The following is a 457699-nucleotide window of genomic DNA, read 5'->3' on the forward strand; positions in this document are numbered from 1 at the left end:
CCTTTTTGTCCCAACCTGCCGACCTCTCGTCGAGCCCTTCTCAACGTCCGCTTCTAGGGCCTGTCGTCGCCTGAACAGATTGGCTGGGCTTGCGTTTTCGTCTCTCTGATGGAGGAGGGACGATGCTGAGCGACGCGCAATGGGCTGATCTGGAGCCCCTGGTTGAAGCCTGCCGGCCCAAGGCCAAAACGCCTCCGCAGGATCTGCAGCGCACGCTCTCGGCCATCCTTTGGCGGCATCAGAACGGAGCCAAATGGCGAGCTATTCCCGAGGAATTGGGACCCTGGTGGCGGGCTGCCCAGATCTTCATCCGCTGGTCGCGTGCCGGCGTCTGGGAGCGGCTTCTTCACCTTGTGCAGGAGCGCGGTGTCCAACTCGGTATGGTGTTCCTCGACGGCACGAACGTTCGGGCGCACCAAAAGGCGGCGGGAGCCGCCAAAAGGGGGGATCTNCCTTGTGCAGGAGCGCGGTGTCCAACTCGGTATGGTGTTCCTCGACGGCACGAACGTTCGGGCGCACCAAAAGGCGGCGGGAGCCGCCAAAAGGGGGGATCTGCAGCCGAGCGAGACGCTCGTGAAGCTGTTGGCCGCTCGCGTGGCGGGTATGGCACCAAGGCTTGCGTGATCGCCGACGGGCAGGGCCGCGCCATCGCCTTCCGGCTGGCGCCCGGTCAGGCCCATGAACTTCCTCACGCTGTTCCCCTGCTCGACCAACTGCCGGGGGTGCCCAAATGGGTCGTGGGGGACCGCGGCTATACCAGCCACGTCTTTCGCGAACACATCTGGGATATGGGCGCTCGGCCTGCGATCCCGCCTCAGCGCCACGAAGCGCCCGTGGCCTGCCCGGATTGGATCTACAACAACCGTAACCAGGTCGAGCGTCTCTGGGCCAGGCTCAAAGAGTGGCGCGCCATCGCCACCCGCTACGAGAAGACTGCCGTCAGCTTCATGGGCGTCCTCTCCCTCGCAGCCGCCCTCGATTGGCTCAAGCGATAACACGCCCTANGCGCCATCGCCACCCGCTACGAGAAGACTGCCGTCAGCTTCATGGGCGTCCTCTCCCTCGCAGCCGCCCTCGATTGGCTCAAGCGATAACACGCCCTAGCACTACCTGGGCACTTCGAAGGGGTGTGATGCGTTGTCTCTCTGATGGTTCGGGAGGCAGCGATGGATTGGGATCGCGAGGGGACGGACAATCTCGATACCTGGCTTGGGCCGTTCCTTGCGGTGATGGGGCGCAAGACTCGACGGACCTGGGCGCCGCTCTATCTCCGGGGCCTGCTCGGTCCGGGGGATCGCAAGAGCCTGCAGCCGATGGCGGCACGGCTCGGGCTGTCGGGTCACGACCAGTTGCAGCACTTCATCGCCAGCCCGGCCTGGGACGATCGCCCGCTCTGGAGGGAACTGTCCCGTCAGGCGGATCGGCTGGTCGGTGGCCCCGATGCCTGCCTGGTGATTGACGACACCGCCCTGCCGAAGAAGGGCACGCTCTCGGTTGGCGTCGCGCGCCAGTACTGCGGTGCGCTGGGCAAACAAGCCAACTGCCAATCTCTGGTCTCGCTTACTCTGGCGCAGGGCGAGGTGCCCGTGCCGGTGGGCTTGCGCCTGTTCCTGCCCGAGGCGTGGACGAGCGATCCGCAGCGTTGCGCGCAGGCCGGCGTGCCCGAGCCCGAGCCCGCGCCGCGAAGCAAGGGTGAGATCGCGCTCTCCGAACTCGATCGCCTGAGGGCGGAGGGGCTACGCTTCGGCACGGTGCTGGCGGATGCAGGCTACGGCGTCAGCGCCGCCTTCCGTCACGGCCTGGATGCCCGGGGCCTGCGCTGGGCGGTCGGTATCGTCAGGAACCAGAAGGTCTACGCGTCCGACGTGCGGCTTGTGCCGCCGACCGGTCGCGCCCGCAAACCCGCACCGGACCGGGAGCCGCGGGAGGCCGAGGCAGTACTGGCCGATCTGACCTGGCGGCGCGTGACGTGGCGTCAAGGCACGAAGGGCAAGCTCTCGGCTCGGTTCGCCGCCATCCGGGTGCGGGTCGGCGACGGTCCGCTCTGGGGCAACGGCCGGCACCTGCCGGGCGCGGAGGTCTGGCTCGTGGGCGAGTGGCGCTCGTCGGGCGAGCGCAAGTACTACCTGTCCAACCTGCCGCCCGACACGTCACGGCGCGCCCTGGCGGGCACGATCAAGGCGCGCTGGGTCTGTGAGCAGGCCCACCAGCAACTCAAGGAGGAACTCGGCCTCGATCACTTCGAGGGACGGTCCTGGACCGGGCTGCATCGACACGCGCTGATGACGTGCATCGCCTGCGCCTACCTGCAGCACCTGCGCCTCGCCGAGCACCGTCGGACGGGGCGGGGGAAAAATGACGACCCGCCTTCCAGGGCCGCCCCCATCGCCAAGTCTGCCCGCCGTGCGGCAGGCCATCATCGGTCGGCTGTTCGCCAACCTCGTCCCACCCGTCCTGTGCCCCCACTGCCGAAGGCACTTCAGGCTGCCTTCTGACATCAAAGTGCCCAGGTAGTGCTAGGCGTCAGGTTTAGAAGCCGGAACGACCAGGTCGGGTCGGCAGCTGTCCGTCCGCTCTACGACCGGGTTGGGTGGTTTCCTGCCCGTCCGGTTCTGGACGGGAGATGCATCGAAGCGGACATAGCCGCGGGGCCACTCACGATCCTTTGCAGACCTCCAGCAATGATGGCTAGATACCGTGCATGNGGTTCTGGACGGGAGATGCATCGAAGCGGACWTAGCCGCGGGGCCACTCACGATCCTTTGCAGACCTCCAGCAATGATGGCTAGATACCGTGCATGACGCGCGATCAACCCGTTCCATCCATGCCGGATCAAACCCCAACTGGCGTTGCATTCTCTCCGTGGCCTACGGATGTCGAGAACGACGACTTATGGCTTGGAAGATTGAGTTTTGATGTCGGGGCCCCGCTAGTTACCTTTGCAAAAGACGGTACCAGCTACTCGTTACCGTCCACGAACCCAAGCCACGACCACAGCTTAGAAGCAGATTTCGTTTCAACTGATAAGAAAGCAATAATACGGTTTGCGTTTCGGAGCGTAATTGCATTCCGCATGCTGGATGAGAACGGCCTNCGTTACCGTCCACGACCCCAAGCCACGACCACAGCTTAGAAGCAGATTTCGTTTCAACTGATAAGAAAGCAATAATACGGTTTGCGTTTCGGAGCGTAATTGCATTCCGCATGCTGGATGAGAACGGCCTTTTGGAATTATGGGACGCTTCAAGTGCTGATCCGCGTCCCGCCAAAACAACTTTCCGAGTGCGGGGGCACAAATGGTCAGATGAGAGTTTCCTCGTTTTCATGGCAGGAGGTTCTGAACAGCGGTCAAGTTATTTCATCGCAACAGACGCGCACTGCCTTGAAGTCGTTTGTGATGAGGAGCCTAGCGTGACAACTATTGGTCCGGCACTTGTCACGCACGCTGAACCAAAGGGCTGATACCCACCCCGAGCCGAGGTTGCCGGACGGCCGACGAACGACCGCTTAGGAGAAGCGCCCGTAGTGAACCAGGCGACCGGGTTGGGTCGGGACCCGCAATGGCTGGGTTGGGTGGCATTGCGCCGGTCCGCTTTCGGGCGGGAGTTTGCAGAGGCAGACACTGTCATCGCGCCCGCCCAAGCCCCACGGTTCTGGGATCATGGGGTCCTGGGGTCTTCAGCTCTGCTCCAGTGAATGAGGCCGATCTTCACCAGAGGCGCGCAGTTTTGGCGAACGCTTTGCCGGCTACCGTGATCCCGTCGATCACCGCAGTTCCGTCTGACGCCAGGCGCGCCTCGACGAGAACGTCCTTGCGCGCTGTGCGATCGAGCTTGGCCGGAACGCCCTGCGTTCCGTACCATCGTTCGATGCCGTAGCTCACCACGCCCGTCAGGCAGGCGGAAAGCTGGCAGGTGGCGGGCTCGGACGGCTGCCCGCCGGTCCTTGTGCGGATGCCAAGGGAGACCCCGTGCCGCACAAGGGTGGCCGAGCCCAGATGACCCTTGATGAACGGGACATCCTCCGTCGGAGGCTCGAAGAACACCTCCTCCGCATGGTGCACACCATCGGCATCGGGGGATAGCCGAAGATAAACGACGCGTCCGGAATCGGGTCGGCAACTCTCGCGGGCATCGAGGTCGCAGCCCGGTGGCGCCGCTCCTACGCCTATCCCCTGCAGGCGCCCGATCTCGTAGCTGAGGACGCTATATTCGCCCCGCATCAGGTCGCGTGGATCTCGCGTTTCGACAGCGAGGCGGACTGATAGCCCCTCGTTCAGCCGCTGCGTTTGCTGCCATGCCAAGTTCACCGACGGCATCACCTGGATCGCCAGCAAGCCGGCGAAGGCCACCCCGAAACCAAAACCTTTCATGCGGCTCTCCCATTGATGCGCCGAGCGGCCCAGCGACAGGCCACCAGACCGAAACTCAGGAGAACTGCGCAGAGTAGGAGGTTGCCTGAGAAGGCGATCAGGTTACGGGAGGCGGCGAGCATACCGATCGTGATGCCAGCGGTCAGCGCCAAGCCCCAGCCATACAGTTCACGCCTACCATCCAGGTCCCCCGCTACGACGAGCATGAGTGCCGGGACGATGCCGCCCCACACGGTCCAGAAGGTCGATGCCTCGCGACTCCACCCGGCGATCAGCCAAACCAGAAGCGTCGATGCAGCCGATGCGAGCACCAGAAGATCGCTCAATGGGAGAGTTCTAAAGCCGGCTGATTGGAAGCGGGCCAAGATGAGCGCCGCGAGCGCGATCGCGGCGAGGGCGAAAACTGCGGCGAAGGTTGGCCGCGCACCGCCGAAGCCGAGCGTGCGGACGGACACCATGACGATGCCGAGCAGGCACAGGCCGACGGCCGCCCGTGCGAGTGCATGCGCCCCGTCCCGGAGGCGAGAGGCCCACTCTCCCTGAGGCCCGATGCGGGAGAGCACATGGCCGAGGGCGAGGGCGAGCGCGGCCACAGTGAGAATGCGATCAGGCGGCAGGAGAAACATCAGACCCGCAGATGTGCCTCCGAGATGGTTGGTGAGCACGATCAGGATCAGGAGAAGTGTGAACCGGCGGGCGGGCAACCATCCGGATAGGCTCGCCAGGAACAGGGCCGGACCCACTGCCCAGAACAAGATCCCTGCTCCGGAGCTGGTGTCCCCACGCAGCGTTGCGAGGTCGAGCACACCGAACCCCACGTCGGCTGCGATGAGGGCAAGGCAGGCGACGATGGCCGCGCCGCCCGAGCGAGCGACGACCGCTGTCGCCATGCCGAGAACAGCGACGGTGCCCGCGAAGCCGCGGGGATCCGCAGCGACATGAAAGGTCTGTCCGACCAGGGCCAGGGTGGCCGCCGCAATGACCAGGGTTAGCGTTGCCAGCCCATCTGCGAGCCTGCTGGCCGAACCCGCTCGGTCCCGGGCATGGCGGCGCGCAGCGATGTAGGTGCCCGTGACGGCTGCCGCATCCGCGAGGAACAGCACGACGAATCGGGACGCAGGTGACATCCCGGACCAATTCGCCGCCACGAACGCGATGATGGAGGGAGCCACGAGCAGGAGGATGCAAAGAACCAAGGCGGCTTGCAGGTTCATAAAACCGCGCGGTGCGAAGGCGTGGGCGGCGATGCGTTCAGCCTGCTCTGGCTGGATCAGGCCGCGTTCCTGCCAATCCTGAAGATCACGCCGCAGGCGTGCGGAATAGGACAGCGGCATAAGCAACCTTCATTCGACGCCGCATACTGTAAGCGACGACACCTTAAACCTGGATTTCCGACATTGAATGCGATTTTTGAACGTTGGGTCATGCTTATCATCGGCTAAATAAATCGGACTTTATTGATGGATTTGGTCGATCCCCTACCGACGACGATGACCATTCCGGCGTCATCCGCAGGCCGGGACGGGCCTGTCAACACCAGTTCGGAGCTGGTACGCCGCGGCGGCCGTCAACGGCGTCAGCGCCGCGGGGACCTTCGCCTACCAGCGGGACAGCCTCACCGGGACGACATGGCTCGGGTTCACGCCGATCCAGAACACCGAGGTCGACTTCGCCGCGGTCCTCGGGTCCGGCGGCCGCACCACCGTTCCCCTGACCGATCTTCCGTTCCGCTGGGGAAACGGGACGTCCATCGGCGTGCGGGCCTATACGGCGACGATAGCCGGCGCGTCGCCGGCGCGGCATTCCTCCGGGGCGGTCCGCCTCGCCACCACCGTGACGACCTACGAGTTCTACGATGACGGCCCAACTGGAACCTTCGCCGGGGATGGTCGCCCGATCCGGTCCATCCGGAAGAGCGAGCGGAAAACTCTCGGGTGGCTGGTCCTGTCGGGTGGCCGGGTTCGGTTCGTCGCCCGTCTCGTCATTGCGGAATCGTGGATCTCCGCGACCGCGGCGCAGTACGGCGGCAAGTCCAACCAGTGGCAGTTGGTCAAGGCCGGCGGCGGCGGCGGTTGGGCCCAGAACCAGGAGACGAACCTGGAGGACACCGGCTGGCGGACGCGCCTGCTCACGCCGGACGGTCTCGTGGCCAGCGACGCCAACGCGCAGATCATCCACGCCGACAGCACCGGCGCCACGGTGCTCACCCCTCCGCCGGTCGTGGCCAACAATTTCGCGCGGGCGTTCCCCATCCCCGGCCTCGGCGCCATCATCGTTCCGACTTCCGATGGCAGCGCCGCCCGCGCCGGGCAGGCGTACGTGTCACTCGATGGAGGCGTCACGTGGAAGGGCCCGGCCAAGACCTACACGGCCTCGGCGTCTTTCCCGACCGCCCAGCTCAACGACGTGTCCGACTACGCGCTGCTGCCCTTGTACCCATCCTAGCGTGACCCGGCCGGGGTGGCCGCGTCACTTCAGGTACTTGGCCACGGCGGCCGGGGCCTTCTCCATGACCGCCTTCTCGACGATGGCGATGAACGGGAACCGCGCCTTGTAGGTGGTCTTCTCGGTGATGACGGCGAGGACCTGCAGGCGGTCGCGTCCGGGCAGCACTAGGATGGGCGGCCGTCCGGGCTTGGATTCGATCCACTTGACGCCGCGTGAAATCGCGTCGGAGACGTAGCCGTTGGGCAGGTTCCCGTGCTCGTCGAGGACGGCGTCACGCCCGGGGACGAGGGGCCCCTGATCCGTCGTCGCGAAGTCGCCGGCGACGCGCTGTCCACCGGAGACCTCCAGGCCCAGATATTCGGCGCGCCCCGGCAGGACGTAGACCAGGGCCTCCGCCGCCTTGGACCCCTCGACGCGCTCGAAGGCGAAGGCGTCGACCGTCCAGTCGATGGGACGGTCGAAATAGACCTCGGTCGCCTCTGAGAGCTGCTTCCGGGCGGACGCCGCCATGTACAGGACCGCCTCGCCCAGCGCGGGCGTCACCGTCTTCTGGACGTATGCCTTGGCCTGCCTGGTGAACGCGGCGCTGTCGAAATCGATGGAGAAACGCATGCCCGGGAGCGTGCGCCCGCCCCATGCATCCGCCCACACATGGGGGCGGAGCCGGTGACGCCGTACCGCGAACAATTCGATTCTGTCTGAAGAAGTAACGGGGCGCTAACCACCCTCAGAATGGATCGCCTGTTCCTGCGTACGGCCCAGGGACAGGTGTTGACTCCCCATCGACGCGGGAATCGTGAGCTGCGATCGTCTCCTCACACCGAGCCTGAGGAGGCCCCCGATGAGCATCTCCGCCCACTCCATCGCCGCCCCTTTTGATGCCGGTGCCCAGGGTCTGGCAGGCGTGCTTTTCAGGGCTCGTCAGGACCGCCTCGCCGCTCAGGCCCACGCCGACGCCGTGCAGCAGGACCGCAACATCACCGCCGCCACCCGCGCCGCCCGGGCTGTCGATGCCCTGCGTCGGGTCCTCTTCGCGACCCAGGCTGAGAACGTGGCGCTGACCCAGGAGAACGCCCGCCTTCAGCGCGAGCTCGCGGCCTCGCGGGCCGAAACCCTCCGCGCCAAGGGGCTCCTCGTCCGCGTGATGAGGGCCGCCTGACGCAGCATTCGGTGTGCGCACGTCAGCACGCCGTGTGTGCAAGGGGGGTGGCACAACCCTTTTCTTTGGGGTGTGCGCCGATGTCGCAGCCCGGTATCCAGACATGAAAAAGGCCCGCTCCGATCATCTCGGGCGGGCCTTTTGCTGAGCGTGCCGGCTCACATCGCCGGGGCGTACCGCTCGGGCTCCTGCTCCAGCATCTCGTCGATGACCCGGCGCAGGGTCTCCTCATGCTCCTTCACGTTCGCCCGCTGCTCGGGGGTGACCTGGGCAGCAGCGCAAAGGGCGCTCCGATACTCCGCCGGGGTGGGCGTTAGGGGCAGGCCGTCGATCAGGCGGAGGCCGGCCATGTGGCTGCCCACCCGGTGGGCGCCGTGCCTGTCGATCTGCATCAACTCCGAAGCGTTGAGGGACCCCAGCCACGCCGCACTGGCCTCGTCCAGGCCCTCGGCGGTCGGCTCGGCGTCGATGTTCAGCATGTCGTGGGCATACTGCGTGGCGATGCGGCCCTTCGCCAGGATCGGGTCGAGGGGAATCGGCGCGGGGGCCGGCTTGGCGGTGACGGCTGATTCGGCTGCGGGGACCGACACGGCGGCGGTGGCGGATTCGGCCTTGGCGGCGATGCCATCGAAGGCGTCCTCGATGTCCGCGCCGGCGCCGACGGGCGGGCGGAGGCTGTCCCGAACGCTGCGGAGGACCCAGCGGCCCCCCTCCCAGACGGCTTTGACGGTGACGGCGGCCAGCATGGCCATGGCGAGGGCGAAATAACGGATGGATGCTCTGATCATGAGGGGTGGTGATCCTGCTCTAGGGGGGTGAAGTTCGATTTTCGGGACGGGGACGAAAACGACCAGCGCGATCAGGGGCTGACGCCGAGGGCGACGATTTCCTCGTACGTCGTCGCCCTGATCCAGACCTGCCTGCCTGACCGCTTCGTGCAGGTGACGTACGCGCCCGCCCAGACGGTGTCGGGATACGTGTCGCCCTCGACCCACTCGTCGTCGCTGTCCGCGGGCAGGATCATGCGCTTCGGCTTGCGCGGGAGGGTGCCTAAGCGCGCCTCGTATCTGCGCCGCGGGACGCCATCCGGATCGAGCTCGTCCAGGGCCTCGGCGTACGTCACCGGGACGAGCTCGCCACCAACGAGGCGGTGATGGGAGCCTCCGTGGCAGACCGGATCGCGCATGAAAACGAAGCTGCCACCGGGCGCGTCGACGTTCGTGATCCGGCGGTACGTGATCGAGCGCTCGTCCTCCGTCCGCGTGATCTCAAGGGTCGGGAACGCCTGCTCCACGGCGAGCCTGCCGTTCCTCACGCGCACGGGGTGGAGGGTGACGAAATTGGGGGTCGTGAAGGTGGCCATCGTTGGGGGCGCTCCGTCAAATCCGCTGATTGAAGGATTCTCCCACTCGGCCCAGCAAGAAGGAAGGGGGCGACTGAAGTATTTTTAAAGATGTCATCTCGACACCATGTCGAATTGCCATGATGTCAAATTGACATGTCAAATTGACAGGCCTCGCCTTCATCAGAAAAAGTTGCAACTCAACATCGGTATGGGCCTTGCGGATCAGCGGATCAGGTCTAACATCTGATTCGTCCCCCACCGCATCTTCCGGTCACGCCATGAAGCACGACGTCCTACGCACTGGCGAAGTGATCCTCAAGCTGAGGACGGCATGTGCGGATGCGGGTGGGCAGACTAACTGGGCAAAGTCACAGGGTATCAGCGCGCAGTACGTAAGTGACGTCCTCCACGGTCGTCGTCCGCCTGCGAATGCCATTCTCCGGGGTCTCGGGCTGCAGCGGGCCGAGCCGACCTTCGTCCCGAGGCAGCCCGAGGACGTCACTCTGTATGACGCCGACGGCCTGACGCTCGTGACCGCCCAGCGAGTCTTCGACTGAACTCCCCACACCGACCAGATCAGCAGAGGTGCACCCCGTGAACATTCAGATCCAGAACCTTCGTTTCGGCCACGAGGACGGCGCCCCTGAAGGCGTGGTCAACGTCCGCATCTCCGGCCGCGAGGCCGGGCTCGACGCTCTCGCGGCGTCGATCCTCGCGCTGGGCCTGATCCAGCCGCTCGTCGTCGTCCCAGGTGAGGGCGAGCTCGCCTACGTGGTCGACGGGAATCGGCGATTGGCCGCGCTGCGTGCCCTCGTCGCCGAGGAGAAGCTCTTCTCCGACCGCGAGGTCCCCGTCACCGTCCGCGAGGCGGCGTTTGCCCGGGAGATCGGGCTCGGCGCCAACATCAATCAGGCGCCGATGCACGATGCCGACCGGGTGCAGGCGTTCGCCGAACTGCGGCGCTCGGGCGCCAAGGAGAAGGACATCGCCGCCAGGTTCGGACAGCCGCTCACGCAGGTTCGCCGGCTCCTCGCGCTTGGTGGCGTGTCGCCCGCGGTGCTCGATGCATGGCGCGCCGGGAAGGTCAGCGAGGATGTGGCACGGGTCTTCACGATGGCGCCCCACGCCGATCAAGAAAGGGTCCTGTCGAAGGTCCTCCAGGAACACTGCGTCTATCCCCATTTCGTCCGCCGCGAGCTCGGGCTCGATCAGGATATCTCGGGGCTGCTCGCCTACGTCGGGCCCAAGGCGTTAAAGGCCGCCGGCGGCCATGTCGTCGAGGACCTTTTCGGCGGAAGCAACGCGGTGTCCGACCCGGTCCTGCTCGCCCGCCTCGCGGATGAGCGCCTGGAGGCCGAGTGCGAGCGCCGGCGCCGCGAGGGTTGGGCCTGGGTCGCCAAGGCGACGGACCTGCCGATGGGCTGGCGCTGGTCGTGGCCCCAAGTGAAGCCGGCGGAGCGTCCGCTGTCGGCCGAGGATCAGGCCCGTCTCGCCGAGATCGAAACGTGGCTGGATTCCGACGACGAGGGTGAAGAGGCGACCGACGAGGAGATCCGCGCGGCGCACGAGGAGGCAGACGCGCTTCGGGCCAAGGGCTTCATCCAGCCGGGTGCCGCTGATCGCGCCCGATCCGGGAGCGTGATCGTTCTCGGTCGCGACGGCAAGATTGAGGTTGTCGAGTACGTCATCCGCCCCGAGGACGTCCCCGCGGTCGCGCCGAAGGACGACAAGCCGGCCGAGCCCGAGGAGAAGGGCCTGCCGATTTCCCTGGTCGAGACCCTTTGCGGGACTGCGACCGAAGCCGTGCAGGCGGCGCTCGGATCGTCTCCGACCGCCGGACTGGTGGCGCTGTTGGCCGGGGCGATGTGCGCGGGCCATTGGTCGGCCCCGATGAAAGTGCGGCTCGACGGCGTCGGGGGGCAGGCCTCGTCGCTCCACGACAAGGAATCGTTCCAGGACCTCGTCGCCCGGCTGTCCACGATGACGGTCGACGAGCTTCTCGTGGTCGCGGCCGGTGTCGCCGCCCGGGGCGTACAGACGCTGCACCGCGAGCACGGGACCCGGCCCCTCGCCCCGTCGGAGCGTGCGAGCGTTCAGGCGCTGATGGGGCTGCCGGACCCGGTGGCGATGCAGGACGCGCTGATTTTCAAGTTCGATGGTGAGGCCTTCTTCAAGTCGGCCCCCAAGGCCATCACCCTGCAGATCGTCGCGGAGATCCTCGGCGACGCTGCGGCCAGGCGCGTCAAGGACAAGAAGAAGAAGGAGCTCGTTGAGTTCGCCGTCGCCTCGGTCCTGCCGCTCGGTTGGCTCCCGGCCGAGCTCCGGCATCCCGGCTACACGGGTCCCGGCGCCGTCGGTGTCGAGCCGTCCCCCCAGGCCCTGGCCGCCTGAGGAGGCACCCATGCTCGATGGCGCCATCCCCGACTTGACCGCGCTGGCCGGCACCGACGTCGCCATCGAGCAGGCCCCCTCGCAAAGGGGGAGGCCTGGTTCGAGTGCCAGATCGCTGGCCTGCAATTCCATTCGTACGACGTCATCGACGATCTGACCGGCGCCCGCCTCCGCCCCGAGGCTGGCGACCGGCTCCACCTCGTCCGGGAGCCTACCAACGCCTACGACAAGAACGCCGTCGAGGTCTGGTGGAAGAACAGCCACCGGCTCGGCCACCTGCCGCGCCTGGTCGCCGCCGAGATCGCGCCCCTGATCGACGCCGGGGCACCGGCCCGGGCGTACGCCGTCTCCGGTGGGACCGGTCGGGCGTGGAGCGTCCGCGCCCTCGTCATCGGGGCCGCCGCGGCCCCCTTCCACCAGAAGCATCTCGAACGCCTTCGGTCCCAGCAGCAGGAATCCCCGATGCCCGTCAATGCACCCTCGTTCGTCGACGGGCTCGTGGCCCTGGACGCTTCCCAGACGCGCAAGCGCCTCGCCGCGGCGCTGGCCGAGGCGCGCCTCCACGCTCAGTGGACCGCGGGCCCGAGCGGCGACGGCATCGCCGAGGCCATCCGGCACGTCGATTCGGTCCTGCTCGAAAGCGCACGATGGGCGATCAGGCGCCTCGACGATGCCCTGCTCGCGTCCCGCTCCGCACCTGCTCGGCAGGAGACGCTGGCGGAGGCCCACGCCGCCGTCGTGGCCGCCCTCGACCGCGACGACGACCCGATCACGCCCGTCAGGCCGAGCAGGTCCGGATTCGTCTCGGGCGCGTTCGGCCGGCGCAGCGAGGCCCCGTCGCCGGGCTGCTGAAGTTCCGACGTCGCGCGCCCGGCGACAGGGGCGTTCAAGACCTCACCCATCATCGCCATGACACGGAGGAAGGCATGACCGACCCGTTGATCCTCACCGTCGAAGCTTTGCTCGCGGCCCACGCCGGAGGGGGCCGCCGCTTGATGCTGACGCACGCCATCGTCGACCGGGGGACGGGCCTGATCGTTTCACGGCACCGGTCCTTGATCCTCGCCAAGAAGGCGTGGCGCGGACGCGGGACCGTCCGTCAGGGCGGCCGCATCGTCCTGACGGCGTGGGCGGCCAAGCACATGGTCGTGCCCCTCTCCAGCGCCAACGCAGCCCTTGCCCGGAGAAAAGCGGCGCCGGCTACGCGGGTGACCGTCCTTTCGCATCCCCACGTGCACAGGGCATTCGCGGTCGTGGCCGAGGACGCCGGGGAATCCCCGTCCTTCGAGTACGTGGTCCCCCGTGAGTTCGAGCACCGCCTCGGGCAGGCCGAGGTTGCCCTAGGCGAGCTCGACGAGGACGGATTCGAGACGCTCTGCCTCGGATCGCCGAGCGCCGTCCGGGCCCTGATCGGGGCCGATCCGGGACGTCGGGCCGCGGCGGATCTCCTCGCCGGCTTCTTCTCGGACTGGCACCCACGGACCCATGCCGGCGTTGCCCCATCGCCGAGGCCGTCCGCCTGACCATCCCGAGATCCCATGTCTCCGTTCTCCCAGCGTCGCCTGCCTCCCGCCGTCGTCGGTGTCTGCCGCGCCCTCGATGGCGTCCTGACGCTGCCCGAGGCCGGCCCGGCTCCGGACGGCGATCTCTCCCTCGCGGAGGTCTTGGCCGGGCACGCGCGAATGCTGGCCGCGTCGGTGGAGGAGGCCGCGCCGGGAACGATGGCTGCTATCTTAGGCCGGATGGAGTCATAACAAGTTAACGTTTGATTAACCGTGTTCTCTAGATCCGCTTCACCTGATGAATTTCCTCGCGTAGATTGGCCGGGCCGAGGGTTGTTAACCGTAGACCAATGTACGACTCCACCTCGAAGCATGTATGTGCTCTTATCCTGCCAGCGAGGGCGTTCCTCAGCAGGAGTTCGCACGACATGATGTACGTCACCCCGTTAGATCTCGCGAACATCATGATCACCAAGTCCCAGGAGAATTTCTCTTACCTGCAGAGCTTTGCAGCCGAGAGGCAGGGCTCCGAGATGGCCAAGATCATCGACGAGAACGATGTGGTCTTTGTTGGATACTACGACGAGGAGATGCCCGGCAGGGTTGGACTTGTCTACCTCAAGGGGAGTAGCGAGGACCTGAATATTCGGGAGCATGTCGACGAGGCTCTCACCCGGAAGTATCGGCTCGCTAACTGGACCGAGGTCGAGCGCGATGCCTTCGAGGATTATCTCAGCCGGACGACTTGTTTAGACTCACAGCACAAAGCAGCGGCCAGGGCTTTCATTGAAATCTATAACTGGCGCCAGGCCGAGATCGGGTCCATGGGAAAGGTGAGCCCCCATATAGAGGCTTTTTGGGATCGCCTGACCCCGCATGGGTCCCGCCACAACCTTCCGGGAGTCCCGGGTACTTTTGCTCGGGATTGGGAGACATTCAAGGAAACCACGGTGGTGGTACGGGATTAGTTCAACGGGATCGTCCGGCCCCCCTAGGCATCGACCCCATACCTCGGATGACGGCCCCGGTAGATTCGGGGCCGTCCTCGTTTCAGCCCTCCCACACGACGGGATTCGTCGTGGCGCCGTCCGGGCAGTCCTCTGCCCGGGCCGGCCGGAATTCCCGCCTACCGCAGCCCATGCAGACGTACTTCTCGACGCTGGGGCCCTCTGGGGACCAGCCCCGGCGATCCTCGGCCGACAGGGTCGCTAGGTACGCCCGCATGCGGGCGACCTCGTTTTCCGCCTCGGCCCGCGTCACCGCGTATGACACCCACCCGCATGCCAGGCGAGGTGACCTCGCCGGGGCCGATCTCCCGCTCACGCCTCGCCATCCTCATCCTCCTGCGGCTCGCCCAGCAGGCGCTCTTCGGGAATCGCGGGCGTGGCTGCGAGGCGCTCCATGATCTGCCCCAGGCTGATCGGCGCGTACGACCAGCGGTCGACACCGACGTCGCAGGACTGGGAGGTGTCCGGGAGGCGTCCGTGAGTATGCCCAAATAGCTGAAGGCTCCCGCGGAACGCACCGGCCCAGGCGCGCATCGGGTAGTGAAAAAGCACAACCCGGGTCCCCTCGACCTTGGGTGTCGCCAGGTCCTGCCGGGAGTACCATGGCAGGTCGAGGACCCGCTTCTTGTCGTGGTTGCCCCGGATGAGGTGCTTGCGACCGCGCAGGCGCCGAAAGATCGCCTGGCATCGCTCCGGGGTGGCGCCCATCGCGAAATCGCCGAGGTGGTAGACCTCGTCGCGGGGGCCGACGACGGCGTTCCAGGCCGCGATCAGGGCCTCGTCGTGCTCCTCGATGGAGGCGAAGGGGCGCGCGGACATCGCGAGGACGCCCTTGTGGCCGAAATGGGTGTCGGCGGTGAAAAAGGTATGCATCGGGGCAGCCTCCGTGAGGGGGCTGCCGCACGCGGTCACGCCCCGAGAATGGGTCTCGTCGTCGGGCGGGGCGTGCGTATTCGTTTCACGGGATGCCTCGTGGGCCGTGGGGAATCGACGGGATCGCAGCTCACGAATCCCGGGGCAAGCGGGGCTTCGCGACACGGTTACGGATTCCCTGGGCGGATAGGGAAGCCGCTATACCCAGGTAGGTATCGGAACCGCGATTATGCCGAAGTAGGTATACGCCGCCCGTTAATCATGCCGGTCCAGTCGAACCAAGGCCTTAGCGCCCGCGGGACCTCGGGCCGTTAACGGACTGAGGCGTCTGAGGGCCGTCGAAAGGCCTTGAATGCCGCCTCTTGTCCCTATACGATAGGGACATTGGACGAGGGCGATGCCCAGTTCCGTTAGGGAGACCCCGATGAACAGCACCAAGATCAGCAACGCCGACCGTGCCGGCGTCATCCGCGAGTCCTGGAACCGGGCCTACCTGGCGGCTGTCCTCGCCGTAGAGCCCGTCCGCCAGCACATCAGCGCCGCGATGCGCAGCGCCTGGATTGACTTCCGACAGGCTCGTGCCGAGGGGATGGTCCTGGAGAGGATGACGCAGACGTTCGAGGATCAGCACGCCCGCGCCGGCCGTGCCGAGGCCCGCGCCTACCTGAAGGGCCTGCTCGCCGCGAAGGCCGAGGCGGCGCCGGTTCAGGTCGAGGTGGCCGAGGTCGACGCCGTTCCCGAGCTTGTCGATGAGGCCCCCGAGGAGGCCCAGCTTTCCCTTCTCAAATGGATCGTCGCCGACGCCATCAGGGCCGGCGAGCCCGGGCTCTACACCGTCGATCAGGTCGAGCCCGTGGCTCCCGCGATGGTGGTGGCGCCGGCGAGGCCTGCGCCGGTCGAGTCGAAGCCGGTCCAGCTTTCGATCCTCGACCTGATCGACGCCGACGTACTCCAGGCCACCGGAATCCCCGAGGCCGTAGTTCCCGATCAGGACGACGAGGATGCCCTGGATGCGGTAGTGATCGAAGAGGTCGTCGACCCGCGCCAGGAACTGCTCGACCGGATTGCCCGCAACGACGCGGCGATGGATCGCCTGAGCGAGAGCATCAAGCAGGACATCGCGCTCTACGGCAGCGACGCGAGTCATATTGAGTGGATGTACGACAGCCTCGACGGCCTGCACGCCCACGGCATTAACCTGCGCGACGACCTGAATGAGCTCGGGCACCAGCCCGTGCCGATGGTGCCTCAGGCCGCCCCGCCGGCTTCCTTCCTCCACCATATCAGGTAGCCCGTCATGGATCTCGCAACTCTCGTCGACCTCGCGCGGACGATCTATGGCGAAGACTGGCAGAGGCCTCTCGCCCGGGCTCTGGGGCCGCTGCATCCCGACGGTGCGCGCGAGGCAATCGACGACCGCCTCGTCAGACGGTGGGCCGCGGGCGAACGGCCGATTCCCGAATGGGTCGGGCCTGCGCTGGTTCATATCCTTGAGAGGCAGGCCTTCCTCTACGTCAAGCGGGCGTCCCTGCTCCGGGAACGGGCCGGCGAGCTTCGCATCGAGCTACGCCCGGTCCCGGATGAGGCGCCCGAGCCGGACATGCGGCCCTAGCGATCCGGCCGTCACCGTCCGTGGATGCCGTTGAACATAAGGAGCCCTGGATTTTCGGGTTCATGTTATGTCCCGCACATACGGGGGCCGCCGTCGTTATATCTTGCACATAAGCCTCATCGAGCCGTCGTCAGACCCGTTGATGCCGCCCACCGCGTTCCCTATCTGTTCTCAAGGACGGAGGGGCAAATGCTCGGATACGACGACATCACAGCCGCAGCCGCCGGCGAGGAACGGGACGCCCTGATGCGCGCCTTTGCCGAGGACGTGGCGGAGGCCTCCGGGCGGGGGCGCAGAGGTCGTGGATTCGTCCCGGCCGAGCGCCCGGCCGACGTGGCGCGAGCCCTCGGCCGGGACCGTCGAGTCAGGCAACCGCGGGCTTCCGCTTGGTCGAAGGCTTCCTGATCGTGCGCGGCCGGGGAGGGGGCATGGGCACGCGGGCGACGGCCTCGCGCTCGCGCTCGTACGCCTCCAGGATCGCATCGCACCACAAGGCTAGTCCCTCGGCCTTGAGCTCGATTCGCTGGGCCCGGTCATAGTGAAGGCGTGTCACCGGGGCCGTCCGCTCCCTCTCCTCCGCCTTGCCGTCCACATGGTCCAGGATGGCGGCCGCGGCCCCGCCAAGCCGGCGCTCGCCGAGGAACGTCGCGAGCCCCCTGCGGACGTCATGCGGGGTCCAGCGTCGGATCTCGTAGCGGGCGAGCAGGTCCACGTGGCCCGGGTTCGGCTTGCCCTCACGGAGTCCCTGCAGGCGGCTCAGGAGTTGGTTGATCGCCAGGTAGGAGACGTGGCCCTTGCCGCGGCGAGACGGGAACATCCATGGCCTCGGGGCCTCGCGGGCCCAGGCGTCCTCCTGGCGGTAGCGCTCGATGACGGCCCACGCCGCCGGCGGGATCGGCAGGCCATGCGGCATGTCGCTCTTCATGACCGCGCCCGGCCAGCCGATGACTGTCCACCCGGGAAGCTCATTGGAGAACTGCGGGACGCACGAGCTCACCCGGGTCGTGACGAGCGCGCCGGTCCTCTGCCCGCTCAACACGAGGGCCCACAACGCCCCGAGCAACCCGGCGCCGGTGGAGTGCTCGGTCTGCCCAAGGGACCGGTGACGCTCGGCGACCGCTAGCGTCCGGGCGAGTTCCTCGACGGTCGGGACGTGGTCCCGGGTCCCGGAGGCGTAGTCGACGGTGAGGCGGTCCCACCAGGGCACCTCCATCCGAACGAGTCTGCATCGAAGGGCCTGTTCCTTCCAGCCCCAGGTCATCGCGTCGCGGAACTGGCCGATTACCCGCTTGGCGGCGGACCGCTTCGTGTCGCCATCCTCAAGGAGACGTTGGCGAACGCCCAGCATCATTTCGAGGTCCAAGCCGGCGACGGTGACCATCGACAAGCTGGCGAGTTCCGGGTGGCGCAAGTATCCCGCGTAGCTCGCGCGCCAGCGCCCCTCCTTCAACTTTGGGAGCTTCCAGGTGAGGTAGGCGTCGATCAGGTCGCCGACTACCCAGGGCCCGTCCCGCCGGCGCGCATCTGCGGTCTGCGTCTCGGGCTCCTCCTCGGGCCACGCGGCGTCCAGGGCCGCCTTCTCGCTGCCGGTTTGGCGCAGGGCTTCCTCGAAGATGCGGGTTTCCAGCTTGGGCTGGTGCAGGCCCGGCACGGCGAGGCGGATTCGTTCGGCCTGGTCCCGGGCCTGCGCCAGTGTGATCACCGCGCTGTCGCCGATGCGCACCGTCCCGGCCTTGGACTTCCTCATCCAGGTCGCGGAGTTCCGGGTCACCCGCAGGACGAGGCCGGCGCAATCGTCGTCGACGAGGTCGAGGCCGCGGCCGGGGACCTCGCCCTTCCGGATCATCGCTCTGGCCTTGTTCACGTGACCCTGCGTCAGCGAGATCCTCTGGCGCGCGTACGATCCGCGTCCCCCTTCGACGGCCATTCAGTCCCTCCCGATGGATACCACCGGGATACCACCCGACCCTGGGCGCACCCGCAACCCCGGCGTTAACCCTTGGAGGTGGATTTCCCCTGTATTTTCGGGCGGTTGGTTACCGAAACCCTGGGCGGATGGGATGCCGCGAGGTTGGATATTTGGCCTTCCAAGCTGAATACCCGGGTTCGATTCCCGGTACCCGCTCCACATCCCCTTGTTCCCGACGAAACCGTGATGAACCAAACCGGGCGACCAGGTTTGCGCATGATTGCCTGCGCCCCACGCCGGACAGCATCCTGCACGCGTGGTCGCGGGTTGCCCCGACCATAGCCGGGATCGGGAGAACCCGGCTTAACGCGTCCCTCGCGGTTAAACCGCCTTGAGATGCCATCGCAGCGGCAGCGCAACCGCCGTGAGGCAGGCGATGCCGCCCGCCGGAAGCGCCACGAACCAGCCGACGCAGCGCGCGGCATCGTGACGGGTGATGATTACGCTCCTCAAAGGTAGCCCAGCGCGTCGGCGGTGACCTTGCCGCGGAACAGCCAGCAGACGTGAGCGGCGTTCTCCAGGATCACCGGCAGGAGCACGATCGTCCCGCCGAGGAGGACGCGCTGGCTGCTCGGGTGGGTGGCCGCCATAGAACAGCAGGAATGAGCCGAGCCGGCTCAGGAACGGCATGACGTCGTCGCGCCGTAGGTGTTGGCGCAGTGACCTTAGCCGATGATGAATTGCGTCGGCGCCACGAGCGCGGCCATCTCCGACGAGCTTTGCACCTCGTCGCCGGCATTCTCACCCAAATCCCGGCACCATCCGGATGCGATCTCAGCCGCGACGATCCCGAGACATGGCAGGTCCGGCCCCGATCTCTCGACATCTGGAAGCCGGTGCGGGCTCGACCGACGCACGGAAGCTGCCATCGCGACACCCTTTTCGACGCGCTCAAACGACAATGCGACCGCAGATTTTGAGTCCTGGAAAGAAAGCGCTAATTAATCATAGCCGACATTGCGTAGTTTTATGTTGGAACAAACGCCAATGGCGGCCTTGTCATAGTTGTGGCGCTTCGTGCATTCTCCGATGACTAAATCAGATGGAGGATCACATGCCCGAATCGGCATTGTTTCAGGGCGAATACAGTGAAGCGAACGGGCAGATCAATCGTACATTTTTGCTTGCCGAGACCTTCGACTTGATTGATTCACGTGCGAAGATCGAGCAGCTCAAGCGGGCGGTCGAATGGATGCGTGAGGCGGCAGCCAAGGTCTGCGAAGAAGAAGTCGCTGTCCTTGCGCCTCAGGCGGCTTGTGAGTGGGGCGTGATCACCTCCACGGAAGAAAGTCGGCGCGTCCAGAAGCTTTGCGACGCGATCCGAGCCCTGCCGCTTCCCCTGTCGGACAATAGCAGTTCCCACGAAGGCGCCCAGAGGGTCGTCCTGGTCGAGGGAACATCGAACACCTTGAGCGTCGATCGTCTCTAAGCTGTTGGCTCAGAACTCTACCGGCGGGACACGCATCCTCAGCAAGAGCTTGCACTCGTCCCGCCAGAGCTGAGCGGCATGCGATATCGCCAGCGCGAAGCGTCTGGCTCTTCCCTCCGATCTCTCCGGCCGACAACGGATCGAGGCCAGCAATCCCTTCGCGTCTCCGTTGGGCGCATGGTTCGCGATGACAGAAGTCCCGCGGAGGTCGCGACCCCTGCGCCACGGCCAATGATCCGACAGAAAGACGGGCCTAGCGGTTCATCATTGTCCAAACAGAACCCGCACGAACTTTGCTCTGACGAGTAGGCTAGGATCGAGACCTTGGCACGGGACCGCGAATCGACTTTTTTCGGGACGATCTGGCTCGTCGGATCCAACCTTTTTCGGCTCGGGATGGCCTTTGCTCTCATTCCTGTCCTGACGCGGCTCCTGTCACCTGAAGATTATGGGCTCTTCAATCTCGTCTTTCCGCTGATCATCACTCTCACCTGCGCGGCGGATCTTGGATTCTCTCCTGTCCTCGTACGATCCGTGTCGAAGAATCCAACGCAGGAAACGACGGTTCTTCTCATCAGTATTCTCGGTGGCGCCGTTATCTCGCTCATCTTGTTCGCCAGCAGCGAAGCGATCGAACGGCGGATGGGCCAGCCGGGCCTGAGCGTTCTTCTGCGAGAATGTACGATCGTTCTGGTGCTCGGCGCAGTCTGTAGCGCACCCTTCGCTCGCTTGCAGCGGGAAGGGAAGATGCTTGGTTTTGCGATCGGCGACGTTGCGGGCGTCGTTCTCGGCGGCGTGGTGGCGATCGTCGCGGCCTGGAATGGTGCCGGCGTTCAGAGCCTGGTGCTTCAGCAAGCCGTTTCGATTATCGCGCGCTTATCGATCGCCGTGTTTATCGGAAAATTCGAAGTCGTTTTTGCCCTCGATAAAGAGTTTATTTCCAGGAACGCCAAGTTTGCTTTCTATTCCTTCAATTCGATTGCGATGAATGTCATCACGAAGAGCGTCGACAGCCTGCTGATCGGATTCCTGCATGGGGCATATGCCCTGGGCCTCTATAGCATTGCGATGCAAGTCGTCCGGCTCCCCGAGTCATTGGTAGTCGGTCCAATTTACACGACATTGCTGCCGGCGTTTTCCCACGCGGTCAGGGAACGTCGGGATTTCGTGAATCTCTACACGGCCTCAATGTTCCTCGTTTTCTCCTTTTGCCTCTCGGCGCTGTGTGGGATCGGCCTCGTCTCAGCGGATATCGTGGCGCTCTTTCTGGGTTCGAAGTGGGAAGGTGCAGCGCCGATCCTGATGGTGCTCATCATCTATGCGTTCGGAAATTGCATCAACGTCGTTCAGCAGGCGGCTCTCCTGGGCTTGGAAAACGCGAAAATCCCGTTCCAGATCTCATGTTTTTCGACGATGGGGGTCGTTGTCGGGATCTTGGTCGGATCACAGTGGGGCGTTCTCGGAGCGGTGATCGGTGTAAGTCTGTCGAATCTCGCCACCGGCTTGGCAATGATGGTTGCCGTGTGTCGCCTCCTGGAAATACCGACCTCGACAGTTTTGCGGCAGGCCGTCTTGCCCCTCGCTGCGGCAGTCACGATGGCCATGTCGATCGTGATCTCGCGAGACCTGCTGCTCGCAGTCGATCCCTTCGTCAGGCTTGGAAGCTTGATATCGATCGGGGGGTCGGTCTTTATCTCGGTCTATCTTCTCGGGGGCGGGTATACAAAGCTGCAGATCGCACTCGGATCTTTGAGGATCAGAGGTGAGATACCCGGCCATATCGACGTCGACGGATCTTCTCCCTCTCTGAGGCCTGCGCGCTCGTAACACGGCTCGTGCAGGGCAATCGGAGGGCCGGGATTCAGCGCCCCGATTTGGGGCCTTATCCCTGAGATCGGCGCGTTCCCGAGTCACGGGGCGGTCGAGCCGAGTGTCTATCCGGGCGCTTTGCCAGAGCCTGCCCGATGCCGGGACGGTGCTCGCTCCGTACGGGGTGCTGCAGGTCATCAGCCGCTCGCCACCAGAGCAGGGAGGGGCTGACGGTGGTGCCGACGATCGCCACCGCAATGGTCAGGGTTGCTCCGCAGCCGTCGATACGCGGCAATGTCCCATCCGAGCCCGGAGACGCGAAAGGGGCAAACATCAACTTGCCACGAGAGGCAGACAACTTCCGCATCGGTGAATTCGGCAAGGCGGTCTCGGGCGCGTAGGACCGCCCATTGCCGCCGCCGCCAACGCACTGGTTCCGTCAGATCGAATCCCGTGACGACGCTCCCGGTCCGAACGCGCCTACGTGCGTTGGTCCGGCACTTGCGCCACGTTGCAGGCATCCGCCTGAAGCCGCCAATCCGCCAAACGGTGGGCTTGGCAGAACAGGGTCCTCCCGGTCACGACGGCAGAGTCCCGCGACGGGGCCGAGACGTGGATCGAGGACCGAGGGGCGACGCGTCGCTGGCGCGATATCGTCCGGGCTGCTTCGATCCGACGCCTCAGACTGCCTTGATCAGTTTGCATTTGCCCTCCTGGGACCAGGGTCCTTGGACGCGGACCTCTGTGCAGAAGGCGTCGACCGCACGGGTGACACCGGGGAACCGCCCACCGAGCCGGTCGTAATCGTCGGCGATCAGGAGGCCTCCCGGGCGCAGAACCGGCCACCACGCGCGGAGATCCGCCATCACGGACGCCTCCTCGTGACCGGCGTCGAGATGGATCACATCGGCCGCCACGCCACGCAGATGCAGCAACTCGGCCGCGTTCACCGAATCCAGCGGAAGCGGCAGGATTCGGTCGGCCAGCCCTTCGCGCAGCACGTTGGCGAGGAAGGTCCGGTACAGGCTCGGATAGCCATGTTCGGTGGCGAGTTCGGCGAACAGGGCTGGGTCGGCCCAGTGGTCGACGGCGCCGAGCCAGGTGTCGACCGCGATGACCGTTCCGTCGACGCCGTGCGCCGCCATGGTCCGGGCCATATTCAGGCTGCTCGCCCCCTTCCAGACGCCGATCTCCACGACCACGGCGGGGCGGAACTCGGTGATCGCCGCGTCGAGATAGGGATGGACGCTGCGCCAGCCCTGCAAGTCGAGGGGGCGCAGGTTGTCCGGTGGATTCGCGAACGGGTCGCGCCCGTGCCAGAGGGCATCGAGGAGGCGGTCGCGAGTGGTCGGGGGTTGGCTCATGAGGTCGGCTCGCGATGGAGGTTGCGCCGATCGGGGGGATCGGGCCTGAGGGATGGGGGTCAGCCGCGCGGCGCCCGCTTGGCCTGCGCGTAGAGGGCTTCGCAGCGCGACAGCCAGAGGTCGCGGGTGAACAGGCGCAGGACGCGTGCGTGCGGGACCATGCGCGGGATGGCGAGGGCCGCTACGACCGCCCGGGCGAGCGCCGGTCCGTCGCCATGGGGCGCGAGGCATCCCGCCTCGCCGACGACCTCCTCGGCGGCGCCGCAAGCGATCCCCGCCACGGGAACGCCGCAGGCCATGGCCTCGATCGCCACGAGGCCGAAGGGCTCGTCCCAGCAGGGCGTGAACAGGAAGACCGAGGCGCGGCCGATCTCGCGGGCCAGGGCGTCGCCGGCGAGGTGGCCGCCGTAGCGGACAGGGCCGCCGAGCCGTGGGGCGATCTGTGCGTCCCAATACGCCCGATCCTCGATCGGGCCGAACAGGGTCAGCGGGAGGCCGGCCTCTCGGGCCGCCGCCACCGCCCAATGCGGCCCTTTGACCGGCGCGATGCGCCCGGACCAGACCGCGCTGCCGTCGCCGCGCTCGCGATAGGGCCAGGCCGCCGGATCGACGCCGTTGTGGAGAACGGACACGCCTTCGGGCGGCGCATCGGGCCACCAGGCCCTGCCATGAGCCTCCGACGTCATGGTGATCCGGTGGCCGGGGACGAGGCTGTCCTGAACGAACCAGCGCAGGGCGTCGTACGGGGGCACGTGGAGCGACGTCACGGTCGGCACCGCGGCGAGGCGCCGGCGCTCCAGGGGCAGTCGGCTCAGGGAATTGTTGTGCAGCACGTCGAAACCGCCGGCCGCGATCCGGTCGCACGCTGCCGCGTAGCCGTCATCCACATGGGCGACGAGGCCGGAATCGGCCCGGTGCTCGCGCCCGGGGAAACTGCGCTCGTGATGCACCGGGATCACCGGGTCGATGGTGAATCGCGGGTCGCTGTCCCCGGCGGCGAACAGGACGACTTCGTGTCCACGCGCCATCAATCCCTCGGCCAGGACCCAGGCATGGGCTTCCATGCCGCCCGCGAACGGCGGGGCCACCGGATGGCGCAAATGGGCGAGGAGGGCGATCCTCACGCGGTGCGCGCCTGCGACGCCCCTTGTGACGATTCTTGCGACGACCCCTGCAACGATTCTTGCGACGTTCTTTGTGCTTCGAGGAAGCGGATGACGGAGGCCGCGTTGCTGTAGGGCTGATGGCTCTGCTGGCCGGTCAGCGCAAGATCTCCGACTTCGGGGCGGCGCAGGATTCGGATTGGCCGATCGGGGGTGTCGTCGATCAGGCCCATCACCTTGAACGCATAGAGCCAATGGCCCATCGTGCGGTATCCCCACTTGGCCTCGAACAGCTCCGCATTGCGCACCACGCTGTCGAGGTGATGGACCGGGGGCATGTGGTGCGGATGGTACTGGTGATAGGCTAGTCCGCCCTTCATCCAGGCGATCGGGGTGCCCCGCTGGTCGAGGAGCTTTCCAAAATCCGTGTCCTCGCCGCCGTAGCCCGTATAGCGCTCGTCGAAGCCGCCGGTGGCCAGGAAGGTGGCGCGCCGGATGGCGAAGTTGAGGGACCAGAAGCAGCGGTAATCCGGGCAGATCTCGAGGCCCGAGGCCGGGGGGCCGCGTCGATCGGAGTGGCGCTCGGCGACGCCCGCGAGGGTTTCATAGGTCCAGTCCCCCGTGGTGGCGCGCTCGGGCAGGTGGAGGACCTCGCCCATCAGCAGCCCGTCGAGCTCGCCAAGTCCCCGCGCATAGTCGGCGACGAGGTCGGGGGCCGGAATGCAGTCGACATCGAGGAAGACCACGGCGTCGCCCCCCGCCGCCGCGACGCCCTGGTTGCGGGCCGCCGCCAGGGGCAATTCGGGACCGGGTACCAGGATCTGGCGGACCGGAAAGCCGAATTCGGGCAGGTCGTACGGCGCGTCCTGCATCACCGCCACGATGACCTCGGCGGGCTTCCGGGTCTGGCGCTCCAGGCCCAGGAGCTGGTTGCGCAGGTGGGCGGGCCGTCCCTTGGCCAGGGTCACGACGGAAACGGTGGACATGGTGCGGTCTGACTCCGGGAGATTTCGAGGGCCGAGAAAAGCAGGCGCGTGACGGGACGTGGTCAGCCGGTGACGACATCGAGCGCCGGGCGCTCCGTCGCCCCGCGCCAGAGGTCGTCGGTCAGGCCCTCGAGCCAGCCGGCGGCGCGGGCGGCCGCGTCCGGCGCGTAGAGGCTGCGCAGGGGACCCGTGTCGAGGCTGCGCGCCAGGGCGAGAAGGTCGCGCCAGCCCTGCAGGTCACCGGGCCAGACCGGGGCCTGAACGGCGGCGCCAAGCCGGACCAGGGCCTCGGCCTTGCGGGTCTGCTCACCGAAATAGCGCCATTCCGGCATCACGATCAGGCGCCCGCCTACGCGCGCCACCTCGTGGATGGTGTTGTCGCCGGCCGACGCCACCACGATGTCGGCGGCGGCGAGGTAGTCGGTCACCGAAGGCACCCAGCCGAGTTCGCGCAGGTTGGAGAAGTCGGTCTCGTGGCCCTCGCGGTGGGTCGGCCCGAGGGTGAGCCAGAGGGCGTCCGGGACCGCGCGGGCCGCCACCGTCAGGGGGGCGTAGGGCGTGCCGCTTCCGCCGCCGCCGGTCATCGCCACGACGATCTCACGCTCCGGATCGAGGCCGAGCTTCGCCCTCGCTTCCGCCCGACCCGGTACGCCGTCGACGCTGGTGCAGAGGCCGCCGCTGTAGAAGGTCTTGGCGCGCAGATGGGCCGGGTAGTCGTCCTGCTCCATACGCTCGTCGAAGGGTGCCAACATCCCGACGCAGGCCTCGTAGGCGCCGACATGGCCGATATCGGAGCGGTCGCCATGCATGCGGATCTGCACCGCCGGCACGCTGGCGATGCGCGACAGCAGGGCGATCTCCGCCGAGACGTCGACCACGAACAGGCCGACGTCGCGCTCGTCGAGATGATCGAGGATGCGCCGCATGGTCCGGCGCATCTCGGTCAGCCCGAGCGGCACGCAATGCATCACCTGCGGCGTCGGCTCGGCATAGAGGCGCACGGTCGGCACCCCGGCGCCGATCATGTTCGGGAGAGCCACGATCTCGATGTCGCGGGAAAACCCATCGAACAGCTGCGGGCCGGCGGTGAGCACCGAGACCGGCCGGTCACGGGAGAACTCGGCCGCCACCGCCATCGTACGGTTGGCATGGCCCCGTCCCTGGTGATGGACGAAGAACGCGATGGGCTTCTTCATGGCTTGAGATTCGCAAATCGTCAGGAGAACAGGGCGTCGGGCCGCAGGGCGGCGGCGATCTCGGCGGCGTCCGGGACCCGGATGACCCGGATCGCGGGAGCCCCCATATCCCAGGCGATCAGTCCGGCGGCCCGGAACTGACAGAGCCAGTAGGTCATGCACCAGCGCCCGTGAGTCCGGTGGAAGCGCGCGGCATTGGCGAGGATCGGTTCGAAGTGCTGGAGCGGCGGCACGTGGACCGGATGGTGCTGGTGATAGGCGCGCGCTCCCGCAACCCAGAAGATCGGCAGGCCTCCGGCATTCAGGCGGACGGCGAGGTCCGTCTCCTCCCCGCCATAACCCGCATAGGCCTCGTCCATGCCCCCGACCGCCTGCCAGGCACGTGCCGGCAGCGCGAAGGACAGGCCCCAGAGCTGGCCGGGATCGGGCTCCCGTCGCAGACCCGTCGGCGGCACCGCCGGCCGGGCCGGATGCACCTGACCGAGGCGGGCCAAGGCCGTTTCGTCGGACGCCGTCGCGAGGTCCAGCCCCGGCGGCAGATACAGGACTTCGCCGAGAAAGAGGCCTTCGCCCTGCATTGCCGCGTGCCGGTAGGCGTCCACCAGGGTGGGAGATGGAATGCAGTCCACGTCGAGGAAAAGCAGCAGGTCGCCGCCTGCCGCCTCGGCGGCACGGTTGCGGGCGGCGGCCAGCGGCATCGGTTCTCCCGCGACGAAGAGGTGGCGGACCGGACAACCCGGGTTGGGCAGGTCCGGGGCCGGCTCGGGCTGCATCCAGGCGATCACCAGTTCGCGCGGAGGCACCGTCTGTCGGGCCAGGCCCCGCATGAGGTTGCGCAGGCGGTCGGCCCGGCCCCGAACCAGCGTGAGTACGCTCGGCGAGAGCGGCGCCGATGCCTCAGCCGGCATCGGCCAGCATCCGGCGGAAATGGCCGACGCCCTCAATGATGCCGCGAGCGTGCGAGGTGCGGGCCACGTAGGAATGCTTCAGGGCCGCGTGGCTCGCCAGATCGTCGGAATAATTCGCCACGATGATCGCCTGGGACTGGGCGCGCAGCATCTCGACATCGTTTCCGGAATCGCCGGCGACGAAGACGGCTCGCCCGGGCAGGCCGTAGAGGTCGCGGACATGGCCGACCGCCGTGCCCTTCGAGGCCGCCTGCGGCAGGACGTCGAGGTAGAGGCCATGGCTGTGGATCACGTTGGCGCGCAACCCCGCCTGCGCCAGGGCTGCGCGCACGGTCTGGACGGTTGCCGCATCCGCGAAATAGCTGAGCTTGTGCCCGCGCTGCTCCAGGGAGCCCTGCGGCATCAGCCCGTCGAGACCGGCGAGCGCAGCCGCCACCGCGGAACGCTCCCAGCCGGCGGATACGACGGCGCGCCAGGCCAGATCGGCCGTGTAGGTCACGCCGTTGGGGTCGAGATGGTAGATCTCCGAGCCCACCGAGGTGATCATCACCTGCGGTCGCGGACTGTCCTGCTGTTCGAGGATCGCCATCGCGCTGTGGAAGGAGCGACCTGTGGCGACACCGAAGGCCAGCCCTGCCTGCCGGCTGCGCCAACGCCGGAAGATGCCGAGCGCCGCCGCGCAACCCACCAGCGTGTTGTCGATGTCGCACACCAGCAATTGGCGGGGCGCCGCCAGCGGCGGCTCGGGTGCCAGCAGCGCCCGCAACAGGGCGTGGTAGCGCGCGGCGTGCTGATCCCAGTCGTAGGCGGCCGCGGCGCGGGCGCCGCCCGCCACGCAGCGTGCGTACAGGGCGGGCTCGTCGAGGAGCCGCAGGCAGGCGGCCGCGATCGCGTCGGGCGCGCGCGGATCGACCAGAAGTCCGTTGCCGCAGGTCTCGACGATGTCGTTGGGGCCGCCGCTGTCGGTGGCGACCAAAGGTAGCCCGGACGCCGAGGCCTCCAGTAGCGTCAGGCCGAAGGGTTCGTTGAGGGCAGGGTTGACGAAGAGGCCTCCCCGCGCGCGCGCAGAGGCATAGATCGCCGGCACGTCCTCCGGACCGTGGGTCTTCGGATAGGCCACGCGGCCGTAGAGATCGTAGCGGTCGATCAGCATCAGGATCTCCCGCATGGTGTCGGCCATGTCGCCGTCGAGCGCGTCGATGTCCTCGCGCGTCCCGGCCATCAGCACCAGGTTGGCCCGGGCCTGAAGGGTCGGACTCTCCCCGTAGGCCCGCACAAGGGCGCCGAGGTTCTTGCGTGCCACCGGCCGGGCCAGAGCCAGGAGCGTGGGCTTCCCCGGGTCGCGCAGGAAGCGATCGATGGTGGCGTCCACGCGTGGCAGAGGCTCGGCCGCCGCGAAGCGGGCCAGGTCGCTGCCCGGCGGCAGGACGCGGATGCGGCCGGGATCGTAAGCCGCATATCCGGCATACTGCACCTCGGCCTCGTCGCGGGAGGAGGCGATGACGAGGCGCGCGCGCGCCAGCGCGTCCTCCTCGGCGCCGATCCGGCGGGCGAGGTCCGGGTCATCCTCGGCGCCCGAACCCAGCATGGAGGCCTTGACCCGACCCAGGGAGTGGGCCGTGAACACGAAGGGAATGCCGCACTCGGCCTCGACGATCGCGGCGACGGACGCGGCGTCGGCGTAGTGGGCGTGGATCATGTCGGGCGCGCGCGGCTGTAGGGCGATCCAGGCCATGAGGCTGCGCGCGAAGCTGGCGACCTCCGCGTGCATGTCCTCTTTCGCGCGGTAATCCGGTGACGCGCTCGCGAGCCGCACGAGCGTGACCTTGTCGGAGATCGGCTCTTCGGGCACGGCGTAATCAGGGCCGTGCGCGCCCTCGAACAGGCGCGTCGCCATCACGATCCGATCGAGGCCTACGTCCTGGGACGAGGCCGCCACCAGATCCAGCAGATAGCGAATGTGGCCTCCCGTGTCGGCGGTCAGGCCAAACACGACACCGCCGCCGCGCAGGCAGCCTTGCAGGGCGACATGTAAGATAAACATCAGGCCGCCAGCGACTCACGAACAATCGAATAAATGTATGTTAAAGTCGAGGAAGACGTTTTGATCCGTGTCGCCCAAGTCGCCCCGAACATTTTCCCCGTTCCCCCTGAGCATCATGGCGGTACGGAGCGGGTCATTCATGACCTAAGCACGGCACTACGAAGCCTGGGCGTGGAAATAACGCTTTTTGCATCATCCGACAGTGCGACAGACTTGCCGCGGGTCGGCGACAATCCGAGCCTCGCCGCCCTGGAGCGCCGTCACGGACGCGTCGCCCCCGGCGTCCCGGCGGCCCTGGACGCCCTGCAATTGGAAGCTTTGCGCGTGAGGCTCGACACCTTCGACATCGTGCATGGCCACGGCGAATTCGCGCATGCCGCGCTTCTCGGCGCACGCCGGCGCCACAGCCTGACCACCGTCCACTGGCGGGTGGACGAACTCGACCGGGCGCTGTTCTTCGCGGGGTTTCCCGACCTGCCGGTGGCGGCGATCTCGGCCGCGCAGGAAACCGGCATACCGGTCGCAAATCGTGCCGGGATCGTCCACCACGGCATCGCGCGGGATCGCTATGCCCTGCGGACGCAGCCCAGCGACCACGTCGCCTTCGTAGGCCGGATGACTGACCAGAAGCGGCCGGACACCGCGATCCGCGTGGCGCGCGCCGCCGGCATCCCGATCCGTCTCGGGGGCACCATCGACGTCGGCAATCCCGATTATTTCGAGGACCGGGTGCGGCCGCTCCTCGGCGACGACGCGACCTATCTCGGACCGGTGGACGATTCCCGGAAGGCGGACCTCCTGGGCGGCGCGCGGGCGCTGCTCTTCCCGATCGACTGGCCCGAACCCTTCGGACTCGTGATGATCGAGGCGATGGCCTGCGGCACCCCCGTGGTGGCCTGGAACCGGGGCTCGGTGCCGGAGATCGTCGAGGACGGCGTCACCGGGTTCATCGTCGGCTCCGAGGCGGAAGCCGTGGCGGCCCTCGGGAGGATCGACCGCCTCGACCGAGCCGATATCCGGCGCCGCTTCGAGGCGCGCTTTACCGCCGAACGGATGGCAGCCGATTATCTCGCGATCTATCATCGCCTGCTCGCGGCCTGATGCGCGTCGCCCTTCTCGCGTGGGATTACCCGCCGGCCCCGAGCGGATTGTCGACGGCGGCCCGGGAGATCGCCGAAAGCCTCGCGGAAGCGGGAGCCGAGGTCACGGTCTTCACGCTCGACCGGATCGGCCGTGACCGGATCGGCGGCGTGACGGTGGTGGGCGCCGCCCTGCCGCCCGGCGGCGGATTGGCCCGTCTGCGGCTCTGGGGCTCGGCCGGGCACCTCGCCGCGCCGCTGGCCTTTCGCCGCGTGGTCCTGGCCGACCATGCGCGCGTCCCCTTCGACATCGTCGAGGCGACGAACTGGTACGCTCCCGCCGTGATGCTGGCCGGGCGGCGGGACCTGCCGCTGGTGACCCGAAGCTCGACGCCGGCCGCCTTCACGCGGGATTCACGCGGCTCGCTGCGCGACCGCCTGGATGGCCAGAGCGCGGATGCCCTGGAGCGCCGCCAGGCCCGCGGCAGCGCCGGGCTCATCGCCAACACCGCCGAGCACGGGACGGTGATCGCCCGAGCCTATGGCCTGTCCGGCCGGCAGCCCGAGGCGGTGATCGGCCTCAGCCTTCCCCCGGAGATCCTGGCATCGGCGCGCTGCGCGTCCTACCCGGATGCGGACGGGCCGGTGCGCCTGCTCTTCGTCGGCCGGGCGGAGGCGCGCAAGGGCTTCGACGCGCTTCTCGACGCGGTCGCGATCCTCGGCGACGAGGCGGAGCGGGGTGCCGCTCCCGCCTTCCGGCTGGATCTGATCGGCGTGCCCCCGGAGGATCTGCCGACCGACTTGCCGGAGGCGGCGCGCGCGCGAATCTACGCCCGGGGGCGAGTGCCCGCCGCGGCTTTGGCGCAAGCCTATGCGGCGGCGCACGCGGTGCTCGCCCCCTCGCGCTACGAGAGTTTCGGCCTCGTCTACCAGGAGGCGCTGGCCTATGGCCGGCCCGTATTGGCTTGCGCCGAGGATGCGAGCGCCCGCGCCTTCGTGGGTGTGCCGGGAGCAGGTCCCCTGGCGCAGGAGGCCACCGGCCCGGCTCTCGCCGACGCCCTGCGCCCGCTCCTCGCCGATCCGGCTTTGCGCCGGGCCTATCGCAGCCGGGCGCTGGCGGCATCCGGCCGGTTCACCCGGGAGGTCCTGGCTCGCGAGACGCTCGCTCTCTACGCCCGGGCCATCGCGGCGGTCCGATCTCGCGTCGAGGGCCACACGCCTGGAGACCCGGAGCCTCAATCCCGGTAGGGGCGCAACAGCGCGGCTTCCTCCTCGGGGCGTCCGCGCCCGGGCTCAAGGCGCTCATAGTGCCGCGAGCGCGCCAGGACATGGGCTCGGTCGAGATGGTGCTCGATCGCCCCGTGCAGGCTGATCAGGCTCCGCGGCCAGCCGCCGTCGAGCGCCGGCCGCTCGTGCACCCGCCCCGCATATCGCACGGACCGGTGGTTCAGTCGGTATTGCACATCCGGATAGACGTCCGCGAGGAGGCCGTCGACCCGGTTCCGGCGCGCCAGCCCGACCGAGACGACGTCCCCCGCCTCGGCCAGAGCCGCCAGAGCCGCCAGGCGCCGGCCGGCCTCGACGGCCAGGGTCTCGTCGGCATCGAGTTGCAGCATCCAGGGATGGCGGGCGAGGTCCTGCAGGGCATTGCGCTGGGCGGCGAAATCACCCGCGAGCGGCCGGGCTCCCACCCGGACGCCCCCCGGCGGAATTCCGGCGGCTGGCACCACATCGGCTGGACGCACAGGCGCATCGAGCAGAATCACGACGTCGTCGGTCCAGGCGGCATGGATCGCGAGCGTCGCCAGGACCGCGTCCAACGCGTCGGGGCGGCAGAGCAGGCCGAGGGAGACCGGCATCCCGACGGCCCGGTCGAGCCCGTAGAGTGCCGCCCGTGCGGCGTGTTGGCCATGGGGGTGGCGCAGGGCGGTCTGCCCCGCCGCGTCGCAGGGCCGGACACCACGGGCGTGGCCGGTCGCGGCGCTGCGCAGGGTGTAGAGGTCGAGGCCGTAGGGCGCGCGCGGGTCGGACTCGAAGATCGGGCCGGCCAGGCGCTCGGCCAGATGCGCGCGACACGCAGCGGGATCGGCCTCCACCTCCAGCAGGAGGCCGCAGGAGCCGCAGGCAATCGGAAACAACCGGTCTTGCCCGTCGGGATAGACGAGGTGCCGGGTGCTCGGTCCGAGCATGTCGGCCCCGCAGACGAAGCATCGCCGCATCATCGGTCCCGGGCTCCTTCACCGAAGGGATTTTACCGTTGCTGGATGGATGTTTCCATCACTGAAAGGATCTTGCCGCCACGGAAGGGATCTTGCCGGGCCGGGCCAGCGCCATACTTCGGTTGCTCCGCAAATCCCTGCCGCAAGTGATGGCTCAGGTCGACCCTCCGCACATGCTCGACCTGTCCTCTTCCGCACCGGGCACGCTCGCCATCGTGGGCAATGCGCCGGGTCTCGATGCCGCCGCGGCGATCGATGCCGCCACCAGCGTGGTGCGTTTCAACAATGCGCCGGGCTTCGGCGGCCGGACCGGCGACCGGGTCACCCACCTCGCCCTGGTCAACCGGGGTGGACAGATGCGCGAATGGCTCGCCGACCCGCGCTTTCTCGATCGCCCGGTGGTCCGGCGCGCGGCGGCGTTCATCCTTCCATTTCCGATGCTGCCGGCCGAGCACAATCGGCCCGAACAGGTATGCTGGACCCGCGAGGCGATGGCGCTGCTCGCCCCCCTGGGCAAACCCGTTCACATCCTGCCCGAGGATCTGCACGAGGCGGCGCGGCGCGACCTGGCACCGGGTACCACGGGACGTCCGAACCCGAGCACCGGCTTTCTCGTGACGCGGGCGTTCCTGCAGGGTCGGCCCCTCCGGCACAGCCCGGCCGAAGTTTATGGCTTCGGCTTCGACGGCTGGCCCGGGCACCCGTGGGCCGCCGAGCGGGCCTGGTTCCAGCAGGCTGAGACGGCCGGGCAACTCCGGCTCTTCCCCTGTTCTTCTTGACCGCATCGATCAGGATCACGCTCATCCGATGACGACTCTCATCACCGTCCTGAAGAGCGGCGGACGTTACGATGCGGCCTGGGTCGAGCGCTTGGCACGCGGCGTCCGCCGCCACGCCCCGGCCTTCGACCGCATCCTCTGCCTCACGGACCTTCCTCTCGCGGTAGCCGGTGTCGAGCGGGTGCCGCTCCGGCACGACTGGCCGGCGTGGTGGGCCAAGATGGAGGCGTTCCGCCCGGGTCTGACAGACGGGTTGACGGTGCTCTGCGACCTCGACACCGTCCTCACCGGGCCGGCCGATGCCCTGGCCGAGCCGGGCCTGGCCGCCATGGAAGACTACTTCCACAAGGGCCGCCTCTCCAGCGCCCTGCTGCGGTGGCACGGCGCCGAACTCGACTTCCTCTACGCCACCTTCGCGGCCGAGCCCGAGCGCTGGATGGCGGCCGGCTCCTGCGGCCCGGTGCCGAACGCCGTGCACGGCGATCAGGTCGTCATCGATCACCTGCTGCGCCGGGAAGGCCTCTGTCCGGACTTCATCCAGGAGCGCTCTCCCGACCTGCTCGACTTCTACGACCCGCGACGGGCCGAGCACGGTCCGGTGGTGATCTTCATCGGCCCTTCGAAGCCGGATACGGTGACCGGCCCCGTCCGGACGGCCTGGGAGAACGCATAGCCATCGCGCAGCGACGAACCCGTCGGATTGCCGCGGCAGAAGGCCTCCGTCATGGGTGGCCAATCGAAGAGTCGCGGATGTCGCTCGGCCGGACAAGATCACAAGTTCAGAGGCCCATCACGGCCGACACCTTCAAAATTCACCTTCACATGTCGTCGAAGGCAACGCTCGAAGATTGAGCTACGAAGCCGTTGATGACAAAAATTCGTCCTTTACTGGAACGATCCGGTGAAGCTGAGGCGGAATGCTACGAAAACGCCCCCGGAATCCACGGGATGCTCCCGCTTTTCGCGGATCGGCTTGAACCGTCGGCAGCTTGTCACTGCGATACATCACCCGACAGCGGCGACATGACGTCGAACGGGGGGAAATGAAAGCCATGTCGGTCTCCGACGACGCAGTGTTCCACGGCGATGGATCGAATGTGCCGGGCGGCAATGACGATCGCTTCAAACGGCACATCCGCACGGCGTTGCTTCGCGAGACCCTGCACCTCGCCAACTTTTCGGCCGTCACGCAGGCCGCCGTGGTCGTGGCGCTCGCCTGGATGTTCTGGGATATCGCCCCGAACACCTATCTGATGGGACTCGCGATCAGTGTGACGTCCCTGTGCGCGGCGACCTTCGTCGCCACACGGCACCACCGGAGGCGGTTCCGCGATTGCGCGACCCCAACGGCGGTCCGCCGCGGATTCCTCCTCGCGAAGGTGCTTTCCTTCGGCCTCGGGCTCGTCTGGTCGACGATGCCGGCGATGCTGCTTCCGTCGGTGGACAACGCCTATCGGATCGTGGTGGTCGCCGTCTGTGCCGGGCTGATCTCCGACGCCTACGTGGTCGGCCCGATTTTCTCCGTCGCGATCCTGCTCGTCGCTCCCGTCGTCGCTGGGGCGATCGTCGGATTGGCCGGAACGGACGCGCCGGTCGGCGGATACATCGCGGTTCTGCTGGTCATCTATGCGACGTTCGTGTTCATCAGCGCGCGCCGCATGTGTCGCCTCTCTCACCAGCGCATCCTCGACCGTCTCAAGGTGCAGGAGCAGAACGAGACCATCGGCCTGCTCCTCAATGATTTCGAGGAGGGGGCGAGAGACTGGCTCTGGGAGACCGACAACACCGGTCGCTTGCGGCATGCCTCCGGACGACTTGGCGAGTTGCTCGGTGTCGATGCCACCGGCCTGCACCATTGCACCCTTACCGATATCCTCTATCGCTACGCGGACGGCCCCCAGGGCCGTGCGAAAATCGACGCGGTCGTCGCGGCGATCGAGGCGCGCGCGCCGTTCCGTGACCGGACGGTACGGCTGCGGACATCGGACGGCATCCGCTGTGTCCGTCGTCAGATGATTTTGGACAGTCTGCGGTGTTCAGGAGCGGAGGCTCTGGTCCATCTGGGGTAAGAGGTTAGGCAGCCTGCGCGTGATGGCGCAAGCGGCGATCCATGAGGGTCTGGCGCTTGATGCGTTCCCGCTCGGCCAGGATCCCTTCGCCGCGTCCGAAGTAGACGTCGGCGGGTGTGAGGTTGCCGAGGCTCTCGTGCGCCCGGCGGTGATTGTAATGCTCGACGAAGGCCGCCACCCGCGCTTCGAATTCGCCGGGCAATTAGGCGTGTTCGAGCAGGATGCGGTTCTTGAGCGTCTGGTGCCAACGCTCGATCTTGCCCTGCGTTTGAGGATGGCATGGCGCGCCGCGGATGTGGGTCATGCCCCGAATGCCGAGCCAGTCAGCCAGGTCGCTGGCGACGTAGCTCGGTCCGTTGTCGGAGAGCAGGCGGGGCCGCTGCATCACCCGCGCCTGATTGAGTTCAGCCGCACCCAACGCCAAGTCAAGCGTGGCGGTGACGTCGCTGGCCTGCATCGTCGTGCACAGCTTCCACGCCACGATGTAGCGTGAGAAGTCGCTACGCGGTCCTTTGGTTCGTCCAGCACCGTCGACAGGTCGTACCAGCCCCAGCCAACGACCTTCAGGTAGGTGAAGTCCGTCTGCCAAAGCTGGTTGGGCGCGGTGGTCTTATCGCGGAACTCGTCGGCGGTCTTGATGACGATATAGGCCGGGCTTGTGATCAGGTTCTGAGATTTGAGCAACCGGTAGACGGTCGCTTCCGAGACGAAGTAACGGCGCTCGTCGGTGAAGCGCACCGCCAGCTCACGCGGACTGAGTTCAGGCTGCTCCAGAGCCAGGGCAACGATCTGCTCGCGGATCTCTGCAGGTAGACGGTTCCAGACCCGGCTCGGCTGCGAAGGATGGTCCTTCAACGCCTCGGGGCCGCCGCGCTGGTAGGCATCGTACCACCGGTAAAACGTCGAGCGGGTGATGCCGAGCTTGTCCAGGGTGGCACGCACCGGCAGGTGGGATTGCTCGACCAGCCGGATGATCTCCAGCTTCTCGGGGGCCGGGTACCTCATGCCTCGTCGCCCCCAGCCCCGCTCATGCTTTTTTTAAGCAGACGGTTCTCCAGCACGAGATCAGCCACGACCTCCTTCAGCGCCCCCGTCTCGCGGCGCAGATCTCGCACCTCGTCCGTCGTTGCCGCGCGCGCCGTGTTGCCAGACAGGCGCTTCTTGCCCGCCTCCAGGAACTCCTTGGACCAGCCGTAGTACATCGGGGCGGCGATCCCCTCGCGCCGGCACAGCTCGGCAATGCTGTCCTCGCCGCGAAAGCCTTCCAGTACGACGCGGATCTTCTCCTCGGACGAGAACTGTCGACGTGTGGCCCGACGGATGTCCTTGATCACCGCTTCTGCCGGCTTCTTGGCCGGTCCGGATGTCTGCTTCATCTTCGCTCCTCAGGGGCTACGATGAACCAGCCATCCTCCGTTCGTGAAGACCCTCAATCGGTCCCACAGGTGCTGACGTCGGACAATCATGGGCTACACCCTCGACGAGGTTCGCGGGCGCCATCATGGCCTCTTCGTCGAGGCCGGGTATCGGGACAGCCGCGCCTACGCCGCGTTCTGGGAGGGTCTGCGTTCGGGCAGATCGGAAGTCGCGGCGTTCAAGCGTCTCGCCAAGGACGGCAAGGCGGTCTGGATCCAGGGTTCCTACAACCCGATCCGCAATGCGGCCGGCGACGTCACCGGCGTGCTCAAGTACGCCACCGATGTGACGGCGCAAACATTCGAGGCCAACGCCCTTCGCGGACAGGTCGATGCCATCCGCAAGTCGCAGGCGGTGATCAGCTTCGACCTCGATGGACGCATCCTCGAGGCGAACGCCAACTTCCTGGCCGCCGTCGGCTATGCGGCCGCGGAGGTCGTCGGCCACCATCACGGCATGTTCCTCGACCCGGAGCATCGCGCGAGCCCCGAATACGCCCGTTTCTGGGAGGCGCTTCGCCGCGGCGAGCGCCAGGCCGGGCAGTTCCGCCGCCTCGGCAAGGGCGGCCGCGAGGTCTGGATCGAGGCCAGCTACAACCCCGTGCTCGATGCCGACGGACGACCCGTCCAGATCACCAAGTTCGCCATCGATGTCACCGCCCAAGTCGAGCAGCGTGACAAGGTCAGGCGAATGGAGGAGGAAACGGCGAGGGACCGCGTCGCCGCCGAAGCGCGCCACAAGGCGGACCTTCTGCGCCTCGCCGACGGGTTCGAGCAGACGGTCGGGGCCGTCCTGGCCTCCGTCGCGTCCGCCGCCACGGAACTTCAGGCGACGGCTTCGAGCATGTCGGGGATCGCGACCGAGACCGCCCAGCAATCGACCGCGGTGGCCGCGGCGGCCAGTCAGGCCGCCGCCAATGTCGGCACGGTTGCGGCGGCTGCGGAAGAGCTCGGGGCTTCGGTCAACGAGATCGGGAGGCAGGTCGCCGGTTCCGAGCACCTTGCCGGCCAGGCGGTGGCGGAGGCACAGCAAACCGCGGACCTCGTCCAGGAACTCAGCGATGCCGTGCGCAAGATCGGGGACGTCGTCGCCATGATCTCGGCCATTGCGAGCCAGACCAACCTGCTGGCGCTCAACGCCACCATCGAGGCGGCGCGGGCCGGGGAAGCAGGGCGCGGGTTTGCGGTGGTCGCGTCCGAAGTGAAGGAACTCGCCAACCAGACCGCCCGGGCCACGGACGAGATCACGGGCCAGATCGGCCGCATCCAGGGGGCGACGGGCAGCGCCGTCAGCGCCATCGACGGCATCCGGCGCCGCATTCAGGAAATCAACGGCGTCGCGGGGTCGATCGCCGCAGCCGTTCAGCAACAGGGGGCGGCGACCCAGGAGATCGTGCGCAACGTGACGGAGGCCGCCACCGGGACGGGCGAGGTGACGAGCAACGTGTCGGGTGTCGCCCGCGCGGCCGAAGAGACGGGGGCCGCGGCCACCCAGGTCCTGACCGCCGCCTCGGACCTCTCGCGCCAGTCCGAGCACCTGGATGGCGAGGTCAGTCGGTTCCTTGCCAAGATCCGCGCGGCGTGAGGGGGCCATGACCGAGATGCTCATCCTCCCCGTCGATCTGTCCCCGAGCGGCATGAGTCGCTTGGGAGCCCAGCTCGAACGGGAGATCCAGGCCGGCAGGGATCTCGGCTCGCGCCACGGCCAGATTGCCTGCCTGTCCGAGGCGATCATGCGCTCGGTGGAAGGCTTGCGGGAGGCCGTGATCCTGCTTGCTGCCGACTTGCCGCCCGACGACCCGATGGTCTGTCAGCTCAGAGATGCGGCGGCAAACATGACGCGGCTTGCGAAGGCCGTCATGGATTACGCGGCCCTTCACGGCCCCATCACCAGACCCGGCACCTGACGCCGGACCAGACACGGGCGTTGGGCCAAAAATCGGTCGTCGGACATCGCCCCCGATGTGGGGTCCTTTCGCCCTGCATCCGGGTCGCCGCGGATCGCGCCGCATATCACGCCTCTGGATATCGAGAGCCGCGTGAGACGCTGTCGACACCAGGGGGGGAGGGCCGCCCCGTCTCCACCGCGCGTCGATGGGGGCGTGCCGGTCGATCCCGGACAGCCAGTGTCCCGCCGGACTGCGACCAAGTTTGGGACAACCGAGCCTCAGGCCTCCCGCACCCCAGGCTTCACCCCATCCTCGAACGTGAACTCGACCCCGGCCTTCTCGAGGGCACGGCGGACCGCGATGGCCGTATCGTTCCGGGTCCGGATGGACGAGTTCGGATCTTCCAAGCGATTGATGGTCGAGACCGAGACGTTCGACAATTGGGCAAGATCCTCCTTCGACAGTCCGGCAAAGGCGCGCGCTGCGCGAATCTGGCCCGGGGTCGGCAGCTCGTCACCCGGCGGAGGGGAGGCGGACGTGCCCCGGGGCGCGGAACTGCGGGCGGTACCTTCGGACGAGCCGTAGCGGTTGCGCCCGGGTACGTTGAGGCAGACGCCGACCCATTCCCGGACCGAGCCGTCCTTGTTGAGCACCGGTGCGCCGCGGGCATTGAACCATCGATAGATGCCATCGGCGCAGAGCACGCGGTAATCGGTGTTGTAAGGAGCGGTATGCTCGACGGCCGTCACCCAGGCCGCCTGGGTGCGGGGGCGGTCGTCGGGATGCACCGCGTCGAGCCAACCGAAGCCCTGCATCTGGCTATGGCTCTGCCCCGTCAGCGCCATCCACTGAGGCATCTCGCTCGGCTCGCCGTTGGCCTTGTTGATCCAGAACACCGTGGCGGTGGCGGCGATCAGCGCGTTGAGCCGGTCATGCCGCTGCATCAGCGCGTTCATGGTGTCGTGCTGCGCGGTCACATCGAACACCACGCCCATGCCGTGGCTCGGTGCGCCGTCCGGACCCAGAATGGCCTCGGCATGGTGGAGGATCCAGCGCTGGGTCCGGTCGGGCCGGATGATCCGGAACTCGCGACTGACCGGCTGGCCCGAGCGCAGCACCGCGATCTGGTCCCCATGCGTCGCCTGGTCTTCGGGATGGATCATGTCGAGACCGAAGCCGAAGGTCATCTCTGCGGCCGGATCGAGCCCCAGGATGCGGTAGAGTCCGAGAGAGAGATCCATCCGGTCGGCCCGAAGATCGGCGGACCAGAAACCCACCTTGCCCGTGTCCTCGATGAGCTTGAGGAAATGCCGCGACGAGAACGCCCGGGGCGCAGAGGCTATCCCGCCGGAATTGCCGGGCCGCATGAGTGAACGTGTCGGCATCGCTGGTCCTCGGATCGCCCACTCGCACCCGATCGGGGCATGAAATAGTTCAAGTCATGAATTTGGTGCTCGGACTCTTAAGAGAAACGAATTGGCCCACGCTGAAGTTGTAAATTCGCTGACGATGTCAGGGAAGTGCCTTTGCCGGATCCAGAAAGGCCGACATGGCGTAGAAAGTCCGTTGGCACGCGCACCGATCGCAAATCCGGTCGGGGCTTTGGGTGCGGAACCAGGAGCGTTTTAAGAATTCACTGGGCGGCTCCCACCGGTCCATCCCATTATGAAATAGAACCTTCCTGATTCTGGCGATCGATCGAAGCCGCCATGACGATGAAACGATAGATGCCATGACACTTGCACGATGCAGGCGGAATTCGCAGATCGGATCGAGGCTTCGTCAGCAGGGGTCGTCACCCTTCGTCGCATGATGGCGGCTCGTCCATCGAATGAAAGAAATGCTCGATGGTCTTCGGTAGCCATGCGCGGATTTCCAAGCTCAACGCGCTCGACGATTCTCAGGCGCTCATCGCGTTCGACCTCGACGGCAAGGTCGTCACCGCCAACAAGACCTTCCTGGACGCGCTGGGCTATCGTCTGGCCGAAATCCGGGGTCGCCATCATTCCATGTCCGTCGGTCCGGCCGAGCGGGAGGGCGACGATGATCGTCTTTTCTGGGAAGCCTTGGCCGCGGCGAGTTCCAGGCGGCCGCGTACAAGCGTATCGGCCATGGGGGCGGGAGGTCTGGATTGAGGCCAGCTACAATCCCCTGATCGGACCTAGGGGCAAGCTCAGCGGTGCGAGTCGGTGAGGCCGGTCGGGGGTTCGCCGTCATACCCGCCGAGGTGAAGAGCCTCGCGGCCCAGACCGCAAAGGCCACCGAAAGTATCGCTCGTCAGATCGCCGAGACGCAGTCGGCCGCGCACGTGGCCGCGACCGCCATTGCGGGCATCGGCGGAACCATCGGTGAGATCAATGCACTCTCGGCCGCGATCTCGACGGCCATTGAGCAGCAGGCGGCGGTCGCCGGGAAGATGTCCGCGAACATGCTGGCGATGATCAGCGCAGTCACCGAGATGAGCCTGAGTGTCGGGTTGACCGCCGCGTCGACTTGGGAGGTCGATGCGTCGATCCGCCTGGTTCGCGAGGCCTCGCGGAACATAACGGCGTGAGCGCCGCGCCGGACGGTTCCTGACGAGGAGCACGCCTGCCGTAACCACCGCGGACGCCGTGGTCCGCCTCCAACGTGACCCTGGCGAAGTGGCGATATCGGGAACACGGCTGACGGACGCTGAAGCGGGGTTAGACGGCCTCAGGGTCGCGATCATCCGTGCGCGCTGCAACAAATACACAAACGTTTTTGTGTCCCGCGGAAAGCATGAAATTCGTTCTTTCTGCGGAATATTGCTTCTAAAACCATTCAAATCTGGCAAATCATTGAACCGAGCGATGTAATCCCAGGAGACACGATGGGTGGAACCCTGCAGGCCCCGGCCTCGGTCGAGGATCCGAACGAGCTTGCACATGAGCGGTACAGCGCGCTTGTCCGCGCGGTCGCCACCGTCATCTGGACCGCGACCGCCGACGGGGGGACAAGGGTCGGATCGGACTGGACTGGACTGACCGGCCAGACATCGCGCGAGATGGCCGGCTACGGCTGGCTCGACGCCATCCATCCGGACGACCGGCAGCGAACTCGGGAGGCCTGGCGAACGGCGGTCCTGCATCAGGGCATCTACGACACCGATTACCGCATCCGGTGCGCGGACGGCGTCCACCGCTGGTTCAACGCACGCGGCGCCCCCGTCCTCGCCCGAGACGGCACGATCCGCGAGTGGGTGGGGGTGTGCTTGCCGATTACGGGCAGCAAGCGGTTCGAGGTTGACCGGGTCTCGGCGGAGGCCGGGCCTGGACGCCTGACGACGGAACAGGTGCGGGGCGCGCGGGCGATGCTCGGCTGGACCATCGAGCGCCTGGCGGAAGAGGCGGACCTGTCGCCGTCCACGGTTGCGCGCATCGAGGACGCGGCCCGCATCGACAGCGTGCGTCCATCAAAGGTCGATGCGGTCCGTCGGGCCTTCGAACGGAACGGCGTCATCTTCACCTGGACCACGGGGACACGCGGCGGCCTGTCCCTTCGCGCCGGATAGGCTCGACGACCCGATTTCCACAACGGCCAGCAAGGACCATCGTCCATTGATCGACATGGAAACGACGGAGGCGGTCAACGCGCCAACCGTGAGCGAGTCCACCTTCGTCAGCCGGAGCGGAACGGCGCTGGCTCTGCTGCTTCCCGCCGCCGGACCGCATCGTCACCCGAGGCTCTCGATCCCGGTCGGGATTGCCGCCTTCCTCGCCGCTCTCCTCGTGCGAAGCGTCATACACCCCCATCTCCCGCCGGGCTTTCCCTTCATCACGTTCTTCCCGGCCGTCATCCTCTCGGCCTACCTGTGTGGGGCCTATGCGGGCATCGTCTGCGCAACGCTGTCCGGGCTTGCAGCTTGGTACTGCTTCATGCCGGGCCAGTACGCGTTCGCACTGAACGGCTCCGTCATCACCGCCATGGCGCTCTATACCTTCGTTGTCGGCATCGACATCCTGTTGATCCACTTCATGCAGAGCGCGGTGGCAGACCTGATCAAGGCCGAAGTCGCCGGCCGGTCCCTCCTCGACCAGCGGCGGCGCCTCGTTTCCGAACTGCGGCGGGAGACCGAGCGCCGTCTGCTGCACGAGCGGATGGCCGACCAGTCCCTTCTGCTCGACCTCGCGCTGAAGGCCGCCGATGCCGGGACTTGGCACTACAGCGTGACCAGCGGGCGAGCCCTGTTGTCCGCCGAGATGGCACGCCAGCACGGCTTCGGCGACGACGAGATCGAGATCGACGTGAGACGGGACTGGCGGCCTCTCATCCACGCGGACGATGCGGACCGTACCCTGACCGACCTCGACCTCGCCATTGAAGCGCGCGGGACATTCGTGTCCGACTTCCGCATCCTCCGGCCCACGGGCGACACGCGCTGGCTGAGTTGTATCGGACGGGTCGTGGTCGGCGAGGGGGGCGATCCGGAATGGGTCGTCGGTCTGACCCTCGACGTCACAGCCCGGAAACTGGCTGAGCGTCGCAGCGAACATCTCGCGCGGCATGATCCGCTCACCGGCCTCGCCAACCGCATGCAGTTCCAGGAACGATTCCTCCAGGAGCTGGCGTTGGTCCGGCGCGGCGGGCCGCCATTCGCCCTGCTGTGCCTCGACCTCGACCGGTTCAAAGCGGTCAACGACACCCTCGGACACGCCGCGGGCGACACCCTGCTGACGATGGTGGCGGATCGGCTGCGCTCCGTCGTCCGGATCGAGGATACCGTGGCGCGGCTGGGCGGCGACGAGTTCGTCATCATTCAGACCGGGGCGGCCTGCACGGACGACATCGATACCCTCGCCGGCCGGATCGCCCAGGCCATCGAGGTGCCCATGGTCATCGAGGGGCACCCCGTCGATGTCGGGGTCAGCATCGGCATCGCGCTGGTCCCCCTGGACGGCGAGGACCCCGACACGGTCTATCGGATGGCGGACCGTGCTCTCTACCGCGCCAAGACGGACGGCGGAGGCACCCATCGTCGAGCAACGTAGGCGTTCCCCTCAGACGACCGGGTGAACCAGCGCGGCGATCCTGCCGATCACGTCCTCGATACCTGACGAACACGCGGGCCTGTCGCGCCACGACGACGCGGCGGGTTTGCGGAGGCCGGTCCCAGGCCTTAAGTCGGGGTTACGCGCCGGCGTCTTGCGGGCGAATCCCGTGGATTGTCATGGCCGTCGTCCTCGATCTTCTGCGCAATGATCAGCGCCCGCGCCACCCCGAGAAGGCGCATCGCCCGGACAAGCCGATCCAGCGCAAGCCCGATTGGATTCGCGTCAAGGCGCCTGGCTCGAAGGGCTGGGAGGACACGCGCAAGATCGTGCACGAGCACGGTCTGGTCACGGTCTGCGAAGAGGCGGGCTGCCCCAATATCGGCGAGTGCTGGGAGAAGAAGCACGCCACCTTCATGATCATGGGCGACACCTGCACGCGAGCCTGCGCCTTCTGTAACGTCCGCACCGGCCTGCCCGAAGGCCTCGACGCGAGCGAGCCCGACAAGGTCGCGGATTCGGTGGCCAAGCTCGGCCTGCACCACGTGGTGATCACCTCGGTGGATCGCGACGACCTGGCGGATGGCGGGGCCGAGCATTTCGCCCGTACCATCCGGGCGATCCGGGCGCGCAGCCCGGCCACCACCATCGAGGTGCTGACCCCGGACTTCCTGCGCAAACCCGGCGCCCTCGAAATCGTGGTCGCCGCCCGCCCCGACGTCTTCAACCACAATATGGAGACGGTGCCGGGCAATTACCTCACGGTCCGCCCCGGCGCGCGCTACTTCCACTCGGTGCGCCTGCTTCAACGCGTGAAGGAACTCGACCCGACCATCTTCACCAAGTCCGGCATCATGGTCGGTCTCGGCGAGGAGCGGAACGAGGTGGTCCAGCTCATGGACGACCTGCGCTCGGCGGATGTCGACTTCCTGACCATCGGCCAGTACCTCCAGCCGACCAAGAAACACCACGCGGTGGTGCGCTTCATGCCCCCGGACGAGTTCAAGGGCCTGGAGACCACCGCCTACACCAAGGGCTTCCTGCTCGTTTCCGCAACGCCCCTGACCCGCTCCTCCCACCACGCCGGTGAGGATTTCGCAAAGCTGAAAGCGGCCCGTCTCGCCCGCATCGCCAACGCCTGAGTCTCGATGCCCTCATTTCGGATCAACCGCGCGGTGCGGCACTCGCCGCGCCAGATGTATGACCTCGTGGCCGACGTGGAACGCTACCCGGAATTTCTGCCGCTCTGCGAATCCCTGCGTGTGCTGCGGCGCCAGCCGGGGCCGGACGGCACCGAAGTGCTCGTGGCTGAGATGGGCGTCGGCTACAAGGCCATCCGCGAGCGCTTCACCACGCGCGTCACCCTTGACCCCGACAACCTGCGCATCGTCGCTGAATACATCGACGGTCCGTTCCGCCACCTGGAGAACCGCTGGGCCTTCAAGCCCGGCGAGGGCGATACTTGCACCGTCGATTTCTTCATCACCTACGAGTTCAAGAGCCGGACTCTTGGGCTGCTCATGGGCACGATGTTCGACCGCGCCTTCCGCAAGTTCACCGACGCCTTCGAGGCACGGGCCAACCGGGTCTACGGCGCCGCCTGAGCCGCACCGTCGATTCATCCGTCCGTCACGCCTCGATGACCCCGCCGGCCTGGCGCTCGAACAGGGCGCGATACCGGCCCTCCGGTCGGCCGAGCAGGTCCGCGTGGGTTCCGTCCTCGACGATGCAACCGCGATCGAACACCAGGATTCGATCGAGCGACCGCACGGTGGAGAGCCGGTGCGCGATGACGATGGCGGTGCGGCCGCGCATCAGGCGTTCCATCGCCTCTTGAATCAGTGCTTCCGATTCCGAGTCGAGGCTGGAGGTCGCCTCGTCGAGGATCAGGATCGGTGCATCGGCCAGGAAAGCACGGGCCAGGGCCACGCGCTGGCGCTCGCCGCCCGAGAGCTTGACGCCGCGCTCGCCCACCAGCGTGCCGTAACCCTTGGGCAGTCGGGCGATGAAGTCGTGCGCGTTAGCGAGCCGCGCCGCGCGGGCGATGTCCTCCGCCGAGGCGCCGGGACGCCCGTAAGCGATATTCTCGGCCAGTGACCGGTGGAACAGGACCGGCTCCTGCGGCACGATGGCGATGTGCGCCCGCAGGGATGCCTGCGTGACCCCGGCGACGTCCTGCCCGTCGATGCGAACATGGCCGGACGTGACGTCGTAGAGGCGCTGCACCAGCTTGACGAAGGTGGTCTTGCCGGAGCCCGACCGGCCGACGAGCCCGACCCTCTGCCCCGCCGGGATCTGCACGGACAGGTCGCGGTAGAGCGGCGTCGCGTGCCCGTTGTAGTGGAAGGTGACGCGGTCGAAGCCGATCGTGCCGCCCCGCACGGCGAGGGGCGTGGCGTCCGGCCGATCGGCGACCCCGTAGGGCTCGGTGTCGAGGGCGACCAGTTCCTCAATCTCGTTCACGCCCCGTTGCACCCGGTTGATGTGACCGCCGATGTCGCGCAGGTAGCCATGCACCACGAAGTAGGTGGTCAGCACGTAGGCCACGTCGCCGGGCGTCGCATCTCCCGTCCACCACAGCCAGAGCGCAGTGCCCACGATGGCGGTGCGGAGCAGGAGGAGCAGCGCGAATTGCGCCGTGATGCTCCAGGTGATGCGCATCCAGGTCCGGTGGGTGCGGCGGTTCCACTTGGCCAGGAGGCGGCCGAGGCGCGCATCCTCGCGGGCCTCGGCCCCGAAGGCCTTCACCACCGCGTTGGCCCCGACCGCATCGCTGAGCGCACCGCCGAGGCGCGAATCCCAGACGTTGGAGAGCTGCGCCGCCGGAGCGATGACTTGGATGGCGAGCAGGACCACCACGGCGAGATAGACCAGGGACCCGAGCCCGATCACCAGCCCCATGACCGGCCATTGCACGCCGAGCAGGATCATGGTGCCGAAGAGCACCACGATGGCCGGCAGCAGTTCCAGCAGCAGCGTGTCGTTGAGACCGTCGAGCGCCCACATCCCGCGGGAAACCTTCCGCACGGTCGAGCCCGCGAAGCTGTTGGCGTGCCAGTCGGTGGACAGGCGCTGGACCCGATGAAAGCCGGCCTGCGCCACCGCCTGCATGGTGGACAGGCTCAACGGCACCACGAAGGTCCAGGCCACGTGGCGCAGGCCCAGGGTGAGGAGGCCGAGCCCGCCCATCGCGGCGAATGCGGTCAGCGCATCCCAGCGTGCCGCTTCGCGATCGGCGGTCGAGAGGGCATCCACCAGCCGGCCGGCGAAGAGCGGCAGGAAGACGTCGGCGAGGGTCGACCCGACCATGGCCGCGACGAGCCCGAGCAGAAGACCGGGCCGAGTGCGCCACTGGCGAACGAGAAAGGCGAGGACGGCGCGATAGGTTTGCGCGCCCTGAAGGCGGTCGAGGATCATGGAACGCGATCGCGGCGCGGGATGCGCGCCGGCTCCGTGAACGGCAATCGGCCCCGGACGGGCCGGCCGAAAGGATGGACGAACGGGAAGAGGGAGACGGCCGCGACGCGCTCGGGCGCGTGGGCTCCGTCAGGCCGGCAGGCGCGAGAAGCGCGGGCGGACCGGGGCGGCGATCAAACCTGATGTCATGCAGCCTCCCCAAGGGTTCGTGAGCGAACCCGGCGCGGATCGATGCGCCGTGATTCGCAGGCTGACGCCCAAGCGTGTCAGTTTCAAGACGCCGGGGCGAGACCGGGAGCGAGAATCGATTCGAGGAGACCGAGCGCATCGCCCACGGCCAGCCGGCGGATCTCGGTGCGGCCGAGATCGCCGTAGCGGCGCTCGAGGTGGCGCACGGTCGCGCCCGTCACGGCCAGGCCGAAATGCACGAGGCCCACCGGCTTGTCGGCGCTGCCGCCGCCCGGGCCGGCGATGCCGGTGATCGCCACCGCGACGGTGGCCCGGGACCGTGCGAGGGCGCCTTCCGCCATGGCGCGGGCGACCGGCGCGCTGACCGCGCCGTGGGCGGCGATGAGATCGACGGGCACGCCGAGGCTCTCGGCCTTGGAGGCGTTCGAATAGGTGACGAAGCCGCGCTCCACCACGGCGGACGAACCTGGGATTGCGGTGAGCAGGCCGGCGACGAGGCCGCCGGTACAGGATTCAGCCGTGGCGATCGTCAATTCCGCCGCCGCATAGGCGGCGACCAGCGCCTCCGCCCGAGCAAGCAAGGCGGGATCATCAATCACGAGCGGCGCTCGGCCGTCTCGTCGGCCGCGTTCAGTTCGGCGGTCACTTCGGGCAGCCGCACGGTGGCGGCAGCCTGCGCGGCCAAGCCCTCGGCGCGACCGACGAAGCCCAGCTTCTCGGTGGTGGTGGCCTTGATCGAGACCGAACTCAGCGGCACCCCGGCAATTTCGGCGATGCGGGCGCGGATCGCCTCCCGATGGGCGCCGATGCGCGGGGCCTCGGCCAGCACGGTGATGTCGAGATGGTCGATCTTGCCGCCGCGCGCCCGAACCAGCTCGACCGCATGCGCTAAGAAGCGATCGGAGGAGGCGCCGCGCCACTGCTCGTCGCTCGGCGGGAAATGGGTGCCGATATCGCCATCGGCGATCGCGCCCAGCAGGGCGTCGGTGAGGGCGTGCAGGGCGACGTCGCCGTCCGAATGCGCAAGCACGCCGCGATCGGCCGGGATCTTCACCCCGCCAAGCCAGACGTGGTCGCCGTCGGTGAAGGCGTGGACGTCGAAGCCGGTGCCGAGGCGGGTGACGTAGGTGGTCATGGGCTGGGCCTCGCTCAGGGCGGTGGGGTGTTGGCCGGAGAAGCCGCGATCGGCCTCGATCAGGTCGGCCGGCTGGGTGATCTTGCGATTGCGCGGATCGCCTTCGAAGACGACGACGGGCAGGCCGGCCCATTCGGCGAGGGCCCCGTCATCGGTGAAGGCATGAAGGTCAGCCGCGGCCGCCCGGCGATGGGCGTCGCGCAAGAGGCCGTAGACGAAGGATTGCGGCGTCTGAACAGCGCGCAAGCCCTCGCGCCGGGGCGTCTCGCGCACCCGTCCGCTGCCATCGCCGAGATCGTCCACGATCTTGATGGTGTCGGTGACGGCGATGCCCGGCACAGCGGCACGGTGATCGCGGCCGGCCACCAGGGCCCGCTCGATGAGTGCCACGTCCACATGCGGGCGAGCCGCGTCGTGGACCAGGACGAGGTCGGGCGCCTGCGATCCGTCCAGCGCTTCCAAGCCGGCTCGAACCGATTGCTGGCGGGTGGCGCCGCCGGGAACCGGCGCGGCAAGTTTATCGCGGGTCGCGGCGTCGAGGTCGGCGAGGCAGGCGCGGTAGAATTCGGCCGCATCCGGCGCGATCACCGGCTGGATGCGGACGATGCCCGGATGGGCCGCCAAAGCCGTCAGGGTCCGGGTCAAGACGGCCTGACCGCCGACGCTGCGGTACTGCTTCGGGGTGTCGCCGCCGATGCGGATGCCGCGACCGGCCGCGACGACCACCGCGGCCGCATTCCATGCGGTGCCGGACATGCGTATGCTCCCGCGCTTCGGGGGGTGAGGAACCGCGCACCTGCCGATCGCCACGCCCACGGGGCACCGCGCGTCTGCGATGCGTAGGCCTAGAAACCCGCCGATGGGGAGACCTGTCGTTTAAGCGCGGGAGAAGCTGAAATCAAATCCACCGAATCGCTTGCGCGCCGGGTGGATTTGTCTATTTGTTGAGCACAATGGCCACTGATGATTATTTAAGCTTCCTTCGCCCGGCGGAGGGTGAGCGCAGCATCGCAATCGATAAGGGTGAACGCCCGATACCGGTGCTGCTGGCGCCGCTTTCGGGTGTCACCGACCTGCACGTCCGGCGCATCGCCCGCCGGCTCGGCGCCAGCGCGGTGGTCTCCGAAATGGTGGCGGCCGCCGAACTGGCGCGCGGCGATCAGGAGGCCCAGCTGAGGGCCGAGGGCAGCGGCGTCGATCCGCACATCGTCCAGCTCGCCGGCTGCGCGCCGGAGCCGATGGCCGAAGCCGCCCGGATCGCCGTGGCGAACGGCGCCGACGTGATCGACATCAACATGGGCTGCCCGGCCAAGGTGGTCACCGGCGTCGCCTCGGGGTCGGCTCTGATGCGCGACATCGAGGGGGCGACCCGCATCCTCGCGGCGGTGCGAGGCGCGGTACGCATTCCCGTGACGGTGAAAATGCGTCTCGGATGGGACCACGCCAATCTCAATGCGCCCGATCTGGCGCGCCGGGCCGAAGGGCTCGGGCTGAACGCCGTCACGGTGCATGGGCGGACCCGGCAGCAATTCTACAAGGACCGGGCCGATTGGCGCGCGATCCGCGCCGTAGTCGAGGCCGTGGCGATTCCGGTGATCGCCAATGGCGACATCTCCACCCTGACCGAGGCGCGCACCTGTCTGGAGCGCTCCGGCGCCGCCGGGCTCATGGTCGGACGGGCGGCGGTGGGCCGGCCGTGGCTCGTCGGCGCCCTGGCGGCAGGCCTCGCCGGGCGCCCGGTGCCGACGCTGTCGAGCGCCGAGAAGGCCGCGCTGGCGATCGAGCATTACCAGGGTCTTCTCGCTCTCTACGGGCTGCGCATGGGCGTGCGCCACGCCCGCAAGCACCTGGCGGCCTACGCGGAGGCGGGTGGAGGGCTCGATGCGCCAGCGCGAATGCGGCTCCTGACCACCACCGACCCCGCGGTGGCGACGCACCTGCTGGCGCGCGCCTTCGAGACGCGGGACGCATGGGCGATGCCGGACACCAGCGAGGAGGCCGCATGAGCGCGGGCAAGCCGATATCCGGCCGGGGCGGCGGCCAGAAGCCCGAGGTCGTGCCGACCAACGAGGCGGTGATCAACGCCCTGCCGCTGCCGGTGCTGACGGTCGGGGCCAACGACCACATCCTGCACGTCAATCATGCGGGCGAGACCTTCTTCGATCATTCGGCCCGGCTGATGCAGCGGCGCCGCCTGTCCGACATCATCCCGTTCGCGTCGCCGATCATCGCCCTGGTGGCTGAGGTGCGTCGCCGTCGGGCCAGCGTCAGCGAGTACGGGGTCGAACTGGTGCAGCCGCGTTCGGGCCTGGAGCGCAGCGTCGACGTCTTCGCCACGCCCCTCGGCGACGACGAGGAGATCGTCGTGCTGATGCTCCAGGAACGCACCATTGCCGACAAGATGAACCGCCAGCTCACCCATCGGGGCGCCGCGCGCTCGATGGTGGCGCTCGGCGCCATGCTGGCGCACGAGATCAAGAATCCGCTCGCCGGCATCCGCGGGGCCGCGCAGCTCCTCGAGCAGTCCGGCAACGAGGACGACCGCCTGCTGACCCGGCTGATCTGCGACGAATCCGACCGGATCGTACGCATCGTCGAGCGGATGGAGCTGTTCGGCGACGAGCGCCCGGTGGAGCGCGGCTCGGTCAACGTGCATGGCGTGCTCGACCAGGTGAAGCGCTCGGCTCAATCTGGCTTCGCCCGCCATATTCGCTTCGTCGAGACCTACGACCCGTCGCTGCCGCCGGTGCTCGGCAATCGCGATCAACTCATTCAGGTCATCCTCAACCTGGTGAAGAATGCCGCCGAGGCGATCGGGGCCGATGCGGTCGATGGCGAGATCACCCTGTCGACCGCCTTCCGCACCGGCCTGCGCCTGCAGGTTCCAGGCTCGCGCGAGCGCGTGAGCCTGCCGATCGAGGTGGCTGTGCGCGACAACGGCCCCGGCGTCTCGGCGGATTTGCTGCCCGACCTGTTCGATCCCTTCGTCACGACGAAGGCGCAGGGTTCCGGCCTCGGACTTGCATTGGTCGCCAAGATCATCGGCGACCACGGCGGGATCGTTGAATGCGATCCGGTCCCGCGCCGAACCACCTTCCGCCTTCTTCTCCCCATGTCGAGCGCCCGCGACGGGCGCGAATCGTCCGCGGAGCTGTAGAGTCGCGTCATGCCCAACGGACACATCATCGTCGCGGATGACGACGCCGCCATCCGCACCGTCCTCAATCAGGCCCTGTCGCGGGCGGGCTACGAGGTCCGCTCCACCGGCAATTGCGCCACTCTCTGGCGCTGGGTCGCGGAGGGAGCGGGCGACCTCGTCATCACCGACGTGATGATGCCCGACGAGAACGTCTTCGATCTGCTCCCGCGCATCAAGCGCGTGCGCCCCGAGCTGCCGATCATCGTCATGAGCGCGCAGAATACCTTCATGACGGCGATCCGGGCCTCGGAGCGCGGCGCCTACGAGTACCTGCCCAAGCCCTTCGACCTGAAGGAGCTGATCGCGATCGTCGGACGCGCTCTGTCCCGCCCGCGCGGAACCGCGCCGGTCGGGGCCGATCCGGGCAACGAGGACATTCCGCTGGTCGGGCGCTCCCCGGCCATGCAGGAGATCTATCGGGCGCTGGCCCGGCTGATGCCGACGGACCTGACGGTGATGATCACCGGCGAGTCGGGCACCGGCAAGGAGCTGGTCGCCCGGGCTTTGCACGATTACGGCCGGCGCCGGACCGGCCCCTTCGTGCCCGTGAACATGGCCGCGATCCCGCGTGACCTCATCGAATCCGAGCTGTTCGGCCACGAAAAGGGGGCCTTCACCGGCGCGCTGGCGCGATCGGCCGGACGCTTCGAACAGGCGGAAGGTGGCACGCTGTTCCTGGACGAGATCGGCGACATGCCGATGGAGGCACAGACCCGCCTCCTGCGCGTGCTGCAGCAGGGCGAGTACACCACCGTCGGCGGACGCGTCCCGATCAAGACCAACGTCCGCATCATCGCGGCCACCAACAAGGACCTGCGGGTCTCGATTCAGCAGGGCATCTTTCGCGAGGACCTGTTCTTCCGCCTGAACGTGGTGCCGCTGCGCCTGCCGGCCCTGCGTGAGCGCTCCGAGGACGTGCCCGACCTGATCCGCCACTTCTTCATCCTGGTGGAGCGCGAGGGCCTGAGCCGCAAGCAGCTCGATGGTGAGGCCATGGAGCGCCTGAAGCGCTATCGCTGGCCGGGCAACGTGCGCGAACTCGAGAACCTCGTCCGGCGTCTCGCTGCCCTCTACCCGCAGGAGACGATCACCGGCCCGGTGATCGAGGCCGAACTCGATACCCTCCCGCTGGCCCAGAGTCAGACGAATGGCACGGGCACCCCACGCAAGAGCAACGGTGAGGCCGAAACTTTGTCGGGCGCCGTGGAGCGGCATTTGGCCGACTATTTCAGCAACTATCGCGACACGCTGCCCCCGCCCGGACTCTACCATCGCATCCTGCGCGAAATCGAAGGGCCGCTGATCGGAGCGGCGCTCGCCGCCACACGCGGCAACCAGATTCGCGCGGCGGAGCTGCTCGGCGTGAACCGAAATACCCTGCGCAAGAAGGTGCGGGACCTCGACCTCCAGGTGTTTCGCAACGCCCGGTGAGCACCAGAGACGCGGCGACGGCGAGTAATGCCTGCCCGTCGCTTTTCCACTTCAGCGAGGATCCGGACATCCGGGTCTTCGTACCGCGCCCGGTGCGGGTCGGCATCGACCGGGGAGCGGAGCGCGCCTGGCTGAACGGGGCTCTGGTCTGGGCAATCGATGGCGCCCACAGCCTGCTCTACCTGTTTCCGCGTGACTGCCCCAGGATCGTGATCTGGCCCACGGCCGAGACGTCGCCGGAGGACCGGGAGACGTGGTTCGGCGACGTCTCGGGCCGCGCGGTCGCCTATGTCGAGGAGGCCTGGGCGGACCGGATCGAGGCCGGCGTCCTCGAACGCTACCAGATGCCATCCACTACGTTCGAACCTTCCGGCGAGGCCGGCACCTGGGTTTCACGCCAACCGGTCGTCCCGGACGGCCACGACACCCTGCGGGATCTGCCCGGTGCCATGACGACGGCGGGCGTGGAACTCCGCATCCTGCCTCGCCTCACCCCCCTGGCACCGATCTGGCGCTCGAGCCTCCATGCGAGCGGGCTGCGTCTGCGCAATGCGCGGGACTGGGTAATGCCTGAAGGCGGACCGCCGAAACCGATCGGTCCCGACCGTTAGACCGGGCGCTTCGAATGTACGATTGCATCTCCGTCTCTCGGCAAGCCTGATCGGTAAGCTTCATGCGGCACTAGGCGATCACCCTCGGATTGCTGCAAGGGGAGCACGCTCCTCCAGCCTGCGAAACGGGAACACTCCATGGCCATCGTCGAGACAGTGGCGGACCTCGAGACCATCTACGGTGCCTGGGACGCTGTCTCCGAGGCCTCCACCGCTAAGGTGGCCGACCACATCACGCCGCATTACCGCCGCTTCATCGAGGTCTCGCCCTTCGCGAGTCTCGCCACCGTGGGTCCGGAAGGCCTGGATTGCTCGCCCCGGGGTGACCGGCCTGGATTCGTACGCGTCGCCGATGCCCGTACGCTCCTCCTGCCGGATCGCCGCGGCAACAATCGGATCGACAGCCTGCGCAACGTCGTGCGGGACTCGCGGGTTGGCCTGATGTTCCTGATCCCCGGCATCGGCAATGCCCTACGGGTGAACGGACGTGCGGTGATCGAGGACGATCCGGCCCTCCTCGCCACCTTCGCCGTCGAGGACAAGGCACCCCGGACCGTGATGGTGATCACCGTCCACGAGATCTACTTCCAGTGCGCCCGCGCCCTGGTACGATCCGGCCTGTGGCGGCAGGAGAGCCACGTGGACCCGACGTCGCTTCCCTCACCGGGGCAGATCCTGGCCGAACGCAGCGAGGGCCGGGTGGGCGGCGAAACCTATGACAGAACCTGGGGCGAACGCGCCCGCCAGACGATGTGGTGAACGCGAGCTCTTGCTCATTTACCCAGCCAAAATCCTGCACCCAGCCAAAATCCTGGCTGATTCCCCGAGGAAGGCGCGGACGGGCTCCCCCATCCGCGCCTGTCCCAGCCTTAATCAAGCCAGCGCGGGCTTGCCGACTAGGATCGGAGCCTCGACTTCGCCGAGCCAGCGCCGACGCATCGGCTTGAGCACGAAGTAGGCGAGGATCGCGGTCAGCACATCGAGCGTGATGATGATCGCGAAGACCGGCAGCCACGAGCCCTGCACGGCATAGATCCAGGCCGCGATCGGGCCGCCGAAGAGCGAACCGATCCCTTGAGCCATGTAGAGGAAGCCGTAATTCGTCGTGGCGTGCTTGGTGCCGAAGGTGTCGGTGAGGATCGACGGGAACAGCGAGAAAATCTCGCCCCAGGCGAAGAACACGACACCGGAGAGCAGCGCGAACGCGTAGGCGTTCTCGCGGAAGACCAGCAGCAATGCGATCGCCACCGCTTCCGCCGCGAAGGCGATCCCCATGGTGTTTTCGCGACCGATCTTGTCCGAGACCCATCCGAAGAACGGGCGGGTCAGGCCGTTGGTGATGCGGTCGAAGGTCAGCGCGAAGGGGAGGGCGACGAATCCGAAGATGATCGCATCGGCCACGCCGAAGTCGCGGGCGAAGGAGGCGAAGTTCGCCACCACCATCAGGCCACCGGTCGACATCATCGTCATCATGACGAACATCAGCCAGAAGAGCGGCGTCCGCAGCATCACCCACGGGGGCGTATCATGGACGCAGGTCGAGAGATTGACCGCCGGGGACGGCAGCACCTCACCGGCGCGCGGCGCGCGCAGGCCCAGGGCCGCCAGGGCCCCGATCGCCCCGAGCACGATGCCGAACACCGTGAGCGTGTGGCGGTAGCCCGAGGCGGTGAGCATGTCGCTGATCGGGAAGGTGCTCAGCATGGCGCCCATGCCGTAGCCGGCTGCCACGACGCCGACGGCGAAGCCGCGCCGGTCCGGAAACCACTTCACCATCAGGCCGACGATGCCGACATAGACGATGCCGGTGCCGAGGCCGCAGAACAGGCCGTAGGTCGCGTAGACGCCCAGCAGGGTGTCGACCCGGGCCGCCAGCACCCAGCCGAGGCCGGACAGGGCTGCGCCGAGCGCGATCATCAGCTTGGGGCTGAACCGGTCGATCAGGTAGCCCTGCACCGGCGAGAAGAAGGTCTGCAGCACGATCAGGATCGTGAAGGTCCACTGGATCTGCGGCAGCGTTGCGCCGGTGGTCGCGATCAGCGGTTTGGTGAACAGGGTCCAGACATATTGCGGACTGGAGATCGCCATCATGGCGACGAGGCCGAGGCCGAGCTGGATCCAGCGTTGGCGGGAGAGGTTCGTATCCATTATTCGCTCCTTGCGACGCGAACCACCTCGCAAGGACGATGCCAGGATGATGCGTGGTAAGTCTTTGCCACACAACGTGTTCGCGAAGATGGCCTTTGGTTACAGCCCCTCCGAGCCTCCGTCCGATCGGGGATCGTGAACAGCCGCGATCGACCCGTTGCCCGGATGGCGGATCAGCATCCCGGCATGCCCGAGGGAGTCGATATAGGCGCCGCCGAGTTCCTCGATGTCGTGTCCGAGGCTGCGTAGGGCCGCGATGCAGGCCGGATCGAAGCGGTCCTCGACCTTTACGGACAGCGATTCCGCGCCCCAGGTCCGGCCGTAGAGAAGGCGGGGTGCATCGACCGCTGCGGCTGGGCTCATGCCGTAATCGGCGTAGCGGGCGAAGATCTGCGACTGGAATTGCGGCTGTCCGTCGCCACCCATGCTGCCATAGGCCATGACGCGGCCGTCATCGAAGCAGGCCAACGCCGGGATCAGGGTGTGGAACGGCCGACGGCCGGGCTCCAGCGGGTTCACCGCCTTCGGGTCGAGGGAGAACGAGGTTCCGCGATTCTGCCAGTGGATTCCGGTCTTGGGCAGGACGATTCCGGAGCCGTACTCCCAGTAGATCGACTGGATGTACGACACCGCGAGGCCGTCACGGTCGATCGCCCCCATCCAGACCGTATCGCCCTCTCCGGGGTTGCGCAGGGGCACCGACGCGGCGCGGCGCATATCGATCTGAGCCGCTTCGCGGTCGAGGGATTCGGGCGTCAGGAAACTGGCCGGGTCGACGCTCAGGCGATCGTAATCGGTGACGATCCCGTCGCGGATGGCGAAGGCCCGCTTCGTTGCCTCGATCAGCCCGTGATAATGCGCGGTGGTCTCCGGCCGGTCGATCCGCAGGCGATCGAAGATGCCGAGAATCAGCAGGGCGGCGATGCCCTGGGTCGGCGGCGGGAAGTTATAGAGCATTGCGTCCCGGCGGCGGATCGAGAGCGGCGTGCGCTCGCGGGGCGCGTAAGCCTCGAGATCGGCCCGGGTGACCGGGGTTCCGAGCGTCTCCAGGTCCGCGGCGATCTCGCGGCCGAGATCGCCGCGGTAGAAATCGTCGAGCCCCGCATGGGCGAGGTGATCCAGCGTCGCGGCCAGGGCAGGCAGCTTGCGGATCGCCCCGGCCGCGTAGGGCTTGCCGCCGTCGAGGAACGTCTCGGCGAAGTGAGGCTGGTCGTGCAGCGTATCGAGTTCCTTCGGCACGTAACGCGCTTCCGAGGGCGAGACCGCGACGCCGTCCCGGGCATGGCAGATGGCGTCCGCCAGCAGCGTGTTCAGGGGCAGGCGTCCGCCCAGAGCCTTCGACAGGTCGAGGGCGAGGCGCCAACCACCAATGGCACCCGCCACCGTCAGGGCCGCGTCGGGCCCACGCGACGGCAGCACCTCGTAGCCCTGCTCGCGGTAGCGCTGGATCGTGGCTTTGCGGCCGGCGGGACCGCAGGCCTCGATCCCGCGCACCCGGCCGCCGCGCTCGCGCACCAGCCAGAAGCCATCGCCGCCGATGCCGTTCATATGCGGGTAGACCACGGCGATCGCCGCGGCCATGGCGGTCATCGCCTCGATGGCGTTCCCCCCCTGCGCCAGGACGTGCTGCCCGGCCTGGGCCGCGAGACGGTGAGGCGCCGCAACGGCGGCCGTGGCGAAGACGGGCGTGTCTGACATTCTGATCTCTGCGCGATGACGAACGGAAGGATAATGTATTTTTACGCTACGACGGAAGGGTGCGGACCACGCTTCGGGCTGAGCGTTCGGCCGGCCCGCCGGCGGTTTGCGCAGCGATCCGTGCCCCATCCGTATTAATTTCGCCACACTGTTGTGGCGACGCATCAGCCATGCCGTGGCTTCGATCTTCCAGCACTTCGGCCCCCTCCGCGGAGGGGGCGAACTCTCCCGAGCCGGGGCAGGCCAACGGGTCCGACCGGCTCGAGAGCGCCGTGCGGGTGCCCCCGCGTGGCCCCGGGCTGATCGGCGCCCTGGTGGTGATCACCGCCCTGATTTCGGCCATCGCAACCTTCCTGATCCTGGCGGGGATCATTCAGGTCATCCGGACGCCGACCCTCGGGCTGACGCTGCTCGGCATCAACGTGTTCCTCGTCCTCGGGCTGGTGGTGATCATCGCCTGGGAGGCGCGGGTCTTCCTCTATGCCCGACGTACCAATGCAGCGGTGGCCCGCCTGCACACCCGCATCGTCGGCCTGTTCAGCATCATCGCGATCCTGCCTACGCTTCTGCTGGCGGTGGTGGCGGCGATGACCATCAATCTCGCCCTCTCCCTCGGCTTCACCGACCGCGTCCGGGACGTGGTGCTGAAATCGGTCGAGGTCGCTGACGCTTACCAGGAGAACCAGTGCCAGAGCCTGGCGCGCGAGATCCGCATCCTGACGGACGACCTGACCCGGGCACGCCCGAACTTCGACGTGAACCGGACGTGGTTCGAGAGCTTCCTGACCACGCGGGCCACCGCGCTCGGCCTGCCCGTGGCCGAGATCATGCGCGGCCCGACCGAGGTGGTCGCCCGGGCCAAGATCGACATCCTGAAGGACCGCCGCCTGCCCTCGGCAGCGGCCTTCGAAGACGCGGCGAAGTCCCCCGATCCGATCTGCCTGGTGCCGAACGAGGGCCGGGTCTTCGCCGCACTCCTGCGAATGCCGGCCTATGACGGCGCCGTGCTGCTGGTGCAGCGGGAGGTGAGCCAGCTCGCGGTCGAGTTTCCCGGCGTGTCGCGGGCGGCGGCGGCGGAATACCTGACCTACGACTCGTTGAAGCGCTCGATCCAGCTCACCTTCGCGCTGGTCTTCGTGCTTATCGCGCTGATCGCGCTGCTCTCGGCGGTGTGGTTCGGCCTCAACTTCGCCAATCGCTTCGTCGCGCCGATCCGGCGCCTCATCAACGCGGCCGATCAGGTCGCGTCCGGAAACTTCTACGCTCAGGTGCCGGCCCGGAAGAGCGACGGAGACCTCGCGCACCTGTCCGAGAGCTTCAACAAGATGACCCAGGAGCTGCGCCGCCAGCATGACGGGCTCACGGCGGCGAGCGACCTCATCGACCGTCGGCGCCGGTTCACGGAGGCCGTGTTGTCCGGGGTATCGCCGGGCGTGCTCGGCGTCGATGCGGCGGGCAATGTCACCATCGCCAACCCGTCGGTGGAGCGCACGCTGGGGCTGACCGCCGACGAGATCGTCGGGAAGCCCCTGACCCAGGCCGTGCCCGAACTGCAGGCGCTGTTCCCGGAAGGCGGCGAGGCGCGCCTGCGCACCCTCCAGCAGCAGATCCAGCTCACCCGCGACGGGCGCGAGCGCACCGTGACGGTCCGGGTGACCAGCGAGCAGGCCCAGGGCGGTGCGCGCGGCTTCGTGGTGACCCTGGACGACATCACTGACCTCGTCGCGGCCCAGCGGACCTCGGCCTGGGCCGACGTCGCCCGGCGCATCGCCCACGAGATCAAAAATCCGCTGACCCCGATCCAGCTCTCGGCCGAGCGCATCCGGCGCAAGTACGGCAAGGTCATCACCACCGACAAGGATATCTTCGACCAGTGCACGGCGACGATCGTGCGTCAGGTCGACGAGATCAAGCGCATGGTCGACGAGTTCTCGTCCTTCGCGCGGATGCCCAAACCCGCCATCGCCCGGAACGATCTCAGCGAGATCACCCGGCAGAACCTCTTCATGATGCGGGTGGCCCATCCCGATCTCGATTTCTCCTTCGCGGAGGAGGGCGGTCAGCCGATCCTGGCGGCCTTCGACATCCGGCTCCTGTCGCAGGCCATCACCAACATCCTGAAGAACGCCGTCGAGGCGGTTCAGGCGGTTCCCGAAGCCGATCTCGGCAAGGGCCGGGTCGATGTCCGCCTCGTGCCCGAGGACGGATTCGTGGTCATCGAAGTGACGGACAACGGCAAGGGATTTCCGACCGAGGGGCGCCAGCGGCTGCTGGAGCCCTATATGACCACCCGCGAGGGTGGCACCGGCCTGGGGCTGGCCATCGTCAGCAAGGTCCTCGAAGAGCATGGCGGCGGGATCGAATTGAACGACAATCCGGAAGGCCGGGGCGGACGGGTGCGGCTGCGCGTGCCGCTCGAAACCTCTGGTGACGCCACCGACCCAACGACGCCGGGGGGCAAACCCTCCGTGCAGGATGAGAAGGGTGCCGCGCGGACGGCCCCCCCAATCGCGGAGATCCATTCATGAGCGCCGATATCCTGATCGTCGACGACGAAGCCGACATCCGCGACCTCGTCGCCGGCATCCTCGACGACGAAGGGCACCGCACCCGGACGGCCGGCGGTTCCGACGAGGCCCTGGCGGCCATCGAATCGCGCCGGCCGCATCTGGTCTTCCTCGACATCTGGCTACAGGGCTCGCGCCTCGACGGCCTTCAAGTGCTGGACCAGATCAAGGCCGGCCACCCGGACCTGCCCGTGGTGATGATCTCGGGCCACGGCAACATCGAGACCGCGGTCGCGGCGATCAAGGCGGGCGCCTACGACTTCATCGAGAAGCCGTTCAAGGCGGACCGGCTGATCCTGGTGGCCGAACGCGCCCTGGAGGCTTCTCGCCTCAAGCGCGAAGTCCGCGACCTGAAGGCTCGCTCGGGGCAGGCGAGCCGCCTCGTCGGCGCCTCCGTGGTGGTCAACCAGTTGCGCCAGACCGTGGAGCGCGTCGCGCCGACCAACGCCCGGGTAATGATCCTCGGCGCGCCGGGCTCCGGCAAGGAACTGTCGGCGCGCACGCTCCACGCCCTGTCGACCCGCGCCAGCGGGCCCTTCGTGGTCATCAACGCGGCCACAATCACGCCGGACACCATGGAGGCCGAGCTGTTCGGCGTCGAGGCCGGCGAAGGACGGGTGCGCCGCGTCGGCGCCCTGGAAGAGGCGCATGGCGGCTCCCTCTACATCGACGAAGTCGCCGACATGCCGCGCGAGACGCAGAACCGCATCCTGCGCGTCCTCGTCGATCAGAACTTCCAGCGGGTGGGCGGCACCGCCCGGGTCCACGTCGACGTGCGTATCATCTCGTCGTCCTCGCGCGACCTCGCCGAGGAGATCGCGGGCGGCCGATTCCGGGAGGACCTGTTCCACCGGCTCTCGGTGGTGCCCATCCGGGTGCCGTCGCTGTCCGAGCGGCGCGAGGATGTGCCGGAGCTGATCTCGTTCTTCATGGAGCAGATTTCGGGGGCCACCGGCCTGCCGCGCCGGCGCATCGCCGAGGATGCGATGGCGGTGCTGCAATCGCACGATTGGCCGGGCAACATCCGGCAACTGCGCAACAACGTCGAGCGCCTGATGATCCTGACCCATACCGATCCGGAGCAGGAGGTCACTTCGGAGATGCTGCCGACCGAGATCGGCGCCCTGGTGCCCACGACACCGAACGGCTCGGGCGGCGAGAAGCTGATGAGCCTCGCCTTACGCGAAGCACGCGAGATCTTCGAGCGGGAGTACCTGGTGGCCCAGATCGCCCGGTTCTCGGGCAACATCTCTCGCACGGCGGAGTTCATCGGGATGGAACGCTCGGCGCTCCACCGGAAACTCAAGTCGCTCGGCATCGGCCCCTGAGAACACGCGCGCGATGCACTTGCATCGGGGGCGGGATACACGTGTAATGTTGCGGGATCGGCATGTGACGTCGGGTGCGCCCGATTCGTGTCGAGACCAACTGATGAGAACCCGCTACGACGGCGGGCGGCGATGCGAACCAAGGATAAGAAAAAATGGCGGGCGAACGCGCTCAGAACCTCCAGGACACGTTCCTGAACCATGTTCGCAAGAACAAGATTCCGCTCACGATCTTCCTCGTCAATGGCGTGAAGCTTCAGGGCGTCGTGACGTGGTTCGACAACTTCTGCGTTCTGCTGCGGCGAGACGGTCATTCGCAACTCGTCTACAAGCACGCGATCTCCACCATTATGCCGGGACATCCTGTTCAGCTCTTCGAGCCCGACGAAACGGCCCCCGACAAGGTGTGAGCCCAGCACATTCCATTGGCGCAACAGTGAAACGTTTGTCGCGCCCTTGTCTGTGGCCGGCAAACGCCCATTGTCCTGAGGACAGGCCGAGCCTGACGAAACGGCAAGACAGGGCGGATCAAAGGAATTGATGACTGAACCGATGACGGCCGGCGAAGCCCGGCTCCAGGCGATGGCCGCTCCCGAGGGTGACATCGCGGCGGCCACCCACACTCTCGTCGTCGGCCCCTATCTCGGCCGGGCCGCGGCGGCACGCAACACCACGGGCCACACGCCCGAGATCCTGCGATCCACCGATGCCCGCCTGGACGAGGCTGCTGGCCTCGCCGCCGCGATCGAGCTCGACGTGGTCGAGGCGATTGTCGCCCCGGTGCAGCGGATCCGCCCCTCGACCTATCTTGGCAAGGGCCGCGTCGAGGAACTTGCAGGCGTGATTCGCGCCCGCGAGATAGGCTTGGTGGTGATGGATTGCGCCCTCTCCCCCGTGCAGCAACGTAACCTGGAAAAGGCTTTCGGCTGCAAGGTCATCGACCGTACCGGGCTGATCCTCGAGATCTTCGGGCGACGGGCTTCGACCCGCGAGGGCACGCTGCAGGTCGAGCACGCGCATCTCGCCTACCAGAAGAGTCGTCTCGTACGGTCCTGGACCCACCTCGAACGCCAGCGCGGCGGATTCGGCTTTCTCGGCGGCCCCGGTGAGACCCAGATCGAAGCCGATCGGCGCATGATTCAAGAGCGGATGACCAAGATCGAGCGCGAGCTCGACAGCGTGACCCGCACGCGCGGCCTGCACCGTCAGAGCCGGGCCCGGGTTCCGTATCCGATCGTCGCCCTCGTCGGCTACACCAATGCGGGCAAGTCGACGCTGTTCAATACCCTCACCAAGGCCCAGGTGATGGCGCAGGACATGCTGTTCGCGACCCTGGACCCGACAGCGCGGGCCACCAAGCTTCCGCATGGCGAGACCGTGATCCTGTCGGACACGGTTGGTTTCATCTCGGAACTCCCGACCTCGCTGATCGCCGCCTTCCGCGCCACGCTGGAGGATGTGATTCACGCCGACATCCTGCTCCACGTCCGGGACGTCTCGCACGGGGACAGCGAGGCCCAGGCGGAGGATGTGGGCTCCGTGCTGCGGGAGCTCGGGATCGAGACCTCCGCCGCGCGGATCATCGAGGTCTGGAACAAGGCCGACCTGCTCGATGGGGACGAGCGCACCCGCCTGCTCAACCTCAGCGGCCAGGGCCGCAGCGATCGCGACAGCGACGCGCCGGTTCTCGTCTCGGCGGTGACCGGCGAGGGCCTGGGAGTCCTGACGGCCCGGATCGAGGCGCGGATCGCGCGCCAGCGCTCGACCTTTGCCGTGGTCCTGCCACCGGAGGACGGCGCAGCCCTGCACTGGCTCTACGAGAACGCCGAAGTGCTCGATCGGCGCGAAGAGGAGGGCGGTACCATGCACCTCGCGATCCGCATTGCACCGGAGAAGGAGCCACGCTTCCTCAACCGATTCGAAGGCGCTCGCCGTCTCAACCGGGTCGGCTGAGCGACCCGCACGGGACAGTCATGAAAAACGCCCGCGATCCTGATGGGTCGCGGGCGTTTTCCTATGCTTCGGACGGGATCGAAATGCCCGATCAGGGCTGCAGGACACCGTTGATGACGTGGATGACGCCGTTCGACTGCATGACGTTGGCAGTGGTCACGGTGGCAGTGCTGCCCTTGGCGTCGGTCACGTAGACCTTCTTGCCCTTGCTCTGAACGACGAGCGGCTCACCCTGGACCGTCTTCAGCTGCGCTTCGCCGCCGCCATCCTTGGCGAGCTTCATCAGATCCTTGGCGGTGTAGACACCCGGGACCACGTGATAGGTCAGGATCTGGGTGAGAGTAGCCTTATTCTCGGGCTTCACCAGGGTCTCGACCGTGCCGGCCGGCAGCTTGGCGAAGGCGGCGTTGGTGGGCGCGAAGACGGTGAACGGACCGGGGCCGGACAGGGTATCGACGAGACCGGCAGCCTTCACGGCGGCGACCAGCGTGGTGTGATCCTTCGAGTTCACCGCGTTCTCGACGATGGTCTTCGAGGCGTACATCGGCGCACCGCCGACCATCGGATTCTTCGCGAGAGCCGGGGACGCGACGCCGACGGAGCAGGCGAGGACGACGGCGGCGAACGTTGACGCGATCGGGCGACGGGCGTGACGGTTGATCATGAAGCGCTTCCTCTGAAAACGGGTGCCCCTTCGAGGGGGTCTTGCTCCGTTACGGAATGCAACCGGCGAAAGTTTCAGGGACGCGCCGGCTTCCGATAGAAATCATCGACTCCAATGCCGTATCGGCGCCGGTTTCTCCGGGCGTTGCGGTGTCCGCCGAACATGCGAAAGCCCGCCCGACACTGAAGTCGGACGGGCTTTGCCTATGTCATGCAGCGGCGAAGCCAGGCCTCGCCGCCGATGTCCAGATCAGTACTTGCGGATGATCGGCGCAGCGACGGCGGCGACCGGGGTCGGCGAGTACAGCGGCACGATCAGGCGGCCGGAAACTTCCGTGCTGTCGAAGCTGCCGATGCTTCTGACGACGGTACGAGCAACGTAGACCTGCGCCGTAGCGAAGCCCAGGTCATATCCAACAAGGCCGCCCATCAGGAACCGGCCACGATCGGGGGTACCGGTCGGGTTGGCAGCGTTGATGATGTTGCCGCCCTTGAAGCTGGTGTCGAAGTTATAGGTGCCATACGCGATGGCGCCGATCTCGAACTTGCCGAACTTCTTCGTCGCGGTCAGATCGAGGTTCAGAGCGTCGGAGATCGAGTAGGACTGAGCGAAGCCACCGGGTCCGAGGTTTCTACCGCCGCCACCGAAGGTTGCCGGCGAGTCATAAACGTTGGCGGTCAGGTTCGCGGTCAGATTCCAGCCATCTCCGGTGTAGCTGGCAGCAACGCCGAAGCGGTAGGTGTTCGAAGCGAGCTGCGGCAGAATCGTCGGGAGGACGGTGGTACCGTTGTTGGCAACAAGAACGCCGCGATCGCCATTTAGCTCGTTGAGGTAGACACCGCCGAGCAAGCTGACGCCGAAGTTGTTGCCGAGATCGAAGGCCCAGATGCCGCCGACGAAGGTGCCGACGTTGACCGACAGGTCACGCAGGCCCGAGTTGCCCTTACCGAAGGCGAAGACGGTCGGAGGAGCGACGAGGAGCTCGATGCGGCCGCCGAGCGGAACCAGCGGGGTCGACCAGACCAGCACCGGGACGTTCACTCCAACGTCGAGGGGCGACGGGTTATCGCGCATCTGGTAGACGAAGGTGTTCAGGGCGTAGATGCCCTCGGGCAGCGGCGCACCGGTGGCGAGGCCGACCTGCTCACCCGGAACCGTGGTGCTCTGCGCGTAGGCAGCGGTGGCAGTCATGCTGGCGGTGAGCGCGAGCGCTCCGGCAACGAGCCAGTTCTTCGACATCTTATTCATTCCTTCCCAAGGATTTCAGGCGTCCGCCACGCAGCCGTCCGAACCATTCTGCCGATGCGCCGCTTGCGTGCGGCTTGTTTGCAGTGGATTCGGCGGCCCCCCTTGCGGCCCGTTTTCAAGTCTCAACGTCGAGAACTATTCTACAGGACGCCGCGGAAGGACAGCGGAATGCTTGGAAACGGGGCAGATCGACCCTGACCGTTGCTCAAAAGTCGCATTTTCGGTGCAGTGCAGCGGAAGGAATTGTTAACCATTTGAGCAGGTTGGCGCGGCTATTTGAGCACCCGTGCGAACCAACATCGGCAAAATACCGCTGGGCTCTCAAGCTGTTATGGTCTGGCTTGGGCGTCAGGAGCTTCCGGCAAAGGACCCATGGCCGATGCGCAGTTGGCGTAGCCCCCGTACCCCGATTGGTGCGGGTGGGCTCGGTCGTGACGCTGTGCCGAGCTACTTTTGCCTCTCCGACGCGGACGAATCAGGGCCGCCTTCTCCGTGTCCTGCGCGAATCCGGGCTCGCGGATGATCTACTCGGCAGCGGCACGTCCCTTGACGAGGGCCGTAGCGGGACGGCGGGCCAGGACGTCACGCAGGAATCGACCTGTATGGCTGGCGCGGGACTTGGCGATCTGCTCGGGCGTTCCTTCAGCCACCACGACGCCACCGCCGTCGCCGCCTTCTGGCCCCATATCGATAACCCAGTCGGCCGTCTTGATGACTTCGAGGTTGTGCTCGATGACCACGACGGTGTTGCCCTGGTCGACGAGCTCATGGAGCACCTCCATCAGCTTTGCAACGTCGTGGAAGTGCAGTCCCGTCGTCGGCTCGTCGAGGATGTAGAGCGTGCGCCCGGTGGCGCGCTTCGACAGTTCCTTCGACAGCTTGACCCGCTGCGCCTCGCCGCCCGACAGGGTGGTCGCCTGCTGCCCGACCTTGACGTAGCCGAGACCGACCCGCGCCAGGGTCTCCATCTTCTCGCGGATCGTCGGCACCGCCTTGAAGAGGTCGGCCGCCTCCTCGACGGTCATGTCGAGCACGTCCGCGATCGAATGGTCGCGATACTTCACCTCCAGGGTCTCACGGTCGTAGCGGCGGCCCTTGCAGACGTCGCAGGTCACGTAGACATCCGGTAGGAAATGCATCTCGATCTTGATGACGCCGTCGCCGGAGCAGGCTTCGCAGCGTCCGCCCTTCACGTTGAAGGAGAAGCGCCCGGCCTGGTAGCCGCGCGCCTTGGCTTCCGGCAGGCCGGCGAACCAGTCACGGATCGGCGTGAAGGCTCCCGTGTAGGTCGCGGGGTTGGAGCGCGGGGTGCGCCCGATCGGCGACTGGTCGATGTCGATGACCTTGTCGAGATGCTCCAGCCCGTCGAGGCGTTCGTAGGGCGCCGGATGCTCGAGGGCTCCGTTCAGTGACTTCGCCACAGCCTTGTACAGCGTGTCGATGATCAGGGTGGATTTGCCGCCGCCGGAGACGCCCGAGATGCAGGTGAAGGTTCCGAGGGGGATGTCCACGGAGACGTTCTTCAGGTTGTTACCGCGGGCGCCAATCAGGCTCAGCGTGCCCTTGCGCCCTTTGCGACGCGCCGTCGGCACCCGCACGCTCATCTCGCCGGTGAGATACTTGGCGGTGAGTGAGTCCGGGTTCTTCAGAACCTCCGCGGGTGTGCCCTGGGCGATGATCCGCCCGCCATGGATGCCGGCGCCGGGGCCGACATCGACGACGTAGTCCGCTTGCAGGATCGCGTCCTCGTCGTGCTCGACGACGATCACGGAATTGCCGAGGTCGCGCAGGCGCTTCAGGGTGCCGAGCAGGCGTTCGTTGTCGCGTTGATGCAGGCCGATCGAGGGTTCGTCCAGCACGTAGAGCACGCCGGTAAGCCCGGAGCCGATCTGCGAGGCGAGGCGGATTCGCTGGCTCTCGCCGCCGGAGAGCGAGCCGGAGCCGCGCGCCAGCGTCAGGTATTCGAGGCCGACATCGATCAGGAAGGTCAGACGGTCGCGAATTTCCTTGAGGATGCGGAAAGCGATCTCGTTCTGCTTGTCGGTGAGCTTACCCGGCAGATCCGAGAACCAGGCATGGGCGTCGCGCACGGACAGCGCGGTGATTTCGCCCACATCCTGCATCGCGACCTTGACCGAGAGCGCTTCGAGCTTCAGGCGCTTGCCGCCGCAGGTGGCGCAGGGCGTCTCGCTCATGAAGCGCGCGATCTCCTCGCGGGAGGTGTCGCTCTCTGTCTCCTTGTAGCGCCGCTCGAGATTCGGGATCACGCCCTCGAACGGCTTGTTGACCTCGTAGGCCCGCATCCCGTCATCGTAGGCGAAGCGCACCGACTCATTCTGCGTCCCATACAGGACGACCTCTCGGGCTTTAGCGGTCAAATCGCTCCACGCGGTCGTGGTCTTGAACCCGTAATGGCGCGCCAGCGCGTCGAGGGTCTGTCCGTAATAGGGCGACGTCGATTTCGCCCAGGGACCGACAGCGCCGCGTTTGAGGCTTAGCTTGGCGTCGGAGATGACGAGTTCCGGGTCGATCCGCATTTCATGGCCGATGCCGCCGCAGGTCGGGCAGGCACCGAACGGATTGTTGAACGAGAACAGACGCGGCTCGATCTCCGCGATGGTGAAGCCGGAGACCGGACAGGCGAAGCGCGACGAGAAGGTGATGGGCTCGCGCGGGGCTTCGCCCTCCGGCGCGTCGGCAAACTCGATCAGGGCGATGCCATCGGCCAGTTCCAGGGCGGTCTCGAACGAATCGGCCAGACGCGCGGCGATGTCAGGCCGGACCACGATGCGATCCACCACAACGTCGATGTCGTGCTTGAGCTTCTTGTCGAGCTTCGGCGCGTCGTCGATGGGATAATACTCCCCGTCGATGCGCAGGCGCTGGAACCCCTTCTTCTGGAACTCGGCGATCTCCTTGCGGTACTCACCCTTGCGGCCTCGGATCACCGGCGCGAGCAGGTAAAGCCGGCTCTTTTCCGGTAGGGCCAGCACGCGGTCGACCATCTGGCTGACAGTCTGACTCTCGATCGGCAGGCCAGTCGCAGGCGAGTAGGGAATGCCGACCCGCGCCCACAGGAGCCGCATGTAATCGTAGATCTCGGTGACGGTGCCGACTGTCGAACGCGGGTTCTTCGATGTGGTCTTCTGCTCGATGGAAATGGCCGGTGAGAGGCCGTCGATCTGATCGACATCGGGCTTCGACATCATCTCGAGGAACTGCCGCGCATAGGCCGAGAGCGACTCGACGTAGCGGCGCTGCCCCTCCGCATAGATCGTGTCGAAGGCGAGCGACGACTTCCCGGACCCCGACAACCCGGTGAAGACCACCAGCCGATCCCGCGGGATCGTCAGGTCGATATTTTTCAGGTTGTGCTCGCGCGCGCCGCGCACCGAAATGACCCGCGCATCGCGCGCCGCCGCCCCGTCGAACAATGCCTCGATCTTGGCTTCGACCTTCTCGGCCTCGGCTTGCGATTTCTTGGCGGCGGCTTTGGCTTTGGCCATGGAGTCTCTTCGGAAGGTCTGCGGTGCGGGACCCGGCACGTCTCGGAACGACCCGTTCGCCGCATGTCGGGCGCAAGGCAACCGCGGGCAAGGCGCACACCGCGCATATCGGCTCTTCAGCTAGAACAAAAAGCGTACAACCACAATATCGGCGGCCGCCGCCAGAGACCGCGCCGGATCGGGGGAACAGCGGTCGATCGACATGCCGGCTTCGTTGTCTCCGTTGCGCCGTCTCAAATCCGACAAAGGTCGAATGCGATCCAGTCTCCGCCTGACTCATCAGGATCACGACCGGGCGTAAGGACGGCGTCCATTCCACGGCTTGAGTCATGAGCGACTACACGGAAGACGCCAGATTCCTGGAGGGAGCAACCCAGAGTTCGTGGAACGCAAACGGCTCATCGTTACCAAATTTGTATCAGATATGACCAAATTTTCATCATAAGATACCAATGCAACGCAACCTTTACCCGATGAATGAAACCATCGCTGCATCATCTTGCAAGCAGGTTCGTCTGATGTCCGCCGGTTTCATTTCATCGCTGCGCTTCCGAATCCTGCTCGTTGCACTCGCTCCCTGTCTCGCCTTCGCGGTGGTGGTGGGTCTTGCCATCACCGAGCGGATGAGCCTGCGATCTCAGATGGTGCAGGTCGAGGATCTTGTCGGGATGGCGGGTCGGATCAGTGCTTTGGTGCACGAGACCCAGCGGGAACGTGGAGCCTCCAGTCTCTTCCTCGGCGCGAAGGGCACCAAGTTCCGGGCGGAACTGGATGCGCAGCGCTTGCGCACCGACGCAGCCCGGACGGCCCTCGATGCAGGGCGAGCCGGCATGGATGTCGGAGCCTTCGGCGCGGGCGTCGCTCGCCGGAGCGAAGCCTTGACCGCCCAGATCGCCGCCATTGGCCCGCATCGCGCGGCGGTCGATGGCCTAACGCGCACGCCGGCCCAGAACATGGCCGCCTATTCCGGCGTGATCGCCAGCGCCCTCGACCTCGTCCGCGAAGTTTCCCAGGTGGCCGCGAGTGCCGATCTCGCCGGTCGCATCGCCGCCTATTCGTCATTTCTCGCCCTCAAGGAACTCGCAGGCCAGGAGCGCGCCACCGCCTCAGCGATCTTCGGCGCCGGACAGACCGATCTCGCGGGGCATGAGCGCTTGGCGGGCCTGAGTGCAGGCCAGACCACCTACGAATCCCTGTTCCGCCTCGGAGCAGGTTCGGCCCAGGCAGCATTGCTCGACGGCGTCAAAACGGCTGCTCCGGCCCGCGAAGTCGAGCGCCTGCGTCGCATCATTCTCGACACGATCCCGGGAACGGCCCTGTCCTTCACCGATGCACCCGCCTGGTTCGGCGTCGCCACGCAGCGGATTGACAGCCTGAAGACCATCGAAGACCGGCTCACCGCCGATCTCGGGATGGCAGCCGCGGATGCCCGCGCCGAAGCCGAGCGCAGCGTCCTGCTGTGGGTCGCGGCCGGTATCGCGACGCTGGCTCTGTCTTGCGGGCTGGCCTACGCTTTCGGAACGGCCATCGCCCGTCCCCTGACCCGGATCGCCGGCGCGCTCACGGCGATTGGCCGCGGCGAGCAGGCCGGGGCAATTCCGCGGAAGGGAGCGCGCGAGGTCCGGGCGATCGCTGCGGCGGCCATCGATTTCGAGGCCAGCGTGACCGAGCGCCGCCGCATCGCCGGGGAGGCCGACCAGTTCGCCGCGAAGGCCGCTTCGGTCCGCCGGGCCGAGATGGTCGCGCTCGCCGATCGCTTCGAAGCCCAGGCCAGCGGCATCGTGGAGGCGGTTTCGGCCGCATCGAGCCAGCTCGAGACCGCCGCCTACGCCCTCAATCAGGCCGCGAGCGACACCTCGTCCCTAAGCCAGTCGGTGGCCACGGCGTCCTCCGAGACCGCCGCGACGGCCGATACGGTCGCGGCCGCGACAGAAGAGTTGAGCGCTTCGGTGCGGGAGATCGGCAACCGCGTCGAGACCTCGACCGCCGTCGCCGGCGAGGCGGAACGCGATGCCGGCCGGATGGCCGAGGATGTGAACCGTTTGGCGCTTGCCGCCAGCAGCATCGGGGAGATCGTCGGACTGATCACCAGCATCGCCGGGCAGACCAATTTGCTGGCGCTGAACGCCACCATCGAGGCCGCCCGCGCCGGCGATGCCGGGCGCGGTTTCGCGGTGGTCGCCAGCGAGGTCAAGAATTTGGCAGCTCAGACCGCCAAGGCCACGGAGGAAATCGCCGCCAAGGTCGCCGAAATCTCGCAGTCGACGGAGGCCTCCGTCACGGCCATCGGGGGAATCACCGAGGTGATTCAGCGCCTCAACCGGATCTCCGGGGACATCTCGGCCGCAGTCGATCAGCAGGATGCCGCGACGCAGGAAATCGCCCGGAACACCGTGCGAACCTCGGAGGGCACGCGCGCCGTGTCCGGCCACATTACAGGTGTTCGCGAAGCGGCAGAAGCGGCGCGAAGCGGCTCTTCCCAGGTTCTGTCGGCGGCAAGCGACTTGGCGCGTCAGGCCTCAGACCTACGTCGCGAGGTAACGGGCTTCCTGGCCAGCGTCAGGACAGCGTGACCCTGCCGAAACTTTCAGTCCGGTCTAGCGAGCGGTCGTCCATGGATTGATCACCCGCATTGCCGTCAGTTCGGTCTTGGCTTGCAGTTCGGTATTGGCCGGCATGACCTTGCGCGCTTGCTGCATCATCTTCCGGGCTTGATCCGCCGGCATCGCTCCGATGGGCAGCATCATCGCGGTCAACTGGGTGCGCGTACGCCGATCGATGAAGTCGGACCGGCCGATGCTGGCAAAATCGGCTGCCGTATGCCGGTCGTCAGTGCGGCCGACGAAGACCTTGGGTCCGTCCTTCATCACCACGATATCACCGGGCCGAAGTGTCTCGTCCCGCATGAAGGCAGCGGCCGGTCCGGCTGTCATGTCGATCGGAGTCTGGCGGTCCGTCACCTTGATCTTGAGGGGCTCCGATTTCGGCAGGGCCGCATAGCGGATCTTCGGACGCGGGCGCCCGGCATGGGCTGCCCGCCGAATGGAGCGGCGCGCCTGTCCGTAATCGAAATCCGGCGCGGGCGCCGGTGCGACTTGCTGGACGGGGCGGGCAGGCGCAAACAGCAGATCGAACAATCCACCTTCAGCGCTCTGGGCCTGGGCCGGCAGAGTCAGCATCAGCATGCCGAAAGCAGGGGCGATCACAGCGCGCGACGCAGCTGGCAGCGAGATCGTCGGCATCGATGTCTCCGATGAGGGCGCCCGGCCGCGTGCCGAGATGATCCCTTAACAAAAGCACAACCTGAACAGTTCCAGGGTTTTCAAAACGTGGTGAGGATGGCGGCAAGATCTCCCGAGTATGGTTGCAAAGCCCCGACGAGAATAAAATCCGACGCTTCGTGCCGGGTCAGGAAACACTCCTGATGGTGGCTAGCGAACGTCTGATCCCGCGCCCTCATCAACAGGCGGCCAGCGCAGCAATCCTGGCCGCGCGGAACGCGGGGCGTTCGGGTTTTCTGCTCGGAGACATGACGGGGCTCGGCAAGACTCTGTCGGTCTGGTGCGCTGTCGCCGCCATGCCGGAGCGCGAGGTGCTGATCGTCTGTCCCAAAGGCGCGATGCCTCAGTGGCGGCGGACGATCGCCCTGTCGGGCCTCGCCGAGAAGGACGTGACCCTCACGAACTACGAGCGGACGAAGGGCCTGATGGCGCCTCCGCCGCCGAGCAATCGGCGCTCGACCCGGGCCAGGAACAATGCGCTGGCCAAGCACGGGACGCCGAAACGCGCATGGTCCCTGGTGGTCTTCGACGAGAGCCACCGCATCCGCAATCCCTACGCCCAGCAGAGCCTCGTCTGCCGACAGATCGCGGAGGGTGCGGCCTTCACGATCTATCTCAGCGCCACGGCGGGCCAGGCCCCGCACGAACTCTCGTATCTCGGCCGTCTGCTCGGCGAGGCCGCAGGCCAGCCGACCGGGACACTGGCCGAGTTCCGCACGCTGATGCAGCATCTCGGCATCGGCCGTGCCAAGGGGCGCTGGACCAACTGGTCCTGGGAGGCAAACCCGCGCGACTGTACGATCATGGCCGACCTCCTGTTCAAGGGTGATCGAGCGATCGGGCTTCGGCGGCGACCGGGTGACATCGCCGGTTGGCCGGAGGTGCAGCGTGCCCTCAGCGCAGTCGCCCTCAGCCCCGCCGAGCGCCGGCTCTACGACGCCACCTGGCGGGAATTCCGCCGCGAATGGGGGCTGCTGGGTGGCAGTACCCGCAAGCCAGCGGGCTGGGCCGCCGACCTGCGCTTTCGCCAGAAGGCCAGCTTGCTCCGGGTCTCGGGAACCACGGGCTTCGCCGACCTCCTGATGCAAGAGGGCCATGCAGTGGCGATCTCGGTCGCTTTCCTGGAGACGGCCGCCGCGCTGGTCGAGGCGCTGCGGACAGCCGGCTGGCGGGCGGAGACGATCACCGGCACCCAGTCGGGCGAGGCCAACGAGGCGGCACGTCTCGCCTTCCAGACCGGCGGGCTCGATGCCATCGTCTTTACCGTCACCGAGTCGATCTCGCTCCACGCCGGCGAGTTGCCGGGTGGCGAGCGGCCCCGTGCTCTGATCGTCCACGACCTGCGCCACAGCGCGATTCAGCTCGCCCAGATTGAGGGCCGCTGCCATCGAGATGGGCAGAAGGCGACGATCTACTATGCCCTGGCCGAAGGCACCGTGGAGGAGAGCATCGCCACCACCGTCGTCGGTCGGATGGCCTCGATGGAGGCGATGGCCGGTGAGGACACCGCACTCCTCGATGCGATCGCCCTTGCCCTGTCCGAAACGCGGGATGCGGAAGCCGCCTGACCGAATCGCGGCTGGCTGGAACGGGATCGAACCGTCACGGTTGTGGCCTTCGAGGTCCGGCGCATGCAGGATGCTTCGGCCAACGAAAAGGACCCGCCCCGATGGCCCCACCGACGCCGAGCCTCGGCCGCCTGATCAGTGAGGGCCTGCGCCACGGCGGAGATCTCGTGGGGCAGGAACTCGAACTGATGCGCCGGGAGACGGATGGCAACATCCGCGCCATCCTGGGCGTGTTCGCCTGCTTCGGTACAGCCGTCATCCTGCTGGTGGCTGCGTTGACGATGGTGCTCGTGGCTCTGGTGAAGGGTCTGGCGGCTCTGATCGGGTCGGAAATCCTCGCGGCGCTGATCGTCGGCGCCCCGTTTGCGGCCGTTGCCCTGATCCTGATGATGCTCGGACTGCGTCGGATGGACCGCTCGAACCTGCTTCCGCGCCGATTCGAGCGTCAGATCGAGAAGGATGCCGCCTTGATGACCGGCCGGAATGACGACTGAGCACTACATACGAGGTCTGCCGGCCGGCGTCGCAGCACCGAGCAGAGCGTCCTTGTCGACGCCGAGCGCAGTTGCAATCTCAGCCAGCGCCACGTGCTCGAGCTCGCTGATCCCGGCCTGATCGGCGACATCCGCCGCGATCAGGAACACGCTCGTCCGCTGGGCAACGTCCCGCTCGGCGATGGCCGAGACGAAGCTCAGGTTCTCCGCGCGCCCAGCACGCGTCCGCGCGCGGGCAATGCCCTCGAACAGCTCCGATTCCAGCTTCAACGTGTCGTAGCCCCGCTCCAGGATCGGATTGGAACGCATGCCGGCGAGCGCTGCCTCGATCTCCTCCTCGTCGATTTCGTAATCCGCCAGGATCACATTGGCCGAGGCCGAGACCGCTGCCTCCATCAGGGGGCGGTCGCCGAGAAAGGCCCCCATGGTCTGGGAGAAACGCCCGACGAACTCTTGAAACACACCCATTCGTTTCCCCGAACACCTGGCGTTCCGCCTGCGTCGCCCTGGCTGGACCGTCGCATGGCAGATCGACCGCATCAAAAGCTTGGCGCCGAAGCGCTGTCAACGCACCCGCGGCCGGGACCTACGGACGCGCCGGCTTCGGCGGATACGCGTGAGTGGTGCCCTGAGGGTCGGTGACCCGCCAAGTCGTCCCGGCCGGCTCCAGGTAGTCCGGTCCCACCGGGACCTTGCCGTGCCCGCCGGGGATGTCGAGGACGTAGGTCGGCTGCGCGAGGCCGGACAGACCGCCCCTCAGGGTGCGGACGAGATCGCGGCCGGCCGCCAAGTCCGTCCGCAGGTGTCCGGTCCCCGGTGCGAGGTCGCCGTGATGCAGGTAGTACGGCTTGATCCGGTTCTCGACGAAGCGACGCATCAGGAGCGCCAAGGTCGCGGGATCGTCGTTGACGCCTGCCAGGAGGACCGTCTGGCTCACCATCGGGATCCCGGCATCCACCAGCCTCGCCACCGCCGCCATCGCCGCCGGAGTGAATTCCGCGGGATGGTTGGCATGCAGAGCCACGAAGACCGCGCCGCCGAAACGTTTCAGGGCGCCGATCAGGTCGTCGTCGACCGTGCCCGGATCGACGACGGGGACCCGCGTGTGAAAGCGCAGGACGCGCACGTGCGGGATGGCCCCGAGAGCGCCGGCGAGGTGTGCGAGGCGGCGCACCGAGAGTGCGAACGGATCGCCCCCGGTAACGACGACTTCCCAGATTTCCGGCCGGTCCGCGATGTAGGCGAAGGCTTCGGTGAGTTCGGCTTCGCTCAGGGTCCCCTGGCCCTCGGGGCCAACCATCTCGCGCCGAAAGCAGAAGCGGCAATAGACCGGGCAGACGTGCAGGGGCTTGAGCAGGACCCGGTCGGGATAGCGATGCACGAGGCCCGGCAGGGGGCTGTGGGCCGCGTCGCCGATGGGATCAGCGTCCTCCTCGGGCCGGGTCACGAGTTCTTCGGCCCGGGGCAGGAACTGCCGCGCGATCGGGTCGGCGGCATCGCACGGATCGATCAACTCGGCCATGTCAGGTGTCAGCGAGACGGCATAGCGCGCCGCGACGGCCTCCAGGGCCGAGAGATCGCCGGGCGCCACGAGGCCCGCACGGACGAGGGCGGCTGGACTGCGCAGGGCCGTCTTCATCGAGCTCCGCCCGCCACCGGCGTCCAGATCACATCCTCGATGTGGCGGGCATCGGTTGCCAGCATGACGAGGCGATCGAAGCCGAGGGCGATGCCACTTGCCTCCGGCATGATCGCCAGGGCTTCGAGGAAGTCCTCGTCGATCGGATAGGTCTCGCCATAGACGCGAGCCTTCTCGGCCATTTCCAGCGTGAAGCGCCGGCGCTGCTCGTCGGCATCGGTGAGCTCCCCGAAGCCATTGGCGAGTTCAACGCCGCAGGCATAGAGCTCGAAACGCTCGGCCACGCGGGGATCGTGTCGACTCGGCCGCGCCAGCGCCGCTTCGCTGACCGGGTATTCATACAGGATGGTCGGCCGCCCGATGCCCAGATTCGGCTCGATTCGCGCTACCAGCACCCGACTGAACAAATCGGCCCAGGTGTCGTCCTCCGCCACCCGGAGGTCGGCCCGACGTACCGCCTCGGCGAGCGCATCGCGGTCGGTCGAACCGTCACGATCGACGGTGGCGAGGAGATCGATGCCGGCGCGCTCGGCAAAAGCCTCGGCCAGGGTCAAGCGCTCGAACGTCGCGAACGGGTCGGCCTCCCGATCGCGATGGCGCAGCGTGCCGACGCCGGCGGTGTCGGTCGCGAGCGCCAGGAGGTCGGCACAGTCCTGCATCAATTCCATGTACTCGGCCCCGGCCCGGTACCATTCGAGCATCGTGAATTCCGGATGGTGCAAGGGCCCGCGCTCCCGGTTGCGATAGACACGGGCGATGCTGAAGAGGCGCGGCTCACCGGCCGCCAGCAGCTTCTTGCAGGCGAATTCCGGCGAGGTGTGCAGGTAAAGCGGCTGACGCGCCCCGTCCGGTCCGAGTGCCTCCGTACAGAAGGCCGAGAGATGGGCCTCGTTGCCTGGAGATATCTGGAGGGCGGCCGCATCGATCTCAACGAACTCGGCCGCCGCGAAATGCGCGCGGACAGCGGCGACGATGCGGTTGCGCGCCATCAGGGCCGGACGGCGGTCGGCGTGGCGATGGGGTGCCCACCAGGGGGAGGGGGTGTTCATACGCGAAAACTTTGCGGCCCGCACGGGAGGACATCAGGGTCTCGGGAGTGCCGCCTTGCGGTGCGACTGGCAACGGTGGCGCGGATAGGTTAGTGGCGGAGCCAAGATGTCGCTCCCGCGGAGGATCCCGCGTCGGGGCGCCGCGTCCGTTTTTTCAACGAACACAGCAGGACCAGACCCCGTGAAGGTGATCGCCTCTACGCTCCGCAAGGGCAACGTCGTCGACAAGGATGGCAAGCTCTACGTCATCCTGACGGTCGAGAACATCCATCCCGGCAAGGGCACCCCGGTGACCCAGCTCGACATGCGCCGCATCACCGACGGCGTGAAGGTCTCCGAGCGCTACCGCACCACCGAATCGGTCGAGCGCGCCTTCGTCGAGGACCGGGAGCACACCTTCCTGTACGAGGACGGCGAGGGCTTCCACTTCATGAACCCCGAGAACTACGATCAGGTCGCGATCCCGAAGGACGTCGTCGGCTCCGCCGCGCCGTACCTGCAGGAAGGCATGGCCGTGATGGTCTCGACCCATAACGGCGTCGCGCTGACCCTGGACCTGCCGCAGCGCGTCGTTCTCGAAGTGACCGAGACCGAGCCGGCGATGAAGGGCCAGACCGCCTCGTCGTCCTACAAGCCCGCCATTCTCTCCAACGGCGTACGCACGGCCGTCCCACCCCACATCGCCGTCGGCACCCGCGTGGTGATCATGACCGAGGACGGCTCCTACGTGGAGCGCGCCAAGGACTGAGCGATTCCGGGAACGGCCCTCCGCCTCACGGGGCTGGGGCCGTTCCCTCAGCGGCCTCGTAGCAGGTCTGCGACAGGCTCTGGGCTCGCTGGCGCTCCGCCTGGGTGAAGCTTCGGGGCCGGTCGGCCCAGAGGTTCTCTCGCCGAAAGGCGTCCGAGACGCAGGCGGCGGCCCGGCTGCAGGCTGTGACCTCGCCGCCAGTGGCAAGGCAGTTTCGCACGTAAAGCGCCCGAAACTCGGCGACACCAGCCTGCGGATGCGGTCCGGTCAGGGTGACGAGGCCCGTCAGCAGAGCCATCAGAATAGGCTGATGGATGAGGTAGATCGCCAGACTGTGGCGACCGGCCCAGCTCAGACCACGCCCGAACCAGCCAGTCCCGGACCAGTCGGCCAATTGCGATCGGCCGACGGCGTCCCGCCCGTATCGGGCCAGCGCCACCCCCACCAGTACCATGCCGAACCAGGGAAACAGCGGCACGTAGTCGTTGGTCTGCGGCGTGCCGCGTCCCAATCCGATGAAGGACAGGATCGGCGCATCGAACGGACCGCCGGAGGCCCAAAGCGGAGCGGCGATCACGACGGCTGCTCCAGCGGCGGCAACCCAGCCGGGCGCTCGCACAAAGGGCAGGGCCAGCACGCTCGAGGCCGCGATGCAGTGCAGGATGCCGAAGAAGATATAGCTTGATGGATCGGTGAGGTAGGTTGCGACTGTCACAAGGGCGGCCGCAGCCGCGATGCGGGCGAATCGCAGGCCGAAGCGCTTGGGCGCGAAGCAGCCGCCATTCATCAGAACGAGCCCGATGCCGACGAGCACGAGGAAGGTTCCGGCGATTCCGTGAGCGATCATGCGCCCCGGCGGCGTCAGGGCATAGTTCTCCGGCGTGAGCCGTAGAGCCCCGAGATCCCACGTGGCGTGGTAGAGCGCCATCGCCAGCAGTGCGAGGCCACGCGCGGCATCCAGAGCAGCGTACCGGAAGCGCGGCGCAACGGAGGTCAACAACCAGGATTTCATCGCAGAGGCCGTACCATCGAATGATGGCCTCCGCGACGACGCGACGATCTCCGGTCTCGACGGACGCTTTCGCGCAATAGCGCTAACGAAATTTCAGCTTTGCGCGCTCGATCGAAAAAATCCTGAGCCCCCGCCGGTCTTTGCGCCGGAAAATGGCAAGGTGCGCTGTTGCGCGCGCACAGCCCTGCCGAACAATGCGGCATCGGGAAGCCGGCGGACGCATGAAACGGGCTTCCGCCGAGTCATGACTTTGTTAATCTCTGGCGCGGGTCGCGTGACGTGATTCGGTGTGGGTTGCTGACATGTCTGACGATTTCGGTTCAGGCCCGTTTGGGCAGCGTTCGTCGGGGGAGCAGGACGAGAACCGCTCCGTCGAAGGACAGAGCATCGATGCCCAGCGGCCCCTCGACCTCATGGAGGTCGCCGGTCGGATCAAATGGTTCGATGTCTCGAAGGGCTTCGGATTCATCGTCCCCGACGACGGCTCGGCCGACGTGCTTCTCCACATCACCTGCCTGCGTCGCGACGGGCACCAAAGCGCCAGCGAGGGCGCACGCGTCGTCGTGGAGGCCACCGAGCGGCCGCGCGGCTGGCAGGCTTTCCGGGTGATCTCGCTCGACCAGTCGACGGCGCTGCACCCCTCAGAGCTGCCGCTTCCGCGCACGCATGTCACGGTTACACCCACCAGCGGGCTCGAAACCGCGGTGGTGAAGTGGTTCAACCGTCTCCGCGGCTTCGGCTTTCTCAGCCGCGGCGATGGGACACCCGATATCTTCGTTCACATGGAGACGCTTCGCCGCTACGGGATCGCCGAACTCAAGCCGGGCGAGATGGTTCTCGTCCGCTATGGCGATGGTTCCAAGGGCAAGATGGCCGCCGAAGTCCGGCTCCTCGACGGCGCGCTGCCCGCCTCACACTGACGGATGGTTCGGTGCTCTCCAGACACGTGATCGACTGGCGCGATGGATGTCGCGCGCTTCTCGCCCTTGTGCTCCTCGCCCTGATCCTCGATCCAGCGGTGGCGCAGGATGCGCGTTCGGGACCGACCGAACCGCTGAGCATCGTGGGCCGCGAGGGACGGCACGTCTTCGCCGTCGAGGTGATGCGCACCGACGCGGAGCGTTCGCGCGGCCTGATGTACCGTCGCTCGATGGCGCCCGACCACGGCATGCTGTTCGATTTTCAGGCTTCCGCCCCGGTGGCGATGTGGATGAAGAACACCTACCTGCCGCTCGATATGGTGTTCATCCGGGCCGACGGCACCATCGCAAAGATCGCGGCAGATACCGAGCCGCTCTCGACAAAGGTCATTCCGTCGAACGAACCGGTGCTGTCCGTGCTCGAACTCAATGCCGGGACCGCGGCGCGTCTCCGTCTGCATGCCGGAGACCGGGTGGAGCACTCACTCTTCGAGAAGCCGGCGCACTAGCGTCGGTTCTTCCGGGTCCCACCCTCGAACACACCGAGAACAAAGGCTTGACGTCGCCGAGGTTTCCGATCAGTGTTCCCTTAATGTTCTGATCCATTTCGGGACTGCCAACAGGCAGGCGCGGGACTGGCGGCGAGGGGACATCATGTTCGATCTCACTTTAGACGACGCGTGCCGGCCGAGCCCGATCCTCTTCGAGAATGCGGACTGGCGTGTGGCTGCCGATGGTCTCGAGCATCGCGAGACCGGGTACTTCATCGCACGAGAGGCGATTGGGATTCGGCGCGACAATCTTTGGGAATGGCCCCTGCACTTGGCCGAGAAGAACTGGTGCACGGTCCGCCTCTTCCGCGAGGCGTTCCTGGCTGCGATCGATGCCTTCGGCGTCGCGCGCGATGCCGATCTGGCGCAATCCTTCGCGGTCGCCTTCGGTTTCGTGGCATCGGGCGCTTCGCAAAAGAGCGAGGAGGACTTCGTATCGCTCGGTGATCTCGTGCGACCGAAATCAACGGTGACGGGCACCTCTCGAAAGCGCAATCCGGCCTCCGAGGGGCGGGTCATAGCGCGGCGGATGGGATCGCCGGCGTCTCAGCGGATCGGCGAAACGAGCCGTCACCGTATCGCCCTCTGACGTCTGGTCGCTGCTGCTACATGCCCTAAGTGCTCCACGACGTCGAAATGCGCCGCGGGGATCTCATGTCGCAGACACCGGATCATGTTGAGGACAGCTCAAACCTCGAAGGTCTCGACGGCCTGCTGACACCCCCCTTCTCGCGACGCGGCTTTGTCATGACCAGCTTGATGACCGGTCTGACCCTGGCAACCAGTTCGGTCGATGCTCAGGTCATCCACACGGATGCCGACTCGATCGTGGCCGGCGAAGTCAAGATCCCAGCCGTCGACGGTCCCATGCCAGGCTACCGAGCCATGCCGAAGGGCGAGGGGCCATTTCCGATCGTGTTGGTCATCGAGGAGATCTTCGGCGTCCACGACTACATCAAAGATATTTGTCGTCGCCTGGCTCAAGCCGGCTACTGTGCGGTCGCGCCTGAACTTTATGCGCGTCAGGGCGATCTTTCGACAATGACCGATGCGAAGGCGATCATTCGCGACATCATTTCGAAGACGCCCGACGCGCAGTGGATGGCCGACCTCGACTCAGCAGCCGCCTGGGCCATTTCGACGTCGCGCGGAGACCAGGGGCGGATCGCCGCCATGGGGTGGTGTCGTGGTGGGCGAGGCGTTTGGCTCTACGCCGCACACCGAAAGGACCTGAAAGCGGGAATCGCCTGGTACGGGCCGGTCGGGGGCGAACGCTCAGAGATTCAGCCGAAAACCGCATTGGACGTCGCCGCCGATATACAGGCGCCACTGCTCTGCCTTTACGGCGGTGCCGATTCCGGCATTCCGGTCGCGGCCGTGGAGGCTGCACGAGACAAGGCAAAAGCCGCAGGCAAATCGGTCGAGCTCGTCGTCTATCCCGAGGCACCCCACGGCTTTCACGCCGATTATCGGCCAAGCTATCGTGAAGCGGATGCCAAAGACGGATGGACACGCGCCTTAGCCTTTCTGAAATCTCATGGTGTTGGCTAAAATCCTTAGAAAAGCGTGACGCCGAAAGCACAGGACGAGTCCGCAAGCCTCGATCCGGATATTCGGTTGGTTCCGCCACATTGACAGCGATGCGCCCCCATGGCGCAAGATTGCGCTTGGCCCGCCGTTCTGGCCCGAAGAGCGTACCGGACCCATGAGCGCTGTGAATTCGTCTGATGCACGTCCCGTAATCCTCGTCGTCGAGGACGAACCAGACGAGCGATTCCTCGCGGCTGAGCTGCTCGAGGAAACCGGTTTTCGAGTTATCGAGGCCGAGACAGCCGAGCGCGCCCTCGCGATCCTGAACGACCGGGGCGACGAAGTCAGTGTCGTCTTCTCTGACGTGCGCACACCCGGTCCGATCGGGGGCTTCGAGCTGGCCCGCATCATCGGCGTAACTTGGCCGCGTGTCCGGGTCCTTCTGACATCCGGTGATGCCGGCGATCAGCCGAGTGACCTGCGTGTCTCAGCGACTTTCATTCCGAAGCCGTGGCGAGCCGCCGACATTCTAGCCTGGGTGCAGGAAGCCGCCGGCCGAACCGATAGCAGCGTTTCCCGGCCTGACATCATCGGTTCGTCGGCCCCCGGCAACTGAAAATTATCGTAAATCAAGGGAAACATTGACGCAGAAGACCGTTGTCCGGTCTCTGAAATCGAGAGGCCGAGCGATGGCCCGAAAGCCAGCGATGACCTTTGCGCAGTCGGTGAACGCTCAACGTCCGGATGAATTCTGGTCCTCGTTGACAGGCCTATCGGATGATCGGCTACTTGCCACCATCGGACACAGTCTGCGGAACATCTATGAGCCGATGACGGATTCTGATCAGCCGAGGGATCTTCTGCAACTCGCCGTCCTGATTGAGGAGCGGGTCAGAGACATCGGTCGCTGAAGCCTTGCATTCTACCGGCCGGGTGCGGCGGGAATACCGCACTTGTCCGCTGCGACTTGACGTATGGTTCGGATCACATTTCCTCCGTGCTTCGCCAGGACCGGCTTTTCGAGCTTGGGACATGAGACGTACGGGCCTGCGTCACCGGATCAATCATGCGTCTGAACCTGAGTTTCGGTGTCGCCGCGATCAGCGCTGCCTGCCTCATCTCTCTGGTCACGCCGGTGATCGCTGCCACTCCGCCGAACCAACCGGCTGAGGGTCCCGGCGGGGTCGGCGATCGAGCTGCCGCGATTGTGAAGCGCGGTCTCGGCAAGGCGGGGTCTGGTAGCTTCGTGTTCTACAAGTCTGGTGACGCGCCGGCCCAGGGACGACCGGTCGTCATCCTCCTGCATGCTTGGGGCGCCCCGAACCCGCAGGCCTATGGGAGCTGGATCGACCACCTTGCGCGGACCGGGTCCCTGGTCATCTTCCCACGGTTCCAGGATCTCAATCGCACACGCCCATCCGAATCGACCGCCATTGCCGAGCGCATCGTCAAGGCGACCCTTTCGGACTTGGCGGCCGACGCAGAGGCAAAGCCCGATGTGAAGCGTGTCGCCGTGATCGGCCATCTTGCCGGCGCACCCATTGCGGCAAATTTCGCTGCTGATGCCTCAGAGCAGGGCCTGCCCATACCGCGGCTAGTCTTTGCCGTGATGCCGGGCGGGATCGCCAGCGATGCGCGGGCGCGGGGCGTGGTTCTGCACGATCTCAGTCGGATTGCGCCGGAGACGCTGGTGGTTACCGTGATCGGCGATCGTGATGCCCGGGCCGCCGATCTTGCCGCTCGACGGCTGCTGCGGGATGCCAGCGCAGTTCCAGCTGAGCGTAAGCTGTTCGTGCGGGCGCTGTCGGATGACCATGGCTTTCCCGCCTTGGCTGCCACGCTGACCTCCCCAGCGGCGGTCGATACCGCGTATGACGGGGCGGCGATCAAGCTCCCGCCTGAGCCGCCACGCGATCCGAAGCAGCCGGCCCCGCCCTTCAAGTGGTCTCCGGACATGGCGTTGACCGGCGAACAGACCACACTGGTTTCACAGATCAACAACGCACGCGCCGATAGCTTGGACTATCTAGCCTACTGGAAGACCTTCGACCTTGCCGCCGCATCGGCGTTCTCCGGCACCGATGCGACAGCCCTGAAGGGCAATCCTCGTTTCAGCGACATGGAACGCTGGGCCGATGGCTGGCCGGTGAAGCGCTTGGTCGTCGAAACCCCACGAGCGCCGGCTGTCCAGCCGACGGCATCGCAACGAACGCCTGCGGCGGCCGCCGATCGACCTAAATCACAGCCGGCACGACGTCCCTGAACATTCCATATCGGATTTCTTCGGTGGCACTCCACGCGCGCCGATAAAGCGTCGGTATTCAGTGGATGCCAAAATCCACCGACGCCGGCGTGGGTTGCTGAAGTGCCGCCAAGATCGCGAGACGTGGCGCAAGCTTTGCGTGACCTACGTCCGGATCGACCGGACAGGCCATCATGCCCGATTTCATCGCTATCCTTGGCGCGTCGACACTGTTCTGCGCCACAGTCATCGTGCTGAACGGCCTCACGCGACTGGCGATTCAGTTCAATTGTGCGACTGGAGATCTCGCCGAGAACGGATTAGCGCAATTTGGCGTGGCGATCGCCATCGCGGGTCTCGCCTTGCAGAGATCCTTTCGTCGAAAAGGTCTTGAGGGTCCGTTGTCCGGACCCGGCGAAAACCGTCGGACCTGAAGAACGTTTTCGGCTTTTCACGGCATGTTGAAAACGTGGCGATCCTGTGACGGGATCAGGAACCGTCCAGCTAAGTTGGCGTTATGCTGTCATGAGGTCGCAGCCCATGCTGCACCGTACTTGTTCAAGGGGTGAGTCACATGCTCGGATGGGCCGTTACGTTCCTGGTCGTCGCCCTCGTCGCGGCGCTTCTTGGCTTCGGTGGTATTGCCGGCACCGCAATGGAAGCCGCCAAGCTGGTCTTCTTCGTTGCGATCGTTCTGTTCGCCATTTCGGCCGTCATCGGCCTGATGCGCGGCCGTTCGCCGACACTCTAACGAGCCAAGCGGCGCGTTACGCTTCGCGACTCTGACGTGAAGGCCGCCCCAAGACGGGCGGCCTTTCTTATTTCGGCAACGGTCCAATCGAGAGATGTCCTCATCCCGACACTGAAACAGGTAATTGTGGGTCCACCATCACCTGGAGCCTAGGGTTCGGAAGGGGGAGAAGACGTGTCGAGCTGCGCGATCAGATCGCGGAAACGGTCCGGCACGGGTTGCTGAACGATGGTATCGTACATCGCGCGCAAATGTAGACCGATGCGTTTCTGGGTGTGATCGCTGAGGCCTTGTCCTGCCGACGAGGCGTCCGCCTTCGAGGTAGAACCTTCCGCCGAAGGCCCATGCCTCGATTCGTCATCATCCATACTAAGGTCCCCTTGGATGTCGACAAGCGACATCGCCGCGATTGTTTTGCGGCTTCACATAGGCCATGGCTGCACCTGCAACGCTGGTGTGAACAATCGGTTCCCGACCAGCGGAACGGAGCCCTGCATTCCGCGTTGTGGCGGAGGCGCCCGAGAGAACGGCAAAGCCAAGGGGATATAATGTCGACAGCTCAACTCGTCGTTCAGCATCTGCCGTACCTGCGCCGTTATGCGCGGGCGCTGACCGGCAGCCAGGTTGCTGGCGACGCTTACGTAGCGGCCACCCTGGAGACTCTCGTGAACGAGCCGGAGACGCTCGGTCGCAGCTCCAACGTGAAGGCCGACCTGTTTCGTGTCTTCACCCGAATCTGGAATTCGCTGTCCGTGAATGGCCAGAGCGAACAGGTGCAGCATGACCTTCCGGCGGAAGTCCGGCTCGGACAGATCACGCCTCTGCCACGCCAAGCCTTCTTGCTCTCCTGCCTCGAAGGGTTTTCCGAAGAAGACGCGGCGATCATTCTCGACGTCGACGTCAGCCAAGTCCGCGACCTCGTCGACGAGGCAGGCCGCGAACTTGCCGCTGATATGGCAACCGAGATTCTGATCATCGAGGACGAGCCTCTGATCGCCATGGATCTCGAGGCTTTGGTCGAAGGACTCGGCCACAACGTGATCGGGGTCGCGCGGACCCGGACGGAGGCTATCAAGATCGCGTCCGGTGGAACTCGTCCAGGTCTGATCCTCGCTGACATCCAGCTCGCCGACGGGAGTTCGGGTCTTGATGCCGTTAACGATCTCCTCAAGACCTTCGAGGTCCCGGTTATCTTCATCACCGCCTATCCCGAGCGCTTCCTGACGGGCGAACGGCCGGAGCCGGCGTTCCTCATTGCGAAGCCGTTCCAGCCTGCCAACGTCTCGGCCGTGATCAGCCAAGCCCTGTTCTTCCAGCAAAGCGCTCGGCGACGTGAGGCGAAGTCCGCCTGATACACCCCAGCCCCTGAACGTCGCGTTCGCGCTGGATCTCCCATCCGATCGCTCATCAACCCCGGTGTCCGCACCGGGGTTTTTTCGTTGCGGCGCAATCGGCTGTCGCGTGGTGGGCCGGCATAAAAAAACGGGTCGGAAAGTCCGACCCGTTTGGAAGGTTCCGGCCTGTGCACAAGGGGAATGCGGGGGAGGACCAGGCGGCCGGGTGCTCGAACAACGGCGTCGAGAACCGCAGGTTCCGAATGGTCCAGACCCTGCTGCATTTTTCTCCGCTGTGATGCGTCGAGGCCACAGCGGAAGCGCTCCTGAAGCCGATCTTTCGTTACTCCAGACAAAGCCATTTATTCGGCTAACGCCATCATACCCACGATCGAACGGTTAAGGAACCGTTGTGACAGCCCTGCGTTACCCCGTTAGCCTGTCAAGCTCCATATGGAGATTACGACGATGTTTCGCTCCGGCTTGTTTCTCAGTGTGAGTGGGCCGGCTGCGCTGTTGACACTGTTGACACATCCGGCCCTGCGCCAGAGCGCTGATCAGAACATCGTCCAACAGCGCTCAGACATATCAGCGTCAGCCAATGCCAGTGTGGAGGCAATGTTTCCTCCGCGGACCGGACGTCCCGTTCACATCGCGTCGATACCGAATATTCGAGACCGATCGATGCTAGTTGGTCCCTCAATCGGTCAAACAGCAAGCGAACGGGAGATCCCTCGTGTTCGGAAGCCGCTTCAGGAAGGTTGTGAACGCTCGATCAGCTCTCTCGCGGGCCCCGAGGCCCGCCGCATGGTGCCCGGCCGGTGCATGACATAAAACGTTCGGTTGTCTTCCAAGGCTTCAACGAGAAACACCCCGTTTCATAGGAACGGGGTGTTTCTCGTTGCGTAGAATGGCTCGCGTGAAACGGCGTGCACCCTATTGAGGCTGCACGCCGTCCCGAAATTACTCGTCGCCGGGACGACCGGACCCACTGGACTGGCCGCCCTTACGGCCGGCATTCGATGCCAATTCGCGGTCCTGCGAAAACGAGCGCTTTTCCGCCGGTACGCTGCGGCCGCCCTTGCTCGCGATCTCGCGCTGCCGTTCGAGGTCCATCGATGCGAAACCTCGCTTCGAGGTGGAATTTCCTGATGCCATCAGTGCCTCCTCAGCTATGCGTTCACTGTCATCACAACCTTTGCCAATATCGATGGTTCCTCGTCTGATGGCTGAGCCGACAGTTAGTGCCGCCACCACTGGCATTTAATCCGAGCGTAACCATTGAACCTGCGTTGGGTGGTCTCAGCCCGTCGGCCGTAGACCGGCGTCAGGGTTTCGCTAGCCGTGACCCCACTCGCCGGGGCTGGACAAAGCCTGTTTGGCTCGCATTGGATACATGACGATCGTGGCGTGCCCGCAAGGACGTCGCGCCGCTGGAGCCCGCCCTATGACCCTCGAAACCGAGGTTACGTCCCTTCGCCAAGTGCCGTTGTTCAGGGGTGTCGAGCCCTCGCGCCTCAAGTTGCTTGCCTTCACAAGTGAGCGAGTACATTTCGAGGCGGGGCAGCAACTCTTCGCGCGCGGCGACGCCGCCGATGCAGCCTACCTGTTGCTGGAAGGGTCGGCCGAGGTCGCGATAGAAGGGCCGCATGGTCCGTTTCGCCTTGCGCTCCTTGGCGCCAATGCCCTGGTTGGCGAAATGGGCATCCTGGCCGATCAGCCGCGCTCCGCCACGGTCGCCGCGGTAGAACCGGCCACCGCACTGCGGATCGACCGCGCCGTGTTTTTGGAGTTGCTGGCTCAGTTCCCTCCGATCGCCATCGCGGTGATGCGGGAATTGGCCCTCCGTCTCGAACAGACTAATCAACAGCTTGCCGAGACCCGGGGTTAGGCGAGGTCGGGGTAGCGTAGACCTGTTGGTTCAGGCAGCCGGATAGGTGATGAATTCCATCAAGGACCCATCCGGGTCTCGGAAATAGAGACTGACGCCGGATCCGGCGGCTCCATTGCGCTCGACCGGTCCGAGTTCCACGGTTACGCCTTGCGACGCCAGATGGGCGGCGGCCTGCTCGATCGTCCCCGACCAGCGGAAGCAGAGATCGCTGTTGCCCGGCATGACAGGCCGCTCGGCGAGCGGGGTCGCATTCACACCTGGCCCATGAACGTTCAGTTGCACCCCTCCAAAGCGGTAGGCGAACGCCGCTCCGCGCGGGATGAGTTCTGCGCCCATGACGTCACGATAGAAGGCATTGGACCGCACCCAGTCGGTTACATGAATGACGCAATGGTCCAGGTGCACGGCCGGGGCGAGATCGGTCAGGAATGTGCCGGTTGCAAAATCTGCCAGCGTCTGCGTCTCGACCATGCGCGATCGTGCCTCGTTCCCAGGATGGGGAGTCCGATCATGCGAGGCCGCTTCCTTCGACGCAATGGCTCCAAACGCCGGCCGATCGTAGGCACCTCGAAAACGTCGCTTCCCGGCCCGACAGAGCGAGGACTACTTCCGGGAAGGTCAGCAACATCATGACTGCGGCGGGAATGACACAACGTCGGGCGGCCGGGAGGGGTAGTCAGGGGACAGTGCCGTCGCCCAACGCGTCGAAACGTGGAGTTGTCCATGCCGTCCCGCCGCCTCGTCCTCGGGCTGATCCTGATCGCACCCCTCGCCGCATGCCAGTCGCGCGGTCCCATGAATCTCGCACAGGACGATGAGGCGGCCTGGTACACCGGAACGATGCCGGACAAGCCGTATGACGTGCCACTCGTCGACAAGAACCGGCTCGACCCAAAGTACCGACGTCAGGTTGTGCGGTACACCGGGCCGGAGAAGCCGGGCACGATCGTCATCGACATCGACAACCGACAACTCGCCCTGGTGCAGGAGGACGGTTCCGCCGTGCAGTACGGCGTCGGCGTCGGCAAGCTGGGTTTCTCGTGGAAGGGTCAGGCCCGGGTCGGACGGAAGGGCGTCTGGCCTGACTGGAGCCCCACCACCACCATGGTGTCGCTCAATCCGGACCTGCCGCGCACCCGCAAGGGCGGTGTCGACAATCCCCTCGGCGCCCGTGCCCTGTACCTCTACCAGGGCAATCGTGACATCCTGTTCCGTATCCATGGCACCAACGAGCCCTGGAGCATCGGCGAGCAGATGTCTTCGGGGTGCGTCCGCATGCTCAACGAAGACATCGTCGACCTCTATGAGCGGGTGCCCGTCGGCACTCAGGTCCTCGTCAAGCGCAACGGCAAGTACCGAGTTTGAGGTCGACTGCGAGTCGTAGCTGACGGTCACCCTGGAGCCCTCATCGGATCTGCGGTGACCGGGCGAACCCGGGAAAGCGTTTCATGACCTTCACGATTTCAAGCGTTCAACCAGTGATAGCGCTCGTAGCCGGCGTGTTGATCCTGATCATGCCGCGCCTGCTCAACTTTATCGTTGCGATCTATCTGATCCTGGTGGGGCTCACTGGCCTCGGCGTCTTCCGCTCGTTTGGATGATCGCCTGACGGCCACGTTACAGCCGGACCGAAGCGTCACGGTGTCGGCCCCTGAATGATCCATTCATCTTGCGTTGCAGCATGAGATGGTCCAACCCGCCGTGTTAGGCATGGGGCAGTGTTCACTCCTGCAAGCGGACGGATACAGATGGGCAAATGGGTCTACTCCTTCGGTGATGGCAAGGCCGAGGGCCAGTCGTCCATGCGCAACCTGCTGGGCGGGAAGGGCGCTAACCTCGCAGAGATGTCGAATCTCGGTCTGCCGGTTCCTCCCGGGTTCACCATCACGACCGAAGTCTGCACCTACTACTATGACCACGGGCAGCAGTATCCCGACGAACTGAAAAGTCAGGTCAAGGCCGCCCTGGACGCCGTTGGTGCGCTCACGAGCCGCGGCTTCGGCTATCCGGAGAACCCGCTCCTCGTCTCGGTCCGCTCCGGCGCCCGCGCGTCGATGCCGGGGATGATGGACACGGTGCTCAACCTGGGCCTGAACGACGTCACCGTCGAAGCCCTGGCGCACGGTGCCGGTGACCCACGCTTCGCCTACGATTCCTATCGGCGCTTCATCACCATGTATTCGAACGTCGTCCTCGGCGTGGAACACCACGCCTTCGAAGAGGCCCTGGAGCACTACAAAGAAGGCAAGGGCGTCAGCCTCGACACGGAGCTCGGGGCCGAGGACTGGAAGCACCTCGTCGGCAAGTACAAAGCCATCGTGAAGGCTGAGCACGGTTCCGACTTCCCGCAGGCACCGGAGGATCAGCTCTGGGGTGCCATCGGCGCGGTATTCGATTCCTGGATGATCCCGCGTGCCAAGAAGTATCGTGAGCTGAACAGCATCCCGGAGAGCTGGGGTACGGCCGTCAACGTCCAGGCCATGGTTTTCGGCAACATGGGCGACACGTCGGCCACCGGTGTTGCCTTCACCCGCAATCCCTCGACCGGCGAGCGCGCCCTCTACGGCGAGTTTCTGATCAACGCTCAGGGCGAGGACGTGGTGGCGGGTATCCGCACCCCGCAGGACATCACCGAGAAGGCCCGCATCGAGGCGAAGTCCGATCGTCCGTCGATGGAATTGGCGATGCCGGATTCCTACGCCGAGCTGGTGCGGATCTACGGTCTTCTCGAGAACCACTATCGCGACATGCAGGACATGGAGTTCACCATCGAGAGCGGAAAGCTCTGGATGCTCCAGACCCGCAACGGCAAGCGCACCGCCAAGGCGGCCCTGCGCATCGCCGTCGATCTCGCGGCGGAAGGCCTGATCACCGAGGAAGAGGCTATCGGCCGCGTCGAGCCCGCGGCTCTCGACCAGCTCCTTCACCCGACCATCGATCCGAAAGCCGAGCGCAAGGTCATCGCCGCCGGTCTTCCAGCTTCGCCGGGTGCGGCCACCGGTGAGATCGTCTTCAATTCCGAGGACGCCGAAGCCGCCCGCAAGGCCGAGCGCAAGTGCATCCTCGTGCGTGTGGAGACCTCTCCGGAGGACATCCACGGCATGCATGCCTCCGAGGGCATCCTGACAACGCGCGGCGGCATGACCAGCCACGCGGCCGTGGTGGCGCGCGGCATGGGCAAGCCCTGCGTCTCCGGCGTCGGCTCGATCCGCGTCGACTACAAGGCGGGCACCCTCTCGGTCGCCGGGACCACCCTGAAAGCCGGCGACAAGATCACCATCGACGGCTCGACCGGCCAGGTCCTTCTCGGAGAGGTGGCGATGCTGGAACCCTCCCTGTCGGGCGAATTCGCCACTCTGATGGGGTGGGCCGACAAGGTCCGCACCATGAAGGTCCGCACCAACGCCGACACGCCGACCGATGCGCGCGCCGCTCGCAACTTCGGCGCGGAGGGTATCGGTCTGTGCCGCACCGAGCACATGTTCTTCGAGGGTGACCGCATCGTCGCCGTTCGCGAGATGATCCTCGCCGATGACGCGGAGGGCCGCCGGGCCGCCTTGGCCAAGATCCTGCCCTACCAGCGTCAGGACTTCGTCGAGCTGTTCACCATCATGTCGGGCCTGCCCGTCACGATCCGTCTCCTCGACCCTCCGCTGCATGAGTTCCTGCCTCATACCGACGAGGAGGTGCGCGACGTTGCCACCAGCACGGGCGTGTCGGAGGACAAGCTGCGCCGCCGCATGACGGAGCTGCACGAGTTCAACCCGATGCTCGGGTTCCGCGGCTGCCGCCTCGCCATCGCCTTCCCGGAAATCGCGGAAATGCAGGCGCGGGCGATCTTCGAGGCCGCCGTGCAGGCAGCCAAGGAGACCGGCGCACCCGTGACCCCCGAGGTGATGGTGCCACTCGTCTTCACCAAGATGGAGTTCGACATCGTCAAGGCACGCATCGACGCCATGGCGAAGGCCGTCGCTGCCGAAACGGGCGGCATCGTCGACTATCAGGTGGGCACGATGATCGAGCTGCCGCGAGCGGCCCTGCGCGCGGGCGACATCGCTGAAACGGCGGAGTTCTTCTCCTTCGGCACCAACGACCTGACGCAGACCGCGCTCGGCATCTCGCGCGATGACGCCGCGACCTTCCTGGGAGCCTACACCCAGAAGGGCATTCTCTCCGCCGATCCATTCATTTCAATCGATCAGGAGGGCGTCGGTGAGCTCGTGCGCATCGGCGTGGAGCGTGGGCGGGCGGTCCGGCCCGACATCAAGCTCGGAATCTGTGGCGAGCACGGCGGCGATCCATCCTCGATCGCCTTCTGCCAGGAGGTCGGCCTCGACTACGTGTCGTGCTCGCCCTACCGCGTGCCGATCGCGCGCCTCGCTGCGGCTCAGGCGGCCCTTGCCGCAAAGGCCTCGAAGTAAGCGGACGCTTCGGTCCAGGCTTTCCCGAAGCTTACGACATCCATCCGGGGCGGTCTGTGACCGTCCTGAGCACCCAGCGCAGCGTTCCGTTCAACAAATTGTCGAAAACGCGGCGAACTGATTTCACGCGGGCACGTTCAGTGCTAGTGCCGATCCGTTGCGCGCAGGCCATCCTGCCCAGAGGGGCGGCAGCCAACGCGTGGGATCGCCGTTATGAACGATACCAGCCCACCCCCTTTGTTTCTCACTGAGAACTCCGTCGCCGCTCCACTTCCGCGAGCGGTGCAGCAGGTCTTTCTCTGGGTCGTCGCCAGCATCGGCGGGCTGGCGACCCTTTCCCTGTTTGTGTTCGCCGTCGCCACACAAAGCGGCGCCGATGCCGAACGCATCGCGAGTGCCCAGAATGGCGATCGCTCCGGGCTTTCGGCACTGGTCGATAGTCTGGCGGCCACGCATGGACGACCCGGCTCAATCTGAGCGGCGGCCTTAACCGGTCCGCAACCATACCGCACGATAGTTCGATCGACCGGTAGGCATCCCGAGTGTGGGATGAACGACCGGGCGGTAGGGCATCCTGGTGCGAGTCGGTTGCGTGGGTACGAAACGATCACGACGGACGTCGCATCTTCGCTGGCTGAGTGCCGCGATGACCCCGTGGGCGGCCGGCGTCGGCTTGCTGGTGTCCTTCACGGCAACGGCCGGCACCGACATGGCGCCTGGCATCGCGGGCTCTCTCGCGCCAAGCGCCCGGCTTCTTGCCACTGCATCACCGGGCGCACGCCTCTCCGGGACGGAGACCCGCACGCATCCGGCACGGCGGACGGTGAGCAGAGCAACCTTCGATCGCCCTGGCGAAACCGACAGCGAAGCGATTCTGGTTCGGGCCAGTCTGACCGAGATGAGTGGGGGATTGCTGCCGCCAGGCAACGCGGGACCGAGCCTAGACGTCGATGCGGGCTTCGTGCCGACCCCGGATCTCGGACGCGTCCGGAGCACGGAGGTAGAGGGTTCGGTCGTCGTCGTCGACGATGGAGCGACTCCGGCCATTCCACGCGCCGAAGCCTTGTCGTCCACCACGCCAGCGCCTGCCGACGCAACACCGATTGAAATCGCGGCCGCGAGCCTCGTGTTCCCAGGCCTGTCACCGCGGGCTGGACAGACCGATGGTGGGACATCGATTCCGGAGACCCCACCGGACGTCGCGCGGCATCGCTACGCCGACCTGATCGGTGCCGATGCCAAAGATCGCGAGCAGCGTTGCCTCGCCGAGGCGGTGTATTTCGAAGCGCGCAGCGAATCCGAGGAAGGCCAAGCTGCGGTTGCGCAGGTAGTTCTGAACAGGGTCAAGAGCGGGCTCTATCCGGGAAACGTCTGCGGTGTGGTGTATCAGAACCGGCATCGTTACATGGGCTGCCAGTTCTCCTTCGCATGCGAGGGCAAGTCCCTACGCATCACCGACGATGGATCCTGGCAGACGGCCTCCCGCATCGCGAGCGCGGTGATCGACGGCCGCACTTACTTGGATGAGGTCGGCGGAGCGACCCATTACCATGCCGATTACGTAAGACCCGGCTGGTCGCGTCGCTTGAAGAAAATGGACGTCATCGGGCGGCATATTTTTTACCAGCTGAAGCGCGGACAAACCTGAAACTCGGTATTGTTCCGGGGCGTTTAACAGAAGCGGGGAAACACCTAAGTAGTCCTAAGCTTGGGTTAATTTTACCTTGAGTCTCGATAGAGCTTGATCGGACGGCAACTTGGCGGCCTCTGGGACGTCGAGAGGCGCGCGGACTCCGCGCACCAGCCCGTCCCGTAGAGCGTTTCGCGCCGAGGTACCCCCATGACCACGCCGGTCGCCCCCCGCCTTCTTCTCGCTGCCCTCGCGGGCGCCGTCGTGACCATCTCGTCGGCCCAGGCCGGCGGCTGCGGCGGGGCCGAATGTTACCGCCACGTCAACACGCCTCCGGTCTATGGTGCCGTGTCCGAGCGGGTCCTGGTGCGGCCTGCCGAAACGATCTATCGCACGATCCCGCCGGTCTATGAGACCGTCTCTGAACGGGTCGTCGTCGCGCCGGGCGGCCGCGTCTGGCAGACTCGCCGCGATGCCTATGGCGAGTTGATCGGCTGCTGGGTCGACGTCCCGCCCCAGTACGCCGTGCGCCGCCGACGCATTCTGGTACAGCCCGCCCAAACCGTTCCGGAGACGATCCCGCCGGAATACGCCAGTGTCCGGCGCCGCGTCCTGGTCCAACCGGCACGGTCGGGCTGGGTGCCGGCGAATTACGGCCAGGGCGGCTATCCGGGCACCTACGGCCCCAGCCTCGCCGTCGGTTCCATTCCGGACGCTTTCGGCATCACTGGAGCCAGTTCGGCGGATGTCGGCGTCGGTCTCGGCTTCTCCTCCGGCAGCATCTACGACGGCTATTGAGCGGGCGGCCATCACACGCGCCTCTGACGGCGGACACGCTCGGCGGCGCTTGATTCGGACAGGTGCCGCCACACCTCTGATAGAGGAAGCGGAGATACGCGATGGGTCACTTCAAGGCTTGGGTCGTCGAGAAGACGGAAACGGGCCAGTCCCTAACCTTCAAGGACTTCGACGAGGCCGACCTCATGGACGGCGACGTCACGGTGCGGGTCACCCATTCAACGGTGAACTACAAGGACGGCTTGGCAATGACCGGCCGCTCACCCGTCGTCCGGCGCTTTCCGATGATTCCCGGCATCGATTTCGCCGGCATCGTCGAGCACTCCGACCATGGCGACTATAAGCCGGGCGATGCCGTGGTGCTCACCGGCTGGGGCGTCGGTGAGAGTCATCTGGGGGCCTATGCGCAGCGGGCCAGGGTGAAGGGCGACTGGTTGGTGCCGCTGCCGGCGGGACTCAGTCCGGCTCAGGCGATGGCGATCGGCACGGCGGGCTACACCGCGATGCTCTGCCTGATGGCTCTCGACCACCAGGGGGTGACGCCGGACCAGGGGCCGGCGCTGGTGACCGGCGCATCCGGCGGTGTCGGATCGGTGGCGGTGGCACTGATGGCCCGGGCCGGATGGCATGTGATCGCCTCGACAGGGCGCGATGCGGAAGGCGAATACTTGCGCGGGTTGGGCGCATCCGAAGTGCTCGATCGCGCCGAGCTGTCCAAACCGGGCAAACCGTTGGCCAAGGAGCGTTGGGCGGCCGCCATCGATGCAGTTGGATCGACGACGCTGGCCAATGTTCTGGCCAGCACGAAGGCGGATGGCGCGGTAGCCGCCTGCGGACTGGCGCAGGGCATGGATCTCCCGACTTCCGTGGCACCGTTTATTTTGCGCGGCGTCTCGTTGCTCGGGATCAACAGCGTGACCACGCCCCAGCCGAAACGTCGCGAAGCCTGGGCGCGGCTGGCGCGCGAACTCGATCACGATAAGCTCGCGGCGATGACCCAGACGGTGCCGCTGCCCGGCGTCGACACCCTGGCGGAGGCCATACTGGAGGGGCGGGTGCGGGGGCGGACGGTGGTGGAGATCGCCTGAGTATACCAGGAACGTCGTGTCGAGGTCGCGCGTTTTTGCACGCACAAGTCACGGAATACCATGAGCCAAGCATTTGTACGTGAGCGCGAGGGCGGCGAAGCCTTCGAGGATCTCCCCGACCGCCCGATCTCGCCGCATCCGAATTTCGTAACCCCGGACGGCTTGGCCCAGATCGAGGCCGAAGTGGCGCGATTGCAGGCCGAATTCTCGGCGCTGGAGCCGGGGGCCAAGGCCGACGAGGCGCGGGTGACCCGCGACCTGCATTACTGGACGGCACGGCTCGGGACGGCCCAGCTTGTCGAAGGGGAGACAGGGGAGGGCGCCCGCTTCGGGTCGACCGTGACGATCCTCCGCGAGGACGATAGCCGCCAGACCTTCCGGATCGTCGGCGAGGATGAGGCCGACCCGGCCAAGGGTTCGATCTCCTACGTTTCCCCGATGGCGCGGGCCCTGACCGGCAAGACGGTCGGCGACGTCGTCGAGGTCAACGGGCACGAGGCCGAGATCACCGAAATCGCCTGACGCTGTCTTCGCGCAAACCGCGCAAGAAAAAAGGCTCGGATTGCTCCGAGCCCTAGAAGGAAAAAGGCCATTGGGGGCTGAACTGGCCTTCGTGTTGGATCAACACCCGGCCGCCCTCGCGGTTCCCGATGATTTTGAAAAAACTTCAGCGCGGGGCGGCAGCCCGGCGGAGCCGGTCGTTGATCGCCTCACCGAGACCCGTTTCGGCGATCGCCGCGACCGCGATGGTGTCCGCTCCGACGCCATCGAGCTGGCGCAAGGCCGAGAACAGGTGCGCCGCGGCTTCGGCCAGATCGCCGGTCGGACTGAGATTGATGCGGGCCCGCGCCCGGTCGGCGCCCGGTACGGGGTCCGGCCCGAACAGCAGCACCGCCTCGTCCGGCGCCACCTCGGTCGCGTCGAGGCGCACGCGGGCGCGCGGGGCGTAATGTGAGGCGAGAAGGCCGGGGCCGACCGGGTGGGCCGCATCCCCGGCCGCCAGTCCGGCGAAGTCGAATCCGAGATGCGCCACCAGGGCGGCCCGGGTGATGCCGCCGGGGCGCAGCAGGCGCGGTGTTCCGCCAAGGCACGCCACCACGGTGGACTCGACCCCGACCAAGCTCCGCCCGCCATCGACCAGGGCGGCGATCCGGCCGTCGAGATCTCCCAGCACGTGGCCGGCATCGGTCGGGCTCACGCGCCCGGAGCGATTTGCCGAAGGCGCGGCGACGGGGCGACCGACGGCCCGGAGGAGATTGCGGGCGACGGGGTGCGCCGGCACCCGCAGGGCGACGCTCGGCAGCCCGGCGCGGGCGAGATCGCAGACCCGGCAGGTGGGCGAGGCCGGAACGACCAAGGTCAGGGGGCCGGGCCAGAACGCCTCGGCGAGGCGTCGGGCATCGGCGTCGAAGATCCCCTCGGGAAGGGCTGCGTCGAGATCGGACAGGTGCGCGATCAGGGGATTGAAGCGCGGGCGCTCCTTGGCGGCGTAGATCCGCGCCACCGCCGCCGGATCGCCGGCATCGGCACCGAGCCCGTAGACGGTCTCGGTGGGGAAGGCGACGAGCCGGCCCGCGCGCAGGATCGCGGCGGCCTCGGCAACGCCCGCGGCATCGTCGCGAAGGCGACGGGTCGGCTCGGACGTGGCATCGGCGCCGATCGAGCCTTCGGGGATCGAGCCTTCGGGGATTGACCGCAGATCGTTCATATCTAAACTATCTTCGCTGTCGGGCGCGCGGTCCGGCCGGATTCGGGATTCGACCGGGCCTAGCGCCGGGTCGGGCCATGCGTCAAACACGGGGCGACACGCGTCGCTCTCAACCAAGGCGCGGGAGGAAACATCATGACGTATCGCGCCCCCGTCGCCGATATGCTGTTCAGCCTGCGCCACGTGGCCGGGCTCGAGGCGGCTCTGGCGTCCGGCCTTCATGGCGATCTCGCCGTCGCGGATGCCGAGGCGATCCTGAGCGAGGCCGGCAAGGTCGCGGAATCGCTGATCGCCCCCCTGAACCGGATCGGAGACCGCCACGGCACGCCGCTGAACGACGGCGCCATCACCACGCCGCCCGGCTGGCGCGAGGCCTACCAGACCTGGATCGCCGGCGGCTGGAACGGCCTGAGCGCCGACCCGGACCACGGCGGGCAGGGCCTGCCACTGGTGCTCAATGCCGCCTGCAACGAGATGTGGAACGCGGCCAGCATCGCCTTCGGCCTATGTCCGCTGCTCACGGCCGGTGGCATCGAGGCCCTGGCGCAGCACGGCTCGGACGATCTGAAGACCCGCTACCTCGACAAGCTGGTCTCGGGCGAGTGGACCGCCACCATGAACCTCACCGAGCCGCAGGCCGGCTCGGACCTCGCGCTCTTGCGCAGCCGCGCCGAGCCCACCGGTGACGGACGCTATCGGATCGTCGGCGCCAAGATCTACATCACTTATGGCGAGCACGACCTGACCGACAACATCGTCCACCTCGTCCTGGCGCGCCTGAAGGATGCGCCGGCGGGTACGCGCGGCATCTCGTTGTTCCTGGTGCCGAAGGTCCTGCCGGACGGCAGCCGCAACGACCTGCGCTGCTCCGGCATCGAGCACAAGCTCGGCATCCACGGCTCGCCGACCTGCTCGATGGCCTTCGGCGACAACGGTGGCGCCATCGGCTGGCTGATCGGCGAGGAGAATCGCGGCCTCGCCTGCATGTTCACGATGATGAACTCGGCTCGCCTCAATGTCGGCCTCCAGGGCGTCGGCATCGCCGAGCGGGCCTACCAGCAGGCGCTGGGCTATGCCCGCGACCGGCGTCAGGGCAGGGCGCCCGGCGCTCCCGAGACCAGCCCCATCGTCGACCATTCCGACGTGCAGCGCATGCTGCTGACCATGAAGGCTTTCACCCAGGCCGCGCGCGGCATCTGCTACCTCACGGCCGCGGCCCTCGATGCCGCGCAGGGCCCGGAAGGGCAGGGGGCACATGACCGCGCCTCGCTGCTCACGCCGGTCGCCAAGGCCTTCTCCACCGACATCGCCAACGAGGTCACGTCGCTCGGGGTCCAGGTCCATGGCGGGATGGGCTTCGTCGAGGAGACCGGCGCCGCCCAGCACATGCGCGATGCCCGCATCCTCGGCATCTACGAGGGCACCAACGGTATCCAGGCCATCGACCTCGTCGCGCGCAAGCTGCCGCTCAATGGCGGCGCCACGGTGCGGGCGCAGATCGCCCGTTTGCGCCAAACCGCCGAGGGCTTCCTCAAGGCTCCGGATCCGGCCTTCGGCAGCCTCGGCGCCCGGCTGCGGGCCGGGATCGAGAGCCTGGACCGGGCGACGAGCTTCCAGCTCAAGGCCCTTGCGTCGAACCGGCCCGAGACGGCGCTGGCGGGCGCGACGCCGTACCTGCGCCTGTTCGGCCTGGTGCAGGGGGGGGCCTGCCTCGGTCGTCAGGCGCTCGCCGCCAACGCCGCCCGGAAGGCGGGGGACACCGATCCCGCCCATGCGGGCCGGATCGCGCTGGCCCGCTTCTTCGCCGACAACCTGCTGACCGCTGCCGGCGGCCTGGAAGAGAGCGTCATCGCCGGCGGTCGCTTCACCGAGGATGCCGGTCTCGCCCTGGCGAGCTGATCGGCGCGGCGACCGGGGCACCGATTCTCAAGACGGCGCAGAGACCCATCCACGCACCTCCGTTCCGTGACGAAACGGGGGTGCACACGCAGCGACGGCATCCGGGGGCAGCATGAGCGAGCACATCGCGATCGAGGATACGGCCGATGGCGTCCGCCTGATCCGGATCGACCGTCCGGAGAAGAAGAACGCGCTGACCGGCGCGATGTACGACACCATGCGGGAGGCTTTGGCCGGGGCCGACGCGACCGATGCGATCGGGGCCGTGGTCTTCGCCGGTGCGTCCGGGGCGTTCAGCGCGGGCAACGATCTCGCGGATTTCGTCGCCGGGGCGGGCAAGCCGTTCGGCGAGGCGCCGGCACTGCAGTTCATCCGCCAGCTCGCCCGCACCCGCACGCCGATGATCGCGGCGGTGGACGGGATCGCGGTGGGGATCGGCACGACCCTCACCCTGCATTGCGACCTCGTCTATGCCAGCCCGGCATCCCGCTTCCGCATGCCGTTCGTGGAACTCGGCCTCGTGCCGGAGGCGGCGTCGAGCTACCTGCTGCCGCGCCGGGTCGGCCTGCTCAAGGCCACCGAGATGCTGCTGCTGAGCCAGCCCTTCGACGCGGACGAGGCGCTCGGCCTCGGGCTGGTCAACGGGGTGATGCCGGCCGGGCTGCTGCTGGAGCACGCCCGGGCGCAGGGTGCGCGCCTCGCCGGGCTGCCGCGCGGGGCGGTGGCGGCGACGCGAGCCCTGATCCGGGGCGATCAGGCCGCCCTGGAAGCGGCCCTGGAGGCCGAGGCCGTCGCCTTCGAGGAGCGCCTGCGCTCGCCGGAGGCCCAGGCGGCCTTCATGCGTTTCCTCGGCCGGGTCAAGCCGGCGTGAGCCGGATTCCGGATCTTCGTGGAAAGGTCTGTCTCGTCGCCGGAGCCTCGCGCGGGGTCGGGCGCGGGCTGGCGCGCGGTCTCGGTGAGGCCGGCGCCACCGTCATCGTCACCGCCCGGTCGAGCGAGACGGGTCCGCGCACCGAGGGGCGGCCCGAGACCATCGAGGACACCGCCCGGGTGGTCGATGCCGCCGGGGGCGAGGGCCACCACTACCTCTGCGACCATACCAGCGAGCGCGCCGTCGATACCCTGGTCCATTGGACTCTGCGCCGGTTCGGCCGCATCGACGTGGCGGTATCCAGCGTCTGGGGCGGCAACGAGGGCTATGACGGCGAGCGCTACGGCGACGGCGCCGCCTGGGGCACGCCGTTCTGGCGCCGCTCGGCCGAGCCGCTGTCGGATTTCTTCGGCAGCGGCCCCTATCCGGCCCTGCTGCTGGCCCGCGCGGTCGCCCCCGCCATGGTCTCGGCCGGGGACGGCCTGCTGGCCTTCGTCTCCTTCGACACCGAGCCCGCCTATCTCGGCGACATCTTCTACGATCTCACCAAGGCGACCACGAATCGCCTGGCTTTCGCCTGCGCCCAGGAACTGGCGCCGCACGGAGTCACGGCTCTCGGCCTGTCCCCCGGCTTCGTGCGGACCGAGCGGGCCGTCGACATCGGACATGCCGACCGGGCGACGGAGAGCCCACTCTATGCCGGCCGGGCGCTCGCGGCCCTGGCGGCCGACCCGGCGATCGCCGCCCGGGCCGGGCGCATCCTCCATGCGGGCGATCTCGCCGCCGAATATGGCTTCACCGACGCGGACGGCACGCAGCCGGCCCGGTTCCAGATCCACGCCGAGGAGACCTGAAACATGCGTGATTCGCTGCAGGGCAAAACCCTGTTCATCACCGGAGCCTCACGCGGCATCGGCCTCGCCATCGCCCTGCGGGCGGCCCGCGACGGCGCCAACATCGCCATCGCGGCCAAGACCGATGCGCCGCATCCGAAGCTGGAGGGCACCATCCACACGGCGGCCGCCGCCATCGAGGCCGCCGGCGGCCACGCCCTGCCGCTGCTGGTCGATGTCCGCGACGAGGACAGCGTCGCCTCCGCGATCGCGATGACCGCCGAGACCTTCGGCGGCATCGACATCGTGGTGAACAACGCCAGCGCGATCGCCCTGACCCGCACGCCGCAGACGGAGATGAAGCGCTTCGACCTGATGCACGGCGTCAACACGCGCGGCACCTACATGGTCAGCAAATACGCGATTCCCCACCTCGCCAAGGCGGAGAACCCGCACATCGTCATGCTGTCGCCGCCCCTCGACATGGCCGAGAAGTGGTTCGCGCCGCACCTCGCCTACTCGATCGCCAAGTACGGCATGTCGCTCTGCGTCCTCGGCCTCGCGGGCGAACTCCGGCGCCAGGGCATCGCCGTCAACGCCCTGTGGCCGCGCACCACCATCGCCACCGCCGCAGTGCAGAACCTGCTCGGCGGCGACGCGCTGATGCAGGCGAGCCGGACGCCCGAGATCCTGGCCGATGCGGCGCACGCGCTGTTCCGCCTGCCCGCCCGCGCGGTGACCGGCCGTTTCCTCATCGACGACAGCTTCCTGGCGGAGCAGGGTGTCACGGACTTTTCAAAATACCGGGTCACACCCGGCATTCCTCTTGCGCCGGACTTCTTCGTGCCGGATGCGAGCACACCGCCTCCCGGGGCCTTCGCCTGAGACATCCCGCGTGATCTTCATCCACCAGCCGGTCGCCGGCGCCGGGCAGACCCTGCTCGAGCGCCGTTCCCTCGAATTGCAGGAGCCGATTCCCGACGACACCGTCTGGCTCGACATGGTGCGGCCGAGCCGCGAGGAAGACCTGAAGGTCGAGGTCTTCATGGGCATCTCGGTGCCGACCCGCGAGGAGATGAAGGACATCGAGCCCTCCGAACTCCTCTACGTCGAGGACGGGGCGCGCTACATGACCGGCCGGGTGCTGAGCAAGGTCAGTGAATCCGAGGAGCCGGGCCTGGCCGGCATCACCTTCATCCTGCGCGGCAACCGCCTCGTCACGGTGCGCTACGAGGAGCCGCAGGCCTTCCGGATGTACACCCAGCGGGCCGGCCGCTCCACCGGCAACGGCCCCTCCGCCGTGCCCTCGGGCGAGACCATCCTGGCCGGACTGATCGAGACGGTGATCGACCGGGCGGCGGACGTGCTCCAGCTCCAGGGCGAGCGCATCGACCGGCTTTCCGGCAAGATCTTCGAGGAGAAGGAGGACCCGAGCGCCCGCAACACCGCACTCCAGGACACGCTGCGCGCGCTCGGCCGCCACGGCGACCTGATCTCCAAGCAGCGCGAGAGCCTCGTCTCGATGGAGCGCATCCTGCTCTCCTTGTCGGCGACCTACCGCACCGCCAAGGCGCCGCGCGAATTGCGCGAGGATGTGCGCTCGACCCTGCGCGACCTGCAGTCGCTGGAGGAGCACGCCACCTTCCTGTCCTCGAAGATCCAGTTCCTCCTCGACGCCACCCTGGGCCTCGTGAACCTGGAACAGAACAACATCATCAAGCTGTTCTCGGTGATGGCGGTGGTGTTCATGCCGCCGACCCTCATCGCGTCGATCTACGGCATGAACTTCAAGATGATGCCCGAACTCGACTGGGGGTTCGGCTACCCGATGGCGGTGGTCATGATGGTTGTGGCGGCGGTGCTGCCGTACGTGTTCTTCCGCTGGAAGAAATGGCTCTAGCGAGTATTCGATGCATCCCGTTAAGAATGCTGAGGCAGTCTCGCATCATTCGGCGTGACCCACGGACGGAGTTGCGCCACTGGGGCGACGTCCATGACCTTGAAGACCACAACCATCCGAACCCGGTTGGTTGCCAGCTTTACGATCGTCACGCTGTTCATCTTAACAATTGGCTGGATCGGCCTGTCCGGGGTCGACCGGATGAACAAACTGCTGACGGCGGTCCACACCAACTGGCTGCCGAGCGTGCAGATGAGCGGCCGGATCGACACCGCGCTGGCCCGCTACACCACCAGCCTGTTGCGGGCGACGCAGACCTCGGATGGCGGCGACCTCGCCAAGATCGAGGGCGACATGGCCAAGCGGCGTGAGCAGGTCGCCACCCTGTCCAGGTCGCTTGAGCCGCTGATCAGCTCGGAAGCGGAGCGCACCCACGTCGAGGCCTTCCGGCGCGAGGTCGCGAGCTTCTTCACCGCCGCCGACCGGATTCTCGCCGTCGCCCGCTCCGGCGGCCAGGGCGACGCCTATCGGCTCTACCTGTCGGACGGGGTCGAGCCGCGCCGGCGCGCCTCGACGGCCCTGGAGAAGGTCATCGAACTCAACGATGTCGGCGCGGCGCGGGCCGAGGCGGATGGCCGGGCCGTCACGGCGCAGACCGAGGCGGTCGCACTCGGCGCCCTGGCGCTGGCGGTGGCGCTGGCGATCCTGCTCGCCGTGCTGATCATCCGCAGCATCGCGCGCGGCATCGACTCTGTGGTTCGGCCCATGACCGGTCTGACCGCGGGCGACCTCACCGTATCCATCCCGCACCAGGGCACCGGGACCGAGATCGGCCGCATCGCCGACGCGGTCCAGGTCTTCAAGGACAGCCTGATCCGGATGAAGCGCCTGGAAGAGGAGACGGCCCTGGCCCGCGCCGGTGCCGAGGCCCAGCGCCGGCAGGCGATGCACGAGATGGCCGACGGGTTCGAACGCGCGGTCGGCGGCATCGTCGGCTCGGTCGGCCACGCGGCCGGGGAATTACAGGCGACCGCCCAGGCCATGAGCGGCACCGCCACCCAGACCGCGAGCCAGTCCGTCTCGGTGGCGGCGGCGGCCGAAGAAGCCGCCTCCCATGTCGAGACGGTGGCGGCCGCCGCCGAGGAACTCGGCTCGTCGGTCCAGGAGATCGGGCGCCAGGTCCAGGGCTCGGCCGAACTCGCCGGCGCGGCCGTGCGCGAGGCGAGCACCACCGCCGGACTGGTGCAGGAACTCAGCGGCGCCACCGCCCGCATCGGCGACGTGGTCAAGCTGATCTCCGACATCGCCGGGCAGACCAACCTGCTGGCCCTGAACGCCACCATCGAGGCGGCCCGCGCCGGAGAGGCCGGCCGAGGATTCGCCGTGGTGGCGACCGAGGTCAAGGAACTGGCCGGGCAGACGGCACGGGCCACCGACGAGATCGGCACCCAGATCGCCCGCATCCAGGGCGCGACGGCGGAGAGCGTGCGCGCCATCGCGGCGATCCGGGACCGGATCGACGAGATCAGCACTGTCGCCACTACCATCGCGGCCGCGGTCGAGGAGCAGGGCGCGGCCACCCAGGAGATCGTGCGCAACGTCGCCGAGGCGGCAACCGGCACGGGCGAGGTCACGGCCAACATCGCGGGCGTGGCGGGTGCGGCCGAGGAGACCGGCGCGGCGGCGAGTCAGGTCCTGGCTTCGGCCTCGGCGCTGTCGCGCCAGTCGGAGCATCTCGGCCAGGAGGTCAGCCGCTTTCTCGCGAGCGTACGCGCCGCCTGAATCCGGCCGGGACCCGGGGACAGCCGGTCCCGGCCCTTGCCCATCGGCGCCGGATTGGGGATCGTCCGCCGATGTGTGGACGCTTCTTCATCGCCCAGGCCCCCGAGATCTTCCGGGCCTTCTACGGTTACCCGGAGGTGCCGAACTTCCCGCCCCGCTACAACGTGGCGCCGACCCAGCCCGTGCCGGTGGTTCTGTCGGAAGCCGGGCGCCGACAGTTCCGGCTGGTGCGCTGGGGCCTGTGGCCGAGTTGGGTCAAGGACCCGAAGGCCTTCCCCCTCGTCATCAACGCGCGGGTCGAGACCTTGGGCGAGAAGCCGACCTTCCGGGGCGCTCTGCGCCACCGCCGCTGCGTGTTTCTGGCCGACGGATTCTACGAGTGGCGCCGCGAGGGCACCGGCAAGTCCGCGACCAAGACGCCTTTCATGATCCGCCGGGCCGACAATGCGCCGATGGCGCTCGCGGGCGTGTGGGAGAACTGGCTCTGCGCCGACGGGTCCGAGGTCGATACCGCCGCCATCGTCACCACGGGTGCCAACGGCACGATGGCGGCGGTGCACGATCGGATGCCCGCGATCCTGGCGCCGGAGCAGGTCGAACACTGGCTCGACAGCCGCGGCGTCGAACCGGATGCGGCCGTGCGCCTGTGCCGGCCCTGCCCGGACGACTGGCTGACCCTCGACCCGGTCAGCCCCCGCGTCAACAACGCCCGGATCGACGAACCGGACCTGATCGTGCCGCTCGCCTCACCCCATCCCGGCAATCCCGAGCGCGGGCGGCCGCCGGCCGAGCAGCCGCGCTCCAGCGACGAGGATGCGCAGGGCGCGCTGTTCTGAATCGGATGCGCGGCCCATCGCCCGCCGGGGCGGCCGGGTGGGGCCAGCCATTGCGTCCGGGCCGCAAAGGCCGCATCGCTCATCGGATTCGCGGAATCAGCGGAACAGGTGGGGACAGCATGACGCCGGACGAGATCGAAACCCTGAACCGGGCCCGGGACAGCCTGGCCCGCCAGCGCGGTGCCCTCGCCAAGCGCATCGGCGCCAGCGACGTCGCGGCCCCCTCGGCCGCGGAGGACCTGACTCGCATCCTGCTGGCGATCGAAGCGGTGGACCGTGCGCTGGTCGATGCCGGCCGGCCCTACACGCCGCCCGAGCACTGACGGCGCCGGACATGGACGACACCAAGGACGCCAACGGCACCAAGCTGGCGGACGGCGATTCCGTCACGCTGATCAAGGACCTGAAGGTGAAGGGCACGTCCACCACCCTCAAGCGCGGCACCCTGATCAAGAACATCCGCCTGACGGACGATCCGGACGAGATCGAGTGCAACGCCGACAAGGTGAAGGGTCTGGTGCTGAAGACCCAGTTCCTGAAGAAGGCCTGACGGGCTTTCGCTCAGGTTGCGGTGGGCGGTCAGCTCGACGGGTCTCGGGCGAGCCCGGGACCCGCTGAGGCGAGCGACAGGTCGAACGCCGAAAACTACTCGTCCGACGCGCTCGGCGCGCGGGCCGGGGAGCGGGTGAGGCTGCGGATGGACCGCAAGGGGCGGCCGGACTTTTCCGCGATGGCGCGGTCCTGCTCCTCGATGAGCTGGCGGGCCGGCTCATCGCCGTCGAGCCCGCCGAGGATTTCCATGGGAACGCGCCGGTTCGAGGCGCGGGACTCGTCGTCGTAGAGGACGTCGAACAGGACGGAGCCTCGCTCCTGCGGTTTCGACTTGGTACGCTTGGCCATGACGGGACGATGCTCGGACTGGAAGGCGGGTGGGGGAAAATGCCAACGGCCACGGATGGGGGCGTGGCGGGTGCGCGTACATCCGGCGTCACCCTGGCCCTGCATCGTGGCCGTCTCCGATCGAGCGACGTGGGTCGCGACCGGCCTGGGCGGTAAATGGAGTCCGAATGCGCCTTTGGCAAGGCGAGCATGGGTGGAGCGATCGGCGTCGGTGCCGGGAACTGGGGCAATCGGCGACAGGGCTCCCGCTTCGTCAGGTCCGCCCCGGCCCTGCGCTGTCCTCTGCGGAACGGGTCTGGCACGATGCGTGCGCCGCTGGCGGCCAGGACCAGAATCCGGGGGACCGCATGACCGACCCACGCCCGCTGACGCGATTCTCCGTGGCTCCCTTGAGCGCGATGACCCGACATCTCGCCGCCGTGGCCTCCGGCCGGGCCGAGCCGGATCTCGTGATCACCGGGGCGCGCCTGCTCTCGACCTATTCCGAGCGCATCCTGCCCGACCGCGAGGTCTGGATCGCCGGCGGCCGGATCGCGGCGGTGCGGCCGGCCGGAACCTACCGGGGCGCGGCAGCGCGCAGGGACGTGCGCGGCGGCCTTCTGGCGCCGGGGCTGGTCGACCCGCACCTGCACATCGAGAGCAGCATGGTCACGGCCTGTGCCTATGCCGAGGCCGCGCTTCTCAACGGCACCACCACCATCGTGTGCGACAGCCACGAGATCGGCAACGTCCTGGACAAGGACGGCATCGCCTGGATGCTGGAGGATGCCCGCCAAGCCCCCCTCAACATCTACCTGACGGTGCCCAGTACCGTCCCGGCGACCTCGCCCGAGCTGGAGACCGCCGGCGGCGACCTCGACGCCGGCAAGATCGCGGCCCTGTTCGATGCCTGGCCGGAGGCGATCGGGCTCGGCGAGAAGATGGATTTCGTCGCCGTGTGCGAGGGCGACCCACGCGCTCACGCCATCCTTCAGGCCGCGCTGGAGCGGGGCCGCCCGGTCTCGGGCCACATCTACGGGCGCGCCTTCGTGGCGGCCTATGCGGCGAGCGGCGTCACCGACACGCATGAGGCCATCGACCGGGATATTGCCGACGATCTGCTCGAGGCCGGCCTATGGATCTACCTGCGTGGCGGCCCGCCGACCACGCCCTGGCACAGCCTGCCCAAAGCCATCGGCACCATCCTGGATTACGGCGCCGCCGCCAAGCGCGTCTGCGTCTGCACCGACGACCGCGACGCGCAGGACCTCCTGGCCTACGGCCTCGACTGGGTCGTGCGCGAAGCGGTGCGGATGGGCATCCCGAAAGTGCAGGCCTGGGCGATGGGCTCGCTGCACCCCGCCACCCGCTACGGCCTCGACAGCGAGATCGGCGGCTTCGGCGGCGGCCGGCGGGCCGATCTCGTGCTCCTCGACGACGACCTCGTGCCGCAAGCGACCTGGTACGGCGGTGAATGCGTGGTCGAGAACCGCACGATCACGCCGCGGCTCGATGCGGCCCTGTCGCGGCCCTACCGCTACCCCGCTCCGGCCTACGCGACCATGCACCTGCCGGACCCGTTGCCGGCGCTGATCCCCGCGCTGCCCGGGGCGCCGTGTCGGATCAACGCGATCCGCACCACCCTGCCGGGCATCGAGCTGACCCACGAGGTCGTGGACCTCGTGCCGGGCGCCGACTGGGGCGCGACCCTGGCGCAGAACGACCTCTGCTTCGTGAGCGTGATCGAGCGCCACGGCCGCGCCGGCACGGTGGCACACGGCCTTCTGCGCGCCTTCGGCCTGAAGCGCGGCGCGGTCGCGAGCAGCGTCGGCCACGATTCGCACAATGCGATCGTCGCCGGCCTGAACGAGGCCGACATGCGCGTCGCCCTCGACGCCCTCGGCGCCATCCAGGGCGGCGTCTGCGTGGTGGAGGACGGCCGCGTCGTGGCGCTGGTGCCGCTGCCGGTCGCAGGGCTGTTGTCGGACAAGCGCGTCACCGTCGTGGCCGAGGAGGTGCGGGTGCTCAAGGCGGCCTGGGAGCGGGCAGGCTGCACCATCCCCTATATGGGCTTCAACCTGATCCCGCTCTCGGTCATCCCGGAGATCCGCATCACCGACAAGGGTCTCGTTCTGGTTCCGGCCATGCGGATCGTGCCGCTGTTCGAGGCCGCCTGAGGCGAATTTCACCGGCGAGTCCCTTGCCGGCCGGCCGTTCCGTCGGCGCGGGATCGCCGCGCGGGTGGGGGTCGCTGGCGCGAGATTGCATCGGGCAAGATTGCACCGGGCGAGATTGCATCGGGCGAGATTGCATCGGGACGGAACTCCCGCGCGCGTTGTCCGTTGTCAGGCAGGTCTCAACAGCCTCTCGTTCCTCCCAAGCTTTCACAGCCTGCCTGCCGGAACCGGCGCGCGGGCTGTTTTCTTGTCATGGGACCGTCCCGAACTTCGATGATAAGGTCGGAGACCGGAGCGGCTGAACACGGTCCCGGATTGTCGACGGAGTTGCCCCGATGCGTAGCCTGCTCACCCTCATCATCGTCGGCGCGATCGCGTTCGTGCTCGTCGGCATGTACGTGGCGCCCGGCCAGCCTGAATTGCGGACCTGGTACCTGCGCAACGCCTGCGAATACCTCGACAAGGTCTCGCCTCAGATCTGCGCACCGATGCGCAAGGCCGAGGTCGGGGTGCCGACCTGAACGCCGTCGACTGGGTCTTTCGCGATCGGCGCACCGGCGCGATCACCATTGCGCAGCGGCCGAACGCGCCGCTGCTGATCTTCGCGGCCTGCGCGCTCATCGACGGGATCGTTGCGCCGGAGGGCTCGTGGGGCATCGCCCTGCGCGCCGCCGGCGCCCTCGCCCTGGCCTATTGGGCACTCGACGAACTCCTGCGCGGCGTGAATCCCTGGCGCCGCGGCCTCGGTGCCGCGACCCTCGGGTTTCTGGCTTGGCGGATCGGGCAGCAGGTCTGGTGAGCACCGGCTGTCGGCATCCTGCTTTCCGTCGCGGCAAGTGGGGAGCCTTCAAGACAGCGGTGAGCCTTCAAGACAGCGGGGCTTGCATCATCCGATGCCAGCCCCCTTCGCCCGGACGACACCGGGACGACGGCTTGCGGAACTGCCGCGCTCCCCTATCATCCTGGTGGCGCGACGCGCGTAGGGGAGGCGGGGCATGACGTTCTTCATCGGGATCGCGGGACCTTGGTTCGTGATCGCCCTCCTTGAGATGATCGCGCTGCGACGGGACAGCGACCTGGCGGCGGAGGGTTTGGCCCCGGCCGGTGCGTCGTCGTTCAGCGTTGCCCGCAGCGCCTACCTCGCCTAACTCGCTCGTTGACGGCGGCTCGCTCGGGCGGGCCGTCCAGCGAAGGCGAGGATCGACGTGCGGATAGCAGGCGAACAGGCGACCGGCGCGGCCCCGCGCCTCCGGGGCGTTCGGATCTGGCTCTACCTGCTCGCGGCGCTCGTCGTGGCGATGGTGGCGGTCGGGGGTGCGACGCGCCTGACGGGGTCCGGCCTGTCGATCACCGAGTGGCGCCCGGTCACCGGTGCGATTCCGCCGCTCTCGGCCGAAGCCTGGGCCGCCGAGTTCGACAAGTACAAGGACACGCCGCAATACCGCATCCTGAATGCCGGGATGGGCCTGTCGGACTTCAAGGTCCTGTACGCCTGGGAATGGGGCCACCGCCTGCTCGGGCGCATCGTCGGCCTCGCGTTCTTCCTGCCGCTGCTGTGGTTCTGGTGGCGCGGCGCCCTGACCCGCCGCCTCGGGCTCGGCCTTCTCGGGCTCGGCCTGCTCGGCGGCCTCCAGGGCGCGATCGGCTGGATCATGGTCGCGTCCGGGCTCCAACCCGGCATGACCGCCGTGGCGCCGATCAAGCTCGCCCTCCACCTGACCACCGCCAGCCTGATCCTGGCCGGCCTCGTCTGGCTCGCGGCCGGCCTGCGCACGTCCGATGCGCCGGTCGAGGCCGTCGCGCCGCGCCTGCGCCGGACCGCCTCCGTCCTGATGGGCTTCGTGCTGTTGCAGATCTTCCTCGGCGGTCTGGTGGCCGGCTCGAAGGCCGGGCTGGTCTACAACACCTGGCCGACCATGGACGGTCACCTCGTGCCGCCGGTCTCGGAGCTGTTCGCCGGAACGCCCTGGATCGAGAACTTCGTCGACAACCTCGCCCTGGTGCAGTTCAACCACCGCCTGACCGCCTACCTGCTGCTGGCGGCCGCGCTCTTCCACGCCCTCGACGCCCGGCGCTCGCTGCGCGGCTCGGCCGTGGGGCGGCGGGCAACCGGAGTCGCCGGCCTCGTCCTGGCGCAGGCGACCCTCGGCATCGCGACCCTGCTGCTGGCGGTGCCGCTCTGGGCGGCCCTGTCGCATCAGGTATTCGCCATGGCGGTGCTGACCATGGCGACGGTTCATGCGCGGCGGATGCAGGCGGTGCCCGCCCCCGTGCGGCTTGAGGCGCCGACGACGCCCTTCGGCTTCGAGGCCCTGGCGCCCCGGACCTGACCGGACGCGCGACACCTGCCATGTGCGGATCGAGACATCGCGACCGCAATGCAGCGAACCAGGGTTCCGCTCGTACGTTCGACCCCCGTCCTGGCGTCGCGCTGGCTTCCGGCCAGAAGCGACGCCCGACGATTCTGAAACGCGAGAGGACAAACCCTGCATGCGGGACGCCGAACCGTCACGTCCATCGTCGAACCCCTCATCGACCAGCGCGCCCGGCACCGGCGCGCAGCGCGATAGCCTCGCGCCGCCCGCGAAACGCTCGCACAAGCCGCAGATCTGGCTCGCTGTGGGTCTGACCGGCCTGCTCGGCGTCGTCTGGGCGGTGGCGATCGCCAGCCGCTATCCGGGTGTTCTCCCCGGCTGAACATTTTCCTGTTGATGGCCCGAACTCGGTAGTTGTCGCGTGGAACGCGGCAACAGGTTGAAGCGTAGCATCTGGTGAAAGACCGGAGGTCGGCGATGCTTTTAGCGGACGACGGACGCCCGACGGGAGTAACCTGGAACTACAGCCGGAACGAACTTCTGGCGGATGGCGCGGTCCACGTCGTCGGCGTGGCCCTCGGGGTCGCAGGCGCCATCGCCATCGTGGTGATCGCGGCGCTCTCGCCGCTCACCCTGGTCGAACGCGCCGGCGTGACGATCTACGCCGCCGGACTCGTCTCGATGCTGGGGGTCTCGGCCACCTACAACATGTGGCCGGTGTCCCGGCGCAAGTGGCTGCTGCGGCGCGCCGACCACGCGCTGATCTACCTGATGATCGCCGGAACCTACACGCCCCTGGTGGCGATGGTGGGCGCCGGAGAGGCGGCCTGGAGCCTCCTCGCCGTGGTCTGGCTGGTGGCGGCGATCGGCATCGCCCTCAAGCTGTTGCTGCCCGGCCGCTACGACCGCGCTTCCATTTGCCTTTACCTCATCCTCGGCTGGAGCGGCGTCATCGCCTACGATGCGGTGATCGGTCAGCTATCGCCGAATGCGCTGGGGCTTCTGGCGCTCGGCGGCGTGCTCTACTCGGCCGGCGTGGTGTTCCATGTCTGGCGCAGCCTGCCGTACCAGAACGCGATCTGGCACGCCTTCGTGCTGGCCGCGACCGCCTGCCACTATGGGACGGTGCTGGCGACCGTGATGCAGGCCGGCGCCTGAGGGCGCCGGTGCTTCGGGGTGATGGGCCCGACGGTCACTTGCCGGAGCAGAGGCCCCGGTCGGCGAGGGTGCGGTGCTCGCGCGGATCGCAATCGGTCGACAGGAACGAGGCCCATTCGGCGGGACTGCCGTAGAAGGCGTTGCGGTCGACGTCGCCGCGCACGCCCGGCACCCGGCCGGTCGAGGTGAACTGCCACAGCATCCACTTGCGCTTGACGTAGCGCTGCTCGGGCTCGGCCGCGGTCGAACGGACCCAGTGCGGATAATCCGGCAGTTCGTCTTCGAGCACGTCCTTGTGGAAGGTGATGTCGGTGTAGATGATCGGGCGCTTGCCGGTGTAACGCTCCATCTCGTCGAGCATGTAGCGGATCATCGACAGGGCCTGGGCCTTGGGCAGCTTCTTCGGGCAGAGCTGGGAATGGCCGTTCCACTCGACGTCGAGGACCGGGGGCAGGGCGGTGGGATCGTTCGGGACGTTCTTCTTGAACCAGGCCATCTGATCCTGGGCGGAGCGGCACCAGAACACGAAGTGATAGGCCCCGCGCGGCACGCCGGCCTGGGCCGCTCCGTCCCAATTGGTTCGGAAGCGCTCGTCCACGTGGTCGCCGCCCTCGGTCGCCTTGATGAAGGCGAACTGGGTTCCGGCGGCCCGCACCGACATCCAGTCGATCGGGCCCTGCCATTTCGAGATGTCGATGCCCTGGACCGGGTGCTGCTTGGCCCGCGCCACGCCGGGATGCGGCTTGGCATCGCCCTTGGTGGGATAGAAGTCTGTGGTGCCGGAGCAGGCCGCGAGCGCAGACAACACCGCCACGGCGGCACCCCGCCGCAAGGTTTCGCGAAGAACCTGGAAACGGACCGGCTGGTTCTGGCGTGTCGGGACAGTCCCGTTCCTCAGCCGCATCGGTCCCCGATCCATCATTGACGCACGCACTCTATGGCTAAGGGATGGCCCGGCGCGGTTAACAGACCTTTGACGGCATTGCGGCGGATTTCCGGAAGTCGTGGTGAGACGGTCACATCCGTCGCGGACATCCCCGCTGGCCCCCAGGCGATGCGCCGCCTAAGTGCAGGTCGGGCCTGCGGGTTTCGCCAGGGGGGAATCGGGTGAAGACATTGTTCACCATCGGGTATGAAGGGCTGGATTCCGAGCGCCTGATCGCGGCTCTGCGCGATGCCGGTGTGGCGACCCTGGCGGATGTCCGGGCGGTGGCCAACTCGCGCAAGCGCGGCTTCTCCAAGAACGCCCTGCGGACCAGCCTGGAAGAGGTCGGGCTCGGCTACGCCCATGCCCGCGCCCTCGGCACCCCCAAGGCCGGGCGTCAGGCGGCCCGCGCGAACGATGCGAGCCTGATGCGCAGGATCTATTGCGAGGAAGTGCTGGACACCGCCGATGGCGGACTCGCCCTGGACGACCTCTGCGCCCTGGCGGCCCGGGCTCCGACCTGCCTCCTCTGCTTCGAGCGCGACCCGGCCCACTGCCACCGGCGCGTCCTGGCCGAGCGCATGGCCGAGCGCGGCTTCATCAGCGTCGACCTGTTCGGCTGATTCAGCCCGATCGCCCGGGATGAGTGCCGCCCCCGCGTCGCCACGACCCGGCTGCCCACGGTCGGGCCGTACCGCCGTTGACAATCTAGAGTTATGCGGCTCTGCTTCGTCGAAGAAGCACAGGATGTCGGAACGAGGATGACGCGCAAGGCGCTGGACCAGACACTCGGGTTCCTGCGATCGCTTGACCGGACTGCGAGCGTCGACGACGTTGCGCGCCTGCTGGTCACCGAACTCGCCGCCTTCGGCGTCGCCCACGCCATGGCCGGCACCGTGCCGGGGAAGGGCACGCCGGCGCGCCAGCAGCAATCCCACATCCTGGTCAACACCTTCCCGTCCGAATGGGGACGGCGCTACCTCACGCGGGGCTACGCCTTCCACGACCCGACCGTCCGCCACCTGTCGGAGACGAAGGTTCCGTTTGCCTGGAGCGATCTGCGGAGCCGCATCGGCGACGACAGCGAGGCGCGCAGGGTCATGGATGAGGCGGGCGAGTTCCGCCTGCGCGACGGCGTCACCATTCCGTTGATGACGCTGGAGGGTGGAACGGCGGGCTTCAGCCTCTCGGGCGAGCATCTGGCGATCGATCCCGACGACCGGCCGATGCTCCATCTCATCGCCACCTACGCCTTCGGCCACCTGCTGCGGTTGCGCGGGGAAGGCAGCCTTCCGCGCACCATCCGGCTGGCCCCGCGCGAGCGCGAGGCCCTGCAATGGGCTGCCGAGGGCAAGACCGACTGGGAGATCGGCGAGGTGATGGGGATCTCGACACATGGCGTCGATTTCCACCTGCGCTCGGCGCGGACCAAGCTCGGCACGACCAACCGCACCCAGGCCGTGGCGGTGGCGCTGCGGCGCGGGCTGATCCTCTGAGCGTCTGAGCCTCTCAGGCCGAGCCTCCGAGCCTCGAAGGCTGCCGCCCGCCGCCGCATCTCCCTACGGATTCCCGTAGGTCTGCAACCGTCATCTCCCTGTCAGAAACACCTCCAGGCCCGGAGGTTTCGAGATGATTCAGATCGTGACACCCGCGAACGCGCAGCGGTTTCGCGACGAGATGGAACAGGTCTGGCGCCTGAGACACGCGGTGTTCGTCGAGGAAAAACGCTGGACCGATCTGGCCAGGCCGGACGGCCGCGAGATCGACCAGTTCGACACGCCGCACGCGATCCATTTCCTCGCCCTCGAGGCCGGCCGGGTCATCGGCTACAGCCGCCTCCTGCCGACCACGCGGCCGCATCTCCTGTCGGACGTCCTGCCGCAGCTCTGCGAGGGCGAACTTCCGCGCGGTCACGACACCTGGGAATGGACGCGGCAGGCCGTGGCCCGCTCGCACCGGGGCCGCGGCAAGGCGATCAACCCGGTCTCGCTGGCGCTGCTGTCGGGGATCGTCGAGTGGGGCCTGGCCAGCGGGGTCCGCCGCCTCGTGCTGCAGATGCCGACGCTCTACCTGCTGCACGTGGTGCAGCTGCACTTCCGCGCCCACCCGCTCGGATTGCCGCAAGCGATCAGCGGCGAAGACATCATCGCCACCACGGCGGAGTTCGACGAGCGCACGCTGGCGCGCCTGCGTCGCCTGACCGGCCGCTCCGGCTCCGTCCTGGCTCCCGATTATCCCTATCTCGCCGCCTGACGCGCGCTCTCGAAGGACCGACCACCATGGGGCAACGATTGACGGATTCGACGAGTCTGGATCAGACGATCCTGGACTCGTTCATGCCGAGCGAGACCGGCGCCGGCCCGACCGCCCACTCGGAGGCCGAACAGGCGCTCGATGCCCTGGCGGTCCAGTTCATCGCGGCGCGGGCGGTCATCGACAAGTCCGGGACGCCGATGATGCGGCGGCTGATCGATCTTCTGCTGTTCGAGATCGCCGTGGCGCTGGCCGATCCGGAGGAAGATCCGGCTCGGGCCCTCGATCCGGTCGCCTGACGCTGTGTCGGCGGCCAGTGGCCGACTAGCGCGCGCTGCCGCCGCGCATGCTGCGCTGGCGGCAGGTCCGTCCCATATCCTCGTAGCCGGCCGGGCAGCGGCGCACGCAGGCGCCGGCCGCGTATTTCAGCGGCGGGCGGCAGGCGCGACTGAAGCGCTGTTCCTGGAACAGGTAGTCCTTGGCCGGACTCTGGGCCATGGCCGGAATGGCGAGGCCGATCGGGCCTGCGACCGCGACCATCAACAGGGCTAGGCGAGAGAAGCGGGTCATCGAACGTTCCCGGTTGTAAGGTCGGCCGTGCCTCGACGCGACATGCGAACAGACAACGCCGAATCCGACGGGCAGATCAAGGACAACCGACATGTCGCCGCCGGGCGTTGTGGCAGCCGCCATGAGGCGCAGGATAGGCGAGCCCACCCGTCGCTCGAACGCTGGACCCGCGCCTGCGCAACCGGCCGGAGCACTCAAGTCACTTCTGTGTGGATTAGATTGGGTTCGGGGTGCGGTTCTACGAGAACCCGGCAACCCTGATCGAACCGCGATGCACCAACTCTTCGTCGTCGTCGATCGAAAGAGTTGGTGCGGCCAAGAGGACTCGAACCTCCACCCCTTGCAGGACTAGCACCTCAAGCTAGCGCGTCTACCAATTCCGCCATGGCCGCATCGTCAACGCACCGTTCCGTCACCGGGCCCGGAGGACCATCGCGCCGTAGCGGTGGGCTCTGGTGGGCTGCGGCGACCGATCTCTCGGGGCGCGGCGCAGCCAATAACAGACGGATTTCCGTCCGACAAGCGTCACGGTGGCGGGATCAGAGGAAATCGACGCCGCCGTCCAGGACCGGCACGGCGCCCTGGCCGATGGTGACGCCGGGCAGGCGCACCACGTCGGCCTTGCGGATCAGTTCGGTGATCTCGACGGAGATGCGGTTGCCGGTCACCACGATCTGTCCGCGCGCGATCGGGTGGTCGTTGGCGAGAATCTCGACCATATCGGACTCGGTGGCTTCGAGTTCGATCACCGCACCGCGGCCCATGCGCAGGAGCATGTGCAACGGCATGTGACTGCGCCCGAGCACCACCGTCAGGTCGACCTTCAGGTCTTCGAACACCGCCACGCGATCCGTCCTTCGTTCCGGGCCGGCCCAACCCGTGGTTCGGCCCTTCCCTCCACCTTCCCTGCGCGATGGTGAAATCTTGGTAAACGAAACCCTAATCGCGCCCCGTCTGGCGCTTCCCGCGGGGGATTTCCACGCCCTTTCGGACGGCGCGCCCGTGGCGTGGCGGATCAGCGACACCCCGGTGCCCTACGGTGACGCGGTGGCGGCCATGGAGGAGCGAGCCGAGGCGATCGCGGCGGGCCGCGCTTCGGAGCTGGTCTGGCTGCTCGAACATCCCCCCCTCTACACGGCGGGCACCTCGGCGCGGGCTTCCGACCTCGTCGAGCCGGACCGCTTTCCGGTACACCGCACCGGGCGGGGCGGGCAGTACACCTATCACGGGCCGGGTCAGCGGGTGGCCTACGTGATGCTCGACCTCAACCGGCGCCGCCGGGACCTGCGGGCCTACGTGGCCGCCCTGGAGGCCTGGATCATCGCCACCCTGGAGGCCTTCAACGTGCGCGGCGAGCGGCGGGAGGATCGGGTCGGCGTCTGGGTCCGGCGTCCCGAAAAGGGGGCGGGCGTGGAGGACAAGGTCGCCGCCATCGGCATCCGGGTCCGACGCTGGGTGAGCTTCCACGGCATCAGCCTTAACGTGGAGCCGGACCTGTCGCACTTCACCGGCATCGTGCCCTGCGGCATCGCCGGGCACGGCGTCACCAGCCTGGTCGATCTCGGCCATCTCGTCTCGATGCCCGAGGTGGACATGCAGCTCCGCGCCGCCTTCGAGGCGATCTTCGGCCCAACGGTCGCGGCGGATTAGATCACCGGCACGCCCCGGCCCTTGGCGTGCTCCCCCGGCTCCACGTGGATGACGACGACGGAGCCCTCGATGGCGCTCTCGATCGCGGCCTCCAGGCGGTCGCAGATGGCGTGCGAATCCTGCACCGTCATCGCGCCCGGCACCACGAGGTGGAAATCGATGAAGGTCGCCTGCCCGGCATGGCGGGTGCGGACGTCGTGCGCCTCCAGGGCACCGGTGCTGTGGAGCGAGATCAGTTCGCGGATCTGCGCCACCATCTCGGTGGGCGCGGCCTTGTCCATCAGGCCGCTGACCGAATCGCGGATCATGCCCCAGCCCGACCACAGGATGTTGAGGGCGACGAGGCCGGCGATCAGCGGGTCGAGGATGGCGTATCCGGTCACCGTCACCAGGGCGACACCGACGAGCACGCCCGCCGAGGTGACCACGTCGGCCATCACGTGGCGGGCATCCGCCACCAGGGCCGGCGAGCGCCAGGCGCGGCCCCGGCGCAGCAGCGTCATCGCCCAAACGCCGTTGATCGCGGTCGCCACGAGGTTGACCGCGAGGCCGATGGCCGGCGCGTCCAGCATCTTGGGGTCGAGCAGGCCGAAGAAGGCCTCCCGCAGGATCAGGAGCGCCGCCACGATGATCAGCGCGCCCTCGATCACCGCCGAGAAATACTCGGCCTTGTGGTGGCCGTAGGGGTGATCGTCGTCGGCCGGGCGGGCCGCAACCCGAAGCGCGACCAGGGCGAACACCGCCGCCACCACGTTGATGATGCTCTCCAGGGCATCGGAATAGAGTGCGAGGCTGCCGGTCACCCAGTAGGCAGCGAATTTGAGGCCCATCACCAGGGCGCCGACGCCGGCGCTCAAGAGGGCGGCTTTCTGGGTGCGGTCCATGACGGTGTCCGGTCTTGAGCCGGATGCGGCGCGGCCGCCCGGTGCGGAGGCCTTAGCGCCCGTGGCCACGCCAAGGCCACGGCAAAGGTTGAACCCGCACCTGTACGATTGAGCCGGGGCTATGCCGTGCCGGAATCGGCGGGACCCGGTTCGTCCAGATCCGGTGCCTTGGCGCGAGCCGCTTCGCGGGCCGCGAAGACCGCCCCCTGCGCCCGGGCGCGCTCGGCCTTGCGCTGATAGCTCCGGACCATCCAGTTCCAGCGCGCGCCGGCGGCCAGGGTGTCCAGGCGCAGGGCTTCCCGCGTCCAGTAATCCACAAGCTCCCCGTCGAGCGTCGTGCGCCGGGCCGTGATCTTGGCCCGGATGGCATCGGACCGGATATCGTCGCTTCTGTGCGCGTCGGTCATGGGGGCTCCGAATGGCGAGCGTGGACGTCAGGGTCGAAAAGGGCGTTTCCGGTGCGAACAGCCGCCGGACTGATCCAGCGGCCGGACAGCGAATTTCACGGAGAGGGCGGCACGCTTGTCGGCGCGACGGTGAGCGCGTCCGGATCTTGGGCGAAGCCGGCATCGCCCGCATCCGGGACCGGTGAGGAGGGGGTGCCGAACGGGCGGCTCGGATAGGCCTCCAGAAATTTCGCCCGCGCCTCCTCGGCATCCTCCGCCTTGAGGGTGATGCTCGCCCGATCCGGCAAGGGCCAGCGCGGGTCGGCGGGATCGCGGGGGCTCACGGCAAACCAGGCCATCCTGTCGGGTCTCCTCAGGTCTCGGTGTGGAAAGGGGCGGTGTGGAAAGTGTCGGTACGGACGCCCGGCGCGGGCGGCTCTCGTCTGAACAGGTCGGGCCCGCGCCGGTTCCGCCGGTGGCGCCCGACCACGCGTGACCCCATTGATCCGCGCCGCCAAACCGTGCTGTTGGCGGGCCATGCGCGTCGACCTCTTCGATTTCGAGCTGCCCGAGGCGAGCATCGCCCTGCGCCCGCCGGTCCCCCGCGATGCCGGCCGCCTCCTGGTGGTGCGCCCCGGCGACGCCCTCGAAGACCGCAAGGTGCGGGACCTGGCGCAGCTCCTGCGGCCGGGCGACGCCCTGGTCTTCAACGACACCCGGGTGATCCCGGCCCGCCTCGCGGGCCTGCGTCACCGGCCGGGTGCGCCGGGCCTGCGCATGGAGGCGATGCTGCACCTGCGCGAGGCGGGGGACACCTGGCGTGCCTTCGCCCGGCCGGGCAAGCGCCTCGCCGCCGGCGACCGGGTCAGCTTCGGCCGGCACGGGGCGAGCGAGCCCTGCGATCTCGGCGGCCTCGACGCGACCATCGCGGCCAAGGGGGAGGGGGGCGAGATCACCCTGCGCTTCGATCTGGCCGGCCCCGCCCTCGACGAGGCCATCGCGCGGATCGGCGACCTGCCGCTCCCGCCCTACATCGCCGGCAAGCGGCCCACCGACGCGCGGGACGCCACCGACTACCAGACCGTCTATGCCCGCGAGCCCGGCGCGGTGGCGGCCCCGACCGCCGGCCTGCACTTCTCCGACGCGCTCCTGGCCGACCTCGATGCCGCCGGCATCGCCCGCCACACCGTGACCCTGCATGTGGGCGCCGGCACCTTCCTGCCGGTAAAGGCCGACGACACCGACGACCACCGCATGCATACGGAGATCGGCCGCCTCGACGCCGCCACCGCCGAGGCCCTGAACGCCGTGCGGGCGGGCGGCGGCCGCGTCGTGGCCGTCGGCACAACCGCCCTGCGCCTCCTGGAGAGTGCGGCCGATTCCGAGGGACGGCTTCACGCCTTCGCGGGACCGACCGAGATCTTCATCACGCCGGGCACCCGCATCCGCGCCGTCGATGCGCTGATGACCAACTTCCACCTGCCGCGCTCGACCCTGTTCATGCTGGTCTCGGCCTTCTCGGGGCTCGAAACCATGCGGGCCACCTATGCCCACGCCATCGCGTCCGGCTATCGCTTCTATTCCTACGGCGATTCGAGCCTGCTGTTTCCGGCGCGGGACTGACACGAGGGAAGGCGCGGGGGAGGACGTGCCGAGCCGGAAAACCGGTGCTAAGACGGCGCCCATGTCCGAGCCTGCCACACGCCCCGTGCCCGAAACCCTTCCGAGCGACTTCACGTTCCGGGTCGACGCCACCGACGGCGCGGCGCGCACGGGCGCGATCGCGATGCCGCGCGGGATCATCCGGACGCCCGCCTTCATGCCGGTCGGCACGGCCGCCACCGTCAAGGCGATGTATCCCGGACAGGTCCGCGACCTCGGCGCCGACGTGGTGCTGGGCAACACCTACCACCTGATGCTGCGCCCCGGCCCCGAGCGCATGGCGCGGCTCGGCGGCCTACACCATTTCATGAACTGGCCGCACCCGATCCTCACCGATTCCGGCGGCTTCCAGGTCATGTCGCTCTCGGCCCTGCGCAAGCTCGACGAGCAGGGCGTGACCTTCCGCTCGCATGTCGACGGCTCGACCCACCACATGAGCCCCGAACGCTCGATCGAGATCCAGGGCCTGCTCGGCTCGGACATCCAGATGCAGCTCGACGAATGCGTCCGCCTGCCGGCCGAGCGCGACACCATCGAGAAGGCGATGCACCTGTCGCTGCGCTGGGCCGAGCGCTGCCGCGTCGCCTTCGGCGAGCAGCCCGGCAAGGCGATGTTCGGCATCGTCCAGGGGGGCGACCTGCCCGACCTGCGTGTCGAGAGCGCCCGTGCCCTCGTCGACCTCGACCTGAAGGGCTACGCCATCGGGGGCCTCGCGGTGGGTGAACCGCAGGCGGTGATGCTGGCCATGATCGAGACGGTGGAGCCGCACCTCCCGGCGGACAAGCCGCGCTACCTCATGGGCGTCGGCACCCCCGACGACCTGATGCGCTCGGTGATGCGCGGCATCGACATGTTCGACTGCGTGATGCCGACCCGCGCCGGCCGCCACGGCCTGGCCTATACCCGCCACGGCCGCATCAACCTGCGCAACGCCCGCCACGGCGAGGACACCCGGCCGCTGGACGAGGCCTCGACCTGCCCGGCCGCCCGCGACTATTCCCGCGCCTATCTCCATCACCTCGTGCGCAGCGACGAGATCCTGGGCATGATGCTGCTGACCTGGAACAACCTGTCCTACTATCAGGACCTGATGGCGGGGATGCGTGCCGCCATCGTGCAGGGGCGGCTCGCCGACTTCTGTGACGAGACCCGCGCCGCCTGGGCCCGGGCGGAGGCCGAGCGCGCCGCGGCCTGACGGTCCGTTCCGGGCCTGCCGCCTCACCCGTCCCCTGGCCCAACCGCAAAGCCGGTTGACCCCATACCGCCGACCCCCTATTGCGAGCCACGCCGTCCGAAACGGCCCGGCCCCCGAGAGGGCCGCATCGCCCCTTCGGACGCGAGCGCGTAGCTCAGTTGGTAGAGCAACGGACTTTTAATCTGTAGGTCCTGGGTTCGAGTCCCAGCGCGCTCACCACATTCCCTTCCGTCACGACGACTTGAGCGATTTCTTCGCGGCAACCCGAACTGGTGTGCGGCTCACGCCCGCCGGTCCTGTCGCGACGCCTGATATGCGAGCAGCCGGGACCTGCGCCACACGGATCGGCAAGGACCCTGTGCCCGGCCGGCCGCGCGACAGTCCAGGTTGTCGATGGTGCGCCGGCGCGGACGTCGGGGCGTGCCCGGGGTCGGGCGGCCTGAGCAAGCGGTGATCCGGTCGACGGCCGCTTTGTCCGTACCAGCTCGGCCTTCGCCCCCTCGCTTCAGCGTTCAGAACCGCGCTCACGGCCAGGTCTGCGCCGCCCCGCCGGATTGCATCCCACGCCAGCCGCCGCACGCGCCGGTTTGGCGCGGCACAACGCTCCAGCGAAGTTCGACACGGGGCCGGTGAACAAGTCGAACGACTCCCGGTTAGCCGTAAGCTGCAGTTGTCGTGTGAAAGATTTATTCTCTTCTGATGCAGTGCGGCAAACTGTGCTGCATTCGCACAGGGGTCTATCATACAGCAACCTATCGCGTGCCGATCTGATCTGAGCACGGGCGCAGGCCTGTGCGTGGAACCGTTCACCGCCCCAAAAAATCAATCATGGAGGATACTATGGCATCGATCTCGGGAACGAATGGCAATGATGTTCTGACCGGTACGACTGACGACGACATCATCCTCGGTCTCCTTGGAAACGATACCCTCTCGGACCCCGGCGGGTTCAACAGGATCGACGGTCAGGACGGCAACGATACGATCACGGGCGGTGCCGATCTGGACTTCATCGCGGGCGGTACCGGGGACGATCTGATCCGTGGTGGAGCCGGCGCCGATCAGATCATCGGTGAAGCCGGCAACGATACGATCTACACCGAAGACGGCGACGATTATGCTGCCGGCAATCCGGGCGACGACATCCTCTACGGTGCTGCCGGCAACGACTTCCTCGTCGGCGAAGCGGGCCGGGATCAAGTCTTCGGTGAAGCCGGCAATGACTTTGTCGCCGGTGGCGATGACGACGATTCTCTCGATGGCGGCGACGGCGACGACCTCGTCGATGGCGATCTGGGCAACGACACCCTCGTGGGTGCGGCGGGCGACGATACCCTGTTCGGCGACTTCGGCGATGACCGGCTCGCCGGGGGAACGGGGACCAACATCCTCGACGGCGCTCAAGGGGCCGACACCGCCGTGTTCGACTATGCGCTTCCGAGCGGCGACGCCGTGTCGTCGGCCGGCGTTCTGAGCACGATCACCACGGCATCGGGGCTCGATACCATCAAGAACGTCGAAGTGTTCGAGTTCACGAACGGGAAGGTCGTGCAGGGCGACGGCAATGCTCTCGTCGACGATCTGTTCTACTTCAGCCAGAACCCGGACGTCTTCCAGGCCGGCACCGATCCCGAGGTGCATTTCGCCGCCTTCGGCTGGCAGGAAGGGCGGAACCCGAATGCGTTCTTCGACACCACGGGGTACCTGACGGCGTACCAGGATGTGGCCGCCGCAGGGATCAACCCGCTCGAACACTACCTCGCTTTCGGCTGGAAGGAGGGCCGCGATCCCTCCGCCGGCTTCGACACGCAGGGGTACCTGGCCGCCAATCCCGATGTCGCCGCGGCCGGCTTCAATCCGCTTCAGCATTTCCTGGAGTTCGGAGCCGCCGAGGGGCGTCAGCCGGTCGTCGGCGATGGCGTCTTCCACGCCTGAGATCTGCGGCTTGGGTCCACGCGCCGCCCTGCGCGTGGACACGAATCGATGGAGATCGTGTCGCGGGCAACCACGCGCGCCGGGTGATCGCGACACGGTCTCATCGTCAGAATCGACGGAGCGCGTCCGGGCTGCGCCGCCCCCAGGCGGTTCCGTATCCATATGCGCGACGCGGCGCAGGGCCGCGATATGAGGTGCGGCGAACCGCGGCGCCGGGAGTCAGTTCGCGCGCTGCTCGATCGGGATCGGGGAGCGCAGGAAGATCAGAACGCCGCCGACGACGGACAGCGCGAGGGCGCAGGCGAACAGGAGGAAGAACCAGCGAGGCATGGCTCTGGATAGCACGCCGGCCGCCGAAATCTCAGACCGACCCCGTGGGTACGACAGCTTTCCGGCTATCGCAGCACCCGCGCACCCGGATTGGTCACCGCGACCGGCTCCGGCGCCTCGCTCGGTTCGGCATCCCGAAGCCCTGCCCACAGTTTCCACTCGCCCCAGGCCGCGTCGAGGGCCGCGATGGCAGCGTCGCGGGAAGCCACGGTGGCGCCGCGCCGGAACGGGGCCGCGCCGATGTCGAGGTGCAGACCCCAGGTCCATTGCGCGGCCGGCGCCGGATCGTCGCTGATGCAATCGACCCGCCCGACGATCAGGGCTCCGCTGGTGATGACGTAGGTTTCGCGCGGATGGTCTTCGAGGCGGGTGTAGATCAGCTTGGCCACGAATGCCGGTCCCTGATTTGCGACGAAGGCCGGGCTAGTGCTTCGGCCGTCGAATGTCGACCGGCGGATTCCGCCGGTTGTTCCATCGAAAACCGGTTCAGATCTTCCGGTAGCGGATGAGACCGTCGATGCACCCACGCTCGGGAAGGGTTTGGCCGCGAGCGAATGCCGCCCAGAGTGCGCGCAGATCGCGACCGGCGCGGTCGATCTCGGGCCAGGATGCGCCGGCGAGGTAGGCGGCGTCGCGCCAGACCGTTTCCGATCCGAACAGGAGGGGCAATTCGATGGCGTGGGCGGCGCCGAAGGGATTGCCGGGCGCGCGCCAGTCGAGAGTGTAGCGATGGACCCGGCCGCCGGCCCGGGCGTGGCGCCGGGCGAAGCGGCGCACGGCCTCCGCATAGACCGTGTGGGTGATGAAGCCCACCAGACCGCGTGCCAGCAGCCTGCCGATCCCGGGCAGGCGCAGCCACGGCTGCAACACCGGAATCGTGGGCAGGAAGAAGCGGCCTTCTTCGGCCGTGTAGCCGATCAGCAGGTCGACCTGCGGCGCTGCCCGGTCCCAGGCCGCCGCCATCCCGGATTCCGGGGGCAGGGGGGCATGGCCGTACTGGGTTCCGAACGGCATGAAGCCCGCGAGGCCGAACCACCTCGCCCGTGCCGCGACGCGGCCCTGGCGCGCGAGCACCTGCGCAGTCGTCATGGCGCGCGTGACCGGCACCTGTGCCATGGCGGCGTTCATGCGCCGGCGGCGATGGCGGATGCCCAGCGGCGCGCTCTGGATGATGGCGCGGCGAAACAGCGTCCCGGCCTCCTCGGTCGCCATCAGGTGCGCCACCGCGTCTCCGCCGGCGGATTGCCCGAAGGCCGTGACCGCCTCGGGGTCGCCGCCGAAGGCCGCGATGTTGCGTCGAACCCAGCGGAAGGCGGCGATCTGATCGAGCAGGCCGAGATTGGCCGGGCGGCCCGCGTCATCCCCGAGATAGCCGAACAGGCCGAGCCGATAGGTCACCGTGACGACGATGACCCGCTGCTCGGCCGCCAGTCGCGCCGGGTCGCCGCAGGGCGCATCGCCGGCGCCACAGATGTAGGAGCCGCCATGAATCCAGACCATGACGGGCAGGCGCTCCTGGGCGCCGCGATCGACCGGGCAGGTGATCGAGAGGCGCTGGCACGCCTCGTCCTGGGTGAGCGTGCCGAGAGCGCCGCCGAGGGCCTCCTCAAGGAACGGGATCGCGACCTGCGGGCAGGCCGGGGCCCATTCGGTAGCCTGAAACGGCTCGGTCCAGTCCGGCACCGGCTCGGGAAGGGCGAAGCGCGCGGCCTGCGCGTAGGGAATCCCGGTGGCGCGCGTGACCGCACCGTCGACCCGGGCCACCACCGGGCCACAGGGCGGGAAGAAGCGGCACGGCTCGCTCATGCGGGACCACGCGGGCTATGCCTCGGCAATCGCATAGGAAAAAACCCCGCCGGCGCGGGGGCCGGGCGGGGCTTCGTCGGGGTCACGGGCCGGCTCGCCTCAGAGGCGGGCGGTCTCACGCCGGTTGAAGGCGAGGGCGCACAGGGTCGCGACGGCGCCGGACAGCAGGTAGACGCCGACCCAGGACAGACCGAAGCGGCTCGACACGCCGAGGGCCACCAGGGGCGCGAATCCGGCGCCGATCAGCCAGGCGAGATCCGAGGTCAGGGCGGCGCCGGTGTAGCGGAAGCGCGAACCGAGATTGGCCGTCACCGAGCCGGAGGTCTGGCCATAGGAGAAGCCGAGCAGGCCGAACCCGATCAGGACGTAGACGGTCTGGCCGAGTTCGCTGTCGCCGAACACGATGGGGGCGATGATGCTGGCCACCGCGAACACGGCGATCAGGGCGGCCGCGATGCCGACCGTGGTCCGCCGGCCGATGCGATCGGCCATGATGCCCGAGACCACGATGGTGCCGGCCGCCAGGAACGCCCCGGAGCACTGCACCAGCAGGAACTCGCTGGCCGAGCGCGCGGTGAACAGGTGAATCCAGCTGATCGGGAACACCGTCACGAGATGGAACAGGGCGAAGCTCGCCAGCGGGACCACGGCGCCGATCAGCACGAAGCGTCCATGGGTGCGCAGCAGCTCCAGCACCGGCGTCGGCTCCAGCTCGCGCATCTGAAGCATGCGCGAGAATTCCTCGGTGGCGACGAGGCGGAGGCGGGCGAACAGCGCCACCACGTTGATGGCGAAGGCCACGAAGAAGGGGTAGCGCCAGCCCCAGTCCAGGAAGTCCTCGGTGCTGAGATTTCCGACGAAGAACGCGAACAGCGCGCTCGCCAGCATGAAGCCCACGGGGGCGCCGAGCTGCGGGATCATCGCGTACCAGCCGCGCTGCTTCTCGGGTGCGTTGAGGGCCAGGAGCGAGGCCAGACCGTCCCAGGCGCCGCCGAGGGCCAGCCCCTGCCCGAAGCGGAGGGCTGCGAGAATCCAGATCGAGAGGGCGCCGACCTGATGGTAGTTCGGCAGGAAGCCGATCGCCATGGTCGACCCACCGAGGAGGAACAACGCGATCGTCAGCTTGGCGGCACGCCCGTGGCGCCGGTCGATCTCCATGAAGATCACCGATCCGATCGGGCGGGCGATGAAGGCCAGGGCGAACAGCGCGAAGGCGTAGAGGGTGCCGGTCAGCGGGTCGGCGAAGGGGAAGAACACGCCGGGAAAGATCAGCACCGAGGCGATGCCGAAGACGAAGAAGTCGAAATACTCGGCGGCGCGGCCGATCACGACTCCGATGGCGATTTCGCCCGGCGCGACCGTGTGGTCGCTGGAAGCCTCGTGGGCGTCGCGTTCCAGCGACGACGAGGACGGCACTGCGTATTCTGCGCTCATCGAGAGGACCGGGCTCGCTTCATGCGTTCGGGGCCGGATCGGGCGCCGGAAAGCGCGCGGGGGCCGAAGGGGTTTGGACTACGTTTACGCCGCGTGATTCGTCTGCGTCAAAGCACGGCGTGACGCGCTCCACCGGGAACGCCGCGACCAAAAGGCACGACTCGGTTTCCCACGGAAAAAATCCCTTAGCACAGCTTAACTTACAACCGCCATGAGCGCAGCGCTGATCAGACGCGCCACGCGCGACTTGTCAGAGCCCTGTGTTGCGGCGCAGTGAGACGCAGCGCTTCCGTCCTCCCGTCCCAGGGGGGAACGGGAAGGTGCTCCTCCGAGATCGCGCCAGACGAGTCCATGCCCGTCAAATCCATGCCCGTCAAAATCCTTCGCACGCTCGTCCTCCTTCCGCTGTTCGGCCTGCTCTCCGGCTGCAACATGGTTCTGATGCAGCCGTCCGGTGACATCGCCGCGCGCCAGCGCGACCTGATCCTGGCCTCCACCGGCCTGATGCTGCTGATCATCATTCCGGTGATCGCCTTCACGCTGCTGTTCGCTTGGCGCTACCGCATCTCGAACAAGGACGCCGAGTACGATCCCGACTGGCATCACTCGACCCAGCTCGAAGTGCTGATCTGGTCCGCCCCGCTGGTGATCGTGATCGCGCTCGGAGCGCTGACCTGGATCAGCACCCACACCCTCGATCCCTACCGGCCCCTGAGCCGGCTCGACGCGGACCGCCCGCTGCCGGCGGGGGTCAAGCCGCTGACGGTCGAGGTCGTCGCACTCGATTGGAAATGGCTGTTCTTCTACCCAGATCAGGGTATCGCCACCGTCAACGAACTGGCCGCACCGGTCGACGTGCCGATCTCCTTCAAGATCACCTCAGCCACCGTGATGAATTCGTTCTTCGTTCCCGCTCTCGCCGGTCAGATCTACGCCATGGCCGGCATGGAGACCAAGTTGCACGCGGTGATCAACAAGGCCGGTGTGTATGAAGGTCTTTCGGCCAACTACAGCGGCTCGGGCTTCTCGCGGATGAACTTCAAGTTCCATGGCCTCGACCAGGCCGGGTTCGACGCCTGGGTCGCCAAGGTGAAGGCGGAGGGCCAATCGCTCACCCGCCAGTCCTACATTGAACTGGAGAAGCCGAGCGAGCGCGAGCCCGTCCGCTACTTCTCCTCTGTCGAGAACGGCCTCTACAGCGCGGTGCTCAACATGTGTGCCATTCCCGGCAAGATGTGCATGAACGAGATGATGCACATCGACGCCATGGGCGGCGCCGGCAAGGAGAGCCACGCCAATCGCGAGCGGCTCGAATACGACAATCGCTACGCCGAGCAGGGCGTGGAGGCTCCCGCCGCCACCGTCGGCGGCTCGGGTCGTGAGTCGCACAGCCCGGAGCAGCCCGAAGGCATGAAGCCGAAGAGCATCGCGCCCGAGGTGAAGCCGGGTTCGGCACCGGAACATTCCGGACACGATCATTCTGGACCTGACCACGGCGCTCACCAGGGCCAAGCCGGCCCAGCGGGCGACGGCAAGGATTCGAAGGGCTCGGATTCGAAGGGCTCGGACTCGATCGCGCCCGGCCAACTGAATCGCTAATCGCGGACGCTTCTGTCGCCCGCCCCTCCATTCGGCACACTCCTCTGACGAGTAGGTCCCATGTTCTCCAATCCGGATCTCCAGAAGCTCCTGTTCGGGCGCCTGACGCTCGATGCCGTGCCGCTTCATGAGCCGATCCTCCTGATCACCTTCGTGATGGTCGGCATCGGCGGCGTCGCCGTGCTCGGCGCCCTGACGTATTTCCGCCTCTGGGGTATCCTTTGGCGCGACTGGTTCACCTCCGTCGATCACAAGAAGATCGGCATCATGTACATCGTGCTGGCGCTGGTGATGCTCCTGCGTGGCTTTGCCGACGCGCTTATGATGCGCGCCCAGCAGGCGATGGCGTTCGGTCCGAACGAGGGCTACCTGCCGCCGCACCACTACGATCAGATCTTCACCGCCCACGGCGTGATCATGATCTTCTTCGTGGCGATGCCGCTGGTGACGGGCCTGATGAACTTCGTAGTGCCGCTGCAGATCGGCGCCCGCGACGTGGCCTTTCCGTTCCTCAACAACTTCAGCTTCTGGATGACGGTGGCGGGCGCCGTGACGGTGATGGCCTCGCTGTTCGTCGGCGAGTTCGCCCGCACCGGCTGGCTGGCCTATCCGCCGCTCTCCGGCCCCGCCATGAGTCCGGGCGTCGGCGTCGACTATTACATCTGGGCGCTGCAGATCGCCGGCATCGGGACGTTGCTGTCCGGCATCAACCTGATCGCCACCATCGTGAAGATGCGGGCCCCCGGCATGACCATGATGAAGATGCCGGTCTTCACCTGGACCTCGCTCTGCACCAACATTCTCATCGTCGCCGCCTTCCCCATCCTGACGGCCGTTCTCGCGCTGCTGTCGCTTGATCGCTACGTCGGCACGCACTTCTTCTCGAACGACCTCGGGGGCAACCCGATGATGTACGTGAACCTGGTGTGGATCTGGGGCCACCCGGAGGTGTACATCCTCATCCTGCCGGCCTTCGGCGTATTCTCGGAGATCGTCTCGACCTTCTCGAGCAAGCGCCTCTTCGGTTACGCCTCGATGGTCTACGCGACCGTCGTGATCACGATCCTGTCCTACCTCGTGTGGCTGCACCACTTCTTCACGATGGGCTCGGGCGCCAGCGTGAACTCGTTCTTCGGCATCACCACGATGATCATCTCGATCCCCACGGGGGCGAAGATCTTCAACTGGCTGTTCACCATGTACAAGGGCCGCATCCGCTTCGAGGTGCCGATGCTCTGGACGATCGGCTTCATGGTGACCTTCGTCATCGGCGGCATGACCGGCGTGCTGCTCGCCGTGCCCCCGGCCGACTTCGTGCTGCACAACTCGCTGTTCCTGATCGCCCACTTCCACAACGTCATCATCGGCGGCGTGCTGTTCGGCATGCTGGCCGGCATCACCTACTGGTTCCCCAAGGCCTTCGGCTTCAAGCTCGATCCGTTCTGGGGGAAGATGTCGTTCTGGTTCTGGCTGACCGGCTTCTGGGTCGCCTTCATGCCGCTCTACGTGCTCGGCCTGATGGGCGTCACCCGTCGCGTCCAGCACTTCGACGATCCCTCGCTTCAGATCTGGTTCGTGATTGCAGCGTTTGGCGCCCTTCTGATCCTGTGCGGCATCGCCTCGTTCATCATCACCCTGGTGGTCAGCGTCATCCGGCGTGACCAGCTGCGGGATACGACCGGCGATCCGTGGGGCGGCCGGACCCTGGAATGGGCGACCTCGTCGCCGCCGCCGGACTACAACTTCGCCTTCACGCCGGTGATCCACGATCACGACGCGTGGTGGGACATGAAGAAGCGCGGCTATGCGCGTCCGCTCCAGGGCTTCAAGCCGATCCACATGCCCAAGAACACCGCGGCTGGCCTGATCCTCGGCGTGCTGAGCATCATCTTCGCCTTCGCGATGATCTGGTACATCTGGTGGCTCGCCGCCTTCAGCTTCGCGGCGATCGCGGTGGTCGCGATCGGCCACACCTTCAACTACAACCGCGACTTCTATATCCCGGCCGACGAGGTCGTCCGGACCGAAGCCCAGCGGACAGCCCTGTTGGCGGAGCACGTCTGAGACCATGGCAACCCAAGCTTCCGCTGCCATGAACTTCGAGTCGGGACGAAGCCCGTCGGTCGCGATCAAGGCGGTCGACCCGACGGACTTCTACGACGCCAAGGGCGAGCATCACCCGGAAGGGAGCACGATGCTCGGCTTCTGGCTCTACCTGATGAGCGACTGCCTCATCTTCGCGGCCCTGTTCGCCACCTACGCGGTGGTGGGGCGCAACTACGCGGCCGGCCCGTCGCCGAAGGATCTGTTCGACCTGCCGCTGGTGGCGCTGAACACGTCGATGCTGCTGTTCTCGTCCATCACCTACGGCTTCGCCATGCTGGAGATGGAGAAGGGCGACCTCAGCCGGGTGCAGATCTGGCTGGCCGTCACCGGCCTGTTCGGCCTCGCCTTCGTGGGCCTCGAACTCTACGAGTTCCACCACCTGATCCACGAGGGCGCCACGCCCCAGCGCAGCGCCTTCCTGTCGGCCTTCTTCACCCTGGTCGGCACCCACGGCCTGCACGTCAGCCTCGGTATCGTCTGGCTGGTGACGCTGATGGCGCAGGTCCACAAGCGCGGGCTGGTACCCGAGAACAAGCGTCGGCTGCTCTGCCTCAGCATGTTCTGGCACTTCCTCGACGTGATCTGGATCGGCGTGTTCACCTTCGTGTACCTGATGGGAGTCCTGCAATGAGCGCCGCGACGAAGGCAGGACACGACGACCACGGGCATGCACATGGCCATGCCGATGCCGGCAGCCACGGTTCGTTCAAGGATTACATGACCGGCTTCGTGCTGTCGGTCATCCTGACGGCAATCCCGTTCATCCTCGTGATGAGCAACGTGATCGGCAACAACCAGATCACCGGCATCGTCATCATGGGCTTCGCGGTGGCGCAGATCGTGGTCCACATGATCTACTTCCTCCACATGAACACGAAGTCCGAAGGCGGCTGGACCATCCTGGCGCTGATCTTCACCCTGACGCTGGTGATCATCACCCTCGCGGGCTCCCTGTGGGTCATGTACCACCTCAACACCAACATGATGCCGATGCACATGCACACGCGCTGATGCGCGTCGGCAAACCGGCGACGCGGCGCTCCGGCGTCGCGCTCGCCACCCTCTGCGTCGTCGGACTGGTCTTGATCGGCCTCCTGGCGGCGCTCGGGACCTGGCAGATTCAGCGTCGCGCCTGGAAGCACGCGCTGATCGCCCGGGTCGAAGCCCGGGTGCACGCAGAGCCCGTCGCGGCGCCGGGTCCGGCGATCTGGAACAGTCTGACGTCCGAGACGGACGCGTACCGGCGGGTTCAGGCCACGGGACGGTTTCAGAACGACCGGGAAACCCTGGTTCAGGCCGTGACCGAACTCGGTGGCGGCTTCTGGGTGATGACGCCTCTGCTGCGCCCGGACGGCACGACGCTTCTGATCAATCGCGGCTTCATCCCGCCGGACAAGCGCGATCCGGCCACGCGGGCCGAGGGGCAGACCGATGCGCCGGTCTCGGTCATCGGTCTCCTGCGCTTCAGCGAACCCGGAGGGGGCTTCCTCCGCAGCAATGATGCCGGCGCCGGGCGCTGGTATTCGCGCGATGTCGCGGCGATCGCGCGGGCGCGGGGCCTCAATGAGGCGGCCCCCTATTTCGTCGATGCCGATGCGACGCCGAACCCAGGTGGTTGGCCTGTCGGCGGGCTGACCATCGTGGCCTTCCCGGACAATCACCTCGTCTACGCGCTGACGTGGTACGTTCTTGCTCTGATGGTCGCGGGCGCGCTCGCCTACACGCTGGTCGATGCCCGCCGCTCGGCGCGGCGGAGATCGACCTGAACCGCGGCCCTCCATCCGATTCTTGCCGGTGGGCGGCCGCTCGGATGGCTCAGGCGCCGAGCCCCGCGATCCAGGCCCCCGCGCGCTCCACGTCCGCCTGGGTCAGGCCATGCCCGCTCGGCAGGATCTCGTGCGTGACCGCGGCTCGGCCGGCGCGAAGCCGCTCGGCGAGCGCGCCGGCATTGGCCGCCGGAACGATCGGGTCGGCGGCTCCGGAGAGCAGGAGCACCGGTTTGCCCGCGAGATCGACTGGATCGGTCCGGGTCAGCGGCACCATCGGGCGCAGCAGGACGGCTCCCGCCAGCACGTCGGGATACAACAGCAGTAGGGCGGCGGCGATGTTGGCGCCGTTCGAGAAACCGACCGCCACCGGGGCGGCGAGCCCGTAGGCCGCGCGCGCCGCCGCGATGAACGCAGCGAGATCCGCCGCCCGATGCCGGAGATCGGCTTCGTCGAACACGCCCTCCGCCAAGCGCCGGAAGAAGCGCGGCATGCCGTTCTCCAGGACGGCGCCGCGCGGGGAGAGCAGGGCGGCTCCGGGCGCCAGCGTCCGGCCAAGGGGTAGGAGGTCGTTCTCGTCGCCACCCGTCCCGTGGAGCAGGAGCAGGGGCGGTGCGTCGGCAACGGTCGCTGGCGCGAAGCGATGGACGAGGCCGAGGGCGGGCTGCGTGAGGGATGGGTTGGTCATGACAACCTCGCTGAAGCGATTGAGAATCGGCGCCCGCCCCGACTCTGGGAGCGGGCGCCGGGTTTTCGTCGCCCGGTGACGGAACCGGCGGGTGGATAGAATCAGGCCCTCTCGGCCAAGCGGCCCTCGATCTGCGCCCGGTGCGGCTCAAGGAAACGCGGGAGCATGAGGGCTTGGCCCAGCGACGCCACCGGCTCGTCGATGGCAAAGCCGGGACCATCGGTGGCGATTTCGAACAGCACTCCGCCCGGCTCGCGGAAGTAGACCGAGCGGAAATACTGACGGTCCTTCTGCTCGGTGACGCCGAGACCGTACGAGCGGGTCAGCGTCTCCACCATCCGTGCCTGCTCCGCGTCATCCGCGGCCCGGAAAGCGATGTGGTGGACCGAGCCGGCGCCCTGGCGACCGCGCAGGAATTCGCCCACCACCCGCAGGGTGACGAAGCCGCCGTTCTCGGCTTCGGTGCCATAGCGGATCGACAGACCGTCGCGGCCGGCTTCGCGGAAACCGAGCACGCCGGTCAGGATCGCCGCCGTCGCCTCGGCCTCCCGGAGCAGAAGCGTGACCCCGTGGAAGCCCCGGATGGCGTGCTCGGCCGGAACCTCGCCGCCGGTCCAGACCCCGCCGGCCTCCTGGGCGTCGGTTCCCACCAGGGCCAGGATCATGCCGTCCGGGTCGCGAAAGCGCAGAATCGGATCGCCGAAGGCCTGTGCCACGGTGTCGTGCGTGACGCCCTTCTCGATGAAGCGATGGGCCCACCAGCCGATGGCGGCGCGCGGGACTCGGAACGCGGTCTCCTGCGTCTCGCCGACGCCGACCCGCCCGGGTGCCGCGTGGGCGATGGGGAAGAAGGTCAGGATGGTGCCCGGGCGGCCGGTCTCGTCGCCGTAATAGAGATGGTAGGTGCCCGGATCGTCGAAGTTGACGGTCTTCTTCACCAGGCGAAGGCCGAGCACGCGGGTGTAGAAGTCGACGTTGCGATCGGGGGCGCCAGAGAACGCGGTGACATGATGGATGCCGGTGTGGGACATGGGACGAACTCCTCGCGGGCAGCGCCGCACCGGAAGCCCGGCCGTGCTGCGATGACCGGAAGATGCGCCTTGCCCTTCGGTTCGGAAATGGAAACGATGGAAACGCATCGTTTCGGAATACACCGCCATGAAGCTTCCTGACTTCGAAGGCTGGGCCGTCTTCGCCAAAGTGGTGGAGACCGGATCGTTCGGGCGCGCCGCCGCGGATCTCGGGATCGCCAAAGGCACGGTTTCGAAGGCCGTCACCCGCCTGGAAGCCCGGATCGGGGCACGCCTGTTTCATCGCACCTCGCGCAAGCTCGCCCTGACGGAGGCCGGGGCCTCGGCGCGGGATGCGGCGGCCCGCATCCTGGCGGAGGGCGAGGCGGCCGAAGCGCTGGCGCAGGACGCCGCCGCGCAGATGCGCGGCCGGGTGCGCCTCGCCGCGCCGATGTCGTTTGGCGTGCTCCACGTGGCTCCGCGCCTGCCGGACTTCCTGAGTCGCTACCCCGGCCTCAGCATCGATCTGCACTTGAGCGATGACATCGTCGACCTCGTCGGCGGCGGCTTCGATCTCGGCCTGCGCATCGCGGCCCTGACCGATTCGTCGCTGCGGGCGCGGCGCCTATGCACCGTCCACCGCTCGCTGGTGGCAACCCCCGCCTATCTCGCGCGCTCCGGGCGGCCGGCGCATCCGCACGACCTGTCGGATCATGCGTGCCTGGGCTACGCCTACCTGCCGACGCCGGATCGCTGGCGCTTCGTCGCTTCGGACGGTCGGGAGGCGGCGGTGGTGCCGAACGGTCCCTTGCGGGCCAACAACGCCGATGCCCTGGCGCCCGCCCTTCGGGCCGGGCTCGGCCTCGCGGTCCAGCCGGATTTCATGATCTGGGAGGACCTGCGCGACGGTCGCCTGGAGCGGGTCCTGCCCGACTGGTCGCCGCCGCGGATCGATCTGCACCTCGTGACTCCGCCGGGCGATCCGCGCCCTGCGCGGGTGACCGCGCTGATCGGCTTTCTGGCCAAGGCACTGTCGAACGCCCCCTGGTCGGACCCCGGCGGCTACGCACGCGGCGCTGCCGCGCCTCCGGCCTCCGGCCTCCGCGGTGTGATCCGCTCGGGTCAGGTCTCGGTAATCTCCAGGATCAGTCCGCGCCCGCGCAGGACCTTGTCGATGCGCTGGTGCATGTCCGGACACGGACGGGTCACCCGAAGATGCACCGTGTCGCCCTTCGGCGTGCCCGTGACCCAGAGCCGGTAGCGCAATCCCTCGTCCCGAAGCTGCTCCAGCAGCCGCTCGGAGGCGATCCGGTTGGCCTCGTTGTTCATCGCGATGAGGCGTGCATCCATCTCGGTCTCTCCTGCTTGCCTGAGTGCAACGCGCGGCGACACGCTTTTCGTCCCGACAACCTGCATTCGTGGTGAAGTCGAAGCCGTCGGCCATCGACACCTGCCCCGACCCTTCGGAACAGGGCCGCAGCGCCGCGGTTCACGCGGAGAGGATGCGTTTTCTCGGATTCGTGACGGCGGGAACGCGTCAGATCCAGCATCGGAAGGAGATCGTGATGAAACAGATCGTCGGCGCCGCCGCCGTGGCTGTGCTCCTGGCCGGACCGGCCCTGGCCCAATCGGTGGGCGAGAAGACGGGCATCAACGCGCTGATCGGCGTGAGCCCTTCCACGGCGGATTTCGTGACCCAGGCCGGGATCAGCGATCTGTTCGAGATCGAGAGCAGCCGGCTGGCCGCCGAGCGCAGCGATGAGCCGACCAAAGCCTATGCCCGTCAGATGATCACCGACCACGAGAAGACGACATCCGAGATGAAGGCGATGATCCAGGGGGGCAAGGTCCAGGCGACGGCACCGACCGCCCTGGACAGCACCCATCAGGCCCGGCTCGACAGCCTCAAGGCGCTTCAGGGCGACGCCTTCACCAAGCAGTACCACGCCGATCAGGTGACGGCGCACAAGAACGCCGTCGACCTGTTCCAGCGTTACGCCCAAGGGGGCGACAACGCCGAATTGAAGGCCTGGGCGAGCAAGACCCAGCCCGCGCTCGAGCACCACCTGAAGATGGCGCAGGATCTCGACAAGTAGCGGACGGCTCGCCGCGCCGGTCAACCGGCGCGGCCGAACGCTCAGAACACCTCGTCGGTGTGAACGTCGAAGCGGGCGAGGTGCGCGTAGCCGAAGTTGGTGGTGATCGCCACGTCGGTGGCATCGCGGCCGCGCGCCATCACGATCCGGCCGATGCGCGGCGTGTTGTGGCGGGCGTCAAAGGTATACCAATTGCCGTCGAGATAAGCCTCGAACCAGGCCGAGAAATCCATCGGATCGGGCACGGGCGGAATGCCGATGTCGCCGAGATAGCCGGTGCAGTAGCGCGCCGGGATGTTCATGCACCGGCAGAACGCGACGGCCAGATGCGCAAAATCGCGGCAGACGCCCTGGCGTTGCATGAAACCGTCCCAGGCGGTTCGGGTGGCGTCGGCGCACATGTAGTCGAATCGGATGCGGTCATGGACGTAATCGCAGATCGCCTGGACGCGACCCCAGCCCATGGGCGTTCCGCCGAACAGCGACCACGCGGTTTCGGACAGCTTGTCGGTGTCGCAGTAGCGGCTCCCCAGGAGGTAGACGAGCACCTCGTGGGGGAGATTCTGGACCTCGATCTGCTGCGCATGCGGGGCGTAGACGTCGGGCAGGCCGGAATCCTGGACCACGAAATCGGCCGAGATCGTGAGGCGTCCGGGGGGCGTGACGATGCGGGTGCAGATATTGTCGAAGTCGTCTCGGTATTCCTGCCAGGGGATCGGAGGATCGAAGTTGATCACATGCGGGGTGAGCACATCCGGCATCCGTGAGGGATGCACGCTCAACGCGAGGATCATGGGCGTCGGCTGAACCGATTCGAAGGCAATGTCGAACCCAGTCCTGATCTTCATGACAACCACCCGATCCTGTCGTGAACTATACGCTCTATGGTTCCAAACCGGGCAGCCTGGGGCGCACCCGGTCCTTCAACGCGCCACCTGCGGATCGGTCGCCCAAGGCTCCACGGCACTCGGCACGACTTCATCGACGTGGACGCTCACCGTCATGCCCAGATCATCCGCCGGAAACCCGAAGAACGACCCGTGCAGCGGCACGGCCTGACGCGGATCGCGTGCGACGGCGACGCGGATCAGGTCGCGATTTCCGACGATGCCGTTCGTCGGATCGAACTCGATCCACCCCGCACCAGGCAGGTAGACCTGCACCCAAGCATGAGTCGAGCCACCACCCACATGCCGGTCGCGATCCCCGCGTGGGTTGTAGAGGTAGCCCGAGACGAAGCGGGCCGCCATGCCGAGGGCGCGCACGGCCTCGATCATCAACACCGCGAAATCGCGGCAGCTGCCGCGCTTGAGCCGCAGGGTGGTGACCGGGTCCTGCACGCCCTTCTCGGAGCGCGCCAGATACGCGAAGTTGCGTCGGACGCTGCGCGTCATCTCGGCTAGGAGGTCCTGGGTTCCGATCCGTCCCGCCGGGGGGACGAAGCTGCGCGCCCAGCTATCGACCTCGTTGCGCGGGTCCGCGTATTGCCGCTCCATCGAGCGGCTGAGATCGGGGATGTCGTCGGCGCCGTAGCCGAACGGATAGAACGCCGCGTGCGGCGCGATCGGGAAGATCGGAGTCAGCTCGGGCGTGTGATCGAGGGTGATGGTGCACTCGAAGGTGAGCTGCGCCGCCCGCCCGGTGAACGACGCGACGGCCACGCAATTCCCGAAGACGTCATGGAGCCAGCGCAGCCCGCTCGGTTCCGGCGTGATCTTCAGGTTCGCCGAGATCAGGCGCTGATCGTAACTGTCGCGCGGCCGGAACAGGATGCGATGCTCACCGAAGGCCACCGGCTGTCGATAGCGATAGATGGTCAGGTGGCGGACGGACAGGATCGGCAAGGCGAGGGGCTCCACCACGCCGCGCGGCGTGGTCTGGTCGGCACGGACGCTGCGGGAAGCAATGCAAATCGTGCGCCGGGGAGCCTTATCAGGAAATGATGGGTTGCGGGGTGCTGGTCGCGAGATCGGCCTCGGTCAGCAGATCGAAGGGCCGCCACGGCTTCGGAATGAAGACCGCCTGGTCCGGCAGGCTGCTCGGACGCTCGGCCTTTCCGCCCGACGTCACCACCACACGGGCGGACGGCCACAGCAGCGCGATGGCGGAGGCCAGTTGCACCCCATCCATCGCCCCGGCAAGGCTGACATCGGCGAAGACCAGGGCGACATCGCCGCCGCGCTCGCGCATGACGTTGAGGGCGGCCTCGGCGCTATCGCACCCGAGCACGCCGAGTTCGGTATCGCTCAGGAGGGCCTCGGCCAGCGCGCGCGTGGCGGCATCGTCCTCGACCACCAGGGCGAGCTTGAGCGGCTGCGGCTTGGCCCGGGGCGCCGCTTCGGAGGCGGCCGCAGGTTCGGACTGAACCTGGCGAATCAGTGAGGCGAGGTGGTCGGGAATGCCCTCGGCGATCAGGTCGTCGTAGAACGAGGCCAGAGCCTGACCGATCCGGTCGAGGGACAGGCTCGGCGTCAGCGTGTCGCCGAGAGGAATCCGGCTCACGGACGACGAGCGATCCGCGTTGGTGCCTTTCGGGTCCGACAAGCAGGGCCTCCGCCGTTGGTGTCTCGGTGCGCCGCCACGAGCGGAGGCGCCGACATTAAAGCCCGGAGGTGACAGTCAGTTGCCGGAAATCATCCCTGGCCTGCGTTTGAGCCGGTACGGTGCCTCAATCCACCGCCGCATCGGCATAGGCCAGCACGCCGGCCATGGAGCGGACGTCGCGATAGCGGGCGCCGCGGGTGCTCATCATGGTCTCGAACTTCTCGTGCACCTGGGCCACCGACAGGCTCGCCGCCTTGCGACGCCCGCGCTGGGCGGCGAAGAAGATTGTCTTGTTGGCGCGCGCCGGGCCCGGCAGCATCTGGGCGGCCGCCGCCTTCGGCTTGTCGACCACCGTGGCAAGGAAGTCCTCGGCATCGTCCGGCCCGAGGAAGTGGGCGAGGTAGACCTCGCCGAGGGTGAGTTCGCGGCCGATCCGCAGGGCGATGCGGGCGGCGTCGCGCTTCAGCATCTCGCCGGCGAGCAGGGCGGACAGGTAGGGGTCGCGCCGCATCTCGAGGATGCGCGTGCGCTCGGCCGGGTCCGACACGGTGGGCCGGCCGTTGTCGCCGGTGACCACGAGGGCCGCATCGGTGGCGAGACCGTATTTCGGTCCGAAGTCGCGCACCACGCCCAACCAGGTCCGCTCGATGAACTGGAACAGGCCGGTGGCCGAGGAGGTCTGTGCCTGCACTTCGGTCTTGAAGCTGGATTCCTTGTCGGCCACCGCCATCAGCAGCACCGGATCGGTCTGCACCGCCTGCGCCGCCCGGACGATCTTCTGCACGAGGTGTCGCCGGATCTTCATCGGGCCGAACTCGATGACCTCGTTCGGGTCGCCGATCGAACTCTCGGTGAGGAGGTAGTCATAGGACACCCGGTCGACCGCGTTGGAGCCGAGTTCGGTGTCGAGGTCGTGGACCGGCGCGAAGGCCGAGGACGCGGTGATCGCCGCCGGGGTGGGCGACACGGAGGCGGGCAGGGTGGCCGAGGCGGAGGCCTGAAAGATGACCGGCATCGGCTGGACGCGGGGGCGCGGCATCGCGATCTCGGTCATGGCCTGGGCCGACTGGACGACACCGGCCTCCGGACCGACGCCGTAGGACAGGACCGCGCCGAGGCCGCCGGCCAGGAGCAGCATCGAGAGCACCGAGCGGGTCAGGGCCGGGCGGCTGCCGTGATCGTGGCCGACGCGTCCCGACAGGGTCAGCGCTTCGGAGCCGTCCGGCGCTGCGACGGAGCCGAAGCGCGGTGCGAGCGATCCTTTATGAGCCTGCGAGTTCTTGGCGAAGACGGTCCGCGACGATCCGACGTTTCGACCCTGCATCTGCTCGACCCAACCTCGTTCCCTGACCTGGATTGAGATTAGCTTGCGAGATGTGGCGACAACACGGCCCAGTTTGGGGCAATCCCGTGGCAAGTTTGTCTCAGTGTCGAGAGCGCTGGCGCACACCCCGGCACGTTTCGGGCGCGCCGCGCAAAAGTGGGACTTAAACGCGAAAAGCGGCCCTGCTCACGCACGACCGCCCGACACTTCGATTCACAGAATGGTACCACTGCCCCGGCTCGAACGGGGGACCTCTTGATCCACAATCAAGCGCTCTAACCAACTGAGCTACAGCGGCACTGCGGGCGATCTATCCCGAGCCGCGCCGCATTTCAAGCCGCCTTCGGCCGATCGTCGGCAAAAGTGTGGATCTGTCCCGGCCTGTCAGGGCCATGCGTGCCCGGTTCAGCCATCGACGCCTCTATCAGCCGCAGGGTAAGGGGAGGCCTCGATGCCTCTCCGTCGCCGTCCGCGACCGCTTCCAGCCCGGCCCATGCCCCTGCGCAACCGCTCTTCCTCTTCGCCGGCTGCCCGACAGGTGCTCGTGCAGGCGCCGGGGCGACTGCGCGCCCTCGTGCGCGGCAGCGAAATCGGCCTTATCGTCCTGGCCGGCCTGATCGGATGCGCCTCCGGCCTGTCGGTGGCGGCGATGAACCGGGCGACGCAGGCGATGCGCGAGGTGCTGTACGGCCTGCCGCCGGGCATGCGCCTCAGCGCCGCTACGGATCTCTCGCCCCTGGCGATCCTGCTGGCGCCCGCCTTCGGCGGCGTCCTGCTCGCGCTGTTCACCCTCGCGCTGCGCTGGCGCCGGCGCCCCCGGCGCGCGCCGGTCGACCCCATCGAGGCCAACGCCCTGCACGGCGGGCGCATGTCGCTTAGTGATTCCACCGTGGTGGTGATCCAGAACACGATCTCCAACGGCAGCGGCGTCTCGGTGGGCATGGAGGCGGCCTACACGCAGTTCTGTGCCGGCGTCGCCTCCCGCCTCGGCCTGTCCTTCGAATTGCGGCGCGCCGACCAGCGCACCCTGGTGGGCTGCGGGGCGGCCGCCGCCATCGCGGCAGCCTTCGGCGCCCCCCTGACCGGCGCGTTCTATGCCTTCGAACTCATCATCGGGACCTATTCCATCGCCACCTTGACGCCCGTCGTGGTGGCCGCCCTGTGCGGCAGCGTCGTCGCCCGGGCGCTGGTGGCGCAAACCTCCCTCGTCACGGTCGACCGGGCCGACGCGATCACCACCACGGTGCTGACGACCCTCGACACGGTGCCGAGCCTCACCCTCGGGCTGCTCTGCGCCGGGCTCGGCATCCTGATCATGCGCGGCGTCACCCTGGTCGAGGCCGGCTTCCGCATCACCCGTCTGCCCGCGCTCTGCGCCCCGGTGGTGGGAGGCCTCTGCGTCGGCGGATTGGCGCTCCTGGCCTCGCCCCAGGTCCTGTCCGGCGGGCACGGGGCGCTGCACCTGCACCTGGAGGCGCATGGCAACGCCCTCGGCCTCTCCGCCCTCATCGTGCTGTTCGTCGCCAAGGCGATCGCCTCGGCGATCTCCATCGGCTCCGGCTTCCGCGGCGGCCTGTTCTTCGCCTCGCTCTTCCTCGGCGCCGTGGCGGGCGAGATCTTCGCGGTCGGGATGCCGCTGATCCTGCCCGGAATGGTGAATTTCGGCCTGACCCCGCTCGCCTACGCGGTGATCGGCATGAGCTCCCTGTCGGTGGCGGTGATCGGCGGGCCGCTGACCATGACGTTCCTCGCCCTCGAACTCACCGGCAGCTTCCCGATCACCGGCCTGGTGCTGGTGGCGGTGATCGCCTCCTCCCTGACCGTGCGCAAGACCTTCGGCTACTCCTTCGCGACCTGGCGCTTCCATCTCCGGGGCGAGAGCATCCGCAGCGCGCATGACGTCGGCTGGATCCGGACGCTGACGGTGGGCCGGCTGATGCGCCGCGAGGTCTCGACGGCCTCCATCGACCAGAGCCTCGCCAGCTTCCTGCGCAAGCACCCGCTCGGATCGCCCTCACGGGTGGTGATGGTGGACGGGGACGGCCGCTACGCCGGGATCGTGCTCGTGCCCGAAGCCCATGCGGCCCTCTTGGAGACGGAGGGGGCTTCGCCCGATCTCGCCAGCCTCCTGCGCCATCGCGACGATGTTCTGACCGCCGAGATGAATGCCAAGGCGGCGACGGCGGCGTTCGACAGGACCGAGAGCGAAGCTCTGGCGGTGGTGGAGGACCTGAAGACCCGCAAAGTCATCGGCCTGCTGACCGAGAGCCACACGCTGAAGCGCTACAGCGAGGAACTGGACCGCCAGCGCCGGGCGGTGCTGGGCGAGGCGACCTGACGCGTAGGCCGGGCGCGGAATAGGCAGGACCAGAACATGTCGGCGGGTGGCGGGCCGGATCGCCTAACGTGCCGGCCCGCGCGACAGGCCGGGTGTGGTCACGAATCGGGATGATTGCGGCGCCATCCGAAGATTCCGAAGGCGAGCAGGCTCGCCGATCCCATCATGACGAGGCTCCAGCCCCAGTCGCTCGGCAATTGGCCGTCGACGGGGTGGCCGAACAGGCCGGAGGCCAGGACGAGGCCGAACCCCGTGACGGCGGCCGAGCACAGAAGGCCGAGGCTGATCCCGATACTGATCACGGTGGGTACCTTCATCGACGGATCTCGGACGAACCGGGCCGGAAGCAGGGCGCGAGACGCCGAACGGGAAGATCCGCCCGGCGCAGGGGCCACCTCCGGCACGGATGCGAGCCGCACCCCCTCGTGAGGGGAAGCGGCTCGCATCCGTCCGGGATCGGACCCTTACTTCTTGACCGTCGTGCCGGTGGCGGCGGGAGCCGTCGCGGCGGCGGCGGCCGGAGCCGGCGCAGCGGCAGCCGCGCCCTTCTGTGGCATGCTCACCATATCGACGATGTCGAAGCGCAGCCCGTCCTCCGCCTTCTTCAGGACGGCGTTGGCTTCATAGTACTTGCCCTGGTTTATCAGGGTCGCCGCCTGGTCGACATCGGTGGTGGTCTGATCGAGCGGCACCACCGCCAGGACGAAGTTCACATCGACGCCCGCGAGCTTGAGCTGGTCGATGGCGGCCTTGCGATCACCCTTCTCCAGGCTCTTGTTGGCGGTCGCCACCGCGGCGGCCTTGGCCGGCGACGCGACGAAGTCCTCGCCCAGGGTCAGCTGCCCGTCGACCGGAACCCAAGCGGTTTGCTTGGTCGATGGCTTGGCAGCATCGGAAGATTTGCTCGCCTCGGTGGCGGGTGCGGACTTCTTGGGCGTCGCGTGCAGATCGGTTTCCGCCTTCGTGAAGACCGACTCGTCCGTCTTCACCTTGGTGAGCGCCGCCTGAGCCTTGCCGATCAGGTCCTTGGCCTGGGTCGGATCGGCGTTGAAGATGGCGATCCGGGCGAGGTGCAGGTCGCGGAAGGCCTGCGCGCCGTCCTTGGACAGCTTTCCGACGTCGCGATCCGCCGCCTGCTGGGCCGCCGAGATCGGGGGAGCGGCCTGCGCGGCCGGCTTGTCGTTGGCGAAAGCCACGCCGCCGAGGAGCGATGTCGCAACAAGTGCGGCGGCAACGGTTCTGATGCGTTTCATGACAATACCTCCAGAAGGGAGCGGCGACCGAGTGTGTGTTGGAGGAATAGGGTCGCGCCAAACCTCTCTTTTGTCGTGATATTGATTTTGCCCTCGCCCCGTGTCACGTTAATTAATCGTCAGCATTCCGTCATCAAATCACCGTTGACAAACATGCTGATAAAGGAGCCGATCAAAACCAGTTTGATCTGAAACCCGCAGGCATAAAAAAAGCACGCGGTGCAGGAGCACCGCGTGCGATTTCGATTGCAGGGCCGTGGCGCCGTCAGGCGGCCGAGAGCCGGGTCTTGCGCGTCAGCGCCTCCTCGACCGTCCCGTCGCCGTCGAGATATCCGTGGCGCTTCGGGTTCGGCATGATCAGCGAGGCGATGAAGGCGATGCCGAGCATCACGGTCACGTACCAGAAGAAGCTGCTCTCGGAGCCGATCTGCTTCAGGTACAGGGCTACCGCCTCCGCGGTCCCGCCGAACAGCGAGTTGGCGATGGCGTAGGACAGGCCGACGCCCAGCGCCCGCACCTGGGTGGGGAACAGCTCGGCTTTCACGATGCCGCTGATGCCCGTGTAGAAGCTGATCACAATCAGGCCGACCATGATCAGCGCGAACGACAGCACCGCGTTCTGCGTCGAACCGATGGCGGTCATCAGCGGCACCACCATCAGGGTGCCGAGGCCGCTATAGAGCAGCATGTTGGCCTTGCGGCCGATCCGGTCCGAGAGCCAGCCGAAGAAGGGCTGGATGATCATGTAGACGAACAGGGCTGCGGTGGAGATCTGCGAAGCGGTGACCTTGTCGATATGGGCGGTGTTGAAGAGATACTTCGGCATGTAGGTGGTGAACGTGTAGAAGCTCAGCGAGCCGCCGGCCGTATAGGCCAGCACCACGCAGAAGGCGCGCCAGTGCTTGAACAGGGCGGCGAAGGTGCCGGAATCCTTCTTGGCCATGTCCTCCTTGGTGGCGGTCTCCTGCAGCGACGAACGCAGGTAGAGAGCGACCACGGCCGCGACGGCACCGATGACGAACGGGATGCGCCAGCCCCAGGCGGTGAGTTCCTGCGCGGTGAGGAAGCTCTGGAGGATGATCAGCACCAGCGAGGCCAGCAGCTGGCCGCCGATCAGGGTGACGTACTGGAACGAGGCGAAGAATCCGCGCCGGCCCTTCACGGCGATTTCGCTCATGTAAGTGGCGCTGGTGCCGTACTCGCCGCCCACCGACAGGCCCTGGATCATCCGCGCGAGCAGCAGCAGTGCGGGGGCGAGATGGCCGGCCGTCGCGTAGGTCGGCAGGACTGCGATCATCAGCGAGCCGGCGCACATCATCAGCACCGAGATCAGCATCGATTTCTTGCGGCCGAGGCGATCGGCGATGCGGCCGAAGAGCCAGCCGCCGATTGGCCGCATGAAGAAGCCGACGGCGAAGACGGCGGCCGATTTCAGAAGCTGGCTGGTGTCATCCCCCTCGGGGAAGAAGACGGGCGCGAAGTAGAGGGCGAAGAAGGCGTAACAATAGAAATCGAACCACTCGACGAGGTTGCCCGACGAGGAGGCGACGATCGCCTTGATTCTGCGGCGGCTATCCGCCGCTTCGTCCGCCCTGTGCGTGAGTGTCCCCGGCCCACCTGTCATCCGTCTCGTCCCTGTGCTCTCGGCGTCGCCGGTCGGCGGCGTCTTTGGCGCGGACGTTACTCTGTGAGGCTGGTTTCACAAGCCCGCTCAGCGGGTTGGCGTACACCGACAAGATCAACGGCAAACTTGGCTGTGGAAGACCGATCGCTAAGCTTACGCAGCCCGTACAAAATGCCCGCGCGGCAAACGTCGTAAGATCAGACCAAGAAAAGACGGAACGGTCTTTCGTAGAACTTCGTTGCGGAGGGCGACGGCACGGGACGGTGCTTCCCACAACGAGACTGGAAACGACCCCATGAGCAAGCTCTTCCGGAGCACGGTAGCGGCAACGGCCCTTCTTCTCGGCGCAACGACGGCGTTCGCGCAGGCCGGCCCGGGTGGTGGCGCGGGCGGTGGTGCCGCCGGCGGTGCAGGTGGTGGCGCCGGTATGGGCGCGGGTGGTGGTGCCGGAGGCGCGGGCATGGGAGCCGGCGGCGCGGGCGGCGGCGGGATGCGCGGCGGGACCGGTGGCGCTGAAACCGGGGCTGGCGCCGGATCGCGCGGCGAGGCCGGTGGAGCCGGCGCGCGCGGGGCCGAAGGCGGTGCGGGTCCGCGCGGCGGTGAGCGCCCGGGACAGGCAACCGGCGAACGGGGCGGTCGCGAGACCGGTGGCGCTGCAACGCGGGACGGCGCGGCCGACCGAGACGGCCGGGCAGACCGGGACGTGAAGGGTGATCGCGACGGCAAGGCGGATCGTGACGGCAAGGCGGATCGTGACGGTAAGGCCACCCGCGATGGAAAAGCCGATCGTGATGGCCGGGCCGACCGGGACGACCGCGGCGGACGGGACGGTCGGTCGGATCGCGATAGCAGAGGTGATCGGGGAGCCGTGCGCGGAGCCTATGGCCGTCTCGCGGCCCCGCAGCGCACGGAGTTCCGTCAGAGCGTGATCCGCCGTGGAGTTCCGCGTCTGGCCGCCGGCGTGTTCGCTCTCAGCGTCGGCACGGCCATCGCCCGCAGCTACACCCTCTACGACCTGCCGCCGGACATCGTCCGGATCGCGCCCGAATACGAGGATTACCGCTACGTGCTGGTCGGCGACGACATCGTCATCGTCGATCCCGACACCTACGAGATCGTCGACGTGATCCGCGGCTGATCGTCGGTCGCACGCAATGCGGAGGCGGAGCTTCGGCTCCGCCTCCCACGGGTGTCGCTCAGCGCTTGCGATCCAGCAGCCCGGAGACCACCCGGGCGGTGTAATCGACCATCGGCACGATGCGGGCGTAGTTCAGCCGCGTCGGACCGATGACCCCGACGACGCCGACGATCTTCTGCGAGCCGTCGCGGAACGGCGCCGCGATCATCGACGATCCGGACAGGGAGAACAGCTTGTTCTCCGAGCCGATGAAGATGCGCACGCCCTCGCCGCCCTCGGCGCGCGACAGCAGTTCGATCACATCCTTCTGGGTCTCGAGGTCGTCGAAAAGCAGGCGGATGCGCTCAAGATCCTCTGCGGCGCGCAGGTCGTCGAGGAGGTTCGACTGTCCGCGCACGATCAGCTGGCGCGCATCCGAAGGGCCGACGCTGACGGCGAGACCGGCATCGACCAGCCGCTCGGTGATGGCGTCGAGTTCCCGCTTCATCACCTGGCGGCCGGATTCGATCTCGGCCCGCAACGACCCGAGCGTCCGTCCCTGCAGGCGGGCGTTCAGGTAATTCGAGGCCTCCTGCAGGGCGCTGGCGGGCAGGCCGGGCGGCAGGTCGAGCAGGCGGTTCTCCACCGAGCCGTCGTCGGAGACCAGGACCACGAGGGCACGGGTCGGGTCGAGACGCACGAATTCGATGTGCTTCAGATGCACGTTGGTCTTGGTGGTCAGCACCACTCCGGCCCCGCGGGAGACGCCGGAGAGCAGCATCGAGGCTTCGGCCAGCGCCGAATCGAAGGTGTGGCCGGACGCGGCCGCGCGCATCTGGGTCTCGATCCGCTCCTGTTCCTCGCGCCCGACATCGCCGACCTCCAGCATGGCGTCGACGAAGAAGCGCAGGCCCTGCTCGGTCGGCAGCCGCCCGGCCGAAGCGTGGGGCGCGAAGATCAGGCCGGAATGCTCGAGATCCGCCATGACGTTGCGGATCGAGGCGGGCGAGAGGGACATCGGCAGGATGCGCGCGAGGTTGCGCGAGCCGACGGGTTCACCGGTGGTGAGATAACTTTCGACGATCTGACGGAAGATCTCGCGCGAGCGCTCGTTCAGCGCGCTGAGAACCTGCATCTGCTGCACGGTCGAAAAGGGGCGGGCGGGCTCGGTCACGATCCATTCCTGAGACGGGGAGTGTGACGTCCTCCACGGGTTAATACAATCCACCGTGCCGTCGCCAGGCCGGACTCGGGCCGGAAAGGCGGCGCCGCGCCTTCACGAACGCGCGGCGCTGACAACGCACCGCTTCCAAACGCACCGCGGCACCGAAACGATACGCCCGGCCTTTCCCACGCCGTTTGCCTCATGAGAAGCAAGACCGCGCCGCTGCCCAAAGAAACAGCTTGGCCATTTGCGACGATCCGGCCGGGTCGTGCGTTCCCGTATCCCGCGATTTGCCGGGCCTATCGTTCTCCGGCTCGCTCGCCCATCGCGATCTGCATGGGTGCGTCGTCGGTGAACACCCGCCGGCGAATCGCTCAAGCCGAAGCCACCAGGAGGCAGAGACCCATGAGACACTCAGCTCGATCCGGCCTGATCAAGTCGTTCGCCATCGTTCTCGCGATGGTCGGCGCCATGCTGTTCGGCGCACCCCAGGGTGCCCAGGCCGCCCCCGCCATGGTGTCCACCGAAGTCGCCGCTCCGGCCGTCGGCCTCACCCAGGTGCAGTATGGCGGCCATTGGCGTCATCATCGCCGCGGCTTCCGGCACCACCACCATCGCGGCCGCCACTTCGGCCATCACCATCGCCGCCATTTCGGCCATCATTACGGTCACCGCCGCGGCCATCACTTCGGTCACCGCCGCTACCGCTACTGAGCGCATTCGTGCCACGGGCCGCCCTTCGGGGTGGCCCTCTTCGGCCACGGGCCGCCCTTCGGGGCGGCCCTCCTCGTATAGGCCATCCCCCGTCCGCCGGCAGGCCTCGCGTGACAGCCTCGCTTGCAGGCCCGGACCCGGACCCGTAAAGCCCGCTCCCAACCCTGATTCTGGAAGGAGAGCGGCATGCGCCCCTCGAAGCGCGCGACCGACGAAATGCGCACGGTGACCCTGGAGCGTGCCGTCTCCCGCCATGCCGAGGGCTCCTGCCTCGTCAGCTTCGGCGACACCAAGGTCCTGTGCACGGCCTCGCTCGAAGAGCGTGGCCCGGGCTGGCTGCGCGGCTCCGGCAAGGGCTGGGTGACGGCCGAATATTCGATGCTGCCGCGCGCCACCCACGAGCGGACCCGGCGCGAGGTGAATTCCGGCAAGCCCTCGGGCCGCACCCAGGAGATCCAGCGTCTGATCGGCCGCTCGCTGCGCGCCGTCACCAACCTGCCGGCGATGGGCGAACGCCAGATCACGGTCGATTGCGACGTGATCCAGGCCGATGGCGGCACCCGCACCGCTGCGATCACCGGCGCCTGGGTCGCCCTGCACGAGTGCTTCACCTGGATGCGCAGCCGCTCGATCATCTCGGTCGACCCCCTCCGCGACCACGTGGCGGCGATTTCCTGCGGCATCTACAAGGGCAAGCCGGTGCTCGACCTCGACTACGACGAGGATTCCGCGGCCGAGACCGACGCCAACTTCGTCATCACGGGCACCGGCGGCCTCGTGGAGGTGCAGGGCACCGCCGAGGGCAAGCCGTTCTCGGAAGACGAGCTGCTCGAATTGCTGCGCCTCGCCAAGGGTGGGGTCCAGTCCCTCGTCGTCCTCCAGAAGCAGGCTATTGGCGTATGAGCGACCCTCGCATCCTCACGGGCCGCGTCGTCATCGCGACCCACAATGCCGGCAAGCTCGTCGAGATGCGCGAGTTGCTGGCACCCTTCGGCGTCGATGCGGTCTCGGCCGGCGAACTCGGCCTGCCCGAGCCGGACGAGACCGGAACGATGTTTGCCGAGAACGCCGCCCTCAAGGCGCTCGCCGCCGCGACGGCCTCGAATCTGCCGGCCTTTGCCGATGATTCCGGTCTGTGCGTGAACGCGCTGGACGGGGCGCCCGGGCTGTTCTCGGCCCGCTGGGCCGGGCCGTCGAAGGATTTCGCGGGCGCCATGGCGCGCATCGCCGCGGAACTCGACAAGCGCGGCGCTACCACCCGGCGGGCGCATTTCGTCTCCGCCCTGGTGATCGCCTGGCCGGACGGCCACACCGAGACCTTCGAGGGACGGGTCTTCGGTGAACTCGTGGCTCCTCGGGGCGCGAGCGGCTTCGGCTACGATCCGATGTTCCTGCCCGACGGTTACGACCGCACCTTCGGTGAGATCTCTTCGGAGGAAAAGCACGGCGTCGACTGGCAGACCGGCAACGCCCTGTCGCACCGCGCCCGCGCCTTCGTGCTCCTGGCGCAGAGCTGCCTGCGGCGTCCCTGAAACCGGCGGCGGGATTGCCAAACCGCAATCCCGCGCGCACATCCGCCCCATGACGTGCGCCCCATGACCAAACCGACAGGCCCGGACCATCCGACCCGCGATGCCGGGTTCGGGGTCTATGTCCACTGGCCCTTCTGCGCCTCGAAGTGCCCCTATTGCGACTTCAACAGCCATGTGCGCCATGCGCCGGTGGACGAGGTCCGCTTCCTCAAGGCCTTCAGGGCCGAGATCGCCCATGTGGCGGCGCGCACGCCCGGGCGCACCGTGTCGAGCGTCTTCCTCGGCGGCGGCACGCCCTCCCTGATGCAGCCCGCCACCGTGGCGGGGCTCCTCGACGCCATCGGCGGGGCCTGGACCGTGGCACCCGAGGTCGAGATCACCCTGGAGGCCAATCCCACCAGCGTCGAGGCGGAGCGCTTTCGCGGCTACCGCGCCGCCGGGGTCAACCGCGTTTCCCTCGGCGTCCAGGCCATGGACGACGTCTCCCTGAAGCAGCTCGGACGCCTGCACAGCGCCGCGGAAGCCATGGCGGCGGTCCGGGTCGCCGCCGCCCATTTCGAGCGCTACTCCTTCGACCTCATCTATGCGCGCCCGGATCAGAGCCCGGCCGCTTGGCGGGCCGAACTGGAGGGCGCCATCGCGCGGGCGGCCGAACACCTGTCGCTCTATCAGCTCACCATCGAGCCCGGCACGCCGTTCTACGGTCTCGCCGCCGCCGGCAAGCTGGTGCCGCCGGACGACGATTCCGCCCGCCTCCTCTACGACGTGACCCAGGAGGTCTGCGACCGCGCCGGGCTCTCCGCCTACGAGATCTCGAACCACGCCCGTCCGGGCGCGGAATCACGCCACAACCTGCTGTACTGGCGCTACGGCGAATATGCGGGTATCGGCCCCGGCGCCCACGGTCGCCTCGTCGGGGCGGAGGGCCGGATCGGCACCGTCACCGAGCGGGCGCCGGAAGCCTGGCTCGCCCGCGTCGAGCGCGACGGTCACGGCATCGTCGAGACCGAGACCCTGGCGGCCTCCGACCAGGGCGACGAATTCCTGATGATGGGCCTGCGCCTGCGCGAGGGTATCGACCCGCGCCGCTACGCGCTCCTGAAAGGCAGAGTCCTCGACCCGGCGCGGATCGACGGCCTCGTCGCCGACGGGCTGATCGCCCGACATGCGGGCGGCCGCATCGCCGCGACCCCGGCCGGGGCGCCGGTGCTCAACGCCGTGGTGGCCGCGCTCGCCGCCTGATCAGGTGCCCGAGGGCGTGAGGGTGCGCGGGGCGGGACTGACGACGACCGGAGCGCCGGAGCGGATCTCGTAGACCGCCAGCGCCCGGTCGCTCGGGCCGTCCGGCCGGAACCGGAACGTCCCGTCGATCCCGGAGAAGCCCGACGGATTGGTGAGGGTGGTGTCGGCGAAGCGCTGCGAGCCGAACTGGCGCGACAGGGCCGCCATCAGCGAAACGGCGTCGTACGCGAGGGTGGCGACGCGCGGCGGCACCGATCCGAACCGGGCCTGATAGCGCTGCGAGAAGCCGTTGAAACCGGCCGCGTCCGGTGCCGCGAACCAGCCGCCCTGGAGCGCCGGCAGGGCGAACACCCGGGGATCGTTCCAGACGGCGGTGCCGATCGGCCGGACCCGCGTGGGTGAGAAGTTCGCCTTGGTGAGGGCGGCCGCCACGGCCCCGAGACCGTCCGGGGTATCGGGCAGGAACAACGCGTCGGCCTGCGCCGCCGGGCCGGTGATGAGGCCGGACAGGCGGCCGATGGCCGGGCCGGGATTGCCCGCGGGATAGCGCTCGATGGCGACCAGCCGGGCGCCCTTGCGCGCCACCGCCTCTCGGAACTGCGCCTCGACCGCCTGGCCGTAGCTCGTTTCCGGGATCACCGCCGCGAAGGATTTCCGACCCGCCGCCACCGATTCGTCGACCACCCGGTCCACCTCGGCCTGGGGCAGGAAGCTCAGCAGATAGGTGCCGCGCGCGGCGACGCCGGAATCGGTCGAGAAGGCGATCAGCGGTTTGCCGGCCGGCCGGATCACGCCGGCCGCCGCCTGGACATTGGCGGCAAACAGCGGGCCGAGGACGAGTTCGGCCCCGTCCGCCAAGGCCGCCTGGGCCGCCTCGCGCGCGCCGTCCGGCGAGCCGCGATCGTCCTTCACCAGGATCTGCAGGTCGGGCTTCTGGAAATCCTCGATCGCGAGTTCGGCCGCGTTGCGCATCGCGGTGCCCACGGCGGAGCCCGGTCCGGAGAGCGGCACCACCAGCGCCACCTTGACGGTTCCGGTGCCGATCCGGCCCGCTGCCACGGCGCCGGGCACATCGGGGGCAACCACCTCGACCGGCGTGGTCGCCGGAGCCCGCCGGCTCACGCGCGCGCCGCCATCCGGCCCTCCGACGCAGGCCGAGAGCCCCAGAAGGGTCACGAGGCCCACCAGTCCGGATTGCAGCCTGTTCCCGCGCCCCATCGGAGGACCTCCTGTCGCCAGCCGACGCCCCACGCATAAAGTCTGAGGATCAAAAGTAAATGTGAGCCCCCCGTCACAGCGCATTCCGCTTGTGGGTCCGATCGTGGCAAGGTCGGTTCATGACGCAGAAGATCGACACCCGTACCCGTCGGCGCCGGGACGCGGCGGATGGCAAGCCGCCCGCCACCTTCACGGCCTTCGGCCTCGCGGCGGAGGCGGAATCCATCGAGCCGGGCCTGCACGTGGTGGCGACGCCGATCGGCAACCTCAAGGACGTCTCGTTCCGGGCGCTGGCGACGCTGGCCGCCGCCGATGCGGTGCTGGCCGAGGACACCCGCGTCACCCGCACGCTGCTGATGCATTACGGGATCACCACGCCCCTCGTGGCCTATCACGAGCACTCGAACGCGGCGGTGCGCGAGCGGATGGTCGCCCGGATGCAGGCCGGCGAAGCCCTGGCGCTCGTCTCGGACGCGGGCACCCCGCTGGTTTCCGACCCGGGCTTCAAGCTGGTGCAGGCCGCGATCGAGGCCGGCCTCAGCGTCACCCCCATTCCCGGCCCCTCGGCGGTGATGACCGCCATCGTGGCCGCCGGCCTGCCGACCGACCGGTTCTTCTTCGAAGGCTTCCTGCCGGCGAAATCCGGCGCGCGCTGCAACCGTCTCGAAGCCCTCGGGCAGATCCACGGCACCCTCGTGCTGTTCGAATCCCCGCATCGGTTGCCCGAGATGCTGGTCGATGCCGTGGCGGTACTCGGCGCGAGCCGCCCGGCGGCGGTCGCCCGCGAATTGACCAAGCTCTACGAGACGATCCGGCGCGGCAGCCTCGGCGACCTCGCCGCGCTCTACGCGGAGGAGGGGGCACCGAAGGGCGAGGTGGTGGTGATCATCGGCACGCAGGCCGAGGTGCCCGACGCGGCCGCAACCGACGCCGGCATCGACGCGGCCCTGACGGCCGCCCTGGCGCGTCACTCGATCAAGGACGCCGCCACCCTGGTGGCGGAGGAGACCGGTCAGCCGCGCCGCGTCGTCTATGCCCGCGCCCTGGCGCTGGCCCGTCGCGACGATGCCTGACGGGCGATCCGAAGCGCATCGACGCGCCACCGAACGGCGCGGACGCATCGCCGAGACTCTGGCGCTGCTCGCCTTGATGCTGAAGGGCTATCGCCCCCTCGGTTCGCGCTTCCGCGCCGCCGGAGGCGAGATCGACCTGATCGTCCGGCGCGGCGACACCATCGCGTTCGTCGAGGTCAAGGCGCGGGGGACGCTGGATGAGGCGCGGGCCGCCATCGACGCCCGCAAGGTCGCGCGCTTCTCACGGGCCGCACGGGCCTGGATCAGCCGGCATCCGGCCGCCGGGGGCGCCACGTTCCGGGCCGATGCGATGTTCGTCGCGCCGGGTCGCTGGCCCCGTCACGTGACGGATGCCTTCCCGATCACGTAAGGTCAGGCCGATCGCGTGAGGTCAGGCGCGGGCGGCGGCGACGGCGGCGATCAGCGTCCGCTTGAGATCGGCCTGGCTGAAGGGCTTCTGCACCACCGGATGATCCCGGAACGGCTCGCGGATGCCGGCCCCGCCATAGCCGGTGGAGAACACGATGGGGAGGTTGCGCCCCACGATCGCCTCGGCCACCGGATAGATCGGCTCACCCGCGACGTTGACGTCGAGAATGGCGACCTCGAAACTCTCGTTCTGCGCCATTTCCAGGGCTGTCGACAGGCGCGCGGCCGGTCCGACGACGGTGCAGCCGAAATCCAGCAGCATGTCTTCGAGAAGCATCGATATCGCCGCTTCGTCCTCGACGACAAGCACGCGAGCCCCGTTGAGAAGGTCTTCGTCCACTTGAGCACTCACGCCGGGGCTTCTTCCCTTCGATTCGTTCGAAATTCCAGAACACCTTCAGGAAGGATGTTCAGGTCCTCGCTCCCACCGTGTGCCATTGCCGCCGAGCATCCCGAAGGATGAACGAACCCGAGAGACTGCGAGGCGCATGTTACGCCCCGGCACAGAGCGAGCCGTCGCCCGTTCCGCGAAGCGTGTCAAGCGTCCCGGGACGGCCGGATGCCCTCAACACGGCAGCAATGTTACGCTGTGATACATTTCGGACTCGCGTCGAACGCTCCCTAGGCAGGACACCCGCTTGTACCAACAACATAAGTTAAGTGGATCATCCTTCGTCCGGAAGCTGACGCGACGCACCGTCATGACCGGCCTCGCCGCCTCGGGCTTGCTGGCGAGCGACGCGGGCCTGGGTCTCACCCCCTTGGTGGTCGCTTCGAAAAGCGACACCGAAGGGGCCCTGACAGGCGCGATGATCGCGCTGGTGCTCGAACGGCTCGGGCTTCCGGTGCAGCGCAGGCTCGGCCTCGGACCGACCTTGATCGTCCGGGCGAGCCTGCTGGCGGGGGACATCACGATTTACCCCGAATATACCGGGAACGGCGCCTTCTTCACCGGGACGGAGAGCGATCCGGCATGGAAATCGGCTGAGAGCGCCTACGACACCATCCGCCGGAGCGATGCGGAGCGGGGATTGGTCTGGCTCACGCGCGCCCCGGCCAACAACACCTGGCTGATCGCGGTCAACGGCGCTCTTGCGCGGCGTGAGCGCCTCGCCACCATGGTGGATTTCGCGCGCGCCGTCCGGGGCGGTCTCATCCGCCTCGCAGCCTCCACCGAGTTCGTCGAGAGCCCCGCAGCCTTGCCGGCCTTCGAAGCGGCCTACGGCTTCTCCCTGCCGCTCGACCGCATCGTCAGCCTGCCGGGCGGCGATACGTCGGTGACCGCCCGCGCCGCCGCGCAAGGCATCTCCGGCGTGAATGCCGGCATGGTCTATGGCACCGATGGCGCCCTCTCGGCCCTCGATCTGACCGTGATGAGCGATCCCCAGGGCGCCCAGATCGTCTACGAGGTGGCGCCGGTGATCCGGCAGGCCGACCTGGCGCGCCATCCCGGGATCGCACCCGCCCTCGCGCGGGTCTTTCAAAGCCTCGACGCCGCCACGCTGCGGCGCCTTAACGCCCGTATCACGGTCGACGGGGAGGTCGCCGAGGCCGTGGCGGCCCGCTACCTGTCCGAGACCGGATTGCTGCCGTGATGCCGGCCCGCTCGGCGACACCCCCCAGCATCGGTTTCCGCTTGCTGCTGCCGATCCTCGCGACCGCCTTGGGTTTCGGCGCCCTCGTCCTGGCACTGACGGAGATGCCCCTCCTGAACCTCGCCGGGAATCGCTTGGCGCAGGGTCGGCCGCTCTTCGCCGGTCTCGTTCTCGGAGGGCTGCTCCCCGTGATCCTGGCCCTGAGTGGCCTCGCCCTCGGGCTCCTGATGGGGTCGAGGCGACGCGCTTCGGCCGGAGCCGCGATCGTGCTTCTCGCTGGCGCCGTTTTGGCCCTGGCCTACGGGCTCGGCGACGGCGCAGCCCGGAGCCTCGGGGGCCTCCCCCCGGCAGCGCGCGCCAGCCTTGGCCCGGGAAGCTGGTTCGCCGCCGCGCTGCTGATGACGGGCGTCGGCCTCGCGGTTCGGCGCGCCGACCGTCCGGGTCTCGGCTGGCTGATCACCCTCGGGGGCATCCTCGGCTTCGGTCTGCTGGCGAACAGCGGCGCCGTCGGCGCCCTGTCGCTCGCCGTCGAGTATGCGGCCCGTCGGGAGGCGGTGAATGCGGCGATCGGCGAACACCTCATCCTGTCCGGCGCAGCGCTCGGCCTCGCTGGAATCGGGGCCGTCCTGCTCTCGTTGCCGCGCCGGGGGCAGGGCGTCGTCGCGATGGTGCTCACCGGCGTGCAGGTGATACCCGCCGTCGCCCTGCTGGGCGCCCTGGTCGCTGTCACGGCCGGACTCCTGCGCGCGCTTCCGATCCTGCGCGATCTCGGCCTCTCGGCGCTCGGGCCGGCGCCGGCGATCGTCGCCATCGCGGCCTACCTGGCCCTGCCGCTCTGGCGCGGCCTCGCCCTGGCGCTGCGCTCCCCCGACCACGCGAGCCTGGAGGCCGCCGAGGCCATGGGACTCAGCCCCGGGCAGATCCTGATCCGCCTGCGCCTTCAACTCGGCGCGCCGATCCTGGTGGGCGCCCTGCGGGTCGCCGCCGTGCAGAGCCTCGGCCTCGCCACCCTCGGCGCATTGGTGGGAGCCGGGGGCCTCGGACGGATCGTCTTCGACGGGATGGCCCAGTTCGCGCCCGACCTGATCCTTCTCGGCGCCATTCCGGTGGTGGCCCTCTCGCTCGGGACCGAGCGCGGCCTCAGCGCCGTCGAAGCGGCAGCGCGCCGGCGGTGGCACGCGTGAGGATCAGCCTGCATCCCGCCCTCGGATTCAGCCTCTCGGGCCTCATCCTGGCCATCGCCAGCCACCCGGCCGTGGCGAGCCGCGTCGCCGACGCGCTCGGCGAGCCCGCCCGTCGGCCGCTGGAGACCGTGCGCCTCCTCGATCTGGCGGGTCGGCACCTCATCCTCGCCGGAACCGGCCTGGCGCTGGTGGCGCTCCTCGGCATCGGCCTCGGCCTCCTGGTCACCCGCCGCTTCGCAGCTCCATGGCGTCCGGCCGTCGATGGCCTCGCCGCGGCGGCCCAGGCCGTGCCGCCGGTCGTGGTGGTGGCTCTCGCCCTGCCAATCCTCGGCTTCGGCGGGCCGCCGACGCTGCTGGCCCTCGTGGCCTACGGCATCATGCCGGTGCTGCGCGGCACGGTGGGTGCCATCGAGGGGGTGGCCCCGGAGGTTCGCGAAGCCGGCCGGGCGATCGGCCTGAACCGGTGGCAGGTCCTGCTGCGCATCGAACTGCCCCTGGCCGCGCCCGACCTCGTCGAGACCCTGCGCACCGCACTGGTGCTTGCCATCGCCACGGCCGCGGTCGGCGCCCTCGCGGGTGCCGCGACCCTCGGCACGCCCATCGTGGCCGGCCTTCAGAACCAGAACACCGTGGCGATGCTTCAGGGCACCGCCGCGACGGCAGCCCTGGCCTTCCTGGCGGATGCCGCGCTCCTGACGGCGGTCGCCCTGTGGCGCGCTACTCGTCCTTGAAGACCACTTCGGCGCCGCGCGTGACCCGGGTGGCGAGATCGCGGGCGTCCCAGTTGGTCAGGCGAATACAGCCGTGCGATTCGGTCTTGCCGACCTTCTCGGGCTCCGGCGTGCCGTGGATGCCGTAGGACGGGATCGACAGGTCGATCCAGACCACGCCGACAGGGTTGTTGGGGCCGGGCGGGATCGTAAACTTGGTCTTCGCCTTCACGCCGGCGAATTGGTATTTCGGGTCGTAGGTGTAGGTCGGCGCGTAGGCGACGCCCTCGACCTTGGCCGTGCCGGATGGCGCGGGCTTCTCCTCGCTGCCGATCGAGGCGGGATAGAAGGCCACGAGCTTGCCCTCCTTGTCGAAGGCCCGCACGGATCGGCTTTCCTTGTCCACCTCGATGCGCGTCACGTCCTTGGGATCGCGCGCCTTCGCGTCGTCCGGGTTCGACGGATCGGTTTTGCTCTGGTCGGACTTGGTTTGCCGGGCCTTGGTCTCGTCGGACTTGGCTTGGTCGGACTTGGCTTGGTCGGACTTGGCCTGGTCGACCTTGTCTTGCCCGGCCTTGGCCTCCTTGCCCTTGCTCCCGGAATCCTTCGCGTCGTCCTCCTTGGCCGGGCGCTTCGATCCTATCTCCTCGCGTTTCCGCTTCTCTTCGGGCTTCGGCTTGCCGGTCTCCAGCGCGGGCACCGCCGCCACCACGATGACGGTCCCGGCCTTGTCGAAGGCGACGTCGGGATTGAGGGCGGCGAGCAGGTCGGGCGACATGTGGAAGCGCTCGGCCAGCATCTCGCGCGGGCTGGTGTAGCCGAGCGCATCGAGATCGGCCTGGGCCTCCATCTTCGGCGGAATGGACTCGACATAGGGACCGGCCGCGTCGGCGTCGCTGATGGTGTATTCGGTCAGCACCGGATCGGGGCTGGTCGCCTGCAGCTTCTCGGCAAGCTCGGGCTTCACCCCGTTGCCGGGCTTCGACTCCTTGGCAGCCTTGAGGCCGTTGGCACTGGCGAAGGCGGCGAGCGCACCGCGCAGGTTGTCGCCATCGCGGCCATCGATCGCTCCGGGCGAGAAATGCGCCCGGTCCAGCAGGATCTGAGCCTTGATCAGGGCCGGCTCCGGCCGCTTCGTTCCGCTCCGCTTCGCTTTGTCGGTCTCGGCGGACCCATCGCCCCGGACCAGGGTCGCGGATTCCACCGCCTCGCGCGTCAGGCTGGGCGCTTCGCCCGTCTTCCTGTCGTCATCCTTCGGCGCGGCCGAAGCCGTGCTTCCCAGCAGAAGCAGAGTGAGAACGGCGAAGCCGCCACCGATCGATCGTCCGCCCTGAATCACCCGAAACTCCTGCACCGTCTTATGATTTGCGCAGGAGTAAGAGCGCTCGCCCCTTCGGCGTTCCGTCCGTCACTGACAGAGCCGATGGCCGGCGTTGCGCTGGCGCTCGTCGAGGTGGAGATGGTTGGCATGGGCCGCGTCCGAGCCGGGGCCGAGTACGGTGCGGAAGAAGTCGCAGGCGCGCCCACGCACCGCGGTCAGGAAGGTCGCCTCCGGCGTTCCCTCCGTCGCCGGCATCACCGAGATCGTGGCACGCCCGGCAAACCCGAATGCCATCACGTCGACGCCGTTAGCGAAGCTGTGCTCGCTCAGCTTGGCATCGGGGTCGTGGTTCTGGCCCCGGCACTCGTAGGAGGTGCCGATCGACAGGCTTTTGAGGGGCTGGCCGAGGTCGCGCGTGGCGGCGACCTGAGCCTCCGTCGTCCAGCGAGCAAGAGCTTCGGCCGTCTCGCAGACCAGCGTCGCCGGGGGTGTCAGGGCGATCTCGTCGGCCAGGGCGGTCAGCTTCAGGGGCCGCGCCGCGCCGCATTGGCCGTTGGAGATGGCCGGCAACGCCTCGAAACGAGCTCCGAGGCGCTCCAGTCGGGCCCGGCAGGCGCTGTCGTCGAGGGGCGCCACCGTGACGGCGAGCGGCGACCCTGAAAGGTCGGCCGGACGCGGCGGCGGTACCGGGATCTCGCCGCTCTCCGTCGGCTTCACGGTCTCACCGGCTTTGGCGGCTTCGTCGGATGGACCGGCCTTGCCATCCTCCTTGACCGTTTGGGCCGGTCGGGCCGCGTCCGGTCCCGCCGGAGCGCTGCGCGAGAGTTCGGCCGGACGCTCGGGCGGACGCGGCGTCTCGCCCGTCGAAGCCGCAGGAGCCACGCCCGGAAGATCGACGGGCCGCGGAGGCGGGGCCGGCGGCGGCATCGGAATCGCGGTCGCGTCCGAGGGCACGCCCTTTTCGAATGCCAGTGAAGGATGGAGCATCAGGACAAGGAGGGCCGGGCTGACCCGGAGGCCCTTCCAGAAGGCCGCCCTCGGGGAGCCGGTTCGGCAGCGCAGGCGCATCGCGTTTCCATCCTGGTCCGGCCGCTCCTTGATCGGAGCGATCCATCGGGCCGGCACGATCGTGGGCTTCAGGCCCTTCGACAAGCGCACAAAACCCACGCTTCGTCGCAAACGTCACCGAGCGGCGCCTTTGCGCCCGGCGCCCGCGTGCTTACCTTGCGTCGCGCGGCGCGACGCACTCCAGGCGACGCACCGTGCGCAACGCCGCGCGACGCACGAAGGAACGCGAATGACCTCTGGCACGCCCGACGCCACCCTCGACATCGCCGGCACCCCGGCGTCGATCGGGCCCTTCGCGGATCGGACCTGGGCCACGCCCCACGGCCTTCCGCCCTTCGAGCACATCGAGCCCGCCCATTACCTGCCGGCCTTCGAAACGGCCCTCGCCAGCCACGCGGCCGAGATCGTGGCGATCGCGGGCGAGACCGGCCCGGCCACCTTCGACAACACCGTCGGCGCCCTGGAGCGGGCCGGGCACGACCTCGACCGCGTCGCTTCGGTGTTCTTCAACCTCAGCGGCAGCCACACCAACCCGGACCTTCAGGCCGTCGAGCGCGCCATCACCCCGCGCCTGGCCCGCCACGGCAGTGCGATCTACCTCAACGCCGCCCTGTGGGCCCGCATCTCGGCGGTGGATGCCGAGGCCGAGCAGCTCGGTCCCGAGGAACGCCGCGTGCTCGATCGCTACCGGACCCGGTTCCGGCGCTCGGGCGCGGATCTCGCCCCCGACGCCAAGACCCGCATGGCCGAGATCGCCGGGCGCATGGCGGAACTCGGCACCACCTTCAGCCAGAACCTTCTCGCCGACGAGAGCGCCTTCGCGCTGCCGCTCGAGACCGAAGACGACCTGGCCGGACTTCCCCCCTTCCTGCGCTCGGCCGCCGCGTCCGCCGCGCGGGAGCGCAACAGTCCGCACGAGCATGTCATCACCTTATCGCGGTCGCTGATCGAGCCGTTCCTGGTGTTCTCGACCCGGCGCGACCTGCGCGAGAAGGCCTACGAGGCTTGGACCCGGCGCGGCGAGAACGGCGGGGCCACCGACAACCGCAGCCTCATCGCCGAGATCGTGGCCTTGCGGGCCGAGCGGGCCCGCCTCCTCGGCCACGACAGCTTCGCCCATTTCAAGCTCGCGGACACGATGGCGGGCTCGCCGGACCGCGCCATGGACCTCCTGCGCAACGTCTGGACGCCGGCCCACCATCGCGCGGCCGCCGAGCGCAACCGACTCCAGGCCCTGGTCCAGGCCGAGGGCCACAACTTCAACCTCGCCAAGCACGATTGGCGGCACTACGCCGAGAAGCTGCGGCGGGCCGAGCACGACCTCGATGAAAGCGAGATCAAGGCCTACCTGCCCCTCGACGGGGTGATCGCGGCGTCCTTCGATACGGCCGAGCGGCTGTTCGGCCTGCGCTTCGAGGAACTGCCGGACGTGCCGCGCTATCACCCGGACGTGCGGGCCTGGGCCGTGCGCAATGCGGACGGCTCGGAAGTGGGCCTGTTCCTGGGCGATTATTTCGCCCGCGCCACGAAGCGCAGCGGCGCCTGGATGAGCGCCTTCCGCTCGCAGGAGCGATTCAACGGCGACATCAAGCCGATCATCGTCAATGTGATGAACTTCGCCAAGGCGCCGGAAGGCGAGGCGACGCTGCTGTCCTTCGACGATGCCCGCACGCTGTTCCACGAATTCGGCCACGCCCTGCACGGCCTCCTGTCCGACGTGACCTATCCGCTGTTGTCCGGCACCGCGGTGGCGGGCGATTTCGTCGAGCTGCCGTCCCAACTCTACGAACATTGGCTGGAGCAGCCGGAGGTCCTGCGCCGGCACGCCCGCCACCACCGCACCGGCGAGCCGATGCCCGAGGACCTGCTGAAGCGCCTGCTCGCCGCCCGCACCTTCAACCAGGGCTTTGCCACCGTCGAGTACACCGCATCGGCTATCGTGGACATGACCCTGCACCTGTCGAGCGCCGGCGAGGACGGCCTCGACGTGGCGGCGTTCGAGGCCGATGCCCTCAAGCGCATCGCCATGCCGGCCGAGATCGCGATGCGGCACCGGACACCGCATTTCGCGCATATCTTCTCGGGGGACGGCTACGCGGCCGGCTATTACAGCTACATCTGGTCGGAGGTGCTCGACGCCGACGCCTTCGATGCCTTCCGCGAAGCCGGGGACATCTTCCATCCGGAGACGGCGGCGCGCCTGCGCAAGTATGTTTACGGCGCGGGCAACCTGCGCGATCCAGGGGAGGCCTACACCGCCTTCCGGGGGCGGTTGCCGAGCATCGAACCGCTGCTGCGCCAGCGTGGCTTGGCCGCCTGAAAACAAGGTAACGGTTTCGTAAAGAAACAGCCTTAACCAATGCTTCCTGCCCCATCAGGAAGCTTTGGTCATGACGGATAAGGTCCTCGCGGCGTCGGCGGAACCCTCGCCCGACACCCTCCTCAAGCAGGCGATCCTCGGCGCCCGCGCCACGGCCGAGCGCGCCGCCCGGCCCGTGGATACGGCGCCCGCGGTCGCGGCCCGTCCGGCCTTCCGGTTCGAACCGCGCCTCGCCGTCCTGGCCGCCGTCGCCCTCGGTGCCGGGTCTCTCCTGGGCGCCGGTGCAATGAGCCTGACCGCCCCGCGCGGCAGCGATGGCGCCGAGGTCCTCGTCCAGATCCGCCATCAGATGGACGCCGCTCGGACCGAATCGGACCGGCAGATCGAACGGCTGTCAAAAAGCCTGGCTCAGCTTCAGGAGGGCGCCGAGGCGGCGCGCTCGGAGGCGAAGACCCGGCACGCCAACCTCGCGGAGCGGCTCGGCCGCGCCGAGCAGAACATCACCGGGAAACTCGCCGCCACCGGTGATCGTCTCGAGCAGGCCGAGAAGGATCAGAGCGCCCGCCTCGCCGCCCTGACGATCCAGATCGAGAAACGCGCGGCGATGCCGATTCCGGGTCCGGCCCCCGCACCCCAGGCCGCCAAGGCCGCCGCAGCGGAGCCGACCGAGACCGGCACGATTCCGGACAAGCCGAAGCCGTCACCGACCGAGAACTGGGCCGTGCGCGAAGTCTATGACGGGGTGGCCGTGCTGGAAGACCGTAAGCGCCGTCTGGTCGAGGTCGGACCGGGCGACACCGTGCCGGGTGTCGGCCGGATCGAGGCCATCGAACGGCGCGGCAAGACCTGGGTGGTGGTGACGAAGCAAGGCACCATCACGCCTCAGACGTGGTGAGGCCCGATCGGCATCCTGTCCGTCGGCACCAATGACGGACCCGCGCTCAGGACGCGTGGGTCTCGATCTCGGCTTCGGCGCTGCGCACCGGGAATCGCGGCTCGACGGTGAGCGGATCGGCGATCATCGAACCGCGCGCGGCGCGATTGCGGCCATGCGTCAGGGCTCGGGTCTGGGCCTCGGCAGAGGGATGCAGAATGGCCGAGAGGAAGGCGAAGCCTTCGAAATCGGAGTCGAGATTCTTGGCTTCGAACACTGGCATGGCGGTCACCGGACCTAAGGCCCTGCATGGCTCCCGAAAGGAAGCTGCAGACCCCGTCATTGGCAGATAATGGGGACATCGGCAATAAGTTCCGAAACCCATCGATTATTTACCGTTAATTCACCTCTGCACCTTGCCGAAGATGAAGGCGGTGCGGCAGCGCACCCATTACAGTGTTCGCTAGTTTTCGAAGATTTCGCCCGGACGACCGGCCACGTCGGTTTCGACGGCGAAGAGATGCCCCGCCATCGGGTCGATCGTGGCGTCGCGCCCACGCAGAGCGGTGGTGATGAACAGCGTCGTCAGGTCGGACCCGCCGAACGCGCATTTGGTCACGAGGGCGGTGGGAACCGGCAGGACTCGCTCGATGCGGCCATTGGGATCGTACCGGGTGATGCGCGATCCGCCGTAATGGCAGACCCAGAGATGGCCGGATGCGTCCACGGTCAATCCGTCAGGCTTGCCCCATCCCGATTCGAACGCCGCGAACGGGCGGGGCGGGCCGATCCGGCCCTCGTCCCAGGTGTGGACACGGATCAGCCCTCCCGCGGTATCGGCCGTGTAGATGCGCGCGCCGTCCGGCGTCACCACCGGCCCGTTCGACACCGTCACGGAACCCCCGAAGGCTTCGAGCCGGCCCGCATGCCATCGGTGAAACGTGCCGGTCGGCTTCTCCTCCGTCGTCCATGGTGCTGAAGTAGAGGGCACCGTCGGGACCGACATGGCCGCTGTTGAGGCGATTGCCCGCGTGATGGTCGTCGGGGCGCACCAGCACCTCGCGCCGGCCGCTTTCCAGGTGAAGCCGCGCCACACCGGACTTGAAGCCCGCGAGCAACGTATCGGGATCCGCCGTGAGCAGGGCGAAACCGAGTTTCTCCGGCTGCGGATGATGGTGCGTCGCGCCGGTCTCGGGATGGTAGCGCCAGATCGCGGGGTCCTCGACATCGACCCAGATCAGCATGCCGGACCGGGCATCCCAGGTCGCTTCCTCGCCAAGTTCACAGCGGCAGGCCACCGCCACACCGGGAGTGTGCGGGTGGAGGCGGGGTGTCGTCATCGTGTCGGGCTCCAGGCAGGGCGGGCGGTGTGTCGGGCGGTATGAGGCGGTGACGGGATCATCGCCGGAAGACGGTCAGGCCGTATCCTCCCGCAGCAGCTCCGTATTGACCGCGAAGGCCGCCATGGCACCCTCGGCGGCGGCGACCACGGCAAACTGCACCCGCCGGGAGGCATCGCCGGCCACGAACAGGCCGGGCACGTTGGTGGTCTCGTACTCGCCCGTGGGAACGACGCCCTTATGCGTCAGGTCGCACCCGAGCTGCGTGATCAGGTCGGAGGGTTCGCACGGCATCGGCATCAGGAAAACCGCGTGGCAGGGCAGGGTCGCACCGTCCGCGAAGACGAGGCGTTGCGGCTGCCGGCCGTCCCCGTCCAGGCGCCGGATCGCAGTCTCGACGATGCGAATATCATGCCGCCCCAGGCGCTCACGGTCCGGGTCCGAGAGAGGCGTCGCGTGGGCATCGGTGCAGAGGGTCACGTCCCGGCTCCACGCGGTGAGTTCCAGCGCCATGCCCCTGGCGGCCTCACCGTGGGCGTAGGCCGCGAGGGGGCGATCGCGGTTCTCATATCCATCGCAATAGGGGCAGGAATGGACGCCGTGACCCCAATAGGTGTCGAAGCCCTCGACGGAGGGCAGGGCCTGGTGCAGGCCCGTGGCGAGGATCAGCTTGCGCGTCGTCTCCCGGCGTCCGTCGGCGAGTTCGACCGAAAAACCCTCGTCCCCACGGCGTGCCCCGGTGACGGCGACCGCACGGTGCTCGACATTCGGATACCGGGCGAGGTCTTCCCGTGCCTGCGCCCGCAGATCCAGGGGCGGCGTTCCATCCCGGGTGAACACGCCCCAGGTGCGGGGCGAGACCGCGTTGCGGGGCTCACCGGCGTCGCAGAGCAGCACATCGCGGCGGCAGCGGCCGAGGATGAGGGCTGCATTCAGCCCGGCAGGGCCGCCGCCGACGATGATGACGTCGTGCATGTGGTGTCGCTCCCCGATGTGAACTCACATCCGGTCAACGATTTGTGCTGCATCCCTGTTCGTTCGGCGGCCGCAAGTGCCGGGAAACCGTTCCGCGCCACCGACGCCGGATAGAAAAAAGGGCGCTCGCGCGCCCTCGTTCCGGTCGGTCAACCGAGAGGAGTCCGGCTCAGGCGGCCGTCGGGGCCTTCACGGGAATGCCCTTCTCGGCCAGGAACTGCTGCAGCTCGCCCGACTGGAACATCTCGCGGGTGATATCGCAGCCGCCGACGAACTCGCCCTTCACGTAGATCTGCGGAATGGTCGGCCAGTTCGAGAAGGCCTTGATGCCATCGCGGACCGCCATGTCGTCGAGGACGTTCACGCCCTTGAACGGCACTTCCAGGTAATTAAGGATCTGCACGACCTGGCCGGAGAAGCCGCACATCGGAAACTGGGGGGTGCCCTTCATGAACACGACCACGTCCTGGGACTTGATCTCGTTCTCGATCGTGGTGTTCGCGTCGCTCATGGGAAACCTCGTTGTCTTGGATTGCGTGTCGTATCGGCTGAGTTCAGGATTTTGAGGCGGATTTCAAGATCGTCGACTCCGCGATTGTGCGCAAAGCGGCATCCACATCGAACGGCGTGACGAGGAGTTCATCCGGCCCCAGCGGATATCGGGGCGGCAGATGGGGGAGAAGACTGTCGCCGTAGGTCGTCAGTCCGAGTCTCGCCTGCGCCTGAGCCAGGGTCCAGATCTTGTCCCAGTCCAGGCGCTGGCGCATCGACCGCTCGTAGCGGGTGGTCGCGGCGATCTGAAACGTCCCAGCCTCGTTGCGCCAATGCTCGACCACGAGGGTATCGGGGGCGGACAGGCGCTTGAGCAGATGCCCGAGTGTCTGGGCAAGCAGGCTTTCCACGGCCTGGATCTGAGACCGCCCCACGCTCTCGATCTCCGCGGCGACGTTCTCCCAATCCAGGATGTTCGACAGGTCCGGCCGGCGCGCGAGTTCACGCAGGGTCGAGGCCTGCAGCTCGGCCCAGGTCACGATGTCGTCGTCGTAGAGGCTCGGCTGGTCCATTCGGCTGGTCCATGCAGTCCGCCGCCGGCGGAGACCTCAATCCTGCGGGACGCCGGTGGTCAGCGCAAGGGCGTGAAGCACGCCGCCCATGCGCCCCTGGAGCGCGCCGTAGACCATCTGGTGCTGGACGACGCGGGTCTTCCCCTTGAAGGCCGCGGACAGGACCGTGGCGGCATAGTGGTCGCCGTCCCCGGCCAGATCCTTGATCTCGATCCGGGCGTCGGGCAGCGCCTCGCGGATCATCGCCTCGATCTCGCGCGCATCCATCGGCATCGGGTTGGCTCCTGACGATCGGAATAAGGGGCTTCAGGCGGGAACGCCGGCCGGCTGGCTCGCCATATAGGCCGGCAGCCAGCCCTCGTGGGTTTCCCGAAGGTCGGCCACCGATATGGTCTCGCCGTGCGGCAGGGTCAAATGGTCGGTCCCGGTGACGCCGACGACGGCGGCGGGAACGCCTTGCGCCGAGGCGCTGTAGAGAAGGTCCGGGGCGGTCTCGGGATCGACCGCCAGGAGATAGCGGGCCTGATCCTCGCCGAAGAGGTAGGCGTGGGACGGCATGCCCGGCGGGACCTGAGGCAGAGCAGCGCCGATGCCGCCGGCCATCGCCATCTCGGCCAGCGCCACGGCGAGGCCGCCATCGGAGAGATCGTGGACGGTGTCGACCAGACCTGCGGTGATCAGTCCGCGCACGAAGTCGCCATTGCGGCGCTCGACCGCGAGATCGACGGGCGGCGGAGCCCCTTCCTCGCGGCCGGCGATGACCGAGAGATAGACCGACTGACCGAGCCAGCCGGCGGTCTCGCCGATCAGCACCAGGACGTCGCCGGCGCGCTTGAGGTCGATCGTAGCGTGGCGGGTCACGTCGTCCAGCACACCGACGCCGCCGATGGTGGGGGTGGGCAGGATGCCGACGCCGTTGGTCTCGTTGTAGAGCGAGACGTTGCCCGAGACGACGGGGAAGTCGAGCGCCTTGCAGGCCTCGCCGATGCCCTTGAGACAACCGACGAGTTGGCCCATCACCTCGGGCTTCTCCGGGTTGCCGAAGTTCAGGTTGTCGGTGATGGCGAGCGGGCGTCCGCCGACCGCCGTGATATTGCGCCACGCTTCCGCCACGGCCTGCTTGCCGCCCTCGACCGGATCGGCCTCGCAATAGCGCGGGGTCACGTCGGCGGTCATGGCGAGCCCGCGCGGGCCGTCCTCGACCCGCACGATGGCGGCATCGCCGCCCGGCTTCTGCACCGTGTTGCCGCCGATGAAATGGTCGTACTGCTCGTAGACCCAGCGCTTAGAGGACAGGTCGGGCGAGCCGACGAGGCGCTTCAGGGCCTCGGCGCTGCCAACCGTCTCGGGCACGTCGGCGGCGGCGATCACCGGCTGGTGCGTGTTGGCGATGTGCGGCCGGTCGTAGAGCGGCGCCTCGTCGCCGAGTTCCTTGATCGGCAGGTCAGCCATCACGACGCCGTCATGCTTGACGACGAAGCGGAGCGTATCGGTGGTGTGGCCGATGATCGCGAAATCGAGGCCCCACTTCACGAAGATCGCTTCGGCCTCCGCTTCCATACCGGGCTTCAGAACCATGAGCATGCGCTCCTGGCTCTCGGACAGCATCATCTCGTAGGCGCTCATTCCGGTCTCGCGAGCCGGCACCTTCTCGATGTGGAGTTCGACGCCGAGATCGCCCTTGGCGCCCATCTCGACGGCCGAGCAGGTCAGGCCGGCCGCGCCCATGTCCTGGATCGCGATGACGGCGCCCGAGGCCATCAGCTCGAGGCAGGCTTCCAGCAGCAACTTCTCGGCGAAGGGGTCGCCGACCTGCACGGTCGGGCGCTTCGCCTCGGAGGCGTCGTCGAATTCGGCGGACGCCATGGTGGCGCCGTGGATGCCGTCGCGACCGGTCTTCGAGCCGAGATAGACGATCGGATTCCCGACGCCGGTGGCGGCCGCGTAGAAGATCGCATCGGTGCGGGCGAGGCCCACCGCCATGGCGTTGACGAGGATGTTGCCGTCGTAGCGCGGATGGAAGCCCATGGCGCCGCCGACCGTGGGCACGCCGAAGGAATTGCCGTAGCCGCCGATGCCCGCGACCACCCCTGAGACGAGGTGGCGGGTGCGCGGATGGTCGGGCGAGCCGAAGCGCAGGGCGTTGAGGGCCGCGATCGGGCGCGCGCCCATGGTGAACACGTCGCGAAGAATGCCGCCGACGCCGGTCGTCGCGCCCTGGTAGGGCTCGATGAAGCTCGGGTGGTTGTGGCTCTCCATCTTGAAGACGCAGGCGAGGCCGTCGCCGATATCGATGACGCCGGCATTCTCGCCGGGCCCCTGGATCACCCAGGGGGCCGAGGTCGGCAGGCCGCGCAGATGCTTGCGGGAGGATTTGTAGGAGCAGTGCTCGTTCCACATGGCCGAGACGATGCCGAGCTCGGTCAGGGTCGGGTCGCGCCCGATCAGGCCGCGGAAACGCGCGTACTCGTCCGGCGTCAGGCCGTGCTGGCGGACCAGTTCGGGGGTGATCGGAACATCGTTGCGGAACATGCGACCCTCTCGGCACGGCCCCCGTCCGGGTCCGGCCGTGCGTCACGGCTCTAAAGCGGAACGCCGCGCCCTGGCAACATGTGATCGCGGATCGAGCCGGTCCGAACCCCTAATCGGGGTCGGTTTCAGGGACCGCGCACCCCTTGGGTTGCTCCGTCACGTTGCGCCAGCGCCGGATCAGGCCGTGGACCGGCTCTGGCCCGGCCACGAAGACGATGTAGTCGAACGCCTCCGGGTCGCGGCTCGACATCAGCAGCTGGAAGTGCATGCGGAACAGGTTCCACTTGCGCCGCGCGATGATGCGCGGCTCGATCAGGTCCTCGATGCGGACATGGATCTCGACCGGGCGATGGGCAAGGGGCGCCGGCAGCTTCGAGGCGCTGAGAGGATTGCGCTTGTGCACCGAGAGCCAGTCCCACTTCGCCCGCACGTCGAGCCAGACGATGGCCTCCGAAGCCGCCACGCGGGCGAGGGCGGCACGGGTCTCGATGGCGCGCGGATCGAGGGTGATCCACGGGATGACGCTGCCGATGCTCACGAACGACACCGGTGTCCCGCGCCGGCCGAACTCCGGATCCCGGGTCAGGACCCGGTCCAGGGCTTCGAGACCGAGGAAGCTGGAGGAGGAATGGCCGATCACCACGATCTCGGAGGCGCGGCCCTCGGCCCCCCGGATGATGTCGGCGAAGGCGTCCAAGCGGTGTCGCATCCGGGTGTCGGCGCCGCTGGCATGGTCGTGCGTGAAGGCGGTGTCGTCGACGAGATGGGCCACGTAGAACGGCTTGCCGCGCGTCACCCGCATCAGCACGGCCAGAATGCCGTAGGCCAGGGGGGGCACGGCCAGGAGGACCCAAGGCCGGGCATCGACCGGTGCCAGCGCCGCCAGTCCGGCCGCCACCGCGAGGCTGAGGACGACGAGGAAGAGATAGATGAAGTGGACGCCGATGATCACGCGGGCGAAGCGCCGGGCTTCGCGCCGGAACGGCCGCAGGTAGCCGACCCGCAGCAGGCGGAGCCACAGCGCCGGGACCTCCCAGAGCCGCCGCCCGTTCGACCGGGGAAAGCGGGCGCGCACGATGTCGTCCCAGCGCAGCAGGGTGTATTGGGTCGGTGCGCCGTCGAGGGTCACGGTCCAGTCCAGGGCGAGGCCGTCCGACGTGCGCTCGGGGTCGCTCACCGTGATCGCCATGCTGCGGCGGACGGCGGCCAGCCGGCTTTCCCGCCGGAAGAGGCCCCAATAGGTCTCGGGCTCACGCGGGTCGAAGCCCGGCATGTAGAAGACCTGACGGGGTTGCGTCGCGGTCGGCTCGGACGGCTGGACGATGAGAGATCCCTCTGTCGGTTGATCCGGACGCATCAGGCCGTCGCACCCGGCATGTCGCCGCGGCTGGCTCCGGGATCGGTGCGATTCGCCGATCTCGGCCTCGGACCACCCCAGTCCCTACACGAGTCGCGACGAAACCAACGAGTCCGAAAGCGCATCAGGCGCCCGTTGCCGGCGCGTGCGCGAGAAATTCCGCGATGGCGCCGACGAAGCGTTCGCCATAAGCCTCGCGCTTGCGCTCGCCGACGCCGTGGACGGTGCGCAGCGCGTAGAGATCGACAGGCTTGGTGCGCGCCATCTCGATCAGCGTCCGGTCCGGGAAGACCATGAAGGCGGCGATGCCCTCGGCCCGGGCGATGGTGGCGCGCAGGCCGCGCAGGTGCTGGAACAGGGCCTCGGTGGCCGGATCGAGATCCAGGCTCGCATCGTCGCGGGTCGCCCCGCGCTTGCGGTCGCGCGGTTCGGCCACCTTCGGCTCGGGATCGGGGCGCATCTGGATCGGTTCTCGGCCGAACAGGATCGCCTCGCCCTTGTCGGTGAGGCAGAGCCCGCCGAAACCGTCGCCGTTCTCGGTCACGGCGCCGGCCGCGAAGAGCTGGCGCAGCATCGCGCGCCAGGCGGCGATGGGCTTGTCGGCGCCGACCCCGAAGGTCTTGAGCGCCACGTGGCCGTTGCGCCGGATCGTGTCAGATTCCTTGCCATGGACCACGTCGCAGACATAGGCGGCGCCGAAGCGCTGGCCGGTGCGCACGATGGCCGAGAGCAGCTTCTGAGCCGGCACCGTGGCGTCGATGAGCGAAACGCCGCTGCGGCACAGGTCGCAGCGGCCGCAGGGCTCGCTCGCCTCGCCGAAATAGCCGAGGAGCGACTGGCGCCGGCAGGTGGCGCCCTCGCATAGCGCGATCATTGCCTCGAGCTTGCGCCGCTCGACCCGGCGGCGCTCGTCCGGCACCTCCTTCTCGTCGATCTGGCGCCGGCGCAGGGCCATGTCGTCGAGGCCGTAGATGGTCAGGGTGTCGGCCGGCAGACCATCGCGGCCGGCGCGACCGATCTCCTGGTAATAGCCCTCGACGTTGGAGGGCATGTCGGCATGGCAGACGAAGCGCACGTCGGGCTTGTTGATGCCCATGCCGAAGGCGACGGTGGCGGTCATCACGACTCCGTCCTCCTGCAGGAAGGTGTCCTGGTTCTTCATGCGCGTGCCCTGGTCGAGGCCGGCATGGTAGGGCAGGGCGTTGAAGCCGTCCTTGGCCAGGGTCTCGGCCAGCTGCTCGGTACGCTTGCGCGACGAGCAGTAGATGATCCCGCTCTCGGCGCGCCGGTGGCGCAGGAAGCGCTCGATCTGCCGTGTCGGATTGTCCTTCGGCGCGAAGGTCAGGCGGATGTTCGGCCGGTCGAAGGAGTGGACGAAGGCCTTCAGCTCGCGCCCGGCAGGGAACAGCCGCTCGGTGATGTCGGCCCGCGTCGCCTTGTCGGCGGTGGCGGTGAGCGCCACGGTCTGGACGTTGCCGAGGGCTTCGCGCGCCCGGGCGAGGTCCCGGTACTCGGGCCGGAAATCGTGGCCCCATTGCGAGACACAGTGGGCCTCGTCGACGGCGAGCCGCCGCACGCCGGCGCCCTTCAGGGCGTCCATCAGCCCTTCCATCATCAGCCGCTCGGGCGAGACGAAGAGCAGGCGCAGGTCGCCACTGCGGATCTTGCGCCAGGTCTCGCGCGACGTCGCCTCGGCGACCGAGGAGTTCAGGGTCGCGGCCGCAACGCCGAATCCCAGCATCTGCTGCACCTGATCGTGCATCAGGGCGATCAGCGGCGAGACCACGACGGTCAGGGACGATTCGACCAGGGCCGGCAACTGATAGGTCATCGACTTGCCGGAGCCCGTGGGCATCACGGCGAACACGTCGGTCCCGTCGAGGACGGCTCCGATCACCTCGTCCTGGCCGGGCCGGAAATCATCATAGCCGAAGGTGGTCTTCAACGCGGCGCGGGCCTCGTCGAGGCGACTGGTCATCGGAATCCTGATCGTCTGTCGGAGTGAGACACGGCGGAGGCGGCCGCCGAAACGGCAAGGGCGGCAATCGCGGCAATCGCGCCGACCGGAGCCTTCCATGCCTCTGAACCATCCGGAGCGCCGAGGTCAATCACCGCGCGGGGGACTGGTCCGCGCAGGGCTCCAGGTGCGGATTTTCGCCGGGCCGGGTGGGGCATGCATGGCCCACCCCGCACCGGGCGGCACGGCGCGACCCGGGGCCTTTAAGCGGACCGAAAGATCCCTCCTCCATCCTGGCGGATGCGTTCGCCACCGGCGCGCGCATGTCCGGCATCCCCGTCGCGAGCCTCGTCGAGCCATGATGGTCATCCCGTTTCTCGGCGTGTTGGGCGCTCTCGCGGCCGCCCTGGCGGGTCGGCGCTCCCTCGCGCTCGGCCTCTGGGGCGTCTCGCTCGTCGCGCTCCTCCTGCTGTTTCGCCAACACGCCTCCGACGCGCTGAACCTGACCTTCTGAAAGGCGGATCCCGTGACAGACGCCCTTCTCACGCCGGTCGGGGCACGCGCCCCGAACGCCCTTGGGCTTGGCGGTTGCAGCGCCATCCTCCTTGTCGCCTTCGGCTATCAGGTGGTCGACGGCGAGTTGCCCTGTCCGCTCTGCATCCTCCAGCGCGCCGCCTTCGCGGCCGCCGGAATGGGCTTTGCCCTGAACGTCTGCCTCGGCGCACGCCCCGGGCACTACGCGATCGTCGTCCTGGGCTCCGTCGCCGGCTTCGGCATCGCCGCCCGGCAGACCCTGCTGCACATCGTGCCCGGCACGGGGGTCTACGGTTCGGCCCTGTTCGGGCTGCACTTCTACGTCTGGTCACTGATCGCCTTCGCGGGCCTGATCGTGGCCGCCGCGATCCTGTGCCTCTTCGAAGGTCAGTTCGCAGCGCGCGATCGACCGTCGAGCCGAGCCCGGATCGGGGGCTTCGGCCTCGCCAGCGTGCTCCTGTTCCTCGCGATCACCCTGGCCAATGCGGGCTCGACCCTGGCGGAATGCGGCGGCGGCCTCTGCCCCGACAATCCCACCCGCTATGAGTTCTGGGATTCGCTGCTCGGCCGCTAGGGAGGCGTCGGGGCTGCCCGAACCCGCTGGCGGTGTGAACCGCGCCTCCACTCAGCGCAGGGCGATGGCGGCCGCGGCCCCCGCCATGACGATCGCCGAGCCCTGGTTGATCCGGCGGCGGGCGCGACGGGCGGTGAAGATGCGTCGCGCTCGCACCGCCGCGAGGACGTAGAGGCCGAGCACGGTGCTCAGCACCATCACCAGGGTCACCGCCATCATCAGCAGGCCGCGCGCCGACAGATGGGACAGATCGACGACGCTCGGGAGCAGGGCCAGGAAGAACAGGATCACCTTCGGGTTGCCGAGGGTCATGGCGAGGCCGCCCAGGAACGCCCGGATGGTGTCCTGGCGCGAGGTCGTGGCGATCGCGGGGGCATCCACCGGGGCGGTCCAGGTCTTCCAGGCGAGATAAACGAGATAGAGGATGCCGCCGACCTTCAGGGCCAGGAAGATCGGGGCCGCGGCCTGCGCCAGGAGGGCGAAGCCGCCGGCCGCGATGGCGAACCAGGTCAGATCCCCCAGGATCATGCCGAGGACGAAGCCGGCGATGCCGCGGGACCCGCTGGTGATAACCCGCGCCACCAGGGCGGCGATGCCCGGGCCGGGGGAGGCTACGACCCCGGCATAGATCATCGCGAATAGGGCAAGGCTGGAAATCGGCATGGTCGCGAAGCGCGTCAATCGCGGGCGATTCGCCCGTCCAGCACCCTTACCATGTCGGCCCGCCCTTCAAGCTCCCCGAACAGCGCCGGGTCGGCCCCCGTCATCCAGACCTGGCCGTGCAGGGCCTCCAGCGCATCGAACAGGCCGGCCCGCCGGCGGGGATCGAGATGCGCCGCGACCTCGTCGAGGAGGATCACCGGCGCGAGCCCGCTCATCGCCTGAACGAGCCGGGCATGGGCCAGCACGAGCCCGATCAGCAGCGCCTTCTGCTCGCCGGTCGAGGCGGTGGCGGCCGGTACGTCCTTCGGGCCATGGCGGACCACGAGGTCGCTGGTCTGCGGCCCGCTCAGCGTTCGGCCCGCCGCCCGATCGCGGGCGCGGCCCTGGCGCAGGGCCGAGCGGAAGCGGTCCTCGGCCTCGATCGCCGGCCACACCGCCACGAGGTCGTCGAGGTCGCCCTCCAGGCGCAGGCCGGCCCAGGGGAAGGGCTGGGCGTCGTCACGGCTCTCGGCGATGAGCCGGTCGAGGCGCTCGGCGGTCTCGCGCCGGGCCAGCGCGACCGCGACGCCGAGTTCCGCGACCTCGCGCTCGACCGCATCGAGCCATTGGCCATCCGTCGGTCGCTCATCCAGCAGGCGGTTGCGCGAGCGCAACGCCCGCTCGAGCGCGTTGACGCGGGCGCCGTGGGTGGCGTCGACCGCCAGCACCAGCCGATCGAGGAAGCGGCGGCGATCGCCCGCCGGCCCTCGGAACAGGCCGTCGAGGTCGGGGGTCAGCCAGACCACCCGGAGGAATTCGGAGAAGGCGACCGGGGAGGGGGCGGTGGCCCCGTCGATCCGGCACAGGCGCGCGGCCCGGCCGTCGAAGCCGGGCGGTTCGTAGCCCGTCCCGATCCGGTGTTCGGTCTCGTCGCCCGCCTGTGTCGCCCCAGCCAGCGACATGGACACGGCGAACCCGCCCGGTCCGCCGGTCCGCGGCATCGCCGACAGGTCGGCGCGGCGCAGGCCGCGTCCCGGCGAGAACAGCGAGATGGCTTCGAGGAGGTTGGTCTTGCCGGCACCGTTCTCGCCCACCAGGGCGACGAAGCGACGGTCGACCGCAAGGTCGAGGTCGGCGTGGTTCCGGAAGTCGCGGCAGATCAGACGGGTGAGACGCACCCGCCAGCCCTTAGCCGATCACCCGCATCCTGTCTCGCGCCGCGACGCAGGACGCGCCGATCACACCCGCATCGGCATCAGGACGTAGAGGGCGGCCGCGCCCTCGCGATCCTGGATCAGGGTCGGGGAACCCGGATCGGCCAGCTTGAACAGGGCGGTGTCACCCTCGAGCTGGCTCGTGATGTCGAGGAGGTAGCGGGCGTTGAAGCCGATATCGAGGGCGGGGGCGTCGTAGTCGACGTCGAGTTCCTCGGTGGCGCTGCCGGAATCCGGGTTGTTCACCGAGAGGGCCAGGCGGCCCTCTTGAACGGCCAGCTTCACTGCGCGGCCGCGCTCGGACGAAATCGTCGAGACACGGTCGACGGCCTTGGCGAAGACGTCGCGCTCGACCGTCAGGAACTTGTCGTTGCCCGAGGGAATCACGCGCTGGTAGTCCGGGAAGGTGCCGTCGATCAGCTTCGAGATCAGAACCACGCCGCTGGCGAACTTGAAGCGGATCTTGGCCGGCGACAGGTCGATCTCGACGCTTTCGCCGCCATCCTCCACGAGCTTGATGATCTCCGCCACCGCCTTGCGGGGCACGATGATGCCCGGCATGTCGCGGCTGCCCTCGGGCGCCTCGATCTCCACGCGGGCGAGGCGGTGCCCGTCGGTGGCGACGCCGCGCATGCGCAGCGTCCCGTCGACCTCGATGGTGTGGAGATAGATGCCGTTGAGGTAGTAGCGCGTCTCCTCGGTCGAGATCGCGAACTGCGTCTTCTCGATCAGGCGCTTCAGGTCGGACGCCGCGATCACGAAGCGGGTCGGCAGCTCACCGGCCGCCAGATCGGGAAAATCCCCCTCCGGGAGGGCGCCGAGCGAGAAGCGCGAGCGTCCCGACCGGATGGTCATCTGGCCGGTCTCGCCGCTGGTCTCGAGGGAGACCTGGGCGCCGTCCGGCAGCTTGCGAACGATGTCGTAGATGACGTGGGCGGGCACCGTGGTGGCACCGGCATCGACCACGTCGGCCGGAATGGTTTCCGTCACCTCGATGTCGAGGTCGGTCGCCCGCAGCTCCAGGCCGCCGGCGTCGCAGCGGAGCAGGACGTTGGACAGGATCGGAATGGTATTCCGGCGCTCCACCACGCGGTGCACGTGGCCGAGCGACCGAAGGAGGGCCGCACGCTCGACAGTGACTCTCATGGTCTGAACTCGTGGTCTCTCGTCGGACGTCGCCAGAACGGGCGCGATCGACGCGCTCCGGTTCCACGTGCGTCCTGGCACCGTGGCCGCTGAACTTGGCGAAGCCTCCCGGCGAACGCAAGTGCGAGAGGCCGGCTATCCCGCGGCGGATTCGGGGCGTCGCATAACGGCGCGACACCCCGGCACGCTCAATCCTGCAGCATGCGCTTCAGGAGCTCGACCTCGTCGTTCAGGACGTTGTCCTCGCCGATCAGCTTGTCGATCTTGCGCACGGCGTGCAGCACGGTGGTGTGATCGCGACCGCCAAAGCGGCGGCCGATCTCCGGCAGCGAGCGCAGGGTGAGCACCTTCGACAGGTACATCGCGATCTGGCGCGGCTTGACCACGGCGGCGGTGCGCCGTTCGGACAGGATGTCGGAGCGCGAGACGTTGTAGCGCGAGGCCACCAGCTTCTGGATGTCCTCGATCTTGATGCGCTTGGGCTCGCGGTTCTTCACGAGGTCGCGAATCGCCGCCTCGGCGGTCTCCATCGTCACGGCCGCGCCCGTCAGGGTGGCGTGCGCCAGCAGCCGGTTCACGGCGCCCTCGAGGTCCCGGCCATTGGCGGTGATCGCCCGGGCGACGTAAGTCGCCACGGTGGGCGAGACTTCGAAGCTCGGATGCGAGACCTGCACGGCGGCGAGTCGCGCCGAGAGGATCGAGGTGCGCAGCTGCTCGTCGAGGGTGCCGATCTCGACCACGAGGCCGCCGGCGAGGCGCGAGCGGACCCGCTCCTCCAGGGCCTCCAACTCGGTTGGCGGACGATCGGAGGCCACCACGACCTGGCGCCCGGCATCGATCAGCGCGTTGATGGTGTGACCGAACTCCGCCTGGATCGACTTACCCTGGATGAACTGGACGTCGTCGAGGATGAGGAGGTCGATGGCCCGCAGACGCTCCTTGAAGGCCAGGGCATTCTGGGTCTTCAGGGCGTTGACGAAGCCGTACATGAAGCGGTCGGCGGTGAGATAGATCACCCGGCGGCCGGATTCGCGGGCGGCATGGCCAATACCGTGCAGCAGGTGGGTTTTGCCCAGGCCGACACCGGCATGGAAGTAGAGCGGGTTGTAGAGCGCCCCCTGTCCGTCGTGCCGGGCGACGCGCTCGGCGGCGGCGTGCGCCAGGGCGTTCGAGCGGCCGACGACGAAGCTCGCGAAGGTCAACCGGTTGTCGAGGGGAGCGCCGTTGAGATCGCCGCCCGCGTCGCCGCGGGGCGCCGGATGGGTTTCACTGTCGGAGCCGACGCTCGATTCGCCGTGCGACGGCATCGTGTTGCCGGCGGCTTGCAGGCGGGCCAGCGGGCTCGCGGCGCTGCTGGTCTTCGGCGTGCTGGTGGCGGGACGCACGGCGGCGGAGGGGCCGCGCACCGACACGTCCAGGCGCGAGACCGATTCGACTTCGCTGCGGAAGGTGTTCAGCACCCGGTCGAGATAATGGGATTCGATCCAGCTCTTGAGGAATCGCGTCGGGACCGTGAGCCGGGCCGTGCCGTCGACGACCTCCACGAGTTCGAGCCGGGCGAACCAGCTGGCGAAGACATCTTCGCCGAGTTCGGCCCGCAGGCGCCGCTTCACCCGAGCCCAGGCGGCCACCGTATCGGGTCCGCTCACGCCGCTCATGCCCATCTCGGCATTGCCGGATACGCTACCGTCGACATGCATCATCGCTCTCCTCGTGCCGAGGACGGAGGGCCGCCACCGGTACGTACGCACACTTGACTGAAGTCGCGTCCCGCGAGGCATTCGCGAGACCCAGATCGCCACCCAAGAGTCAATCGACTCCGGGAGGCCTTTTGTCGATGAAGCAAGCCTATCAACAATAAGCTACGGTTCTCCTAACAGCGGGACTAACGGGGATAGCAAAAATTGCGGCAATTCCGACGCGGGTTACGTCCCCTGAGTCCAGTCGCGAATCCCACCTTGTGGATGATTCGATCTCGACTCGATAGTGCTGAGAATTTGTTGGTTCATCATGACACATCGTTAAGCTACACTCGCGGGACAGGCGTCGCAACAGAACAGATTCAAATGAGGGTTAACGCCTTCTTTCAGAGATTGTCCTGATTCGGGAGTCGCCGGCCGAGCATTCGTGACGAATTCAATCCAAGCGCCGCCGATGCGCGCAGCAGTGAAGCGCGACTGCTGCCAAGAGGCTCCGATCAACGCCGAACGCGCTTCCGGTTGACCGACGCCGAAAACGAAAAAAGCCCGGCATCGCTGCCGGGCTTTTTCAGTCGCGTCTGGAAGAAAGGTTTAGGCGGCGAGCGCCTTCACCCGCGCGGCGAGGCGCGAGACCTTCCGAGAGGCGTTGTTCTTGTGCACGATGCCGTGCTGAGCAGCCCGCATGATCTCGGGCTCGGCGGCGCGGAGGGCGGTCAGCGCATTCGACTGATCACCGGTGGCGATGGCCTCCTCGACCTTGCGGACGAAGGTGCGCATGCGGCTGCGACGCGAGCGGTTGACCGCGGTGCGCTTCGCAATCTTGCGGGTCATTTTCTTGGCCGACACGGTGTTGGCCATGGGGCATCCTCGTCACGTTTGAGGCGATCGCGACGAGCCCTCGGGCTGTGATGTCGGTGGATCGCGTGCAGGTTGTTCGGGCAATGGCGAAGCCGACGATCGCGGTAAGCGCGCCCGTCGGCGATGTGGGCTCTATAGACATGCGTTGCCGATCCGTCAACGGAACGTCATCGTGGCGTCGTCAGGCTTCCGGCCGCCGAGGCCTGCCGAACCTGTCAAACAGCGGGGCGACGGATGGCGAACGAGGCGGACCAGGCAAGGATCGACCAGTATCGGCCTCTCTCGGGCATGGCGACGCCGCGCTTCGTCGGGCTCGCCAGCTTCATGCGCCTCCCGATTCTCGCACCGGCCCAGGCTCCGGGCCGAATCGATATCGGTCTCGTCGGCATTCCGTTCGACGGCGCCACCACCAACCGGCCGGGCGCACGCCTGGGTCCGCGCGGCGTGCGCGAAGCCTCCACCGGCACCCGCGCCCGCAATGCCGCCACGGGCATCGCGCCCTACGACCTTGCGGCCTGCGCCGATCTCGGCGACGTGCCCGTCAATCCCATCGACGTCGGCGCGACCGCGCGCGCCATCGAGGCGTTCTACCGGCCTCTGGCGGAAGCCGGCATCGTGCCGCTCTCGGTCGGCGGCGACCACTTCGTCACCTATCCGGTGCTGCGCGCGCTCGGTCGCACCCGCCCGGTCGGGCTCATCCATATCGATGCCCACAGCGATACCGACGACGCACAATATGACGGAACCCGCCTGACGCACGGCACGCCGTTCCGCCGCGCCATCGAGGACGGCGTCCTCGACCCGAGACGGATGGTGCAGATCGGGCTGCGCGGCAGCATCGATTCGGTGGACGAGCTCGACTGGGCCCGGGACCAGGGCGTCCGTATCGTACCCATGGAAGCGGTGATCGCCCGCGGGCTGCCGGAGGTGCTGGCGGAGGCTCGCAGCGTCGTCGGGACGGCGCCGGCCTATCTGAGCTTCGACATCGACGCCCTCGACCCCGCCTATGCGCCCGGTACCGGCACGCCGGAGATGGGAGGCTTCACCGCCCGGGAAGCCCTGCAGATCGTGCGGGCTCTGCGCGGGCTCGATCTCATCGGCGCCGACGTGGTCGAGGTCGCGCCACCTCTCGACCCGTCGGGGATAACGGCACTGGCCGGAGCGACCCTCACCTTCGAGATCCTGTGCCTCCTGGCCGAGGCCGTCGCGGCGCGGCGCGATTGACCTCGTGCGATTGACGCGGCGCGTCCCGTCCGGGAAGGCTGCGCCGGCGATGATGCAGGAGACACGCTTGAGCGACGCCATCACCCTCTACCACGCGCCGCAGACGCGCTCGTCCGGCGTGCGTATCCTCCTGGAGGAACTCGGGGCCCCGCATCGTCTCGAGGTCATCGACCTGCGATCGGGGCAGGGACGGGATGCCGCCTACCTCCGGATCAATCCCCTCGGGAAAGTCCCGGCTTTGCGCCACGGCGAGGCGCTGATTACCGAGCAGGCGGCGATCTACCTCTACCTCGCCGACCTGTTTCCGGAGCGCGGCTTGGCTCCCCCGATCGGCGACCCGCTGCGCGGGCCGTACCTGCGCTGGATGGTGTTTCACGGATCGAGCTTTGAGCCGGCGGTGGTCGACCGGGCGCTCCAGCGTGAGGCCGGCCCCCGGGCGATGTCGCCCTACGGGGATTTCGATGCCGTCCTGAAGTCGGTTGTGGACGCCCTGTCGTCGGGACCGTGGCTTCTCGGCGAGCGGCACTCGGCGGCCGACGTTCTCTGGGGAGCCACCCTGGGATGGACGACGCGCTTCAAGCTCGTACCGGAGGAGCCCGCGATCATGGCCTACCTCGCCCGTGTCGCAGCCCGTCCGGCCGTTCTCAAGATGATGGCGGAGGACGCCGCTCTCTCGGCGAAGATGGAGGCGGCGCGGGCCTGACCGCGCGACCGACCGCAGAGGAACAACCGATCAGCGGAACGCTCAGCCGCGCGGCAGGGGCGTTCCGGTGCTGGTGATCGCCAGGTCGGACGCCGGTGCGGCGTGGCCGAAGGCGGCGATGAGGTGGACCCCGATCACCGGGCCGAACACCAAGGTCATCATCACGGCCATGATCAGCGCGACATTGGCATCGCCCGGCGCGGCGCGCCGTGGCTTGGAACGGCGCGCCTTGACGCGCACCAGTTTCGATCCGTCGATGCGGCGGAAGCTCAGGGTTCGCACCGGGGCGACGGCACCACGCAGACGCGGAAGGGCATTCGAGAAGGTCATCGGCTCACCTCATTCGACCGGGCCATCGCAGGCCGGTCGCGGGCGAGCCCGATCAAGCGATCAGGCGCGGGTCACGCGGAGGGCCGTCGGCAGCGCGGTCCATCGACTACTGTCGCTGGGCATTAGGGTCGGGAGTTCCTGTGGAGCCGCATGGGCGAGCGGGATGTGCTGCACGTGCGAACGACGCCGAAATGATGCGGCGGGAGGCGTTAGTCAAGGCTTAACGCGCCGGCGCGCGATCGGCTCCGCAGGCTTTTGCGGGTCGCCGGAGCTCAGGCGTCGAGCAGGCCGGCGAAGTGCCGGATCAGGCGCCGGCCGACCTCGTCCTTGTCGAGGGTCGGCCAGGTTTCGACCGTGCCGTCGCGTCCGACGAGATGCACGGTGTTGGCGGTGCCACCCATGACCCCACCGGCCGGCGAGACGTCGTTGGCGACGATGAGATCGCAGCCCTTGCGGGCGATCTTGGCGCGGGCGTTGTCGAGGACCGTGTCGGTCTCGGCCGCGAAGCCGACCACGAGGCGCGGGCGCCCGGCCGTCCGCCCGGCGATGGTGGCGAGGATGTCCGGGTTCTCCACCAGGGCGAGGGGAGCCGGCGCGGTCCCGTCCTTCTTGATCTTCGACGCGCGGGTCTCGGCCGGGCGCCAGTCGCCGACGGCAGCGGCGAAGATGGCGAGATCGGCCGGCAGGGCGGCCTCGACCGCCGCCAGCATCTCGCGCGCGGTCTCGACCGGGACCACCCGTACACCGGCCGGGGCCGGGATCAGAACCGGCCCGGAGACCAGGGTCACGTCGGCCCCGGCGGCGGCGGCGGCGGCCGCGATGGCGTGGCCCTGCCGTCCGGAGGATCGATTGGCGAGATAGCGCACCGGGTCGATCGGCTCATGGGTCGGCCCGGAGGTTACGAGAACGCGCTTTCCGGCGAGCGGTCCGGCGGGTGGTGCGCCCGGCGCGGATCGTCCGGCGAGGAAGCCGAAGCCTGCGGATGGCCGGGTCTCGGACGGCTGCGTTTCCGCCTGGGAGCCATCGGCCAGGAGCGCTTCCACCGCGTCGGCGATTTCGGACGGTTCGGCGAGGCGCCCCGGGCCGAACTCCGCCTCCGCCATGGCGCCGTCGTTGGGGCCGATGACGCGGACGCCGTCGCCCTTGAGGGTCGCGAGGTTTCGCCGGGTCGCGGGGTGCTGCCACATCCGCACGTTCATGGCCGGTGCGATCAGGATCGGCAGCGTGGTGGCGAGAAGCACGGTGGCGGCCAGATCCGAAGATTCGCCGGTGGCCATCCGGGCCATCAGGCTGGCGGTGGCGGGCGCCACCACGATGGCGTCCGCATCCCGCGCCAGCTTGATATGGCCGATATCCGCTTCCTCGGCCCGGTCGAACAGATCGGTATGGGCACGCTCGCCGGCCAGGGCCGCCGCCGCCAGGGGCGTCACGAATTCCTGTGCCCCCTTGGTCAGCAGGGGTCGGACCTGCGCTCCGCGCTCACGCAGGCGCCGGATCAGGTCCAGCGCCTTGTAGGCGGCGATGCCGCCCCCGATCACGAGGAGGATGCGGCGGTTCTGGAGCGGGCGGGTCATGATCCGGAACCCCTTAAGGCAAAGCAATCAGGCCGGCGCAAAAGCTACCGGAAGGCCATCACCAGCGCACCGATGGCGATGCCCCAGAGGGCCAGTGTCGACCAGATCGTGCGCCGGCGCTCGGCCCGCGCGAAGGCGTCGAGGCTTTTGCCGTCGCCCGAACCGGCCTCGTCGAGGCGCACCAGGATGCGGCGCAGGCGCTGGGCGAGGTCGGGGAGGTCCGAGACCACGTCGGTGATGGTGAGGGCGGCGCGGCCCAGACTCTCGACCCGTCCCACCGGCCCGAGGTTGCGGGCGATCCAGGAGCGCACCACCGGCTCGGCGCCGGTCCACATGTCAAGTTGCGGATCGAGGGAGCGGGCGACGCCCTCGACCACCACCATGGTCTTCTGCAGCATCACCAGCTCGGTGCGGGTGCTCATGTCGAACAGGGCGGTGATGTCGAACAGCAGGGTCAGCACCTTGGCCATCGAGATCTCGTCGGCCTTGCGCTGGTGGATCGGCTCGCCGATCGCCCGGATGGCCTGGGCGAAATCCTCCACCGAGTGGTGCGCCGGCACGTAGCCGGCCTCGAAATGCACCTGGGCCACGCGCTTGTAGTCGCGCAGGATGAAGCCGAGCAAGATCTCGGCCAGGAACCGGCGCTCCATGTGCCCGAGGCGGCCCATGATGCCGAAATCCACCGCCACCAGGGTACCGGTCGGATCGACGAACAGGTTCCCGGGATGCATGTCGGCGTGGAAGAAGCCGTCCCGGATGGCATGGCGCAGGAACGACTGGATCACCGCCCGGCCGAGGGCCTTCGGATCATGTCCGGCGGCCACGATGGCGGCGCGATCATTGAGGCGGATCCCCTCGATCCACTCGCTCGCCAGGACGTCGCGGCCGGTCAGCTCCCAGTCGGGTTTGGGCACGCGGAAATCGGCATCGTCGCGGGTGTTCTGCGCGAGTTCGGACATCGCGGCCGCTTCGAGCCGGAAATCCATCTCCATCATCACGGAGCGCGCCAGGATCTCGACCACCTCGCGCGGTCGCAGGCGCTCGGCCTTGGGCGACAGCACGTGCACCACGCGTGCCATGAAGCGCATGACCTGGAGGTCGCGCTGGAAGCGCTCGCGCACGCCGGGGCGCATGATCTTGATCGCCAGGACGCGCACGGCCCCCTCGTCGTCGAGGATATGGGCCTTGTGGACCTGGGCGATCGAGGCCGCCGCGATGGGCGGGCTGAACGAGACGAAGAGCTGTCCCACCGGCCGCCCGAGGGTGGCCTCGACCACCCGGATGGCGACGTCCTGCGGGAAGGGCGGAACCCGGTCCTGAAGCGTTTCCAGGTCGCGCGCCGCCTCCATGCCGACGATGTCGGGGCGGGTGGCGAGGAACTGGCCGAACTTGACGTAGCTCGGACCCAGGCGGGTCAGGGCGCGCTGCAGGGGGCCGGCGCCGCTTCCGAGGCCCGGACGCTCCAACATCCGCCCGAGGCGCAGAGCGAAGCGGAGATGCGGCGGCAGCTCGGCGGAATCGACCAGCGCCAGGGCGCCCTCGCGGGCGAGCACGAAGCCGACCTGCGCGCCCCGGGCCAGATGAACGACGGCGCCGAGCATCAGGACGCCCGGCCCGTCGTGAGAGCGACCCTCACGAGACCTTCCAGCCCGAATGGATCGCCACGATGCCGCCGGTCAGCGGCCGGTGGCTGACATGGCGGAAACCCGCCGCCTCGATCATCCCGGCGAAGCGGCCGGGGGAGGGGAACTTGCGGATCGATTCCACGAGGTAGCGGTAGGAATCGGCGTCCCCCGCCACCTGCGCCCCGAGGCGCGGAATCACGTGGAACGAGTAGGCGTCGTAGATCCGATCGAGCACCGGCAGGTCGACCTTGGAAAATTCCAGGCAGAGGAAACGGCCGCCCGGCTTCAGAACCCGGTGCGCCTCCGCCAGGGCCTTGTCGATGCGCGGCACGTTCCGGATGCCGAACGCGATGGTGTAGGCGTCGAACTGCTCGGGCGGCAGCGGCAGCGCCTCGGCATTGGCGGTCACGAAATCGATCCGCCCCGTGAAGCGGTCGCCCGCCCGCTCGGCGCCGACCCGAAGCATCGCCTCGTTGATGTCGAGGACGGTGGTGTGGGTGGCGGGACCACCCGCCTCCAGGGCCCGGAACGCGATATCGGCGGTACCGCCGGCGACATCGAGGTGGCGGAAGGGCCGGTTGCGCGGGGGCCGCAGCATCGAGATCAGGTGCGACTTCCAGGCGCGGTGGAGTCCGCCCGACATCAGGTCGTTCATGAGGTCGTAGCGCTTGGCGACCGAGCGGAACACGTCGTCGACGCGCCCCTGCTTCTCGTCGAGCGCCACGTTCTCGAAGCCGAAATGCGTGCTCGCCGCCTCTTCGGACTGCGCGACCGACCGTTTGACCGAACTCATGGACCACCCTCTCGCGGACGCTCATAGCGAAACGTGGCCGAAATCGCCATCTGCCTTGCGGACGGTTTCACCAACGGCGAAGCCGCACAGGACCCGGCGGTCCCGCCGCATATGACCCGGCGGTCCCGCCGCATATGACCCGGTGGTCCCGCCGCACCTGACCCACGCCAACGCCGCACCGAGATCCCGATCCCGCCCATGCCCGAACTTCCGGAAGTCGAAACCGTCCGCCTCGGCCTCGCGCCGGCCCTGGTGGGGACCCGCTTCGCCCGGGTGGTCCTGCGGCGGCCGAATCTGCGCTTCCCGTTCCCCGCGCGCTTCGCGGAGCGCCTGGAGGGGCACAGGGTCACGGATCTGGCGCGACGGGCGAAGTACCTGGTGGCCACCCTCGATTCCGGCGAATCGCTCATCATGCACCTGGGCATGACCGGCCGCTTCGACGTGGCGTTACCCGACGGGCGCAACCTGTCGCCGGGGGACTTCTACCTCGAGGGCGCGCAGGGCAACGCCAAGCACGACCACGTGGTGATGGCGATGTCGAACGGCGCGACCGTGACCTATAACGACGCCCGGCGCTTCGGCTTCATGGACCTCGTCCCGACCGAGACGCTTTCGGCCAGCCGTCACTTCGCCGGGATGGGCCTCGAGCCCCTCAGTGCGGCGCTGACGCCGGAAGCCGTGGCGCGCCTGTTCCGAGGCAAGATCACGCCGCTGAAGGCCGCACTCCTCGACCAGCGCCTGATCGCGGGCCTGGGCAACATCTATGTCTGCGAGGCTTTGCATCGGGCGGGACTCCATCCCGAGACGCGGGCAGGAGCCCTGGCCAAACCGGATGGCACGCCCACGCCGAAGGCGCGCCGGCTCGCCCGGGTGATCGGCGAGGTGCTGACGGAGGCGGTGGCGGCCGGCGGCTCGACCTTGCGGGACTACGCCCATCCCGATGGCGGCAGCGGCGCTTTCCAGCATGCTTTCCGCGTCTACGATCGTGTCGGCCATTCTTGTAGCGGCAAAGGCTGTACTGGTACGATCGAGAGGATCATTCAATCCGGACGGTCGACATTCTTCTGCGCGAGCTGTCAGCCCCGATCCGCGAAATAACAGCGCAGGATTCCGCCGCTTCTCGTCGCTGATGACAACGAGGGATGTCGGACGTTAAACCTCATTTGATATTTCGCTGCGACCATCATCTCCGGCGAACGGAATTCCGGTTCTTCGGAAGACTGGGTGCCCAACCATAAGCTTACAGGTTTTGGCCCCATACAATCAGGTTGGGAACAGCGCGGGGAGGGCGCTGTGTCTGCCTGATCCGTGTCGCCGACCCCTCGGAATCCAGGGCGCGCATGTACCCCATCGCCAGCAACGAAGCGGACCGCCTGAAGGCGCTGCGGGACCTCGAGATCCTGGATGCCGAAGCGGAACCGCATTTCGACGCCATCTGTCGCACGGCGACGGCCCTGTTCGGCATGCCGATCTCCTACGTCTCGCTGATCGCGGAGGATCGTCAGCACTTCATGGCCCGGTGCGGTCTCGACCTCGACGGCACGGCCCGCGAGGGAGCATTCTGCAACTACGCCATCCTGTCCGATGCGGTGTTCGTGGTCGAGGACGCCGAGGAGGATTCCCGCTTCTCCCGCAGTCCCCTGGTCGTCGGGCCACCCCATGTCCGCTTCTATGCCGGCGCTCCGCTAATTGCATCGGCGGGGCACCGGGTCGGCATCCTCTGCGTCCTCGATACCAAACCGCGCCGGTTTTCCGCCGACGATCGCGCCCGGTTGCAGGATCTCGCCTCGGTGGTCAGCGCTCAGTTGAGCCTGCATCGGGCGAAGGCCAAGCTGCGCGAGCGCGAGGCGCATTACCGGCTGCTGGCCGAGAACAGCTCCGACATGGTGATCTGGGCGACCCTCGACACCGTTCGCCGCTACGTGTCGCCGGCGTCCCGAACCCTGCTGGGCTACGAGGCCGACGACCTCATCGGCACCCGTCCGATGGATCATGTCCATCCCGCCGATGCCGAAGCCTATGGCCGGCTTCTGAACGACCTCTGCGAGGCCCGCGTGACGCAGGCGGTCTCGACCCAGCGCTACCGACGCAAGGATGGCAGCTGGATCTGGGTCGAGGTGAATTTCAACGTCACCTACGAGGCGGACGGTGAACGCCCCAGCGGCTACGTGGCAGCGGCACGAGACATCACGGCCCGCAAGGAAGCGGAGTTCCAGATCGCTCATATGGCGCGCCACGACGCACTCACCGACCTCGCCAACCGGACGCTGTTCCGCGAACGGCTGGTCCAGGAGCTGAGCATGAGCCAGCGCCGCTCCGCCAGCTTCGCCGTGCTATGCCTCGATCTCGATCGCTTCAAGTCGGTGAACGACACCCTCGGGCACCAGGCGGGCGACGCTCTCCTGCGCGCGGTCGCGACCCGGTTGCGCGGCCTCGTGCGGGCCGAGGACACCGTCGCCCGGATCGGCGGCGACGAGTTCATGATCATCCAGACCGGCCCCGTGGTCGGCAGCAGCATCCGCAATCTGGCCCAGCGCCTGATCGAGGTCGTCGCCCAGCCGATCGATCTCGACGGGACCCGCGTATCGGTCGGCGTCAGTGTCGGCGTCGCCATGGCGCCTCAGGACGGCGCCGACCCCGACGTGCTGTGCCGCCATGCGGATATCGCGCTGTTCCGCGCCAAGGATGCGGGGCGTAACACCTTCCGGCTCTACGAAGCCGGAATGGATTTCGGGTCCGGATCGGCCACCGACTTCCGCCGGGTCGGTGACGTCCCAGCGGCGTGAGCCGACCCGAGCGGCGTCACCAGCCCCGGACGTCCTCGCCGGTCGGGCGCCGGCCCTGGGGTGTCAGGCCGTTGATCACCTGCGGCAGAACCTGGGAAAGTTGCGACAGCAGATCGTCGCGGTTGAGACCGGTTCGCTGCTGAAGGGTATCCACGGTGTCCGGACCGAGCGCGTCCGCGAGCCGGTTGGGCTCGACCGGGCGGTTGCTGCCATGCCCGATCCACGACTCCATGACGTCGCCGAGGCCGCCGCGCTGGAAGCGATCGATCAGACCGTCGAGGCCCGACTGGCCGTCCTGTGGCTCGTGGTCCAGGCGGGCGTAGGGGCCTGCACCGGCGCTGCGATCACCCAATCCGACGCCACGGTCTCCGGGGCCATCCAGCATCCCGGACAGATCGCTGAAATCGCCCCCGCGGCTCGGCGGCTGCGCATCCTCATACCCGCCACGCCCGTATCCCGCGCCGCGTCCGCGATCCTGCCCTCCATCCTGGCCGCTATCCTGGCCGAACCCACCGATATCACCCTCGTCGTGGCCACGGGGATCACGCGCCTCGCCGCGCTGGCCGCCGCCGAGCAGATCGCCGAGGCCACCGGCCCCCTTCGACATCAGGAGCATCAGCAGCGCCTGCACGATCGGCGACATGGCGCCGCCCAGCATTCCTCCGGACGCACCACCGGATGGGCCACCGCCGAAGCCGCCACCGTGTCCGCCACCGCGCTCCGGCTCACGTCCCTGACCACCGCCGAGCACTTGGCCGAGTACACCACCGATGACTTGATCGAGCAGGCCCATGAGCGTTCTCCCCTATCCCGTGAATTGTGATCCGGGTCGCGCCCCCGGAAGCGGCCGCTGGTTCGCCTAGTCGCGTCGGCTGCCGCCGGTGCCGGCGCGATCCTTGGCGGGCAGATGATCAAGAGGATTGGTCCGTGCGCCCGGTTTGGCGCCAGCCGCGGTGATCACCGTGCCGGAGGAAATCGCGCTCGGCGGCGCGACCTGCCCGGTCGGCCGCGTGGCCGGAGCGGTTCCGTCGTTCGACGGCACGGTGGCGGGTGTCGGCTGGTCGTTGGGATTGGCCACCGTCTGGGCCGCCGCGGGCCGCAGGCTGGCCGGGGTGATGAGCATCCCGACGGCACCCGACACAGCCAGACCGGCCAGGAACAGCGAGGTCACACCGGAACCGGCGCGGGGCCGAAAGGGCGGACGTGGGCACTTGATCGTCGTCACGGGCGGTCTCCGGGGCGATGGTCTGAAGGTCTCAAACCAAGCCCCGGCGTCCCGAAGGGTTCCGGCCCCAGGGGCCACCATCGGCCAAGTCGACCGACAATCGCTCCGACGTTCAGCCGCGCTTGCGCCCGCCGCCGCCCTTGTATTTGGGCTTCTGTCCGCCGAGTCCCTGCGTCGACCGTGCCTTCGGACGCTCCTGCCATTGCGGCGGCGCCGATCCGACCGGTAGTTCGCGGTCGGTGCCCGGCCCCATATTGTCGAGCGTCGGCTTCGCGATCCGGCTCTGCTTGGCCCCGAAGCGCCCGGCCTCGCGCTCCACGTCGCCCTGTCGCGCCATGGGATCGTCCGAGACCAGGAGTTCCGTGGCCTGGAGGCGCTTGAGTTCGTCGCGCAGGCGTGCGGCCTCCTCGAAGTCGAGGTCGGCGGCCGCGGTCCGCATCCGTTTCTCGAGGTCGGCCATGACCGCCTTGAGGTTGTGACCGATGGTGACGGCGTTCTTGGCGAGCCCCGTATCCACCTGGACATGGTCGCGCTCGTAGACGCTGTCGAGAATGTCGGCGATTCCGCGCTTCACGCTCTGCGGCGTGATGCCGTGCTCCTCGTTGTAGGCGAGTTGCTTGGTGCGGCGGCGCTCGGTCTCGGCCATCGCCCGCTCCATCGAGCCGGTGATGTTGTCCGCATAGAGGATGCAGCGTGCATCGGCGTTGCGGGCGGCGCGCCCGATGGTCTGCACCAGCGAGGTCTCCGAGCGCAGGAAGCCCTCCTTGTCGGCATCCAGGATGGCCACCAGGGCGCATTCCGGGATGTCCAGGCCTTCTCGAAGGAGGTTGATGCCGATGAGGACGTCGAACGCCCCCAGCCGCAGGTCGCGGATGATCTCGATGCGCTCCAGGGTGTCGATGTCCGAGTGCATGTAGCGGACGCGCACGCTGTTCTCGTGCAGGTACTCGGTCAGATCCTCGGCCATGCGCTTGGTCAGCGTCGTCACCAGCGTGCGGTAGCCGGCCTGCGCCACCTCGCGCACCTCGCCGAGCAGGTCGTCGACCTGGGAGCGGGCGGGGCGGATTTCGATCACCGGGTCGACGAGGCCGGTCGGGCGGATGACCTGCTCGGCGAAGACGCCGCCGGTCTGCTCCATCTCCCACTTGGCGGGCGTGGCCGAGACGTGGATCGATTGCGGCCGCATCGCGTCCCATTCCTCGAACCGCAGCGGGCGGTTGTCGAGGCAGGAGGGCAGGCGGAAGCCGTACTCGGCCAAGGTCGCCTTGCGGCGGAAGTCGCCCTTGTACATGCCGCCGATCTGCGGAACCGTCACGTGGCTCTCGTCGGTGAAGACCAGGGCGTTGTCGGGCAGGTATTCGAACAGAGTCGGCGGCGGCTCGCCGGGCTTTCGTCCGGTCAGGTAGCGCGAATAGTTCTCGATGCCGTTGCAGGCCCCGGTGGCCTCGATCATCTCGATGTCGAAGGTGCAGCGCTGCTCGATGCGCTGGGCCTCGATCAGGCGGCCCATCTTGGTCAGTTCGTCGACGCGCAGCTTGAGTTCGGTCTTGATGCCCTTGATCGCCTGCTGAAGGGTCGGGCGCGGCGTGACGTAGTGCGAATTGGCGTAGACCTTCACGAACTTCAGGTCGTTGATCTTCTTGCCGGTGAGCGGATCGAACTCGGTGATCGACTCGATCTCGTCGCCGAACAGCCCGATGCGCCAGCCGCGATCCTCCAAGTGGGCGGGCCAGAGTTCGATCACGTCGCCGCGCACCCGGAAGGTGCCGCGGGCGAAGTCGGACTGGATGCGCTTGTACTGGAGCGCCACCAGGTCGGCGATGAGCTGGCGCTGCTCGATCTTCTCCTCCAGCGACACGGTGAACGACATCGCCGTATAGGTCTCGACGGAGCCGATGCCGTAGATGCACGAGACCGAGGCGACGATGATGACGTCGTCGCGCTCGAGCAGGGCGCGCGTCGCGGAATGGCGCATCCGGTCGATCTGCTCGTTGATCGACGATTCCTTCTCGATGAAGGTGTCCGAGCGCGGCACGTAGGCCTCGGGCTGGTAGTAGTCGTAGTACGAGACGAAGTACTCCACCGCGTTGTCGGGGAAAAAGCTCTTGAACTCGCCGTAGAGCTGCGCCGCCAGGGTCTTGTTCGGTGCCAGGATCAGGGCCGGGCGCTGCGTCGCCTCGATGATCTTCGCCATGGTGAAGGTCTTGCCGGAGCCGGTGACGCCCAGGAGCACCTGGTCGCGTTCCGCCTTCTTCACGCCGTCCACCAACTCGGCGATGGCGCGGGGCTGGTCGCCCGCCGGCTCGAACTCGGACTTGAGCGTGAAGGCCAAGCCGCCCTCGGATTTCTTCGGCCGGTCCGGCCGGTGCGGCACCCAGGTCTGGCCGTCGCGGAACAGCGGATTGCCCTCGGTGAGGAGGCGCGAAAGCGCATCCACCGTGGCCGAGACCCCGTCGGTGGCGAGGGAGCTGTCCCCATCATCCGCCAGACCTTCCGGCACCGGCCCGTCCTCGGGTGCGCGCAGGCCGAGGGCCTGGGCGAGGCGCGGGTCGACATCGGCCGCATCGCCCTGGGCGAACGTCGCCTGTGCGGCCTCGCCGAAGCCCATGCCGGTGGTCTTGTCAGGGGCGGGCGACTTGTCGGAACCGGCTGCCTTGTCCGAACCAAGTGCCTTGTCCGAACCGGCTGCCTTGCCGGCTGCCGCGTTGGCCTGCCCCTTGCGCGCGGCCGGCTTCTTGGGCTGGCCGGGACGGGGCGGGGCCGGCGGTTCGATGGCCGGAAGACGGTTGCGGTTCAGTGCCGGGCTGAGCAGGGCCGCCAGATGCTCGTCGAGGGGCTGCAACTCGGGCTTCGACGCCTTCGAAGTGGCCCTTTGGGAATGGGACGTTCTGGCGCCCGCACGCTGGGCACTCGGGACCGGGTCGGACGCGTCGCGGGGCTTCTTCGAGATCGGCATCCCCTGAGTATGGTTCTTGCCCCCCCGTTGGGAAAGAGCCGCGCCCGGATGATCTGATCGCCCCTGCGGCTTGGCCCGCCGCAGCGGCCGATCCGGGGCGATTTGGCGCGCCTCCCCGGTGTCGCGTTGCCTCTGCGGGGATGCGGTGGCGTGAAAGCAGACGAGCGGATGCAGGGGTGGATCGCGGCCCGCAGGCGCAGCCAATTCCTCGACTCTCGGCCGGGGCGCGATAGATCTCGACGGAAACAGGATTTCAGCCCGAACGCCTGTCGACCGCTCCAGCGCCAGAAATCCCCGAATCGAACAGCGGACACCCCATGGACCCCGACGCCCCGGCGAAACCCGAACTCGATGCGGACACCCTGGCCTTCGCCGGCCGGGTCTTCCAGTATGCCCGCATGGGTCATGCGGACGAGTTGGCCGAGCTGTTCGGCCAGGGTCTCCCGGCGAACCTATGCAACGACAAGGGTGACAGTCTGCTGATGCTCGCCGCCTATAACGGGCAGGCCGAGACCGCGCGGGTGATCCTGGAGAACGGCGGCGACCCCGAACTCGCCAATGTGCGCGGACAGACGCCGCTCGCCGGCGCGGCCTTCAAGGGCGACCTCGACATCGCCGGGCTTCTCCTCGCTCACGGGGCGCAGGTGGATGGCACGGGCGGCGGCACGCGCACCGCCCTGATGACGGCCGCGATGTTCAACCGGACCGAGATGGTCGCGCTCCTGCTGCAGCACGGCGCCGACCCGGACCTGCGCGACGGCGCCGGGCTCACCGCCGCCGAGATGGCCCAGTCGATGGGGGCCGCCGACACGCCGCTGCAACTGGCCAAGGCTCGGCGCCCCGGCACCGCCTGAAAGGCTGGCGAGCGCAACGTCGCTCCAGGGAGGAAACCCCGATGAGACTCGCACGCCTGAGACTCGCACGCCTGAGACTCGCACGTCCGGCCGTCATGGCCGTCCTCCTCGCAGCGGCGACGCCCTGGCCGGCGGTGGCGGCCGACGATTGGCCGATGTTCGGCCGCGACCATACCAACCAGCACTTCTCGCCGCTGACCGGGATCGACCGCGGCAACGTGACGTCGCTGCGTCCGGCCTGGATCTTCCAAACCGGCATCACCGGGTATTTCCAGGCGGAACCGGTGGTGGTCGGGACGACGCTCTACGTCTCCACCACGCAGAATCACGTGGCCGCCCTCGATGCCCGCGACGGCCGGGTGCTGTGGACCTACACCCACAAGGCCCGCACCGAGAAGATCTTCGGCCCGCCCTCGAACCGGGGCGTGGCGGTCTCGGACGGCAAGGTCTTCGAGGCCACGATGGACGGGCGGGTGATCGCTCTCGATGCCGCAACCGGCAAGGTCCTGTGGGACCACGAGGCGGTGCGCCCGGAGGAGGGTGAATCCGAGACCGCCTCGGCCTTGGCCGAGGGGCTGGGAGCCGGCACCGTGCAGGGGTCGAGCCGCCTCGGCTTCAAGATGCCGCCGCTGGTGGCCGACGGCCTCGTCATCGTGGGGGTGGCGGGGGCCGGCTACGGCCTGCACGTGGAAGACGCCAAGGGCGGCCTCGACGGCGGCGCGGTGGTGGGCATCGAGGGCGGCTACGGCCGCCGCGGCTGGCTCGCCGCCTACGACGCCGCCACCGGAGCCGAGCGCTGGCGCTGGTACGTCACCAAGGCGGACGGCTGGGAGGGGGATTTCTCCGCGACGACGCCGGACGGCGTCGCGCTTCATCGCGACATCGCGGCCGAGAAGGCGGCCGCCCCGATGCACCGGGAGGCCTGGCGGGTCGGTGGCGGCTCCCTCTGGATGACGCCGGCCTACGACCGGGACCTCGGGCTGATCTATGTCGGCACCGGCAACCCGGCGCCGCAGAATTTCGGTCTCTCGCGCCCGGGCGACAACCTCTATACCATGAGCCTCGTCGCCCTCGACGTCCGCACCGGGCAGCTGCGTTGGTACTACCAGCAGGTCCCGCACGACGAGTGGGGCTACGACGTGGCGAGCCCGCCCTTCCTGCTCGACCAGCCGACCCCACAAGGGCCGGTCAAGGCCGTGGCGCAGGGCTCGAAGACCGGCTGGCTCTACGTCCACGACCGCTCAACCGGCAAGCTCCTGACGAAGTCCGCGCCGCTGATCGCGCAGAAGAACCTCTACGCCCCGCCGACCGAGGCCGGCACGGTGGTGAGCCCCGGCCCCCTCGGGGCGATCTCCTGGCACCCGGTCGCCTACGATCCGCGCGCCGGCACCGCCTTCGCGCAGGTCCGGCACGGGGCCACGACCTACGTGGTGAAGACCGTGCCGGCGGCCGGCGACCGCCCGGCGATCCGCTACACCGAGACGACCGAGGCCAAGGGCGAGCCCAGCTTCAGCACCCTGACGGCGGTGGACCTCGCCAAGGGCGGCGCGATCAAGTGGAGCGTGAAGGGCGGCAGCCGCCTCTCCGGCGGCACGCTGGCCACCGCCTCCGGCCTCATCTTCTCCGGCGAGGAGGACGGCCATCTCGATGCCCACGATGCCGGGACCGGCGCCGTCCTGTGGCGCTTCCAGTGCGGCGCGGGGATCGGCGGCCCGCCGATCACCTATGCGATCGAAGGCCGGCAATACGTCGCGGTGGCAGCCGGGGGCGCCTCCTTCACCAAGGGCTCGGGCTTCGGCACCGGCGACGCGCTGGTGGTGTTCGCGCTGCCGGACGGAGCGCCTGTTCGCCCGTGATCGGATGTGACATGACGGCGCGGGCGGCGCGCGGCTTGCGTGGGCCGCCCCTCGCAACCAGAGACTGCACCATGACGACCGACGCCGCCGAACCGCACCAGCCCGAGAATCGCGGGCCGCCGGTGGTCCGCACCATCGCCATGCCGGCCGATACCAATCCGGCCGGCGACATCTTCGGCGGCTGGCTGATGGGTCAGATGGACCTGGCCGCCGGCAACATCGCGGCGCGGCGCTCGCGCGGGCGCTGCGCGACCATTTCGGTCGAGGCCATGACGTTCCACCGCCCCGTGATCGTCGGCGACGAGGTCAGCATCTACGCCTGGATCGTGCAGGTCGGCCGCACCTCGATGCGCATCCAGGTCGAGGTCTGGCGGCGCGAACGCGAGGGCGAAACGACCATGAAGGTGACGGAGGGGCTGTTCACCTTCGTGGCGATCGGCGCGGACCGCCGCCCCCGGGTGATTCCGACCGAGTCCGCATCGGTCCCAGCGTGAATCGGTCCGGCCGATCGCGGCGCGCAATGCTCGGCGGTGCGCTCGCGTCGGGCGGTGCCCTCATCCTCGGCGAACGCCGCGCCTCGGCCGCCGCCCCGTCCTGGTCGGCCGACAGCCTCAACGCGGCGGCCGCCCGCACGGGCCTCGCCTACGGCGCGGCGGTGAACGGCGTGACCCTGCGCCAGAACCCCGCCTACGGGCGGGCGCTGGCGCGCGAGGCCGGCATTCTCGTGTCCGAAAATGCGATGAAGCTCACCTATGCGTGGCGGACGCCGGAGAACCTGGATCTCAGCTATGCGGACGAGGTCGTGGCCTTCGCGCGCGCCAACCGGCAACGCCTGCGCGGCCATACCCTGGTCTGGCACGTGGGCCTGCCCGCCTGGGTCGAGGCCCGGCTCCGGGCCGGCGAGGGCGAGGCCTTCCTGCGCCGCTGGATCGACGCCATGGCGGGGCGCTATCGCGGCCGGATCGAGGCCTGGGACGTCGTCAACGAGATCTGCGGGCCGCAGGACGGACGCGCCGATGGGCTGCGGCGCACGCCCTGGCTCGATGCGCTCGGCCCCGGCTACGTCGATCTCGCCTTCCACCTCCAGCACGCCGTCGCGCCCGACGCGGCGGGGGTCTGGAACGAGAACGACCTCGAACTCGATGCCGACTGGATCGACCAGCGCCGCGCCATGGTGCTGCGGACACTCGAGGGGATGCGCCGGCGCGGCGTGCCGATCCGCCGCCTCGGCCTGCAGGGTCACCTCTACGCCAAGCATCCGCTGAACCAGGACAAGCTCCGGCGCTTCCTGGCCGAGGTCGCGGGCCTCGGGCTCGCCATCGAGGTGACGGAGTTCGACATCAACGACCGGACCTACCCGGCCGATCTCCCGGCCCGCGACCGGGCCGTGTCCGACCTCGCCCGCCGCTTCCTCGACGTGGTGCTGGACGAGGCGGCGGTCCTCAACGTGCTGACCTGGGACATCACCAACCGCAACACCTGGCTGAACACCAACCCGGAGCGCCGGCGCGCGGACGGCCTGATGCAGCGCGCCCTGCCGCTCGATGAGGCATTCGCGCGGACGCCGCTCTGGTCGGCGATGCACCGGGCCTTCTCGGACGCGCCGGACCACCGCAAGGCCCGCGACGCCCTGCGCGGTGCGTGACGCTCAGCGGGCGATCATCCGGGCCTGCTGCGGCCGGTCGCCCGCGTGCTGGCGCAGGAAGGCCGCCATCTCGGCAAGCTCCGGGGCCTTGGAGCGGAAGGTCACCGACAAGGCCAGCAGGGTGTCGGCGTGGTCGAGACCGGCATAGATGCGCTCCTGCACCGGCACCCGGGCGTCGCGAAGGCGGGCAGCGAGGTTGCGGGTGTTGGACGGCCGCACGGTGGTGTCGCCGTCGCCGCTGGCGAGGAAGGCGGGCGGGGAACGCGGACCCGCGAAGGTGATGGGTTGGGTCGCCGCCTTGTCGGGGGCCTCACCGAACAACTCTGTGGCGGTGCCGGCATCCAGCGGCAGGAAATCGTAGGGACCGGACAGGCCCGCGACGGCACGGATCACGCGCGGATCGACGCCGGCCCGGCGCAGGTAGCTGGGATTCACCCCGAGCATCACCGCGTTGTAGGCCCCGGCGGAATGTCCCGCGAGGACGATCCGGCGCGGGTCCCCACCATAGGCGGCGATGTTCTGCTCGACCCAGGCCACGGCCTGCGCGCCATCGTCGAGGAAATCGGGGAAGCGGACCTCCGGATAGAGACGATAATCCGGCAGCACCGTCACGAACCCCTGGGCGGCCAGCGCCTGCCCGACGAAGGCATAATCTTCCTTCGAGCCATTCTTCCAGGAGCCGCCATAGAAGAAGACCAGCACCGGTGCGCCGGCCGCGCCCGCAACCGGCGTGAACACGTCGAGGCGCTGGCGCGGATGCGTCCCGAACGCCGCGTTCTTCAGGCTGAGACGGCCGCCCTGGTCTCGGGGTCCGATCGCGTCGAAGAAGGCGAGGGGCGAGCAGGCCGTGATCCCGATCGCGACGAGCGCGAGAGCGGCAAGGCTGGCAAGGACGGCAAGGACCCGGGTCATGCATCTCTCTGTTGGCGCGCGTGCCCCCCTGTGACAGGGCTGGCGCGGCGGATTCATGGCGCGATTGGGACGCCGGAGCGGTGCAGCGCCCCGATCAGGTCCTGAGTACGAGGCAGGCGCCGCCGACCTGGCGGATCTTGCCGCACAGGATGTCGGCAGCCTCGCGGCTCTGGGCCGGTATGCGGATGCGGTAGAAAGCGCGCGTACCGCGGCTGCGCAGACGTGTGCCGATGATCATCGGGCGAACATCGCCGATGACGCTTGTGTAGAGCTTCCGTGTCCGCGTGAAACTCTGCAGCGCCAGGGCCTTCGAGAAGTTTCCGGCGAGCTGGATGCCCCAGGGCGCTGCCGGTCCCTCGTTGCCGCCCAACGCGAAGCGATCGCCGCGTGACGGAATCCGCAGGGCCGCCGTCACCTTCAGGCAGCTCGTCTCGGACTCGGCTTTGGAACCGGTCTCCCCTCTGGCCTTGGTGTCGGCCGATTTCGAGTCCGAATCCCGGTCCCGCGGCGGCTCGCCCTCGGGCATCTCGACCGCCGTTCCGGGTCGCCACGCCTCGGCGGGCGCACCCGTGATCGCCAGCACGTAGTTGCGCGTCTCCGTCGGCAGGCCGCCGGTGCCCGCGAGCCACGACGACACACGCCCGGGTCCACCGTTATAGGCCGCCGCCGCGAGGCCGAGATTGCCGAATTGCCGGTTCAGGTCGGCGAGCAGGTGGGCCGCGTGGGGAATCGCCTGCTCGGGATCGAAGGGATCGGTCAGACCGCGCTCCCGGGCTGTGCCGGGCATGAACTGCGCCACGCCCTGCGCGCCCACGGGGCTCACGGCGCTGACGCGGAACGCGCTCTCGCGCCAGATCAGCCGCGTCAGGAACGGCACGGGCAGCCCGCGCGCCTTGGCCGAGCCCTCGATCAGCCGGCACAAGGCCTGCTCCACGGTCTCGGTCGCCCCCTCGGCGGCGGCAAGGGCCGGACACGGCACGAACGCCGGGAGGACGAGGAGGAGGGCGGCGGGAAGGAATCTGAGGAACGCGGTCACCGCCGGGTTGTAGAGCGCGCGCGTCGCCGATCAATTCCCAGCGCGTGGTGACAAGGGCGGGGGTCGCGTCGATCCGCGTTCGCCGATCGGTGGCACCCACGCTATAACCCTGACGCGAATGCTTTCCGCCCCACTCCAGAACAGGCCTCGATGACCGCTACGCTCCTCGACGTACAGGACCTGTCGGTCGCCTTCCGCTCGCGCGAGGGCGAGACCCGCGCGGTGGACGGGGTCAGCTTCACCATCCAGCCGGGCGAGACCCTGGCGCTGGTCGGCGAGTCGGGGTCCGGCAAGTCGGTCACCGCCCTCTCGATCCTGCGTCTTCTCGACGGCAGCGCCCATCATCCCGGCGGCCGCATCCTGTTCAAGGGCCAGGACCTGCTGGCCCTGCCGGAGAAGCGCCTGCGCGGCATCCGCGGCGCCGACATCACCATGGTGTTCCAGGAGCCGATGACCTCGCTGAACCCGCTGCACACGATCCAGCGGCAGATCGGCGAGGTGCTGGAAGTGCATCGCGGCCTGTCCGGCCGCAAGGCGCGGGCGCGCATCCTCGAACTGCTCGAATTGGTCGGCCTGCGCGACGCCGAGCGCCGCCTGAACGCCTATCCCCACGAATTGTCGGGTGGCCAGCGCCAACGGGTCATGATCGCCATGGCGCTCGCCTGCGAGCCCGACCTGCTGGTGGCCGACGAGCCGACCACCGCCCTCGACGTGACGGTGCAGGCGCAGATCCTCAACCTGCTGGCCGACCTGCAGAAGCGCCTCGGCATGGCGATGCTGTTCATCACCCACGACCTCGGCATCGTCCAGCGCATCGCCGATACCGTCTGCGTCATGCTCGCGGGACGCATCGTCGAGGCGGGCCCGGTGGCGGAGATCTTCGCCCGGCCGCAGCACGACTACACCCGCCGCCTGCTCGCCTCGGAGCCGAAGGGCCGTGCCAACCCGGTGCCGGCCGATGCCGCGCCCCTGCTGGAGGCCGGCCCCCTCAAGGTCTGGTTCCCGATCCGCGAGGGCTGGCTGCGCCGGACCACCAGCCACGTCAAGGCGGTCGACGGGGTGTCCCTGCGGGTGCGGGCCGGCGAGACCGTGGGCGTCGTCGGCGAATCCGGCTCTGGCAAGACCACCCTCGGGCTCGCCCTCCTGCGCCTGACCGGTTGCGAAGGCCCCATCGTCTTCCTCGGGCGCTCCATCGCCGGCCTGCCGCCCGCCGCGATGCGCCCCGTCCGCCGCGACATGCAGGTGGTGTTTCAGGACCCCTACGGCTCGCTGTCGCCGCGCATGACCGTGGCCGACATCGTGGCGGAGGGTCTGGTGGTCCAGGGCGCCGTGCGGACGCGGGCCGAGCGTCACGCGGTGGTCGCGGGGGCGCTCACCGATGTCGGGCTCGATCCCGCCACCATGAACCGCTACCCGCACGAGTTCTCGGGCGGCCAGCGCCAGCGCATCGCCATCGCGCGCGCCATCGTGCTGAAGCCGAAATTCATCGTCCTCGACGAGCCGACCTCGGCCCTCGACCGCTCGGTCCAGGCCCAGATCGTCACCCTCCTGCGCGACCTCCAGCGCGAGCGCGGCCTCGCCTACCTGTTCATCAGCCACGACCTGAAGGTGGTGCGGGCGCTGGCGAACTACGTCCTCGTCATGCAGAACGGTCGGGTGGTCGAGGAGGGGCCGGCGGAGGCGATCTTCGCCGCGCCCAAGACGGCCTACACCCAGGCCCTGTTCGCCGCGGCCTTCGACCTGCAGAGCGACACCGTCGCCGACCCGATCCCGGCCTGAGGGGAGGGGGATGCCGCGCGCTTTCCTCATCGTCCTGGATTCCGTCGGCATCGGCGGCGCCCCCGATGCCGACCGCTACGGCGATTCCGGTTCCGACACCCTCGGGCACATCGCCGAAGCCTGCGCGCAGGGACGCGGCGACCGGGCGGGCCTGCGCGCCGGAGCGCTGACGCTGCCGCATCTCGGTGCGCTCGGGCTCGGCCTCGCCGCACGGGGGGCGACCGGAACGCTGCCGCCGGGGCTCGATGCCATCGGCCCGGTGCAGGGCGCCTACGGCCACGCGATCGAGACCGCCGCCGGCAAGGACACGCCCTCAGGCCATTGGGAGATCACAGGCGTACCGGTCCGCGAGCCCTGGGGCTATTTCCCCGTCACGGTTCCGGCTTTCCCGGCCGCGCTCACGGACGCGCTGATCGCGCAGGCCGGCCTGCCCGGTATCCTCGGGGATTGCCACGCGGCCGGCACCGCCATCATCGACCGTCTCGGCGCCGAGCACCTCCGCACCGGCAAGCCGATCTGCTACACCTCCGCCGACAGCGTTTTCCAGATCGCCGCGCACGAGGAGAGCTTCGGTCTGGAGCGCCTCTACGCCACCTGCCGGATCGCCCGCGATCTCTGCGACGCCTACCGGGTCGGCCGGGTCATCGCCCGCCCCTTTGTCGGTACCGAGCGGGAGGGTTTCCGGCGGACCGCCCACCGCAAGGACTACGCCGTCGAGCCGCCCGGCCGCACGCTCCTCGACACGCTCGCGCAATCCGGCCGGTCCGTCGTCAGCGTGGGCAAGATCGGCGATATCTTCGCCCACCGGGCGACCGGGCGGGAGATCAAGCCCGCGGGCAACGCCGCCTGCCTCGACGCGGCGCTGGCGGCCTTCGCGAGCCTGCCGGATGGGGGACTCGTCTTCCTCAACCTCGTCGATTTCGACACCGACTATGGCCATCGCCGCGACGTCCCGGGCTATGCCGCCGAACTCGAAGCCTTCGATGCGCGCCTGCCCGAGATCCACGCCGTGCTCCGATCCGGCGACCTCTGCGTGATCACGGCCGATCACGGCAACGATCCGACCTGGACCGGGACCGAGCACACCCGGGAGCAGGTGCCGGTGCTGGCCTTCGGGCCAGCGGTCGCGCCGGGGCCGCTCGGGCGACGCGAGAGCTTCGCGGATATCGGCGCGACGCTGGCGCGGCATCTCGGCGTCGCGCCGCTGGCGGCCGGACGATCCTGGCTCGAATGATCTGCCGGCTTAAATGATATCCTGGCTCGACGTGATGCCACCCGAGGGAACACCATGAGGGACGAAGATGACGGCGCGCCCCGCAGGGCGATTGCGCATCGGGTCGGGGAACCGCTCGATGCCCTGTCGGTGACCGATCTCGCGGAGCGGATCGCCCTGCTGACCACGGAGATTGCGCGGCTGGAGGCGGCCCGCGCCGCCAAGGAAGCCGCCCTCAAGCGGGCGGATTCGCTCTTCCGCCTGTAAGGAAAGTCTTTGCCTCCGCGCCATTTTCGGAAGGAATTTCGATTCTCCCCCAAATGGGGGATGATGCTCCTGCACCGCTGCGCTTCTATGCGACGCGTTGAGGCACGTGAGGGTGGCGATGCTCGAGAGATGGACGATGGCTCCGTGGATGCGTCGGCGACTGGCTCGGCACGTCGAGCGGGGTTCGAGCGACCGGGTGATCGCCTGCCTGATCACTTCGGCGCTGACGCCCACCGCCGGTGAAGTTCCCGTCAGACCGGCTCTCGGCGGACCGGCCGCGGACTACGACCTCTCGAACGTCATCCTGTTCCGGGCGCTCGCCGTCCGGAATCCGACCGGCGCCGCGTCGCGCGCCCCGTGACCGCATCGCTCATCGGATCAGGCTGAACCCCGAGATCAGGCGCGCGAGATCGACCTGTCGGGTGACGCCGGTCTTGGCGAAGATCGCTTTGACCTGACTGCGGATCGTCTCGTGCGCGACCGATTGCTGGGCGGCCAGGAGCGCGATCGTAGCCCCGTCGGCGATGCCGCGGGCGATCCGGGCCTCGGCGGCGGTCAGGTCGAACAGGCCCGCCAGGAGTTCGGTGCCGGGAACCGGGCGCGGCAGGACGGGCGCCGCCAGCATCAGCATCGTTCCGCCGCCGAAGACGTCCTGGGCGAGGCCGCGCACCGGCAGCAGGTGCATCACCATCGCGGGGTTGTCGGCATCGGCGGGGACCGGGATCGAGCGGGCCGCGTTCGCCCGGCGGCCCGAGAGCACGTCCGACAGCAGGGCATCGGCGCCCGGATGGCTGAGGGTGACCCGGTCGCGCTGATCCCGGACCACCCGCGGCACCAGCCCGGCGAAGGCGGCGTTGCGGTTGTGCAATCGGCCGTCCGCGCCGAGGACGGCGGCCGGAAGGCCCAGCACCTCCAGGGCTTCCACCGCCGCACGGGCCCGTTCGAGCTTCAGCCGCGCCGAGACCAGGGCGGCGCGTCCCAGATGCGGCCGCAGGGTGTCGAGGACCCGCATCGCCTCTGCCGGAACCGGCCCGTCCACGAAGCGCCGCTCGATGCTGAAGATGAGCGTGTCGCCCGTCGAGAGCGGGCAGGCGGTCGCGGTTCCCCACCCGAGGCCACGCGGGCGCAGGAAGTGCTGGATCAGGACGTCCTGCTCCAACTCCTCGGGGGTGTAGACGTCCTGCTCGCGCACGAACCCGGCGTGGCGAGCGGCCAGAAGGCGCGCGGTCCGCTGGCCGGCGCTGCTCCAGCCTCCCGATGCAAAATCCGCCATGACTTGGTCGAGGGATTTCGAGTTGATCCAGCGGTGAGATCTCAGATCAGAGGCAATCAGAACTGTGCCTTGCGCACCGGCGATCCCGGCGAGCTGATCCAGCACGGAAGGCCAAAGTTCGGGAAGGACCGCCGCCTCGTAGATGAGATCCGTCAGGCTCTCGAAATCAATCTGCGCAGATCCCTCAGGCACGGCTCTTGATCCACCCCGGGACGATATTCTGTATTCTACCCACCATGAGTCTAGAATCTGCTTTTGAGCAAGGCGACTCGACGAATCGATCCCGGCCCCGGACTTCGGTCGGGCCGGATTGCCGGCCCCTGCGTCGCGGAAGTCACGGCGACGTTCGCGGGTGAGGTCCTGCCAGGCGCTTGCATCATCGTCGCCCATTCATCTCGGCCTTTCCATCTGTGTTGCCCATGGATGCGCCTGATCCGCGCAGCGGAAGCTGCCTCGAAAAACGGTTCTTCGTGGTAGGGGAGGGAGCGTGGGTTCGTGTGAAGGAACCTTGGGCCGGGCCGGCAGGTCATGTCGGTTCGGGCCGGGGGCGAGGAGAGTGGCGTGCGGCATTGGCGCGAGGGGCCGGGGGACCGGCGGAGCTACCACCACGGCAACCTGAAGGAGGCCCTGATCGAGGCTGCCCGCCGCTTCATCGCGGAGCGCGGCATCGGCGGCTTCACCCTGGTGGATGCCGCCCGCCTCGTCGGTGTCACTCCGGCTGCCCTGTATCGCCACTTCCGCGGTCGGGAAGCCCTGCTCGAAGAGGTGGCGGGTCGGGGCTTTGCCGATCTCGCCGAACGTCTGGCCCGCGCGCTCACCGCCAAAGGAACGCCCCTGGAGCGGTTCACCCGGATGGGTGAGGCCTACCTGGCCTTCGCCGAGGAGGAGCCCGGCTATTATGCGGCGATCTTCGAGACCCGCGGCCTGAGCGCCGGCGTGCCGAATGCGGAGGCGGGCGTACGCCCCAGTCCGTTCGACCTGCTGGTGGACGCTCTGCAATCGACCTTCCCCGAAGGCTTCGGCGGCGTCGCACCCCGCTTCATCGCCCTGGAGGTCTGGGCCCTCGCCCACGGACTCGCCACCCTGGCGGCGTCCGGCCATCTGCCGAAAGGCACCGGCATGCCGGACAAGTACGAACTGCTGCGTGCCGGCGTCCTCGCCCTCGTCCACGGGGCTGCGACCGGAGCGCGCGGAACCAGCGCAACGACCTGAGGGGCGACCCCTTGAAAGCAGCGCGATCCGTCCGCAAGTGAATGTCGTTCACATTTACATTGGAGTCGTGAGCCGTGAGTCTGTCTTCCTCCTCCCCCTTCACCTCCGGGAAGGTCTGCCGCAGCGGCCCCTTCCCCAAGCGGTCCCTGGAAATCGGCGCGATCGTCGTCGCGTTCGTCTATTGGTGGCCGCTCGCCGCCGCCTACATCGCCTGGAAGGTCGCGGGTTACCCTGCGCTCAGCGAACTGCGCGGCTTGGCCGGCCGCGGGGCCGCGTGGAACGCGGGCGCCGCGCGCTCGCGCTTCGCCGCCGCGTTCGAGGCCGCCAACGGCACGTCGACGGGCAATCTGGCCTTCGACGCCTACCGCCGCAGCGAGCTCGAGCGTCTCGACGCGCAGCGCCGCGCCCTCCAGGAGGAGAGCCGCGAGTTCGCCGACTTCGTCGAAGAGCTGAAGCGGGCCAAGGACCGCGAGCAGTTCGACGCTTTCATGCAGAAGCGCCGCAGCGCGGACACGACCCGCTCGGTCTGAGCGTCGTCTCCGGCGAGCGCTGAATACCGAGGGCTTCCGGCTCAGGCCGGGAGCCCTTTTTCACGGGCGCAATCCGTCCGAAGACCTCGCTCGCAATCCCGCGATGCTCTAGAAATCCGGTTTCGGTCTTGCCTCGGTCTCCCGCCGCTCAGGATCAGACCTCGGCTTGATGGAGATCCAGCGATGCAGGCAGCCGCCGCGACGGTCCGGGTGGTGGACCACCCCCTCGTGCAGCACAAGTTGACCCTGCTGCGCCAGCGTGAGCGCTCGACCAAGGGCTTCCGGCAGATCCTCAACGAGATCGGCATGCTGCTGGCCTATGAGGTCACCCGCGACCTGCCGCTGGAATCGGTGACGATCGAGACCCCGATCCAGTCGATGGAGGCCCCGCAGATCGCCGGCAAGAAGCTGGTGCTGGCGCCGATCCTCCGGGCCGGCGTCGGCTTCCTCGACGGCATGCTGTCCCTGGTGCCGTCGGCCCGGGTGGCGCATGTGGGTCTCTACCGCGATCCCGAGACGCTGGAGGCGGTGGAGTATTACTTCAAGGCGCCGTCCGACCTCGTCGACCGGACCGTGCTGGTGCTCGATCCCATGCTGGCGACGGCGAACTCGGCGGTCGCCGCCATCAACCTCCTGAAGCAGCGGGGCGCGCAGGACCTGCGCTTCGTCTGCCTGCTGGCGGCCCCGGAAGGCATCGCCCGCCTGCAGGCAGCCCACCCGGACGTCCCCGTCTGGACCGCCGCCATCGACAGCCACCTCAACGACCACGGCTACATCGTGCCCGGACTCGGCGATGCCGGCGACCGAATGTACGGCACCCGCTGAACTCCGCGCCACTCGCGCCCTTGCCAATCGGGATGCCGGCCGCAGATGACGGGGCTCCCTGGAGACACCCTGCGATGACCGCCAGCCTGCCCGAGACCATGCGTCAGATCCGCTACGCCGCAGCCGGCGGGCCGGACGTGCTCACCCTCGAGGCGGTGCCGCTGCCGCAGCCCGGCCCCGGTCAGGTGCTGATCGAGGTCGTGGCCGCCGGCATCAACCGGCCGGACATCCAGCAGCGCGAGGGCAAGTATCCGCCGCCGAAGGGCGCCACCGAGATTCCCGGCCTCGAAGTCGCCGGTCGGATCGTCGGCCTCGGCGAAGGCGCGACGGGCTTCGCGCTCGGCGACGAAGTCTGCGCCCTGGTGATCAGCGGCGGCTATGCCGAGTTCGCGGTGGCCGAAATCGGGCAATGCCTGCCGAAGCCGACATCGCTCAGCCTCGTCGAGGCCGGCGGCCTGCCGGAGAACTACTTCACCGTCTACAGCACGGTGATCGAGCGCGGTCGCCTGAAGGCCGGCGAAGCCTTCCTGGTCCATGGCGGATCGAGCGGCATCGGCTCGACCGCGATCCAGATCGCCAAGCATCACGGCGCCCGCGTCTTCGCAACCGCCGGGTCGGCCGAGAAATGCGACTTCTGCGTCAAGCTCGGCGCCGAGGCCGCGATCAACTACCGCGAGGCCGATTTCGTCGAGGAGGTGAAGCGGCTCACCGACGGCAACGGGGTCGACGTCATCCTCGACATGGTCGGGGCGCCCTACCTCGCCAGGAACCTCTCGGCCCTCGCGATCGAGGGGCGTCTGGTGCAGATCGCCTTCATGCAGGGCTACAAGGTCGATGCCTTCAGCATGACGCCCATCATGATGAAGCGCTTGACCTTCACGGGCGCCACCCTGCGCGCCCGGCCCAAGCCCGAGAAGGCGGCGATCGCCGAAGGCCTCGCCCGGGATGTCTGGCCGCTGCTGGAATCCGGCACGATCCGGCCCGTGATCCACGCCACCTTCCCGTTGGAAGAGGCACGAAAGGCCCATGAGCTGATGGAATCCAGCGCCCATCTCGGCAAGATCATGCTGGTGACCGGCCGCTGAGCCGGACCTAAACGGGAACTCCGCTCTCGACCCTCGCGTTTCAGACCCGAGCAACAATCACGAGCCCGGTTCCGTGGAATCGACGCTCGGGTCGAAACAGCGGTCTTCAGGGCCGTTCAAGCGAGGATCGCATGGCAGACAATCTACACGGCCAGGAAGCCCGGCAGGGCAAGCGCGGCAAGCCGGTGCTCTACGTCCTCGTCGCCAGCCTGGTGCTGCTCGCGATCGCGATCACCGGCCTGATGACGTGGCAGGGCGCGAATTCGCCGAAGGACTACGCCTCGCAGAGCCAGGACGCTTCCCGCCAGGAAGTGACGGGCTCGGTGAAGGGCGATTCGAACGCGACGTCGTCGTCGAATACCGGTTCGGTGCCGGCCTCGAACCCGGCCTACCCGGCTCCGGCCCAGCCCGCGGCCAACGGCAACAAGCAGTAGGACGAGATTCCCGTCTGTGCCGGTCCGCCTCAGCGGGTCGGCACGGGCGTTTCACCGCGATAGTCGTAGAAGCCGCGCTTGGATTTGCGTCCGAGCCAGCCGGCCTCGACGTATTTCACGAGAAGCGGGCAGGGCCGATACTTCGAATCGGCAAGCCCCTCGTACAGCACCTGCATCACCGACAGGCAGGTATCGAGGCCGATGAAGTCGGCGAGCTGCAGCGGACCCATCGGGTGGTTGGCGCCGAGCCGCATCGCCGTATCGATGGACTCGACCGAGCCGACACCCTCGTACAGCGTATAGATTGCCTCGTTGATCATCGGCAGCAGGATGCGGTTCACGATGAACGCCGGGAAATCCTCCGACATCGTCGAGATCTTGCCGAGCTTGGCGATGAAGGCCTTGGCCGATTCGTAGGTCGGGTCTTCCGTGGCGATGCCGCGGATCAGCTCCACGAGCTGCATCACCGGCACCGGGTTCATGAAGTGGATGCCGATGAAGCGCTCCGGCCGATCGGTCGATGCCGCCAGCCGGGTGATCGAGATCGACGAGGTGTTCGTCGCGATCAGGGCGTCCGGCCTCAGTGAGGCGCAGAGCGCGCTGAAAATCTGGCGCTTGGTCGCTTCGTCCTCGGTCGCGGCCTCGATCACGAGGTCGCAGGGCGCCAGATCGTCGAAGGTCTCCGCTGCGACGATGCGGGAGACGGCCGTCCGGCGCTGCTCGTCCGTGATGGTGCCCTTGGCGACCTGACGGGCGAGATTGCCGTCGACCGTGGCGAGGCCGTTGTGGATGCGCGCCGGGTCCCGGTCGTTCAGGCGGACGTCCAGGCCGGCCATCGCGCACACATGGGCGATGCCGCTGCCCATCTGCCCGGCGCCGATGATGCCGACCGTCCTGATATCGATGCCCATCGTCTGCACTCGCACCCCTGAGGGCGTCCCCTCGTCGCCGACCGGGCCCCCCGCCCGGCCGCCCGGAACGACCGTGTCGCTTATAACGTCCTGCGGCGGCAGCGTCCTAGAGCAATTCCACCTCGCGCGACCACCCTTCGCCCGGGACGGCCTGTGCGAACAGCGCAGACCGGCCGTCTCGGGCGTTCGTCTCAGCCCTTGGCCTTGGCGATCTCGGCCTGCAGCTCGGGCACGATCTGGAACAGGTCGCCGACGAGGCCGTAATCGGCCACCTGGAAGATCGGAGCGTCCTCATCCTTGTTGATGGCGACGATGACCTTAGAGTCTTTCATGCCGGCCAGATGCTGGATCGCGCCCGAGATGCCCACGGCGACGTAGAGATCGGGCGCCACCACCTTGCCGGTCTGGCCCACCTGCCAATCGTTCGGGGCATAGCCCGCATCGACGGCGGCGCGGGAGGCGCCGACCGCGGCTCCGAGGCTGTCGGCCAGAGGCTCGATCAGCTCCTTGAACTTGTCGGACGAGCCGAGCGAACGGCCGCCGGAGACGATGATCTTGGCCGCGGCCAGTTCCGGACGGTCGGACTTGGCGATCTCCTCGCCCTTGAAGCTCGACTTGCCCGACGAGGCGGCGGCCTGGACCGGCTCGATCGCGGCGGCCGCGCCGCCTTCGCCGGCCGGCTTGAACGCCGCCATGCGAACGGTGATCACCTTCTTGCCGGCACCGGCCTGGACGGTCTGGATCGCGTTGCCGGCATAGATCGGACGCTCGAAGGTGTCGGGCGAGACCACGCTGATGATGTCGGAGATCTGCGCCACGTCGAGGAGCGCGGCCACGCGCGGGAGTACGTTCTTGCCGGTGGTGGAGGCCGCGGCGACGATCACGTCGTAGGGCTCTGCCAGGGCGACGAGCAGCGCGGCGGTGGGCTCGGCGAGGAGGTGGTCGTAGGTGGCGTCCTCGGCCAGCAGCACCGTCTCGACCCCGTCGAGCTTGGCGGCGGCCTCGGCGGCCGGGCGGCTGCCGGCGCCGGCCACGAGAGCATGCACGGGAGCGCCGAGGGCGGTCGCGGCCGTCAGAGCCTTGAGGCTCGCGTCGCGGACGGCGCCATTGTCGTGCTCGATGAGAAGAAGGGTGGCCATGGTGTGCGAACCTCGAAATCGATCAGCGGGAGGGTCCCGGACCCCGATCGCCCGCCGCAAACCTGCGGCGGGCCGTGAAACCGATGGGTGGCGTCGGGCTCAGAGAACCCCGGCCTCGCCTTTCAGCTTCTGCACGAGTTCGGCCGGGGACCCGACCTTGATGCCGGCCTTGCGCCCGGCGGGCTCGACCGTCTTGAGCACGGTGACCCGCGGCGTCACGTCGACGCCGAGCGCGTCGGGCGCCAACTCCTCCAGCGGCTTCTTCTTGGCCTTCATGATGTTGGGGAGCGAGGCGTAGCGCGGCTCGTTCAGACGCAGATCGGTGGTGACGATGGCGGGCAGCGTCAGCGACACGGTCTGCAATCCGCCGTCGATCTCGCGCGTGACGTCGATCGAGCCCTCGCCGAATTCGAGCTTGAAGGCGAAGGTGCCCTGCGGCCAGTCGAGGAGCGCGGCCAGCATCTGGCCGGTCTGGTTCGAATCGTCGTCGATCGCCTGCTTGCCCAGGATGACGAGGCCGGGGGCCTCCTTCTCCACCAGGGCCTTCAGGATCTTGGCTACGGCGAGGGGCTCGACGAGGCCGTCGGTCTTCACCAGGATGGCCCGGTCCGCGCCCATGGCGAGTGCGGTGCGAAGCGTCTCCTGCGCCTGCTGCGGGCCGATTGAGACGGCGACGATCTCGGTGACCTTACCCTTCTCCTTCAGACGGATCGCCTCTTCGACGGCGATCTCATCGAAGGGATTCATCGACATCTTGACGTTGGCAAGATCCACGCCCGAACCGTCGGCCTTGACGCGGATCTTGACGTTGTAGTCGACGACCCGCTTGACGGGCACCAGAACCTTCATGGCGTTCACTCTCCTCCGCGCGGACGGTTATTGTTCGATCAGGTCGGCGCGGCGCGCAAAGGCCCCCCGGCACAACCGAAGGTCTGGACCCTGATCATTGAAGCGGCGGACCGTAACGGCCTCATTTCCGCCTTGTCAACGCAAGGCTCCGCGCGCGCGAGCGCCTGTCGCGCAGGGCCCGGGGGCCGTGCTCTCAGCTGCGGCCGCTTACGGTCAGCGGTTCTGTCCCGGAACCCAGAGCACGTCGTCGGCCCCGTTGGCGTTCGCGGTGCGGCTTGCCACGAACAGGAAGTCCGAGAGCCGGTTGAGGTATTGCAGCGCTTCGGCCGAAACGATCTCGCCCTCGGTGGCGGCGAGCGCCACAGCCAGACGCTCGGCCCGACGGCAGACGGTGCGGGCCAGGTGCAGGGCGGCGGAGGCGGCCGACCCGCCGGGCAGCACGAAGGACTTCAGGGGTGACAGGTCGGCGTTGAGGGCGTCGATGTCGCGCTCGACCCGCTGCACCTGGGCGGCGACGATCCGCAACGGCTCGTATTTGGGCGGCTCGGCGCTCTCCGGCGTCGCGAGGTCGGCGCCGAGATCGAACAGGTCGTTCTGGATGGCGCCCAGCATGGCGTCGAGGCGCGGCTCCGCATGCAGCCGCGCGAGACCGATGCACGAGTTGGTCTCGTCCACGGTGCCGTAGGTCTCGATGCGCAGGTCCGCCTTCGAGCGACGCTCGCCGCTGGCGAGCGCGGTCGATCCCTTGTCGCCGGTGCGGGTGTAGATGCGATTGAGCGTAACCACGATGACGTCCGATCCTGAGCGAGCCTGGCGGTGGGGCGGAACCTAGCGCAGAATCCGGCGCCGGGGAGTCTATGCCGGCGCGCGGGAGACTGCGCGGGCGCGAAGGAGCCCGCCGCAGACCCCCGCAAACGCAGAGGGCCGGCCCCGCTCTCGCAAAACCGGCCCCGGCAAGTCCGAAGGGACTGTCGGATCAGACCATGCGGCCGCTCAGAAGGTGTAGCCGATCTTGCCGCCGAAATTGGTCAGGCCGCGATTGTTAGCGCAGAGGCCGGCATTCGACATGTGCTCGACCGTGGCCATGATGCTCCAATGCTCGGTGAGCCGGAAGCCGAGGGCGGCCGCCTCGCGGAACAGCGGGTTGCAGCCCAGCGTGTTGAAACCGGCCGGGGCGGTCGGCTTCGGTCCGGTGTAGCCGTTATGGGCGCCGGCGCCGAAGAAGCCCTCGAGGAAGACCATGTTGTTCAGGGTCTGGGGGAAGAGATCGACGGTCCAGGTCGCGCCGATATAGGCGTAGCTGGTGCGGCCGCCGAAATTGTAGCTGCCGCCCACCGTCGCCCGGGGCACGAAGGCCTGCCAGAACGGATCGATGCTGACGAGCGGCTTGGAGAACAAGATCTCGCCGTTGATGTTGCTGGTGTTGTGCTCGGCGCTGCCGGGGTCCTGCACGGCCCCGCCGATGCGGACCTCGGAGACGATGCTGAGCGGCTTCACCGGGCTGAGATAGGCGGCGGCCGGCGGCGGCGCGGACGGGAAGTCTGCGGCCTGGACCGGCAGGGCCGTGGCGAGCACGGCGGCAGCGGCAGCGAGGCGGAACGAGTGGGAATGCATCAAGACGGTTCCGGTTGAACCGGTCCTGTCTAGCACGCGCGATCGCGCGGGCGGCAGGCTCCACGACGAGCGGATCGCCGATAGCTGTGCGGTGAGGCTCACCAGCCACACCCCCGGCTTCCCGGACGCGACGGGGATTACGCGCCGGCCACAATCGCCGGGACGCGGAACCGCTTCAGGCCGAGCGCCACCAGACCACGCCCATGATGAGGATGATTGCCAGGAACTGCAGCAGCACGCGCAGGCGCATCAGCTTCTGCGACACGTTCGCGCTGCCGCCGCGCATCATGTTGAGGAGGCCGAGGAACAGCACCACCGCCACCGCCACACAGGCGAGGAGCACGAGAGAGTTGGAAGAGATCACGGGGTCAGGTCTCGCGTCTGTCGGTTCGGTTCGGTTCGGTTCGGTTCGGTTCGGGGCTGAGCACCATATGGGCCGCGCCGTTGGCGCAGCCCAGGGGGCACAGATGCCCGGCGGGGAAGGCGCCCCGAATTCGGGGCGCCGGGTCAGTTCCGGCGCAGCAGGCGCTCGAAATAATCGAGTTCCTCGCGCGGGCGGCTCGGGTCGCCGAGCTTGCGGCGCAGCTCCTCCATGATGCGGCGGGTGCGCTGCACGGCGGATTCGTCCGCCGTCGGCACGCGGGCATTGCCGCTGGTCATGTCGCGGCCCTTGCTGGGGCGACCGAGGGGATCGTCGTCGCGATTGCCGGCCTGGCCCTGCTGGCTCGGCTTCTCGCCGCCCTCGCCCTCGCCTTTACCCTCGCCTTCCCCTTCCGCCATCTCCTGCATCTGCTTCTGCATGCCCTCGGCGCCCCGCTGCAGGCCTTCGAGAGCTCGACCCTGGGCGTCCGCGGCATCGCCGTCCTTGCCCTGGCCGAGAGCGCCCTCGGCCTCGCGCATGGCCTCCTCGGCATCCGACAGGCCGTCCTCGCCCTGCATGCCGAGGTCCTTCATGCGGCGCTGGAGGTCTTCAAGGCGCTCGCGCAGGGCCTGCTGGCGCTGTCCGGCGCCACCCTTCTGGCCCTCGCCCTTTTGGCCCTGCTGGCCCTGCCCCTGCTGGCCCTGCTGGCCTTGACCCTGCTGGCCCTGCTGGCCTTGGCCAGGCTGACCCTTCTGTCCCTCCTGCCGCTGGCCCTGCTGACCCGGCTGCGGACGCTGGCCGCGCTGGCCCTGCCCCTGCTGACTGCGCTTGTCCTGGCCGTCCTTGAAGGTCTCGTCGCGCAGGGCCTGCTGCTCGCGCGACAGCTTGTCGAGTTCGTCGGCCTGCTTGCTCATCTCGCGGCTGCTGGGGTCGGACTTGCCGCCCGGCTCGGCCGTCTGGAGATTTTCCAGGATCTCACGAAGCTGATCGAGCAGCCGCTGCGCCTCCGCCGTATCGCCGCGCTTCATGGCCTCGGCCATGTCGCTGAGCATCTTGTTGAGGTCGTCCGGCGTCACGGTCTTGGCGTTCGGATTGGGCGGGCGCTTCTCGGCCTGGGATTGGGAATCCTTGCGCTGACGCTCGGCCATGTTCTTCATGAACTTGTCGAGGGCCTGCTTGAGATCTTCGGTAAGCTTCTTGATCTCTTCGTCGGGCGCATTGCGCTCGATCGCCTGCTTGAGGTTGTCCTGTGCCGCGCGCAGGCTCTTCTCGGCGTCGGAAAGATCGCCGTCCTCGATCTTCAGGGCCATCTCCCACAGAAGGTCGGCCACCTCCATCAGGGCCTCGTCGTTGCGGGCGGCCCGCAGGCGGCGGGACGCGGTCTTCAGCCCGAGGAAGACGCTGGGCTGAGGCGTGAACCGGTCCGGGGCGATCTGGAGCGCATCGAGGGCGGTCTGGACCCGCCCGCGGCTCTCGTCCGGCGCCGTGATCAGGCGGCGGCGCTCCTCGGCCAGCGCGCGGGCGAGGGGCTGCGCGAAGATCCGGGCCGGCAGGGTGATCTCGGCGGTGGGGGTGCGCCCCTCCTGGCCGGCTTCGTCCTTCACCACCAGGGTCAGGCGGACGCGGGCGCCCGACCAGGGATTGTCGGTGAGATCGACCAGGGTCTTGGTGTCGTGCTCGCCGGTCGCATCGGCCGGCAGCGCCAGGGCGATCCGCGGCGGCGGCACCAGGGAGCGGGTGTTGGCGAGGGGCTCGACCAGGCCCTCGGCGGCGGCGATGCCGTAATCGTCCTTGGCCCGGTAGGTCAGGTTGAAAGTCCCGCGCGCATTCACGTCCAGCGCACCGATGCGCTGCACCTCGGGCGGGGTGTCCGGGATGGTCTCGATCACGAGGTGCTGGGTCGGACCGCCGACCGTCGCGATGGTGAGATCGGCCGTCTCGCCGGTAAGCTGGAAGCGGTCCTCGCGCAGGTCCGCCTGCGGGGGCTTGCCGGGCAGTGCCTTCAAGCCGGCATTGGGCGTCAGCACGGCTTCGCCCTGGCCGGCGATGCGGACGATCAGGGTGGAATTGACCGGCGCGCGCAGACGCTGCCGGTCGCCGGTCATGGTCACCACCAGGGGCGGCAGCCGGGTGTAGAGCGGCGGGTCGATCCAGCCGTCGACCCGGAAGTTCGGCCCAGGCGCCGTGGGCGCCTGCCAGTCGAAGGCCCCGAGGATGCGCGGGCGCCACTCGGCGCCGGCCACGAACAGGCTCGCCACCGCGGCGACCATCAGGCCGGCCCGCAGTGCGAAGGGGTCGCGCCGCGCCATGGCGGGTCGCGGCGGGCCGGCCTTCAGGCCTGCCACGGCGGCGACGGCGCGGGCCTGATGCAGGGCCCAGAGGGCGCGGGTGGCCGGGTCGGAGGTTCCGACCGCCAGGGTGTCGTCGATCGCCGCGGCGGGATGATGAGCCAGCGCGCCACCCTTGGCGGCAGCCTCGCGGTCGATCCGCGCCAGCGCCTCCCGGCGGGTGCCGGGCCGCAGACGCGCGAGCGGCAGGAGCACGGCCCCCAGCGCCAGTGCGAACAGGGCGAGGCCGACGATGCGGCCGAATGGCGGCAGGTCGAGCCAGAGCCCGAGCCACGACAGGGTCAGGAAGGCGAGCCCAACGCCGAAACCGCGCCACAGGATCGGCCAGGCCCGTTCCCACAGCCCGGCCACCTGCGACCGCGCGACGAGGCGGTCGAGCCGCTGCTGCGGCCCGGCACCGCCGGTCGCCTGTGCCTGCGGATTGCCCGTGGAGGTCGCCGGCTCGGCCTCGCCCATCGTGTCTGGCTCCTCGCGCGCCGCATCGGCGGCACGCCTGCCGATCAGGCTAGCATGGTGGAGGCGCCGTGCGGCGGGGTCAAATCAGCCCAGGGGAGGGGTCCTGTCGAAAGCGGTCCGGTCGTTCGAGGGATCGATCTGAACCGGTCGCGCCTCTCGCGGGTTGCTGCCACGATTTTCAGAACGCCGGAAGGATGCCCGCCATGGTCGATATCAAACCCCTCGTCGATGCTCTGGTCCGCTCGCGGCGGGGCAGCCTCGCGGCGACGGCGGCGCTCGGGGGCCTTGCCCTGGTGGCGGGTCTCGCGGCGCGGGCCCTGCGGGGGCCGGGCGCGCCGGAGGCGGCAGCGGCTCCCGCCGCCGACGCTTCGGCCCCTACGGTGGGCGAGGACGAGGCTCGTATCATGCTGCGGGCGATGGTGGCCGCCACCCTGGCGGACGGCCTGATCGACAAGGACGAGCGTCAGCGTCTCGACGCGGCGGTGCAGGCCTCGGGCCTGGCCACCGACGGAGCGGCGTGGCTGGAGGCCGAGATCGCCGACCCGGTCGATCTCGACGAGATCGGGGACGCCGTGAAGACGCCGGAACAGGCGGCGCGGATCTACGCCGCCGTCCGTCTCTCGGTGCTGGCCGACACCCTGCAGGAGCGCGAGTTCCTGAAGCGTCTCGCCGAGACCCTGGATGTCCCCGAGGAGGCGGTCAGCCGCATTGAGGCCGAACTGGCGGCGTGACGGTCAGGCCTGCGGGGTGAGCCAGCCGGGCACCCGGTCGAGGCCGATCAGGTCGTCGTAGCTCTGGCGCGGCCGCACCACCGCCGCGTCGGCGCCCCGCACCAGCACCTCCGGCACCAGCAGGCGCGAATTGTAGGTGCCGGCCTGGACAGCCCCATAGGCCCCGGCGCTCATGATGGCGATCAGGTCGCCGGGGGCGACCTCCGGCATCTCGCGAGCGAGCGCCACGTAGTCGCCGCTCTCGCAGACCGGTCCGACCACGTCGGCGACGAGACGGGGCGTCTCGGGTGTCGGCTCCGTGACCGGGCGCAGGCCATGATAGGCGTCGTAGAGGGTGGGGCGGATGAGGTCGTTCATCGCCGCGTCGACGATGACGAAGGTCCGGCCCTCGGTGCGCTTCACATAGATCACCCGCGTGACCAGGATACCGGCATTGCCGGCGATCATCCGGCCGATCTCGAACACCGGGCGCAGGCCGAGCGGCGCGAAATGCGGGCGCAGGATGGCGGAGAGCGCGGCCGGCTCCGGCGGCGGGGCGTTGTCGTCGCGATAGGGAATGCCGAGACCGCCGCCGAAATCGATGTGGTGGAGCGGATGGCCCTCGGCCATCAGGTCGCGCGCAAGCCCCGCGAGCAGGCCGGCGGCGTGGTCGAAGGGCGCCAGATCGGTGATCTGGCTGCCGATATGCATGTCGACGCCGGAGATGGCGAGGCCCGGCAGCGTCGCCGCGTGGGCATAGACCGCCCGGGCCCGGCTCAACGGAATGCCGAACTTGTTCTCGGACTTGCCGGTCGAGATCTTGGCATGGGTGCCGGCATCGACATCGGGGTTGACCCGGATCGAGATCGGCGCGGTCAGACCGAGGCTGGTGGCCACGGCGGAGAGTTCGCCCAGTTCGGGCTCGCTCTCGACGTTGAAGCAGTAGATGCCGGCCTTGAGGGCGGCGGCCATCTCGCCGCGGGTCTTGCCGACACCGGAGAACACGATGCGCTGCGGATCGACGCCGGCCGCCAGCGCCCGGCGCAACTCGCCCTCGGACACGATGTCCATCCCGGCGCCGAGGCGCGCCAGGGTCGTCAGCACGGCCTGATTGGAGTTCGCCTTCATGGCGTAGCACACCAGGGCGTCGTCGCCCCCGAACGCTTCGGCGAAGACGCCGTAGTGACGCTCCAGGGTGGCGGTCGAATAGCAGTAGAACGGCGTCCCGACCTCCTCGGCGAGGGCGGTCAGATCGACATCCTCGGCCCGAAGACGGCCATCGCGATAGTGGAAGTGGTGCATCGGCCTGCCTGCGAGCGTCCCGACCGGGATCATCGTCCGGGCACGGCGCAGCGCGAAGCGCGCCGCTCCGCACGGGGGAGGGGGAGGAGCTTGGTGACCCGCTTCTACAGCAGTGGATCGAGCAGGAAAGGCCGGTTGGGAACGACGTAGCCGCGTTTGGCGCCGCGGGTCGTCTTCACCGGTGCCTCCGCCCCGGAGCCCGGCACCGCCAGGGTGTCGAGTTCGTCACCGGCCCGCACGGCCTCCGGATCCGGCGCCGCAGTACCGCCACCGAGGCCGACGCTCTGCGGCAGGGCGCGGGGGCTCGCGACGCCGGGCAGACCCGGGCGGGCGAACGAGCGCGCGGCCTCGGTGCCCGGCGGCGGCTCGAGCGCGCCGCGACGGCCGCAGGCCGAGGCGCCGAGCGCGATGAGACCGACCAGGGCGATCGTCGGCAGATGGCGGGCGGGGAGGAACATCAACGCTTGGCGATCCGAAACGCGGTGGCGGACAGCATAGCCGTTGCGGCATCGCGAGGCGAGCACGACGGCGACGCTGTCCCGCTTGGCGTTCGACGAGGCTCAGCCCTTCTTCTTGCCGTCGGTCTTCTGGTAGACGTCGATGGCGCGACGGCAATTCTCGGACAGCTTGGTCCAGTTGGTCTGGAAGCACTTGTCCAGGGCCGGATCGTCGGTGGCGAGATTGCCGCAATAGGTCAGGTAGTCGCCGGTGCAGTACTTCTTCAGGGTCTCGTTGCCCCGCTTGGTCTGGGGTGCCGCGGCCCCCTGCGGCTGGGCGGCCGGCTGAGCGAGGGCCGGCGCGGCCAGGATGGAGGCCGTTCCGGCGAGGACGAGGGCAAGCGACGTGAGCTTAAGGGCCATGATGGGCGCAGTCCGTCTCAAAAACAGGGAATGGGCGATCCGATGAAGCGCCGACATGGTCGAAACAAGGCGCGCGGGTGGTCGCCGCGTGGTCAGGCGGCTTTCTACGCCGCGATTTCCGGTCCACGCAACGGCCGCCGCGTTTTCCGGCGCACATGACGACGCCTCAGGCCGCCACGTCGGTTTGGCGGCCGATCCCTCGGTTGATCCGGGTTGGCGGCAGAACCCTCAGTTGGTCTGGGCCGGGAGCGAGAAGGCCGAGGCCGGCGGCAGGCGCTCGCCCTGCATCAGGCCGTCGGCCACGTCCGAGATCCGGCGTCGGAGGTCGGCAGCCTCGCCGTCGCGGCGGGCCATCACCTCGGCGAGGGCTTTTTCGGCCGCCGCGAGGCTGGCCCGCAGGGTTTCGCGCTCGGCCACCAGCGCGGCGGTGAGATCCGTGACATCCCTGCCCGCATCGGCGGTGTCGGTCGCGCCGCCCGGCTGGACCGGCCCGGAGCGGAGGGCGATGAGGTCGTCGAGGACGTCCCGGTGGGCCTCCTCCAGCACCTGCAGCGTGGCGATGCCGAGGGCGGTGTCCTGGCGGGCCGTTTCGAGATCGCGCTCGACCGCGTTCAAGGTCGCCCGCGTCGCCGCGATCACCGCTTCGCGCTCGCTCAGGGTGGCGTCGCGCGCCTCCACCGTCCGGGTCAGGGCGGCGGCCTCCATCGTCCGCGCCCCGATGGCGGCGAGGTCGGCGTGGCGATGGGCGGTCACCGCCTCGACCTTCCGCTCCAGCCGGCGCTGGGCGACGGCGAATTGCGCCCGCAGGTAATCCTTCTCGGCCGCCACCTCGGTGATCGAAAGGGGCAGGCGCGCCTGCAGGCGGCGCTCGGACAGGCGGGCGGCCCGCGCGTTCACGGCGGGCAGCAGCAGCAGCGCGCACAGGCTGGCGGCGAGGAAGCCGAGCGCGAAGATCATCACGGTTTCGATCACGCGGTAACGCTCACCCAAGACGCCGTGGACGGGAACGGCGCCCGATGCGCCCGGCACCGTCGCCCCTGGGTCGCCTGTTTAGCCCATTTCTCCCCGGGATGGGCAAGGCTCTCTCAGAAAGCCGAGGCGGCATCGGTGACCGACGGCAGGACTTCGGCGCAAACCACGAAGACGACCCCCTATGCGCCGCCGCCCGGGCCGCTCGGGACGGTTCGGCACCTGGCCGGCTGCGACCTGCTGCCGCAGCGCCGGGCGTCCGGGTCAGAACGGGTTCCAGGTCGGTTTGCTGGTGAATTTCAGGTAGCCGATATTGATGCCGAGGCGGGCGCCGACACCGGTCCGGATCGGCACGACCACGATGTTGTCGGCCGTGACCGCCGTCATGCCGAAGCCGCCGACGAGGTAGGCCGACCCGTCGACGCCGCCGAAGCGGCGATACAGGCCCGAGACGGCCGGAAGGTTGTAGACCAGCATCATGGTGCGGTCCCCGTCACCGCCGACATCGAAGCCGATCGACGGCCCCTGCCAGTAGATGCGGCGCTGTCCGGCATTGCGGGTGTAGAGCGTGCCCTCGCCGTAGCGGACGCCGCCCACGATGGCGCCGGACGCCTCCTGGCCCAGGATGTAGCCATTCGGCTCGCCCCAGCGGCGGGTCGCCTCCTCGACGAGTTTCGCCAGACCCCGCGACATCGACCCGAAGAAGCGGTGGCCGTTATCGACCAGCTCCTCCGGACGGAAGGTGCCCGGCCCGCCTTCGACGGCGGCGAGCGCACGCGGCGACACACCGAGGAGCAGCGCGCCCGCGAGGCCGCCGACGAAACCGCGCCGCGTCGCGGGGCGGGGCGCTGAGAGGGCACGGGCGGCCCGATGGTTCGACGTCATGCCTCGTCCCTCCTGCTTATCCCTGCCGCCGATGCGAGGCGGTATCGTCTTGCTAACCGAGGCCGCGCTATCCATCGCCGGACAACCCTGGGGGCGGACGTCACCCCGTGTCGGTGCGCTCCGATCCCCGGCGAAGGCCGCAACCGGATCTGCCGACCGGTTCCGGCAACCGATTTTGGCGACCATGATGCGAAACAAAGCAACATGTGGTTAACACGCCGTCACTGGCTCCTCGCCGCCGCCGGCGTCGGACACCCGATCATCGCCCGGGCCACCAGCCTCCTCGACCTGCCGGCCGGCCCGATCGCCCTGAACGGCTTCGATGCGGTCAGCTACTTCCTCGACGGACCCGAGGCGGGGCGCCCGGCTTACGAATGGGCCTGGCATGGCCGGACCTGGCGCTTCGCGCGCGCCGGAAACCTGGAAGCCTTCCGCCGCGATCCGATCGCCTACGCACCCCGCCTCGGCGGCTTCGATGCGGTCGGCATCCTGGACGGGCGACTCGTCGACACGGACCCGCTGATCTTCGCGCGACTGTCGGGTCCGGACGGCGGCGATCGGCTCTACCTGTTCCGCAACGAAGCGCACCGGGCGCGGGCGATGGCCGATCCGAGCCTCGCTCCCCGGGCCGAAGCCCGCTGGCCGACGCTGCGGGAACAGCGCGATCGAAACCTGTCGGACTGAGCGCCGGGACGCCGGCTCAGATCCGGCTCTCGCCCTGCGCCGAGCGCCGTTCCGAAGGGCGCCCGGCCGGACTGCGCTCGGGCAGGACGAGGTTTTCGGCGTAGCGGGCGTCGCCCAGGGCCGCGAACGGACCGTTGCGGTAGTTGCGGGTGTAATGGCCATAAGTCATCGGCCGTCCGGCCGGCGCGACGACGCAGCCGCCCGCGACCGTGAGGATGTGGTCCCCGGCCGCCGTATCCCATTCCATGGTCGGGCCGCAGCGCACGTAGATGTCGGCCTCGCCGGAGGCGATCAGGCAGAATTTCAGGGCGGAGGCGGCCGAGCGGGTGGCACTCACCCTGAGAGCCCCCAGGCAGGCTTCGGTCTCGACATCGCCGTGGCGGTTGCTGCGCAGGGCGACGAGGCCCTTGTCCGGCATCGGCCGGACCCCGATGGGCAGCCGCTCGCCGAGGCGTCCGTCGTGGATCTCGGCCTCGAAGGCCTGCGCGCCCGCGCCCCAGACCCGGGCGAGGCCGGGAGCCGCGAGGGCGGCGGCGATCGGCCGATTGCCGGCGACCAGCCCGATATTGACGCTGTACTCGGCGTTGCCGGCAAGGAAGTCGCGGGTACCGTCGAGGGGATCGACCAGGAAGAACAGCGGCGCGGGCGGATGATCGTAGGTCGATTCCTCGGCGATCACCGGGATGCCCGGCCAGTGCCGGGCGAGTTCGGCGAGGATGAAAGCCTCGGATTCCGCATCCGCCTGGCTCGACGGCGATCCGTCGAGCTTGACCACGTGCGGACAATCGCCGCCGTGATGCCGTTTCAGGATTTCGCCTGCCCGGCAGGCAATTTCCATCAGGGTGGCGGCAATACGGTCGCGCGTCGGAGCATCAATCGACATAATACTGCCTATGATGCCCGTGCCACAGACCCTTGTCGACCCGGATCGCGACGGGCCGAGACGCTTTTCAAAGCAATCGGCGCCGTCTATCGGTGCCGTTCACGACCGGACGCGGCCCCGAAACGCCTGCGCGGAGCGCACCATGACCCCCCTCGATCTCGACGCCCTCGACCTGTCCGCCCTGCTGTGCTCGCGCGTCTGCCACGATGTGATCAGCCCGGTGGGCGCCATCGTGAACGGCCTGGAGGTTCTGGAGGACGAGAGCGACACCTCCATGCGCGAATTCGCCCTGGAGCTGATCGCCAAGAGCGCGCGCCAGGCCTCGGCCCGGCTGCAATTCGCCCGCATCGCCTTCGGCGCGGCCGGCTCGGCCGGAGCCTCGATCGACCTCGCCGACGCCGAGAAGGTGTCGCGCGGCATGTTCGTCGACGACAAGACGCAGCTCGCCTGGAGCGCGCCGCAGGCGCTCTATCCGAAGAACAAGGTCAAGCTGCTCCTCAACCTCGTGATGATCGCCCAGAGCGCGATCCCGCGCGGCGGCCTCATCGACGTGGTGGTGCGGGGCGACGGCGAGGCGCCGACCCTCGTCCTCAAGAGCAAGGGCTCGCATGCCCGCATCCCTGCTCATGTCGAGGCGATGATCGCCGGAACCCCGGAGGGCGGCACCGTCGACGCCCACGGCATCCTGCCGTTCTATGCCGGCCTCGTCTCCCGCGCGGCCAACATGGATGTGCGCTTCTCGATCGAGGGCGACACGGTGACGATCGAAGCGACGCCGAAATCCGTCGCGCCGGCCCCCGACGCCCATGCCCCGGCCCCGAAGGCCATCGAGGACGACCGTCCCTCGGATTCCGAGCCGCCCGAGACGGCCCTCGCCTGAGGCCGGGCAAGACCCCGGAAAAAGCCTGCCCCAAGGCGGATAGGCGGGAGATCAACAAATATTATCGCGGTCTCCCACTTTGATCCATGCGGTGAAACCCTTCCCTAACTGGTTCGGGTCCAAGCTCCGTCCTGCACAGACTGTAGTGCGCGTATGGACTGAGTACCCCTCATGGACGACTTGTTGCGTGAGTTCCTGACCGAGAGCGCCGAGCATCTCGATACGGTCGATGCCGAACTCGTCCGGTTCGAGCAGGATCCGAACAACCAGACGATCCTGCGGAATATCTTCCGCCTCGTCCATACCATCAAGGGCACCTGCGGATTCCTCGGCCTGCCGCGCCTCGAAGCGCTGGCCCATGCCGCCGAGACCCTGATGGGCCAGTTCCGCGACGGCATGCCGGTCACCGGTCCCGCGGTCAGCCTCATCCTCGTCACCCTGGACCGCCTGAAGGCGATTCTCGGCGATCTCGAAGCCACCGGCACCGAGCCGACCGGCAGCGACGACGACCTCATCGGCGCCCTCGAGGTGATGGCCTCGGCACCGATCGCGCCGGCCGCTCCGGCGCCCGCCCCCGAGATCAAGCTGCCCGACCCCGTCATCCGCGAACTGAAGCCTGGCGAAGTCACCCTGGAGGATCTCGAGCGCGCCTTCATGGAGGCCGAGGGTCCCGATCCGTTCGACGCCCCCATGGCGGCCGCACCCGAGCCCGTCGCGCCTCAGCCCGTCGCTCTGGCACCGGAGCCCGAGGCGCCCGCCCCGATGCCGGTCCGGGCCGCCGAAGCCCCGGTGACCGAGGCGCCCGCGAAATCCGCCGATGCGCCCGCCGCCTCGGACGGCGAGGGCGCGATCGCGAAGGTCCAGACCATCCGGGTCAATGTCGACACCCTCGAACACCTCATGACGATGGTGTCGGAGCTGGTGCTGACCCGCAATCAGCTCCTCGAAATCGCCCGCCGGCACGACGATTCCACCTACAAGGTGCCGCTCCAGCGCCTCAGCCACGTGACGGCCGAGTTGCAGGAGGGCGTCATGAAGACGCGCATGCAGCCGATCGGCAATGCCTGGCAGAAGCTGCCGCGCGTGGTCCGCGACCTGTCGTCCGAACTCGGCAAGCAGATCGAGCTCGTCATGAGCGGCGCCGAAACCGAACTGGACCGTCAGGTCCTGGAGGTGATCAAGGACCCGCTTACCCACATGGTGCGCAACTCGGCCGATCACGGCATCGAGTCCTCGGCCGACCGCAAGGCCGCCGGCAAGCCGGTGCGCGGCACGATCCGCCTCTCCGCCTACCATGAGGGCGGCACCATCACGATCGAGATCGCCGACGACGGCAAGGGTCTCGACCTCGCCGCCATCCGCCGCAAGGCCGTCGAGCGCAAGGTCGCGAGCCAGGCCGAGGTCGAGCGCATGACCGATGCCCAGGTGGCGAAGTTCATCTTCCACCCGGGCTTCTCCACCGCCGCCGCCATCACCTCGGTCTCGGGCCGCGGCGTCGGCATGGACGTCGTCAAGACCAACATCGAGCTGATCGGCGGTGTCATCGACATCAACACGCAGCTCGGCCGCGGCACCACCTTCACCATCAAGATCCCGCTCACCCTCGCGATCATCGCCGCCCTCATCGTGAAGGCCGGCGAGCAGCGCTTCGCGGTGCCTCAGGTGGCGGTGCTGGAGCTGGTGCGGGTCGACAAGGCGACCGCGCAGAAGGTCGAGCGCATCAACGGTTCGCCGGTTCTGCGCCTGCGCGAGCGCCTGCTGCCGATCGTCACCCTGACGGGCGTGCTCGGCCAGGATCAGGCCGCCGACGCCGTCGATTCCGGCTTCGTGGTGGTGGCCCAGGTCGGCCGCCAGCGCTTCGGCATCCTGGTCGACGAGGTCTTCCACACGGAAGAGATCGTCGTGAAGCCGATGTCCTCGAAGCTGCGCCACCTGCCGCTCTTCGCCGGCAACACCATCCTGGGCGACGGCGCCGTCGTGCTCATCGTCGATCCGAACGGCATCGCCCAGCAGGTCAGCCAGGGCTCGCAGTCCGGCGCGATCCCGGTCGAGGCCGAGGTCGAGGAGATCGAAGCCGCCGATGCCAAGTCCACGCTGCTCGTCTTCAAGGGCGGCGCCGGCAGCTTCAAGGCGGTTCCGCTCTCACTGGTGACCCGTCTCGAAGAGATCGAATCGGCCAAGGTGGAATGGGTCGGCGGACGCCCGCTGATCCAGTATCGCGGTCGCCTGATGCCGCTGGTGCCGGCCGATCCGTCTATCGAGATCCGCAGCTCCGGCACCCAGGCCCTGGTGGTGTTCTCCGACGGCGAGCGGGCCATGGGCCTCGTAGTCGACGAGATCGTCGACATCGTCGAGGAACGCCTCGACGTCGAGATCGCCGCCGAGCGCTCGGACCTGATCGGCTCCGCCGTTCTGCGCGGCCGTGCCACCGAGATCATCAACATCGCCCACTTCCTGCCGCTCGCCTACGACGACTGGGCGCGCGGCCCGAAGAAGCCGGTCAAGCACAGCTCGACCCTCCTCCTCGTCGACGATTCCGCCTTCTTTCGCGACATGCTGAGCCCGGTGCTCAAGGCCGCCGGCTACAGCGTCATCATCGCCGCCAGCGCCGACGAAGCGGTGGCGACCCTGCTGTCGAACGGCCGCGTCGACGTGGTGGTGTGCGATCTCGAGATGCCGGGCCGCAGCGGCTTCGATCTCGTCGGCGCCATGCGCAAGGTCGAGGGTCGGGTGGCCAGCCTTCCGGTGATCGGCCTGTCCGGCACCATCGGGGCCGAAGCCATCGAACGGGCACGCACGCTCGGCATCGCCGATCTGGTGGCGAAGTTCGACCGCAGCGGGCTGATCTCGGCGCTGGCGGAGCTGGACGCGCCCAGCCTCGCCGCCGTCGCCGCCGCCGCCTGATCGCACAGCCCCCTTCGGAGTTCACGCCCATGATGCAGGCTGCCAACACCAATGCCGCGGATGCCGGCGGCACCCGTGATTTCGTCACCGTCTTCGTCGGCGAGACGATGTTCGGTCTCGCCATCGACCGGGTCCACGACGTCTTCATCCCGGCCGGTGTCACGCCGGTGCCGCTGTCGCCGCCCGAGATCGTCGGGTTGCTCAACCTGCGCGGCCGCGTGGTCACCGCCCTGTGCCTGCGCCGGCGCCTCAGCATGCCGGCCCGGACCGGCGACGCGGCCCAGATGGCCATCGGCCTGGAACAGGGCGGCGAGACCTTCGCGCTCATCGTGGACGGGGTCGGCGAGGTGCTGAAGCTCGGAGCCGAGACGCATGAGCCGGTCCCGATCAATCTCGATGCCCGCTGGCGCGACCTCACCCTCGGCGTGCACCGCCTCGACGGCCGCCTCCTCGTCATCCTCGACGTCGACGCCCTCCTGGCTTTCGGAACGACCGCCCGCACCGCCGGTGCAGCGTGAGCGCGCAAGGGGAGACTGAACCGATGAAAACCTGCCTCATCGTCGACGACTCCGCCGTCATCCGGAAGGTGGCGCGCCGCATCTTCGAGACCATGAACTTCCAGGTCGGCGAGGCCGAGGACGGCGAGAAGGCGCTCACCGCCTGCACCGAGACGATGCCGGACGCGATCCTACTCGACTGGAACATGCCGACCATGGACGGCTACGATTTCCTGCGGGCGCTGCGGAAATCCCCCGGCGGCGAGAAGCCGAAGGTCCTGTTCTGCACCACCGAGAACGACGTCGGCGCCATCGCGCGCGCGCTCCATGCCGGGGCCGACGAGTACATCATGAAGCCGTTCGACCGCGACATCGTCACGGCGAAGCTGGCCCAGGTCGGGTTCGCCGTCGAGGCCGACGCGGCCTGACGCGGCCCCGGGCCGCGCCACGCGCCCCGTCCGGGACCCTCTTCCCCTCCGACCGATCTTCCGCGTCGCTCAAACCGTGAATTCATGATGGCCGCCACCGCACCGACCTACGCGTCGACCCATCCGGCCCCGCCGCCCCAGACGGGGCAGCGCGTCCGGGTGCTGATCGCAGACGATTCAGCGGTGGTGCGCGGGCTCGTCGCCCGCTGGATCGGGGAGGCCGGCTACGAGGTCGTCGCCACGGCCGCCAACGGTCGCATCGCCCTGGAGGCGATGTCGCGCCACGACCCCGACGTGATCCTTCTCGACATCGACATGCCGGAACTCGACGGCACCCAAGCCCTGCCGCTGCTGCTCGCCAAGAGCCCCGGCGTCCAGGTCATCATGATGTCGACCCTGACGACCCGCAACGCCGACATCTCGCTGCGCTGCCTCGCTCTCGGCGCCGTCGACTACATCCCGAAGCCTGAGAGCAATCGCGGCGTCACCACCTCGGACGCCTTCCGCACCGACCTGATCGAGCGGGTCCGCATCTTCGGCTCCGCCCGCGCTCGCAAGCGCGGCGCCTCCAGCGCGCCGATCCCAATCGCCCACGGCATGCCCGCCCCCGCGCCGGTCTCGGCCCTGCGGCCGACGTCGCCCCTGGTCCTGCGTCCGAAGGCCCGCACCGGCATCGCGCCCCGCGTCCTCCTCATCGGCGCCTCCACCGGCGGCCCGCGCGCCGTCGGCGAGGTGCTGGAGAAAATCGGCACCGCCACCCTGCGCCAGTTCCCCGTCCTCATCGTGCAGCACATGCCGCCGGTCTTCACCGCGGTGTTCGCCGAGCATCTCGGTGTCCGGACCGGCCTGCCGGCGGCGGAGGGCAAGGCCGACGAGCGCCTCCAGCCCGGACGGATCTACGTGGCGCCCGGTGGCCGGCACATGGGCCTCGGCGGCAGTCGTCAGGACGTGACGATCCGCCTGCACGACGGCCCGGTGGTGAATTTCTGCCGCCCGGCCGTCGACGTCCTGTTCCAGGATGCCGCCACGATCTTCGGGGCCTCTGCCCTGGCGGTGGTGCTGACCGGGATGGGCTCGGACGGCACCGGCGGCGCCCGCGCGCTGACCGAGGCCGGCGCCGCGGTGCTGGCCCAGGACGAAGCGACCAGCACCGTCTGGGGTATGCCGGGCAGCATCGCCAAGGCGGGCCTGGCCCAGGCCATCCTGCCGCTGGCGGAGATCGGCCCGGCCTTGCGCAATCTTCTGACGGGGCAGGGCGCATGACCGACGTCGAATTCGATTTCCTGCGCGCCTACCTCAAGACCCGCTCCGGCCTCGCCCTCAGCGGCGAGAAGCGCTACCTCGTCGAGAGTCGCCTCGGCCCGGTCTGCCGCCGGTTCGACATCGCCACCCTGGGCGCGATGGTGTCGGCCCTCAAGAGCAGCCGCGACGTCGCCCTGGAGCGTGCCGTGGTGGAGGCGATGACCACCAACGAGACGTTCTTCTTCCGCGACCGCACGCCCTTCGACCTGTTCCGCGACGTCCTGCTGCCGGAGGCCATGGCCCGGCGCGCCAGCCAGCGCCGCCTGCGGATCTGGTGCGCGGCGGCCTCCACCGGCCAGGAACCCTATTCCCTCGCGATGATGCTGCAGGACGCGGCGCCGCGCCTCGCCGGCTGGACCGTCGACATCATCGGCACCGACCTCTCCACCGAAGTGCTGGAGAAGGCGAAGGCCGGTCTCTACAGCCACTTCGAGGTGCAGCGCGGTCTGCCGGTTCAGTCCCTGATCAAGCATTTCGAGCAGGTCGGCGAGCAGTGGCGCATCTCCGCGTCCCTGCGGCAGATGGTGGATTACCGCCCGCTCAACCTGTTGCAGCCCTTCGACGGCCTCGGCACCTTCGACATCATCTATTGCCGCAACGTGCTGATCTACTTCGATGCGCCGACCAAGGGCGACGTCCTTGCCCGCCTGAGCACCAGCCTGGCCCCGGACGGAGCCCTGCTGCTCGGCGCGGCCGAGACCGTGATCGGACTGACGGAGAAGCTGGTTCCGAACGCCCAGCACCGCGGCCTCTACGTCCAGGCCGGCCGCGCCCCCGCCGCCCGGCCGGCGGCCGGCGGCATCCTGTCCCCTGCGGCCGGGTCTCCCGGCCTCCTGCCACCCGCCGCCCAGACGGGCGCGGCCGCAGCGCCGCCCCTGCGCCGGGTGGTCGGGCTCTAGAACAGCCCGGTTGCCGAAAGCCACGCCCCGCCGGGCCGTCGCTTCGTTCGTCGTGAACCAGAGCCGGATGCGCTGCTTGGACGTTGGACGATTGCGGGCAAGCGTGAATCCGCGCGATGGGGCCAGGCCCCGCGATCCTGTCGACGGCTGAACTGACCGCGCCCCGGAACCACAGCCCCATGATCGCCAGACACGCTGACGTCCGGACACAAAAAAGGCCCCGCTCGCGCGGGGCCGTTTCACCGTCTGGCTCGGGTTCGTCAGACGGCGATGCGCTCTTCGCCCTCGTTGGGCTCGCGCAGCACGTAGCCGCGGCCCCACACCGTCTCGATGTAGTTCTTGCCCGAGGAGGCATTGGCCAGCTTCTTCCGAAGCTTGCAGATGAACACGTCGATGATCTTCAGCTCGGGCTCGTCCATGCCGCCGTAGAGATGGTTAAGGAACATCTCCTTCGTCAGCGTCGTGCCCTTCCGAAGCGAGAGGAGTTCCAGCATCTGGTACTCCTTGCCGGTGAGGTGGACGCGGGACCCGGAGACCTCGACGGTCTTCTGGTCGAGGTTCACGATCAGGTCGCCGGTGGTGATCACCGACTGGGCGTGGCCCTTCGAGCGGCGCACGATGGCGTGGATGCGGGCGACGAGTTCGTCCTTGTGGAACGGCTTCGTCAGGTAGTCGTCGGCGCCGAAGCCGAGGCCCTTCACCTTGTCCTCGATGCCGGCCATGCCAGAGAGGATCAGGATGGGGGTCTTCACCTTGGCGACGCGGAGGTTCCGCAGCACCTCGTAGCCCGACATGTCGGGGAGGTTCAGGTCGAGCAGGATGATGTCGTAATCATACAGCTTGCCGAGGTCGATCCCCTCCTCGCCCAAATCAGTGGTGTAGGTGTTGAAGCTCTCGGACTTGAGCATCAGCTCGATGCTCTGCGCGGTTGCGCTGTCGTCCTCGATCAGAAGTACCCGCATCGTCGGTCCCCAGCCCAGCCGGCCGTCTGCAGCGTACGGGCAAGCCCCCGCTGTTCGTCCACCACCGGCCCGTGGCGGACGCTCCCTCGTCTATGACGTGAAACGCTATTCGTTAATCGTTAACAAACCCTGATTCCCGGACGCAAGCACCCAAATCACCCCAGGTGCCGGCCGCGCCTCGAACCGTTGACGGTCTGTTCTCGAGAGACCGGTCGCGGGTCGGATGCGAAGCCTCTGCAAATCGCCTCAAGTGCCTCGTCCGCAAGGACATGTTGCGCGCTGTCTCTCCGGCGCCACGACGCCGAAACGTCGTGTGGTCCGGAGGGAAATTTTTTAGGTTCCGGCTCAGGGCCGGCAGCCCGCTACAAGCCCGATGCCCACAGTGTTAAGGAGGGAGGTAAATGAATGGTTGAGAGATTCACCGATGACCCAGCCTGACCCTAGCGCCGCACGCTTGCGCCTGGCTGGAGCGCGCGGTGCGCTCGACGGCGTCGAGGTGCTGGAGACCTACGGACGGGTCGTGGCGATTCGGGGCCTGCTCATCGAGGTGGCGGGTCCGGTCGCGGCGATGCGCCTCGGCGGCCGCCTCGACATCGCCGTGGAGAACGGTCTCGGCGCCGTCCCCTGCGAAATCATCGGCTTTCAGGGCGACCGGGCGCTGGCGATGCCGTTCGGCTCCCTCGAGGGCGTCCGGCGCGGCTGCCCCGCCATGGTGCGCGACGAGGCCGCCGGCGCGGTCCGGCCGTCCTCGGCCTGGCTCGGGCGGACCATCGATGCCCTCGGCCGTCCGATCGACGGGCTGGGGCCGTTGCCGCCCGGCCCGGCGATCTATCCCCTGCGCGCCGATCCGCCCCCGGCCCACGCCCGGCGCCGCGTCGGTCCGCCCCTCGATCTCGGCATCCGCTGCATCAACACCTTCCTGACCATGTGCGCCGGCCAGCGCATGGGCATCTTCGCCGGGTCCGGCGTCGGCAAGTCAGTGCTGCTGTCGATGCTCGCCCGCTACACCGCCGCCGACGTGGCGGTGATCGGCCTCGTCGGCGAGCGCGGGCGCGAGGTCCAGGAGTTCCTTCAGGACGATCTCGGCGCCGAGGGCCTGGCCCGGTCGGTCGTGGTGGTCGCCACCTCCGACGAGCCGGCCCTGATGCGCCGCAACGCCGCCTACGTCACCCTGGCGATGGCCGAGTATTTTCGCGATCAGGGCGCGCAGGTGCTGTGCATGATCGATTCGATCACCCGCTTCGCCATGGCCCAGCGCGACATCGGCCTCGCGGCCGGCGAACCGCCCACCGCCAAGGGCTACACCCCCACGGTGTTCAGCGAGTTGCCGCGCCTGCTCGAGCGGGCCGGTCCCGGCACGGGGGAGGGGGCGATCTCGGGCCTGTTCACCGTTCTGGTCGAGGGCGACGACCACAACGAACCGGTGGCCGACGCCGTGCGGGGCATCCTCGACGGGCACATCGTGATGGAGCGCGGCATCGCCGAGCGCGGGCGCTATCCGGCGATCAACGTCCTACGCTCCGTCTCCCGCACCATGCCGCGCGCCTGCGACCCGGAGCACCTGCCGACGGTGCGGCGGGCGCGGCGCCTGCTCTCGACCTATGCCGACATGGAGGAGCTGATCCGGCTCGGGGCCTACCGGGCGGGCGCCTCGCCGGAAGTCGACGAAGCGGTCGCCCTCATGCCCGAAATGGAGGCTTTTCTGGGTCAGGGTAAGGAAGAAGCAACTTCGATCGGCGAGGGTTACCGTCGCCTGGCAGAGATTGTCGGTGCCCCGTAAGGGGTCACCCCGACGTAATCATCCTGAAGCCGGGTCCGGTCGCGCAGTCCCCGCGCGCCGGCAGGCCGAGCGTTGCGTGGAGTGAACCCGTCCATGAAATCCCGTGACACGTTGATCCGGCTGCGACGCTTCCAGGTCGACGAGAAGCGTCGCCGCGTGACGCAGATCGAGATGATGAAGGCGGACTTCACCCGCATGGCGCTGGAGCTCGACCGCGAAGTCGCCCACGAGGAGAGCCGCGCCGGCATCTCCGATCCCGCCCATTTCGCCTACCCGACCTATGCCCGTGCTGCCGCCACGCGCCGGGACAACATGCGCCAATCGGCAGCCGCCCTCGAGGGCCAGCTCGCCGAAGCCAAGGCCGAACTCGGCGAGGCCTTCGAGGACCTCAAGAAGATCGAGATCCTCGATGACCGCGAGCGGACCGCCGAGCGCGCCGCCGAGGCCGCCCGCGATCAGGCCGCCATGGACGGGATCGGCCTCTCGCGCATCCGCGCCTGACCCCCGGTTTCGTGCCGGCCGCAGGCGCGAGCCGGCACGAAACCGTCATGATCCCGTGGGATGAGCCGGTCCTGCCAGGGCCAGACCGAACCTCGCTTGCGATGCGCCGCATCGTCGTGCAGGGAAAGGCCCGAACCAGGGGCGTGTCCGAACCACCATGAAGAAGATCAGCGATTTCATCTGGCCGATTATCGGCCTCGCCGCCGTGATCTGTTCGGGATACCTGCTCTACAAGGAACTGGCCGGCATCTCGATGGCCGAGATCAAGGGCAGCTTCGCGGCGATCCCGACGCATCGCTTCCTCCTCGCCGCCCTCTCGACCCTGGTCGCCTACGCGGCCCTGGCCTGGTACGACCGCATCGCCCTGCTGCATCTCGGCGTGCGCCACATCGGCTGGTTCTTCGTCTCGGTCTGCTCGTTCACCACCTACGCGCTGTCGCACAACATCGGCGCCTCGGTCTTTTCCGGCGCGGTGGTGCGCTATCGCGCCTACACCGCCAAGGGCCTGTCGGCCGCCCAGGTGGCGGTGCTGGTGGCCCTGTGCTCCTTCACCTTCGGCCTCGGCACCATCCTGCTCGGCGGCTTCGTGCTGACGGTCCTGCCCGACACCCTGACCCGCCTGAACGGCTACCTGCCGGCGATCCTGACCGACCCCGCCACCGCCCGCATCCTCGGCGCCGGCCTCCTCGCCTTCGTCGCCCTGTACGTGATCGGCTCGCTGCTGCACCTGAAGCCGCTGACCATCCGCACGTTCAAGCTCGAATATCCGCGTCCCCGCATCATGGTGCGCCAGCTCATCGCCGCTCCGCTGGAGCTGCTGGGTGCGGCCGGCATCATCTACTTCGCGCTGCCCGAGGCCGGCAATCCCGGCTTCCTCGTGGTGCTGGCGGTGTTCCTGGCGTCGTTCTCGGCGGCCCTGGTCTCCAACGCGCCGGGCGGCCTCGGCGTGTTCGAGCTGGTCTTCGTGGTGGCGATGCCCGACATCGCCCGGCCCTCGGTGATCGCCGCGCTCCTGGTCTTCCGCCTGTTCTATTTCTGGCTGCCCTTCCTGATCTCGGTCGTCGTGGTGCTGCTCTACGAGCGCAACCGCCTCGCCTCGGCCCTGCGCAACAAGCCGCACGATTCCGCCGCGCCCGACGCCCCCCTTACCGCCCCGGGCCTCGATGCGAACGCCCTCGAGCGCCGCATGGAGAAGAAGCCGGTCTGATCCGGCTTCGAACACCCCCGTCGCAGCCTTGTCCGGGGCGTGTCGCCGAGCGCCCCGACCGGGGCACCCGGCGGCAGGCCCTTTTCGCTGTCCCGACGGGTGAGGAGGGTCACACCGACCCCACCGTGCGCAGCCGGGCGCGCGGATGGATCTCGGCCTGGCTCATCACCGGCGTTTCGCGCCGGAAGCGCTCGATGATCGAGCGCACGAAGGGCCGGGCCTGGACCGAGGTGACCAGCACCGGCATCTCGCCCATGCGGGCGGCGGTCTCGAAGCGATCGCGCACGGTGTTGACGAATTCGGAGAGCTTGGAAGGCTGCATCGCGAGATAACGCTCGTCGCGCTCGCCCGCGATCGCGTCGAGGAAGGCCTGCTCCCAGGCCGGCGACAGGGTGATGATCGGCAGCATGCCGTCCGGCCCCTGGTATTGGGCGCAGATCTGGCGCCCGAGCCGGGCGCGGACGTGCTCGACGATGTCGCGCGGGTTCTTCACGTGCCCCGCCACCTCGGCGATGCCCTCGATGATCGCCCCGAGATCGCGGATCGAGACCCGCTCGGCCAGAAGGAACTGCAACACGCGCTGGATGCCGGTGGTGCCGATCTGGCTCGGCATGACCTCCTTGAGGAGGTCGGCATGCTCCTTCGAGACCTCGCGCAGCAGCTTCTGGACTTCGACGTGGTTCAGGAGTTCGGAGACGTGGGCCTTGATGATCTCGGTGAGATGGGTCGAGACCACGGTGGCGGCGTCCACCACGGTGTAGCCCTTGAGCTGGGCCTGATCGCGCAGGGAGGCGTCGATCCAGGTGGCGGGCAGACCGAAGGTCGGCTCCAGCATGTGCTGGCCGGGCAGCTGCACCTGCCCACCCATCGGGTCCATCGCCATGAACTGACCGGGGAAGATCTGGCCCGTTCCGGCCTCGATCTCCTTGACGCGGATCACGTAGGCGTTGGCATCGAGCTGGACGTTGTCGAGGATGCGGACCGACGGCATCACGAAGCCGAGTTCGGCCGCGAGCTGCCGGCGCAGGGCCTTGATCTGGTCGGTGAGGCGGTCCTGCCCTTCCGGGCCGTTGACCAGCGCCAGCAGGGCGTAGCCCATCTCCAGCTTGAGGTCGTCGAGCTTGAGGAGGTCGGTGACGGTCTCCTCCTTGGCGGCCTGGGCGGCGGCGACGGCGGAGGCGTCCATCGGCGCCCCGTCGGCGTCGAGGGGCGGCGCCTCGCGGGCGACCTTGGCGAAGTGCCAGGCGGCATAGCCGGAGGCGACGGCCAGGCCGAGGAACGGCAGCATCGGCATGCCGGGCAGGAGCGCGATCAGCACCATGACGCCCGACGACATGCCGAGCGCCTTCGGATAGTTCGCGAGCTGCTTGCCGAGCGCCTTGTCGGCCGAGCCCTTCACGCCGGCCTTCGACACCAGGATGCCGGCCGCCGCCGACACGATGAGGGCCGGAACCTGCGAGGCCAGCCCGTCGCCGATGGTGAGCAGGGTGTAGGTCTTGGCCGCCCCCAGGAACGGCATGCCCTGCTGGGCGACGCCGATGATGATGCCGCCGATGACGTTGATGAAGGTGATGAGCAGCGCCGCGATGGCGTCGCCCCGGACGAACTTCGACGCACCGTCCATGGCACCGAAGAACGAGGATTCCTCCTCGAGGGCGCCGCGCCGGGCCTTGGCCACCTTCTCGTCGATCAGCCCGGCCGAGAGGTCGGCGTCGATGGCCATCTGCTTGCCCGGCATCGCGTCGAGGGTGAAGCGGGCCGCCACCTCGGCGATGCGGCCCGAACCCTTGGTGATGACGACGAAGTTCACGATGATCAGGATCGCGAAGACGATGATCCCGATGACGAAGTTGCCCCCCATCACGAAGTTGCCGAAGGCCTCGATGACGTGGCCGGCCGCCGCCGTGCCTTCGTGGCCGTGCCCGAGGATGAGCCGGGTGGAGGCGAGGTTGAGGGCGAGGCGCAGCAGGGTCGCGACCAGGAGCAGGGTCGGGAAGACCGTGAACTCGAGGGGATTGTCGATGAACAGCCCGGTCATCATGATCAGCACCGAGATGATGATCGAGACCGCCAGCAGGAGGTCGAGCAGGAACGCCGGCAGGGGGAAGATGAGCACCGTGAGGATGCCCATCACGGCGGTGGCGAAGAACAGATCGGTGCGCTTCGAGAGCGCGGTCAGGTTCGCCCGGTTGGGGATCGCGAAGCTCGCGAGATGCCCCAAGCTCCCCCCGAATCCCGCTGCCGGACCCGGCGTGGCGGCCGTCTCGCTCATCGTCACCCTCACGCCCCCAACGATCCGGGGACCAGGCAAGTTTTGCCGGGTTTAGGGTTAGCGAAGCGTTAACACCGGGCCAGACCGACCGTCCTGGGCCGGGATTATGAGGGACTGGAAGCCCTCGAACGCCGAGAAAGGCCGGCGACGGACGCGCCCGGATTCGATGATACCGGGGCGCAGGTGCTTACCCGACGCGCGCAGGCAGGCCTGGCCCGTCTGAAAGCCTCGGCCTCTGGGTCTCAGGCCCGTACCTGTCAGGTCATGTACTTCCGCGTGACCACGGCGCCCGCGAACAGGGCGGCGGCGCCCGCTGCGATCAGGCAGATCATCAGAACGCGACGGGGCTGCTGCGCCGATTCCGGCTTCACCGGCGGGACGATCATGCTGAAGAACTCGATCTGCCGGGCGGCGACGATACGCGCCCGCTCGTTCGAGGCCAGCACCTTGGCGAAGTACTTCTCGGCTTCCATGCGGTCGGCGTCGAAGGCCTCGAACCGGGTGAGGGCATCGGCCAGCACCCGGCGCTGCTCCGGGTCCTCGCTCGCCGACTGGCGCTCGATCCGGGCGATGTTGTCGTCGAGGTCCTTGAGCTGGGCCTTCATGTCCTGGATGCGGCGCGTCTCCGGCGAGAGGTCGCGCTGGCTCTGGATGAGTTGGACGGCCAGGTTGATGCGGGTGGTCCGGAGTTCGCTGATGACCTTGAGATTGCTCTCGTTGGTCTTCTGCGCGTCGAGGACGCCGTCCCGGTTGCGCAGGGCCGCCACTTCGGTCCGGATCTTGGTCATCCGCTCCTCGGCCCGCTTCAGCTCGCGCGAGCTTTCCGCCACGGCATCGTCGCGGGCGCGGCTGCTCAGGGCGTTCACCATGCGCTCGCTCTCGGCCAGGATCGCGTTCGACAGATCGAAGGCTTCCTGCGGATCGAAGGCCGTGACCGTCAGGTTGATGATGCCGGAGCCGGCCTCGATCTTGGCGTGGACCCGCTCGTTCCAGTACTTCACCAGCTTCTCGACCGGCTTTTCCGGGTCGAAGCGGGATAAGTAGTCGATATCGGGCCGCGAGAACATCGCGCGCACCGAATGATGCTTCTCGATAGCCTCGATCATCGGACGGCTGACGATGTAGTTCATCGCGATCAGGCTGTCCTGCGCCACCATCTGGTGGCTCGGGGAACCCGAATTGGTCCCGACCTGATCGGGCGAGGCCTTCTCGACATTGCCGAGCGCCGGCCGGAGGGCGAAGCGCGATTCGATGACGTAGCGATCGGACGCGATGAGCCCGTAATAGACGATGGCGGCCAGGGTCGGGATCACGAAGCAGACCAGGAACAGCACCGGGATGATGGCGTCGGTCTTGACGTGGCTCTGATAGGAGCGAATGCCCTTCTTGCGGTCGGCGAAGCGGGAGACGCGCGCGATCTGCTTGAGGGATTCGGCCACCGCGTTGGACCGGTCGGCCGTGGTGAGCGGTTGTCCCTGCGGGTTGCGGATTTCGATGCTCATGCGCCCCGGTCGTCCCTCTGGGTGGGCGAAGCCACCGCCCCGTCCGTGTCCATTCATCATCGCCGCGGCGAAACCGTGACCGAACCGGCCCGGACGCGGGCTCACGCGTTCAGGCGGCGATAGACTTCGATGGCGTCGTTGATGTCCTCGTAGACGATCGCGCGCCCGTTGATGATGACGATCCCCTGCTGGCACCAGGTGCGCAGGGTGTCCATGCCGTGCGAGACCATGATCACGTCGGCATTCTCGCGCCGGGCCGCGAAGGCCTCCTCGCAGCGCTTCTGGAAACGGGCGTCGCCGACCGCCGTCACCTCGTCGATGAGGTAGCAGTCGAACGGGATCGCCATGCTCATGCCGAAGGCGAGCCGGGAGCCCATGCCCGACGAGTAGGTCTTGATCGGCACGTCGAGATAGCTGCCGAGTTCGGAGAAATCCTCGACGAATTCCAAGACCTTGCGGGGATCCTCGCCGTAGATCCGGGCCACGAAGATGATGTTGTCGCGCCCCGTCATCTGCGGGTGGAAGCCGCCGGCGAAGCCCAGCGGCCAGGACACGCGCCGATTGCGGATGACCCGCCCCTTCGTCGGCATCTCGGTTCCGGCGAGCAGCCGCAGGGAGGTCGACTTGCCGGCGCCGTTGATGCCCAGGATGCCGTAGCTGACCCCCGGTTTCAGGGTGAACGAGACGCGCTCCAGGATCGTGCGGCGGTGCCCGTCCGTCCGGTAGATCTTGGTCACGTTGTCGAAGCGGATCACGGCTGAGGAGGGCTCCCGACGGCGCGGCCGGCCCGATCGCGGGCGCGGACAGCACGTCACCGCGACGGGATCGCCGACAAAAGCGGCGAATCTGAGAAAGGGCACCCCGACCGGGCAGCGCCCCCCGCGCTCGTCCGAGGGAATTCCGAGGTCCCAATTCCAAGATTCTTCGGTCGCGATTCCGAGAAGAATCGACAGCTTTGCCGTTCGGAGGCTTGCACGCCGCGGGTGCGGCTTGTACACGACGCCTCCCGGCGCCCTCGCGAAGCCCGGTCGCCCGAGCGGCGGCTGTGAGACGCAGGCCCGGGACCGGAGGGGTGGCCGAGTGGTTGAAGGCGCACGCCTGGAAAGTGTGTATACCGGAAACGGTATCGCGGGTTCGAATCCCGCTCCCTCCGCCAGATGCTCGTAACCCTCTGACAGCAAACGGTTTCGGCACGCGATAGCCCGTGTGGCGTCGTCGTGTCCCGGGGATGCGACGCCGAGGGTGCGGCGCCCCTTGAATCGGCTGTCGCCCTGCGGTCGTCGGTCCGTGCGCCTGCGGGTTCTCACCGCTCTCATGGCGAGCGTGAAGCATCCCCATCCAGGGCCGGACAGCGCTGACGCCCGCCCCGTATCTCGGCGCCGCTCCGACAGTGGCGGCGTCCGGCTTTCACGATGCGTCTGGGCCGAGGCGCGGCGGCCGCAGCCGGACGGGTCTCGCAACCAGCCTCGACCCGCCTGATGCTGTCAAAAACGCGGCGAACTCGGCGCCAGCAACGGCACCGCACCGCCTCAGTCATGCCCGCCCCACAAGCCTTCAGCTCGCAACCAGAACGCGAACTTGTAAGTTGATTCCCGTCTTCGCAGGCTTCAACGGCGTATTTGAACCGCACTCTGCGATGCGATCCCGGGGCGATACTACGTAGGTGCGGCACAATCATGCGCCTGCGCAGTCCATCCGGACTGAACCCTGTCCAGATCTGCAAATTTTCTTAGGCTGAACCGATTTCCTCTTTCAAATATGGGCGCGCCGCCCTAACTTGGTTAACGAAACGTTTTCGTGGACGGGGCCGATGAACTCCCGGGAGGGCGGCTCGTGATCGGCGGCTTTCTCTGCCTGTAAGCAACTCAAGTTCCGGTTCTTCGCCAGAAATGAGAGGTCATTGCTTCGTCAACACTCGGTAGGACGTCGGCTGGATGAAGGTTGTTTGGATCAGCGGCCTTATTCCGCTCCCATTGACTGCCGGTGATCGGGTCTATTCTGCCCGTTTCGCGGAAGCCGTCGGCGCAGCCGGGGCAAATGTCTATCTCCTCGGTCTCAGTTCCGGAGACGGGCCGGACGATGCGGACAGCCTCGGGTCGGACGTCATCTTGCTGCCCGTCCACACGGCGCAGCGCGGGCGGCCGCGCGCCGTCGTCAGCCGGCTGCCCATCGTCACGGCGCGCTGCTCGCCCAGGACCATCCGCAAGCGGATGCTGTGCCTGCTGGCGGAGGAAGAGCCCGACGTCGTCGTGATCGACAATTATGCGGCGGGCTGGGTACTGCGGAACCTCGCCTGCGTGCCCGAAAGCCGGTTCAAGCTCGTCTACATCGCCCATAACGACGAAGAGCAGGTCGCCCGCGACATCGCGCAGGCCTACCGGGGCAACACGCTGAAGAAGCTCGTCCTGGCGGCGAATGCGCTCAAGGTCGCCCATCTGGAGCGCAAGCTGCTCCACGCGGCGGACCTCGTGGTCACGCTCACGGGCAGGGATGCCGAGATGTTCAAGCCGCGCCTGGCGGGCGCCGATGTGCTCGTCGTGCCCCCGGGGTTCGCCGGAGAACGGGTGGCCGCGCGGCGGATCGATGCCGCGGTTCCGCGCCGGGTGGTGATGCTGGGCTCCCTGCGATGGCTGCCCAAGAAGATGAACGTCGCCGCCTTCCTGACCGCCGCCGACGCGATCCTGGCCTCGGCCGGCGTCGAGCTGCACCTGGTCGGCGACGTCTCGGCCGCGTTCCGGGCCGAATGGGAAGGGCAACTCCGCGCGACCCGCTTCCTCGGCTTTGTCGAGGACGCGGAGCAGGTGATGGCGCAAGCCCGTCTGGGGCTCATCGTCGAGGCCGTCGGCGGCGGCTTCAAGCTGAAGGTGTTGGACTACATCTTCAATCGTCTTCCCGTGGCGGCCCTGGAGGGCTCGTTCGAGGGCGTTCCGGACGCCATCATGGACCATTGCCTGCTGGCCGGGGATGGCGCGGAGCTGGCCCGCAAGATCGTCGATGTCATCGACGACTTCCCGCGTCTGAACGCGATGCAGGAAGGCAGCTTCGCCGCCGCTTCGGGCACCTTCGACTGGAGCGAGAACGGCCGGCAGTTCCTGGACGTCCTCGAGTCCCTCGCCCCGGCCGGCCGGTACAGGGTTTCTTCGTCGGCCTCGTCTTCGGCCCCATCTTCGGCTCCGTCTTCGGCCGGATCCTGATCCAGGCCGCCTGACGTCCCGATCCGCGAGCCGCAAGACGCCGTCGGTGGCCAGAGGTCAGGATGCGAGACGGCCCGGAAGCGCCCCGCCGCCACAGACCGCACGCCCGCGGCCCGTCCCGTAGGGGCCTCGATCCGGACTGGACAGACATTCGAAATCCGGCCTAGTCTTGCTGAAAGTCTGCCGCTAAGGGGGATAAAGCCCGCGCTTTATCCGACTTTTCAAATTGTCTCGGTGCGCCTCAGGCCATAAGGCGTGTGCTGATCCATGCATCTCACCTATCTGTTCGATCCCCTGTGCGGCTGGTGTTACGGCGCGAGTCCCGCATTGGCCTGGCTCGCCCAACGGGAGGGTGTCGAACTGCGGCTCGCGCCCACAGGCCTGTTCGCCGGCGATGCGGCCCACCCGATGGATGCGGCCTTCGCCGGCTACGCCTGGCAGAACGATCAGCGCATCGCGGCGCAGACCGGGCAGGTGTTCTCCGAAGCCTATCGCGCCCTGATCTTCGAGACCTCCGGCCTCGTGTTCGACTCGGCCGCGACCACCCTGGGCGTCGTGGCGATCGGGCTGACCGCGTCCGGCTCCGAGACCGAGGGGCTGAGGGCGCTGCAGCAGGCCCGCTACGTCGAGGGACGGAATACCGCGGACCGTTCCGTCGTGGCGGATGTGCTGACCCGGGCCGGCTTCGCCGAGGCTGCCGCACGGGTGACGGCGTCCGACGAAACGCTCCGCGACAGCGGCCGCCGCCGGATCGACGCCGCGCGCCGGATGATGGCGCAGTTCGGGGTCCGGGGTGTTCCCGCCCTCGTCATCGCGGACGGGCGCGGCGCCCGGCTGATGCCGAGCGGCGTTCTGTTCGGCGACCGGGAGGGGCTGGCCGCCGAGCTTCAGGCAGGATCAGGGGGATCATCATGACGCAGACCGCCACGGCGCCCGAAACCGGATTGCGCTGGACCCACTTTCCCGCCGGGCCGGACGGCTTCTATCGGGCCCCGGTCCTGGTCGAAGGGCCGACCGAGGCGATCCTGATCGATGGCGGGTTCACCTTTTCCGACGGTCGCGCCCTCGCGGAGGCGATCGCCGCCACGGGCAAGCGGCTGACCACGATCTATGTCAGCCAGTCGGACCCGGATTATTACTTCGGCCTGACGCCGGTCTGCCACGCCTTCCCCAAGGCGCGGGTGCTCGCCGCCTCCGCCACGGTGGCGGCCATCGCCGCCTCGGTCGACAAGAAGATCGCCGCCTGGGGGCCGCAGCTCGGAACCAACGGCCCGCAGACCCGGGACGGGACGGTGATGCCGGAGGCGTTCGACGGGGCTGCCCTCGCGGTCGATGGCGAGCGGGTGGAGATCGTGCCAGCCGCCGGTCTGCCCAACCGGCGCACCCTGTTCGTGCCGGCGCTGAACGCGGTGTTCGGCGGCGTCCTGATCTTCTCCGGCGTCCATGTCTGGACCGCCGACACGCAGAGCCCGAAGGCACGCGCCGCCTGGATCGCCGAACTCGATCGCATCGCCGCCCGCCGACCCGTCGTCGTGGTGCCGGGCCATCAGGTGCCGGACGCGGCGACCGACGCGTCAGCCCTCGCCTTCACCCGGGCCTACCTCCTGGCCTTCGAGGAAGAATTGGCCAAGGGCGGCGATGCCGCCGCGCTGACCGCGGCGATGCAGGCCCGGTTCCCGGGCCTCGGCATGGGCATCGCCCTCGACATCGGCGCCAAGGTCGCCACCGGTGCGATGAGCTGGGGCTGAGGGTGCCTCGGCTCAGGTGGTGAGGACAGCCCGTCAGAAGGCGTAGCGCACGGTGCAATAGGGCATCCGCTCGGCGAGCAGGGCCTTGAACCGGGCGAGCCATTGGCCCTTCCAGCCGGTGCGGTAGCGCAGGTTGGCTCCGCCGCCTTCCGAGACCTTCGCCTCCTGGATGTCGGGGCGCCACAGCAGGTCCTCGGCCTTGGGGTGCCATCCGAGATTGACCGCGTGCAGGTCGGCATTGTGGGTCAGGAGGATGATCTCCGCCTTCAGCTGCGCCCGGGCCGCCGGCCCGATGCCGTCGTCGATCGCCTCGAACAGCGCCCGCCAATCCGCCTCCCAGCCCTCGTAGAGGATCACCGGCGAGAAATTGACGTGGACCTCGTAGCCGGCGGCGACGAAGTCGTCGATCGCGGCAATGCGCTCCGGGATCGGGGCGGTGCGGACATCGACGATGCGGGCGATGCGCTCCGGCATCAGCGAGAAGCGGATCCGGGTCTTGCCCTGCGGATCGTAGGCGAGGAGGTCCCGGTTCACCGCCTTGGTGGCGAAGGAGGCCTTGGCGTTGGGCAGGTCGCGGAACAGGCCGACGAGGTCGCGCACAGTGTCGCTGACCATGGCGTCGACGGACAGGTCGCCGTTCTCGCCGAGGTCGTAGACCCAGTGCGCGGCGTCGATGGTGTCGGGCTCGGTCAGCGGCCCCTGGCGGGCGGCGTGGCGGGCGATGGCGGCGGCCACCGCCTCGACATTGACGAACAGCGAAATCGGGTTGGCGAAGCCCTTGCGCCGGGGCACGTAGCAATAGGCGCAGGCCATGGCGCAGCCGTTCGAGGTCGAAGGCGCGATGAAGTGGGCGCTGCGCCCGTTCGGACGCATCGCCAGACCCTTCTTCACACCGAGCACCAGCGTCGATCGCTTGATCCGCACCCAGTCCTCCACCGACCCCGCATTGCCGTGCAGGCTCGGGATGTTCCAGTGCGAGGGCACCACGATGCGCTCGGCCGCGGGGAAGCGATCGAGAATCTCCCGACCCCGCGAAAAGTCCGGCACCGCCGGCTCGTGGTAGATGGTGCTGACGTCGAGGAGTTCGCGGGCGCGCGCCATGGGCCTTCGGGCTGTCGGGCTTTCCGGACCGCCGGCGGCCGATCCACAGCCCGGCAACGCGCCGCGACGGCGAGCGCTCCGTCGAAAGGGCGATCCGTCAGAAAGGCGATCCGCGCGCGACCCCTACAGGCGGGCCAGCAGTTCGGCCTTCTTGGCGTTGAACTCGGCCGCCGTCAGGATGCCCTTGCGCTGAAGCTCCGACAGCCGCTCGATGGTCGTCAGCACGTCGCCGGCCGGTGCTGCCGCGTGTGAATCGGTCGATGCCGGTTCGGGGGCGAACGGCTCGTGTGTGAACGGCTCGGGGGCAAAAGGTTCGGGCGTCGGAGGCCGCGTCCCGGCTTGCCCCTCGCCACGCTCGGCCCCGTCGAGGCGCCGCAGGGTCGCGAGGTCGATCGCGCCGGCCGGGCCGGAGAAGCGCAGGCTCGTGCCGCCGCCCTGCTGCTGCGAAACCCCGCTGATCAGGTGGTCGTCGGTGTCGTAGATGGCGACGCCGCTCTCGGTCTCGACCACGATGCGGCGCTGGGCCGGGAAATAGGCGTAGCGCATGCCGTTCTGCGACCCGGAGGTGGCCGGCGATCCCCATTCGGCGGGCCAGAACGGACCCGTGCCGCGTTGCGGCTCCGGCCGGTCTCCGCCGCGCGCGGGGTCGGACCAGCCCGTCGCCGGCAGCGCGGCCGCGAGGGTGGTGCACAGGGCATCGACCCGGGCCTTGAGGTCGGTGTTGAACATGTCGCCGATCATGGTCATGCCGGAGCCGGACCATTGCCCGAACCCGCCGAGATCCGGATGGTTGAACTGCGCCATCCGGCCGTGTCCCGCCTCGAGGGCGTGGACGAGGTGGCGCACGGCATCGAGGCTGACCCGGTAGCGGTCGGCGATGGCCTGCAGCCCGTTGGGACGATCCGTCATGCCCTGGTCTCCTCGCATGGGCGGCCCACGCCGGGCCGGATGCGGTTCAAGCATGACGCAAGCCGGCACGCGACGGAAGCCGGGAGGGCCGTTCGTACAACGCTTCCTGGTACAACCCGAACCGTTACCGTGCGGGTGCAAGAGTTTGCGCCGGGCACAAGAGTTTGCGCCGGGCACAAGAGTTTGCCCCGGGTGCAAGGGTCTGCCCCGGGCGCAAGGGTCTGCGCGAGGCGTACGGGTTCGGAGATCCCGCCCGGAGTCCGGCCGCACCGGCCCGCGGCGTTGCGCGTCGCAAAAAGATTTGCGCACCGGCGGACCTTCCGAGGAAGCGTGAGCGTTCCTGTCTCGATTTTCCGAGTCCGGGCGCCGCGCAGCGTCCGGCTCGACGCATGACCTGATCCTCGCCCGGAGCCACCATGGCCGACACGACGAATCCCGCCGACCGATCGATCCCGTACGGCCGCGCCAAGCGTTCGCGCATCAAGGAGGGCTCGCCCTATCCCCTCGGCGCGAACTGGGACGGCCTCGGCGTCAATTTCGCGCTGTTCTCCGCCCACGCCACCAAGGTCGAGCTGTGCCTGTTCGACGATGACGGCGTGAACGAGATCGAGCGGATCGAGCTGCCCGAGTACACCGACGAGATTTGGCACGGCTACCTGCCCGACGCGCGCCCCGGCACCATCTACGGCTACCGCGTCCACGGCCCCTACGAGCCGAAGGCGGGCCATCGCTTCAACCCCAACAAGCTGCTCATCGACCCCTACGCCAAGGGCCTCGTCGGCTCGATCACCTGGAACCCGGCGCTGTTCGGCTACCAGATGGAGACGGGCGACGACCTGACTTTCGACGAGCGCGATTCCGCGCCCTTCACCCGCCGGTCCCGCGTCATCGACCCGGCCTTCACCTGGGGCCGGGACCGCAAGCCGCACGTGCCGTGGGAGAAGACGATCTTCTACGAGACCCACGTGAAGGGCTTCACCAAGCTGCACCCGGCGGTGCCCGAGAAGCTGCGCGGCACCTATGCCGGTCTCGGCACCCCGGCGGTGCTCGACTACATCAAGAGCCTCGGCGTCACCTCGGTGGAACTCCTGCCGGTCCACGCCTTCGTGCAGGACGACTACCTGCAGGAGAAGGGCCTGGTGAACTACTGGGGCTACAACACCATCTCGTTCTTCACGCCCGCCCGGCGCTACGCGGCGGTGCCGGACTTCGCCTTCTCCGAATTCAAGGAGATGGTGGCGCGCATGCACGGCGCCGGCCTCGAGGTCATTCTCGACGTGGTCTACAACCACACCGCGGAGGGCAACGAGAAGGGTCCGACCCTGTCGTTCAAGGGCGTCGACAACGCCTCGTACTACCGGCTGATGCCCAAGGAGCCGCGCTACTACATCAACGACACCGGCACCGGAAACACCTTCAACCTCTCGAACCCCCGCGTGCTGCAGCTGGTGACCGATAGCCTGCGCTACTGGGCCACCGAGATGCGGGTCGACGGCTTCCGCTTCGATCTCGCCACCATCCTGGGCCGCGAGCCGCACGGCTTCGACGAGGGCGGCGGCTTCCTCGACACCTGCCGCCAGGACCCGGTGCTGAACAACGTCAAGCTGATCGCCGAGCCCTGGGATTGCGGTCCGGGCGGCTACCAGGTCGGCGGCTTCCCGCCCGGCTGGGCCGAGTGGAACGACCGGTTCCGCGACGACGTGCGCGGCTACTGGCGCGGCGACGAGGGCATGCTGCCGGATCTCGCCGCCCGGCTCACCGGCTCGGCCGACAAGTTCAACAAGCGCGGGCGCAAGCCCTGGGCATCGGTGAACTTCCTCACCGCCCATGACGGCTTCACGCTGAACGACACCGTGTCGTACAACGAGAAGCACAACATGGCCAACGGCGAGGACAACCGCGACGGCCACTCGCACAACCTGTCGAACAATTACGGCGCCGAGGGCCCGACCGACGATCCGGAGATCCGCGCCATCCGGCTGCGCCAGATGCGCAACATGCTCGCGACCCTATTCCTGTCGCGCGGCACCCCGATGCTGCTGGCCGGCGACGAGTTCGCCCGCACCCAGAACGGCAACAACAACGCCTATTGCCAGGACAACGAGATCTCCTGGCTCGACTGGGAGGCCGTCGGTCCGGAGGAGCGCGATCTCGCCGAGTTCACGCAGCGCCTGACCCTGCTGCGCGAAGCCCTGCCGATCCTCACTCGCGGACGCTTCCTCACGGGCGCCTACGACGAGGAGTTCGGAGTCAAGGACGTGACCTGGCTGAAGCCGGACGGCACCGAGATGTCGCCCGAGAACTGGACGCAAGGGGACGCCCGCGCCATCGCGGTGCTGCTCGACGGGCGCGCCCAGGCCTCCGGCATCCACCGGCGCGGCGGCGATGCCACCCTGCTCCTGCTCTACAACGCCTATCACGACCTCGTGTCGTTCACGCTGCCGGAATCGGTCGGCGGCGTCGGCTGGACCCGACTCCTCGACACCAACCTGCCCGACAGCCAGGACGTGGTCAGCAAGCCGATCGGCGCCACCTACGACGTCACCGGGCGCTCGATGCTGATGTTCGTGCTCAAGCCCGAAGAGGTCGACGGCGTCGACGCCAGCGACATGGAGCGCTCCTACCAGCACGTGATGCAGGCCTTCGAGCGCGCCAACGTCAACAGCGTCCGCTTCGAGACCGAGCAGCGCTGACGCCAACCGGACCGGCCGCGCGCGCCCCGTCGCGCGGCCGCCTCACGCTCCCCCCGCGCGGCCGTCTTCGGACCGTCGCGGGGCCGGATCGCGCGTGCCGCCTCGCGAGACTGTCACCGCCGCGCGGTCCACCGAGGGAACGATGCGTCCGCCCAGTGTTTGTCGCATGTTAGGCGAGGCCGGCGGGAGCCTCCTCCCGGAGCCTCCCGGTTTGATTGCGCGACCATGATCGAGACCCCCACCATCCCATCGACGGACGAGACCCTGTCGGCGGACAAGACAAGCGCGACCACCCAGCCCGCGATGGCGGCGACCGGCCCCGACGCCGGTCCCGAGGCCGCGTTCTTCTTCGCCGCCCTAGCCGCTTCGCGCATGCCGATGGTGGTGAGCGATCCCCGCCTGCCCGACAATCCGATCATCTTCACCAACGACGCCTTCCTGGAGATGACCGGCTACGGTCGCGACGAGGTCATCGACCGCAACTGCCGCTTCCTGCAGGGGCCGGAAACCGACCGCGCTTCGGTGCGCGAATTGGCCCGCGGCATCGCCGCCCGCGAGAACGTAGCGACCGAGATCATCAATTACCGCAAGGACGGCACGCCGTTCTGGAACGCCCTGTTCGTGTCGCCGATCTACGACGCGAGCGGGACGCTGGTGTACTTCTTCGCCTCGCAGCTCGACGTTTCGCGCCGGCGCGACGCCGAGGAAGCGCTGGGGCAGGCCCAGAAGATGGAGGCCCTCGGGCAGCTCACCGGCGGCATCGCGCACGACTTCAACAACCTGCTGCAGGTCATCGTCGGCTACGTCGACATCGTCGGCTCCGGCCTCGACGATCCCGAAGCCGACCGCCGCCGCCTGCGCCGCGCAACCGACAACATCCGCACCGCCGCCGAGCGTGCCACCACCCTGACCCAGCAATTGCTGGCGTTCGCCCGCAAGCAGCGCCTGGAGGGGCGCTCCGTGAACCTCAACGCCCTGGTGCAGGGCATGGCCGATATGGCGAGCCGCACCCTCGGCGAGACCATCAGCATCGGGTTCGACCTCAGTCCCGAGCTGTGGACCTGCCGGGTCGATCCGACCCAGGCCGAGGTCGCCCTGCTCAACATCTTCATCAATGCCCGCGACGCCATGCCGGAGGGCGGGCGCCTTACCGTCGCGACCGAGAACCACGTCATCGCCGACGATTCCGGGAGCACCCTGGCGCCCGGCCGCTACGTCACCGTCAGCCTCTCGGATTCCGGCAGCGGCATCCCGCCCCATGTGCTGGCGCGGGTGATGGACCCGTTCTTCACCACCAAGGAGGAGGGCAAGGGCACCGGCCTCGGCCTGTCGATGGTCTACGGCTTCGCCAAGCAGTCGGGCGGCGCCGCCCGGATCGAATCGGTGCTGGGGGAGGGCACCATCGTGCGGCTGTCCTTCCCGGCCGCCGAGCAGGAGGCGGCGGACCCGGCCCCGGCGGCGGCGCTCGATCCAGCCCAGGACGGCACCGGCACGGAGACCATCCTGATCGTCGACGACCGGGACGATGTGGCGGAACTGGCCCGCACCATCCTGCGCGATTTCGGCTACACCACCCTGATGGCGCAGAACGGACGCGAGGCCCTCGAGGTGCTCGACGCCGGCGGTCCCATCGACCTGCTGTTCACCGACCTGATCATGCCCGGCGGCATGAACGGCATCGCGCTGGGGCGCGAGGCCAAGCGCCGGCGCCCGGACCTCAAGGTTCTGCTGACCACCGGCTACGCCGAGGCGAGCCTGGAGCGAACCGATGCCGGTGGCTCGGAGTTCGATCTGTTGAACAAGCCCTATCGCCGGACGGACCTGATCCGCCGGGTGCGGGCGATCCTCGACGGACCCGGTCCCCTCGGCTGAGACGCCGGCCGGGTCCGTCCCACCGGAGTGCGTTCGGATGGCCCAGGGCGACAAGTCGAAATACACCGACAAGCAGATCCGCAAGGCCGAGCACATCGCCGAATCCTACGAATCGCGCGGAGTGCCGGAGAAGCAGGCCGAGGCGCGGGCCTGGGCCACCGTCAACAAGGACGACGGCGGCGGCAAGAAACCCGGCGGTTCCGGCCGGGGCCGGGCGACCGGGCACCCAGCCTCCCATCTCGGCGGCGAGACGGGAGGGAAAGCCTCCGCCTCCCGGACTGCGGAACAGCGCTCCGCTTCGGCCAAGAAGGCCGCCGCGACCCGCAAGCGCAATGCCGAGGCGGCGCGTCACGCGTCGTGACAGGCGGCCAAGGGCCGATCGGCTGGCCGATTTACTCGGCGCCGTCATTCCGGGGCGCCACAGCGGCGTGCAATCCAGATCCGCCGATGGCGCGAAGTCCTGCACCACCTGCGTGTCTGGATCCCGGGCTCCGCTGCACGGCCCCGGGATGACGCTGCGCTTCCCGTGAGTCTCCGGCAGGACCCTGTCGGCACGATGACCCCACCGGCAGAGACGAAAGAACGACCCCGCGCCCGCGTGAGGGCTACGGATTCGGCCGTCTCAGGCCATCGCGGTCTTCAGGTGCTGGTCGACCTTGTCGAGGAAGCCGGTGGTCGAAAGCCACTTCTGATTCGGACCGACCAGGAGGGCGAGGTCCTTGGTCATGAAGCCAGCCTCGACGGTGTCGATGCAGGTCTTCTCCAGGGTGGCGGCGAAGGTGGCCAAAGCCGCGTTGTCGTCGAGCTTGGCGCGGTGCGCGAGGCCACGGCTCCAGGCGAAGATCGACGCGATCGAGTTGGTCGAGGTCTCCTTGCCCTTCTGGTGCTCGCGGTAATGGCGGGTCACCGTGCCGTGCGCGGCCTCGGCCTCGACAGTCCGGCCATCGGGGGTGAGCAGCACGGAGGTCATCAGGCCGAGCGAGCCGAAGCCCTGCGCCACGGTGTCGGACTGCACGTCGCCGTCGTAGTTCTTGCAGGCCCAGACGTAGCCGCCCGACCACTTGAGGGCCGAGGCCACCATGTCGTCGATCAGGCGGTGCTCGTAGGTGATGCCGGCGGCGTCGAACTTCGCCTTGAACTCGTTCTGGAAGACCTCTTCGAACAGGTCCTTGAAGCGGCCGTCATAGGCCTTGAGGATGGTGTTCTTTGTCGAGAGATAGACCGGGTACTTCCGGTTGAGGCCGTAATTCATCGAGGCGCGGGCGAAGTCGCGGATCGAATCGTCGAGGTTATACATCGCCTGGGCGACGCCGGCGCTCGGGAACTTGAAGACCTCGCGCTCGATCACCGTGCCATCGTCGCCTTCGAACTTGATGGTCAGGCGGCCCTTGCCCGGCACCTTGAAGTCGGTGGCCTTGTACTGGTCGCCGTAGGCGTGGCGACCGACGACGATCGGCTGGGTCCAGCCCGGCACCAGGCGGGGCACGTTCTGGCAGATGATCGGCTCGCGGAAGATCACGCCGCCGAGGATGTTGCGGATGGTGCCGTTGGGCGACTTCCACATTTCCTTCAGGTTGAATTCCTTCACCCGCTGCTCATCGGGGGTGATGGTCGCGCATTTCACGCCGACGCCGTGCCGCTTGATCGCCTCGGCGGCCCGCACGGTGACCTGATCGTTGGTGGCGTCGCGGTGCTCGACGCCGAGATCGTAATATTCGAGGTTCAGATCGAGGTAGGGATGGATCAGCTTGTTCTTGATCTCGCTCCAGATGATCCGGGTCATCTCGTCGCCGTCGAGTTCGACGACCGGGTTCGCAACCTTGATCTTGTCCATCAGCAGCACGCCTTCCTGAGCCAGGATGTCCACCGGCTCCCCGCAAGGCGGATGCCGGTCCCGCGCCGTCCTTAGCCCGCGCGGTCCCGAGGCGGAAGCGCGGCAGCCCTGTCCCGGACCCGTCTTCGGGGCCTGCGCGCTGACAAACCTTTTGCCCTGTCAGGGAGCCGCGACGAGGCGCGCGATCTTGGTGGCCTGATCGAACATCGCGTTCAGCGCCTCCTGGATCTCGGTGGCCGAACTCGCGGTGCGGAAGTAGCCCGGCGACGCGCATTTTTGCAGTGCTTCGGGCACCTTCGGAATCAGGCTGTTCACCCGGTAATTCTCAGCCTGGACGGCCGGGAACGGGTGATTCGGCTTCGCGATCGGCACATACGGGATATGGAGGATCGAGATGGTGATGCCCCGGTCCTTCAAGGGCTGACATAGGGACGGATCGAGCGGTCCCGCCTGCGATCCCGTCCATTTGGGCAGATCGCCCGGGCGTTTGGGCGCCTCGTAAGTCTGGTTGTTGTTCATCCCGTCCGTCACCACGAACACGTAGGGCAGCGCCCGCTTCGCGCTCAAGCCGTCGCCCACACTGGTGATCATGCGATTGACCACCGGAAAGACGTTGTCGTAGTGCGTCCCGCCGCTCCCGCGCGGAACGGATTCCATGCCGATATCCATGTAATTCTCGAGATCGACATTGGTCAGCGAATCGAAGTCGGAGGTAATGCCGGCGGCGGTTTCGAGCTTGCTTACGAACGGGTACAGGCCGATGCGGAACTGATTGTTCAGGGTCAGGTTGCTCTTGGCCTTGGCAATCAATCCCTGGACCGCGTTGCTCACCGTCGCGATGCGAAGCTCGACATTGTACTTCTTCGATAGGGCGAAGCCCTTCCATCCGGGGAAATGGCAGGCGAAGGAACAGTTGTTGGGGAGTCCTTCGTTCATGTCGGGGTTGAGCTTGCCGAACTCGGTCTGCGCGACGGGCGAGGTCGGAAAGCCCATCGAGCCGGACGTATCGAGCAGCAGGTAGAAATCGACGTAGCTGCTGAGCGTCAGGCTGGAGACGGATTTTCCCGCGACCGCGACCGACGCCATATCGCCCAGGACCTTGCTGAACGGCGACAGGAAACTCGAGCCGTAGGTCACCTGCGCCATGATGACGCCGCCGGTGCGGGTCACCGTCAGGTCCGGGATGAGCGGCAGACTGGTGAGCATCGGCCCGGCATTGACCCGGAAAGCGGCGAGCCCGCGCGCCTTTGCCAGCGCCAGGGCCGATTGCGTCGGGTCATCTTCGCCCTTCGGATTCTGCGAAATGTAGTCCCGCGCCGTCGCGATGGCGGTGATGGTGGCGGCGTCCGCCGCACGGTCGAAATGGGTCCGGTAGTTGACGCCGCGCATGTAATCGAGCCCGAGGCTCGTTATGCCGATCAGCGGCACCAGGCTCAGGGCGAAGATCAGGACGACGTTGCCGCCGCGATCGGCACGCAGGCGACGCGTGAACCGGGAGAGGGGAGCGGCGATCATCGGGAGGGCCTCACGACGCAGGGCAGGCACGGGCGGTCGTCGTGCCGCCGCTCGGGTCGAAGGCGATCCCGGCGACGTAGCGCGGCGAGAGGTAGAAGGATTTGGCGATGCGGACGGAGCCGACCACGGATTGGGCGATCAGCGGCTTGTAGTCGAACACGACATCGGCCACGACGAGGAACCCCGGCCCGAAGGTGTCGTTCGGGAGCGTCGCCGGGCTCGGCCCCGCGGTGTTGGGGGCCGCGACCAGAACGTCGGTGCAGGAGCGCCCCTGACCCGACGTCCAGGTGACACGGGGGACGAAGGTGCAGGTCGTGGTGCAGCCGAGGGGGAGGGTCCGGAACTGGACGCCCGACAGCGACCATTTCAGCAGGGTCCAGACCGAGACGTTCTGCTCCCTGGCCGCCTTCATGGCCTCCGGGAACATCACGAGCTGGGCGCGCGAGATCGCCAGGATGTCGGTCTGGGTGATGCTGCCGGTGTCGTTGCGGGCGACGAGATCCGCCAGGGTGCTGGCGGCCAGCTCCACCTTGCGCATCATGATGATGTAGCGGACCAGGTCGAAGGTCACCGCCGACAGGATGATCATCACTGGAACGATCAGGGCGAACTCGACGATCGCGATCCCACGCCGGTCGGCGCGGAACCGCTTGAGGGTCCGGCGGCTCGTGAGACGTCGCAGGCTCATGCAAAGTCGAAGGCTGCAGAGTCGAAGGCTCATGGCTGCCTCAGCATGGGACCTGGACGTTGCGCGTGGTGAAGGGCTCGTTGCGGAAGGCGATCGCCGCCCGCGCGTAGGAGACCTTCCCGAAAGTCGAGTCCGTGCCGAGATTGAGGCCGAGCCAGAGAAAGCTGAACACCGGCACCGGATAGAAGACCTGGATGTAGCCGTAGGTCCCCGGCGCACCGGGGCAATACGGCGTCCGATCCTTGTCCATCACCACCGGGACGAGGCCGGTCTCCTCCGGGTTGATGAAGGCGGCAAATCCGCCGCCGGAGCCGGTCAGGGTCGTGGTCTGAAGGCTGGTGATGATCCGGTCGCACGACAGACCGGCAATCAGCTTGGTGCAGAAGACCGTCTCGCGGAACCCGTTGGCGGTGGACGCGCCCTGCGTCAGCGCGCCGAGCATGACGGCGCGGCTCGCATCGGCCGTCGCCTTCTCAACGGCCGCATAACAGAAGATATACAGGCCGCATTGAAGTATTTCGACGAAGACGAGCATGAACAACGGCATGACCATGGCGAACTCGACTGCTGTCGCGCCGCTGGCGGAGCGTCGAAATCCGTACAACCGTCTCTTGCACCGCGTTGCGAACGGCAGGACGGTCGTTGCGGCGCCAGATGTCTGTCGATCCGGGTCTATAATCCGTGCCGTCATTGTGAGACCCGCGGGCTCCTTTGAATTCACTCCGACTATCCGCAGTCCGAATCCGTCTAGACCAGCAATGCGCGCCAAGCCTTAAGGTCGCATTACGCCGGTCGTCGAAGGTCGCGGTCATCGGCCAAGGCCGGCCCGATCTCCCGGATGCGCCCGCAATCCTGGTTCATGTCTGGATCAAGCCCGGACCACGGCCGGGCCAGGGCTGGGCCAGGGCTGGACATTGCCCGCAACAACCGGAATCTGCGGATCCGACGGTCGCCGGGCGCCTCTCGAACCGCCTGCGGCCCCTGTCCGCCACCATCAGCGACGAGATCACCATGAGCGAACGCATCATCCTCCGGGCCGGCGAGGCCCTGGTCGCCGGCGGCCCGCCGAACACCGCCTCCGAGCCCGAAGTCATCATCGGCGAACTCGACGGTCCGGTGGGCACCGCGCTCGCCACCCTGACGGGCGATCAGGTCGTCGGCCACAGCCGCGTCTTCGCCCTCCTCAACACCGACATCATGGTGCGGCCGGTGACGCTGTGCGTCTCCAAGGTCAGCGTCACCGAGAGCAAGTACACCTCGATCCTGATGGGCACGGTGCAGTTCGCCATCGCCAACGGCGTGCTCGACGCGGTGCGGGCCGGCTACATCCCCAAGGAGAAGGCCAACGACCTCGGCATCATCTGCTCGGTCTGGCTCAGCCCCGGCGTGATCGAGGCCGAGACCGTCGATCACAAGGCTTTGTTCGACATCCAGCGCCGGGGCATGACCGAGGCGATCCGCAAGGCGATGACCAACGAGCCTTCGATCGACTGGCTGCTGGAGAACCAGGACAAGATCATCCACAAGTATTATCAGATGGGTCTCGACGGAAAGATCTGAGACGGACCACGCCCGGCCGGGCCGGCGGCGCTTTGCCGTCGCGCCCGGCTCGTGCGACAGGGCGCGGATGCCCGCCGCCCCACCCGCTGCCGACGCCATGACCCAACCAGCCTCGACCCAACCAGACTCGAACCCGCCAGACCTGAACCCGCCAGACCCGAACCCGCCCGCCGGCCCGGTCGTCATCCTGGTCCAGCCGCAGCTCGCCGAGAACATCGGCATGACCGCGCGCGCCATGGCGAATTTCGGCCTGTCGGAGCTTCGTCTGGTGGCGCCGAAGAACGGCTGGCCCAAGAAGGGCGTGCGCGAGGCGGCCTCCGGCGCCACCCACATCCTCGACGGCGCCTCCGTTCACGCCACCCTCGGCGAGGCGATCGCCGATCTGCACTACGTGCTGGCCACCACCGCCCGCGAGCGCGGGCAGATGAAGCGGGTCTACGCCCCGGACGAGGCCATGCGCGACGTGGCGGGGCGCACCGGCCAGCGCGTCGGCATCCTGTTCGGGCGCGAGCGTGCGGGCCTCGACAACGACGAGGTCTCGCTCGCCGACGCCATCGTGACCTTCCCGGTCGACGCGCGCTTCTCGTCGCTGAACCTCGCCCAGGGCGTCCTGCTGATGGGCTACGAGTGGCGCCGGGCCGCCGGCCTGTCGGCGCTGCCCTTCACCGGGGAGATGCTGTCGCCGCCCGCCACCCGCGAGGCGATGGCCTCCCTGTTCGCGTCCCTGGAGGAGGGCCTGGCCCGGGCCGGGTTCTATCCGCCCGAGAAGCGGGACATCATCGCCCGGAACATGCGCGACATGCTCCACCGCATGGCCATGACCGAGCAGGATGTGCGGACGATGCGCGGCGCTTTGCGCGCCCTCATGACTCGCAAGACAAACTGACGGCAACACATCCAAGAACAGGCGATCTTAACGGCGTCGCTATATTTGCATGGCAGCCTACAGCCCCATGCCTCTTCATCGTCTCACCACGTTCGGCGGCGAGTTCGCCTCCGCCTCCCGCGAAGCGGCGTTCCAGGCGGAGCGCCTGCCGGAGACGCTGCGGCACACGTGGGTGATCTTCCTGACCTGCATCGCGGTGAACGTGCTGCTGTTTGCCAACGATGCGAGCTTCATCAGCGGTCAGGACGGTCTCGGCGAGATGCTGGTGGCACGCCTCACCATCCTGTTGGCGACCCTGGGCGGGCTCGTCGCCCTGCCGCATATCCGGACGTTCGCCCGGCTGCAGCAGCTCCTCATCCTGTGGCAGGTGCTGGTGAGCGTGGCCATCGGCTGCCTCTGCGGGTCGCGGACGGACAACGCCGTCCTGGCGACCCTTCTGGTTCCCTCCGCCTTCATGCTCCTGCTGCCGCTGAGCTTCGCCTGGACGGCCATCGCCGGCAGCTTCTCCGGCATCGTCCTGCTGGCGGGATACCTGATGCCGCGATCCGCGCCCGCCGCGGGCATCGGCATGACGATCGAGGTCAGCCTGGCGATCCTGACGATCCTGCTGTTCGTCGCGCGCTCGAACCGCCTGAGGCGGCTCGAATGGGCTGCGGCCGGAGCCGAGCGCAAGGTGAGCGGCGAACTCGCGGAGAGCCGCGAGCTGTTCGAGGCGATGTTCCGGGCGGTCCCGGTGCCGATCGTCATGTCGAACGCCGCCACTGGACGACTCGTCAGCACCAACGATGCCGGATTCCGATTTTTCGAGATCGGCGCCGGTGACGTTCTGACCAATTACGGGACCCGGCATTTCCTCTCCCAGGCCGATCACCATCAGGTGCAGGAGATCCTGGGCCGCCAGGCGGTGATCCGGGACCGGGAGACCAGCATCGAGGTCCTCACGGGCGAGCGCCGCGACGTGCTCCTGTCGGTCGAGACGCTGCAGGTCGACGGGATCGTCTGCCACGTCTCCAGCCTCGTCGACATCACCAGCCGCAAGGCCGCCGAGGCGCAGATCCGCCTCGCCGCCAACCACGACGTGCTGACCGGCCTCGCCAACCGGGCCCTGTTCCAGGCGACGCTCGACACCGCCCTGGCGCGCGCCGCCTCCGAGGACGCGCAGGTCGGGCTCATCCTCCTCGACCTCGACGCGTTCAAGGAGATCAACGACACCCTCGGGCATGATTCCGGCGACGCCCTGCTCAAGGAGGTGGCCCGGCGGCTGTGTCAGGTGATCGGCCCCGACGATCTCGTGGCCCGGCTCGGCGGCGACGAATTCGTCATCCTCTCCTGCGGAACCGACGGGTCCGGCCGGAGCCGCATCCACGACGTCGCGGCGCGCATCCTCGACGCCCTGCGTCCCACGATGCCGATCGGCGGGCGGGTCGTCTCGCTCCGGGCGAGCCTCGGCCTCGCGCTCTATCCGGAGCACGCGCGCAATCCGGCGGACCTGTTCACCAATGCCGATCTCGCACTCTACGCCGCCAAGGCCTCGGGGCGCAACCGCGCCACCCTGTTCGCGCCGGCGCTGCGGGCCAGCATCGAGGACCGGGTGACGGTGACCCGCGAGATGCGCGCGGCCCTGGAGATGGGCAGCGGACTCGTGGCCCATTACCAGCCGAAGATCGACATGCTGTCCGGGGCCGTGATCGGCTTCGAGGCCCTGGCGCGCTGGCAGCACCCGACCCGCGGGTTGCTCAAGCCCCGGGACTTCTCGGCCGTGTTCGACGACGGAGAGATCGGCATCGCGGCGAGCGACGCCCTGCGCCGGCAGATCATCGCCGACATCCTGCATTGGATCGGCCTCGGACTCGAGCCGGGCCGGGTCTTCCTCAACCTCGCCTCGGTGCAGTTCGCGCACGGCGATCTGACCCAGGCCTTCCTCGACGACGTCGACGGCGCCGGCCTCCCGCGCGCGCGGGTCGGAGTCGAAGTCACCGAGACCGTCCTGCTCGGCAGCCACGTGGACCGGGTCAGCGGCGTCCTGTCCGAATTGCACGCGGCCGGCATCCGCGTGGCGCTCGATGATTTCGGCACCGGCTACGCCTCGCTCACCCACCTCAAGCAATTTCCGGTCGACGAGATCAAGATCGACCGCAGCTTCATCCGGGACCTGGGACGCAACACCAACGATGCCGCCATCGTCACCGCCGTGTTACAACTCGGTCGAAGCCTCGGGCTCGACATCACCGCCGAGGGCGTCGAGACGGTGGAACAGGCCGACTTCTTGCGCGACCGCGGCTGTACCTCCGTGCAGGGCTACCTCCATGCCAAGCCGATGGCGGCAAACCGGGTCCCGGGCTTTCTCCGCAACCGCCCGGACCTGCTCGGGGCCGCGGAAGCGGGAATCGCGCTTCAGACTGCATGATCCGGCCTCCGGTTAGGGCGCCCCGAACCGTCCAAGCCATCAAGAAACCAAGTCACGATACGCACGTCGATAGGCCGCAAACCAACTCCTGGTTGTATTGATCTCTATTGCTCTTGATTGACAAATGATAATATAGACGCCAGTATCGTTGATGAGTTTCCCGGCGCAATTCAAATGAACGTCGACAACCTCGAATTTTCCTCTCGTTGTTTTTTGGATCTGATCGAGAGCCAGGGTGTCAACGGCAGTTGGAGTTGGCAATTCGCCGAAAACCGGCACGTTTGGTCGCCGGGCCTGTTCCGCGTCCTCGGCTTTGACCCGCAGACCACCCGGCCGAGCTACGATCGTCTGGTCGGCCTGATCCATCCGCAGGATCGGGACACGGTCGACACCGGCGTCGACCTGCTCCATGGCGTGACGCTCGGCCCTCAGACACTGCGCATCCGCCGACCGGACGGCGCGATCCGTGTGCTGTCGTCCCGGATCGAGATCTATCTCACCCCGGACGGGCGCCCACGCGGGGCGGCCGGGGTCGTGCTGGACGTGACGCATCAGGAGATTCTGCGGGAGGCGCGCATGGCCGAGCAGCGCCGCCGCCGCGCCTGGTACGACGACCAGCGCATCCTGACGTTCTTCAGCGACCAGTCCCATCTGTTCACCTGTCAGGAGGAAGCCTCCGAACTGACCGGCCTCTCATCGGACGAAATCGCAGCCGACGCGTTCGTGACGATCGTCGCGGATGAGCGGGAGCATGCGCGGGCCGAGAATGCCGAGGCACTGGCGGCGGGAAGGGCCTTCCGGGTGACGCCCCACATGCGCATCGCCCGGCATGATCGGGCCTTGTTCGAAGCGTTCATCGTCCCGATCCGCGATGCGGGCGGAGCGATCCGAGAATGGGCCGGCATCACCCGGCCGATGGGCTCGAAGGCCTCTCCGGCCACCGAACTGCTTCTGGAGGGGCTCGAACAAGCCATCGACGGGCGCCACATGCGCGCCGCCCGTGCCCTGCTCGATTGGTCGATGACCGACCTCGCCCAGGCTGCCGGCCTGTCGCTGTCGACGGTCAAGCGCATGGAAGAGAACGTCGACGGCTCCGCGCCGGCGTCCCGTCGCAAGGCGGTGGCGACCCTGCGCCGCTTCGGCATCCGCTTCTCCCTGATGGAGGGCAACGTCATCGGGGTCAGCGCGACCTGACGCGCTCCGTCGGCCGAGGCACCCTGCCTGGGATAAGCCCCTCGGCCGCGTCGCGCCGGGGCCTGCATTCCATCGGTGATCAGGTGCCCGGCATGCTCCAGGGCGGTCGACGCCGGCACCGTGTCGGGCCGGACCATGCGGCGGCCCGGTGGACGTTATGCGCCCGGGGCAAGAACAGCGTCAGGCTCTGACGAACGTCGGCACCGCTTCGCCATGGGTTCAACGCCGACCGCGTCGCGCGAATAGTTCGGCACCGACCGCCATCCGGTCTGATTTACATGTTTCTTACGCCAGACAGCTGACTTTAAGTTGCATCATACACGAATATGCTTTGCTCGATTTGACATTATACAATTTAAATATCATTTGTTGTTTTTCTTCGGTCGGACACCAATGAACGTCGACGATCTCGTATTTTCGTCTGGACAGTTTCTGAACCTGATCGAGAGCCAGGGGGTCACCGGCACCTGGGGCTGGCGCTTTGCCGACAACCAGCACATCTGGTCGCCGGGCCTGTTCCGCGTCGTCGGCCTCGACGCCCAGAGCACCCGGCCGAGCTACGATCGTCTCGTCGGCCTGATCCATCCCGAGGATCGCGAGAGGATGCAGACCAGCTTCGACCTGATCCACGGCGTGACGCTCGGCCAGCAGACCCTCCGCGTCCTCCGTCCGGACAATACAATCCGTGTCGTGTCGGCCCGGACCGAGATCTACCTCGGGGCGGACGGACGTCCGCGCGGCGCGGCCGGCGTCGTGCTGGACGTGACGGACCAGGAGCGGCTGCGCGAGGCCCGCATCACCGAGCAGCAGCGCAGGCGAGCCCTGTTCCGGCAGACGCGGACACTGACCTTCTCCAACGATCCGGACTACGCGTTCTCGATGCCCCAGGAGGCCTCCGAGTTGACAGGCCTGCCGCTCCAGGACATCTCGGCCGATGCCTTCCAGTCGGTGGTTCGCGAGGAGCGCGAGCATTGGCGCGGGCTGAGCATCGAGGGCCAGCGCTCAGGGCTGGTGCATGTGACGAAACCCGTCCTGTACCTGGCCGGCGATGATCGCGGGCGCTTCGAGGTGTTCACCGTTCCGATCCGCGATGCGGCCGGCGTGGTGGTGGACTGGAGCAGCCTGACCCGCCCCATCGGATCGCACACACCCCTGGCCGACGACCGGCTTCGCGAGGGCCTTGAGCAGGCCATCGACGGGCGCCATCTGCGCGCCGCCCGCGCGCTTCTGGACTGGTCGATGACCGATCTCGCCCAGGCTGCCGGCCTGTCGCTCTCCACCGTCAAGCGCATGGAGGAGAACGTCGACAGGATCGCGAGCCAATCCCGACACCGGGCCATGGAAACCCTGCGCCGCTTCGGCATCCGCTTCTCCCTCATGGACGGCGGCGTCATCGGCGTCAGCGCGACATGAAGTGCTCGGTCGACCGAACCTCGCGAGACAAAAAATCAGCGTCCGGTTCGGCAAACTCAGCGTCCGGATTGAAATGAGCGTCATCGACGCCGGCTCGCCTGGGTGTCGGCCTGCCCTCCTTGCTATGGATAGTTCGTCCTGACCGAAAGATGCTTGAGTTCGTTCATGCAACTCTCGATTGACTGACGTAAACTTGTGTTACCGCGTGTTGATCCCGGACCGAAATCGTCACTATAGGTCGAAACTAGCTTTTGTTGGTTTTTGGCCCGAAACGCATGGACGTCGACGACCTCGGATTCTCATCCCGGTATTTCCTCACCCTGATCGAGAGCCAGGGTATGACCGGAACCTGGGGTTGGCGTTTCGTCGACCACCAGCACGTCTGGTCGCCGGGCCTGTTCCACGTGCTCGGCCTCGACGCCCAGAGTACCCGGCCGAGCTACGATCGTCTGGTCGGCCTGATCCATCCCCAGGACCGCCACAGGGTGCAGACCGGCGCCGACCTGAGGCACGGCGTGACGCTCGGCCAGCAGACTCTCCGCATCCTCCGACCGGACAAAACCGTCCGCATGCTGTCGGCTCGGACCGAGATCTATCTGGGAGTGGACGGACGTCCCCGTGGCGCGGCCGGGGTCGTGCTGGACGTGACGGATCAGGCGATCCTGCAACAGGCGCGTTTGACCGAGAAACGGCATCGGCGGGCGCTGTTTCTGGAAAAGCGCATTCTGACCTTCTCCAGCCATGAGACCAATCGGTTCTCATCGCAGGAAGAATCGTCGGAAATGACCGGCATTCCGATGAGTGACATCGCGACCGATGCGTTCGTGGCCATCGTGGACGAGGACCGGGAGCGTATGCGGGTCGAGAACGGAGTATTGCTGGAGGCCGGGAAGGCCTACCGGTCGGTCGCTCTCTTGCGCCTTGCCGGCAACAACCGCGGCCGCTTCGAGAGCTTCATCGTCCCGGTCCGTTCTGAGGGCGGGGATGTCCGGGAATGGGCCGGCGTCACCCGCCCGATGGGCTCGACCATGTCGCCGGTCGCCGATCAATTTCTCGAAGGTCTCGAGCAGGCCATCGACGGACGTCATCTGCGCGCCGCCCGTGCCCTGCTGGACTGGTCGATGACCCAGTTCGCCGAGGCCGCCGGCCTGTCGCTCTCCACCGTCAAGCGCATGGAGGAGAACATCGACGGGATCGCGCTGCAGTCCCGCCACAAGGCCGTGGCGACCCTGCGCCGCTTCGGCATCCGCTTCTCCCTGATGGAAGGCGGCGTCATCGGCGTCAGCGCGACGTAGCGCGCTGACGGTCGTGGCGAAGGGAGCGGCCTCAGCCGAGCTGAGCGAGGGCCTGCTCCACGTCGGCGATCAGGTCCTCGACGTTTTCGAGACCGATCGACAGGCGCACCGTCTCCGGGCCGACCATGGCGGCGGCCTTGTCGGCGGGGTCGAGCTGGCGGTGGGTTGTGGTCGCCGGGTGGATCGCCAGGGATTTGATCTCGCCGATGTTCACGAGGTGCGAGATCAGCTTCAGGCTCATGATGAACTTGACCGCCGCCGGCTCGCCGCCCTTCAGCGCCACGGTGAAGATCGAGCCCGGACCCTGCGGCACGTAGCGGGCCGCCATGGCCTCGCCCGCCTGGCCGGGCAGGGCCGGGTAGCTCACCCAGGCCACCGCCGGATGGTCCTTGAGGAAGGCCGCCACCGCCCGGGCATTGGAACAGTGCCGCTCCATCCGCAGCGGCAGGGTCTCGATGCCGGTCAGGGTCAGGAAGGCGTTCATCGGCGACAGGCCGGGGCCGAGTTCGCGCATCCCGAAGACGCGGCAGGCCGACGCGAAGGCGAAATCCGGGAAGCGCTCCGTGAGCACGAGGTCGTCGTAATCGGCCCAGGGCTCGCTCATCAGGTTGTAGCGTCCGGGCACCGCCGCCCAGTCGAAGCGGCCGGCATCGCAGATCACCCCGCCGATGGTCTGGCCCGAGCCGCCGAGGAACTTCGAGGTCGAGTGGATGACGATGTCGGCGCCGTGCTCGATCGGCCGGATCAGGGCCGGGGAGGCCAGAGTGTTGTCGACGACGAGCGGCAGCCCGTGCCGGTGCGCCACCTCGGCGATCCCGGCCAGATCCATCACGGTCGCGCACGGATTGACGATCGACTCGCACACGATCGCCCGGGTCTCCGGGGTGATCTGCGCCTCGAAATCGGCCGGGGTCAGCCCTTTGGTGAACTGGGGCTTGAGGTCGTAGCGCGCGTCGAGGCGATTCATCAGGCCGAGGGAGCCGCCGAACAGGCGCGAGGAGGCGACATAAGCCTCGCCGCTCTTCATCAGGGTCATCAGCACCATCAGCACGGCCGACTGGCCCGACGCCACCGCCACGGCGGCCTTGGCGCCCTCCAGGGCGGCGACGCGGCGCTCCAGGGCGGCGACGGTGGGGTTCGAGCCGCGCGAATACGAGAACCCGGTGCGGCGCAGGGCGAAGATGTCCGCCGCCTGCTGGGTGTCCTCGAAGACGAAGCCGTTGGTGAAGTAGATCGGCTGGACCCGCGCGCCGGTGGCGGGGTCGGGCGCGGCGCCGGCATGGATGGCCTGGGTCGCGAAGCGGTGGGTCTGGGTCTCGGTGGCCATCGGGGCCTCCCGTCTGTGAAGGGCGCGGTGAGCGGTCAGGCGGCGCGGTGGGTGAAGGCGCGCAGGGTCCGGACCAGGGTCGAGGGCTCGTAGGGCTTCGGGATGAAGCGCGCCCCGTCGGGCATGTCGTTCGGGCCGGGCGTGCCCATGCCGGAGACGACGAGGACGGGGATGGTGGGCCAGCGATGGGCCACGAGGCGGGCGAGCGCGAAGCCGTCCATCGAGCCGCGCGGCATGTCGACATCGGTCATCAGCACGTCGACGTCGCTGCGCGTCTCCAGCACCGTGAGGGCGTTGTCGGCGTGGCTCGCTTCCAGCACCTCGAACCCGGCATCCGCGAGGGTGTCGGCGGCTTCCATCAGGAGCAGGCCGTCATCTTCGACGAGGAGCACGACGGGGAGGTCTGGCTGGGGTTGCGTCATCGGCGGCCGGACGTTCTCGCGATACGGGGACGGTCGGGGCCTATTCCCCGCCGGCAGTGCCGTCAATAACGGGTGGTGTCGCGCATCCGTTTCGCCGGCGCGGTGACGCGGCGACCGGGCAACTCCGGCGCGAAGGCGATCGCCAGCGACACCAGCCCGGCCAGGATGGCGAGGAACGCCAATCCGTCGTTGATCGAGTCCACAGTGGCCCAGGCCGACATCATCGCCTCCGAGGGTCGCCGGACCAGGGTCCACCGCGCGTGGTAAAGGATGCGTTAACACGGCCGCCGCTCAAGCCGTCAGGGCCGCGTCGAGATCCGCGATCAAATCCTGTGGATCTTCGAGGCCGACCGACAGGCGCACCACCTCCGGCCCGGCCCCGGCGGCGATCCGCTGCGGATCGGTGAGCTGGCGGTGGGTGGTCGAGGCCGGGTGGATGATCAGCGAGCGGGTGTCGCCGATATTGGCCAAATGCGAGAACAGGGTCAGGCCGGAGACCAGCTTCACGCCGGCCTCGTAGCCGCCCTTGAGCCCGAGGGTGAACACCGCCCCGGCCCCGTTCGGCGTGTAGCGCCGGGCGAGCTGGTGGTAGCGGTCGGTCTCCAGCCCCGGATAGCTGACCCAGTCCACCGCCGGGTGGCCCTGCAGGAAGGTGGCGACGGCCAGCGCGTTGTCGCAATGGCGCTGCATCCGCAGCGGCAGGGTCTCGATGCCGGCGAGCAGCAGGAAGGCGTTGAACGGCGACAGGGCCGGCCCGAGGTCGCGCAGGCCGAGCACCCGGATGGCGATGGCGAAGGCGAAGTTGCCGAAGGTCTCGGCCAGCACCTTGTCGGCATATTCCGGGCGCGGGGCCGACAGCATGGGGAAGCGCGCATCGCCCGCCCACGGGAAGGTGCCGCCGTCGACCACGAGGCCGCCGATGGAATTGCCGTGGCCGCCGAGGAACTTGGTCGCCGAGTGCACGACGATGTCGGCCCCGTGCTCGAAGGGGCGGATCAGGTAGGGGCTCGCCATCGTGTTGTCGACGATGAGCGGGATGTTGTGGCGCCGGGCGATCTCGGACAACGCCGCGATGTCGGTGATCACGCCACCCGGATTGGCGATGGACTCGCAGAAGATCGCCTTGGTGCGGGGCGTGATCGCGCGCTCGAACGACGACGGATCGTCGGTCTGGGCCCAGACCACATTCCAGCCGAAGTTCTTGTAGGAATGGTTGAACTGGTTGATCGAGCCGCCGTAGAGCCGGTCGGCCGCGATGAACTCGTCGCCCGGCTGCATCAGGGCGTGCATCACCAGGAACTCGGCCGCGTGGCCCGAGGCCACCGCCACCGCGGCGGTGCCGCCCTCCAGCGCGGCGACGCGCTCCTCCAGCACCGCGTTGGTCGGGTTGGTGATGCGCGAATAGATGTTGCCGAAGGCCTCGAGCCCGAACAGCGAGGCGGCGTGCTCGGCATCGTCGAACACGAACGAGGCGGTCTGGTAGATCGGCGTCGCCCGCGCGCCCGTGGTCGGATCGGGCGCCGCGCCGGCATGGATGGCGCGCGTGTTGAAGCCGGGCAGACGATCGGTCATCGCAAAATCCTCCCGGGCCCGCCGGCCCGCACATGCGTGTCTTCTACGCCCCGCCAGAAGCCGGGTGAAGAGGCCGCCATCCGCTGAAACGAACGTTAGTTCTTTATGCCGGACGGGGGAGGGGGTCAAGGCGGGGGCGGGCCGGGCCTGTCTTTTGGAAAGCCGGGCGATCGCCGGGATGAAGCGCCGTCATTCCGGGGCGCCGTAGGCGAGCCCGGAATCCAGAGCCGCCAACCGCGTTCACGTTTGCACAACCTGTGTTTCTGGATCCCGGGCTCCGCTGCGCGGCCCCGGGATGACCGGGTGTTCTATGAAACAGTCCGGCTTGCAAACCGGAAATTGCAGACCGGAATATGCACGCGCCGCCAGCCGAGGGTCACCCGTCCACCCCCACCCCTAACCCCTCCCCACAAGGGGGAGGGGAACCCGCCATCGCCGCACCAAACCAGCGCTATCCTGCCGGTCGCGCGTGCGCTAAGGCCGCGCGCATGAGCCACACAGCCCCCCGCCACACAGCCCTCCGCCCGACCATGCCCAGCGACACCGTTCCGGCCGCCCGCATCCTCATCGCCAGCTTCGTCGGCACCGCGATCGAGTTCTACGACTTCTACGTCTATGCTACCGCCGCCGCGCTGGTGATCGGGCCGATCTTCTTCCCGCCCGGCGATCCGGCGGTGCAGACGCTGGCGGCCTTCGCCACCTTCTCGATCGCCTTCATCGCGCGCCCCCTCGGCGCCGCGTTCTTCGGGCATTTCGGCGATCGGGTCGGGCGCAAGGCGACGCTGGTGGCCTCCCTGATGATCATGGGCCTGTCGACGGTGCTGATCGGCTGCCTGCCCTCCTATGCCACCGCCGGATGGTGGGCGCCCTTCCTGCTCTGCGTCCTGCGCTTCGGCCAAGGCGTAGGCTTCGGCGGCGAGTGGGGCGGCGCGGCCCTGCTGGCGGTGGAGAACGCCCCGCCGGGCCGGCGCGCGCTCTATGGCATCTTCCCGCAGCTCGGGGCGCCGGTCGGCTTCATCACCGCCAATCTGGGCTTCCTCGGCCTTGCCCTGGCGCTGAGCCCGGCCGACTTCCAGGCCTGGGGCTGGCGCATCCCGTTCCTGGCCAGCGCCGTGCTGGTCGGCGTCGGGCTCTATGTCCGGCTGAAACTCACCGAGACCCCGGTGTTCAAGGCCGCCCTGGAGAAGGCCGCCCCCGAGCGCGTGCCGCTGGCGGTGATCTTCACCAAATACATCCGCGCCACCCTGCTCGGCACCTTCGCGATGGTGGCCTGCTACGCGGTGTTCTACCTCTCCACCGTGTTCGCCCTGAGCTACGGCGTCTCGACCCTCGGCTTCACCCGGCCGACCTTCCTGCTGTTCGAATGCGTCGCCGTGCTGTTCATGGGCCTCGGCATCCCGCTCTCGGGCTGGGCCGCCGACCGCTACGGTCGTCGCCCCGTCCTGCTCTCCGGCCTCGTCTTCACCGCCAGCCTCGGCCTGCTGATGGGCCCGATGCTCGGCAGCGGCCAGGGCGGCCTCGTCCTGGGCTTCCTGTGCCTCGGCCTGTTCGCCATGGGCTGGCTGTTCGGCCCCATGGGCGCCCTGCTGCCCGAACTGTTCCCGACCCGCGTGCGCTACACCGGCGCCTCCGTGACCTACAACCTCGCCGGCATCCTCGGCGCCTCCGCCGCGCCGTATCTGGCGCAGCGGCTGTCGGAATGGGGCGGTGTGGGTTGGGTGGGGCTGTATTTGGCGATCGCGGCTGGGGTTAGCTTTGTGGCTGTGGCGTTGATGGTGGAGACGCAACGAACGGAGCTTGCATCCTGACAAAACCCCAACGAGAAACCTATATTTGTTCTAGTAAGGTCCATCAATAGCAACAGCTCGAATGATATCCAGCTCGCGTTGGTCGCAAATGACATGGAAGCCAGATTTGTAACGTTTGGCAGCCGTATTTTTTGCTTTGGCAACAAAGGTATCAAATCTTGGATATTTACTACATACTATTACAAATCCTATCCTACTTTCAAGTAAAGGCCTCACAGATGCGTGATCAGCTGAAGCAAATAGTTGCTCACATGCATGTTCAACATCTTTACCCTTCAATTCAACAAGAACTGAAACAGAACCTTTTTCGCTCACCAAATAATCAGTGCGCGGTCCTTCGGTTACAACACAGTTGTCAACTTTTGTAATTCGATATTCCTTACTTTCTGGATTGCGAAACACAGCTTTCCTTTTATTTTCTTCTACTTTGACAAGCTTGTGACTCACAACTATAGTGCAGCTATCTCCGGAAACTTTTGGCGACCTGGGTGACGTCGGCTTCTTCGAAATTTTTTTTGTCATTTCAAATCTCTGATTCGATTTGCAGTAACTTAGAAAACTGCCGAGAAATATCCTCAGAGATTTGATCTAGATATCTACCGTCAATCATAAGATCATCATCAATCAAACTTCTTAGCTTTCCGTCCTCAATCGCAAAGGCTGACAGCTGGCTCTCAGTTAGCCAGCACTCACGAGGAACCACATTATTGATATCCTGATTTCGTTTTTTCCTTCTTGCGAGTTGGCCAGCTTTCAAGAAAACATTTAAGTTGGCCATGATGTAGGGGCTATGAGTAGTTAGAATCAAACTTCTTTGATTTCGCTCTGATGCAATTGAGCCTATCAAGAATTCGAGTAAAAGACTTTGCGCTGACGGAAATAGATGCGCCTCAGGTTCCTCAATATAGATTAGTTCTGTAGACCGCCGTGAAGACCTCCGGCTTGAAGGAAATCGCAAGGCGTCCATTTCACTAAAGTAATCCATAAGCGACCACATGGGCAGCAACTCCTGCTGTCCGCTCGATAGAGATGAAAAAGGAATTTTTCTTCCGTCTTCAGTTTCAACAAACTCTGTGTCTTGCTCAAATTTAATTTCACCTCCAAAAAGCTTACTCATGAACAGAAAGCGGCGCTCGTGAAATTCGTCACTCAAGCGGCTATTTTTTATCGAAAATCGACGGGCAGATCTATCTCTAATATTTGCAAATAGTCTAGCGAACTTAATAGTAATTGGATCTAAACTTCCAGCCTGCTCGAATCCGGCGACAAGTCTTCCAATACTTGTGAAAAAAGCTCTTCCTGCCGGAACAAAGGTTTGCCTCGAAACGAAGTCGTTTCCTAGTTCTGCAAGCATCTTTCGATGTATCACGTCTCGAACTCGATACGTTCGATCAATAACATCACCTACTTGTACAGCATTCAGGTCCTCAATTTCTTCACCTGATCGCGTTTTGTCAAATAAATCAGCAGAACGCTTGTAGCTGTCGGTAAACCACTCAGAAAAAGTTATCGAGACATCATCTCTAAGCTTACCTTGGCTTTTCCGTCGTAAAACACGTGCGCTAAAGGCGCCCGAAACATAACTAATATTAAATCTTCCCTGCCCCCAGGCAGATGGAGGAAACCAAATGTTGAAAGATCTAGAAAGGCTTCGTTTATAATCTTCTATAGTGTCGCCCCGTTCAGCGGCTTGTTGAAAATTACTCATTATGTCTGAAAAGAAAAAAGTAAGTTTCGTTGTGACGCTCTTGCCGCTTCCTTGCGGGCCAATAATGACGTTTACAGGAGCAAGGGTAAGGTTTGCTTCTTTTATGCATGAAAAGTCAGAGATCACTAGGGTCGGCATTATGGCCTCAAAATTCGGCTCGGCTTAGTAAGTCTAGGAAGGATTGCGTTCTAAATCTACAAAATTCGTATTCACTAGGAAAATCGCGCTGGATAAAGATGCCGCCATAAATATCTTTAGTGCAAATATTAAAGCTACTTTATGTGGTATTGTTACTGTTATTATAGATTATACATTTATTATCTAACGTATATCTCAATAATTTTATCGGTTAAATTCAATTTTCGGACATCGATCCATCACCACCACACACCCCGCCGCCTCGGCCCGTACGGCGGCGGCATCATCCCGCACCCCGATCTGCATCCAGATGAACCGTGGCACCCAGGGCAAAGCCAGGGCCTCGTCCACCACGCCGCCGGCCGCATCCGAACTGCGAAAAATCTCGACCATGTCGACGGGCTCGGTCAGGTCGGCGAGGCGGGCGATGACGGGCTGGCCCAGCAGGCTCTGCCCCGCGAGCCCGGGATTGACCGGGATCACCCGGTAGCCGCGCGCCAGCAGGAATTCCATGACGTGGTGGCTCGGCCGGGCCGGATTGGCCGAGGCGCCCACCAGGGCGATGCTGCGGGTCTCGGCGAGCACCCGGCGGATCAGGGCAGGGTCGTAGGCGTCGTGGTTCGGGCTCATCCCTGATCTTGTCGGGCATGCCGGAGCATGCTGCAAGGTGAAGCCTGTCCGAACACTGGGTCGAAACCTTGCCCCACACCTTGCCCGACACCTTGCCCCACACCTCGCCCGACCCTGCCTCCGCCGCCTCGCCCGATCCGTCGCCGGACGCGCTGCCGCAAGCCCTGTCCCTTGCCGAGACCGTGGCCTTCCTCGCATCGGCCTTCCCGCAGATGGAGGCCGGCGGCCGGACCTATCACCTCGTGGAGGTCGGCCCCGGCCTCGCCCGGATGCGGATGGACCACCACGACCGCCATCTCCGCCCCGGCGGCACGGTCTCCGGTCCGTCGATGATGGCGCTGGCCGACTACGCCCTCTACGCGGCGATCCTGGCCAGCCTCGGCCCGGTGGCGCTCGCCGTCACCACCAGCCTCAACTTCAACTTCCTGCGCAGGCCCGGCCCAACCGGGCTGCTCGGTACCGCCCGCCTGCTCAAGCTCGGCCGGCGTCTCGCGGTCGGCGAGGTCCATATCACCGGGCCGGACGGCGCCCCCCTGGTCTGCCACGCCACCGGCACCTACGCGATCCCGCCGAATCGCTGAGGCCGGATCGCTGGCACCGCCGGAGGTTCAGCCGCCAAAGGCGTCAAGCGCAGCGTGCAGGCGGCGGCGGAAATCCGCGCGGCGCCGCCCCAGCCGGGCGGCCTCGGCGGGGTCGCGGGTGGCACCCTCGGCCAGGGTCAGCGCACCTATCTGGTATGCCACATAACAGCACAGCATGACATCGATCAGCGCCGGATCGAGGGGGCGATTCCGTGTGACCTCGACGCGACCCTGCAGGTATACGCCGGCCTGCTTTGGCAGGTCGAACTCGACGATCGCGGCGGCCAGATCCCACGCGATATCCTGCGCCCCGATCAGGTCGTGCCCCGCCGCATGGTCGAGCGCGTCGGCCTTCAGGAGCCGCCCATCGGGCAGCGTCAGCCACTTCCAGGGCTGCATCCGGTTGTCGGTCTCGACCCGTCGCACCCCCCGCTCCAGCGCCGCGAGCCGCACCTCCGACCACCGCTCCAGAGCCCGCGCCCGCTCTGCGCCCAGGGCCTCCCCGGCATTGTGCCGGGCCATCGCCACCAGCGTGGACAGGTCCGCCCCGGCCTCCGGCGGGGCCGGAAACGCCGTGGCCCGGAAAGCCAGATAGTCGCCGATCCGGGCGATCCAGGCCTCCCCCTGGTCCGCCCGCAGGGGCACCGCCTCCCCGTGCCAGCGCTCCACCAGGAAGCCGTGGCGCAGGCCCGCCACCTCCGGGATGAACCCGGCCGCCTGGAGCGCCCGGGCCGTCGCGTGCTTGCGCCGGGTCTCGGATCCGAGACCTACGAATTTGATATGCCAGGTGGTGTTTCCCTGTTGCATCAGGAACTTGCGTCGTTCCTGCCAGGCATTCACCGGCGACCAGTCGCCCGGATCGGCCCAGAATTGGCGGCGCCAGCCCCCGCCGGACATGTCCTCCAGGGGCGCCGGTTCACCCCCCACGAGGTCGGTGACCCAGGCCCCGAGCGCCTGATCCGGCCGCTCCGGCGCACCCGCCCAGGCGTCGAACGACAGGGTCCGGCGGGCTATCCGCGCCCAAAGCCGGCGGTGCTTTTCCGAGGCCTGCGGCCCCGGCATTCCGTCGTGGCTCGGGAACAGGGTGACCCGATCCTCCGCCACCCCGAGCCGGTCGAGCGCATCGAGCACCGCCCCGAAGGAGCTGCCCGACAGGCCCGGCCCCTCGTCCACCACGGCCACATTCCGGGCCGCCCGGATCGTCGCCTCCACCGCCTCCGACAGGGCCAGGTGCCGCCGGAACGGGTGCCCCACCGGCCGCACCGTGAGCAGGCGCCGGCTGCCGATTCCGGCCGCCACCATGGCGGCGAGCGGCGCCCCGATGCTGCGCAGGCCGATCACCAGCGTGTCCGGCGCGAGCCCCGCGGTCCGCGCGGCGATCCCGTAAGTCTCTGGATATATTGCGTAAAACGCAAAGCCCTCGGCCCATCGCGTGGCGATCTCCGGCGGCAGGGCCAGCCCGGCGAGCTCCGCCAGAGCCCCGTCGAGATCCGGCACGTCGCGGTGAAATCCGCCCGCCCAGGAGGCCAGGACCGCCTCGGCCAGCCGCAGGATCAGCCCCGTCGCGCCGTCCTGGGCCGGGGAGGGGGCATCGGTGCCGCGGGCCGAAAGGTCAGCATCCGCAAGGCCTTGCAGCAACATCCCGGCCGCGATCAAAGCCGCCGCCAGGGCCTCGTGCCGGCGCAGGCCCTCGGCGTCTCGCGCCGCCCCGAGCCCGCCCGCGATCTCCGCAATGAGGTCGCGCGGGTCTTGGGGGCGATCCCGCTTGCCGAACACGATCACCGGTGGACGGCAGCGCTCACCCGCCCCGGTGCATAGCGGCGCACCATCGCGGCGCAGAATTCGGCGAACTCGTTGGGATCCTGGGGCGGACTGGTGTGGTGCGGCGCCAGTCCGCGATGCTCCGGCGTGAAGCAGAACGTCACCGTGACGTCGAAATCCTCCAGCGCCCGCATCTGCCGATCGAACCAATCGAGGGCGTTGGGGCGGAAGCTGTCGGCCCAGGACAGGCCGGTGCGCAGGTAGGTCACCCCGAGGCGCTTCATCCAGGCCACCGCCTCGTCCAAGCGGTGGTCCTCGTAGTGGAACCACTGGCACAGCCCCAAAGCCGGGGTATGCCGGGCGAACGCCTCCAGGGCCAGCTTCGGCGTGCCGTCCTGGCGCAGCAAGCCCATGTGGAAATGGCGGTAATAGGAGGAACCCTCGGCCTCCCGATGGCGGGTGGTGGCCTCCCATTCGCGCGGCAGATCGTAGAGGCTGTACCAATGGATGCGCGGCGCCTGGCCGATCAGCAGCTCCGCCGTCCGGTCGACGCCCCAGCGCTGCACCTCCTCGGCGCCGAAGGTCGAAATGCCCACCTCCGAGACCCAGACCGGCAGGTGCGTCACCGCCCGGATCTCGGCGATCTTGGCCGGCCATTCGTGGACCTGCCAGAGGTTCCAATCGAGGGGAAAGCCGTGCACCGCCACGGCATCCACCGCATCGAGGGCGCCCGCCCGCTCCATGCGCCGGATGAAGCCCGGATCGATCGGAGAGATCCCGCCAAGCACCCGCGGCAGGCTCGGGTTTTCCGCCCGGATGGCATGGCCGGCGGCGCTCACCATCTCGGCGAACAGGCGCCACTCGGGGTCAAGCTCCGGGTCCCAATGGGATTTGTTGTTAGGCTCGTTCCAGAGCATCGCGGCTTCGATCACGCGGGGATCTCCTGTGCCGGGCGCGCCGGATAGACCGCCCCGGGCGCGGCCTTCTCCGCGCAACGGCAGAGATAGACCTCCTCCTCCGGGTGCCCCACGATGGCAAAGCCGCTCGCCCGCAGCATGGCCTCGGTGCAGGCGCGGTTGGGCACCCACCAGTTGGTCGGATCGCCCGCGTAGCGCTCCTCGATGAAGTGCAGCTTCGGGTAACCGGCTTCGGCGAAGGGCGCGGGTTCGAAGAAATCGTAGTCGCCGGCCACGGGCACCACCTCGCGCGAGCCGCGCTGCATCGACTGGAACACCAGCAGGTCCTTCGCCACGGTCTCGCGGATGAGGTCCAGCGCCAGGAGCGGGTGCCGCAGGTGGTAGAGCACGCCCATGAACAGCACGACGTCGAAGCGCTCGCCCAGCGCCCCGACGTCGTAGACCGACCCCTGCGCGAAGGTGATGTCCTGTCCCGTCACCCGGGCGGCGAAGCGGGCCTGCGCCAGGTAGCGCGCATCGGAATCGAGGCCGAGGACCCGCGCCGCGCCCCGTCGTTTCATCTCGATGGCGTAGAAGCCGCCGTTGCAGCCGATGTCGAGAACGCTCTTTCCCGTCAGGTCCGCCGGAAGAGCATCGGCGAAACCGCGCCATTTGAGCGCCGGATAATCCCCGAGGAAATGGTTCGGGGCGGTCCAGACGCCGTCGAGGTTCATGTTGTGGAACCACGGGCCGAGCGCGTCGATCTCGCCGCGCAGGCGATCCTCGGATCTCATCATGGCGAACCCCTCATGTCAGGTGAGCCGTGCCGTTGAGGCTGTAAACCCGGCCGCCCCCGGGCCAGAGCTCGACGACGCTGATCGAGGCCGGCTCGACCACGAGGCGATCATAGGACGCGACGGAGAGCCCGAGGACATGCAGCAGGACGGCGCGGATGACGTCGCCATGACTGACCGCGATCAGGCATCCCTCCGGTCGCCCCGTCAGGGCCGCCATGGCGCGAACCTGCGCCTCGCCCATGCTCTCGCCGCCGGGCGGACGGTTGTCCGCTCTGCGGGTGTTCCAGGCCTGCCAGCGTGAATCGGCAGCGAGATCGGCCAGGGGCCGGCCGGTCCAATCGCCGAAATCGATCTCGTCCAGGCCGGGCTCCTCGGCGATGCCCAGTTCGAGAGTCCTGGCGATGGGCGCCGCCGTCTCGAGCGTGCGCGCCCGCGGGCTCGACAGCAGCGCCGTCGCCCCGGTTCCGGTCAGAGCGGCACTGACGAGATTCGCCTCGCGCCGGCCCTGCTCGCTCAAACGAACGCCCTCCATCCGCCCGCACAGGATGCGGTTCAGCCGATCGTGGCTACCGTGGCGGACCAGGACGATCCGGGTCACGCCGCCTCCACGGCGGATGATTCCGGCTCGCCGGCGATGAAAGCGCGTGTGCGTGCCCGTGCTTCCGCGTCGGTAAATTGCTGCGGCGGCGCCTTCATGAAGTAGCTCGAAGGTCCGATCAGTGCCCCGCCGATCCCACGGTCGAGCGCCAGCCGAGCGCAGCGCACCGCGTCGATCACGATGCCGGCGGAATTCGGAGAATCCCAGACTTCGAGCTTCAGCTCCATCGACAGGGGCACCTCGCCGAAGGCCGTGCCTTCCAGGCGGATCTGAGCCCATTTCCGGTCCGTCAGCCAGGGCACGTGATCGCTCGGACCGACATGGATATCGTCGGGATCGAGGGGCACGTCGAGCTGGCTGGTCACCGCCCGGGTCTTCGAAATCTTCTTCGATTCCAAACGCTCGCGCTCGAGCATGTTCTTGAAATCGGCGTTGCCGCCGAAATTGAGCTGGTAGGTGCGGTCGAGACGCACCCCGCGCTCGCGCATCAGGTTGGCGAGCATCCGGTGAACGATGGTCGCGCCGACCTGACTCTTGATGTCGTCGCCGAGGATCGGCAGCCCGCGCGCCTCGAACCGCCCCCGCCATTCCGGGTCTGAGGCGATGAAGACCGGGATGCAGTTCACGAAGGCGCAGCCGGCATCGAGGGCACACTGGGCGTAGTATTCCGTAGCGGCCTGCGAGCCGACCGGCAGATAGGAGACCAGCACCTGCGTGCGCGTGCGCTCCAGTTCGGCCGTGACATCGATGGCGAGATCCTCCGCCTCGACGATGTCCTCGCGCATGTAGCGCCCGAGCCCGTCGAGGGTCGGTCCGCGTTGCACCATGACGCCGGACGGCGGCACCTCCGCGAAACGGATCGTGTTGTTCGGGGGGGCACCGATCGCATCGGCAAGGTCGCGTCCCACCTTGCGGGTATTGACGTCGAAGGCCGACACCACTGCAATGTCGCGGACGTGATAACCGCCGAGCGACACGTTCATGAGCCCCGGCACGGTCTCGGCCGGGTCGGCCTCGCGATAATGGTGCAGGCCCTGCACGAAGGATGAGGCGCAATTGCCGACCCCGACGAGGCCGACGCGGATCGAACCTGTGGTCATGCGCCGACCTCCTCCATCAGATCAGGGCCTGCCGTCGTCACGACGCGCGCCGCGATAGCGCCGCGTAGGATCGCCTCCAGTTCCGCAGCGCGTTGCGCGGCGCTGTGGCGGGCAAGGACCCGCGTTCGGGCTGCCGTGCCGATGCGACGGCGAACCGCCTCCGGCTGCAGCCGCAGGATCGACAGCACGTCCTCAGGCTCCTGCGCCGTGATGATCTCGGAGCCCGGCGTCAGGATGGTGTCGAGGCCATCCCACGTGTCGCTGATGATGGTTGTGCCGATACAGGCCGCCTCGAACAGACGTACGCTCGGGCTGTAGCCCGCTCGGATCATGTCCCCCCGGGTGACGTTCAGGGTGTAGCGGCTTGCCGCGTAGAAGGCCGGGTGCCGGTCAGGAGGCAGGTGCGCGATCCGCGTGACGTTCGCCGGCCAATCGATCCCATCCGGATATTGCGGCCCGGCGACGCAGAAACGGAGGTCCAGCGAACGGCGCGCCGGCTCGATCATCAGGCGCTCCAGCGTTGGCTGGCGATCGGGACTATAGGTCCCGAGGTAGGAGAGATCGTAGACCACCTCACGCTCCAGCGCAGGATAGGCCTGCGGATCGACGGAGCAGTACAGGGCACGGGCGATCGGTGAGCCATAGGCTTCTTCTAGGAGGCGGAGGGTCCGGCCGCCGGTGAAGGACAGATAAAGGTCGTACTCCGCGATCTGGTGTGCAGCGAGGTAGGCGCAATCCCCAGCTTCGAGGCGTGCCAGTGTGACGGGCGTGTCGATATCGTAGAAGGCGCGAAGCCCACGGGCCCAATCGAAGATCCGGTCGCCGATGGCGATGCCGTCGGGCACGTAAGACCCGACGATGACCGCATCGGCCGATGCAATCGCCTCCCGGTGCTCCTCCAGCGCCGCAAGATCCGGATAGAGCGCGAAGCGGCAGAAACCTGGTTCAGCCAGATCGCGATGCTCCGCGTACCAGGGCACGTCGCGTTCCAGGAACAGCACGTCGTTGCCGCGGGCGGTAAAGGCTTTCAGAAGAGCGCGGTAGGTCGTGGCATGGCCGTTGCCCCAGGAAGACGACAGGCTCAGGCCGAGAACCACGAGGCGGAGAGGGCGGCTCACGCGACGCTCCGTGCCGGCGTCAGGGTGCCCTTCCGCTTAGCCTCGCTTCTCAAGATCGCGTCGACCTCAGAACCGCGCCGCGCGTAGGTGTGATCGGCGCTGATCCGGGCCTTCGCGCCCTCGCCAATCTGCCGCGCACGGACCGGCGTCAAAGCCGCAAGGTGCTCGGCGACTTCGCGCCCGTCGCGCGCGACCAGTACCTCCTTGTCGGGCTCAAGAAACAGTTCGATCCCGTCCCAGGCATCGGTAATGAGGCAAGCTCCAGCTCCGGCTGCTTCGAACACACGGGTGGCCGGCGAGAAGCCCACCGCCGCCATGCTTTCGCGGGCGATGTTCAACACCGCCAGCGGCGTCGTGTTGAAGGCATTGTGCTCCCGCGTGTAGACATGACCGAGGTGGTGCACATTGGTCGGCAGGCCTCGACTTTCCCAGCCGCTTCCGCCCAGCAGAAAGCGTCGACCCGGCAGCCGGATTGCAGCATCGAGGAAGAAGGCGTCGACCCGCGCCTCGCGGTCAGGCAGGCGGTTCCCCAGGAAGGCGAGGTCTGCGGCAAAGCGCGGTTCGGGAGGAACCGGGTGGTGCGTGGAAGGATCGAGCGCGTTGTAGATCGGAATGCAGCGGCGCGCGCCAAACTGTTCGTAGGCGGTGATAACCGGCGGTCCGCCACCATAGGTCAGTACAAGGTCGAGTTCCGGCATAGCGCGATGCAGCCCGTGATCGGGGTTGCTGCGCATCTCGGCGAGGGTCGCTGGCGCGTCAACGTCCCAGAAAATGCGGATTGCCTCCGGTCGCGACGCTGCGATAACCCCCTGTAAAAGCTCGTCATCGAAGATTCCGACGCCGCTCGCCTTGACCACGACATCGGCCCCGGCCGCTTCCGCAGCCACGCTACGCATCGCCTCCAGCGTGGCAGAATAGACCTTCACTTCGGCATACGGCGGCGGATCGATGTCACGATGCTGCTGGCGATCAAAGGCATCGGGCTCGTAGAAGGTGATGCGATGGCCATACCGCGCGAGGTCGCTGAGCAGGCCACGATAATAGGTCGCTGCGCCGTTCCAGTAGGATGACAGGAGGCTGGAGCCGTAGAAGGCGATCTTCATGCGGATCTCTCCAGAGGTTCGATGCATATCCCGGGTGCGCGCAGGCCCGCGACGATGCCGAGCAACTCCGCGGCCCGATGCGCGCAGGTGTGACGCGCCGCGATGGTGGCGAGGCCGTTCGCCCGGAGGGATGCGCGCAAGTCCGGGTCTTTGCGAAGCGCCGTCAGGTGACGCGCCATCGCGGCTCCATCGCGGGCGACCAGATAATCGGTCCCCGGCCGAAAGAGGCCTTCCGTGTCATCCCAGGGCGCACAGGCGAGGGGAATACCGCAGGCCAGCGCCTCGAAGACACGGATCGTCGGGATACCTGGTAGATGCCGGACGTAGAAGCGACGCGGCACATGGATCGTGGCGAGGTGCTGCGCAAAAAGCGACGGCGCTAAAGCGTTGGGCGCCCAGCCGCGATAGCGCGCGCCGTGGCGCTCCAAAGCTCGGATTGCCAGCTCCGGGTAGCGGACGCCAAAGATATCGAGGTCGAGGCCAGCATCGTTCGCCGGGGCGAAAAGGTAGGTTTCGAGTTCCTCGCTCCGTTCGTCATCACCCCAATTACCGATCCAGATCAAACCGGCCCGCACATTTTCGACGGCTGGAGGATGGAACAATCGGATGTCGGCGGCCTCATGCCAGACGAAAACACGCTGCCCCCATCCCCAGTCCCGATAGACCGAGGCCAATGTCTCACCGAACGCGAGAACACCATCAAAGCCGGAAAGGTCGAAGCGACGCATCTCGTCAGGCGCGCTGACCGCGCGGTGATGGGTGTCATGGAACAAAAGCGTGTAGCGAGCTCCGCCTTTGCGCCGTGCGCCCAAAGCAGCGGCGAGCTCGGGAGCGTTCCATTCGTGAACGACGACGACATCCGCATCCGCAACGCGATCGACAACTGAGCCAACCTGAGGATAGATCACCGAGTTCAAGTCCGGATAAGCCCTGCGATACGCCTCCATTCCGGAGGATCCATGGTCGCGGATCAGGTTCTCCAGGCTCCAGGCGCCCTCCGGCTCGTAAGCTTCGACAGCATGCCCAAGGGCCATCAGTTCGCGCAGCACACCGCGGAGGAAGTGGGCATTGCCGTGGTTCCAGCATGAGGCGAGCGAGTGGGTGAAGTAGGCGATCCTCATGCGGCCGCCCCCGCCAGGGAACGGACAGGCGTTCCCGTCCAACATCCGCGGAAGACCGCGACTACGCCGCTCGTCATCGCGTCGACCCCGTAGCAACTGGAACGCGTGCGGGCTGCAGAACCCTGACGGAGACGTTCGTCGGGATCTTCGACCAGCCCCCGGATTGCCGCTGCCGCCCCCTCTGCATCCTCGGGATCGACGAACAGCGCGGCTCCCTTCCACAACTCACGAAAACTCGCGACATCGGAGAGAACCAGCGCGCATCCCGCGCTGGCCGCCTCCAGCACAGCGAGGCCGAAGGGCTCGTACCGCGCCAGCGACAGGAAGATCGGCCGCTCGCCGAGTTGGGCCGCGATGCCCTGATCGTCGAGACGACCGAGGCAATCGAGGTGCATCACCTCCACCCGCTCACCACCGGGGCTCTCCATCGAGCCGGCCGCGCGGAGCGGCCAGTCAAGGCGCGCGGCCACTTGATCGAGGGTCTCCGCGCGCGCGAAGGCGCACGGTTGTATTTTGAAGGGTCGTGTCGAGGTCACAGGGAAAATCGTCGGGTGCGCGATCGCGGTGGCCCGTCACCTGCGGAGCTGTTAGAGATCCGCCGCTGACCAGGGGAGACGACGATTTTCGACGACGCATGGGCGACCGGGCTGGGCCTCGTTGCCGTCTTCGCCCTGGTGCTCGCCAACGGTTTCTTCGTGGCCGCCGAGTTCGCCCTGGTTTCGGTGCGCAAGAGTCGGGTCGCCGAGCTGGTCACCGAGCGGCGCACCCACGCCGCCGCCCTCCAGCGCGCCACCGACCAGCTCGACGCCTACCTGGCGGCGACGCAGCTCGGCATCACCATTTCGTCCCTGGCACTGGGCTGGGTCGGCGAGCCGGCGCTGGCGCACATCATCGTGCCGGCCTTGAGCTTCCTGCCGGAGCCGGTCGGCACCACCGCCGCCCACACCATCGCGGTGGTCATCTCCTTCATCATCATCACGTCGATGCACATCGTGCTCGGCGAGTTGGCCCCGAAGAGCCTCGCGCTCCAGCGCAGCGAGCGCACCGCGCTCGCGGTGGTGCGGCCCCTCGGCTTATTCCTGTTCGTGTTCCGCCCGGCGATCCTGTTCCTCAACGGCCTCGGCAACGGCGTCGTCCGGCTGTTCGGCCTGCAGGCCGGGCACGGCGAAGGCTCGCTCCACTCCACCGCCGAGCTCAACCTGCTGGTTCAGGCGAGCCAGGAGGCCGGCCTGATCCGCGAGGCGCAGCAGGAGGCGGTCCAGCGCATCTTCTCGATCGGCGAGCGCCGGGTGCGCGATATCATGACCCCGCGACACGAGGTCGAGTGGGTCGATGCCGACGAGGAGCCCGACGCGATCCTGAGGTCGGTGCGGGAATGCGACCATGCCCAGCTGGTGGTCAGCCGCAGCGAAGTCGACGAGATCGTCGGGGTGGTGCGCAAGCAGGACCTGCTCAATCAACTCCTCGACGGCAAGCCGATCAGCGTCCTGGCGGCGACCCAGCCGCCGATCGTCGTACACGAGAGCATGTCGATCCTGGCGGTGCTGGAGACGTTCCAGGCCAAGCCCGTGCGGATGGCGGTGGTCGTCGACGAGTACGGCAGCCTCGAAGGCATCGTGACCCAGACCGACCTGCTCGAAGCGATCGCCGGCAACATCCCCGAGGTCGGCGACGAACCGAACGTGGTCGAGCGCGAGGACGGCTCGCTCCTCATCGACGGCATGATGCCGGCATCCCAGGCCTTCGACCGTCTCGCCTTCGCCGAGCACCCGGATTCCGACGATTTCACCACGCTCGCGGGCTTCGTGATCTTCCGCCTCGGCCGCATTCCCGGCACCGGCGACCACTTCGAGTCGCATGGCTGGCGCTTCGAGGTCGTCGACATGGATGGCCGGCGCATCGACAAGGTCCTGGCGACGCCGCTGACCTGATGCTCCGGTCCCGACCCGCTCCGGCGCTCAGGCCGGAACCGGACGGGTCCCGCGCGGCCGGGCCGTCAGGGTCAGCACGAGGGCCAGGAGCGCGATGGCGGAGCCGAACCAGGGCAGGCTGCCATAGCCGTAGCCGGCCGTGACAAGAGCCCCGCCGAGGGCCGCACCGCTGGCATTGCCGAGGTTGAAGGCCCCCTGGTTCAGGGTCGAGGCCAGGTTGGGCGCATCGGTTGCCGCTTCCACCACCCAGACCTGGAGGGGCGCCACGACGGCGAAGACCAGGGCGCCCCAGATCGGCAGCGTGATGACGGCGGGGATCGCCGCCTGCGCGGTGAAGGCGAACAGCGCCAGAACGGCCACCAGGGCCGCGAAGCTGCCGATGACGGTCGCCATCAGGCGCCGGTCGGCGAGGCGGCCTCCGGCGAGGTTTCCCACCGTCAGGCCGACTCCGAACAGCAGCAGGGCTCCGGTCACCTGCGTCGGTGTCAGCCCGCTCACATCCTCCAGGATCGGGGTGATGTAGGTGAACACCGTGAACAGGCTCACGGAGGCCAGCGTGCTGATCAGCATCGGCAGCAGCACGGGCCAGCGCCGGAGGGAGCGGAATTCGCCGGAAAGGCCGCCGCGCGAGCCCGGCATACCGCCCGGCACGAAGGCCAGGATCGCCCCCGCCGCCGCCACGCCGAGAACGAGGACGCCCCAGAAGGTGGCGCGCCAGCCGGCGACCTGGCCCAATGCCGTCCCGAAGGGCACACCCAGGACATTGGCGAGCGTCAGGCCGGCGAACATCAGCGCCACGGCCTGGGCCCGCTGCTCGCGCGGCACCAGGCTGCTCGCCACCACGGCGCCGATGCCGAAGAAGGCACCGTGCGCGAAGGCGGTGACGATGCGGGCCAGCATCAGGAGATCGTAGGTCGGGGCCAGGGCGCAGCCGAGGTTGCCCAGGAGGAACACCGCCATCAGGACGAGCAGGGCGGTCTTGCGCGGCAGACGTGCGGTGGCGATGGCGACGATGGGAGCCCCGACCGCGACGCCGAGAGCGTAGCCGGAGACCAGCAGGCCGGCGCGCGGAACGCTGACGCCGAAGCTCGCCGCCACATCCGGAAGAAGACCCATGATGACGAATTCGGTGGTGCCGATGCCGAAGGAGGCGGCCGCGAGGGCCAGAATCGGGCGGGACAACGTCGAGGAGCGGGACAGCATCGGTGCCTTGCGATGGGGTCGGGGCGTGAAATCGGGATTCGGGCACGGGATCGGGCTGCACCGGGACGGCGCGAGACCGGATCGCTGCAGTGCAACGTCAGATCCAGGGGCTAACACGAGGCAGCCCGGACCAGCGATGCGTCGAGGTCAGGGAGCCCAAGCGTCGGCCGAATGCGATCCGAAAGTTCTGCTGGAACTCCTCCATCGCGGCCGGCATAGGCCACGCTGACGCGAGGGACCCGGCCATGAACACGGATGCAACGAACACCGGGCCGCACCCGGTCCTGGAGCGAAAGGCGGTGGCGGCCGTCGTCCTGGGCAATGCCCTCGAATTCTACGACTTCACCATCTACGCCTTCTTTGCGAAGTCGATCGGCGAGACCTTCTTCCCCTCGCAGAACGCCACCGACAGCTTGCTCGCCTCCCTGGCTCTGTTCGGCATCGGCTATGTCATGCGGCCCATCGGCGGCATCCTCATCGGGGCCTTCGCCGACCGGGCCGGGCGCAAGCCCGCCATGCTGATCACCATCGCGCTCATGGCGATCGGCATGGTGATGCTGGCGGCCGCTCCCGGCTACGCCACCCTGGGCGGCTGGTCACAGGTCATCGTCATCGTGGGCCGGCTCATCCAGGGGCTCGCTCTCGGCGGCGAGGTCGGCCCCTCCACCGCCTACCTGCTGGAGGCCGCGCCCCCGAAGCACCGCGGCTTCGTGGCGAGCTGGCAGATCGCCAGCCAGGGCTGCGCGGCCCTGATCGCCGGCCTTTGCGCCTCGGCCCTCACCTTCGCGGTCGGCGATGCCGCGATGGGCGACTGGGGCTGGCGCGTGATGTTCGCACTCGGCATCGGCGTGGTGCCGGTGGGCCTGATCATCCGCAGTCACCTGCCCGAGACCGCCGGCGAACGGGCCGATCCCGCCGCCGCAGCCTCGACCTTCGGCGTGGTGCGGCGTCTGGTGCGCGAACATGGGCGGCTCCTCGCGCTGACCTTCCTGATCATCGCGGCCTCCACGGTGTCCAATGCCATCGGCACCAACATGCCGGTCTACGCCCAGGCGACGCTGGGATTGACGGAGACGATCTCGACGGCGGTGCCGATTGCCCTCGGCCTCGCCTCCATCGTGTTTCCGCTCATCGGCGGCTGGCTCGCCGATCGGATCGGGCGGCGCGCGGTGTTGATCTGGCCGCGCGTCCTTATCGTCGTGCTGACCCTGCCGGCCTTCGTCTGGCTCGTGCGCGACCCGACAGGCCCCTCGGTCTACGCCGTCACCTTCCTGCTTTCCGCACTTTCCTCGATCAATGCGGCGGCCATCATCGTGGCGATCCCCGAATCGCTGCCGCGCGCGGTGCGCAGTGCCGGCCTCTCGATCGTCTACGCCTTTTCGGTCTCGATCTTCGGCGGCAGCACGAACTACCTGGTGAACAAGCTCATCGCCCTGTCCGGCGACAAGCTGGCGCCGGCCTACTATCTCGTCGCCTTCAGCATCGTCGGAACTCTCGCGGCCCTCTGGATGCCGGAAACGCGCGGCAAGGACATGGAGTCCGACGCGGCGGCATGACCGGCAAGGCCCGCACTGTTTCGATCCGGTCGCGCCGATCCTGGCGTCGGCCGATCCGCATCAACTCCGTCGGGTGCAGCGATGCGGTGTGGATCGCGCGACCACGATACTGTGGCCCAACTGTTTCAGTCCCGGTGCAAAGCCGGTGGCTATGCGGAATCCGGAAGAATCGCCCGAAACATGCCGGGCTTCGAACAGGACAAGGGCCACGGAGGCCGAGTAAAGCTTGTCAGCCCAGCCGGGCCGGAGCAATCTGAGCTTGGCAATACGCATCACCCGCGCGACGCCGCGACGCTTCCGATCGATCCATCCCGCAGGGTGGACCGACTGACCCGGGACTTCGAAGATCATGACCCTGACAGGTAGACGGGCGGATGCCGGCCAGACGCAGGATCTCGCTCCATCTCCCCAGCGGGCCGGATTTCTCGACCGCCGCACGTTCCTGGTCGGCTCGGCCGTCGGCCTTGGAACCCTGGGGTTGGCCGGTTGCGTGACACCCGATGGGATGGTCCTCGCCGAGGCAGCGAAGACCTACGGACCGATGCCGGACGAGAAATTTCCGATTCCGGCGGCCGACATCAGCAAGGTCGATCCGAAATACTATCGCCGGACGGTTCGGTATGAGTCGAAGGAGGCACCCGGCACGATCGTCGTCGATCCGCGCAATTTCTATGTCTATCGCATCGAGGGGGACGGCGCCGCCACGCGATACGGCGCCAATGTCGGTCGCGACGGATTCCTGTGGAGCGGGGATGCCTATGTCGGCCGCAAATCCGAATGGGCGACCTGGACACCGCCGAAGGAGATGATCCGGCGCCAGCCGGAAGCCGCCCAATATGCCCGCGGCATGCCGGGCGGTCTCGACAACCCACTCGGCGCCCGCACGCTGCACCTCTACCAGAACGGCGCCTATACGCTCTACACGATCTACGCCAGCAGTGAGCCCGACACCATCGGCAGCGGCATCACCAGTGGCTGCGTCGGCCTGCTCACGCAGGACATGATCCACCTCTACGCGCGTACGCCGCTGAAGGCGAAGGTGGTCGTGCTGCCGGCCTAGCGTCTGTCGTTTTTGCTTGTCCTGTCGGGATGACCGGTTTCCCCCGGATCCCTGACAAACTCCAGAATATCTGTCCGCTTCCATTCGAAGCGTCGGCCCACCTTCACGGGCCGCGCTATTCGGCCCGCCTAAAGATCAGGCCGGCTCGAGCGTCCCTCGAGCCGACCTGTCTGTTATGGCGAGGACCGACGTGATCTCTGCACCGTGCCGCTCGGGCGGGCAGAGATCTGTCAGATCAGGCGTCGACCTTCTTGCGGGGACCGCGACGCTTCTTCTCTGCGGGAGCGGCCTCGGCCTCGGGCTCCTCCGGGGGTTCGGCCGTCACGGTCTCTTCCGGCGCGCTCTTGGCGATGCCCTTGCGGCGCTGCTGGCCGAGGCCGAGGGCGCGGGCCAGCTCGGAACGCTGCTCGGAATAGCTGGCCGAGGTCATCGGATAATCGGGCGCCAGGCCCCACTTGGCGCGATACTGCTCAGGGGTCAGTCCACGCAAGGTCAGGTGTCGGCGCAGGGTCTTGTACTGCTTTCCGTCCTCGAAGCTGATCAGGTAGTCCGACGAGATCGAGCGGCGGATCTCCTGCGGGGTCGCCTTCGGCGGGCCGGCTTCGGCAGCGGACGAGCCGCTGTTGGTCACGCCACGGATCGCCTCATGAACATCACTGAGGAGCTTGGGCAACTCGGCGCTTTGAACGTGATTGTTGCTGACGTAGGCCGAGACGATATCGGCCGCCAGGGTGATGAGCCGAGCTGAGTCGTTGTCTGTTTCGTTCATGTGGCGCCACCGATCTGCATATCTGTTGGAGTTGTCTTGAAGCGTAGGCTCAGATCTTTTTGCAAGCAAGATGTTGTATCAAAGATTGCGAGGTTTTCCCTCGGCGCGCTGTGGATCATTTGTCAATTTTTCGCGCATGGCCTGCACTGATGTGATCAATCGCGCCCCGGTTGACCAACAAGACTGTCACGTGTCCTGCGTGTGGAGACGAAGGGCCTGCACGACCTGTCCCGTTCCTGCTGAAAAGCAGCGTCGCCGCGCCGAGGACCACTGGCCGGTTCGGATCGACGCGTGGAGATCCTGGAAAGGCCGGTCCGCATGTCGATCGTCACGCTCCGGACGCGGACTATTCCACAAAGGAATTCGCGAAAAATCGATCCTTACCCCGAAGGTCTCACCATGAATCTCAATAAGAACATTGGACATTGCGTTTCATGCGATAAAACAAATTTATGGTGTTCGCAATGAAGCTGACCGTCTTTATGCCGCCGCGACGAGAAAAGCTTGGTTTGGAACGCAGTGATTCCGTTACGCGGCGGGCCGGAATCGATCCTGGCCAGATGGCACATCGACTTTGCCCGGTCGCCGTCTTGGCGCGGGCTGAGTCACTCACGGATGGTTGATCAAACACCGTCGTCGCGAGGGATCAGCACTGAGGCGATGCTGGGTGCTGCACCGCAACTCTGCCGGCATCCTACGGAGAATGCAGCAACACGCGGAACCCGTGCACCTTCGACCGCCGGTACGCAGGAGGGCGGTTCGATCTCCGGGTCGGGCCGGAACGCGCGGCCCGAGGTATCGCGCAAGACGAACGGGCGGCCTCGACGCGTCGAGGCCGCCCGCGATGTCGGATCACGATCGCGTCAAACGTGGCTTGGCGGCACGATCCCGCGCACGGGTGTGCCCGCAGGCCTGCGGCGCGGGCCTGCGGGCATCGGGAACGGCCGATGCGTGCGCGAGTCAGTCGAGACCGAGCATCAGCCCGATATTCTGCACGGCTGCGCCGGACGCACCCTTGCCGAGATTGTCGAGGCGGGCGACCAGGACCGCCTGCCGATGGGTCTCGTTGCCGTAGACCCGCAATTCAAGGCGGTCGGTGTCGTTCAGCGCTTCCGGCTCGATGCTCTCGGTGCAGTCGGCCGGGACCACCCGCACCAGATCCTGGCCCTCGTAATAGGCCACCAGGGCCGCCTCGAGATCGGCGGCGCGAGGGGCTCCCGGCAAGGTGTCGAGGTGGAGCGGCACGCTCACCAGCATGCCCTGGCGGAAGTTGCCGACGGACGGGATGAAGATCGGCCGGCGGGTGAGCCGGGCATAGGTCTGCGTCTCCGGCAGGTGCTTGTGCCCGAGGCCGAGGCCGTAGAGCAGGAACGGCTCGCCCTGTCCGGCCTCGTAGGACTCGATCATGCTCTTGCCGCCGCCGCTATAGCCGCTGACCGCATTGATGCTGACCGGATGATCGGGCGGAAGGATCCCGGCCTCCACCAGGGGACGGATCAGCGCGATGGCGCCGGTCGGATAGCAGCCCGGATTGGCGACCCGCCGCGCCTGACGGATGGCCTGCGCCTGGGCCGGCTCCAACTCGGCGAAGCCGTAGGCCCAGGCCGGATCGACCCGGTGCGCGGTGCTGGCATCGAGAATGCGGGGGCCGCCGCCCGGCAGGGTGTCGGCCAGCGCCACGGTCTCCTTCGCGGCCGCGTCGGGCAGGCACAGGACGACGAGGTCGACCGCCTCGAGCAGCGTCCGCTTGACGGCCGCGTCCTTGCGGCTCTCATGCGGGATGCTCTTCAGGGTGACGCGGCCCTCGCGCTCGAGGCGCTCGCGGATGCCGAGGCCCGTGGTTCCGGCCTCGCCGTCGATGAAGATCGTGGGCTTGTGCCCCGTGCCGCTCTCGCTCATGGCCACCTGACATCCTTCTCGCCGCGTCGCTGAGGAATGATCCTGCGCCGACCTGCCGGAGCGACGTGGCCGGGACGCTTCCTCAAGTCAATGTCTTGGCCCCCGCGCGACTAACGCATGATGACAGTCGATCAAGCCTGTGTATCCCGGTCCCGGACCTGGAACGGGGCGCGCGACCGACCGGTTGAGGCATGACGAGACGTTCCATCGAGGTCATGCAGATGTCAGCCAGCGCGGAAAAGACCGATCCCAAGCTCTGGGACAAGGTGAAAAAGCAGGTTACGGACTCGGACAAGGGCGGCAAGCCGGGCCAATGGTCGGCGCGCAAGGCCCAAGCGGCCACCAAGGCCTACAAGGACGCCGGCGGCGGCTACAAGGGCAAGAAGTCCGAGGACAACCACCTGAAGCAGTGGACCGAGGAGGAATGGGACACGAAGTCCGGCGAGAAGAGCGGCGAGACCGGTGAACGCTACCTGCCGAAGAAGGCCCGCGAGTCGGTGTCGAAATCCGAGTACGACCGCTCGACCCGGAAGAAGCAGGCCGATTCGGCCAAGGGCAGGCAGTTCTCCAAGCAACCGGCCGACGTCGCGAAGAAGACCGCCGCGGCACGGAAATCGACCCATGCGGGATCAGGCCGGACCAAGGCGGACCTGATGAAGGCGGCCCGGGATAAGAACATTCCCGGCCGCTCGAAGATGTCGAAGGGCGAACTGGAGCACGCCCTGCACGCCTGACCGATCAGGCCTCCGACAACGTCAGGCGATCAGCTCACCCCAGGAGGGCTTCCACAGGTTCTGGGGATCGATCACCACGATCTCCAGGCCGCCCTCGTTGGCGACGTGGACGGCCACCCCGAAGGCCTGCGCGATGGGCATGGCGCCGGTGGTGCTGAACAGGCGGCCGTCGGCGAGCTTGACCTCGCCCGTCTGCGCGCCGCCGGTCTCCGCGAGGCAGAGGGTGACGGCGGAGGCGTCGGGCCGGGTGACGCGTCGGAAGGGCTTCGCCATGGGGATCCGTGTCTCTCTGCGGCGGCTCAAAAGGCGGCGGCTCAAAAGGAAAGGGCGGCCGAAGCCGCCCTGCCCAGATACATCGTGACGGAGCGCCTCAGCGCTTCGAGAACTGGAAGCTGCGGCGAGCCTTCTTGCGGCCGTACTTCTTGCGCTCGACCACGCGGCTGTCGCGGGTCAGGAAGCCCTCGCGCTTCAGCGGAGCGCGCAGCTCCGGCTCGTAGTAGGTCAGCGCCTTGGACAGGCCGTGGCGCACGGCGCCGGCCTGACCCGAGAGACCGCCGCCATGCACCGAGACGGTGATGTCGTACTGGTCGACGCGGTTGGCGATGGTGAGCGGCTGACGCAGGATCATGCGCAGCACCGGACGGGCGAAATACACCTCGACGGCGCGGCCGTTGACCACGACCTTGCCGGTGCCGGGCTTGATCCAGACGCGGGCGACCGCGTCCTTGCGCTTGCCGGTGGCGTAGGCGCGGCCCTGGGCATCGAGCTTCTGGACGTGGACCGGAGCGGCGTTCTCCGGCGACTCGACGTTCGCGCGGTTCAGGTCGGAGAGGGACTGAAGGGTCGCCATGATCAAGCGCTCACGTTCTTGCGGTTGAGGCTGCCGACGTCGAGCGCCTGCGGCTGCTGGGCGGTGTGGGGATGCTCGGAGCCCTTATAGACCCGGAGGTTGCCCATGATCTGGCGGAAGAGGGGACCACGCGGGAGCATGCGCTCGACGGCCTTCTCCACGACGCGCTCGGGGAAGCGACCGTCGAGGATGAACTTGGCCGTGCGCTCCTTGATGCCGCCCGGGTAGCCGGTGTGGTGATAGTACACCTTCTGCTCGCGCTTGCGGCCGGTGAACTTCACCTTCTCAGCATTGATGACGATGACGTTGTCGCCGCAATCGACGTGGGGCGTATACGCGGGCTTGTGCTTGCCGCGCAGGCGCATGGCGACGATGGAGGCGAGCCGGCCGACGACCAGGCCCTCCGCATCGACGATGATCCACTTCTTGTCGACGTCGGCGGGCTTCAGAGAAAAGGTCTTCATCCCGTGGCGTTCCGTATGGTGTCTGAACAAAACGATGCGCCGCCGCGTGCGGGACGCGGCGGCGTTGACGGTTCCTCTAGGGACATGCATCGGATTCGTCAACCCGCTTCGTTCAGGTTTTGGGTCCTCGAAAACCCGAAAAGCGCAATTATTCGAAGCGTTTCGGGCATGCGGTACCCAAATACCGCAGGCCGGATCAGCGGTCCGCCTTCTCGCCCGCCGTGGTCAGGTCGATGTAGCGCAGCGTGGTCGGGCGCACGAGTTCCCGCACCTTGCGGGCCATCGCTTCCTCCTCGCGGAGCGATTGCTGGAAGCCCGTGAGGGCGGTCTGCTGCCCAGCCGCCTCGCCGATGGCGATCAGCGATTCGTAGGCGGCGATCTCGAAATTTTCGAAAGCGTGGTTGGCGTAGGCGTTCTTCAGGATCTCGTCCTGCGCCGGCGTATGGCCGAGGGCCATCATGTTGCCGACGAAGCCCAGCACGCCCTCCTTGATGGTCGAGGGACTTTCCGAGAGGCTGTGCAGGGCCTCCTCGATCCGGGTACGCTGACCGTGGGTCTCCTCGATATGGCAGCGCAGGGCCTGCTCCATTTCGGGATAGCGCTGCAGACGCTCGACCTGACGCTCCATGATCTGGAGCGCCTGCATCTCGAGCGCATGGGTATTCTTCAGGGCGGTCACGTAAATTTCGCGCGTATCGATGGTCACGTGGAAGATCTCCTCGTCGTCGCGAATGCATTCGCAGTCGTCACGAGAAGATCAGAAGCTGGGCTCCTGTTCCGCATAGCGGGTTGGCATTTGTTATAGACCAGTCCGCGACAAAGCATCACCGGGACCGAACCGGTGCGATGTGTAGACGAACGGTTCAGCTTGCTTGACGCGCTCGCGCTCAGGCCGGTTTGAGGCGGGCCAGTTCCGCCTCGGCGGCGAGCGCCCGGGCCTTCCATTCGTCGCGCTCGGCCTCCGCGGCACGCGCCGCGATCTCGGCCCGCTGCGCCTTTGCAGCCTGCGTGGCGGCCAGGGCTTGGGCTCGTTCGCGGGCGCGGGTCTCGCCAGCCATCTGCACCTTGAGGTCTCGCGGCGTGGCCATCGGGGCAATCCTGAGGGTGAGCTGGAATTCGGGCGGGGGCGCCGGTTCGATGCCGTGCCTTCCCGCGCGGCGGCACCCGGGTCAAGCTCGGGCCGCGAAACACTCACACGCCGAGACACCGGAGGGTCAGCAGGTCGTCGAGGCTGAGATCCCGGCCGAAGACCAGGGGACGCCAGACCGGAAGCGTCGCCAGGACGAGTCCGGCCGCGAGCGCCAGCCAGGGCAGAATCGCCCGCCAGGGCAGGCTCCCCCGCCACGGTATGATCACCCGAAAGGTCCGGGGCGGCATCACGCGCGGGCATTCCGAACAAGAACGAACCCGACGATCAGCATCACGAGACCCCAGGCTAGGAAGCCGAGATCCCACGCGAGCCACTGCGGGGGCGGCACCCGTTCGTTGACATGGTGGACGCCAAGAATTTGGTGGTCGATCAGTCCCTTGAGGGTGTTGAAGAGGCCCCAGCCCATCAGGAGGGTCCCGGCGAACTGCCGGTTCGACCAGCGCAGGTGGCGCGGATGGGCGCTGCGCCACAGCAGGAACAGGCCGAGCACCACGAACACGTAGGTGGCGCTGTGGAAGATCCCGTCCCACAGGGTGTTGCGCTCGAGGTTCTCGATCGAGGTGATCGGGTACCAGCTGCTGACCATATGGTGCCATTGCAGCACCTGATGCAGCACGATGCCGTCGAAGAAGCCACCGAGGCCGAGGCCGAACAGCAAGCCGGCCGCGATGGGGAAGCGAGGCGCGTCCGGGCCGGGGACGGCGCTTCCGGGGCCAAGGGGCGAGGGGCTAACCGGAGCGGTCATGCGATGCCTCATCGGGGACGGGAGCCCGCGTCCGTCATGCCGGCGGCGCACGGGACACCAGGTGTTGGAAGCCGAGGACGATCGCGGCGAAGACCACGGCGCCGAGACCGGTCGCCACCGGCGCGAAATCGGGTCCGACGAGCACGAGGGACGAGCTGCGCCCCGACAGGGTGTCGGCGGCGGCGAGCAGGACGCCGACGATGCTCTCGCCGACCAGGAAGCCGGACGCGATCAGAACGCCCCGGCGCCGGGCCAGGGTCTCGGCCTCGTCGGAGCCTGGCCCGGCGCGGAGCCGGCGGCGCGCCAGCCAGCCGATCACGCCCCCGACGGCGATCGTCACCACCACTTCCAAGGGCAGGTAGATGCCGATTCCCACCGTCAAGGCCGGGAAGGAAAGCTCGCGCCGGCGCAGGAGCGTCTCGATCACCACGAAGACGACGCCGAGGGCGGCGCCGACCAGCACCATCGTCCAGGGCAACTCACCGTGGACGATGCCGCTGGCGATCTGGGTCATCAGGGCGGCTTGCGGCGCCGGCAGGGCGTTGCCCGGCTCCATCCCGGGCCGGGGCAGCGCCTGCGCGAAGCCGTAGGCCTGATACAGCAGCGACAGCAGGGGGGCGATGACCAGGGCGCCGACCGTGACCCCGGCCATCAGGGCCACCTGTTGGCGCCAGGGGGTGGCATCGACGAGCTGCCCGGTCTTGAGGTCCTGCAGATTGTCGTTGGCGATCGAGGCCGTCGTCACCACGACGGCGGCGAGGAGCAGCGCCAGCCCGATGACGAAGCGGTCGCCCTCCGGCCCGGCGGAGCGCCCGATCAGGAGGGGGATCAGCAGCGCGGAGACCAGAGTGGTGAGAATGCCGATGCCGGAGATCGGGCTGCTCGACGAGCCGAGGAGCCCGGCGAGGTAGCCGCAGGCCGCCGCCATCAGGAAGCCGAACAGCACGGCGAACACGGTCGCGACCGCGACCACGGCGATGTGCAGCGCCCCGAGATCGGCACCCGAAGCGAAGATCCAGAACAGCCCGGCCAGAAGGGCGGCGAGGCCCAGGGTCGCGCCCGCCACCCAGGTGATCGGCAGGTCGCGTTCCTGGCGGGGGATCTCCGCGCCGCCCGTCCGCGCGCTCGCGAAGGCGGCCTTCATGCTGCCGGCAATCTGGCGGGCGAGACTCGCCACCGTCCAGAGGGCGCCGACCGCGATGATGCCGGCCCCGATCAGCCGGACCTGATCCGACCAGACCGCCCGTGCGGCGGCATCCGCGCCCTCGCCGGAGGCGGACCCCAACGCGGTGAGGACCGGCACGGCGACACCCCACGCGATGGCGACGCCGGTGAGAAGGGCAAGGCAGGCGCCGAGCCCGACGAGGTAGCCGACGCCGACCAGGGCCAGGGAAAAGCCAGTGCCGAACCGAAACAGCGCCGATCCGACCGCCACGGTGGCGTGCATCCCGTCGGCCAGGACCCGGAAGCCCGTGGTGGACAGGCCGACGAGGCCCGCCAGCGCCGCCGCGCCGAGGAGCGGACGCAGGCCGCCGCGGGGCGCCGCATCGCCGGAGCTGTCGCCCGCGCGCAGCACCTCGGCTGCCGCCGTTCCTTCCGGGTAGGGCAGGCCGGCGCCCATCACCAGGGCACGGCGCAGGGGGATCGAGTACGCGATTCCCAGAAGCCCGCCGATCAGGCAGAGGCCGGTGGTCTGCCAATAGGGGAAGTCGCTCCAGTGGCCGATCAGCACGAGCCCGGGCAGCACCAGGATGACGTTGCACAGGGTGCCGGCCGCCGAAGCCTGGGTCTGAACGATGTTGTTCTCGAAGATGTTGGCGTTGCCCACCAGCCGCAGCACGCCCATCGACAGCATCGCGGCCGGGATGGAGGTCGAGAACGTCACCCCGGTCTTCAAGCCCATGTAGAGGTTCGCCGTCATGAACACGACGGTGATCACGGCCCCGAGGAGCAGACCACGCAGGGTCAGCTCCGCCGCGTGCGCCGGTGGGGTCTTCACGAAACGGGAAACTGCATGGAACGGCTCGCGGTGAGGGTGGCCCGGTCGGCGGCGGAGCGGCGGAGGGGCAGAAGCGAGGGACCGAAAACCTGTGCACGCGGACCTGAGTCACCGGGTCCGACCGCACGGTCCCGGCGCCGCCACGCCCCGACATGGTGCGGAACCCGGCTCGGCCTGCAAACCACATAGGTTACCGGGCGGACGGCCCGTGACAGGCAGCCACGGGCCTTCCCGAACCCGCCACCGAGGCGGGCCGCTCGATCGCGATCCTGATGGAACGCTCATGACATGCGGCCGCACACCCGCTCGAATCCTCACGCGTCCGGGTGCAGTTCAGGCGGGCGGTCCCGAGGATGGATCGCGCCAGCCCCGAACGCCCATGCCCGCTTCGCTCATCCCTCCGGCCCCCGCGCTCCCGGACATCGACGGGGGCACGTCGTGCTTCGTCATCGGCCAGGACCGGCAAGGATGCTGGGTCGCCGCCGAGATCCACGGCCGCGCCGGAGGCCTGTTCCGCAGCCGCCAGGACGCGCTGCATTACGCGGTCGATGCCACGGCCCACCGGCCGGACGCAGTGCGGATCGCGGCCGACGGCGTCGAACTGCATCTCGGCGGGACCAGCGCCGTCGCCCTCGATCAGCGGGCCGGGCCGCCCTCGTCGTCGGGGGCGCGCAGCCGGTAGCCCACGCCGGTCTCGGTGAGCAGGATCCGCGGGCGCTCCGGATCGGCCTCCAGCTTCTGGCGAAGCTGGCGCATGTAGACCCGCAGGTATTGCGGGTCGGACGAGGTCGAGACCGCGTTCATCAGCTGGGCATGGGTCAAGGCCTTGCCGGCATGCTGTACCAGGACGCGCAGGAAATCGTATTCCCGCGGGGTCAGCTTCACCTCGACCCCGTGGACGCGGACGATGCGGCGCACGAGGTCGACGCTGAGGCCGTCGACCGCGAACACGGCGCGCTCGCCCTGGACCGCGAGCTGGTGACGCAGGGCCGCCCGCAGGCGGGCGAGGAGTTCGCCCATGCCGAACGGTTTGGTGACGTAATCGTCGGCGCCGAGATCGAGGGCCTCGACCTTGCCGGACTCGTCGTCGCGGCTCGACAGAACCACGACGGGCAGGTCGCGGTGGTCGGCGCGGATGCGGCGCAGGAGATCGTGCCCCCGCATGTCCGGCAGGCCGAGATCGAGGATGATCAGCGCGATGGTCTCGCGCGCCAGAATGTCGAGGGCCGTGCGGGCGTTCGGCGCCTCGAACACGGTGTAGCCCTGCGTCGCCAGCCCGGTGCGGAGGAGCTTGCGGATGGGCGGCTCGTCGTCGACCACCAGGATGCCGAGGCTCATGCAGCGGATCTCATGTGGCGAATCTCATGCGGTGAGGCTCATGCGGTGAATCTCATCGGGCGCGACTCATGCGGCAATGTCCGGTGCGCGGCCGCCGTCCACCGGAACCGGCAGCACGAGAGTGAAGACGGCACCGGCGCGATCCGGGCGGTTGGCCGCGCTCAGGGTCCCGCCCATCGCCTCGACGAAGCCGCGCGCGATGGCAAGGCCGAGGCCGGTCCCGGCCCGCACGCTGTCGGCCTTGCGCACCCGGTAGAACTTGTCGAACACCCGCTCCTCCTCGCCCTCGGGCAGACCTTCGCCCTCGTCCAGCACCTGGAGGCGAACGCGCATCGGGCCGCCGGCGCGCTCGGACGTCACGCGGGCCGCGACCGTCACGGTCGAGCCCGCGGGCGCGTATTTCGCCGCGTTGTCCATGAGGTTGACCAGCACCTGCTCGAACAGGACGGGATCGAGGCGCAGGGCCGGCAGGGCATCGGGAAGATCGAGCACCACCCGGTGTCCGCCGAGGATCGCGCCAAGACGGCGAAGGGCGGTGTCGACGATCTCGGCGACGTCCTGCGGCGTGAGGTTGGCCGCCACCGCGCCGGCCTCGAGCCGGGTCATGTCGAGCAGGTTGACGATGAAGCGGTTCAGCCGCTCGGATTCGGCGATGACCGTCGCCAGCAGGTCGCCCTTGGCCTCGGGGTCCAGCACGGTGTCGAGGTCTCGCAGGGTGGTGGCTGCGCCGAGGACCGCGGCGAGCGGGGTCCGCAGATCGTGCGAGATCGAGGTGAGCAGGGCCTGGCGCAGCCGGTCCGTCTCGGCGTCGCGCGCCGCCCGCGCCAGGTCCTCCACCAGCCGGACCCGCTCGATGGCGAGCGCTCCCATATCCGCCAGGGCGTCGAACAGGCGGCGATCCTCGGGGGTCAGGATCGGCCCGGTGCCGTCGGTATCGAGGCCGATGACGCCGATGGGTCCGCGGCCGGTCCGTGCCGGCAGGAACAGGCGGCGGGCGCCCGGGAGGGTGTCGGCGCCGCGCCCCGCCGGCCGGTCGTTGGCGAAGGCCCAGCGCGCAGCCGCGAGATCGGCCGCGTCGAGCCGGTCCTCGGGCGGATAGCCGGCCCGCACCGCGATCGAATCACCCTCGGGCAGCAGCAGCACCACCCGCACCCGCAGCATCGTGGCGATCTGGGCCGAGGTGGCCCAGAGCACGTCGTCGAGGGTGCCGCAGCCCGAGAGCTTGCGGCTGAAGCCGTAGAGGCGCTCCGTCGCCCGCGCCCGGCGCTGGCTGATGACCGCGACCGTGCGGGCCCGCGCAGCGAGGTTCGAGACCAGAACCGCCACCAGGGTGAAGAGCAGGAAGGCCGCGACGTTGGTCGGGTCGGCGATGGTGAAGGTGTAGACCGGGGGCAGGAAGAAGAAGTTGTAGGCCAGCGAGGCGGCGACCACGGCGGCGAGCGAGGGCCACAGGCCGAAGCGCGCCGCCACCGCCACCACCGCCGTCAGCAGGAACAGGTCGGCGTTCTCGACTCCGAGATAGGGCTTCAGCGCCAGCGCGAGGCCGAGGCCGGCCAGCGTCGCCAGCGCGGCGAAGCTGTAGCCGGCCCTGTCGAAGCCTGTCCTGTCGAAGCCTGCCCCGTTGAAGCCTGTCCTGGCCGGAGCGGTCGCCACCGGTCTGGCGGAGGCAGGGGCAGCGGCCATCTCGCCGGCGACGACGTGGATGCTGATGACGCCGCTGCGCCGGACGAGATCGTGCACCACGGAGCCGTGGACCAGCTCGAACCACCAGGACCGCGTCGCCTTGCCGACGACGATGTGGTTGACGTTGGCGGTGCGGGCATAGGCCAGCAGGTCGTCGGCGACCCGCCAGCTGCCCGGCAGGGTCACGGCATCGCCCCCGAGGCGGTCGGCAAGGCGCAGGGCCTCGGCGACCCGGTCGCGGTCGGCCTCGCTCGACCCGAGGCTGCGCGTGCCCTCCACGGTGACGGCGGTCCACGGCGCGTGCAGACGATCGGCGAGGCGTTTGGCGTAGCGCACCAGCCCGGCCGAGCGGGGGTCCTCGCTGACACAGACCATCACCCGCTCGCCGGCGCTCCACGGCCCCGCGATGGCGTTGGCCTGCATGTGACTGAGGAGTTCGTCGTCGACGCGGTCCGCAGTGCGGCGCAGGGCCAGCTCGCGCAAAGCGGTCAGATTTTCACGGACGAAGTAGTGCCGCAGGGCGCGCTCCGCATGGGCGGGCTCGTAGACCTTGCCGGCCTTCAGGCGCTCGATCAGGTCGGCGGGGTTGAGGTCCACCACCTCGATGTCGTCGGCCCGGTCGAGGATGACGTCCGGTACGGTCTCGCGCACCCGGATACGGGTGATCTGGGCCACGACGTCGTTCAGGCTCTCCACGTGCTGGATATTGAGGGTGGTGTGCACGTCGATGCCGGCATCGAGCAGTTCTTCCACGTCCTGGTAGCGCTTGGGGTGCCGCGAGCCCGGCGCGTTGGTGTGGGCGAGCTCATCGACCAGCGCCAAGGCGGGTCGCCGGGCGAGCAGGGCGTCGAGGTCCATGTCCGCGAGGATGCCGCCCGAATGGCCGACCTGACGGCGCGGCACCACCTCGAAGCCTTCGACAAGGGCCTCGGTTTCGCTTCGACCATGGGTCTCCACCAAGCCGATGACGACGTCGGCCCCGGCCTTCAGACGCGCCCGCCCGATGGTCAGCATCTCGTAGGTCTTGCCGACGCCGGGGGCGGCGCCGAGGAAGACCTTGAGACGCCCGCGACCGGCCGCGTCCCGGCGTGCCCGGTCGAGCAACGCGTCGGGGGAGGGGCGCTGGCGCTCGCGTCCGTCCTCCATCATCGGGGCCATCTCATCCTGTGCATCGGTCCGACCGGATTATTGCCGGAGGCCGGCGTCCAAAGCGAGGTTCAACGCCAGGACATTGACGCGCGGCTCGCCGAGGAGGCCGAGGGTCCTGTCCTCGACCTGGGCGGTGACGAGGGCGCGGACACGGTCCTCGCTCACCCCGCGGGCGCGGGCCACGCGCGGCACCTGGAACAGGGCGGCCTCGGGCGATATGTCCGGATCGAGGCCGGAACCGCTGGCGGTGACGAGATCGACCGGCACGGTCGCGCCGGGATTCTCCGCCGTCAGGGTCGCGAGGTCGCCCTTCACCCGCTCGGCCAGAGCCGCGCTGGTCGGGCCGAGATTGGAGCCGGCCGAGTTGGAGGCGTTGTAGGCCGACGGGACGGTCCGGGTCGCGTCGACCGGATCGGCGGCGACCGTCGCCGAGGGGCGGCCGTGGATATAGCGCGGGCTGGTGAAGGACTGGCCGATCAGGCTTGAGCCGACGACGGTCCCGTCGCGGGTGATCAGACTGCCGGCGGCCTTCCCGGGAAACAGCGCTGCGGCGAGTCCGGTCATGGCCAGCGGGTAGGCGAGGCCGGTGATCGCCGTAAGGAGGACGAAGAGGACGAGGGCAGGGCGAAACGAGGCGAGCATGGGAACCACTCGGGTTGGGAACGCGGGACGGGTCAGGCGAGGTGGAGAGCGTTCACGGCCAGATCGATCGCCTTGATGCCGACGAAGGGCACGAGGATGCCGCCGAGGCCGTAGACCAGCAGGTTGCGCCGCAGGAGGGCGGCGGCTCCGACGGCCCGATAGGTCACGCCCCGGAGCGCCAGCGGGATCAGCGCAACGATGATGAGGGCGTTGAAGATGATCGCCGAGAGGATCGCGCTCTGCGGCGAGGCAAGCCCCATCACGTTGAGCGCCTGGAGCTGCGGGTACAGCGTCAGGAACATCGCCGGGATGATGGCGAAGTACTTGGCCACGTCGTTGGCGATCGAGAACGTGGTCAGCGCCCCGCGGGTCATCAGGAGCTGTTTGCCGATGCCGACGATCTCGATGAGCTTGGTCGGATCGCTGTCGAGATCGACCATGTTGCCGGCCTCGCGGGCCGCGACGGTGCCGGTGTTCATGGCGACTCCGACATCGGCCTGAGCGAGGGCCGGGGCGTCGTTGGTGCCGTCGCCGCACATGGCGACGAGCTTTCCTTGCGACTGCTCCTTGCGGATCAGCGCCAACTTGTCCTCCGGGGTCGCCTGAGCGAGGAAGTCGTCGACGCCGGCTTCCGCAGCGATGGCGGCGGCGGTCATCGGGTTGTCGCCGGTGATCATCACCGTGCGGATGCCCATGCGGCGCAACTCGGCGAAGCGTTCGCGGATACCGCCCTTCACGATGTCCTTCAGGGCGACGACACCGAGCAGCCGCCCGTCGCGGGCTACCGCCAGGGGCGTGCCGCCGGCCTTGGCGATGGTCTCCGCAAGGGCGCGGACCTCGTCGATCGCCGCCAAGTTTTCGGCCGGCCGGTCGGCGAGGGCGGCGTTTGAACCACCTCGCGCCAGGATCCGCTGCGGCGCCAGGATCGGCTGTGGCGCCAGGGCGGCGATCACCGCCTCGACCGCGCCCTTGCGGATGGAGGCGCCGTCGAGATCGACGCCGGACATGCGCGACTGCGCCGTGAAGGGCACGAAGGTGGCGTTGAGGCTGGCCATGTCGCGGGCGCGGAGGCCGTAGCGATCCTTGGCCAGCACGACGATCGAACGGCCCTCGGGAGTCTCGTCAGCGAGCGAGGCGAGTTGCGCCGCGTCCGCCAGGTCCTGTTCGGCGACGCCGGTCACCGGCCGGAACTCGGTGGCCTGCCGGTTTCCGAGCGTGATGGTGCCGGTCTTGTCGAGGAGGAGGGTGTCGACATCGCCCGCCGCCTCGACGGCGCGGCCCGACATGGCGAGCACGTTGAAGCGCACCAGGCGGTCCATGCCGGCGATGCCGATGGCCGAGAGCAGCGCCCCGATGGTGGTGGGGATCAGGGTGACGAACAACGCGACCAGGACCACCAGGGGAATGGCGCCGCCGGCATAGCTGGCGAAGCTCGGGATGCTCGCCACCGCGAAGACGAAGACCAGCGTCAGGCCCGCCAGCAGGATGTTGAGGGCGATCTCGTTCGGGGTCTTCTGGCGCGACGCGCCCTCGACCAGCGCGATCATGCGGTCGACGAAGGTGGAGCCCGCCGCCGCCGTGATGCGCACGGTGATCACGTCCGACAGCACCTGCGTCCCGCCCGTCACCGCCGAGCGGTCGCCGCCGGATTCCCGGATGACGGGTGCCGATTCGCCGGTGATCGCCGCCTCGTTGACGGAGGCGACGCCGGCGACGACCTCGCCGTCGGAGGGGATGAGGTCGCCGGCCTCCACCAGGACGAGGTCGCCGACCCTCAGGTCGGTCCCCGGCACCGCCTCCCAGACCGCGCCGGCGCCGGTGAGACGCTTGGCGGTCATCTCGGTGCGGGTGCGGCGCAGGCTGTCGGCCTGAGCCTTTCCGCGCCCTTCGGCCAGGGCTTCGGCGAAGTTGGCGAAGATCAGCGTGAACCAGAGCCAGAGGATGATCTGGCCGGAAAAGGCCAGCCCGGGGGCGCCCGTCGCGAGGTCACGCACGAAGAGCACCGTGGTCAGGGCGGCGACCACCTCGACCACGAACATCACGGGGTTGCGCACCATGATGCGGGGATCGAGCTTGCGCAGCGCGCCGACGAGCGCGGGCCCGACCAGCGCGGGATGGAACAGAGAGGAGGCAGGACGAGGCATGGCAGGACGAGGCATGGCGGGGATGTCCACGAAAAATCGCGAAAAGGCCGGGCGCGGTGCGCCAGGTGCATGAGGCGGGGGCGTCAGGCTCGGGCGTAAGGCGGGTCAGAGAGCGCGCGCACGGCTCGCGAGATCGAACGCCGCCATCAGCGCGAGGGCGCCCAGGAGGGTGACCCCGAGCAGGGCCAGGATCAGATCCGAGAGCCGGACCGGCCCGCCTCCGGATGCGGGCGATGCGGGACGGGAGGCCGATGTCGGCCCATCCGGGTGACGCACTGCCGGCGGACGATGCGGCCAGTGCCGGGGACGGTGCAGGAATTGGCGCCGGGGACGGCGCGACGGGATGGCGGCGCGCATGGCTCAGCCCCCCGTCGCGAAGGTCTGGCCCGCGGCACCGGCGAGGTGCTCGACGATCGGGCCGAGCGCCAGGGAGGGGAAGAACGTCAGGCCGCCGACGATCAGGATGACGCCGACCAGCAGGCCGATGAACAGGCCGCCATGGGTCGGCAAGGTTCCGGCCGAGGCCGGAACGGTCTTCTTGGCGGCCAGCGCGCCGGCGATCGCGAGGGCCGGGAGGATGACGAAGAACCGGCCCACCAGCATGCCGATCGCCAGGGTGGTGTTGTAGAACGGCGTGTTGCCGCTCAGGCCGCCGAAGGCCGAGCCGTTGTTGGCCGCCGCCGAGGTGAAGGCGTAGAGGATCTCCGAGAACCCGTGCGGGCCGGCATTGGCGGGCCCGGCGAGGCCCGCGGCCAGCACGGTGGCGAGCGCGGTGAACCCCAGCATCATCAGGGGCAGGCACAGAATGGCGAGCATGGCCATCTTGACCTCGCGCGCCTCGATCTTCTTGCCGAGATATTCCGGCGTACGGCCGACCATCAGACCGGCCACGAAGATCGCCACGATGACGAAGACCAGCATGCCGTAGAGGCCCGCGCCGACGCCGCCGACGATGATCTCGCCGAGCTGCATGTTGATCATCGGGATCAGGCCGCCGAGCGCCGTGAAGCTGTCGTGCATGGCGTTGACGGCACCGCAGGAGGCGGCCGTGGTGACCACGGCGAACAGGGCCGAGGCGACGATGCCGAAGCGCAGTTCCTTGCCCTCCAGGTTGCCGCCGGTGAGGCCGAGCCGGCTAAGGACGGGGCTACCCGCACTTTCCGCCCAGTAGACGACCGTGACACCGGCGAGGAACAGCAGGCCCATAGCGCCCAGGATAGCCCAGCCCTGGCGCTCGTCGCCGACCATGCGGCCGAAGACGTTGGTCATCGCCGCCCCGAGGGCGAAGATCGAGACCATCTGGACGAAGTTCGACAGGGCGGTTGGGTTCTCGAAGGGATGGGCGGCGTTGGCGTTGAAGAAGCCGCCGCCGTTGGTGCCCAGCATCTTGATGGCGACCTGGCTCGCCACCGGGCCGAGCGCGAGGGTCTGGGTCTCTCCCTCCAGTGTCGTCGCCGCGATGGAGGGTCCGAGGGTCTGGGGGACGCCCTGGGAAACCAGAAACAGGGTGTAGAGAACGCAGAGCGGCAGCAGCACGTAGAGGGTACAGCGGGTGAGATCGACCCAGAACGAGCCGATGGTGCGAGCCGAGGCGCGGCTGAACCCTCGGACCAGCGCGACCGCGAGGGCAATGCCGGTGGCGGCGGACAGGAAGTTCTGGTGGGTCAGGCCCAGCATCTGCGACAGATAGGACAGCGTGCTCTCGCCGCCGTAATTCTGCCAGTTGGTGTTGGTGACGAAGCTCGCCGCGGTGTTGAAGGCGAGATCCGGCGCCACGGTGCCTTGCCCGGCCGGGTTGAGCGGCAATCCGTCCTGCAGGCGCAGCAGGCCGTACAGGGCCGCAAAGCCGAGGGCATGGAAGCCCAGCATCGAGAGGGCATAGGCGCGCCAGCCCTGCTCGCCCCGGGCATCGAGACCGGCGAGGCGGTAGAGCCCCCTCTCGACCGGGGCGAGCACGGGAGAGAGCAGGGTGCGCTCACCCTGGAAGACGCGCGTCATGTAGCCGCCGAGGGGCCTGACGAGCGCCAGCACGACCGCGCAGAACAGCGCGACCTGAATCCAGCCGTTGAGTGTCATGAAACGTCGTCCTGGAGGAGGATCCGGGGGGATCGCTTTGGGCGCGGCCGTCAGAACCGCTCGGGGCGGACGAGGGCGTAGGCGAGGTAACCGAGCAGCCCGAGGGTCACGAGGGCGCCGAGGGTCAGATCGAGGGTCATGGTGCGGGGCTCCAGGCAGCCGTGTCAGAGGCGTTCGCAGAGCAGCGCATAGCCGGCGCCCAGCCCGAAGAAGGCGAGCCCGGCGGCGAGGAAGACGATGTCGAGCATGGTACGTCCGATCCGGTCCGGCGGATCGAACGTGCGATGTCACGATCGATCCGGTCGGCCACCAGGATGGACGGGAATGGCGTTAGGGTTCGAGAGGGCGCGCGGTCCGATCTTATCAGGATTGCATAAGGATCGTGGCCCGACCGGGCGCGATGGGGCGAGCCTAAAGGCGCTTCGAGACGACGCCGAGGGCGAGAAGGACGTAGGCGGCGACGAAGAACCAGACCCTGAACTTGACGACGGTCGGACCGATCATCGGGATGCGCAGCGACAGACTGGCGATGGCCAGCCCGATCAGCACGAGGGACAGGAGGAACGTGAGGGTGCGCGGGGGCGAGAGCTTCAGCATGACGCGATCCTGCCGCGCCCGGGTTGAGAAGGCGTGAAACGCCGGGTCCTCCCGGCGGATGACACATCCGGAGACGGGTGGTAGATGGAGGCCGGCACCCCTGACTCCGTAGCTCAGCTGGATAGAGCAGCCGCCTTCTAAGCGGCAGGTCGTTGGTTCGAGCCCAACCGGGGTCGCCATTCCCTGATCTGCGATGTCCGGCTCGTCCTCTCCGAAACCCGCGATGCCTGTTGTCCGCAGATTGGCCGGAGGTCGCGGCCCGGTGGCTCGCGACCGTAGCCGATCATCCGATGGGCGGCTTCCCTACGGCCGAGCTGTGCATAACAAAATCCAGTCGGCGTGCCTCAAGCCAGGCGAACGGCGCCATGACACCGCATGCCCCCGCCCTTATCGGGCGTCATGGACCTTCAGAGGTGCCGTCAGACTTCGTGCCTGACCCACAATTTGGTCCAAGTGCCCAGCTATGCTGATCAGTGCACGCCAATCAGGACCGGACATGCTGCCACCGACCTCACCCATCTCCACCAAACGGAGCGATCTGGCGGTGTACGCGGAGGTCATTCGCGCCCTGATGCTACGCGACATGCGCACGCGGTTCGGCGCGTCCTACTGGGGCTACGTCGTCGTGGTTCTGTGGCCCGTAGCGCACATCTTTCTAATGGTTACGGTCATGTTGTTCCGCAACATGCCATCTCCGATGGGCAACAACCCTATCCTGTTCGTTGCGACCGGCGCCGTTCCAGCTCTGGTTTTTCAGTACACCTCTCGCGAGGCGATGAAAGCTATTCTCGTCAATAAACCATTGATGTACTACCCGCAGGTAAAATCCTTCGACATTATGATCGCACGGTTCATTGTTGAAACCGTGAAAGGCTTTCAGGGCTTGCTGATCATCATCGGGATACTTTTGCTGCTAGGCGTTGACCCCATACCGGAAGATCCGGCCCGGGCGATCGAAGGCTATCTCATGGCCCTTCTCCTGGGACTTGGCATGGGTGCCATCAACATCGGCATCATGTCATTCTTCCCTGGATGACTATGGGGATATATTGTATTCACCATTTCGATATACATGACATCCGGCGTGTTTTTCTTACCGCATATGCTTCCGAACGAGATCTATGAAATTCTCAAGTGGAATCCGGTGGTCCAGATCATCGAGTGGGTCCGACTCGCCTATAATCCGTCGCTGGGGATCACGGTCGATTATTTCTACGTCATGGCTTGGGGTTCGGGATCTCTCTGCCTAGGCTTGCTCATGGAACGCACCGTCGTCCGTCGATTCCAGTAATTCGGCCCGTTTCTGCAAACGGATCATGGTGCGGCTGAGCATCCGGCGATGCGCCTGAATCGCACGGCCAGGCCTTCCAAGCCCGACGCGCGCAACCTCTACCGCCTTTCGGACTTCACCGCCTTTCGGACTTCACCGCCTATCGGACTTGGGCGCCGAGGGTGCGGCGGGCGACGATCAGCGACAGGAGGATGTTCAGCGTGGCGATTGCCAGCAGAATCTCCAACAGGAGATCGAGTCCGAACCAAGCGGAGAGGGTGCCGCAGACCAACGGCGTCGCCGCTTGTCCCAGAAGCGGCAGCCGCGCCAGACGGCCCATCACCGCGGCGTAGTCGTGCTGACCGTAGAGTGACAGGGGCAGGGTGCCGCGCACGACGGTGCGCATGCCGTTGCCGGCGCCGTAGAGCACGATCGCGAGCCATGCCAAGGCGGGCGCAACGGCCAGAAGCAGGAGCCCGAGGCCGACACATCCGCTTGACACCAGCAGGGCCCAGGCGGGATGGGCCCGACGTCCGAACACGAGTTCGAGGATGCGGGCGCCCACCTGCGCGGGTCCGATCAGCGTGCTGAGCGCAACGGCGGTGCCGGCCGTCAGGCCCTTCGCCTGAAGCAGGAGGAGCAATTGCACCGAGACCGCCGTCATGATCACCGCCGCGCTGGTGAAGGTGACGGCGAGGATGCGCTCGCCCGGCAAGCGACAGGGGGCTGCCGGCTTGCCCGGAGCAGCATTCGCGGCAGGCGGCGAGGGCTCGGTCCGGGTCCCGGCCGGCAGGGCAAAAGCGAAGAGCGGCACCACCAGGACGACCGCCAGCGCGGCGTAGACGACACAGGTCAGGCGCCAACCGAGCGCATCGACGAGAAAGCTCGTTGCGGGCCAGCATAAGGTGATGGCAAAGCCGGACGCGATCGCGATCTGGGTCATCGCGCTCCGCGCCGCTGCGCCATAGGCCTGCCCGATCGCGGCAAAGAGCGGATCGTAGAGGGCACCGGCCATGCCAAGGCCAATGACCACCCAGGCGAGCAGGAAGGCCGGCAGGTTCGGCGCGAGGGCGAGGCCCACCTGCCCGAGCGCGAGGGTCAGGGTGCCGGCGATCAGCACCGGGCGACCGCCGTGCCGGCGGATCCTCCGCCCGACCCAGGGCGAACACAGCCCCGAGACCAGGATTGCCAGGGACAGGGCGCTCACTACCACGCCTTGAGGCCAGCCGGTCGAGCCCACGATGGGGTCGGCCACCACCGCCATCAAGAAGAAGGACCCGCCCCACAGGACGATCTGGGTGAAGCCCAGCGCCATGTTTCCGGCCAGCGTCGGCGCGCGCGGTGCAGGGCGCGGTTCTGCAATTCCAGACGTCACGCGCTGTGGCCGCTCATGAGGATTGTTTCGTGAGAGGAAGAGATTGGACGGAAACGGACAGGGCCGCCTCGGATCGAGGGTAACGCCCTCGGCCTGCATAGACGAGCGGCCAGCGGGGTCGCAAATGCGCTGTCATGCCCCGCGCTGGCCTCCGGTAGAGGGCCAAGCCCCGGGCCGACGACATCGCTCGCGTTCGGAATTTGGTCGTTGGACAGCGCCAATATTTCGGCTTGGAACCGGATCGCAGCCATGACGCTGTCCAGGCCGACGGCCGGTTTCGTTTGCGAACATAGCTGTGTAACTTGGTATCCCAGGATTGCGACCGGAGGCTCCATGAACCGTCTGACCGAGCGGGGTGGCCCGGAGCGAAGAACAAGCACCGAGACATCGGCCGTGGAGAGCCGCCGCGCCGCGATCGTGGCGGCCATCCGCCAACGCGGCTTCATGACGATCGAGGCCCTGGCGAGCCAGTTCGCCGTCACGGTCCAGACCATCCGGCGCGATCTCAACGAGCTCAGCGCCGCGGGCCGGCTGGAACGCTACCGCGGCGGCGGCGGCCTTCCGTCCAGCGTCGAGAACATCGACTACGCCGACCGGCGCACCACTCTGTTGTCCGAGAAGGCACGAATCGGCCGGCTCGCCGCAGGCCGGATCCCCTCGCACTGCTCGGTCTTCCTCAACATCGGCACCACCACCGAGGCCGTGGCACGGGAACTGGCGCAGCACGACGACCTCAGCATCATCACCAACAACCTCAACGTGGCCATCGGCCTGGCGGCGACCACCGCCTTTCGCATCGTCGTGGCGGGCGGCACCATGCGCAACCGCGACGGGGCGGTGCTGGGCCAGCTCACCTGCGACACCCTCAGCCAGTTCCGGGTCGATGTCGCGGTGATCGGCATCAGCGGCATCGACGCCGACGGGGCGCTCCTCGATTACGATTACGAGGAGGTGCGGGCGACCCAGACCATCCTGCAGCATGCCCGCCAGACCTTCCTGGTGGCGGATCACACCAAGTTCAGCCGTCGTCCCATGGTGGAGGTGGGCCGCCTCGAACAGATCGACACCCTCTTCACCGACCAGTTGCCGCCGCCCGAGATCATCGCGCTGATGGAGCGCCACGGGGTGACGCTGGCCGTGGCGGAAGCGGACGAACCGTAACGAACGTCAGTTTTCGCTTGCGAAAATCACGGCGTAAAGCAATATTCTTCCAACTCGAGCAACAGACGCGAGTCGGAGGAGAACCATGACGACAGTTTCGAACGTACGGGGGCCGGGGGCCTCCTACGATCTGCTCGTCATCGGGGGGGGCATCAACGGCACCGGTATCGCCCGCGACGCCGCCGGGCGCGGTTTGTCGGTCCTGCTCTGCGAACGGGGGGATCTGGCTGAATTCACGTCGTCTTCCAGTACGAAACTGATCCATGGCGGCCTGCGCTACCTCGAATATTACGAGTTCCGCCTGGTGCGCGAAGCCCTGGCCGAGCGGGAGCGCCTGCTGCGCCTGGCGCCCCACATCATCTGGCCGCTGCGTTTTGTGCTGCCGCACGACGAGGGGCTGCGTCCGGCCTGGATGCTGCGGGTCGGCCTATTCCTGTACGACCACCTCGCCCGCCTGCGGACGCTGCCGGGGTCGACGATGGTTCGATTGCGAACATCGCCCCTGGGCGCCCCGTTGCAGGATCGTCTGAGCAAGGGCTTCGTCTATTCCGACTGCTGGGTCGAGGACAGCCGCCTCGTCGTGCTCAATGCCATGGATGCCCGAGCGCGGGGCGCCGAGATCCGCACCCGCACCGGCGTCGAAACGGCCCGACGCATCGACGGGACCTGGACGGCGACGCTGCGCGACGAGGCGTCCGGACAGACCGAGACCCTTCGGGCCAGGGCCGTCGTCAACGCCGCCGGACCCTGGGTCAGCGAGACCCTGGGCACGACGCTGGGCGTCAACAGCCGCGCGGCGGTCCGGTTGATCAAGGGCAGCCACATCGTGTTGCGCAAGCTCTACGAGGGCGATCAGGCCTACATCCTGCAGCAACCCGATAAGCGCATCATCTTCGCAATTCCCTATGAGCGCGACTTCACGCTGATCGGCACCACGGACGTTCCCTACGCGAACGAGCCCGGACCGGTGGCCATCTCCGACGAAGAGACGCGCTATCTGTGCGACTGCATCAACCGTTCGTTCACGACATCCATCGGTCCCGGGGACGTGGTGTGGAGCTATTCCGGCGTGCGCCCGCTCTACGACGATGCGGCAGCCAACGCCTCGGCGGTGACCCGAGACTACGTGCTGGACCTCGACGATTCGGGCGGGCAGGCCCCCGCGCTCTCTGTCTTCGGCGGCAAGATCACCACCTATCGGCGCCTGGCGGAGCACGCCATCGAGAAGATCGCACCGCATTTTCCGAATCTGAAACGGCCCTGGACCGGGGATGCCATCCTACCGGGCGGGGGGATGCCGGAGGCCGATTTCGACACCTTCCTGGCGGCGTTCTCCCGCGAGGCCCCGTTCCTGCCGACCGAGACCGCCAAGCGCCTTGCCCGGGCCTACGGCACCGAGGCGCGCTCCATCGTCAAGGGCGCGCGCAGCCTTGCGGATCTCGGGGAAGCCTTCGACGGCGGTCTGACGGCGGCGGAGGTCGATTATCTCGTCCGAGTCGAGTGGGTGCGAACCACCGAGGACATCCTGTGGCGGCGCTCGAAGCTCGGTCTGCGCACCGGCCCGGACAGCGCCGCACGTCTCACCGCCTACCTGAGCCGCCGGGCCGAGGCGGCCTGAGACGGCCTTCGACACGTCGGAACCGCAGAGACATCGAAACCAAAGGTACCGGGAAATCAAAGACACCAGGAAATCAGAGATACCGGGACGGAAGACCCGGAGCAGCACGAACAGAACCACCCGCTGCCGTCCGGAGCCGGCCTGAAGACCGGCCCGGGACACGAGCGACGCACCCGTCCGAGGGAGGAAGACAGCCATGACCCAGTATGTCGGCGCCATCGACCAGGGCACCACCAGCAGTCGCTTCATCGTCTTCGACCGGGAAGGACACCTCATCGTCTGCAAGCAGCGGGAGCACGCACAGCTCTATCCGAGGCCCGGCCATGTGGAGCACGATCCACTCGAAATCTGGCGCAATACGCAGGACGTGATGCGGGACGCCCTCGACGCGGCCGGCCTGACGCCGAAGGATCTGCTCTCGATCGGCATCACCAACCAGCGCGAGACCACGCTGATCTGGGACCGGCGGACCGGCGAACCGCTGCACAACGCCCTGGTCTGGCAGGACACCCGGAACGACCGGCTGGTCACCGAGTTCGCCAGGGACGGCGGACGCGACCGCTTCCGGGCGCTGACCGGCCTGCCGCTGGCGAGCTACTTCTCCGGCCTGAAGCTGCGCTGGCTCCTCGACCACGTGGACGGCGCGCGGGAGAAGGCCGAAGCCGGGGACGTCCTGTTCGGCAACATCGACACCTGGCTCGTGTGGAACCTGACCGGCGGCCCCGAGGGCGGCCTTCACGTCACCGACGTGACCAATGCCAGCCGGACCCAGCTTATGTCCCTCGAGACCCTGGCCTGGGACGACGGCATGCTGGCGACCTTCGCCATCCCGCGGGCGATGCTGCCCGACATCGTCTCCTCGTCCCAGGTCTATGGCGAGACCCGCGTGCCCTTCGCGGGCGTGCCGATCGCCGGCATCCTGGGCGACCAGCAGGCGGCCCTGTTCGGCCAGACCTGCTTCCAGCCCGGCGAGGCCAAGAACACTTACGGCACCGGCTGCTTCGCCCTGATGAACACCGGCGAAAAACCCGTGCCCTCCACCTGTGGCCTCGTCACCACCCTCGGCTACAAGCTCGACGGACAGCCGGCGGTCTACGCGCTCGAAGGCTCGATCGCGATCACCGGCGCCCTGGTGCAGTGGCTGCGCGACAACCTGCACATGATTCAGGACAGCGCCGAGGTGGAGCGCCTGGCTACCACCGTGGAGGACAATGGCGGCGTCTATTTCGTGCCCGCCTTCTCCGGCCTGTACGCTCCGCACTGGAACGAGGGCGCCCGCGGGCTGATCATCGGCCTGACCCGCTATGCCAATCGCGGCCACATCGCCCGCGCCTGCCTGGAGGCCACCGCTTTCCAGACCCATGAGGTGCTGGAGGCGATGGAAACGGATTCGGGCATTCCCGTACGCGAATTGCGCTCGGATGGCGGCATGGTCGCCAATGTCACCCTGATGCAGTTCCAGGCCGATATCCTCGACGTGCCGGTGGTCCGCCCGAAGGTGGCCGAGACCACGGCCCTGGGGGCCGCCTACGCCGCCGGCCTCGCCACCGGCTACTGGAAGAGCACCGACGACCTCGTCCGCAACTGGGGCGTCGACCGCCGATGGGAGCCCAACATGGAGGCGGCCCAGCGCCGACGCATCACCGCGACCTGGAAGCGGGCGGTGAAGCGCGCCTTCGACTGGGACATGCAGGACGATTGAGGCGGGCGCCGCAGGCAGGCCCGCGCGATCGCGCGCTCACGGATTCCCTTACAGACCACGTCGGAGGACACGCCATGACGTCGCCATTCCTGGGCGAACTCTTGGGCACGATGGTGCTGATCATCCTCGGCAACGGGGTGGTGGCGGGCGCGCTCCTGCGCGGCTCGAAAGCGGAGGGTGCCGGCTGGATCGCCATCACCGCCGGATGGGCCTTCGCCGTGCTGGCCGGCATCTTCGTCGCGACCGCAGCGGGCAGCCCGGATGCCCAGATCAACCCGGCCGTCACCCTCGCGGCGGCCATCACCTCGGGCCGCTGGGACACGCTCGTCACCTACGTGCCGGCCCAGATGATCGGCGCCTTCCTGGGGGCCACCGTGGTCTGGCTGCACTACCTGCCGCACTGGGCCGTCACCGCGGATCAGGGCGCGAAGCGGGCCTGCTTCTGCACCGATCCTGCCATTCGCCACCCCATCGCGAACTGGGTGAGCGAGATCGTCGGGACCTTCCTGCTGATCCTCATCGTCGGCGCCCTGCTGTCGCGAAGCGTGGGCGCGGCGGGCTCCATTCCGACGGGGCTCGCGCCCTACCTGATCGGTATGGTGGTGTGGGGCATCGGCCTGTCGCTCGGAGGAACCACGGGCTACGCGATCAATCCGGCACGCGACCTCGGTCCCCGTCTCGCCCACGCGATCCTGCCCATCGCCGGCAAGGGCGACTCGGATTGGGGTTACGCGCTCATCCCCGTCGCCGGTCCGGCCATCGGGGCGACGCTCGCCGCCCTGGTCGTGCTGGCGATCGGGTTCTGAGGCGGGACGGGCTGGATCTCTGGAACGGCCTGGATTCCTTGAACGGCCTGGATTTTCTGGCGCCGCCCCTACCTTGAGGCGCAGCGGCGTCCTGGCTCGTGCCAGGAACGGGTTTCGCCGATGGAGCATTACGGCCGTCCATGATCTCCACACCGTCACACCTTCCCGCCGACGCGCAGACCGTCGCCCTCGCGGGGATCGGAGGCGATCTCGGCGGCCGTATCGCAGCGGCTCTGGTGGCCCGCGGCGTCCAGGTCCGGGCGCTGGTGCGGAGCGGCTCCACGGTCCCCGTGCCCGGCGTGACGGCGGTCTCGGTCGACTACGCGGATGCGGCCGCCCTCGTGGCGGCCTGTCGCGGCGCGGACTGCGTCGTCTCCGCCCTCAACGGCCTGGAGCCGGTCATCCTCGACGCCCAGGGGCGCCTGCTCGACGCGGCGGTGGCGGCCGGGGTGCCGCGCTTCATTCCGTCGGATTTCTCCCTCGACTTCACCGGAACCCAGCCCGGCGACAATCGCAACCTCGACCTGCGCCGCGCCTTCATGGCGCGGGTCGACCGAACCCCGATCCGTGCGACCTCGATCCTCAACGGGGCCTTCGCGGACCTGCTGACGGGGGACGCCCCGATCGTGCTGCAACGGCCGCGCAAGGTCCTGTACTGGGGCGATGCCGACCAGCTCTTCGACTTCACCACGAAGGACGACGTCGCGCGCTACACCGCGTCGGCCGCCCTCGACCCCGCAGCGCCGCGCTTCCTGCGCATCGCCGGAGACGTGGTGACGGCCCGCGAACTGGCCGCGACCATGTCCGACCTGACCGGCAGACCCTTCGGGCTGTGGCGGGCCGGGGGACTCGGTCGGCTCGGGCTGCTGATCCGCGTGGTGCGCGCTCTGACCCCGGCAAGCGACGCCGTCTTTCCGGCCTGGCAGGGCATGCAGTACCTGCGCGACATGGCGAGCGGGCGGGGCAAGCTGGCGCCGCTCGACAACGGTCGCTACGGGACGGTGTCCTGGACCGACGCCCGCACGGTGCTGGCCCAGGGTCTCTGATCGGCCTCGCGTCGGCCCTTCGGACCCCTTCCGATCAGGGGTGGTGCGGGCTCGAGGGGCCGGGATGACACCGGACCGATGTCGTGCCTGTCACGTCGGAGTTTTCCATTCCCCGCCAAGGCCTTCCATGCCGCGGCCGTCATAATCCTTGTCCGAAAGCTTGGACGCGCCTGACGACTTACCGGATGAACGCCGGCATGTTTCGAAATATTATTTTCGAAGACTTCGACTTTTGTGCCAAGCAAAACACCATTGCTTCGCAAGCCGCAATCCTGAAAGAAGCCATCGCGCGACACGTGACCGCCCAACCTCAAAACCTCACTTAACATCAGCGAACGACACGATCCCGTGTCGGCTGACCATGGTGCGCCGGACACACGAGACTGAATTTTACTGGATCTCGGCCGGCCGGGTTCATTAATCCGACATGACGTGATTGGATGTTGCAGCGTCGCTCTCCCGGCGCGTCCAGGCGGCATCGGCACAGGCTCGATGCGCAATCACAGTGTCGAAGGCCCCGTGTGGCGCCGGCCCGGTTGTGGCCGCGCAGGCCCGGGGCCGTTTTTTGAACAGGGCTTGCATGCGCATCGAGGCTCGATTCGGTCTGATCCTCGCCTTCTGCTTCGCCCTGGGCGTGGGCATCGCGGGCTACATCTCCTTCACCCTCGAGTTCCGCCAGGCGCAGGAGGAGATGCAGGAGAAGGCCAGCGTTCTCCTCACCATCGCCCTGTCCGTGCGCCGCTACACGGCGCAGGAGGTGGCGCCGCTGATCAAGCAACTCGACGACAAAGTCCATTTCCATCCGCAATCGGTGCCGTCCTACGGCGCGCAGAAGACCCTGGCCGGGCTCCAGAAGGAATTTCCGGATTACAGCTATCACGAGCGGTCGCTCAATCCGACCAACACGGCCGACCGCGCGGCCGATTGGGAGGTCGGCCTGTTCCGGGCGTTCCAGGAGAACCCGGCCCGGACGGAGCTCTCGGGAGAGACCGGGACCGCGACCGTCAAACGCTTCTATGTGAGCCGGCCCCTGCGGCTGACCGACCCGGCCTGCCTGGAATGCCACTCCACCCCCGAGGCGGCACCGGCCGCCATGGTCGCCAAGTACGGGGCGGGCAACGGCTTCAACTGGCAACTCGGGGATGTGATCGGCATCCAGCTCGTCGAGGTCCCCAAGAGCCCGATCGTGACGCGCGCCCTCAACGGGGTCCTGACCACGGTGGGGTCCCTCGTCTGCGTCTTCGTCCTGACGACGGCCATCTTCCTGCTGCTGCTGCGCCACTACGTGACGGGGCCGCTGGAGACCATCACCGGCGTGGCCCAATCGGTCAGCCTGAACCTGGGGCCGGCGCCGCAGCGGCGCGGCCGGGAGCTCGACGGGCAGTTCCACGATCTCGAACGCTCCATCACGCGGCTGAAGACCAGCCTCGACGCGGCGACGCGCTCGTCGCGCCCGCGCTCCGACGCCTGACGGAACCGGCGGCCCCATGTCCACCCTCGTCTTCATCGCGCTGGCGGCCCTCGTCTGGCTGCTCGACTTCACGGTGGCGCCCGACGACGGCCTCGCCAAGACTCTCCTGCCCGCCCTCGCGACGGGTCTCAGCGCCCTCGCCTTGGCCCGGCTGCTCGAACGGGCGCTCCTGCGCCTGCTCGCCGCGCGCGCGCGTCTGGGGAGTCATTCCGACCGGCTGCACACCATGCTGGCCATGGTGATCTATGCAGCGACCGCGCTGGGATGGCTGCATTACGCCCTGGGTCTCAACGTCACCAGTCTGCTGGCGACCTCGGCCGTCGTCACCCTGATCCTCGGCCTGGCTCTCCAGGCGACCCTTGGCAACCTCTTCACCGGGCTCTCTCTCGAACTCGAACGCCAGCTCCGGGTCGGCGACTACATCTTCAAGGGCCCGATCGAGGGCGAGGTCGTCGCACTCAAGTGGCGCTCGGTGTTCCTCAGGACGAGCAACAACACCCGCATCGTCCTGCCCAATAACGGGCTGACGACGGATGCCGTGGAGATCGTCCCCGGTGGGCAGCCGTCCCGACACACGGTCTTCTTCGCGGTCCGCTCCCACGTCCCGCCGATGGATGTGCTGGCCGTGACCGAGGATGTGCTCCGCAGCGGTGTGCCGAAGATCCACCTGGAGTTTCCGCCCTCGGCGGTCCTGGTGGGTCCCGATCCGGAACGCGGCTTCCTGCGCTACGGCGCCCGCTACTACACGCTGGAATGCCTGGAGCGGAGCAACATCGCCTCGAACCTGCAGGTCCGCCTCTGGTATGCCCTATCCCGCAAGGGCATTGCGATGGCGGGCTGGGGCGTTCCGCCTCGGGACGACGGGCGCCTCGTCGCCCCCTTGCCGCGCCTCGCCCAGGATCTCGTCGCCCGCCTGTTGCCCTTCGGCGAACGCCGGAGCTACGGTCCCAGCGAAGAGATCGCCCTGGGAGGCGGCGCGGCCCTCCTCCTGCGCGGCTCGGCGCGCGAGGAACGCGAGGCGCGCCTCGACGCGGAACGCGCTCAGCTCGCCCGTCTGCTGGATGACGGGCCGGACGAGCACGGCACCGTCCAGATGGCCGCAGCGCCCCTCGCCGTCATCGGGGAGCGCGCCGCCCGTCATCTCGGGCCTTACGCTTACGCCCTGGCGCACGGCTATGCCACGCGGACCGACGACCCGCGCCTGCTGCACCTCGCCCTGGCGAGCCATATCCAGGACGAACCCGACCGGGAGGTCTTCCTGGCCGAGGCGCCGCGCCACACCTCCCGCCGGCTCGAACCCGGCGCCGGCATCGGCTTCGCGCGCCTGCTCGCGCCGTCGACGCCCGGCAACGGTCGGATCGTGAGCAACCGTCGCTGCGAGATCCTGCACCTCTCGGCCGCCGCCCTGGGCGAGGCCATCGACCGCGCGGTGATCACACCAGCCGATCTCGCCGCCCACGACGCCGATCTTGCCGCGCACGATGTCGATCTCGCCGCGCACGATGTCGATCTCGCGCGCCGGCCCATCGATCCCGGCATCGCCCCGCCGGACGGGATGCCGGCGAACGCCCCGGCGTCGCAGGGCGATGCACTGACGAGGGTGGACATCCACTGAACCTCGCGGATCTGGGTGCGCGGAGCGGAAATTGTGGGCACGAAGAGCCGCGCGCGCCGTGGTCCCATCTTCGATACGCGGCAGATACGCGGGCGGAGAGACGGCCCTCGAAGCGACCCCAGCCTCGGCTCAAGCATTCCTCTACGCCGCAGCCGTCATGATTCTCGTCCGAAGGCTTGAACGCGCCTGATGACTTACCGGATGGGCTTTCGGGCCGAGTTGCGGCTCGAGACGAGCCGCAGGGCCGCCGGGGCGGGCCTGCCGGCCAGGATCGCCGCCGCCTTGCGGTGGAGTTCGCCGTCCTGGAACGGCTTCTGGACGATGCGGTCGGCGCCGACCTCGCCCGCCTGCATCAGGGCGGTGGTGTCGGCGTAGCCGGTCACGAACATCACCGGAAGGTGCGGCCAGCGCCGCCGGATCTCGCAGGCCGCCTCGGCGCCGTTCATGCCCGGCATGGCGAAGTCGAGCACGATCAGGTCGACGCAGGGATCCCCCTCCAGGGAGGCGAGGGCGGCGAGGCCGGAGCCCGCCTCGCGGACCTGATAGCCGGCCTCGAACAGGATGGTGGTGGTGACCTCGCGGACCGCGCTGTCGTCGTCGACCACCAGCACCACGGGCCGGTCCCCTGCGCTGCGCTGCGCGGCGCAGTCGATCCCCGGAGCCGGACTCTCGGCGGCGTCGGACCCGCCCTCGGCACGCGGAAGGTAGACCCGGACGGACGTTCCCTCGCCAAGCCGAGTGTCGATGCGGACGCCGCCGCCGGACTGCTTGACGAAGCCGTAGACCTGAGCGAGGCCGAGGCCCGAGCCCTTGTCGACCGCCTTTGTGGTGAAGAACGGCTCGAAGACTCGGGCCAGGACCTCGGGGGCGATGCCGGTGCCGGTGTCGCTCACCGCCAGCATCACGTACTCGCCGGGGGCCGGCTCCTCGGCGCGGGTCGGAGCCGGGGTCAGGCTGACATTGGCGGTCTCGATGGTGAGGCAACCGCCCACCGCCATGGCATCGCGGGCGTTGATCGCGAGATTCAGGATCACGAGTTCGATCTGCGTCGCATCGACGAGGGCCGACCACAGGTCGGATTGCAGCGTCATCTCGATCCGTACCGCCCCGCCGATCGAGCTCTGAAGCAGGTCGCGCATGGAGGAGACGGTCTGGTTCAGCTCCACCGGCGTCGGCTCGAGACGCTGCCGCCGCGAGAAGGCGAGGAGCTGGGCGGTGAGGCGAGCGCCCCGGTCGGCGGCTCCGCGCATCATCGTCAGGCGGCGCTGCGAGCGCTCGTCGTTCACCACCCGCTCCAGGAAGGCGATGTTGCCGGAGATCACCGTGAGGAGATTGTTGAAGTCGTGGGCAACGCCGCTGGTGAGCTGCCCGACCGCCTCCAGGCGTTGGGCCTGCCGCAGGGCTTCCTCGACCCGCTCGCGCTCGACGATCTGGCGATGCAGCTCGGCATTGCTGGCCGCGAGTTCGCTGGTCCGGGCCTCGACCCGCGCCTCCAGGGTCTCGTTGAGGTGGCGCAGGTCGCGCAGGGCGCGCTCACGCTCGGCATAGGCGCGCGCCTCGGCGAGCGCCCGCATGATGGTGCGGGGCAGGCGGTCGAGGCGCTGTTTGGTGACGTAATCGGTGGCCCCGCGCTTCAGGGCCTCCACAGCGACATCCTCACCGAGCGTCCCGGATACGAACACGAACGGGATTCCGGGGCAGCGGGCGCGGGCGATCGCCAGGGCGCTGAGGCCGTCGAAGGTCGGCAACACGTAATCGGCCAGGATGAGGTGGTGCTCGCACCGGTCGGCCGCAGTGGTGAAGTCGGCCGCGGTCATCACCCGGTCGAGGTCGTAGGGGTGGCCCAGATCGTCGAGCACCGCGCCGAGCAGTTCCGTGTCGAGGTCGCTGTCTTCCAGGAGAAGGATTCTCAACGGCTCCGATCCGAAGCCGTCCTGCATCTCCCGATCCGGATCACGCTGCGTCACGTGTTCGATGGCCATCCTCCTCCACGGTGCGGCGGCGGCTCGTTCAGCACCGCCCAGAACACGCCGAGATCCTGGATCGCCTCGAAGAATTCCGTGAACCCAACAGGCTTGACCACGAAAGCGTTCACGCCGAGATCGTAGGACCGCACCAGATCAGTCTCCTCGCGCGAGGATGTGAGCATCACCACCGGGATCGCGCGGGTTCGGATATCGCCCTTGACCTGGGCCAGGACCTCCAGGCCGTCCACCTTCGGCAGCTTGAGGTCGAGAAGCACCACCGCAGGATCACGGCTGTCCCGCATCTCGTAGGCGCCGCGGCGGTACAGAAAATCCAGGGCCTCGGCACCGTCGCGACAGATGACGATCTCATTGGCGAGCTGGCTCTTCTCCAGCGCCGCGAGGGTGAGTTCGATGTCGTTGGGATTGTCCTCGACGAGGAGGATCGGCTTCAGGTCCGCCATGGCTCAGCGTGCTTCCCTCGAATTCCTCGGCGAACGGGACCTGCCCCCGGCATTCGGATTGGGGACCGGAGTCGGTGTCGGAAGGGTGAAGTAGAAAGTCGCGCCAGCATCCACCGCACCCTCGGCCCAGGTGCGGCCGCCGTGGCGCTCGACGATGCGGCGGACGTTGGCAAGGCCGATGCCAGTCCCCTCGAACTCTTCGACCCGGTGAAGGCGCTGGAACACGCCGAACAGCTTGCCGACATAGGCCATGTCGAACCCGACGCCGTTGTCGCGGACGAAGAACACCGCCTGACCGGAGGGGGCGCCTTCCGGATCGAGGCCGGTCGTCGGCGCCTCGAGGCGCCCGATCTCGATCGTCGCCTCGGCCCGGTGCCGGGTGTACTTGATGGCGTTCGAAAGCAGATTCTCGATGACGAGGCGCAGCATCACCGGGTCGGCATGGACCCGGCCGAGCGGCCCCACCGTCCAATGGATGGTCCGGTCCGGTCCGGCGTCCCGCAGGGTCGAGCGGCGAACCTCTTCGACCAGGGCATTGAGGTCGCCCGTGACCGGGTTCAGGGCGTTGCGGCCCATCTGCGAGAAGCGCAACAGGTTGTCCACCAGGGTGCCGGCCGAGAAAGCGGCCTCCACGATGGTGTCGATGTAGTGCCGGCCCTTCTCGGACAGGCGGCTGCCCTCGCGCGAGCGCAGCAGCTCCGAATAGCCGACGATGTGCCGGAAGGGCGCGCGCAGATCGTGGCTGACCGAGTAGGAGAACGCCTCCAGCTCCTTATTGGAGCGCTGCAGTTCCTCGCTGAGGGAGGCGAGTTCCTCCGCCCGGCGCAGCACGATGCCGAGCACGGAGGTCCGAAGATCCTTCACTGCGTCGGTCTCGGCACGGGACCAGGGCAGGGAGCGGCCCTGCAGCGTCTCTTTCCAGGTCTCGAAGGATTTGCGCGGGTGCAGGCGCTGCGGCCCACCGGCCGGATCAGGCACCGCCGCCTTGGTGGGATCACCGCCCCACTTGACGGTGCGCACCACCTCCGGCCTGAACCACAACACGTAGCTGGCGTATTTCTGCGAGATCGAGATCGCCAGGAGGCCGCTTGCCCGCGCGGCGAAGGCCCGCGCCGGAGGATAGGCCTCGCCGAGGAAGTCGGTGACGACGAGATCCGCACCGCCGGGGCCGCTGGACAACCACTGGTAGATCGCCCGAACCTCGGGTTCCTGCGGGGTCGCCCCAATCAGCCGGCAGCTGTCGGAGGTGATCACCGCCGCTCCGGAGGCGCCGGCCAGGGCCAGCACGTCGTCGGGATGCTGCAGCAGGCCGTCGACGAAGTTCTCCTCCTCCGCCATATAGCCCAGCAGCTGGGCCTGGATCGCCCCCAGCCGCAGGCGCTGCTCGGCCTCGGCACCGCGCTCCTTGGCGGCGAGCTGCAGCGCGAAGATGCGGGTGAGGAAGTCGCAGGCGTTGCGGGCCTGAAGAGGCACCCGGCGGGCCTCGCGATTGTGGCAGGAGATCAGGCCCCAGAGCGCACCGTCGACCAGGATCGACACCGACATCGAGGCCATCGTGCCCATGTTGCGCATATATTCGACATGCACCGGCGAGACGCTGCGCAGGATCGACTGGCTGAGGTCGAGGGGCTCAGCGTCGGCGAGCGCGGCCTCCCGCAGGATCGGCACCGGCCGATAGCCCGCATCCGGGATGATCCGCAGGCGATTGCGACGGTAGAGTTCCCGCGCCTGGGCCGGAATGTCGGTCGCGGGGAAGCGCAGGTCGAGATAGGAGGGCAGGGCGCCGTTCCCGTCCTCGGCGATGACGGTACCGTGCCAGTCGCGATCGAACCGGTAGACCAGGGTTCGGTCGAAGCCCGTGATGTGGCGGATGTCGACCGCCACGAGATCGCACAGCTCCGCCACCGAGGCGGCCTCGTGCAGGCCCTCGACGAAGCGGCTGAGGCGCGGATAGAGCGCGTCCAGGCTGTGCTCGGAGGCGAGCGCGTTCGGGACCGCCTCGAATTCGAGGACGGCAAGATCGCTCGCAGCAGGATCGCCCGCAGCAGGATCGCCCGAACCCAAATCGCCCGGACAATGAACCGCGAGATCGTAGGCCCCGAGACCTTCGGGTGTTTCCAGCGTCACGGTGCGCAGATATTGCGCGCCGTCGCGCGCGCTCTCGCCAAAATCCCGCGGCAGAAGCCCGTCCAGGCTCGGGAAGACTTCGGCGAAGCGGCGTCCGAGCACCCGTTCGATCCCGCCCGGCACATTGGCGCTCGCCTCGACGATCCGACCGTCGGCAATCCGGAAAGCGATGAGGAACCCGTGAGGCTGGATCGTCCCGAGCCGGTGAATCGGCTCTCGGTCGCAGGCCGTCAGGGCCTCGGCCGGTGGCGATTCTAAGGTCAGGCTCAAGACATTCGCTCCCTGCTGACAGCCCCGCCGTGCCGACCCGGAATGCGGTGCCTACGCGGATCGGCCGGCAGGCGCAACGCACTCCGTTGTGTCGGGTACATAACATTGCGCGATCCGTCGCATCGCGTAATCCGGCCTATCCGTGAGCCGTACGAACCACGATCCGCAGGGCCTCGCTCCCCCCGCCTCATCGGCGGGCCCGGCCCCCGGCGACCGGGAGGCCTGCGCCAGCGGTCGACATCGGACCGGATCGCTCTAGCTTCCCCGCACAGAAGGCAGGAACCCGGCAGGAACCCGGAAGACGGGGACCGGTCGAACCCATGCAACCGAGGGGGGAACAGGATGGCCAAGCCCGATCGCGTGGACCCTTCTCCGCCGGACCTGCTGCCGCCGTGGCGCACCGAGGCGCGCGCGGCGCTCCAGGCGGAGGCGCGGGCCTTCGCCAGAGACGTCGTCATGCCACTGGCCGACGAACTCGACCCGCAGAAGGCGGAGATGCCGCGGACCCTCATCGACCGGATGGCGGCCAAGGGCTGGTTCGGCATCACCATTCCGGCCGAGCAGGGCGGCCTCGGCCTCGGGGTGTTCGAGTACTGCCTGGTATCCGAGGAACTGGCCCGCGCCTGGCTCTCGGTCGGCAGCATCCTGGCTCGCGGCCAGGGTCTCGGCACCCAGACTCTCGATCCGGAGCGGCGCCGGAGCCTCCTCGAGAAATCCGCCCGGGGTCAGTGGATCGGCAGCATCGCGCTGTCCGAGCCGACGGCGGGCTCCGATCTGGCCGGCGTGCAGACCCGGGCGGTGCGCGACGGCGACACCTGGGTCCTCACGGGAACCAAGCGCTGGGCGGGCTTCGCCAAGGCGGCGGACTTCGTCGAGGTTCTGGCCCGTACCCGCGACCCGGAGCCCGGCGAGCCGCGCTCGGCCGGTTTGGAGCCTTTCCTGGTGGTCAAGGAGCCCGGGACCTTCCCGCCCGGGATGACCGGACGGGTGATCGACAAGATCGGATATCACGGCTTCCTGACCTTCGAACTCGATCTCGACGGCGTGCGGGTGCCGGAGAGCGACCGTCTGACCGGGCTCTACGGAGACCAGGGCGCGGATGCGGATTCGGGTGGCTTCGCCTCGGTCCAGCGCGGCCTCAACATCGCGCGGGTGCACACGGCGGCCCGCGCGGTCGGCGTCGCCCGGGCGGCGCTGAAGGACACCCAGGCCTACCTGCAGGAGCGTGAGCAGTTCGGTCACCCGATCGGCGATTTCCAGGCCCTGCGCTTCGCGCTCGCCGACATGGCGGCCGATATCGCGCAAGCACGCGCCTTCTGGAACCAGGTCGCGCATCTGCTCGATGCCGGCGAACCGGCGGAGAGCGAATCGGCGATGGTCAAACTCGTCTGTACCGAGATGGCCGTGCGGGTGACCAACCAGGCGATGCAGCTCCATGGCGGCAACGGCTACACCACGGAGCGCCGGGTCGAGCGCTACTGGCGCGACGCGCGGCTGACCACGATCTTCGAGGGCACCAGCGAAATCCAGCGACGCATCATCAGCGACCGGATGCTGCCCAAGCCCTGACACGCGTGACGCGGCGCTGACGAACCCCGACGGGTGTCAGCGCCCGCCCATCACCAGACGTAGCTTGTCGGCGAGATCCTCGCGCCGATACGGCTTGTTGAGGAGCGGCAAGTCCACGGGGACACCCTGCTCGCCGAGCGCCGAGCCGGTATAGCCGGAGGCGAGCAGCACCCGCAGGCCGGAACGCAGCGTCCGGGCATGGGTGGCGAGTTCAACCCCGTTCATGCCACCCGGCATCACCACGTCCGAGAACAGGATGTCGATCCGCTCCGGCCCCTTCAGGCGGTCCAGCGCCTCGGCCGCATGCGTGGCGGTGAGGGTGCGGTAGCCGAGTTCGGACAGGCTCTCGACCGCCATCTCCAGAACGGCCGCCTCGTCCTCGACCACCAGAACGACCTCGCCCTCCACCGCCCGGCGCAGAGGCAGGAGTGCGTCGGTGCGCAGGCTCGCGATTGCGGGCTCGGCCGAGCGCGGCAGGTCGATGGTGATGGTGGTGCCCTGGCCGGGCGCGCTCGTGACGCGGACCTGACCGCCGCCCTGGCGGGCGAAACCGTAGACCTGGCTCAGGCCGAGGCCGGTGCCCTTTCCGACATCCTTGGTGGTGAAGAACGGCTCGAACACCCGCGCGGCTGTGGCCGCATCCATGCCGAGGCCGGTATCGATGACGCAAACGCGGACATAGTTTCCCGGCGTCAGGTCGGACAGGGCGCCGCGGCGCTCCGGCGTCACGGCGAGGTTCTGGGTCCGGATCGTCAGGGTGCCACCGCCCGGCATGGCATCGCGCGCATTGACCGCGAGGTTGAGGATGGCGCTCTCGAACTGGCCGGGATCGAGGCGGACCGGATCGAGAGCCGCGTCGAGGTCGAGGATCAGAGCCACGGTCTCGCCGACCGCGCGCTGAAGCAGGCCCTGGAAGTCCTTCAGCAGATGGTTGGGATTCACGGTCTCGGGCCGCAGCACCTGCCGCCGCGAGAACGATAGCAGTTTCTCGGTGACCTCGGCCCCGCGTCGCGCCGCGGTCATCGCCGAGGTCGCGAGGCGCTCGACGCGCTGCGCGTTGTCCGGTCGGCGCACGATCATGTCGAGATTGCCGACGATCACCGTCAGGAGGTTGTTGAAGTCGTGGGCGACACCGCCGGTGAGTTGGCCGATCGCCTCCATCTTCTGCGACTGATTCAGGCGCTGCTCGGCCTCGCGCCGATCGGTGGTGTCGATGACCACCCCCGCCAGGGTGGCGGGACGGCCGTCGGCGCCGCGATAGAGGCGGCCGCGCACGTCGATCCAGCGCTCGGCGCCATCGCCGGCTCGGGTGATCCGGCACTGGAAGCAGAGCGTGGACTCATCCTCGGCCCGTGCCAGGGCGGCCTCCACCAGGGCGCGGTCCTCGGTCACCACATGGCCGATGAAGTCGGCGAGGCCCCAGCGCGGCAAGAGACTGTCGTAGCCGAAGATGCGGTCGTGGCGCAGGGTGCGCCGGGCCTGTCCGGTAGCGAGATCGAGGGTCCAGTCACCCATGTCGGCGGCCTCAAGCGCCACCGCGAAGTTGTCGCGTGCGATCTCGAGTTCCGCCCGCTGGCGCTCGCTCGCCTCGGCCGCCGATTCGGCCGCGCCGTACAGAATGTCGACCTCGCGCAGATAGACCCCGAGGACGATGATCCCGGCCATCAGGGCCTCGAGCCGCCCGGCGATCCAGCCCACCGTGCCGCGCGCCGCCCCCACGAGGGTGATCAGGTTGTCGAGCACGAGGAGCAGCAGCGAAACCGCGAGCCAGAGCTGGAGCACGCTGCGCAGGCGCGTCGTCCAGCACAGGGTGGCCAGCGCCGCAACGGTCAGGACAACGACTCCGGGGCCGATGCCGGAGGTTGTCAGAAGCCAGTACTTGTCGCCCTCGACGCTGCGCGGCAGGTAATCGACATAGTCGGTGATGATCCAGGTCAGCGCGGCGACGACGGCCGTCACCGCCAGGGCTGTTAGGCCGCCGACCCGGGCGACGCGATGGCTCGGCACGGCGCGCGGGCGCTGATCGCCCTCCATGATCGCATACGGAAGGGCGAAGAGCGGCGGCGCGAGATGCCACAGGGTCCAGAGCCAGGTCGTGGTGCCGGGACCGGACCCGATGATGCGCCCCGGGCCGAACAGGCCCGGAAAGGTCAGGAGCTGTATCGCGACGATCTCGGTGGTGCAGAGGCTGCCGGCAGCCAGTACCAGGAGCGGCACCGAGCGGGTCCGCCTGAACTGCGCGAAGAACAGGCATGTGGTGACGGCGTAGACCGTGATCAGCGCAGCCTGATAACTGGGAACGAAGCCCGGCATCGCCCCGATGGGATCGGCCGCGATGGGCAGGAGCGCGAGGGTCAGGACACCGAAAGCCAGAGAGACGACCGCCGCGAATCGGGTCTGGAGGCGCGTCGGTCCGGCATCCGCGAAGGTCGAGAGGCCTGAAATACCAGCGTTTTTCGGCACGGTCTGCTTCCTGGGCACACGTCGCAGGCGAATCGCCCGGCCGACAGGACCAAAGCTGGTGTACCACCGATGAGCTTGGCCGCACACGGTCCGGGCGACCCCGGATGCGCGTCGATGATTTGTAAAAGGACACGCTGTTGCTAAGCGGCGACAGGCTGTTGCTACGGGGCGAAAGCCATGGCGCAGATCCCCACCGACCACGAATCGCGTTTCATGCATGTTTCGAGGCGGAATCTGAAAAGACGAATACTTGATATACAAACCTTGGTATAATGGCGTCGACCCAAGGGATCACAGCGATGATCCGCTGTATAATATCATGCCTCTCCGGGTTGGCTAAGATGTGATCACGAACCGAGGACTGGCGACACGAAGTGTTCAGTCCACGGATCGCCCTCGGAACCACCATCCAACCGGAGACATCCCATGATCAAGCAGCTCGCCACCCTCGCGGTTCTCCAGCTCGGCCTCGTCGTCCCCGCCTTCGCGACGCCCATGCATCACCCGGTCGCCACCCTTCAGGGCGCCGATATCGCCACGACCGGTTCGCTCCCGACCGACAGGGCGCCGCAGGCCGGCCGGAGCCTCGACAGCTCGGCCAAGGGCGGCAACGCCGACGAGACCAATCATGCGGTCCCGAATTTCGGCACGACGTCCGGCGGCCCCGCCTTCTGACTCCCGTCCAGTCCGGCCCGCCGCCGCGCGGCATCTCCAGGGAGACCGACCATGAACCTGCTCGTCCGGCCCTTCCTCGCAGCCGCCCTGGCCCTCGGGTCGACGGCACCCTTCGCCCAGACCTACACACCCCCGGCGGGACTCGCCGCCGCCGGGGCACCGGGGGGCCAGACCGCCCGAACCCCGGCGACACAGGATCGGGGGGAGGGCGCCCCGCGCCGCCATCACGGCCTCCTGCGCACCCACCCGTGACGGGAAGCGAGTCAGGGATCCGGATGTAGGAAGGCGTGGACCGCCTGGACAACCACCGAGCCCTCGCCGACGCCGGAGGCGACCCGCTTCACCGAGCCCGCCCGGACGTCGCCGACGGCGTAGAGGCCGGGCACGACGGTGGCGTAGGGCGACGTGGCCGGTAGCCCGTCCCGGTTCATCCCCGTCGGCACGAAGCCCTTCGGATCGAGGGCGAGGCACTCCGCCAGCCATCCGGTGTTCGGCACCGCGCCGATCATGACAAAGATGTTCCCGATCGGCCGGGTCTCGCCGAGGCCGGTCGACCGGGCGCGCCACGTCACCGACGTCAGCGTATCGTCGCCGTGCAGCGCCTCGATCTCGGTCCGGGTATGCAGGGTTATGCGCGGCGACGACGCGATCCGACGCACGAGATAGTCCGACATGGTGGCGGCCAGCCCGTCCGCCCGCACCAGGAGATGGACGTGCGCCACGGTGCGGGACAGGAACATCGCGGCCTGACCGGCCGAGTTCCCGCCGCCGACCACGATCACCTCGGCGCCCGTACAGAGCTGCGCCTCCATGGCCGTGGCGGCGTAATGAATGCCCTGGCCCTCGAAATGGGCGTAGCGCGGCAAGTCCAGCCGGCGATAGCGCGCCCCCGTGGCAGCGATGACCGCACGGACCGGAACGCTTCCGCCGTCCTCCAGGACCACCCGGAAGGCCGAACCGCCGCAATCGAGCTGCGCCGCCATGCGGGAGATCGCGAGCCGCGCCCCGAATTTCTGCGCCTGGACCTGGGCCCGACCGGCGAGCGCCTGGCCCGAGATGCCGGTGGGAAAACCCAGATAGTTTTCGATTTTCGAGGAGGTCCCGGCCTGCCCGCCCGGGGCCATCCCCTCGATCACGATGGTGTCGAGTCCCTCTGAGGCAGCATAGACGGCGGCCGCGAGGCCCGCCGGACCGGCGCCGATCACCGCCACGTCGTAGATGCGGCCCGGGTCGAGGGCTTCGGTCAGGCCGAGCGCATCCGCCAGGGCCGCGTTCGAGGGATTGCGCAGCACGGCCTCGCCCGGGGCGATCACCACCGGCAGGTCGGCTGCCGTGAGGCCGAACCCCTGGAGGGCGTGCCGGGCCTCGGGGTCGAGGGCGATGTCGAGAATGCGGTGGGGATAGGCGTTGCGAACGAGGAAGCGTTCGAGACGCAACGTTTCACGGTGATGGCCAAGGCCGATCAGCACCACGCCACCCCGTCCGTGCCGGATCAGTCCGACCCGGCGCAGGATGAACGCCCGCATGATGATCTCGCCGATATCTGGCTCCGCCGTCACCAGGCGGCGGAAGTCGCTGCGCGGGATGCGGACCACCCGCGTCTCCACGGCGGCCCGGCCCGAAACCAGGATCTCGCGATCGTTGAGCAGATCGAGCTCGCCGGTGAACTGGCGGGCGGTGTGCACGGTGAACACTGTGGCGGCCCCCGCATGATCGGTCTCGAACATGTCGACCTGACCCGAGAGGACCAGGAAGAAGTCCACGCTGCGCTGGCCGCGCGAGAACAGCAGCGTCCCGGCCGCAAGGATCTCCTCGGTGCCATAGGCGGCCACCCGCTGCGCCATTTCCGCGATCAGGTGGGGAAAGGTCTGCGCGGAGCGATCGTCGCCCCCGGCGTCCGGTGCCACATTCGTAGGCGCCGAATCTTGGGGCGCCGAATCTTGGGGCGCCGAATTCGTGTCGGTCACGTCAGCGCACTCCGTGTCTTCGAACGCGGTATTTTAGATCCGGTGGGGCGCTCGGGCCACGCCTGATCCGCGCGCCGTCCCGCCGGGTCGGTGCGAGCGAGGCTGGACGACGGCGTCGCGTCGCGCTTGTCCGATCGCGCGTCGTTTTGTACGGAGCCGCCCCCATCGAGGCGTGGGGTGATCCGACGCGGAACGCGCCCGGACACAGGGATTGGATCGTCCAATCTGCAAGCGGAACATGCAAGATTCGCAGTCCTGTCAGGATCGAGGACAGGGGGTCGGCTGCCGGTCCCGGCAAGCCCGGGAGGAACGGAGCGAACGCATGCGGACGCAGACCCGAGAGGCGGCGCGCCGAAGGGCGCGGAGGCGTGTGCCGTGAAGGTTGTGCGTCGAGCCCGGCTGTCGTCGGCCGTCCCGAGCCGACGGAGATGCACGCTCGTCCCAAGCAGGCGCGCGAAGTTTCGATGGACGCGCGCCTCGTAGCCGGTCCATCCGCTCTCGGCACCGGCGACGAAGGCCGCGGACGCCTGAGAGGCCTCGGCGCGCTCGCGCTCGGCTGTGCGGCGGCGCTGTTCCTCATCGATGCGTTCACCCCGCTGGAGGGGGCGGTGGCCGTCCTCTACGTCGTCGTCGTGCTGATGGCGGCGCGGGCCTTCGAGCGGAATGGCGTCATCCGGGTGGCGATCGGCTGCCTGATGCTGACGGCGGTGGCCTACCTGCTGTCGCACGACCCGCTCGACCGCGATTCCGCATTGCTGCGCGCGTTCGTCAGCCTCGCGGCGATCGGGGTGAGCACTCTGCTGGTGCTGCGCAACCAGGCGACCGCCACCATCCTGGCCGAGCAGGCCGAACTGCTCGAACTCACCCACGACCCGATCTTCGTGCGCGCGCCGAGCGGGATCGCGACGTTCTGGAACCGGGCGGCGGAGGATCTCTACGGCTGGCGCCGGGACGAGGTTCGGGGCCGGCGGGTCCACGCGCTGCTGCGCACCGTCTTCCCGGACGGGGAGGCGGCGATCCGGGCCGAATTGATGCGAACCGGGCGATGGGAGGGCGAGCTGGTCCAGTCCGTCCGGTCGGGGGCCAAGGTGGTGGTCGAGAGCCGCTGGTCGCTCCAGCGCGATGCGCGCGGCGAGCCGGTCGCGATCCTGGAGACCAATACCGACATCACGGAGCGCCGCCGCGCACACGCAGCCCTGGTGCAGAGCGAGCGTCGCTACCGCACCATCTTCGACAGCGCGCGGGTCTCGATCCTGCAGCAGGATTGGCGAGCGGTCCGGGCGGCCCTCGATGCGCTCCCGGCCGAGACGCGCGCAACGCTCGGGACCTATCTCGACGGGCATCCCGAGATGGTTCGCACCCTGCGCCGCAGCGTCACCATCGTCGAGGCGAACGCGGAGATGCGGCGCCTGATCGGAGCCGGGGAGGAAGCGGCGCCCCCCCGCACCCTCGACGCGTACCTGCCCGACGACGAGCCGACCTTCGCCGCTTCCCTGGCCGCACTCGCGCGCGGCGACGCGTTCTTCGAGGGCGAGACGGCGATCCGGACGCTGTCGGGCGCACGGGTGCCGATCCTGTTCGGCATCACCTTCCCCTCCGAGCCCGGCGGGTTCGAGTGCGTGCTGGTCTTCGCGGTCGACATCACCGAGCGCAAGCAAGCCCAGGAAGCACTCCTCGCCGTCCAGGCCGAGCTGGCTCACGCCGCGCGCGTCACCACGCTCGGCGAACTGACTGCCTCGATCGCCCACGAGGTGAACCAGCCCCTGGCGGCGATCGTCACCAATGCCGAGGCGGCCCTGCGCTGGCTTCGACGGGATGTTCCAGACCTGATGGAAGCCGCATCGGCCCTGCGCCGGGTCGTGGCAAGCGGGACGCGCGCGGGCGAGATCGTGTCCCGCATCCGCACCTTCCTGGCCAAGGCACCGCCCCCGCGCGACTGGATCGACCTGCGCGAGATGATCGATGAATCGGCCCAGTTGCTGGAGCGTGAATTGGCGCGCAGCGGCGTGCGCCTGATGCGAGAGCTGGCATCCGACCTGCCCGCCATCCTGGGCGACCGGGTGCAGGTGCAGCAGGTGCTGATCAACCTGATGATCAATGCCGTGCAGGCCATGGCGACGGTCGACGACCGTCCCCGTCGTCTCATCCTCCGAGTCGCAGCGGACGCGGCGGCGGTCCGCGTCACCGTGGCGGACAATGGCGCGGGCATCCCGGATGAGGTCGTCGAGCAGGTGTTCCGACCCTTCTTCACCACCAAGCCCGACGGGATGGGCATGGGGCTGGCGATCTGCCGCTCGACCATCGAGGCCCATGGCGGTCGCCTCTGGGTCTCCGGCCACGAGGGGCCAGGCGCCGCCTTCCACTTCACGATCCCCACGACGCCCGGGAGGCGTTCATGAGACGCAACGGCGCAACGGAACCCGCCCGCCCTACGGCCGCGCCCCCCACGGTGTTCGTGGTGGACGACGACAGCGATCTCCGGGGCGCACTCTCGGGCCTCCTGCGCTCGGTCGACCTGCCCTGCCTCAGCTTCGGCTCGGTGACGGATTTCCTCGCCGCGCCACGCCCACCGGGCGGGGGCTGCCTCGTGGTCGACGTCCGGTTGCCGGGGGTGAGCGGCCTCGACTTCCAGGATCAGATAAGCGCGCTCGGGATCGACCTGCCGATCATCCTGATGACCGGGCACGGCGACATCCCGATGTCGGTGCGAGCGATGAAGGCCGGAGCGGTGGATTTCCTGGCCAAGCCCTTCCGCGAGCAGGACCTGCTCGACGCAATCGCAGCCGCCCTCGCGCGCGATTCGCATCAGCGCAGCGCCCACGCGGCCCTGGACGGCCTGAAAGGCGATTACGCGACCTTGACGCCGCGCGAGCGCGAAGTGATGGCGCAGGTCACCGCCGGTTTGCTCAACAAGCAGGTCGCGGGCAATCTCGGGCTCAGCGAGATCACGGTGAAGATCCATCGGGGCCAAGTCATGCGCAAGATGAAGGCGCGGTCGCTGGCCGATCTGGTCCGCAGCGCGGAAGCCCTCGGCATCTCGCCGGGCCGAGATCGACCGGGAGCGTCATTGCTGTCGCCGCGACAGTCCCCGAGGATGGAGGGCGAGCCCCCGGCCTGACGGCAAACCTCCGTATGATTCCCAGCGGCGATGCCGAAGCCCATATCAGAGCATGGGCCAACGCCTCCGGATCGCCGTGACCGGGCAGCAAACCCCGGGGTCAAGCCATGCCAGCAGTGCCGGTGATCGCCATCGTGGACGATGACGAGGAGGTGCGGATCGCCACCGGAAGCCTGGTTCGCTCCCTCGGCTACACCGCCCGCATCTACACCTCCGGCCGCGCCTTCCTCGAATGCCACGACGCGCCGGTGCCCGACTGCGTCCTCACCGACGTGCAGATGCCTGGAATGTCGGGCCTGGAATTGTACCAGGGCCTGCTCGCCCGCGGCTCGACCGTGCCGGTGATCTTCATGACGGCGTTCCCCACCAACCGCCTCCGCGACACCCTTCTGGCGGCCGGCGCCAGCGACTTCCTCAAGAAGCCCTGCGACGGGGCCGAGATCATCCGGTCCCTGCACCGCGCCCTGCACACCGGGACCCGATCCACCTGAGCCGCTCCTGCCGGACGGAATGGCGCCGCGACGCGCGCCCCAGTCAGGCGGGAATCCGTTGCCCGTCCCAGGCAAAGACGCCGCCCGAATCCGGGGGATTCAACCCGTCGAGCACCGCCAGGAGGTGGGCCGCGCTAGCCTCCGGCGTGAACAGACCCGGAGCCCCGGCATCGGGCCGGAACGGCCGGGACAGGCCGGTCGCCACCGTTCCGGGATGGAGGCCGGCCACGATCGCGTCGGGATGGGTGCGCTTCGCCTCGATGGACAGGGTCCGGAGGATCTGGTTCAGCGCCGCCTTCGAGGCACGATAGGCGTACCAGCCGCCCAGGCGATTGTCGTCGATCGACCCTACCCGCGCCGACAGGGCGGCGAAGACGCTGCGTCCGCTCCGGGGCAACAGCGGCAGGAAGTGCTTGGCCACCAGGGCAGGACCGATGGTGTTGACGGCGAATACCGTCGCCATGGCGGCCGGGTCGAGGGTGCGGATCGCCTTCTCGGGTACCAGTCCACTCTGATGCAGGAGGCCCGTGGCGACGATGACGAGCCCAACCGGCCCGCAGCGCGCCACGCGCTCGGCCGCGGCAGCAATCGAGGCCTCGTTGGTCACATCCACGCAGCCGTAGCGGACCGGTTCGGGGACGACGTCCCCCAGGGCGGCTCCCGCACGGGACAGGGCGAAGACGCTAGCGTGCTCCCCACCCAGCGCGAGAGCGCCGACGAGCGCGCGGCCGAGCCCCCCGGAGGCACCGATCACCACAGCGCTGGCCATAGCTTCATTTACCCTGTCAATTTTGCTGGAACCGTTCGGACACCTTCGACGTTTCGGGGCGGAATCCGATGCGTCTCGAGCAGGTCCGGGGAGCTGGTGAGACGCTATGGCTGCACAGGCTCCAAGGGTAGATGAATGAGTACATCCTCGGCGTCGCACCCGGGTTCTGCACGGTTTCATCGTATTCGGCATCGCGAACGGGCCGCGCCGCGCGCGGCGGGTCCGGTGAGTTCGGTGGGGAACGCACGACGCCCGGATTTAGTGGTGCCGGAGCCCGTGGGATGGAACCCACAACGCTTGTTCGAGGCCCCGGCGGGCGGAACCGGCACTTTCCATCCGGTCCTTCAGCCTCGCTGAGCATCAGGCTCTTCCAGCCTGGGTGGATCGCTACGAGCGGCAAGGTTGATGGAGATCACGAGAGACGTGACAGGATTTCGCCGCGTTTGTCTGACACTGCGTTCTCGTTATCGTACGTAGAAAATCGATTTCCCCTCAACGCCTATGAACAAGCACACCGACAGCGCCGCATTTGATCAAATGACACCCTTCTAACCCATTATCGTTACAACAGAGATTCGGCCATCGAAAGCAATCGAACAGTCAATCAAAACTGTCGATCGTAAGCCGTCTCGGTATAAAAAGTGGCACCATTGTTCATCACCTGCTCTGACATTGCCTCTCTGTCCCAAAATACGCCTGCACGTATTTTTTTATGGTGCGGCCATCGGCGTGTTTCTGCTATGGCACCCGCAACAGCGCTCCCGAACGTCCAAAAATGGCGCGAAATTCCTAAATTCGATGTGGCACGAATTTCGCTGAAATTGGCCAACATCTGATTAACTGCTGTTCGAAAGGACACCGATATGAAACGGGATGATTACGTGGCGGCAGAACAATCGAACCTTGCGTTTCCTCTCAGCCAGACCCAGTCTCGTCACATCGGTTTGGCGGCAAAGCGCAGTGTGGATGTCTCGATCGCCCTGATCACCCTGTTCCTTCTGCTTCCGCTGATGGCCGTTCTTCTGGTCGCGGTCTGGGCTCAAGATGGTAAATCGCCCATCTTCCGTCACCGCCGCATCGGCCTTGGCGGACGGACCTTCGATTGCCTCAAGATCCGGTCGATGATGGCCAATGGTGATGCCCTGCTTCAGGAGCATCTTGCGCAAAGCCGCTCTGCACGTGCGGAATGGGACGCAACCCACAAGCTCACGAACGATCCGCGGATCACCCCGCTCGGTCATATACTCCGCAAGACCAGCCTCGACGAGTTGCCCCAGCTGATCAACGTTCTGAAGGGCGAGATGAGCTTGGTCGGTCCCCGGCCCATCGTGCAGGCAGAGGTTGCCCGTTATGGCGCCGCCTTCCAAACCTGCTTCTCGGTCACGCCCGGCGTCACCGGACTGTGGCAGGTCTCCGGTCGCAGCAACTGCTCCTATGCCGAGCGGGTCGAGATGGACCTTGCCTACGCCCTGGACTGGTCGTTCTCACGCGATCTTTCGATCCTGGTCCGCACGGTCCCGGCCGTGCTCGCCCAGCGCGGAAGCCGCTAAGCGCGCCACGCCCGATCGCGCCGACATCTCATCTGCGCGAGATGTCTCATCCGCGCGATCGGATGTTCCATACCCCTCGCCATCCCGCCTTGGACGATGACGGAACGGCGAACCGGGCCGCGTGAACGAGGGACGCGAACCCGGTTCGCCGGCCATCCCTCGCATGGGGGCGGGCAGGGGACGGCACGACAAGCTTGAGCGTTCGATGTTGCTCGGGTGTTTCAATTGCAGCCGTTGCAGATCCCGCTGGTGATCTCCGAATCCTTCTTCTGCTGCGGCGTGCGGCGTTCCGGTTCGCCGGACATCTCAGGCCCCGCGGTACTGCCCGGGGGCTTGGTCCGCCCGACGCTCGACGTGTTGGGTGCGGTCGTGGTGGACAGGGCTCCACCGCCCGTCCCGGTCTGAGCCGGGCTTTCCGCTCGCGCCAATCGCGTCCCGATGATGGCGAGCGGCAGAACCAAGGCAAGCGCAGCCTTGATCAGCACAATCTTCGTGGCCATGAACCTTCCTCCTTTCGCGCGCCAACCGCGCGCGCGACGGATCGGTTCATGCTGGCCTGGAGCTTGGGCGCTTCGAGCCTGCGGCGACATCTACCAGCGAGTGGTCACGGAGCCCGTAATGCGGCGGCCATCACCGTAGTTGCAGCCGGTACAGCCGGCGAGCAGCGCGCAGGTCCCGACATAGACCCGGTCGAACAGATTGTTGGCTGCAACCTGGAAGCGCCAGCTGTCATAGGTGTAGCGGATCGAAGCATCGGTGAGGACGTAGTCCGGCACCCGGATCGTATTCTGGGCGTCCGCGAAGGTATCGCCGATGTAGCGCAGGCCGACGCCGAAAACATCATCGGTCTGCACGGTATTCTCGAGCCAGTTCGATCTCACGATGCTGAGTATCCGGCTCGGACGCCCACAAACCGCGCGAAGGCAGGCCGGCATCGTGACCCACGTTCAGCGCCCTGACCGAGTTCAGCGGGTGAATCCTGGTCTTGCGCTGGATCGTCCCCTCGATCTCGCAGCCACGTATCCGATCTCGCCGATCTCGTAAGAGGTCCACGACCGTCTCAAGACCCACCGTGGCCTCACGCCCTACGAAGCCAGCAGCAAGGAACCACCGAGCCCAGCCGTTTTCCGTCAAACCTGCTTCACCCAATGCCGGGACCAAACAATCGCGCAGGTCTGCCTCCAGGTCTGTCAGGGTCGCCGTTCCACGACCTTGCACAGCGTAGGGCTCGGCCTCAAACGCCCTCGAAGCTTGCGGGACGAACCGCGAAAATTGCCCCTCCCTCGAGCCGAGAATGGATTTGACACCCGGGGACTGCTCCCAGTGCATGGACTGGACGCGCGTGGCCAAAGTCTTCGCAGATGCCGGCCACGCAGCTCAACGACTCGCAACCGCCCCGATCATCGCCGGAGGCATCGTGGATAAAAGCTCTGATCGGTTGGGCTTCGCCGCCCATTCGGACCGCTGCGTCGTTGAGGGCTTCTTCGTCTGGGTCATTGGCAATCGCCGCCTTCGGAAGGAACCGGGATCACCCTTTGCTTCAGCCCAGGCTTTCCTCAACGCCGGGGCGCTCCGAGACCTGTACTCCTGCGAAGCAGCAAACATCTGGCGCCCGGACAAAGGCCGGCAATTCGAAAAATGCGGGAAAGCCGTGGCAGATTGAGCGCGTCGTCCCACAGACCCTTCGACGAACCACGGTGACCGCAACGAAGGTTGAGTGCGATGACAGTGATGACGGCCTTGCAGGATTCCGGCTGGACGATGTGTCTGCGGCGTGGAGTTGTCCTGACAATCACAGGCCTGATTTTGATCGGGACTGTCGCCATCACCGCCCCGGCGGTAGCGCAGGACGCTGAGGCACCCGCGGCAACCGTTGCGGGCACGATCAATCCCACCGCAGCCGTACCGCCATCTCCGGCTGGTGCGACCGTGCCGGCCCTGCCCGTGGCAACGAGCGCACAGCTCCCGGTGACAGACAAAGCGACCGAGGCTGCCCACGATCTCTCGCCGATGGGGATGTTCCTGCACGCGGACATGGTCGTGCGGGCCGTCATGGTAACCCTTCTACTGGCTTCGGTGGTGACCTGGGCCATCCTCTTGGTGAAGACGCTGAGCCTACACTTCGCCAAGCGCGAGATCCGCACCAGCCTCAAGGCACTCCGGTCGGTGGCGAATCTGGCAGAGGCAAACGATTCGGTCCGCCGCGGCGTCGGAGCGCTTCTTCTGGTGGAGATCGAGGGGGAGGTCGCCCTGTCTCAGGGGTTACCCAGCGAAGGTATCAAGGAGCGGGCCGCCATGGCGCTGGTCAGGATCGAGGCCATGGTTGGCAAGCGGATGGCGTCCGGCACCGGGATCCTGGCGACGATCGGTTCGATCGGTCCGTTCGTCGGCCTGTTCGGTACGGTCTGGGGCATCATGGGCAGCTTCATCGGCATCGCCAACTCGAACACCACCTCTCTTGCGGTGGTGGCGCCTGGCATCGCCGAAGCATTGCTGGCCACCGGCATCGGGTTGGTCGCGGCGATTCCCGCGGTCGTGATCTACAACGCGCTGACCCGCTCCATCACCGGCTACCGCGCCCTGGTCGGCGATGCCGTTGCGCTGACCATGCGCCACCTGTCGCGTGATCTCGATGGTCGCGAGCGGGTGACCTACAGCCGCCCGTCCGACCTTCGCCTGGCGGCGGAGTAGGCGCATGGCCGTCAATCTGGGATCGAACGACGGCGGCGATCTCGTCGAAAACGCCGAGATCAACATCACGCCCTTCATTGATGTGATCTTGGTGCTGATGATCATCTTCATGGTGGCGGCGCCGCTCTCGACCGTCAGCGTCCCCGTGGAACTGCCGACGTCGTCGGCTCAACAGCAGCCGCGGCCTGACAAACCGGTCTACGTCAGCATCAAATCCGATCTCTCCGTCACCGTGGGTGAAGACACGCTGGCCCGGGCCGATCTCGGCGCCGCTCTCGACGGGGCGACCAAAGGCAACAAGGAAGAGCGAATCTTCCTGCGTGCCGACAAGGGCGTGCCCTATGGCGAACTGATGCAGGTGATGAACCTGTTGCGCGGAGCGGGCTACCTGAAGGTCGGCCTGGTTGGGCTGGAGGAAATGGCCGGCGGAGCGCAGCCATGATGCATCCGCCGCCCGAAGCCTTCCTTCAGGCCATCGAGCAGCGTCGCTGGGAGCTGGAAAGATCCGAGAGATCCTCGGCTGTCCGGGTCCTCGGCTGGGCGGTCGCCGTTTTCCTGACGCTCGCCGCCCATGTCGGTCTCTACCTCGCTTTGACCTACCAATCCGAAACGCCGTCCGTTCCGCCGGAACAACCGGCGGCGATCATGATCGATATGTCGCCCGAGCCCACCGTCGCGAAGTCCGATCTCGACAACGCCAAGGATGGCCCTGTGGCCCCGGATGCGCAGGAGACGCAGCCGGAAACGCCCGACGAGCCCCCGCCGCCCGATCCGCCGGCAGCTCTTGCAGCGCCGCCGCCCCCGCCTCAGGTCGTGTCGCAGGCCGTACTTCCACCCGAGGTCCCGAAGGAGGTCAGCCCGCCGCAGCAAAAGCCGCCGGAGAAGAAGCATCCCGAAAAACCGCAGCCTCGGAAGAAGCCGGTTCCGAAACACCCCGTTCACAAGAAGCCTGAACCAAGCCCGGCATCCCGGAGTGGCGGTGGTCCGAAGTCGGACCAGCAGAATGCGAATCGGACCGCTGCCTCTGCCGCAGGCTCCGCAATCAGCCAAGCGTCGCGCGCGACGTGGCAGAACGAGATGCGGGCCCGGATTGTCCGTGCCAAGCGCTTTCCGCCCGCGGCTGCCGGTGCGGTTGGGGTGGCAGTGGTGAGCGTCACGTTCGCGGCCAACGGCAGCGTGACAGCGGCCCGTCTTATCGCGTCGTCCGGCAATGCGGCCCTCGATGCCGAGGCGGTTGCCGTGATGTATCGGGCAGCGCCTTTCCCGCCACCGCCCGGCGGTCAGGCGATGACGCAGACGATCCCGCTCAACTTCAGCCGCCGGTAGCGAACCGGTGGTTTTCCGGAACCAGGATCCGATCGTCCGCCGGACGTCGTTAGAAAAACCCCGAGCAGCACAAGATCCCGAGCCAGAAACGAGCAGCAATGCCTTCGCATCCGTCCAACCTCCCGACAACCGCAGCGACGCCGGACGCAGCCGTCTCGGTTTCGGAGTTCAGGCTTGAGAACGGGATGCAGGTCGTGGTTATCCCGGATCGACGCAGCCCGATCGTCACTCACATGATCTGGTATCGCAACGGCTCGACGGACGATCCGCCCGGCCAATCGGGACTGGCCCATTTCCTCGAACACCTGATGTTCAAGGGCACCGCGACCTATCCGGCCGGTGCCTTCAGCGATCTCCTGACCTCCCTGGGCGCCGAGGAGAACGCTTTCACCGGCTGGGACTTCACCGCCTACCACCAGCGGATTCCCAACGAATATCTTGCGACCTGCATGGCCTACGAAGCCGACCGGATGTGCAATCTCGTCCTCGAAGAGGCCGCTGTGGCAACCGAGCGGGACGTGATTCTCGAGGAACGCTCCATGGTCGCGGATGCGAACCCGGCCGGACTGCTCGGGGAGGCTCTGGCGATCGCCGCAAGCCCCGCCCACCCATCGGGGCGCCCGATCATCGGCTGGCGCCATGAGATCGCTGGTCTGACCCGGGCAGATGCCCTGGCTCATTATCGACGCTTCTATACGCCTGAGAATGCGCTTCTCGTAGTGGCCGGCGATGCCGAGCCGGAGGCGGTGCGAGATCTCGCCGCCGAGATCTACGGCGCGATCCCGGCCTCGGGCGCTCCTCCCGAGCGCCGTCACCTGCAAGACCCGCCGAGCCGGGTCCATCGGCAGATCACCCTGGCTGAGACGACCGTCGGCGAGCCGCAGTTGACGCGGCTGCACAAGGTGCCGTCACCCACGGACGCAGTTCCGGGGCAAGCCGAGGCCCTGGAAGTGCTGGCCTTTCTGCTCGGCGGCGACGAAACCTCGATTCTCCATACTCGTCTCGTCGTCGAGGAGGCCCGTGCGACCCGCGTCGGGGCAGCCTATTGGGCGCTTCTCTTCCGCGGTCCCTCACGCTTCTACATCCACGGATCGCCCTCGGTCGGGACCACGCCCGAAGAGCTCGACCACGCAATCGATGCGCACCTCGACGACCTGCGAGTGTCCGGGTTCGAGGCATCGGCCGTCAAGCGCGCCAAGACTCAGCTCGTGGCCAGCGCTCTCTATGCCCGCGATAGCCAAGTCAGCCTCGCCAACTGGTACGGCATGGCTCTGTGCTGCGGCCTCACGCTCGACGATCTGGCAACTTGGCAGACCCGCATCGAGACAGTCGACACCGAGGCGCTCCAGCAGGCCCTCGCCCTTCTGGAACGGCGAGACACCGTCTCGGGCCATCTCATTCGTTTCCAAACGGCCTGCCCGAGCGTGCTGAACGGGGAAGACCTCTCGTCATGACGATTCACGTCACAACGTCCGGCAGGCCCCTGGCCGCCCGCGTTCGGTGCTTTCGCAGCCCTGGCGGCATCGAGGCCTGGCTCCTTGAGGACCACACGCTGCCGATCCTGTCGATGCAGTTCGGGTTTCGGGGCGGTCCCACGCTCGACCCAACGGACCGCTCGGGGACGGCGCGGATGCTTACTGGCCTGCTCACCGAGGGTGCTGGATCGATGGACGGCGGCGCCTTCCGCCAAGTCCTCGGGGATCGGGCGATCCAGCTGTCCTTCTCGGTCTGGAGCGACAGCCTGCGCGGTGAGCTCAAGACCCTTGCACGTGAAACGGAGGCTGCGTTCGAGCTGATCGGCCTCGCCTTGTGTGACCCGTGTCTGGCCGCGGATGACATCGTTCGGGTCCGAAACGCTTTGGAGGCGGATGTCCGCGCCAGCCTCAGCCGCCCGGATCAGGTCGTGAACCAGACCTTTGCCGCGCACGGCTTTGCCGGTCACCCCTATGGCCGGCCCTCGTCCGGCAATCTCGACAGCCTTCGGCGGATCGAGCGCGCGGACTTGGTAGCTCTACAGGCGCGCATGGTGACCCGCACCAACCTGGGCGTCGCCGTCGTCGGTGCGATCGGTCCCGAAGATCTCGGCCTCGCCCTGGATGGTGCCTTCGGGCAACTTCCGGCGGGTGTCCCCGTGCAGACGGCAGCGACCGCAATCCAGGGACTCGGCGAGCGCATCGTCAAACGGCTCGCGCTGCCCCAATCGACGATCCGATTCGGGCGGCCCGGCATCCCTCGCGCGGACGCGGATTTCGCCGCCGCCACCGTGGTGAACCACGCCTTGGGGGGGGACATGTCCTCCCGCCTGTTTCGCGAGGTTCGCAAGAAGCGCGGCCTTTGTTATGCGGTGGGAACCGCCCTTCAAGTTGTGGACGGCGCCGCCACCCTGGTGGGCAGGACGGCGACCGGCAACGATCGCGTCGAGGAAGCACTCGGTGTGATCGAAGACGAGCTTCGCCATCTGGCTCGGGACGGACTCGACGCACAGGAGATGGAGCGGGGCAAGGGCTATCTTATCGGCTCGTCCAAGCTGCGCCTCGACAGTTCGTCGGCCATCGCTGCCCTGCTTCTCGGGTTGCAGCTCGACGGGCGCGGGTTGGACTGGCCCGATACCCACAACTCGCGCATCGCCGCCGTGACGGCGGAGGACGCGCGGCGAGCCGCAGCGCGCCTGATCGGCGATGCTCGGATGCTCGTCGCGATCGCAGGAGATCCGACCGAACCGTAATCGCCGGGGCATACGCCGAGTCGGGCGGCTCGGCGGCACTTCGGCATCGGGAAGCCGAAATCAGTGTCAAAATTTGGCAAATCCGGGCGGCACCGTCGTCTAATCGGGAGTGAAGGCCGTGAGATCCATCGTCATAGTGAGCCTGGGGCTGATCCTCGCATCCCCAATCACGGCACAGGCGCAAGTCGCTTCAAGCAAACCGCTTATTCCCGGGGCACCTGTTCAAACACAGACCGGAACTGGGCGGTCCGGCTCCGCGAGTGCAACGCTTCTCGAAACGCCCGGCGCGGCTCCATCCGCTCCGAGCGGTTTCGATCCACCCGGCCAGAAGCCGCCACGCCCGGATACGGCAATCGGACCTGATCTCGTCGCCTACATCTTTGCGCCGGTCGGGAAGATCGTCGGACCGATCACCGAGGGCCTCCACGTCTTCGACGCATCTCTTGCGCCGATCAACGCGGTTCTGCTCCCGCTGACCGGTCCTCATGACCCTGCACCCGAAGTCGCACCGGCCTCCGCGCCGGTCTCGCCTGTGGCGGAGGCGGTTCCGACAACGCGCGGGCCACGCAAGTAACGGCCCGCTCGACCATTTGGCGCCGCCCGGTCCGCGTCCACTGACGGATGTGTGTTGCGACCAGGACGGCCGATTTCCTCGCGGCAAGGTCCCGAGAAAGGTTTCCCCCATGTCTTCTTCCGAGTTGCTCGTCGGCGATCCCGCACCCGCGATCGAAGTCGAGACGTTTCTGAAGGGCGAGCCGCTCACGGGCTTCGCTCCCGGCTGCGTCTACGTCGTCGAGTTTTGGGCGACTTGGTGCGGTCCCTGCGCGACCAGCATCCCGCACCTGACGGAGCTTCAGGCGCGCTACCCGAACGTTCCAATTCTCGGGGTCGCCGTGGGTTGGACAGACCTCATGGTGGTCGAGAGCTTCGTACGCGATTGGAATGACCGCATCGGCTACCGGATCGCCGTCGATCGGCGGCCAGAGCGAGAGGTTGGCCGGAGCCTGATGCGCGCGGCCTGGTGCGATGCGGCCTTCCAGAAAGGCGTACCGACGTCCTTCATTGTGGATCGGGCGGGCCGCATCGCATGGATCGGACATCCGATGGACCTGGATACCCCGCTCGCAGCCGTGGAAGAGGGACGCTGGGATCTCGCAGCCGCTGCCGACGCGCACCGATCACAGCTGGTACGCGAGAAGGTCCGCGAAGCTCAGGCCTTGGAACGGGCGGTGCGCGCTTGCTCCGAGATGGGCGACCGGGACGGCATGCTGCGGGCCTATGACGCGGCCTTCGCGGCTGAGCCCGAACTGGAGCCGACTTATGGCTTCGGCAAATTCAAGCAATTTGCGCCTGGCGGTGAAGCCGCCCTGGTCTACGGGCAACATCTGATCACGCGGGCTGCCGCGAACGACATCAACACGCTCTTCAAAATTGGAATGAGTTTGACCCGACAGGGCGAAACCCTCAGGGAGCCGGTTTCCGAGCCGGCCGCGGCCCTGGCGATCCAGGCCCTGGATCGAGTTTGGTCCCTTGCCGGGTCCGAGCCGAACCCCCGCCTGCGGATGCGGCTGTCGGAGGCTTACGCATATGCCTTGCTGGCGGCCGGCCGGCGGGGGGAGGCGATGTCCTACGCAAGAGCCGCACTGGACGCCGGAAAGGCGACCGGAGCGAACGAGGAGGTGCTGGCACCGCTCCAAGCTCTTCATGAGCGGTGCGTGGCGGCGACTCCCTCCGTGCCGACGCCACCGCCGTCGATGATCTGCGACGGCGACAGTTGCCGTCTCGCCGATTCTTGATTGCCGCCCTCAAACGGTTCGGCGTCTTACCGCTCCGAGACTCCGCGACGCATGCCGGCAAGCCCGGAGGCACGCGACCCACAATTCCAAAGAGCAGCCTCAAACCTGCTCCTCAAGCTGCTGCGTTCCGCTATCGCTCCCTGCTTCTCCGGCAAAGACATGACGCTTCACACTTGGCTCGCCTTCGTGGCCGCATCCTGCCTCACCTTGGCGCTCCCCGGGCCGACCGCCCTCATCCTCCTCCGCTACGCCTCGTTGCCCGGACCCCGCACCCTTCCCTCCATCGTCGCGGGCGCGGTTCTGGGTGATACGTTCGCGCTGACCATCTGCAATTTCGGTCTGGGGACGCTACTGGCGGCCTCCTCCGATCTCCTCACGGTGTTGAAGATCGCGGCGGCGGCCTATCTGATCGGGCTCGGCCTCTCCAGCCTATTTGCCCGCCCCTCGATTCGCGTCGCACCGCCGCACCACACCCGCCGCCCCTTCGCCGGCGTCTTCCTGGTGACCGCCTTCAATCCCAAGGGCATCATCTTCTTCTGTGCCCTGTTGCCCCAATTCGTCGACGCCGCCCAACCTGTGCTGCCGCAACTCGCGATTTTGCAGGTGACGTTCTGCACGCTGTCCCTGGTCGCTGCCGTGACCTGGGTCTCCGCCGGACGCCTGCTGCGCCGAACGGCCGATCGATGGATCCGGCGCACGACAGGTCTGCTTCTCATCAGCACTGGTGTCGCGCAGGCGACCGGTCGGCTCGCATGAACCGGGGTGGCGAGGGCCGAGAGCCCGGAGCCGCCCTCCTGGGCTCCATCCGCGCTCCGGCGGTTCGGGCACGCGAATGGATCGCGGGCGCTATCGAGACGATCGAGGCCGATGTCAATCGGTCCGCGGACACACACCTGTTGCGGGTGCCGCTTCCAGCCTGTCCCAGGATCAGCTTCTACATCAAGGACGAGTCGACGCATCCGACCGGGAGCCTCAAGCACCGCTTGGCCCGCTCGCTTTTCCTCTACGCCCTGTGCAGCGGCTGCATCGGCCCGGACACGACGATCGTCGAGGCCTCCAGCGGATCGACCGCGGTCAGCGAAGCCTATTTCGCCCAACTGCTCGGATTGCCGTTCATTGCGGTGATGCCGAGGGCCACCTCCGCCGAAAAAGTCGCCCAGATCGCCCGCTATGGCGGTCGCTCCCACTTCGTCGACACCTCGGGCGCCGTCTATGCTGAGGCCGAGCGGATCGCGGCCGCGTCTGGCGGCTACTACATGGACCAGTTCACCTTCGCTGAACGGGCGACGGACTGGCGCGGCAACAACAACATCGCGGAATCGATCTTCACCCAGATGTCTCATGAGACCGACCCGGTTCCGGCCTGGGTTGTCGTGGGCGCCGGCACCGGCGGTACCTCCGCCACCATCGGACGATTCATCCGCTATCGCCGACTCGCGACACGGCTCTGCCTCGCCGACCCGGAAGCTTCGGTGTTTCACCGTCACCTTGCAGACCGCTCCGTACGCAGCCACGAGGGGGGAGCGTCGATCGTCGAGGGCATCGGCCGCGCACGCTGTGAGCTGTCGTTTCTTCCTGATCTGATCGATCGCAGCGAGGCGATCTCGGACGTGGGGAGCTTGGCCGCCGCCCGCGTCCTATCCGAGCGGCTCGGCCGCTCCTGCGGGGCCTCGACGGGGACGAACATGTGGGCGGCCGCGCGGATCGTCTCCGACATGGCGGCGGCGGGCGAGCACGGCTCCGTCGTGACGCTTCTGTGCGATTCCGGTGAGCGCTATCGCAGCACACATCTCGACCCGGACTGGTTGGCGGACCGCAATCTCGACCTTGCTGCCCCGCGTGCAGCGATGGAGGCCTTCTTCGACAGGGGCGTCTCGCCGGACCTAGCCCTGGCGGAGCGGAGCCGCTCCAGTACCGGACTGTGACTGCATCCATCCGGAAAATCTCAAGCTCGACTGTGGGAACTTGGGCGCCGGCTCAGACAACAAGGTGCGAACCAAGTTTGAGGGACGGCGATGTTCAATGTGTTAAGGCGATCAGCGTACCGGTCCGGTCTCCCGGTTGTCGCCGCCTTGATGAGCAGCGCGAGCCCGACCTATGCGGGCCTCGATACCCCGGTCGAGCTCGATATCCCCGCCGGAGACCTCGGCCGCACACTGATCGCGATTTCACGCCAGGGCGGGATCACGATTTCCTTTCCGCCTGAGATCGTCGCCGGCCGTAAGGCTTCGGCCGTGAAGGGACGGGTCGTCGTCCGGGATGCGCTGATGCGCGTACTCGGAGGAACGGGCCTCCGCCTCGTGCCGGGTTCGGGCGGTGGCGTGACCGTCGTCGCCGACCGCGGCACAGGCGTCAGCCCCCAGGGTCTCGGCGATATCGCGGCGATCGACGTGACCGACGAGAGTGCGGGTTCGCGGTTCAGCGACGTCGGCTTCCAAGCCGGCGATGCGGGCACGTCGTCGCGTCTCTCCGGCACGCCGACGAAGGAGTTGGCGAACACGATCACGACCGTGACGCAGAAGGTGATCCAATCGCAGGTGGTCACGAGCGCCGCCGAGGCGGCGCAGAACGTTTCGGGCGTAACGCTGGGAGCCAGCGGCGATGGCCGCGCCAATTTCGTGATCCGCGGCTTCCAAACCCAGGGAGTGATGGTCGACGGCATCGGATCCTTCAACCGGAGTATGACTCTTTACGGTCAACCCCCGATCGACAACGTGGAACGCATCGAAGTCTTGAAAGGACCCAGTGCCATCCTGACGGGTGCGACCGTAGAGGGCGGCGGTGTGAACGTCACCACGAAGCGGCCGACTGAGTCGGTCATCCGCGATGCCACAGTGCGGTACGGTTCTTACGGCTACAAGACGCTCGCGTTCGATTTCGGTGGTCCCGTCGCCGACGCTCAGGGCTTGACTTACCGTTTCGTTACTTCAGGAAATTCGGCAGATAGCAATTATGCAGGCTATCAAGATCCGCACGAATACTTGATTGCACCCAGTGTCCGGTGGACAGACGGCAAAACAAATTTGCTTGCGGGCCTGAGCTATACGGATCAGATCCGAAAGCCAAGTCAGAATACATTCATTCCAGTATTTGGCGCCGACCCTTCGCACCCCATCCTTCGGCTTCCGAGAGGTATTCCAAATATCAATCCGAATTTGGGATATTCCACTAATCTGCTCCAGCTTTTCAGCGAACAATCCCACGACTTCGGGGATGTCTTAGGCGCCAACATTGTCCTCAACAACCGCCTTCGATACGATACCTCGAGTGATGCCTTGAATTCGGGTACCTGGATCGGCCGTCGGGGGCAAAACGGAACTTATAGTAGTACGCAAACGAGTGCCGACTATCGATTTTCGCGCCTGTTCGAACAAGTCGATCTGACGAGCACCTACGATGCAGGCTTTGCGCGTCAAACCCTGAAGTTCGGCCTTGACTATTCCACTACACAAATCGCGTACAGCCAAACGGGAGCGCCGTCTTCTCAGATTTTATTTACAAACCCCTCTCTCGGACTTCCGATTGCTCCTTTATTTGTTCCGTCTGTTATACCACCATCAAGCATCGGCGCATTCAACAGCACCTCACTTGGTTACTACGTCATCGACAAAATCGATACGCTGGACAATCGGCTACATATCACCGGCAGCGTTCGCTATGACGACTTCTTGTTCAGTTCCACCACCGGCCAGCAGGCTAAATTACCAGTAAAATCAGCTGGCATGACATGGTCTTCAGGGGCGGTTTTCGACATAACGCCGTACTTTAGCGCTTATGGCAATATCAACACTGGACTAACTCCATCTAATCAAATCGATAAAGATACCGGTATTGTCAGTCCACCAGAGCAGAGGCATCAATGGGAGGCGGGCGGCCGCGCTTACTTGTTTGACAAGAAATTATCACTCACGGCAGGCTATTTCGATTTGGCCGCCACGAACGTGACTATCTGCGATCCAAGCGGCTGCAACCCGGTCACGTCTATATTGGTTCCAGGCCAGAAAAGCCGTGGCGTCGAATTTGACCTGCAGGGCGAAATTTATCCGGGGTTGAATATCATTGCGTCGTTTGCATCGACGGTCGTAAAATTCGTGAGCCCTCAGTACACAAGCCCCTTCGCGGGTATACCGCAATACACCGGTAGCCTCTGGACGACCTATACTTGGCAGGACGGCTTGCTGAGAGGTCTGACGATTGGCGCCGGCGGACACGGAAATTCCGACAGCACGGTTTTTGATACAAGTAATAAGATCTATCCGGTCCCAGGGTTTATCACCGCTGATGCGTTCATTGGATACGACATCGATCAATGGTCACTCAGCTTTAAGGTCAATAATCTTCTGAATAAATATTACTACAATCCCAGCTACGACAGTCGATTTATCGGTATTGGCCAAGGAAGGAACTTTCTTTTCGCCGCAAAAACGTCATTTTAGCGACCAATTCTCCAATGCTTCACTGTCGAGGGAGGGTTAATAGTCTCAGTAAGCAGTGTTGCTCAACGATTAATTCGAGACCTCGAATCTCGGTATGCTCGACGCTTTTCGTAGGCCCAGGGGTCACGCCTAAACTTTAATCGGAACATATGGCCGCCGGTCCCGCAGAGTACCAATCCCGCGTCGACGCGTCGCTGTTCCGTCGCGTTCTCCGTCTGACGCTCCCATTTTGGCGCAGGCGGCAAGCATGGCCGGCCTGGATCGGGCTGGCCGTGCTGCTTGGCCAGGGAATGCTGCTCTCCTACCTCGTCGTGCGCGCCGCCGGATTGCTCAAGGAAATGACGGACGGGCTCCTGAATGGAGATCGGGCGGTATTCGAGGCTACGCTCCTCGCCTATCTACTTGTCTTCACGGCCAAGACCCTTGTTCCGCAAGCCCGCTTCATCGTCGACGCCTTCGTCGAGGCGGCTTGGTCCCGTTGGTTGAATCGGCACGTGATCGACCAATATTTGGCTAAGCGCGCCTATTACGACATCCGGCTGCAAGGTGATCTCGACAATCCCGACCAACGGATCGCAGACACCGTCGGGCCGTTCGTGACGCAGGTGATTCAAATCCTGCAATGGACGGTGAGTGTCGTGGCCCGTCTCGGCGCAGCCGTCGTTGTTTTCGTTTCCCTCGACCCTCGCTTTCTCGTCATCGTGCCACTGCTCGGGTTGGTTCAACTCGCCGCAACGATTCTGACGATCCCCCCCGATGTACGACGGCAGGTTGCCGTTCAAGTCGCCGAAGGCGAGCTGCGCCGCGACCTCATTCACATCCGCGATCACGCGGAGGCCATCGCCTTTTACGGTGGCGAGGCCATGGAGCGGCGCACGGTGATGATGCGCGTGAGCGCTGCGGCCGACCGGATTTTCCGCTTGGCGCGGTTTCAGGCTTTCCTATTCCTGACGGTGCATGCCGGCTTGGCCTTCGCCTGGATGGCACTGCCCTATGCCGTACTGAGCGAGGAGGTCTCCAGCGGTACGCTGACCTACGGAACCTTGGCGCAGGCCACGGCCATCACCCTGATGATGCGCGGGGTCATCGACACGATCTCGTCCATCGTCGCCTCCTTTGGCGAGCTTGCCGTCCAGGTCGCCCGGCTCGCCCCCCTGCAAGAACGCTTCGACGCCCTTGCACAATTCCGCCTCGGAAGCCCCGGAATTCGATTGCAGCGCGGGCACGGTCACATTGCGGTGGACGCGCTCACCCTCGTAACGCCCGATGGTACCCGGCGCCTCGCGACCGATCTATCCCTCAGGATCCGGCAAGGGGAAAGCTTGGTGATTGTCGGGGAAACCGGTGTCGGCAAGAGTTCGCTCCTGCGTGCGATGGCCGGACTTTGGAGCCGGGGGCAGGGCCAGATTACCATGCCGCCCATCCGCGACACCCTGTTTCTCCCTCAGCGCCCCTACCTCACAGGAGGCTCGCTCCGAGGGCAACTTCTCTACCCGCACGGGTCGGAAACATCCGACGACGAACTCCTGGCTGTTCTTGAGGCGGTGCGCCTCCCCGACCTTGCGGCGGCTCATGGGGGGCTCACGGCGATTCGCGATTGGGCACAGATCTTGTCCGGTGGCGAGCAGCAGCGCGTCGCTTTCGCCCGTGCGCTCCTCGCGCGTCCGGCCTTCGTGTTTCTCGACGAAGCCACCAGTGCCCTCGATGCCGAAACGGAAGGGCATCTCTACGCGCGCCTGGCCCGCAGCGGTGCAAGCTTCATCAGTGTCGGGCACCGGATCGGCATCGTTGAGCATCACAGCTCCATTCTGACGTTGCATCCCGGCGGCCGGTGGGATCTCGCTCCCGTTCTGACGCGGGCCGACGCGTCGTGAACACCGCAAGTCCGGCGGCACCGCACGTCGACCCCTCGGCGTCGAGCGTCGTGAACAGAGCCGATCTCGGGCTTGATCTTCGGCTGCTTCGGCGCGTCGCGCGCTTCTTCCTGCCGTTCTGGACCCGGCGCGTAGCGTGGCCCTATTGGATCGGCATGGCCGCGATCCTGAGTCAAACCAGCGTGGGTACTCTCCTTAATCTCGCCTCGTCGTACGCCCTTCGGGACATGACAAACGCGCTTACGAGCCACGATGAGGCGCTGTTCCGCTGGAAGTTCTTCCTCTACGCTGGGTTCTTCCTTGGCGACATCCTTCTGGGTGGGCTGGCAATGATCGTCGCCGCCTGGATCACCAAGGGCTGGCGAATCTGGCTGACCGCGTGGATTACGGACCGATACCTGGGAGCGCGCGTCTACTACGACATCGCCCAGCGCGGCGACCTCGACAATCCTGACCAGCGCATCCAAGAGAGCCTCGCCACCGTCGTGCGCCAGTTCTTCGGCCTTCCGATTCAGGTCTTTGGCCTGGTGGGCAGTCTCGCCGCAGGCAGTGCCGTGCTGACCACGATCGATAGCCGGCTGGTGCTGGTGGTCGTCGGCCTCAGCCTCGGCCAAGCCATCGCGACCTACCTCGGCTACGTGCCGCTGGTGCGCCTGCGCTACGTGACTGCCATGGCCACCGGAAACCTGCGTTACGGTCTCGCCCGGATCCACGCCAACGCAGAGGCCATCGCGTTCTATCGCGGCGAGCCGGTCGAACGGGTCCAACTGCACGCGCAGGTGGGGATGGCAGTGCAGCGCGACCTCATGGTCACGTTGTTCCGGCGCGGAGTGACGGATATGGCGCCACTCCTCTTCGGAGTGGCCTGGGTCGGCGCCCCCTATCTCGTTCTCGCCCCGAGACTGTTCGCGGGCGAGATCGATTTCGGGACTTTGACACAGGGCATCGCAGTCTCGGTCACGGTCGCCAACGGGGCCTCGAGCCTGCTCGGCATCCTGGCGCCACTTTCCGGAATCGCTCCCCATACGGTCCGGATCGCACAAATCGTCGAACGCTTCGATGCGCTTTCGAAGCGGCAAGCGATGGACGTGGGTATCGCCCTCGAACGTCGGCACGACACAGTAGCGCTCGACGGCCTGAGCCTAGAGACGCCGGGGGGCGAGCAACGGCTCGCGCAGAACCTGAACCTGACGCTGGGTCCGCGCGAGAACCTCATCATCGTAGGCCAAACCGGTGTTGGCAAAAGTTCGCTCCTGCGTGCAATGGCGGGCTTATGGACGCGCGGGACGGGCAGGGTGGTGATGCCTCCTGCCGCCGATTGCCTTTTCCTGCCTCAGCGCCCCTACGTCACGCTAGGCGACCTGCGAACCCAACTTCTCTACCCCGATGCGCCTGACATCCCCGACCTTGTCCTGCTCGATGCATTGAAGACGGTACGTCTCGGTGATCTCGCGGCGAACCATGGCGGTCTCTCGATGGTCAAGGACTGGGGACAAATCCTGTCTCTCGGAGAACAACAGCGTTTGGCCTTCGCCCGCGTGCTGATTGCGCGCCCCCGGTTGGTCCTGCTCGACGAGGCGACGAGCGCGGTGGATAGCGCGACGGAAGCCCATCTTTACAGCGTGTTGGCGCGGGCGGGAGCCCGTTACGTCAGCGTCGGGCATCGTGAGGGCATCCTGAAATACCATGCACAGATGCTGACGCTCGCTCCGGGAGGCGCCTGGACACTGACGGCCACTAAGAGCCTGTTTGAGGCGGCTTCTTTTAGGCTGGGTTGTTGATGGCGTTGGCGGCCATCAGGCTGACGGCGCAGGCAAGGCGACCCGTTGCGACGTCAAGGCGACCGGCGCGCTCGCGGTGTAGGCCGGCCCAATGGCTGAGCCAGCCGAAGGTCCTCTCCACGACCCAGCGCCGCTCCAAGACGACGAAGCTCTTCTGGTCCGGCAATTTCTCGACGACACGGTGGCGCATGCTATGGACGAGGCACCATTCTTGGCAGCGCTCGGCCGTGAAGGCACCGTCGAAGATGGCCAGTCGCAGGCTGGGCCACGTCTCCTTGCCATTATCGAGAGCCGGGAGCGTGTCACGATCCTGCACGTTTGCTGGCACGACGGCGAGCGCCAGCACGTGCCCTTCGGCATCGACCAATGCGACGCGTTTGCGCCCGACCAGCTTCTTGGCTCCGTCATAACCGCGTGGCCCGCGCACACCGATGCACTTGATGCTTTGTGTGTCGACGATTGCCAGCCGCGGCTCCGGTCGGCGCCCGCAACGCTGTCGTTGCCGGCGGGTCAGATTTCGCATCAGGTCCTCGAACAGGCCCTTCTCGATCCAGCGTCGGAACCAGCCGTAGACCGTACGCCAGGGTGGAAAGCCCGCTGGCAGCGCCCGCCACGCGCCGACAACCCGCAGGTGCCAAGCAATCGCTGCCAGCACTTGGCGCGCAGGCGTCGCTCCCGGACTGTTTGGCGGATCTGCCCGCTCCACGAAGCGGGTGACCTCGTCCAAGCCTGCCTGCAGCACCATGTCCTTCAGATGCGCCTCATGACGCGTCCGATGTCGGTCCGTCCACATCTGCACTCCACTCCGCTCCGCCAGGCGGAATTCGTGTTTGCACACGAGGCAGATGGGGACGGACGGCTCAGGGGCTCAAACAGGCTCTAAGAGTCTGTCCGGGATCATTTTGGGGTTTGGCAGAGCTTACGGATCATGAGGCGGACGGAGGCCCAGTTGAGGAAGGCCAGGGCCTTTCGGCTGTGGCATTCCCAGTCCTTGGCGAGGCGGCGGCAGCGGTTCAGCCAAGCGAAGGTTCGCTCGACGATCCAGCGTTTTGGCAGCACGGTGAAGCCCTTCGCCGTGACGGCGTCGGGCTGATCGGATCGCTTGACGATCTCGACATCGACCCGTCGGCACGCGCGACGTAGTCCGGCCTGGAAGCGCGGTCCCTGATAGCCGCCGTCGGCGTAGAGCTTGAGCAGGAACGGATAGAGGCCGAACAGGGTCGCCATCACCCACACCCCGCCGTCGCGGTCCTGCACGCCGGCCGAATGCACCAGGGCGTGCATCAGCAGACCCTGGGTGTCGACGAGGATGTGGCGCTTCTTCCCTTTGATCTTCTTGCCCGCGTCGAAGCCGGGCGGATCGATCGACGCCCCCCTTTTTCCGCGCCCTTGACGCTCTGGCTGTCGATGATCGCTGCCGTCGGGCTCGCCTCGCGTCCCGCCTGCTCCCGGCACTGCACGAACAGCGCGTGATGGATGCGCATCAGCGTACCATTGTAGTCCCACAGGTCGAAGTAGCCGTAGACCGTGCTGCGGGCCGGCATATCCGTGGGCAAGGCCCGCCACTGACAGCCTGTGCTCAACACGTACATCAGGGCGTCCACCACGGCCCGGGTCTCGACCGTGCGCTTGTTCCCGCCCCGCTTGGCCGGCGGGATCAGCGGCGCAATCACGCCCCATTCCGCGTCCGTCAGGTCGCTCGCGTAGCGCAGCGCGCTCCGGTCATAGCGGGCTCGGTTCTCGGTCGTCCACATCAGCAAAGGCCTTTCTCAGCCCTCGCTTGGATCACAACCTGCTCAGATTGCACACCTTGTTACCGAACAGACACTTAGCAGCAAATGCCCATTCACCTGATCGCATTATCATTTAGGGGTTGCAGAAGCCGTGCCGGCGGATAGCTTGGCGCCTCCTGGAGGGATGATGGCTGCGACGGCGGGATTAGAAGCAATTGACGACGACGCTGCGGCACGGAACCGGCTTTGGACGGCGGACGCCGCAGCGCGGCTGCTGGTCGACGCCGGACCTGGCACCGGCAAGACCCAGGCTGCTGCCCGGCGAATTGTGCATCTTGTGTCGATCGGGCTATCACCCTCTCAGATCTTAGTCTTGAGCTTCTCGCGCAGCGCCGTCAGAACGTTAACTCGGCGTATGACGGCTGTAGTGGGAGTCGAAGAGCGAGTTGTCGAGGATCTGCGCCACGTCTCGGTGCGAACCTTCGACTCGTGGGCCTTTCGCATCCTCCGACTTCTAGGCGGTCAGCCTGAGGACCTGCTGCGGCGACGTCATGACGATAACGTTGAGGCGCTGGTCGGGCTCCTGAGGGGACCATCCCGCGATGACGTGCGGCAGGTGCTTGGCGACCGGCGGCACCTTGTCGTCGACGAGTTCCAGGACTTGCCGGGCGTTCGCGGCGAGCTCGTCCTGGCGCTCATGGACCTGCTCGCCCCGCTTGGCGGTGGCGGGTGCGGCTTCACCGTCCTCGGCGATCCGGCGCAGGCCATCTACGGCTTCGCGGCCGCGGGCGACCGCGACGCGGTCAGCGCTGCCGCCTACTGGCGCCGCATCGTCGAGCGGTATGGCGACGGTATTGAGCATCTCCGTCTGACCCACAACTTCCGCTCCACGCCACCAATTGCCGCGATGTCGGCGCGGCTGCGGGCAGTGCTGACCGGCGATTTGAAAAATGAGGAAAAGCTCCGTGCCGTGCAGGAGGCGCTGGCCGCGCTGCCCAAAAGCGAAGGCTTCGACTTAGCGTCGATCACCGGTGGCGGCAGTTCGGCGGTTCTGACCCGCACCAACGGCGAGGCGCTGCGGGTGCTCACAGGATTGATGGGTAGGGAGCTTGAGGGCGCGGGCAGGCTGCGCATGCGGGCCGCGAGCTTCGCGACGCTGCCACCCGCGTGGATCGCCGGGTTGCTCCGGCGGGTTCCAACGGGGAGCGTTGCGCGGTCACAGTTCGACCGCATCCACGCCCATCTTTCTGGGGCTTGGGGACCTTCGCTGTGCGCTGAGCTCGCGCTGCCGGCTGCCGACGTGGCCTGGGGACGGATCGCTTTGGCTTCGGGGGTCGCCGCCGACGCAACATCGCTCGAACTGGCAATGCTTCGGGCGAGGCTCGGCTGGCACGACGCCTTCCCGGACGACCAGCCGTTGCTCGAGGATGGCGTCGTCATCACGACCATCCACCAGTCCAAAGGCGCTGAGTTCGACGCGGTGACAATCCTAGAGACCGCACCCGACCGATTGCCGGACGATGGCGACCACGCGGAAGAAGCGCATGTCGGCTACGTCGCAATGACGCGTGCCGGCAGTTCGCTTGCGCGGGCGTCCGCCGATGTCATCTACAGGCCGCCGACCGGCTGGACCTTCCGCAACGACCGGACACGTCTCTGCTCCTGGTGGAATGGCTGGATCAACCTTGAGATGGGGCAGAATGGCGATGTCGACCCGCTGAGCTTCGTCGACCCCGCCCTGCATGGTCCGGGCGGGCCGGCGGCGTTGCAGGAATATCTCCTCGCGAACGCAGAATCCCTGGCCGGTCGTAAGGTGATACTCTGTAAGTACCTTGACGCCGACCAGCACGCGACGTGGCGTATTCACCTGCAGATCAAGGAGGGGCCGGGCATGCTGCTCGGCGCGACCACTCCGCAGCTCACGTTCGACCTGCTGCACGTCCTGAACAAGAAAGGCTATACGCTGCCTCACCGCATCTTCAACCTCAGGATTTCTGGCGTCGGTACAATCACGTCCGACGCCGACGCGCGCCTGGAGGTGCCGGAGAGCTCGAGTCGACTGTGGCTTGGCGTCTCGCTGTTCGGCACCGGTGACTTCCGCCCCTCGAAATGGAAGGGCCGCTGATGGCGACCGCATCGCCCGCCGAGCTTCTGGCCAGAGCCCGCGCCGAAGTCCGGGCGGAGGTCGTCCGGCTCGCCGGCAGCCTCCTTCTAGGCCCGGTCGATGCGAATGAGCAGATCGCCTCGGCGCCGCTCGACACGTACCTCACTGGGGTGCTCTGGCCCGAGGGCCAGACCCTTTCGGCCATAGAGGATGAGGCCGAGGAGGGTGCCTCGACCACCGCTGACGGTGAGGAGGACGGATCGGTTCCCGGATACCGGTCAATGCGTCCTTGCTCGATCGGGCTCACCTTCGCGCTGGCAGCGGACGCTGCGGCGACGATCGATCTCGGCACCACAGCGCGCTACGAGCCGGTCACTGGCGAGGCGTCCGAAGAGAACGGTCGGGCGACGCGCAAGTGGGTCCGCCGGGAGCTCGGCTATTCGGTGGCGCTGGAGTCCGGCCCGGCCGCAGTCTGGGACGTTGAAGAGTTTCGAACGGCCGCTGGTTTTGTCCGTGATGCCGCTGTCCGTCTCCACGTGCGCCGGCGCATTGCTGGCGGCCAGCAAGTTTTGACGGTGACGCTCATCAACGCGGCTGTCGAGACTGACGACACGTCTCGCGACGCAGTTTGTCTGTTCCAGGCGCAAGTGCGGGTAGCGGGGGCCGACGGGGCGCGCGTCATCCGCCCCCGACCGATTGTCCCGCAGCCGGATGCCGATGAGGACGCCCGGTCAGCGGCTCTGCTCTACCGCGAAGTCCGCGAATACGCAGTCGGCCATGGCGTCTCGGCATCTTGGTCCGGTGTGCAGGGCGGTTGTGCCGCCTCCGTCTCGACGGAATGGATGCCGGCGACCGCGGTCAGCGGTACGAGTGCCGACGGGCACTCCAGCTTCGGCACCTTCAGGGCCGCGCACCCGCGGGCGCTGGAGGCCGCTTGGCTCTCCGACGGGGCGGCCCGTGACGAAGTCCTGCCCGTTCTGGACGCGTTCGTCGACGCCTACGAGACGTGGATCGCGGACAGTCTGACTGCCCGTCTTCAATTCTTCGAAGGCGAACTCGCCGCCGCGGCCTTGCTGAACCGCGACAGGTGTGCCGCGGCCGCGAGCCGCATGCGCCTGGGCGTGGCGGTTCTTGCACACGACGCCGCTGCTTGGTCCGCCTTCGCACTCGCGAACGAAGCAATGGACAGGCAGTCGCGCTATACGATTAAGGGATCGCGCGCCGCGCCGCTCCGCTGGCGCCCGTTTCAGCTGGCCTACATCTTCCTCGTGCTCCCCGGCATCGTAGACCCCAAAGCCGGGGGTGGCGGCCGCGACGTCGTCGACCTGCTCTGGTTCCCGACAGGCGGTGGCAAGACTGAAGCCTATCTTGCTCTGACCGCCTTCCAGATTTTCCTCCGTCGCCTGACCGATGCCGGGCGGCGCGCGGACGGCGGCGTAGACGTGCTGATGCGCTACACGCTTCGGCTGCTGACCGTGCAGCAGTTCCAGCGCGCCGCGTCGCTCATCTGTGCCTGCGACGCCCTCAGGGTCGAGCGTGGCGACCTCGGCGACGCGCCGATCTCGCTTGGCCTCTACGTAGGTCGAGACGCGACGCCCAACAGCGGCGTTGAGGCGCGGGAAGCGCTGCGCGAGGAAGTCGACGGCCTTGCGCCAAAGTCAACGCCGCGACAGTTGCTTGAATGCCCGGTCTGCGGAGTCGCCCTATCCGCGTCCGACTACGAGACGGCGCCAGACGGCACCTCAATCGAGATCCGCTGCCGCGACGCGTCTTGTGCAACGGCCGGTCGGCCGATCCCCGTGCTGACGGTCGACCAGCACATCTACGACGCGCCGCCGTCACTGCTGATCGGAACCATCGATAAGTTTGCGCAGCTGCCGCGCTCGGCGCGGTTGCGGCCGCTCTTCGGGCTGGACGGAGGCTCGCCACCGGGGCTTGTAATCCAGGACGAGCTACACCTTATCTCGGGTCCGCTGGGCTCAATGGCCGGCCTCTACGAGACGATCGTCGATCTGCTGTGTACGCGTGACGGCGTCCGCCCGAAGGTCATCGGCTCGACCGCGACCATCGGTCAAGCCGCCCGCCAGGTAAGGGCGCTTTTCGATCGGGAGGTGCTGCAGTTCCCGCCATCCGGGTTCGAGGCAGGCGACTCTTTCTTCGCCGTTACCGAAACCCGCGGCCCTGACCGGCTCTATGTTGGCGTCAGCTCGGCTGGCCGAAGCCCGAAGTTCGCGCTTCAGGCTGTGTCGGCGGCCCTCCTGCAGGCGACCGCGGCCGTTCGCGCAATCGGCCTGCCGTCGCCCGAGATTGATCCGTACTGGACCGGCGTCCTCTACTTCAACAGCCTGCGCGAGTTGGGCGGTGCCTACGTCCTGTTGCAGGACGACGTCCCCCGCCAGATTGGCTTTGTTGCCGGGAGGCTCGGGCTGGTGCCCGCACGCGCCCTCGAGCATGAGCCGGTTGAATTGAGCAGCCGCGTCCCGTCCCGCGAGCTGCCGCAAAAGCTGCAGCGCCTTGGCGTCGACCTCGCCCGTTCCGAGGCAGACCCGTTTGCGCCGCCGCCCGAGGACGTTGTCCTCGCCTCGAACATGATCTCGGTCGGGGTCGACGTGCCGCGGCTGGGGCTGATGATCGTGAACGGCCAGCCGAAGTCGACGGCCGAGTACATCCAGGCGAGCAGCCGGGTGGGCCGCGGCCTCCCCGGCCTCGTCGTGACCGTTTACAACGCGGGCCGTCCGCGAGACGTCTCGCACTTCGAGCATTTTGTCGGCTATCACGCGGCGCTCTACCGCGCCGTAGAGGCGAGCAGCGTGACTCCATGGGCGCCCCGAGCGCGCGATAAGGCACTACACGCCGTCGTCGCCGCCGTGGTACGCCACCTTGTCTCTGGAATGGACGATGACGACGATGCTATCGCCTTCGATCCCTCCGATCCGGCCACGGTCACGCTGATCGGCTTGATCGTCGCCCGCGCGTCGAGTTCATCTGGCGGCATAGAGGGTCCGGACGCCGAAGCGGATATCCGCGCGATCGTTCGCGAGTGGGCGCAGCGCGGGAGCGACACGAGGGCTGCCGGGCGTCGGCTGCTCTACTGGGAACGCCGCGCGCCATTCGGCGCAACGCTGCCGCATCTGATGGCGTCAGCCGAAGAGGGCGCGCGGCAGACCGGGCTCGCGTGGCCAACGCCTAACTCGATGCGTGAGGTTGAGCCGTCGACCGCATTCAGCCTCAGAACCTTCAGAAGGACGACTTGATGGCGAGGGCTGCGAGAGGCGGCGGGACGACCGCCGGGATCGCCGATCCCGTGGAACCGGTCGGGACAGTGCGGCGGTCGCAGCTCGTGTCGACCTATGGGATCGGTGCGATCGTCGACCTCGAAAAGGGTTCCTTCATGCCGATGGGCCTGGAGGACTGGGAAATTGCCACGCGCCTACCCTCCCTCTCCATCAGCGAGCCAACGCTTGAGACCATGCTGAACGTCAGCCACCTTCGCCTAGGTCCAGTGGTGAAGGCGGTTCAAGGTGCGCGGACGGTCAGCGCCCGGACTACGATCCCTGCCGTTCGCTTCCCCGAGTGGCACGAGTGCCCGAAGTGTCATCGCATTGGGACGGAAGGGGCACCTTTCGAGCTTGCGCCCGACGGCAGTCGCCTCCTCTGCCTTGCGCATGCCGGCGCAACGGTCCACACGACGCCAGTCCGCTTCGTCGTGGCCTGCCGCCGCGGGCACGTCTCCGACTTCCCGTGGGTCTGGTGGGCACACCGCGCCCGGGAGGAAGGCTCGTGTGAAAACCCAAGCCTCTACCTCCGCTCGCACGGCCGGTCGGCCTCGCTTGCTGACCTCTACGTCGTGTGCAACTCCTGCCGTACGGGCGAACGCCAGACGTCCCAGTCGCTCGGTGGCGCCTTCGGCGGCGAGGCGCTGCGCGGCCACGCATGCGGAGGGGTGCGGCCCTGGCTCCGCGACCGCGAGGAAGGCTGCCAAGCTGTCCCGCAGGCGCTCCAGCGCGGCGCCTCTAACGTGCATTTCCCGGTCGTCTGCTCGGCATTGTCGATTCCACCGGCCTCCGAGGCTGCGATGCAGATCGTGCAGGAGCTGCGCTACATGCTCGATCCGGTCCCGGCCTCGGCGATCGCCGACGTGCTCGGCGGGGTCGCCGCACAGTACGGCATCGCAGCAGAGCCGCTGATTGTCGCGTGGCGGAACCTCAAGGAGTTGGAGAGTGGTCGCCGTGGGCAGCTGACCGAGCGGATCGCGCGGGCGGAGGAGTACGCGGCGCTGTCGGAGGACAGGGACGACCCGGTGATCGCCGGTGTCGTGCCGCAGTTCCAGAACACGGTATCGCAGCCCCCACCGGCGCTCGCGCGCTGGTTCGACCTCGTAGGCGCAGTCACCCGATTACGCGAGGTCCGCGCGATCGCCGGCTTCTCGCGCATCGAACCGCATCCGGTTGCCGCCGAGGACGTCGCGGCGGCCATCGTGCAGGGCGACGTGGCGCCACTGTCGAAGGCGCCGCGCAATTGGTTGCCAGCCGCCGAGATCCGCGGCGAGGGCGTGTTTCTCCGGTTCGACGCAACCACAATTGAAGCGTGGTTGGATGCCAACCCGGGCGTCGCGGCGCGGGCAGCGGAGATCGACGCCGTCGCCGCCGCCGCCGCCGCGCGCCGCGGCCATGCGCGCGATCACGTCGTTACGCCCCGCTTACTGCTCGTGCACAGCTTCGCCCATGCGCTCATCCGCCAGATCAGCATCGAGTGCGGCTACTCGGCGTCGGCGCTGAGGGAGCGGCTCTACGTGACCGAGCCGGACGATGGCGTGCCAGCAACGAACGGCGTCCTGGTCTACACGGGATCTCCCGATTCTGAGGGCAGCCTCGGCGGGCTGGTCCGCCTCGCGACGCCGGAGATGCTCGGGCCCATCGTGCTCCGCACGCTGGCTGCCGCGCGCTGGTGCGGCAGCGATCCGGTTTGCATCGAGACCGAGCCGGCGCAGGCCGGGGAGCGGCTGAGCGGCGCCGCATGCCACTCCTGCCTTCTGCTACCTGAAACCGCGTGCGAGCGCTTTAACCGCGAGCTCGACCGCGCCGTGCTCGTCGGCGATACCGATGGCGAGTTCCAAGGGTTCTTCGCGGATGCGGAGGCGTCCCCTTGGCCGTCCTGATCCCGGCGGTCCCGAAAGACTGCCCCGCCGGCGAGCGGGTAGTATACGAGAAGATCGGTCGCGAGCTTCCTGAAACTTGGGTAGCGCTGCACTCGCTTGGCCTTCCGCGGCACGAGCGCAAGGTCTGGGGCGAGGCGGATATCGTCCTGCTCTCGACCCACGGTGTATTCGCCCTCGAGGTGAAGGGCGGGAAGGTGTCCTGCCTCGAGGGTGAGTGGACCTACGCGGGACCCGGTTTCAAGACATACACCCGCAAGGAGGATCCCTGGACGCAGTCGAAGACCGCGATGATGGCGGTGCGTTCCGCGCTGCACAATGCCAATGCCGCGTTCAGGGACGTGCTGTTCGGCTACGGCGTGGTCATGCCTTTCTGCCGCTTCGACGCGCGCGGGGCTGAGATCGTGCCGGAGGTTCTGAACGACCGGTCCACATTTCGGCAGGGTATGGACCAGTACGTCGGGCGGCTGCATCGGCACTGGGACTCCGACTATGCGCAAAAGCACGGCCGTGCTTACCGCAGCCTCACCCCTCACCAGATCCGTGAGGCGCGCCAGATCCTACGTCCGGATCTCGAGACGGCGCTCAGTCTCGGCGGATGGCTGACTGGCGTTGACGCCGAGATCCTGCAGCTGACAAACGCGCAAATCCGCATTTCGCGGCGGCTTGCCGCGAACCCGCGTTCGATCGTCACTGGGCCGGCCGGCACCGGCAAGTCGATCCTCGCACTCGACCGCGCACGCCATCTCGCCTCCAGCGGCGCGCGCGTCCTCTACCTCTGCTTCAACCGGGTTCTAGCCGGCCATGTCTCGCGTTCGCTGGAGGCGGGGGGGTTGAAGGGCGTGGAGGCGTGGCACGCGCACGGCCTCTACGGTCGCCTCGTCGCCGACGCCGGCATGGGCGGCGAGCTTGCTGCACTTAACACTGACGATCCAGCGTTCTTCGCCGAGCGGTTTCCAGAATTGGCGGCCATTGCGGCGCTGGAACTCGGGCGGGAACCCTGGGATGCGCTCGTCGTAGACGAAGCGCAGGACCTGCTGACACCGTCCCATCTCGACACGCTGGACCTGCTCGTGCGCGACGGATTGGAGGGCGGGGTCTGGCACCTGTTTCATGATCCCAACCAGAACCTCTACGACACCGACGTCCGGCAGGCCTGCGAGATCAGGTTAGCGGGGGGCCACCCCGTCCGCGAGCTGCTGGAGGAGAACTGCCGCAACACGCGGCAGGTCGCGACGCAGGCCTCGATCACGTCGGGGATCGACCTGCCTACGGTGGGCGCGCCGGAGGGGCCCGACTGCGACGTGACGTTCTACGGCAGCCGGGCCGATGGCTTGGCGGCGCTGGAGGCGGCTGTCGCAGAATTGCTCAAGGGCGAAGTGCGGCCTAGCGACGTCGTTGTGCTGTCCACGCGCCAGTTGGCGAACTCGCTTCTGGCGGGCGTCTCGACAATCGCTGGCCGCGCGATCGCGGATGTTGGCAACGGTCCACCGCCGCCCGGCACTATCGCCTTCTCGACAATGCATAGCTTCAAGGGCTTGGACCGGCTCGCGGTTTTGGCCATCGACATGACAGAGATAGGGGATCCGCTGTGGTCGATGCTGCACTATGCTGGCCTGTCTCGTGCACGATGCCTGCTACGTTGCTTCGCGCCGGAGGCAGCGGCCAAGCGCTACTCCAGGCAAGCAATAGCCTGGGGGAAACGGGTTAAGCCTCCGACGTGACATCGTTTTTTAGTGCACAATGGTGCATTGTGATGTATCGTTTCAGGTAGGAGGAGCCGTGCCAAATCCCTGTAACAGCGTGACGACGTCGGTGATGCTTCCGGACCGCATGTACCAGAAAGTCGCGGCGCTGGCCGCCGCGAACGACGTTTCAACCGCATGGGTCATCCCGCAGGCAGTGGTCCGCTACCTCCCCGAGCGGCGCGGCCAGAGCGAGCTGCCATTCGGCGTCGGCGAGTGACGGCCAACGCGCGAGTCGTTGCCGCCAAGGCAGCTAGGCTCCGGGCGGGCGGAAGGCCGCGTGTCCTCGACCTCTTTTCCGGCTGCGGGGGGCTATCGCTCGGCTTCGAGGCAGCCGGCTGTGATATAGCCGCGGCGGTCGAATTCGATCCGGACGCCGCACGATCTCACGGCATGAACTTCCATGGCGGGCATGCACGCCATTGTGTTGCGCGGGACATCACAGCGACAGCCCCCCAAGCGTTGACATCGGAACTCGGCCTGGGTGCAGCCGACGCCGCGTTTGACGTGCTCGTAGGGGGGCCTCCGTGCCAAGCCTTTGCGCGAGTCGGCCGATCAAAGCTGCGCGAGGTGGCGGAGCACCCAGAGGCGTTCCGGCACGATCCACGCGCTCGACTCTACATTGAATACCTACGCTACGTTGACGCGTGCGCGCCGCTCGCGGTCGTTATCGAGAATGTACCCGACATGCTCAATCACGGCGGACACAATCTGGCCGCCGAAATTGGCGAAACCTTGGCGCTCCGGGGTTACGTCGTCCGCTATACGCTCCTGAACGCTGCCTTCTACGGCGTGCCGCAAATGCGCGAGCGGATGATACTCGTCGCGATTCGGACGGAGGTGGCCGAAGATGTCGACCTGCCTGAACCGACGCACTGGATCGACCTTCCTTCAGGCTATTTGGGATCGCGCGCGGTCGCGCTGAAGCTCGCGCAGACCAGAGGCGTGGATCCGTGCGTCCGCTATGTTGCCGCGCCTGAGCCAGCGCGCGCGCTGCCCCGCGCTGTGACCGCGGAAGAGGCGATCGGTGACCTGCCAGAACTGCGGGCGCAAGAGATGCTCGCTGCTGGTACGCTCAGGCGGGGAGCACGCCGCTTCGACGTCGCTATCCCGTGGGGCGGACACAACCGCCAAAGTCCCTACGTACGGTTGATGCGTGGCTGGGCGGGTCACGAAGGCGGACCATCGGTGGACGACCACGTGATTCGCTACCTTCCCCGCGACTACCGCATCTTCGCCGGACTTAAGCCGGGCGATCAGTATCCCGAGGCGCACCGCTACGCGCTGGCGCTGCTCGGCGAGGAACTGAATAGGCTCGCTGCCGACGGACAGCCGGTTGCGGACGGGTCGCCGGAGTTGGCCGCGCTCCGCGCGGCGTTCGTACCGCCCTACGACGACGGCAAGTTTCCGAACAAGTGGCGCAAGATGGAGGCCGATGCGCCGGCTCGCACACTGCTCGCGCACCTCGGCAAAGACGGGTACAGCCACATCCATTACGACGACGTGCAGGCGAGGCCAATCTCGGTGCGCGAGGCCGCCCGGCTCCAGTCCTTCCCAGACGGCTTTCGCTTTTCGGGCACGATGAACCCCGCTTTCCGGCAGATCGGCAACGCGGTACCACCTCTCCTTGCGAAGGCCGTCGCCGCAGTGCTCGTTCCCCAACTGCGGGGTCGCCGAACGGGCGACTCCGAAATGCCTCTGTTCGCGTTTGGAGGACGCCGGTGACCGGGACGCGCCGCGATGTGATCCTGATCCGCTCCCTTGCGGATTCAGATCTCGGGCTGTTTTCATCCCATCGCGCCAGCGCGACGAGCAAGCAGCGCGCGATCGCCATTACCAGCCCCGCGGCGCGCATGCTATTGAGCCCAAGACTTCACGTAGCTAAGGGCACGGAGTTCGACTTCATCTGCGTGTACGGAGCGGCCGCTACACGAGAGCTGCGCCACGTCAGTAAGGTCGGCAAGAACTGGCGGCTTGGTGGACGCAAGCTCGCCGGCAGCGAGTTCGCTTTCCTTGACAGCCGAGACTTCGCGTTGGTCAGGTCGGTGCGAAATAACGACGGCGACTCACCCATGATGATGACGTTTGTGGGTAGGCAGCGCGAACGGCTCGTCCACGCCGGCATCGTTGCGATGGTCGGTGAGCGGCTGCGGGATGGGGTCGCGGTCGTGCCGGAGGGCAGCGATGCGTTCGAGGCGCTGGCGTCCGCCTTTCCGTGCGTGCCTGCGATTTTCGCCCTCGGTCCGCCGTACGCACCTGAAAGTGAGGACGGAGGGAAGTCGCTGCTGCTGTCCGCCGTAGCCGCGGATGGCAGATAGGCTGACGCCGGAGCAGCGCCGGCTCAACATGAGCCGCGTTCGGGCGAAGGACACCGGTCCCGAGATGGCAGTACGCCGCCTGCTCCATCATGCGGGATATAGGTACCGGCTGCATTCCCGAGAGCTGCCTGGCCGGCCTGATCTGGTCCTGCCACGATACCGGACAGTCGTTTTCGTGCATGGTTGCTTCTGGCATGGCCATGGATGCTCACTCTTTAAAGTGCCGACAACCCGCACGGAGTTCTGGACCGCCAAGATCGACGCGAACAAGCGCCGGGACGAAGCAGCGGTGGTTGCGCTGGCCACTGCGGGATGGCGCAGCCTCTGGGTATGGGAGTGCGCGCTACGCGGACGCGGCCGCCGGTCGCCAGAGGCCTTGCGGGACGGGATTGTCGCGTTCATCAACGGCGAGACAGGCTTCCAAGCTATCGGCCAGGCTGAAGTGCCGTCCCGATGAAACCGGGCCTGTCACGGTTGGGTGGCGCTGAAGGTGGCGCGGCGCATCAACAGCCTCGGTGTGATCGAGGCGCTGGCCGACGCGATGTGCCTGCACGGCATCCCGGAGAACATCCGCTGCGACAACGGTCCAAGCTACGTCGCCAGCGACCTGGCTGACTGGCTCGGCATTCGAGGCATGACCCACATCCGCGGCGCGCCATGCCATCCGCAAACGCAGGGCAAGATCGAGCGTTGGCATCAGACGCTCAAGAACCGCATCCTGCTCGAACACGCCTACTTGCCCGGCGAGATGGAGACGCAGGTTGCCGACTTCGTCGAACACTACAACCATGCCCGAGCCCATGAGAGCCTGAGCAACCTCACACCCGCCGACGTCTACTTCGGACGCGGCGAAGGGATCCTGGCCGAGCGGGAACGCATCAAGCGCCAGACCCTGATGGATCGCCGCTTGCGCCATCACGCGCAGGTTGCCTAACCTCTCACCCCAGATGGACCAGAGCCTGCGCTCCTGAACACCGCTGTATGTCCCAAATCATCTGACGACGGACAGTTCACTACTCCAAATTATCGCGGATACGATGCAAGTAAAATATAAGCTAGATCCGGATATAATAAGATGATTGACTTTACTTATAATATATTTTTACCCATAAGAAAAGGTAAAACTAACCTGGGCTGCGCACAAGATAGGTAGATGTCACAATTTCACTATTTCAAAGGGACTGTAATACATGCGTGGGATAAGAAAAATCATCCAAACCGCACAACAAGGCGGCCTAGACGCGCAAAGCACTTATTCCAGATGGTCAAACGGGATGGGAATATCGTACTCGGGAGTAGAAGCCTTTGTGTCAGTCAAGATTGCGGAAAAGATACACCTTGAATTGAACGACACAAAGAAGCTTTTTGTGACTCTAGAGTATCCAGTTCAAGCTCTAATTAATAATGCAGAGAAAAAATTCAGAGGGCGCAAGCCAAGACGGTTGAGTGCCAATGGCCGTGTTGATGTAACAGTCTGGGATAAAGATGACTATCCCCGAGTTATCATCGAAGTCAAGAGGCATTTAAAGTGGCAGAGTTTAGAGGACGACATAGACAGAATTAGTCTGTTTATGAAGCGTTACGGGACGCAAAATGAAGGATCATTAGCTGCCGGACTAATGATTGTTCCGTTCGTGACTTGGCAGAAACTGGGTCGGGAGAAGATCCATACCCATGAACAAACCATCTTAGAAATTGCGGAAAACGCGGGTAAGTACGGCTTTACTCGTGAAAGAGAAATCTATCAGGACATTCAAGACGATGATCCGTTCAAGAATTTAAGAGATGAGGATGGAGATCCAACGTATGTTCATCATCAGTATGGCTGCATGTGTTTAACACTTCTACCGAACGCTTGCTAAAGCTTACTTATAGAAAAGGACTCAAAACTAACACGCCTGTAAGCGGCAACTACTGTCGATTACTATTTTTCACCAAAAACTTCACGCAAAATACACCTACATTATTTGACCCACCGCAGATACAGGATGACCTGAATAGACATCAGCAAGAAACTCATACCGTTTTATAAGATAATCAGCCCATCCAATATTATCTCCAGGATCCCCGAGGAGTGTTGCAAATAACGCCCGCGTTGACCAACTGACAAAGTCTAGCGGCTGCGATAGAGTGGACTTATAGACAGCAAAAGCATCATTGCCAAATCTGCGCAATCCCGGAGATGTCACACGATGTAGCGCTAAGTTGTTGCAAGGTGAAATATGCAGGACACGGACGCGTGTTGTGCCGTCTTCATTTGCTCCCTGCATGCGACGCGCAAGTATTTGCTGTCGGATTAGCTGGTAAAATGGCTCCCAAAAAAAATCACGCACTGTGATATCCAAATCCGTGCGTAAAGGGCCGTCGGGTGAAAATGCCAGCTTTTCGTAACGCTTGATACGGGTGATGTTCCCTGCTGGCCCGACTGGCTGACCATAGGACTCGGTGTATTTCCACTCAATCAGCAACGTTTCGATGCCTGTATCGGTCTGGAACCTCACAATTGCATCAGCACTGGTTGCATTGGCACCGCGGGTACGTGCTCCCGTAGCCCCCCCCTCGTTGAGGTAGTCGGCCCGGCCAATCCACTCGAATGCAACGTAGCAAGGTTCGTCCGCCTCGCTATCGATAGGAAGCATGGTTGGCGGCGCGATGCTAAGCGCTCGCCCAACGAGGCGCGATAGCGCCTTCGGGGAGCGAGCCAGAGGCATTAAAAAATTCAAGCAGCAGACCTGGGATGACAGGGCGTGATTGGCGTGCTGGTGCCAACAGATGCGATGCCGTGCAAAATAGGCATCGGCCACCTTCCGGATGGACGGTTCGAGGTTTAACGCCCGAGAGGCAGGTTGGAGTCTGTAATCCTTTCCGCCGAACCCGATGTGTTGCTCATGGTGAGACTTGAAGAACGCGGCCTGTCTCGTCCGTTCGCGCTTTAAAAAAGCGGTAGGCGATCTGTGGCTCGCAGACTTCTCACTCATGTCGTGGTTTCCAAGCCCACCGGCGCTGCGGCCGGTTTGGCAGAGATAGTCATCTCAGCCTCGGCACCATCCTTGTCCTGCTCGTCATCGACCCCTTCCTCGGTGATGCCGCCTGTATAAGCCGCCTTGCCCATTGCGGCTTCAATCAAGTCTAGCAGCCGCTTCTGCCTGTCTGCCATAAACTGTGCAAAGTCATCGCTCCTCAGAAGTGCGGGATCAATAAGATGCGTAATGAGGTAGGCGTCCATGTTTGCACGTCCGATGGCCGGGGTGTCAGAGTTGCCGGCTTCAAGTCGCCCGAGATAAACGGACGGCGCTGCGCCTCCAATGATTCGATTAGTCTTATATGACAGAGGAGTTTTATTAATAATCGAGTCGTAAATGTCCGATTTAACGCCTGCTTTCTTGCACCAATCTTGTGGAAAAATGTGATGAATGTCCACGTTTTCCCCGAAAAAGATGGTGTGGTCGAACTTTTGCCCTGACCGAAAATCTTGCGCACCTTCCTTCATGAGCAGCGCATTGACGCCCTTATAGGCGGCTGACAATCGCATGCGCATCGTCTTTAGGCGATCCGCTCGGAAAATGGTCTCGCTAATCGTCGTTGGTTCCTGACCGCCCTTCAGCCAGACGGGAACTTCCATGAAGTCACGAGAGATCCGGCTATCGACTGCGGAGCCATAAAGTTCTCCGAACACACCATTCCAGTACCATTGAACCAGCTTTGCGCGATTGGCTTCGTGCTCCCATGCGTCACCAATATCGGCAAGGATCGCTGCAAGCGGTACAAGTTGGGACTGATAAGGAAGGTCAAAAACCCGATAGATGTGCAAGAGATTCAAGAACTTGGCGGCTCGCACGAAGCCGCCTTCAACGCGCGCCTCATAAGTTTTGTAAGCGGCAAGCGGCAGGCTTAGTAGCGCTTGTCGATTGCCAGTGACTGCCGGCAACTCCTTGCCCTGTTTGCCTGCGGCCTCGGCCTCGCGACGGCGATCCCGCGTGTGAAACAATGAAATTGCCTGCAAGAAGTCGGTATTGGCCACGTTGACCAAGATGCCCGTATCTTGCCCAGGCGGCCGCATAGTTTCAGCGAAGCGGCGATGGCGGCCTTTGGTAGATACGTCCCCGTACCAATCCTTCCGGAGTTCGTGTCCATCGGCGGCGTACATAGCCGTCACGAGTTCGAAGGCATCCAGCGGCTTGCCGCCGGTGTTCACCTTCTCGAACACGAGGCAGACAGCCTCCTTGGAAGTGCTTTTGTCCAGCGATATGACTGGTACATGATAGTCGGTGAAATTCTTAATCACTTCATCATGGAAGCGGCTGATTATAGGCCATTTCTCAGCAAAGTCACCTTTAGCATTTGCGTGACCGACGAACTCCATTTGCCATCTGTTCCAGTCGAAGACCATCGCGACCGGATACATCAGTGCTTCGAATTCGCGAGCGCGGGTAGATAGATCGAGTACAACGTTCTTCGCGAAATTTTCACGGATAACGCGGTCTTCGGGAACGCCGATGATTGCCTCTTCCCGTTCCGCTGCCTCATCAAGCGCAGCGAGTATATCGATATAAAACCAGCGTTTCACACGCTTGTTTTTGGGCGTGACCGTCTCGACAACATGGTTGCGCAGAGTTACTTGATAGAGGGATGTCATCCGCTGTTGCCCGTCAAGTAGAAGCTCGTCCGGCTTTGCTGCACGTGCGACGTCAGGAGCGCCTTCCACTGGGCGAGGTTTGAAGTTCACTGTGCCGGACGTTTCGAGCGTCATTAACGCTCCGACTGGGAATGCGCGTGAAATTGAGGCGATCAGGCTCTTGATGCGATCTTCGTCCCAAACCCAACTACGTTGGAAGTCAGGCAGTTGAAGCGCGCCCTCGTGACATGCGCGCAACAACGTGCTGAGTGCGACCTTGTTGGTCTGAAATGAGCCGCCGGCCATTCATTTCTCCCTCATCGTCCGAACCGCCGTTTCGGTCTCAGGCGCGCTTTGCACCGACCGTGAATGCGTAAGTCGGCTCTGCGTCGCTACAGACCCCATACCCATACACGGGACACATTGCTTGCTTAATGTCGAGGTCGTACGCAACTGGCCGATGTCTCCACCGGCACTTGAGTGAAGCGCTTTCTTATCGGCGGGTACGCTTTGAAGTGTCGTGAACGCGGATTGAGAATGGTAGCCAAGCAACCGCAACGACGTAAACGGCTCTGTTGTGAGTTCGGGCGGTCCACGTCGCTAAGGGCACCTTCGCGCGTTTGACCACTTATTCACTGCCCTTATCGCATGATGTGTCCCGCATGAGGGACGGCCGATAGGGAACTCAAGGACCGGATTAAGCGCATCGCGGACGATCTCCGCGGCCAGGAGCGCGTGACCTACGGAGCCATCCAAAAACGACTGAAGGCGCAATCAGGCAAGGGATGCTCGAACTCCACCTTGAAGCCCGTCTACGCCGAGTGGAAGCGGGAAACCGAGTACAGTCCTAGAATCGAAAGTGACCCTGAGCTACCGCCAGCCGTCCAGAAAAGCCTGATTGCAATTGGGCACACCATCCTCAGGGAAGGCGAGGAAAGGGCCAGGTCCAAGCTGGCCGAGCAGCAACGCCAGCTGGACCGGCAGGCCGAGATCTTACTCGAAGTCGATGGTGAGATTGCCATAGCCGCCGACCGTTTGGAGGAGGAGATCGCCAACCTCCGCCTGGAGGTCACAGGCTCCACGAAGCCCTGGCCCGGGCCTAGGCGGGCCGCCGTGATCCCGAGCCCGAACATCAGCCGAGCCTCCCCACCCCCAAGAAATCCGGTGCGCTGGCCCCCATCACAGCCGCGGCGGCCGACTTCAACGAGAAGGACGCACGAACGAAGGATCCCAACGCTCTGCTGACCGGCATAGCCGGTCGGATCAAGGAACTGCTGGCCGACCATGGACCGTGCGATGCCAGCCAGTTGCACTTCCACCTGCAGCAGGAGTTCGGCAAGCGGGCCGGTGCCATGCAGATGCCACTGGAGACCGGATGGTTACCCCACTGGCTGCGTGGCTTCACGGGGCCGGCCGGGGGGCTCATCGAGGAGAAAGGTGCCTTCGACCTGGCGTCCCGAACCTCCGATGCGGGCGCAGCCTTCCAGGTCAGGGTAATGGCCGACGTCCACGCCCTGCTGCAAGACCACGGCTTCCCCATGGCCTTGCCGGCAATCACCAAGCGCTTGGCCCCAAAGCTGGGCCAGGAACTCCGGTTGACGGGTGGACAACTCGGCGACTGGATGAAGGCGCGGCCAGACCTATTCAGGAAGACCAAGAAGGGGTGGTTCGCGAGCCTGCCCGGCCCGCTTTGACCCTCGAACTTCAGCCCCGGCCCGCTTTGACCCTCGAACTTCAGCGGCCTGCGAGCACCGTACGCACCTCGGTCCACCCGATCCCGGGGTAGCGGTCGTTATCAAGCGGAGCGAGCTTTCCGTCGCCGCTGAACATGTCGCGCATGTACTGCATGCCCTGCCAAGGCGGGAACACCTGGCCCTTCCCGGGCGCCACCAGGCGGGCGGCCTTGATCATCCCCTCCAGGAAGCCGATGCCGCCAACGCGGAACGTCTTGAACGGCTTGCCGGTCACCTCGTTCGCTGCCGCCGCCAAGCCACGCGGGCTGGTCACTTCGCCCGCGATCCGGAGCCATCGCGGCGCATCAGGATCCATCGCCGCGGCTGCCGTGTAGGCCGCCACGTCATCCATCGTCGTGAAATCGAGTGCTTGGTCCGCATCGCCCCAATGGATTACCCGGCGTGGCACGAACAGGATGAACGGTGCCTGCCCGGTCAGCATGTCCATGAAGGCCCCGTTGACAATGGACGTCGCTCGGATCGGCGCCGCATCCAGGCGTGCCTTGAACTCCCGCCGCAGGTCCATGTTGCGGTTCGACCCTGCCGGTGTCCGAGAGAAGTCGAGGCAGAAATCCGAGGGCATGAAGCGCGGGACCCCGGCCGCGATGGCCGCATCGAGCAAAACCGATTGCGTGCCGATGATCGTCTCATGGAGACCGTTGAGCGCGGAGACGACGCAATCCACGCCGACACAAGCCCCCTTGAGCTGACCCAGGTCGTTGAGGTCGACCTCGACGACGGTCACCCCCGCCTCCCGCAGGGGCGCGATCCTGTCCGCCGAAGTCCCACGTCGGACGACCGCCTTCACGCCGGCACCACGGGCTCGCAGCGCCCTCCCGATGCGCCGGCCCAGGCCGCCTGTCGCACCAGCCAGCAGGATCTCGTTTGGAGGAGACGCGAAACCCGTCACTTCTTTGACCTCCCGCCCTTCTTGCCGAGCTCGGCCTGCGCCGATGACGATGTGCGAGGGTTATCCTTTCCCTCCTTGGCTGCCTTGGCATTCGCCTTCTGCGCCGTCGCGCTGCCGCCGCCCTTCTTGTCCGTCATCACCATCCTCGCTTCGCCCAACGGGAATGGACGCCGTGCGACATCGTTCCGGCCCATCGACATGGGTGACGGCTCGTCAGCACCGGTAACGAGTAGCGAGTAACGTTATCCATTACGCGCTACTCACCGAGTCACCGGAGTGCTCCACGGTACGGGTAACCTGCACCAACTTGTCCGGCAGGAATCCCGATTGCTCTTCCACGTGCCCCCGGGCGTTGCAGACCACACGGGTCCGGCCCACCACGTAATCTGAGGCATGGTGGATGTGCCCGTGGACCCACAGATCTGGTCTCCGGTCCAGGATGAGGTCGGTGAGGTCGGAGGCATAGCACCACCGAAGATCCTCGGCCTGGGAGTGCAGGCTTTCCGGGTGCGGGGCGTGGTGGGTCACCACCACGGTGGGGCCGGGATGCGCCACGGCCAGGGTCGCCTCCAGGAAAGTCCTGGTCGCCCGGTGCATCGCGAAAATTTCTTCGGGCTCGATGCGGTCGCGTGACCTTGGGCCTGTGCGGATCCGGCGGTAGTCGACCATCCCGCCACGACCCTGGGCGGACCGAAAACCGTGGTTCAGGGAGAATGACCCGAGGCGGAAGTCCGTCCAGAGGGGGCCGCCCAGGAAGCGCACGTCGCCCAAAGTGACCACGTCATCGAGCAGCAGGTGGATGCCAAGCGCGGCGGCGCGATCCCGGCCCCGTTCAAGCTGATCCCGGATCGTGTAGCGCTCCTCACCCCGGTCCCACCACATGTCGTGGTTCCCTGGGACATAGCAGACGTTCGAACCCGGCAACCGCTCGGTCAGCCAGTCCAGGGCTCGAAGTAGGGGCATGTGCACGTCGCCGGCCACCACGGCCACGTCGAAGCCGTCCGGTGGCGCGTGCGCGACCGGGTTCCAGGCGTTCTCAGGCCATTCCTGGTGCAGATCCGACCACACCCACAGGCGAGTCGCCGCTGGCGGGGTCATGGCCCGCCTCCCGTGAGGGCGTTCTGGGCGAGACGCTCGCGGATCCGGGCCAGGGTCACCGGCGTCCAATCCCAGCAATCGACACCGACATCCAGGCGCGTCGCCGTCCCCGGAAGGCTGCCATGGGAATGCCCGTAGAGGTGGATGGCTCCACGGAAGCTGTTCGGCCAAACCACGTGCGCGTAATGACTAAGCCATACGCGGACGGGACCTACTTCCTCATCCAGCACTTCGATGCGGGCCACGTCGCGGACCGGCTCGGCCCAGGGCAGGCGTGCACCGATGCGGTCATGGTTGCCTCGGATCAGGAGCTTCCGCCCGTTCAGGCGTTCGAAGATCGCCCGCGCATGGGCCTCGGAGCAGCGGTAGGCGAAATCGCCCAGGTGCCAGACGGTGTCCTCAGGACGAACCACCCCGTTCCAGCGATCCACAAGCGTCTCGTCATGCCCCTCAATGGAGGCGAACGGACGCGGGGCGTGCATCCGCTCGCCAATGATGGCTCGGTGGCCGAAATGGTCGTCGCTCGTGAAAAAGGTTCTCGGCATGTCAGCCTCTCGCGGTTGCGGAGGCTGGGCACGCGGCATCGCTCTCCGGGGTTAGTCGGTCGGGAGGAGCGGCATGCGTTTCATGACTGAGGTTCCTAGAACGTCTTTATGATCGCCTGGGCGATGCTTTGGAGCAATGGGTTCAGCGTAGGAACACACCTACTTCTCGTTGGGGTACGGCGACGGGGCCTGCTCCAAGGGAAGCCCCGCAACGGTAGGTGCGACATTCCTCGACCGGGCCTTCAGCCAGTATCACCGAGATGCGTCGCTTGCACCTGGAGCATGGAATGTAGAACTGCTTTTCGGTGTCTTGCCTGCTGCTGGCCGTGGCTGTCCGATTGTCGAAATGCCCTGGGCGCCAGATCTCTATGATGTCTCCTGGCACCAGGCGCCAAAGATCAGGGTGCGGGCCTGCTTCGGGACGTTCCCCCTTCACGTTCACGCAGACGTTCGTTCTCTGGGTGACGTTGGTGCTCGGAACAGCAGTGACGAACGAGCTTCCCTTTGCGGCCCCAGGTTCACCTTGGTCGCCAATAGATCGCCCTGCACCGTCATCCTTCGGCAGCGCCAAGCCGAACTCAATATCGTGAAACTCCCCCTGGGTCTCGGTCCCACGACCAGTGGACTTCAGGACGACATTCACGACGTAGTCGTGGTCGATGCGGAGATGGCACTCGATCCGCTCCAGAAGCGGTTGGGCCTTCGGATCAATCGGCAGGCTCGCAATGCAGAGCGTCGTGCGAGGATCGTCCGGACTTGCAACGCCAATACGCACGGGCTTGGCGAGTTCGATGATCGCGACCCCCTCGCGCGGATCCACGCAAAAGAGGCGCGTGTTGGTCGCGAGCTTGACTTCGTTCTCCACCGGCAATTGAAAGCCGGCATCGACAAGCTTGTGGTAGGCGCCACGCCCCGAACTGTCGGCGACCAGGATTTCGATGGGCTTCGACAGGGTCAGGCGAAGGCCATCGTGCGCGATCCAGGCGGCCCCTTCCGCGATGATGCGGTCGCCATTGTCCAGCCTCGGCACCCTTCCAGGGAAGCGCTCGAACAATCCATCGCGGATCGCAGGCATGTTCACCATGCCACCCGTTGCGAGGCAGAGCTCGATGTCCTGGTAAGTCAGCCGCGCCCGGTCCAGGATCGCGTCGATCTCCGCGAGACCGCGGGCCACGGTGCCGGCGCTGACTTTTTCCAGCTCCGTACGCGTGACCGATCCCACGAGGTTTCGAGCCGGGCCATCCACCTTGAGGTAGTTGCGAAGAATGATGTCCTCGCTCGCGGTGTCCTTGTCCGAGAGGTGGATCTTCACGATCTCGCATTGGTTCAGGAGCTTGGCGGCCATCCCAGGCTGCTCGAAGGAGGACACGTCCTCCAATCCATGCGCGGCGGCATGCTTTTCCTTGAACAGATTCCGCAGCCGATTGTCGAATTCGTCGCCGCCGACCTCGTTGTCGCCGCGGTTGGCGACCTGCATGATCGAGCCGCCCTGGATGCGGCAAAGCGTGAGATCCAGGGTGCCGCCACCCCAGTCGAATACCAGGATCGAACGACCCTCAAGGCGAGCCAACTCCTGCCGGAAATCGTCCTTCGACCTCAGGTAGCCATAGAGAGCCGCCACCGGCTCGTGCACGAACTGAACTACCGATACGCCGGCAGCCCGCGCCGCTTGGCGCATCGCCCGCCGCTCCGGCCCTCCGAAGTCCACCGGGATGGTCATGACGGCGCGATCCAGCGACGACCCCGGTGCCCTTTCGCGTGCCTTCATGGCGTCGGCCTTGAGGTGCTTCAGGACCTCGGCGACAGCATCCACCGGATCGACGGATCGTCCATCGATGTAGATGGGACCAGGCCGTCGAAGGCTCATTTTCGGGGAGCGGACGAACCCAAGCGGCGCGCCTTCCGGTATGATGTCGAGGTGCTCCCTTGCTTCTCGACCGATGACGATGTCCCCACCGGGTCGATACCAAAGCACGGAGGGATGCGGGCGCAGGGTCGTGGTATCGACCAGCGGAAGCACTTTTGTTCCGACCACCCGGGCAGCCAAGCTGTTCGTCGTGCCGAAATCGATACCGAACGCTGAACCACTCACTGTGCCGATCCCTCAATGGTGGAAAGCGCCGACTTGAGCCGCCGGATCGCCACGTGCGGGACCGCAGGCTCGATCTCCAAGGCATCGACGGCATCGTTCAAGAGGGGCACCACACGCTCCTTCAGGAGAACGGCCTGACGCGCTTTCACGTCGACCATGTCGTGCCCCCAGTGCTGCTGCTTCTCGTCGAGTTGAAGCTTGGTCGCACAGAGCTGCTCTTGCAGATTTCGGATTTCGGTGTCCCGATCCCCTGCCAGAACCTTCAGCTCCGCGATCTCCGTACGGGCGTCGGTCAACTGCGCCTGGACAAGCACCCTCTGCTGACGCTCGCTATCCCGCTGCGACAGGGCGTCTCGCACGACCTTCCGGGCAATCTTCGCGACCGCGCTGACGCGGATGATCTCGCCGGACTTGCCGTGTGCGAGAGCCTTGCGGACATGCCGTCCGGCGTCTTCATCGCCCTTAATGAAAGTCTCGCCCAGGAGTTCCATCGCGGCGAAGGGATCCAGGGAGGCACGTCGGGTGACCATCAAGGCAAGGCCAAGCAGCAGGAGCGTGGTGGCCTTCCGGCGTTTATCTTTGTCGTCAGCAGAAAGGGCGGGGGAGAGCTCTTCGTGGAGCTTCCTGAATTCCCGGTCGGCATCGACGCCATAGACCTCGAAGGCGGCGGGCACCTTCGACCTGAGGAGCGCCTGCACCGCTGACCAGACCCAAGCCTTGATGGGTTGCGGCGCCTCTGGTTGACCGACCAGTGCCAGGAGACGAAGGCCAAGAGGATCGTGCAGATCCATCTGAGCGAATGCCTCGGCAGCATCGGTCTCCGAGAACCTCTGGATCTTCGCGTTCTTGACGGCCGTCACGAACGCACCGGAAGAAACCAGTTCGGGACCGAAGTACGCTTTCAGCGTCGGATCGACCGGCGGCCGCTCGGGCCTTTTCACCTTGGGTGCTTTGCTTGCCTTCCCGACGGCATCGGGAGGGCCAGCCTCGTCCGTGGGACGGACGGCATCGGGAACATCGCTCACGTCGTCACCGTTTCGAGGCATGCGTTTGCCCAGATCGAGAATGGATAGATGGCCGAGATCTGGGCCAAGGGTTCGACGGCTTCCTGTGGAGCGCCCAATCTCAGGGCGGTCAACGCCCAAAGTGCCAGGGCCTTCTGACGATCCATGATGTCGAGGGTCCCGGTCTCCGCCGCCTGACGGCATTCGTCCCGCAGCACAGGTCCCCATCGGTCCTGCCGCGACATCCGACCCGCGAGCCCAAGGATCCAGTCCGTCCCGTGATCCATAGGACATGCCGCTTGGCGGCCCGGAATGTCCGCTGGCATGGGTATGGCCGGTCCCATGACCGGACCTCGCAACATCACGGTGGCGGCATCGAGTTCATGGTAGCCGGTATCGAGGGGACCGGTGCCGAACTGGTTGAGGGCAAACCGCATCACGGCGCAGAGAAGTTGCGGAAGCGGGCGCTGGTGGGGGGTGAGTTTCTCCAACGCAGATCCGAACAAGCTTCTGTACCGGTCGAGGGCAGATGTTATCGACTGGCCGTGTGGGCGCTCTTTGACGAGAACGCCCAGCACGTATTCGGCCATGCCGGTGGCATAATCGCTGGCAGCCCCTTGGCATCGGGCGTCGGCCCTGAATTCACCGACCGTCCCGACGGTCAAACCATTGACAGTCATCCGCTCCAGAAACGCGCGCTCCACCGCTTGCAGGGCCCGCGGCGCCGCGATTTGAAATGCGAGATCGTAGTTCGCCCTAACAGGTGCAGCCAATCGCTCGGAAGCGTTCGCGAGAGCGACCTTAACGGTACCGACCTTCAACCCCGCCAAGGTTCGTCCTAGCTCTTTCTCGCTGACTGTGGTCTCTGACATTCCATCGATGCGGATCGACAGAGACGTCGCATTCGCAAGCACGAAATCCTTCGCCGGTCGACGCTCGCGAACGGTGAACCCCGCTTTGGGCTCCTTGCCCCCGATAAGCAGGATCGGGCGAGAGATGTGGTGCTCGCGGGCAAGATGATCCTGGAGGAGCCCCGGGCGCGGCCAAGCCTGGAGGCAAAAGGGGCACGGATAGGAGGATGGTAGAGGACCCTTGGGCCCAGGCACGTGGTCCGTGGCCGCGAGAAAGGCGTCGCGGGCGTCCTCATGCACCCAACCGAATGTCGGCATTTCGAATCTGTCTCCCCGCCATCCAACCTACGGTATCGGCGCCGGAGACCAAGGCACCTCAATCGCTAATTTGAGGGTGGAAGGAGCTTCACGGAGAACCGTTGCTCAGACGCTGCAACTAGCGAAATGCCTGAGGACGCTGAAGCTGACATTTGATGGGAACCCGCGTCGTAAGCGCACTACCGCGGTCATGACGATGAGGCTCTTGAGGTTTGTCACCGCCAGCCTGGAAAGAGGCTCATCGCCCACTCAGGACGGATACTGACAAGGGGGTGTTCCAAACAGGTGTCGTTTATACCAACGAGCCTGTCGTCCTACACAGCGCGTCGGAGACGAAGTCCATCGACCAACGCTCATTTGGCCGCAGCGCGGCAGGCTGGCGCTCCCGCTGTGCTGCGCTGACGTGCCGGCGGGGGCGCTTGAGTCGCAGGCTGAGGCCCTCATCCCTGTAGAGGCGATAGACCCTCTTATGATTGACCCGCCAGCCCTCCCGGCGCAGCAGAATGTAGATCCGGGAATATCCGTAGCGCACCCGGCTCTTGGCCAGATCGCAGATGCGCATCCGCAGCGGTGCCTGATCGGGCTTGGTCGAGCGGTAGCGGATACTCGACCGGCCGACGCCAAGCGCGACGCAGCCGCGTCGCTCACTCACCCCGTGCGCCTCCTGAACCTGGTGCACGAGTTCGCGTCGCCGAGCAGGCGTCAGAGCTTTTTTGCGAGCACGTCCTGCAGGATGTGCTTGTCGAGGCTCAGATCGGCCACGAGCTGCTTGAGCTTGCGGTTCTCGTCTTCAAGCTGCTTCAGCCGCCGCAGTTCGCCCGTGCCCAAACCGCCGTAGAGCTTCTTCCAGCGGTAGAATGTCTGCTCGGAGATACCCATCCGGCGCAGCACCTCCGCGACCGGCGCCCCAGTCTCGGCCTGCTTCAGCGCGAAAGCGATCTGCTCTTCGGTGAACCTACTTTTCTTCACGGCTGCGCTCCTCCCGTCAGGGTCTCACAAAACCGGAAAACTCGCACTCAGGCCGGACCAAAGCGATGGGGGAACGTCAGTTTAGGCCGGTCAACCTTAAACAGACGATTTCGCGCGGCAGAATCGCAGGGACGGTGGATCCAGTGGAAAACCTGGGCCCGATCCCCGCGTCGCGAGGAGCCAGCATTTCTGTTGCGGTCTCCGGAAACTTCACCCCAGTCCTACAGAGACCTCGCAATGCCCTGGTCAGTCTATCCAGATAGCCCCGATTAATCTAGTATGCAAGTCAACAAATATTGAATCTAACATCAAAATTTTATTTAAACAGACTTTTTATAGATTAAATAAAGTACAAAACCTGATCCTATGATCACAACTATTGCATGTAGTATTTCGTAGAACCGCCACCGACGGGCAGCACTTCGAAGTTTATCAATGTGAACAACTTGCACTTGTTGGTCGATCACTCCGGTTTGTCCTGTACCAGGGAAAGTGATCAACCTAACGGCATCCGCTTTCTCTCTTAAGCCAGGCCCCGGAGAATTTTCACTAAAATGCAGATAGCCACGAAGACATTTCTTCCAAGTGTGGATAGTCCATTGAATGCCCCAAATTGTCGCAAGTACCGGAACAGACCACATAAATAGCTTCAATGCATTTAGCTCCGAATACCATTTTGTTGCAGCTTCTAAATTTGGGAGGGCCTTCGAAACCTGCCACATAGCATTCAATATAGTCGCAATACCAAACAATATACAAAGAGAAAACATGTAGTTTAAACTGTTCATTAGCTGATATGGAGGATGAGAACCGATATATGGGTTAAAATACTTTCGATCCTCCTTTGAAAAATAAACAGCTTCAACGTTTGCCAAGAAAGCAATTGCTCGCAGCGACCAATAATTTGCATCAATCACAGATAAGGCGCCCCAGAATGCTGCAATCAATGCAATCGTTGTCGCGATCGGCAACCCAATTTTGTCGTCAGATCCTGCTGTTAGAATTGCGGCGCCACCCGCCAAGACAGCAATTGTCTGCCAACCCTGCTTAAGATGTCGATCGAGATCGGTCGTGGCCATCTTATAGTATTCTTTTACAAAATCATGTCGCTGTGCACGGATTTCTTTGCCTTCCTCGTCAGCCACTGTGCAACTCCTTCCGACGTTCAAGCCCCTCGACAAAGAGTGCGCATCGTAACAGGATGTGAATGAAAATGGGAGGTGCGGCAAACTTGCTATCAGAAACTGAGAAGGGCCAGGAAGTCGCGCGTTATTCAACTAATGGGAAGGCAATTTTACAGAAGTTTGTTGCTCATAGTTTCCGAGCTTCCAACATAGCTTTAAAACATGGCTGGTTACCTGGAGCTAGGTATACTAATCTTCGTGATGTAAGTAATTTCGACCGACTAGGATTTTTAGATATCGACTGGAAAAACTATAATTTCGAACGACATTTAAGAGCAGCAATATCGACTAAGCCCATGCTTACTATTGCTAGGGACATCGAGAACATAAAGGAAATCAACAGGTCCTTAGATGAAGCACACTTGCTGAAAGAGCACTCAGACTTAGTAGCAGTGGTTCCAAAAGCAATCGAGTTGATTGACTGCCTTGAAGATATTATACCAACCCAATTTATATTTGGCTATAGCGTTCCAACAAAATACGGAGGCACTTTGATACCGCCTAACAATTTTAAGCGTCCCGTTCACTTATTGGGCGGCAGACCTGATGTGCAGAGAAAATTAGGCAACGAAATGGTAGTCGTAAGTCTAGACTGCAACAGGTTTACACTAGATGCAGCTTTTGGCGATTTTTTTGATGGCACGAGGTTTCGACCGCATCCAACGGGAGGATATGATAATTGTATCGAATGTTCAGTTATCAATATCAATAAGCTGTGGACTGGCTACTGAGCCGTTTTGATAGGCTAACCTTTTGGGGGAAGGGTTATACGCGTGCGGCATTCGGATACACTAGACAAAATCGTTGGAACATACCTCCCGGCAGTAGCTCACGAACCGATTGAATACAAAGGGAAGAAATACCAACCAAAACCCCTTGTAGTCTCCCCAAATCTAATTCGGGGATTTACATGCCCGCCCCTCTGTGGAGCGTGCTGTGGAAGTTTTTCGCTCGACTATTTGCCTGATGAGTCTCCGACGTCGGAGGCAGCCCCACGAGTAGTTCAAGTAAATGGGAATGTTTATTTAGTTAAATCGGACAGGCAGGCGGATGTTGGAGATAGATGGTGTAGAAATTTGGACAAAACCAATGGCAGATGTCTGGTGTACGATCTTCGGCCTATGGCATGTGATTTTGAACTTATAAGATTTTTAGTATATACAGATAAAGTGATTCTCACGCAGAAACTTTATGGCCGCGCCTGGGCAATGACGCGTCTGAATGGAAGCAAAGGAACCTGCTGCGAAATGCTTTCACCATCTGGATCTGCAGCAGATGAAGTTCTAAGAAAGCTGTCCAGGCTTGAGGAATGGGCCGACCTTTTTCAAATTCCAACTAGAATATCGGCAATCAAGCTTTGGATCCGGAATGGAGATTATCAAAGACCTCTTGTTTTATCCCCAAACAAAGTTTAGATCAGGATACTTAGCTTAAAGCGGAAGGGAGCTTGACAGGTGGTCATTTTGGAAATTCTAATTTGATATCTTTATTTGTAGTGGGACATGGTTGGAAAATTTTAATAAGCGGTTAGAAATAATCCTTTTAAGCTGTTCATCCAGTTCGATAGATAATCCTCAGGGCGAACGACCCCGCCGGATCAGCACGCGTTACGACGGCTCAGCGGTTAACTAGCCCACCACTGTCCGCCTCACCGTGACCGTCAGCTACTGGTGATGAGTCCGGCCGCAAGTTCAGGCAAGCTGCGGCTTCCTTGTACGATTGCGATCCGCCGCAGATTTGGGTGCAGTTGCTGCTATCCTGGCGAGCACTGTGCTCACGAGACGGTTGCCGTAGGTAGCGGCAGCGTGCCGGGCAAGCCAAAACTGAAGGACAAGGAACCCGATGTAGAGGCCCAACACGGATGGTGGGTGCACCGTGAAGGCCGCGGCCGCGCCGAACATCACCAAGAAGATGGCTGCCAAGCCGGCGAAGTCGCGCGTGAAGAGGAACTCCCGGTGGAGATGGAGAACCGCGGGGTCGCTTTCGGTCTCCTTGAAGAGCTTGAACCAAGCCCGGTTCTCAGCCATCGGTTCGGTCGGCCACGTTTTGCCGAACCGCCTTCTCAAGGCGTCCGCGTCCACGCGCGGATCGCTCACCGCGAATGCGCTGAAGGCGCGATGCCCAGGTAGCGCGTACACCCTCCGTAAGAACACGAGCCTCGCCTTCATGTCGGCACTGAGGAAGCCGTTCGCCACCGTAGTGACGCCTAAACCGAACCCCATCGGCACAAGGCTGGTGATGCTCGCGAGCAGGCCCTTCGTACCTAGCACCGTGACGGCCTCGTAGTGCGAGAAGCCGTGGAAGGCCACGAGGTTGGCTGCGATGGTCCCCCATAGCGGCCAACGGATGTGGTCCTTCAGGTTCTTGGAGGCTGCCTCCTTGGTCATGTGTACTCCTCGACCGTGGTCGAGAAGGGGACCGACGCTGCGGCAGTGTCCCCGTACCGTCCTGGAAAGCCCCCGAGGTAGCGGACGCTCTCCCCACGCGTAACCGCGACCGTGGCGCCACGGCGCATAAAGGCATTCAGCACGATTTGGCGCGGGTGCTTCGCGGTATCGACAGGCGCGGAAGCAATGGCCGTGAAGCGCGCCGGCGCGCCCTCCAGGCCGATCCCGCCGAGCAGGCGGGTCAGGACTTGCGGGCCGACATTTCGCCGGCTGCCATGATGCGGCACCTGGACGAAATCGAACTGTTGCAGAGGCAAGCCGTAGGCTTCCGCAGCCGTCGCCGCCCAATGCAGGGCGTTAATCCCGGCGTCGCCAGTCAGGAGCACCGGCCCCCGTTCGAACTGACCGTAGAGGACGACGCTACTTTCGTTGCTGGCGCTCGTGATGCCGCCGTCTCGGAGGCGTTCGAGGTACCACGCCTCATAGGTCCATGCATGCACGATGGCCCTGGCCGCATCGAGGTACTTGTCGGCGAGCGTGGCCTTGCCGAGCCACATTCCTGCGGCCGTGATGGCCGCCTGATCGGGCTCGGGCGTCTTGTCGAACTGGGGCAGGAGGTAGGTGTATGCCTCCAGGCTGGGCGACAGCACCTTGAAGGGGCCGACGTTCGCGCCCTGGAAGATCGGGTGAACCGCCGTGCCCTGGGCTTCGGCGTGTTCGACCACTTCCGCGATGATGTCGTACTCGGCCTTGATCCTTCTCCGCAGATCCTCGGCGGAAGGTTGTCCCTTGAAGAGGTGCCGGGTCTGCGTCGCGTGCTCCCAGGGTACGTGGAGCCAAAGGTTGGCTACCCGGACCTGCCGAAGCACGGTGCGCAGCCCTGAGGCGTGATCGCCGTCGGAATGGGTAAGCACCAGGTGTTCGAGGACCGCGCCGGCCCCGTACTGGCTCCGCAGGTGAGCGACGATCTGCTCGCCAGTCTCCGCGTGCCCGCCGTCAACCAGCATGAGCTTGAAGTCGTGGGGCTCACCGTAACGGACGACGATGGCGTCACCTGCCTTCGAGGCCGATCCGACGGGCAGGAACTCAATCTCGCATTTCATGAACACCTCCCGTGACCAGCCACTCTCCCCAGGCCTGATCGCCCCTGGAGGTTGGAAGCATGCACTCTCAGTCCCGATTTTGCGGCAGGCGACATATCAATTATGCCGAAGCGGACGCGCCGTGATTAATACTGTCCGTGACGTAACCCAGGTGGTCCGCTATTGAGATTCGCTGAGAATGCATATTCAACAGCAGAAACCTTATGCGTCACTATATAAATCGGCTTACTCGCAAAGAGCTATTATATCAATCTGAGTAATATTTACACCGAGACGATGTCCCGCCTATGAATTATTATGAATGCCTGTCACCATCCTGGAAGGCATCACTTGTGCTCCCGCAATTATAGCAATGATATTTTACTCCAATAGGCGCTAGCTTTTGCTGTCCACAATGCGGGCAAAGATCTTTCAAAAAGCTCATCTGCTGTGCAGGCTTTGCCGATGCCTCTCTGATAAATTGATCCGCGAGATTTCGCACGATGCTGAAGCTCTCGCGCTTGTTTCTCTCGGCAGCTACATCTGCAAAAGCTATTTCGGAAGCTTCTAGGCTTATGGAAAACTGCTCTGAAATTTCTTCGGAAGATCCCAACGTCTCAGCATAGGATTGAACGATCAAAAAAGCTGACGCAAATACCTTGGCTTGATGCTCAGCGGATTTATGAGCCGGGATCGAATTGGCAACAGACCGGCCGGTAGCGCCACTACGACGAGCTTTTGCCATTCCTGGATGCATAACTGCATGACCAAGCTCATGTGCAAGTGTCATTCTTGCCCGGCCTTCGCCCCACAAAGCCTTCTGATGGATACTCCTTCTAACACTAACGATGATTACATCATCGTCCATTCTCGTATTGCCGTCGTCGCCGTCCATCTCGGCATCGTCAATAATTCGATATTCAAGCCTCTTGCGACCTACGACCGTTGTCACGTTTCCCCTTTGAAGGCACGCTACAACGTCAACGGGGATCTTTTCGCCTTGCTGCAAATCCTCGCGCGCTCGTTTGGCTAATTCCTTAACAACCTGATTTGAACGACTATCTACCCAACAATCTTCCGCTGACATGGTGCTTCTCACAATCACGATTATGTACAGAGTTGATTAGATGCACGAAATTTCTGCCCTGACACGTCCGCTGATGATATTTTTTATAGTTAACGAGCTGTCTTAAATAAAAAGCCCAAATGCGCGCTTTGATTAACGGTCTCTAAAGCACGTTTAATTTGAAAGCTTTGCTTTGACCCTATGTGGCCCGTCCCATTAGACGGACCACATCATCGCTTAAAGAGTGCGCACTTTTCCGCTCGGCGGGGCTTGGGCCCAAACTTCCCTATGGTGAGGGCCCAATCATCCCTCTATCTGGGTCCAAACTTCCCTCGCCGTTACAACCGCCCGCATCCAGCTCAGCTGCAGCCAGTTGTTCCGCCGCAGGTGTCGCACTTCAGGCAGGTGCCGTTGCGGACCAGGGTGAAGTTTGCGCATTCGGGGCACGCTTCGCCGACATAGCCCTTCATCTTTGCTTCGGCACGGCGGTCAGAGACCGATCGCTCCGGCTTGGCGAAGGGGAGGGCGTCGACCAGCGCTTCGGCGCGTCCGGCCGCAACCGGCTCGGCTTTCAGCGCCGTCGCGCCGCGCAAAGCGTGGACTACGCCACCGGCCGGCGACGTCTGGCCGGTGGAGGCCGCACCGACGCCAACCGTTCCGCCGGCCGGTCCACCCTGGATCAAGGTGAGACGGTCGGCTGACCCGCGCAGGAGGCCGCGGGACACCACACTGGCTGCGGTGGTTTCCGTCCGGGCAGGATCGCGGGTGGTGTCGGTCTCGCCGCCGCCGATCACCGTGCCGCCGATCTCGGATGGGTTGACGTGGGCGAGGTCGGCGCGGCCGAGATAGGACACGGCCAACTCGCGGAACACGTAGTCGAGAAGCGAGGTCGCGTTCTTGATCGCGTCGTTGCCCTGCACGAAGCCCGCGGGTTCGAAGCGGGTGAAGGTGAAGGCCTCGACATATTCCTCCAGGGGAACGCCGTATTGAAGGCCCAGCGAGATCGCGATGGCGAAGTTGTTCATCAGGCTGCGGAAGGTGGCCCCCTCCTTGTGCATGTCGATGAAGATTTCACCGAGGCGACCGTCATCGTACTCACCGGTGCGGAGGTAGACCTTGTGCCCGCCCACGACCGCCTTCTGGGTGTAGCCCTTGCGCCGATGGGGCATCTTCTCCCGCGACCGGATACGTTCGACGCGCTCAATCACCCGCTCGACAATCTTCTCCGCGACCTGCGCGGCCTTGGCGGCGGCCGGCGCTGCGGCCAGAGCCTCGATCATCTCGTCGGCATCGTCCTCCTCGTCGGCGATCAGGGCCGAATTCAGTGGCTGCGACAGCTTCGAGCCGTCCCGGTAGAGGGCGTTGGCCTTGAGGGCCAGGGTCCAGGACAGCTTGTAGGCGTTCTTGCAATCCTCGACGGTGGCGTCGTTGGGCATGTTGATGGTCTTGGAGATGGCCCCCGAGATGAAGGGCTGCGCCGCCGCCATCATACGGATGTGGCTCTCGACCGAGAGATAACGCTTGCCGATGCGGCCGCACGGATTGGCGCAATCGAACACCGCGTAGTGCTCGGTCTTGAGGAAGGGGGCTCCCTCAAGGGTCATCGCGCCGCAGATGTGGGTGTTGGCCGCCTCGATGTCTTTCTTCGAATAGCCGAGGAAGGGCAGAATCTCGAAGGTCGGGTCGGCCAGCTTCTCGGCCGGAACCTTCAGCACGTCCGTGAGGAAATCATCGCCCAGCGTCCAGCGATTGAACACGAACTTGATGTCGAAGGCCTGCTTCAGGCCAGCCTCGACGGCGGCGAGCTTGTCATCGGTGAAGCCCTTGGCGCGGAGCGAGCCCGGATTGATCGCAGGGGCTTGGCCCATCGACCCGTGACCGACGGCGTAGGCCTCGATCTCGGCGATCTCCGATTCGCGGTAGCCGAGCGTGCGCAGGGCGTCGGGCACCGCACGGTTGATGATCTTGAAATAGCCGCCGCCCGCGAGCTTTTTGAACTTCACCAGGGCGAAGTCGGGCTCGATGCCGGTGGTGTCGCAATCCATCACGAGGCCGATCGTGCCGGTCGGCGCGATCACGGTCGCCTGCGCGTTGCGGTACCCGTGCTCTTCGCCTAGCGCCAGGGCGCGGTCCCAGGCATGCTTCGCCCGCTCGGCGATGTCGGCCTGGGGGACGTTGGCGAGGTCGAGGGGTACGGGGGCGATCGACAGGAACTCGTAGCCCTCCGCCTCGCCATGCGCCGCGCGGCGGTGGTTGCGGATCACCTTGAGCATGGCGTCCGCGTTCTCCTCGTAAGCCGGGAACGACCCGAGTTCACCGGCCATCTCCGCTGACGTCGCGTAGGAGACACCAGTCATGATGGCCGTGAGGGCGCCGGCCAGGGCACGACCTTTATCTGAGTCGTAGGGCAGGCCCATGCTCATCAGCAGGCCTCCGATATTGGCGTAGCCGAGGCCCAGCGTCCGGTAGCGGAACGAGAGTTCGGCGATCTCCTTCGAGGGGAACTGCGCCATCATCACCGAGATTTCCAGCACCACCGTCCAAAGGCGGTTCAGATGCTCGAAGGCGGCGACGTCGAAGTGGTTCGCGGCTCGGTCATACATCGTCAGCAGGTTGGCGCTGGCAAGGTTACAGGCGGTGTCGTCGAGGAACATGTACTCGGAGCATGGGTTCGAAGCCCGGATCCGCCCGCCCGCCGGGCAGGTGTGCCAATCGTTCATCGTCGTGTTGAAGTGCAGGCCCGGATCAGCCGAAGCCCAGGCGGCCTCGCCGATTTTTTCCCACAACTCACGCGCCGGCAGCGTCTTCGTGGTCTTGCCGGTAGTGCGGGCCTTCAGCTCCCAAGGAGCATCGTTCTCCACGGCGCGCAGAAAATCGTCGGTCAGCGAGACCGAGTTGTTCGAATTCTGCCCGGCCACTGTGAGGTAGGCTTCGGAATCCCAGTCGGTGTCGTAGACGGGGAAGTCGATCTTGGTGAAACCCTGGCGGGCGAACTGGATCACCCGCTTGGTGTAGGAATCCGGCACCATGTCCTTGCGCGCGGCCTTCACGGCCTTTTTCAGGACAGGGTTACGCTCCAGGTCGAAGCAGGCGTCGCCCTCGGCCTCACACTGGGTGCAGGCCTTCATCACCGCAGTGAGGTGCTTGGAGACGATTTTAGAGCCTGTGACGAGGGCCGCAACCTTCTGTTCCTCCTTCACCTTCCAGTCGATGTACTGCTCGATATCCGGATGGTCGATGTCGACGATGACCATCTTGGCAGCGCGACGCGTCGTCCCGCCCGACTTGATGGCACCGGCCGCCCGGTCGCCGATCTTGAGGAAGGACATCAACCCGGAGGACTTGCCGCCGCCGCCGAGCTTCTCGTTCTCGCCGCGCAACATCGAGAAGTTCGAGCCGGTGCCTGAGCCGTACTTGAACAGGCGCGCCTCACGGACCCACAGGTCCATGATGCCACCCTCGTTGACGAGATCGTCCTGCACGCCCTGGATGAAGCAGGCATGCGGCTGCGGATGCTCGTAGGAAGAGGCCGACTTCGTCAGCTCGCCCGTGCGGTAATCAACATAATAATGGCCCTGCGCCGGCCCATCGATGCCGTAGGCCCAGTGCAGGCCGGTGTTGAACCATTGCGGGGAATTCGGCGCCACCATCTGGCGCGCGAGCATGAAGCGCAGTTCGTCGAGGAATGCCGACGCATCCTCCTCGGAACTGAAGTAGCCCCCCTTCCAACCCCAGTAGGTCCAGCACCCGGCGAGACGATCAAACACCTGCGTGGACGAAATCTCGGAAACGTAGCGCTCGGCTTCCGGCAGTTCGGCAAGGGCGTTCAGATCGGCCTCGGAACGCCACAGGAACGACGGCACGTCGTTTTCCTCGACCTTCCTGAGCGCCGCCGGCACACCGGCCTTGCGGAAGTACTTCTGCGCCAGGACGTCACTCGCCACCTGGGACCAGCTCTCCGGCACCTCGATGCCGTCCAAGCGGAAGACCGTCGAGCCGTCCGGATTGCGGATCTCGCTCAGCGTCTTGCGAAAGGGAATCGTCGCGTAGGGGGATTGCCCGGCCGTGGTGTGGCGCCGCTCGAACCGCATGTAACCTGTCTCCCGAGCCACGCATCGGAGCGCGGCACCGTGTCCAAGAAGGAAGATGGCAAGCGTCCGCGACCGCTCGCGAAGCGCTGAACTCAGCAACGAAAATTCGGTGATCCGCCGGTGACGCGACAGCCTCGGCGATGTTCCGAAGGTATCCCGCCGAGGGGGCTCACGTCAATAACTAGTGTGCCGACTGCGTGTTCCCGGCTATATGTAGTAGGATGTACCTGAATCCTGTGGATATCCCGGAGGCCTTCGTAAGTGCCCTTTCGGCCTGAGAGATTCGCCTGCGAAAAGTTTTCCACCCACAGGCTGTCGGATCGCCACCTTCGTCGAAGGGATGGTTAACGCCTGGGGTGTGGGATTTCCGCCGCATTCGCAGCCACCGACCCGGTCTCGGAGGGGGCCACGGCGACTGGACTTACTGGGGGCACCTCACCATAGTTCCGCCGACACTCGATGGCGGGGTTTCCACGCCCCAATCAGGCGAACGCAATGGCTCTCAAGGACACGCTCCTGCGGATTTTCACCTGGTGGAACGGGCAGACCATGTCGCTCGCGCTATACACGGCACGGCGCGGGCAGCGGGTCGGCTCCGACGATCACGGCAACGTCTATTATCGCGCGCAGGGAGCGCTCATTGATCGCTCCGTTGGAACCGAACGGCGCTGGGTCGTCTATAACGGCTACGCCGACGCCTCGAAGGTACCTCCCGGCTGGCGCAGCTGGCTCTGCCACAACGGCGATGTGCCACCGAGCGAGGAGACTTACACGCCACGCGAGTGGCAGAAGCCTCATGTTGAAAATCTCACGGGCACGAGCGGTGCCTATCGGCCCCGCGGTTCGCAGCTCAATGTCGGCCAGCGACCGGCGGCGACCGGCGATTACGTTCCGTGGAGCCCGGGCAACTGATCCCGAACGCCCGGCATTCGGGACGCCGCGGCCCTTTTTCCACCAATCTTCTCAGGCCTAACCTCGCCCTCGCACCGCCGCTCCGATGAGAGCGCAGCCGAGAGGGGGCGCCCGTGAGCCGCAGCACAGCAGGATCGTACCGCCCCGTGGTCAAGCGCCTTATCCTCGCGTCGATCGCGACGGGCCTGCTCGCCGTTCCGGCTTCCGCCGACAAGATCAAGAACCCAACTGCGGTGTTTTCCGGCCTCGACAAGATCACCGGGCGTATCGTCTCCTTCGAGGTGGCCGTCGACGAGACGGTGCAGTTCGGCGCCCTGCAATTGACGCCGCGCGTCTGCTACAGCCGGCCACCGACCGAGAGTCCGAAGACCACGGGATTCCTCGAGGTCGACGAGGTGACGCTCGATAACAAGTACCGTCGCATTTTCACGGGCTGGATGTTTGCCTCGAGCCCGGGGCTCCATGCGATCGAACATCCGATTTACGATGTCTGGCTCGTCGATTGTAAGGGCGGTGCGGATGTGATCGCCGAGGCGCGCGAGCAGGAAGACGTGCCGGCGATGGCTTCCAAGCCGGAGAAGACCCGGCGTCCGAAGGGCGGGCAGGACGCGACGCGCACCGCCCAGCAGGTCAACCCGAACGGGCAGGTGGATGTGGAAGCGCCGCGCGGTGTGCCGGTGCAGCCCAAGCAGAAGCCATCACGGAAGTTCTTCCCGTCGAACGAGGGTCCGGCGGCCGCTCCGCCGCCGCCGCAACAGCCGCAATCGCTGTTCGACGCTCTGTTCCGCTAAGACATCTCCGCTAAGACATCTCCGCTAAGACATCTCCGCTAAGACATCCGCGGAACGCAGCGCACTCAGGCCTCTCCGAGCGCGGCCAGGGCCTGCCGTCCACCGACGGAGCCGTCCCCTGGCCAGACGTCCCAATTCGCTGGCTGGAGAATCGCCTTGGCGAGTCGCCGCTTGTAGATATGGCGTGGCAGCTCTTCGGCGCCGAACTGCGTCAGGTGATCGGTGACGAACTGGGTGTCGGCGAGGCGGTAACCGCCTGCCCGCAGGCGCGCCACGAGATGGACAAGCGCAACCTTCGAGGCATCGCGCACCGTATGAAACATGCTCTCCCCGAAGAACGCGGCCCCGAGGGACACGCCGTAGAGGCCGCCGACCCGCTGACCTTCGAGGAAGACCTCGACGGTGTGAGCATGCCCGGAGTCGAACAAAGCGCCATAAAGTTCACGAATTCGACCATTGATCCAGGTTCGCTCGGCATCGCCGCGTGGAGCGGCACAGCCGGCGATCACCGCATCGAAATCCTGGTCGGTCCGAACCTCGAACAGGTCGGAACGCACCGTCCGGGCAAGCCGCTTCGCGACATGGAATCCGTCGAGGGGTAGAACCCCCCGCGCGCGCGGCTCGACCCAGTAGATGGCCGGGTCGTCAGCATCCTCCGCCATCGGGAAGATCCCGGCCGCATAGGCCTTCAGCAGGATCTCGGGCGTGATCTCAACACGGTCGCTATCGTACATGCGATGATTTTGAAACGGAGCTACGTGGAAGGCCAGGGGCGGTGCGTCCGACAGGGATTCAAATAAGGACAAAGGGCGAAGCCTTGCGGCTCCGCCCCGACCTGAACGAGGAACGTTCGCGTGTCTCAGTTGCTCGGACCGCCGGACGTGGTCCCAAGGTTTGGCACAGTGCGGTTCGGCTGCTCAGCATTTCCACCCTTGGCCGAATCATCGACGATCGCTTCGCGGTTCGAGGTGTAGGGCGCCTCGACGACCGAACCGGTCACGTTCATGTCGACGCGGCCATCCACGTTGCGATAGGCGCCATACGTCGACGGGTTGTCGATCGGACCACGGGTGGTGCCGCCGGCCTGCGGAACCGCACGCTCGGGCTGGCCGACGTTGCCGGACGGCGACTGGGCGAGGGCTGCGGTGGCGATAAGCGTTGCGGCGACGAAGCTGAGGCTGAAGGTGCGCATGGACGTCTTTCGGTCGTTAGGAATACTCAGTCGCTGACGTGGAGAATTGCCGCTGAGCACCCTTGGCTCACGGTGTCTCCGCCGGACTGACGTGGGGTGAGAAGTCGTGACCCCTCAATGCGTTCCGGTGAATGTTTCGCTGGCAATGTGTCGCGGGTCCAGGCAATGGACGAATCCGAAATCATTCCCACGCGAAACAAACCGGGCTTGAAAAGCTCAGTTTACCGCGTTTTGCAGCGGTGATGCGGGTGACGAAGATATTTTTCGCGTCACTTGAAGGACGTTCAAGCACAACCTGGTTGTGCGCAATCTCACACGAGATTCAGCAATCTCAGCCCGTCCGATGATTAAGATCAAAAAAACCGGCCCCGTGAGGAGCCGGCTTTCAAGAGAGGATCAGTCGCGGCGTGAGGAGCGAACAACGCCTCAGCGGGCTGGGCCGCCTGACGTGCTTCCGGTGTTCGGAACGCTCCGGTTGGTGTCGTTCGCGTTGCCTCCCTTCGCCGAGTCCACCGCACCAGCCCCAGGACTCATGCCACGCTCGCCCACCGGTGCGGTGGCGCCCGCCGCCGGTGCCATGCCGCGTGTGGAGGGATTGTCGATCGGACCCTTCGTCGTACCTCCGGCTTGCGGCACGGCGCGCTCGGGTTGGCCGACATTTCCCGAGGGAGACTGCGCCAGTGCAGGACCGGCAAGCAGAAGACCAATGATCAAAGAAATATGGAAGCGCACAGGAAAACGTCCTTGTGATGAAGCTGGCACCTCCCGGGACGAGACACCAGCGAAGCGGATAGACAGGAAACCGGCCTCCCGCCCACGCGTTCCACGCCACTCCACCACCGGCACTTCATCTGCTTGCCTGCCTAGGGCTCATCGAGGCCACCATCGGCCAGAAACCCCTCCAGCCAATGAATATCGTAATCTCCGTTCTGGACATCCAGGTTGCGAACCAGAGTCCGGAAGAGGGGCAAGGTGGTATCGACGCCGTCGACCACGAACTCGTCCAGAGCCCGGCGCAGGCGCATCAGGCACTCGTTGCGCGTGCGGCCATGCACGATCAGCTTGCCGATCAGGGAATCGTAGTTCGGTGGAATCCGGTAGCCCTGGAAGACAGCCGAATCGACGCGAACCCCAAGGCCGCCGGGGGGATGAAAGTAGGTGATCAGACCGGGTGAGGGTCGGAAGGTCGCTGGATGCTCGGCATTGATCCGGCACTCGATGGCGTGACCTTCCACCTTGATCTCATCCTGAGTCACCGACAGAGGCAGGCCGGCCGCAACACGGATCTGTTCGTTCACGAGATCAATCCCGGTGATCATCTCGGTTACCGGATGCTCGACCTGGATGCGCGTATTCATCTCGATGAAGTAGAACCGCCCATCCTCGTAGAGAAATTCCACCGTACCAGCGCCGAGATACTTCAGTTCCTGCATCGCACGGGCGCAGATGCCGCCGATCTCGGCCCGCATCTCAGCGTCGAGGACCGGGGATCCGCCTTCCTCCCAGACTTTCTGATGCCGCCGCTGCAGAGAGCAGTCGCGTTCGGCCAGATGCACCGCATTGCCGCGTCCATCCCCGAGCACCTGGACCTCGATGTGGCGCGGCTTCTCGAGATACTTTTCCAGGTAGACCGCATCGTCACCGAAGGCCGCTTTGGCCTCGGTCCGGGCCATGCCGAGCGCCTGTTCGAGATCGGCCTCGGTCCGGGCGACCTTCATGCCGCGCCCGCCACCACCGGAAGCGGCTTTGACCAGGACGGGGTACCCGATCTCAGCCGCGATCCGCTTGGCTTCCTCGGGTTCCTCGACGCCGCCCTCCGAGCCGGGAACGCACGGAATACCGAGACGTTTTGCGGTGCGCTTGGCCTCGATCTTGTCGCCCATGATGCGGATATGCTCCGCCTTAGGACCGATGAAGCCGATATTGTGGTGGGCGAGCACCTCGGCGAAGCGGGCATTCTCGGAGAGGAAGCCGTATCCGGGATGAACCGCGTCGGCCCCGGTGATCTCGCAGGCGGCGATGATCGACGGGATGTTGAGGTAGCTGTCACGGGCCGCCGGTGGGCCGATGCAGACGCTCTCATCGGCCAGACGCACGTGCATCGCATCGGCATCGGCCGTGGAATGGACCGCCACGGTCGCGATTCCGAGTTCCTTGGCCGCGCGCAGGATGCGCAGGGCGATTTCGCCCCGGTTGGCGATCAGGATCTTTTCGAACATGGGTGCGGCCCGGCTCACTCGATGACGAGGAGAGGTTCGCCGAACTCGACGGGTTGCCCGTCCTCGACGAAGACGGCGGTGACGGTGCCGGAACGAGGAGCGACGATCTCGTTGAAGGTCTTCATCGCCTCGATCAGGAGGAGTTTCTCGCCCGCCTCAACCTTGGACCCGACATCGACGAACAGCTTCGCTTCCGGCGACGGGCGGCGATAGGCGGTACCGACCATGGGGGAGGGTACGGCACCCGGATGCCCGGCGCCGGCCTTGCCGCGATCGACCCCGCCGCCAGGACCCGGAGTGGCGAGGGGAGCCGAGACGGCTGCCATCGCGGGAGCCGGCGCAGGCGCGGCCACCTGCACCTGGACCGCTTCAATGCGGCGGGCGACGCGGATGCGCAGATCGCCCTTTTCGACCTCGATCTCGCTGAGATCGGTCTCGTTGATCAGCTTGGCGAGCTCGCGGACGAGCTCCGGATCGAAGGGGTCGTTCTTGGACATCGGCTCGGTCGTCTTCAGGTCAGGCGCAGGGTGCGGCTAGGATCGACGGGAAATGACGCCGCCAGGCGAGACTCGCAAGGCGGCGACGGATCGAATGCGGAAGGCGCTTGGGCTCAGCAGCTCGCGTGACCGCACTGGCGCACGTCGGAAATGGTCTTGCGAATCGGGTCGACGCCCACAGCACCCGGGATGACCTCGTCGCCAATGATGAAGGCGGGGGTTCCCGAAAGCCCGAGCTTGTCGCCGAGGCCGACATTCTCGGACAGGGCGGCCTTCACTTCCGGACCCTGCGCATCCTTGAGCAGGCGGGTGACGTCGAGACCCATCTCCTTGCCAACGGCCAGCGCGCGTTCGCCGTTCACCCGGCCTTTGGATTCCAGGAGCTTGGTGTGGAATTCAAAGACCTTATCGCCCTTGAGCTGCTGCTTGGCGGCCAGGGCGATCTTGCTCGCTTCCAGCGACTCGGCACCGAGAACAGGAAAGTCCTTCAGGACGACGCGCAGCTTCGGGTCGCCCTTGATGAGAGCCTGGATGTCCGACAGCGCCTTGCGGCAATAGCCGCAATTGTAGTCGAAGAATTCGACCATCGTGACGTCGCCATTCGGGTTGCCCGCGACCACGCCATGGGGCGAATTGATCAGGGCCTCACGCGCCTCCTTGAGTGCGGCGGACTGCGCAAGCTTCTGCGTCTCCTGCTGCCGGCGCTCACCTTCCGCGATCGCCTCCTGCAGCACGTCGGGGTTCTTGACAAGGTAATCCTTGATGATGCCCTCGATCGCTTGGCGCTGAACGTCCGTGAACGCAGCGGCCGGAGTGGTTTGGCTCGGAGTGGTCTGCGCCGAGGCGACACCCAGGGTGCCGGCAAGAATCGTGGCGCAGAGCAGGGAACGGAAGAGGGGCATACGTCCTCGCGAAGCGGGACCGGTCAGACGTAGGCCGGCCATCGGGGGTCATCTCAATTCGACATGCGGTTAGCGGCCGGGTTAGGCGTTTTCGCGGCGGGCGGTCAATCGTGGAATGGCGGGTTTGTCCCAGGTCCTGCGCAGGGGCTATGACGGGGCGGATGACACAAGCTCCGATCCTCGCTCCGAAGTTCTCATCGCAGCGCGCAGCCCGCGTTGCGCCGTTCCTGGCCATGGACGTGATGTCGGCCGCCGCAGCGCGCGAGGCGCGCGGGGAGGGCGTCGTCCATATGGAGGTCGGCCAGCCCTCGGCACCGGCGCCCCGAGCCGTGATCGCGGCAGCGCAGGCTGCCCTTGCGAACGGCGCTTTGCCCTACACCCAGGCCCTGGGATTGCCCGCTCTGCGCGAGCGCATCGCGCGCCACTATACGGAGACCTATGGAGTCGCGGTATCACCGAGCCGCATCGTGGTGACCACCGGCTCGTCGGCGGGCTTCGTGCTGGCCTTCCTCGGGCTGTTCGATGCCGGCGCCCGCATCGCGGTGCCGCAGCCGGGCTATCCGGCCTATCGCAGCCTGCTGCATGCCCTTGACCTGGTCCCGGCGCCCCTGGTTCTGCAAGATGCCGACCGGTTCGCTCCGACCGGCTCCGCCCTGCGGGCGCTGCACGAACGCGAAGGACTGTCGGGCATCCTGGTGATGAGTCCGGCGAACCCATCCGGCACGGTGATCGAGCCCGAACGCCTCGCTGACCTTTGCGCCACGGCCCGGGCGCTGAACCTCCGATTCATCTCCGATGAGATCTATCATGGGCTCGCCTACGGCGTGCCGACGGAGACCGCCCTGCGCTACGATGACGAAGCGATCGTCATCAACTCGTTCTCGAAGACCTGGTGCATGACCGGATGGCGCATCGGCTGGATGGTGGTACCGGACTGGCTCGCCCGTCCCGTCGAGCGGCTCGCCCAGAACCTCTACATCTCACCGCCATACTTATCGCAGGTGGCTGCACTGGCTGCCTTCGACGCGGTTGAAGAGGTTGAAGCCGTGCGGGCGGGCTATGCCGCCAATCGAGCGCTGCTACTCGACGCCTTCCCGAGTCTCGGACTCGGGCGGACACATCCGGCCGACGGCGCCTTCTATCTCTATGCCGATGTCTCCAACCTGACCAACGACTCGGTCGCCTTCTGCCGGCGCATGCTCGACGAAGCGGGGGTTGCGGCGACCCCGGGCTTGGATTTCGACGCACAGGATGGGAGCCACCACGTCCGATTCTCCTTCGCCGGCTCCAACGCCGATTGCGTCGATGCGGTGCGACGCCTCAAGGCGTGGCTGCGCTGAAACGCAAAGCGGGGCAGGCTTCATGCCCACCCCGCTCCGTTCATACCGGTGTAACGGCGTTCACTCGCCCGTCAGGGCCGCCTTGGTGCGCGACCACCAGCCGGCACGCTTCGGACGATCCGGGTCCGAGGGCGGGGTGAGAACCACCGCCACCGGCTCAGGAGCAGGCCTCACCGGGACTGACGCCTGCTCGACGGAGACCTCCAGGGTATCGACAGGAGCGGCCACATTGCCCTGATCGCTCTCGGCTGCGATCGGCAATTCCAGCGCTAACGATCCCGAAGCTTCCGGCGTGGATGGGGCCGCGGCTTCGGACACCGCCTCGGCACTCACGGGCTCCTCGCCGCCGAGGAAGGCGGACGGCGCATCACTCGCACCTTCGTCTCCCTCGACCGAAGCAACCGGACGCTCACCGAAATCCGAGTTCGGAAGCTCCTTGTTAGCGAACTCCTGGGCATTGCCCTCGCCGTCCCGGGTACGGCCATCGCGGTCGCGACCACGACCCCCGCGACGACCCCGACGACGGCGGCGACCGCTGCCATCATCCTCACCAGCGGACGAAGCTTCGGCAGGCGACACGCTCTCGTCGGTCTCGGGCTGCGCAGCGATCTCCTCGGGCTCCTCGGTTTCACCCTCGTCGTCACCGTCTGTGGCAGCGCTCTCGCCACCAGCCTGATCGCCGGTCTCGTGGCGGCCACCACGACGCCGACGCCGACGCCGACGCCCACCACGGCCATCGCCGCTCTCGGAAGTCTTCTCGGGTGCTTCCTCGGTGGAGCTGCCGGTTTCGACCTCTTCGGCCTCAACCTCGACCTCGACAATCTCCTCCTCGATCTCCGGATCGAAATCTTCCTCGGGCTCCAGGGCGGAATTGATTGCCACCGCACGCACCCCGGTGACCGGCCCCTCGGCCCGCGTCGCAAGCTCACCCCGGTCGAGCTGGAAGGCGGAAGTGGCGGCCAGGCGCTCATCGGCGGCGATCGTCACCGAGACGCCGAAGCGGACTTCGAGCTCCCGCAGATGAGCTCGCTTCTGGTTCAGGATGTAGAGCGCCACCTCGGTGCGTGTCTTGAGGATGAGGTTATGGCTGGTGCTCTTGAGCAGCGACTCCTCGATCGCCCGCAGGATCTGCAGCGCCACCGAAGACGTGGCACGAACATAGCCCGAACCGCCGCAATGGGCGCAGGGGAGGGACGAGCTCTCGAGCATGCCGGTGCGGATGCGCTGACGGCTCATCTCCAGCAGACCGAAGGGCGAGATGCGACCGACCTGGATGCGGGCGCGATCGTTCTTCAAACACTCGTTGAGCTTCTTCTCGACAGCGCGGTTGTTGCGCTTCTCCTCCATGTCGATGAAGTCGATGACGACGAGGCCCGCGAGGTCGCGCAGGCGCAACTGGCGGGCGACCTCTTCGGCCGCCTCCAGATTGGTGCGCAGGGCAGTGTCCTCAATGTCGTGTTCGCGGGTCGAGCGACCCGAATTCACGTCGATGGAGACGAGGGCCTCGGTCGGATTGATGACGAGGTATCCGCCCGACTTGAGGGTCACATGGGTCGAGAACATCGCGTCGAGCTGCTGCTCGACCCCATAGCGCGCGAAAATCGGCGTCGGATCGCGATAGGGCTGAACGACCTTGGACTGACCCGGCATCAACATGCGCATGAAGTCGCGCGCCTCGCGGTAGGCCTCGTCGCCGGCCACCAGGATGTCGTCGATATCCTTGTTGTAGAGGTCGCGGATAGCGCGCTTGATCAGCGAGCCTTCCTCGTAGACCAACGCCGGTGCGGAGGAGGACAGCGTCAACTCGCGCACACTCTCCCACAGGCGCATCAGGTATTCGAAGTCACGCTTGATCTCCGGCTTGGTCCGGGAAGCGCCGGCCGTGCGCAGGATGACGCCCATGCCCTCCGGGACCTCCAGGTCCTGCGCGACTTCCTTGAGGCGCTTGCGGTCGGCCGCCGAGGTAATCTTGCGGGAGATGCCGCCACCACGACCGGTGTTGGGCATCAGCACGGAGTAGCGGCCAGCCAGCGAGAGGTAGGTGGTCAGCGCCGCGCCCTTGGTGCCGCGCTCCTCCTTGACGACCTGCACCAGGATGATCTGGCGGCGCTTGATCACCTCCTGGATCTTGTAGTGCCGGCGGTAAGTGCGCGGACGCTCAGGGATTTCAGCGAGAGCGTCGCCACCAACCTGCGCGATCTTCTGCGGACGCTCGCCGTCCTCGCCCTCGGACTCGTCGTCGTCCTCATCCTCGTCGGAATCGTCATCATCCTCGGACTCGTCGTCCGAATCGTCCTCTTCTTCGTCCTCGTCATCGTCCTCGTCGGAGTCGTCCTCGGATTCAGGCTCGACATGGAGGTTGGCGACAGAAGTCTCGCCTTCGAACGACCTAGTCTCCGAAGATTCAGCGTTCGAAGATTCAGCATCCGAGGGCTCCACTTGATGAGACTCGCGCTCAGAGGAACCAGATGCCGCGCCGTCACCCATCGGTGCGGCCTCGAGAGCCAGTTCGACGGCCGGGGCTATCGGCGCCTCGGCCGTAGCACCGACGAGGGCCTGATCCTCGGAGGCTTCCGATGAAAAGGCGGGTGTCTCGGGACTGCCGAGATCGGATTGCGGCAGGTCGGCCGAGGCATCGCCACGCGAAGCGATTTCCTGAGACCCATCGGTGAAGCCGCCCTCGAGGAGCGCGTCCGTTGCGCCGATCGCGGAATCGTTCTCGACGAACGCGGCGACATCCTCGGACGTCACCGTATCGGAGGTCCGAGCGCGCTTGGCGGACGTCCCATCGCGACGACCGCGCGAGCGGCGGCGAGGCTTACGCTCCTCGCGCTCGCGGTGCTCCTCGGCCTCGCGGGCTTCGTCTTCCAGCAACGCCTGCCGGTCGGCGAGTGGAATTTGGTAATAATCCGGGTGGATCTCGCTGAAGGCGAGAAAGCCGTGGCGATTGCCGCCGTACTCGATGAAGGCCGCCTGGAGCGAGGGCTCCACGCGCGTCACCTTGGCGAGATAGATGTTACCGCGAAGCTGGCGCCGATTGGCGGCCTCGAAGTCGAATTCCTCAACCCGTGACCCGTGGACCGTGACGACCCGAGTCTCCTCCGGGTGCATCGCGTCGATGAGCATCTTGTTGTTGTTGGCCATGACGAACTTTCGACATGGCGGTCGACGTCGTTCTCCTCGAACCGCTCGGTCCCGATGGTGCGCCGTTCGGTCCAGGCTCACTGGCCTGGCGGATCGGTGCACGTGACGACCCGGGGAAGGGGGTCGCGGAAGCTGTGGGGAAGGGATTGCCGTCAACCGCCGTTGGGCGCCGGATCTCGGCGCGCGTGGGGTTGATCCTGGCCAGGGTCGACGAGACGGCGGCGCCACGCGAAACGCGCAGGCGTTGAACACGAGCAACGGCAACCGATGCTGTGTGTCCGCTCATTCTCTCCCTGACCTCGCGAAGACTGTGTGGGCCCGTCCGAGGACAGGCGTGCATTCCAAGAACGGTGCGACGGCCGAAAAAGCCACCGAATGAACCGACTCCCACCCAGCCTCGCCATGCCGCATTGTCTGACGCGGGGAACCGACTGCGAAGGCTATCCAGCAAGAAGCCGGATCGCACCCGCGGGCCGCGGAGCAAACCGCACGGCGCCGGGAAGGGGACCGTATCATTACAGAGCGTCGCGACGTTTTGGCAAGGACCTTCCTGTTCCGGGTCGCGGTCTTCCGCTTGAATCGGTCCGTATCCTGGGCTCGGCCCCCGGCGTCCTGCCTGGATTCCCGTGTTGCGCGAGCCTGTCGCCGTGGAGACACAAGCTCCGCGGAAGTGGGGGCACCGCTTGAGGAACGGTTAACCATCCGGTCCGTATCTCGTAGAGGCTGCTTCATATCGCAGTTCGCTAACAGCATGCCCAACCGGGGCGTGCTTGTCCTCCCGAGGATGAATGCCGGAACGATGCAGAGACGCTTACGCCTTCTCCGCTCCGCCCTCGTCGCCCTCGTCTTTGCCGGCGCGATCCCGTTCGTCTGCCCGAGCGCGCAGGCTCAGGACAATGAAAAGTTGCGCGGGGCCAGCTCTCAGGCCGCCGTCGCCATCGCAGCAGATCTCTCCACCAGCAATGCGACGACGAAGCTGACCCTGACGCTCTCGAAAGCCATCGACGCCAAGGCCTTCGTGATGGAGCGTCCCGACCGGGCGGTGATCGATCTCGCGGAAGTGAACTTTCAACTGGGTCCGGAGACCGGACGAAAGCGCGAGGGCGTCGTCTCCTCCTTCCGCTACGGATTGTTCGCACCCGGCCGGTCGCGCATCGTGGTCGACCTTGCCCAGCCCGCCACGGTGGGCCGGATCGAAACGGTCACGCGGGCCCGCGACGGCGCCGTGCTGCTCAGCATCGACTTCCAGCGCAGCGATCGTGAGGGCTTTCGGCGTGCCGCCGTCTCAAGCGATCCCGCGCCCGCCCAGCGCAAAGCGGCGATCTTACCGGAGCCCACGGACGCGCGCCCGCTCATCATGGTCGATGCCGGCCATGGCGGAACCGATCCGGGGGCCATCGCGGCAACCGGCGTATTCGAGAAAGATATCGTTTTCGGCTTCGCCCAAGCCTTGGTGGCCCGACTCGAGTCCAGCGGACGCTACAGGGTGCGGATGACGCGGGACCGCGACGTCTTCGTTCCCCTCTCCGAACGCGTCCGCCTCGCCCGCGAGGCGAAGGCCGACCTCTTCGTTTCGATCCATGCGGATTCGATCTCATCGGCGCCTCAAGTGCGCGGCGCCACGATCTACACTGGCTCCGAGAAGGCTACCGACGCCGAATCAGCCAAGCTTGCCGAGCGCGAGAACCGTGCCGACGCGGCAGCGGGCACCGAATCGAACGAAGGCCCCGGCCACGTCGCAGATATCCTCCAGGAATTGACCCTGCGCGAAACCCGCACCTTCTCTTCGGGCTTCGCCAAGGGACTGATGACCCATCTCGGACCCGTGATGGAAATGAGCACGAAGCCGCACCGCGAGGCGGGATTCCAGGTCCTGCGCTCGCCGGATGTCCCATCGGTCCTGGTCGAACTCGGCTATCTCTCCAGCAAGCGCGATCTCGACCTTCTGCAATCGGAGGCTTGGCGCGCCGAGGTGACCGGAGGCATGGCCAAGGCCATCGATGCGTTCTTCGGAAGTCGGACCTCTCTGACGCGGCCGCAGCCGGCACGCCGGTCGGCGGCAATCGCCCCAGTTTCACCATAGAATACGTGTGAAACCGGGGCTCACAGCGCCCCGGTCACACCGACGCCGATCGTCTCGGCGGGATGGATCGCGGCGCTCATGAGCGAACGCCGCCGACATCGTGGCCTCGACCGTAAATCCGCGGCGGGACCCTTGCATTTCGGGATGGGACACGGTCCGAGGAAGCGCACGCCATGCTGGCGCGCGCTGACACGGCCGACCGGCGGCGGTGGATCATCGACGGACGGGACCCGGATGCGCTTCATCCTTCGTTTCTTCGGCTTCCTGTTCAGCGTCGGTGCGATGATCTTCGTGCTAGCCGCGGGCGCGGGAGCGTTCTTCTACTGGAAGTTCAGCCAGGACCTGCCCGACCACGCCGCGCTCGCCAATTACGAGCCGCCGGTGATGAGCCGCGTTCATGCGGCGGATGGTTCGTTGCTAGCGGAGTACGCCACGGAGCGCCGCCTCTACCTGCCGATCCAAGCGATGCCGAAAATCGTCGTCGCGGCCTTCCTGTCCGCTGAGGACAAGAACTTCTACAAGCATGGCGGCGTCGACCCCGAAGGGCTGGTGCGCGCAGCGCTGACGAACTTCAAGAGCGGCAAGAAGCAGGGTGCTTCGACCATCACCCAGCAGGTCGCCAAGAACTTCCTCCTGTCGCCGGAGCAGACCTTCGAGCGCAAGGCCAAGGAGGCGCTCATCGCCTTCCGGATCGAGGCGGCTTACTCGAAGGATAAGATCCTCGAACTCTATCTCAACGAAATCTTTCTCGGCACCATCGTGCCCGGCCGCAACCTGCACGGCGTCGCGGCGGCTGCGCTCGACTACTTCGGAAAGTCGGTGCACGAACTGACGATCAACGAAGCGGCTTACCTGGCCGCGCTGCCGAAGGGGCCGAACAACTATCACCCCTATCGCCAGACCCAGAAGGCGCTGGACCGGCGCAACGAGATTATCGGGCTGATGGCCCAGAACGGGTACATCACCAAGGAGGAGGCCGAAGCCGCCCGCAAGATGCCACTCGGCGTCAACCCGCGCGTCGCCTTCGCCAATGCCGCCAACGCCAACTACTTCACCGAGGAGGTGCGCCGCGAGATCGCCGAGCGCTACGGTGAGAAGAAGCTCTACGAGGGTGGTCTCTCCGTGCGCGCCACGCTCGATCCGAAGATGCAGGCCTGGGCACGCAAGTCACTCGTGGACGGCCTGATCCGTTACGACCAGTCGCATGGCTGGCGCGGCGCGCAGGCCAAGGTCGATCTCGTGGGTCGTGACTGGGGCCTCGCCGTCGCAGAGGTTCCGGGTCTCGGCGACGTGCAGCCCTGGCGCCTCGCTGTGGTGTTGAGCACCACCGGGGGAGCCGCACAGATCGGACTCCAGCCGCGCCGTGAAGCTTCGGGCCACGTCTCGAAGGATCGCGAGACCGGCACGATCACGGCAGAGGGCACCCGCTGGACCGGGCGCTCGCCCGCTGCGGCTCTGAACGCGGGCGACGTCGTCTACGTCGAGGCGACCGATACCAGCCGTAACCAGTACCGCCTGCGTCAGCGTCCCGAGGTCTCGGGCGCCATCGTGGCGATGGACCCCTATACCGGTCGCGTCCACGCGATGGTCGGCGGCTTCTCCTATGACGAGAGCCAGTTCAACCGCGCCACCCAGGCGATGCGTCAGCCCGGCTCGTCGTTCAAGCCGATCGTCTACTCGGCTGCGCTGGACAACGGCTATACCCCGTCCTCCATCGTGCAGGACTCTCCGATCACCATCGAGGCGGGCCCCGGCCAGGAAGCCTGGACACCGTCGAACTACGACGGCAAGTCCGGCGGGCCGCACACCCTGCGCTATGGTATCGAGCACTCGAAGAATCTGATGACGGTGCGGCTGGCCAAGGATGTCGGCATGCCGCTCATCGCCGAGTACGCCCGCCGCTTCGGTGTCTACGACGACATGCTACCCGTGCTGCCGATGGCTCTGGGTGCCGGCGAGACCACCGTCATGCGCATGGTCACCGCCTACTCGATGCTCGCCAATGGCGGGCGGCGCATCCGCCCGACCCTGATCGATCGCATCCAGGATCGCGTCGGCGAAACCATCTACAAGCACGACAACCGCAAGTGCCTGGGCTGCGACGCGGATAAATGGTCGGGCCAGGACGAACCCAAGCTCGTCGACGATTCCGAGCAGGTGCTCGATCCGCTGACCGCCTATCAGATGGTTTCGATCATGGAAGGCGTTGTCCAGCGCGGCACCGCCACCATCCTGAAGCAGATCGGCAAACCGCTTGCCGGCAAGACCGGGACGACGAACGACGCCAAGGATGCCTGGTTCGTGGGATTCTCACCTGACCTCGCGGTGGGCGTCTATATCGGCTTCGACAAGCCGCGCTCGCTGGGCGATCGGGCCACCGGCGGCGGCCTCGCGGCTCCCATCGCCCTCGACTTCCTCAAACTGGCCCTCAAGGATAAACCGCCGACGCCGTTTCGCGTGCCCCCGGGCATCAAGCTGATCCGCGTCTCCGCCTCATCCGGAATGCGTGCCGGCTCGGGTGAAGGCGGTGGCACGATCCTCGAGGCGTTCAAGCCCGGAACCGCGCCTCCGGACGCCTACGTCGCTGCACCGGCCCAGCAGTCCAGCGGTCCGGCAGCGGTGCCGCCGGATGCCGACCGCGCCGCTCAGGCCGGTGGCCTTTACTAAAGGCCCCCTCATGCGGAACAGAGCCCCGGAGCTGTCTCCCGGGCTCTCGCCGTTTCAGCCGGACTTCCGTGCCAAAGCGAGATCCGCAAGTTTCTCGATGTTGAACCCGGTCTGCGGGACGTCGATCATGAAGCGCTCCGCGATCTCTGCGACCACGAAGTCCGGCTTCGTTCGGGCGACGTAGCCCCAATCGATGCTGGTGGACCACAGAACATGGACCTCGCGAAACGTATCGGCGAGCATCGGTGTCAGGCTTGCCGTGTGTGGCGTAACCGTATGATGCCCATAAGAATCGGCGAACAGCACCAAACGGCGTGGATCAGCCTGCGGTGAGTCATTCCGGAAGATGACGTGGGCACCGATATGCGCATCGCGGCCGCGTCCCTGGGACTCCAAGGTAGTCACGAGGCTGTTGGCGTAGATGCGGCGTGCTGCGCTGTCGAACAGGCACGGCTCCGCCATCTCTGTGCGGACGGGATCGAACTTCAGTCCGAGATCGCCCGCATAAGCCCCAGCCGAGCCGATACGGCGCCGCGCGATATCCTCGCGGGGCCGGAGGCCGAGATGGCGGCAGATCTCCCCATAGGCGAGGAGATATCCCGAGAAGCTCCAGTGGCTGTCGGTACGACGATAGAGCGGGATTTCAGCGGCGCGGGCGCGGAACGGACGAACGAGATCGATCCAATGGCGCCGCGCGGATGAGAAGCGCAGCCAGCGCTCCATTCGAAGGACCGGGGCCCGGTCTGGATCGAAGGGGAGTCCATTGCAGGTCTGCGGGTAGATCGCGAGCTTCTCCGGTGCCACCACATGGGCATAGCGAGTGCCGAGTTCCACGCAACGCCGGACCCGTGTTTCGAGCATTCGGCGCCAGCGCCAGAGCTTCGCGCGTGGAAAACCGGGGTCGGCGTACTGGTCGAGCACGGCATTGCTACCGCCGGTGAGGAAGAGCCAGCCATCCCGCCCGACATGCACGTCGGAGTGGCCTAGCCGCTTTGGCCCCGATACGGCGGACACAGGCGCGATGGAGATACCCTCGGTCATCGCGCCCTTGTATCGGCCGTGCAGCGACGGTGCACCCTTTTGGATCATCCGTATCCCCAGGCTGGGTCAGAACCCGGCGCGGACGCCACCGAAGATGCTGCGCCCCACGCCCGGGTAGAACGCCACCGGGCCACCCGCGACGGTCCGGGCATTCGTGACGACCGAGATGTCCGAGATGTAGCGGGCGTCGGTCAGATTGCGGGCATCGACGAATAGCGAGACTCCGTTCTGAAAATCGATTCCGGCACCGATGTTCAACAGTGCGTAGCCCGGCACCTTCAGGGTATTGGCGTGGTCGGCGAAGGCCCCCTGCGGAACCCAGTCGACCGAGGGGCTGATGTGAAAGCCTTGCCGGTTCCGGTAGGTGAGCACCGTCCGCAACACGTCGCGCGGAATGCCGGCGATCTGGTTGTTGGAGAAGACCGGATCGGCGATGAAGCGGAAGTCGTTGTGGGTCCAGACCTGCGCAACGACGAGCCCATCACCGGGAGCGATCAGGTCGCGCGCCACATCGAGAGACACCGCGGCCTCCACGCCCTGGTGCCGGGTGCGTGGCGCGTTGAAGGTCGCAGCGGGGATGCCGAGGCCGGGATTGATCGAGAAGTTGATGAGTTCGTCGCGGACCTCGGAGCGATAGAGGGTCAGGTCCCAGAACAACCGATCGATCCGGCCGCGCGTCCCCGCCTCGTACGTCACCGCGTTCTGTGCACGCAGAGGCACGAAGGTGGTGTTGAGCGAATTCTGCTGCACGAGGTCGGAGAAATCGGGCACATCGCGCGATCCCGTGATGTCGCCGAAGACCTGAATGTCGGGCAGCGGCTGCCACAGCAGTCCCACCTTCGGGTTGATGCCGGAATAGGTCTCGTTGGCCGAGGATGGAACGGCATTGCCACCCGTGAACCCGCCCTTGTTGCTGTAGGTGCGATTCGACGAGAAGGCCTTGGCCCCCGCCATCAACGCCACGTCCGGCAGGAACCAGAAGCGATTTTCGCCGTAGGCCTCGTAATTCGAGGCACTCTGGAGCGAGCGCAGCGTCTGGGCGCCACGCTGACCCGCGATGTTGACGAACTGCAGGGCCGAGTTCTGGCCGGCGAAAGCACGCAGGCCCAGGATCAGGTCGTTGCGATAGCCGGCGACGTCGAAGGTACCGGACCAATGCGGGGCGATCCCATAGGTCCAGCCGTCCTGGTCGATCACCTGAAAGATCGGGTGATACAGCGATTTGTGGATCGCCCACGTGTCGATATCAAGCTTGCCGACATTAAGCAGGAACGAGGTGCGATTGGCGATCCGCTCGGTCTCGACCTTGCGCGACTGGTTGCCGGTGATCGCCGAGGGGTTGGCCAGCGTCGGATTGTTGAGGGCGTTGAAGAGACTGAGCGTACCGGGGAGCTTCTGATCGGTCAGGTAGACGCCAGCATAGAAGCGCGTCTCGATCCCCGGGGCCAATTGGTAGCCGAGGTTGGCGTTGAAGTTCTGGGTCCGTTGGGTCTCGTGGTCCCGGTAGCCATCGGAATTCGTAATCGTCCCGTTGATCAGCACATCGACCGGCCCGGAGATGCGGGAAACCTGGACGTTCTCGCGGATCGTGTTGAACGCGCCGCCATCGATCCGCAGGATGTTGGGCGCGAAGGCGGTCTGGGCCGTCGGCGTCACGACGTTGATGGCGCCGCCAAGTGTCGTTGCCCCAAAGGTCAGGGCGTTGCCGCCCTTGTAGACCTCGATCGAGCGGAGGCCGAGAGGATCGATCTGGTAGAAGTCGCCGCTGCCGTCGGCGAGGTTGAGCGGAATGCCGTCCTGCAACAGCTCGAGACCACGGAGGTGGAAACCCCGCGCGATGCCGGAGCCACGCACCGACAACCTGAGTTCCTGGCCATAGCGCTCCTGCACGTAGACGCCCGGTACGTCCTTGAGGGTGTCGCGCAGGGTGTTGGCGTAGCGGTCCTGGAAATCCTTGGCATCCACGAAAGCGACGGACCCGATCGTGGCACTCACGGCCACGCGTTGGGCCGCGACGCTGGGAACCGTCAGGGAACCCGCTGAGGCACCCTCAATGCTGAGCTCGGAGAGTGTTGCGGCGCCCGTTTCTTCGGCGCGAGAGGGCGTCCCGGCGAGGCAGAGAGTCAGAAGTGAGACGCCGCCTAGGAGGGCACCAACGGAAAATCTGGGGCGGCAGGGCAGGGGACCGGACATCGGTGAGGCTCCGGATCATGGGCCCACACTTCGCAATGGCGCGAAGGGGCCTGCATGATCCCGGTGAGGGGTGAGGACGGGAGAGCGAACGCCGCACGACGGATCGCGCAGTGGAGACTCGAACGGGAAGGCTGCAATGGGGATCACCGCCCGCACCGCCCCACGCGGGAGCGACGGGATCAGGTCGGCCCCGTTGCCCCGCATGCGAGGGGAGCGGCGTCAGTGGTCGTGCGGACCCGGCGCAGATGGCGCGGCTGCGGGCGCGCCCGGCTTCATCGCACCGATCGGCGCCACGCTGAAGCTGACCGGAACGGTGCCGGCCTTCTCGAAGCGGAGCGTTCCCTGAATCGCCTCGCCGGCTTTCGGCGCCCCCGTGAGGTCCTCGAACATCAGGTGGAATCCGCCGGGCTTCAGTTCCACCGTCTCACCGGGCTTGATGACCAGGCCGCCCTCAACCGGGGCCATGCGCATCACGCCCCCCTCCATGCTCATGGAGTGGATTGAAGCGCGTCCAGCCAATGGAATTGCTGCGCCGATCAGGCGGTCCGCCTGCGTGCCCGTGTTGGTGACGCGGACGTAGCCGCCAGCGACCTTGGCGCTGCCGGGTGTCGCGCGCATCCACGGCGTTTCGATGCTGAGATCCCCGGCCTTGAGGCTCGCCGCTTCGGCCTTGCCGGAACTCGCCGTGGAGTGATCAGAACTGGCAGACGCTGACGCGGCGGCGACGATCCGCACGCCGGGTGCCGGGGATTTCAATGCATGCGCGTCCTGGCCCGCTGCCGGGATCTCGGTCCAGCGATACTGCCCTGTGGCGCAATCCTGTTCGATGGGAAAGTAGACAGTGCTGCCGGGCGCGTAAGCATCGCTGACCCGCGCCAGGAAGATGAATTCATCGACCTGATCGTCTGGAAGGCTACCACCGGTCCAAGTGATGGTCTTCACCCCCTCGCGGATGTCACCGTGATAGTACGGATAGGCGCGGGCGTAGGCTCCCTTCTCGGTGCTCAGGGTCCAGCCGGGCTTCGGCATCGGCTTGGCGCCGATAATGCCCTCCGGAATCGTAACGCTGACGCGGTTGGTCGGCTGCCCGTCACAACCGTGCGTGATCTGCACAACACCACGATAGCTGGCATTCGGGCTCGCCTCTTTGCGCTCCAGGGTGGCGTGGGCCAGCGCGGCGGTCGTCGAAAGCGTGAGGACGAGGCCCGCGATGAATTGGGCTCGGGGAAGTCTGTACATGCGGATGGTCCGTGTCTGAGGGGATCGCAGAGAACTGATCACATCAGACGAAGGGGGGACCTCTCGGATGGGGAATTGAGCCGGGCGGCCCGCGCGCGGAGGCTGAAGATTCGCGCTGCCAGGCATGTCTGCACACGACCGGCGTCGGCCATATGATCGAGCGAGGCATGATCTCGGGCAGAGCGGCGTGCAGCATCGACCCGGCGACGGTGCAGCAGGGTAGATGATGCGCGTGAGCGCCGTTGGGCGTTCCCGAATCTAGGTCATCCGTTTGACCGAGACAGAGAAGACCATGTGAAGCCGCCGACGGAAGCGGAACCAGACCGCTCAGGACTGCGTGCAGGACAAACGCGTAGAGTGCGATCACTGCAGTGATCGCACGCAAAGGGCCCCAATTCCCGTGGCCGAGCTGTTTTGCCGGGAGCTTCATCGTGATCCCGCTTACGCCATTGGCTATCGTTGCGCTATGCCGGTTGCACAGCGGACCACGGTGCTGTGGCACACAGGTCGCAGTCACGAGGATGTAGGCGGGGATCGCGGGGATAAACCGGACCATGCCACAATGTGGCCGGGTCCCCATGAGTTCTTAACGCAACCCCGACACGTTCGCGACAGGGGCGTTCAGAACCTCGGCGCGTCGCGCCGAGATCGACAACACCGCATGTCGCTTCGTCAATCAGATCAGAGTTTCCGTCCGATGCTGAAACAGGCTTTCCACACCCGCGCGTTCGGCTTCACACTGCTCGCGTCGGCGGCCCTTGTCGGGCAATCGGCGACGGCGCGTGAAGCGGGCGGCTTCGCACAAGCCGAGTGGGCGCAGGACTATGCCTCGCCTGCCACCATGCAGGTGCAGCGTTCGTCGACGCCGATCCTGTCGCCGCAGACCGTCGCGGCCACCGAGCAGATGATCGAACGCTACCGCGACATCGTCAATCGGGGTGGCTGGAAATCGGTCTCGGGCGCCGATCGCCTGCGCGTCGGCGCGAAGGGTCCGGCGGTGGCGGCCCTGCGTCAGCGCCTGATCATCACCGGCGACCTCGACCCGGCCTCCGGCGGCTCAGGGGTGTACGATTCCTACGTGGCGGCCGGCGTGAAGCGCTTCCAGGCGCGGCATGGCCTGAGCCAGACCGGCGCCATGAGCCAGACCACCCAGGCGGCCATGAATGTCCCGGCCGATGTTCGCCTTCACCAGCTCGAAATCAACGTGGTGCGGCTGCGCTCTTATGCCGGCAACCTCGGCAACCGCTTCGTCATCACCAACATCCCCGCCGCCCTGGTGCAGACGGTGGAGAACGGACAGGTCGTGACCCTGCACGCCGCCGGTGTCGGCAAGATTGACCGCCAGTCGCCGATCATGAACACCAAGGCGACGCAGATCAATTTCAACCCCTTCTGGACGGTCCCGGCTTCCATCGTGAAGAAGGACCTCATCCCCAAGATGCAGAAGGACCCGACCTATCTCACCGAGAACAAGATCCGCATCTTCGCAGGAGAGAATGAGATCTCCCCGGCCTCGGTGAACTGGAACTCGGACGAGGGCACCCGCTACCGTTATCGCCAGGATTCAGGGGCCGACTTCAATTCGATGGGCATCGTGCGCATCAACATCCCGAATCCCTACGGCGTGTTCATGCACGACACGAACTCGAAGGGCGTCTACGGCGACGACTTCCGATTCATCTCTTCGGGCTGCGTCCGCGTCCAGAACGTGCGCGAATACATCACCTGGTTGCTCAAGGACACGCCCGGCTGGGGCCGAGATCAGGTCGAGCAGGCGATCGAGAGCGGCAAGCGCGTCGACGCCACGCTGGCGAGCCCGGTGCCGGTCTACTGGACCTACATCACCGCCTGGTCGACCCCGGACGGCCTCGTTCAGTTCCGTGACGACATTTACAAGCGCGACGGCGGGAACGTGCCCTCGACCCTCTCCGCCCCGACCCCCGTTGCCAGTGCGGAGCCGGTCCAGAGTTTCGAGCCGGGCGACGAGGAGAATTAAGCCTCACGTCCGACCGCACCGGTCTCCAAAATCTCAGGCCCGCGCTTCACAGCGTGGGCCTTTTGCATGGCGGATGCGACGCCACGACACGGGCTCTTAATACCTCGACTCCGCGCCCCGCGCTCTGTGCTGAATTTTTTTAGTGAGACGCAAAAAAATGCCTGTGCTTGGCCTTGGAACCGGTCGCGTGTAGTAATCCAGCCTTCGAACGCCCGCCCGCCCAACGCCAGCGGATTACGGGTGCGTCCGCCCGTTCAACAATCGAGGCTTTCCATGAGCGCCGGTACTGCTGCCGACAAGCACTTCTCCAACTCGTTCTTCGCTGCTCCTCTCGCGGACGCGGATCCGGAGATCGCGCAGGCGGTGGCCCAAGAACTCGGCCGCCAGCAGCACGAGATCGAGCTGATCGCCTCGGAGAACATCGTTTCTCGCGCCGTCCTGGAAGCGCAGGGCTCGGTGCTGACCAACAAGTACGCCGAGGGCTACCCGGGCCGCCGCTATTACGGCGGCTGCCAGTTCGTCGACATCGCCGAGAACTTGGCCATCGACCGGGCCAAGCGCCTGTTCAATTGCGGCTTCGCCAACGTGCAGCCGAATTCCGGCAGCCAGGCGAACCAGGGCGTGTTCCTGGCCCTGATGCAGCCGGGCGACACCTTCCTGGGTCTCGACCTCGCTGCCGGCGGCCATCTCACCCACGGCGCCCCCCCGAACGTTTCGGGCAAGTGGTTCAAGCCGGTCTCCTACACCGTGCGCCGGGACGACCAGCGCATCGACATGGAGCAGGTCGAGGCCCTTGCGCATGAGCACAAGCCCAAGGTGATCATCGCCGGTGGCTCGGGCTACCCGCGTCATTGGGACTTCGCCAAGTTCCGTGAGATCGCCGACGCCGTCGGTGCCTACTTCTTCGTCGACGCCGCGCACTTCGCGGGTCTGATCGCGGCAGGCGTCCATCCGTCGCCGTTCCCGCATGCCCATGTCGTCACCACGACGACCCACAAGACCCTTCGCGGACCGCGCGGTGGCATGATCCTGACGAACGACGAGGCGCTCGCCAAGAAGTTCAATTCGGCGATCTTCCCCGGTATCCAGGGCGGCCCGCTGATGCATGTCATCGCGGGCAAGGCGGTCGCCTTCGGCGAGGCTCTCAAGCCCGAGTTCAAGATCTACGCCAAGCAGGTGATCGAGAACGCCAAGGCTCTGGCCGACACGCTCATGTCGAGCGGCTACAACATCACCTCGGGCGGCACCGACAACCACCTGATGCTGGTCGACCTCACCAGCAAGGGCTTGACCGGCAAGGCGGCGGAAGCCGCTCTCAGCCGCGCCGACATCACCTGCAACAAGAACGGTGTGCCCTTCGACACGCAGAAGCCCACCATTACGTCGGGTATCCGCCTCGGCACCCCGGCCGGCACCTCGCGCGGCTTTGGCGTCGCCGAATTCAAGCAGATCGGTGGTCTCATCGTCGAGGTGCTCGATGGCCTGGTGGCCAAGGGCGACGAGGGTGATTCGGCCGTCGAGGCAAGCGTGAAGCAGCGTGTGCACGCGCTGACCGATCGGTTCCCGATCTACGGCTGAGGCGCAACGCCCCGACGAGGGGCGCTTGAACCGGCGCCCCTCACCATGCCATTCAGCGGCCGTGAACCATCGGGTTCGCGGCCGTTCCGTTTTCCCGGCGGCCGTTCTTCTTCAGGTGTCCGTCCGATGCGGTGTCCCTATTGCGGCGGTCCCGACACCCAGGTGAAGGATTCGCGGCCGAGCGACGATGCGGCGGCGATCCGCCGCCGCCGGGTGTGCCCGGATTGCGGCGGCCGCTTCACCACGTTCGAACGGGTACAACTGCGCGAACTCACCGTCCTCAAGCGATCGGGCAAGCGCGTACCGTTCGATCGGGACAAGCTCCAGCGCTCGATCGACGTCGCGGTCCGCAAGCGGCCCGTGGACCCTGAGCGGATCGAGCGCCTCGTCAGCGGCATCACCCGGCAGCTCGAGAGCAGCGGCGAAGCGGAGATCGGCAGCGAAGCCATCGGCGAGTTGGTGATGGAGGGCCTGAAGGGGCTCGACGATGTCGCCTACGTGCGTTTCGCGTCGGTCTATAAGAACTTCCGTGAGGCCAGCGATTTCAAGGCGCTACTCGGGACGCTTGCCGAGCCGGCCGTGCTCCCAGCCAACGCGGCCATTGAGGGTGATTCCACCTCCGAGGGTCCGGCCGGCGGGGATCGGTCCATCGACACCCTGTCCTCCAAGGTCACGGACCTGCGGTCGAAGCGGCAGCCGAAGTCGCGGGCATGAGGAGCACCGGGATGAGCGAAACCGACCTCCGCTTCCTGCGTCTGTCCCTCGCCCTCGGGCACCGCAACCTTGGTCGGACCTGGCCGAACCCGTCCGTCGGCGCGGTGGTCGTGGCGGGGGCGCCCGGTGCGGAGCGGATCGTGGGGCAGGGCGTCACCGCCCCCGGAGGCCGGCCGCACGCGGAACCGATCGCTCTTGCCATGGCGGGCACGGCGGCACGCGGCGCCACGCTCTACGTCAGCCTGGAGCCGTGCTCACACTATGGCCGCACACCACCGTGCACCGACGCCATCATCGCCGCCGGCATTGCTCGCGTCGTCACAGCCCTGGAAGATCCCGATCCGCGCGTGGCAGGGCGGGGGCACAGCCTCCTCGCTGATGCCGGCGTCGCCGTGACCACGGGTCTTCTGGCAGAGGAGGCCGCCCGCGACCATCGCGGCCACGTCACCCGGGTGACAAAAGGACGGCCGAGCGTTCACCTCAAACTTGCCCAGACCCAGGACGGCTTCGCCGGTGCGCCCAACGAGCGCCTGCGGATCACCGGCCCCATCTCCGACGGAGCGGTACATCTCTGGCGGGCTCATGCGGACGCGATCCTTGTCGGCATCGGCACCGCACGTGCCGATGACCCCTCGCTGACCGTCCGACTGCCGGGCCTGTCCGACCGCTCGCCCTTACGCGTCGTGCTCGATTCGAGCCTGCGCCTGCTGCCCTCGACCACCCTGGTCCGCAGTGCCCGCGACGTCCCAACCCTTGTCCTCACCACCCGCCGCGCGCCGGTCCATGCCAAACGCATGCTGGCCTCCTTCGGTGTGGAGGTGATCGGCGTCGATGCGGACGGCGCCGGACAGGTCGACCTTCATGCCGCGCTCCGAACTCTGGCCGAGCGGGGCGTAACGCGGCTCTGCTGCGAGGGCGGCCCACACCTCGCCGAGGCGCTGGCGGAGGCCGACCTCGTCGACGTCTTCACCCTCATCACAGGCCCGGTCAGCCTAGACGGCTCCGGCGGCCTGCCGGCCATCGGCCCGGTCCTGCAGGGGATCCTCGACGGTGGCCGCCTCAGGGTCATCGACACCCGGATTCTCGGCCCTGACCGGGTCGTCACCTACGAGCGGAGCGCCTGAGATGTTCACGGGTCTCGTTACGGACGTCGGAGAGGTCGTGTCCGTCGCGGGCGACGACCGCCTGCGTCACATTCGCATCCGCTCGCATTATGATCCGGCTACGATCGCGCTGGGAGCCTCCATTGCCTGCTCAGGTCCCTGCCTGACAGCGGTCGCGGTCGAAGCGGTCGAAGGCGGCTGCATTTTCGCCGTCGATGCCGCGGCAGAGACGCTGGCCCGCACCCACGTGGGTCAATGGCGCGAGGGACGACGCTTGAATCTGGAGCGCTCCCTGAAGATCGGGGACGAACTCGGCGGCCACCTCGTCACGGGGCATGTGGATGGCCTCGCCGAACTGATCGCCCGCGATCCGGTCACAGGCGGCGCGGGCGATCCGCAATGGGCGCCCTCCGACCGCTTCACGCTGCGGGCGCCGGCGCTACTCGCGCGATTCATCGCCGAGAAGGGCTCCGTTTGCCTCGACGGAACCTCGCTGACCGTGAACACGGTGGACGGCGACCTGTTTTCGGTGCTGCTCATCCCGCACACGCTCGCGGTCACCACCTGGGGCGAGCGCCGAGCCGGGGACCACCTCAACCTCGAAGTCGACCTGATCGCCCGCTACGCCGCGCGCCTGTCCGAGAGCCGGGCCGCCGCAGAAGCCTGAGCAGGACGCCGCCACGCCCAGCGACCTGGGAAACAGGCATCGCGCTTGTGGGAGCGTCGCCTTCGGTCTATCGCTCGCGCCTGCGATCGAAGGGGCTCGCCCAGCGGTCGGATCCTGCGTGCCGATCATCGACCGCACCCGTGAAGGCCCCTCGATGGTATCCCTCGCCTACGCTGCCCGCACTGCTCCCGCCAACGTCAGGGGGGCGCGCGTCCTCGTGGTCGAGGCCCGCTACTACGAGGATCTTGCGGACGAGCTTCTGGCAGGCGCGGAAGCCGCACTGGTGGCGGCCGAGGCCGTCGCTACTGTGGTGACGGTGCCGGGTGCCCTTGAAATTCCGTCCGCCATTGCGATTCTGGTCGAGGCCGCCGCCCGCGCAGGCCAGCCCTACGACGCCGTGGTGGCGCTCGGCTGCGTCATCCGCGGCGAGACCGGTCACTATGACATCGTCGCGGGCGAGAGCGCGCGGGCGCTGATGGACCTGTCCGTCACCCTGCGCTTGCCGCTAGGCAATGGCATCCTGACGGTGGAAACCGAGGCCCAAGCCCAGGCCCGGGCCCGGGTCGCAGAACTCAACAAGGGCGGCGGAGCCGCCGAGGCTGCGCTCGCGGTGCTGTCGCTCAAGCGCGACGCGTCGGCGGCGTCGGTCGGAGAGGATTGAGCATCATGGCTAAGGACTCCGGGATGAAGACCGCCGAGCGCAGCGGCGCGCGCCTCTCGGTGGTTCAGGCGCTCTACGATATGGAGATCTCGGGCAAGGGCGTGATCGAGGCGCTTGCCGAGTTCGAAACCTTTTGGATTGGCCGTGAGGTCGACGGCATCGCGCATCCGACCGCCGAGATCGCCTTCTTCCGCGATCTCCTGCGCGGGGTCGTCGACGAGCAGCGCGCCATCGACCCCCTCCTGGACGGGGCACTCGCCACAGGCTGGCCCCTCAAGCGCATCGAGGCGGTGCTGCGGGCCATCCTACGGGCCGGCGCCTACGAACTGATGTCTCGTCGCGACGTACCGGCCCGGGTCGTCATTTCCGAATATGTCGACGTCGCCCACAGCTTCTACGGCGGGGACGAGCCGGGCATGGTCAACGGCGTGCTAGACAAGGTGGCGCGGGACGTGCGCGGCAGCGAGTTCGCCGGCCTTCCGGCCTCCGGTCGGGCCTGAACCCACATGGCCCGGCCCGATGAGGACGGGCTGATCACGCGCTACTTCGCGCCTCTGGCCGGCCCGGGAGCGGATGGTCTGCGCGACGACGCCGCCACGCTGTCGCCGAGCCCCGGCTGCGACCTCGTTCTCACAGCCGACGCCATCGTGGCGGGCGTCCATTACTTCTCGGACGATCCCCCCGGTTCGATCGCCCGCAAGGCGCTCGGCGTGAACGTCTCGGATCTCGCCGCCAAAGGTGCGCGCCCGCGCGGCATCCTGCTGACGCTCGCTCTGCCCGACGACTGGACCGAAGCATGGCTCGCCGCCTTCGTGGCCGGCCTCGGCGACGGCCTCGCCGATTTCGGGCTCGACCTCCTTGGCGGCGATACCGTGCGGGCAGCCGGACCGACGGTGATCGGCGTGACCGCGATTGGCGAGGTACCTACGGGCGGCATCGTCAGGCGCCGGACTGCGCAGATCGGCGACCGGATCTGCGTCAGCGGGAGCATCGGCGATGCTGCCCTGGGCTTGCTGCTGCGCGGACCTCGTCCCCCGGACTGGGCTCGGGCGATGGCCGCGGCGGATTGCGATGCCCTCGTCGACCGCTACTGGCATCCCCGCCCGCGCATCGCCTTGGCTCCGATCCTGCGCCGCCACGCCCGAGCCGCTATGGACGTCTCCGACGGCCTCGCCGGCGATTTGACCAAGATGATCAAAGGGGAGGGGCGCTCCGCTGACATTGAACTCAGCCGCGTCCCGCTCTCCCCTGCCGCCGCTAATGCCTTGGCACTGGAGCCCGCCCTGCTGCCCCTGATCGTGACCGGTGGCGACGATTACGAGATCCTTTGTGCCGTGGCGCCCGAGAACCTGGACGCCTGCCTCGCCGAAGCCGTCGCAACTGGTACAGCGCTGACCTGCATCGGCACGGTCACAGCCGGTTCCGGGCCTCCGGTCTTCGAGGATGCGGACGGCGCGCCACGCGCTCTCGGTACCGGCTCCTTCAGCCACTTCTGAGATGCCGGCCGCTTCGCGGGGCGCCAGGTCTGAACCCCCATGATACGGCCGGGAGCTTGTAAGAACTTGCAGTAAGCTCGCTTGATGCTGCGGTGCACAAATATTCACGGATGAAAAAGCTAAGCCGCATTTGCAAGCGTCGGTAAATTTTGGCACTCAGAGCAGGCATTCCTTGTAAGGAGATGCACAAGAACAGAAACGCCGCGCGTGGCCGAGACGCCCGCGCGAACGATGACCATCGCACGCCTGAAAAGCTGCGCACGCACCGAAAGTACGGCCCAAAGTCCAGGAACGCCACGACCGACCCGCACGGGCATCGCCAATCAAGGACCGTCGAATGACAGCTTTGTTGCTTATCATCCTGGGCGGGCTGTGCGCCGTCGCCTATGGCATCGTCACCATCAATGACGTGATGAAGCGCGACGCTGGCACCCAGCGCATGCAGGAGATTGCGGGGGCGATCGCGGAGGGTGCGCAAGCCTATCTTCGGCGCCAATACGCCACCATCGCCGTGGTCGGGCTCGTACTGTTCGTGGCGCTCGCCTACTTCCTCGGTCTCAAGGTCGCCGTCGGCTTCCTCATCGGTGCGATCCTGTCGGGGGCCGCCGGCTTCATCGGCATGAACGTCTCTGTAAGGGCCAATGTCCGCACCGCACAGGCGGCCTCGACCTCGCTCGGTGGCGGACTCGACGTGGCCTTCAAGTCGGGGGCAGTGACCGGCATGTTCGTGGCCGGCCTCGCGCTTCTCGGGGTCGCGCTCTACTACGGCTATCTCACCCGCGTCGCCGGCTTGTCGCCGGCCAGCCGTGATGTCATTGACGCTCTGGTGGCGCTGGGCTTCGGCGCCTCGCTGATTTCGATCTTCGCGCGCCTTGGCGGAGGCATCTTCACGAAGGGCGCCGATGTCGGCGGCGATCTCGTCGGCAAGGTCGAGGCCGGAATTCCGGAGGACGATCCGCGCAATCCCGCCACCATCGCGGACAATGTCGGCGACAACGTCGGCGACTGCGCAGGCATGGCGGCCGACCTGTTCGAGACTTACGCGGTGACGGTCGTTGCCACGATGGTACTCGCTGCGATCTTCTTCTCCGGCCAGACCGATATTGCCGGGCGCAACGTCCTCGAAGCGATGCTGCTCTACCCGCTCGCCATCGGCTCGGCCTGCATCCTGACCTCTATCGCCGGCACCTATGCAGTGCGGCTCGGGGCCAACCAATCGATCATGGGCGCGCTCTACAAAGGGCTGGTCACCGCCGGAGCCCTGTCGATCGTGGCGATTGCCGGCGTCAACTACGCCCTGTTCGGCGGCTTCAACACAGCCTTCACCACGAACGCTGGGATCACCTTCACCTCCGGTGGCCTTCTGGGTTGCGCGGTGATCGGCCTCGTCATCACGGCGCTGATCGTCGTCATCACGGAGTATTACACCGGCACCAACTTTCGGCCGGTGAAGTCCATCGCGGACGCCTCGGTCACGGGCCACGGCACGAACGTAATCCAGGGTCTCGCGATCTCGCTGGAATCCACCGCGCTTCCCGCCCTGGTGATCGTGGCTGGGATCATCAGTACCTACTCGCTGGCAGGCCTGTTCGGCATCGCCATTGCGGTCACCGCCATGTTGGCGCTGGCCGGCTTCATAGTGGCGCTCGATGCCTTCGGTCCGGTCACCGACAATGCCGGCGGCATCGCCGAGATGGCCGGCCTGCCGCCGGATGTGCGCAGGTCCACCGACGCCCTCGACGCCGTCGGCAACACCACCAAGGCTGTGACCAAGGGCTACGCCATCGGCTCGGCCGGTCTCGGTGCGTTGGTGCTGTTCGCCGCCTATACCTCGGACCTGAACTACTTCATCGCGAACGCCAGTCCGACGCAGTACCGCTTCTTCCAGGGCGTGAGCGTCGATTTCTCGCTCTCGAACCCCTACGTCGTGGTCGGCCTGCTCCTCGGTGGGCTCATCCCATTCCTGTTCGGCGGCATGGCGATGACAGCGGTGGGCCGCGCAGCTGGCGCCGTCGTGGAGGAGGTTCGCCGGCAATTTCGAGAGAAGCCCGGCATCATGCAAGGCACCGACCGGCCGGATTATGGGCGTGCCGTCGACATGCTGACCCGGGCGGCGATCAAGGAGATGATCCTGCCGTCATTGCTGCCGGTGCTGTCGCCGATCGTCCTGTTCTTCGTGATTCAGCCGATCGCAGGAAAGTCGCAGGCCTTCGCCACCGTCGGAGCGATGCTTCTCGGCGTGATCATCACCGGGCTCTACGTCGCGGTCTCGATGACGTCAGGCGGAGGTGCCTGGGACAATGCCAAGAAGTACATCGAGGACGGGCATCACGGCGGCAAGGGCTCGGAAGCCCACAAGGCAGCGGTGACGGGCGACACCGTCGGCGATCCCTACAAGGATACTGCCGGTCCTGCAGTGAACCCAGCGATCAAGATCACCAACATCATCGCGTTACTGCTTCTGGCCGTACTGGCGCATAGCTGACCTCGGGGCGACGGCACGGGACCGGTGAAACCCGTGTGAAGGGCATGTGATCCGAACATGCCCTTCACCGATTCACGGCAGGGTCCGTGGCTCGTGGATCGGACAGCCGTTATGCTCCGCCCGGAACCCGGCGGATTTTGGATAGACGGCGCGGCGCGCCCGCATGATCGATCCGAGCGGCCGGTGCGCCTCGAGGCCGTGCCAGGGATTGAAGGCGAGCCCATCATCGAGAGTCTTCACCTTGGCAGCACTCCAACTCTCCTGTCTTGGAATCCGGATGCAAGCCACCGCAACGTAGGGGCTCTCCGCCTCCGGCCAGGACACGGAAGCATCTTCCACCGGCATCGTCTCACTGTTGGTGAGGAGTTGCACTCGTAATTCCCAAGTGGCGTCGTGCTCGGCGAAGAAGGCCGTCACCGCCTCGCGCAAGCCGTCGGGCTTTCCATGCACGTTGAGCGCAGCGTTGGTCAGCGCCGTCAGTTCGGGGGAGACCGGCGCCACGGAGACCTTGGCCACATAGTCCCCCCAGCGCACTGGCACCTGGCTAAAGAACGTCTCACCGAGGATATGGGTTTCGGGATGACCGCCGAGGCTGACCACTGTCGGGCTCTTGGTCCCGATTGATTCCAGAACTGTTTCGACGCCGCGCAGTGTGGCGGAGAACGCCTTTTTGAAGATCTGCGGCGTGTCGGTCGTAGCAGCCAGCAGCTTGAGACTTTTCAGAAATGTCGCCGCGTCCGGTGCCACAAAAGCGGGGGAATTCGCCATGACGAAGTCCTGCGTGTCACCCTCCACGTCCGGCAGCCGCTCACCCGGGACTCCGAGAATTTTCAGGCCCAACCCGCGCGGTGTCGAGATGCTGTCATCGAGGATGTCGCCCGGATTGGTCGAGAAACGCATGACCACCGGGTGATCGGCCGGTTGCGCACACAGCCCCTGGGCCAGAGGCCCGGGAAGATCGGCAAACACCTCCAAACTCCCGGTCAGCAATCCATGGGCCTTCGCATGGACACCGCGGACGGCGTGCCCGTAATCCTTGAGGGTCGTTCCCTGGATCTTCGCGAATTGGGCGATCATGCCGTTCTGGACGTCGGTCTCGTTCGACTCAATACGCTCGAGATCGGGGGTGTAACGGACAGGCGACGGAACCGGCATGGGCAGCCCTTAAGGTGAGAGCGCGGGAGGTTTCACCGACAAACCGTGCCCGGCAACCCACCGTTCCGGCATGGCAGCCGTCCCGCCATTCACCGTCGCGTGCGCACCCGCACAAATGCATCATCCCCGCCGGCCAGGTGGCTGGCCATCATCGGCGCAGCATCCACATGTTGCGGCGGCGACTGCCGCGCACGCTGCAAGTCGTCCGTTTGTCCTTGAAACAACGTGAGCTTCCCGCATGCCCTCTCTGTCCGACCCGATCCGTATCGGCGCGATCGAAGCCAAGAACCGCGTCTTCATGGCGCCACTCACCCGCGGACGCGCCACCCGCGCGCACGTGCCGACACCGATCATGGTGGAATATTACCGTCAGCGCGCCAGTGCGGGGCTGATTCTCACGGAGGCAACCGGCATCTCGCAGGAGGGCCTCGGCTGGCCCTTCGCTCCGGGCATCTGGTCTGACGAGCAGGTCGAGGCGTGGAAGCCGATCGTCCAGGCCGTACACGAAGCCGGCGGCAAGATCGTCTGCCAGCTCTGGCACATGGGCCGCATCGTGCACCCGGATTTTCTCGGCGGACAGAAGCCTGTTTCGGCCTCGGCCACCACGGCCCCGGATGCAGCCCATACCTACGACGGCAAGAAGCCTTACGGGGAGGCCCGGCCGCTCGCGATCGACGAGATCCCGCGCCTGCGCGCCGATTACGAGCGCGCCGCCCGCAACGCCATCAAGGCTGGGTTCGACGGCGTGCAGATTCATGCGGCGAACGGCTATCTGATCGACCAATTCCTGCGCGACGGGTCAAATCTTCGGACCGATGCCTATGGTGGATCGGTCGAGAACCGGATCCGCCTGCTGACCGAGGTGACGCAGACGGTGGCCGACGCCATCGGCAAGGATCGCACCGGCGTCCGCCTGTCTCCCAACGGCGCGATCCAGGGTGTCGACGACTCGAACCCCGATGCCCTCTTCGGCGCAGCGGCTGCCGCTCTGTCGAAGATTGGCATCGCATTCCTCGAACTGCGCGAGCCCGGCCCGAATGGCACCTTCGGCACCGCCAATCATCCGCCGGTTGCCCCGACGATGAAGGCCGCGTTTAACGGTCCCCTGATCCTCAACTCGGATTACGATGGTGTCCGTGCGCAGGCTGCCCTGGACGAGGGACATGCGGATGCCATCGCCTTCGGACGTCCCTTCATCGCCAACCCGGATCTGCCGGCACGCCTCTTCGATGGCTCGCCGCTGAACAAGGACGAAGCGAAAACTTGGTACAGCCAGGGTCCCGAAGGGTACATCGATTATCCTGAACGGGACGCGGCCAAGGCGGCCTGATCCCTCACGTCACCCTGATCACCGCACCAGCTCTTGCAGTGTTGGGCACAAGAGCTGGTGCGTACTTTTGGGGATGAAATACCAACCTTGGCGCTATCCGCCGGAGGGAAGACATCCTATGTGTTGCGATCGTCGAGGATAGCTGCTTTTGCCTTCAGCCAAATTCTGTTCAGCCGCACCGACCGGGTGGACCGAGTCCGATCGACTGGCGGAGCTCGAAAGCCTTGATCTGACTGTGAATGGGCAGGAAGCGGTCTATGACGATCTGACCCGTATCGCCGCTCTGGTGTGCCACGCGCCCATTTCGCTGGTGAGCCTGGTCGAGGGGGAGCGTCAGTGGTTCAAGGCCCGGGTCGGGTTCGACTTGCCTGAGACACCGCGCCAAATGTCGATCTGCTCACATGCGATCGAATCAAACGCCCTCCTGGTGATCCCGGACCTGGCTCTCGATCCCCGCACTTGCGACAACCCCCTCGTCAGCGGAGAGCGGAAGCTTCGCTTCTATGCTGGCGCGGTGATCCGCTCGCCTTCGGGATTACCCCTCGGCACGCTGTGCGTCCTCGACCAAGTCGCCCGGCCAGACGGGATCACGCCGATGCAGGTCGAGATGCTGGAGGCTTTGGCGCGGCAGGCCTCGACGCTGATCGAACTGACACGGACGCGCAGCGAAGTCAGCGCACGGGAAGCGGAATTGCAGGCGAGCGAGCGTCGGTTCCGGGTCATGACGAGCGCGATGCCCCAGATGGTGTGGACCACCCAGCCGGACGGCTACCACGACTTCTACAATGATCGCTGGTACGAGTTCACCGGCGTACCCGCCGGCTCAACCGACGGCGACGCCTGGAACCATATCGTCCATGCGGATGATCGAGCGAGAGCCCTCGGCCGGTGGCGGCACAGCCTTGCCACAGGTGAACCTTACGAAGTCGCCTACCGCCTGCGCCACCATTCTGGAACCCATCGCTGGACCTTGGGCCGGGCTATGCCGCTGATCGACGCCGAGGGGCGAATCGAGCGCTGGTTCGGAACGTGCACCGACATTGAGGACCTGAAGCAAGCCGAGACTGAAACGCGCAAGCTCGCCGCCATCGTGGAACAGTCGCAGGACTTCATCGGCATCGCAGACAGAGATGGCGGTGTACAGCACATCAACGAGGCAGGGCGCCGGCTCGTTGGACTATCGGACATCTCGGCCGTATCAGGAACGCGGATCGTGGACTACTTCATGCCCGGGAGTCAGTCGCTGATCACCGGAACGGTTCTCCCTGCCGTAGAGAGGCAGGGCTGGTGGGAGGGCGAGTTGGCCTTCCGTCATTTCGTGACAGGGGAGGGGATCTCGGTCCTCTACAACATCTTTCCGCTGCGCAACGACGAAGGCCGCTTCGTCGGATACGCCACCGTCACCCGCGACCTGCGCGAGCGCAAGCGGGCGGAGGAGGCACAGGACCTCTTGATCAAAGAGCTTTCCCACCGGATCAAGAACATCTTCGCCGTGGTGGGTGGACTTGCTGGCCTCTCGGCCCGCACCGACCCGGCTGCCCGCCCCTTCGTTTCGGCCTTCCGGCAGCGCCTCAGCGCCCTCGCTCAGGCGCACGAATACGTTAGACCGCACTCGCCCGCGAGTGCGCCTCCGGTGGAGGGCCAGACCCTGTTCGGCCTGATGCGGCTGATCATGGCCGCCTATGTTCAGGACGGCCGGGAGCGGATCACCATTGCCGGCGATGACGTGGCCGTGGGCGAGCGTGCAGCCACAGCTCTTGCTCTCGTCATGCATGAGCAGGCCACCAATGCGATGAAGTACGGGGGCTTATCGACCGAGGCCGGGAGCGTCCACCTGTCCGGCCGGCGCGATGGGGAAGCCTATACTCTGACCTGGGCCGAGAGCGGCGGACCGGCCGTCGCGGGACCGCCGAGCCGACAAGGTTTCGGGACGGTCTTGGCACAGCGCAGCGTGGCGGGACAGCTCGATGGGACCCTTCAGCAGGACTGGGCTCCGAGCGGCCTGGTGATGCGGCTCTTGGTTCCTGTGGGTAATCTTGGATCTTGACCCTGCCCCTCTATCGTCTCGTTGTGTTCGATTTCGACGGGACCCTTGCCGATAGCTTTCCCTGGTTTGCCAAAGTCATCAACGATGTGGCCGACCGCTACGCGTTTGCCCGCATCGCCGAGCATGAGACCGAGACCCTGCGGCGAATGGATGCCCGGGGCATCGTTCGGCACCTTGGGATTCCCGGCTGGAAGCTGCCGCTGATTACCCGGCACATGCATCGTCTCGCAGCCCGCGACATCGACGCAATCTCGCTCTTCCCCGAGATTTCTGAAATTTTGATCGATCTCGAGCGCGCAGGTCTCCGCCTTGGAATCGCAAGTTCCAATCGCGAAACCATCATCCGACAGGTCCTCGGACCGGCCGATGCTCGGCGTTTCACGCACTACGCCTGCGGAGCTTCCCTCTTCGGTAAGGCCAAGCGGCTGCGGTCGCTGATCCGGGAGGCGGGCGTCGTTCCCGCCGACACACTGTATGTCGGCGATGAAATCCGCGATTGGTCCGCTGCGGGTGAAGTCGGCTGCGCCTTCGGAGCCGTCTCTTGGGGGTATACAAGGGTCGAAGCCCTCGCGGCGTTGGCTCCGACGCATATCTTTTCAAATCCGGCGAGCATTCGAGATTGTGTCGCAATCACGCCGGCTCTTGCCGTTCGCGGACTGGAGGATCGCTGACCACGCGTCCCACGGAGGCAAGGCCTCCTCTCAGGCCTTCGCAAACACCGGATAGTTTCTGCATCGCATAACTGAACCGAACGAACCGAAGCAGGCGAAACCAGAAAGTCCTTCAGTCTCTGCCGCTTCGCACACGTCGGCTCCGCGACACAGCTTTCCTTAGGACGCGGGACAACTGCTCGACCGAGTACGGCTTGTGTAGCAACTCAAATCCATGCGTCCCCTCTTTTGCAAGGATATGGCTATAGCCGCTGGCAAGCACCACCGGCAGATCCGGCCGCCGTCGTGAGATCTCTTTCGCGAGTTCGATCCCGTTCATGCCCGGCATGACGATGTCTGAGAACACCACCTCGAAACGAAACGGAATTTTCTCAAGCTGATGCAACGCTTCCGCGGCCGAGGTGGCCCAGACCGTGTGGTATCCGAGTTCCGCCAATGTCTGGGTCGCGAACCCTCCAACTTCCGGATTGTCCTCCACCACAAGCACACAGGTGCCGTGCCCGTCCGTCAGAGGCTCGATCTCTTCGAGCACTGCAGGGATCTCTGCCTCTTCCGAGACGCGCGGAAGATAGAGCGTGAAGGTTGCGCCGCGGCCGGGAAGACTCTGGACAACCACCTCGCCGCCCGACTGTTTCGCGAACCCGAACACTTGGCTAAGTCCGAGGCCCGTCCCCTGGCCGACCCCCTTCGTCGTATAGAACGGCTCGAAAATTCGATGCAGATCACCCGGAGCGATCCCGGTACCGGTATCCGTGAGGGCAACGGCTACGAACGCGCCCTTTCGGATGTCCAGTGGTAGAATCCCGACAACTGGGCTGACCTCGATTGTCAGCCGGCCCTGGCCACCCATGGCATCTCGCGCATTGACCGCCATGTTCACGAGTGCAGTGTCGAACTGGCTCGGATCGGCGTTTACGAAACAGGGGGTCTGAGGCACCTGGACGACGATCTCGATGCGTGCGCCCGTCAGGGTCCCGATCATCTCGCTGATGGCCGACACTCCGGTCCCGACGTTGAAAGTTTCCGGCTTCAGCGCCTGCCGGCGTGCAAAGGCGAGGAGTTGGCCCGTGAGCTTGGCGGCCCGCGCCACCGTGTCGGAGATTGCGTCGACGTAGCGGCGGCGCCGATCCTCAGCCAAGCCAGGCCGCTTCAGGAGGTCGGTCGAGGACTTGATCACGGTAAGCAGGTTGTTGAAGTCATGCGCCACACCTCCGGTGAGTTGGCCGACCGCCTCCATCTTCTGTGCTTGGCGCAGAGCCTCCTGGGCCTGATCGAGGGCAGCCTCCCGCGCCTTCTCATCCGTAACATCGCGGGCGCTGCAATAAGATCGCCCTCTCTCCGGGACGGCCGTCCAAGAGAGCCAGCGATAGTTTCCGTCGCGCGTCCGATATCGATTCTCGAAGCGGAAGACCGGTATTGCCTGTGCCAAAGTCCGGATGGCTTCGGCGGTCCGGGCGACATCATCCGGATGGATGAGTTCGAGTACGGGACGCCCTGAAATTTCCGTATCCGTCCATCCTAAGACCACCTCCCACGCTGGGTTCACGCGCTCGAAGTACCCATCAGGATGAAAGACACCAAGGAGGTCGGGGCTGACCTGCCACGTCAGACCGCGCTCGTCGGACCGCAGGATGACCTGACGCTCGAGATCAGCATTGAGATTGCGAAGTTCCGCTTCGTTCCGACGGAGAGCGATCTCGGCAAGAGCCCGATCGGTCACATCGACGCCCTCGACGAAGATCCCGGTCACGACGCCATCGTCATCGAAAATTGGCTGATAGACAAAGTCGAGGTAGCGCTCGATCGCCGGGCCGCTCGCTTTGGTCTGCAGGGCGATCCTCGACGCGGTCGCCGTGAAAGCTTCCCCGGTGCGATAGACAGTGTCGAGGAGATCGAGATACCCCTGTGCCACGGCGTCCGGAAGCGCCTCGGCGACCGTACGGCCGACCACAGAGCGGTCGCCGACAAGGCGCCGATAAGCAGGGTTGGCGAGCTCAAATCGGTGCTCGGGCCCGCGTAGGACCGCCATGAAACTCGGGGCCTGGGCAAAGAGCATTTCGAGCCGCTCTCGCTCGGCACTGGCCTTGCGCTCGGCATGCACTCGCCCGGTGGTCTCCGCACAGGCGCAGAACATACCGACGACTTGTCCGGTCTCGTCGCGAACAGGCGTATAGCCGAACGAAAAGTAGGTCTCTTCCGGATACCCGTTACGATGCATGATGAAGGCGATGCCATCCATATGCGTCGCCTCGCCCGCGTAGGCACGGGACAGGATCGGCTCCACGCGATCCCAGATGTCGTGCCACAATTCGCGAAATGAACCGCCGAGGGCTTTGGGATGCCGAGCGCCACACATTGCGGCGTAACCGTCGTTGTAGAGGGTGATGTAGTCCGGCCCCCACACAATGAGCATCGGCTGCTGCGAGCCGAGCATCACTCCGACCAGGGTCTTCAGGGCCTGGGGCCATTCGGCTGGCGCCCCAAGCGAGGTCGCCAACCAATCGTGATTGCGCAAAAGCGCGCCGGCCTCGCCACCCTCTACGAGAAAGGCCTCGCGAAACGGCATCCTCTATATCCTCTGCCCGCCCGGGTCTGAGCCCGGGAGAGCCGATCATGCACCGAGGTCATTCCCATTGTGCAAATCTCCCCGCGTTTGGGAAGTTTGCCTCACGATACGGCGAGGCGCGTCATGCACTCGCCGCTGGACGAGTCCGATTACTGACCGCGATTGGCGCCGGGAACCACGCTCGTACCGGAACCGCTTCCGAACGGCTCATACTTGGTCAGACCTCGGAAGAGTTGGCTGATGAAGGCGCGGTCGGCACCGCTGGTGGGGGTCGTACGCTGAATGAAGTCGAAGACGCGCCCATCCTGAAGGCCGTAGAGGGCTACCCGCTCGACCTTGAAAGCGGAATTAAAATAAACCGCTGTGACCTTCTGATCCTCAACCTGCTCGCCAAGGAACAGGACGGTGCGGCGCGTGTTCTGGCTGATGTAGTACCAGGACTTGTTGCCGACGGTAGACACGGTGGAGGGTGTGCCCAGAGCCTGAAGCACCTGCTCGGCGCTCATACCGGGCTTAACGGTAGCCAGCGCCGCTTGGTCGATCTGATAGCCGTGACGAATGTCCTCGCCGATGCAGCCGGACACACCCGTTGAGATCACGCCGAGGACGGCGAGGCGAGCGAGCGACGAAACGAGACGGCGCGACATCGGCCACCCTTGCTGACAGTGAAAAACTGGACGCGTCTACCGGCTTCGGTGGCGGCTCGGCACCGAGCTGAAGAATCCCGATGGAGGTTGCACCTTGACCGTCCGCTGCCGTAACGCGGGGTTATGGTTTTGACAAGGCAAGCCCAGCCACATGCGCCGATCGTCTCTGTCGGTCATCAGCCAACCGTCGGGAGGACATACGCATGATGGCGGGACTGCTACAGCGCTTGCGCGCTTGGGGACAGCCAAGTCCGCGCCAGCGTTTGATCGAGACGCTGCACAGGCGGATCAATGATGCGGCGCGGCGCCCGGAATTGTACACCGATATCGGCGTGCCGGACTCGTTGGAAGGACGGTTCGAATGCCTGATCCTCCACGTCATCCTGGTGTTGCGGCGTCTGAACGATATGCCTGAGCCGGCGGCGGACGTGGCTCAGGACCTGATCAACTCGGTCTTCCTGCAACTCGACTCGTCGCTGCGTGAATCCGGCATCGGCGATTTTGGCGTGCCGAAGCGCATGAAAAAGCTCGGCTCCGCCTTCTATGGGCGTGCAGAGAGCTACGAGACCGCACTCGATGCCGGAGACGCAGAAGGCCTGAAAGCGGTCCTGGCCCGCAACGTACTCGGACAGGATACGCCTGCGGCGGCTGCAGGTTTGGCGAATTATGTCCTCGCCAGCGATGCCGCTCTGGCGCGCTCCGATCTCGACGGGCTGATCGGCATCGGCCCACAGTTCCCACCGCCTCGATCCTTTGCGATGCCCTTCGCGAAGTCGAACGCCGATCCGACACGGACAGCATCATGACACGTTACGAAGAAGCCGGGCCACTTTCACGCATTGTCAGCGTCGATCGCCTCAGGCGTAGCGACGGCAGATTGATCGTGACGGCGAGCCCGGAGGAATGCGCGGCTCTTGCAGCGGATTTCGGGATTCCGTCCATCCAAGACCTGGTGGGGACTTTCGAGACGAGTGGGCAGCTGTCGGCCTTCCGAGTGCGTGGAACCGTCGCCGCTCTGGTGACCCAGGTCTGTACCGTGACCCTGGAGCCATTCGAAGGCCCGGTTTCGGAGTCCGTAGACCTGCTGTTCACGGATACCGACCGCCTTGAAGGGACTGATGCGGAGGATGCCGACATCCCCGACCCCATCGTCGGCGGCAAGATCGATTTCGGAACGATCACGGCCGAGTTTCTGGCGCTCGGGCTGGATCCTTATCCGCGAAAGCCGGGCGTGGCCTTCGAACCCCATATCGAGGACGCGGACGAGGGACCGCTCGCAGCCCTGCGCGGCCTGAAGTCCGCCGAAGACTGAGTCCATGAGCCGCCTCGATGGGTCGGCATGCGAACGAAGGCTCAGATTTCGTTTGCCCGGCGGTCATCAATCGCTATTTTCCGGCGCGCCGGGGAGGGGGCCGGTTTTTCGAAACCACCCCGCCACCTTGCCCGTCCGCCTCGCTGTCTCTTCGTAGAGAGGCATTCCTTTTTCACGATCAGAGGCCACCGGCCACCCGATATGTCCCAGAGAGTGTGCATCTCGCTCGACGCCATGGGCGGCGACCATGGCCCCACCACCGTGGTGCCGGGCGCTGCCATCGCCCGCGAGCGCCATCCCGAGATGACGTTCCTGATGTTTGGGGATGAGGCAATCCTCACACCCTTGGTGGCTGCCGAACCGCGCCTGAAAGGCGCCGTGGAGATCCGCCACACGACGATCGCGATCGCGATGGACGAGAAGCCAAGCCAGGCGGTGCGCTCTGGACGCGGGAAATCCTCGATGTGGCGCGCCATTCAGGCCGTGAAGGATGGCGAGGCCGACGCGGCCGTCTCGGCCGGCAACACCGGCGCCTTGATGGCGATGTCGAAGATTTGTTTGAAAACGCTGGCGGGAATCGAGCGTCCGGCCATTGCCTGTCTCTGGCCGACGGTCCGAGGCGAGAGCGTCGTCCTCGACGTTGGTGCGACTATCGGCACCGATGCCGAGCATCTCGTCGAAATGGCCGTCATGGGCTCGGCCATGGCCCGGATCGTGTTCGACCTCGACCGGCCCACGGTCGGACTGCTCAACGTCGGCACCGAGGAGATGAAGGGCAACGAGGCGGTCAAGGAAGCCGCCCGCTACCTGCGCGAGACCGATCTGCCGAACCTCAGCTATTATGGATTCGTCGAAGGCAACGATCTCGGCAAGGGCACGGTCGACGTCGTCGTCACGGAAGGATTCACCGGCAACATCGCTTTGAAGACCGCAGAGGGGACCGCCAAGCAGATCGCCAGCTATCTCCGCAGCGCGATGAGCCGGACGCTCTCAGCCAAGATCGGCTACTTTTTCGCCCGCCAAGCTTTCAAAGCCCTAAGGGACAAAATGAATCCGAGCCGAGCCAATGGTGGCGTGTTCCTCGGGCTCGAGGGCATTGTCATCAAGAGCCACGGCTCCGAGGACGCGAACGGCTTCGCGGCGGCCGTCGACCTCGCCCACGATATGGCTCGGCACGACTTGATGCGCACAATCCGCGATATGCTCGACCTGACACCAGCCGCGGCAACGTCATGACGGGTGCAGCGAACAAAAGGACGGAACCATGACGGTTACCACCGGGACGGTTACCGCTGGGAAAGTTCTGCGGTCCGTCGTGGTCGGCTGCGGCTCCGCCCTGCCGGCCCGTTGCGTCAGCAACGAGGAACTTAGCCGCACCGTCGATACCTCTGACGAGTGGATCGTGCAGCGCACGGGAATACGGCAGCGCTATCTCGCGGATGCCTCGGAAACGACAGCCGTCTTGGGCACCCGAGCCGCGCAAGCAGCGCTCGACCAAGCTGGACTGACCGCCAACGACATCGATCTCATCATCTGCGCCACCTCCACGCCCGATCATACCTTTCCATCCACAGCAACGGAGATTCAGGCATCCCTCGGTCTGGAAGGTGGATTCGCTTTCGACGTCCAGGCGGTCTGCGCCGGATTCGTCTATGCTGTGACCACCGCCGACAAGTTCCTGAGCACTGGAAGCGTCAAGCGCGCGCTGGTCATCGGGGCCGAAACGTTCTCGCGAATCCTCGACTGGGAAGATCGTACGACCTGCGTTCTCTTCGGCGACGGCGCTGGCGCCATCGTCTTGGAAGCGCGCGAAGGCGAGGGCACCAACGCCGATCGCGGCGTCCTGAGTGCAAGCCTGCGCTCAGATGGCCGACACCGGGACAAGCTCTACGTCGATGGCGGCCCTGGCTCCACTGGTACCACGGGCCACCTGCGCATGACCGGCAAGGAGGTGTTCCGGTTCGCGGTGGGCTCGGTCACCGATGTCATCGACGATGCCTTTCGCGGATCCGGCACCACCGCGGAGGACCTGTCCTGGTTCGTACCCCACCAAGCCAATCGACGGATCATCGAAGCCTCGGCCGATAAACTTGGGATTGCGCGCGAGAAGGTGGTGCTCACGGTCGACCGACACGGCAACACATCGGCGGCCTCGATTCCATTGGCCCTCGACGTCGCATGTAAGGATGGCCGAATCCGGCGCGGCGACCTCGTGATGATCGAGGCGATTGGCGGTGGGTTCACCTGGGGCGCAGCCCTGATCCGCTGGTAAGCGCGTCACCGCTTGCCACGGGGTGCCTCACGCACTGTTGACCCCAGACTGAACGCCGATTAGCGTGCGCAATCATAGAGATACTAAGAAAACACGAATCGCTTCGGGGAATGTTTCATGACGGGAAAGACGGTCACACGCGCCGATTTGAGCGAGGCCGTCTATCAGCAGGTTGGCCTGTCACGCACTGAGTCTTCAGCCTTAGTCGAGACGGTTCTATCCGAGATTTGTACCTGCCTCGCCAGCGGCGAAACGGTGAAGTTATCCTCGTTTGGATCCTTCGTTGTTCGAAGCAAGGGCCGCCGGGTCGGCCGCAATCCCAAAACCGGTGTCGAAGTTGCAATCGAACCGCGCCAAGTCATGGTCTTCAAGCCCTCAAATGTGCTGAAGGCCCGCATCAACGGCATCAACGGCGCGGGCGAACACGACGACGAGTAGGCCTGCCATGTCCCTCGCCACGCGGATCGACGACATCAACAAGTCCCATTGCGAGGGAGCCCCTGCTGTGCAGGAAGCGCTCGAGAAGAGCGCTGGGGCGTTCCGCACCATCAAGGAGGCCGCCGACGAATTGGACGTGCCTCAGCATGTCCTGCGCTTCTGGGAAACGCGCTTTGCTCAGATTCGTCCCATCAAGCGTGCGGGCGGGCGGCGCTACTATCGGCCCGAAGACGTTGCCCTGCTGAAGGGCATCAAGCGCCTCCTCCATGGGCAGGGCTACACCATCAAGGGCGCCCAGCGGGTGCTGCGTGAACGCGGCCTCCGCTTCGTTCAGTCGGTGGGACGTGGCGAAGCCGTCGTGGCCGCACCGTCGATTCAGGACGCCGACGTGGATGTTCAACATGTCGTGCTCCCCGCGGCCGAGCCCCTGAGCCCAAAGCAGCGGGCAGTCCTGGTCGACGTCCTCGGTGATCTACAAGCGTGCCGCGAAGCCATCGCCCACCTGCGCCGGCTGCCCGAGAGTAAAGCCGGCTCCTGAGGGATCGACCCATCGCCCACTCGACGGTCGCGCTCACGATCCCCACATTCTCAACAACCGGACCGAATCCACCGCGTCCCGCGCGGATCGTCCGGCGTGATCGGAGTTCGTCCGCATGCTGCTTGCCCGTTCCTTCACCTTCCTGGCCGCCAGCGTCGTTCTAGCCGGACCGGCACTGGCGCAGACCATGGTCACCCGCAGCGAGACCGCCGCCAGCGGCAAAAGCGTACGCCTTGCCATCGTACCAAACCTCAAGAAGGATTGTTCGACAGGTCCGATGCCGGAGATCCGGGTCAGCGGTGCGCCCAAGAACGGCTCGCTCATCACGAAGGTCGGCAAGCTCAAGACGCCGGCGAAATATCGTTGCCCGGGCAAGGAGGCCGCAGTGCAGGCCGTGTTCTACCAGAGTAAGGACGGCTTCACCGGCGCCGACGAAGTGACGGTGGACGTCAAGGATTCTGACGGGAACGTCCAAACCCAGAACATCAAGATTACCGTTGGGGCAGCAAAACCTGACTCGACGGCGAAGAAGGATGCCACCGACCTCTGAGCCGCAGTCGGGGCCGCGGCGTGGCGTTGCTCGCGTGCCCCCACACCGAACCCAAGGGGCAGGCCGGAGTGTTGCCCTGTCGCACGCATCGCGCGGTCAAATTCCGCCGTGAATGCGCTGCGACAAAACTGGGCCTGTCAGTTGCATCCAAGGCGAGACAGGATGAAGCTGTCGCTGTCGTGAGGGGATCGGAAAGCCTATGCCGTCGACGAACGACCTGTTTCAGAGCTTCGCCCGTGGCTACGAGGCGCGTCGCGATACGGAGATGAGCCTCTCCGAGTATCTCGAGGCGTGCCGCGACGAGCCGCTGATGTACGCCTCCGCAGCCGAGCGCATCCTGGAAGCCATCGGCAAGCCGGAATTCGTAGACACCGCGAAGGACCCGCGCCTCGGGCGCGTGTTCATGAACCGCACCATCCGCATCTATCCCGCCTTCGCCGAGTTCTACGGAATGGAGGAGACGATCGAGCGCATCGTGTCGTTCTTCCGCCATGCGGCGCAGGGATTGGAAGAGCGCAAGCAGATTCTCTATCTGCTTGGGCCCGTCGGCGGCGGTAAGTCCTCTCTGGCCGAACGCCTCAAGGCGTTGATGGAGACCCACCCCATCTACGTTCTGAAGGCTGGCAACGAGGTCTCCCCGGTCTTCGAGAGTCCCCTTGGGCTGTTCGACCCCGAGGCGATGGGAACTGAAATCCAAGAGCGCTACGGCATCCCCAAGCGCCGCCTGACCGGACTGATGAGTCCCTGGGCCCTGAAGCGGCTCGACGAGTTCAACGGCGACATCTCGAAATTCAAGGTGATTAAGGTTCGGCCGTCGCGCCTTCGCCAGATCGCCATCGCCAAGACCGAGCCCGGCGATGAGAACAATCAGGACATCTCCAGTCTCGTCGGCAAGGTCGATATCCGTCGCCTCGAGACCCTCTCGCAAGCCGACCCCGATGCTTACTCGTACTCAGGTGGGTTGAACCGGGCGAACCAGGGCGTTCTCGAATTTGTCGAGATGTTCAAAGCCCCGATCAAGATGCTGCACCCTCTCCTGACCGCCACGCAGGAGGGCAACTACGTCGGTACCGAGAACATCGGGGCGATCCCATTCACAGGCATCATCCTGGCTCACTCGAACGAGTCCGAGTGGCAGACCTTCAAGACAAACAAGAACAACGAAGCTTTTATCGATCGCATTTACGTGATCAAGGTGCCGTACTGCCTCCGGGCAACCGAGGAACAGCGGATTTACGAGAAGCTGGTCTCCGGATCCGAACTATCCGACGCTGCCTGTGCGCCGGGTACACTGGAGATGCTGGCCCGCTTCTCGGTGCTCTCGCGCCTACGCGAGCACGCTAACTCCAATGCTTTCTCGAAGATGCGAGTCTACGACGGTGAATCCCTCCGCGAGGTCGATCCTCGCGCCCGTTCGATGCAGGAATACAAGGACGCTGCCGGCGTTGACGAGGGCATGGACGGGATCTCTACCCGCTTCGCCTTTAAGGTGATGGCAGCGACCTTCAACCACGATACCACGGAAGTTTCGGCCGATCCGGTCCACCTCATGTACGTGCTGGAGCAATCCCTACGGCGCGAACAGCTGCCTCCGGAAACCGAGAAGCGCTACTTGGAGTTTATCAAGACGGAGCTGGCTCCGCGCTACGCGGAGTTCATTGGACACGAGATCCAGAAAGCTTACCTCGAATCTTACCACGACTACGGACAAAACCTGTTTGACCGTTACATCGACTACGCCGATGCATGGATTGAGGACCAGGACTTCAAGGATTCCGAGACGGGCCAGCTCCTCAACCGCGAACTCCTCAACCAGGAGCTGACCAAGATCGAGAAACCGGCGGGCATCGCCAATCCGAAGGACTTTCGAAACGAGGTGGTCAAATTCGCGCTGCGCTCTCGAGCGCAACACGGCGGCCGCAACCCGTCCTGGACGTCCTACGAGAAACTGCGTGAGGTCATCGAGCGACGCATGTTCAGTCAGGTCGAGGAACTCCTGCCCGTTATCTCCTTCGGCTCGAAGAAGGACGGCGAGACGGAGAAGAAGCACGGCGAGTTCGTCGACCGGATGGTGTCGCGCGGCTACACCGAGCGGCAGGTGCGCCGTCTGGTCGAATGGTACATGCGGGTGAAGCAGGCAGGCTAGGGCGCGCAATACGTCCCGTCCTACAGGTGAAGGGGCGGCCACTCCAATGGCCGCTCCGGCCAGTCGATCCCACATTGATTCCGAGGGCGAAGGCACACACACCGGATGCACATCGTCGATCGTCGCCTGAATCCCGGGGGCAAGAGCCTCGCAAACCGCCAGCGCTTCCTGCGCCGAGTGAAGGATGTGGCCCAGCGGGCCGTGCGGGAATCCGCGCGGGAAAAGGACATCAAGGATCTCGGTAAGGACGGCCGCGTCTCGGTCCCGGTCGATGGGGTTCGGGAGCCGCGCTTCGCACGCCAACCCGGCACCGGCCTTCACGACCATATCCTGCCGGGCAACAAGACCTACGTTGAGGGCGACCGCATCGAGCGTCCTCCCTCGGGTGGCAGCGGCAAGGGGTCGGGGGAGGGCGGGGAGGGCTCCGAGAACAGCGAGGATGCCTTCCGCTTCGTGCTCACCCGAGACGAGTTCCTCGAACTCTTCCTTGAGGACCTCGAACTGCCGGATCTGGCCAAGCGCCGGCTCTCGGTGGTGGAGACGGAAGGGCTGCGCCGCGCTGGCTACACAACCTCGGGCTCCCCCGCCAACCTCGCGCTGACACGCACCCTCCGCAACTCGATGTCGCGCCGCATCGCCCTGAAGCGGCCGAAGCCCGACGAGATCGCGGCCCTCGAAGCGCGGATTGCCGCCGCGTCGTCAAGCGATCCCGACCTGCCTGACATGTTGCTGGCCCTATCGGCTCTGAGGGAGCGTACGAAGCGCATTCCTTACGTCGACCCGCTCGACCTCCGCTACCGCCGCTTCGAGCCATATCCCCGACCGGTAGCGCAGGCAGTGATGTTCTGCCTGATGGATGTGTCGGGTTCGATGACCGAGCATATGAAGGACTTGGCCAAGCGGTTTTACATCCTGCTTCATATCTTCCTGACCCGGCGCTACCGGCACGTGGAGATTGTTTTCATCCGCCACACCGACAAGGCGACCGAGGTGGACGAGGAAACGTTCTTCGGATCGCGCGAAACCGGCGGAACCCTGGTGTCCTCGGCGCTGGTCGAGATGAAGCGCGTCATCGCCGAGCGCTACGACCCGAACGACTGGAACATCTACGCCGCGCAGGCCTCCGACGGCGACAACGTCTCCAGCGACGGCCCGACCTCGACCGAACTCCTGCGCGCCCATATCCTGCCGGCCTGCCAGCACTTTGCCTACCTGGAGGTCGGCGACGAGAACGGCCCTCGGGCCGGCTTCGTCGAGCACCGCACCACCCTGTGGCGCACCTACGAGGGCTTGGCGAAGACGGGCGCGCCCATCGCCATGCGCAAGGTCAATCACCGCCGCGACATATACCCGGTGTTCCGCGAACTGTTCGGACGCAAGGACACCCGGGCGGAAGCCGAGGCTTAGGCACCCGCGTATCGCCACACTGGCCGCGCGGGACAGTCACCCTCCAGGAAGGCGTACATCGCATGGTCGGCAGCATCATCCGCCCCACGCCCCAGATTATCCCCGGCGGACAGGATCCGCTCTACACTGGGAACGATTGGGACTTCGACACGATTCGGCGCATCCATGACGCCTGCGAAGCCGAGGCGCGGGACCTCGGCTTGTCCTGGTATCCGAACCAGATCGAGATCATCACTGCCGAGCAGATGCTCGACGCCTACGCGTCGATCGGCATGCCACTGTTCTACAAGCACTGGTCGTTCGGCAAGCACTTCGCCCAGCACGAGGCCGGCTACCGGCGTGGGATGATGGGACTTGCCTACGAGATCGTCATCAACTCGGACCCGTGCATCTCCTACATCATGGAGGAAAACACGGCGACGATGCAGACGCTGGTCATCGCCCACGCGGCCTTCGGCCATAACCACTTCTTCAAGAACAACTACCTGTTCAAGCAATGGACTGATGCTGAAGGCATCCTCGATTATCTCGACTTCGCCAAAGGTTTCATCTCGCGCTGCGAGGAGCGCTACGGCCATTCGGCAGTGGAAGCCGTGCTTGATGCCGCTCATGCGCTGATGAGCCAGGGGGTCCACCGCTACCCGCGAAAGAAGCGACCCGATCTCGCTTCCGAGCAGCGCCGCGAGCGCGAGCGCGCTGAACACGGCGAGCAAATCTACAACGACCTTTGGCGCACCCTGCCGCAGAAGGTGTCGACCGGGCGACCGGATGCGGCAGCGGAGCGGCGCAAGGCCTTGCTCGAACTTCCGCAGGAAAACATCCTCTACTTTCTCGAGAAGGCCGCGCCCCGACTGCGCCCTTGGCAGCGTGAGATTCTGCGCATCGTGCGCCTCGTGGCTCAATATTTCTATCCGCAGCGCCAGACCAAAGTGATGAATGAGGGCTGCGCCACCTATTGCCATTACCGGATCATGAACTCTCTTTCCGAGAAAGGTCTGATTGGGGAGGCAGCTTATCTTGAGTTCCTGCAGTCTCACACCAACGTCGTGCGTCAGCCAAATTACAATGAGCGCGGCTATAACGGCCACAATCCTTACGCCATCGGCTTCGCCATGATGCAGGACATCGCCCGTATCGTGGAGCAGCCGACCGAGGAGGATCGGGAGTGGTTCCCAGAGATCGCCGGCACAGGCGACGCGATGGCGACCCTACGCGACATCTGGGCGAACTATCGCGACGAGAGCTTTATCGCCCAGTTCCTGTCGCCTAAGCTCATGCGCGACATGCGCCTATTCCACGTTGTTGACGATCCGGACGAGTCGGAGCTCTACGTCGAGGCGATCCACGACGAGCGCGGCTACCGCAGGATGCGTCGCTCCTTCGCCCGGCAATACGATGTGGCTTGGCTAGATCCGGACATCGAAGTGGTGGACGTCGACCTCGAAGGCGATCGGCGCCTCATCGTGCATCACCGCGCCCTGAACCGCATCACGCTTCAAAAAGACGATGCCAAGCGGGTGCTGCAGCACTTGGCCGATCTCTGGGGCTACGATGCGGTTCTGAAAGAAACCGATCCGGCCAACGATACGGTCCTTGTGGAGCATCACGCCACCGCAAGGCCGATCTTCTTCTAAGCTCATGTCACTAACAAACGAGAAGCGATTTCTCGACTCGGGCGACAGCATTTTGCCCACGGTGGATTGGCGAGGCCGCCGAGGCGAGATAGCCTATTCCCATGATGAACAACGATCTGCGCGAATCGCGTGCCGCTTTGATCCTGCTTGCCGTGGCCGTCGGCTCAGTCCTGATCTTTGGCGCAGTTACGGTTCTGATCCAGCTTTGACGAGCGCAACACTTCGTCTTAATGGGTCCACGGTGCCGTTCTATTGAACTTGAAGTTGTCCGAATAGGACAATCCTTTACGCAAAATCGGTTTCTGCGGCTCCTCGACCCGGTAGGAAAGACCTGAGCGGGCTGCGTATGCCACCGCCTCTTCCTTGCTTTCGAATTCGAGATGAACCTGTTGCAGCATATCTGACGAGCCGATCCAGCCCATGAGCGGGTCCGTTTCGCGTGGCGAGGTCTGATCGAACTCGATTACCCAAACCTTCGCACGCGCAGTTCCGGACTGCGTCGGATCCTTCGCGGGTTGATAAATGCGGGCGCTCGACATCGGATGGGCCTACTCCGGAAAGCCGCGGCAAACGAATGGTCGGGGCGATAGGATTCGAACCTACGACCCTCTGGTCCCAAACCAGATGCGCTACCAGACTGCGCTACACCCCGACACGCTTGCGCGTAGAGGGGACGTACGGTTTCGAGACGGAAATGGCAACAGGTGCCGAACAGGATGTCGGTGATGAGGCTCTCCAACTGACCCGTTCCCTGGAGGAAACGAAAAACGCCGGTCCCCCGCATGATGCCCCTTTGGCGATTGATGCTGCGGGCAACCGCGGGACCAAGTACCGACCCGAGATGTTGCTGAATGCTCCGGTAAGACTGCCCGTTACCAGCCAGGATTCAATAACCAGAAAAACGCACCTTAACTCACTGGTCACGATAATCGCAGTCGAAGGACCAATTGAGGTCGGAGCATGCTATGGAATCTCTAGCGAGGGCATAGCGATGATTTTGATCCTACTGGCAGCCATCAGTGGAAGCGTGTTGACGATGGCGATCTTGCTGCCGCAAGGCATCTGGACTGCACTAATCTGTGCTCCTTTGATGGGAAGCCTCTTTGGTGGCGTGGCAGCCTTCGTGCTCATGGCGCGGCGTGGCGAGGATTGGGCTACCGGAACCGGCTTCGACCAGAGCAGCAGCGACCAGACCGACGCGATGGTCAAATCTCTGCGTGACATCGCCACGAAGGGTCGGGTTTCTGGTGAGATGATGCAACAGGCGACTACCGCGGGCGGGAAAGATTCCAAGGCAGCATAACAAGCAGCCTTGGGCGGTGGAAATTGGACGTAAATAACTCGAGAACGACACGGATCCCACCGAGCTCTCGGCTTGGTCGGATCCGTGTCGTTCTCGAATTTTCCGTTGGGTTGCAGCCTGGCTTGGACGTTCTAAACCCTGAACGAATGACGGTTGTCCGCCTTCGCCCGCCTTCAGATCACGAAGGTGATCCCGAGCTTCCGTCCATCGCGCCAAACGACGTGGCAGCGGCGCGGCTTAGCATAGGCGGACATCATCAGGGTGAACTGATCCGGCACGGCTGCAGGTGACTCGACCTCAATCTGCGCACCAGTCTCCGACTGATTCCAAACAAGGCAGTCAATTGCAGAGGTACCAACGTCCAGTGCCAACGAACCGATACGGAAAGCATCCGAGCGCCGGGCCGCCCGACGATTCTGCTCCACCCTACGTCTCCCGGCTTAGTGTCTAAAGGCAGTAGACGCGGCGGACGTTAACGATTCTTCGTCGAGACCGCGGAAATCCACCTACTGGCCTCGAAGGTCAGACGCGCACATCGACAAGGCGACTCTGCCCAGGCACCTCATCGTCACCTCTCGGATCCAGGCTCTGCTGAAACCGCTCAACGACAACTGAAACAGTTCGCGGCTCGGTCTCGTGGCGGAGAGCCGCGGTATTTCGGACATCGTGCAGGATCTCTGTGGCTCGGATGAGACCCACTTGCGTGATGGGAATGGTGATTGCCATAGGCGTCGATCCTTCGAAAAATTTCGATGGTCTCCGCTTCGTTACGCCAGGATATCGAGAACTTGGCGTTCCGAATTGATAGTCGACTTTAGAACTGCCGTATTTAGACCGATATTCGCTTGTTCTTGAATGAGCTGAACAGCCGTTGTCGAAAGATCAACCTGGGTTGCACTCGGCAGGCTGGTACCGAAGGTTGATATTCCCTCGGCCGCAGTGGCGTAGCGCTGTGTTGCCGCCAGAAGACCGCCGCTGCTGGCCGAAATTGCGCTGACCATTGCTTCCTCCTCGCATCACAAGTAAGGCAAGCATGAAAGCTCTGAATTTATCGTTCTGCAAATACATTGCATTGGATAGACCGAGCGCCGGTATCCGCTGCCATGCGAGAAGCTTGACCTGACGCTGTGGGAACACCACGTCCCCGACGGGCGCGATCGGTCCCGCCCGTCGCGCGCCTGCCACGGAGAGCGCAATGATCGATCTGTATTACTGGCCGACCCCGAACGGCCACAAAGTGACGATGTTCCTTGAGGAAGCGGGCCTTTCCTACACTCTTCATCCTGTAAATATCGGCAAAGGTGATCAATTTAAGCCGGACTTCCTGAATATTTCGCCAAACAACCGAATGCCGGCGATCGTCGATCGTGAGCCAACCGGTGGCGGACCACCGATCTCGCTCTTTGAATCTGGCGCGATTTTGCTTTATTTGGCCGAAAAGACTGAGCGCTTCATTGCCAGTGATATTTCAAGCCGCGCAGAGGTCCTGCAATGGCTATTCTGGCAAATGGGCGGTCTCGGACCAATGCTCGGTCAGAACCACCACTTCACCCAGTACGCGCCGGAGACCGTGCCCTACGCCATCGAACGATACGTCAAGGAGACCAACCGACTTTACGGCGTCCTTGATCGGCGCCTTGCGGACCGCTCCTTCGTCACCGGGGCGGATTACACCATCGCCGACATGGCATGTTATCCGTGGATCGTACCGCACGAGAAACAGAGGCAGTCCCTGGAAGATTTCCCGAATCTCAAGCGCTGGTTCCATGCCATCGCCGAGCGGCCGGCAACCAAGACTGCCTACGCTCGGGCCCCGGAGATCAATCCTGACTTCGGTAAAGCGCTGAGTGAGGATGCCAAGAAGGTCATGTTCGGCCAGACGGCGGCGACGCGAGGATAAGAGGCGTCAACGCTTGAGGCTGTCGAGCGGCACGGGGGCGGCATGCGGACGCGTTGCCAACATACCGTCCAGAAGAGCCAGGACCTCGGCCCGGCCGCAATTCGCAGTCGGTTCGAAAGGTGTCCAGGTCTGGGTGAAGTCAAGTTGCGCAAAAACGTCCCGATAGCGTCGTAACTCTTTCGTGGTCAGTGGCACTCCGCGTACGAAAGCCTTGTGCGCGGAAATGGTGAGTGCCTTGCGAAGATCTTGCGGATCGAGTTCGAACTTCAGCGCGTCGCCGCAGAACACGATTTTTCGTGCTCGATCGAAGAGGATCGCATGGCCGTCGAAATGGCCGGCGGTCCGGTGCAGTTCTAGGCCGGGGAGGGGCTCCAGGAAATCATCGTAGGGCCAGGAGACCTGCAGGGCGGCACTCCAGACGAAATCCGAAGCAGGCAGGCAGAGTTCGGGATCAAAGCGATCCTGTAATTGCACAAGCGCCCCGTACGCATGCGGATGGGATGAGGACAACACCTGCATTCCTCCGAGGGCAGCGATGTGCTGGAGTGCCGCCTCGCTGAAGACCGGACAGGCCTCGAATCCCATGTTCCCGGTTGGCGTTTGGATCAGGTAGGCGCTGGGACCGATCCCGGAGACGGGATCATTCCAAAAGCGCCAGATCCCAGCCTCGAGTTCTTCCCAGTGACAAGGGAATCGGTCCTGGGCCTCGCGTTCACTCCAGAACTGCCAGCCTTTCTGTGGCACCACGTGGCGCGCGTCGAGGCACATCGGGCAAGCCGGTGGCTTCTCGAAGTGGCGCTGCCAAAATCCACAATTGTCGCAGGTGTAAGCTGGCAGATCGAGGGCGCCGGCGAAGGGCAGATATCCGGGAGACACGGGACCGTCGCTCTCGTTGGCGGCAAAGGCCGCGGGTAGCCTCAGGCTGAGGCATCGGCATATAGGCCAAAGTCGGACCGTGGCCATACGGCCGTCCGCCTGAACTCGACCGGAGGATCATGCCTGTTCCCAATTTGCAGCTCGCGCATCGACCCGTTCCGAGCCTTGCCTTCGACCTGACGCGCCTGATCACGCGTCTGCGGCACGCGAGCCCGAGCGGGATCGACCGGGTGGATCTGGCCTATGCACGCCATTTTTTGGGGCAGGCCGGTGAACGCTTCGGGTTGGTCTCGACCGTTCTCGGACCGAAGGTCCTCAACAGGGAGGATGCGATCCGCATCGTCGATGCGGTGACAGAGGGCTGGGTCGAGGATCTCAATGCGTTGCAGGACCCGATCTATCGCCGATTGGCTTCCGAGCTGAGTGACAGCCCGACGGAAATTGGTACGAAGCAGACGGCGCGCAGGCAGAGCAGCACGACACGGCGCCGCATCCAGGCTGAAACGGCAGCGACCGTGTTGCCCGCTTGCGGACCCGACATACTGCCCCAGGGCACGATCTATCTGCACACCTCGCACCTGCGCCTCGACAAGCCCGAGCGTTTCGACTGGCTCTACGACCGCCGCGATATCCGTGCGGTCTTCTTCGTCCACGACCTGATCCCGATCGACTACCCGGAATACGGTCGGCCGGGGGAAGCGGAGCGGCACCGGATCCGGATGGACACCATCGCGCGCCACGCCTCGCATGTGCTGGTCAATTCGCGGGATGTCGGTGACCGCTTCTCCCGATACTGTGAGGCACGTGGCTTACCAAAACGGTCCGTCACGATGGCCCTGCTCGGCGTTGAGCCAGTGTTCCAGCCCCTCGGAGAGGGGACCTACGGAATTCCCCATCGACCGACTTTCGTCGTCTGCGGCACGATCGAGCCGCGTAAGAATCATCTCTTGCTGCTGCATCTTTGGCGCGACCTTCACGAACGCCACGGCGCGAACACGCCACGCTTGGTGCTCGTCGGCCGACGGGGTTGGGAAGCAGAGAACATCATCGACATGCTGGAGCGCTGTCCCGCGATGGCGATGCGCGTCACCGAAGTGAGTGGCCTGTCGACCCACGGTCTCGCGGCACTCCTGCGCTCTTGCACGGCGCTGCTGATGCCGTCCTTCGCCGAGGGGTATGGGCTTCCCATCGTGGAGGCGGCAGCCAGTGGACTTCCCGTGGTCGCGTCGAACCTTGCGGTGCATCGCGAGATCGGCGGCGAATTTGCACACTTCCTGGATCCCCTCGATGGTCTCGGCTGGAGACAAACCGTGGAGAACCTCGCGCAGCCGAATTCGGCAATGCGTCGTACCTTGGTCGAACGGATGGCGGGCCGGTCTCTGCCCACCTGGACAAATCACTTCGCAACGGTCGAGGATGTGTTGGCGCGGGTCGTTTGCGGTCCTGACGTCTGACGAATAAGAACAGGCGTCACCCGGGGTCGCCGGCACTGGCAGGCATCAGACAGGGACCGAACGGATGAAGGTTGTCGGCTTGGACCGGGATACGATCAAGGCCGGCTTAGCCGACCGATCGCTCCTGTTGATCGATGTACGGGAACAACACGAGTTCGATCAGGGACATATCCCTGGATCGATCACGCATCCCCTCTCGACTTTCGACGCCGCAGAAATCGCTGACTTGGTCGTACGCGACGGCCGGCGTCCGGTTTTTTCCTGCATGTCGGGCGTGCGCTCCGTCCACGCTCTGTCCGCGGCGCAGCAAGCCGGTCTGTCCATCGAGGAACATTATGCCGGCGGTTTCAAGGATTGGGCCAGCTCAGGCGAGCCAATCGAGATCTGATCAGAATCAGTTCGAGCCGAAAGATCGTCCAGCCGAACATCTGCATTCCGCTGATCATGTGTGGCAGCGCACGACATGCCACGCGCCGTACCTCTAGCTGGCGCATCGTAGGGAATAACCATATGCGCATGCGCTCGCTCTTCCGACTTCTTCCGCTCCTCGGCCTCGTCGCGACCACCGGCGCCGGACCAGCCCTGGCACAGGCGCCGGGAGGGCCGCCGCCGAAGGTCACCACCGCCAAGCCGGTCGTGCGTGAGATCGTCGAGACCGACACCTATACAGGCCGCTTCGACCCGGTGGACATCGTCGATGTCCGTGCCCGGGTCACTGGTTACCTCGATAAGGTGAATTTCACGGACGGTGCCACGGTCAAGAAGGGCGACCTGCTCTTCGTCATCGACCGTCGCCCCTACAAGGCTGCGCTGGATCAGGCGCAGGCTGCACTCGTCTCGGCGAAAGCGCGCCTGAATTTCTCGCAGACCGACCTCGACCGTGCGCAGACCCTGAGCAAATCCGGCAACATCTCTGAACAGGTCACCGATCAGCGCCGTCAGGCCTCGCAGACCGCGCAGGCCGATGTCGACAGCGCCGATGCGCAGTTGCGCCAAGCCCAGCTCAACTACGACTTCACCGAGGTGAAGGCACCGATCTCGGGCCGCATCAGCCGGCGCCTGGTCACCGAAGGCAATATCGTCATCACTGATCAGACCCAGCTGACGACGATTGTCTCCCTCGATCCGATCTATTTTGGCTTCACGGTCGATGAGCGCTCGTTCCTGAAATATCAGGGTAGCCTCGGTATCGGCATGGGCCAGACGCAGAAGGGCAAGGGCGTACCGATCCTTGTGGCGCTGACGGGCGATGAGAAGCCGACTCGCAAGGGCACGCTCGACTTCGTGGACAACCGCGTGGACAATGCCACAGGCACGGTACTGCTGCGCGCTACGGTCGAGAACCCGGACGGCTTCATCAAGCCGGGTCTTTTCGGCGTGGTCTCCCTGCCGGCAACGAAGCCCTATCAGGGCATCTTGCTGCCCGACGAGGCAGTTTCAGCCAACCAGGATAAGCGCATCGTCTATGTGGTTGCCGATGACGGCACGGTATCGCTGCGCGAGGTCAAGCTCGGTCCGAAAGTCGATGGCTACCGAGTCATCCGCGACGGCCTCAAGGGCGACGAGAACGTGGTGGTAAACGGCGTGAGCCGCGTTCGTCCTGGCGCGAAAGTCACGGCTGAAGCGTCAACTCTGCCGCCGAGCAAGACCTGATACGCATCCCAATGCGATAGGCCCCGGCCGTCCGCGGCCGGGGAGCGGCCAACAGACCGCGGACGAAGAAACGGTGCCGCCTCGGACCCGCGCGTGCGGTCCGCTTGCGGCGAGAGGTTCAAGCGATGCGTTTTGCCCACTTCTTCGTCGATCGGCCGATCTTCGCGTCGGTCACGTCGATCGTCTTCCTGATCCTCGGTTACGTCGCCTACCTGGCCCTGCCGGTGGCGCAGTATCCAGAGATCGTGCCGCCGACGGTGACGGTTCGCGCGAGCTTCCCGGGCGCAAATGCCGAGACGGTTGCGGCGACCATCGCGACGCCGATCGAGCAGGAGGTCAACGGCGTCGACAACATGCTCTACATGACGTCGCTGTCGACCAATGACGGCAACATGCTGCTGACGGTGACCTTCAAGGTCGGCACCAACCTCGATATCGCCAACGTCCTCGTCCAGAATCGGCTCTCCGTCGCTCAGCCGCGTCTGCCGCCAGACGTACGCAACCTCGGCGTCACCGTGCGCAAGGCGTCGCCCGACCTGATGCTGGTGGTGCACCTGCTGTCACCGAAAAAGACCTACGACCAGAACTACCTTGCCAACTACATCTACCTGAACATTCGCGACGAACTCCTTCGCCTCGATGGCGTCGGCGACATCACGATCTTCGGCGGCAACGAGTACGCCGAGCGCGTCTGGCTCGACCCGAACAAGCTCGCCGCCTACGGCCTGACCACCTCGGACGTCATCACATCCTTGTCCGAGCAGAACGTGCAGGTGGCGGCTGGCGCCCTGAACTCGCCTCCGGCCGCCACGGGCCAGGCCTTTCAGCTTATCGTGCAGTCTCAGGGCCGCTTCCAGAGCCCTGAGGAATTCGCCGACGTCATCGTCAAGGCCTCCGATGGTCGACTCGTTCGCGTGAAGGATGTGGCGCGCGTCGAGATGGGCCAGAAGGACTACACGACCAACTCGTTCCTGAACGACACGCCCGCCATCGGCATCGGTGCTTTCCAGCGCCCCGGGACCAACGCGTTGGATGCAGCGGCATCCGTGCGCAAGGTGATGGACAGCCTCAAGAAGAACTTCCCACCGGATATCGAGTACCGCATCGCGTACAATCCGACCGAGTTCATCGAAGAGTCGATCCACGAGGTCTACAAGACGCTCTTCGAGGCTGTAGGGCTCGTGGTCATCGTGGTGCTGGTGTTCCTCCAGAGCTGGCGCACGGCGCTGATCCCCGTCATCGCCATTCCGGTCTCACTGGTCGGCACCTTCGCCGCCATGTCGGCCTTCGGGTTCTCGCTGAACAATCTGACCCTGTTCGGCCTCGTGCTTGCCATCGGCATCGTCGTCGACGACGCGATCGTGGTGGTGGAGAACGTTGAGCGCAACATGGCGGAAGGCTTGTCGCCTGGCGACGCCGCCCACAAGACGATGGATGAGGTCGGCGGCGCGGTCATCGCCATCGCGCTCGTGCTGTCGGCGGTGTTCATTCCCACCGCCTTCATCCCCGGTATTACCGGCCAGTTCTACAAGCAGTTCGCGCTGACGATCGCAGCGTCGACCATCATCTCGATGTTCAACTCGCTGACGCTCTCGCCCGCGTTGTGTAAGCTTCTGCTGAAGCCCCACCACGAGCACGCGAAGCCGAAGTTCTTCCTCTTCCGCTTCGTCGCCTGGCTGGCGGACATGTTCAACAAAGGCTTCGACTGGCTTTCCAACACCTATGGCCGGATCATCTACGGTCTGACGAATTACGCGATCGGGTTGATCGCCATGATGATCGTCTATGCAGGGGTCATCGCCGCGACCCTGCATCTCGTCCAGACCACGCCCACTGGCTTCATTCCCGACCAGGACCAGGGTTACCTCATCGGCGTGGTGCAGTTGCCCTCGGGCGCCTCCCTCGACCGTACCACCGCTGTGGTGAACCGGGCGGCGGCGGCGGCACGCAAGATCGAAGGCGTGACCAACACCGTCATCATCGCGGGCTTCGATGGCGCGACCTTCACCAACACGACGAACTCGGGCGTGATGTTTATCACCCTGGCGGGCGCCAAGGAGCGCGCGACGCAAGGACGGAGCGCGGCGGTGATCACCAACGAGGTGATCAAGGCCACCGCCGACATCCAGGAGGCCCGCGTCATCGTCATCCCGCCTCCGCCGGTACGCGGTCTCGGTCAGGGCGGCGGCTTCAAGATGCAGATCGAGAGCCGACAGAGTTCGGCCATCGGTCCGTTGCTCGGCGCCGTCGGCGAAGTCCTCGGCAAAGCAAACCAGAGCAACGACGTCCAGCGGGTGTTCACCACCTTCGGCAATGATACTCCGCAGCTCTATCTCGATATCGATCGCACCGTGGCGCGAATGCTCAACGTGCCGCTGTCCAACGTCTTCTCGACCGTGCAGACGGCATTGGGAGGCGCCTACGTCAACGACTTCAATACGCTGGGCCGCATCTATCAGGTTCGCGTTCAGGGCGATGCGCAGTTCCGCGTCTCGAAGCAGGACATCGAGCAGCTGAAGGTCCGCTCCTCCACCGGCGCCCTGGTGCCCATGGGGACGCTGGCCACGATCCGGGAGATCACGGGTCCGCAGATCGTCCAGCGCTTCAATCTGTACTACTCGGTCCCGGTCCAGGGGACGGCCAAGCCCGGCATCTCGACCGGTCAGGCCCTCGACGCCATGGAGGCCATCGCCAAGGACACGCTGCCCGATGGCTACTCCTATGACTGGACCGAAATCGCCTATCAGCAGAAAGCCGCAGGCAACACGGCGATCTATGTCTTCGCCCTCGGTGTTCTCCTGGTGTTCCTGGTACTCGCGGCACAGTATGAATCCTGGGCGTTGCCTCTCGCGATCTTGCTGGTGGTACCCACAGGCGTGCTCGCAGCTTTGTTCGGGGTGCAGTTGCGGGGGCAGGACAACAACATCCTCACCCAGATCGGTCTGATCGTGCTGATCGGTCTGGCCGCCAAGAACGCCATCCTGATCGTGGAGTTCGCGCACCAACTCGAGGAAACCGAGCGCAAGGGTCCGGTGGCTGCCGCGGTGGAAGCTTGCCGCCTGCGCCTGCGCCCGATCCTGATGACCGCCTTCGCCTTCATCCTCGGCACGGTGCCGCTGGTGATCGCCACGGGCCCGGGCGCCGAGATGCGTCAGGCGCTCGGAACCGCCGTGTGCTTCGGCATGATCGGCGCCACGGTGTTCGGCCTCTTCCTGACCCCGGTCTTCTACGTGGTGATCCGTAAGCTCCTGATCTGGATCGCGAAAAAGCGCGGGAAGGATCCGCACAACACCACGCCGGACAAGCACGATCCGCACACGGCGCCCTCCCACGCCTGATACGACCCGACAGCCCGGACGCGGATACCGCGCCCGGGCTTCACGTTAGGGGTTGCGCCCCGCAGACCGGAAAGCTAAAGACCCCTCAGCCCGAAAGGGCCGTCGGAGCGTAGCGCAGCCCGGTTAGCGCACTAGTCTGGGGGACTAGGGGTCGGAGGTTCGAATCCTCTCGCTCCGACCATTTCCCCGCTCGGCGACGCCGCAGATTCTCCCCCCAAACCGGTCTCTCGTATACCAACACCGTTTCGTCGACGTCGCGAAACGCGGGGGTATGCGTTTCGTCGCGGTCACGAGGCGTGGTGGATGACAGATCCGCGCCCACTACAACCCTGGGGCGGAACCCCGGGGCGCGGCGTTGGGTTCGGCTCGGGTGAACCGGAGCCGAGCGCCATGACGAGTGCCCCCACCAAGATCGTGACCGTCGCGGACCTGATCGTCGACACCCTCGACCAGGCCGGCATCCAGCGCATCTACGGCATCGTCGGCGACAGCCTGAACGCCCTGACCGAATCGCTGCGGGCGCGCGGGACCATCGATTGGGTCCATGTCCGGCACGAGGAGGTGGCGGCCTTCGCGGCGGGGGCGGACAGCCAGCTCTCGGGCAAGCTCGCGGTCTGCGCCGGGTCGTGTGGACCGGGCCACGTCCACCTGATCAACGGCCTGTACGATTGCCACCGGACCCGCACCCCGGTTCTGGCGATCGCGGCGCATGTCCCCACCGCCGAGATCGGCTCCGGGTATTTCCAGGAGACGCATCCGGGCGAGCTCTTTCGCGAGTGCAGCCATTACTGCGAGATGGTGGGCGACGCCTCGCAACTGCCGCAGGTGCTGGAGAACGCCATGCGGGCGGCGATCGGGATGAGCGGCGTCGCCGTGGTGATCATCCCGGGCGACGTCGCGCTGATGGACGCGCCGACCCGCGGCGTCGCGCCCAATGCCGGGCTGATCCCGCCCCGGCCCATGGTGCGTCCGGCCGAGCCCGAGCTGAACGCCCTGGCCGACCTGCTGAACGGCTCGGAGCGGATCACCCTGCTGTGCGGGCGCGGCTGCGCCGGGGCCCATGCCGAGCTGCTCCAGCTGGCCGAGGCCCTGAAGAGCCCGATCGTCCACGCCCTCGGCGGCAAGGACGTGGTCGAGTACGACAACCCTTACGACGTCGGCATGACCGGGCTGATCGGCTTCGCCTCCGGCTACGCCGCGATGATGTCCTGCGACACCCTGCTGATGCTCGGGACCGACTTCCCCTACCGGCAGTTCTACCCGAAGGACACCCGCATCGCCCAGGTCGACATCCGCCCGGGCCAGCTCGGGCGACGGTGCAAGCTCGATCTCGGCCTCGTCGGCCATGTCGACGACACCCTGCGGGCGCTGCTGCCGAAGCTGACACCGAAGACCGAGCGCAAGCATCTCGACGCCGCCCTGAAGCATTACGCCAAGGCGCGGGAAGATCTCGACGACCTCGCCACCGGCGCACCCGCCAAGGGCTGGTTCGGACGCAAGACCGGCCCTCAGCCGATCCACCCGCAATACCTGACCAAGCTCGTCAGCGAGGCGGCCGCCGACGATGCGGTGTTCACCGCCGATGTCGGCACCCCGACGATCTGGGCGGCGCGCTACCTCAAGATGAACGGCCGGCGCCGGCTCATCGGCTCCTGGGTCCACGGCTCGATGGCCAACGCGATGGCGCAGGGCATCGGCGCGCAATCGGCCTATCCCGACCGGCAGGTGGTGTCGCTCTCGGGCGACGGAGGCTTCGCGATGCTGATGGGCGACCTCCTGACCCTGCGCCAGCAAAAATTGCCGCTGAAGATCGTGGTCTACAACAACGGCACCCTCGGCTTCGTCGAGATGGAGATGAAGGCCGCCGGCTACCTCGAGACCGGCGTCACCCTGGACAACCCGGACTTCGCCGCCATGGCCCGCGGCGCCGGCCTCCACGCCGTCCGGGTCGAGGACCCGGCCGAGCTGGAGGCGGCCGTCCGCGACGTCCTGGCCCATCCCGGCCCGGCCCTCCTCGACTGCGTCGTGGCCCGCCAGGAACTCTCGATGCCCCCCAAGATCGACGGCCAGCAGGTGAAGGGCTTCAGCCTCTACGTGCTCCGCGCCGTGATGAGTGGGCGCGGGGATTCGGTGCTGGATCTGGCGAAGACGAACCTGTGGCGGTGAGGGCAGGAGCTACCGAGCCGTAGGAGCGTTCAGACGCTGGGAATCCGCGCCGAACGCCTCCGACAGGTGAATCGTTGCCGGTCCGGGGTGCGCAGATCGCCCCACGGGTCAGCCTTGCTCGCGCGACCGCGGTGAAGGGATGGGATGCCGGGCTCTGGAGAGCCCGGCATCCGCGCCATCAATCGAGCGTCAGGACGATCTTGCCGATCTGCTCGTTGGATTCGAGGAATCGGGTCGCTTCCACGATCTGGTCGAACGGGAAGGTCCGCGACACCAGCGGATTGAGCTTACCGCTTTCCAGTCCTTCGATGATGAAGGCCTTCGCACGGGCAAGCGCCTCGTCGTCGCTGACGATCTCGGTGTAGAGGTATCCCTTCAGGGTCAGGCTCTTGCCCAGAACGGCGAATTGCGGGAATGGCCCCTCGTCCGGGCTGAGGGCGCCATATTCCAGGAGGATGCCGCCCACGGCCATGACGTCGGCAAACTGCGCGATGGCAGGACCACCGATCGGATCGAACACCACGCGGGCCCCCTTGCCGCCGGTGATGTCCTTCACGCGCGCCGCCAGGTTGCCCTCGTCCGTGGCGATCACATGATGCGCGCCGGCATCGAGCAGCGCCTGCGTCTTGGCGTTCGTGCGGGTGGTCGCGATCACCGTTGCGCCGACGCTGCGGGCGATCTGGAACGCAGCGATGCCGACGCTGCTCGACGCCGCCGATACGATGACGACATCGCCGGCGGTGAGTTTCGCCTGATCGATGAGTGCGCCCCAGGCGGTGATGTACTGCATCCAGGATGCAGCCGCCTTCTCGAACGAAAGGGCGGCCGGATGCTTCACGACGTAGCGGGCGGGAATGTTGATGACCTCACCATAGGTGGGCCAACGCGACATATCGAGCGTCGGGATGACGCTGACGGCGTCGCCTTCGGCGAACCCGGACACGTCGCGGCCCATGGCCTTGACCGTACCGGCTGCTTCGTAGCCGAGTTGCGAGGGGAAGTTCGCTTCCTGCAGGTAAGCGCCTTTGCGGAACATCACCTCCGCACGGTTGAGGCCGATGGCTCGAACCGCAACCTGCACCTCATCGGCGGCAGGCCCGGGAACCTCAATGTCCTCGATGCGCAGCACATCTGCGGAGCCGTATTCGTGAAAGCGTACAACGCGGGTCATAGGACGTTTCCTTTCGTGAATGCCCAGGTCAGGGGTCAGAGGCAGATTGCACGTGCGACGCGAACGCCGAACGCGGCATCCGGGTTGGTCTTGCCGTCGCCGACGCGCTCCTGAACCACCGCCACCACGAGGTCGCGCCGCTTGGGCAGGCGAGCCGCCTCAGCCGCTGCGAGCGCGCCCGGCATCTCTTCCCGCGTCAGGTCGGTGCAGTAGCCCGGCGCCCCAGGTTGCTGGCGCCAGGACTCTGCCAGAGACCCCGCATCGAAGGCGTCGAAGCCGGTCTCCTCCACGAGACGCATGCCCACGCGACGATCTTCCTCGCGGTCCGCCGCGACGGGGATGGCGATGCGTCCTGGGGTCCCGGATGGGGCGCCCTTCTCGGCCAACGAGCCTGAACCGATGGCGTTCCAGGCCTTGACGATGGGCCGGCCCAGTTGCTCGGAGACCCAGAGGCTCTCGACCTGGCCGGCCTCGATGGCGTCGATGGTCCCATCGCGCATCGGGTAGTAGTTCGAGGTGTCAATGATGACGGTCTTCTCGGGTATCGCCTGGATCAGAGGGGCGATCTTCTGAATGCCGGTCGGCGGGGTCGAGAGAATGACCACGTCGACATGCGCGACCGCATCCTGTGCCGTGACGGCGCGGGCGCCCGACGACAACACGTCGGCCCCGATGGTTTCAGGACCGCGTGAGTTGGCGACCTTCACATCGTGACCGGCCGCGCCGAGCTTCGTGGCCAGCGACTTCCCGATATGCCCGGTGCCGATGATGCCGATCTTCATGCTGTGTTCCCTGAACGCATCCGTTGCGATGCAGCGGGAACTATGGGTAGGTAGAGGTAACAGCAAGTACCTACCAAAAGGTGGGTATCCCACCTGGAGGTTAGTATGAGTGTGGGACGCGATTGGTTCTGCGAGGACCCGAAGCAGCAGCTCGTGTGGGCGGCGGCGACCAGCGAGACCCTGCGGGTGCTGGAGGGCAAGTGGAAGATCGTCATCATCGTCCAGCTCTTCGCCGCGAAGGTTCCGCTACGGTTCTCGGAGCTGGAGAAGCGGATCGAAGGCGTGAACCAGAAGATGCTGATCCAACAGCTCAAGGAGTTGGAGAAGGACGGCATCGTGACCCGGACGGTCTACCCCCAGGTGCCGCCGAAGGTTGAGTATGCACTCAGCGAGATGGGCGTTGCGCTCGGGCCATCCATCGAGGCACTGATCGATTGGGCCCTCGCACGCCGGAAAGCGATGAGCGTCGCGGCCGCTGACATCGCCGGCTGATGCCATCGGCGCATGGATCAGCGTCCGCTTCGCGGTCGGGTGAACCCCGATATCCGCTGGACGACCGAACCGGGTCTCAGGCGGTCGGATGCTCTGCCACGGCTCGCTTCAGGCGCGCACCGAGGGGAGGGAGCGCAGCCGGCCAAGCCGTCAAGGCCCGCATGACGCCCATCGGGCTGGCAGGCGTCTGCCAGCCAAGCCTGCGGGCGCACGGTGTCATGCCGATAGCGCCCGCCATCGAGGACGATCCACGCGTCGAAGAGCCTTCGGCCGTCCGATGTCTTGAAGCGCAGGCCTTTCCGTCACGAAAGATCTTTCTCTGACCGACCGGGGTCAAATTCGTGGACATCGACGGGGGTCAAAGGATCAGGCTTACGGCGTGCAACGATCGGACGTGCCCCGTCAAAGCACCAAGCTCGCCACGTCAAAGCACCAAGCTCGCATTGAACGTTTCGTCGCTGAACGGCAGGCGGAAGCGAATCGCGATGACGGTGTCCTCGACGCGGACCACGGTGGCGAAGCGCTTGCCGGCCGTCACGGCGGCGCCGACGATGGCGGCGGGGGTGGCGCGGAAGAGTTGGATCTTGGCGCCGGTCCTGGACAGGTCCAGAATTTCGCCGTGCAGCATTTCACCGGTTGTGATCGCGTCGTCGGCGAAGCGCACCTGCACCTCGCGGTGTTCCGGCACCAGGCGCAGGGCCTCGCGCTGCTCGGTGGTCCATCCGGCCCGGGTGGTCTTCCAGGCCAGCCGTGCGGTGATGCGCTTGCGGCGCTCCTCGTTGAGCGTCGGGTGCAGGGTCAGGCCGTCCGGGTTCCGCGCGGTGATCCGGCCGGGGACGGCGCCGATGCCGTCGAGATAGCACACCGCCTCGGCGAGCAGCTGGCCCGGGGCCTGGGTGAACACGGTCAGGGTTTGCAGATCGTTGGCCTGCGGATCATTGGCGTGTCGATCGTTGGCGTGTCGATCGTTTGGCTGCGGATCGTCGGCTTTCAACTCGGTGAACTGCGCCGTGCAGGCGAATTCGGGGCCGTCGGCGACCATGATGCGGCCGGACAGGATCGTGGGTGCGTCCATGGATCGGATGTCGCCAGAGGGGAGAATCGGGGCTCGGCCGCACCGGCCGGGATTTCTGGGGGAAATGAGACGCGTGCGAAAACCGAAAATCTAGCCGAAATCTTGCCGGCGGTCCTATTTTCGAACCGGGTTTCCTGTTCTTGGGCCGGCGCTCATCAGGCGGGTCGTCCGACCGGTCACGATTCTGGTCCCGGTCAGGGGTGTAGCCCCGGTCACGCTGCGGCCCGGGCGCGGTCGGCCCGGAGGAAGTCCCGGGCGGCCTCGGGGGTGAGGGGCTGGCTGAACAGGAAGCCCTGCACTTCGCTGCAACCCTCGCCGCGGACGCGTTCGAGCTGCTCCGACGTCTCCACCCCCTCTGCCACGATGGCCATGCCGAGGCGGTCGCCGAGGCCGACCACCGCGCGCACGATGGCGGCGGCGTCCGGCTCGGCGATGTCGCGGATGAAGGTGCGGTCGATCTTGATCTCGTCGAACGGGAAGTGGCGCAGGTAGCTCAGCGACGCGTATCCGGTGCCGAAATCATCGAGGGCGATCTTCACGCCCTGCGCCCGCAGGCGATGCAGCGTCGCCACCGCGGCCTCCGGGTCCTTCATCAGGGCGCTTTCGGTGACTTCGAGCCTGAGCCGGCTGGCCGACAGCCCGGCCGCGTCCAGCGCCTGCCGCACCGCCTGTTCGAGGCCGTCGCGCACCTGCACCGGCGACACGTTGACGGCGACCCGGATCGCCTCGGGCCAGGCCATCGCCTCGCGGCAGGCCTCGATCAGGGCCCAGCTGCCGAGCGCCACGATCAGGCCGGTCTCCTCGGCCACCGGAATGAACTCGGCGGGCGCGATCACCCCGTGCTCGGGATGGCGCCAGCGCATCAGCGCCTCGCAGCCCGTGACCGTGTCGGTGGCGACGTCGACGACGGGCTGGTAGGCCAGGAAGAAGTCGCCGCGCCGGATCGCCTCCTTCATCTCGAAGGCCAGGCCCTGGCGCCGCGAATGGCGCGCGGCCAGGGCCGGGGCGAAGCGCCGATAGGTATCGCGCCCGAGGGTCTTGGCCTCGTAGAGCGCGATGTCGGCCCGGCGCAGCAGGGCATCGGCGCTGATGCGCTCGCGCCAGGCCAGGGCCGACCCGATGCCGACGCCGACCGCGACGCTCATGCCGTCGATCTCGATCGGCTCGCCGAGGGCCGCGATGATGCGGGCCGCCACCGCGTCGGCTTCCGCGAAACCGGCGGCCTCCTCTCCAAAACCGGCGGGAGTCTGTTCCAAACCGGCGGGACTCTGTTCCAGACCGGCGGCAGCCTGTTCCAAACCGGTGGGACTCTGTTCCAGACCGGCGGGAGCCTGCAGCACCACCGCGAACTCGTCGCCGCCGAGGCGCGCCACGGTGTTGGACGCGCCCGCCGCCCGGCGCAGCCGCTCGGCCACCACGCAGAGCAGGCGGTCGCCGCCCTCGTGGCCGAGGGTGTCGTTGACCACCTTGAAGCCGTCGAGATCGCAGGCCAGCACCACCGCCGGATGCGGGCCGTGCTCGGCCTGCGCCACCGCCTGTTCGAGGCGCTGGCGGAACAGGCGGCGGTTCGGCAGCCCGGTGAGATCGTCGTGCAGGGCCATGTGGGCGACCCGCGCCTCGGCCTCGCGCCGATGGGTGATGTCGATCTGGGTGCCGACCGCCCGCAGGGCGAGTCCCTGCGGATCGTGATCGACCACCCGCCCGCGGGTGAGCACCCAGACCGCGCTGCCGTCGCTGCACACCACGCGGTGCTCGCACTCGAAGGCGAGGGTGGCGCCCCGGATGTGCTCGATCATCACCGCGCTCAGGCGGTCGCGGTCGTCCGGATGGATGATGTGCTCCATCGGCTGACGCGTCTCGACGGTGTCGCCGGCATAGCCGAGCCGGGCGAGCCAGGCCCGCGACACCCAGATCCGCCCGGTGACGAAATCCCAGTCCCAGATCCCCTCGACGCCGCTGTCGAGGGCGAGGGCGAGCCCGTCCTGGCCCGGCCGCATCGGACCTTCCCCGACGCGCGGGGCCGCCTCCGCCTCGCGCCCGAGCAGCCACGCCGACAGCCGCGGCGCCAGGGACCAGGCCGTGCTCATGGGCGGCGCCCTCCCGCGGTCGCTGTCGTCGTCGCGCACGCCTGCAAAACTCAGGACCCTGCCGGTCATGCCGATGTCCTCGTCGGGTTTCTGGCCGAATTCATCGTTGACGTCGGCGCGCGCTCGGGCGGTCGTCCCGCCCCGCGCAGCGCATGGGGATTGCTGCCAAACGTGCCGCCATCCTGATCCCTCCCGGCAGGAGGACACCTGCAACCCCAGGGGTTTATCCCGGCCATGAATTAAGGGTTCATGAAGCCGGCGAGCTTTTGCGGTCTTTCATTTTGTATTCGAGTGGTCCCAACTTTTTTTGTATAACATATGTCGGACAATTTCCGGAGCCGGGGATGGACATACTTTGATCTATGACAAAAGGGTTTCTGAAATCCGTCCCGCCGTCGGGGCTTACTGTAGCTCACACAGGAACGTATCGTCACCTTTGATACAATTCCTGTTCAGCGGGCGAGGACCCGTGTCCGAAGACACGCGACCGATATCGACATCTGAGTTTCCGGGAGCACGACTTCCGACGGACTTGATCTCGGACGAGGCCGCACGACCGGAAGCTGTCCATCCCCACCGTGCGCAGGCGCCGAAGCTCCGTGACCGGGACGGGCGTCTCCACAACGCAGCCCGATGCAGCCGAATGCGCTTTCCCCCGTGGCGCGGGATGGTCTAAACCGGGACCCAGAGTAGAACATTTCCAAGGCGGTCGGCGGCAGGCAATGCCGGGCGCGCGGGGCCAGGATTCATCCAGGACACATCATGCGCATCGGACTGTTCGTGCCGTGCTACGTCGACGCCTTCGAGCCGGAGGTGGGCATCGCCACCCTGGAGTTGCTCGAGCGCTTCGGCCTCGACGTCCAGTATCCCTTCGACCAGACCTGCTGCGGCCAGCCGATGACCAACACCGGCTGCCACGCCGAGGCGGCCGCCACCGAGGCCCTGTTCGTCAAGAATTTCTCCGGGTTCGACTACGTGGTGGCCCCCTCCGGCTCCTGTGTGCATCAGGTGCGCGAGCATCTGACGGCGATTCCGCAGACCGACGCGGTCAAGGCGGTGCGGGCCAAGACCTTCGAGCTGGTCGAGTTCCTGCACGACATCCTCAAGGTCGAGGAATTTCCCTGGGCCGAGTTCCCCCACAAGGTCGGCTACCACGGCAATTGCAACGCGCTCCGGGGTATCCACCACGCCCGCCCGTCCGAGCTGAACGCGCCGTTCTTTTCCAAGCCCCTCGACCTCCTCAAGAAGGTCAAGGGCATCGAGATCGTGGCCCCGGCCCGGCCCGATGAATGCTGCGGCTTCGGCGGCACCTTCTCGGTGTTCGAGCCCGCCGTCTCGGCCAAGATGGGCTACGACAAGGTGGCGGACCACGCCCAGGCCGGGGCCGAATACGTGGTCTCGGCCGATTCCTCCTGCATGATGCACCAGAAGGGCTGCGCCGAACGCCTCGGCGTGCCGCTCAAGTACATCCACATCGCCCGCATCCTCAATGGAGCGACCGCATGAGCGCGTCAGACGAACTCCGTCCCCGTGACGATGCGCGCCGCGACGGCGTGATCCATCCCGAGGTGCTGGCCGGCAGCGACGAGAGCGAGCGGGGCCAGGACGGCCAGCGCCTCCAGCACGCCGAGGGCGCCTCGCGGCCGATCTCGGCCAAGGCCATCTCCCCGAAGGCCCCCCGCGAGCCCCAGCCCCGCGGCGCCAAGATCCGGGGCGACCGGCCGATCGACCAGGCCGAGGCGGCCGAGCGCTTCCTCGCCGCACCGCTGCACCAGAAGGCGCACGACGCCCGGCTCTGGGATTTGCGCACCAAGCGCGACACCGCCGCCTTCGGCATCCCCGAATGGGAGGAGCTGCGCGAGCTGGCCTCGCAGATCAAGACGCACACCCTGGCGAACCTCGACCGCTACCTCGAGCAGTTCGAGGCCCAGGCCAAGGCCAACGGCGTTCACGTGCACTGGGCCGCCGACGGGGCCGAGCACAACCGCATCGTCCACGGAATCCTCAAGGATCACGGCGCGAAATCGCTGATCAAGTCGAAGTCGATGCTCACCGAGGAATGCGGCTTCCGGCACTACATGGCCGGCACCGGCATCGAGGTGATCGAGACCGACCTCGGCGAGCGCATCCAGCAGCTCGACAACGAGGAGCCGAGTCACGTGGTGGTGCCGGCCGTGCACAAGACCCGCTTCGACGTGGCCGAGGTCTTCTCCCGCACCATGGGGACCGACCCCGAGAACGACGACGCCCACTACCTCGCCGAGAGCCAGCGCATGCACACGCGCCCGCTCATCCTGGAGGCGGATGCGGGGCTGACCGGCTGCAACTTCGCCATCGCGGAGACCGGCACGGTGGTGACCTGCACCAACGAGGGCAATGCCGATCTCTCGGGCAACGTCCCGAAGCTTCAGATCCACTCCATCGGCATCGAGAAGCTGATCCCGCGCATCGAGCATCTCGGGGTGTTCCTGCGCCTGCTCTCGCGCTCGGCTCTGGGCTCGCCGATCACCCAGTACACCTCGCATTTCCGCGCGCCCCGCAAGGGCACCGAGATGCACATGGTGCTGGTCGATAACGGCCGCTCCGAGCGCCTCGGCATGGAGGAGTTCTGGACCTCGCTGAAATGCATCCGCTGCGGCGCCTGCATGAACACCTGCCCGGTCTACCGGCGCTCGGGCGGCCTTTCCTACGGCGCCACCTATTCGGGGCCGATCGGGCTGATCATCGACCCGACCTTCAACAAGCGGAAATACTCGACCCTGCCGTTCTCCTCGACGATGAACGGCAGCTGCACCAATGTCTGCCCGGTGAAGATCAACATCCACGAGCAGATCTTCGCCTGGCGGAAGGTCCTGGCGGAAGAACATCAGATCCCGCTCCTGAAGCAGGGCATGATGAAGGCGGCGGGCCAGGTGCTGAGCCGCCCCGCCACCTACCGGGCCGCCATCGGCGCCGCCGATTCCGCCCTCAAGGTGCTGCCGCGCTTCGCCGTCTACAACCCGCTCAACACCTGGGGGAAGGGCCGCGAGATGCCCGAGGCCCCGCGCCAGACCTTCCATGCCTGGTACAAGCAGAACCGCATGGGCAAGGCCGATCTCAAGAGCGCCGGCAACAAGAGCGCGGGCAGCAGGAGTTCGGGCAGCAAAATTTCGGACGGTGTGAAATGAGCGTCCGCGAAGCCACCCTCGCGCGCATCCGCCAGAACCGGCCGGCGGGCGACTATCCGCTGCCGGACGTGCCGCTGTTCGCGCCGCTCGTCGGCGACGACCACGTGGCCGAGTTCGGCGAGCGCCTGAAGCGCATGGGCGGCCGGCTGGCCGAGGTGGTCCCGGGCGCCGATCCCTTCGCCAGCGTGCGCGAGCGCCTCGACGGCGCGGCGGTCATCGCCTCGGCCGTACCGGAGATCGCGGGCAACCGCGACCTGCGCGCCGTGGCCCGGCCGCAGGACCTCGCCGACGTCGACGTCGCCATCGTGCGGGCGGTGTTCGGGGTCGCCGAGACCGGCTCGGTGCTGTTCACGCAAGCCGAGCTGCAGGTGAATGCGGTCGCCTACCTCGCCCAGCACCTGATCGTGCTCCTCGACCCCGCCGACATCCTGGTGAACATCCAGGCGGCCTACCGCCGCCCGGATTTCGCCCGCGCCGATTACGCCGTGCTCCACACCGGCCCCTCGGCCACCGCCGACATCGAGGGCGTGCTGATCCACGGCGCGCAGGGCGTGCGCTCGCTCACGGTGATCCTGGTGCCGCGCCGGGACTGAAGCCTCGCCGCTTTGCGTGCGGCGAGGCTCGATTTGTCGCGTCAGGCCATCGCCATCGCCGTCTGCAATGGGGACGGAACGAGCTTACGCATCCGCTTGGCCAGATTGGTTGGCGCGTTGCAGATCGTAACCAGACGCCAGACAATCGACCATCCGTCCTCGACCATCGCCTTGGTGAAGGAGAAATTCGCCTGCGTCGGCTGCCGGACGCCGTTCTGGTCGCTGAGATAGTACTGCCAAACCGAGTAGGGATTCGGCGTCGGCTCAGTGAAGCTCTGGGCGAGGCGATAGAACCCCGCCGGATAGGGAATTCCGGTCCGGCCCGTGAATGGGGCAGGGTGGTATCGGGCGATCGAATTGACGATCTCGTTCTGATCGAACGTGATCTGGGTATAAAAAAAATTCGGATCGGCTTGATACAGGTACTGCATGATGTTGGCGACAGTGTTTTCCTTCGTGTTCGCAAGATCGACTTCGGTGCGGTAGAAAACACCGACGACACTGAATGAAACGCTCATGGACGATTCCTCGCGGCAGCAGTGATCGGCGTCAGGCCACTGCCGGTGCAGCACGACGTTTCCTCATTCGTGTCAGCCAGGAAGGGAGATTCCCGCGAATGCATTTGAGGACACCTTAAGTTGTCTTGATTCGCGCTATTTCGCAACTTGAGATTTACAGTTTTTAAAAAATGTCCAAGAAACGATCGAGATATCGGCACTCGCTCCCGGTCCGATCTCAGAATCCAACCCGCTCGGGCGCTCCCGCAGGCCCGAACCTTGCTATGCTGAGAGATAGGAAACGTCGCCGAAGGAGCGGATGGTGCGCTATCAACTGGGCTGCAATTTATCCTACAACATCCTCTCGGACACGACCTTCATCTTCAATCTTGAAGTGGCGCGCCTGCGCAGCGTCGAGATTCTCAGTGAAAGCTTGACGCTGAGCCCCGACCTCAAGCGCGACATCTACATCACGCCCGACCTTCAGAACCGCTATCTCGGCGTCAACGTCCCGGTCGGGCAGTTCGCGTTGGAATACAACGCCGAGGTCGATCTGACCGTGCACCGGGCCGACCCGGCGACGGTGAACGAGACCCCGATCGCGCAACTGCCCCTCGACATCCTGCCGTTCCTGCTGCCGAGCCGCTTCGTCTCGTCCGACCGGCTGACGCCGTTCGCGCTGGCCGAGTTCGGCGCGCTGCCGAAGGGCCACCAGCGCGTCAACGCGATCTGCAACTGGATTCACGACCACCTGACCTATCAGCCGGGTTCCAGCGACGGCGAGACCACGGCGCATGAGAGCCTGCTGAAGCGGGCCGGCGTCTGCCGCGACTTCGCGCATATCGGCGCCGCCTTCTGCCGGGCGCTCGGCATCCCGGCCCGCTTCGTCAGCTGCTACGCCCACGGCCTCGTGCCCAGCGATTTCCACGCGGTGTTCGAGGCCTATCTCGACGGGCGCTG

At 66.7% G+C, this 457699-nt stretch carries 415 protein-coding genes, 7 tRNA genes and 8 pseudogenes (1 of these 430 cut by a window edge); 237 read left to right on the forward strand and 193 right to left on the reverse strand.

Features of this window, described 5'->3' with window-relative positions:
* Positions 1-122: 122 nt before the first annotated feature.
* The 4 genes and pseudogenes from ASF57_RS26795 to ASF57_RS07015 form a co-directional block, all read left to right on the forward strand.
* Positions 123-451 (forward strand): transposase (locus ASF57_RS26795; protein WP_244476851.1); only part of this gene is annotated, 329 nt, incomplete at its 3' end.
* Between the two features lies 1 nt (position 452).
* Positions 453-995, forward strand: a pseudogene (locus tag ASF57_RS26800) (IS5 family transposase); the annotation flags it as partial.
* Between the two features lie 10 nt (positions 996-1005).
* Positions 1006-1094, forward strand: a pseudogene (locus tag ASF57_RS25510) (IS5/IS1182 family transposase); the annotation flags it as partial.
* Positions 1095-1166: 72 nt separating this feature from the next.
* Positions 1167-2495, forward strand: coding sequence for an IS701 family transposase (locus tag ASF57_RS07015; RefSeq protein WP_056481399.1), 1329 nt, complete (start codon positions 1167-1169; stop codon positions 2493-2495).
* A 1215-nt stretch (positions 2496-3710) separates the two neighbouring features.
* Here the strand turns inward: ASF57_RS07015 and ASF57_RS07020 are convergent.
* Positions 3711-4373, reverse strand: coding sequence for a GDYXXLXY domain-containing protein (locus ASF57_RS07020; RefSeq protein ID WP_056481402.1), 663 nt, complete (start codon positions 4371-4373; stop codon positions 3711-3713).
* Positions 4370-5707, reverse strand: a complete 1338-nt coding sequence (locus ASF57_RS07025) for a DUF2157 domain-containing protein (RefSeq protein ID WP_056481406.1) — start codon at positions 5705-5707, stop codon at positions 4370-4372. The genes ASF57_RS07020 and ASF57_RS07025 overlap by 4 nt, the downstream gene beginning before the upstream one ends.
* Before the next feature lie 421 nt (positions 5708-6128).
* On the opposite strand from ASF57_RS07025, the gene ASF57_RS07030 reads away from it, so the two are divergent.
* A complete protein-coding gene (locus tag ASF57_RS07030; RefSeq protein ID WP_056481409.1) occupies positions 6129-6818 on the forward strand; it encodes a hypothetical protein in 690 nt (229 codons plus the stop codon).
* 24 nt (positions 6819-6842) lie between these two features.
* Here ASF57_RS07030 and ASF57_RS07035 read toward each other — a convergent pair whose 3' ends face one another.
* Positions 6843-7433 (reverse strand): hypothetical protein, encoded by a 591-nt coding sequence (locus tag ASF57_RS07035; RefSeq protein WP_056481412.1) that lies wholly within the window; start codon positions 7431-7433, stop codon positions 6843-6845.
* A 229-nt stretch (positions 7434-7662) separates the two neighbouring features.
* On the opposite strand from ASF57_RS07035, the gene ASF57_RS07040 reads away from it, so the two are divergent.
* Positions 7663-7980, forward strand: coding sequence for a hypothetical protein (locus tag ASF57_RS07040; protein WP_056481414.1), 318 nt, complete (start codon positions 7663-7665; stop codon positions 7978-7980).
* Between the two features lie 158 nt (positions 7981-8138).
* On the opposite strand, the gene ASF57_RS25515 is transcribed toward ASF57_RS07040, so the two are convergent.
* Together ASF57_RS25515 and ASF57_RS07050 are read right to left on the reverse strand one after the other, a co-directional pair.
* The gene (locus ASF57_RS25515) at positions 8139-8768 is read right to left on the reverse strand and encodes a hypothetical protein (protein WP_056481416.1); all 630 of its coding nucleotides are present in this window, start codon (positions 8766-8768) and stop codon (positions 8139-8141) included.
* A 71-nt stretch (positions 8769-8839) separates the two neighbouring features.
* Positions 8840-9343 (reverse strand): hypothetical protein, encoded by a 504-nt coding sequence (locus ASF57_RS07050; RefSeq protein WP_056481420.1) that lies wholly within the window; start codon positions 9341-9343, stop codon positions 8840-8842.
* Between the two features lie 576 nt (positions 9344-9919).
* Between ASF57_RS07050 and ASF57_RS07060 the strand changes: the two genes are divergently transcribed.
* The 6 genes from ASF57_RS07060 (at position 9920) to ASF57_RS07080 (ending at position 14186) form a co-directional block, all read left to right on the forward strand.
* Positions 9920-11716 (forward strand): ParB/RepB/Spo0J family partition protein, encoded by a 1797-nt coding sequence (locus ASF57_RS07060; RefSeq protein ID WP_056481426.1) that lies wholly within the window; start codon positions 9920-9922, stop codon positions 11714-11716.
* Positions 11717-11726: 10 nt separating this feature from the next.
* Positions 11727-11873: a hypothetical protein gene (locus tag ASF57_RS25520; RefSeq protein ID WP_156376006.1), complete on the forward strand. Its 147-nt coding sequence runs from the start codon at positions 11727-11729 to the stop codon at positions 11871-11873.
* Between the two features lie 305 nt (positions 11874-12178).
* Positions 12179-12568, forward strand: a complete 390-nt coding sequence (locus ASF57_RS26805; protein WP_056481429.1) for a hypothetical protein — start codon at positions 12179-12181, stop codon at positions 12566-12568.
* 74 nt (positions 12569-12642) lie between these two features.
* The gene (locus tag ASF57_RS07070) at positions 12643-13239 is read left to right on the forward strand and encodes a hypothetical protein (RefSeq protein ID WP_056481434.1); all 597 of its coding nucleotides are present in this window, start codon (positions 12643-12645) and stop codon (positions 13237-13239) included.
* A gap of 15 nt (positions 13240-13254) precedes the next feature.
* Positions 13255-13470, forward strand: coding sequence for a hypothetical protein (locus ASF57_RS07075; RefSeq protein WP_056481438.1), 216 nt, complete (start codon positions 13255-13257; stop codon positions 13468-13470).
* Positions 13471-13646: 176 nt separating this feature from the next.
* Positions 13647-14186 (forward strand): hypothetical protein, encoded by a 540-nt coding sequence (locus tag ASF57_RS07080; RefSeq protein ID WP_156376007.1) that lies wholly within the window; start codon positions 13647-13649, stop codon positions 14184-14186.
* Positions 14187-14268: 82 nt separating this feature from the next.
* Here ASF57_RS07080 and ASF57_RS07085 read toward each other — a convergent pair whose 3' ends face one another.
* Entirely contained in the window at positions 14269-14442 is a 174-nt protein-coding gene (locus ASF57_RS07085; RefSeq protein WP_156376008.1) for a hypothetical protein, read from the reverse strand.
* Positions 14443-14537: 95 nt separating this feature from the next.
* A complete protein-coding gene (locus ASF57_RS07090; protein ID WP_056481446.1) occupies positions 14538-15098 on the reverse strand; it encodes a metallophosphoesterase in 561 nt (186 codons plus the stop codon).
* A 424-nt stretch (positions 15099-15522) separates the two neighbouring features.
* Between ASF57_RS07090 and ASF57_RS07095 the strand changes: the two genes are divergently transcribed.
* Together ASF57_RS07095 and ASF57_RS07100 are read left to right on the forward strand one after the other, a co-directional pair.
* Positions 15523-16389, forward strand: coding sequence for a hypothetical protein (locus ASF57_RS07095; protein ID WP_056481450.1), 867 nt, complete (start codon positions 15523-15525; stop codon positions 16387-16389).
* 6 nt (positions 16390-16395) lie between these two features.
* On the forward strand, positions 16396-16710 hold the full coding sequence (locus ASF57_RS07100) for a hypothetical protein (RefSeq protein WP_200935834.1): 315 nt from the start codon (positions 16396-16398) through the stop codon (positions 16708-16710).
* Positions 16711-17074: 364 nt separating this feature from the next.
* On the opposite strand, the gene ASF57_RS07105 is transcribed toward ASF57_RS07100, so the two are convergent.
* A complete protein-coding gene (locus tag ASF57_RS07105) occupies positions 17075-18637 on the reverse strand; it encodes an integrase family protein (protein WP_056481454.1) in 1563 nt (520 codons plus the stop codon).
* A 491-nt stretch (positions 18638-19128) separates the two neighbouring features.
* Positions 19129-19269, reverse strand: coding sequence for a hypothetical protein (locus ASF57_RS25525; RefSeq protein ID WP_156376009.1), 141 nt, complete (start codon positions 19267-19269; stop codon positions 19129-19131).
* 464 nt (positions 19270-19733) lie between these two features.
* On the opposite strand from ASF57_RS25525, the gene ASF57_RS07110 reads away from it, so the two are divergent.
* The gene (locus ASF57_RS07110) at positions 19734-20108 is read left to right on the forward strand and encodes a hypothetical protein (protein ID WP_156376010.1); all 375 of its coding nucleotides are present in this window, start codon (positions 19734-19736) and stop codon (positions 20106-20108) included.
* Positions 20109-20432: 324 nt separating this feature from the next.
* A complete protein-coding gene (locus ASF57_RS07115) occupies positions 20433-21935 on the forward strand; it encodes an oligosaccharide flippase family protein (protein WP_156376011.1) in 1503 nt (500 codons plus the stop codon).
* Positions 21936-22597: 662 nt separating this feature from the next.
* Here the strand turns inward: ASF57_RS07115 and ASF57_RS07120 are convergent.
* The 6 genes from ASF57_RS07120 to ASF57_RS07145 all read right to left on the reverse strand — a co-directional run bounded on the left by ASF57_RS07120 (position 22598) and on the right by ASF57_RS07145 (position 29518).
* Positions 22598-23281 carry a class I SAM-dependent methyltransferase gene (locus tag ASF57_RS07120; protein WP_056481463.1) on the reverse strand — a complete coding sequence of 228 codons (684 nt, stop codon included), beginning with the start codon at positions 23279-23281 and terminating at the stop codon, positions 22598-22600.
* A 59-nt stretch (positions 23282-23340) separates the two neighbouring features.
* The gene (locus tag ASF57_RS07125; protein ID WP_056481467.1) at positions 23341-24405 is read right to left on the reverse strand and encodes a glycosyltransferase; all 1065 of its coding nucleotides are present in this window, start codon (positions 24403-24405) and stop codon (positions 23341-23343) included.
* Positions 24402-25370 (reverse strand): galactosyltransferase-related protein, encoded by a 969-nt coding sequence (locus tag ASF57_RS07130; protein ID WP_056481469.1) that lies wholly within the window; start codon positions 25368-25370, stop codon positions 24402-24404. Before ASF57_RS07130 ends, ASF57_RS07125 begins: the two co-directional genes overlap by 4 nt.
* A gap of 62 nt (positions 25371-25432) precedes the next feature.
* Entirely contained in the window at positions 25433-26566 is a 1134-nt protein-coding gene (locus ASF57_RS07135; protein WP_056481471.1) for a glycosyltransferase, read from the reverse strand.
* A 20-nt stretch (positions 26567-26586) separates the two neighbouring features.
* Positions 26587-27474 (reverse strand): galactosyltransferase-related protein, encoded by an 888-nt coding sequence (locus tag ASF57_RS07140; RefSeq protein WP_056481474.1) that lies wholly within the window; start codon positions 27472-27474, stop codon positions 26587-26589.
* Complete coding sequence (locus ASF57_RS07145; RefSeq protein ID WP_056481476.1) at positions 27464-29518, reverse strand: HAD-IIB family hydrolase; 2055 nt, start codon at positions 29516-29518, stop codon at positions 27464-27466. Before ASF57_RS07145 ends, ASF57_RS07140 begins: the two co-directional genes overlap by 11 nt.
* Before the next feature lie 60 nt (positions 29519-29578).
* Here ASF57_RS07145 and ASF57_RS07150 point away from each other — a divergent pair, with 60 nt between their 5' ends.
* Positions 29579-30619 carry a glycosyltransferase family 4 protein gene (locus ASF57_RS07150; RefSeq protein WP_056481479.1) on the forward strand — a complete coding sequence of 347 codons (1041 nt, stop codon included), beginning with the start codon at positions 29579-29581 and terminating at the stop codon, positions 30617-30619.
* Positions 30619-31845, forward strand: a complete 1227-nt coding sequence (locus ASF57_RS07155) for a glycosyltransferase family 4 protein (protein WP_056481481.1) — start codon at positions 30619-30621, stop codon at positions 31843-31845. Before ASF57_RS07150 ends, ASF57_RS07155 begins: the two co-directional genes overlap by 1 nt.
* On the opposite strand, the gene ASF57_RS07160 is transcribed toward ASF57_RS07155, so the two are convergent.
* Positions 31833-32816 carry a hypothetical protein gene (locus ASF57_RS07160; RefSeq protein ID WP_056482659.1) on the reverse strand — a complete coding sequence of 328 codons (984 nt, stop codon included), beginning with the start codon at positions 32814-32816 and terminating at the stop codon, positions 31833-31835. The two genes, ASF57_RS07155 and ASF57_RS07160, sit on opposite strands and share 13 nt — an antisense overlap.
* A gap of 173 nt (positions 32817-32989) precedes the next feature.
* Here ASF57_RS07160 and ASF57_RS07165 point away from each other — a divergent pair, with 173 nt between their 5' ends.
* The 3 genes from ASF57_RS07165 to ASF57_RS07175 all read left to right on the forward strand — a co-directional run bounded on the left by ASF57_RS07165 (position 32990) and on the right by ASF57_RS07175 (position 35664).
* Entirely contained in the window at positions 32990-33595 is a 606-nt protein-coding gene (locus ASF57_RS07165) for a hypothetical protein (RefSeq protein ID WP_244476853.1), read from the forward strand.
* Positions 33596-33623: 28 nt separating this feature from the next.
* The gene (locus tag ASF57_RS07170; RefSeq protein ID WP_056481484.1) at positions 33624-34268 is read left to right on the forward strand and encodes a hypothetical protein; all 645 of its coding nucleotides are present in this window, start codon (positions 33624-33626) and stop codon (positions 34266-34268) included.
* A 379-nt stretch (positions 34269-34647) separates the two neighbouring features.
* Positions 34648-35664, forward strand: coding sequence for a hypothetical protein (locus ASF57_RS07175; RefSeq protein WP_156376012.1), 1017 nt, complete (start codon positions 34648-34650; stop codon positions 35662-35664).
* Positions 35665-35668: 4 nt separating this feature from the next.
* Here the strand turns inward: ASF57_RS07175 and ASF57_RS24530 are convergent.
* Positions 35669-37040, reverse strand: a pseudogene (locus ASF57_RS24530) (IS3 family transposase).
* Positions 37041-37128: 88 nt separating this feature from the next.
* Between ASF57_RS24530 and ASF57_RS07195 the strand changes: the two are divergent.
* Together ASF57_RS07195 and ASF57_RS07200 are read left to right on the forward strand one after the other, a co-directional pair.
* On the forward strand, positions 37129-38664 hold the full coding sequence (locus tag ASF57_RS07195; protein ID WP_056481498.1) for a PAS domain-containing methyl-accepting chemotaxis protein: 1536 nt from the start codon (positions 37129-37131) through the stop codon (positions 38662-38664).
* Between the two features lie 7 nt (positions 38665-38671).
* The gene (locus ASF57_RS07200; RefSeq protein WP_056183390.1) at positions 38672-38986 is read left to right on the forward strand and encodes a hypothetical protein; all 315 of its coding nucleotides are present in this window, start codon (positions 38672-38674) and stop codon (positions 38984-38986) included.
* Between the two features lie 260 nt (positions 38987-39246).
* Here ASF57_RS07200 and ASF57_RS07205 read toward each other — a convergent pair whose 3' ends face one another.
* Positions 39247-40353 (reverse strand): PAS domain-containing protein, encoded by a 1107-nt coding sequence (locus ASF57_RS07205; protein WP_156376013.1) that lies wholly within the window; start codon positions 40351-40353, stop codon positions 39247-39249.
* Between the two features lie 462 nt (positions 40354-40815).
* Between ASF57_RS07205 and ASF57_RS26810 the strand changes: the two genes are divergently transcribed.
* The 6 genes from ASF57_RS26810 to ASF57_RS07235 all read left to right on the forward strand — a co-directional run bounded on the left by ASF57_RS26810 (position 40816) and on the right by ASF57_RS07235 (position 45581).
* Positions 40816-41103 (forward strand): PAS domain S-box protein, encoded by a 288-nt coding sequence (locus ASF57_RS26810; RefSeq protein ID WP_056481501.1) that lies wholly within the window; start codon positions 40816-40818, stop codon positions 41101-41103.
* A gap of 92 nt (positions 41104-41195) precedes the next feature.
* The gene (locus ASF57_RS26815; RefSeq protein ID WP_244476854.1) at positions 41196-41522 is read left to right on the forward strand and encodes a hypothetical protein; all 327 of its coding nucleotides are present in this window, start codon (positions 41196-41198) and stop codon (positions 41520-41522) included.
* A 297-nt stretch (positions 41523-41819) separates the two neighbouring features.
* On the forward strand, positions 41820-42500 hold the full coding sequence (locus tag ASF57_RS07220; RefSeq protein WP_056183382.1) for a PAS domain-containing protein: 681 nt from the start codon (positions 41820-41822) through the stop codon (positions 42498-42500).
* 55 nt (positions 42501-42555) lie between these two features.
* On the forward strand, positions 42556-43977 hold the full coding sequence (locus tag ASF57_RS07225) for a diguanylate cyclase (protein ID WP_244476885.1): 1422 nt from the start codon (positions 42556-42558) through the stop codon (positions 43975-43977).
* A gap of 179 nt (positions 43978-44156) precedes the next feature.
* Positions 44157-45119: a lipoyl synthase gene (gene lipA, locus ASF57_RS07230; protein ID WP_056481504.1), complete on the forward strand. Its 963-nt coding sequence runs from the start codon at positions 44157-44159 to the stop codon at positions 45117-45119.
* Between the two features lie 6 nt (positions 45120-45125).
* Positions 45126-45581 carry a type II toxin-antitoxin system RatA family toxin gene (locus ASF57_RS07235; RefSeq protein WP_056481507.1) on the forward strand — a complete coding sequence of 152 codons (456 nt, stop codon included), beginning with the start codon at positions 45126-45128 and terminating at the stop codon, positions 45579-45581.
* 25 nt (positions 45582-45606) lie between these two features.
* Here ASF57_RS07235 and ASF57_RS07240 read toward each other — a convergent pair whose 3' ends face one another.
* The 3 genes from ASF57_RS07240 to ASF57_RS07250 form a co-directional block, all read right to left on the reverse strand.
* Complete coding sequence (locus ASF57_RS07240; RefSeq protein WP_056481511.1) at positions 45607-47394, reverse strand: ABC transporter ATP-binding protein; 1788 nt, start codon at positions 47392-47394, stop codon at positions 45607-45609.
* A 272-nt stretch (positions 47395-47666) separates the two neighbouring features.
* Positions 47667-48182 carry a CinA family protein gene (locus ASF57_RS07245; protein WP_056481514.1) on the reverse strand — a complete coding sequence of 172 codons (516 nt, stop codon included), beginning with the start codon at positions 48180-48182 and terminating at the stop codon, positions 47667-47669.
* A complete protein-coding gene (locus tag ASF57_RS07250) occupies positions 48179-49474 on the reverse strand; it encodes a bifunctional 2-C-methyl-D-erythritol 4-phosphate cytidylyltransferase/2-C-methyl-D-erythritol 2,4-cyclodiphosphate synthase (protein ID WP_056481517.1) in 1296 nt (431 codons plus the stop codon). Before ASF57_RS07250 ends, ASF57_RS07245 begins: the two co-directional genes overlap by 4 nt.
* Before the next feature lie 197 nt (positions 49475-49671).
* Between ASF57_RS07250 and dusB the strand changes: the two genes are divergently transcribed.
* The 5 genes from dusB (at position 49672) to ASF57_RS07275 (ending at position 54718) form a co-directional block, all read left to right on the forward strand.
* Positions 49672-50724 (forward strand): tRNA dihydrouridine synthase DusB, encoded by a 1053-nt coding sequence (dusB, locus tag ASF57_RS07255; RefSeq protein ID WP_056481520.1) that lies wholly within the window; start codon positions 49672-49674, stop codon positions 50722-50724.
* Complete coding sequence (locus ASF57_RS07260) at positions 50721-51875, forward strand: ATP-binding protein (RefSeq protein ID WP_056183484.1); 1155 nt, start codon at positions 50721-50723, stop codon at positions 51873-51875. The genes dusB and ASF57_RS07260 overlap by 4 nt, the downstream gene beginning before the upstream one ends.
* Before the next feature lie 9 nt (positions 51876-51884).
* Positions 51885-53348, forward strand: a complete 1464-nt coding sequence (gene ntrC / locus ASF57_RS07265) for a nitrogen regulation protein NR(I) (RefSeq protein WP_056481523.1) — start codon at positions 51885-51887, stop codon at positions 53346-53348.
* A complete protein-coding gene (locus tag ASF57_RS07270; RefSeq protein WP_056481527.1) occupies positions 53345-53959 on the forward strand; it encodes a DUF6886 family protein in 615 nt (204 codons plus the stop codon). The genes ntrC and ASF57_RS07270 overlap by 4 nt, the downstream gene beginning before the upstream one ends.
* 138 nt (positions 53960-54097) lie before the next feature.
* A complete protein-coding gene (locus ASF57_RS07275; protein ID WP_056481530.1) occupies positions 54098-54718 on the forward strand; it encodes a pyridoxamine 5'-phosphate oxidase family protein in 621 nt (206 codons plus the stop codon).
* 114 nt (positions 54719-54832) lie between these two features.
* Here the strand turns inward: ASF57_RS07275 and oxlT are convergent, their stop codons facing one another.
* The gene (oxlT, locus tag ASF57_RS07280; protein ID WP_056481533.1) at positions 54833-56107 is read right to left on the reverse strand and encodes an oxalate/formate MFS antiporter; all 1275 of its coding nucleotides are present in this window, start codon (positions 56105-56107) and stop codon (positions 54833-54835) included.
* A gap of 99 nt (positions 56108-56206) precedes the next feature.
* Positions 56207-57805, reverse strand: a complete 1599-nt coding sequence (locus ASF57_RS07285; protein WP_056481537.1) for a gamma-glutamyltransferase family protein — start codon at positions 57803-57805, stop codon at positions 56207-56209.
* Between the two features lie 170 nt (positions 57806-57975).
* Here ASF57_RS07285 and ASF57_RS07290 point away from each other — a divergent pair, with 170 nt between their 5' ends.
* From ASF57_RS07290 to hflX, 4 genes are all read left to right on the forward strand, one after another.
* Positions 57976-60333 carry a PAS domain-containing sensor histidine kinase gene (locus tag ASF57_RS07290; RefSeq protein ID WP_056481540.1) on the forward strand — a complete coding sequence of 786 codons (2358 nt, stop codon included), beginning with the start codon at positions 57976-57978 and terminating at the stop codon, positions 60331-60333.
* A complete protein-coding gene (locus ASF57_RS07295; RefSeq protein WP_056183336.1) occupies positions 60330-61700 on the forward strand; it encodes a sigma-54 dependent transcriptional regulator in 1371 nt (456 codons plus the stop codon). The genes ASF57_RS07290 and ASF57_RS07295 overlap by 4 nt, the downstream gene beginning before the upstream one ends.
* A 155-nt stretch (positions 61701-61855) precedes the next feature.
* Complete coding sequence (gene hfq / locus ASF57_RS07300; protein ID WP_056183333.1) at positions 61856-62110, forward strand: RNA chaperone Hfq; 255 nt, start codon at positions 61856-61858, stop codon at positions 62108-62110.
* Positions 62111-62240: 130 nt separating this feature from the next.
* Positions 62241-63653 (forward strand): GTPase HflX, encoded by a 1413-nt coding sequence (gene hflX / locus ASF57_RS07305; protein ID WP_056183331.1) that lies wholly within the window; start codon positions 62241-62243, stop codon positions 63651-63653.
* Between the two features lie 91 nt (positions 63654-63744).
* Here the strand turns inward: hflX and ASF57_RS07310 are convergent, their stop codons facing one another.
* From ASF57_RS07310 to uvrA, 3 genes are all read right to left on the reverse strand, one after another.
* Entirely contained in the window at positions 63745-64317 is a 573-nt protein-coding gene (locus ASF57_RS07310; protein WP_082503755.1) for a fasciclin domain-containing protein, read from the reverse strand.
* Positions 64318-64566: 249 nt separating this feature from the next.
* Positions 64567-65556 carry a transporter gene (locus ASF57_RS07315; protein ID WP_056482668.1) on the reverse strand — a complete coding sequence of 330 codons (990 nt, stop codon included), beginning with the start codon at positions 65554-65556 and terminating at the stop codon, positions 64567-64569.
* Positions 65557-66089: 533 nt separating this feature from the next.
* Positions 66090-69071 carry an excinuclease ABC subunit UvrA gene (uvrA, locus tag ASF57_RS07320; RefSeq protein WP_056481543.1) on the reverse strand — a complete coding sequence of 994 codons (2982 nt, stop codon included), beginning with the start codon at positions 69069-69071 and terminating at the stop codon, positions 66090-66092.
* A gap of 518 nt (positions 69072-69589) precedes the next feature.
* Here uvrA and ASF57_RS07325 point away from each other — a divergent pair.
* Positions 69590-71644, forward strand: a complete 2055-nt coding sequence (locus ASF57_RS07325) for a nitrate- and nitrite sensing domain-containing protein (protein WP_056481546.1) — start codon at positions 69590-69592, stop codon at positions 71642-71644.
* Positions 71645-71668: 24 nt separating this feature from the next.
* Here the strand turns inward: ASF57_RS07325 and ASF57_RS07330 are convergent, their stop codons facing one another.
* Complete coding sequence (locus ASF57_RS07330; protein WP_244476855.1) at positions 71669-72313, reverse strand: hypothetical protein; 645 nt, start codon at positions 72311-72313, stop codon at positions 71669-71671.
* A 182-nt stretch (positions 72314-72495) separates the two neighbouring features.
* Between ASF57_RS07330 and ASF57_RS07335 the strand changes: the two genes are divergently transcribed.
* Positions 72496-73920 (forward strand): SNF2-related protein, encoded by a 1425-nt coding sequence (locus ASF57_RS07335; protein ID WP_056481549.1) that lies wholly within the window; start codon positions 72496-72498, stop codon positions 73918-73920.
* 101 nt (positions 73921-74021) lie between these two features.
* On the forward strand, positions 74022-74414 hold the full coding sequence (locus tag ASF57_RS07340; RefSeq protein WP_056481552.1) for a phage holin family protein: 393 nt from the start codon (positions 74022-74024) through the stop codon (positions 74412-74414).
* A gap of 3 nt (positions 74415-74417) precedes the next feature.
* Here ASF57_RS07340 and ASF57_RS07345 read toward each other — a convergent pair whose 3' ends face one another.
* The 3 genes from ASF57_RS07345 to epmA form a co-directional block, all read right to left on the reverse strand.
* On the reverse strand, positions 74418-74882 hold the full coding sequence (locus tag ASF57_RS07345) for a hypothetical protein (protein WP_056183320.1): 465 nt from the start codon (positions 74880-74882) through the stop codon (positions 74418-74420).
* Positions 74883-75000: 118 nt separating this feature from the next.
* Positions 75001-76053 (reverse strand): lysine-2,3-aminomutase-like protein, encoded by a 1053-nt coding sequence (locus ASF57_RS07350; protein WP_056183317.1) that lies wholly within the window; start codon positions 76051-76053, stop codon positions 75001-75003.
* Positions 76050-77102, reverse strand: coding sequence for an EF-P lysine aminoacylase EpmA (gene epmA, locus ASF57_RS07355; RefSeq protein ID WP_056183312.1), 1053 nt, complete (start codon positions 77100-77102; stop codon positions 76050-76052). Before epmA ends, ASF57_RS07350 begins: the two co-directional genes overlap by 4 nt.
* 181 nt (positions 77103-77283) lie before the next feature.
* Here epmA and efp point away from each other — a divergent pair, with 181 nt between their 5' ends.
* Entirely contained in the window at positions 77284-77850 is a 567-nt protein-coding gene (efp, locus tag ASF57_RS07360; protein WP_055953091.1) for an elongation factor P, read from the forward strand.
* A gap of 25 nt (positions 77851-77875) precedes the next feature.
* On the opposite strand, the gene ASF57_RS07365 is transcribed toward efp, so the two are convergent.
* Positions 77876-78847 (reverse strand): heparan-alpha-glucosaminide N-acetyltransferase, encoded by a 972-nt coding sequence (locus ASF57_RS07365; RefSeq protein ID WP_244476856.1) that lies wholly within the window; start codon positions 78845-78847, stop codon positions 77876-77878.
* 428 nt (positions 78848-79275) lie between these two features.
* Between ASF57_RS07365 and ASF57_RS07370 the strand changes: the two genes are divergently transcribed.
* The 9 genes from ASF57_RS07370 to ASF57_RS24545 all read left to right on the forward strand — a co-directional run bounded on the left by ASF57_RS07370 (position 79276) and on the right by ASF57_RS24545 (position 84856).
* A complete protein-coding gene (locus tag ASF57_RS07370) occupies positions 79276-79782 on the forward strand; it encodes a cold-shock protein (RefSeq protein ID WP_200935845.1) in 507 nt (168 codons plus the stop codon).
* A gap of 68 nt (positions 79783-79850) precedes the next feature.
* A complete protein-coding gene (locus ASF57_RS07375) occupies positions 79851-80291 on the forward strand; it encodes a DUF192 domain-containing protein (RefSeq protein ID WP_056482673.1) in 441 nt (146 codons plus the stop codon).
* Positions 80292-80436: 145 nt separating this feature from the next.
* The gene (locus ASF57_RS07380) at positions 80437-80922 is read left to right on the forward strand and encodes a hypothetical protein (protein WP_056481561.1); all 486 of its coding nucleotides are present in this window, start codon (positions 80437-80439) and stop codon (positions 80920-80922) included.
* A gap of 65 nt (positions 80923-80987) precedes the next feature.
* Entirely contained in the window at positions 80988-81884 is an 897-nt protein-coding gene (locus ASF57_RS07385; protein WP_082503756.1) for a dienelactone hydrolase family protein, read from the forward strand.
* 154 nt (positions 81885-82038) lie between these two features.
* Entirely contained in the window at positions 82039-82479 is a 441-nt protein-coding gene (locus ASF57_RS07390; protein WP_056481564.1) for a response regulator, read from the forward strand.
* A gap of 91 nt (positions 82480-82570) precedes the next feature.
* Entirely contained in the window at positions 82571-82774 is a 204-nt protein-coding gene (locus ASF57_RS07395) for a hypothetical protein (protein ID WP_056481569.1), read from the forward strand.
* Between the two features lie 155 nt (positions 82775-82929).
* Positions 82930-84126 carry an alpha/beta hydrolase gene (locus tag ASF57_RS07400; protein ID WP_056481572.1) on the forward strand — a complete coding sequence of 399 codons (1197 nt, stop codon included), beginning with the start codon at positions 82930-82932 and terminating at the stop codon, positions 84124-84126.
* 173 nt (positions 84127-84299) lie between these two features.
* Positions 84300-84539, forward strand: coding sequence for a hypothetical protein (locus ASF57_RS24540; protein ID WP_082503757.1), 240 nt, complete (start codon positions 84300-84302; stop codon positions 84537-84539).
* Between the two features lie 140 nt (positions 84540-84679).
* Positions 84680-84856: a DUF1328 domain-containing protein gene (locus tag ASF57_RS24545; RefSeq protein WP_003599466.1), complete on the forward strand. Its 177-nt coding sequence runs from the start codon at positions 84680-84682 to the stop codon at positions 84854-84856.
* 149 nt (positions 84857-85005) lie between these two features.
* Here ASF57_RS24545 and ASF57_RS07405 read toward each other — a convergent pair whose 3' ends face one another.
* Positions 85006-85224 carry a NepR family anti-sigma factor gene (locus ASF57_RS07405; protein WP_056482679.1) on the reverse strand — a complete coding sequence of 73 codons (219 nt, stop codon included), beginning with the start codon at positions 85222-85224 and terminating at the stop codon, positions 85006-85008.
* Positions 85225-85404: 180 nt separating this feature from the next.
* Between ASF57_RS07405 and ASF57_RS07410 the strand changes: the two genes are divergently transcribed.
* Entirely contained in the window at positions 85405-86208 is an 804-nt protein-coding gene (locus ASF57_RS07410; protein ID WP_055953119.1) for a response regulator, read from the forward strand.
* Positions 86209-87153: 945 nt separating this feature from the next.
* Here ASF57_RS07410 and ASF57_RS07415 read toward each other — a convergent pair.
* A complete protein-coding gene (locus tag ASF57_RS07415; RefSeq protein ID WP_055953126.1) occupies positions 87154-87348 on the reverse strand; it encodes a KGG domain-containing protein in 195 nt (64 codons plus the stop codon).
* Positions 87349-87637: 289 nt separating this feature from the next.
* On the opposite strand from ASF57_RS07415, the gene ASF57_RS07420 reads away from it, so the two are divergent.
* Positions 87638-88081 carry a Crp/Fnr family transcriptional regulator gene (locus tag ASF57_RS07420; RefSeq protein WP_056481575.1) on the forward strand — a complete coding sequence of 148 codons (444 nt, stop codon included), beginning with the start codon at positions 87638-87640 and terminating at the stop codon, positions 88079-88081.
* A gap of 30 nt (positions 88082-88111) precedes the next feature.
* Here the strand turns inward: ASF57_RS07420 and ASF57_RS07425 are convergent, their stop codons facing one another.
* Positions 88112-88555 (reverse strand): VOC family protein, encoded by a 444-nt coding sequence (locus tag ASF57_RS07425; protein WP_056481579.1) that lies wholly within the window; start codon positions 88553-88555, stop codon positions 88112-88114.
* Between the two features lie 252 nt (positions 88556-88807).
* Between ASF57_RS07425 and ASF57_RS07430 the strand changes: the two genes are divergently transcribed.
* The 8 genes from ASF57_RS07430 (at position 88808) to greA (ending at position 96543) form a co-directional block, all read left to right on the forward strand.
* Complete coding sequence (locus tag ASF57_RS07430) at positions 88808-89449, forward strand: L,D-transpeptidase (protein ID WP_056481582.1); 642 nt, start codon at positions 88808-88810, stop codon at positions 89447-89449.
* 83 nt (positions 89450-89532) lie between these two features.
* Entirely contained in the window at positions 89533-89685 is a 153-nt protein-coding gene (locus ASF57_RS24550; protein WP_082503758.1) for a DUF3096 domain-containing protein, read from the forward strand.
* Between the two features lie 147 nt (positions 89686-89832).
* Positions 89833-92505, forward strand: coding sequence for a pyruvate, phosphate dikinase (ppdK, locus tag ASF57_RS07435; protein WP_056481585.1), 2673 nt, complete (start codon positions 89833-89835; stop codon positions 92503-92505).
* 213 nt (positions 92506-92718) lie between these two features.
* Positions 92719-92982: a hypothetical protein gene (locus ASF57_RS07440; RefSeq protein ID WP_156376014.1), complete on the forward strand. Its 264-nt coding sequence runs from the start codon at positions 92719-92721 to the stop codon at positions 92980-92982.
* 169 nt (positions 92983-93151) lie between these two features.
* On the forward strand, positions 93152-94153 hold the full coding sequence (locus tag ASF57_RS07445) for a cell wall hydrolase (RefSeq protein WP_056481591.1): 1002 nt from the start codon (positions 93152-93154) through the stop codon (positions 94151-94153).
* A gap of 192 nt (positions 94154-94345) precedes the next feature.
* Positions 94346-94933, forward strand: coding sequence for a hypothetical protein (locus ASF57_RS07450; protein ID WP_056481594.1), 588 nt, complete (start codon positions 94346-94348; stop codon positions 94931-94933).
* Between the two features lie 101 nt (positions 94934-95034).
* Positions 95035-96021 (forward strand): MDR family oxidoreductase, encoded by a 987-nt coding sequence (locus ASF57_RS07455; RefSeq protein ID WP_056481597.1) that lies wholly within the window; start codon positions 95035-95037, stop codon positions 96019-96021.
* Positions 96022-96081: 60 nt separating this feature from the next.
* Positions 96082-96543, forward strand: coding sequence for a transcription elongation factor GreA (gene greA / locus ASF57_RS07460; protein ID WP_056481600.1), 462 nt, complete (start codon positions 96082-96084; stop codon positions 96541-96543).
* 145 nt (positions 96544-96688) lie between these two features.
* On the opposite strand, the gene ASF57_RS07465 is transcribed toward greA, so the two are convergent.
* Positions 96689-97681: an L-threonylcarbamoyladenylate synthase gene (locus tag ASF57_RS07465; protein WP_056482682.1), complete on the reverse strand. Its 993-nt coding sequence runs from the start codon at positions 97679-97681 to the stop codon at positions 96689-96691.
* A 183-nt stretch (positions 97682-97864) separates the two neighbouring features.
* Between ASF57_RS07465 and ASF57_RS07470 the strand changes: the two genes are divergently transcribed.
* The 9 genes from ASF57_RS07470 to ASF57_RS07510 all read left to right on the forward strand — a co-directional run bounded on the left by ASF57_RS07470 (position 97865) and on the right by ASF57_RS07510 (position 106400).
* On the forward strand, positions 97865-99628 hold the full coding sequence (locus ASF57_RS07470; RefSeq protein ID WP_056481604.1) for an acyl-CoA dehydrogenase: 1764 nt from the start codon (positions 97865-97867) through the stop codon (positions 99626-99628).
* A gap of 112 nt (positions 99629-99740) precedes the next feature.
* Positions 99741-100499, forward strand: coding sequence for an enoyl-CoA hydratase-related protein (locus ASF57_RS07475; protein WP_056481607.1), 759 nt, complete (start codon positions 99741-99743; stop codon positions 100497-100499).
* A complete protein-coding gene (locus tag ASF57_RS07480; protein ID WP_082503759.1) occupies positions 100496-101353 on the forward strand; it encodes an SDR family NAD(P)-dependent oxidoreductase in 858 nt (285 codons plus the stop codon). Before ASF57_RS07475 ends, ASF57_RS07480 begins: the two co-directional genes overlap by 4 nt.
* A gap of 3 nt (positions 101354-101356) precedes the next feature.
* A complete protein-coding gene (locus ASF57_RS07485; RefSeq protein ID WP_056190374.1) occupies positions 101357-102217 on the forward strand; it encodes an NAD(P)-dependent oxidoreductase in 861 nt (286 codons plus the stop codon).
* Between the two features lie 10 nt (positions 102218-102227).
* A complete protein-coding gene (locus tag ASF57_RS07490) occupies positions 102228-103232 on the forward strand; it encodes a magnesium transporter CorA family protein (RefSeq protein ID WP_056190372.1) in 1005 nt (334 codons plus the stop codon).
* A 93-nt stretch (positions 103233-103325) separates the two neighbouring features.
* Positions 103326-105014 (forward strand): methyl-accepting chemotaxis protein, encoded by a 1689-nt coding sequence (locus tag ASF57_RS07495; RefSeq protein ID WP_056481610.1) that lies wholly within the window; start codon positions 103326-103328, stop codon positions 105012-105014.
* 71 nt (positions 105015-105085) lie between these two features.
* On the forward strand, positions 105086-105850 hold the full coding sequence (locus tag ASF57_RS07500) for an SOS response-associated peptidase (protein ID WP_056481613.1): 765 nt from the start codon (positions 105086-105088) through the stop codon (positions 105848-105850).
* Between the two features lie 119 nt (positions 105851-105969).
* Entirely contained in the window at positions 105970-106173 is a 204-nt protein-coding gene (locus tag ASF57_RS07505; protein ID WP_056190366.1) for a hypothetical protein, read from the forward strand.
* An 11-nt stretch (positions 106174-106184) separates the two neighbouring features.
* Positions 106185-106400: an alkylphosphonate utilization protein gene (locus ASF57_RS07510; protein WP_056190364.1), complete on the forward strand. Its 216-nt coding sequence runs from the start codon at positions 106185-106187 to the stop codon at positions 106398-106400.
* Between the two features lie 95 nt (positions 106401-106495).
* Here the strand turns inward: ASF57_RS07510 and ASF57_RS07515 are convergent, their stop codons facing one another.
* Positions 106496-106750, reverse strand: coding sequence for a hypothetical protein (locus ASF57_RS07515; protein WP_056190362.1), 255 nt, complete (start codon positions 106748-106750; stop codon positions 106496-106498).
* Between the two features lie 347 nt (positions 106751-107097).
* Between ASF57_RS07515 and ASF57_RS07520 the strand changes: the two genes are divergently transcribed.
* The 6 genes from ASF57_RS07520 (at position 107098) to ASF57_RS07540 (ending at position 112379) form a co-directional block, all read left to right on the forward strand.
* Positions 107098-108906, forward strand: coding sequence for an adenine deaminase C-terminal domain-containing protein (locus ASF57_RS07520; protein ID WP_056190360.1), 1809 nt, complete (start codon positions 107098-107100; stop codon positions 108904-108906).
* 335 nt (positions 108907-109241) lie between these two features.
* Positions 109242-109427, forward strand: a complete 186-nt coding sequence (locus ASF57_RS07525; RefSeq protein WP_056190358.1) for a hypothetical protein — start codon at positions 109242-109244, stop codon at positions 109425-109427.
* A 474-nt stretch (positions 109428-109901) separates the two neighbouring features.
* Positions 109902-110054 (forward strand): hypothetical protein, encoded by a 153-nt coding sequence (locus tag ASF57_RS26365; protein WP_200935836.1) that lies wholly within the window; start codon positions 109902-109904, stop codon positions 110052-110054.
* A 51-nt stretch (positions 110055-110105) separates the two neighbouring features.
* Complete coding sequence (locus ASF57_RS07530; RefSeq protein WP_056481616.1) at positions 110106-111236, forward strand: COX15/CtaA family protein; 1131 nt, start codon at positions 110106-110108, stop codon at positions 111234-111236.
* Between the two features lie 160 nt (positions 111237-111396).
* Positions 111397-111603 carry a hypothetical protein gene (locus ASF57_RS07535; RefSeq protein ID WP_056481620.1) on the forward strand — a complete coding sequence of 69 codons (207 nt, stop codon included), beginning with the start codon at positions 111397-111399 and terminating at the stop codon, positions 111601-111603.
* Positions 111604-111698: 95 nt separating this feature from the next.
* Positions 111699-112379 carry a hemolysin III family protein gene (locus ASF57_RS07540; protein WP_056190351.1) on the forward strand — a complete coding sequence of 227 codons (681 nt, stop codon included), beginning with the start codon at positions 111699-111701 and terminating at the stop codon, positions 112377-112379.
* A gap of 34 nt (positions 112380-112413) precedes the next feature.
* Here ASF57_RS07540 and ASF57_RS07545 read toward each other — a convergent pair whose 3' ends face one another.
* Complete coding sequence (locus ASF57_RS07545) at positions 112414-113211, reverse strand: GH25 family lysozyme (RefSeq protein WP_056190443.1); 798 nt, start codon at positions 113209-113211, stop codon at positions 112414-112416.
* Between the two features lie 284 nt (positions 113212-113495).
* On the opposite strand from ASF57_RS07545, the gene ASF57_RS07550 reads away from it, so the two are divergent.
* The 4 genes from ASF57_RS07550 (at position 113496) to ASF57_RS07565 (ending at position 115856) form a co-directional block, all read left to right on the forward strand.
* Positions 113496-113927, forward strand: coding sequence for a DUF488 domain-containing protein (locus tag ASF57_RS07550; protein ID WP_056190349.1), 432 nt, complete (start codon positions 113496-113498; stop codon positions 113925-113927).
* A gap of 138 nt (positions 113928-114065) precedes the next feature.
* Positions 114066-114800 (forward strand): autoinducer binding domain-containing protein, encoded by a 735-nt coding sequence (locus ASF57_RS07555; protein WP_056190441.1) that lies wholly within the window; start codon positions 114066-114068, stop codon positions 114798-114800.
* Positions 114801-114933: 133 nt separating this feature from the next.
* On the forward strand, positions 114934-115557 hold the full coding sequence (locus ASF57_RS07560) for a GNAT family N-acetyltransferase (RefSeq protein WP_056190347.1): 624 nt from the start codon (positions 114934-114936) through the stop codon (positions 115555-115557).
* Positions 115558-115640: 83 nt separating this feature from the next.
* Complete coding sequence (locus ASF57_RS07565; RefSeq protein ID WP_056482688.1) at positions 115641-115856, forward strand: hypothetical protein; 216 nt, start codon at positions 115641-115643, stop codon at positions 115854-115856.
* A 25-nt stretch (positions 115857-115881) separates the two neighbouring features.
* Here ASF57_RS07565 and ASF57_RS07570 read toward each other — a convergent pair whose 3' ends face one another.
* From ASF57_RS07570 to ASF57_RS07580, 3 genes are all read right to left on the reverse strand, one after another.
* Positions 115882-116127, reverse strand: coding sequence for a hypothetical protein (locus tag ASF57_RS07570; RefSeq protein WP_056190345.1), 246 nt, complete (start codon positions 116125-116127; stop codon positions 115882-115884).
* Positions 116128-116434: 307 nt separating this feature from the next.
* Positions 116435-116519: transfer RNA gene (locus ASF57_RS07575), tRNA-Leu, on the reverse strand.
* 147 nt (positions 116520-116666) lie between these two features.
* Positions 116667-116972: a FliM/FliN family flagellar motor switch protein gene (locus tag ASF57_RS07580; RefSeq protein WP_056190342.1), complete on the reverse strand. Its 306-nt coding sequence runs from the start codon at positions 116970-116972 to the stop codon at positions 116667-116669.
* A gap of 97 nt (positions 116973-117069) precedes the next feature.
* On the opposite strand from ASF57_RS07580, the gene lipB reads away from it, so the two are divergent.
* Positions 117070-117777, forward strand: coding sequence for a lipoyl(octanoyl) transferase LipB (lipB, locus tag ASF57_RS07585; protein WP_244476886.1), 708 nt, complete (start codon positions 117070-117072; stop codon positions 117775-117777).
* Here lipB and ASF57_RS07590 read toward each other — a convergent pair.
* From ASF57_RS07590 to ASF57_RS07600, 3 genes are all read right to left on the reverse strand, one after another.
* The gene (locus ASF57_RS07590; protein WP_056190338.1) at positions 117774-118661 is read right to left on the reverse strand and encodes a cation diffusion facilitator family transporter; all 888 of its coding nucleotides are present in this window, start codon (positions 118659-118661) and stop codon (positions 117774-117776) included. The two genes, lipB and ASF57_RS07590, sit on opposite strands and share 4 nt — an antisense overlap.
* A 119-nt stretch (positions 118662-118780) precedes the next feature.
* Positions 118781-119068: a hypothetical protein gene (locus tag ASF57_RS07595; protein ID WP_156376015.1), complete on the reverse strand. Its 288-nt coding sequence runs from the start codon at positions 119066-119068 to the stop codon at positions 118781-118783.
* Between the two features lie 95 nt (positions 119069-119163).
* Positions 119164-119406, reverse strand: a complete 243-nt coding sequence (locus ASF57_RS07600; protein WP_056481623.1) for a hypothetical protein — start codon at positions 119404-119406, stop codon at positions 119164-119166.
* Positions 119407-119584: 178 nt separating this feature from the next.
* Here ASF57_RS07600 and queA point away from each other — a divergent pair, with 178 nt between their 5' ends.
* The 5 genes and pseudogenes from queA (at position 119585) to ASF57_RS26830 (ending at position 123839) form a co-directional block, all read left to right on the forward strand.
* Complete coding sequence (gene queA / locus ASF57_RS07605) at positions 119585-120670, forward strand: tRNA preQ1(34) S-adenosylmethionine ribosyltransferase-isomerase QueA (RefSeq protein WP_056481626.1); 1086 nt, start codon at positions 119585-119587, stop codon at positions 120668-120670.
* A gap of 61 nt (positions 120671-120731) precedes the next feature.
* Positions 120732-121904, forward strand: coding sequence for a tRNA guanosine(34) transglycosylase Tgt (gene tgt / locus ASF57_RS07610; RefSeq protein ID WP_056481629.1), 1173 nt, complete (start codon positions 120732-120734; stop codon positions 121902-121904).
* Positions 121905-122047: 143 nt separating this feature from the next.
* A tRNA-Lys gene (locus ASF57_RS07615) sits at positions 122048-122123 on the forward strand.
* A gap of 621 nt (positions 122124-122744) precedes the next feature.
* A pseudogene (locus tag ASF57_RS26825) lies at positions 122745-123272 on the forward strand (calcium-binding protein); the annotation flags it as partial.
* 51 nt (positions 123273-123323) lie between these two features.
* A complete protein-coding gene (locus ASF57_RS26830) occupies positions 123324-123839 on the forward strand; it encodes a hypothetical protein (protein WP_244476899.1) in 516 nt (171 codons plus the stop codon).
* A 395-nt stretch (positions 123840-124234) separates the two neighbouring features.
* On the opposite strand, the gene ASF57_RS07625 is transcribed toward ASF57_RS26830, so the two are convergent.
* The 3 genes from ASF57_RS07625 to ASF57_RS07635 form a co-directional block, all read right to left on the reverse strand.
* Positions 124235-124558, reverse strand: a complete 324-nt coding sequence (locus ASF57_RS07625; protein WP_056481635.1) for a hypothetical protein — start codon at positions 124556-124558, stop codon at positions 124235-124237.
* A gap of 97 nt (positions 124559-124655) precedes the next feature.
* Positions 124656-125975, reverse strand: coding sequence for a carboxylesterase family protein (locus ASF57_RS07630; RefSeq protein ID WP_056481638.1), 1320 nt, complete (start codon positions 125973-125975; stop codon positions 124656-124658).
* Between the two features lie 99 nt (positions 125976-126074).
* Entirely contained in the window at positions 126075-127409 is a 1335-nt protein-coding gene (locus tag ASF57_RS07635; RefSeq protein ID WP_056190324.1) for an MFS transporter, read from the reverse strand.
* Between the two features lie 351 nt (positions 127410-127760).
* Here ASF57_RS07635 and cyoA point away from each other — a divergent pair, with 351 nt between their 5' ends.
* Genes cyoA through ASF57_RS07660 form a run of 5 tightly spaced genes read left to right on the forward strand, consistent with a single transcriptional unit; the run spans position 127761 to position 132880 of the window.
* Positions 127761-129008 (forward strand): ubiquinol oxidase subunit II, encoded by a 1248-nt coding sequence (gene cyoA / locus ASF57_RS07640; RefSeq protein ID WP_244476858.1) that lies wholly within the window; start codon positions 127761-127763, stop codon positions 129006-129008.
* A 60-nt stretch (positions 129009-129068) separates the two neighbouring features.
* On the forward strand, positions 129069-131072 hold the full coding sequence (cyoB, locus tag ASF57_RS07645; RefSeq protein WP_056481641.1) for a cytochrome o ubiquinol oxidase subunit I: 2004 nt from the start codon (positions 129069-129071) through the stop codon (positions 131070-131072).
* Positions 131073-131100: 28 nt separating this feature from the next.
* Complete coding sequence (gene cyoC, locus ASF57_RS07650) at positions 131101-131745, forward strand: cytochrome o ubiquinol oxidase subunit III (protein WP_056190319.1); 645 nt, start codon at positions 131101-131103, stop codon at positions 131743-131745.
* The gene (gene cyoD / locus ASF57_RS07655; protein WP_056190317.1) at positions 131742-132125 is read left to right on the forward strand and encodes a cytochrome o ubiquinol oxidase subunit IV; all 384 of its coding nucleotides are present in this window, start codon (positions 131742-131744) and stop codon (positions 132123-132125) included. The genes cyoC and cyoD overlap by 4 nt, the downstream gene beginning before the upstream one ends.
* A complete protein-coding gene (locus tag ASF57_RS07660) occupies positions 132125-132880 on the forward strand; it encodes an SURF1 family protein (protein ID WP_056481644.1) in 756 nt (251 codons plus the stop codon). The genes cyoD and ASF57_RS07660 overlap by 1 nt, the downstream gene beginning before the upstream one ends.
* 49 nt (positions 132881-132929) lie before the next feature.
* Here the strand turns inward: ASF57_RS07660 and ASF57_RS07665 are convergent, their stop codons facing one another.
* Both ASF57_RS07665 and ASF57_RS07670 read right to left on the reverse strand, forming a co-directional pair.
* On the reverse strand, positions 132930-133568 hold the full coding sequence (locus tag ASF57_RS07665; RefSeq protein ID WP_056190313.1) for an alpha/beta hydrolase: 639 nt from the start codon (positions 133566-133568) through the stop codon (positions 132930-132932).
* Between the two features lie 101 nt (positions 133569-133669).
* Positions 133670-134599, reverse strand: a complete 930-nt coding sequence (locus ASF57_RS07670; protein ID WP_056481647.1) for a ring-cleaving dioxygenase — start codon at positions 134597-134599, stop codon at positions 133670-133672.
* Between the two features lie 127 nt (positions 134600-134726).
* Here ASF57_RS07670 and ASF57_RS07675 point away from each other — a divergent pair.
* Positions 134727-135629 (forward strand): annotated as a pseudogene (locus ASF57_RS07675) (LysR family transcriptional regulator); the annotation flags it as partial.
* 514 nt (positions 135630-136143) lie between these two features.
* Entirely contained in the window at positions 136144-136674 is a 531-nt protein-coding gene (locus ASF57_RS07680; protein WP_056482693.1) for a DUF4142 domain-containing protein, read from the forward strand.
* A 41-nt stretch (positions 136675-136715) separates the two neighbouring features.
* Here ASF57_RS07680 and ASF57_RS07685 read toward each other — a convergent pair whose 3' ends face one another.
* The 5 genes from ASF57_RS07685 to ASF57_RS07705 all read right to left on the reverse strand — a co-directional run bounded on the left by ASF57_RS07685 (position 136716) and on the right by ASF57_RS07705 (position 140840).
* Entirely contained in the window at positions 136716-137522 is an 807-nt protein-coding gene (locus ASF57_RS07685; RefSeq protein ID WP_056190303.1) for a transglutaminase family protein, read from the reverse strand.
* A gap of 75 nt (positions 137523-137597) precedes the next feature.
* Positions 137598-138518, reverse strand: a complete 921-nt coding sequence (locus ASF57_RS07690) for a transglutaminase family protein (protein ID WP_056190432.1) — start codon at positions 138516-138518, stop codon at positions 137598-137600.
* A gap of 88 nt (positions 138519-138606) precedes the next feature.
* Positions 138607-139137 carry a response regulator gene (locus ASF57_RS07695; protein ID WP_056482696.1) on the reverse strand — a complete coding sequence of 177 codons (531 nt, stop codon included), beginning with the start codon at positions 139135-139137 and terminating at the stop codon, positions 138607-138609.
* Positions 139138-139342: 205 nt separating this feature from the next.
* Entirely contained in the window at positions 139343-140542 is a 1200-nt protein-coding gene (locus ASF57_RS07700) for a transglycosylase SLT domain-containing protein (protein WP_056481650.1), read from the reverse strand.
* A gap of 221 nt (positions 140543-140763) precedes the next feature.
* Positions 140764-140840, reverse strand: a tRNA-His gene (locus tag ASF57_RS07705).
* 195 nt (positions 140841-141035) lie between these two features.
* Here ASF57_RS07705 and ASF57_RS07710 point away from each other — a divergent pair.
* Complete coding sequence (locus ASF57_RS07710; RefSeq protein WP_056481653.1) at positions 141036-142880, forward strand: chloride channel protein; 1845 nt, start codon at positions 141036-141038, stop codon at positions 142878-142880.
* 98 nt (positions 142881-142978) lie between these two features.
* Here the strand turns inward: ASF57_RS07710 and ASF57_RS07715 are convergent, their stop codons facing one another.
* The 3 genes from ASF57_RS07715 to ASF57_RS07725 form a co-directional block, all read right to left on the reverse strand.
* Positions 142979-143197 (reverse strand): hypothetical protein, encoded by a 219-nt coding sequence (locus ASF57_RS07715; RefSeq protein ID WP_056481656.1) that lies wholly within the window; start codon positions 143195-143197, stop codon positions 142979-142981.
* Positions 143198-143344: 147 nt separating this feature from the next.
* Positions 143345-144133: a YfdX family protein gene (locus ASF57_RS07720; RefSeq protein WP_056481659.1), complete on the reverse strand. Its 789-nt coding sequence runs from the start codon at positions 144131-144133 to the stop codon at positions 143345-143347.
* 265 nt (positions 144134-144398) lie between these two features.
* Positions 144399-145757, reverse strand: a complete 1359-nt coding sequence (locus ASF57_RS07725) for an MFS family transporter (protein ID WP_056481662.1) — start codon at positions 145755-145757, stop codon at positions 144399-144401.
* Between the two features lie 295 nt (positions 145758-146052).
* Between ASF57_RS07725 and ASF57_RS07730 the strand changes: the two genes are divergently transcribed.
* Positions 146053-146895, forward strand: a complete 843-nt coding sequence (locus ASF57_RS07730) for a DUF1236 domain-containing protein (RefSeq protein ID WP_056481665.1) — start codon at positions 146053-146055, stop codon at positions 146893-146895.
* Positions 146896-146953: 58 nt separating this feature from the next.
* Here the strand turns inward: ASF57_RS07730 and hrcA are convergent, their stop codons facing one another.
* Positions 146954-148009, reverse strand: coding sequence for a heat-inducible transcriptional repressor HrcA (gene hrcA / locus ASF57_RS07735; RefSeq protein ID WP_200935846.1), 1056 nt, complete (start codon positions 148007-148009; stop codon positions 146954-146956).
* A gap of 435 nt (positions 148010-148444) precedes the next feature.
* Here hrcA and ASF57_RS07740 point away from each other — a divergent pair, with 435 nt between their 5' ends.
* From ASF57_RS07740 to hemW, 4 genes are all read left to right on the forward strand, one after another.
* A complete protein-coding gene (locus tag ASF57_RS07740) occupies positions 148445-148753 on the forward strand; it encodes a hypothetical protein (protein WP_082503761.1) in 309 nt (102 codons plus the stop codon).
* A 186-nt stretch (positions 148754-148939) separates the two neighbouring features.
* Positions 148940-149656 (forward strand): ribonuclease PH, encoded by a 717-nt coding sequence (rph, locus tag ASF57_RS07745; RefSeq protein ID WP_056481668.1) that lies wholly within the window; start codon positions 148940-148942, stop codon positions 149654-149656.
* Positions 149653-150285 carry an RdgB/HAM1 family non-canonical purine NTP pyrophosphatase gene (rdgB, locus tag ASF57_RS07750; protein WP_056481671.1) on the forward strand — a complete coding sequence of 211 codons (633 nt, stop codon included), beginning with the start codon at positions 149653-149655 and terminating at the stop codon, positions 150283-150285. Before rph ends, rdgB begins: the two co-directional genes overlap by 4 nt.
* A 63-nt stretch (positions 150286-150348) precedes the next feature.
* A complete protein-coding gene (gene hemW / locus ASF57_RS07755) occupies positions 150349-151527 on the forward strand; it encodes a radical SAM family heme chaperone HemW (protein ID WP_056481674.1) in 1179 nt (392 codons plus the stop codon).
* Here the strand turns inward: hemW and ASF57_RS07760 are convergent, their stop codons facing one another.
* Complete coding sequence (locus ASF57_RS07760) at positions 151528-152745, reverse strand: penicillin-binding protein activator (RefSeq protein WP_056481677.1); 1218 nt, start codon at positions 152743-152745, stop codon at positions 151528-151530.
* A gap of 119 nt (positions 152746-152864) precedes the next feature.
* On the opposite strand from ASF57_RS07760, the gene rsmI reads away from it, so the two are divergent.
* Together rsmI and ASF57_RS07770 are read left to right on the forward strand one after the other, a co-directional pair.
* The gene (gene rsmI / locus ASF57_RS07765; protein WP_056481680.1) at positions 152865-153818 is read left to right on the forward strand and encodes a 16S rRNA (cytidine(1402)-2'-O)-methyltransferase; all 954 of its coding nucleotides are present in this window, start codon (positions 152865-152867) and stop codon (positions 153816-153818) included.
* Positions 153811-154188 carry a YraN family protein gene (locus ASF57_RS07770; protein ID WP_244476859.1) on the forward strand — a complete coding sequence of 126 codons (378 nt, stop codon included), beginning with the start codon at positions 153811-153813 and terminating at the stop codon, positions 154186-154188. The genes rsmI and ASF57_RS07770 overlap by 8 nt, the downstream gene beginning before the upstream one ends.
* Positions 154189-154209: 21 nt before the next feature.
* Here ASF57_RS07770 and ASF57_RS07775 read toward each other — a convergent pair whose 3' ends face one another.
* On the reverse strand, positions 154210-154599 hold the full coding sequence (locus tag ASF57_RS07775) for a response regulator (RefSeq protein ID WP_056481682.1): 390 nt from the start codon (positions 154597-154599) through the stop codon (positions 154210-154212).
* 349 nt (positions 154600-154948) lie between these two features.
* Here ASF57_RS07775 and ASF57_RS07780 point away from each other — a divergent pair, with 349 nt between their 5' ends.
* The 3 genes from ASF57_RS07780 to ASF57_RS07790 are packed head-to-tail and all read left to right on the forward strand — an operon-like array spanning position 154949 to position 157757.
* The gene (locus tag ASF57_RS07780) at positions 154949-155842 is read left to right on the forward strand and encodes a glycine betaine ABC transporter substrate-binding protein (RefSeq protein WP_056481685.1); all 894 of its coding nucleotides are present in this window, start codon (positions 154949-154951) and stop codon (positions 155840-155842) included.
* Positions 155842-157026: an ABC transporter permease subunit gene (locus ASF57_RS07785; protein ID WP_056481688.1), complete on the forward strand. Its 1185-nt coding sequence runs from the start codon at positions 155842-155844 to the stop codon at positions 157024-157026. The genes ASF57_RS07780 and ASF57_RS07785 overlap by 1 nt, the downstream gene beginning before the upstream one ends.
* On the forward strand, positions 157014-157757 hold the full coding sequence (locus ASF57_RS07790; RefSeq protein WP_056481691.1) for an ABC transporter permease subunit: 744 nt from the start codon (positions 157014-157016) through the stop codon (positions 157755-157757). The genes ASF57_RS07785 and ASF57_RS07790 overlap by 13 nt, the downstream gene beginning before the upstream one ends.
* Here the strand turns inward: ASF57_RS07790 and ASF57_RS26835 are convergent.
* Both ASF57_RS26835 and ASF57_RS07800 read right to left on the reverse strand, forming a co-directional pair.
* Positions 157744-159075, reverse strand: a complete 1332-nt coding sequence (locus ASF57_RS26835; RefSeq protein WP_244476860.1) for a L,D-transpeptidase — start codon at positions 159073-159075, stop codon at positions 157744-157746. The two genes, ASF57_RS07790 and ASF57_RS26835, sit on opposite strands and share 14 nt — an antisense overlap.
* 69 nt (positions 159076-159144) lie before the next feature.
* On the reverse strand, positions 159145-160044 hold the full coding sequence (locus ASF57_RS07800) for an extensin family protein (RefSeq protein ID WP_156376047.1): 900 nt from the start codon (positions 160042-160044) through the stop codon (positions 159145-159147).
* A gap of 310 nt (positions 160045-160354) precedes the next feature.
* On the opposite strand from ASF57_RS07800, the gene ASF57_RS07805 reads away from it, so the two are divergent.
* Both ASF57_RS07805 and ASF57_RS07810 read left to right on the forward strand, forming a co-directional pair.
* Positions 160355-162445 carry a M3 family metallopeptidase gene (locus tag ASF57_RS07805; protein ID WP_082503762.1) on the forward strand — a complete coding sequence of 697 codons (2091 nt, stop codon included), beginning with the start codon at positions 160355-160357 and terminating at the stop codon, positions 162443-162445.
* Positions 162446-162515: 70 nt separating this feature from the next.
* Complete coding sequence (locus ASF57_RS07810) at positions 162516-163340, forward strand: hypothetical protein (protein ID WP_056481694.1); 825 nt, start codon at positions 162516-162518, stop codon at positions 163338-163340.
* A 46-nt stretch (positions 163341-163386) separates the two neighbouring features.
* Here ASF57_RS07810 and ASF57_RS07815 read toward each other — a convergent pair whose 3' ends face one another.
* The 10 genes and pseudogenes from ASF57_RS07815 to recQ form a co-directional block, all read right to left on the reverse strand.
* Positions 163387-163602, reverse strand: coding sequence for a hypothetical protein (locus ASF57_RS07815; RefSeq protein ID WP_056482707.1), 216 nt, complete (start codon positions 163600-163602; stop codon positions 163387-163389).
* A 180-nt stretch (positions 163603-163782) separates the two neighbouring features.
* The gene (locus ASF57_RS26840) at positions 163783-164325 is read right to left on the reverse strand and encodes an SMP-30/gluconolactonase/LRE family protein (protein ID WP_244476888.1); all 543 of its coding nucleotides are present in this window, start codon (positions 164323-164325) and stop codon (positions 163783-163785) included.
* A pseudogene (locus ASF57_RS26845) lies at positions 164318-164659 on the reverse strand (SMP-30/gluconolactonase/LRE family protein); the annotation flags it as partial. The pseudogene ASF57_RS26845 and the gene ASF57_RS26840, both read right to left, overlap by 8 nt.
* Before the next feature lie 75 nt (positions 164660-164734).
* A complete protein-coding gene (locus ASF57_RS07825; RefSeq protein ID WP_056481698.1) occupies positions 164735-165634 on the reverse strand; it encodes an NAD(P)/FAD-dependent oxidoreductase in 900 nt (299 codons plus the stop codon).
* Between the two features lie 169 nt (positions 165635-165803).
* A complete protein-coding gene (grxD, locus tag ASF57_RS07830) occupies positions 165804-166145 on the reverse strand; it encodes a Grx4 family monothiol glutaredoxin (RefSeq protein WP_056190252.1) in 342 nt (113 codons plus the stop codon).
* A gap of 43 nt (positions 166146-166188) precedes the next feature.
* A complete protein-coding gene (locus ASF57_RS07835) occupies positions 166189-166698 on the reverse strand; it encodes a DUF29 family protein (RefSeq protein ID WP_056481702.1) in 510 nt (169 codons plus the stop codon).
* 36 nt (positions 166699-166734) lie between these two features.
* On the reverse strand, positions 166735-166971 hold the full coding sequence (locus tag ASF57_RS07840) for a BolA family transcriptional regulator (protein WP_056481705.1): 237 nt from the start codon (positions 166969-166971) through the stop codon (positions 166735-166737).
* Positions 166972-167004: 33 nt separating this feature from the next.
* Positions 167005-169230 (reverse strand): phosphoribosylformylglycinamidine synthase subunit PurL, encoded by a 2226-nt coding sequence (gene purL, locus ASF57_RS07845; RefSeq protein ID WP_056481708.1) that lies wholly within the window; start codon positions 169228-169230, stop codon positions 167005-167007.
* A 109-nt stretch (positions 169231-169339) separates the two neighbouring features.
* Positions 169340-170503, reverse strand: coding sequence for a hypothetical protein (locus tag ASF57_RS07850; RefSeq protein ID WP_056482711.1), 1164 nt, complete (start codon positions 170501-170503; stop codon positions 169340-169342).
* A gap of 208 nt (positions 170504-170711) precedes the next feature.
* On the reverse strand, positions 170712-172565 hold the full coding sequence (gene recQ, locus ASF57_RS07855; protein ID WP_056481711.1) for a DNA helicase RecQ: 1854 nt from the start codon (positions 172563-172565) through the stop codon (positions 170712-170714).
* 337 nt (positions 172566-172902) lie between these two features.
* Between recQ and ASF57_RS26370 the strand changes: the two genes are divergently transcribed.
* On the forward strand, positions 172903-173058 hold the full coding sequence (locus tag ASF57_RS26370) for a DUF5993 family protein (protein ID WP_200935837.1): 156 nt from the start codon (positions 172903-172905) through the stop codon (positions 173056-173058).
* A gap of 12 nt (positions 173059-173070) precedes the next feature.
* Positions 173071-173652: a disulfide bond formation protein B gene (locus ASF57_RS07860; protein WP_056481714.1), complete on the forward strand. Its 582-nt coding sequence runs from the start codon at positions 173071-173073 to the stop codon at positions 173650-173652.
* 51 nt (positions 173653-173703) lie between these two features.
* Here ASF57_RS07860 and ASF57_RS07865 read toward each other — a convergent pair whose 3' ends face one another.
* The 5 genes from ASF57_RS07865 to rpsT form a co-directional block, all read right to left on the reverse strand.
* Positions 173704-174333, reverse strand: a complete 630-nt coding sequence (locus ASF57_RS07865; protein ID WP_244476861.1) for a LysE family translocator — start codon at positions 174331-174333, stop codon at positions 173704-173706.
* The gene (gene recF, locus ASF57_RS07870; protein ID WP_056481717.1) at positions 174330-175472 is read right to left on the reverse strand and encodes a DNA replication/repair protein RecF; all 1143 of its coding nucleotides are present in this window, start codon (positions 175470-175472) and stop codon (positions 174330-174332) included. Before recF ends, ASF57_RS07865 begins: the two co-directional genes overlap by 4 nt.
* A gap of 60 nt (positions 175473-175532) precedes the next feature.
* Positions 175533-176654 (reverse strand): DNA polymerase III subunit beta, encoded by a 1122-nt coding sequence (dnaN, locus tag ASF57_RS07875; protein ID WP_056190240.1) that lies wholly within the window; start codon positions 176652-176654, stop codon positions 175533-175535.
* A 188-nt stretch (positions 176655-176842) separates the two neighbouring features.
* Positions 176843-178354 carry a chromosomal replication initiator protein DnaA gene (gene dnaA, locus ASF57_RS07880; protein WP_056481720.1) on the reverse strand — a complete coding sequence of 504 codons (1512 nt, stop codon included), beginning with the start codon at positions 178352-178354 and terminating at the stop codon, positions 176843-176845.
* A 591-nt stretch (positions 178355-178945) separates the two neighbouring features.
* Positions 178946-179212: a 30S ribosomal protein S20 gene (rpsT, locus tag ASF57_RS07885; protein ID WP_056190238.1), complete on the reverse strand. Its 267-nt coding sequence runs from the start codon at positions 179210-179212 to the stop codon at positions 178946-178948.
* A gap of 234 nt (positions 179213-179446) precedes the next feature.
* Between rpsT and speB the strand changes: the two genes are divergently transcribed.
* Entirely contained in the window at positions 179447-180436 is a 990-nt protein-coding gene (gene speB / locus ASF57_RS07890; protein WP_056481723.1) for an agmatinase, read from the forward strand.
* A gap of 52 nt (positions 180437-180488) precedes the next feature.
* Entirely contained in the window at positions 180489-181139 is a 651-nt protein-coding gene (locus ASF57_RS07895; protein ID WP_082503824.1) for a glutathione S-transferase family protein, read from the forward strand.
* A 42-nt stretch (positions 181140-181181) separates the two neighbouring features.
* Here ASF57_RS07895 and ASF57_RS07900 read toward each other — a convergent pair whose 3' ends face one another.
* From ASF57_RS07900 to ubiE, 4 genes are all read right to left on the reverse strand, one after another.
* Positions 181182-181469: a hypothetical protein gene (locus ASF57_RS07900; protein WP_244476862.1), complete on the reverse strand. Its 288-nt coding sequence runs from the start codon at positions 181467-181469 to the stop codon at positions 181182-181184.
* A gap of 272 nt (positions 181470-181741) precedes the next feature.
* Complete coding sequence (locus tag ASF57_RS07905; RefSeq protein ID WP_056481729.1) at positions 181742-183043, reverse strand: phosphopantothenoylcysteine decarboxylase; 1302 nt, start codon at positions 183041-183043, stop codon at positions 181742-181744.
* Between the two features lie 44 nt (positions 183044-183087).
* A complete protein-coding gene (gene ubiB / locus ASF57_RS07910; RefSeq protein ID WP_056481732.1) occupies positions 183088-184644 on the reverse strand; it encodes a 2-polyprenylphenol 6-hydroxylase in 1557 nt (518 codons plus the stop codon).
* 31 nt (positions 184645-184675) lie between these two features.
* Positions 184676-185461: a bifunctional demethylmenaquinone methyltransferase/2-methoxy-6-polyprenyl-1,4-benzoquinol methylase UbiE gene (gene ubiE, locus ASF57_RS07915; RefSeq protein ID WP_056190227.1), complete on the reverse strand. Its 786-nt coding sequence runs from the start codon at positions 185459-185461 to the stop codon at positions 184676-184678.
* A 198-nt stretch (positions 185462-185659) separates the two neighbouring features.
* Here ubiE and mutM point away from each other — a divergent pair, with 198 nt between their 5' ends.
* Together mutM and ASF57_RS07925 are read left to right on the forward strand one after the other, a co-directional pair.
* Complete coding sequence (gene mutM, locus ASF57_RS07920; RefSeq protein ID WP_056481735.1) at positions 185660-186559, forward strand: bifunctional DNA-formamidopyrimidine glycosylase/DNA-(apurinic or apyrimidinic site) lyase; 900 nt, start codon at positions 185660-185662, stop codon at positions 186557-186559.
* Between the two features lie 242 nt (positions 186560-186801).
* The gene (locus ASF57_RS07925; protein ID WP_244476863.1) at positions 186802-188247 is read left to right on the forward strand and encodes a sensor domain-containing diguanylate cyclase; all 1446 of its coding nucleotides are present in this window, start codon (positions 186802-186804) and stop codon (positions 188245-188247) included.
* 16 nt (positions 188248-188263) lie between these two features.
* Here ASF57_RS07925 and ASF57_RS07930 read toward each other — a convergent pair whose 3' ends face one another.
* The 3 genes from ASF57_RS07930 to uvrB all read right to left on the reverse strand — a co-directional run bounded on the left by ASF57_RS07930 (position 188264) and on the right by uvrB (position 192428).
* On the reverse strand, positions 188264-189040 hold the full coding sequence (locus ASF57_RS07930) for a YidB family protein (RefSeq protein ID WP_056481738.1): 777 nt from the start codon (positions 189038-189040) through the stop codon (positions 188264-188266).
* A 66-nt stretch (positions 189041-189106) separates the two neighbouring features.
* The gene (locus tag ASF57_RS07935; protein WP_244476864.1) at positions 189107-189472 is read right to left on the reverse strand and encodes a hypothetical protein; all 366 of its coding nucleotides are present in this window, start codon (positions 189470-189472) and stop codon (positions 189107-189109) included.
* A 112-nt stretch (positions 189473-189584) separates the two neighbouring features.
* Entirely contained in the window at positions 189585-192428 is a 2844-nt protein-coding gene (gene uvrB, locus ASF57_RS07940) for an excinuclease ABC subunit UvrB (RefSeq protein ID WP_056481741.1), read from the reverse strand.
* A 317-nt stretch (positions 192429-192745) separates the two neighbouring features.
* On the opposite strand from uvrB, the gene ASF57_RS07945 reads away from it, so the two are divergent.
* The 4 genes from ASF57_RS07945 to ASF57_RS07960 all read left to right on the forward strand — a co-directional run bounded on the left by ASF57_RS07945 (position 192746) and on the right by ASF57_RS07960 (position 196783).
* Complete coding sequence (locus tag ASF57_RS07945; RefSeq protein ID WP_056190220.1) at positions 192746-193282, forward strand: ankyrin repeat domain-containing protein; 537 nt, start codon at positions 192746-192748, stop codon at positions 193280-193282.
* A 95-nt stretch (positions 193283-193377) separates the two neighbouring features.
* Positions 193378-195138 (forward strand): PQQ-binding-like beta-propeller repeat protein, encoded by a 1761-nt coding sequence (locus ASF57_RS07950; RefSeq protein ID WP_056481744.1) that lies wholly within the window; start codon positions 193378-193380, stop codon positions 195136-195138.
* Between the two features lie 71 nt (positions 195139-195209).
* Complete coding sequence (locus ASF57_RS07955; RefSeq protein ID WP_056190217.1) at positions 195210-195632, forward strand: acyl-CoA thioesterase; 423 nt, start codon at positions 195210-195212, stop codon at positions 195630-195632.
* A 26-nt stretch (positions 195633-195658) separates the two neighbouring features.
* Entirely contained in the window at positions 195659-196783 is a 1125-nt protein-coding gene (locus ASF57_RS07960; protein ID WP_056481747.1) for an endo-1,4-beta-xylanase, read from the forward strand.
* Positions 196784-196786: 3 nt separating this feature from the next.
* Here ASF57_RS07960 and ASF57_RS07965 read toward each other — a convergent pair whose 3' ends face one another.
* Both ASF57_RS07965 and ASF57_RS07970 read right to left on the reverse strand, forming a co-directional pair.
* Positions 196787-197695, reverse strand: a complete 909-nt coding sequence (locus ASF57_RS07965) for an alpha/beta hydrolase (RefSeq protein WP_056190212.1) — start codon at positions 197693-197695, stop codon at positions 196787-196789.
* A gap of 94 nt (positions 197696-197789) precedes the next feature.
* Entirely contained in the window at positions 197790-198674 is an 885-nt protein-coding gene (locus tag ASF57_RS07970; protein WP_156376048.1) for a lytic transglycosylase domain-containing protein, read from the reverse strand.
* Positions 198675-198881: 207 nt separating this feature from the next.
* On the opposite strand from ASF57_RS07970, the gene ASF57_RS07975 reads away from it, so the two are divergent.
* From ASF57_RS07975 to ASF57_RS07990, 4 genes are all read left to right on the forward strand, one after another.
* The gene (locus tag ASF57_RS07975; protein ID WP_056190208.1) at positions 198882-200510 is read left to right on the forward strand and encodes an ABC transporter ATP-binding protein; all 1629 of its coding nucleotides are present in this window, start codon (positions 198882-198884) and stop codon (positions 200508-200510) included.
* Between the two features lie 10 nt (positions 200511-200520).
* Positions 200521-201744: a phosphopentomutase gene (locus ASF57_RS07980; protein WP_056481754.1), complete on the forward strand. Its 1224-nt coding sequence runs from the start codon at positions 200521-200523 to the stop codon at positions 201742-201744.
* A gap of 54 nt (positions 201745-201798) precedes the next feature.
* Positions 201799-201990 carry a DUF1192 domain-containing protein gene (locus ASF57_RS07985; RefSeq protein WP_056190202.1) on the forward strand — a complete coding sequence of 64 codons (192 nt, stop codon included), beginning with the start codon at positions 201799-201801 and terminating at the stop codon, positions 201988-201990.
* Positions 201991-202138: 148 nt separating this feature from the next.
* Positions 202139-202351, forward strand: a complete 213-nt coding sequence (locus tag ASF57_RS07990) for a hypothetical protein (RefSeq protein WP_056481757.1) — start codon at positions 202139-202141, stop codon at positions 202349-202351.
* A gap of 9 nt (positions 202352-202360) precedes the next feature.
* Here the strand turns inward: ASF57_RS07990 and ASF57_RS07995 are convergent, their stop codons facing one another.
* Positions 202361-203455 carry a helix-turn-helix transcriptional regulator gene (locus tag ASF57_RS07995; RefSeq protein ID WP_082503764.1) on the reverse strand — a complete coding sequence of 365 codons (1095 nt, stop codon included), beginning with the start codon at positions 203453-203455 and terminating at the stop codon, positions 202361-202363.
* A gap of 369 nt (positions 203456-203824) precedes the next feature.
* Between ASF57_RS07995 and ASF57_RS08000 the strand changes: the two genes are divergently transcribed.
* The 5 genes from ASF57_RS08000 to ASF57_RS08020 all read left to right on the forward strand — a co-directional run bounded on the left by ASF57_RS08000 (position 203825) and on the right by ASF57_RS08020 (position 207349).
* Positions 203825-204475 carry a TetR/AcrR family transcriptional regulator gene (locus ASF57_RS08000; RefSeq protein WP_056482723.1) on the forward strand — a complete coding sequence of 217 codons (651 nt, stop codon included), beginning with the start codon at positions 203825-203827 and terminating at the stop codon, positions 204473-204475.
* 74 nt (positions 204476-204549) lie between these two features.
* Positions 204550-205005: a DUF2852 domain-containing protein gene (locus ASF57_RS08005; RefSeq protein WP_056190199.1), complete on the forward strand. Its 456-nt coding sequence runs from the start codon at positions 204550-204552 to the stop codon at positions 205003-205005.
* A 183-nt stretch (positions 205006-205188) separates the two neighbouring features.
* A complete protein-coding gene (upp, locus tag ASF57_RS08010) occupies positions 205189-205830 on the forward strand; it encodes a uracil phosphoribosyltransferase (protein WP_056190198.1) in 642 nt (213 codons plus the stop codon).
* A 74-nt stretch (positions 205831-205904) separates the two neighbouring features.
* A complete protein-coding gene (locus ASF57_RS08015) occupies positions 205905-206915 on the forward strand; it encodes an NAD(P)H-quinone oxidoreductase (RefSeq protein WP_056481760.1) in 1011 nt (336 codons plus the stop codon).
* Between the two features lie 131 nt (positions 206916-207046).
* Entirely contained in the window at positions 207047-207349 is a 303-nt protein-coding gene (locus ASF57_RS08020) for a hypothetical protein (protein ID WP_056190194.1), read from the forward strand.
* A 29-nt stretch (positions 207350-207378) separates the two neighbouring features.
* Here ASF57_RS08020 and ASF57_RS08025 read toward each other — a convergent pair whose 3' ends face one another.
* From ASF57_RS08025 to ASF57_RS08055, 7 genes are all read right to left on the reverse strand, one after another.
* Positions 207379-208260, reverse strand: a complete 882-nt coding sequence (locus ASF57_RS08025) for a 3-hydroxybutyryl-CoA dehydrogenase (protein ID WP_056481763.1) — start codon at positions 208258-208260, stop codon at positions 207379-207381.
* Positions 208261-208451: 191 nt separating this feature from the next.
* Complete coding sequence (locus ASF57_RS08030; protein WP_056481766.1) at positions 208452-209399, reverse strand: FAD-binding protein; 948 nt, start codon at positions 209397-209399, stop codon at positions 208452-208454.
* Between the two features lie 99 nt (positions 209400-209498).
* Positions 209499-210248, reverse strand: coding sequence for an electron transfer flavoprotein subunit beta/FixA family protein (locus ASF57_RS08035; protein WP_056190189.1), 750 nt, complete (start codon positions 210246-210248; stop codon positions 209499-209501).
* A 213-nt stretch (positions 210249-210461) separates the two neighbouring features.
* Complete coding sequence (locus ASF57_RS08040; RefSeq protein ID WP_056481769.1) at positions 210462-211034, reverse strand: cob(I)yrinic acid a,c-diamide adenosyltransferase; 573 nt, start codon at positions 211032-211034, stop codon at positions 210462-210464.
* A 207-nt stretch (positions 211035-211241) separates the two neighbouring features.
* On the reverse strand, positions 211242-211862 hold the full coding sequence (locus ASF57_RS08045) for an acyloxyacyl hydrolase (protein WP_082503765.1): 621 nt from the start codon (positions 211860-211862) through the stop codon (positions 211242-211244).
* 175 nt (positions 211863-212037) lie between these two features.
* A complete protein-coding gene (locus ASF57_RS08050) occupies positions 212038-212223 on the reverse strand; it encodes a twin transmembrane helix small protein (protein WP_056190414.1) in 186 nt (61 codons plus the stop codon).
* 146 nt (positions 212224-212369) lie between these two features.
* The gene (locus ASF57_RS08055; RefSeq protein ID WP_056481772.1) at positions 212370-215027 is read right to left on the reverse strand and encodes a TIGR02302 family protein; all 2658 of its coding nucleotides are present in this window, start codon (positions 215025-215027) and stop codon (positions 212370-212372) included.
* A gap of 203 nt (positions 215028-215230) precedes the next feature.
* Here ASF57_RS08055 and ASF57_RS08060 point away from each other — a divergent pair, with 203 nt between their 5' ends.
* Entirely contained in the window at positions 215231-215758 is a 528-nt protein-coding gene (locus tag ASF57_RS08060; protein ID WP_056481775.1) for a DUF533 domain-containing protein, read from the forward strand.
* Between the two features lie 3 nt (positions 215759-215761).
* Here the strand turns inward: ASF57_RS08060 and lysA are convergent, their stop codons facing one another.
* The 5 genes from lysA to ASF57_RS08085 form a co-directional block, all read right to left on the reverse strand.
* Positions 215762-217039 (reverse strand): diaminopimelate decarboxylase, encoded by a 1278-nt coding sequence (lysA, locus tag ASF57_RS08065; protein WP_056481778.1) that lies wholly within the window; start codon positions 217037-217039, stop codon positions 215762-215764.
* Between the two features lie 104 nt (positions 217040-217143).
* Positions 217144-217497 (reverse strand): hypothetical protein, encoded by a 354-nt coding sequence (locus tag ASF57_RS08070; RefSeq protein WP_056190178.1) that lies wholly within the window; start codon positions 217495-217497, stop codon positions 217144-217146.
* A 102-nt stretch (positions 217498-217599) separates the two neighbouring features.
* The gene (locus ASF57_RS08075; protein WP_056190176.1) at positions 217600-217899 is read right to left on the reverse strand and encodes a hypothetical protein; all 300 of its coding nucleotides are present in this window, start codon (positions 217897-217899) and stop codon (positions 217600-217602) included.
* Between the two features lie 228 nt (positions 217900-218127).
* Positions 218128-218871 (reverse strand): hypothetical protein, encoded by a 744-nt coding sequence (locus ASF57_RS08080; protein WP_244476865.1) that lies wholly within the window; start codon positions 218869-218871, stop codon positions 218128-218130.
* A gap of 261 nt (positions 218872-219132) precedes the next feature.
* Positions 219133-219753 (reverse strand): DUF1134 domain-containing protein, encoded by a 621-nt coding sequence (locus ASF57_RS08085; RefSeq protein WP_056190172.1) that lies wholly within the window; start codon positions 219751-219753, stop codon positions 219133-219135.
* Between the two features lie 204 nt (positions 219754-219957).
* Here ASF57_RS08085 and ASF57_RS08090 point away from each other — a divergent pair, with 204 nt between their 5' ends.
* Positions 219958-220437: a hypothetical protein gene (locus ASF57_RS08090; RefSeq protein WP_056481781.1), complete on the forward strand. Its 480-nt coding sequence runs from the start codon at positions 219958-219960 to the stop codon at positions 220435-220437.
* Positions 220438-220453: 16 nt separating this feature from the next.
* On the opposite strand, the gene ASF57_RS08095 is transcribed toward ASF57_RS08090, so the two are convergent.
* Positions 220454-221320, reverse strand: coding sequence for a 3'(2'),5'-bisphosphate nucleotidase CysQ (locus ASF57_RS08095; protein WP_056190168.1), 867 nt, complete (start codon positions 221318-221320; stop codon positions 220454-220456).
* Positions 221321-221462: 142 nt separating this feature from the next.
* Here ASF57_RS08095 and ASF57_RS08100 point away from each other — a divergent pair, with 142 nt between their 5' ends.
* The 6 genes from ASF57_RS08100 (at position 221463) to ASF57_RS08125 (ending at position 228230) form a co-directional block, all read left to right on the forward strand.
* A complete protein-coding gene (locus ASF57_RS08100) occupies positions 221463-222200 on the forward strand; it encodes a histidine phosphotransferase family protein (protein WP_056190167.1) in 738 nt (245 codons plus the stop codon).
* Between the two features lie 171 nt (positions 222201-222371).
* Positions 222372-225104: a hybrid sensor histidine kinase/response regulator gene (locus ASF57_RS08105; protein ID WP_056481784.1), complete on the forward strand. Its 2733-nt coding sequence runs from the start codon at positions 222372-222374 to the stop codon at positions 225102-225104.
* Between the two features lie 32 nt (positions 225105-225136).
* Positions 225137-225622 (forward strand): chemotaxis protein CheW, encoded by a 486-nt coding sequence (locus ASF57_RS08110; RefSeq protein WP_056190412.1) that lies wholly within the window; start codon positions 225137-225139, stop codon positions 225620-225622.
* Positions 225623-225645: 23 nt separating this feature from the next.
* Positions 225646-226029 (forward strand): response regulator, encoded by a 384-nt coding sequence (locus ASF57_RS08115; protein ID WP_056481788.1) that lies wholly within the window; start codon positions 225646-225648, stop codon positions 226027-226029.
* Positions 226030-226113: 84 nt separating this feature from the next.
* The gene (locus ASF57_RS08120; protein WP_082503766.1) at positions 226114-227292 is read left to right on the forward strand and encodes a chemotaxis response regulator protein-glutamate methylesterase; all 1179 of its coding nucleotides are present in this window, start codon (positions 226114-226116) and stop codon (positions 227290-227292) included.
* Positions 227289-228230 (forward strand): protein-glutamate O-methyltransferase CheR, encoded by a 942-nt coding sequence (locus ASF57_RS08125; RefSeq protein ID WP_082503767.1) that lies wholly within the window; start codon positions 227289-227291, stop codon positions 228228-228230. The genes ASF57_RS08120 and ASF57_RS08125 overlap by 4 nt, the downstream gene beginning before the upstream one ends.
* Positions 228231-228490: 260 nt before the next feature.
* Here ASF57_RS08125 and ASF57_RS08130 read toward each other — a convergent pair whose 3' ends face one another.
* Positions 228491-229192, reverse strand: a complete 702-nt coding sequence (locus ASF57_RS08130) for a response regulator transcription factor CtrA (protein WP_019903129.1) — start codon at positions 229190-229192, stop codon at positions 228491-228493.
* Positions 229193-229616: 424 nt separating this feature from the next.
* On the opposite strand from ASF57_RS08130, the gene fliI reads away from it, so the two are divergent.
* The 3 genes from fliI (at position 229617) to ASF57_RS08145 (ending at position 232680) form a co-directional block, all read left to right on the forward strand.
* Positions 229617-230972 (forward strand): flagellar protein export ATPase FliI, encoded by a 1356-nt coding sequence (fliI, locus tag ASF57_RS08135; RefSeq protein ID WP_056481791.1) that lies wholly within the window; start codon positions 229617-229619, stop codon positions 230970-230972.
* 93 nt (positions 230973-231065) lie between these two features.
* Positions 231066-231473 (forward strand): flagellar export protein FliJ, encoded by a 408-nt coding sequence (fliJ, locus tag ASF57_RS08140; protein WP_056190161.1) that lies wholly within the window; start codon positions 231066-231068, stop codon positions 231471-231473.
* Positions 231474-231630: 157 nt separating this feature from the next.
* Positions 231631-232680 (forward strand): lysylphosphatidylglycerol synthase domain-containing protein, encoded by a 1050-nt coding sequence (locus ASF57_RS08145; protein WP_056481794.1) that lies wholly within the window; start codon positions 231631-231633, stop codon positions 232678-232680.
* Positions 232681-232789: 109 nt separating this feature from the next.
* Here the strand turns inward: ASF57_RS08145 and flhA are convergent, their stop codons facing one another.
* The 3 genes from flhA to ASF57_RS08160 form a co-directional block, all read right to left on the reverse strand.
* On the reverse strand, positions 232790-234952 hold the full coding sequence (flhA, locus tag ASF57_RS08150; RefSeq protein ID WP_056481797.1) for a flagellar biosynthesis protein FlhA: 2163 nt from the start codon (positions 234950-234952) through the stop codon (positions 232790-232792).
* Positions 234953-235209: 257 nt separating this feature from the next.
* On the reverse strand, positions 235210-236454 hold the full coding sequence (locus ASF57_RS08155; RefSeq protein WP_056481800.1) for a hypothetical protein: 1245 nt from the start codon (positions 236452-236454) through the stop codon (positions 235210-235212).
* Between the two features lie 101 nt (positions 236455-236555).
* Positions 236556-237209, reverse strand: a complete 654-nt coding sequence (locus ASF57_RS08160) for an ABC transporter ATP-binding protein (RefSeq protein ID WP_056190152.1) — start codon at positions 237207-237209, stop codon at positions 236556-236558.
* Between the two features lie 311 nt (positions 237210-237520).
* Between ASF57_RS08160 and ASF57_RS08165 the strand changes: the two genes are divergently transcribed.
* The 4 genes from ASF57_RS08165 to ASF57_RS08180 all read left to right on the forward strand — a co-directional run bounded on the left by ASF57_RS08165 (position 237521) and on the right by ASF57_RS08180 (position 241396).
* Positions 237521-237610, forward strand: a tRNA-Ser gene (locus ASF57_RS08165).
* Between the two features lie 778 nt (positions 237611-238388).
* Entirely contained in the window at positions 238389-239648 is a 1260-nt protein-coding gene (locus ASF57_RS08170; RefSeq protein WP_082503768.1) for a glycosyltransferase, read from the forward strand.
* 267 nt (positions 239649-239915) lie between these two features.
* Complete coding sequence (locus ASF57_RS08175) at positions 239916-240563, forward strand: DsbA family protein (RefSeq protein ID WP_056481806.1); 648 nt, start codon at positions 239916-239918, stop codon at positions 240561-240563.
* Positions 240560-241396 carry an MBL fold metallo-hydrolase gene (locus ASF57_RS08180; RefSeq protein WP_056481808.1) on the forward strand — a complete coding sequence of 279 codons (837 nt, stop codon included), beginning with the start codon at positions 240560-240562 and terminating at the stop codon, positions 241394-241396. The genes ASF57_RS08175 and ASF57_RS08180 overlap by 4 nt, the downstream gene beginning before the upstream one ends.
* 33 nt (positions 241397-241429) lie before the next feature.
* On the opposite strand, the gene ASF57_RS08185 is transcribed toward ASF57_RS08180, so the two are convergent.
* Positions 241430-242497, reverse strand: a complete 1068-nt coding sequence (locus tag ASF57_RS08185; protein ID WP_056481811.1) for a spore photoproduct lyase family protein — start codon at positions 242495-242497, stop codon at positions 241430-241432.
* A 123-nt stretch (positions 242498-242620) separates the two neighbouring features.
* Positions 242621-243406 carry an SHOCT domain-containing protein gene (locus ASF57_RS08190; RefSeq protein ID WP_056190143.1) on the reverse strand — a complete coding sequence of 262 codons (786 nt, stop codon included), beginning with the start codon at positions 243404-243406 and terminating at the stop codon, positions 242621-242623.
* A 416-nt stretch (positions 243407-243822) separates the two neighbouring features.
* Here ASF57_RS08190 and glgX point away from each other — a divergent pair, with 416 nt between their 5' ends.
* The 3 genes from glgX (at position 243823) to ASF57_RS08205 (ending at position 248332) form a co-directional block, all read left to right on the forward strand.
* The gene (gene glgX, locus ASF57_RS08195) at positions 243823-246099 is read left to right on the forward strand and encodes a glycogen debranching protein GlgX (protein WP_056190142.1); all 2277 of its coding nucleotides are present in this window, start codon (positions 243823-243825) and stop codon (positions 246097-246099) included.
* Positions 246100-246402: 303 nt separating this feature from the next.
* Positions 246403-247971 carry a hybrid sensor histidine kinase/response regulator gene (locus tag ASF57_RS08200; RefSeq protein ID WP_056190409.1) on the forward strand — a complete coding sequence of 523 codons (1569 nt, stop codon included), beginning with the start codon at positions 246403-246405 and terminating at the stop codon, positions 247969-247971.
* Positions 247972-248008: 37 nt separating this feature from the next.
* Complete coding sequence (locus tag ASF57_RS08205; protein ID WP_056481814.1) at positions 248009-248332, forward strand: hypothetical protein; 324 nt, start codon at positions 248009-248011, stop codon at positions 248330-248332.
* A 261-nt stretch (positions 248333-248593) separates the two neighbouring features.
* Here the strand turns inward: ASF57_RS08205 and ASF57_RS08210 are convergent, their stop codons facing one another.
* The 4 genes from ASF57_RS08210 to ASF57_RS08225 form a co-directional block, all read right to left on the reverse strand.
* Positions 248594-249805: an NADP-dependent isocitrate dehydrogenase gene (locus ASF57_RS08210; RefSeq protein WP_056482733.1), complete on the reverse strand. Its 1212-nt coding sequence runs from the start codon at positions 249803-249805 to the stop codon at positions 248594-248596.
* 159 nt (positions 249806-249964) lie between these two features.
* Positions 249965-251320 (reverse strand): pilus assembly protein TadG-related protein, encoded by a 1356-nt coding sequence (locus ASF57_RS08215; protein WP_156376017.1) that lies wholly within the window; start codon positions 251318-251320, stop codon positions 249965-249967.
* A gap of 10 nt (positions 251321-251330) precedes the next feature.
* A complete protein-coding gene (locus tag ASF57_RS08220; RefSeq protein WP_056481820.1) occupies positions 251331-252008 on the reverse strand; it encodes a TadE/TadG family type IV pilus assembly protein in 678 nt (225 codons plus the stop codon).
* A gap of 40 nt (positions 252009-252048) precedes the next feature.
* Positions 252049-252699 carry a TadE/TadG family type IV pilus assembly protein gene (locus tag ASF57_RS08225; RefSeq protein WP_082503770.1) on the reverse strand — a complete coding sequence of 217 codons (651 nt, stop codon included), beginning with the start codon at positions 252697-252699 and terminating at the stop codon, positions 252049-252051.
* Between the two features lie 320 nt (positions 252700-253019).
* Here ASF57_RS08225 and ASF57_RS08230 point away from each other — a divergent pair, with 320 nt between their 5' ends.
* The 3 genes from ASF57_RS08230 (at position 253020) to ASF57_RS08240 (ending at position 256861) form a co-directional block, all read left to right on the forward strand.
* Entirely contained in the window at positions 253020-253568 is a 549-nt protein-coding gene (locus tag ASF57_RS08230) for a formaldehyde-activating enzyme (RefSeq protein WP_055952093.1), read from the forward strand.
* A 220-nt stretch (positions 253569-253788) separates the two neighbouring features.
* Entirely contained in the window at positions 253789-254454 is a 666-nt protein-coding gene (locus ASF57_RS08235) for a TrmH family RNA methyltransferase (protein ID WP_244476889.1), read from the forward strand.
* 67 nt (positions 254455-254521) lie between these two features.
* Positions 254522-256861: an EAL domain-containing protein gene (locus tag ASF57_RS08240; RefSeq protein WP_162241547.1), complete on the forward strand. Its 2340-nt coding sequence runs from the start codon at positions 254522-254524 to the stop codon at positions 256859-256861.
* Between the two features lie 39 nt (positions 256862-256900).
* On the opposite strand, the gene ASF57_RS26850 is transcribed toward ASF57_RS08240, so the two are convergent.
* Positions 256901-257272 (reverse strand): hypothetical protein, encoded by a 372-nt coding sequence (locus ASF57_RS26850; RefSeq protein WP_244476900.1) that lies wholly within the window; start codon positions 257270-257272, stop codon positions 256901-256903.
* On the opposite strand from ASF57_RS26850, the gene ASF57_RS08245 reads away from it, so the two are divergent.
* The 3 genes from ASF57_RS08245 (at position 257156) to ASF57_RS08255 (ending at position 260763) form a co-directional block, all read left to right on the forward strand.
* Positions 257156-258055 (forward strand): PAS domain-containing protein, encoded by a 900-nt coding sequence (locus ASF57_RS08245; RefSeq protein WP_244476890.1) that lies wholly within the window; start codon positions 257156-257158, stop codon positions 258053-258055. The two genes, ASF57_RS26850 and ASF57_RS08245, sit on opposite strands and share 117 nt — an antisense overlap.
* A gap of 393 nt (positions 258056-258448) precedes the next feature.
* On the forward strand, positions 258449-259468 hold the full coding sequence (locus tag ASF57_RS08250; RefSeq protein ID WP_056481833.1) for a PAS domain-containing protein: 1020 nt from the start codon (positions 258449-258451) through the stop codon (positions 259466-259468).
* 338 nt (positions 259469-259806) lie between these two features.
* A complete protein-coding gene (locus tag ASF57_RS08255; RefSeq protein ID WP_244476891.1) occupies positions 259807-260763 on the forward strand; it encodes a PAS domain-containing protein in 957 nt (318 codons plus the stop codon).
* Between the two features lie 31 nt (positions 260764-260794).
* On the opposite strand, the gene ASF57_RS08260 is transcribed toward ASF57_RS08255, so the two are convergent.
* The 4 genes from ASF57_RS08260 to ASF57_RS08270 all read right to left on the reverse strand — a co-directional run bounded on the left by ASF57_RS08260 (position 260795) and on the right by ASF57_RS08270 (position 264084).
* On the reverse strand, positions 260795-262090 hold the full coding sequence (locus tag ASF57_RS08260) for an aminotransferase class I/II-fold pyridoxal phosphate-dependent enzyme (RefSeq protein WP_056481838.1): 1296 nt from the start codon (positions 262088-262090) through the stop codon (positions 260795-260797).
* 35 nt (positions 262091-262125) lie between these two features.
* On the reverse strand, positions 262126-262512 hold the full coding sequence (locus ASF57_RS08265; RefSeq protein ID WP_056481841.1) for a response regulator: 387 nt from the start codon (positions 262510-262512) through the stop codon (positions 262126-262128).
* 62 nt (positions 262513-262574) lie between these two features.
* Positions 262575-262736 (reverse strand): hypothetical protein, encoded by a 162-nt coding sequence (locus ASF57_RS25530; protein ID WP_156376018.1) that lies wholly within the window; start codon positions 262734-262736, stop codon positions 262575-262577.
* Positions 262737-262803: 67 nt separating this feature from the next.
* Positions 262804-264084, reverse strand: a complete 1281-nt coding sequence (locus ASF57_RS08270; RefSeq protein WP_056481844.1) for an O-acetylhomoserine aminocarboxypropyltransferase — start codon at positions 264082-264084, stop codon at positions 262804-262806.
* Positions 264085-264614: 530 nt separating this feature from the next.
* Here ASF57_RS08270 and ASF57_RS08275 point away from each other — a divergent pair.
* Positions 264615-265892, forward strand: a complete 1278-nt coding sequence (locus ASF57_RS08275; RefSeq protein ID WP_056481846.1) for an MFS transporter — start codon at positions 264615-264617, stop codon at positions 265890-265892.
* A gap of 30 nt (positions 265893-265922) precedes the next feature.
* Here ASF57_RS08275 and ASF57_RS26205 read toward each other — a convergent pair whose 3' ends face one another.
* The 3 genes from ASF57_RS26205 to ASF57_RS08280 form a co-directional block, all read right to left on the reverse strand.
* Positions 265923-266414, reverse strand: a complete 492-nt coding sequence (locus tag ASF57_RS26205) for a hypothetical protein (RefSeq protein ID WP_162241549.1) — start codon at positions 266412-266414, stop codon at positions 265923-265925.
* A gap of 1 nt (position 266415) precedes the next feature.
* A complete protein-coding gene (locus ASF57_RS24570; RefSeq protein WP_082503772.1) occupies positions 266416-267738 on the reverse strand; it encodes an AAA family ATPase in 1323 nt (440 codons plus the stop codon).
* Positions 267739-267942: 204 nt separating this feature from the next.
* Positions 267943-268368 carry a CoA-binding protein gene (locus ASF57_RS08280; protein ID WP_056481849.1) on the reverse strand — a complete coding sequence of 142 codons (426 nt, stop codon included), beginning with the start codon at positions 268366-268368 and terminating at the stop codon, positions 267943-267945.
* Between the two features lie 212 nt (positions 268369-268580).
* On the opposite strand from ASF57_RS08280, the gene ASF57_RS08285 reads away from it, so the two are divergent.
* Complete coding sequence (locus ASF57_RS08285; protein WP_082503826.1) at positions 268581-268949, forward strand: PaaI family thioesterase; 369 nt, start codon at positions 268581-268583, stop codon at positions 268947-268949.
* 27 nt (positions 268950-268976) lie between these two features.
* On the opposite strand, the gene ASF57_RS08290 is transcribed toward ASF57_RS08285, so the two are convergent.
* Genes ASF57_RS08290 through ASF57_RS08330 form a run of 9 tightly spaced genes read right to left on the reverse strand, consistent with a single transcriptional unit; the run spans position 268977 to position 277913 of the window.
* A complete protein-coding gene (locus ASF57_RS08290) occupies positions 268977-270731 on the reverse strand; it encodes a hypothetical protein (RefSeq protein WP_156376019.1) in 1755 nt (584 codons plus the stop codon).
* Positions 270728-271642, reverse strand: a complete 915-nt coding sequence (locus ASF57_RS08295; protein WP_056481852.1) for a hypothetical protein — start codon at positions 271640-271642, stop codon at positions 270728-270730. The genes ASF57_RS08290 and ASF57_RS08295 overlap by 4 nt, the downstream gene beginning before the upstream one ends.
* A complete protein-coding gene (locus ASF57_RS08300; protein WP_056481855.1) occupies positions 271639-272403 on the reverse strand; it encodes a TIGR04290 family methyltransferase in 765 nt (254 codons plus the stop codon). Before ASF57_RS08300 ends, ASF57_RS08295 begins: the two co-directional genes overlap by 4 nt.
* A gap of 10 nt (positions 272404-272413) precedes the next feature.
* On the reverse strand, positions 272414-273001 hold the full coding sequence (locus ASF57_RS08305; RefSeq protein WP_056481859.1) for a histidine phosphatase family protein: 588 nt from the start codon (positions 272999-273001) through the stop codon (positions 272414-272416).
* Positions 272998-274101, reverse strand: a complete 1104-nt coding sequence (locus ASF57_RS08310) for an inositol-3-phosphate synthase (protein WP_056481862.1) — start codon at positions 274099-274101, stop codon at positions 272998-273000. The genes ASF57_RS08305 and ASF57_RS08310 overlap by 4 nt, the downstream gene beginning before the upstream one ends.
* Positions 274098-275219 carry a glycosyltransferase gene (locus ASF57_RS08315; RefSeq protein ID WP_056481866.1) on the reverse strand — a complete coding sequence of 374 codons (1122 nt, stop codon included), beginning with the start codon at positions 275217-275219 and terminating at the stop codon, positions 274098-274100. The genes ASF57_RS08310 and ASF57_RS08315 overlap by 4 nt, the downstream gene beginning before the upstream one ends.
* Positions 275216-276322, reverse strand: a complete 1107-nt coding sequence (locus ASF57_RS08320) for a glycosyltransferase (protein ID WP_056481868.1) — start codon at positions 276320-276322, stop codon at positions 275216-275218. The genes ASF57_RS08315 and ASF57_RS08320 overlap by 4 nt, the downstream gene beginning before the upstream one ends.
* On the reverse strand, positions 276319-277443 hold the full coding sequence (locus ASF57_RS08325) for a glycosyltransferase (RefSeq protein ID WP_056481871.1): 1125 nt from the start codon (positions 277441-277443) through the stop codon (positions 276319-276321). Before ASF57_RS08325 ends, ASF57_RS08320 begins: the two co-directional genes overlap by 4 nt.
* Positions 277440-277913 carry a glycosyltransferase gene (locus ASF57_RS08330; RefSeq protein ID WP_244476866.1) on the reverse strand — a complete coding sequence of 158 codons (474 nt, stop codon included), beginning with the start codon at positions 277911-277913 and terminating at the stop codon, positions 277440-277442. The genes ASF57_RS08325 and ASF57_RS08330 overlap by 4 nt, the downstream gene beginning before the upstream one ends.
* A gap of 204 nt (positions 277914-278117) precedes the next feature.
* On the opposite strand from ASF57_RS08330, the gene ASF57_RS08335 reads away from it, so the two are divergent.
* Complete coding sequence (locus ASF57_RS08335; protein WP_056184594.1) at positions 278118-279374, forward strand: hemolysin family protein; 1257 nt, start codon at positions 278118-278120, stop codon at positions 279372-279374.
* Positions 279375-279401: 27 nt separating this feature from the next.
* Here ASF57_RS08335 and ASF57_RS08340 read toward each other — a convergent pair whose 3' ends face one another.
* Positions 279402-280577 (reverse strand): MFS transporter, encoded by a 1176-nt coding sequence (locus ASF57_RS08340; protein WP_056481877.1) that lies wholly within the window; start codon positions 280575-280577, stop codon positions 279402-279404.
* Positions 280578-280822: 245 nt separating this feature from the next.
* On the opposite strand from ASF57_RS08340, the gene ASF57_RS08345 reads away from it, so the two are divergent.
* Both ASF57_RS08345 and ASF57_RS08350 read left to right on the forward strand, forming a co-directional pair.
* Positions 280823-282133: an MFS transporter gene (locus tag ASF57_RS08345; RefSeq protein ID WP_056481879.1), complete on the forward strand. Its 1311-nt coding sequence runs from the start codon at positions 280823-280825 to the stop codon at positions 282131-282133.
* A gap of 349 nt (positions 282134-282482) precedes the next feature.
* Positions 282483-283193 (forward strand): L,D-transpeptidase, encoded by a 711-nt coding sequence (locus ASF57_RS08350; RefSeq protein ID WP_056481882.1) that lies wholly within the window; start codon positions 282483-282485, stop codon positions 283191-283193.
* A gap of 235 nt (positions 283194-283428) precedes the next feature.
* Here ASF57_RS08350 and ASF57_RS08355 read toward each other — a convergent pair whose 3' ends face one another.
* Both ASF57_RS08355 and argC read right to left on the reverse strand, forming a co-directional pair.
* The gene (locus ASF57_RS08355) at positions 283429-283962 is read right to left on the reverse strand and encodes a MucR family transcriptional regulator (protein WP_056481885.1); all 534 of its coding nucleotides are present in this window, start codon (positions 283960-283962) and stop codon (positions 283429-283431) included.
* A 960-nt stretch (positions 283963-284922) separates the two neighbouring features.
* Positions 284923-285861, reverse strand: coding sequence for an N-acetyl-gamma-glutamyl-phosphate reductase (gene argC, locus ASF57_RS08360; protein ID WP_056482739.1), 939 nt, complete (start codon positions 285859-285861; stop codon positions 284923-284925).
* Positions 285862-286082: 221 nt separating this feature from the next.
* Between argC and ASF57_RS08365 the strand changes: the two genes are divergently transcribed.
* A complete protein-coding gene (locus tag ASF57_RS08365) occupies positions 286083-286595 on the forward strand; it encodes a hypothetical protein (RefSeq protein WP_056482743.1) in 513 nt (170 codons plus the stop codon).
* A gap of 21 nt (positions 286596-286616) precedes the next feature.
* Here ASF57_RS08365 and ASF57_RS08370 read toward each other — a convergent pair whose 3' ends face one another.
* The 8 genes from ASF57_RS08370 to ASF57_RS08405 form a co-directional block, all read right to left on the reverse strand.
* Positions 286617-286868 (reverse strand): hypothetical protein, encoded by a 252-nt coding sequence (locus ASF57_RS08370; RefSeq protein WP_056481888.1) that lies wholly within the window; start codon positions 286866-286868, stop codon positions 286617-286619.
* A 97-nt stretch (positions 286869-286965) separates the two neighbouring features.
* Positions 286966-287445: a 30S ribosomal protein S9 gene (gene rpsI / locus ASF57_RS08375; protein WP_056184579.1), complete on the reverse strand. Its 480-nt coding sequence runs from the start codon at positions 287443-287445 to the stop codon at positions 286966-286968.
* A 2-nt stretch (positions 287446-287447) separates the two neighbouring features.
* Entirely contained in the window at positions 287448-287909 is a 462-nt protein-coding gene (gene rplM, locus ASF57_RS08380; protein ID WP_056184577.1) for a 50S ribosomal protein L13, read from the reverse strand.
* A 196-nt stretch (positions 287910-288105) separates the two neighbouring features.
* Positions 288106-288615, reverse strand: a complete 510-nt coding sequence (locus tag ASF57_RS08385) for a ferritin-like domain-containing protein (RefSeq protein WP_056481891.1) — start codon at positions 288613-288615, stop codon at positions 288106-288108.
* A 181-nt stretch (positions 288616-288796) separates the two neighbouring features.
* A complete protein-coding gene (locus tag ASF57_RS08390; protein ID WP_056184573.1) occupies positions 288797-288997 on the reverse strand; it encodes a hypothetical protein in 201 nt (66 codons plus the stop codon).
* A 103-nt stretch (positions 288998-289100) separates the two neighbouring features.
* Positions 289101-289286 carry a hypothetical protein gene (locus ASF57_RS08395; protein WP_056481894.1) on the reverse strand — a complete coding sequence of 62 codons (186 nt, stop codon included), beginning with the start codon at positions 289284-289286 and terminating at the stop codon, positions 289101-289103.
* The gene (locus ASF57_RS08400) at positions 289286-289804 is read right to left on the reverse strand and encodes a DUF2243 domain-containing protein (protein WP_056481897.1); all 519 of its coding nucleotides are present in this window, start codon (positions 289802-289804) and stop codon (positions 289286-289288) included. The genes ASF57_RS08395 and ASF57_RS08400 overlap by 1 nt, the downstream gene beginning before the upstream one ends.
* Positions 289805-289838: 34 nt before the next feature.
* Positions 289839-291803 carry an oligopeptide transporter, OPT family gene (locus tag ASF57_RS08405; protein ID WP_056481900.1) on the reverse strand — a complete coding sequence of 655 codons (1965 nt, stop codon included), beginning with the start codon at positions 291801-291803 and terminating at the stop codon, positions 289839-289841.
* A 379-nt stretch (positions 291804-292182) separates the two neighbouring features.
* On the opposite strand from ASF57_RS08405, the gene ASF57_RS08410 reads away from it, so the two are divergent.
* A complete protein-coding gene (locus tag ASF57_RS08410) occupies positions 292183-292485 on the forward strand; it encodes an RAG2 PHD domain containing protein (protein WP_338011506.1) in 303 nt (100 codons plus the stop codon).
* On the opposite strand, the gene ASF57_RS08415 is transcribed toward ASF57_RS08410, so the two are convergent.
* From ASF57_RS08415 to ASF57_RS08450, 8 genes are all read right to left on the reverse strand, one after another.
* Positions 292440-293141, reverse strand: a complete 702-nt coding sequence (locus ASF57_RS08415; RefSeq protein WP_056481903.1) for a response regulator transcription factor — start codon at positions 293139-293141, stop codon at positions 292440-292442. The two genes, ASF57_RS08410 and ASF57_RS08415, sit on opposite strands and share 46 nt — an antisense overlap.
* Positions 293142-293207: 66 nt before the next feature.
* Positions 293208-295973: a sensor histidine kinase KdpD gene (locus ASF57_RS08420; protein WP_056482747.1), complete on the reverse strand. Its 2766-nt coding sequence runs from the start codon at positions 295971-295973 to the stop codon at positions 293208-293210.
* 36 nt (positions 295974-296009) lie between these two features.
* The gene (locus ASF57_RS08425; protein WP_056481906.1) at positions 296010-296615 is read right to left on the reverse strand and encodes a K(+)-transporting ATPase subunit C; all 606 of its coding nucleotides are present in this window, start codon (positions 296613-296615) and stop codon (positions 296010-296012) included.
* A gap of 32 nt (positions 296616-296647) precedes the next feature.
* Positions 296648-298759: a potassium-transporting ATPase subunit KdpB gene (gene kdpB, locus ASF57_RS08430; protein ID WP_056481909.1), complete on the reverse strand. Its 2112-nt coding sequence runs from the start codon at positions 298757-298759 to the stop codon at positions 296648-296650.
* Positions 298760-298864: 105 nt separating this feature from the next.
* Positions 298865-299116 carry a hypothetical protein gene (locus ASF57_RS26210; RefSeq protein WP_056481912.1) on the reverse strand — a complete coding sequence of 84 codons (252 nt, stop codon included), beginning with the start codon at positions 299114-299116 and terminating at the stop codon, positions 298865-298867.
* Positions 299117-299119: 3 nt separating this feature from the next.
* The gene (gene kdpA, locus ASF57_RS08440; RefSeq protein ID WP_056481915.1) at positions 299120-300835 is read right to left on the reverse strand and encodes a potassium-transporting ATPase subunit KdpA; all 1716 of its coding nucleotides are present in this window, start codon (positions 300833-300835) and stop codon (positions 299120-299122) included.
* A gap of 50 nt (positions 300836-300885) precedes the next feature.
* The gene (locus ASF57_RS08445; RefSeq protein ID WP_056184556.1) at positions 300886-300975 is read right to left on the reverse strand and encodes a K(+)-transporting ATPase subunit F; all 90 of its coding nucleotides are present in this window, start codon (positions 300973-300975) and stop codon (positions 300886-300888) included.
* 271 nt (positions 300976-301246) lie between these two features.
* Positions 301247-301432, reverse strand: coding sequence for a hypothetical protein (locus tag ASF57_RS08450; RefSeq protein ID WP_056481918.1), 186 nt, complete (start codon positions 301430-301432; stop codon positions 301247-301249).
* Positions 301433-301534: 102 nt separating this feature from the next.
* Here ASF57_RS08450 and ASF57_RS08455 point away from each other — a divergent pair.
* Together ASF57_RS08455 and ASF57_RS08460 are read left to right on the forward strand one after the other, a co-directional pair.
* Positions 301535-301611 (forward strand) — tRNA-Arg (locus tag ASF57_RS08455).
* Between the two features lie 317 nt (positions 301612-301928).
* Positions 301929-302468: a hypothetical protein gene (locus tag ASF57_RS08460; RefSeq protein WP_348528121.1), complete on the forward strand. Its 540-nt coding sequence runs from the start codon at positions 301929-301931 to the stop codon at positions 302466-302468.
* Between the two features lie 394 nt (positions 302469-302862).
* On the opposite strand, the gene ASF57_RS08465 is transcribed toward ASF57_RS08460, so the two are convergent.
* Complete coding sequence (locus ASF57_RS08465) at positions 302863-304077, reverse strand: MFS transporter (protein ID WP_056481921.1); 1215 nt, start codon at positions 304075-304077, stop codon at positions 302863-302865.
* A 333-nt stretch (positions 304078-304410) separates the two neighbouring features.
* On the opposite strand from ASF57_RS08465, the gene ASF57_RS08470 reads away from it, so the two are divergent.
* From ASF57_RS08470 to ASF57_RS08500, 8 genes are all read left to right on the forward strand, one after another.
* The gene (locus ASF57_RS08470) at positions 304411-305238 is read left to right on the forward strand and encodes a DeoR family transcriptional regulator (RefSeq protein WP_056481924.1); all 828 of its coding nucleotides are present in this window, start codon (positions 304411-304413) and stop codon (positions 305236-305238) included.
* Between the two features lie 85 nt (positions 305239-305323).
* Positions 305324-306856: a glycerol-3-phosphate dehydrogenase gene (gene glpD / locus ASF57_RS08475; RefSeq protein ID WP_056481927.1), complete on the forward strand. Its 1533-nt coding sequence runs from the start codon at positions 305324-305326 to the stop codon at positions 306854-306856.
* A 196-nt stretch (positions 306857-307052) separates the two neighbouring features.
* On the forward strand, positions 307053-308558 hold the full coding sequence (gene glpK / locus ASF57_RS08480) for a glycerol kinase GlpK (protein ID WP_056481930.1): 1506 nt from the start codon (positions 307053-307055) through the stop codon (positions 308556-308558).
* Positions 308559-308632: 74 nt separating this feature from the next.
* The gene (locus ASF57_RS08485; protein ID WP_056184544.1) at positions 308633-309364 is read left to right on the forward strand and encodes an MIP/aquaporin family protein; all 732 of its coding nucleotides are present in this window, start codon (positions 308633-308635) and stop codon (positions 309362-309364) included.
* Positions 309365-309504: 140 nt separating this feature from the next.
* Positions 309505-310410: an NmrA family NAD(P)-binding protein gene (locus ASF57_RS08490; RefSeq protein ID WP_056481933.1), complete on the forward strand. Its 906-nt coding sequence runs from the start codon at positions 309505-309507 to the stop codon at positions 310408-310410.
* Between the two features lie 83 nt (positions 310411-310493).
* On the forward strand, positions 310494-310736 hold the full coding sequence (locus ASF57_RS25540) for a hypothetical protein (RefSeq protein WP_156376021.1): 243 nt from the start codon (positions 310494-310496) through the stop codon (positions 310734-310736).
* Positions 310737-310990: 254 nt separating this feature from the next.
* The gene (locus tag ASF57_RS08495; protein ID WP_056481936.1) at positions 310991-311881 is read left to right on the forward strand and encodes a DUF3365 domain-containing protein; all 891 of its coding nucleotides are present in this window, start codon (positions 310991-310993) and stop codon (positions 311879-311881) included.
* Positions 311882-311897: 16 nt separating this feature from the next.
* Positions 311898-313496, forward strand: coding sequence for a mechanosensitive ion channel domain-containing protein (locus ASF57_RS08500; RefSeq protein WP_056481939.1), 1599 nt, complete (start codon positions 311898-311900; stop codon positions 313494-313496).
* 194 nt (positions 313497-313690) lie between these two features.
* On the opposite strand, the gene ASF57_RS08505 is transcribed toward ASF57_RS08500, so the two are convergent.
* The 3 genes from ASF57_RS08505 to ASF57_RS08515 are packed head-to-tail and all read right to left on the reverse strand — an operon-like array spanning position 313691 to position 318315.
* Positions 313691-315478: a hybrid sensor histidine kinase/response regulator gene (locus ASF57_RS08505; protein ID WP_082503776.1), complete on the reverse strand. Its 1788-nt coding sequence runs from the start codon at positions 315476-315478 to the stop codon at positions 313691-313693.
* The gene (locus tag ASF57_RS08510) at positions 315460-315924 is read right to left on the reverse strand and encodes a response regulator (protein ID WP_056184535.1); all 465 of its coding nucleotides are present in this window, start codon (positions 315922-315924) and stop codon (positions 315460-315462) included. Before ASF57_RS08510 ends, ASF57_RS08505 begins: the two co-directional genes overlap by 19 nt.
* Positions 315925-315927: 3 nt before the next feature.
* Positions 315928-318315 (reverse strand): ATP-binding protein, encoded by a 2388-nt coding sequence (locus ASF57_RS08515; protein WP_156376051.1) that lies wholly within the window; start codon positions 318313-318315, stop codon positions 315928-315930.
* Between the two features lie 348 nt (positions 318316-318663).
* Here ASF57_RS08515 and ASF57_RS08520 point away from each other — a divergent pair, with 348 nt between their 5' ends.
* Positions 318664-319890 carry an acyl-CoA dehydrogenase family protein gene (locus ASF57_RS08520; RefSeq protein WP_056481942.1) on the forward strand — a complete coding sequence of 409 codons (1227 nt, stop codon included), beginning with the start codon at positions 318664-318666 and terminating at the stop codon, positions 319888-319890.
* A gap of 36 nt (positions 319891-319926) precedes the next feature.
* Here ASF57_RS08520 and ASF57_RS08525 read toward each other — a convergent pair whose 3' ends face one another.
* On the reverse strand, positions 319927-322353 hold the full coding sequence (locus ASF57_RS08525; RefSeq protein WP_056481944.1) for an MASE4 domain-containing protein: 2427 nt from the start codon (positions 322351-322353) through the stop codon (positions 319927-319929).
* A gap of 426 nt (positions 322354-322779) precedes the next feature.
* On the opposite strand from ASF57_RS08525, the gene ASF57_RS08530 reads away from it, so the two are divergent.
* Positions 322780-323028, forward strand: a complete 249-nt coding sequence (locus ASF57_RS08530; protein WP_056481947.1) for a hypothetical protein — start codon at positions 322780-322782, stop codon at positions 323026-323028.
* A gap of 51 nt (positions 323029-323079) precedes the next feature.
* Positions 323080-323280, forward strand: coding sequence for a hypothetical protein (locus tag ASF57_RS08535; RefSeq protein ID WP_056481950.1), 201 nt, complete (start codon positions 323080-323082; stop codon positions 323278-323280).
* Positions 323281-323291: 11 nt separating this feature from the next.
* Here the strand turns inward: ASF57_RS08535 and ASF57_RS08540 are convergent, their stop codons facing one another.
* Complete coding sequence (locus ASF57_RS08540; protein ID WP_244476867.1) at positions 323292-324995, reverse strand: FAD-dependent oxidoreductase; 1704 nt, start codon at positions 324993-324995, stop codon at positions 323292-323294.
* 428 nt (positions 324996-325423) lie between these two features.
* On the opposite strand from ASF57_RS08540, the gene ASF57_RS08545 reads away from it, so the two are divergent.
* The 3 genes from ASF57_RS08545 (at position 325424) to ASF57_RS08555 (ending at position 328604) form a co-directional block, all read left to right on the forward strand.
* A complete protein-coding gene (locus tag ASF57_RS08545; RefSeq protein WP_244476868.1) occupies positions 325424-327394 on the forward strand; it encodes an ATP-binding protein in 1971 nt (656 codons plus the stop codon).
* Entirely contained in the window at positions 327391-328113 is a 723-nt protein-coding gene (locus tag ASF57_RS08550; protein ID WP_082503779.1) for a response regulator, read from the forward strand. The genes ASF57_RS08545 and ASF57_RS08550 overlap by 4 nt, the downstream gene beginning before the upstream one ends.
* Positions 328114-328220: 107 nt before the next feature.
* The gene (locus ASF57_RS08555) at positions 328221-328604 is read left to right on the forward strand and encodes a response regulator (protein WP_056481959.1); all 384 of its coding nucleotides are present in this window, start codon (positions 328221-328223) and stop codon (positions 328602-328604) included.
* Between the two features lie 43 nt (positions 328605-328647).
* On the opposite strand, the gene ASF57_RS08560 is transcribed toward ASF57_RS08555, so the two are convergent.
* Positions 328648-329373 carry an SDR family NAD(P)-dependent oxidoreductase gene (locus ASF57_RS08560; RefSeq protein WP_056481963.1) on the reverse strand — a complete coding sequence of 242 codons (726 nt, stop codon included), beginning with the start codon at positions 329371-329373 and terminating at the stop codon, positions 328648-328650.
* 863 nt (positions 329374-330236) lie between these two features.
* On the opposite strand from ASF57_RS08560, the gene ASF57_RS08565 reads away from it, so the two are divergent.
* Entirely contained in the window at positions 330237-330923 is a 687-nt protein-coding gene (locus ASF57_RS08565; RefSeq protein ID WP_082503780.1) for a sugar transferase, read from the forward strand.
* A 221-nt stretch (positions 330924-331144) separates the two neighbouring features.
* Here ASF57_RS08565 and ASF57_RS08570 read toward each other — a convergent pair whose 3' ends face one another.
* On the reverse strand, positions 331145-331423 hold the full coding sequence (locus tag ASF57_RS08570) for a hypothetical protein (RefSeq protein ID WP_056481966.1): 279 nt from the start codon (positions 331421-331423) through the stop codon (positions 331145-331147).
* 90 nt (positions 331424-331513) lie between these two features.
* Positions 331514-331804, reverse strand: coding sequence for a TonB-dependent receptor (locus ASF57_RS08575; protein WP_244476869.1), 291 nt, complete (start codon positions 331802-331804; stop codon positions 331514-331516).
* Positions 331805-332250: 446 nt separating this feature from the next.
* Between ASF57_RS08575 and ASF57_RS25545 the strand changes: the two genes are divergently transcribed.
* The 12 genes from ASF57_RS25545 to ASF57_RS08640 all read left to right on the forward strand — a co-directional run bounded on the left by ASF57_RS25545 (position 332251) and on the right by ASF57_RS08640 (position 347552).
* Entirely contained in the window at positions 332251-332586 is a 336-nt protein-coding gene (locus tag ASF57_RS25545; RefSeq protein WP_056481976.1) for a hypothetical protein, read from the forward strand.
* A 305-nt stretch (positions 332587-332891) separates the two neighbouring features.
* A complete protein-coding gene (exbB, locus tag ASF57_RS08590; protein WP_244476870.1) occupies positions 332892-333614 on the forward strand; it encodes a tonB-system energizer ExbB in 723 nt (240 codons plus the stop codon).
* A 4-nt stretch (positions 333615-333618) separates the two neighbouring features.
* Positions 333619-334056: a TonB system transport protein ExbD gene (exbD, locus tag ASF57_RS08595; protein WP_056481979.1), complete on the forward strand. Its 438-nt coding sequence runs from the start codon at positions 333619-333621 to the stop codon at positions 334054-334056.
* Between the two features lie 203 nt (positions 334057-334259).
* Complete coding sequence (locus tag ASF57_RS08600; RefSeq protein WP_244476871.1) at positions 334260-334940, forward strand: TonB family protein; 681 nt, start codon at positions 334260-334262, stop codon at positions 334938-334940.
* 185 nt (positions 334941-335125) lie between these two features.
* Positions 335126-336394, forward strand: coding sequence for a pitrilysin family protein (locus tag ASF57_RS08605; RefSeq protein ID WP_082503782.1), 1269 nt, complete (start codon positions 335126-335128; stop codon positions 336392-336394).
* A complete protein-coding gene (locus ASF57_RS08610; RefSeq protein WP_056184514.1) occupies positions 336391-337665 on the forward strand; it encodes a pitrilysin family protein in 1275 nt (424 codons plus the stop codon). Before ASF57_RS08605 ends, ASF57_RS08610 begins: the two co-directional genes overlap by 4 nt.
* Before the next feature lie 698 nt (positions 337666-338363).
* Positions 338364-339461, forward strand: a complete 1098-nt coding sequence (locus ASF57_RS08615; protein ID WP_244476872.1) for a TlpA disulfide reductase family protein — start codon at positions 338364-338366, stop codon at positions 339459-339461.
* A gap of 159 nt (positions 339462-339620) precedes the next feature.
* Positions 339621-340217 carry a LysE family translocator gene (locus ASF57_RS08620; protein ID WP_056184512.1) on the forward strand — a complete coding sequence of 199 codons (597 nt, stop codon included), beginning with the start codon at positions 339621-339623 and terminating at the stop codon, positions 340215-340217.
* Positions 340214-341386 (forward strand): PLP-dependent cysteine synthase family protein, encoded by a 1173-nt coding sequence (locus ASF57_RS08625; RefSeq protein WP_082503785.1) that lies wholly within the window; start codon positions 340214-340216, stop codon positions 341384-341386. Before ASF57_RS08620 ends, ASF57_RS08625 begins: the two co-directional genes overlap by 4 nt.
* Before the next feature lie 150 nt (positions 341387-341536).
* On the forward strand, positions 341537-343897 hold the full coding sequence (locus tag ASF57_RS24575; RefSeq protein ID WP_162241550.1) for a TonB-dependent receptor: 2361 nt from the start codon (positions 341537-341539) through the stop codon (positions 343895-343897).
* Between the two features lie 149 nt (positions 343898-344046).
* Complete coding sequence (locus tag ASF57_RS08635; protein ID WP_056481992.1) at positions 344047-345771, forward strand: ATP-binding cassette domain-containing protein; 1725 nt, start codon at positions 344047-344049, stop codon at positions 345769-345771.
* On the forward strand, positions 345768-347552 hold the full coding sequence (locus ASF57_RS08640; protein ID WP_056481995.1) for an ATP-binding cassette domain-containing protein: 1785 nt from the start codon (positions 345768-345770) through the stop codon (positions 347550-347552). Before ASF57_RS08635 ends, ASF57_RS08640 begins: the two co-directional genes overlap by 4 nt.
* On the opposite strand, the gene ASF57_RS08645 is transcribed toward ASF57_RS08640, so the two are convergent.
* Both ASF57_RS08645 and ASF57_RS24580 read right to left on the reverse strand, forming a co-directional pair.
* Positions 347536-348345 (reverse strand): IS5 family transposase, encoded by an 810-nt coding sequence (locus ASF57_RS08645; RefSeq protein ID WP_082503788.1) that lies wholly within the window; start codon positions 348343-348345, stop codon positions 347536-347538. The two genes, ASF57_RS08640 and ASF57_RS08645, sit on opposite strands and share 17 nt — an antisense overlap.
* A 104-nt stretch (positions 348346-348449) precedes the next feature.
* A protein-coding gene (locus ASF57_RS24580) for an IS5 family transposase (protein ID WP_200935838.1) occupies positions 348450-349306 on the reverse strand; the annotation gives its coding sequence in 2 pieces (ribosomal slippage) (positions 348450-348934 and positions 348934-349306; 858 coding nt in all).
* Positions 349307-349472: 166 nt separating this feature from the next.
* On the opposite strand from ASF57_RS24580, the gene ASF57_RS08660 reads away from it, so the two are divergent.
* The 10 genes and pseudogenes from ASF57_RS08660 to ASF57_RS25550 all read left to right on the forward strand — a co-directional run bounded on the left by ASF57_RS08660 (position 349473) and on the right by ASF57_RS25550 (position 362469).
* Positions 349473-351410: a UvrD-helicase domain-containing protein gene (locus ASF57_RS08660; protein WP_162241551.1), complete on the forward strand. Its 1938-nt coding sequence runs from the start codon at positions 349473-349475 to the stop codon at positions 351408-351410.
* Entirely contained in the window at positions 351410-354643 is a 3234-nt protein-coding gene (locus tag ASF57_RS08665) for a helicase-related protein (RefSeq protein WP_056482758.1), read from the forward strand. The genes ASF57_RS08660 and ASF57_RS08665 overlap by 1 nt, the downstream gene beginning before the upstream one ends.
* Positions 354643-356547, forward strand: a complete 1905-nt coding sequence (locus ASF57_RS08670) for a DUF1998 domain-containing protein (RefSeq protein WP_056482010.1) — start codon at positions 354643-354645, stop codon at positions 356545-356547. Before ASF57_RS08665 ends, ASF57_RS08670 begins: the two co-directional genes overlap by 1 nt.
* A complete protein-coding gene (locus tag ASF57_RS08675; RefSeq protein ID WP_056482013.1) occupies positions 356535-358268 on the forward strand; it encodes an NERD domain-containing protein in 1734 nt (577 codons plus the stop codon). The genes ASF57_RS08670 and ASF57_RS08675 overlap by 13 nt, the downstream gene beginning before the upstream one ends.
* 109 nt (positions 358269-358377) lie before the next feature.
* Positions 358378-358509: a hypothetical protein gene (locus ASF57_RS27220; protein ID WP_280138745.1), complete on the forward strand. Its 132-nt coding sequence runs from the start codon at positions 358378-358380 to the stop codon at positions 358507-358509.
* Positions 358506-360014: a DNA cytosine methyltransferase gene (locus ASF57_RS08685; RefSeq protein WP_056482019.1), complete on the forward strand. Its 1509-nt coding sequence runs from the start codon at positions 358506-358508 to the stop codon at positions 360012-360014. The genes ASF57_RS27220 and ASF57_RS08685 overlap by 4 nt, the downstream gene beginning before the upstream one ends.
* Positions 360011-360607 carry a hypothetical protein gene (locus ASF57_RS08690; RefSeq protein WP_056482021.1) on the forward strand — a complete coding sequence of 199 codons (597 nt, stop codon included), beginning with the start codon at positions 360011-360013 and terminating at the stop codon, positions 360605-360607. The genes ASF57_RS08685 and ASF57_RS08690 overlap by 4 nt, the downstream gene beginning before the upstream one ends.
* Positions 360597-361064, forward strand: coding sequence for a very short patch repair endonuclease (locus tag ASF57_RS24585; RefSeq protein ID WP_082503791.1), 468 nt, complete (start codon positions 360597-360599; stop codon positions 361062-361064). The genes ASF57_RS08690 and ASF57_RS24585 overlap by 11 nt, the downstream gene beginning before the upstream one ends.
* Before the next feature lie 120 nt (positions 361065-361184).
* A pseudogene (locus tag ASF57_RS08695) lies at positions 361185-361541 on the forward strand (integrase core domain-containing protein); the annotation flags it as partial.
* Between the two features lie 256 nt (positions 361542-361797).
* Entirely contained in the window at positions 361798-362469 is a 672-nt protein-coding gene (locus ASF57_RS25550) for a hypothetical protein (protein WP_156376023.1), read from the forward strand.
* Positions 362470-362565: 96 nt separating this feature from the next.
* Here the strand turns inward: ASF57_RS25550 and ASF57_RS24590 are convergent, their stop codons facing one another.
* Together ASF57_RS24590 and ASF57_RS08700 are read right to left on the reverse strand one after the other, a co-directional pair.
* Entirely contained in the window at positions 362566-363585 is a 1020-nt protein-coding gene (locus ASF57_RS24590; RefSeq protein ID WP_082503792.1) for a hypothetical protein, read from the reverse strand.
* Complete coding sequence (locus tag ASF57_RS08700) at positions 363582-365528, reverse strand: DUF262 domain-containing protein (protein ID WP_056482024.1); 1947 nt, start codon at positions 365526-365528, stop codon at positions 363582-363584. Before ASF57_RS08700 ends, ASF57_RS24590 begins: the two co-directional genes overlap by 4 nt.
* 1001 nt (positions 365529-366529) lie before the next feature.
* On the opposite strand from ASF57_RS08700, the gene ASF57_RS08705 reads away from it, so the two are divergent.
* Positions 366530-366916 (forward strand): hypothetical protein, encoded by a 387-nt coding sequence (locus ASF57_RS08705; RefSeq protein ID WP_056482028.1) that lies wholly within the window; start codon positions 366530-366532, stop codon positions 366914-366916.
* A gap of 40 nt (positions 366917-366956) precedes the next feature.
* Here ASF57_RS08705 and ASF57_RS08710 read toward each other — a convergent pair whose 3' ends face one another.
* From ASF57_RS08710 to ASF57_RS25555, 9 genes and pseudogenes are all read right to left on the reverse strand, one after another.
* Positions 366957-367865, reverse strand: coding sequence for an NmrA family NAD(P)-binding protein (locus ASF57_RS08710; protein WP_056482030.1), 909 nt, complete (start codon positions 367863-367865; stop codon positions 366957-366959).
* Positions 367862-368002, reverse strand: a complete 141-nt coding sequence (locus ASF57_RS26380; RefSeq protein WP_200935839.1) for a hypothetical protein — start codon at positions 368000-368002, stop codon at positions 367862-367864. The genes ASF57_RS08710 and ASF57_RS26380 overlap by 4 nt, the downstream gene beginning before the upstream one ends.
* Before the next feature lie 112 nt (positions 368003-368114).
* Positions 368115-368963: a metallophosphoesterase gene (locus tag ASF57_RS08715; RefSeq protein ID WP_056482033.1), complete on the reverse strand. Its 849-nt coding sequence runs from the start codon at positions 368961-368963 to the stop codon at positions 368115-368117.
* Positions 368960-369508 (reverse strand): metallophosphoesterase, encoded by a 549-nt coding sequence (locus ASF57_RS08720; protein ID WP_056482036.1) that lies wholly within the window; start codon positions 369506-369508, stop codon positions 368960-368962. Before ASF57_RS08720 ends, ASF57_RS08715 begins: the two co-directional genes overlap by 4 nt.
* A 142-nt stretch (positions 369509-369650) precedes the next feature.
* Entirely contained in the window at positions 369651-371600 is a 1950-nt protein-coding gene (locus ASF57_RS08725; protein WP_156376024.1) for an Hsp70 family protein, read from the reverse strand.
* Entirely contained in the window at positions 371597-372625 is a 1029-nt protein-coding gene (locus ASF57_RS08730) for a hypothetical protein (RefSeq protein WP_056482042.1), read from the reverse strand. The genes ASF57_RS08725 and ASF57_RS08730 overlap by 4 nt, the downstream gene beginning before the upstream one ends.
* A complete protein-coding gene (locus tag ASF57_RS08735; RefSeq protein ID WP_156376025.1) occupies positions 372622-373518 on the reverse strand; it encodes a hypothetical protein in 897 nt (298 codons plus the stop codon). The genes ASF57_RS08730 and ASF57_RS08735 overlap by 4 nt, the downstream gene beginning before the upstream one ends.
* 574 nt (positions 373519-374092) lie before the next feature.
* Positions 374093-374742 (reverse strand): annotated as a pseudogene (locus tag ASF57_RS24600) (transposase); the annotation flags it as partial.
* 320 nt (positions 374743-375062) lie between these two features.
* On the reverse strand, positions 375063-375887 hold the full coding sequence (locus ASF57_RS25555) for a hypothetical protein (protein WP_156376026.1): 825 nt from the start codon (positions 375885-375887) through the stop codon (positions 375063-375065).
* 62 nt (positions 375888-375949) lie between these two features.
* Between ASF57_RS25555 and ASF57_RS25560 the strand changes: the two genes are divergently transcribed.
* The gene (locus ASF57_RS25560; RefSeq protein WP_156376027.1) at positions 375950-376657 is read left to right on the forward strand and encodes a DUF6610 family protein; all 708 of its coding nucleotides are present in this window, start codon (positions 375950-375952) and stop codon (positions 376655-376657) included.
* Between the two features lie 960 nt (positions 376658-377617).
* Here the strand turns inward: ASF57_RS25560 and ASF57_RS08750 are convergent.
* The 4 genes from ASF57_RS08750 to ASF57_RS08760 form a co-directional block, all read right to left on the reverse strand.
* Entirely contained in the window at positions 377618-378313 is a 696-nt protein-coding gene (locus ASF57_RS08750; RefSeq protein ID WP_056482055.1) for a hypothetical protein, read from the reverse strand.
* On the reverse strand, positions 378310-379416 hold the full coding sequence (locus ASF57_RS08755; protein ID WP_156376028.1) for an MBL fold metallo-hydrolase: 1107 nt from the start codon (positions 379414-379416) through the stop codon (positions 378310-378312). Before ASF57_RS08755 ends, ASF57_RS08750 begins: the two co-directional genes overlap by 4 nt.
* A gap of 295 nt (positions 379417-379711) precedes the next feature.
* Entirely contained in the window at positions 379712-380482 is a 771-nt protein-coding gene (locus ASF57_RS24610) for an ImmA/IrrE family metallo-endopeptidase (protein WP_082503795.1), read from the reverse strand.
* A gap of 338 nt (positions 380483-380820) precedes the next feature.
* Positions 380821-384552 carry a vitamin B12-dependent ribonucleotide reductase gene (locus tag ASF57_RS08760; protein ID WP_056482060.1) on the reverse strand — a complete coding sequence of 1244 codons (3732 nt, stop codon included), beginning with the start codon at positions 384550-384552 and terminating at the stop codon, positions 380821-380823.
* Positions 384553-385047: 495 nt separating this feature from the next.
* Between ASF57_RS08760 and ASF57_RS08765 the strand changes: the two genes are divergently transcribed.
* Complete coding sequence (locus ASF57_RS08765) at positions 385048-385464, forward strand: NADH:ubiquinone oxidoreductase subunit NDUFA12 (RefSeq protein WP_056184269.1); 417 nt, start codon at positions 385048-385050, stop codon at positions 385462-385464.
* A gap of 146 nt (positions 385465-385610) precedes the next feature.
* A complete protein-coding gene (locus ASF57_RS08770; RefSeq protein ID WP_244476873.1) occupies positions 385611-386255 on the forward strand; it encodes a DUF2155 domain-containing protein in 645 nt (214 codons plus the stop codon).
* 65 nt (positions 386256-386320) lie between these two features.
* Here the strand turns inward: ASF57_RS08770 and aat are convergent, their stop codons facing one another.
* The 5 genes from aat to ASF57_RS08795 form a co-directional block, all read right to left on the reverse strand.
* The gene (gene aat / locus ASF57_RS08775; protein WP_056482063.1) at positions 386321-386989 is read right to left on the reverse strand and encodes a leucyl/phenylalanyl-tRNA--protein transferase; all 669 of its coding nucleotides are present in this window, start codon (positions 386987-386989) and stop codon (positions 386321-386323) included.
* Positions 386990-387114: 125 nt separating this feature from the next.
* Positions 387115-387447, reverse strand: a complete 333-nt coding sequence (locus ASF57_RS08780; RefSeq protein WP_156376029.1) for a hypothetical protein — start codon at positions 387445-387447, stop codon at positions 387115-387117.
* An 863-nt stretch (positions 387448-388310) separates the two neighbouring features.
* Positions 388311-389666 (reverse strand): acetyl-CoA carboxylase biotin carboxylase subunit, encoded by a 1356-nt coding sequence (gene accC, locus ASF57_RS08785; protein ID WP_056184260.1) that lies wholly within the window; start codon positions 389664-389666, stop codon positions 388311-388313.
* A 14-nt stretch (positions 389667-389680) separates the two neighbouring features.
* A complete protein-coding gene (gene accB, locus ASF57_RS08790) occupies positions 389681-390163 on the reverse strand; it encodes an acetyl-CoA carboxylase biotin carboxyl carrier protein (protein ID WP_056482066.1) in 483 nt (160 codons plus the stop codon).
* A gap of 113 nt (positions 390164-390276) precedes the next feature.
* Positions 390277-391065 carry a DsbA family protein gene (locus tag ASF57_RS08795; protein ID WP_056482069.1) on the reverse strand — a complete coding sequence of 263 codons (789 nt, stop codon included), beginning with the start codon at positions 391063-391065 and terminating at the stop codon, positions 390277-390279.
* A gap of 161 nt (positions 391066-391226) precedes the next feature.
* On the opposite strand from ASF57_RS08795, the gene ASF57_RS08800 reads away from it, so the two are divergent.
* On the forward strand, positions 391227-392405 hold the full coding sequence (locus ASF57_RS08800) for an aminotransferase class I/II-fold pyridoxal phosphate-dependent enzyme (RefSeq protein WP_056482765.1): 1179 nt from the start codon (positions 391227-391229) through the stop codon (positions 392403-392405).
* A 60-nt stretch (positions 392406-392465) separates the two neighbouring features.
* Here the strand turns inward: ASF57_RS08800 and ASF57_RS08805 are convergent, their stop codons facing one another.
* Complete coding sequence (locus ASF57_RS08805) at positions 392466-395549, reverse strand: ribonuclease E/G (RefSeq protein ID WP_056482071.1); 3084 nt, start codon at positions 395547-395549, stop codon at positions 392466-392468.
* A 799-nt stretch (positions 395550-396348) separates the two neighbouring features.
* Between ASF57_RS08805 and ASF57_RS08810 the strand changes: the two genes are divergently transcribed.
* Both ASF57_RS08810 and ASF57_RS08815 read left to right on the forward strand, forming a co-directional pair.
* Complete coding sequence (locus tag ASF57_RS08810; protein ID WP_056184251.1) at positions 396349-397632, forward strand: N-acetylmuramoyl-L-alanine amidase; 1284 nt, start codon at positions 396349-396351, stop codon at positions 397630-397632.
* A 234-nt stretch (positions 397633-397866) separates the two neighbouring features.
* A complete protein-coding gene (locus tag ASF57_RS08815) occupies positions 397867-400299 on the forward strand; it encodes a penicillin-binding protein 1A (RefSeq protein WP_056184248.1) in 2433 nt (810 codons plus the stop codon).
* 54 nt (positions 400300-400353) lie between these two features.
* Here ASF57_RS08815 and ASF57_RS08820 read toward each other — a convergent pair whose 3' ends face one another.
* The 3 genes from ASF57_RS08820 to ASF57_RS08830 all read right to left on the reverse strand — a co-directional run bounded on the left by ASF57_RS08820 (position 400354) and on the right by ASF57_RS08830 (position 404772).
* Complete coding sequence (locus ASF57_RS08820; protein WP_082503830.1) at positions 400354-401340, reverse strand: hypothetical protein; 987 nt, start codon at positions 401338-401340, stop codon at positions 400354-400356.
* Positions 401341-401406: 66 nt separating this feature from the next.
* Positions 401407-403533 (reverse strand): TonB-dependent receptor, encoded by a 2127-nt coding sequence (locus tag ASF57_RS08825; RefSeq protein WP_056482073.1) that lies wholly within the window; start codon positions 403531-403533, stop codon positions 401407-401409.
* A gap of 219 nt (positions 403534-403752) precedes the next feature.
* A complete protein-coding gene (locus ASF57_RS08830) occupies positions 403753-404772 on the reverse strand; it encodes a DUF1775 domain-containing protein (RefSeq protein WP_056482076.1) in 1020 nt (339 codons plus the stop codon).
* Positions 404773-405469: 697 nt separating this feature from the next.
* Between ASF57_RS08830 and ASF57_RS08835 the strand changes: the two genes are divergently transcribed.
* From ASF57_RS08835 to ASF57_RS08875, 9 genes are all read left to right on the forward strand, one after another.
* Positions 405470-406768, forward strand: coding sequence for a L,D-transpeptidase family protein (locus ASF57_RS08835; RefSeq protein WP_056482079.1), 1299 nt, complete (start codon positions 405470-405472; stop codon positions 406766-406768).
* 273 nt (positions 406769-407041) lie between these two features.
* Positions 407042-408346: a serine hydroxymethyltransferase gene (glyA, locus tag ASF57_RS08840; protein ID WP_056184242.1), complete on the forward strand. Its 1305-nt coding sequence runs from the start codon at positions 407042-407044 to the stop codon at positions 408344-408346.
* Between the two features lie 126 nt (positions 408347-408472).
* Positions 408473-409060, forward strand: a complete 588-nt coding sequence (gene nrdR / locus ASF57_RS08845; protein ID WP_082503796.1) for a transcriptional regulator NrdR — start codon at positions 408473-408475, stop codon at positions 409058-409060.
* An 11-nt stretch (positions 409061-409071) separates the two neighbouring features.
* Complete coding sequence (gene ribD, locus ASF57_RS08850) at positions 409072-410184, forward strand: bifunctional diaminohydroxyphosphoribosylaminopyrimidine deaminase/5-amino-6-(5-phosphoribosylamino)uracil reductase RibD (RefSeq protein ID WP_056482082.1); 1113 nt, start codon at positions 409072-409074, stop codon at positions 410182-410184.
* A 1-nt stretch (position 410185) separates the two neighbouring features.
* The gene (locus tag ASF57_RS08855; RefSeq protein WP_056482084.1) at positions 410186-410830 is read left to right on the forward strand and encodes a riboflavin synthase; all 645 of its coding nucleotides are present in this window, start codon (positions 410186-410188) and stop codon (positions 410828-410830) included.
* A 154-nt stretch (positions 410831-410984) separates the two neighbouring features.
* A complete protein-coding gene (ribH, locus tag ASF57_RS08860; protein ID WP_056184363.1) occupies positions 410985-411491 on the forward strand; it encodes a 6,7-dimethyl-8-ribityllumazine synthase in 507 nt (168 codons plus the stop codon).
* 23 nt (positions 411492-411514) lie between these two features.
* Positions 411515-411991: a transcription antitermination factor NusB gene (gene nusB, locus ASF57_RS08865; RefSeq protein WP_056184236.1), complete on the forward strand. Its 477-nt coding sequence runs from the start codon at positions 411515-411517 to the stop codon at positions 411989-411991.
* 6 nt (positions 411992-411997) lie between these two features.
* Positions 411998-412987, forward strand: coding sequence for a thiamine-phosphate kinase (gene thiL / locus ASF57_RS08870; protein WP_056482087.1), 990 nt, complete (start codon positions 411998-412000; stop codon positions 412985-412987).
* Positions 412988-413324: 337 nt separating this feature from the next.
* Positions 413325-415472, forward strand: a complete 2148-nt coding sequence (locus tag ASF57_RS08875; RefSeq protein ID WP_056184232.1) for a sodium-translocating pyrophosphatase — start codon at positions 413325-413327, stop codon at positions 415470-415472.
* Positions 415473-415544: 72 nt separating this feature from the next.
* Here the strand turns inward: ASF57_RS08875 and ASF57_RS08880 are convergent, their stop codons facing one another.
* Entirely contained in the window at positions 415545-416627 is a 1083-nt protein-coding gene (locus ASF57_RS08880) for a catalase family protein (protein WP_056482090.1), read from the reverse strand.
* 238 nt (positions 416628-416865) lie between these two features.
* On the opposite strand from ASF57_RS08880, the gene ASF57_RS08885 reads away from it, so the two are divergent.
* The 3 genes from ASF57_RS08885 (at position 416866) to ASF57_RS08895 (ending at position 420675) form a co-directional block, all read left to right on the forward strand.
* Positions 416866-417957 (forward strand): alkene reductase, encoded by a 1092-nt coding sequence (locus tag ASF57_RS08885; protein WP_056482093.1) that lies wholly within the window; start codon positions 416866-416868, stop codon positions 417955-417957.
* A gap of 235 nt (positions 417958-418192) precedes the next feature.
* Positions 418193-420004: a PAS domain S-box protein gene (locus ASF57_RS08890; protein ID WP_244476874.1), complete on the forward strand. Its 1812-nt coding sequence runs from the start codon at positions 418193-418195 to the stop codon at positions 420002-420004.
* Positions 420001-420675: an HAD-IA family hydrolase gene (locus ASF57_RS08895; protein WP_156376030.1), complete on the forward strand. Its 675-nt coding sequence runs from the start codon at positions 420001-420003 to the stop codon at positions 420673-420675. Before ASF57_RS08890 ends, ASF57_RS08895 begins: the two co-directional genes overlap by 4 nt.
* Before the next feature lie 112 nt (positions 420676-420787).
* On the opposite strand, the gene ASF57_RS08900 is transcribed toward ASF57_RS08895, so the two are convergent.
* Positions 420788-423241: a PAS domain-containing protein gene (locus tag ASF57_RS08900; RefSeq protein ID WP_056482102.1), complete on the reverse strand. Its 2454-nt coding sequence runs from the start codon at positions 423239-423241 to the stop codon at positions 420788-420790.
* A gap of 149 nt (positions 423242-423390) precedes the next feature.
* Complete coding sequence (locus ASF57_RS08905) at positions 423391-423888, reverse strand: outer membrane protein assembly factor BamE (protein ID WP_056482105.1); 498 nt, start codon at positions 423886-423888, stop codon at positions 423391-423393.
* A 203-nt stretch (positions 423889-424091) separates the two neighbouring features.
* Between ASF57_RS08905 and ASF57_RS08910 the strand changes: the two genes are divergently transcribed.
* From ASF57_RS08910 to ASF57_RS08955, 10 genes are all read left to right on the forward strand, one after another.
* Positions 424092-424694 carry a ubiquinol-cytochrome C chaperone family protein gene (locus ASF57_RS08910; RefSeq protein ID WP_056482108.1) on the forward strand — a complete coding sequence of 201 codons (603 nt, stop codon included), beginning with the start codon at positions 424092-424094 and terminating at the stop codon, positions 424692-424694.
* Positions 424691-425200, forward strand: coding sequence for a DUF177 domain-containing protein (locus ASF57_RS08915; protein ID WP_056482111.1), 510 nt, complete (start codon positions 424691-424693; stop codon positions 425198-425200). Before ASF57_RS08910 ends, ASF57_RS08915 begins: the two co-directional genes overlap by 4 nt.
* Before the next feature lie 201 nt (positions 425201-425401).
* Positions 425402-426436 (forward strand): phosphate acyltransferase PlsX, encoded by a 1035-nt coding sequence (plsX, locus tag ASF57_RS08920; RefSeq protein WP_056482113.1) that lies wholly within the window; start codon positions 425402-425404, stop codon positions 426434-426436.
* Positions 426437-426464: 28 nt separating this feature from the next.
* Positions 426465-427472: a beta-ketoacyl-ACP synthase III gene (locus ASF57_RS08925; protein ID WP_056482116.1), complete on the forward strand. Its 1008-nt coding sequence runs from the start codon at positions 426465-426467 to the stop codon at positions 427470-427472.
* Between the two features lie 117 nt (positions 427473-427589).
* Positions 427590-427910 (forward strand): integration host factor subunit alpha, encoded by a 321-nt coding sequence (locus ASF57_RS08930; protein ID WP_056184209.1) that lies wholly within the window; start codon positions 427590-427592, stop codon positions 427908-427910.
* Between the two features lie 7 nt (positions 427911-427917).
* The gene (locus ASF57_RS08935) at positions 427918-428448 is read left to right on the forward strand and encodes a MerR family transcriptional regulator (RefSeq protein WP_056482119.1); all 531 of its coding nucleotides are present in this window, start codon (positions 427918-427920) and stop codon (positions 428446-428448) included.
* 115 nt (positions 428449-428563) lie between these two features.
* Positions 428564-428998: a hypothetical protein gene (locus ASF57_RS08940; RefSeq protein WP_056482122.1), complete on the forward strand. Its 435-nt coding sequence runs from the start codon at positions 428564-428566 to the stop codon at positions 428996-428998.
* A 199-nt stretch (positions 428999-429197) separates the two neighbouring features.
* Positions 429198-431144, forward strand: coding sequence for a PrkA family serine protein kinase (locus tag ASF57_RS08945; RefSeq protein WP_056482125.1), 1947 nt, complete (start codon positions 429198-429200; stop codon positions 431142-431144).
* Between the two features lie 105 nt (positions 431145-431249).
* A complete protein-coding gene (locus tag ASF57_RS08950; RefSeq protein ID WP_056482128.1) occupies positions 431250-432551 on the forward strand; it encodes a YeaH/YhbH family protein in 1302 nt (433 codons plus the stop codon).
* Positions 432552-432613: 62 nt separating this feature from the next.
* Entirely contained in the window at positions 432614-434185 is a 1572-nt protein-coding gene (locus ASF57_RS08955; RefSeq protein WP_056482131.1) for a SpoVR family protein, read from the forward strand.
* A gap of 227 nt (positions 434186-434412) precedes the next feature.
* On the opposite strand, the gene ASF57_RS08960 is transcribed toward ASF57_RS08955, so the two are convergent.
* Together ASF57_RS08960 and ASF57_RS08965 are read right to left on the reverse strand one after the other, a co-directional pair.
* Entirely contained in the window at positions 434413-434724 is a 312-nt protein-coding gene (locus ASF57_RS08960) for an ETC complex I subunit (RefSeq protein WP_056482134.1), read from the reverse strand.
* Between the two features lie 36 nt (positions 434725-434760).
* Positions 434761-434837: transfer RNA gene (locus ASF57_RS08965), tRNA-Pro, on the reverse strand.
* Between the two features lie 42 nt (positions 434838-434879).
* Here ASF57_RS08965 and ASF57_RS25565 point away from each other — a divergent pair.
* On the forward strand, positions 434880-435488 hold the full coding sequence (locus ASF57_RS25565) for a hypothetical protein (RefSeq protein WP_156376031.1): 609 nt from the start codon (positions 434880-434882) through the stop codon (positions 435486-435488).
* A gap of 173 nt (positions 435489-435661) precedes the next feature.
* Here the strand turns inward: ASF57_RS25565 and ASF57_RS08975 are convergent, their stop codons facing one another.
* On the reverse strand, positions 435662-435913 hold the full coding sequence (locus ASF57_RS08975; protein WP_056184196.1) for a pilus assembly protein PilZ: 252 nt from the start codon (positions 435911-435913) through the stop codon (positions 435662-435664).
* A gap of 342 nt (positions 435914-436255) precedes the next feature.
* Entirely contained in the window at positions 436256-436489 is a 234-nt protein-coding gene (locus ASF57_RS24615) for a hypothetical protein (protein ID WP_082503797.1), read from the reverse strand.
* A 194-nt stretch (positions 436490-436683) separates the two neighbouring features.
* On the opposite strand from ASF57_RS24615, the gene ASF57_RS08985 reads away from it, so the two are divergent.
* Complete coding sequence (locus tag ASF57_RS08985) at positions 436684-437388, forward strand: glutathione binding-like protein (protein ID WP_056184191.1); 705 nt, start codon at positions 436684-436686, stop codon at positions 437386-437388.
* Between the two features lie 6 nt (positions 437389-437394).
* Here ASF57_RS08985 and ASF57_RS08990 read toward each other — a convergent pair whose 3' ends face one another.
* The gene (locus tag ASF57_RS08990) at positions 437395-438264 is read right to left on the reverse strand and encodes an MBL fold metallo-hydrolase (RefSeq protein WP_056184189.1); all 870 of its coding nucleotides are present in this window, start codon (positions 438262-438264) and stop codon (positions 437395-437397) included.
* Positions 438265-438383: 119 nt separating this feature from the next.
* Between ASF57_RS08990 and ASF57_RS08995 the strand changes: the two genes are divergently transcribed.
* The 6 genes from ASF57_RS08995 to poxB all read left to right on the forward strand — a co-directional run bounded on the left by ASF57_RS08995 (position 438384) and on the right by poxB (position 446875).
* Positions 438384-439718 carry a glycosyltransferase family 1 protein gene (locus tag ASF57_RS08995; protein WP_156376032.1) on the forward strand — a complete coding sequence of 445 codons (1335 nt, stop codon included), beginning with the start codon at positions 438384-438386 and terminating at the stop codon, positions 439716-439718.
* Between the two features lie 64 nt (positions 439719-439782).
* Positions 439783-440106 carry a rhodanese-like domain-containing protein gene (locus tag ASF57_RS09000; protein ID WP_056184185.1) on the forward strand — a complete coding sequence of 108 codons (324 nt, stop codon included), beginning with the start codon at positions 439783-439785 and terminating at the stop codon, positions 440104-440106.
* A 128-nt stretch (positions 440107-440234) separates the two neighbouring features.
* Positions 440235-441371 (forward strand): efflux RND transporter periplasmic adaptor subunit, encoded by a 1137-nt coding sequence (locus ASF57_RS09005; protein WP_200935840.1) that lies wholly within the window; start codon positions 440235-440237, stop codon positions 441369-441371.
* A 125-nt stretch (positions 441372-441496) separates the two neighbouring features.
* Positions 441497-444709 (forward strand): multidrug efflux RND transporter permease subunit, encoded by a 3213-nt coding sequence (locus ASF57_RS09010; protein WP_056184181.1) that lies wholly within the window; start codon positions 441497-441499, stop codon positions 444707-444709.
* Positions 444710-444812: 103 nt separating this feature from the next.
* Positions 444813-444890, forward strand: a tRNA-Pro gene (locus tag ASF57_RS09015).
* A gap of 209 nt (positions 444891-445099) precedes the next feature.
* Positions 445100-446875, forward strand: a complete 1776-nt coding sequence (gene poxB, locus ASF57_RS09020) for a ubiquinone-dependent pyruvate dehydrogenase (protein ID WP_056482146.1) — start codon at positions 445100-445102, stop codon at positions 446873-446875.
* A gap of 178 nt (positions 446876-447053) precedes the next feature.
* On the opposite strand, the gene ASF57_RS09025 is transcribed toward poxB, so the two are convergent.
* Both ASF57_RS09025 and ASF57_RS09030 read right to left on the reverse strand, forming a co-directional pair.
* Complete coding sequence (locus ASF57_RS09025) at positions 447054-448046, reverse strand: zinc-dependent alcohol dehydrogenase family protein (protein WP_056482149.1); 993 nt, start codon at positions 448044-448046, stop codon at positions 447054-447056.
* Between the two features lie 35 nt (positions 448047-448081).
* Positions 448082-448828, reverse strand: coding sequence for an NAD(P)-binding domain-containing protein (locus ASF57_RS09030; RefSeq protein WP_056482152.1), 747 nt, complete (start codon positions 448826-448828; stop codon positions 448082-448084).
* 105 nt (positions 448829-448933) lie between these two features.
* Here ASF57_RS09030 and ASF57_RS09035 point away from each other — a divergent pair, with 105 nt between their 5' ends.
* The gene (locus ASF57_RS09035; RefSeq protein WP_056482155.1) at positions 448934-449320 is read left to right on the forward strand and encodes a helix-turn-helix domain-containing protein; all 387 of its coding nucleotides are present in this window, start codon (positions 448934-448936) and stop codon (positions 449318-449320) included.
* A 424-nt stretch (positions 449321-449744) separates the two neighbouring features.
* Here the strand turns inward: ASF57_RS09035 and ASF57_RS09040 are convergent, their stop codons facing one another.
* Both ASF57_RS09040 and ASF57_RS09045 read right to left on the reverse strand, forming a co-directional pair.
* A complete protein-coding gene (locus ASF57_RS09040; protein WP_056482158.1) occupies positions 449745-450395 on the reverse strand; it encodes a hypothetical protein in 651 nt (216 codons plus the stop codon).
* A gap of 212 nt (positions 450396-450607) precedes the next feature.
* Positions 450608-452551: an EAL domain-containing protein gene (locus ASF57_RS09045; RefSeq protein ID WP_056482161.1), complete on the reverse strand. Its 1944-nt coding sequence runs from the start codon at positions 452549-452551 to the stop codon at positions 450608-450610.
* Between the two features lie 693 nt (positions 452552-453244).
* Here ASF57_RS09045 and ASF57_RS09050 point away from each other — a divergent pair.
* From ASF57_RS09050 to ASF57_RS09060, 3 genes are read left to right on the forward strand one after another with little or no spacing between them, the layout of a single operon-like run.
* Positions 453245-453988, forward strand: a complete 744-nt coding sequence (locus ASF57_RS09050; RefSeq protein WP_056184171.1) for a (Fe-S)-binding protein — start codon at positions 453245-453247, stop codon at positions 453986-453988.
* On the forward strand, positions 453985-455649 hold the full coding sequence (locus ASF57_RS09055) for a lactate utilization protein B (RefSeq protein ID WP_156376033.1): 1665 nt from the start codon (positions 453985-453987) through the stop codon (positions 455647-455649). The genes ASF57_RS09050 and ASF57_RS09055 overlap by 4 nt, the downstream gene beginning before the upstream one ends.
* The gene (locus ASF57_RS09060; RefSeq protein WP_056184166.1) at positions 455646-456242 is read left to right on the forward strand and encodes an LUD domain-containing protein; all 597 of its coding nucleotides are present in this window, start codon (positions 455646-455648) and stop codon (positions 456240-456242) included. The genes ASF57_RS09055 and ASF57_RS09060 overlap by 4 nt, the downstream gene beginning before the upstream one ends.
* Positions 456243-456283: 41 nt before the next feature.
* On the opposite strand, the gene ASF57_RS09065 is transcribed toward ASF57_RS09060, so the two are convergent.
* A complete protein-coding gene (locus ASF57_RS09065; RefSeq protein WP_056482164.1) occupies positions 456284-456760 on the reverse strand; it encodes a hypothetical protein in 477 nt (158 codons plus the stop codon).
* A gap of 301 nt (positions 456761-457061) precedes the next feature.
* On the opposite strand from ASF57_RS09065, the gene ASF57_RS09070 reads away from it, so the two are divergent.
* On the forward strand, positions 457062-457699 hold the 5' portion of the coding sequence (locus tag ASF57_RS09070) for a transglutaminase family protein (protein WP_056184357.1). It continues 223 nt past the right edge of the window; only the first 638 of its 861 coding nucleotides appear in the window; its start codon is at positions 457062-457064; its stop codon lies beyond the right edge, outside the window.

Source organism: Methylobacterium sp. Leaf117, assembly GCF_001422985.1.
Lineage (GTDB): Bacteria > Pseudomonadota > Alphaproteobacteria > Rhizobiales > Beijerinckiaceae > Methylobacterium.

Bases quoted from the DNA above. Each gene is read 5' to 3' on its own strand.
- ASF57_RS07015 (WP_056481399.1), top strand. From the start codon at position 1,167: ATGGATTGGGATCGCGAGGGGACGGACAATCTCGATACCTGGCTTGGG.
- ASF57_RS07020 (WP_056481402.1), bottom strand. From the start codon at position 4,373: ATGAAAGGTTTTGGTTTCGGGGTGGCCTTCGCCGGCTTGCTGGCGATC.
- ASF57_RS07025 (WP_056481406.1), bottom strand. From the start codon at position 5,707: ATGCCGCTGTCCTATTCCGCACGCCTGCGGCGTGATCTTCAGGATTGG.
- ASF57_RS07035 (WP_056481412.1), bottom strand. From the start codon at position 7,433: ATGCGTTTCTCCATCGATTTCGACAGCGCCGCGTTCACCAGGCAGGCC.
- ASF57_RS07040 (WP_056481414.1), top strand. From the start codon at position 7,663: ATGAGCATCTCCGCCCACTCCATCGCCGCCCCTTTTGATGCCGGTGCC.
- ASF57_RS25515 (WP_056481416.1), bottom strand. From the start codon at position 8,768: ATGATCAGAGCATCCATCCGTTATTTCGCCCTCGCCATGGCCATGCTG.
- ASF57_RS07050 (WP_056481420.1), bottom strand. From the start codon at position 9,343: ATGGCCACCTTCACGACCCCCAATTTCGTCACCCTCCACCCCGTGCGC.
- ASF57_RS25520 (WP_156376006.1), top strand. From the start codon at position 11,727: ATGCTCGATGGCGCCATCCCCGACTTGACCGCGCTGGCCGGCACCGAC.
- ASF57_RS26805 (WP_056481429.1), top strand. From the start codon at position 12,179: ATGCCCGTCAATGCACCCTCGTTCGTCGACGGGCTCGTGGCCCTGGAC.
- ASF57_RS07070 (WP_056481434.1), top strand. From the start codon at position 12,643: ATGACCGACCCGTTGATCCTCACCGTCGAAGCTTTGCTCGCGGCCCAC.
- ASF57_RS07075 (WP_056481438.1), top strand. From the start codon at position 13,255: ATGTCTCCGTTCTCCCAGCGTCGCCTGCCTCCCGCCGTCGTCGGTGTC.
- ASF57_RS07080 (WP_156376007.1), top strand. From the start codon at position 13,647: ATGATGTACGTCACCCCGTTAGATCTCGCGAACATCATGATCACCAAG.
- ASF57_RS07085 (WP_156376008.1), bottom strand. From the start codon at position 14,442: ATGCGGGCGTACCTAGCGACCCTGTCGGCCGAGGATCGCCGGGGCTGG.
- ASF57_RS07090 (WP_056481446.1), bottom strand. From the start codon at position 15,098: ATGCATACCTTTTTCACCGCCGACACCCATTTCGGCCACAAGGGCGTC.
- ASF57_RS07095 (WP_056481450.1), top strand. From the start codon at position 15,523: ATGAACAGCACCAAGATCAGCAACGCCGACCGTGCCGGCGTCATCCGC.
- ASF57_RS07100 (WP_200935834.1), top strand. From the start codon at position 16,396: ATGGATCTCGCAACTCTCGTCGACCTCGCGCGGACGATCTATGGCGAA.
- ASF57_RS07105 (WP_056481454.1), bottom strand. From the start codon at position 18,637: ATGGCCGTCGAAGGGGGACGCGGATCGTACGCGCGCCAGAGGATCTCG.
- ASF57_RS25525 (WP_156376009.1), bottom strand. From the start codon at position 19,269: ATGGCGGCCACCCACCCGAGCAGCCAGCGCGTCCTCCTCGGCGGGACG.
- ASF57_RS07110 (WP_156376010.1), top strand. From the start codon at position 19,734: ATGCCCGAATCGGCATTGTTTCAGGGCGAATACAGTGAAGCGAACGGG.
- ASF57_RS07120 (WP_056481463.1), bottom strand. From the start codon at position 23,281: ATGAGCCAACCCCCGACCACTCGCGACCGCCTCCTCGATGCCCTCTGG.
- ASF57_RS07130 (WP_056481469.1), bottom strand. From the start codon at position 25,370: ATGTCCACCGTTTCCGTCGTGACCCTGGCCAAGGGACGGCCCGCCCAC.
- ASF57_RS07135 (WP_056481471.1), bottom strand. From the start codon at position 26,566: ATGAAGAAGCCCATCGCGTTCTTCGTCCATCACCAGGGACGGGGCCAT.
- ASF57_RS07140 (WP_056481474.1), bottom strand. From the start codon at position 27,474: ATGCCGGCTGAGGCATCGGCGCCGCTCTCGCCGAGCGTACTCACGCTG.
- ASF57_RS07145 (WP_056481476.1), bottom strand. From the start codon at position 29,518: ATGTTTATCTTACATGTCGCCCTGCAAGGCTGCCTGCGCGGCGGCGGT.
- ASF57_RS07155 (WP_056481481.1), top strand. From the start codon at position 30,619: ATGCGCGTCGCCCTTCTCGCGTGGGATTACCCGCCGGCCCCGAGCGGA.
- ASF57_RS07160 (WP_056482659.1), bottom strand. From the start codon at position 32,816: ATGCGGCGATGCTTCGTCTGCGGGGCCGACATGCTCGGACCGAGCACC.
- ASF57_RS07165 (WP_244476853.1), top strand. From the start codon at position 32,990: ATGCTCGACCTGTCCTCTTCCGCACCGGGCACGCTCGCCATCGTGGGC.
- ASF57_RS07170 (WP_056481484.1), top strand. From the start codon at position 33,624: ATGACGACTCTCATCACCGTCCTGAAGAGCGGCGGACGTTACGATGCG.
- ASF57_RS07175 (WP_156376012.1), top strand. From the start codon at position 34,648: ATGTCGGTCTCCGACGACGCAGTGTTCCACGGCGATGGATCGAATGTG.
- ASF57_RS07195 (WP_056481498.1), top strand. From the start codon at position 37,129: ATGGGCTACACCCTCGACGAGGTTCGCGGGCGCCATCATGGCCTCTTC.
- ASF57_RS07200 (WP_056183390.1), top strand. From the start codon at position 38,672: ATGACCGAGATGCTCATCCTCCCCGTCGATCTGTCCCCGAGCGGCATG.
- ASF57_RS07205 (WP_156376013.1), bottom strand. From the start codon at position 40,353: ATGCCGACACGTTCACTCATGCGGCCCGGCAATTCCGGCGGGATAGCC.
- ASF57_RS26810 (WP_056481501.1), top strand. From the start codon at position 40,816: ATGGTCTTCGGTAGCCATGCGCGGATTTCCAAGCTCAACGCGCTCGAC.
- ASF57_RS07220 (WP_056183382.1), top strand. From the start codon at position 41,820: ATGGGTGGAACCCTGCAGGCCCCGGCCTCGGTCGAGGATCCGAACGAG.
- ASF57_RS07225 (WP_244476885.1), top strand. From the start codon at position 42,556: ATGGAAACGACGGAGGCGGTCAACGCGCCAACCGTGAGCGAGTCCACC.
- lipA (WP_056481504.1), top strand. From the start codon at position 44,157: ATGGCCGTCGTCCTCGATCTTCTGCGCAATGATCAGCGCCCGCGCCAC.
- ASF57_RS07235 (WP_056481507.1), top strand. From the start codon at position 45,126: ATGCCCTCATTTCGGATCAACCGCGCGGTGCGGCACTCGCCGCGCCAG.
- ASF57_RS07240 (WP_056481511.1), bottom strand. From the start codon at position 47,394: ATGATCCTCGACCGCCTTCAGGGCGCGCAAACCTATCGCGCCGTCCTC.
- ASF57_RS07250 (WP_056481517.1), bottom strand. From the start codon at position 49,474: ATGTCCGGCACCGCATGGAATGCGGCCGCGGTGGTCGTCGCGGCCGGT.
- dusB (WP_056481520.1), top strand. From the start codon at position 49,672: ATGGCCACTGATGATTATTTAAGCTTCCTTCGCCCGGCGGAGGGTGAG.
- ASF57_RS07260 (WP_056183484.1), top strand. From the start codon at position 50,721: ATGAGCGCGGGCAAGCCGATATCCGGCCGGGGCGGCGGCCAGAAGCCC.
- ntrC (WP_056481523.1), top strand. From the start codon at position 51,885: ATGCCCAACGGACACATCATCGTCGCGGATGACGACGCCGCCATCCGC.
- ASF57_RS07275 (WP_056481530.1), top strand. From the start codon at position 54,098: ATGGCCATCGTCGAGACAGTGGCGGACCTCGAGACCATCTACGGTGCC.
- oxlT (WP_056481533.1), bottom strand. From the start codon at position 56,107: ATGGATACGAACCTCTCCCGCCAACGCTGGATCCAGCTCGGCCTCGGC.
- ASF57_RS07285 (WP_056481537.1), bottom strand. From the start codon at position 57,805: ATGTCAGACACGCCCGTCTTCGCCACGGCCGCCGTTGCGGCGCCTCAC.
- ASF57_RS07290 (WP_056481540.1), top strand. From the start codon at position 57,976: ATGCCGTGGCTTCGATCTTCCAGCACTTCGGCCCCCTCCGCGGAGGGG.
- ASF57_RS07295 (WP_056183336.1), top strand. From the start codon at position 60,330: ATGAGCGCCGATATCCTGATCGTCGACGACGAAGCCGACATCCGCGAC.
- hfq (WP_056183333.1), top strand. From the start codon at position 61,856: ATGGCGGGCGAACGCGCTCAGAACCTCCAGGACACGTTCCTGAACCAT.
- hflX (WP_056183331.1), top strand. From the start codon at position 62,241: ATGACTGAACCGATGACGGCCGGCGAAGCCCGGCTCCAGGCGATGGCC.
- ASF57_RS07310 (WP_082503755.1), bottom strand. From the start codon at position 64,317: ATGATCAACCGTCACGCCCGTCGCCCGATCGCGTCAACGTTCGCCGCC.
- ASF57_RS07315 (WP_056482668.1), bottom strand. From the start codon at position 65,556: ATGTCGAAGAACTGGCTCGTTGCCGGAGCGCTCGCGCTCACCGCCAGC.
- uvrA (WP_056481543.1), bottom strand. From the start codon at position 69,071: ATGGCCAAAGCCAAAGCCGCCGCCAAGAAATCGCAAGCCGAGGCCGAG.
- ASF57_RS07325 (WP_056481546.1), top strand. From the start codon at position 69,590: ATGTCCGCCGGTTTCATTTCATCGCTGCGCTTCCGAATCCTGCTCGTT.
- ASF57_RS07330 (WP_244476855.1), bottom strand. From the start codon at position 72,313: ATGCCGACGATCTCGCTGCCAGCTGCGTCGCGCGCTGTGATCGCCCCT.
- ASF57_RS07335 (WP_056481549.1), top strand. From the start codon at position 72,496: ATGGTGGCTAGCGAACGTCTGATCCCGCGCCCTCATCAACAGGCGGCC.
- ASF57_RS07340 (WP_056481552.1), top strand. From the start codon at position 74,022: ATGGCCCCACCGACGCCGAGCCTCGGCCGCCTGATCAGTGAGGGCCTG.
- ASF57_RS07345 (WP_056183320.1), bottom strand. From the start codon at position 74,882: ATGGGTGTGTTTCAAGAGTTCGTCGGGCGTTTCTCCCAGACCATGGGG.
- ASF57_RS07350 (WP_056183317.1), bottom strand. From the start codon at position 76,053: ATGAAGACGGCCCTGCGCAGTCCAGCCGCCCTCGTCCGTGCGGGCCTC.
- epmA (WP_056183312.1), bottom strand. From the start codon at position 77,102: ATGAACACCCCCTCCCCCTGGTGGGCACCCCATCGCCACGCCGACCGC.
- ASF57_RS07370 (WP_200935845.1), top strand. From the start codon at position 79,276: ATGGAGGTCGCCGGTCGGATCAAATGGTTCGATGTCTCGAAGGGCTTC.
- ASF57_RS07380 (WP_056481561.1), top strand. From the start codon at position 80,437: ATGTTCGATCTCACTTTAGACGACGCGTGCCGGCCGAGCCCGATCCTC.
- ASF57_RS07385 (WP_082503756.1), top strand. From the start codon at position 80,988: ATGTCGCAGACACCGGATCATGTTGAGGACAGCTCAAACCTCGAAGGT.
- ASF57_RS07390 (WP_056481564.1), top strand. From the start codon at position 82,039: ATGAGCGCTGTGAATTCGTCTGATGCACGTCCCGTAATCCTCGTCGTC.
- ASF57_RS07395 (WP_056481569.1), top strand. From the start codon at position 82,571: ATGACCTTTGCGCAGTCGGTGAACGCTCAACGTCCGGATGAATTCTGG.
- ASF57_RS07400 (WP_056481572.1), top strand. From the start codon at position 82,930: ATGCGTCTGAACCTGAGTTTCGGTGTCGCCGCGATCAGCGCTGCCTGC.
- ASF57_RS24540 (WP_082503757.1), top strand. From the start codon at position 84,300: ATGCCCGATTTCATCGCTATCCTTGGCGCGTCGACACTGTTCTGCGCC.
- ASF57_RS24545 (WP_003599466.1), top strand. From the start codon at position 84,680: ATGCTCGGATGGGCCGTTACGTTCCTGGTCGTCGCCCTCGTCGCGGCG.
- ASF57_RS07405 (WP_056482679.1), bottom strand. From the start codon at position 85,224: ATGGATGATGACGAATCGAGGCATGGGCCTTCGGCGGAAGGTTCTACC.
- ASF57_RS07410 (WP_055953119.1), top strand. From the start codon at position 85,405: ATGTCGACAGCTCAACTCGTCGTTCAGCATCTGCCGTACCTGCGCCGT.
- ASF57_RS07415 (WP_055953126.1), bottom strand. From the start codon at position 87,348: ATGGCATCAGGAAATTCCACCTCGAAGCGAGGTTTCGCATCGATGGAC.
- ASF57_RS07420 (WP_056481575.1), top strand. From the start codon at position 87,638: ATGACCCTCGAAACCGAGGTTACGTCCCTTCGCCAAGTGCCGTTGTTC.
- ASF57_RS07425 (WP_056481579.1), bottom strand. From the start codon at position 88,555: ATGGTCGAGACGCAGACGCTGGCAGATTTTGCAACCGGCACATTCCTG.
- ASF57_RS07430 (WP_056481582.1), top strand. From the start codon at position 88,808: ATGCCGTCCCGCCGCCTCGTCCTCGGGCTGATCCTGATCGCACCCCTC.
- ASF57_RS24550 (WP_082503758.1), top strand. From the start codon at position 89,533: ATGACCTTCACGATTTCAAGCGTTCAACCAGTGATAGCGCTCGTAGCC.
- ppdK (WP_056481585.1), top strand. From the start codon at position 89,833: ATGGGCAAATGGGTCTACTCCTTCGGTGATGGCAAGGCCGAGGGCCAG.
- ASF57_RS07440 (WP_156376014.1), top strand. From the start codon at position 92,719: ATGAACGATACCAGCCCACCCCCTTTGTTTCTCACTGAGAACTCCGTC.
- ASF57_RS07445 (WP_056481591.1), top strand. From the start codon at position 93,152: ATGACCCCGTGGGCGGCCGGCGTCGGCTTGCTGGTGTCCTTCACGGCA.
- ASF57_RS07450 (WP_056481594.1), top strand. From the start codon at position 94,346: ATGACCACGCCGGTCGCCCCCCGCCTTCTTCTCGCTGCCCTCGCGGGC.
- ASF57_RS07455 (WP_056481597.1), top strand. From the start codon at position 95,035: ATGGGTCACTTCAAGGCTTGGGTCGTCGAGAAGACGGAAACGGGCCAG.
- greA (WP_056481600.1), top strand. From the start codon at position 96,082: ATGAGCCAAGCATTTGTACGTGAGCGCGAGGGCGGCGAAGCCTTCGAG.
- ASF57_RS07470 (WP_056481604.1), top strand. From the start codon at position 97,865: ATGACGTATCGCGCCCCCGTCGCCGATATGCTGTTCAGCCTGCGCCAC.
- ASF57_RS07475 (WP_056481607.1), top strand. From the start codon at position 99,741: ATGAGCGAGCACATCGCGATCGAGGATACGGCCGATGGCGTCCGCCTG.
- ASF57_RS07485 (WP_056190374.1), top strand. From the start codon at position 101,357: ATGCGTGATTCGCTGCAGGGCAAAACCCTGTTCATCACCGGAGCCTCA.
- ASF57_RS07495 (WP_056481610.1), top strand. From the start codon at position 103,326: ATGACCTTGAAGACCACAACCATCCGAACCCGGTTGGTTGCCAGCTTT.
- ASF57_RS07500 (WP_056481613.1), top strand. From the start codon at position 105,086: ATGTGTGGACGCTTCTTCATCGCCCAGGCCCCCGAGATCTTCCGGGCC.
- ASF57_RS07505 (WP_056190366.1), top strand. From the start codon at position 105,970: ATGACGCCGGACGAGATCGAAACCCTGAACCGGGCCCGGGACAGCCTG.
- ASF57_RS07510 (WP_056190364.1), top strand. From the start codon at position 106,185: ATGGACGACACCAAGGACGCCAACGGCACCAAGCTGGCGGACGGCGAT.
- ASF57_RS07515 (WP_056190362.1), bottom strand. From the start codon at position 106,750: ATGGCCAAGCGTACCAAGTCGAAACCGCAGGAGCGAGGCTCCGTCCTG.
- ASF57_RS07520 (WP_056190360.1), top strand. From the start codon at position 107,098: ATGACCGACCCACGCCCGCTGACGCGATTCTCCGTGGCTCCCTTGAGC.
- ASF57_RS07525 (WP_056190358.1), top strand. From the start codon at position 109,242: ATGCGTAGCCTGCTCACCCTCATCATCGTCGGCGCGATCGCGTTCGTG.
- ASF57_RS26365 (WP_200935836.1), top strand. From the start codon at position 109,902: ATGACGTTCTTCATCGGGATCGCGGGACCTTGGTTCGTGATCGCCCTC.
- ASF57_RS07535 (WP_056481620.1), top strand. From the start codon at position 111,397: ATGCGGGACGCCGAACCGTCACGTCCATCGTCGAACCCCTCATCGACC.
- ASF57_RS07540 (WP_056190351.1), top strand. From the start codon at position 111,699: ATGCTTTTAGCGGACGACGGACGCCCGACGGGAGTAACCTGGAACTAC.
- ASF57_RS07555 (WP_056190441.1), top strand. From the start codon at position 114,066: ATGACGCGCAAGGCGCTGGACCAGACACTCGGGTTCCTGCGATCGCTT.
- ASF57_RS07560 (WP_056190347.1), top strand. From the start codon at position 114,934: ATGATTCAGATCGTGACACCCGCGAACGCGCAGCGGTTTCGCGACGAG.
- ASF57_RS07565 (WP_056482688.1), top strand. From the start codon at position 115,641: ATGCCGAGCGAGACCGGCGCCGGCCCGACCGCCCACTCGGAGGCCGAA.
- ASF57_RS07570 (WP_056190345.1), bottom strand. From the start codon at position 116,127: ATGACCCGCTTCTCTCGCCTAGCCCTGTTGATGGTCGCGGTCGCAGGC.
- ASF57_RS07590 (WP_056190338.1), bottom strand. From the start codon at position 118,661: ATGGACCGCACCCAGAAAGCCGCCCTCTTGAGCGCCGGCGTCGGCGCC.
- ASF57_RS07595 (WP_156376015.1), bottom strand. From the start codon at position 119,068: ATGACCGACGCGCACAGAAGCGACGATATCCGGTCCGATGCCATCCGG.
- ASF57_RS07600 (WP_056481623.1), bottom strand. From the start codon at position 119,406: ATGGCCTGGTTTGCCGTGAGCCCCCGCGATCCCGCCGACCCGCGCTGG.
- queA (WP_056481626.1), top strand. From the start codon at position 119,585: ATGCGCGTCGACCTCTTCGATTTCGAGCTGCCCGAGGCGAGCATCGCC.
- tgt (WP_056481629.1), top strand. From the start codon at position 120,732: ATGTCCGAGCCTGCCACACGCCCCGTGCCCGAAACCCTTCCGAGCGAC.
- ASF57_RS07630 (WP_056481638.1), bottom strand. From the start codon at position 125,975: ATGAGCGAGCCGTGCCGCTTCTTCCCGCCCTGTGGCCCGGTGGTGGCC.
- ASF57_RS07635 (WP_056190324.1), bottom strand. From the start codon at position 127,409: ATGAGCGCAGAATACGCAGTGCCGTCCTCGTCGTCGCTGGAACGCGAC.
- cyoA (WP_244476858.1), top strand. From the start codon at position 127,761: ATGCCCGTCAAATCCATGCCCGTCAAAATCCTTCGCACGCTCGTCCTC.
- cyoB (WP_056481641.1), top strand. From the start codon at position 129,069: ATGTTCTCCAATCCGGATCTCCAGAAGCTCCTGTTCGGGCGCCTGACG.
- cyoC (WP_056190319.1), top strand. From the start codon at position 131,101: ATGAACTTCGAGTCGGGACGAAGCCCGTCGGTCGCGATCAAGGCGGTC.
- cyoD (WP_056190317.1), top strand. From the start codon at position 131,742: ATGAGCGCCGCGACGAAGGCAGGACACGACGACCACGGGCATGCACAT.
- ASF57_RS07660 (WP_056481644.1), top strand. From the start codon at position 132,125: ATGCGCGTCGGCAAACCGGCGACGCGGCGCTCCGGCGTCGCGCTCGCC.
- ASF57_RS07665 (WP_056190313.1), bottom strand. From the start codon at position 133,568: ATGACCAACCCATCCCTCACGCAGCCCGCCCTCGGCCTCGTCCATCGC.
- ASF57_RS07670 (WP_056481647.1), bottom strand. From the start codon at position 134,599: ATGTCCCACACCGGCATCCATCATGTCACCGCGTTCTCTGGCGCCCCC.
- ASF57_RS07680 (WP_056482693.1), top strand. From the start codon at position 136,144: ATGAAACAGATCGTCGGCGCCGCCGCCGTGGCTGTGCTCCTGGCCGGA.
- ASF57_RS07685 (WP_056190303.1), bottom strand. From the start codon at position 137,522: ATGAAGATCAGGACTGGGTTCGACATTGCCTTCGAATCGGTTCAGCCG.
- ASF57_RS07700 (WP_056481650.1), bottom strand. From the start codon at position 140,542: ATGCAGGGTCGAAACGTCGGATCGTCGCGGACCGTCTTCGCCAAGAAC.
- ASF57_RS07710 (WP_056481653.1), top strand. From the start codon at position 141,036: ATGCCCCTGCGCAACCGCTCTTCCTCTTCGCCGGCTGCCCGACAGGTG.
- ASF57_RS07715 (WP_056481656.1), bottom strand. From the start codon at position 143,197: ATGAAGGTACCCACCGTGATCAGTATCGGGATCAGCCTCGGCCTTCTG.
- ASF57_RS07720 (WP_056481659.1), bottom strand. From the start codon at position 144,133: ATGAAACGCATCAGAACCGTTGCCGCCGCACTTGTTGCGACATCGCTC.
- ASF57_RS07725 (WP_056481662.1), bottom strand. From the start codon at position 145,757: ATGACAGGTGGGCCGGGGACACTCACGCACAGGGCGGACGAAGCGGCG.
- ASF57_RS07730 (WP_056481665.1), top strand. From the start codon at position 146,053: ATGAGCAAGCTCTTCCGGAGCACGGTAGCGGCAACGGCCCTTCTTCTC.
- hrcA (WP_200935846.1), bottom strand. From the start codon at position 148,009: ATGCAGGTTCTCAGCGCGCTGAACGAGCGCTCGCGCGAGATCTTCCGT.
- ASF57_RS07740 (WP_082503761.1), top strand. From the start codon at position 148,445: ATGAGACACTCAGCTCGATCCGGCCTGATCAAGTCGTTCGCCATCGTT.
- rph (WP_056481668.1), top strand. From the start codon at position 148,940: ATGCGCCCCTCGAAGCGCGCGACCGACGAAATGCGCACGGTGACCCTG.
- rdgB (WP_056481671.1), top strand. From the start codon at position 149,653: ATGAGCGACCCTCGCATCCTCACGGGCCGCGTCGTCATCGCGACCCAC.
- hemW (WP_056481674.1), top strand. From the start codon at position 150,349: ATGACCAAACCGACAGGCCCGGACCATCCGACCCGCGATGCCGGGTTC.
- ASF57_RS07760 (WP_056481677.1), bottom strand. From the start codon at position 152,745: ATGGGGCGCGGGAACAGGCTGCAATCCGGACTGGTGGGCCTCGTGACC.
- rsmI (WP_056481680.1), top strand. From the start codon at position 152,865: ATGACGCAGAAGATCGACACCCGTACCCGTCGGCGCCGGGACGCGGCG.
- ASF57_RS07770 (WP_244476859.1), top strand. From the start codon at position 153,811: ATGCCTGACGGGCGATCCGAAGCGCATCGACGCGCCACCGAACGGCGC.
- ASF57_RS07780 (WP_056481685.1), top strand. From the start codon at position 154,949: ATGACCGGCCTCGCCGCCTCGGGCTTGCTGGCGAGCGACGCGGGCCTG.
- ASF57_RS07785 (WP_056481688.1), top strand. From the start codon at position 155,842: ATGCCGGCCCGCTCGGCGACACCCCCCAGCATCGGTTTCCGCTTGCTG.
- ASF57_RS07800 (WP_156376047.1), bottom strand. From the start codon at position 160,044: ATGCTCCATCCTTCACTGGCATTCGAAAAGGGCGTGCCCTCGGACGCG.
- ASF57_RS07805 (WP_082503762.1), top strand. From the start codon at position 160,355: ATGACCTCTGGCACGCCCGACGCCACCCTCGACATCGCCGGCACCCCG.
- ASF57_RS07810 (WP_056481694.1), top strand. From the start codon at position 162,516: ATGACGGATAAGGTCCTCGCGGCGTCGGCGGAACCCTCGCCCGACACC.
- ASF57_RS07815 (WP_056482707.1), bottom strand. From the start codon at position 163,602: ATGCCAGTGTTCGAAGCCAAGAATCTCGACTCCGATTTCGAAGGCTTC.
- ASF57_RS26840 (WP_244476888.1), bottom strand. From the start codon at position 164,325: ATGTCGGTCCCGACGGTGCCCTCTACTTCAGCACCATGGACGACGGAG.
- ASF57_RS07825 (WP_056481698.1), bottom strand. From the start codon at position 165,634: ATGCACGACGTCATCATCGTCGGCGGCGGCCCTGCCGGGCTGAATGCA.
- grxD (WP_056190252.1), bottom strand. From the start codon at position 166,145: ATGAGCGACGCGAACACCACGATCGAGAACGAGATCAAGTCCCAGGAC.
- ASF57_RS07835 (WP_056481702.1), bottom strand. From the start codon at position 166,698: ATGGACCAGCCGAGCCTCTACGACGACGACATCGTGACCTGGGCCGAG.
- ASF57_RS07840 (WP_056481705.1), bottom strand. From the start codon at position 166,971: ATGCCGATGGATGCGCGCGAGATCGAGGCGATGATCCGCGAGGCGCTG.
- purL (WP_056481708.1), bottom strand. From the start codon at position 169,230: ATGTTCCGCAACGATGTTCCGATCACCCCCGAACTGGTCCGCCAGCAC.
- ASF57_RS07850 (WP_056482711.1), bottom strand. From the start codon at position 170,503: ATGCCGGGCTTCGACCCGCGTGAGCCCGAGACCTATTGGGGCCTCTTC.
- recQ (WP_056481711.1), bottom strand. From the start codon at position 172,565: ATGACCAGTCGCCTCGACGAGGCCCGCGCCGCGTTGAAGACCACCTTC.
- ASF57_RS26370 (WP_200935837.1), top strand. From the start codon at position 172,903: ATGATGGTCATCCCGTTTCTCGGCGTGTTGGGCGCTCTCGCGGCCGCC.
- dnaN (WP_056190240.1), bottom strand. From the start codon at position 176,654: ATGAGAGTCACTGTCGAGCGTGCGGCCCTCCTTCGGTCGCTCGGCCAC.
- dnaA (WP_056481720.1), bottom strand. From the start codon at position 178,354: ATGCATGTCGACGGTAGCGTATCCGGCAATGCCGAGATGGGCATGAGC.
- rpsT (WP_056190238.1), bottom strand. From the start codon at position 179,212: ATGGCCAACACCGTGTCGGCCAAGAAAATGACCCGCAAGATTGCGAAG.
- speB (WP_056481723.1), top strand. From the start codon at position 179,447: ATGGCGAACGAGGCGGACCAGGCAAGGATCGACCAGTATCGGCCTCTC.
- ASF57_RS07895 (WP_082503824.1), top strand. From the start codon at position 180,489: ATGCAGGAGACACGCTTGAGCGACGCCATCACCCTCTACCACGCGCCG.
- ASF57_RS07900 (WP_244476862.1), bottom strand. From the start codon at position 181,469: ATGACCTTCTCGAATGCCCTTCCGCGTCTGCGTGGTGCCGTCGCCCCG.
- ASF57_RS07905 (WP_056481729.1), bottom strand. From the start codon at position 183,043: ATGACCCGCCCGCTCCAGAACCGCCGCATCCTCCTCGTGATCGGGGGC.
- ubiB (WP_056481732.1), bottom strand. From the start codon at position 184,644: ATGCTCGGCGCCGTCGTTCATCTGGCCCGGGGCGCGCAGGTCGGCTTC.
- ubiE (WP_056190227.1), bottom strand. From the start codon at position 185,461: ATGAGTTCGGTCAAACGGTCGGTCGCGCAGTCCGAAGAGGCGGCGAGC.
- mutM (WP_056481735.1), top strand. From the start codon at position 185,660: ATGCCCGAACTTCCGGAAGTCGAAACCGTCCGCCTCGGCCTCGCGCCG.
- ASF57_RS07925 (WP_244476863.1), top strand. From the start codon at position 186,802: ATGTACCCCATCGCCAGCAACGAAGCGGACCGCCTGAAGGCGCTGCGG.
- ASF57_RS07930 (WP_056481738.1), bottom strand. From the start codon at position 189,040: ATGGGCCTGCTCGATCAAGTCATCGGTGGTGTACTCGGCCAAGTGCTC.
- uvrB (WP_056481741.1), bottom strand. From the start codon at position 192,428: ATGCCGATCTCGAAGAAGCCCCGCGACGCGTCCGACCCGGTCCCGAGT.
- ASF57_RS07945 (WP_056190220.1), top strand. From the start codon at position 192,746: ATGGACCCCGACGCCCCGGCGAAACCCGAACTCGATGCGGACACCCTG.
- ASF57_RS07950 (WP_056481744.1), top strand. From the start codon at position 193,378: ATGGCCGTCCTCCTCGCAGCGGCGACGCCCTGGCCGGCGGTGGCGGCC.
- ASF57_RS07955 (WP_056190217.1), top strand. From the start codon at position 195,210: ATGACGACCGACGCCGCCGAACCGCACCAGCCCGAGAATCGCGGGCCG.
- ASF57_RS07960 (WP_056481747.1), top strand. From the start codon at position 195,659: ATGCTCGGCGGTGCGCTCGCGTCGGGCGGTGCCCTCATCCTCGGCGAA.
- ASF57_RS07965 (WP_056190212.1), bottom strand. From the start codon at position 197,695: ATGACCCGGGTCCTTGCCGTCCTTGCCAGCCTTGCCGCTCTCGCGCTC.
- ASF57_RS07975 (WP_056190208.1), top strand. From the start codon at position 198,882: ATGACCGCTACGCTCCTCGACGTACAGGACCTGTCGGTCGCCTTCCGC.
- ASF57_RS07980 (WP_056481754.1), top strand. From the start codon at position 200,521: ATGCCGCGCGCTTTCCTCATCGTCCTGGATTCCGTCGGCATCGGCGGC.
- ASF57_RS07985 (WP_056190202.1), top strand. From the start codon at position 201,799: ATGAGGGACGAAGATGACGGCGCGCCCCGCAGGGCGATTGCGCATCGG.
- ASF57_RS07990 (WP_056481757.1), top strand. From the start codon at position 202,139: ATGCGTCGGCGACTGGCTCGGCACGTCGAGCGGGGTTCGAGCGACCGG.
- upp (WP_056190198.1), top strand. From the start codon at position 205,189: ATGCAGGCAGCCGCCGCGACGGTCCGGGTGGTGGACCACCCCCTCGTG.
- ASF57_RS08015 (WP_056481760.1), top strand. From the start codon at position 205,905: ATGACCGCCAGCCTGCCCGAGACCATGCGTCAGATCCGCTACGCCGCA.
- ASF57_RS08020 (WP_056190194.1), top strand. From the start codon at position 207,047: ATGGCAGACAATCTACACGGCCAGGAAGCCCGGCAGGGCAAGCGCGGC.
- ASF57_RS08025 (WP_056481763.1), bottom strand. From the start codon at position 208,260: ATGGGCATCGATATCAGGACGGTCGGCATCATCGGCGCCGGGCAGATG.
- ASF57_RS08030 (WP_056481766.1), bottom strand. From the start codon at position 209,399: ATGGCCACCCTTCTTCTCATCGAGCACGACAATGGCGCCGTCCGCGAC.
- ASF57_RS08035 (WP_056190189.1), bottom strand. From the start codon at position 210,248: ATGAAGGTTCTGGTGCCCGTCAAGCGGGTCGTCGACTACAACGTCAAG.
- ASF57_RS08045 (WP_082503765.1), bottom strand. From the start codon at position 211,862: ATGCATTCCCACTCGTTCCGCCTCGCTGCCGCTGCCGCCGTGCTCGCC.
- ASF57_RS08055 (WP_056481772.1), bottom strand. From the start codon at position 215,027: ATGGGCGAGGCCGAGCCGGCGACCTCCACGGGCAATCCGCAGGCACAG.
- ASF57_RS08060 (WP_056481775.1), top strand. From the start codon at position 215,231: ATGGTCGATATCAAACCCCTCGTCGATGCTCTGGTCCGCTCGCGGCGG.
- lysA (WP_056481778.1), bottom strand. From the start codon at position 217,039: ATGCACCACTTCCACTATCGCGATGGCCGTCTTCGGGCCGAGGATGTC.
- ASF57_RS08070 (WP_056190178.1), bottom strand. From the start codon at position 217,497: ATGTTCCTCCCCGCCCGCCATCTGCCGACGATCGCCCTGGTCGGTCTC.
- ASF57_RS08075 (WP_056190176.1), bottom strand. From the start codon at position 217,899: ATGGCCCTTAAGCTCACGTCGCTTGCCCTCGTCCTCGCCGGAACGGCC.
- ASF57_RS08085 (WP_056190172.1), bottom strand. From the start codon at position 219,753: ATGACGTCGAACCATCGGGCCGCCCGTGCCCTCTCAGCGCCCCGCCCC.
- ASF57_RS08090 (WP_056481781.1), top strand. From the start codon at position 219,958: ATGTGGTTAACACGCCGTCACTGGCTCCTCGCCGCCGCCGGCGTCGGA.
- ASF57_RS08095 (WP_056190168.1), bottom strand. From the start codon at position 221,320: ATGTCGATTGATGCTCCGACGCGCGACCGTATTGCCGCCACCCTGATG.
- ASF57_RS08100 (WP_056190167.1), top strand. From the start codon at position 221,463: ATGACCCCCCTCGATCTCGACGCCCTCGACCTGTCCGCCCTGCTGTGC.
- ASF57_RS08105 (WP_056481784.1), top strand. From the start codon at position 222,372: ATGGACGACTTGTTGCGTGAGTTCCTGACCGAGAGCGCCGAGCATCTC.
- ASF57_RS08110 (WP_056190412.1), top strand. From the start codon at position 225,137: ATGCAGGCTGCCAACACCAATGCCGCGGATGCCGGCGGCACCCGTGAT.
- ASF57_RS08115 (WP_056481788.1), top strand. From the start codon at position 225,646: ATGAAAACCTGCCTCATCGTCGACGACTCCGCCGTCATCCGGAAGGTG.
- ASF57_RS08120 (WP_082503766.1), top strand. From the start codon at position 226,114: ATGATGGCCGCCACCGCACCGACCTACGCGTCGACCCATCCGGCCCCG.
- ASF57_RS08125 (WP_082503767.1), top strand. From the start codon at position 227,289: ATGACCGACGTCGAATTCGATTTCCTGCGCGCCTACCTCAAGACCCGC.
- ASF57_RS08130 (WP_019903129.1), bottom strand. From the start codon at position 229,192: ATGCGGGTACTTCTGATCGAGGACGACAGCGCAACCGCGCAGAGCATC.
- fliI (WP_056481791.1), top strand. From the start codon at position 229,617: ATGACCCAGCCTGACCCTAGCGCCGCACGCTTGCGCCTGGCTGGAGCG.
- fliJ (WP_056190161.1), top strand. From the start codon at position 231,066: ATGAAATCCCGTGACACGTTGATCCGGCTGCGACGCTTCCAGGTCGAC.
- ASF57_RS08145 (WP_056481794.1), top strand. From the start codon at position 231,631: ATGAAGAAGATCAGCGATTTCATCTGGCCGATTATCGGCCTCGCCGCC.
- flhA (WP_056481797.1), bottom strand. From the start codon at position 234,952: ATGAGCGAGACGGCCGCCACGCCGGGTCCGGCAGCGGGATTCGGGGGG.
- ASF57_RS08155 (WP_056481800.1), bottom strand. From the start codon at position 236,454: ATGAGCATCGAAATCCGCAACCCGCAGGGACAACCGCTCACCACGGCC.
- ASF57_RS08170 (WP_082503768.1), top strand. From the start codon at position 238,389: ATGAAGGTTGTTTGGATCAGCGGCCTTATTCCGCTCCCATTGACTGCC.
- ASF57_RS08175 (WP_056481806.1), top strand. From the start codon at position 239,916: ATGCATCTCACCTATCTGTTCGATCCCCTGTGCGGCTGGTGTTACGGC.
- ASF57_RS08180 (WP_056481808.1), top strand. From the start codon at position 240,560: ATGACGCAGACCGCCACGGCGCCCGAAACCGGATTGCGCTGGACCCAC.
- ASF57_RS08185 (WP_056481811.1), bottom strand. From the start codon at position 242,497: ATGGCGCGCGCCCGCGAACTCCTCGACGTCAGCACCATCTACCACGAG.
- ASF57_RS08190 (WP_056190143.1), bottom strand. From the start codon at position 243,406: ATGACGGATCGTCCCAACGGGCTGCAGGCCATCGCCGACCGCTACCGG.
- glgX (WP_056190142.1), top strand. From the start codon at position 243,823: ATGGCCGACACGACGAATCCCGCCGACCGATCGATCCCGTACGGCCGC.
- ASF57_RS08200 (WP_056190409.1), top strand. From the start codon at position 246,403: ATGGCGGCGACCGGCCCCGACGCCGGTCCCGAGGCCGCGTTCTTCTTC.
- ASF57_RS08205 (WP_056481814.1), top strand. From the start codon at position 248,009: ATGGCCCAGGGCGACAAGTCGAAATACACCGACAAGCAGATCCGCAAG.
- ASF57_RS08210 (WP_056482733.1), bottom strand. From the start codon at position 249,805: ATGGACAAGATCAAGGTTGCGAACCCGGTCGTCGAACTCGACGGCGAC.
- ASF57_RS08215 (WP_156376017.1), bottom strand. From the start codon at position 251,320: ATGATCGCCGCTCCCCTCTCCCGGTTCACGCGTCGCCTGCGTGCCGAT.
- ASF57_RS08220 (WP_056481820.1), bottom strand. From the start codon at position 252,008: ATGAGCCTGCGACGTCTCACGAGCCGCCGGACCCTCAAGCGGTTCCGC.
- ASF57_RS08225 (WP_082503770.1), bottom strand. From the start codon at position 252,699: ATGACGGCACGGATTATAGACCCGGATCGACAGACATCTGGCGCCGCA.
- ASF57_RS08230 (WP_055952093.1), top strand. From the start codon at position 253,020: ATGAGCGAACGCATCATCCTCCGGGCCGGCGAGGCCCTGGTCGCCGGC.
- ASF57_RS08235 (WP_244476889.1), top strand. From the start codon at position 253,789: ATGACCGCGCGCGCCATGGCGAATTTCGGCCTGTCGGAGCTTCGTCTG.
- ASF57_RS08240 (WP_162241547.1), top strand. From the start codon at position 254,522: ATGCCTCTTCATCGTCTCACCACGTTCGGCGGCGAGTTCGCCTCCGCC.
- ASF57_RS26850 (WP_244476900.1), bottom strand. From the start codon at position 257,272: ATGGAGCAGGTCGACGCCGGTGTCGACCGTGTCCCGATCCTGCGGATG.
- ASF57_RS08250 (WP_056481833.1), top strand. From the start codon at position 258,449: ATGAACGTCGACGATCTCGTATTTTCGTCTGGACAGTTTCTGAACCTG.
- ASF57_RS08255 (WP_244476891.1), top strand. From the start codon at position 259,807: ATGACCGGAACCTGGGGTTGGCGTTTCGTCGACCACCAGCACGTCTGG.
- ASF57_RS08260 (WP_056481838.1), bottom strand. From the start codon at position 262,090: ATGGCCACCGAGACCCAGACCCACCGCTTCGCGACCCAGGCCATCCAT.
- ASF57_RS08265 (WP_056481841.1), bottom strand. From the start codon at position 262,512: ATGACGCAACCCCAGCCAGACCTCCCCGTCGTGCTCCTCGTCGAAGAT.
- ASF57_RS25530 (WP_156376018.1), bottom strand. From the start codon at position 262,736: ATGATGTCGGCCTGGGCCACTGTGGACTCGATCAACGACGGATTGGCG.
- ASF57_RS08270 (WP_056481844.1), bottom strand. From the start codon at position 264,084: ATGACCGATCGTCTGCCCGGCTTCAACACGCGCGCCATCCATGCCGGC.
- ASF57_RS08275 (WP_056481846.1), top strand. From the start codon at position 264,615: ATGCCCAGCGACACCGTTCCGGCCGCCCGCATCCTCATCGCCAGCTTC.
- ASF57_RS26205 (WP_162241549.1), bottom strand. From the start codon at position 266,414: ATGACAAAAAAAATTTCGAAGAAGCCGACGTCACCCAGGTCGCCAAAA.
- ASF57_RS24570 (WP_082503772.1), bottom strand. From the start codon at position 267,738: ATGCCGACCCTAGTGATCTCTGACTTTTCATGCATAAAAGAAGCAAAC.
- ASF57_RS08280 (WP_056481849.1), bottom strand. From the start codon at position 268,368: ATGAGCCCGAACCACGACGCCTACGACCCTGCCCTGATCCGCCGGGTG.
- ASF57_RS08285 (WP_082503826.1), top strand. From the start codon at position 268,581: ATGGAGGCCGGCGGCCGGACCTATCACCTCGTGGAGGTCGGCCCCGGC.
- ASF57_RS08300 (WP_056481855.1), bottom strand. From the start codon at position 272,403: ATGATGAGATCCGAGGATCGCCTGCGCGGCGAGATCGACGCGCTCGGC.
- ASF57_RS08310 (WP_056481862.1), bottom strand. From the start codon at position 274,101: ATGACCACAGGTTCGATCCGCGTCGGCCTCGTCGGGGTCGGCAATTGC.
- ASF57_RS08320 (WP_056481868.1), bottom strand. From the start codon at position 276,322: ATGAAGATCGCCTTCTACGGCTCCAGCCTCCTGTCATCCTACTGGAAC.
- ASF57_RS08325 (WP_056481871.1), bottom strand. From the start codon at position 277,443: ATGAGGATCGCCTACTTCACCCACTCGCTCGCCTCATGCTGGAACCAC.
- ASF57_RS08340 (WP_056481877.1), bottom strand. From the start codon at position 280,577: ATGCTGTCCCGCTCCTCGACGTTGTCCCGCCCGATTCTGGCCCTCGCG.
- ASF57_RS08345 (WP_056481879.1), top strand. From the start codon at position 280,823: ATGAACACGGATGCAACGAACACCGGGCCGCACCCGGTCCTGGAGCGA.
- ASF57_RS08350 (WP_056481882.1), top strand. From the start codon at position 282,483: ATGACCCTGACAGGTAGACGGGCGGATGCCGGCCAGACGCAGGATCTC.
- ASF57_RS08355 (WP_056481885.1), bottom strand. From the start codon at position 283,962: ATGAACGAAACAGACAACGACTCAGCTCGGCTCATCACCCTGGCGGCC.
- argC (WP_056482739.1), bottom strand. From the start codon at position 285,861: ATGAGCGAGAGCGGCACGGGGCACAAGCCCACGATCTTCATCGACGGC.
- ASF57_RS08365 (WP_056482743.1), top strand. From the start codon at position 286,083: ATGTCAGCCAGCGCGGAAAAGACCGATCCCAAGCTCTGGGACAAGGTG.
- ASF57_RS08370 (WP_056481888.1), bottom strand. From the start codon at position 286,868: ATGGCGAAGCCCTTCCGACGCGTCACCCGGCCCGACGCCTCCGCCGTC.
- rpsI (WP_056184579.1), bottom strand. From the start codon at position 287,445: ATGGCGACCCTTCAGTCCCTCTCCGACCTGAACCGCGCGAACGTCGAG.
- rplM (WP_056184577.1), bottom strand. From the start codon at position 287,909: ATGAAGACCTTTTCTCTGAAGCCCGCCGACGTCGACAAGAAGTGGATC.
- ASF57_RS08390 (WP_056184573.1), bottom strand. From the start codon at position 288,997: ATGGCCACGCCGCGAGACCTCAAGGTGCAGATGGCTGGCGAGACCCGC.
- ASF57_RS08395 (WP_056481894.1), bottom strand. From the start codon at position 289,286: ATGCCGCCCCGGACCTTTCGGGTGATCATACCGTGGCGGGGGAGCCTG.
- ASF57_RS08400 (WP_056481897.1), bottom strand. From the start codon at position 289,804: ATGACCGCTCCGGTTAGCCCCTCGCCCCTTGGCCCCGGAAGCGCCGTC.
- ASF57_RS08410 (WP_338011506.1), top strand. From the start codon at position 292,183: ATGCCCGCTTCGCTCATCCCTCCGGCCCCCGCGCTCCCGGACATCGAC.
- ASF57_RS08415 (WP_056481903.1), bottom strand. From the start codon at position 293,141: ATGAGCCTCGGCATCCTGGTGGTCGACGACGAGCCGCCCATCCGCAAG.
- ASF57_RS08420 (WP_056482747.1), bottom strand. From the start codon at position 295,973: ATGATGGAGGACGGACGCGAGCGCCAGCGCCCCTCCCCCGACGCGTTG.
- ASF57_RS08425 (WP_056481906.1), bottom strand. From the start codon at position 296,615: ATGCTCGCCTCGTTTCGCCCTGCCCTCGTCCTCTTCGTCCTCCTTACG.
- kdpB (WP_056481909.1), bottom strand. From the start codon at position 298,759: ATGCCTCGTCCTGCCTCCTCTCTGTTCCATCCCGCGCTGGTCGGGCCC.
- ASF57_RS26210 (WP_056481912.1), bottom strand. From the start codon at position 299,116: ATGCGCGCCGCCATCCCGTCGCGCCGTCCCCGGCGCCAATTCCTGCAC.
- kdpA (WP_056481915.1), bottom strand. From the start codon at position 300,835: ATGACACTCAACGGCTGGATTCAGGTCGCGCTGTTCTGCGCGGTCGTG.
- ASF57_RS08445 (WP_056184556.1), bottom strand. From the start codon at position 300,975: ATGACCCTCGATCTGACCCTCGGCGCCCTCGTGACCCTCGGGCTGCTC.
- ASF57_RS08450 (WP_056481918.1), bottom strand. From the start codon at position 301,432: ATGCTGAAGCTCTCGCCCCCGCGCACCCTCACGTTCCTCCTGTCCCTC.
- ASF57_RS08460 (WP_348528121.1), top strand. From the start codon at position 301,929: ATGCTGCCACCGACCTCACCCATCTCCACCAAACGGAGCGATCTGGCG.
- ASF57_RS08470 (WP_056481924.1), top strand. From the start codon at position 304,411: ATGAACCGTCTGACCGAGCGGGGTGGCCCGGAGCGAAGAACAAGCACC.
- glpD (WP_056481927.1), top strand. From the start codon at position 305,324: ATGACGACAGTTTCGAACGTACGGGGGCCGGGGGCCTCCTACGATCTG.
- glpK (WP_056481930.1), top strand. From the start codon at position 307,053: ATGACCCAGTATGTCGGCGCCATCGACCAGGGCACCACCAGCAGTCGC.
- ASF57_RS08485 (WP_056184544.1), top strand. From the start codon at position 308,633: ATGACGTCGCCATTCCTGGGCGAACTCTTGGGCACGATGGTGCTGATC.
- ASF57_RS08490 (WP_056481933.1), top strand. From the start codon at position 309,505: ATGATCTCCACACCGTCACACCTTCCCGCCGACGCGCAGACCGTCGCC.
- ASF57_RS08495 (WP_056481936.1), top strand. From the start codon at position 310,991: ATGCGCATCGAGGCTCGATTCGGTCTGATCCTCGCCTTCTGCTTCGCC.
- ASF57_RS08500 (WP_056481939.1), top strand. From the start codon at position 311,898: ATGTCCACCCTCGTCTTCATCGCGCTGGCGGCCCTCGTCTGGCTGCTC.
- ASF57_RS08505 (WP_082503776.1), bottom strand. From the start codon at position 315,478: ATGGCCATCGAACACGTGACGCAGCGTGATCCGGATCGGGAGATGCAG.
- ASF57_RS08510 (WP_056184535.1), bottom strand. From the start codon at position 315,924: ATGGCGGACCTGAAGCCGATCCTCCTCGTCGAGGACAATCCCAACGAC.
- ASF57_RS08520 (WP_056481942.1), top strand. From the start codon at position 318,664: ATGGCCAAGCCCGATCGCGTGGACCCTTCTCCGCCGGACCTGCTGCCG.
- ASF57_RS08530 (WP_056481947.1), top strand. From the start codon at position 322,780: ATGATCAAGCAGCTCGCCACCCTCGCGGTTCTCCAGCTCGGCCTCGTC.
- ASF57_RS08535 (WP_056481950.1), top strand. From the start codon at position 323,080: ATGAACCTGCTCGTCCGGCCCTTCCTCGCAGCCGCCCTGGCCCTCGGG.
- ASF57_RS08545 (WP_244476868.1), top strand. From the start codon at position 325,424: ATGCACGCTCGTCCCAAGCAGGCGCGCGAAGTTTCGATGGACGCGCGC.
- ASF57_RS08550 (WP_082503779.1), top strand. From the start codon at position 327,391: ATGAGACGCAACGGCGCAACGGAACCCGCCCGCCCTACGGCCGCGCCC.
- ASF57_RS08555 (WP_056481959.1), top strand. From the start codon at position 328,221: ATGCCAGCAGTGCCGGTGATCGCCATCGTGGACGATGACGAGGAGGTG.
- ASF57_RS08560 (WP_056481963.1), bottom strand. From the start codon at position 329,373: ATGGCCAGCGCTGTGGTGATCGGTGCCTCCGGGGGGCTCGGCCGCGCG.
- ASF57_RS08565 (WP_082503780.1), top strand. From the start codon at position 330,237: ATGAAACGGGATGATTACGTGGCGGCAGAACAATCGAACCTTGCGTTT.
- ASF57_RS08570 (WP_056481966.1), bottom strand. From the start codon at position 331,423: ATGGCCACGAAGATTGTGCTGATCAAGGCTGCGCTTGCCTTGGTTCTG.
- ASF57_RS25545 (WP_056481976.1), top strand. From the start codon at position 332,251: ATGGACTGGACGCGCGTGGCCAAAGTCTTCGCAGATGCCGGCCACGCA.
- exbD (WP_056481979.1), top strand. From the start codon at position 333,619: ATGGCCGTCAATCTGGGATCGAACGACGGCGGCGATCTCGTCGAAAAC.
- ASF57_RS08600 (WP_244476871.1), top strand. From the start codon at position 334,260: ATGATCGATATGTCGCCCGAGCCCACCGTCGCGAAGTCCGATCTCGAC.
- ASF57_RS08605 (WP_082503782.1), top strand. From the start codon at position 335,126: ATGCAGGTCGTGGTTATCCCGGATCGACGCAGCCCGATCGTCACTCAC.
- ASF57_RS08610 (WP_056184514.1), top strand. From the start codon at position 336,391: ATGACGATTCACGTCACAACGTCCGGCAGGCCCCTGGCCGCCCGCGTT.
- ASF57_RS08620 (WP_056184512.1), top strand. From the start codon at position 339,621: ATGACGCTTCACACTTGGCTCGCCTTCGTGGCCGCATCCTGCCTCACC.
- ASF57_RS08625 (WP_082503785.1), top strand. From the start codon at position 340,214: ATGAACCGGGGTGGCGAGGGCCGAGAGCCCGGAGCCGCCCTCCTGGGC.
- ASF57_RS24575 (WP_162241550.1), top strand. From the start codon at position 341,537: ATGAGCAGCGCGAGCCCGACCTATGCGGGCCTCGATACCCCGGTCGAG.
- ASF57_RS08635 (WP_056481992.1), top strand. From the start codon at position 344,047: ATGGCCGCCGGTCCCGCAGAGTACCAATCCCGCGTCGACGCGTCGCTG.
- ASF57_RS08645 (WP_082503788.1), bottom strand. From the start codon at position 348,345: ATGTGGACGGACCGACATCGGACGCGTCATGAGGCGCATCTGAAGGAC.
- ASF57_RS08660 (WP_162241551.1), top strand. From the start codon at position 349,473: ATGGCTGCGACGGCGGGATTAGAAGCAATTGACGACGACGCTGCGGCA.
- ASF57_RS08665 (WP_056482758.1), top strand. From the start codon at position 351,410: ATGGCGACCGCATCGCCCGCCGAGCTTCTGGCCAGAGCCCGCGCCGAA.
- ASF57_RS08670 (WP_056482010.1), top strand. From the start codon at position 354,643: ATGGCGAGGGCTGCGAGAGGCGGCGGGACGACCGCCGGGATCGCCGAT.
- ASF57_RS27220 (WP_280138745.1), top strand. From the start codon at position 358,378: ATGTACCAGAAAGTCGCGGCGCTGGCCGCCGCGAACGACGTTTCAACC.
- ASF57_RS24585 (WP_082503791.1), top strand. From the start codon at position 360,597: ATGGCAGATAGGCTGACGCCGGAGCAGCGCCGGCTCAACATGAGCCGC.
- ASF57_RS25550 (WP_156376023.1), top strand. From the start codon at position 361,798: ATGCGTGGGATAAGAAAAATCATCCAAACCGCACAACAAGGCGGCCTA.
- ASF57_RS24590 (WP_082503792.1), bottom strand. From the start codon at position 363,585: ATGAGTGAGAAGTCTGCGAGCCACAGATCGCCTACCGCTTTTTTAAAG.
- ASF57_RS08700 (WP_056482024.1), bottom strand. From the start codon at position 365,528: ATGGCCGGCGGCTCATTTCAGACCAACAAGGTCGCACTCAGCACGTTG.
- ASF57_RS26380 (WP_200935839.1), bottom strand. From the start codon at position 368,002: ATGACGGACAAGAAGGGCGGCGGCAGCGCGACGGCGCAGAAGGCGAAT.
- ASF57_RS08715 (WP_056482033.1), bottom strand. From the start codon at position 368,963: ATGACCCCGCCAGCGGCGACTCGCCTGTGGGTGTGGTCGGATCTGCAC.
- ASF57_RS08720 (WP_056482036.1), bottom strand. From the start codon at position 369,508: ATGCCGAGAACCTTTTTCACGAGCGACGACCATTTCGGCCACCGAGCC.
- ASF57_RS25560 (WP_156376027.1), top strand. From the start codon at position 375,950: ATGAAAATGGGAGGTGCGGCAAACTTGCTATCAGAAACTGAGAAGGGC.
- ASF57_RS08750 (WP_056482055.1), bottom strand. From the start codon at position 378,313: ATGACCAAGGAGGCAGCCTCCAAGAACCTGAAGGACCACATCCGTTGG.
- ASF57_RS08755 (WP_156376028.1), bottom strand. From the start codon at position 379,416: ATGAAATGCGAGATTGAGTTCCTGCCCGTCGGATCGGCCTCGAAGGCA.
- ASF57_RS24610 (WP_082503795.1), bottom strand. From the start codon at position 380,482: ATGTCAGCGGAAGATTGTTGGGTAGATAGTCGTTCAAATCAGGTTGTT.
- ASF57_RS08760 (WP_056482060.1), bottom strand. From the start codon at position 384,552: ATGCGGTTCGAGCGGCGCCACACCACGGCCGGGCAATCCCCCTACGCG.
- ASF57_RS08765 (WP_056184269.1), top strand. From the start codon at position 385,048: ATGGCTCTCAAGGACACGCTCCTGCGGATTTTCACCTGGTGGAACGGG.
- aat (WP_056482063.1), bottom strand. From the start codon at position 386,989: ATGTACGATAGCGACCGTGTTGAGATCACGCCCGAGATCCTGCTGAAG.
- ASF57_RS08780 (WP_156376029.1), bottom strand. From the start codon at position 387,447: ATGCGCACCTTCAGCCTCAGCTTCGTCGCCGCAACGCTTATCGCCACC.
- accC (WP_056184260.1), bottom strand. From the start codon at position 389,666: ATGTTCGAAAAGATCCTGATCGCCAACCGGGGCGAAATCGCCCTGCGC.
- accB (WP_056482066.1), bottom strand. From the start codon at position 390,163: ATGTCCAAGAACGACCCCTTCGATCCGGAGCTCGTCCGCGAGCTCGCC.
- ASF57_RS08795 (WP_056482069.1), bottom strand. From the start codon at position 391,065: ATGCCCCTCTTCCGTTCCCTGCTCTGCGCCACGATTCTTGCCGGCACC.
- ASF57_RS08800 (WP_056482765.1), top strand. From the start codon at position 391,227: ATGACACAAGCTCCGATCCTCGCTCCGAAGTTCTCATCGCAGCGCGCA.
- ASF57_RS08805 (WP_056482071.1), bottom strand. From the start codon at position 395,549: ATGGCCAACAACAACAAGATGCTCATCGACGCGATGCACCCGGAGGAG.
- ASF57_RS08810 (WP_056184251.1), top strand. From the start codon at position 396,349: ATGCAGAGACGCTTACGCCTTCTCCGCTCCGCCCTCGTCGCCCTCGTC.
- ASF57_RS08815 (WP_056184248.1), top strand. From the start codon at position 397,867: ATGCGCTTCATCCTTCGTTTCTTCGGCTTCCTGTTCAGCGTCGGTGCG.
- ASF57_RS08820 (WP_082503830.1), bottom strand. From the start codon at position 401,340: ATGACCGAGGGTATCTCCATCGCGCCTGTGTCCGCCGTATCGGGGCCA.
- ASF57_RS08825 (WP_056482073.1), bottom strand. From the start codon at position 403,533: ATGTCCGGTCCCCTGCCCTGCCGCCCCAGATTTTCCGTTGGTGCCCTC.
- ASF57_RS08830 (WP_056482076.1), bottom strand. From the start codon at position 404,772: ATGTACAGACTTCCCCGAGCCCAATTCATCGCGGGCCTCGTCCTCACG.
- ASF57_RS08835 (WP_056482079.1), top strand. From the start codon at position 405,470: ATGCTGAAACAGGCTTTCCACACCCGCGCGTTCGGCTTCACACTGCTC.
- glyA (WP_056184242.1), top strand. From the start codon at position 407,042: ATGAGCGCCGGTACTGCTGCCGACAAGCACTTCTCCAACTCGTTCTTC.
- nrdR (WP_082503796.1), top strand. From the start codon at position 408,473: ATGCGGTGTCCCTATTGCGGCGGTCCCGACACCCAGGTGAAGGATTCG.
- ribD (WP_056482082.1), top strand. From the start codon at position 409,072: ATGAGCGAAACCGACCTCCGCTTCCTGCGTCTGTCCCTCGCCCTCGGG.
- ASF57_RS08855 (WP_056482084.1), top strand. From the start codon at position 410,186: ATGTTCACGGGTCTCGTTACGGACGTCGGAGAGGTCGTGTCCGTCGCG.
- ribH (WP_056184363.1), top strand. From the start codon at position 410,985: ATGGTATCCCTCGCCTACGCTGCCCGCACTGCTCCCGCCAACGTCAGG.
- nusB (WP_056184236.1), top strand. From the start codon at position 411,515: ATGAAGACCGCCGAGCGCAGCGGCGCGCGCCTCTCGGTGGTTCAGGCG.
- thiL (WP_056482087.1), top strand. From the start codon at position 411,998: ATGGCCCGGCCCGATGAGGACGGGCTGATCACGCGCTACTTCGCGCCT.
- ASF57_RS08875 (WP_056184232.1), top strand. From the start codon at position 413,325: ATGACAGCTTTGTTGCTTATCATCCTGGGCGGGCTGTGCGCCGTCGCC.
- ASF57_RS08880 (WP_056482090.1), bottom strand. From the start codon at position 416,627: ATGCCGGTTCCGTCGCCTGTCCGTTACACCCCCGATCTCGAGCGTATT.
- ASF57_RS08885 (WP_056482093.1), top strand. From the start codon at position 416,866: ATGCCCTCTCTGTCCGACCCGATCCGTATCGGCGCGATCGAAGCCAAG.
- ASF57_RS08900 (WP_056482102.1), bottom strand. From the start codon at position 423,241: ATGCCGTTTCGCGAGGCCTTTCTCGTAGAGGGTGGCGAGGCCGGCGCG.
- ASF57_RS08905 (WP_056482105.1), bottom strand. From the start codon at position 423,888: ATGTCGCGCCGTCTCGTTTCGTCGCTCGCTCGCCTCGCCGTCCTCGGC.
- ASF57_RS08910 (WP_056482108.1), top strand. From the start codon at position 424,092: ATGATGGCGGGACTGCTACAGCGCTTGCGCGCTTGGGGACAGCCAAGT.
- ASF57_RS08915 (WP_056482111.1), top strand. From the start codon at position 424,691: ATGACACGTTACGAAGAAGCCGGGCCACTTTCACGCATTGTCAGCGTC.
- plsX (WP_056482113.1), top strand. From the start codon at position 425,402: ATGTCCCAGAGAGTGTGCATCTCGCTCGACGCCATGGGCGGCGACCAT.
- ASF57_RS08925 (WP_056482116.1), top strand. From the start codon at position 426,465: ATGACGGTTACCACCGGGACGGTTACCGCTGGGAAAGTTCTGCGGTCC.
- ASF57_RS08930 (WP_056184209.1), top strand. From the start codon at position 427,590: ATGACGGGAAAGACGGTCACACGCGCCGATTTGAGCGAGGCCGTCTAT.
- ASF57_RS08935 (WP_056482119.1), top strand. From the start codon at position 427,918: ATGTCCCTCGCCACGCGGATCGACGACATCAACAAGTCCCATTGCGAG.
- ASF57_RS08940 (WP_056482122.1), top strand. From the start codon at position 428,564: ATGCTGCTTGCCCGTTCCTTCACCTTCCTGGCCGCCAGCGTCGTTCTA.
- ASF57_RS08945 (WP_056482125.1), top strand. From the start codon at position 429,198: ATGCCGTCGACGAACGACCTGTTTCAGAGCTTCGCCCGTGGCTACGAG.
- ASF57_RS08950 (WP_056482128.1), top strand. From the start codon at position 431,250: ATGCACATCGTCGATCGTCGCCTGAATCCCGGGGGCAAGAGCCTCGCA.
- ASF57_RS08955 (WP_056482131.1), top strand. From the start codon at position 432,614: ATGGTCGGCAGCATCATCCGCCCCACGCCCCAGATTATCCCCGGCGGA.
- ASF57_RS08960 (WP_056482134.1), bottom strand. From the start codon at position 434,724: ATGTCGAGCGCCCGCATTTATCAACCCGCGAAGGATCCGACGCAGTCC.
- ASF57_RS25565 (WP_156376031.1), top strand. From the start codon at position 434,880: ATGGCAACAGGTGCCGAACAGGATGTCGGTGATGAGGCTCTCCAACTG.
- ASF57_RS24615 (WP_082503797.1), bottom strand. From the start codon at position 436,489: ATGGTCAGCGCAATTTCGGCCAGCAGCGGCGGTCTTCTGGCGGCAACA.
- ASF57_RS08985 (WP_056184191.1), top strand. From the start codon at position 436,684: ATGATCGATCTGTATTACTGGCCGACCCCGAACGGCCACAAAGTGACG.
- ASF57_RS08995 (WP_156376032.1), top strand. From the start codon at position 438,384: ATGCCTGTTCCCAATTTGCAGCTCGCGCATCGACCCGTTCCGAGCCTT.
- ASF57_RS09000 (WP_056184185.1), top strand. From the start codon at position 439,783: ATGAAGGTTGTCGGCTTGGACCGGGATACGATCAAGGCCGGCTTAGCC.
- ASF57_RS09005 (WP_200935840.1), top strand. From the start codon at position 440,235: ATGCGCTCGCTCTTCCGACTTCTTCCGCTCCTCGGCCTCGTCGCGACC.
- ASF57_RS09010 (WP_056184181.1), top strand. From the start codon at position 441,497: ATGCGTTTTGCCCACTTCTTCGTCGATCGGCCGATCTTCGCGTCGGTC.
- poxB (WP_056482146.1), top strand. From the start codon at position 445,100: ATGACGAGTGCCCCCACCAAGATCGTGACCGTCGCGGACCTGATCGTC.
- ASF57_RS09025 (WP_056482149.1), bottom strand. From the start codon at position 448,046: ATGACCCGCGTTGTACGCTTTCACGAATACGGCTCCGCAGATGTGCTG.
- ASF57_RS09030 (WP_056482152.1), bottom strand. From the start codon at position 448,828: ATGAAGATCGGCATCATCGGCACCGGGCATATCGGGAAGTCGCTGGCC.
- ASF57_RS09035 (WP_056482155.1), top strand. From the start codon at position 448,934: ATGAGTGTGGGACGCGATTGGTTCTGCGAGGACCCGAAGCAGCAGCTC.
- ASF57_RS09040 (WP_056482158.1), bottom strand. From the start codon at position 450,395: ATGGACGCACCCACGATCCTGTCCGGCCGCATCATGGTCGCCGACGGC.
- ASF57_RS09045 (WP_056482161.1), bottom strand. From the start codon at position 452,551: ATGACCGGCAGGGTCCTGAGTTTTGCAGGCGTGCGCGACGACGACAGC.
- ASF57_RS09050 (WP_056184171.1), top strand. From the start codon at position 453,245: ATGCGCATCGGACTGTTCGTGCCGTGCTACGTCGACGCCTTCGAGCCG.
- ASF57_RS09055 (WP_156376033.1), top strand. From the start codon at position 453,985: ATGAGCGCGTCAGACGAACTCCGTCCCCGTGACGATGCGCGCCGCGAC.
- ASF57_RS09060 (WP_056184166.1), top strand. From the start codon at position 455,646: ATGAGCGTCCGCGAAGCCACCCTCGCGCGCATCCGCCAGAACCGGCCG.
- ASF57_RS09065 (WP_056482164.1), bottom strand. From the start codon at position 456,760: ATGAGCGTTTCATTCAGTGTCGTCGGTGTTTTCTACCGCACCGAAGTC.